Genomic DNA, 452418 nt, shown 5'->3' on the forward strand with positions numbered 1-452418 from the left:
CTTCGTCGACGCCTACGCGCGCATCGTCGCGATGAAGCTGTTCAGCGACCGCGCGATCGACTACTTCCGCAGTGCGAGCCTGGAGGACCGCCGGTACCTGCTGTTCAACCCGATGACGAAGTCCAAGGTGACCTCCGAGGGCGAGACCGTCATGACGTTGCTGCTGGATGTGCTGGCCGCCAAGGGATTCGAGAAGAACACCTACTTCGCCGAGGTCCAACGGCTGATCAGCACGCTGCCCCGGCTGGAGGGCACGGTACACGTGAACGTCGGGCAGATCCTGAAGTTCATGCCCAACTACCTGTTCGACCCGCAGGACTACCCGGAGATCGGCACCCGGCAGGACGCGGCCGACGATGCGTTCTTCTGGCGCCAGGGCCCCGCGCGCGGGGCGGGCAAGGTGCGCTTCGCCGACTGGACCCCCGTCTACGACAAGCACGCCGACATCCCCAACGTGGGCCGGTTCTACCAGCAGGCGCAGGCGCTGCGCACGCTGCTGACCACGGCGGCGCCGGACGCGGACCAGCAGAAGGACCTGGACTTCATGCTGACCATCGGTCACCTGTTCTCCCTGGTGGTCTACGGCCAGTTGATCCTGGAGCAGGCCGCGATCACCGGCCTGGACCGGGACCTGATCGACCAGATCTTCGACTTCCAGATCCGCGATTTCAACGCCTACGCCACCGCCCTGTACGGCAAGCCCTCGGCAACCCCCGACCAGCAGGGCTGGGCCGCGTCCGCGCTGCGGCCACCGGTCGCCGATCGCCCGCGCTTCGACCGGGTGTGGGCCGAGGTGGCGTCCTACGACGGCGCCTACGAGATGCGGCCGTAGCAGTCGCGTGTCGAGCGAACGGCGGCCCGAGCTGTCCGCCGTCCGCCGTTCGCGTCGTTCCTCTGCGGGGCAGCAGATCTCGTGCCCGGCCGGGTCAGACCTTGCCCGGAAACGCGACCGTGGGCGGATTCGCGCCGAGGATCGACTGCCACGCGGCCAGCCGGACGGCGGCCTCGGTGAGCGCTTCGACACCGGTGCGCCGGATGGCCATGGAGTCGGCGCGCTCGACCACCGACCGCCAGGCGACCGCGGTGTCGGACTCGACCGTCACGGCCAGCCGGGCGGCCGAGATCGGATCGGTCACGGCGAACGGCACCGTGTAGGCCGCGTCCGGCGGTGGCACCGTCGCGCCGCCCAGTGCGAGGGTGTCCACGGTGGCGTCGCGGCGAGCCCGGTGAGCGGCGGTGTGCTCGGCGACCACCCTGGTGCGCTCGGGCGAGGCGTAGGCGGCGATCACCCCGTAGGCGTACACCGCGCCGTATTCGGCGTTCAGCGCGTCGATGAGCGCTCGGCGTTCCTCCTCGGTCATGCCAGCAACACCCCCGCCTGCACCGCGCAGGCCGCGCTGATCGACGCGAGCAGACCGGCTCGGTAGCCGGTCAGAGCGCGAGCGAGCTCGGCCGACGATTTCTGGGCGGCGGTGAGCTGCGTACGTAGCGAATCCACGCTCGGCGGCGTGGTGGGCGGCACGGCGCTGCCCGAAGCCACGGCCGACGGGCCGGATGCACTGGCGCGCGTGCGGTGCGCCGGTTTGGTGCCGTCGGCGTAAACGCCGATCGCGCGATCGATCTCGGTGCGCAAGGCGTCGGCGTGGGCGGTGCGCTCGGCCGCGATCGCCGACAACGCGGCGTGCCGGTCGGGTGCGATGGCGATGGCCGCGGTCGCGGCCGCGGCGTCGGCGCGCGCGGCGATCTCCTGTGCGGCAAGCGGATCCGGCTCGTGAACCACGTCGTCACCGGTGCAACCGGCCAGCGCGCCGAGGGCGAGCACCCCGGCCGTTCCGCCGCCCGCGAGACGCAACGCGGTGCGGCGATCCATGGCGGTGCGGTGGGGCTCGTGCCGGTCGGATGGCATGCCGGTGGTGCGCCCGGCACACGGCGGGGCGGGAAGGCGGATGGGCACGGCACTATCGTGCCAGACTCGCGAGGCTGCGCCGGACCAGCGTCGGTCGTGGCGTGCGCAGTCCTCGACCACTGGTCCTTTACACTCTCGTGGCGCGTTACGCTAGACCTTCGGTAGAGAATTCTCCCGCCGCGTCACAACTGAACCAGGAGCCGCCCCATATGCCGATGCCGACCGAGGAAAGGGTGAGCCAGCTCGTAGCTGGTCTCGTCGAACGCCGAGGATTCGACCTCGAGGGCGTCGAGATCTCGACGGCGGGCACGCGCGTGGACGCGCAGGCTCGGGTGCAGGTGACCGTGGACCGCGACACCTCCGATCTGGATTCCCTGGCGAGTCTGAGCACCGAGTTGTCGGCGCTGCTGGACGACGCCGGGGAGTTCGGCGAGACGCCCTACCTGCTGGAGGTCACGACCCCCGGGATCGACCGCCCGTTGAGCGCCGCCCGGCACTGGCGGCGGGCGCAGGGGCGGAAGGTACGCGTCCGGCTGCGTGCGGATGCGCAACCGCCGGAAGGATCGGCGACCTTCGAGGCCAGGGTCGGCGCGCTCACGGGGGATTCCGTGGCGCTGGTGCTCGGCGGCAAACGCGACCCGCACCGGGTGACCGTTCCGCTGGCCGACATCGCCACGGCCGTCGTCCAGGTCGAGTTCTCGCCTCCGGGCGCGCGGGAACTGGAACTCGCGGGCGGAGTCGTTCCGGGGCGGCCCGCTCCGGGCCAGGAAGACGCGGTGGCGGTCGACGACGCCGCGCAGCTTCGAGGAACACCGAATGCACCATCCGAATCCGTAACAGCGTCCGATTCGCCGACCGAAGGGATCGTGGAATGAACATCGAAATCGAAGCCCTGCGCGCGATCGTCGCCGACAAGGGGATCTCGATCGAGACCGTGATCTCCGCGATCGAGTCGGCGCTGCTCACCGCGTACCGCCACACCGAGGGCCACCAGCCGAACGCGCGCATCGACATCAACCAGAAGACCGGCGTGGTCCGGGTGATGGCGCGCGAGGTGGACGCCGACGGCAACGTGATCTCCGAATGGGACGACACCCCGGAGGGATTCGGCCGGATCGCGGCGACCACCGCCAGGCAGGTCGTGCTGCAGCGGCTGCGCGACGCGGAGAACGAGAAGTCCTTCGGCGAGTTCTCCACCCACGAGGGCGACATCGTCGGCGGCGTGGTGCAGCGTGACGCGCGCGCCAACGCCCGCGGCACCGTCGTGGTGCGCATCGGCAGCGAGCTGCACGGCACGGAGGGATTGATCCCGCCCGCCGAGCAGGTGCCGGGCGAGACCTACGAGCACGGCGACCGGATCAAGTGTTACGTCGTCGGCGTCTCCCGGGGTCCGCGCGGCCCGCAGATCACGCTCTCGCGCACCCACCCGAACCTGGTGCGGCGGCTGTTCGCGCTGGAGGTGCCGGAGATCGCGGACGGCTCGGTGGAGATCGTCGCCGTGGCCCGCGAGGCGGGGCACCGATCCAAGATCGCGGTGCGCACCACGGTGCCCGGGGTCAACGCCAAGGGCGCCTGTATCGGGCCCATGGGGCAGCGCGTGCGCAACGTGATGAGCGAACTGGCCGGCGAGAAGATCGACATCATCGACTACGCCGAGGATCCGGCGGCGTTCGTCGGCAATGCCCTCTCGCCGTCGAAAGTGGTATCGGTCACCATCGTCGACGCCGAGGCCAGGGCGGCCCGCGTCGTGGTGCCCGATTTCCAGCTCTCCCTGGCCATCGGCAAGGAGGGGCAGAACGCCCGCCTGGCCGCGCGCCTGACCGGCTGGCGCATCGATATCCGCAGCGACGCCGCTCCCGGTGACATGGGCGGATCCGTCCGGACGGAGGCGCATCGGAGTTGACCGGAGCCCGCCCGCGGAGTGCTCGGGATGACAGGTTCGTAACTTCCGCGGGGGAGGGGTTCGGCGTTCCGAGCGTGGCAGCGGTAGAGTGGTCCAAGGTTCAGTCCGAGCCTTCGGCTTCGATGCCCGATCGCACCACCGAGCAGCACCCGGCGCGCCAGCGCCGAGCCGCTCCCGTGCGGACGTGTATCGGGTGCCGGAAGCGCGAACTGGCCGTCGATCTGTTGCGGATCGTGGCTCGGGACCGTGAGACCGGAGACGGCTCCCACGTCCTCGAGATCGTTCCCGATCCGCGGCGCAGACTTCCCGGACGGGGTGCCTGGCTGCACCCCCTTTCGGCTTGTCTGCTCGCGGCAGAGCGGCGCCGAGCGATCGGCAGAGCACTACGAGTGTCCGGACATCTGGATATCTCAGCCCTGGAGCATTACCTCGAGAACAGGCACGAGCACTCATGAGCACACCGTGAAGTACCAACGATGAACGTCCATCGGAGATAACCCGAGGTCGTGCGGGCCGCCGTCCCCAGAACGGTGGGGCTGCTCGACCTCTCAGTGAGGAGAGCAGTGGCAGGCAAGGCCCGCGTGCACGAGTTGGCCAAAGAACTCGGTGTCACGAGCAAGGAACTACTCGCAACGCTCAAGGAGCAGGGCGAGTTCGTGAAGTCGGCGTCCTCGACGGTGGAAGCTCCCGTCGCGCGCCGGCTGCGTGAGTCGTTCGCGGCGAAATCCGCCCCGTCCAACGGCAACAAGCCGGGTGCACGCCCCGGATCGTCCGGCCGTCCGGCCCCCAAGCCCACGGGCGGCGGCCCGCGTCCCGGTCCCCGTCCGTCGGCGCCCACTCCGGCGCCCACCGCGCAGGAGACCGCCGCCCCCGCCGCGCGCACCGGCGAATCCCCGGCCGTGAAGCCGGGCCCCGCCGCGCGTCCGGGACCGTCCCCGGCGCCCAAGCCCCCCGCCCGGGAATCGGTCAACCCGCAAGCCGCGGCGGCCTCGGGCGCGACCGCGAGCTCCGCGCCCGCGCCGGCCGGTCCGCGGCCGACGCCGGGTGGCCCGCGCCCCGGCCAGCAGCAGCGACCCGGCGCCCCCGCCCCCGGTGGCCAGCGCCCGGGTGGTGCTGGTTCCGGCCCGCGCCCGGGGCCGAAGACCCCGCGCGTCGGTAACAACCCTTACTCGTCCGCTCCCGAGCGGCCCGCGCCGCGTCCGGCCCCCGGTCAGGGTGGTCCGCGTCCCGGTCCGGCTCAGGGTGGTCCGCGTCCCGGCCCGTCCCAGGGTGGTCCGCGTCCCGGTCCGGCTCAGGGCGCCCCGCGTCCCGGTCCGGCCCAGGGTGGCCCGCGGCCGACGCCCGGTCCGGGTGGTCCGCGTCCCGGCGGCCCGCGGCCGAGCCCCGGCTCGATGCCGCCTCGTCCGAACCCCGGCGCGATGCCGTCGCGTGCGGCGCGTCCCGGTGGCGCCGGAGGCCCCGGCGCCGGTCGTCCCGGCCGCCCCGGTGGCGCCGGTGCGGGTCGTCCCGGTGGTGGCGGCGGCGGTGGCTACCGCGGTGGCGGCGGCGCCCCCGGTGCGGGTGCCGGTGCGCCCGGTGCCGGTGGTGGCGCGGCCGGTGGCTTCCGCGGTCGTCCTGGTGGCGGCGGCGGTGGCGGCGGTCGTCCGGGTGGTCCCGGTGGCCGCGGTGGCGCGGCCGGTGCGTTCGGCCGTCCCGGTGGCGCGCCCCGGCGGGGCCGCAAGTCGAAGCGGCAGAAGCGGCAAGAGTACGACTCGATGCAGGCGCCCGCCGTCGGCGGCGTGCGGCTGCCGCGCGGCAACGGCGAGATCATCCGGCTCGCCCGCGGCGCGTCGCTGTCGGACTTCGCGGAGAAGATCGACGCGAACCCGGCCGCGCTGGTACAGGCCCTGTTCAACCTCGGTGAGATGGTCACCGCGACCCAGTCGGTGAACGACGAGACCCTCGAGCTGCTCGGCAGCGAGATGAACTACGTCGTCCACGTGGTCAGCCCCGAGGACGAGGACCGCGAGCTGCTGGAGTCGTTCGATCTCACCTACGGCGAGGACGAGGGCGGCGAGGAAGACCTCGAACAGCGTCCGCCGGTGGTCACCGTCATGGGCCACGTCGACCACGGTAAGACCCGACTGCTGGACACCATCCGCAAGGCCAACGTCCGCGAGGGCGAGGCCGGTGGCATCACCCAGCACATCGGCGCCTACCAGGTGCTCACCCACCTCGGCGACGAGGACCGGCTGATCACTTTCATCGACACCCCCGGTCACGAGGCGTTCACCGCCATGCGTGCCCGTGGTGCGAAGGCCACCGACATCGCGATCCTGGTGGTCGCCGCCGACGACGGCGTCATGCCGCAGACGGTGGAGGCGATCAACCACGCGCAGGCGGCCGACGTGCCGATCGTCGTGGCGGTCAACAAGATCGACAAGGAAGGCGCGAACCCGCAGAAGGTTCGTCAGCAGCTCACCGAGTACGGCCTGGTCGCCGAGGAATACGGCGGCGAGACCATGTTCGTCGACATCTCCGCCAGGCAGAACATCAACATCGACGCGCTGCTCGAGGCGGTCCTGCTGACCGCGGACGCGGCGCTGGACCTGCGGGCGAACCCGGACATGGACGCGCAGGGTGTGGCCATCGAGGCGCACCTCGACCGCGGCCGCGGCCCGGTGGCCACCGTGCTCATCCAGCGCGGCACCCTGCGGGTCGGCGACTCGATCGTGGCGGGAGACGCCTACGGCCGGGTGCGCCGGATGGTGGACGAGCACGGCGAGGACGTCGAGGCGGCATTGCCGTCGCGGCCGGTCCAGGTCATCGGCTTCACGTCGGTGCCGGGCGCCGGTGACAACCTGCTGGTCGTCGACGAAGACCGGATCGCGCGGCAGATCGCCGACCGGCGCAACGCGCGCAAGCGCAACGCGCTGGCCGCACGCAGCCGCAAGCGGATCAGCCTGGAAGATCTGGATGCCGCGCTGAAGGAAACCAGCGAGCTGAACCTGATCCTCAAGGGCGACAACTCGGGTACGGTCGAGGCCCTCGAAGAGGCGCTGCTCGGCATCCAGGTGGGCGACGAGGTGCGGCTGCGGGTGATCGACCGCGGCGTCGGTGGCGTCACCGAGACCAACGTCAACCTGGCTTCGGCGTCGAACGCGATCATCATCGGGTTCAACGTCCGTGCCGAGGGCAAGGCCACCGAGCTGGCCAACCGCGAGGGCGTCGACATCCGGTACTACTCGGTGATCTACCAGGCCATCGACGAGATCGAGAAGGCCCTCAAGGGCATGCTCAAGCCGATCTACGAAGAGGTCGAGCTGGGTCGCGCCGAGATCAGGGCGATCTTCCGTTCGTCGAAGATCGGCAACATCGCCGGTTGCATGGTCACGTCGGGATCGGTCAAGCGCAACGCCAAGGCGCGCCTGCTCCGCGACAACGTGGTGATCGCCGAGACGATGACGATCTCGTCGCTGCGCCGGGAGAAGGACGACGTCACCGAAGTCCGCGAGGGCTTCGAATGCGGTATGACGGTCACCTACGCCGACATCAAGGAAGGCGACATCATCGAGGCCTACGAGCTGCGCGAGAAGCCGCGCGACTGATAGACCGAGACGACACCGGACGCCGCGCGAAGAGCGCGGCGTCCGGCCGGTCTTCCTGAACTGGGGAGGGTAAGGGTGTACCTGGGTGCACTGGAGTTCGACCTGCTGCTCGGCGACGTGCATTCGCTGAAACAGAAGCGCTCGGTGATCCGGCCGATTCTGGCCGAATTGCAGCGTTTCGGTGTGAGTGCCGCCGAAGGTGGGGAACACGATCTATACCGTCGTTCGCTGCTGGGCGTGGCCATGGTCAGTGCGGGCATGGATCACCTGACCGAGGTGCTGGACAGATGTGAACGGCACGTCGCGGCCCGCCCGGAGTTACAGTTGCTGGCGGTGCGCCGCCGAATCTTCGGCCCCGAGGACTGACCGCGGCGCAGCGACGGAGCTCGGGTGGCGGCACCGAGCCACGCGACGACCGCCACCGAACAGAGTTGATAGTGAGGAGGAAACGGCCATGGTGGACCAAGCCAGGGCACGCCGACTCGCCAAGCGGATCTCCTCGATCGTCGCGACCGCGATCGAATACGAGGTGAAGGACCCGCGGCTGCGTTTCGTGACCGTCACCGACGCCAAGGTCACCGGCGATCTCCGGGAGGCGACGGTGTACTACACCGTGATGGGCGAAACCCTCGACGCCGAACCGGATTACGACGGTGCGGCGGCCGGACTGGAGAAGGCCAAGGGCGTCCTGCGTTCCAAGGTGGGCGCGGGAACCGGGGTGAAGTTCACTCCGACGCTGGCATTCGTACTGGACACCGTGCCCGACGCGGCACGGCAGATGGAGGAACTGCTCGCCAGGGCGCGGGCCGCGGACGACGCGGTCGCCAAGGCGGCCGCCACCGCCAGGCACGCGGGCGACGCCGACCCCTACAAGCTCGAACGCGACGCCGACGAGTGACATGCGGTAGTCGATGACGACGATGCGGGAAACGGCCGGTTTGGACGCGGCCGTGGCGGCGCTGGACGCCGCGGGCTCGGTGACCATCATCTGCCATGTGCAGCCCGATGCGGACACCATCGGAAGTGGTCTCGCGCTGGCGTTGGTCCTGCACCGGCGCGGGATCCCGGTGCAGGTGTCGTTCGCCGAGCCGGCGGAGTTGCCCGCATCGATGCGGTCGCTGCCCGGTGTGCGGCATCTGGTGGCGCCCGCCGACGTGCGTGCCGAGGTCGACCTGCTGGTCACGGTCGACTGCGGCAGCGCGGGCAGGCTCGGCGCGCTCGCCGACCGATTGCCCGGCGCCGCAACGACAATGGTGATCGATCACCATCGGTCGAACACGCGCTTCGGTGCGATCAACCTGGTCGACCCCGGCGCGGAATCCACCACGAGCGTGATCGCGCGGTTGCTCGACGCGTGGGGGGTGGCGATCGATGCGGAGGTGGCGCACTGCCTGTATGCCGGTCTGGTCACCGACACCGGTTCGTTCCGGTGGGTGCGGCCGGGTACCCACGAATTGGCGGAGCGACTGCTGGCCACCGGAATCGATGGCGCGGAGATCGCGCGCACACTGATGGACACCCACCCGTTCGGGTGGCTGCCCATGCTGTCTCGGGTGCTCGGGACGGCCCAACTCGTTCCCGAGGTCCGCGGCGGTGTGGGGTTGGTGTACGCGTTCGTGCGTCGCGACGACATCGATGACGTGCGGTCGGAGGAGATCGAGAGCGTGATCGATATCGTGCGCACGACCGCGGAGGCCGGAATCGCCGCGGTATTCAAGCAATCTCGGGTCGTACCGGATCGGTGGACGGTGTCGCTGCGCTCGCGCGACAGCGGATCGCGCGCGGGTGACGGGGTCGACGTCGCGGAGGTGGCGACCGGGTTGGGCGGCGGCGGCCACCGTTTCGCCGCCGGATACACCGCCTACGGCTCGCCTGACGATCTGGTCGGTGCGCTGCTGGCCGCGCTCGGGTGACCGTGGGCCTCGAATTCCGCACGGCCGGAGCATGGTCCGATCGCCGGATCGTCGCATGGCCGGAGCGGTCCACGGATAGCTCGGCTTGGGTGGCATCCGGGCACGGCTGTGCCGACGCCGGCGCGCTCGACCGCCGGACACTGCGACGAGCAGCGCCGGGGCCTGCCGCCCCGCCCGTACCGGCGATCCGCTCTCCGCGCCTGGATGCTCAGGTCGCCGCGCGCTGTTCGGGAGCTGTCGTAGCGTTGTCGGCGCGGCCGGTGACGGTACGGCTCGCGCCTACGCCGCGCAGTTCGTCGGTGAGTCGTGCGAACGTGGGACGACGGCGGGCGCGCGGGCCGAGCAGCGGAGGTACCGGTGAAGGCTGAGAGTCCCCGTGGCGAGGAGGTCAGCGGTCCGGTCGCGCGCCCGGTCGGCGTCGACCGAGCCGCAGGCGCCGGGCCGAAGCGCATCCTCGGGCTCGCGTTGCCGACCCTCGGCGTACTGGTCGCCGAACCGATCTACCTGCTGTTCGACTTGGCCGTGGTCGGCAGGCTCGGCGCGCTCGCGCTGGCCGGGCTCGCCGTCGGCGGGTTGATCCTGGCGCAGACGAGTTCGCAGCTGACCTTCCTGTCCTATGGCACCACCGCGCGATCCGCCCGCCGTCACGGCGCGGGCGATCACCGGGGGGCCGTCGCCGAAGGCGTGCAGGCCACCTGGATCGCGCTCGCCGTCGGCGCCGTGATCCTGCTCCTCGTACAAGCGCTCGCGGTGCCGGTGACCAGCGCCATCGCGGGCGGCGGGGACATCGCGCGGGAAGCGCTGGGCTGGGTGCGGATCGCGCTGTTCGGCGTGCCGCTGATCCTGATCTCCATGGCGGGCAACGGGTGGATGCGCGGCATCCAGGAGACGCGCAGGCCGCTGGTCTACGTGGTCGCGGGGCTGGCGGTATCGGGCATCCTGTGCCCGGTGCTGGTGCACGGGCTCCTCGGCGCGCCGCACCTGGGCCTGCCCGGCTCTGCGGTGGCCAATGTGGCGGGTCAGATCGTCACCGCGGTCCTGTTCCTGAACGCGCTGATCCGCGAGGGCGTTTCCCTGGCCCCACATTGGTCGGTCATGCGGGCGCAGCTCGTGCTCGGTCGCGACCTGATCGTCCGCAGCTTCGCCTTCCAGGCGTGCTTCGTCTCGGCGGCGGCGGTCGCCGCGCGGTTCGGCGCCGCGTCGGTGGCGGCCCACCAGCTCGTGCTGCAACTGTGGAACTTCCTGGCGCTGGCCCTGGACGCGCTGGCCATCGCCGCCCAGACGCTCACCGGCGCCGCTCTGGGCGCGGGCGACGTCACCGGCGCCCGCGGGATCGCGCGGCGCGTGACCCGCTGGTCGGAGATCTTCAGCCTCGGGCTCGCCGCCTGCTTCGCGGCGGGGGTGGTGGCGATCCCGGCGCTGTTCACCGCCGATCCCGATGTGCTGGAGCGCGCGCACGTGGTGTGGTGGTTCTTCGTCGCGCTCATTCCGGTGGCAGGCATCGTCTTCGCCCTCGACGGCGTGCTGCTCGGCGCGGGCGACGCGGCGTATCTGCGCACCACCACGCTCGGCGCCGCGTTGCTCGGCTTCCTGCCCGCCATCTGGTTGTCGCTGGCCTTCGACTGGGGCGTGGCCGGAATCTGGTCCGGCCTCGCCGCGTTCATGCTGTTGCGGCTGATCGCCGTCGCGTGGCGGGCGCTGTCGGGCCGGTGGGCACTGGTCGGCGCCGAGATGCCGGGGTGAGCGACACCCGGCTCGGCCGGTGCGTGCGAATCCGTGCGGATGTGCCAAGGTAGGTGTGGTGATACCCAAGTTGATGGCGGTGAGCGACATTCACGTCGGGCACCAGGGGAATCGGCCGGTCGTCGAGCAGATCACGGCGGACTCGCCGGAGGACTGGCTCATCGTGGCCGGCGACGTGGGGGAGAAGACCGACGACATCCGGTGGGCGCTGGAGCTGCTGCGCGGCCGGTTCGCCAAGGTGATCTGGGTGCCGGGCAACCACGAGTTGTGGACGACGGCGAAGGACCCCGTGCAGATGGCCGGGGTGGCTCGCTACGACTACCTGGTGTCGATCTGCCGTGATCTGGACGTGCTGACGCCGGAGGACCCCTTTCCGGTGTGGCAGGGCGCCGGTGCGGAGGAGCACGGCGGCGCGGTGACGCTGGCGCCGATGTTCCTGCTGTACGACTACTCGTTCCTGCCGGAGGGAGCCACCACCAAGGCGGAGGGCCTGGCGATCGCGCGTGAGCGCAACGTGGTGGCCACCGACGAGTTCCTGCTCTCGCCGGAGCCGTACCTGACCAGGGACGCGTGGTGCCATGCGCGGGTGCAGGTGACCAAGCGCAAGCTCGACGCGCTCGCGCCCGGCACCCCGCTCGTGCTGATCAACCACTTCCCGCTGGTGCGGCAGCCGACCGATGTGTTGTTCTACCCGGAGTTCGCGCTGTGGTGCGGCACCGAGCTGACCGCCGACTGGCACACCCGCTACAACGTGGTCTGCTCGGTCTACGGTCACCTGCACATCCCGCGCACTTCGCATTACGACGGCGTCCGGTTCGAAGAGGTCTCGCTCGGCTACCCGCGGGAATGGCAGCGCCGCGGCCTTCCCGACCGACTGCTGCGGCAGATTCTGCCGACCCCGCAGTACCCGCCGGGCACGCTGAACAAGTGGGGCGGGCACTTCCAGGTGACGCCGGAAATGGAAGCCGCGGCCGCGGAGATGCGCAGCAAAGCGCAGCAGCGGCGTGGGCTGGCATAGTCCGCTCACGGAGAGCGCAGTCGATCGGCACCGGCCTTCCACTGCACGCGTCCATCGTTGCGACAAAGGCGTTGCCGCGGCCTCGGGCGGATACCCGGCGCTGCGATCACCCCTCGTGTGGCTCGACTACGCTCGTCGGTGATGATCGAGAACATTCTGCCCGCGGGTGTGGCCTCGGCCGAGCTGCTGGCGTACCCCGAGGATCTGCGGCCGCATCCCGCCGAGGAGCATCTCATCGCCAAGTCGGTGGAGAAGCGGCGCCGCGACTTCATCGGCGCGCGGCACTGCGCCCGGCTGGCGCTGACTCAGCTCGGCGAGCCGCCGGTGGCCATCGGCAAGGGGGAGCGCGGCGCTCCGGTGTGGCCGCGCGGGGTGGTCGGCAGCCTGACCCACTGCGACGGCTATCAGGCCGCCGCACTGGGCCACAAGCTGCGGTTTCGCTCCATCGGCATCGATGCCGAGCCGCACGCGACCCTGCCCGACGGCGTACTGGACTCGGTCAGCCTGCCGCCGGAGCGGGAGTGGTTGAAGACCACCGATTCCCAGCTGCACCTCGACCGGTTGCTGTTCTGCGCCAAAGAGGCCACCTATAAGGCGTGGTTCCCGCTCACGGTGCGCTGGCTGGGCTTCGAGGACGCGCACATCACGTTCGAGATCGAGGACAGCACCGCGGATTCCGGGCACGGCAGCTTCCATACCGAACTGCTGGTGCCCGGGCAGACCACCGACGGCGGGACGCCGCTGCTGTCGTTCGAGGGCCGTTGGCTGATCACCGACGGGTACATCCTGACCGCGATCGCGCACGTCTGATGGACGGACTCGGCGGGCTGCTCGTCATCGACAAGGCCGGCGGCTGGACCAGCCACGACGTCGTCGCGAAATGCCGAAGGCTGCTGCATACCAAGAAGATCGGCCATGCCGGAACCCTCGACCCGATGGCGACCGGCGTGCTGGTGCTCGGTGTGGAACGCGCGACCAAACTGCTCGGCCTGCTCACCTTGACGACCAAGGCGTACACCGCGACCATCCGGCTCGGACAGGCCACCAGCACCGACGACGCCGAAGGCGAGGTGCTCACGACGATCCCGTCCGGTCACCTCGTCGACGACGACATCGCCGCGCGTACCGCGGAATTGACCGGCGACATCGACCAAGTGCCTGCCACCGTGAGCGCGATCAAGGTGAACGGCGAGCGCGCTTACGCCCGCCACCGTGCGGGCGAAGAGGTGCAGTTGGCCCCGCGTCCGGTCACGGTGTCGCGGTTCGACGTGCTCACCCGGCGCGACGTCGGCGATTTCGTCGACCTGGACGTGGTGGTCGAGTGCTCCTCGGGCACCTATGTGCGGGCGCTGGCCAGGGACCTGGGCGCCGCGCTCGGCGTCGGCGGCCACTTGACCGCGTTGCGCCGGACCAGGGTCGGTCCGTTCACGCTCGAACACGCCCGCACCCTGGACGAGTTGGCCGCCGCCGCGGAGTCGGGCGTGCCGCCGCTGAGTCTCGACATGGACGCCGCGGTCCGAACCGCGTTCCCGCTCCGGGACATCGACGAAAAGCAAGCCGACGACCTGCGCAACGGCCGCTGGCTCGAACCCGCCGGGATAGCCGGTGTGTATGCCGCCATCGACCCGGAAGGCCGTTCGATCGCGCTGCTGCGGGAAAGCGGAAAGCGAGCCGCATCCGTCATGGTGGTACGCCCGTCCAACCTTTGAGGATCCTTCGAGGTCCGAGCCCGTCTCGGCCTGCGCCACCGCGGCGAGTGCTCCCGAACGGCCGTCGCCGCGATGCCGTTGCGTCGCCGCACGATCAGCCCGGAGGTTTCCCCGAGCTGTCGGCGCCGGTGATGTCGATGACCGGGCGCAAGGCGCCGAGCAGCGCGCCGAGTGAGATCTCCCGCATCTGGGCACGGGCCGGTGTGCCGTGCTCCAGCCAGTCGACGGTGAGCACCCGAACGAAGGTGAGCCAGCTCGTCAAAATCGCCGAGACGGTGGCGCGTGGCGGCCCCTCCAGCCGTAGCGCGTCGAGCACGCGCTCGCGTAGTTCGCCGAGTTCCCCTGCGATGATCGCCTGAATGGTGGGGTCCGCGGCCAGGACGCGGTTGGCCGCGAGCACGCTGTTGGCGTTGGCCTCGAAGTAGTCGAAGTGCGTGTCCAGGCCGGCGGCGAGCTGGTCGACCAAGGGTGCTTCGGCGTCGAATGTGGTCGCGACCAGCAGTTGCTCGGAGGCGAGCTGGTAGACGGCCGCGAACAAGTCGCGTTTGCCCGGGAAGTGGCGGTAGAGCAGAGCCCGGGAGACGCCCGCCTCGGCAGCGACGTCCTCCATGAGCACCGCGTCGTAGGGCCGGTCGGCGAACAGTTTCGCGCCTGCGTCGACGAGCACGCGGCGGCGCTCGTCGGGGGACAGTCGGCGGCGGGTCACCTCGCGAGCTTAGTTGACGCGTGTCTACTACACGCCGTAGGGTCTTAGTAGACGAACGTCTACTAAGCGGTGGTCTGTAAAGGCCGGTTTTCACCGCGCACCCGCCGAATACTTCGCGTGCATCCGGGAGGCATGTATGTCCAGCGCACTCAAATGGCTGTCCATGGTGATGGGCGTCGCCTGCGTGGCGATCGGGATTCTGCACATAGCACTCGGTGTCGACTCGGTGCCCGACATGGGTTCGGCCGGTGTGACCGCCGACAGCCAGAGCCGGTTCTTCGGCGCGATCTTCGCCGGATACGGCCTCGCGTGGATCTGGGCCGCGCGGCAGTCGCCGATACCCGCGGCGGCGATGCGCCTGCTGGCCGGGATCTTCCTGCTCGGCGGGGTGGCCCGCTTCGTCTCGGTCGCCGTGTACGGCTGGCCGCACTGGTTCCAGATCGTTTTGACCGTCATCGAACTCGTGCTTCCCCCGGTCTACTTCTGGCTCGCCGACGCCGACGAGAAGCGGCTCGGCTCGGCGCCCCGTGTGCTCGCCGCGGATTGAGGTCAATGCCGGTGATTTCACCGGCTGCGGCGGTGGCGGCCACGGCGGCAACAAGATTCGTGTCCCCGGGTGATCCGTAACGCGCTCAGCGTTGGCGTTCCGCCGGAAAGGAGAGGGTAAGCGGGCGGCATCGGTGCTGGTGGTGCGCCCGGCGAACATGTGAGGAGTTCGATCCTGTGCGTCACCGCGCCCGCGGGACGACGGGTGCGCTGCTCAGCACATCGCCGGCGGTTTCGCGGTGGCCGGCCTGGTGAACTCCAGTCGCATGGCACCCGATGCACTGCGCGACAGCACCATCGCGGAGCCTTGTGCGCGAGACCAGGTCCGGGGGACCGTGACGAGATTGTCCCCGGCCATCATCACCAGGACCAACCCGTCGTAGCGGTAGCGGTAGACGGAATCGGGAGTAGTGCAGGCCGTCGCCGTGACGCCGGGAGCGCGCAGATCCAGAGCTTTCTCGGCGTAGATGGTCAGTCCGGGGGCTGTACGCAAAGTCTCCGTTTCGAATCGCTGCGCGCGGCCGATCCCCACGGCCAGGGAGTAGTCGGTCGCGCCCCAGAAGAAGCTGCCCGCGACGAGCAGGAAGACCAGCCCCCATTCCAGCGGTGTGGTCGTCGACGGTGCCGTCATCGATCCGGCGGCGAGTTGGCGGCGGCGGGTGCGCACGACGCCCCACAGGAGCAGCAAGCCGATGATCGAGCAGGACGGCGCCACTCCGATCGTCCAGTTCAGCGGGTTGTCGAACCAAAGTTGCGATAGTCCGTTGAGCAACAGCAGCGCACCGGCGATCACCCCGGCGATCAAGACCCATTTGGGCAGGGCTCCGTGCAGAACCACGGGCGGGATCGCCACCCTGCCCCACGTGAAGGCCAGTGTGACGACCGCGCACACCGCCAACGGGATGAACAACCCATCGGCGCTGCGCATGACGTAATCGGTCGTGCTGAATCCCAGCACTTGAGAGTCGATTCCGAAATATCCGCAGAATCCGCGAGCGTGGAAGAACCCCCAGTAGAACAGCAAACCCGCCAGCAGCGTAGCCGGAGCGACGAACTGGCCGAGAACCTGCGCCATCTGGGAGAGGTCGGCGAAGGTGGACGAACCTTCGCGAGGCCGGTCAGGGGGCGGCGGATCAGCCGCCATTGCGCCTCGAAGTCGTCGGTGGCGCAGTGGTGGCCGGGGGCTTCGTCGTGGTGGTCGTCGTGGTCGGTTGTCCGGTACCGCTTCCCGAGGTGCCCTCCGGCACGCAGGTCTTCGTGTAGACGGTGATCACTCCGCCGGACTCGATGGTGGCGTCGGGTGGTATTCCGGCCGAGGGCAATGGCGGGTCGACTCCCACGAAGGACTCGTAACCCTTGGCCACCGGCGTCCCGTCCTCTGCAAGCGAGCAGGTCGGCGTCGGTGCCGAATTCTTCGCCTTCTTCGTGACGGTCACGCAGTCGACAGGCAATTTCTTCTCGTCGCAGTTCCTGGCCATTTGGGCCCGTATGTCGGTCACGACCGCGTCGGCCGGATCACCTTGGCTGAAATTGAATTGGGCGAGGTCGACCGGAATGCCCTTCGCGCCACGACCGCTGTTGTCGGAGCCGCCGGGGTTACCGGAGGCGCCCTCCGTCGCCGCGGCCTCGGGTATGCCCGGCTTTCCCTCGGCAGGTGGCGTGTCACCGTCACCGTCACCGCAGCCGGCGAGGACGGCGAGGACGGCGGCGATCGCCACGAACACCACGACTATCCATGACCCGACGCGCTTTTCCCGTTCGACGCCCATGAGATGTGCCGATCCACTTGTGCGATATCCGGTCAGGCCGGCGTATCGACCCATTGTCCAACGCCGGAGCCGCTCACGCAGCTCAATGCGGAGACTGTCGGTCGAGTGAATGGGGGACGCGGCGTGGAGGCTCATGGGCGGCAAGTGTCGTGCCGTAGCCGATCGGAACGGCGCGAGGCATCTTCCGGGATCTGCTCGAGAATCGCACCCCGGCAGCGGCATCCGTACAGTGTGGGATGGTCGCGCGGCGGCCGCAGTCGGGTAGTGGTAGCGAAAGTGGCGAGCATGAGTGACGCGCCGGTGGACACGTTCGAGCTGTGGGACCGTGACGGGGACGGGCTCGTGGCGGTGCAGGACATCACCGCGGGCATTCGGGCGCTCGGTCTGGAGGTCGACGAGGCGGCGGTGGAACGGCTGGTCGCGGCCGCCGACACCAATGGCGACTTCCTGGTCTCGCGAACCGAATTCGACGCCGCCCTGGTGGCCGGGCGTATCGAGGTGACCGACGCCGACGCCGCGTTCAAGGTGTTCGACGTCAACGGCGACGGCCGCATTTCCGTCGAGGAGCTGGAATCGCTCATCCGCCACGTCGGCGCGGGCCGTATCGATGAACCGGCCGACGCGTTGCCGGCCGCGGCCGACACCGATGGCGACGGCTTTCTCTCGCTGCCGGAATTCCGCACGCTGCTGGATTTCCTGTCCCGGTAGCGGCACGAGCGGCGCGGCCGGGCTCAGGCCGTCGCGCTGGTCCGCGCCGGACCGAGTGAAGGTGGAGGGCTTGGGCTCAGCCGCCGATCTGGTGGCGCAGGCGCTGCACGGCGTCGTCCATGTGCTCGACGAGCAGCGCGCGGGCGCGGGCGGGCTCGGCGGTAGCGATCGCTTCGCGCAGACCGACGTGCTCTTGGGCTTGGTCCCGCAGGTCCGGGTAGGTGGTCTGCAAGGCGCCCAGGCACATCCGCGTCTCGATCAGCAGGGTGCGGGCCGCGCGCACCAGCCGCGGGCTGGCCGCGCTCTCCACCAGCGCCTCGTGGAAGGCCTGGTCGGCCTCCGACACTCCCACCGCGTCACCGCGTTCGGCGCACGTGACCATCTCCTCGACGCTGGGACCGAGCGCCTCGTAGGCGATCGGGCGGCGGCCGTCCAGGATCAGTTCCAGCGCGCCGCCTTCCAGCGCGGTCCTGGCGCGGTAGATGTCGACGACGTCGTCGAGGCTCAGTTCGATGACGAAGATGCCGCGGTGCCGGATGCTGTGCAGCAAGCCTTCGGACACCAAGCGCTGCATCGCCTCGCGCACCGGTCCCCGCGAGACCGCGAACCGCGCGGCGAGGTCGGCTTCCCCGAGCTGCGACCCGGGCGCGAGACTGCCGCGCATGATCGCCTCGCGGAGCCGATCGGCGATCATCTCCGCGGTCGACTGCCGGTTCACCGGCTCGAAATCAACGACGGACATCGATCTGCCTTTCCGCGAACAAGGTGCCGAGTCCGGCGACGACCGGCTCGGCGCCGGCCAGCCGCAGGCCCGCCCAGATCGTGACCTGATTGGCCGTCAGCACCGGTTTGCCCAGCGTAGCCTCCAGGTCCGGCAGCACCGCGAGGGTGTGCATCGCGGTGTCCGGGATGAGCAGCGCCTCCGCGCCGGGATGGTCGTTGTCCGCCGCCAGCCGCAGGACCTGGGCCGGTGTGAGGGTGCCGACTTCGGCCGCGGTGTCGATTCCGGCGCTGGACATCGAGACGACGTCGATGTCCGCGTCGGCGAGGAACTCCACGAACAGCCGCGCGACCTCGTCGGGATAGCTGGCGGCGACGGCGACGGTGCGCAGTCCGAGGGCGTGCACGGCGTCGGCGAACGCGATGCTGGTGCTGGTCGCGGGCACGCCCGCGACCTCGGCCAGCGCACGCGCCTGATCGCGGGCGCCCGCGGGACCGTAGACGAAACTGCCGGACGTGCAGGCCCAGACGATCGCGGCGGGGCGGTGCCGGGCGAGCAGCGCGGCGCCGAGGCGCAATTTCTCCGGACTGCCCAGCTCCAGCAGTTCGGGGATGGCGTGCAGATCGGTGCCGTAGATGTGGGCTACGGGGAGGTGCGCGCCGAGCGCCGCCGCCGCGAGCGGGTAGTCGTCCTCGGCCGCGTGGTCGGGGTAGATGAAACCGACGGTGGGTGCGTGCATGCGATGTTCTTCCTTCAGAAAACGTTGAGCAGCCACTTGCCTGGGCCCATCATCGGGAGTTTCATCCGGCCGAGGCATGCCCACATGGTCAGTTGGTTGGCGGTGAGCACGGGTTTGCCGAGGGCCTGCTCCAGCGGCTCGATCACGTCGTAGGTCGGCAGGTTGGTACAGCTGACGAAGACGGCCTGCGCGGCGGAATCGTCGGCGGCGACGATGCGTTCGGCGATCGTGCGGTAGCTGACCTTCCAGATGCCGCCGCCGAGCCCGAGGTGGTCGGAGCGCACCACCGAGCATCCGGCTTCGGCGAGGAATTCGTGCAGCCGGTGGGTCAGGATCTCGTCGTAGGGGGTGAGCACCGAGATCCGGGTGAGGTCCAGATGGCGAATCGCTTCCAGCAACGCGCCGGAGGTGGTGACCGCGTCCTGCGCCCCGGCCCGGCAGATGGTGTCGCGCAACGACTTCTCATAGGCGAGGCCCTTGATAAAGCTGCCCGACGTGCACAGATAGGCGACGACTTCGGGCTCCACATGTATGACGTTCCGGGTCGCCGCGGTGAGATGCGCCGCGTCGGACACCAGTTCGGCCATCTCCAGCGACACCGGGACCGGCTCGTAGGGGGTGCGGGCCAGGTGCAGGCTCACCTCCAGAGGCGCCCAGCGCCAGAGCTCTCGTTCGAGGGCGAGGTCGAACGGTGCGATGATCCCGATACCCCGTTGTGCAACGGGCCCCTCGAGGTCGGGAAAGCTCAGATCCACTACGGCCCCTCTCGCGCTCAGCCGGGACGACCTCCGAACACGATCGGATTGTTGACAATCATACGATGCCCTCTTAGTGTGTCAATGTGGAACAGGGCCCGATTGTCGTCGTCCTGCACAGTGACAGTGTGCCCGACGCCGAACGAATGGACCGCGTAGCAGGTCGCGCCACCCTCCGGTACACCGAGGCACCCGGGTTGGCGGACGCCCTGCCCGGAGCGGAGGTCTTGTTCGTCTACGACTTCCGGACGCGGGCGCTGCCCGGCGCCTGGCATGCCGCCGACCGTCTGCGCTGGGTGCATATGGGGTCGACCGGCGTCGATCCGGCGATGTTTCCCGAGCTGCGGGCCAGTGACGTGGTGGTGACGAACACCCGAGGCGTCTTCGACGCGGCGATCGCCGAATACGTGCTCGGACAGATCCTCGGTTTCGCCAAGGACCTGTCCGGCTCGCTGCTGCTGCAGCAGCGGCACGAGTGGCGGCACCGGGAAAACGAACGGGTCGCGGGAGCGACGGCGCTGATCGTCGGCACCGGCTCGATCGGACGCCACATCGCCCGGTTGCTGCGCGCGGCCGGGATGTCCGTGCGCGCCGTGGGCAGACGAGCGCGCGCGTCGGATCCGGATTTCGGTGAGATCGCCACCGACCTGCACGCCGAGCTGGCCCGCGCCGACTACGTCGTCGCGATCGCCCCCCTCACCGACCAGACCAGGAACATGTTCGACGCCGCCGCCTTCGCCGCGATGAAACCGCACGCGAGGTTTGTCAACGTCGGCCGCGGGGAACTCGTTGTGACCGACGATCTCGTCGCCGCGCTGCGCACCGGATCGATCGCCGCGGCGGCGCTCGATGTGGTGGACCCCGAGCCGCTCCCCGCCGATCATCCCCTGTGGGAACTGCCGAACGTCCGGATCACCCCGCACAACTCCGGTGACTTCATCGGATGGCGCACCGAGATCGTCGACGTGTTCGCCGAGAACTTCGACAACTGGATCGCCGGACGTCCGCTGGACAACGTGGTCGACAAAAGGCTGGGGTACGTGCCCGGCTGAAGGAGCCCATCCATGAGCTACCCCGACAAGAACCATCCCACCGACCCGACCGCCATGACCGCGGTCGAGCTGGTCTCGGCCTACGCCGCGGGCGCGCTGTCGCCCGTCGAGGCGACCGAGGCGATCCTGCGCGCGATCGCCGACCGGGACCCCGCGCTCAACGCCTTCTGTCTCGTCGACCACGATCGCGCCTTGGTGCAGGCGAAGGATTCCGAGGCGCGCTGGCAGTCCGGCCATGCCAGGGGCTTGCTCGACGGCGTACCCGTCTCGATCAAGGACGTCTTCCTGACCGAGGGCTGGCCCACCCGGCGCGGATCCACGTCGATCGACCCGGCCGGGCCGTGGCCGGTGGACAGCCCGGTGGCGGCGCGGCTGCGCGAGGACGGCATGGTCTTCCTCGGCAAGACCACCACCCCGGAGATCGCGTGGAAGGCGGTCACCGACAGCCCGCTGGCCGGTGTCACCCGCAATCCGGCCGACCCGTCCACCACCGCGGGCGGCTCCTCCGGCGGTAGCGCCGCGGCCGTCGCGGCGGGCCTCGGCCCGGTCTCGGTGGGCACCGACGGCGGTGGCAGCGTGCGCATCCCGGCCGCCTTCTGCGGCATCGTCGGATTCAAGCCCACCTACGGCCGGATTCCGTTGTTCCCGGCCAGCCCGTTCGGTCCGCTGGCGCACGCGGGCCCGATGACGCGCACCGTCGAGGACGCGGCGCTGCTGATGGACATCCTGTCGCTCCCCGATCCGCGCGATCCGACCGCGCTGGCCCCCACGCTCACCGTGTTCCGCGCCGAAATGCAGCGTGACGTGCGGGGATTGCGGGTGGCGTACTCGCCGACGCTCGGCTATGCCACGCTCGACGCCGAGGTCGCCACGATCGTGGACGCGGCGGTGGCACGCCTGGCCGACGCCGAACTCCGGGTCGCCGCCGCCGATCCGGGCTTCGAGGATCCGCGCGAGGCTTTCGAACTGCTCTGGGCCGCCGGCGCGGCGACCATGCTGTCCGGCTTCCCGGAAGGCACCCGCGACCGGGTGGACCCGGGGCTACGCGCGGTTTGGGAGCGCGGCGAAACCGTGACCGCCGTCGACTATCTCGCCGCACGCAACGTAGCGGCGCAGATCGGCATCACGATGGGCCGGTTCCACACCGACTACGACGTCCTGATCACCCCGACGGTGCCGATCCCCGCCTTCGAAGCGGGACACGACGTGCCACCGGGCAGCGGGCTGCGCGGCTGGCCCGAATGGACGCCCTTCACCTACCCGTTCAATCTCACCCAGCAGCCCGCGATCAGCATCCCGGCGGGTACCACGAGCGCGGGTCTGCCGGTCGGGCTGCAGATCGTCGGTCCGCGCCACTCGGACGATCTGGTGCTCGCGGTGGCCCGCTACGCCGAATTCGTGCTGGCCTCCTGACTGCGCGCGGCCCGGTGGCGTGCTGCCACCGGGCCGTGACGTCGGGACAGGGGAGTGGTCCGAGTGGCATTCAGGCGCGGGCGAAGGCGAGCGTTTCGCCTTGGACGCCGTGCAACCACAGCGTGTTGCACGCCGCGGCGATCTCGGCGAGCCCCTCCTCGATGGTGGCGAAGACATTGCCCGGCACCCACCCGAGGTCGCCGTTGATCAGCAGATTGTTGCGGCCGTAGAACAGCGCGAGATCGGTGGCGCCGCGCTCGTGCTCGGCCGCGGAGCCGGGCTCGTAGCCGTAGGCCGGATTCCCGATCTCCCACGGCTCGAAATCGAACAGGCACACGTCGCCCGGGATCGGCGTGACCGTCGGATTCTCCCGATGCGGGGCCGCGCCGATCCGAGGGAGCAACGTGTACACCTCGTTGCGGGCGTACTTGGCGTGGAAGGCGTCGCCTTCCAGCGGCAGGGCGTTCCACACCGCCGCGCAGGTCTGCGGCGCTTCCTCATCGAGCAGACGAGCGCGGCAGGTGACCGCGGCTTTGGTGAGCGTGATGGTGATGTAGCGGGCCATGCGGTGCTGCTTCCTGGTCGGTGCCCGCCGGACGGGCACAGCGGACGGTGATGGTCGCGAACTACAGCTCGGCGAGCACTTCGGACCAGATCGCCAGAGCGTCCTCGATCTGCGTTTCGGTCACGATCAGCGGCGGGATCATCCGCACCACGTTCATGTGCGCGCCGCAGGTCAGCAGCAGCAGCCCCTTGTCCACCGCGGCGCGCTGGGCGGCCGCGGCGGTGGCGGTGTCGGGTTCGCCCGTGGCCGTGGTGAACTCGGCGCCCGCGAGCAATCCGAGGCCGCGCACGTCACCGATCGCCTTGGTGGCGCTGTCGCGCAGACCGCCCAGCAGTTGTGCCCCGCGCGCGGCCGCGTTGGCCACCAGCCCTTCGGACTCGATGACGTCGAGCGTGGCGATCGCCGCCGCGCACGCCACCGCGTTGCCGCCGTAGGTGCCGCCCTGCGAGCCCGGCCACGCCCGCGCCATCAGCTCGCGCGAGGCCGCGATGCCGGACAGCGGGAACCCACTGGCCAGTCCCTTCGCGATGGTGATCACGTCGGGCCGGACGTCGAAGTGCTGGTGGCCGAAGAACTTGCCGGTGCGGCCGAAGCCGGTCTGGATCTCGTCGAAGACCAGCAGGATGCCGTGCCGGTCCGCGCGTTCGCGCAGCCCACGGAAGAACTCGGTGTTACCCGGAACGTACCCGCCTTCACCGAGCACCGGCTCCACGATGAACGCGGCGGTCTCGGCCGGCGAGGTGAGCGTGGCGAACAGATAGTCCAGTTCCCGCAGCGCGAAGGCGGTGGCTTCCCGCTCGCTCCACCCATAGCGATAGGCGGTGGGGAACGGCGCGACGTGCACCCCTGCCATGAGCGGGCTGAACCCGGCCGAGAAACGGGTGCCGGAGGTCGTCATGGTCGCGGCGGCCACGGTTCGGCCGTGGAAGCCGCCGTGGAAGACGACGACGTTCGGCCGTCCGGTGGCCTGGCGCGCCAGCCGCAGCGCGGCCTCGACCGCCTCGCTGCCGGAGTTGGCGAAGAACAGCGCGTCCAACCCTTCGGGCAGCACCGCGCCGAGCCGCTCGGTCAGCTCCAGCAGCGGACGATGCAGCACGGTCGTGTACTGGCCGTGGATCAGCGAAGCCACCTGCGCCTGTGCGGCGGCGACCACCTTCGGGTGGCAGTGACCGGTGCTGGTCACGCCGATACCCGCGGTGAAGTCGAGGTAGCGGCGTCCGTCGGTGCCGTAGAGATAGCACCCCGCGCCATGGTCGACGGTCACCGGAGTGGCCTGTTTGAGGATGGGCGAGAGCTCGGTCATGGTGATTCGCCTCCCGGAGCGGGGTGGAAGGGAAAGGCTTGTCTATTGTCGGATTGTCGACAATATGCATAACATGGCCGCACGGGTCGCAGCAATGGCCGGACGCTGCGCGGTGCCGAAAGGAGCCACCGACCATGCTCACCGAAAGCGCACTGAGCGCAGCCGAACGGGCGGCGATCGACACGGTGCCACGCGGCTTGTTCATCCAGGGGCGGTGGCGGGCGACGGCAAGGACGCTGCCGGTCTTCGATCCAGCGACCGGCGAGGTGCTGTGCGCGGTGGCCGACGCGGATCCGGCCGACGGTCTCGCCGCACTGGACGCGGCGTGCGCGGCGCAGCGGGAGTGGGCGGCCACGCCACCGCGCGAGCGCAGCGATCTGTTGATGCGCGTGCATCGCGCGTTGCTGGCGGAGACCGACCGGCTCGGGCTGATCGCGACGCTGGAGATGGGCAAACCGCTGGCCGAGGCGCGCGGCGAGATCGCCTACGCCGCCGAGTTCTTCCGCTGGTTCGCCGAGGAGGCCGTGCGACTGGACGGCGGGTACATGCCCGCGCCGACCGGCGGTTCGCGTTTTCTCGTGACCCGGCAGCCGGTCGGGCCCAGTTTGCTCATCACGCCGTGGAACTTCCCGGTGGCCATGGGCGCCCGCAAGATCGCGCCCGCGCTCGCCGCAGGCTGCACGTGCGTGGTGAAACCCGCTGAGCAGACGCCCCTTTCGATGCTGGCGCTGGCCCAGGTGCTGGCCGAGGCAGGGCTGCCCGCCGGGGTGGTGAACGTCGTGACGACGGCCGACCCGGCCGCGGTGATGACGCCGCTGATCCTGGACGCCCGCTCGCGCAAGCTGTCGTTCACCGGCTCGACGGCGGTCGGCAAGCAGTTGCTCGCGCAGTGCGCGCGGACGGTGATGCGCACCTCGATGGAACTCGGCGGCAACGCGCCGCTACTGGTGTTCGACGACGCCGACCTGGACGAGGCGGTCGAGGGCGCGCTCGCGGCGAAGATGCGCAACATCGGCCAGGCGTGCACCGCGGCCAACCGAATCCTCGTGCAGCGCGGCATCGCCGACGTCTTCGCACGTAAGCTCGCCGACCGGATGGCGGCCCTGCCGAGGGGGCGGGGCACCGAGCCGGACGTCGTGGTCGGCCCGCTCATCGACGCCGAGGCCGTCGACAAGGTGCAGCGCTTGGTCGACGACGCTCGCGCTCGCGGCGCCATGGTGCTCACCGGCGGAACAGCGCTGCCCGGACCGGGCACCTTCTATCCCGCGACCGTCCTGATCGACGTCCCCGACGACGCCGAGCTGTGCCACACCGAGATCTTCGGACCGGTCGCCGCGATCGGCGTCTTCGACACCGAGGACGAAGCGGTGACCAGGGCCAACGACACGCCCTACGGACTGGTGAGCTACGTATTCACCGAGAACCTGCGGCGCGGCCTGCGGGTGTGCGAGGCGCTGGAAACCGGCATGGTGGGGCTCAACCAGGGCGTGGTGTCGAACCCGGCGGCGCCGTTCGGCGGTGTCAAGGAGTCCGGCCTCGGCCGCGAGGGCGGGCTGACCGGGATCGATGAATTCCTGGAGACCAAGTACATCGGAGTGCGACTGTGAAGGAGCGTCAGTGAGCGGGTACCGTATCGCCACCATCCCGGGTGACGGAATCGGAGTCGACGTCACCGCGGCGGCGGTGCGCGTGCTCGACGCCGTGCTGCCCGGACTGGAATGGACCGAATTCGACTGGTCCTGCGAGAACTATCTGCGTACGGGGGCGATGATGCCGCCCGACGGTCCGCAGCGGCTGGCCGGCTTCGACGCCATCCTGCTCGGTGCCGTCGGCTTTCCCGGTGTGCCCGACCACGTCTCGCTGTGGGGGCTGCTGATCCCGCTGCGCCGCGCCTTCGGTCAGTACGTCAACCTGCGCCCGGTGCGCCTGCTGCCCGGCACGGAGTCGGCGCTGCGCGACCGGACCGCCGCCGACCTGGACATCCTCATCGTGCGGGAGAACTCCGAGGGCGAGTACTCGCGGATCGGCGGCATCCACAACGAGGGCCGTCCCGACGAATTCGTGCTGCAGGAGTCGGTGTTCACTCGCACCGGGTGCGAGCGGATCATCCGCTACGCGTTCGAGCGGGCAGCCGAACGGTCCGGACGGTTGTGCTCGGCGACGAAGTCGAACGGGATCATCCATTCGATGCCGTACTGGGACAGCGTCTTCGAACGTATCGCGGCCGAATACCCGCAGGTGCGGACGCGGCAGATGCACGTCGACGCGCTGGCCGCCGAACTCGTGCTGCACCCCGACCGGCTGGACGTGATCGTGGGCTCGAACCTGTTCGGCGACATCCTCTCCGATCTGGCCGCCGCCGTGACCGGCGGGCTCGGCCTGGCGCCTTCGGGCAACATCAATCCCGAGCGCACCGGCCCCTCCATGTTCGAGGCCGTGCACGGCAGCGCCCCCGACATCGCGGGCCAGGGCATCGCCAACCCGGTCGCGCAGATCCTCGCGGGCGCGATGTTGCTCGATCATCTCGGTGAATCCGCCGCGGCCGCCGCGATCGATCGAGCGGTCTGCGACGTCCTCGCCACCGGAAAGGTCCGCACCCCGGATCTCGGCGGAACCGAGTCCACCGCCGATCTCGGCGACGCCATCGCCATCCGCGCGGCCGAGCTGGCCGGCAACGCCACCACGGCCGACATCGCCTGACCCGATTCACTCGCCGGGCCGGCCGTCGGCTTCGGTCCACACTGATCACTTACCCGCGGTCGTGCCGGAAGTAATCGTCGGCGTCGCTCGCCGGTTCCGGCGTCCACATCCTCGACCGGCCGTGCGCGCACGCGGGATGCTGCCTTTCGGCTCGCTCGGCTGGTGAACTGGGAGGCCGGCGGCGGAACGACCGGCAGGCCGGTTGGGATGAGACGGCGCAAATGCACACCGGACCGCCGCCGACGCCGCCCGGCTTCGCGCTGATCGATGACATCGGCCCTGGTCGACCGTCCGCGATGCGCGCCCCGGGCGGCACGGTCTCCCCACGTCGGAACGGGCCTTGTTCCGGCGGCGGGCGGCAGGGGTGACCCGTCAGGAGGTGAGCCAGATGGCCTCGGCCGCGGGGCGCCCGAGGTCGGTGGCGGACTCGGTCGCGCCGATGCGGATGGCGATGGTGCCTGCGAAGTCGCGACGTTCCACCACCGCGATGGTGGTGTCCAGCGCGATGCCGACGGAGTCGAAATAGCGCAGCATGTCCGGATCCGCGTCGGAGATGCGCGCGACCCGGCCGGACTCGCCCGCGTGGAAGTCGCTGAGCTGGCGAGCGGGCGGAGTGGGAACCGCGCCGTCCACCGAGGGGATCGGATCGCCGTGCGGATCGCGATCGGGGTATCCGAGTTTGGCGTCGATCCGGGCCATCAGCAGCTCGGAGACCGCGTGCTCGAGCACCTCGGCCTCGTCGTGCACCTCGTCCCAGCCGTAACCGAGCTCGTTGACCAGGAACGTCTCGAGGAGCCGGTGCCTGCGCACCATAGCGACGGCGGCGCGGCGCCCCTCGTGAGTGAGGGCTATCGCACCGTAGCGGGCGTGCTCGACCAGTCCCTGGTCGGCGAGTTTGCGGACCGCTTCGGACACGGTGGAGGCCGACACCCCGATCCGCTCGGCGAGTAATTTGGTGGTCACCTTCTCCTGCGACCACTCCTGCGCGGTCCAGATGACCTTGAGGTAGTCCTGGGCGACCGACGAGAGCACCGGCGCGATCGTCGCGGTACCGCCCTGCGCATCGCCCGGCGCCGGGGCGTCGGCCAACTCGCGTCGAGTGGCGATATCTCGTTTACCTGGCACACCCCGAGCTTAGGCACTGGCGTGCCGATCCACACATCGTCGACCCCGTCGTCGCCCGATCGCGAACGAAACGCGATTCGCCGTTCACTCCCGGGTGTGCGCCCGGGCGCGGCGGGTGGGTCACCCGGTTCCCGAAGGATCCAGCGCGCTGCGATACGCGGCCACGCCGTCGAATCGCACGCCGGTCAGCCGTGCGGTGGCCGATGCGCCGACCGGCGCACCGGAAAGGTGGTAGAACGTCGCCGTGGCGGATCCGGAGAACCGGTCGCCGGCCACGTCGAGTTCGAAGGCGACGATTCCCTTGCGCACGACGTCGGGGTCGGCCCGATCCACGGTGAATTCCAGGAACGCGCCGGTGACCCGCGAGCCGTCGGCTCGCCAGCTGCCCATGCCGTTGCTGTCACTGGTGGCGCGATTGCCGTGATCGGGGTTCGACTGCAGCATCGTGCCGCCCGGGTGGAACTGCATCACGTGGTAGCCGAACGGAGCGCCGTCGGCGACCACTTCCCACGTGCCGAGCACCGGATGCCGCTCACTCATGCTGTGTCCTTTCCGGCATGGGCGGGGCCCTGCGTGGTGACGCTGCGCTGCCTCCTCCGGGCCTGACCACTCATGCCGTGTCCGATTTCGGCATGAGTGGGGCGCTCCGTGGTGACGCTGTGCTGCCTCCTCCGGGCCCCCGACCACTCATGCCGTGCCTGTCGTCGCGTGCGTGGGGCGCTCCCGCAAGACGGCACCCAGCAGCGCGACGCCCCGGTCGATGTCGTCGCGCGGCACGTTCGCGAAGCTCAGCCGCATCGCGTTGCGGTGGCCGGCGACGTCGTCGGCGTAGAAGGCGCTTCCGGGCAGGAACGCGACCCCCTGTCGCAGCGCTTCCGTCAGTGCCGCGTCGGCATCGAAACCGGCCGGGCCCTCGACCCACAGGAACATCCCGCCGTCGGGTTCGGTCCACCGGAACCCGGCCGGGAGGTGCCGCTCGGCCGCGGCGGTCAAGACGTCCAACTTGGCCGAGTAGGACTCGACGACGTGGGCGAGGTGCGCGGCGCCTGCCGAGCTGCCCAGGAATTCGGCGGCAATCGCCTGGCAGTAGGTCGATGTCTGCATATCGATGCCCTGCTTCAACGCGAGCACGGTTTTCAGCAGATCCGCGGGCATGACGGTGATTCCGACACGAATCGCCGGGGCGAGAGTTTTCGACAAGGACGTGATGTAGACGGAGTTGTCCGGCGCGAAAGACCACAACGCGGGCGGTGCGACGCCGCGATAGCGCAAGTCGGTGTAGACGTCGTCCTCGACGATCAGCGTGTCGTGGCGGACGGCGATCTCCGCTATTCGTGCACGCCGCTCGGCGGGCATCGTCCGCCCGGTCGGATTCTGGAATGTGGGCAGCAGGTAGACGAATGCCGCGTCGTATCCGGACAGAGCCTCCTCCAGCGCTTCCGGCACGATGCCGAATTCGTCGGACGGCACCGCGACGACGGTCGCTCCGTGGCTGCGGAATTCTTTGACGGCCGGGCCGTAGGTCGGTGTTTCGACGAGCACCACGTCCCGCGGGTCGAGCACCGCCAAACACACGTTGTGCAAAGCGCCGGATCCGCCGGTGGAGATATGCAAGCGATCATGCGTGCATCGGATATGACGGCGGCGCAGGAGATTTCGCGCTTCGTCCAGCAGTGGGGCGAATCCCTGGGTCATGCCGTACTGGAGGACGGCGCTGCCGTATCTCTCGATGGCGTTCCGCGAGAGCGTCGCGACGAGCTCGCCAGGGAGCAGGGCGGGGTCGGGCGCTCCGACGGCGAACGAGACGACCTCGGGGCGGCGTGCCAGCGTCGCGAACATGTCATCGATGGGGCCGCTGCCGACCTCGGCCGCGCGGCGGCTGTGCTGGAGGCGCACCACGTCAGGAACCGACCGGATCGCGGCGCCGGAGGCGGGCGACGACTTCGGGCACCAGGGCGTCGTATTCCGGCGTCAGCACCACGTCGTCGTTGAACAGGGGATCGGTCCGCATTTCCACCGCGACCAGGTCCTCGGTTTCGTCCAGGTTCACCGCCACGTGCACGACGCCGTCGGGGATGTAGATGAACTCGCCCGGACCGTGGAAATACGGAGTCAGTTCCGGGCCGATCAGGGTCGCCGCCCGCCCGCGCAGGCAGACGACGACGATCTCGCTGTGCGCGTGATAATGCGCTTTGGACATGGCGCCGGGGGTCATGTTGACCATGCCCGCCGAGATGCCGGTAGCGCCACACGTTTCGGTGGTGACGCAGGGGATGAGGCGTTGTCGTTGCCGCCCGATTGTTTCGGCCGCATCGGACGGCTTGATCACACGCACGTGCTTGACTGCACTTTTCATGGCTACTCCGGGGCACTCTGTCGCCGACGAATTGGACGCTAGACCATTCCCGCTGATGGCGAGACGAGTCCGGGAGCCCACGGAAAACCGGGGATGTACCGGCTCTTTCGCGAATACGTCCGATTAGTTTCCGGCGGTCGAAGTTTCCCGGAGATGTCGGCGAACCCGACGTCGCGGCACCGTGGCACGCAAGCGTGCGGCGAGCCGGGCCACCTCCCGGCTATGCCGGGGGAGCACCACCTGCGGCGGCATGCGGCTCGGGCGCGGATCACGCCGGGCCGCTCCGCGCGGCTCGAGCGGGCGGACGGCGTCCGCGTCGGATCCGGCCTGGTGACGTGTGGCCTACCGGCCCCGCGGGCCTCGGCACGGCTCGAAGCCCTGTCACCGGCGCACGGCACCCGGAAGTGTTGTGTGAGATCAGCACGCCCGAATACTGTTCGCTACCTGATTTGCGTAGGCTGCGCACTGTGCAGAGATGGCGAAGTCTCGACGAGGTGCCCGCGGACTGGGGGCGCTGTGTCCTCACGATCGGTGTGTTCGACGGTGTGCACCGCGGCCACGCGCAGCTGATCAGCCGGGCCGTGAAGTCGGCCGCCGCGCGCGGCGTGCCCGCGGTGCTGATGACGTTCGATCCGCACCCGATGGAGGTGGTCCGCCCCGGCTCCCACCCCGCGCAATTGACCACCCTCACCCGCCGGGCCGAACTGGCCGAGGAACTGGGCGTGGACGTGTTCTGCGTGATGCCGTTCACCCACGAGTTCATGAAGCTGACTCCCGCGAGCTATGTCCACGACCTGCTGGTGGAGCGGTTGCACGTGGTCGAGGTGGTGGTCGGCGACAACTTCACCTTCGGCAAGAAGGCCACGGGCACGGTCGAGACGATGCGCGAACTCGGCAAGCGCTTCGGCTTCGAGGTCGACGGCGTGACGCTGCTCGGCGAACACGCCGTGACCTTCTCCTCGACCTACATCCGCTCGTGCGTCGACGCGGGGGACATGGCGGCCGCGGCCGAGGCGCTGGGGCGCCCGCACCGGGTGGAAGGCGTCGTCGTGCACGGTGACGGGCGCGGCAAGCAACTCGGTTTCCCGACCGCGAACGTGGCGCCGCCGATGCACGCCGCGATTCCGGCCGACGGCGTGTACGCCGGATGGTTCACCGTGCTCGGCCCCGGTCCCACCATCGGCACCGTCACTCCGGGCGAGCGGGCCATGGCCGCCATCTCGGTGGGCACCAACCCCACCTTCTCCGGTCGCGCCCGCACCGTCGAGGCGTACGTGCTCGACGGCGAGGCCGACCTCTACGGGCAGCACGTCGCGGTGGACTTCGTCGAGCACATCCGGGGCCAGCGCAAATTCGAGTCGGTGGACGAGCTCGTCGAGTCCATGGGCCGCGACGTGGAGACCGCCCGCAAGATCCTCACCGCCGTCGACGCCGGGTAAGCGTCAGGACTTCATGAACTCGAGCAGGTCGTTGTTGAGCTGCTCGGCATGCGTGACGTACAAGCCGTGCCCGGCGGTCGGGTACTCCTTGTAGACGCAGTCCGGAACGAGCTTCGCCGTCCGCCTGCTGCTGGCGTCGATCGGGATGGACTGATCCGGCACGCCGTGCACGACCAAGGCGGGAATGGGCAGAGTCCGCAGCACCTCGCGGTGGTCGGACGGGAAGGTGGATTCCCAGACCGCGATGGTGGCCCACGGCGAAGCGGACAGGCAACGACGCATCTCGTGCTCGATCAGCGCGGGGGAGACGTCGTTGCCCAGATGCGTGGCGAAATATCCCTGCGCGCGATCGGCGAACCACTTGGGCCGGTCGGTGCGCCATTGCGCGATCGACGCCAGGCTCAGTTCTTCCGGGAGGCCCTCGGGGTTGTCCTCGGTCTGCCGCAGGAAAGGCAGTGTCGTGGCGAACAGCGCGATGCGCGCGACCCGTGTGGTGCCGTGCCTGGCCAGGTAGCGGGCGACCTCCGCGCCGCCCGCGGAGTGGGCGACCAGGGTGAGGTCGCGCAGATCCAGTCGTTCGATCAACTCGGCCACGTCGTCGGCGCGGGTATCCAAGTCGTATCCGGTCGACGCCCGGTCCGAGCGGCCGTGCCCGCGCCGGTCCAGCAGCACGCAGCGGTAACCCCGCTCGACGAAGAAGGGGACTTGGTACTCCCACATCTCCGCGTTGAGCGCCCACCCGGCCAGGAACACGATCGGTGCGCCGGTTCCGTAGTCCTCGTAGGCCAGGCGGGTGCCGTCGGTCGTCTCCAGGTAGGGCATCGTCGTCTCCTCGTATTCGGCGGTACGAGAAGAAGATTCGCAGCCGGAGCGCGGCGAGTCGATTACTCGGGAGGTAATGACCCTGCCGCACCGGGTGGTGCGACCGGAGCCGGATCCCAGGTCGGCCGCCCCGCGATTTCGGCGGGAAGCTGCCGGTCCGGTAGGGTGGTCGATCGGGTTTGCTGCGGTCCGCGGTGGCGCCCGCACCCGGGTGACCGGACATTCGAGCGCGGAACTGAGAACAGGAGTGGATGCCCCATGGCGCTGACCACCGAGCAGAAGTCGGCGATTCTCGCCGAGTACGGCCTGCACGAGAAGGACACCGGTTCGCCGGAGGCGCAGATCGCGCTGCTGTCCAAGCGCATCGCCGACATCACCGAGCACCTGAAGAAGCACAAGCACGACCACCACACCCGCCACGGCCTGATGGCGCTGATCGGTCGTCGCAAGCGGCTGTCGAAGTACCTGCAGGACAAGGACATCAACCGCTACCGTGCGCTGATCGAGCGGCTCGGGCTGCGGCGGTAATTTGTGGGGCCGCGTGTTCGCGGCCATCGACGGCTCGCGTCCGAGTGACCGCTCGGACGCGAGCCGGGCGCGCCACCGGCACTGCTCGGTCTCGCTTCGCTGAAACGCGAGTTGGCCCGTGGGGATGTGACCGCGTGGTCTGTCGCGTGCCATCCGGGGGAGCTGCGGGATCGGTGGTTCCGCGCGGCGCGAGAACGAGTTCTCCTACACTGTGCCCGGTCGTCGACACCCGCGAGTTGATCTTGTGAGCCTTGCCGTAGCAGCCTCGATGGGCGGCGGGCCGGGGCTTGTATCGACGTCGATGCGGGTATTCGCAGACCCGCCGCGGTGCGGTGGGAGTGGTAGGCGGCGGTCCGACACGGGGGTGTTCCGGGCGGTCGCTGGTTCAGCTGAGGGTGCGACGTACAATCGCACCGTTGGCATATGTGTATAGGGGTGGATCGCGCCCCCGTCGCACGACAACATTGCACAGCCGTATGCACCCGCCCGCGTGGCGTCGGTCTTCGGTAGTGGCCTATCGGCAGCGAGTTGGCGCCGTCGGGCTTCGATCGATGACCGCCTCCGCGTCGCCGTGTCCAAGGGGATTCGGCCGGGTGTGCGCGCCGCAGCCAGGAGGGTTGCCGCGCGTCCGTACCCGGTACGGCTGACGACAGCCGGATCGCGCCAGCGAGCGCTCGAGCCGGCGAAGACGAGAGGTTGAGAGAGAAGAATGACCGAGACAACTGAACGCAAGAGCACGGCCGTCGAGGTCGAGCCGGGTGTGTTCGAATCCGTCGCGCTGATCGACAACGGCAGCTACGGCACCCGCACCATCCGGTTCGAGACCGGACGCCTCGCCCGGCAGGCCGCCGGTTCGGTCGTCGCCTACCTGGACGACGAGACCATGCTGCTGTCGGCCACCACGGCGGGCAAGCAGCCCAAGGACCAGTTCGACTTCTTCCCGCTCACGGTCGACGTCGAGGAGCGGATGTACGCCGCGGGCCGCATCCCCGGATCGTTCTTCCGCCGGGAGGGCCGCCCCTCCACCGACGCGATCCTGACCTGCCGCCTGATCGACCGGCCGCTGCGCCCGTCCTTCGTCGACGGCCTGCGCAACGAGATCCAGGTCGTGGTCACCGTGCTGAGCCTGGACCCGAAGGACCTCTACGACGTGGTGGCGATCAACGCCGCGTCCGCGTCCACCCAGTTCGCGGGCCTGCCGTTCTCCGGCCCGGTCGGCGGCGTGCGCGTCGCGCTGATCGATGGCCAGTGGGTCGCCTTCCCGACCACCGAGCAGCTCGAGGGCGCCGTCTTCGACATGGTCGTCGCGGGCCGCGTGGTCGACTCCGGCGACGTCGCGATCATGATGGTCGAGGCGGAGGCCACGGAGAACGTCATCAGCCTGATCGACGGTGGTGCGCAGGCGCCGACCGAGGCCGTCGTCGCCGAGGGGCTCGAGGCCGCCAAGCCGTTCATCGCCCGCCTGTGCCGCGCGCAGCAGGACCTGGCCGAACTGGCCGCCAAGCCCACCGAGGAGTTCCCGCTCTTCCCGCCCTACGGCCAGGACGTGTACGAGGCCGTCGAGGGCACCGCCAAGCGCGAACTGGGCGAGGCGCTGAGCATCTCCGGCAAGCAGGAGCGCGAGGAGAAGATCGACGAGATCAAGCTCGCCGTGCTGGAGCGGCTGGCCGACGACTTCACCGGACGCGAGAAGGAACTGGGCGCGGCGTTCCGCTCGGTGACCAAGAAGCTGGTGCGTCAGCGCATCCTGTCCGACGGCTTCCGCATCGACGGCCGCGGCCTGGCCGACATCCGCGCGCTGTCCGCCGAGGTCGCCGTGGTGCCCCGGGCGCACGGCTCGGCGCTGTTCGAGCGCGGCGAGACCCAGATCCTCGGCGTCACCACCCTGGACATGGTGAAGATGGCCCAGCAGGTCGACTCGCTCGGCCCGGAGACCAGCAAGCGCTACATGCACCACTACAACTTCCCGCCGTTCTCCACCGGCGAGACCGGCCGGGTGGGCTCGCCGAAGCGCCGCGAGATCGGCCACGGCGCGCTGGCCGAGCGGGCGCTGATCCCGGTGCTGCCCAGCCAGGAGGAGTTCCCCTACGCCATCCGTCAGGTCTCGGAGGCGCTGGGTTCCAACGGCTCCACTTCGATGGGCTCGGTGTGCGCCTCCACCCTGTCGCTGCTGAACGCGGGTGTGCCGCTGAAGGCGCCGGTGGCCGGTATCGCGATGGGCCTGGTCTCGGACACCATCACCAACGACCAGGGTGAGGACGAGGTCCGCTACGTCGCGCTGACCGACATCCTCGGCGCCGAGGACGCCTTCGGCGACATGGACTTCAAGGTCGCGGGCACCCGCGAGTTCGTCACCGCGTTGCAGCTGGACACCAAGCTGGACGGCATCCCCTCGCAGGTGCTGGCCGGTGCGCTGAGCCAGGCCCACGACGCGCGCACCACGATCCTGGACGTGATGGCCGAGGCCATCGCCACCCCGGACGAGATGAGCCCGTACGCGCCGCGCGTCACCGCGATCAAGATCCCGGTCGACAAGATCGGCGAGGTGATCGGCCCCAAGGGCAAGGTGATCAACCAGATCACCGAGGACACCGGCGCCAACATCTCCATCGAGGACGACGGCACCGTGTTCGTCGGGGCGACCGACGGCCCGTCGGCGCAGGCCGCGATCGACGCGATCAACGCCATCGCCAACCCGCAGCTGCCGAAGGTCGGCGAGCGCTTCCTGGGCACGGTCGTCAAGACCACCGCCTTCGGCGCGTTCGTCTCGCTGCTGCCGGGCCGCGACGGTCTGGTGCACATCTCCAAGCTGGGTAACGGCAAGCGCGTGGCCAAGGTCGAGGACGTGGTGAACGTCGGCGACAAGCTGCGGGTGGAGATCGCCGACATCGACAACCGCGGCAAGATCTCGCTCGTGCCGGTCGAGGAGAACGCCGAGGAGCCCGGCGACGACACGGCCGATGCGGGCTCGGCCGGGACCGAGTAGTACTTGTCCCTGTGACGAAGAAGAAGACGACAACCCCTCTGCTCAGCACCGGGCAGGGGGGTTCGTCACTCGAGCTGCGGATGGACACGGACAGCGGAGTGCGCCGCACCGTGCTACCCGGCGGATTGCGTGTGGTCACCGAGCATCTGCCCGGGGTGCGCTCGGCGTCCATCGGCGTCTGGGTGGGGGTCGGGTCGCGCGACGAAGGCCCGACCGTCGCGGGCGCCGCGCACTTCCTGGAGCACCTGCTGTTCAAGGCGACGCCGACGCGCTCGGCCCTGGACATCGCCGAGGCGATGGACGCGGTCGGCGGCGAACTCAACGCGTTCACCGCGAAGGAGCAGACCTGCTACTACGCGCACGTCCTGGACGACGACCTGCCCCTGGCCGTCGACATGGTCTCCGACGTGGTGCTAAACGGCCTGTGCCGGGCCTCGGACGTGGACGTGGAGCGGCAGGTGGTGCTCGAGGAGATCGCCATGCGCGACGACGACCCCGAGGACCTGGTCGGCGACTCCTTCCTGACCGCGCTGTTCGGTGACCATCCCATCGGGCGCCCGGTGATCGGATCCGTCGAATCCATCGAGGGCATGCGGGCCGCGCAGCTGCGGTCGTTCCATCTGCGGCGCTACCGGCCGGACCGGATGGTAGTGGCGGTCGCGGGCAACGTGGAGCACGACCACACCGTGGAATTGGTGCACCGCGCGTTCGAGAACCGGCTCGATCCCGCGGCGACGCCCGCGCGCAGGCGCGAGGGCCGGTTCCGGCCACACGGCACTCCGCAGCTGCACTGGAGCCATCGCGACAGCGAGCAGGCGCATCTGGTTTTCGGTGTGCGCGCCTTCGGACGGCACGAAGGGGAGCGGCGCTGGCCGCTGTCGGTGCTGAACACCGTGGTCGGCGGTGGGCTGAGTTCGCGTCTGTTCCAGCGCATCCGGGAGGAGCGCGGGCTGGCCTACTCGGTGTACTCCAGCGTCGACACCTTCGCCGACACCGGGGCGTTCTCGGTCTACATCGGATGTCAGCCGGAGAACCTCGGCCAGGTGGCGGCACTGGCGCGCGGCGTCTTGGAGGAAGTGGCCGCCGACGGCATCACCGACGCCGAATGCGCCCGCGCCAAGGGGTCGTTGCGCGGTGGGCTGGTGCTCGGTCTGGAGGACTCCGCCTCGCGCATGAACCGCCTGGGGCGCAGCGAACTCAGCTACGGCAACCATCGCAGCGTGTCGGAGACGTTGACGCGCATCGACGCCGTCACCACGGACGAAGTGTCCGCCGTCGCGCGCACGCTGCTGGCGCGGCCGTTCGCCGCCTCGGTCGCCGGACCGTACAAGCGCACCCGGGATCTGCCCGCCGCTGTCCGGCGGCTGGTGCCGAGCTGAGCTCGGCGTGAGCGAGGGACCGCGGCTTGGCGGAGGATCCGTTGCCGCGATACTGTTTCGGCCGCCCGGCCGTCGATTCCCCGCCGGAGGGCGCTGAACTCGATTGTCCGGGCGTCGGATCCGGCGATCTCTGGCAAGGAGTCGAGATGAACCGAACGAGTCGTGCCCTGTCCGTGCTGGGCGCGGTGTCGATGCCCGTCCTCGTGCTGGCCGGGTGCGGCGGAACGGACGCGGATGCGGGCAAGCCGGGGGAGCCGACGGCGGCCGCGCTGCGCGCGGAAGCCACGAAGATGACCGAGGCGCTGGCGAGCCACGACTACGCCGCCGCGTACCGATTCCGCTCCGCGCGATGCAGGCTGACCCTCAACGAGGACGACTACGCCGCGTCCATGGCGCAGCTCTATGACGGCCGGGATCTGAAATCCAAGCCGGCGGAGATCACGGTCACCACGTCCGGGTCGACGGGTACGGTCACGGTCAAGAATTTCGACGCCCGTGCGGCCGAGGACGACACCAAGCCGAAGACGTGGACGTTCGTCGACGGGCAGTGGCGCTTCGACAACTGCTGAACGCGCCCGCCCGGCCGGGTCACGCCTGGTGGGCGCGGTTGGCTGCCGCGATGATCGTCGGCACCAGCCCGGGCAGGGCGGACTCGAGGTCGTCGATGCGCAGGCGCTGGCAGGTGTGGCCGTCGATGATCAGCCGCTCGATCACGCCCGCGTCGCGCAGGATCTTGAAATGGTGGGTGGCGGTCGATTTGTTGATCACCTCGTAGAGCGCGCCGCAGCGGACCGCCGTTCCCGCGTTGCCGAGCCGGCGCACCATCTCCAGGCGCACCGGGTCCTGCAGCGCGCTGAGCACCACGGGCAGCGCGGCCACCGGCTGCTGTTGCTCCGCGCCTCGGGCATCGGGCATGATCTGGCTCACTCTCAGGTTTGATGACCGTCGTACCGGATGTATGGTCGATTGCGGTTCGATCATTATCAAACCTACCTGATCGGAGTTTCGATGGCAGCGACGATGGCGGTGGCCGTCGAGGAGCAGACCACGCAGCGCTGGGCCTACGCCTTGATTCTGTCGGCCAGTGGCGTGGCACTGGGAGTTTCGGGCGTTCCCGCACCGCTCTACGGCATCTATCAGAAGCAGTGGCATCTCTCCGCGCTCACCACGACGATCGTGTTCGCGGTCTACGCGGTGGCCGCCTTGGGCGCGGTGCTGGTGTCCGGGCGGATCTCCGACGTGGTCGGCCGGAAGCCGGTGCTGCTCGGCGCGTTCGCCACGATGGTCGCCGGATTGCTGGTATTCGTGCTCGCCGACAGTGTGCCCATGCTGCTGCTGGCGCGTGCGTTGCACGGCGTCGCGGTGGGCTCGACCGTGGTCGCGGGCGCCGCCGCGCTGCTGGATCTGCGTCCGCATCGCGGTGCGCGGTCCGGGCAGCTCAGCGGCGTCGCGTTCAACGTGGGCATGGCGGTGGCGATCCTGGGCTCGGCGCTGCTGGCGCAGTATGCGCCGTATCCGCTGCGCACGCCTTACGTCGTGATCACCGTGGTCTGCCTGGCGATCGGCGTCGGCGTGCTCGCGTTGCGCGAACCGCACTCGGCCCGGGGCGCGGGACGCATCCGGATCGCGAAACCCGCCGTGCCGCAGGAAATTCGAGGTGACTTCTGGTTCTCGGCCATCGGCGTGATGGCCGCGTGGTCGGTGCTGGGCGTGCTGTTGTCGCTGTACCCGTCGCTGGCCACGCAGCAGACCGGTATCCACAACTTGGTCTTCGGCGGCGCCGTCGTCGCCTCGACCGCGCTCTCCGGCGCCACCGCGCAATTGTTCGCGACCGGCGTGCCCGCTCGATGGGCCGCGATCCTCGGCGACACCGGCATGGCACTGGCACTGCTGCTGACGGTGCCCGCGCTGGCCACGCACAACTGGATGGCGGTGCTCGCCGCGGGCGTCGCGCTCGGCGCGACCTTCGGCCTCGGATTCGGCGGTTCGCTGCGACACCTGTCGGAGGTCGTTCCGCAGCACAAGCGCGGCGAGACCATGTCGGCGTACTACCTGCTCGCCTATTCGGCGATGGCCCTGCCCACCATCCTGGCCGGTTGGGCGGCCACCACGTGGGGGTTGAGCACGGTGTTCCCGTGGTTCGTCGGTGTCGTCGCCCTCGCCTGCCTGATCGCGGCCGGTCTCGGCCTGCGTCGCGACCGCGGGGCGGAGCGGCGGGCATGAGCGGCGATTGGCTTTTTGCCACGCGTGTCCGCTAATGTTCTGTGTCGCATCACGGACTCCGCGATGCGCATGCGGATGTAGCGCAGCTGGTAGCGCATCACCTTGCCAAGGTGAGGGTCGCGGGTTCGAATCCCGTCATCCGCTCCACGAAATCATCCAGGCCGTGGCCGGTTCGTCTGCCGCGCAAGGTTTTCGGCACCGCCGGTGCCTTTCTGGTCGATCTCCATTCCCTCCCGTCACGCTCGTGGCGTGTGCGAGGGTGAAACGTCTCGGACTCGTCTGGTGCCGATGAGAGCGGTACGGACAGAGGGTTCCGGCACCCGGTTGTCTCGCGGCGGGAATCCAGCGTGCGCGCGGCTGGTCGTAGCCGCCCGCTGCGCCGTCTCCGAATTGTTCCTCTCGGACTCTTGCGCAGATGTCTGGATAGTGCTACAAAAAATCTGTCTGAATCGACACAGGTTATCTTGGTAGAGCCCCGAAGATGGAGTGAGTTGGAGGTGGCGACCATGTTGATGCGGACCGACCCGTTCCACGATCTGGAGCGGTTCACGCACCAGGTGCTCGGCACGGCAGCGCACCCGGCCGTCATGCCGATCGACGCCTGGCGGGAGGGCGAGGAATTCCTGGTAGAGCTCGACCTGCCCGGCATCGATACCGGCTCGCTGGATCTGGATCTCGAACGCAACGTGCTCACGGTGCGCGCGCAGCGCCCGGAGTTGGAATCGGGGCGCGAGATGGTGGCCGCGGAGCGGACCCGTGGCGTGTTCAGCCGCCAGATATTCCTCGGCGAGGGGCTCGACAGCGATCGCATCAGCGCCGACTACGCCGATGGGGTGCTGCGGTTGCGGATCCCCGTCGCGGAGCGGGCCAAACCGCGCAAGATCGAGGTCGCTCGCGGAGACGGCCACCAGGTGATCGACGCCTGATCGCCCACAGGACCCAGCACGTTCCGGCAGGAGGTGAAGGGCTATGCGCACCCTCGACAGCTGTGACGTCGCCGGCTTGCCGCTGTTGGACGCCGACCTCGACGGGTTGTTCGCCGAGGTGGACGAGATCCTCTGCGCGGCAATGGCTGTCGCCCAGTGCCCACCGGCGCTGCCGCGCCTGGCGCTGGCCCCCGACGGGGCGAGGGGGCGGCGGCCGTCGGCAGAGGTGGCCACCTTACGCGGCCGCATACCGGCGCACCGGCCGCATCCGCGCGAGCGCGGACCTCCGCGCGGATGAGGGCTTTTCGGCAGATTTATCCCCGAAAGGCACGTGAGAAGAAAGGCAGGTGATGCGAGAACCTACCGAAATCGTCACGTCACTCTCTTCCGACGCGGGCCCGGCACGCGGTGTCCGGGCCCGCGGCTCCCGTATCCGCGACAGGCCCGAAGCCAGGAGGAAGGACCACCGTGCACACCCCGACATTTCCCACCGGTAGCCCCGCCGACCACCTCGAACAGCAAGCGCCTGCCGACCGGCACGAGCACGCCGGAATCGATACGACGGCACTGAACCCGCTGGCCGAACGCATCCGGGACGCCTTCGACCACGCCGACGAAGTCGACCGGCTCGAACAAGCCTTCGTCACGCCGCTGCCCGACGACGAATACCCGCTCGCCTACTGACCCGATCTCGCTGCCACGCCTTCTCATGACGACTACAACGCATGCCCCCAGCCGGTTCCGGCCGCACCGCCCGCGTCGCGACACCCTCGTCCCCGCCACCTCCACCGAATGGCGCCATGGCACCGTCGCTTGGTTCAACACCGAGAAAGGGTTCGGCTATCTCGAACCCGACGACCGCACGAGCGCCGTGTTCGTCGACTTCCGTGCCATCGACACACGCGGATACAAGACACTCACTCCCGGCCAGACCGTCGTCTTCACCACCACCATCACCGACCGGGGGCCCGAAGCGGCGAGCGTGCGTCCGTACACGCGGCGCCCGTACGCACCCGGCCGGTGCTGATCCGCTCGGTGATGATCGGGACGTCGGCCGAACGAGGGCACGGCACCCGGACGCGGATTCGCGACTGCGCGAGGCCGAACTGAACTGCGGTGGCCGCGCGACCGCGTGCGCATGCGTCAAGTGTGTTCGAGCAGCTCATCGATATCGCGGCAGACGTCATCGGTCCGTACATCGGCGACGAACGAGACGTCGTGCGGGCAGCGGGGAAGTTCCTCGTCGGTGCAGTCGCGGTGGCAAACCGGGCAGGTCGTGGTCCACGACATCAGCACTCGGTCACGGGCGCGACCCAGGGGCCCGGCGTTGATCACGTTGCCGATCCAGAAGATGCCCACGGTCGGGATGCCGAACGCCCTGGCCAGATGCCGCGGACCGCTGTCGTTCCCGACGAAGACGCCGCTGCGGGCCAGAACACCGCACAGCGCGGGCAGCGGCGCGCCGATCAGCGTACGGATCCGGTGGTCGAGCGGGTGTGCGCCGATACGCGAACGGAGGCCATCGACGAGCTCGCGATCGGACTCCGAGCCCAAGAGAACAACCGCGACGCCCCGATCGAGACAGTGCGTGGCGACGTCGGCGAAGCGTTCGGTGGGCCAGCGTCGGCGGGGGTCCCGGGCGCCGGGATGGATGGCCGCGATCGGGCCGCGCAGATCGCGGAGGACGGGGCCGGCGGCGGACCGATCCGCCGGCGTCGGCTCGAGGTGCGCTTCGAGCATCACGGGCGCCGCACCGGCCAGGCCGACGACTTCGAGGGCTCGCAAGGTCTCGTGCTGGTAGTAGCGGAACGGCAGTGTGCGGGTCAGGGCGGGCGCGCCCGCGGCACGCGAACCCACTGTCCAGCGCGGGCGCAGGCTGGTCAGGAACGGGTTCGACCATGCGCCACCGCCGTGTAGCTGCACACCCAGATCGATCGGCCCCAGCTCGGCGCGGACTTCCCCGTCGACATCGCCTTGTTCATCGACGACCACCACACGGTCGATGGGGCCCGCCCGATCGCCGAGCAGTTCGGCGTGTTCGGCCGTACCGAGCAGAACGATCCGAGCGGCGGGATACGTCGCCGCCAGCGCGTGGATCGCGGGGAAGGCGAACAGCAGATCGCCGAGACCGCCGCCGCGCAGCACCGCGATGCGCCGCACCCCGGGGAAGACCTCGCCGAGCGGCCCGAGCGCCGGACGCGACGGGACGAGTCCCGTGCGAGTGATCGCGCCGCCGGCGTGTCCCATGCGACCTCCTGCGTATCCGATGAGCCGGAACGAATGTCGTCGTTCTACCCGGGGTCGGGGCGCACAAACGGTGCGGGCATCGGAGCACGGATGTTTCGGCGCGGTCGAGTGGGGCATGTCAGCACGTGCGGGCTTCGGTGTGCGGCCCGGATCGGTACTGCGCGTGTGATCCAGTCGTCCTCGGCGAACGGAGCCTGCGGTGAAGGTCCCCACGGTATCCGAGCACGCCGGCCCGTCGGCCGACGCCCACGCCGCCGAGGTGCCCGGGGTCATGTCGAAGCCGCCGAACCCGCTGGCGTTGCCGGGCGACGACGCTCTCAGCATCGAGGCCGATACCGTCGCGACGGTGCAGGAGAAGCACCTGGTGCTGGTGCACGGGCTGTGCACGGCGTTGGAAGCCGCGCTGGAGCGGGAGTGATGGCCGCGGGCGGTCCGCTCGTCGTGATCGGGGACGCGCTGCTCGACATCGACGTCGACGGTCGCGCCGACCGATGCAGTGCGGAGGCGGCGGCCCCGGTCGTCGACGTCGCGCACCGGGCGTTCCGACCAGGTGGCGCGGGACTGGCGGCCCGGCTGGCGGCGGCTGGTGACCGGGAAGTCGTCCTGATCGCAGGCTTCGCCGCCGATGAAGCGGGTGCCCGGCTGCGCGGGTTGCTGGACGGACACGTGCGGGTCATCGCGCTGCCCCTTCATGGTTCGACGATCTGCAAGCAGCGAGTGCGCGCGATCGGCCCCTGGGCCCGCTCGAACGGGCACACCCGCGCCAAGGAACCGCGGCGGCCCATTCTGATCACCAGAATCGATTCCGGCACCGGACGAGCAGGCGCCGACCCGCTGCCGGAGGAGGCGCACGCCGTGCTGGCGTCGGCGCAGGCGGTGCTGGTGTCGGACTACGGTCACGGTATCGCGGCTCACCCGCAGATCCGTGCGCTGCTGCGTACCCAGGCCCGCCACGTTCCGGTCGTCTGGGATCCCCACCCGCGCGGACCCGTGCCGATCCCCGGCGCGGCACTGGTCACGCCGAATCGCGCGGAAGCGCTCGCCCTGTTGTCCGGTCGGCTCGACGACGGACCTGACCTGTGGAAACTCGTCAAAGGGTGGGCGGTCGACGCCATCGCGGTGACCCTCGGCCCGGAGGGCGCCCTGGTCTGCCTGCGGGCGTCCGGCAAACGTTTGCGCATCCCGCTTCCGGCCGCGGCCAAGGCGCCCGGCGGCAGTGACGCCTGCGGAGCGGGCGACAGCTTCGCCGTCGCCGCGACAGCCCAGGTGGGCTCGGGTAGCGGACCGGAGCGGGCGGTGCGCCGTGCGGTGCTGGCGGCGGCCGAGTTCGTCGCCTCCGGCGCCGCCGCCGCGTTCACGGAATCGGCACCGGCCATGATTCCGGGAGCGACCACCGCGGAGCCCAGTGCGTGGACGTAATCAGCGCCGGCGCTCGAGCTCGCCTCAGCGAAACCCTCCGTGTCACCGCGTCTCGCGACGGCGAGCGGTGGCGCGGGACGTGAGTCGGACTGTGCCCGAGATGATTCGGAGGGACGGCCGCACCGGTCACGCGCCACGGTCGTCCGCCACGAAACGGTCGCTTGCCAGAAGATCACCGCGCGCGCATGGAAACCGGCCCGCGCTTCGTTTTTCGGATAGCCGCCGAGCCTCGTCACGCCTGGACCCGGCGCGGATGACATACTGGGTCGTAGGTCACCGGCAGTCGCCACTGATGTGCGCGTGCGCCGGCCGTTGAGTCAACAGCGGATTGTCGGCCGAACGCGCCCGCGCCCGCGTGACCCCGCCGAGGGAAGACGGCCCGCGGGTCGCGTTGGGCCGTGCGCCCCTTGTCCCTCGGAGAGGCCTTGCATCCATGATCCACCGTATGCAGCCCTGCACGTCCACCATGACCGCTGCCGATTCGGCACCATCCGAGCAACCTACTGTCGGAAGCTTCCGGTTCTGGTTTGCCACCCGCCGTTGGGAGTGGTCTGCCGAGGTCTACCGCATGCACGGCTACCAGCCCGGTGAGATCGAACCGACCACACAGCTGCTGCTCGCGCACAAGCACCCAGACGACCGCACGCACGTCGCCGAGACCATCACGCGTGCCATTGATCACGGCGAGGCTTTTTCGAGCAGGCACCGGTTCATCGACCTGTCCGGCCAGGAACACACCGTGCTCGTCGTCGCCGATCGGATTCTGGACGACCGAGGCACCGCGGTCGGCACCGCGGGCTTCTACGTCGACCTGTCCGACACCCTGGCCGAGGCGCACCAGGCCATGCTCGCCGCGACTCTGCCCGGGCTGTATGAGAATCGCGCGGTGATCGAGCAGGCCAAGGGAGTGCTCATGCGCGTCTACCAGATCAGTGCCGAGCAAGCGTTCCAGGTCCTGCGCTGGCGATCGCAGGAAACCAACACCAAGTTGCGGGCGCTCGCACAGCAGCTGATCGCGGAACTCCCTCAGGTGCCGCCGCCACCGCCGGACCTGGTCGCCGCGTTCGACCACATCCTGCTGACCGTCCACCACCGCATCCCCAGAAAGTGATCGTGCGGGAGGTCACGGCGTTTCGCTTTTCGGACCGATGCCCCGGGGGACTTCGTCTGTCGCGCTGACACGGCCGGTATCGACTGCCAGGCTCGACTGTGCGGTCTCGTGCCGATACCCGGCCGCCGGAGGTGCGCGTGTTCTGTCAGAACGGCATGGAAGGCATCCCGACCGATGACGGTCTGCTCCTCGTCGCGCACGGTGAGCTGGACGCGGCGACCGCCGACGAGTGCGCCCGAGCGGGTGTCCCGGTCGGAGTGACCGTGCCGGACGACGGACCCGTGCGGCGAATCGTGGATGTGCCGTCAGTGCGGAGCAGCGTGCCGGTGGTCGCGTGCCCAGCGCCCGGGCTGCACGAAGCCGACCATCCGCCGCGTGAGTGCCGGTTCTCCGGCGCTGTCGTCACGGGTTATGTGGCGGGGCGGACCGGCGGCGGTCCGGGAGCACGTCGGGGGATCTCCCCGGACGCTGTGCACCGCCCGCACGTCTCCGGTGGCGCGACGCGGTCTCGGTGGCATTCCGGGCAGGCGGGCGATCCCGAGAACGCACCCGGGCACCGGCGCCCGTCCGAAATACGAACAAGACCGCCCACGAACGCTTGACGCGGCCGTCGGGCGGTATACGGCGATCGTCGCCGCCCTCCCTCGGGCGAGCGCGGCGACCGCTGCAAAGGGGAATGAGGAAGCTCATGTCACTCGCGACCGCCAACCGCAGGACCGCCACGCCGCGCCGGACGCGGCGCGGAACGGACAGCTACGACGGCATCGAACCATTGCTCGAGAAATTGGCCGCGATGGACGAGAACGATCCCGAACGGCCGCGACTGCGGGAAGCGATCATGCGCCGGTGCCTGCCGCTGGCCGAGCACATCGCCCGACGCTTCGTCGGCCGCGGGGAGAACTACGACGATCTGTACCAGATCGCCGCCGTGGGGCTGGTGCTCGCGGTCGACCGCTTCGACCCGGCGCGGGGACCGTCGTTCCTGTCGTTCGCGGTACCCACCATCATGGGCGAGGTACGCCGCCATTTCCGCGACCACAGCTGGGCGGTGCGGGTGCCGCGCCGGATCAAGGAGATCCAGTTGACCATCGGCCCGGCGGTGGAGCGGCTCTCCCAGCGATTGGAACGGATGCCCACCGCGCTGGAGATCGCGGTCGAACTCGACATCGACCTGACCGAGGTCACCCAAGCGTTGCTGGCAGGCAACGCCTACTCCACGAACTCCATCGACGCGGTCATCGAGGACGACGACAGCGGCGGCGCCTCGGTGCGCGTCGCGGAGACGTTCGGCGAGGAGGATCCCTCCTACGACCTGACCGACGAGGCCCTCGCGGTCGCTCCATTGCTCGCCGAGCTGCCCGAGCGGGAGCGGCTCGTGCTGCGCATGCGCTTCTTCGAGGGGCGTACGCAGGCGCAGATCGCCGCCGTGCTGGGCGTCTCCCAGATGCATATCTCCCGCGTCTTGTCGCGGACCCTCACCGACCTTCGGGAGCGTGCCCTGCGCGACTGATCGTCGCTGTCTCGTGCAGCCCTCGGCTGCCCTCGTGAGCTCGAGGCGCGGCGGGCTACGCGATGAGAGTCGTATGGGGAGATCTGCCGTACGCCTCGCGGTACGCGCTGGCGAACCGTCCGGGATGGGCGAAGCCCCACGCCGCGGCGATCGAGGTCACGGTGTGGCCGTCGTCGGACGAGCAGTCGCGCAGCTGTTCGTGCGCGGCGCGCAGGCGAAGCCGCCGCAGATACGCCATGGGTGTGGTGTCGAGATGGCGACGGAACGCCAGTTGCAGTGCGCGGACGGTGACATAGGAGGCCGCGGCGATGTCGGCGACGGTGATGTCCTCGGTGAGGTGCGACTCGAGGTAGGCCAGCGCGCGTCGCACCGTGTCGGGGTGGGCGTCGTTGCGGTCGTGCGCCGTCGGATCGGTGTGCGCGGTGCTCGGGAAAGCATGCAGCACGGTGGCGGCCAGGTACTGGGCGGCCGTGGAGGTGATCAGCGGCTGCTCGCGTACCGTGCGGTCGGCGGCGAGACCGCGCATGTGCTCCAGGACGCCCGAGAGGTGGCGCGCGGCGGCCGGTGACACCGGCCGATGACCCGTCAGCCGGACCGGTTCCAGGTCATGGTCCGGGGCCGAGGCCGCGACTTGGGTCAGCAGCGCGGGATCGAACATCGTGATGCTGTAGCGAGCGTGGTGGACCACCCCGGAATACGGCAGATCCGGCGGAGTGAGCAGCCCGAGTTCACCGGGCTGGAAGAAGTCGGTCGTGCCGTCGGCGTAGTTCTCTTCGATCGTCCCCGCGTCGACCTGGCACAGGCATATCTTGCCCAGCGGCTGGGCGTCGTACCGCATGTCGAAGCTCAGTTCGAGGTCGTCCAGGCTGACCGGACCGAGCATCGTCCGGGTGATGTCCGTCCGGACGGGGACACCGGTGCTGTTGCCGATCCGCATCCTGGTGTAGTTGCGATTGAGGAACCGCTCGGTATCACCCAAACTGTCGCTGTGGAAGGCCAATGACTCCATCGCGGCGACACTCCTGCTCTGTCGGATACGGCATCCCACCCGGCACGTCGTCAAGGTTGTCCGAGCCACGCTGCTCGGCGTACGGACTGGCCACAACCGCTGTCATTCGGCCAGGTAGGTGATGTGCCGGCGATTCGCATCCCGGTCACACCGCAGCGGAGAGTACCCACTGCGCCGGGACCCAATCGCCGAGAACCTTTCCACTCTATCCCCGTGACAAGAGCGGCGAGCAGAGTCGAACAGCGCGTCCCGATCCGCCGGGGGCTCGTTATTGTTTCGTCCTCGCCTCAGCGGCCACCCTGACCACGGGGGCCAGGTCGCCCTCTCATACGAAACCGTCCCCAGAGACGAGGAGGTCCTATGGTTTCGCGGGACACGATCGCGCAGTTGCGCCAGGACATCACCACCGCGGAGGACGCGGGCGACGAAGCGAACGCCGAGCGTTTGCGCCGGGAGCTCGCGGAAGCGGTCCGGGAGGCGGGCAAGAGCGCCGAGCCCGGGCAACCATGACGCATCGGTACACGCGGAGGCCGGCCGCACGCGGCGCCACCGGCCTCCGCGCCGATCATCCGGCGCTCTCCCGATTCTCCAGCCCCACGGCTTCGGTGAGTTCCTGGCGGTGACGCCGCAGTTCCGGGTGTTCGGCGCTCAGCTCGCTCATCAGGTCGGCCAATCCGTCGGCGACGGCGTTGAGCTTCTGCTGGACCGCGGCGTCGGAGCGGCTCTGCGTGTTCTGCAGTAGCGCGACGAGCAGGAACGTGATGATCGTCGTCGCGGTGTTGATGACCAGCTGCCAGGTGTCCACGCTCGGTAGCAAGAAGATCGTCGGCGCCCAGACCAGGACCAGAAGCACACAGAAGACGAAGAATCCCGCCTTGGAGGCCAGTGCGCTGGCCGCTGTCGCGAATCGGTCGAACACCGACAACTTCCCGTTGACATCCGAGGGCATGGTCGCGGGTTCGGGGACGGTGTGTTCAGCGTGCTCAGCCATGGGAGTCCTCTCCGAATACCGATCCAGACGGGCTTCGGGTTACCGCTCCCGGTCCCGCTCAAACGCTATGGATGGTCGGCGGGAGGCTGCGCCACCGGCGCGATCGCGGTGCGAATCCGTTGCGGCCGTTGATCATTCGTCGGGATCGTCGCGCGGCGGCAGATAGGGTTCGGCATCTTCCGGATGGCCGTGGGCGATGTTGCGCGCTCGAGCCAGCTCGGCGTCCAGTTCCGCGCCCAACAGGACCGCGATGTTCGAGATCCACAGCCAGACGAGGAAGACGACGACGCCACCCAGGGAACCGTAGACCCGGTTGTAGGAGCCGAAGTGACCGACATAGAAGGCGAATCCCCAGGACGCGCCTGCCCAGAGCACCACGGCCAGCGCGCTGCCCGGGGTCAGCCACCGGAATCCCGGCTGTCGCACGTTGGGCGCCGCCCAATACAGCAGGGCGAAGACGAGGCTGATCAGCGCCATCATCACCGGCCACTTGACGATGCCCCACACCGTGATCGTCGCCTGCCCGAGCCCGAGCCAGCGGCCGACCTGGTCGGCGAGCGAACCGCTGACGACCACGCCGACCGTGCAGACGCCCAGCAGGACCACCACCGCGGCGGTCAGGGCCACCCGCACCGGCACGGTCTTCCAGATCGGCCGTCCCTCCTGGATGTCGTAGATCGCGTTGGTCGCGCGCATGAACGCCCCGATGTACGCGGACGCGGTCCACAGCGCCGACGCCAACCCGACCAACGCCAGCGGTCCGGCCGGGGTCTGCGCCTCCTCGATGCCGTTCACCGCGTCCACGAGCAGATCTGTCCCGCCGCCCGGCCCGATCTCGCGAAGGGTGTCCACCAGCGCCCGGGTGTCGTCGCGTCCCAGCATGCCCAGTCCGGCGGTCAACACGATCAAGCCCGGAAACAGCGACAGCACGCTGTAATACGTCAATGCCGCGGCCCAGTCGGTGAGATTGTCGCGCTGGAACTCGCCGACCGATCGGGTGACCACACCCCACCACGACCGTCCCGGCAGATCGGCCGGGCTGCGCAGCCGGCGTCGCGCCGCGAACCTCTTCTGCAAGTTTTGCGCCACACTCACACCTCCCGCTGGCGGCGAATACCCGCCGTGCCGGTCCCGAAACCCACTCCACGCCAGGAGCATTCGGTGCCGACGAGCGGGCCGCGCGCAGTGCTGAGAGCACGGGAAATTCCGTTGTTCCCGGCACGGCGGGACCGTAACGTCGCTTCGGTTTGTACACCGATCGACCGAAGGAGATCTCCCTCATGGAACCTGTCACCGAACGCGACATCAGGTCGTCGTTCGTCAACTGTTCGAAAGGAGACGCCAAGCGGCTACCCGTGCCCAGGGACCTGGACGAGCGGCCCTGGGCGGATCTGGACTTCCTCGGCTGGAGCGATCCGTCCTTGCCGGGACGCGGCTATCTGGTCGTCCCGCAGGACGACCGCCTGGTCGGCGTCGCGTTGCGGTACGCCACCGGCGGCACCGGCCGGGCGCAGATGTGCACGATCTGCCTGACCACCCACACCGGCGGCGGAGTCTCGCTGATGACCGCGCACAAAGCCGGCGAGTCCGGGCGCCGGGGCAACTCGGTCGGCACCTACATGTGCACCGACCTCGCCTGCTCGCTGTACGCGCGGAACAAGAAGCGGCCGGCGCTCGGAAGCCGGTACCGCGAGGATCTCACGCCCGAAGAGAAGGTCGAGCGGGTGCGCGAGAATCTTTCGGCGTTCCTCGCGAAGCTGTACTGACCCCCTCGTCCATCCTTCCGGCAGCCGAGGGCTGCCCACCCGAACGGAGGTAGCTGCCATGTGCCGACACTCGAGAACCACCCACCTCGTCCACTCCGAAACATCCAGCATCGCAGGAGAATTCGGGGTGTACGTGCCTCCTCGCCGGTCGAGTCGGTCCGGATCGCCCCGGGCCGTCCCGTCCGGCGAGGAGGCACGGCTCATGCCGAGCGCGCTAGCCGGCCGAGTCGTCCGTCGGCTCCCACACCGCACGCAGGCTGGGTGCGCCCGGGACGAGATCGGGCAGGTCGGGCACCGCTTCGGCGTCGGCGACGAGCGGGGCGATGATCGCCGCGTGCTGGTCGCGGGCCAGCCGCGCCGCCTGCCTGCCCGCTTCGGTCACCGCGCGGCCCAGCTGTTCCGGTGTGCCGCGCAAGGCGGCCGACGCGAATCGCACGTCGACGAGGACGCCCGCCGCGTCCACGGTCACCGCCACCAGCTTGTCCGCCGACTCGGCGGTGCACCGCACCGCGGCCAGCTCGTCGCGCACCTGCGCCAGGTGGGTGCGCTGCTCGGCGAGCGCGTCCAGGATGTAGTCCACCTGATTGCGGATTCCGCTGTTGGCGGAGCGCAGACCGTCGCGTTCCCACCGATCCACCGGCACCGACCTCCTCGAGTCCACGTCATCCCCCGGTGCGTCGCCGTGTGGCAGCGTCCGAGAACAAGGCAGGAATTGTCCGGCAGACCTGGCGCCGGCGCCGCGTGCGCGTTTCCCATGCTGGGAATGGTCAGGCCGGTGCCGTATCGGTTTCGTGCACCGTCAGCCAGCGAACCGCGCCTGGATCCTCGGTCGTCAGCACGGCCGTGACCCGACGACGAGTGACGTTTCCCGCGGCCCGGTGCGTCTCCAGGAATCGCACTACCGCGATATCGCCGGACCTGGAGAGTTCTTCGATTTCGGACACCTCGATGGTCAAGCCGGGCACGGCGTTTCGCGCACCACGGACGCCCGCGAGCAAGGAGCTGCGCCCGAGCACTTCGCCGTCGGTCGTCACCATGCTGAACCGCTCGTGTTGCGCCGCCGCGAACCGCTCGAACACCTCGACCGGCGCCTCCGACCCGAGCCACGTCCCCAGGTCGGCGTGCAAGCGCTCGACCGCATCGACCACATTCACACCCACGCGCGGCATCGTACGCAGGCCCACGCGCGGCGTGGCGTGACCGCTGCACACCGCGGCGTGACGCGGACCGATGGCGGCCGTTGCGAACAGTGCGATAGCCAGACCGGTGCGGCCACTGCGGTGGGTGCGGACGCCCCTGGGCGGTAGCGTCGGCGGAATGAAGATTCGTGGAGCGGTCCTGGAGCGGATCGCGGCGCCGGCGCCGTTCGCCGAGTCGGCGCCGATCACCGTGTGCGATCTGGAGCTGCGCGAGCCGGGGCCCGGTGAGCTGCTGGTCCGGATCGAGGCGGCGGGCCTGTGCCACTCGGACCTGTCCGTGGTGGACGGCAACCGGGTCCGCCCGGTGCCCATGCTGCTGGGCCACGAGGCGGCGGGGAGGGTGGAGGCGCTCGGCCCCGGCGACGGCGATATCGCGGTCGGGCAGCGCGTGGTCATGACCTTCCTGCCGCGGTGCGGCGAGTGCGCGGGGTGCGCGACCGACGGGCGCACCCCGTGCGTGCCCGGCAGTGCCGCCAACAACGCCGGTGAGTTGCTCAACGGTGGGCGGCGGCTGTTCCGTGACGGCGCCGAGGTGCACCACCACTTGGGCGTCTCCGCTTTCGCCACGCACGCGGTGGTGGACCGCAGGTCGGTGGTGCCGGTCGACGACGACGTGCCGCCCGAGGTGGCCGCGGTGCTCGGCTGCGCGGTGCTGACCGGCGGCGGCGCCCTGCTCAATTCGGCGCGTCCGGGCACCGGGGACCGGATCATGGTCGTCGGCCTGGGCGGTGTGGGTATGGCGGCAGTGCTGGTGGCGGTGTCGCTCGCCGCCGAGGGGCACGAGGTGATCGCGGTCGACACCGTGGCGGACAAACTCGCTCTCGCCCGGGAGCTAGGCGCGCACGCCGCCTACACCCCGGCCGAGGTCGCCGAGCTCGGGGTGCAAGCCGAGGTGGTGGTCGAGGCGGCGGGCAACGTCCGCGCGTTCGAGACCGCCGTCGCCGCGACCGCGCCCGGGGGCACGACCGTCACCGTCGGACTGCCCGCGCCCGATGCCCGGGCGGCTATCTCGCCGCTGGCCTTGGTCGCGCAGGGACGTTCGATCGTCGGCAGCTACCTCGGCTCCGCGGTGCCGTCCCGGGACATTCCCGAGTACGTCCGCATGTGGCGGTCGGGACGGCTGCCGGTGGAGCGGCTCGTCTCGGCGCATGTGGGGCTCGACGAGATCAACCGTGCCATGGACGAACTCGCCGCAGGCCACGCCTTGCGCCAGGTCATCGTCTTCGACTGACCCCGGCCGCCGAATCCTCGGTTCGCCGGCGCGTCACGTCGCTCATCCGGTGGGGCGGTCCAGCCCGTCGACGAAACGGGCGAGGAGACGGGCGAACTCGGCGCGCTCGGCGGGAGTCCAGTCCGCCATCGCCTCGGCCATGGCGGCGCGCCTGCCCGCCCTGGCCTCGGCCACCGCCCGATGTCCCGCTGCGGTCAGGCGTAGGACCGAACGCCGTCCGTCGCGCTGATCGGCGACCCGTTCCAGCAGGCCGGAGGACACCGCCTGGGCCACCAGGCGACTGGCCCTCGGCTGATCGACGCCGAGGGCGGGAGCGAGCGCGCCGACCGTGTCGGCCGCGCCGTCGGCCACGGCGTCGAGCGCGCGGAACACGGCGACGGGAATAGCGCCGTCGCTCAGCGCACCCCGCGTCTGCCTGCGCCGGATCCGGACCATCGCCGCTTCCACGGCGACGGTGATCGCGTCGTGCTCGTCCATTCGTTCACTCTGTCATGCCCGAAATTCATATGTAAGAATGCATGTACTTGTTCATAGACATATTCAGGAGAGTGGTTATGGCCATCCGTCGCGGCATCGGATATTGGCTCGTGGAGCTCGATCGATTGATCAACGAGCGCTTCGACGAAGATCTCGCCTCGGGCGGGTTCAATCGCAGGCGCTGGCAGGTGACGCACTCGCTGGCCGACGGACCGCAGCGCGCCGACGACATCCGTGACGCGCTCGACACCTTCTGGACCGACGACTCCGAATGGCCCACCGAACTGGTCGGACTCCTCGCCGACGGGCTGGTCGCCGACGACGCGGGCATGCTGTCGCTGACCGACGAGGGCCGAGTCGCCCACGACGAGGCCTTCGTCCGGATCGGCGAACGCAGAAGGCAATTGGCGGAGGGCATCACCGACGAGCAATTCGCCGAGACCGTGCGGATACTCCGACGGATGGTCGCCAACCTCGGTGGCGCTACGAGTCCGGAGGCCGGTGAACCACAGCCGGCGCGATAGGCACCTTCGCTCATCGTCGTGCCGCCCTCGGGCTGCCCGCGGGTTCGAGGACGGGTGGCGCACGGCCTGCGTTCGAACGCGTCGATCCTGTGGTTGCCTCCTCTTCGCCGGGCACGATCGGGCGGCGGGATCGCGGCCCATTAGGCTGATCCCGACCGAAGCGGAACGAGGAGGTGCGGTGACCATTCGGGTCGGAGTGCTCGGAGCGCGTGGCAAAGTCGGACAGGCGATCTGCGCGGCGGTGACCGCGGCAGGCGATCTGGAACTGGTCGCCGCCGTCGACAAGGATGATTCGCTCGAGTCGTTCACCGCGGCGAATACGCAGGTGGTCGTCGATTTCACGCACCCGGACGTGGTGATGGGGAATCTCCGGTTCCTGGTGGAGCACGGCATTCACGCGGTGGTGGGCACCACCGGGTTCGACGAGGCCCGGCTGACGGAGGTGCGCGGCTGGTTGGCCGAGCGTCCCGAGGTCGGCGTGCTGATCGCGCCGAACTTCGCCATCGGCGCGGTGCTGTCCATGCGATTCGCCGAGCAGGCCGCCCGATTCTTCGAGTCGGTGGAGGTCATCGAGTTGCACCACCCGAACAAGGCCGACGCGCCGTCCGGCACCGCCTACCGCACCGCGGGACTGATCGCCGCCGCCCGGGACAAAGCGGGCCTCGACCGCAGTCCCGACGCGACGACGACCGAACTGGAGGGTGCCCGCGGCGCCGACGTGGACGGGGTGCGGGTGCACTCGGTGCGCCTGGCCGGTTTGGTCGCCCACCAGGAGGTGCTGTTCGGCACGCAGGGCGAGACGCTCACCATCCGGCACGACTCGATCGATCGCTCCTCGTTCGCCCCCGGGGTGCTGCTCGGAGTGCGGGAGATCGCGAACCGGCCCGGTCTCACCGTCGGGCTCGACCCGTTCCTGGATCTGTGATCGAGCGTCGGCAGCCGCGCCGCGATGGAGCGCGACCGTGAGCGGCTCGGAGCGGGACGATCACAAGGGCGGCGGAGAAGTCGTCAAGGTGGTCGCGTTCATCGCGGCCCTGATCCTGGTGCTCGGCTTCTATTTCCTGCTGCTGGGCCGGATCGCGCTCGGCCTGATCGGTTCCGGCGAGGTGGCGGCGATCGTGATCGGCGTCGGCGTCCTCATCCTGCCGCTGCTGGGCGTCTGGATCGTCGTGGCCACCGTGCGCGCGGCCCTGGCGCATCAGCACCTGGCGCGGCGGATCCACGACGAGGGCCTCGAGCTCGACACCTCCGCATTACCGCGGCTGCCGTCCGGCCGTATCCAGCGCGCGGCCGCTGACGAGTTGTTCGCGACGGTCAAGGCCGAGTGGGAGGCCGATCCGGACAACTGGCGCGTCTCCTACCGCCTCGCGCGCGCCTACGACTACGCGGGTGACCGCATCCGAGCCCGCGAGACCATGCGCCGCGCGGTCGCGCTGGAACGGCACGAGCGCGACACCGCCTGACGGCCACGCGGGCCGATACCATCGCAGGGTGGCCCGGTTGCTGATCATCCATCACACGCCGTCCCCGCATATGCAGGCGATGTTCGAGGCCGTCGTCTCCGGGGCCACCGACCCCGAGATCGAAGGCGTGGAAGTCGTGCGCCGCGCCGCACTGGCCGTCACCGCCCCCGACGTTCTGGCCGCCGACGGATACCTGCTGGGGAGCCCGGCGAACCTGGGTTACATGAGCGGTGCGCTCAAGCACGCGTTCGACACGATCTACTACCCGTGTCTGGACTCCACACGCGGTCGGCCGTACGGCCTGTACCTGCACGGCAACGAAGGCACCGAGGGCGCCGAGCGCGGCGTGGTGCGCATCACCACCGGGCTCGGCTGGGACCAGGCCGCCGCCGCGGTCGTGATCTCCGGGTCGCCCGGCAAGGACGACCTGCAGCGATGCTGGGAACTCGGGGCCACGCTCGCGGCCGGGCTCATGACCTGAGCCCCCCGAATTCTGGTGTCTGACCCTCGCGCACCATTGCCCGGCATACTGTCTGCGGTTGTTGTCGCGGTGGGGATGTGGACGAGTAGCTCGGGATGGGAGAGCCAGGTGACCTGGGCCGAAGGGAACGAGAACGCCCCGCGCCGAATCGGACTGGTCGAGGACCACGAATCGGTCGCGATCGGTCTCGCCGCGATGCTGGCGCCGGAGCCGGATCTCGATCTGGTGCTGACCGCGGGCACCGTGCCGGAACTGCTGGCCGCGGCCGACGGCGCGCCGCCGCTGGATCTGGTGGTGCTGGATCTGCGGCTGGCCGACGGATCCTCACCCGAGGACAACGTGCGCGCCCTGCGTGGCCGCGGCATGGAGGTACTGGTCTTCACGGGCGCGGACAACGCCTTCCTGGTGCGCGCCGCCGCGCGTGCGGGTGTCTTGGGTGTGGTGCGCAAATCCGAGGACGTGCCGACCGTCGTCGCCGCCGTGCGCCGCGCGGCCAGCGGCGAGCAGGTCGTCACCACCGACTGGGCGGCCGCCATCGACGGTGATCCGCAACTGTCCGACGTGGGCCTGAGCCCGCGTCAGGAGGAAGTGCTGACGCTCTACGCGTCCGGGGAGAAAGCATCCCGGGTCGCGCGGTTGACAGGTCTGTCCGAGCAGACGGTCAACGATTATCTCGGCCGGATCCGCCAGAAGTACGCCGACGCCGGCCGTCCGGCGCCGACCAAGACCGACCTGTACAAGCGGGCGGTGGAAGACGGCTGGCTGCCGGTCCCCGAGCGGCAGCCGCGCGGATGATCGCGTCCAGCATGCTGGACACCCCGTCGCACTCTCGCTCGCTCCCGCTCGACCGGCCGCGCGCGAGCCGTTGGCGCCGCGGAGTCGTCGCGCTGTCCAGGGAGAAAGCCTCCGAAGGAGCCGCCGATCGCATCCTGCGGCGGTTCGGGCTCGCCATCGGCATCGCGGGGGTGATCGCCGCGATCGTCGAGTTGCCCGAGATCGCCGATCAGAGCCGCTTCGTGCCCGTCCGCTGGACGGTGGTGGAGGTGGTGCTGGCGTTCGGGCTGTTCCCGGTGCTCGCGGTCGTCTCGGTCGGCATGAGCCGGCGCGTGATCCAACGGGTGGCCGGTGCGGCCGCGATGAGTTTCCTCGGCGCGATGGCGGTGGTCCCCGTGGCATACGCTGTGCCGGATTCCGAAGGGGCGGCCTCGGTCTGGCTGTACCGGGTGCTGGCGCTGGGTGTGCTCGCGGCCGTGCTCGCTTGGCGGCCGCCGTTCGCCGTGACGTACCTGGTGGTGGGCGCGGCGTTCAGCGCGCTGGCGAATCTGGTCGTGCTGCGGGAGACCACCGCGCTCGCGTTGCTCGGCGATTTCGCCAGAGCGGCCGGGTTGAGCGCGCTGTTCCTGTGGTGCGTGGTCTATGCCAGAGCGGCGGCCGCGCGCGTGGATCGCGAGTCGGCGATCGAGAGCAGCCGCGCGGCGGCGGTCGCGGGCGCGGCGGCCCGGGAGCGGGAACGCGCGAGGTTCGCCGCGCTGATCCACGACGCGGTGCTGTCCACCCTGCTGGACGCCTCGCGAGCCGGGACCGAATCGCCGGTGCTGCGCCGCCAGGCCGAACGCACCCTCGAACAACTCGACGAGTGCCGGGTGGCCGAGACCGAACCCGACCGCTTGGACGCGCAATCCGCGATCGGGTTCCTCCGCTCGGCCGTCCACGAGGTGAATCCCGGCATCAGGTTCACCACACGGCGCTGGGCCGGGTTCGACGATCTCCACCTGCCGGTGGACGCAGCCAGCACGATCGCGGCCGCGCTGGCCGAGGCCGTGCGCAACAGTCTGCGGCACGCCACCGTCGCCGGGCGGGAGGTGCGCCGCACCGTCACAGTGACGATCAGCGCCGGGGGAATCCGGGTGGTATTCCGGGACGACGGAGCGGGTTTCGACCTGAGCGCGGTGCCCGTCGATCGGCTCGGCATCTCGGTGAGCATCCTCGGCCGCATGCGTCAGCTCGCCGGTGGCGCGGGGTTCGTGGAATCCGAACCTGGTGAGGGAACAACCGTGACGCTGGTGTGGGGCGGGAATGGCTGAGCCGGAAACCGAATTCGGGCTGCGCGATCTGCTCGGGCTGCGCGACCGCGCGGCTTGGCTGTTCCTGGTCGTGCTCGAAGCCACCATCGTGCTGTACATGATCCGGAACTTCTCGGAATCGCCGGTGGCCGCCGCCGTCGCGGCGCTGGTCGTGCTGGCGCTGGCCGGTGTCGTCGTACTGGTGGTACCTACCGATCCGCTGCCCTGGGCCGCGACCGTGTTCGTCGCCGCGTCCGGGCCGCTGGCCACGACCTTGACCTCGTTCGACGTCGAACACGGCTGGTCCAAGCAGGTGTGGACGGCGTTCGCCGCGTCGTATGTGCTCGCCGTGCTGGTGCTGCGCGGACGCTTGGCCGCCGCCTGGCTCGGTGTCGCCGGCATCGGCGTGGTGATCGCCGTGGTCGGCGTGGTGGCCGGGCTGCGGATCGGCGTCGTCGTCGGTTCGATCGTGCCGGTCGCCACGGTGGCGGGGGTCTCCCTGTTCGCGGCGATCATGCGGCCGACCCAGCGTTCGCTGCGGCTGCTGCGCGAGGAGGCGGCCATGCGCGCCGCCGCCGAGGCCGCGATGGCGGCGGAGAACTCCGAACGCACCCGTCAGCTGGCCCGGCTGGACGCGGTGGCGCGCCCGATCCTGGAACGTATCGCCGACGGCGCGGAACTCACCGCGGCGGAGCGGGAGCAATGCAGGCTCCTGGAAGCCGAACTGCGCGACGGCCTCCGGGCTCCGCAGCTGGCCACCGATCAACTCAGCAGCGCCGCTCGGGGCGCTCGCTCCCGCGGCGTCGAGGTGATCCTGCTCGACGACGGCGGCTTCGCGGGCGTGCCGCATCACGTGCGCAGGCAAGTGATCGACGCCGCCACCCGCGAACTGGACGCCGCGAACGACGGCTCGGTCACCGTCCGCATCCTCCCCGCGGGCCGGCGCATCCTGGCCACCGTCCTGGCCACCGCGTCCGACCGAGACCGCCGCACCGAGATCGACACCACCGGCGCGGTCACCGTCTCGACCTGACGTGTCGGTGGGTCGTGGCATCGTTGCCTGCTATGCGGAAGATGGGTGCCGCGGCGGCACGGCGAACGGCTTTGGCGGCGCAGGGTTTCGGGATGCGCAGGCCCGGCCGCGCGACGCGGCGGACGGTGCTCGGTGTGCTGGACCGGACCCAGCTGCTGCAACTGGATTCGGTGTCGGCGGTGGTGCGAGCGCATTACGCGCCGGTGTTCAGCCGCATCGGGTCCTACGATCGCACCCTGCTGGATCAGGCGGCGTGGAGCAACGGCGCTCGGCGCCCGCGGGCACTCGTCGAGTACTGGGCACACGAGGCCGCGCTCATCCCGGTGGAGGACTGGCCGCTGCTGCGCTGGCGGATGCGGCGGTACGAGCACGGGCGCTGGTCGGGCATGCGCAAGGTGGTCGAGCGCAATCCGACCCTGGGCAAGGACATCCTGGACGTGATCACGTCGGTGGGTGCGGCCACCGCCGGCGAAGTGGAGCGTCATTTGGAGCTGGACAAGCCGCGACCGAAGGGCTCCTGGTGGAATCTCAGCGATACGAAGATGATCTGCGAGCAGCTCTTCGCGGCGGGCGCGCTGTCGGTGGCCACCCGTGTGGGATTCACCAGGCACTACGACTTGACCGAGCGGGTGCTGCCCGCGGAGGTGCTGTCCCGCGACGTCGCCGAAGCGGACGCCGTCCGTGAGCTGGTGCTGCGTGCCGCCACCGCGCACGGCATCGGCACCGAAGCGGACCTGCGCGACTACTACCGGCTGCAGCGCGCACAGACCGAACCGGCCATCGCCGATCTGGTGGACGCGGGAGAGCTGATCCCGGTGGAGGTGGCGGGCTGGGAGAAACCGGCCTATCTGCGGGCTGGCGCCCCGACACCGCGCCGCGTCGAAGGGGCCGCGCTGCTGTGCCCGTTCGACCCGCTCATCTTCTTCCGCGCCCGCACGGAGCGCATCTTCGACTTCCACTACCGCATCGAGATCTACACCCCTGAACACAAACGGGTGCACGGCTATTACGTCTTCCCGTTCCTGCTCGACGGTGAACTCGTCGGTCGCGTCGACCTACGCGCGGAGCGTGCGAACGGCCGGTTGTGGGTCCCCGCCGCGTTCGCCGAACCCGGATACGACACTCCGGCCACCGCGCACGCTCTCGCAGGCGCGCTGCGCGAGATGGCCGATTGGCTCGAACTGGACGAGGTCGTCATCGGCGATCGCGGCAACCTCGCCGCGTTGCTGTAGGCGCGACTGGGTCAGCTGTCGCGTTTGGGCCCGTACCCGCGCATCTGGTCGCGCAAAGCCCCGTGGACGGCGCTGGACAGCCACGAGTTCAGGGACTGACCGCTCTGTGCCGCAGCCTCTTCCGCACGCGCCTTCATCTGCTCCACCAGTCGCAGCGTGACCCTGCTGATGTCTCCGGTCATCTCCTCGAAGGTGGGCGGCTCGTCACCCACCGTGCTCTTGCGCACATCGATGGACGCGTCGGTGCCGTCGACCGACACGTGCACCGTTCGGTCGCCGAGTGCGGCGCTGACCTCGGCGGCGAGGTCCGACAGCGCGGCGAGCAGCACCAGGCGGGCAGGCCCCTCCGTCGCAGCGGCCAGGGCCGTCGCCGTGGCCTGCGTCTTCTCGTCGCCGAGCGCCGCGGCGGCGATCAGGTTCTCGCGCAGCCGGCTGGTGTACTTGGACAAATCCATGACGCCAGTGTGACGCCATAATTGATGTCAGGCAAGCGGCAAGATGGCATCACCCAGCTGTCGTCGATATGGATTCGCGTCTTTGTTGCGGCCTGATCGCCGACGACGGTGTCGAGGGCGTGTCTTGGACCGGGTAGCCTTTCTGACCATGAAGAACGGTGAATCGACGCCAACGGAGCTGCGTGCGTCCGGCACGGTAGGTGTCGCGATGGTGACCCCCTTCAGCGCCGACGGCAAGCTCGACGTCGATGCCGGGGTCGCGCTCGCGGCCCGCCTGGTCGACCGCGGCGTCGACCTGCTCGCGATCTCGGGAACCACCGGTGAATCGCCGACCACCACCGAGTCGGAGAAGGCCGATCTGCTGCGCGCCGTCGTCGATGCCGTCGGTAAGCGCGCGACCGTGATCGCGGGCGCGGGCACCTACGACACCGCGCATTCGATCGAGCTCGCGCGCAACGCGCAGCGGGCGGGTGCACACGGTTTGCTCGTGGTGACGCCGTACTACTCCCGGCCCTCCCAGGAGGGGCTGATCGCGCATTTCACCGCCGTCGCGGACGCCACCGACCTGCCGGTCACCCTGTACGACATTCCCGGGCGTTCGGTGGTGCCGATCGCCAGCGACACCATCCGCAAGCTCGCCGAGCACCCGCGCATCGTCGCGGTCAAGGACGCCAAAGGCGATCTGAACATGGGCGCCGAGCTCATCGCGAGCACCGGCCTGACCTTCTACTCCGGCGACGACGCGCTCAACCTGCCCTGGTTGTCGGTCGGCGCGGCCGGATTCATCAGCGTCATCGGGCATCTCGTACCCGAACGACTGTGCGCGTTGCTGGAGGCATACACGGCGGGGCAGGTGGTGCGCGCCCGCGAGATCAACACCACGCTGCTGCCGCTGCACGCCGCGATGGCCCGGCTCGGCGGCGTCGCGATGAGCAAGGGTGGTCTGCGGCTGCTGGGCGTGGAGGTCGGCGAGCCGCGGCTGCCGCAACTGATGCCGACCGGCGAGCAACTGGAAGTGCTCGCCGCGGACCTGCGAGCGGTCGGAGTGCTTTCGTGAGCGAACATCTATCCCGGCGCCGCCGCAGCGCGTCCCGCCCCGCGGGAGCGCCGGCCCCCACCACCCCGGCGGAGCAGGTGACGCCGCCCCCTACGTCAGCGCAGACCGTCGCGCAGCCCGAGCCGGCTACGGGCGAGACGACGGCTGAAGCCCCTCCCTCGGTCACGGCCAAGGAGCCCGCGCCCGTGCAGGCGCGCCGGGAAAGCAAGGGACAGAATGCGGCGTCCCGGCGAGCGGGCCGGGGACGCGGGCAGTCGGGCGCCCGGCGGGTGGACGAGCCTCCGGCACAGGCGGCCCCGGTGGCCGCGCACGATCGGCTCGGCGCCCCGCCGCCCCTGCCGCAGAACGGCCTGCGCGTGTTCGCGCTCGGCGGTATCGGCGAAATCGGCCGGAACATGACGGTTTTCGAGTACGGCGGCAAACTGCTGATCGTCGACTGCGGCGTGCTGTTCCCGGAGGACCAGCAGCCCGGCGTCGACCTGATCCTGCCGGACTTCCGCCCCATCGAGGACCGGATCGACGATGTCGTGGCCGTCGTGCTCACCCACGGCCACGAGGACCACATCGGCGCGGTGCCGTTCCTGCTGCGGCTGCGGCCCGATATCCCGGTCGTCGGCTCGAAGTTCACCCTCGCGCTGGTCTCCGCGAAGTGCCGGGAACACCGCCTGCACCCGAAACTCGTCGAAGTGACCGAGGGACAGCACACCACCCACGGCCCGTTCGGCTGCGAGTACTTCGCGGTCAACCATTCCATTCCCGACGCGCTGGCCGTCGCCATCCGCACGCCGGCGGGCGTCGCGTTGCACACCGGTGACATCAAGCTCGACCAGCTCCCGCTGGACGGGCGGCTCACCGACCTGGCCGGATTCTCCCGGCTCGGTGACGAGGGCGTCGATCTGTTCCTGGTGGACTCCACCAACGCCGAGGTCCCCGGCTTCGTCACGCCGGAACGCGAGATCGGCGGCGTGCTGGACACGGTCATCGGCAAGGCGAACGGCCGGGTCATCGTCGCGTCCTTCGCCAGTCATGTGCACCGTATCCAGCAGGTCGTCGACGTGGCCCAGAAGTACGGGCGGCGCGTGTGTTTCGTCGGCCGCTCGATGGTCCGCAATATGCAGATCGCGCAGGACCTGGGCTATCTCACCGTGCCGGAGGGCGTCGTCGTCGACCTCGACGTCGCCGCCACGCTGCCCAGCCACCGCCTGGTGCTGATCTCCACGGGTTCGCAGGGCGAGCCGCTGTCGGCGCTGTCGCGGATGGCGCGCGGCGACCACCGGCAGATCAACATCCGCCCCGACGACCTCGTGGTGCTGGCCTCCTCGCTGATCCCCGGCAACGAGAACTCGGTGTTCGCGGTGGTCAACGGCCTGGCCCGGCTCGGGGCCACGGTGATCACCCAGCAGAACGCCAAGGTGCACGTCTCCGGGCACGCCTCGGCGGGAGAGCTGCTCTACCTGTACAACGCGGTGCGGCCGACCAATGCGATGCCGGTGCACGGCGAGTGGCGCCATCTGCGCGCCAACGCGGCGCTGGCGGTGGCGACCGGCGTGCCGCAGGAGCGGGTGGTGCTCGCCGAGGACGGCGTGGTGGTCGACTTGGTCGACGGCATCGCCTCGATCGTCGGACGGGTGCCGGTGGGCCACGTATACGTCGACGGGCTGTCGGTCGGTGATGTCGGGGAGTCGACGCTGTCGGACCGGCTGGTGCTCGGCGAGGGCGGTTTCATCGCGATCACCGTCGCCATCGATGAGACCACCGGCAAGGCGGTGAGTACCCCGGAACTGAGCGGCCGCGGCTTCTCCGACGATCCCACCGCACTGCTCGACGCGGCGGAATTGGTGGAAGCCGAACTGTTGCGCCTTGCGGGCGAAGGCGTCACCGACACCCACCGGATCGCGCAGGGTGTGCGCCGCGTGGTGGGTCGATGGGTGGCCGACACCTATCGGCGTCGTCCGATGATCGTGCCGACCGTCATCGGCGTCTGACCATCCCCGCAACGAAAAGCGCCGGGCAGCTCAGCTGCCCGGCGCTTTCCACGCGGTAGTGGATTACTCCTGGCAGGCCGCGGACTCGATCTTCGCGCTCTTGACGATGTTGCAGGCGAAGGTGTGGTCGACTTTCCACTGGCCGCCCTCGGACACGAACTGGATGAACGCGTCGTCCACCGGGGTGCCGTCGATGGTGACCTTGGCGTCGGCCTTGAGTTTGCCGTCCTTCGGGTCGCCCACGTTGGTGACCTCGACGGTGACCTTCTGCTTCTTCGCGGCGTCGACGAGGTTGGCGACCAGGTAGGGATCCTGCTCGGCGGCCTGGATCCAGCTGATCTTCTCCGCGTTCGGCACGTTCGGATCGAACGCCTTCTGCAGCCGTTCGTTCAGCTGCTGCACGGAGGGCTTGGCCAGGGCGGGCGAGGACGGTGTGGTCGGCGCCGAGCCGGCCTCCTTGTCGCCCTTGTCCGAGCCGCCCTCCAGCTCACCCGCCGCGTGGCTGGGATTGGCGCTGGTGCTCGGAGACGAGGAGTCGTCGTTGGAGGCGCAGGCGCTCAGCGAGCAGGCCAGTGCGGTGAGGACGACGGCCACGGTGGTCCGGAAAGTGCGGTGCTTCACGTTGTTTCCTTCGACTCGAAGTCCGGGCATCAGCCGTGGTTGGACGTGCAGTTCCAGTGCACGATGTAGGCATCGGAATCGTTGTGCGCCAGCGCCTGGCCTTGCGCGCTGCGCCGCGACGAGGCATACCCCCAGCTCCAGGTACCGGTGCCGCTGGAGTACGCCACGGCGCCGCAGCCGTTGCGGAACCAGACCACCGACTGGCAGTCCGCCGCGCCGCAGGAGCTGATGGCGCGCTGCTGTGCGGCAGACGAGTTCGGGTAGTCGTAGGAGTACCCGATCAAACCGGTGGAGGTGGACAGCGCGATCGCGCCGTAGTTGTTGGTGTAAGCGTTCGCGGCGGGCGCGCTGACAGCCAGCGCGGCACCTGCCGCCGCGAGCGCGGCCACACCGGTAGCAAACTTCTTCACGAGGATTTGCCCCTTCTTGTCATAAGGCCCACGACCCGATGGACCGAGTGACAAGGTACAGAGCCGACCTTCATTACGCTAGCCGGAGATTTCCCGGCAGAGGGAGACGCGAACACCGTGCTAGGGGCGCGCGTTGCCGGTATAGAGCCAAGTGTGGCCAACGGCCCCGCCTCCCGCAACCGGGGCGCAGGGGTTTCCGTCGCCCGTGTCAGCGGCGAATCTCGATGAAGCACAACGTCATTGCGTGCCGGTCGGCACAAGCCGAGTGTGGCACGTCCTCGGTTCTCGTGGCCCGCCTGGCGTCGCCGGAGAAATCCCCGCGTGGACCGCCGGGGTGGCGCCGCGGTCGCGGTGACCGCGGGGCGTCGTGCCGCACGGCGTCGACGCATGGCGGTCGGTATGTTCGGGGAGTGACTATGGCACAGCGGGAACGCCGGGGGCTCGTGGAAGCGATGGAGGCGGCGGGTCCGGACGCGCGCACGCTCTGCGGTGCGTGGACGGTGCGAGATTTGGCCGCTCATCTGGTGGTTCGCGAACGGCGGCCCGATGCCGCGCCGGGCATCCTGCTGAAGCCGTTCGCCCGGTATCTCGAGCGGGTGCAAGCGAAGGCGGCGCGTAAGCCCTTCCCCGAACTGCTGGAACAGGTGCGGACCGGTCCGCCGTGGTGGTCGCCGCTGCGGCCGGTGGACGCGGTCGTCAATCTGTCCGAGATGTTCGTCCATCACGAGGACGTGCGCCGCGCCGAACCCGGTTGGCAGCCACGCGAACTGACCGCCGCCGACGAGGACCAGCTGTGGTCGGTCCTGCGGAAGATGGCCAAGATGGCCTACCGCAAGGCGCCGGTCACCGTCGAACTCGCGACGCCGGACGGCAGGCGCACGGTGGTGCGGTCGGCGTCCGACGAGGTGGTCACGCTGACCGGAAAGCCGTCGGAACTGGTGCTGCACGCCTTCGGCCGGGACGAAGTCCGGCTGGAGACCGCCGGATCCCCGGAGGCCGTCCGGGCGGTGTTCGAAGCGGACCGTTCGGTCTGATAATCGCCCGTCGCCCCGGGCCGCAGAGGCCGACGGGCGGCGAAAAGCCGCCAGAGGCGCGACGGTGCCAGTGTTGCGGATGGTCCGGATGGGGCGATTGCGGCTAGCCTGGGGCCATGGCAGGTAAGTCCCGCAGCACCACGACGACTCGGGCGCGGGCGGGATCGGCGCGGGGGAGGACCACCACGGCGCGGTCTCGCGCGGCCACGCCCCGTGCCGCGGCGCCCAGAGCGACCGCCACCCCCCGCAGGCGCGCCCCGGCCCGGCGCCCGGCGCGCCGTCCGTCGAACACGGCTCCGCTCGCGGTCATCACACGCGGTATCGGCAGCGGCTGGACCATGCTGGCCCGCGGACTCGGCGCGACCACCCGGACGTTGAGCCGCGCGGGCGAGATCGAGCACGGGCATCGGCGCGACGGCATCGCGCTGGCGCTGATCGCCCTGAGCGCCGTGATCGCGGCGGCGGTCTGGTTGTCGGCAGGCGGGCCGGTCGGCCACTGGGTCGAGGACGTGATCCGCGCGATCTCCGGATCGGCGTCCGCGGGACTGCCGTTCGTCGCCTCCGGGATCGCCGTCGTCCTGATGCGGACCGAACCGCGCCCCGAGATCCGGCCGCGGCTGGTGCTCGGCGGCCTGCTGATCGGCTTGCCGATCCTCGGACTGTGGCACATCGCCGCGGGCGCTCCCACCGACGCGCACGGACGTTCCCGCGCGGCCGGTTTCGTCGGCTTCGTGACCGGCGGGCCGCTGACCAACGGCCTCACCGCCTGGCTCTCGGTCCCGATCCTGCTGCTGGCCATCGTCTTCGGCGCGCTGCTGGTGACCGGGACCACGGTGCGCGAGGTGCCCGCCAAGCTGCGGCGTTACCTCGGCACCGAGACCGGTGGCGACGACTACGGCGAATTCGACGGCGATTACCGGGACTACGATCCGGCCAACTACGACGCCGACGGTTTCCCGGTGCACCGCGCCACCACCAAGCGGCGCGGTCGCACGCCGGCGGAGAACTACCCGCCCGACGAGTTCGGCGACCCCGACGCGGTCACCGAAGCGCTCGGTGAACCGCCGCTGCGCGACGCCAAGCAGATCGCGGTCGAAGAACCCGCGCCGAAACCGAGGCCGAAGAAGCAGCGTCCCGCCGCGGTGGTGGAGGATCAGACGCCACCGCCACCGCCGCCGCAGCAGCTGGAGTTCGTCGCCGATCGCGAGGTCGAAGGCGACTACACCCTGCCGCCGTTGTCGCTGCTCACCGACGGGGATCCGCCGAAGAAACGCAGCGCCGCCAACGAATCGATGATCGAGGCGATCACCGAGGTGCTGGTGCAGTTCAAGATCGACGCCGCGGTGACCGGCTTCGTGCGGGGCCCGACGGTCACCCGCTACGAGGTCGAACTCGGGCCCGGCGTGAAGGTCGAGAAGATCACCGCGCTGGCCCGCAACATCGCCTACGCCGTCGCGACGGAGAACGTCCGGCTGCTCGCGCCGATCCCCGGCAAGTCCGCCGTCGGCATCGAGGTGCCCAACGCCGACCGCGAGCTGGTCCGGCTGGCCGACGTGCTCAAGGCGCCCAGTACCCGCACCGACCACCACCCGCTGGTGATCGGCCTGGGCAAGAACATCGAGGGCGAGTTCGTCTCGGCGAATCTGGCCAAGATGCCGCACCTGCTCGTCGCGGGGTCCACCGGTTCGGGTAAGTCCAGCTTCGTGAACTCGATGCTGGTGTCCTTGCTGCAGCGAGCCACGCCGGACGAAGTCCGGATGATCCTCATCGACCCGAAGATGGTGGAACTCACTCCGTACGAGGGCATCCCGCACCTGATCACGCCCATCATCACCCAGCCGAAGAAGGCCGCGGCCGCGCTGGCCTGGCTCGTCGAGGAGATGGAGCAGCGCTATCAGGACATGCAGGCCAACAAGGTGCGCCACATCGACGACTTCAACAAGAAGGTGAAGTCGGGCGCGATCACCGCGCCGCTGGGCAGCGAACGGGTGTACCGGCCCTACCCGTACATCCTGGCCATCGTCGACGAGCTGGCCGATCTGATGATGACCGCTCCGCGCGACGTGGAAGACGCCATCGTCCGCATCACCCAGAAGGCCCGTGCGGCCGGGATCCATCTCGTGCTGGCCACGCAGCGGCCGTCGGTGGACGTGGTGACCGGTCTGATCAAGACCAACGTGCCCTCCCGCCTGGCCTTCGCGACCTCATCGCTGACCGACTCCCGCGTCATCCTCGACCAGCCCGGCGCGGAGAAGCTGATCGGCATGGGCGACGGCTTGTTCCTGCCGATGGGGGCGGGCAAGCCGACCCGGTTGCAGGGCGCGTTCATCAGCGACGAGGAGATCCACGCCGTCGTCGACTTCACCAAGAACCAGGCCGAGCCGGAGTATCAAGAGGGCGTGACCGCGGCGAAGCCGGGCGAGAAGAAGGACGTCGATCCCGACATCGGCGACGATCTCGACGTCTTCCTGCAGGCGGTGGAACTCGTGGTCACCTCGCAGTTCGGCTCGACGTCCATGCTGCAGCGCAAGCTGCGCGTCGGCTTCGCCAAGGCAGGACGGCTGATGGACCTCATGGAGACCCGCGGCGTGGTCGGTCCCAGCGAGGGCTCCAAGGCGCGCGACGTGCTCGTGAAACCCGATGAGCTGGACGGGCTCCTGTGGTCGATCCGCGGTGGCGGGGAGGACGGCGGCTCCGAGCCGCCGGAGTGATCCGGCTGGTTCCCTCGGCGAGATTCGAACTCGCATCTCCCGGAATCTAGGTCCGGCGCCTCTACCGATTGGGCTACGAGGGATCGGGTCGGGTTTCGACCGCACGAAAAAGGGGTCACTCCCGGCGATTCGCCGCGGAGTGACCCCTTCGATACAGGTCTGGGAAAGACGAGATCAGGGGCGGCTCCGCGCGCTCATCCACCACGAGATGAACGAGAGCGATAGCACGGCGTGGGCGCGCGAACGCCGGGCATCGCTCGGCAACTCTTGCCGTAGCGTTCCGGTCATCGTCTCGCCTTCCTGCGATCTGATCTTCGTCGGCTCGAAGGTAGCACCGGATACGGTGCCGGGAACCGTTTTTCCCTCGCCGACGACCCTACCCGGTCCGGTTCTTCCGTGCCTGAAGGGTATAGCTCGACGGCAGCGGCAACGAGTACCGGGTCGGTCGCCACTCGCCGTCCCGTCCCGCCGTCGTGAGGCCGGGCAGCGCATTGGCGCGGTCGAACGTGACGGTGATCGTCGCCACGAACGACGACTGTGGCATGAGCGGGCGGGTGAACGCATGTGGAATTATGGGCGGCAATCACCCCGCTATCGAACAACAACGGACAAATCGGGCATTATGGACATCATGATCTTCGCTCGCGATCGGCACGCCGCATGCACGTAACCGCACTCGAATGGGTGATCACCGTCGTGGTGATCCTCGGACTGTTCATCTTCGACTTCTTCGCCCACGTCCGCACCCCGCACGAACCGACGTTCCGGGAATCCGGGTTCTGGTCCGCGGTGTACATCGGGCTGGCGCTGCTGTTCGGCGGTGTGGTCGCCTGGCAGTGGGGTTCGACCTACGCCGGGGAGTACTACGCGGGCTTCGTCACCGAGAAGGCGCTCTCGGTGGACAACCTGTTCGTCTTCCTGATCATCATGTCCACCTTCGCGGTGCCGCGGATCTACCAGCAGAAGGTGCTGCTGATCGGCATCGTGCTCGCCCTGGTCATGCGCGGTGCGTTCATCGCCGTCGGCGCGGCCGCGATCAGCGCGTTCAGCTGGGTGTTCTACCTGTTCGGTCTCTTCCTCGTCTACACCGCCGTCAAGTTGCTGCGTGAGAGCGGCCACGAGGTCGAGGTCGAGGAGAAAAGAGACAGCCGGATCGTCGCGTTGGCCAAACGGGTGCTGCCCACCACGGACCAATACGACGGCGACAAGCTGGTGACCAGGGTCGACGGCCGCCGGGCGGTCACCCCGCTGTTGCTCGCGCTGCTGGCCATCGGATTCGCCGACCTGCTCTTCGCGCTGGACTCCATCCCGGCCATCTACGGCCTGACCGAGCAGCCGTACCTCGTCTTCACCGCCAACGCGTTCGCGCTCATGGGCTTGCGACAGCTGTACTTCCTGATCGGCGGTCTGCTCGACCGGCTGGTGTACCTGTCCTACGGGCTGGCCGCGATCCTCGCGTTCATCGGCGTGAAGCTGGTACTGCACGCCCTGCACGAGAACACGCTGCCGTTCGTCAACGGCGGCGAGCACGTCGCGGTCCCGGAGATCTCCACGCCCGTCTCGCTGGGCGTGATCTTGGGCATCCTGGTCGTCGCGACGGTCGCCAGCCTGCTCCGCACCCGCGTGCGAGCGGACCGCTAGCCGGTCAGGACGCGAATGCGCCGAAGACCGGCGCCCACTCCACGGCGCGCACGTCGTCGATCAGGTTCTCCCGGGCGAACGGGTCCTGGGCGAGCAGGTCCTTCAACTGCCCGGCGTCCTCCGAGCGGAAGATCAGCAGCGCTCCGGACCCGTCCGGGTACGGGCCGCTGCTGAGCAGGGCGCCGGACTCGAGCAGGCCGGCCAGCCAGGCGCGGTGCTCGGGGCGGTGGACGTCCCGGTCCGCGGCAGTGGCCTGGGAGTAGACGTAGTGGACGGCGAAGATCGGCACGGTATCGCTTCCTGTGGGAACGGACTCAGAGCGTCAGCAGCATTCGAGTATTGCCGAGGGTGTTGGGCTTCACATAGCTCAGATCGAGGAACTCGGCCACACCGGTGTCGTAGGACCGGCACATCTCGGCATACACCTCGGCGGTGACCGGCGTGCCGTCGATCTCGACGAAACCGTGCCTGCCGAAGAACTCCACTTCGAAGGTCAGCACGAACACCCGCTCCAGCTCGAGTTCGCGAGCAACCTCGATCAACCGCTGCACAATGAGCTTGCCCACACCGGAGCCCTTGACGTCGGGGTGTACCGCGACCGTGCGCACCTCCCCGAGGTCGGCCCACAGCACGTGCAGCGCGCCGCAGCCGACGACCCGGCCGTCCAACTCGGCGACCCAGAACTCCTGCACCGCCTCGTAGAGGTTGACCAGGTTCTTCTCCAGCAGGATCCGGCCGGCGTAGACGTCGACGAGGCGCTTGATCTCGGGCACATCGGAGGTTCGTGCGCGTCGGACGACCGGAACGGAACTCCGCGCGGCCGAAGCCGCGCCCGGATACGCGTCGCTGGTCGAACCACCTAGTGGTCCCCGAGAGGTCATGGGGTGCACAGTAGTCGGCCCGGCTACCGATAGTCTGAACGTGTGCCGCAGATCCACTCGTTCAGCTCACCGCATCGCGCCGGGCAGCGCGACGCGGTGCCGAGGCGGCCGTGACCGAGCCGATCGCCGGCGAGGCGACGGCGTGAGCGGTCAGGCCCGGAGGCGGCGGAGCGTGACCACGCGGGGCCCCGCTCGTGCCGGAAGGGGCAGAGCATGAGCGTGCAACCCGACGAGGCGGACCGCCCCTGGGTCGCGCCCGCACCAACCCGGCCCGGCTTCGCGCCCGCGCAGGCCGAGAGCGGGCCGCCCCTGCTGAACATCGCGAATGTGCTGACCATGCTGCGCATCGCGATCGTGCCGCTGTTCGTCGTGGCGCTGTTCGTCGGAGATGGCCACGACACCGGCTGGCGGATCGCCGCGGCGGCGCTGTTCGGCCTCGCCGCGATCACCGACCGGTTCGATGGGCAATTGGCTCGCAAATACGGTCTGGTGACCGACTTCGGCAAGCTGGCCGATCCCATCGCGGACAAGGCGCTGATCGGGTCGGCGGTGATAGGGCTGTCCCTGCTCGGCGATCTGGCCTGGTGGATCACCCTGGTGATCTGCGGTCGCGAGATCGGCGTCACACTGCTGCGCCTGCTCGTCGTGCGGCGCGGCGTCATTCCCGCCGGGCGCGGCGGCAAGCTCAAAACCCTGGTCCAGTCGCTGGCCATCGCCATGTTGCTGCTGCCGCTGTCAGGCTGGGTCGCCGGCATCGGCATGCTGCTGATGTACCTGGCGGTCGCGCTGACGGTGGCCACCGGGCTGGACTACGTCGGTCAGGCGGCCCGGGTGTGGTTCGCGGGCGGACCGGGGCGGACGCGCGGCGTATGAGCGATCCGCTGGTGGAAGGCGTGCAGGCCATCGATCTGGTTCGTGCGCTGGTGACTGTGCGGCAAACCGTGGCCACCGCCGAATCCCTGACCGCGGGCCTGCTCGCGGCGACCATCGCCGGGGTCCCCGGCGCCAGTGCCGTGCTGCGCGGCGGCTTGGTGGTGTACGCCACCGATCTCAAGCACAGCCTCGCGGGTGTGGACGCGGAAGTGCTCGCGGCCGAAGGCCCGGTGGCGGCGAGCACCGCCGAACAGCTGGCCGTGGGCGCGCGCACCCGATGCGGCGCGGACTGGGGCGTGGGCCTGACCGGCGTGGCGGGCCCCGATTCACAGGACGGGCACCCGGTCGGCACGGTCTTCCTCGGACTGGCCGGTCCGGGGCATACCGAGGTGATGCGGTTGAAACTCCCCGGCGACCGGTGGACGATCAGAATCGGTGCGACGCGCACGGCGGTGTCGGAATTGCTGCGGTGTGTGCGGGAGGCGGGCCCGGGCCCGGCCGACCGCGTCGGGCGGAGCGGCTGAGGTGCCCCGGGCGGGAACCAACCGCCCCGGCTCGGACGTTGTGCCAGAAAGAACGGCATGCGTGGGGTCGAGAATCGCCTCGGCCCGGCGACCGGGAGCGAAGGAGAACGAGATGACGCTGCTGCGAGAGGCGATCGGGGACAGTCTGCGGCGTGCGCGTCTCGCCCAGAACCGGACCTTGCGCGAGGTGTCGACGTCCGCGCGGGTGAGCCTGGGCTATCTCTCCGAAGTCGAGCGCGGTCGTAAGGAGGCTTCCAGTGAATTGCTGGCCGCCATCTGCGAAGCGCTGGACGTGCCGCTGTCCCGGGTGCTGTGGGATGTGAGCACGATCATGGCCGGCGCCGACGGGCCGACCGCCGACGCGACCGCGAACGACGCCCCGGCCGCGACCGCGGCGTCGGAGCAGACCGCCGCCGAACCCGCGGCGCAGGACGAACCCGCGGCGGCGACCATGTCGGTGGCCGACGCGGCGCGGCCGCTGCCGCTGGCGGAGGACACCCGGATCGTCATCCCCGCGCCGCGTTCGGACATGTTGGTCCTGGTCAAGGGCGCGTGACGCGCGACGAGACGTGGCCACGGCGGCAACGCTGCGGGCCGGTGCGGAAAGCGGATAGATTCTCCCTTAGGCGTCGGTTGAGCCGGGTTCGCCCGGCTCGGGTGCCACATGGTGGAGGATAGGCACATATCGAGTGCGTGACGGTCGCGCACTGGAGTCGCGCCCGAGCGCGGCATGTCAGATGGAGGCGGGATCAATCGATGGCTAATCCGTTCGTCAAGGCCTGGAAATACCTGATGGCCCTCTTCGATGCGAAGATCGAGGAGCACGCGGATCCGAAGGTCCAGATTCAGCAGGCTATCGAGGAAGCCCAGCGGCAGCACCAGGCCCTTTCGCAGCAGGCCGCGTCGGTCATCGGCAACCAGCGCCAGCTGGAGATGAAGCTGAACCGGCAGCTGGACGAAGTCGAGAAGCTCAACGCCAACGCGCGCCAGGCCGTTCTGCTGGCCGACCAGGCCACCGCCGCGGGCGACACCGAGAAGGCGATCCAGTACACCAACGCCGCCGAGGCGTTCGCGGCGCAACTGGTCACCGCCGAGCAGTCCGTCGAGGACCTGAAGGTCCTGCACGACCAGTCGCTGCAGGCGGCCGCCCAGGCCAAGAAGGCCGTGGAGCAGAACGCGATGCTGTTGCAGCAGAAGGTCGCCGAGCGCACCAAGCTGCTCAGCCAGCTGGAGCAGGCCAAGATGCAGGAACAGGTCTCCGCCTCGCTGCAGCAGATGGATTCGACGCTGTCCGCGCCGGGCAGCACCCCGAGTCTGGACGCGGTGCGCGAGAAGATCGAACGCCGCTACGCCAACGCGCTGGGCGCCGCCGAACTCGCGCAGAACTCGGTGCAGGGTCGCATGCTCGAGGTGCAGCAGGCCAGCATCCAGATGGCCGGGCACAGCAAGCTGGAGCAGATCCGCGCGTCCATGCGCGGGGATCAGCTGCCCGCCGGTGGCGCCCAGCCCGCCATCAATCCGGGGCAGGCGCAGCCGCAGATGAACAAGGGGCAGGCCGCGCAGCAGTAGCCGACGACGGGCGTTCGGCGACATGTGTCGGTGGGGGCTGGTTCACTGGAAGACAAGGCGTGGGGACCCGACCGGCCGGCCGTCGGCCGAGTCGGGTCTCGGTCTGTCCGAAGTGTGCAACCGGTGGGAGAGAAGGTATGAGCGGCAGGGTATTCGGTGAGCGGCAGCTCGACGCGCGGCGCCTGCGCGGGACGGCGCTGATCCGGGCACAAGCCGCGCTCGCGCCACAGCCGGGCAGCCTGCCGGACAGCCTTCGCGAAGCGGGGGAGAACGCGCTTGTGGCCGTGCGGCGCTGGGCCGATCCGCGGGAGCGTGAGCTGCGCCGCCGCCGCAGGGCCCGTCGCCGAAGCTTCCAGCTGGGCACCGTATCCGGCCTCACCACGGCGGGAACCGTTGGCCTCGTTGTTCTTTCGGCGCCGGTCTGGGCCGTGGTCATGGTGGGCGGCGGCGCGGTCGCGCTGGTGACGGGCGCGGCGTTGAGCACTCGCCGTTATCTGCGGCTGCGCGGCGCTCCCCTGCCGCACGCGGCGTTCATCCCGCGCAAGCAGCCGCCGTTGTGGTCCAACGCGCGCCCGGCGATCGCGCGTCTGGTGCGGGCGGAGAAGGCATTGCACGGGATGGGCGTCCAGATCGCTCGCTCGCACCGGCTGCCGCAGGACGAACTGGCCGACCTGCTGGAAACGGCCGCTTCGGGCGCGGCGGCGCTGCACGCGCTGGCCGCCGACATCACGGCGATGGAACAGGGCCTCGGTGCGATGGGGAGCGCTGATTCCCCCGCGGCGGTGGCGCTCACCGAGAACCTCCGGCTGATTCTGGCCAGGCTCGATGCGGGCGTCGGGGAGTACGAGCAGGTCGTAGCCGCGGCAGCCCGGATCCTCGCGGTTCCGGAGAACACCGTGGTTCGGCACAACTTCGACACCATCGTGGCGGATCTGCGCCATGCTTCCGATCGGCTGGACGGGTGGGCCCAGGCCCTCATCGAGGTGGCCGACAAATCGGTGCCCGCGTCGCCGCGGCCACCGATCTGACGTCGGCCGGTTCAGCTCGACCGGTCCTTGCGGCGGAGTTCCTCGGCCCTGGCGCGGAACGCCGCGCCGACCAGTTCGCGGCTCTCGGCCATGAGGTCGAGCACCTCCCAGGACGCCTTCCGGGCGGCGGATCCGACGATCCCGGCGATCGCCGAGCCGTGCCGCCGCGCGGCGGCCGCGAGTTCTTGTGCCAGCTCGTTCGTCTGTTCCATCGGGTCCCGGCCGTTAGATGAGGCTCAGTGCATGACTGTGTGCTGACCGGTGTGTCTCCGTCATTCGATCATCCCTTCCCTCTTGTCGCGCAACGTCACTGTGCGTCGAAGATCAGAGTACATCCGTGCACTGAACGGGCCTACGATCCGGTCGTGCCGGCGCAAACGGCATCCGGCGAGCGCGTCAGCCGGGCGTTCGCGCGTGATGGGCGCGGATCCGGCGCGTGCGTGGCCGGTAGGCTGCGGCGATGCGGTTTCTCTCGGCTCGCGGGCGTGACGGTGTGATGGTCGGCATGACGAGCAGCCTGGATCGGTGGCTGGTCGACCGCAGTGCGCGGGTGCGAGCGACCCCGGCGGACCGGGCGCTGAAGGCGTTGAGCACCGCCGCCGACAAGAACCGTCTGTGGATCGCCCTGGGGGCGGTCCTGTTCGTCGCCGGAGATCGCTCGACCCGGCGCGGCGCGGTGCGCGGGCTGCTCGCACTGAGCATTGCCAGCAGCGTGGCCAACGGCGTGGCCAAACCGCTGTTTCCGCGCCGCCGTCCGCCGGACGAGTCCGTTCCGTTCGTGCGCAGGCTGGTCGCGCCGCCGGTCTCGTCGTCGTTCCCGTCCGGGCACTCGGCTTCCGCCGCCGCCTTCGCGACGGGCCTGGCGCTGGAGTCTCCCGTGGCGGCTGCCGCCGTCGCCCCTGTCGCCGCCGCGGTCGCGTACTCCCGCGTCCATATCGGCGTGCATTGGCCGTCCGACGTGGTCGCGGGCGCGTTGTTCGGTGGCGCGGTCGCGCTGGTCACCCGGCGGTGGTGGGCGGTGCGCGACGACGAGCCCGCCGCCCTGGGCCCGGTCGAACACATCGACCCGCTGCCGGACGGCGCCGGATTGCTGCTGATCGGCAATCCGCACGCGGGATCGGGCGACGGCGACAACGCGCTGGCCACCCTGCGCGACCGGCTGCCCGCCGCCGAGGTGCTCGAACTCGGCGACGACGACGTCGAGGCGCGGGTCGGCGAACTGCTGCGACGCGACGACATCGTCGCTCTCGGCGTGATCGGCGGGGACGGAACGGTGTCGGCCGTCGCGGAGTACGCGGTGCGCCACCGGGTGCCGTTGGCGGTCTTCGCGGGCGGCACGCTGAACCACTTCGCCAGGGATGCCGGGGTGGAGGACTCCGATGTCACCCTCGCCGCGTTGCAAGCGGGCGAAGCGGTGCGCGTCGACGTGGCCGAGGTGTGCTTCGACGACGCAGAGCAGCGCGTCTTCGTCAACACCGCCAGCCTCGGCGGTTATCCCGACTTCGTGCGGGTCCGGGAGCGCTGGGAGCGCCGGATCGGCAAGTGGCCCGCTGCGGGACTCGCCATGGTGCGCGTACTGTTCCGCGCCCAGCCGCTGCACGTCACCATCGATGACACCCGCACCGCGCTGTGGATGCTGTTCGTCGGCAACGGCGCCTACCATCCCGCCGACCAGATCCCCATGTCGCGTCCGGAATTGCACGGCGGCACCCTCGATGTCCGTTACCTGCGCGCCGACGTCCCGTTCTCCCGGCTGCGGCTGGTCTTCGCGACGTTCACCGGCACGCTCGCGTATTCGCCCACCTATCGGCACCGCCGGGTCTCCCGCGTGACCGTGCGGGTGGCCGGGCAGCCGGTCTCGTTGGCCACCGACGGAGAGGTCGATCATCGCGGCAAGAACTTCCGGTTCGCCAGCGGGCCGTCGGCGCTGACGCTGATCAGAAGCGGAGATCGCGAGGCCGGTGCGGCGCACCGCGGGCCACGGAGCGAGCACTGAAGATAGCTGTCCAATAACTATGATCTTGGAGACGATTCGGCGAGTCGTCGAATTCGGTAATCGCAGTGTTTGGCTGCGGCAGAGCGGGGTAGTTGCCACGGTGTAGCTGATTACTTCCGGCCTCGACTGAGGGCGGGAACATGCACTACAGGGCAGGAGCACGTCATGCTCGATGTTTCCTACCGTCTATCGCTGCTCGACCAGGACACGCAGCGGCTGGATGTCAGCCGGTACTTCGCGTGTGACACCGCCGAGGACCCGGTGCGGGTGTCGCGCAGGACGCGGCGCGTCGCCGACGGATCCGAGGCCACCGATCGACCCGCAAGCGATTGAACCCTTTCTCAGCACGCGCGGTGCCCAGCCGCGTCCTGCCGGGCTGCGCGTCGCAGGGACGAACCGCGGAGGAACCCATGACTGAAATGCTGGAAACGCTCATCGGCAGCTCGGTGTACGGCCCCGAAGGCGAGAAGATCGGCAAGGTCAAACGGGTCTACGTCGACAACAACTCCGGATCCCCCACCTGGATCGCGGTGTCCACCGGCCTGTTCAGCACCGACGCCTTGGTCCCGCTGGCCGGGGCCGAGCATCGTCCCGAGGCGGCGACGTTGCGGGTGCGAGTCGGCAAGGAGGCGGTGAAGACCTCGCCTCAGCTGGACCACAACGGGCAGATCAGCCCGCAGGCCGAGCAGGAACTGTTCGATCACTATCAGATCGACCCGGAGCAGGCCGCCTGGGACGTCTACGGCAGGCAGCCGGTGCCGCAGCCGCGACGAGCCCGCCCCGAGATGACCCGCCCGCCGGAGGAGCGCGCCGGCGAACCGGGCGACGTCGCCGCGGCACGGAGGCGCCGCCATCCGGGCAGTGAAGAGGAGACGCTCCGGATGCCGCGCAGCGGCGATCGGTCGCGCATGGGGCGGGAACAGATGATCGACCCCTACGCCGTCGATACGGCCGATCTCGGGATGCAGCGACCGGACGGCATGCCGGACGACGATCCCTTGGCCGAAGAGTTGCCGGACGCCGAGCGCCCCAGGAGCTGACCGGGCGGACTCGTCCTCGACGATGGTGTGCGTGTCCCGCCCGGAGCGCACACCATGGTTGTGATCCGGTCGCGAGCAGGTCGGTATTCAGTCCGGAGTCGTTCGGTCGGTGGCACGGGAGGGCCGGTCCGGCGGCGCGGTCGAGGACAGGAATCGCCAGGCGCGTGTGGCCGCTTGCAACGTGAAGCGGGTGTCGACGTCGCGCAGATCGAATCCGGTGAGCTGCCGGATGCGGCCGAGCCGGTAGCGCAGGGTGCTGCGATGGATGTGCAGGGCAGCGGCGGAATCGTCGTAATTGCCACCGCATTCGAGGTATTGGCTCAGCGTGTACACCAGGTCGGCGTTGCGGTCCCGGTCGTAATCGAGCAGGAGGCCGAGCCATTCCCGGATGAACCGCTCGACTCGGCCGTCCGTGCGGGCGGCGTCGATCAGGCGGTAGAAGCCCAGCTCGTCGTACGCGGTCGCGCCGTCGGGCGTGGGCGATCGCAGGCGGATATCGATCGCGTGGCGCGCATCGTCGAACGCCCGGACGAAATCGGCCGGTCGCGCGCAGCGGCCGCTGATGCCGATGGCCACCGGGGCGGTGTCGAGGTGCGCGCGGACGGTGCGATGCAGTGCGGCCGGGTCGGGCCTGCGATCGGTGATCAGCACGACCATGCCCGAACGGCGGCCGTGCAGGAAGGGCAGTTCCAGCGCCGTGGCGGCCCGGGCGACCGCCTCCGCCGACGCGCTGTCGACGCCGTGCACGAGCACCACGTAGTGCTCGCCGTGCAGGTCGTAGCCCAGGGCCTCGGCGCGGGCGAAGGCGCTGTCGCCGTCGGCGCCGGACAGTAGGTCGTCGACCAGCTCGCGGCGCAACCGCAGCTCGATCTCGGCGAGGTTGCGCTGATGCGCCAACTCCAGCCCGAGCATCGTGCTGCTGTAGGCGAGCGCGAAGATCTCCGCGTCGACCGCCGTATCGTCCGGATCGATCAACGCGAGCGTGCCGAGTATCTCCGTACGCGGTTTCACCAGGATGATCACGCGGTCGCGGACGCGCAGCGGGCCGTTGTGGGCGGCGAGACGGCGCAGCAGTTGTTCCCGCTGCCGCGGCGGCGCTTTGGGGTACGGATCCGGTCTGCCCGGTCCCGACCACGCCCGCAGATTGCCGAACGGGTCCTCGACGGCGACCGGCAATCCGGTCAGCTGTCCCAGCGCGTCCGCGATGCCTTGTTCGCCGCCGCCGTACGCGGCGGCATCGGAGAGCACTTCCTGGACGTGGGTGCGGCGCCGCAGCCACAGCACGGTTGCCGACAGCCGCTCGTTGACCTCGGTCAGGTCGGCGGCCACCGCGGCAGCACGCTCGCGCCGCATACCATCGGCCAGCGCGACGCTCGCCAGTCGAGCGAGCACGGTGAGCAGGAACATCTCCTCCTGCGACGGTTCGCGGTCGGCGCCGACGACGATCGCGCCGACCACCCCGGACCGGTCGCGCAGGGGTAGCGCCCACGCCCACCGGCGGCCGGGGAGCCGGAGGCGGCCTGCGCCGTTCCGCGCGCGCAGTTGCGCGTCCAGATCGGGCGGAGCGGACTGCCCTGTGCCGAGCCGGTATTCGCCCCCGACGAGTCGATAGCAGCCCAGTGCGTCGCAGCATCCGGCGGAGGACACCGACTCCGCGGCGATCCGCAGGATGTCCGGTTCCCGGTGATCGCCCGAGAGCAGCGCCGACATCGCGCCCAGAGCGCACAGCGCCGACGCCGATACGGGCGCCGGTGCGTCGTCGACTTTCGAACTCGCGTACTGGGTCATGGACTCCGGTCCCTAGCCCTCGAGGTCGTGCGCCGATATCGCGGGCTCGGATGCCGGACGCCCGATGGCCCATTGTTCTGCCGCGAGCGTCCGGCCTGGTTCGATCGCATATCGACGTGTCCCGCCGCAGGCAGAATCGACGCTACTCCGGTGACGTGACCTGCGCCCGAGGAAGCGAGAACCCGGCCACCGGAGGTCACCGGGAGGCACGCGTGGCCGGACACCGAGTAGGAAACCCCGATCACCGCGGGCCGGACGAGGTCCTGGTGTCAGGGGGAACCCTGATTTCCACCCCGGTATCGCGCTTCACCTGGTGATTCCCGCCCACCCGAGTGTCATGCTCGAAGCGGAAACGGACTTCTGGGAGGCATCGGAATGTTGTGGAAGATCATCGGCATCGTCGCGGTCGTCTGGATCGCACTGGCCGTCATCGGCGCATTGATCAAGGGCCTGTTCCCGATCCTGGTGATCAGCGCCATCGTGTTCGGGTTGTACCTGCTGTACAAGGCGGTGTCGGGTTCGGACAACTCGACGGTGAGCAAGCTGTAGGGGGCGGACACGGCGGGCGGACCCTGTCGCACCCCCGCCGCCGCGATGCGGGTGTGATCGGCCCTGTGGCAGGCTAGGCGGATGCGAGTAGCCGTCGTCGCAGGGCCCGACCCCGGTCACGCGTTCCCCGCTATCGCGTTGTGCTTGCGGTTCCTGGATGCCGGTGACGAGCCGGCCCTGTTCACGGGTCCCCGCTGGTTCGACGCCGCACTCGCCGCCGGAATCGGGGTGCGCAGGCTCAAAGGCTTGGCGCCGCGGCCGGTGGACGACGACGCGGACGCGGGGCAGCGCATTCACGAGCGGGCGGCGCACATCTCCACCGAGATCCTGCCCGAACTGAGCGCGATGTTGCCCGAACTGGTGATCTCCGACGTGCTGACCGCGGGCGGCGGGATGGCCGCCGAGCGGCTCGGCGTCCCGTGGGTGGAACTGTCCCCGCATCCGCTGTATCTGCCGTCGAAGGGATTGCCCCCCATCGGAAGCGGACTGGCCCCCGGTGCGGGTCTGCGCGGGCGGGTGCGCGACGGTGTGTTGCGCGGCATGACCGCACGCGCCCTGCGGAACGGGCGCCGCCAGCGCGAGCGGGCGCGCGCGAGCGTCGGTCTCCCGGCCGTCGATCCCGGCCCGGCGGCCCGCCTGGTCGCCACCCTGCCCGCACTCGAGGTGCCGCGTCCCGACTGGCCGGAATCCGCCCATGTGATCGGGCCGCTGCTGTGGGAGCCGACCGACGCGATCCTGGACCTCCCGCCCGGTGACGCACCGCTGGTGATGGTCGCCCCGTCGACGGCCCACACCGGTGTGGCGGGCATGGCGGAGACCGTTCTGGAGGCTTTGGACGGAACCGGTGTCCGCGTGGCCATCTCGATGCTGGACGCTCCGCCCGCCGATCTTCCCCCGTGGGCCACAGCGGGACTGGGCCGGCAAGACGCACTGCTGACCCACGCGTCCGTCGTCGTGGGCGGCGGCGGTCACGGCCTGCTCGCCAAGACGCTGTCCGCGGGTGTCCCGATCGTCACCGTTCCCGGCGGCGGCGACCAGTGGGAGCTGGCCAATCGCGCCGCCCGGCAAGGCAGTTCGATCGTCGTGCGGCCACTGTCGCCCGCCGCGGTCCGCGCCGCGGTACAGGAGATCCTCGCCGATCCCCGCTACACCGACGCGGCCCGGCAGGCGGCCGCCACGCCCGAGTTCCCGGACCCCGTCAGCCTGTGTCACCGGGTGGGCCACGCCGTGCATCCCTGACCGGAACGGTCCGGGTGTGCCACTGACCTGGGACCGCGCGGAATGGGAGTAAGTTCGGGACGGTGCGATTGACCGAGTTCCAGGAACTGTTGCATACCGAGTTCGGTGTGGCCCGCGGCGACGCCCTGCTGACCGACCACGTCATCCTCGAGCTGGGCGGGCGCACCGGCGCCGCCGCCATCGAGGCCGGGATCGACCCCCGCGACGTCTGGCGTGCCCTGTGCGCCGAATTCGACGTGCCCAGGGCGCGCTGGTGAGCGCGCCGGGGCAGGTCGAGCGGGACGAGCCGCTGTACCGGTTCGACGAGCGGCAGCGGATGATCCCGCACGACCCGCAGCGCCTGGCCGGCCGCGTGGCGCAGGCCCGCCCCGACGACTTCGCGAGCTACCGGCAGACCGGAATCGAGCTGATGCTGCTCGGCCGCTACGACGAGGCGCTGGATCACCTCGATCGCGCGCTCGAACTGGTGGACACCGAGCAGCGGCGGATCAGCGTGTGGATCAACCTGGGCGACGTCTACCGTTACCGCGGCGACGCCCACACCGCCGAGACGTTGTACCGCCGTGCGGTGGAACACGCACGGGCGGCCGCTCCGCAGGTGCTCTCCTTCGCCGTGCAGCATCTGGGCAAGGCGCTCGCCGAACGGAATCAGCTGACCGAGGCGCACGCGCTGCTGGCCGAGGCGATGCGGCTGCGCGTCGCCGAAGGCGATCCCGAGGAGATCGAATCGACTCGCGCCGCGCTGGACACGCTGGGTGAGCTGACGATCCCGTTGCCGTCCACGGTCGCGACGCTGTTCGGCGAGTCGCCGACCTGGTCGGACTCGCACGAGGGCAGGAGCGGCGGGGTGGTGTCGGTCAACGGCGCCTACTGGCTCAAACGCGGACCGAAGGCGGTCGCCGAGTACCAGCGGCTCACCTGGCTGCGCGATCGGGGGATCGCCGTGCCGGAGGTCGCGGCGTTCGAAGACGACGTCCTGGTGCTCGTGGACGCGGGCGCACCCAGCCTGGCGGCGCGGACGAATTCCGATAGCGCGCACGCGGCTTCGATCGGCACCGTGCTCGGCGGGCTCCTGCGGCGGCTGCACGGCATTCCGGTCGCCGACTGCCCCTTCGACGGACGGCTCGACGTCGTGCTGGCGAAGGCGCGCCGCCACGTGGTCGAAGGGCTCGTGGACCCGGACGATTTCGACCACGACAACGCCGGATCCACCCCCGAGGAGGTCCTCGCGCGATTGCTGGCGCAGCGGCCGGGCAATGAGGACCTGGTGGTGGCGCACGGCGACTTCACCCCGCCGAACGTCCTGGAGAACGAGGTCCTTCTCGACGTGGGCGCGCTCGGCGTGGCCGACCGCTACCGCGATCTGGCACTCGCCGTCCGCGATCTGCGCGCGGACTTCGGCGAAGCGGAGGTGGCGGCCTTCTTCGCGGCCTACGGGCTGACCGAGCCGGACGAGAACCGCTTGGCGTACTACCGGCTGCTCGACGAATTGTTCTGAGCGTCAGGTCTTCCGCGCGTAGTGGCGGGCCGCTTTGGTGCGGTTGCCGCAGGTCGCCATGGAGTGCCAGCGCCGAGTTCCGTTCTTCGAGGTGTCGTAGAAGAACAGCACGCACTCCGGATGCGCGCACTGACGGATCCGGTCCGGCGCGGTGCGCAGTAGTTCCAGCAGGTTGTCGGCGGCCAGCCAGGCGGGCAGCCAGGCCGGCTCCGCGACGTCCGCCAGGTCCGCAGGGCCCGCCTCGGTGAGCGTGCGGCGGATGCGGCCGTGTTCCAGCACCTCGTTGAGCCCCGCGTGCGAAGCGTGCGCGACCACGTCGTAGATGGCCGTCCGCGCGGTCAGCGTCGCCTGCAAGGTGGCTTCGTCGGCGGTGGCGCGATCGGAGAGCCCCGTCGACGCAAGCCAGGTGCGCAGGCCGGTGACCTCGGTGAGCAGATCCCGTGGTCCGTGCTCGATCCATCTCGTATTCAGCAGATCGAGCGCCAGGGGTTCACCGAGGTGGGGGCGTGGATCGGGCATGCCCGAGGGTATCGAGTGCGTGTCACCGTCCACGGCGGCCACCTCCCTATAACTATTGAAAAGAATTTTACCGGTTGACACTGGGCACTGCCGTTCGTATGGTCTAACCAGTAAAACTAAAGAAGACAGTTAGACATTCCGAGGAGGAATCATCATGACCACGGTCGCCGCACCTCAGCTCGCCACCGGGCACGTCGGACTGAACGTCTCCGACCTGGATCGCTCGGTGGACTTCTATCGCCGCGCGCTCGGTTTCGAACAGCTCGCCGCGAGCACCGACGCCCAGCGCCGGTGGGCCTTCCTCGGTGCGGACGGCAAACTCGTCGTCACGCTGTGGGAGCAGAGCGACGGCGCGTTCTCCACCGATACCCCCGGACTGCATCACCTTTCGTTCCAGGTGGACAGCATCGACCAGGTGCGCGCGGTGGAACGGGTGCTGCGTGAACTCTCGGTCGCCTTCGCGCACGACGGCGTGGTGGCGCACGGCGAGGGCGTGGCCTCCGGCGGGATCTTCTTCAGCGACCCCGACGGCATCCGGCTGGAGGTCTACGCGCCCAGCGGGGCCGAAACCGCTCCCGCACCCAGCGGCGCCGCCCCCACCTGTGGCTTCTTCTGATCTGATCGTCAGCGCACCGAAGGGAGCCATCGTGCGGGAGACGTTTCACCGAGGGGAGGTCGCCGTCCAGCGCCGGATGGGGCAGGCGGACATCGCCGAACGGGTCGGTCGCATGATCCGCCCCGATATCCCGGCGGTCGCCGCGGGCTTCCTGGCCGAACAGCGGATGGTGGTGCTCGCCGCCGCCGACGCGGCGGGCAGGCTGTGGGCGAGCGAGCTGGTCGGGCTGCCCGGTTTCGTGCGGGCGGTGGACGACCGGACCATCACAGTCCGAACCCGGCCCTCTGCTGCCGATCCGCTGCACGAAGCGCTGACACATCCCTCCCGCGTCGGCATGATCGCGCTGCAACCGCAGCGGCGCAGGCGGATGCGGGTCAACGGCAGGTCGACGCCGGAGGGCGCGGGCCTGCGCATCGTCACCGATCAGGTGTACTCGAACTGTCCTAAGTACATCTCGCGGCGCGATATCGAGAGCTATGCCCCCGAGGCCGGCTCACCGGCGGTGCGGCGCGGCGTCGAACTCGACGCGGGCCAGCGGGCCGCGATAGCGGCAGCCGACACGTTCTTCGTCGCGACAGCGGACGCGGAGGGCAACGCGGACGCCTCGCACCGCGGCGGTAATCCGGGCTTCTTGCAGGTGCTTTCGCCCACCCGTCTGCGCTGGCCGGATTACCGGGGCAATTCGATGTTCATGACGCTCGGCAACCTCGAGGTCAACCCCCGTTGCGGGGTTCTGATCCCGGATTGGTCCACGGGAGCCGTGTTGCAGCTCACCGGCACCGCCGAATTGATCTGGGCGCCCGAGACATTCGCCGCAGGCTCGCAATGCTCACTGGATTTCACCGTCGAGGAGGTGGTCGAGCGGCCCGGGGGAGCGCTGCGGTGGGGGCCCGCCGAGCTCTCGCCCGTCAATCCCTGAAACTTCGAGGAAAGGAACCATCCCATGCGACCCCCATTACCCCCGTTCGACGCGGAATCCGCCCGGGCCAAGGTGCGAGCTGCCGAAAACGCCTGGAACACCCGCGATCCGGAGCGGGTCGCGGCCGCCTACACCGAGGACTCCGTGTGGCGCAATCGCGACGAGTTCTTCACCGGCCGCGACGCGATCGTCGAGTTCCTCACCAGGAAGTGGTCGATCGAGAACGGCTACGCACTGCGCAAAGACTTGTGGGCCTTCGACGGCAACCGCATCGCGGTGCGCTTCCAGTACGAATGGCACGACGAGTCCGCCCGGTGGTTCCGCAGCTACGGCAACGAGCAGTGGGAGTTCGCCCCGGACGGCCTGATGTCCCGGCGTGAGGCCAGCATCAACGATGTCCGGATCGAGGAGTCCGAGCGGCGCATCTTCGGGTCGCGGGAGGCGGGCGACGAGTCGGTGCTTCCACAGCGGTAGTGCGCTGCGGGGACCGCACGCCCATCGCGGACGGCGGCGCCCAGCCGGACGCCGCCGTCTCGTGTGCCGGATCGCGCTCAGGCGGCGACGGCCTGCCGCTCGGGTTCGGCCGATCCGGCATTCGCGCGGCGCCGGGGGAACAGTGCGAACGAGATCACCCCGAATCCCACGCCCACCGCGGCCGCGACGCCGAACGCCGCGTCGAGCCCCGCGACGAAGTGCGGCAGGGTCATCGGCTGCTCGCCGGTCGCCACACCGCGGAACACGGTGCCGAGCACCGCGACGCCGAGCGCCAGGCCCAATTGCCGCGCGGTGTTCACCGCACCCGCGGCCGTGCCTGCCTGCTCCGGGGCGACGGCCGCCATGCCGGTCGAGACCAGCGCGGGCGCGTTGACGCCGATCCCGATGCCGATGACCAGGAATCCGGGGACCAGCGCGACCCAGGAGGACTCGGCGCCGACGAGCATCAGCAGCCAGCTGCCCAGGCCCACGACCACCAGCCCTCCGCCGATGGTCCACCTCGGCGCGATGTCGTGCAGGAACCTCCCGAACGCACCCGCCACCACGAACGCGGTCGCGGCCATCGGCAGCATCGCCAGCCCCGCGTGCAGGGGGGACATGTGCAGTTGCTGTTGCAGCCACAGCGAGATCAGGGGGCTGCTCGCGAACGCGGCGAACGTCTGCCCGGACGCGCCGAACAGGGTCGCGCCGAAGTCACGGTTGCGCAGCAGCGCCAGGGGGAACATCGGTGCGGAACTGCGCATTTCGACGACGACGAAGATCAGCGCCGCAGCGGCGCCCAGCGCGAACGCCGTCACCGCGGCCGCGTCCGTCCAGCCGTGCTCGCCGCCGCGGATGACGCCGTAGGTGACCGCGGTGGCCGCCGTCGCGAAGGCAGGCATGCCCGGCAGGTCCACGGCTCGGCCCGGCCGCCGCCGAGCGGGCGGGAACACCGCGGCGGTCAAGCCGATCGCCAGCACGGCGATAGGCAGGTTGACGAAGAAGATCCAGCGCCACGACAGGGCGTCGGTGAGGACGCCGCCGAGCACCACTCCGATGCCCGCCGCCGCGCCGGATACCGCGCCCCATACGCCGAAGGCGACGCCGCGGTCGCGTCCGGTGTAGGTCGCGTGCAGCAGCGAGAGCGTGGTGGCGAACATGGCCGCCCCGCCGATGCCTTGCAGTGCCCGCGCCGTGACGAGGGCCGCCGCGGACTCTGCGATGCCGCAGCCGAGCGACGCGACCGCGAAGACGACCAACCCGGCCAGGTACGCGCGCTTCGCGCCGACCCGGTCGGCGAGCGAGCCGAGCACCAGCAGCAAGGCGGCCAGCGCCAGGGCGTAGCCGTCCACCACCCACTGCAAGCCGGACAATCCGGTGTCCAGGTCGGCGGCGATGTCCGGCAGGGCGACGTTCACGATGGTGACGTCGATGAGCAGCATCAGCGTGCCGAGGCACGCGGCGAACAAGGGGAGCCATTTCCTCACGGGAGCCTCCACGGCGGATTCGAACGATTTCGACGCCAAGCGTGCGGCAAGTGGATGGATCTCCCTAGCCGCAGCGGCATCCGCGTTAGATTCCTCCTGTGCGAGACGATAACTCGAGGGAATCCTCCGGACTGGATGTGCTGGACAAGCAGATCGTGCACGGGCTGGTCCACGACGTCCGGATCCCGTTCGCCCGGCTGGGCGGCATCCTCGGGGTCTCCGAGCAGACGGTGGCGCGGCGGTACCGCGCGCTGCGTCAGCGCGGCATACTGCACGTGTCCGGGCAGGTGAACGCGGTGCCGCTCGGCCACGCGCGCTGGGTGCTGCGCCTGAAATCGACACCGGACAAGGCGTTGCGGCTGGCCGAGTCGCTGGCCCGGATCCCGGATCTGAGCTGGGTGACGCTGCTGTCCACCGGGTCCGAGGTCACCTGCGTGGGCAGGCCGCGCTCGATCGAACGGCGTGACGCGCTGCTGCTGCACATCCTGCCGCGCGCCCCGCAAGTGCTGGAATTGACCGCGCACGAGGTCATCCACCGATTCCCGCTCGACGAGGAGTGGCCGCGCTACCGCCATCTGCTGACCGACGCCCAACTCGACGACCTCGGCCCCGCGCGGCGCCGGCCCGCGGATGCGGGGCCGGACGCGCCGATGGACCTGTCGGCGGCCGACGAGGCGATGCTCACGCTGCTCGGCCGGGACGGGCGCGCTCCGTACGCCCAGCTCGCGGCCGCGACCGGGTGGACGGCGCCGCGCGTCGCGCGGCGCATGGCGGAGCTGACCGCGGCGGGCGTGCTGTACTTCGACATCGATTTCGCGATCGAGCGGATGGGTTACGGCGTGCGCGGCGCGCTGTGGCTGCGGGTGCGTCCCGCCGACCTGGATGCCGTGGGGCAAGCGATGGCCACGCATCCGGAGATCGTCTTCGTGGCCGCCACGACTGGACCGTCCACGATGTTCGCCTCGATCATCTGCCGCGACACCGCGGACCTCTACCGGTACGTGACCGAGCGGCTCGGCGCGCTGGACGGGATCACGGGCGTGGAGGTGACGCCGTCGCTGCGCGTGCTCAAGCAGGCGCAGACGCTGCTGGATACCGACCGGATCGCGTTGGTGCCCTGATCGCGCGGCGTTCGCTGCGACGGTGCGGGAGCGCCGGGCGCGTCGCTTGACTCGAACATCTGTTCGTCTAGTCTGGTCGCCAGAACTTGTCGGTGCCGCGCTCTACTGTAGGCGCCAACCACAGAACGAGACTTACCCGTCGAAAAGGGGATCAGGACATGGCACCACAGGCGTACGACCGGGACAAGGCGCTCGAGCTCGCGCTGGCCCAGGTGGAGAAGAGCTTCGGCAAGGGCGCCGTCATGCGCCTCGGCGAGGAGGCGCGCCAGCCCATCTCGGTGATCCCCACCGGTTCGATCGCGCTCGACGTGGCGCTGGGCATCGGCGGTCTGCCGCGCGGCCGCGTCGTCGAGATCTACGGCCCGGAATCCTCGGGTAAGACCACCGTGGCGTTGCACGCGGTGGCCAACGCGCAGGCCGCGGGCGGGGTGGCGGCATTCATCGACGCCGAGCACGCCCTCGATCCGGACTACGCCCGCAAGCTGGGCGTCGACACCGACGCGCTGCTGGTCTCCCAGCCCGACACGGGTGAGCAGGCGCTGGAGATCGCCGACATGCTGGTGCGCTCCGGCGCGATCGACATCATCGTCATCGACTCGGTGGCCGCGCTGGTGCCGCGCGCCGAGATCGAGGGCGAGATGGGCGACAGCCACGTCGGTCTGCAGGCCCGCCTGATGAGCCAGGCACTGCGCAAGATGACCAGCGCGCTGAACAATTCCGGCACCACCGCGATCTTCATCAACCAGCTGCGCGAGAAGATCGGCGTGATGTTCGGCTCGCCGGAGACCACCACCGGTGGTAAGGCGTTGAAGTTCTACGCGTCGGTGCGCCTGGACGTGCGCCGCATCGAGACGCTCAAGGACGGCAGCGACGCGGTGGGCAACCGCACCCGCGTGAAGGTCGTGAAGAACAAGGTCTCCCCGCCGTTCAAGCAGGCCGAGTTCGACATCCTCTACGGGCACGGCATCTCCAAGGAGGGCTCGCTCATCGATATGGGCGTCGAGCAGGGCTTCATCCGCAAGTCCGGCTCCTGGTACACCTACGAGGGCGATCAACTCGGTCAGGGCAAGGAGAACGCCCGCAAGTTCCTGCTGGAGAACGTCGACGTCCGCGACGAGATCGAGAAGAAGATCAAGGAGAAGCTCGGCATCGGCGCCGACGTGACGGCCGATGCGGCCGCGGAGGTGCCCGCCGATTTCTGAGCCGACGAACCGGCGCGCGCCCGGCACGGCTCCGGCTGATTCCGGGCGGCCACGGGCCGACGCGGTACAGGAGATGCGGCGCCGGCTGGAAGAACTCCTGTCCGGCTCCGGTTCGCCGGAAGGCGTCCGGGTACGCGAACAGGATTCCGAGCTCGTCCGGAGAGCCGAAGGTGGTTCGGTTGCGCCGGACACCATGGGAACTCGGCCGGATGCGTCCGATCCGCAGCGGGCGCGTCCGGCTGAGTCCCGTCGTGGGCGTCGGGGGGCGCGGGGGCGTTCCGGCTCGTCCTCGACCGACTCCGGCCGGCCCGAAGGCTGGTCGGCGGATCCGGTGGCGGCCGGGTCCGAAGGCGGGACGGTCGAGCAGGCGAAGGAGGCGTGTCTCCGCTTGCTCGCCGTCCGTGCCCGCAGCCGGGCGGAGCTGGCTCAGCGTCTGGCCGCCAAGGGGTACGCGCCCGAGGTGAGCGAACGCGCGCTCGACCGACTCGGCGAAGTCGGCCTCATCGATGATGCCGCCTTCGCGGAGCAATGGGTGCACTCCCGCCATACCTTCTCCGGCAAGGGCAAGCAGGCGCTCGCGCAGGAACTCCGGCGCAAGGGCGTCGCGCGGTCGGAAGCCGCCGCCGCCCTCGACGCCATCACCACCGACGACGAGGAAGCCCGCGCCGCCGAGCTGGTCCGCCGCAAACTGCGCTCGCTGCCGCGAGAACTGGACCGGGACAAGATGATTCGCCGCCTCGTCGGCATGCTGGCCCGCCGTGGCTACGGCCAGTCCATGGCGTATCGGGTGGTCAAGGCGGAGTTGGCGGATCGGGGGATCGAGGGCGACCTCGACGAGGGCATCGACTGAACCCGGGGTGCTCGACCGGGGCAAGGTGCTGTCGTATACCCGCGATCGTCGGGCCCGCGCGATGCGTGAAGCTGGTTCGGTGCCACGGAACTCAGCGAGATCGAGCACCTTCACGGCTGCCGAGGTCCGCGGGGTGGTCGTCGGGAGGAAAGTGCCTCTTCGCTGCCGGATCGGTCGGTCGGGCCGCGTGAACCCGCATTCGCTCACGACTGCGTTCGACGCCGGTCGGATGTGCGGGATGCGGGTGGGCCGGAATGGCCTGTGGCTCGGTACGACTGCTGCTGCTAGCGGAATCTGGGACGGCTACGGCGTTTTCGATCGGTTGGCTGATTGTCGTTGCTCGGGCAACCGATCGGGGCCCGACCCGAAGCGGTGGAGGTCAGTACCCTCCGTACCGCCGCGGCGGAGATGCAACGCTGCACGGGTTTCGGGTGCGGCATCGTCGGTCTACGCCTCTCCTGTGTCGGCGGACAGACCGGTGGCCTCGCTACCGAAGGAGTCATCGAACTGGCGGTCGGAGGTACGGCTGGTCATCGATCGTCAACTTTCGCGGGTACGAAGCACTGATGACCGTCCCACCGGTCGGCTACCGGGGATCGGTGTGTGCCTACGAGATTGACGCGACACCGCGGAGGGCACGAGTGTTGCGCTCAGCTCGAGCGCAACACCAACGAGGGTTATGGCTCTACTCCGCGCAGTGCCGAATCCGTGATCGATTGAAGGTGTATGAGTCCCCAGGCCGGCCGACACCGCATCTCGACCCGACAGCGACCGCCCTGAAGCGGCCGCTGCGGCGAGGCGATGTAGATCACTCAGTGGTCGGAAAGGTAGATCACCCATTCCCCGCCTTCGTGAACGCACTTATAGTTGCGGACCCAGGCAGTATGCTGCAGCGAGTATTGTCCCCAGCCGTGGCAATCGTTCTCGGATTTGAAACCGGGAAACCTGGTGGGGTCATCCGCTAGGGCAGTCCCGGTGGTGCTCGCAAAAATGCCGGCGAGTGCAATGGTGACCCCGGCTGCGCTCTTTAAAAATTTCATATTCAGTCCCCGATGTGAACGTGTCGGTCGTGTGAAAAAGGAGAGAGTGCTACCCGCACTCTGCCCATACGTTGCCGCTGCATCGCTCGCCGGAACTCGACGCCGAATTTGCTTCTGCGACGATGCTGTCCAGCCATCGGACACTCATTCGCACACGGCCGGCGGAGCTGCGGGATGTGATCGCTATCGGCTCGAATACGGAAATAGTTCGATCGTGTTCGGTCCCCCCGCCCCCGGTTTGTATCGAACAAATCTCAACACGTAACGCCGCGGAGTGTCAAGAGAATCAAGGCATTCAGCGTGTCTTGGTCAGATCCATACCGGGGGCCGCATCGGTGATGATGGAGGACGCGGCGACGACGGTTCTACCGCGCTTGCGTGTGCGTAGGCGGCGCTCCAAATAGGTGGCGAAGGTGGTGAGCGAGTAGTTGAGCGCGATCATGATGGCGGCGATGACGATCAGAGCCGGGATGACATTCTGTTCGGCGGCGCCGAGTTGCTGACCGGACCGAACGATTTCGGTGTAGGTGATCTGGTATCCGAGTGCCGAATCCTTCAAAGCGACGACCATCTGCGACACGAGGGCGGGCAGCATCGCGGTGATCGCCTGCGGTAGCAGGATGATCCGCATGAGCTGACCCTTGCGCAATCCCAGCGCGACGGCCGCTTCGGTCTGTCCCTTGGGTAGTGCGCGGATGCCCGAGCGCACGATCTCGGCGATCACCGAGCCGTTGTAGATCGTCAGCGCGGTCACTACCGCACCCAAGGCGAGCTGGTCGGACGGGAACACTTTGTAGTCGGCGTACACCGAGAAGAGGAAGATCATCAGGATGAGCACCGGGATGGCCCGGGCGAATTCGACGATCGTGCCCGCCGCCACGCGGACGGCCCGATGATCGGACAACCGGAGTACGCCGAAGATCATCCCTATTACCAAGGCGAAGACGATCGACAGAACGGCGGCGACGACGGTGCCGCGCAAACCGGGCAGCAGGTAGGTGTTCCACACCTCCTGCTCCACGAATGGCTTCCACTTCTCGGCCTCGAACTGACCCTTGTCGGCGAAGCCTCGGTAGACGAACCATCCGACGGCGACGATCGCGGCGACGAACACCACCGAGTAGATGTTGTTGCGCAGCCGCGCCTTCGGCCCGGGAGCATCGAATAGGACGGACGCACCAGAACTCATCGGGCCACCTCGAAGCGCTTGGCCAGCCAGCCGAACAGCAGGCCCATGGGCAGGGTCAGGATCACGAAGCCGAGGGCGAAGATGGCGCCGATCTGCAGCGGTGCGGCTTCGGTTTCGTTCATGCCCGCCATCAGCAGCGCGGCCTCGGCCACGCCGATCGCGGAGGCGATGGTGGAATTCTTCGTCAGCGCGATCAGCACGCTACCCAGGGGGGCGATGACCGCGCGAAAGGCTTGCGGCAGCACGATGAGGCGCAGATTCTGGCCGAACGTGAGGCCGAGCGAGCGACCCGCCTCCGACTGCCCGAGCGGCACCGTGTTGATTCCGGCGCGCAGTGATTCGCAGACGAACGCCGCGGTGTACACGCTGAGTCCGACGAGTGCCCAGCGGAAATTGTTCTCGGCGATGTCGTCCCTGCCACCAGAGGCCAGCTTGAGCCCGAGCGTGGTGCTCAATCCGAGCGAGCAAAAGACGATGATCAGCGTCAGTGGCGTGTTGCGGAAGATGGTCACGTAGGCGGCGCCGATCCAGCGTGCCACCGGTATCGGCGATACCCGCATCGCGGCCACCACGGTGCCCAGGACGAGCGCACCGATCGCCGACACCACGGTCAGCTTGATGGTCACCCAGAATGCGTCCAGCAACTGGGATTGATAATCCGAGATCAACTCGAACACAGTGGACGCGTCCCTTTCCTTCTCGAGGGGAGGGTCTGCCGCCGCGGCGGGACCCCGGTCCGTCCGGAATCCAGCCGCGGCACGCCGACTCAGTACCGTTCCACCTGTGGCGGCGCCGGGATCTGATAGCCGGTGGCGGCGAAGTTCTTCTCCAGCGCCGACTTCCAGGCCCCGCTCTGGATCATCGATTCGATCGCGTCGTTGATCTGGTCCCGGGTCTGCTGATCGCCCTTCTTCACCCCGATGCCGTACTTCTCGGTGGTGAACGGCTGCCCCACCACCTTCAGCGCGTCGGGGGCCTGGGCGGCGAAACCACGCAGAATGACGTCGTCGGTGGTGACCGCGTCCACGTCGCCGGCTTTCAAAGCCTCAACGCACAACGAGTACGTGTCGTATTCCTGCAGCTGGACATCCTTGGCGTACTTCTCCTTCACGTTCTGCGCGGGAGTGGAGTTCTTCACCGAGCACAGCTTCTTGTTGCCGTTCAGCGATTCCACGCCGGTGATGTCGGTGTTGCCGCTCTTGACGAGCAGGGACTGGCCGGTGATGAAGTACGGGCCGGCGAAGTCCACCTTCTCCTTGCGCTTGTCGGTGATGGAATAGGTCGCGACGATGAAGTCGACCTGCCCGTTCTCGATCAGCGTCTCCCGCTGCGGCGACGGCGCCTCCTTGAACGTCACCTTGTCCTGCTGCACACCCAGCTTCTCGGCGACGTAGCGGGCGACGTCGACATCGAAGCCGCTGTAGGACCCGTCCTTGGTCCGCAGGCCCAGGCCCGGCTGGTCGAATTTGATGCCGACGGTGAGCTTGCCGTCCTTGGCGTGGTCGAGGGCGGACTTGTCGTCGCCGCCGCCGCACGCGGTGGCGGTCGCGGCGGCGAGTGTCAGGGCGATCGCTCCGACACCGATGCGCAGAGCGCGATTGATCCTCATCGAGTTCCTTCTCCCTATCCGTGGGTGTGCTGGCCGCTGTGTCCGGCAGGTCAGTGGCTCAAGATCTTGCCCAGGAAGTCCTTCGCGCGCTCGGACTTCGGCGCGGTGAAGAAGGCGTCCGGCGGCGCGTCCTCCACCACTTGGCCGTCGGCCATGAACAGCACCCGATTCCCCGCGCGGCGCGCGAAGCCCATCTCGTGGGTGACGACCAGCATCGTCATCCCGTCCTTGGCCAGCGAGACCATCACTTCGAGCACCTCGTTGACCATCTCCGGGTCCAGCGCGGAGGTCGGCTCGTCGAACAGCATCACCTTCGGGCTCATCGCCAGCGCCCTGGCGATGGCGACGCGCTGCTGCTGGCCGCCGGACAGCTGCGCCGGGTACTTGTCGGCCTGATCGGCGATGCCCACCCGGTCGAGCAGTTCCATCGCGCGGGCGCGGGCGGCGTCCTTCTTGACTTTGCGGACCTTGACCGGCGCGAGCATGACGTTCTCGACGATCGTCTTGTGCGCGAACAGGTTGAAGGATTGGAAGACCATGCCGACGTCGGCGCGCAGGGCGGCCAGTGCGCGGCCCTCGGCGGGCAGCGGGACGCCGTCGATGGCGATGTCGCCGGAGTCGATCGGCTCCAACCGGTTGATGGTGCGGCACAGTGTCGACTTCCCGGAGCCCGAGGGGCCCAGCACGATGACGACCTGCCCTTTGGGCACCTCGAGGTTGATGTCCTTGAGTACGTGGAGGTCGCCGAAGTGCTTGTCCACTTCGCGCATCAAGATCATCGGCGGTCCGCTTGTGGCGGCGCTGACGGCCCCGGCAGAGGCGTCCCCGGTCGTCGCGGGCGCGGCGTCGTCGTCGGTCATGGTCATGACCTTAGGCAAAAATCGGAAATTTGCCCGACTTTCCGCGACACACCGTCCCGCCGCGCCGATCGGACACTCGGGCGTAACCTCCCGGTTGCTCGGCCGTCGGCCGTAGACCGCCCGGAGCCTGCGCCGATGCCCGCGAAAGCCACCGTCGGCCGCCCCGTACCCTGGACGCGTGGATTCGATCGGACAGGCAGTGTTGGCTTCCGCTCCCGCCGAGGGCACAGCACGCAGTTACGAGGTCCGCACCTTCGGTTGCCAGATGAACGTGCACGATTCCGAACGCTTGTCGGGCTTGCTGGAGGACGCGGGCTACGTGAAGGCCGCGCCCGGCGCGACGGCCGACCTCGTCGTCTTCAACACCTGCGCGGTGCGTGAGAACGCCGACAACAAGCTCTACGGCACCCTCGGGCATCTGGCGCCGGTCAAGGCGAGCCATCCGGGCATGCAGATCGCCGTCGGCGGCTGCCTGGCGCAGAAGGACCGCGACGTCGTGGTGCGCAAGGCGCCGTGGGTGGACGTGGTCTTCGGCACGCACAACATCGGCTCGCTGCCCGTGCTGTTGGAGCGGGCGCGGCACAACCGGGAAGCCCAGGTGGAGATCCTGGAGTCGCTGGAGGCGTTCCCGTCCACGCTGCCCGCCAAGCGCGAGTCCGCCTATGCGGGCTGGGTCTCCATCTCGGTCGGCTGCAACAACACCTGCACCTTCTGCATCGTTCCGGCCCTGCGTGGCAAGGAGGTCGACCGCCGCCCCGGCGACGTGCTCGCCGAGGTACAGGCGCTGGTGGACCAAGGCGTGCTCGAGGTGACGCTGCTCGGCCAGAACGTGAACTCCTACGGCGCCTCCTTCGCCGACCCGAGCGAGCCGCGCGACCGCGGCGCGTTCGCCAAGCTGTTGCGCGCGTGCGGACGCATCGACGGCTTGGAGCGGGTCCGCTTCACCTCGCCGCACCCGGCCGAGTTCACCGACGACGTGATCGAGGCGATGGCCGAGACCCCGAACATCTGCCCGCAGCTGCACATGCCGCTGCAGTCGGGTTCGGATCGGGTGCTCAAGGCGATGCGCCGCTCTTACCGTAAGGCCCGCTACCTCGGCATCATCGACAAAGTGCGCGCCGCGATGCCGCACGCCGCGATCACCACCGACATCATCGTGGGCTTCCCGGGCGAGACCGAGGAGGACTTCCAGGACACCCTGGACGTGGTCCGGCAGGCGCGGTTCACCAGCGCGTACACCTTCCAGTACTCCAAGCGGCCCGGAACGCCCGCCGCCGGCATGCCCGATCAGCTGCCCAAGGCCGTCGTCCAGGAGCGCTACGACCGGCTCATCGCGCTGCAGGAGGAGATCTCCTTGGCCGCCAACCGGGAGCTGATCGGCACCGAGGTGCAGTTGCTGGTAGCCGAGGGCGCGGGCAAGAAGAACGCCGCGACCGCGCGCATGAGCGGCCGCGCCCGCGACGGCAGGCTGGTGCACTTCCGCCCGGGCGGCACCGCCGAGCCGATCCGCCCCGGTGACCTGGTCACCGTGGACATCACGGCCGCGGCGCCGCACCACTTGGTCGCCGACGCCGCGATCAAGACCCATCGCCGCACCCGTGCCGGTGACGCGCACGAACGCGGTGTCACGCCGAAGACCGCTCCGATCGGCGTCGGTCTGGGGCTGCCGCGCATCGGCGCGCCCGTCCCGGAACCGGCCGCCGCCGGCTGCTCCACCGGCTGCGGCGCATGACCACGCGCCCGGACGACAACGACGACGCCGCCGGCGGCGCCGAAGCTGCCGCGTCCGGCGACGACGAGCGCCGCGCGTCCGCGGCGACCCCGGGGCACGAGCCCGCGAGCCCCGCTGGCGACGAACGAAACGAGGACTCAGTGAGCTCGGTCGAGAGCACCGGCGATTTCGAGCAGTTCCGCGACGATCTGGACGCCGTCGAGCGCAGGATCGCCGGTGAGATCGATCCCGGCGTCCGCGCCATGGTCGTGGCCGGCGCGGTGTTCCTGTTGCTGGCGTCGCTGGTCCTGCCGCACGCGGGCGCGGCGCGCGGCTTCGACGTGCTGTTGAACACCGACGTCGCGCGGGCCGAGCACATCGGACTGCCCTCGCGGGTCTTCGTCTGGTTCCTCGTGGTCTTCGGCATCGGGTTCTCGATGCTGGCGCTGATGACCCGCCGCTGGGTGCTGGCCTGGATCGCGGTCGCGGGCAGCGCTGTGGCGAGCGTGTTCGGCGTGCTCTCGATCTGGCACCGCCAGACGCCCGGGGTCGGCAACTACATCGGCGCGGGCCCCGGTATCGGGCTGATCCTGGGCGCCATCGTCACCGTCGTGCTCACCTTCCACTGGATCCGCGTGGTGTGGAGCCGCACCGCGCTGCATTTGGCCGCTGAGGAGCAGCGCCGCAACGCCGCGACGGCCGCCGAGGAACGCGACCGCCGCCGCCTCATGGGCGATTCCTGATCGTCACCGGTTGCTGACGGCGCCTTCGGCGGCCTCGGCCCACTCCCGCCACTGTTTGGCCTGCTCCAGCGCTTTCTCGGCATCGCGGGCATTGCCCGCGGCCTGCGCTTTCGCGGCCTGCTCCTCGAACTGCGCCACGCGTTCCCGGAACTGCGCGGCACGCGCCATCGCCTCCGGATCGGTGCGCCGCCATTGCGCGTCCACGGCATCGCGCACGCGCTTCTCGATCGCGCGCAGCTTTCCTTCCAGTTCCTGCATGCGCTCGCGCGGCACCTTGCCGATGGCGTCCCACTTGTCCTGGAGTTCGCGCAGTGCGCTGCGGGCCGTTTCCAGATCGGCGGACGGATCGATGAAGGCGTAGGCGCTCAGCAGTTCCTCTTTGGCGGCCGCGTTCTGCTCGAACTCGGCGTCGCGCTCGGAGACGGCGGCGTTGCGGGCGGCGAAGAAGACGTCCTGCGCGCTCTTGAAGCGCCGCCACAGCGCCTCGTCGGCCTCCCGCGGCGCGCGGCCCGCGGCCTTCCACTCGGCGAGCAGGTCGCGGAAGACGCTCGCGGTGGCCACCCACTCGGTGGAACCGGACAGCTCCTCGGCCTGTACGCACAGCTCTTCCTTGCGCGCTTTCGCGGCGGCGCGTTCCCGGTCCAGCTCGGCGAAGTGCGCGCCGCGGCGGCGGTTGAACGCCTCGCGCGCTTTGGAGTAGCGCTTCCACAGCGCGTCGTCGACCTTGCGGTCCACGCCGCGGATGGATTTCCACTCGTCGAGGATCTCGCGCAACCGATCACCCGCCGCCTTCCACTGGGTGGACTCGGCGGCGATCTTCTCCGCCTCGGCGGCCAGCGCCTCCTTGCGTTCGGTGTGCTCGTGCCGGGCGCGTTCCTTCTCTTCCTTCGCGTGCGCGGCGGCCTCTTCGGAATGCTCGGCGATGGCCTGCAGGCGCCGGGCCAGGCCCTCGATGTCACCGATGACGGCGGCGGTCGGCAACGACTCGGCCAGCGCCGTCGCGGCGGCCTTGGTCTTGCGCGCGTCCGCCCCCGCGGCCAGCCTCGCTTCCAGCAGGGCGACCTCGGTGGCCAGATCGTCGAACCGGCGGCCGAAGTGCGCCAGGCCTTCCGCGGCGTCACCGGCCTGCCACGAGCCGACCTGTCGTTCGCCCTCGGCGGTCTTCACCCAGGCGGTGCCGTCCTCGTCGACCCGGCCCCACAGGCTCGGATCGGAGACGGTGGGCACGACGACGGGATGGGGATGCTGCTGGGCCGGGCCAGGGGCGGGTTTGACCGCGTGCGGCTTGGGCGGTTGAATCGAGCGGCCCGGTTTCGGAGCACCGGAAGAACGGGGCATCTTGCCGGGGCCGGCTTTCGCGGTTCCGTTGCTGTCGGTCATTTTTCCTCGTCCCTGCCGCGCGTCACGGCTGCCTGGTTACGCCCTAGCTCATCCCATTCAACCCGGTCCGAGCCCTTGTGACCATCGACCCATGCCTTCCCGAGGAGGAATCCCGGGGGTTTCCAACCCCTGATGACCTGGGTTGTAGCTCCTCGAACACTATCAATCCCGGCGGTGTTTCCGGGAGAGACACTCGAAGCCGGGCGGTACCGGTGGTCCCGGCAACGACTACGGTTACGACGTGTTCTCCGTCGCCGCCCTCGTTCCGTCGCCGCCCGTGCTGGTCCCCGAGCTGTGCGGCGGCGTGGCGGACGAGGCGGGAACAGGCGATCCGGATCCGCGCGTGGTGCTGCGGTCCGCTGTGCTCGACGCCGTGCGCGCCGTCGCGGCCGCGGCGGACCACTGGACGGTGATCGGCGTCGGCGGCGCGGACGAGCGCACGTTCGGCCCGGAGACCGTCGGTACGTTCCGCGGCTTCGGCGCTGACGTGCGGGTCGGTCTTTCCGGTGCGGCGGTCACGGGAACCGGGCGGGCTGACGCCGACCTGCCATTGGCCGTGCTGATCGGCGGGTGGCTGCGCGGACAGGTCGCCCCCGGCGCGATCGCCGAGGCGCGCGTGGTGCCCGCGGACGCGACGCCGGGGCACTGCCGCGAGGCCGGGGCGAAGACGCGTGCCGTGCTGGACGGCGACGTCGCGCCGCGCGGTGTGCTCGTCGTCGCCGACGGCGCCGCGACGCTGTCCACCAAAGCGCCCGGCTACCTGGACGAACGGGCTCGTCCGGCGCAGGACCGCCTGGACCACGCTCTGTCCACCGGCGATCGCGCCGCGCTGTGGGCGCTCGATCCCGGCCTGTGCGATGAGCTGGGCATCGCGGGACGCGCCGCCTACCAGGTGCTGGCCGGGCTGTTCCGCGCCGACCCGCTGGTCGAGACGCGTTACCGCGACGCCCCGTTCGGGGTCGGCTACCACGTGAGCCTCTGGCGGCCCGCGGGAGACGATGCGCCGTGACAGACTCCGGCATCACGCCGATCGCGGTGGTCGGCCCGACTGCCACCGGCAAATCGGACCTCGCCCTCGAGCTGGCCGAACGGCTCGGCGGCGAGATCGTGAACATCGACGCCATGCAGCTGTATCGGGGCATGGACATCGGCACCGCCAAGCTGCCCGTCGAGCAGCGCCGGGGCATTCCGCACCACCAACTCGACGTGCTCGACGTGACCGACACCGCGTCCGTCGCCGCCTATCAGGCGGCCGCCGCCGCGGACGTCGTCGCGATCATGCGGCGCGGCCGGGTGCCCGTCATCGTGGGCGGGTCGATGATGTACGTCCAGGCGCTGCTGGACCAGTGGGAGTTCCCGGCCACCGATCCGGCGGTCCGGGCGCGCTGGGAGGCGATGCTGGCCGAGGAGGGCGTCGCCGCCGTGCACGCGGCGCTGCGCGAGGCCGATCCGGTGGCCGCGGCCACCATTCTGCCCACCGACGGCCGCCGCATGGTGCGCGCGCTCGAGGTCGTGGAACTCACCGGGCGGCCGTTCGCCGCCTCCGCGCCGACGATCGGGCAGCCGCGCTGGGGCACCGTCGTCATCGGCGTCGACCGGGAGACCGCGGCCTTGGACGCGCGAATCGAGCGCCGCACCGCCGCGATGTTCGAGGGCGGGCTGGTGGAGGAGGTGCGCGGCCTCATCGAGCGGGGGTTGCGTGAGGGCGTGACGGCCCGCCGCGCCATCGGCTACGCACAAGTCCTGGCTTATCTGGACAACGAATACGACCTGAACCACGCTCAGGAACGCACCCTGATCGGCACCCGGCGCTACGTGCGCAGGCAACGCTCCTGGTTCCGGCGCGATCCTCGGGTGCGGTGGGTGGACGGCGCCGCCGCGGATCCGGCCGCGACGGCGCTGGCCCTGCTCGACGAGAAAGAACGGACCCCGCAGTGACCCGACGTGTGAGCACGCGCAACGCCTCCGTCCAGGTGTGGCAGGCCTACCTCAACAACCGCACCAAGCGCCATCGCGACGGCCGTTTCCTGGTGCAAGGGGTCCGTCCGATCACGCAGGCCATGGCCAACGACTGGCCGCTGGAGACGCTGCTGTACCGGCTCGGCGGCCCGGAGCTGTCGAGCTGGGCGCGCGAAGTGCTGGACACCAGCGGCGTGCCGCAGGTCGGCTTGGTGCCCGAGCTGATGGCCGAACTCGGCGAGAAGTCCGGCGGGATCCCGGAACTGGTGGCGGTCGCCGAGTCGCGGCAGCCGGAGCTGGAAACCTTCGAGCCGGGCGAGCCGGGGGAGGACGCGCCGGTGGTCGTGGTGTTCGACCGGCCCAACTCGCCGGGCAACCTGGGCACCCTGATCCGCTCGGCGGACGCGTTCGGCGCCAGCGGGGTCGTAATCACCGGTCACGGCGCCGACCAGTACGACCCGCTGGCCGTGCGCGCCTCGACCGGCTCGCTGTTCGCCGTGCCGGTGTTCCGCGCCGCCGGGCCCGCGCAGGTGCTGGAGTTTCGCAACCGGCAGGTGCGCCGTGGCATCCCGACCCGCATCGTGGGGACCGACGAGCACGGCAGGCACGCCGCCTACGACTACGACTTCACCGAAGCGACTATTCTTGTCGTCGGCAACGAGACCAGCGGGATGAGCTCCGCCTGGCAGACGGCCTGCGACGACATGGTGCACATCCCGATGGGCGGCACGGCCAGTTCCCTGGGGGCGCCCTCGGCCGCGGCGGTGGCGCTCTACGAAATTTCCCGGCAGCGCCGGACGTTTGCCAGATGACGACGAGATAGGGAGACATCACCCGTGCCGGACATCGAGTTCACCAAGGGCCACGGCACCCAGAACGACTTCGTCGTGCTGCCGGACCCGCAGGCCGACCTGGCGCTGACGGCCGCGCAGGTCGGCGCGCTGTGCGATCGCCGCCGCGGACTCGGCGCGGACGGCGTGCTGCGGGTCGCGCGGGCCGGCGCGTTGCTGGCCGCCGGTGTGCTCGCGGAGGTTCCGGAGGATGTCGGCGCCGACGACTGGTTCATGGACTACCGCAACGCCGACGGTTCGATCGCCGAGATGTGCGGTAACGGCGTGCGCGTCTTCGCCCACTACCTGACCGCGTCGGGACTGGAGACTCGCGACAGCTTCGTCGTCGGCAGCCGCGCCGGGGCGCGCCCGGTGACGGTGCACGCCGGGAACGCGGTCACCGGGGACGTCACCGTGGGCATGGGGCGGGTGCGCGAACTCGGCGCGTCCACCGCGACCATCGCGGGCTGGGCGCTGCCTGGGATCGGCATCGATGTCGGCAATCCCCATCTGGCCTGCGTCGATCCGGGGATGTCCGCGGACGCGCTCGGCAAGCTCGATCTGACGGTGCCGCCCGGCTTCGACCCGGACCTGTTCCCGCACGGCGTGAACGTCGAGATCGTCACCGCGCTGGACGGCGAGCGGTCGGTCGACATGCGGGTCTACGAGCGCGGCGTGGGCGAGACCCGTTCCTGCGGAACGGGAACCGTCGCCGCGGCCGCCGCGGCGCTGGCCGCCGACGGCTTCCGGATCCCCGAGGACACCGGCCGGGTGACGGTCCGTGTCCCCGGGGGCGAATTGACCGTCGGCCTCGAGCGCGGCACGGCGTGGCTGCGCGGGCCGTCGGTGCTGGTCGCCACCGGCCGCCTCGCCGGATCGTGGTGGAACGGCCGGTGAGCGGCGCCGCGCGCCGATAACCGGGTGCGTGCTGCGGTGATGTCGTGGCAGCATGGATGGTGTATGAGGAAATCAGAGACGTATGAATTCACTCCGGCGGACGCGCCTGATGACGCCGCCGCGGCGGATGACGCCGTGACCGCCGACGACAACGTGACCGGCGCAGACGCCGCGACCGGGGACGTCGTCGCCGAGCACAAGGCCCGGATGGACCGATCGGGCTGGTCGGCCGATCCGACGGTGGGCGAACTCCAGTTGGAGGACCGCAGCTCGCTACGACGGGTCGCGGGCCTGTCCACCGAACTCGCCGACATCACCGAGGTCGAGTACCGGCAGCTGCGCTTGGAACGCGTCGTGCTGGTCGGTGTGTGGACCACGGGAACCGCCGCGCAGGCCGAGGCGAGCATGGCCGAGCTGGCGGCGCTCGCCGAGACCGCGGGCTCCGAGGTGCTGGAAGCGCTGATCCAGCGCCGCGACCGGCCGGATCCGGCCACCTACATCGGCTCGGGCAAGGCCGACGAGCTGCGCTCGGTGGTGCTGGAGACCGGCGCCGACACCGTCATCTGCGACGGCGAGCTGACTCCAGCACAGCTGACCGCTCTGGAGAAGGTGGTCAAGGTCAAGGTGGTCGACCGGACCGCGCTGATCCTGGACATCTTCGCCCAGCACGCCACCTCCCGGGAGGGCAAGGCGCAGGTTTCGCTGGCCCAGATGGAGTACATGCTGCCCCGGCTGCGCGGCTGGGGTGAGTCGATGTCCCGGCAGGCCGGTGGTCGCGCGGGCAGCAACGGCGGCGTGGGTCTGCGCGGTCCCGGTGAGACCAAGATCGAAACCGATCGTCGTCGCATCCGCGAGCGCATGGCCAAGTTGCGCCGGGAGATCCGGGAGATGAAGACGGCGCGCGACACCATGCGGGCGCGCCGCACGTCCAGCGGCATCCCGTCCGTCGCGATCGTCGGTTACACCAACGCGGGCAAGTCGAGCCTGATGAACGAACTCACCGGCTCCGGCGTGCTGGTGCAGGACGCGCTGTTCGCCACCCTCGATCCCACCACCCGCCGGGCCGAGCTGGACGACGGGCGCGAGGTCGTCTTCACCGACACGGTCGGCTTCGTGCGGCATCTGCCGACCCAGCTGGTCGAGGCGTTCCGCTCCACCTTGGAGGAGGTGACCGGCGCCGACCTGCTGCTGCACGTGGTGGACGGCTCCGACGCGCTGCCCGCCGAGCAGATCAAGGCGGTCCGCGAGGTCATCACGGATGTGATCAAAGAGTCCGGCACGCCGGCCCCGCCCGAACTGCTGGTGGTGAACAAGACCGACGCGATGGGCCCGACCGAGCTGACGAAGCTGCGTGCGCTGCTGCCGGACGCGTCCTTCGTCTCCGCGCGCGGTGGCCAGGGCATCGACGCGCTGCGCGAGCGGCTCGCCGAGATGCTCGGCGGCTTGGACGTGGAGATCAGTGTGCTGCTGCCGTACACGCGCGGCGACCTGCTCGCCCGCATCCACGCCGACGGCCGCATCCTGGGCTCGGATCACGAGGAGGGGGGAACCCGCGTGCGCGCACGCGTCCCCCATGCTCTCGCCGCCGCCCTGTCGGAGTACGCGCATGCGGGCACGACCGGTACCCAGGAGTAGTGCGAGAGCCCCACTCTTCGAGCGGTGACTCTTGCCGCGTGTTCGATGCGCACTGGTTCGGAGCGCATCATGGGTGCCGTCGACCCGCCGATGGACGTTCGCGCGGAACTTGCCCGCGGCCGCACATGCCACGACGGCAGGCTGGTGCACAGGGGCTGTCACGGTTCTGCGCCGTGTGGGCGCGCATCGGAGCGGCGCGCCGACGACCCGGCGTAGCGCCGATGAAATGCGAGTTCGCGACGGGCTTGCCGGGTCGTGAATGAGCTGGTCGATCGACCGGATCGGGCGTGTCGTGACGTGACGCGCACATCCGGTGCGACGCAGTCGATTTCGTTGCGCTATCGTCATCGAATCGACACCAGGAGGGTTCATGTCGGACGCCCGCTCCGATTCCCGCACCCGGCGCTCCGGCGCCGCGAACAGCGCCGACCCGGCGCTCACCGACGGAGCGCCGCTGTCGGTCTCGCTGACCGACACCGATCTGCGGGTGCTCGACACCCTGCTCGCTCCGCTGCGCGCGTGGACCAGTCCGCGTTTCTACGGTTTGGAGAACATCCCGGCCGACGGCCCGGTGCTGCTGGTCGGTAACCACAACCTGCTCGGCGGCATCGACGCGCCGATGCTGCTGCCCGAGGTGCTGCGCCGCCGCGGCCGCCTGATCCGCGGGCTCGCCGAGAACGTGCTGATCAACGTGCCCGGTGTCCGGCACTTGCTGCACCACTACGGCGCGGTGCGCGGCACCCGGTCCAACTGCCTGGCCCTGCTGCGGCGCGGCGAGGCGGTGATGGTGTTCCCGGGCGGCGGGCGGGAGGCGGTCCGCCGCAAGAACGAGAAGTACCTGCTGAAGTGGGAGGGCCGCAGCGGTTTCGCGCGCATGGCCATCGAGGCGGGTGCGCCTATCGTCCCGGTCGCGATGATCGGCGTCGACGACGCGTACGACATCGTGGTGGACGGCGACCATCCGCTGCTGCGCCCGCTGCGCTGGACCGTGGAAGCGCTCGGGCTCAGCCGCGACCTCACCCCGCCGCTCATCCGCGGTGTCGGCCCCACCGTGATCCCGCGCCCGGAGCGCTTCTATTTCTCCGCGGGCGCGCCCATCGATCCGGCGCCCTGGCGCAACGCCGGCGATATGCACGCCGCCGCCACGGAGTTCCGCGACGTGGTGCGCAAGGCGCTCGAGGAGGAGATGAACTTCCTCTTCGCCGAACGGGCGCGCGACGAAGGCCGCACTCTGGTCGGCCGCTTGCGCGGCTGGCTGACGCGCTGACGGTTTCGGCGGCCGGACCGTCACTGCCGCGAGACGGGGTTTGCGCGGTCACGCGAACCGGTCGGCGGGCCGAGTCGTCGGAACGGGTTGGGTGACGGCCGCTTCTCGATCCCGGCATGAGCTGGTCACACCGGCGGAGGGCCGGGCTGACTGTCACGTCCGGGGCCGCGCATCTCGCGCACGACTGGGATCGCTGGGCACTCACTCCGGACGTCACCGATTGACACCACCAGCCCGGTCGACGGATCGGAACTCGCGGGCCGGGTGATAGCCGCGGCGAGGTTGTCATCGGCGCGCGGTGCCGACCCGGCTGTCCGGTGTCTCGCCCGGCTCGGCTTCGGCGGTGGTCGCCCGGTTCGTCGTCTCGATTTCATCGGCCGATGCGCGGCTGGTGAAGCACCCGGGACGGTCGTCGGTGATCGGTGCCTGGTCGATGGCAAGGGATGGCGCGCCGAACCGCTTGTTCGTGGGGCGTCGTTGCCGGTACCGGAGCGGCGACTCGCGGCCCGGCACCGCCTGCTGACGGCGGGTCGACGGATCGCCCGCCCGCGAATCGGCGGTCGTCGGCGTTACGCCTCCGGGTGGTCTTCCCCATCGTCCGGAGCCATCGGCCGTTTGCCGGGAATCTCGTCCGCTGATCTCGACCCAGTTCGCCGCTCCTGGTGAGACCATGGTTCTGGCCCCAGAAGTGAACAGGGATTCTCCTTCCGGGTACGGTATGGGGCAACGACTGGTCGGTGTGGACCGGCCGGTGTGGTCACTAGGAGGTTGGCGTGGAACGCACACTGTTCGAACCCGAGCACGAACTGTTCCGGGAGTCGTTCCGCAAGTTTCTCGATCAGCACGTCGCGCCGAATCACGCGAAGTGGGAGGAGCAGGGCATCGTCGACCGGGCGGTCTGGCTCGAGGCGGGCAAGCAGGGCTTCCTCGGCATGGCCATGCCGGAGCAGTACGGCGGCGGCGGGGTGAAGGACTTCCGCTACAACGCCATCGTCTCGGAGGAGTGCGTGCGCGGTCAGTACTCCGGCCTCGGCTTCTCGCTGCACAACGATGTGATCGCGCCTTACCTGCTCGAGCTGGCCAACGACGAGCAGAAGCAGCGCTGGTTGCCCGGCTTCTGCGCGGGCGAGATCATCACCGCGATCGCGATGACCGAACCGGGCACCGGTTCGGACCTGCAGGGCATCAAGACCCGCGCGGTGCGCGACGGGGACGACTGGATCCTCAACGGCGCCAAGACCTTCATCACCAACGGCATCAACTCCGACATCGTGATCGTGGTGGCACAGACCGACCCGGAGAAGGGCGCGATGGGCTTCAGCCTGTTCGTGGTCGAGCGCGGCATGCCCGGTTTCGAGCGCGGCCGCAACCTGGACAAGCTCGGCCTCAAGGCCCAGGACACCGCCGAGCTGAGCTTCACCGACGTCCGCGTGCCCGGCAAGAACCTGCTCGGCACCGAGGGGATGGGCTTCATCCACCTCATGCACAACCTGCCGCAGGAGCGGCTGTCGATCGCCGTCATGGCGGCGGCGGCCATGGAGTCCTGCCTGGACATGACCATCCAGTACGTCCGCGACCGCAAGGCGTTCGGCAAGCCGATCGGGGCGCTGCAGAACACCCGTTTCGTGCTCGCCGAACTGGCCACCAAGACCACCGCGGTGCGCCTGATGGTGGACAAGTTCATCGAACTGCTGAACGAGGGCAAACTGACCGCCGAAGACGCGGCGATGGCCAAGTGGTGGAGCACCGAGGAACAGCTCGACCTGATCAACCGCTGCTTGCAGCTGCACGGCGGCTACGGCTACATGAAGGAATACCCGATCGCCAAGGCCTACATGGACGCCCGCATCCAGACCATCTACGGCGGCACCACCGAGATCATGAAGGAGATCATCGGGCGCAGCCTGAAATTGTCCTGAGCGTACGCCGTTTCGGCTCGGGCCGACGTCCGCCGCCGGCCCGAGCGTCGTCTGCGGCACAATCGCCTCCCGAGGGGTTGAAGGACTCGTTCCGTCCATCGCCCGGAGCGGAGGAGATGCGATGCCGAGTCTGGCCAACCAGGTCGTGCGCGGATATCTGAAGGCGACGCGCGCCAATCGTGTGTTCGTCGATGCCGACGCGGCGCGCGAGCGGGTCCGCGACCGGAGCGTACGGCCCCGGCGCTATGGCCCGCCGCGCCGGCTGCGCGCCGATGTGGCGATCGCGGTGGACCGGCGCGGCGGCTGGCCGGTCTACACGCTCACTCCGCGGGGGCGGCCGCCGCGAGGCAATGTGGTCTACGCGCACGGTGGCGGCTGGGTGCACGAGATCGCCCCGCAGCACTGGGCGCTCTGCGCGGCCGTCGCCGCCGACACCGGTGCGGCCGTGACGGTCCCGATCTACCCGCTGGTCCCATTCGGGACGGCCGGGCCGGTCGTGCGCGGCTTCGCTGATCTGGTGCTCGCCAACCGTGAAACGTACGGAAACGTCTGCCTCGCCGGAGATTCCGCCGGGGGACAGATCGCTCTGTCGACCGCGGTGGTGCTGCGCGACGAGTCTTCGGTGCGACTGCCGGGTACCGTGCTGATCGCGCCCGCTCTCGACCTCTCGCTGACCAACCCGGAGATCGCTGTCGTGCAGCCCCGTGACCCGTGGCTGGGTGTCGCGGGATCAAGGGTGTTCATCGAGTACTGGCGGGGAGATCTCGGCATCGCCGACCCGCGGGTCAGCCCGCTTGCCGCCGACCCGCGCGGGCTGGGTCCGTTGACGGTTTTCTGTGGCACCGACGACATCCTGTACCCGGACACCTGCCTGCTGGTGGAGGCGGCTCGCGGCGCCGGGGTCGCGGTGGAGTATCACGAAGGCCCCGGGCTCCCGCATGTCTATCCGCTGACTCCTACTCCGGAGGGCCGTGCCGCCCGCAGGGTCGTCGTCGAGAGGTTGCGTAGCGCGCTCGCAGGCTGATAAGGCGCTCGTCGTGGCGTGACGACCCCGGTTCACGTACCGGACCCGGGCAACGTCACCACGAAGCAGGCGCCGGGTGCGCCGTCGGTGACGCGGATGGTTCCCCCGTGGCGTTCGACGACGTCGCGGACGATGGCGAGGCCGAGACCCGCGCCACCCTCGTCGCGGCTGCGCGCGTCGTCCAGGCGGACGAATCGCTGGAAGATGCGGTCGCGCTCGGCGGGCGGCACACCCGGGCCGTCGTCGGTGACCGACAGCACCGCTCGCCCGTCGGCGTCACGGTCCACGGCGACCCGGACGGTGCTCGCGGCATGCCGCTGGGCGTTGTCGACGAGGTTGCCCAGGACGCGAGCGAGCTGGGTACGGCTTCCGGTCACCGCCACGGCCTGCTCCGGCGTCGCGATCTGCACGGCGACCCGGTCGCGGACGCGGTGCTCCAACTCCTCGCGGACCAGGACGGTCAGATCCACGCGATCGGCGCGCGGCTGTTCGCCCGCGTCGAGCCGGGCCAGCAGCAGCAGGTCGGCCGCGAGATGTTCCAGCCGGATGGTGTCGCCGATCAGTCCGTCGAGCTCCAGCAGTTCGGGATGGGCTTGGGCCACCTCGAGTTGGGTGCGCAGGCTCGCGATGGGGCTGCGCAATTCGTGGGCGGCGTCGGCGATGAACCGGCGCTGGCGTTCGGTGGATTCTTCCAGCGCGGCGAGCGTGGCGTTGGTGGTGCTCGCCAGCCTGCCGATCTCGTCGCGAGAGCCCGGTTCCGGCACGCGCCGGGAGAGATCACCGTCCACGATCTCGGCGAGCTGCCTGCGGATCGCCTCCACCGGGCGCAGGGCGCGCCGGGTGACCAGCCAGGTCACCAGGGCCACGACTGTGAGCAGCGGCGGCAGTCCGATCAGCATCGCCTGCCGCGCGTCCGCCACCGCGCTGTGGGCGGTCTCCAGCGAGGAGCCCGCGTAGACGGTGGCAGGCTGCCCGCCGGGGGTTCGCACCGCGAGGGCGGCGACGCGGAACGGGTGCGGTCCGTCCTCGGCGTCGACCGTCAGCCATACGTCTCCGAATTCGGGTTCGGCCGACGACGGATCCGTGGACGGCGAGGAGCTTTCGTCGTCGTCGGCTTCCTCTTCCTCGTCTTCCTCGTCGTCTTCTTCCTCGCCTTCGTCGTCTTCGTCTTCGCCCTCGGCAGCCCTCGAGTACGGCCCGAAGTCGGCCATCGGCGGTTTCCCCGCGAGGTCGTCGTCGGCCGCGAGAACCCGGCGGTCGAGCGAAACCAGCTGCACCGGTTCGTTTTCGGCGTCTGGAAGTCGCAAGCGGGCGGGATCGGTGCCGGCCGCGAGCTGGGCCGCCACGTCGTGCGCGGTGGTCTCCGCCTGCAATTCCGCGCTGTGCGCCAGGTTGTGCCGCAGCACCGCCAGCACCACCAGCCCCGCCGCCGTGAGCGCCACCGCGACCACGGCCGTCGCCGCCACCGTGGTGCGTGTGCGGACCGAACGCCACCAGGCCCGGCCGCTCCGCTCAGGCACGGTCTGCTGCCAGCCGGTAGCCCGCGCCGCGGACGGTGGTGATCGATCGGCGCCCGAACGGCGCGTCGATCTTGCGGCGCAAGGTGCTGATGTAGACCTCGACGATGTTCGGATCGCCGTCGTAGGCGAAGTCCCACACGTGGTGCAGGATGTCGGCCTTCGACACCACCTCTCCGGCTCGCACGGCCAGGTGCTCGAGCACGGCGAACTCCTTGGCGGTGAGCGTCACCTCTTCCGAGCCGCGGCGGCAGGTCCGGGTGCCGGGGTCAACGACGAGGTCGCCGACGCGCAGCACCCGTGCGCCGCCGCGAGTCCGCCGGCGCAACAGGGCCCGAATGCGGGCCAGCAGCACCAGGTAGGAGAACGGCTTGCTGAGGTAGTCGTCCGCCCCGGTGTCCAGGCCCTCGGCCTCGTCGTATTCGCCGTCTTTCGCGGTCAGCATGAGCACCGGCGTCTCGTGGCCCCCGGCGCGCAGCGCTGCGCAGACCCGGTAGCCGTTCATGCCGGGCAGCATGATGTCGAGGATGATCAGGTCGTAGTCGGTGGTGGTCGCCAGATGCAGGCCCTCGGCGCCGTCGTGCACCACATCCACGGCAAAACCCTCGGCCGACAAGCCTTTTGCCAGTGTGAGAGCCAAACGTTTCTCATCCTCGACGATCAGCAGACGCATCCACCAAGAGTGGCAGACCGATCCTGAAACCGTCTTCAGGTCGCTTCAGGCGGCCTTCAGTTCTGTGCGACAAGGTGAACGCATTCCGAAGCAGCACTCCCGCAGGAGGTTTCGCATGACAACCGTATTCCGCCGCGCCTACGCCGGGCTCCGCTGGCTCCTCGTCGGCACGGCCGTCGCGGCTGCCGTCGTCGGCCTGAGCGCCGTTCTGGCCGCGGTCGCCACCGGTGGCCCGGACGACCACACCGTCGCCTTCCGCTCGTCCGCGGCGGACTGGTCGCTGGTGGCCGACACCGGCGTCAGCAGGCAGCAGGCCATCGACAAGGCGCTCGAAGCCGTGCCGGGCGGGCAGGTTCGGTCCACCGAATTCGACACCGAGGGCGGCGTCCCCGTATGGGAAGTGGAGGTCGTCACGCCCGCGGGCGTGGAGCACGACGTGACGATCGATGCGAGCAGCGGCGCGGTCCGCAGCGCGGCCGACCACGACTGAGCCCTTCCATCCGGGGCCGACGACGCGGGTGTGACGGGTCGGCCCACGGGTGAGCGTACGAGGTGTCAGCTGCCGGGCGGCGGGGATCCGGAGGGAGATCCCGGCCGCGGCTTCGCCGCCGCCCTGAGGTACCGCAGAAGCATCGACGTTCTGCCCTTCGGTCGGTTTGCCCAGGAGTAGCCTCAAGGTTGTCCACTCGAGGGATCGAGGTCGGGATGCACGAGATGGCCATTACGCGCAGTGTCATCGACGCCGTCTGTGAGCACGCGGCGGGCCGGCGGGTCCACTCCGTCACCGTCGAGGTCGGCGCGCTGTGCGCCGTCGTGCCGGATGCCATGCGGTTCTGTTTCGAGGTGGCGGCCGAAGCGACCGTCGCCGAGGGCGCCGAACTGGTCCTGGTGGAGATCCCCGGGGTCGCGGCCTGCCGGACCTGCGGCGCCGAGTTCCGGTTGCGAGATCCGATCCTGCTGTGTCCCTGCGGCAGCGCCGACGTCGAGATCCGCTCCGGGCGCGAGCTGCGTATCCGATCCATGGAGGTGAGTGAGGCATGTGCGCAACCTGCGGGTGCGGCGACGACGCCGCCGCGCTGATTCGCGTCCCGCACGACCACCAGCACTCCGAAGGGCACGAGCACGCCCACACGGCGGACCGCCAGCCGCACGAGCACGAACACGGCCCGGACGCCGATCACGTGCACCTGCCCGCCACCGAGACGGTCACCCTGGAACTGAAGGTGCTGGCCAAGAACGACGAACTGGCGCAGCGCAACCGGGCCTGGCTGGCCGAGCGCGGCATCGTCGCGCTCAACATGACCAGCTCCCCGGGCGCGGGCAAGACCACGCTGCTGGAACGCACCATCCGCGAATCCGGACAGGCCCCGATCGCGGTCGTCGAGGGCGACCAGGCCACGCTGCTGGACGCCGAGCGGATCAAGGCCACGGGGTGCCGCGTCGTGCAGGTCAACACCGGCGCGGGATGCCACCTGGACGCGGAGATGATGTACCGCGCCCTGGAGGCGCTCGACCCCGCGCCGGGCACGCTGCTGTTCGTGGAGAACGTCGGCAACCTGGTCTGCCCGGCGTTGTTCGACCTGGGGGAGCGGGAGAAGGTGGTGCTCGTCTCGGTGACCGAGGGGACCGACAAGCCGCTGAAGTACCCGCATATGTTCCAGGCGGCGGGGCTGGTGCTGGTGAACAAGACCGACCTGCTGCCGTATGTCGATTTCGACCTGGACCGATGCCGGGAATACATCCATTCGATACATCCCGGCGTCGAGGTCCTCCCGCTGTCCGTGAGCAGCGGTGCAGGCCTGTCTACCTGGTACGACTGGCTGGTCGCGCGGCGCGGCGCGGCCGGTCCGGCGGCTCTTGAGGAAGCCGCCGGACGCGCTTAAGGTGAAGTGATCAGGATCACATCTGCGGGTGACCCCTTCTTCGAGAAAGGCGAGATTCGGCCCCCGGTGGTCCGCTGCGGAAGGTGGCGGGAATGCCCACTCAGGAAGCAGTACGAGCCGAAGAAACACTGATCCACGTGCTCTGGATCAACGCGGGACTCAGTTGTGACGGTGACTCGGTCGCCTTGACGGCGGCTACGCAGCCGAGCGTCGAAGAGATCGCCCTCGGCTCCCTCCCCGGTCTGCCCAAGATCGCCGTGCACTGGCCGCTCATCGACTTCGAGTGCGGTCCCAACGGCGGCGCCGACGATTTCCTGGAGTGGTTCTTCAAGGCCGACCGCGGGGAACTCGAACCGTTCGTCCTGGTGGTCGAGGGCTCGATCCCGAACGAGCAACTCAAGGACGAGGGCTACTGGTGCGGGTTCGGCAACAATCCCGCCACCGGCCAGCCCATGACCACCAGCGAATGGCTGGACCGTCTCGCGCCGAAGGCCACCGCCATCATCGCGGCGGGCACCTGCGCGACCTACGGCGGCATCCACGCGATGGCGGGCAACCCGACCGGTGCGATGGGCGTGCCCGACTATCTCGGCTGGGACTGGAAGAGCAAAGCTGGTATTCCGATCGTCTGCGTGCCGGGTTGCCCGATCCAGCCGGACAACATGTCGGAGACGCTCACCTACCTGCTCTACATGGCGACCGGACAGGCGCCGATGATCCCGCTGGACGACGCGCTGCGGCCCAAGTGGTTGTTCGGGGCGACCGTGCACGAGGGCTGCGACCGCGCGGGCTACTACGAGCAGGGTGAGTTCGCCACCGAGTACGGCTCGCCGAAATGCATCGTGAAGCTGGGCTGCTGGGGGCCGGTGGTCAAGTGCAACGTTCCCAAGCGCGGCTGGATCAACGGCTTGGGCGGCTGCCCGAACGTCGGCGGAATCTGCATCGGCTGCACCATGCCCGGCTTCCCGGACAAGTTCATGCCGTTCATGGACGAACCGCCCGGCGGCAAGTTCTCGTCCACCGCATCGGGGCTCTACGGATCGGTGATCCGCAGCCTCCGTCACATCACCGGACGCACGGTCGACAAGGAGCCGCACTGGCGGCACCGGGGCCGGAAGCTGGAGACCGGCGCGACCCGCACCTGGTAGGAGGATCTCTGATGACTCAGATCATCCCGGAGCCGTCCCACAAAACGATCGAGCCGGATCGTCTCGTCGAGATGGCGTGGGACCCGATCACTCGCATCGTGGGCAGCCTCGGCATCTACACCAAGATCGACTTCGAGAATCGGGAAGTGGTCGAGTGCCACAGCACCTCGTCCATCTTCCGCGGCTACTCGATCTTCATGAAGGGCAAGGACCCGCGCGACGCGCACTTCATCACCAGCCGCATCTGCGGCATCTGCGGCGACAACCACGCCACCTGTTCGTGCTACTGCCAGAACATGGCCTACGGCGTGCGCCCGCCGCACCTCGGCGAGTGGGTCGTCAACCTGGGCGAGGCCGCCGAGTACATGTTCGACCACAACATCTTCCAGGAGAACCTGGTCGGCGTGGACTACTGCGAGAAGATGGTCTCCGAGACCAACCCGGGCGTGCTGGCCAGGGCGGAGAACACCGAGGCGCCGCACGCGGGCGACCACGGGTATCGCACGATCGCCGACATCATGCGGGCGCTCAATCCGTTCACCGGTGAGTTCTACCGGGAGGCGCTGCAGGTCAGCCGGATCACCCGGGAGATGTTCTGCCTGATGGAAGGCAGGCACGTGCATCCGTCCACGCTGTATCCCGGTGGACCCGGCACGGTCGCGACCATCCAGCTGATGACCGACTACCTGTCCCGGCTGATGCGCTACGTGGAGTTCATGAAGAAGGTCGTGCCGATGCACGACGACCTGTTCGACTTCTTCTACGAGGCGATGCCGGGCTACGAGAAGGTCGGTCTGCGCCGCACGCTGCTGGGTTGCTGGGGCTCGTTCCAGGACCCGGAGGTGTGCAATTTCGAGTACAAGGACATGGCGGACTGGGGCCGGAAGATGTTCGTCACCCCCGGCGTCGTGGTCGACGGCAAGCTGCTGACCACCTCCCTGGTCGACATCAACCTTGGCCTGCGGATCCTGCTGGGCAGCTCGTACTACGAGGACTGGACCGATCAGGAGATGTTCGTGAAGACCGATCCGCTGGGCAATCCGGTGGACCGGCGCCACCCGTGGAATCAGCACACCAATCCCCGGCCGCAGAAGCGGGACCTGGACGAGAAATACAGCTGGGTGATGTCGCCGCGCTGGTTCGACGGCACCGACCACCTCTCCCTGGACACCGGCGGCGGCCCGCTGGCGCGACTGTGGTCGACGGCGCTGGCCAACCTGATCGACATCGGTTACGTGAAGTCGACCGGCAACAGCGTGCAGATCAACCTGCCCAAGACCGCGTTGAAGGGCCCGGTCACGCTGGAGTGGAAGATCCCGGCGCATGGCAGCAACACGCTGGAGCGCAACCGCGCCCGCACCTACTTCCAGGCGTACGCGGCGGCCTGCGCGCTGCATTTCGCGGAGAAGGCGATGGCGGAGATCCGGGCCGGCCACACCAAGACCTGGGAGAAATTCGAGGTCCCCGAGGAGGGCATCGGCTGCGGCTTCACCGAGGCGGTGCGCGGCGTGCTGTCGCATCACATGGTGATCCGGGACGGCAAGATCGCCAACTACCACCCGTATCCGCCGACGCCGTGGAACGCCAGCCCGCGCGACAGCTACGGCACGCCGGGACCCTACGAGGACGCGGTGCAGGGCCAGCCGATCTTCGAGGAGAACGACCGCGAGCACTTCAAGGGCATCGACATCATGCGCACCGTGCGCAGTTTCGATCCCTGCCTGCCGTGCGGCGTGCACATGTACCTCGGCAAGGGCAAGACGCTGGAGCAACTGCACTCACCGACGCAGACGCTCACCCCCGAGTGAGGCCGCGTCGGGCGGAACGACCGGAGGTGACGGTGGAGGATCGCCCGGACGACCAGGACGACGCGACGCTCGGTGACGCCCGGTGGCGGGAAGCCGGTGACCGCATCGAGACGTTGCTGGAGGCGAGTTCGGCGGGCGGTGCGCTCGCGCGCGAGCGCGCCGAACAGCTTGTGCGCGAACTGGTCGAACTCTACGGCGCGGGCCTGACCCGCGTCGTCGGCTTGCTCGATCCGCAGGCGGTCGAGCGGTTGGCCGGCGACGATCTGGTGGCGAGCCTGCTGCTGGTGCACGGGCTGCACCCGCACGATGTGACCACCCGGGTGCGGACCGCGCTGGACAGCGTGCGCCCCTACCTCGGTTCGCACGGCGGCGACGTCCACCTGGTCGAGATCGTCGACGGGGTGGTTCGCTTGGAACTGGCGGGCAGTTGCAAGAGCTGCCCGTCCTCGTCGGTGACGCTCGAACTGGCCGTCGAGGACGCCGTCCGGGCGGCGGCGCCGGAGATCGAGTCCATCGAAGTCGTCGCCGCGCAGACGGAGTCGGCGGGGGTGATCTCCGCCGACTCGCTGTTCTCGCGCGTGCGCGCGGACGGCGCGCGGTCCGGGAGCTGGGTCGCGGTCCCCGAACTGGCCGAGCTGAGCGCGGGCGAGGTGGGTGGCTTCGCCGTCGCCGGGTCGACCGTGCTGGCCTGCCGGGTGGGCGAGGACGTGTACGCCTACCGGGACCACTGTCCCGGCTGCGACCGTTCCCTCGCCGGAGCGACGCTGGAACGGCGCGTGGGATTCCCGGCCGGTGACGCGGTGCTGCGGTGCCCGACCTGCCGGGCGCACTACGACGTGGTGCATGCGGGCGCCCGCGTCGACGGAGAGGGGCATCTCGACCCGCTTCCCGTGCTCGTGCGATCGGGTGAACTGTCGGTTGCGGTGCCGGTGGGGGTGCACGGGTGAGCACACCGTTCCGCGCGCTACAGCGGATCGCCGCCGACCGCAGGCCCGCGCCGCGGCCCGGCGAACGGTGCGAGATGTGCGCGGAGCCGATCGCCGACCAGCACCAGCACGTCGTGAACGTCGAGGGCAGGCAGCTGATGTGCGTGTGCCGCGGCTGCTATCTGCTGTTCGTCGACCAGCACGCGGAGCTGCGCTATCGAGCGGTGCCGGACCGGTATCTCGCGTTCCCCGGATTCACGATCAGCGAGGCGGAATGGGACGCGCTGGAGATCCCGGTGAACCTGGCGTTCTTCTTCCGCAATTCCGCGCTGGGCCGGACGGTGGCGTTCTATCCCGGGCCCGCGGGTGCGACGGAATCGGAACTGCCGCTGGAGCAGTGGAACGCGATCCTGCACCGGCATCCCGAGTTGGACGTGCTCGCTCCCGACGTGGAAGCGCTGCTGATCCGGGTGCCCGACCGCAGGACCGAGCGGGCGGCCTGCCTGCTGCTGCCGATCGACGCCTGTTACGAGTTCGTCGGCCGGATGCGGCTGCTGTGGCGTGGTTTCGACGGCGGCCAGGACGTGCACCGGTATCTGGAGCAGTTCTTCGCCGACGCGTCGGCGCGCGCGAAATCCGGTGGTGCGGCATGAGCCCGGTGTACTCGACGACGTTCGCCGTGCTCGAGATGAAACCCGAGCCGTACGCCGTCGCGCCGATCCTGTCGGCGCGCGTCGGCATCGCCGCGTTGGCGGAGGAACCCGTGCACGCCATCGCCTTGCGCGCGCAGGTGCGCATCGAACCGTTCCGCCGCGGCTATTCCGACGAGGAAGCCGTGGGGCTGGTCGATCTGTTCGGCCCGCGCGAGCGATGGCACGAGACGCAGCGTTCGTTTCTCTGGATGCACTGCGCCACCATGGTTCCGAGCTTCACCGGCGGCGCCGAAGTGGATCTGCCGATGCCGTGCACCTACGACTTCGAGGTTTCCGGGTCGAAGTACCTGCACGCGTTGCGCGACGGTGTCGTTCCGCTGCTGTTCCTGTTCAGCGGGACCGTTTTCATCCGGGGCAGCACCGGATTCGCCATCCAGCAGATCCCGTGGGACCGCGAGGACAAGTTCGAGATGCCGGTGTCGGTGTGGCAGAACCTGATGGCCGCCTACTTCCCGAATTCCGGGTGGGTGCGGCTGCACAACGACACCCTCCGGGCGCTGGCCGCCTACAAATCCGGCCACGGTCTGCCCGGCTTCGACGACGCGGTGACCCGGCTGCTGACCAGCGCCGAGGAGACGTCGTGACCACCGCGCAAGCCCGCGCCCGCGCCGTGGCCGACGCGGTGCTCTACGAGGGCTATCTGCTCTATCCCTACCGCGCCGACGCGCGCAAGAACCAGGCGCGATGGCAGTTCGGTGTGCTCGGGCCGCCCGGGGCCGCCGCCGCGGGCCTCGGCGAGGAATCGACGCTGTCGGCGCAGTGCCTGATCCGCCCCGGCGAGCATCCGCGACTCACCCTGACCGTTCGTTTCCTCCAGTTGCAGCGCCGCCAAGTGGTGAACGGGGACGGCGCGCCCGTCGCCGAGCTGACCGAGGGCGGGCGGTGGTGGCTGTCCTGGGATGAAGCGGTCGAACGGGAGGTCGCTGTCGGCCCGCTCGGGCCCGGTCGCCTCGTCCAGCCCCTGGACATACCGGGCGGCTCCGACATGGAGGAGATCGCCGCCCCCGCGCAGGGCACCTTCGTGCGCAGCAGACTGCCGTTGGCGGGTGAACTGGAACTCGCCGCCGACCGGGACGACGGATTCCTGCGGCTGACGGTCGTCCTGCGCAATGTCGGCGCGCCCGCGGCCGACCAGCGTGACGCCATCGGCCGCTCGCTGATCGGCGCGCACGTCATCGCGGAGATCAACGGCGGCGAGTTCGTCTCGCTGCTGGAGCCGCCGCCGGACGCGGTGGCCGCGGCCGCCCGCTGCGATCGGCACCGCTGCTTCCCGGTGCTCGCGGGCCCGCCCGGCGACTACAGCATGCTGCTGATCTCGCCGATCATCCTCTACGACCACCCGGAGATCGCGCAGCAGAGCGAAGGCGCGCTGTTCGACTCCACCGAGATCGACGAGATCCTCACGCTGCGGATCCTCACGATGACCGACGCGGAGAAGGCGCGGGCGCGCGCCACCGATCCGCGCGCGGCGGAGATCATCGACCGCTGCGAAGCCATGTCACCCGACGCCATGCGGCAGCTGCACGGGGTCCTGCGCGATCCACATGCCGAGGGTCCGGGGCTGATCCCGGAGATCCCGGAGGGCGTCGATTGGTGGGATCCGCTCGCCGACGGCGCCGTTCGCCCGGATGTCGACGCGGTGCCCGTCGCGGGCGTGCTCGTGCGCAAGGGCAGCCGGGTCCGGTTGCATCCGGCGCGCCGGGCCGACGCCCAGGACCTGTTCTTCGACGGACAGTGCGCGCGGGTCGTGTCGGTCCACGAGGACGTGGACGGGCAGGCGCACGTCGGGGTCGTGCTGGACGACGACCCGGCGGCCGAGCTGCACGAATGGTATGGCCGCTACCTGTATTTCGCGCCCGACGAACTGGAGCCGCTCGACGGCACCGAGGAATGAAAGGAAATCCGCTATGGAAACCGTGGGAGTGGTCTCGACGACCGTCGTCGCCGTGCTGGTGGCGGCGGGGGTGTATCTCGGCGTGCGGTCGATTCCGGATCTGCGGCGATACCTCAAGATCCGGCACATGTAGCGGGGACCGGAAAGGAGCATCATGGGTGAGCATCGCGAAGAGCCGCAGTCGGCACGTGGCGCGCCGGGTTCGCGCGACGCGGGCGCGGGCGTCGCGGCCGGAGGCCCCGCGGATCGGAAGCCGGGGCATATCGATCACGAGGAGATGACCTCCGCGCATTCGGAGGACACCAAGAAGGAGACCGAGTTCTCCTCGGAGGCCCCGCCCGCGACGGAATCGGCGGCGCCTCCCTACGACGAGCGCAAGGAGACCGCCAACGCCCCCGCGGAGACGGCGACCGGCGAGGTCGACGACGCGCGTGTGGGCGGGGCGACGACGCCCACCGAGAAAGAGGGGTGACCCGACGGCCGCGGTGCTGGTCGCCGGGATCGGCAACATCTTCCTCGGCGACGACGGATTCGGACCGGAGGTGGTGCGGCGGCTGCCGCGCCACCCGGACCCGGGCGTGCGTGCGGTGGACTACGGCATCCGCGGCATGCATCTCGCCTACGACCTGCTCGATCGCTGGGACGCGCTGGTGCTGGTCGACGCGCTGCCAGACCGCGGGGCGCCCGGCCGGGTCGAGGTGTTCGGCGCCGCGCCGGAGAACACCGGCCCCGCGCCGCTGGACGCCCACGCGATGAGCCCGGACGCCGTCTTCGCCGGAGTTCGCGCGCTGGGTGGCGTGCTGCCGCCCACCGTGGTGATCGGCTGCCAGGTCGCCTGCGCCGAAGAGGGCATCGGTCTGTCGGAGCCGGTCGCGGCGGCGGTGGACGAGGCGGTCGCGGCGGTGGGCGACGTGGTCGCCGCGCTGCTCCCGCGGGCCACAGCAGAACAGGAGGACTGACCGATGTGTCTGGGCATCCCGGGACGGGTGATGGCGATTCCTGACGGCTACCACGGCCAGATCGCGCTGGTCGACGTGTCCGGCGAGCAGCGGAAGGTGAACATCGGTCTGCTCGACGAGGATCCGGCGCGGCCGGGTGACTGGGTGATCATCCACATGGGCTTCGCGGTGGAGAAGACCGATGAGGCAGGGGCCGCGGCGGCGCTGGACGGACTGCGCCTGTTGCAACACGGGGACCAGCTATGACCACGGAGCGGCTACGGCGTCGTCTGGTGGTGCGCGGTGTGGTACAAGGGGTCGGCTTCCGGCCGTTCGTCTACACCACCGCCGCCGAACTGGCACTGTCCGGCAGTGTCGGCAACGACAGCGGCGGCGTCGTCATCGAGATCGAGGGAGCCCCAGCGGATCTCGACGAGTTCGCCGCGCGGCTGCGCCTGCGGCCGCCGCCCCTGGCGGTGGTCGAATCGGTCGAGCAGGCCGACATCCCGGCGCGCGGCGGCACCGGATTCCACATCGCGGGCACCACGCGGGACGGCGTCGGTCGCACGCTGGCTTCGCCCGATGTCGCTCTGTGCGCCGACTGCGAACGCGAGTTGCGCGATCCGGGAAACCGCCGCTATCGCCACCCGTTCGTCAACTGCACCAACTGCGGTCCGCGTTTCACCATCATCGCGAGCCTGCCCTACGACCGCGAGCGGACGTCGATGGCCGACTTCGCCATGTGCGACCGGTGCGCGCGGGAGTACACCGATCCGGCGGACCGCCGTTTTCACGCGCAGCCGATCGCCTGCCCCGAGTGCGGTCCCACCCTCGCGTATACGGGACCGGGAGGCGGTGAGCCGCTGGCGGCGGCGCGGCAGCTGCTGCGCGCGGGCGGCATCCTGGCGGTCAAAGGCATCGGCGGCTACCACCTCGCCTGCGACGCCACCGACGAGGCGGCCGTGGCCGAGTTGCGCAGACGCAAGCGCCGCGGGGACAAGCCGTTCGCGGTGATGGTGCCGGATCTCGCCACGGCACGGGCCGTAGTCGCCGTCGACGATGCCGCCGCCACACTGCTGACCAGCCCGGCTCGCCCCATCGTGCTGCTCGCTCGCCGGTCCGCGTCCGAGCGGAGCCCCTCAGCCGCCGATCCCGGAGGCACCGCCGAGCCGGGCGGAGACGCTGTGCCGGACGGCGGCGCGCCGCAGTCACCCGCGCCGGTCCCCGCTCCTTCGGTGGCGCCCGGCAACCCGGACCTGGGCGTCATGCTCGCGTATACGCCGCTGCACCTGCTGTTGTTCGGCCTGCCCGGCGATCCGCCCGGACCGCAGGTGCTGGTGATGACCTCGGGCAATCTCGGTGGCGAGCCGATCTGCTATCAGGACGACGACGCCCGCACCCGCCTCGCCGGTCTGGCCGACGGCTGGCTGTCGCACAACCGGCGCATCCTGGTGCCTTGCGACGACTCGGTGGTGCGTTCGCTCGGCGGCCGCGAACTGCCGGTCCGGCGCTCGCGCGGGTACGCGCCGCTGCCGCTGCTGCTTCCGGTGCCGCTGCCGCCGACGCTCGCGGTCGGCGCCGATCTCAAGAACACCTGCGCGATGGCCGATGGCCGCTACGCCTGGCTGAGCCAGCACATCGGCGATATGGACGACCTGGCGACGCTGCGCTCCTTCGACGCCGCGCAGCGCCATCTCGGGGAACTCACGGGGGTACACCCGGTGCAGCTGGTCGCCGACGCGCATCCCGGCTACCGCTCGGCCGCGTGGGCGCGCCGGAACGCGGGCGAGCGGCCTCTGTACACCGTCCAGCACCATCACGCGCACATCGCCGCCGTCATGGGCGAGCACGGTCTCGGCGCTACCGAACAGGTCGTCGGCATCGCGTTCGACGGCACCGGATTCGGGCCGGACGGCGCGGTATGGGGCGGCGAGGTCCTGCTCGCGGGCTACAAGGGCTATCGACGCCTGGCCCATCTGAAATACGTGCCGCTGGCGGGCGGCGATCTCGCGGTGCGCAGGCCCTACCGCATGGCGCTGGCTCATCTGCGGACCGCCGGGATCGACTGGTCCGACGACATCCCCGCGGTCGCGGCATGTCCGCCGGCCGAGCGTTCGGTGCTGGCCCACCAGTTCCGGACCGGTCTGGGTTGTGCGCCCACGTCGAGCATGGGCCGGTTGTTCGACGCGGTGTCCTCGCTGTGCGGCGTGCGGCACGTCGTCGACTACGAAGCTCAGGCAGCGATCGAACTGGAGGGACTGTCCCGCTCCGGCGCCGAAGGCGCCACCGCCTACCGGTTCCCGCTCGGTGACGGCGATCCCGCCGTGATCGATCCCGCACCGGTGCTCGCGGGCGTGGTCGCCGACGTTCGCGCGGGCGAGCCCGCACGGGTGGTGGGCGCGCGTTTCCACGCCGCCGTCGCCCGGCTGACGCTCGAACTCGCGGCGCGCTACGCCGCCCCGGCGCAGATCGTCGCCCTGTCCGGCGGCGTCTTCCAGAACGCGCTGCTGCTCGCGCGATCGTGCGCGCTGCTGCGCGACAACGGCTTCACCGTGATCACCCATCGCCGGCTGCCGCCCAACGACGGCGGCCTCGCGTTCGGGCAACTCCTCGCGTGCAGCGAGGGATGAGCGAAGGAGAGCAACGATGTGTCTTGCGGTACCAGGCAAAGTGCTCAGCCTGCACGAGCGGGACGGCACGCTGATGTCGGTCGTCGACTTCGGCGGCGTGCACAAAGACGTGTGCCTGCAATACATCCCGGACGCGGCGGTGGGTGACTACGTCGTCGTCCACGTCGGCTTCGCGATCCAGCGGTTGGACGAGGAATCCGCGTTGCGGACCCTGGCCGAGTTCGAGCACCTCGGCGTACTGAACGAGGAATTCGGCGACGGTTTCGCCATCGCCGCGAAGCAGGCGGGCCTGGACAATCCCGCCATCGAGTCGTCACGCGAGGAACCGGAGGCCCGGTCATGAAGTATCTGGACGAATTCAGCAATCCCGAGCTGGCCCGGCGCCTGCTCGACCGCATCCGCGCTACCACCAGCCGCCGCTGGGCGATCATGGAAGTCTGCGGCGGACAAACCCATTCGATCATCCGCCACGGCATCGACCAGCTGCTGCCCGATCAGATCGAGATGATCCACGGCCCCGGTTGCCCGGTCTGCGTCACCCCGCTGGAAGTGATCGACAAGGCGCTGGAGATCGCCGCGCGACCGGGCGTGATCTTCTGCTCGTTCGGCGACATGCTGCGCGTGCCCGGCAGCGCAAAGGATCTGTTCCGGGTGAAGAGCGAGGGCGGTGACGTCCGGGTGGTGTACTCGCCGCTGGACGCGCTGAACCTGGCCAAGGAGAACCCGGACCGCGAAGTGGTGTTCTTCGGCATCGGTTTCGAGACCACCGCGCCGGCCAACGCGATGACGGTGTACCAGGCGAAGCGCCTGGGGATCCGGAACTTCTCGCTGCTGGTGTCGCATGTGCTGGTCCCGCCCGCCATCGCCGCGATCATGGAATCGCCGACCTGCCGGGTGCAGGGCTTCCTCGCCGCCGGGCACGTCTGCACCGTGATGGGCACCGACGAGTACCCGCCGCTGGCCGAGCAGTACAAGGTGCCGATGGTGGTCACCGGATTCGAGCCGCTGGACATCCTGGAGGGCATCCGCCGTACCGTGCTGCAGCTGGAATCGGGCAGGCACGAGCTGGAGAACGCCTACCCCCGCGCCGTGTCCGCGGCGGGCAATCCCGCGGCGAAGGCCATGCTGCAGGACGTCTTCGAGGTCACCGACCGGGGTTGGCGCGGCATCGGCGTCATCCCGCGCAGCGGCTGGCGGTTGTCGGACCGCTATCGGGAGTTCGACGCAGAACACCGCTTCGCCGTCGGCGATCTGCACACCGCCGAGTCGACCATCTGCCGCTCCGGTGAGGTGTTGCAGGGATTGATCAAACCGCACGAGTGCGCCGCCTTCGGCAAGGAGTGCACGCCGCGTAACCCGCTGGGCGCCACCATGGTGTCCTCCGAAGGCGCGTGCGCCGCCTACTACCTGTACCGGCGCCTGGACCTGCCCGCGGAGGTGGCCCATGCCTGAGGAAGGCGCCGCCCCCGTGACGATCGACATGGCGGGCTGGGTCTGCCCGATGCCGCTGCGGGATTCGCCGAACATCGTGATGGGGCACGGCGGCGGCGGAGCGATGTCCGGCGAGCTGATCGAGCATCTGTTCCTGCCCGCGTTCGGCTCGGCCGCGCACGCGGACCTCGGCGACTCCGCGGTGGTCACACTGGACGGCGCGCGCCTGGCCTTCTCCACCGACTCGTTCGTGGTGAAGCCGATCGTGTTCCCGGGCGGCACCATCGGCGAACTTGCGGTCAACGGCACGGTGAACGATCTGGCCATGGCCGGAGCGCGGCCGATGGTGCTGTCCACCGCGTTCATCCTGGAGGAGGGCACCGCGCTGGCCGACATCGCGCGCATCGCGCAGGCGGTCGGCACCGCCGCCCTGGCGGCGGAAGTCCAGCTGGTCACCGGGGACACCAAGGTCGTGGACGCCGGACACGGTGACGGGATCTACATCAACACCGCCGGAATCGGTGTGGTTGCCCCTGGCGTAGACATCCGGCCGCAGCGCGCGGCACCTGGCGATGTGGTGCTGGTCAGCGGCGACATCGGTGTGCACGGCGTCGCGGTGCTCAGCTGCCGCGAAGGTCTGGAGTTCGGCACCACCGTGCTCAGCGACACCGCGCCGCTGCACGGCTTGGTCGCGGCGATGCTGGCCACCGGCGCCGACGTGCACGTGCTGCGCGATCCCACCCGCGGTGGCGTCGCGGCATCGCTCAACGAGATCGCCCGCGCCGCACAGGTCGGCATATCGCTGGACGAGCGGCAACTCCCCGTGCCCGACGGCGTGCGCGACGCCTGCGGTCTGCTCGGTCTGGACCCGATGTACGTGGCCAACGAGGGCAAATTGCTGGCGTTCGTACCGCCCGAGAACGCCGATCGCGTGCTCGCGGCGATGCGGGAACACCCGCTGGGCGCACAGGCCGCCGAGATCGGCCGGTGCGTCGCCGAACATCCCGGCATGGTCGTCGCCCGCACGGCGCTCGGCGGGACGCGGGTGGTGGATCTGCCCGCGGGCGAGCAACTGCCGCGCATCTGCTGACGGCGGACCAGGATCGGCTCGGAGCCGGAAGGCGAGGTGGGGATCATCGTTCGGATCGCCGACACCCCCGCGGCGGCCCGCGTCCCGCTGGACGGACGGCAGCGGCGCGGCGTCGCCGGGATGGCGTCGGTCGTGGTCGCACTGCACGCGCTCGGGTGGTCCGCGCTGCTGCTGCTCGTGGTCCCCGGCGGGTACCTGGTGGACGGCGCGGTATTCGGCGTGGGTCTCGGGATCACCGCCTACACGCTCGGGATGCGGCACGCGTTCGACGCCGACCACATCGCCGCCATCGACAACACGACCCGCAAGTTGGTCGCGGACGGACGCAAGCCGCTGTCGGTCGGGTTCTGGTTCTCTCTCGGGCACTCCACCATCGTTTTCGTCCTCGTCGCGCTGCTGGCGTTCGGCGTCAAGGCGCTCGCGGGAAACCTGCGCGACGAGGACTCCGGGCTGCACCGATGGACTGGTGTGCTGGGTACCGGTATCTCCGGAACCTTCCTGCTCGCCATCGGCCTGTTGAATCTGGTCTCGCTGATCGGCATCTGGCGGGTGTTCCGCGGGATGCGCCGCGGAACTTGCGGCGAGGCCGCGGTGCGGCAGCGGTTGGACGACCGCGGCGCCCTGCAGCGGGTGATCGGACCGCTCACCAGGGCCGTGCGGGAGCCGTGGCAGATGTACCCGGTCGGGCTGTTGTTCGGACTCGGCTTCGACACCGTCACCGAGGTGAGCCTCCTGGTGATCGCGGGCGGCGCGGCGGCGACCGACCTGCCGTGGTACGCGATCCTCGTCCTGCCGGTGTTGTTCTCGGCGGGAATGACGCTGTTCGACGCGCTGGATGGCGCTTTCATGAACTACGCGTACGGGTGGGCCTTCGCGGGGCCGCTGCGCAGCGTCTACTACAACATCGTCGTCACGGGTCTGTCGGTTGTCGTGGCCCTGGTCATCGGCGCGCAGGAGATGATCTCCGTGCTGACCGACGAGCTGGGCATCGCCGGCGGTCCACTGGCCTGGGTCGGCGGATGGGATCTGGGCGCCATGGGGTTCGTCATCGCCGGGCTGTTCGTGCTCACCTGGGCGGTGGCGGTCGCGGTGTGGCGCTTCGGCCGGCTCGAGCAGCGGTGGTCCGTCGAGCACCCGGGCGAAAGGCCGAGCCGATGACCGGCAGCGGCGCGGAGATGTTCGCCCGGTACGCCTACGCGCCCAATCGGCTCGGCTACTGCGGTCCGCCCGACGCGGCCGCGCTGCGGGACGGGTCGGACGACCAGGTGCGCGTGGTGGCGCGCCGGTTCACCGGCGCGTGGCCCTACCTGCGCGTGATGGCGCGGATGACCGGCATCGCCGATCCGCTGGACCGCCGCCTCGTCGAGTCCTATTGGCTGGGCGGTGGCGTCGGCGCGGCACTGGACCCGGGCGAGTTCACCGCGGAACTGCTGGCGCTGCTCGGCCCGGTGGCAGGCGGGTACTGGACGCACCTGACGCAGCGATTGGCCGAGGAGGCCGCGGCGAACCATTGCTTCCACGTCTTCGGTGTGTACCCGTGGTCCCGCTTGCTCCGGCACGGCAACGGACATCCACTGCACGTGCTCGACAGTTGCCGGATCACCTGGGGAACGGTCTTCGACCGCAGCGGTGCGGAAGTCGCGCTGCGCTGTCGCACGCTCGATTGGGACGGAGAGCGTCTCGCGCTGCACACCGAGACTGTGCGAACCCTCGCGATCCGGGTGGACGGGTACGCGGCGTTGCCCGACGTCGCGGTAGGGGAGCAGGTCGCGGTGCATTGGGGGCGGCTGTGCGGGCGGCTGGACGATGCTCAGGTGCGTGCCCTGGAAGCGGCGACGCTACGTCAGCTGGAGGTCACCAACCGGCGCCTGGCCGAGCGACGCAACCCGGCGACCAGGTGACGGATCGAGCGGCGGCACGGCATGTGCCCGCCATGGCCGCCGAAGCCGCGAAGCGCGTGAATCCCTTTTCTCGAAGGCGACGAGCGCCCGGAGAAATGGCTTCCCGGCCGCCGTATCGGTGAATGACGAGGCGCTTCTCCATGTTTCGCCGGACCCCTCGCGGCGTATAATGAATATGGCTGTCGAGCCCGACCGCGAGGAGTAACACGTGTATTCGCCGGTGGTTGTCGGGGCGAAAAATCATTTCTACCCGGAAATATTTATCCGGGTGATTTCGACGGCGTACCTGCGTGTTCCTCGTCATGGCGGCCGACGGCCCAGCTGCGCCCCCATGTCATGCGCGAAGGGAGGTGAACTACCGTGATGGATCAGATGATGGGGATGGCACGCGACTGGTGGAACCGCATGTTCCCCGGCATGCCGATGCCGATGCTGCCGATGATGCCGATGATGTCGTAGCAGCGCCACCGAACGGAAAACACGGCGAGTTCCTGCTACCGTCTATATGCGATGTGCAATTCATGCACGGCAGTACGGATGATTTCGTAATCGACCGCACTCGATTCGCCATTCGCCACACATAGCGCGATATCCGTCGGCCCCGTATCCGCGCCGCGCAATGCCGCGGCGCGATGGACGGGTTCCGTGGTGTCGGCGAATGGCGACGCGATCCAGCGAGGTGCGCTATGACCGCAGATCCGCGACAGGCGAAGCGGCCGGTCAGTGCCGTGCTGGCCGGTCCGTACGGGCATCCGTTCCATCCCATCTTGGTCACCGTCCCGATCGGCGCCTGGGTCGCCAGTTTCGTGTTCGACCTCGCGTCCCGATTCGTCGACGATCCGGACTTCCTGGTCGAGGGCTCGTCGTGGTTGATCGCGATCGGCGTGCTGGGCGCCTTGGCCGCCGCGACGATCGGGTTCCTCGATCTGCTCGCGATCCCCACCGGTACGCCTGCCTTCCGCACCGGTTTGCTGCACATGACCCTCAACCTGCTCGTGACCGCTGTCTACGCGGTCGGCTTCGTCTGGCGGCAGGGCGCCGACAAGGCGGTCGCGGTCCCGGCCGGGCCGTTGGTGCTGTCGGCGGTCGGTCTGATGATATTGGCGATATCCGGGTATCTCGGCGGCAAGCTGGCCTATCACTACGGCGTGCGAGTCGCCGACGAAACCACCCAGGCCGGCGGCTTCACCCACTGAATCCCTGCTCATCTGTCAGGAGGCACACCATGGGCATCGCCGCATTGATCTTCTGGCTCCTCACCGCGGGCGGCGGTTTCTTCCTGCTCGGCACGTGGATCGCCCGAGGCGGCACGCGTCAGCCGAATTCGACCCAGCTGCCGCCGCCGGTCCTGTTCGGTCACTTCGCGCTCGCCGTGGCCGGTCTGATCGTCTGGATCGTCTACCTCGCCGTCGACAGCACGGCGCTGGCCTGGACCGCGTTCGTCTTGCTGATCCCGGTCGCGCTCCTCGGGTTCGCGATGCTGCTGCGCTGGATCCCCGTCTACCGGGACCGTTCGGCCGGAAGGACCGAACCTCCCGAGGGACACTTTCCCGTTGCCGTCGTCGCGGGTCACGGCGTACTCGCCGTGACGACTGTCGTGCTGGTGTTCCTTACCGCGCTCGGCGTCGGGAGCTGACCCCGGCCGAGCGGCCGCCGGCCGCGTCAGCGTGGCCGGCGGTCGCTCGTCGTGCCGGACCGTCAGATCTTGCGAATGACCGTGACGACCTTGCCCAGGATCTGGGCGTCGTTACCGGGGATCGGCTCGAACACCGGATTGTGCGGCATCAGCCAGACGTCCTTGCCGGTGCGCTTGAAAGTCTTCACCGTGGCCTCGCCGTCGATCATCGCCGCGACGATATCGCCGTTGTCGGCGACGTTCTGCTGCCGCACGACCACCCAGTCGCCGTCGCAGATCGCCGCGTCGATCATGGACTGACCGACGACCTTCAGCAGGAACAGCGAACCGTCGCCGACCAGTTCGCGCGGCAGCGGGAAGACGTCCTCCACGGCCTGTTCGGCCAGAATCGGGCCACCGGCGGCGATGCGACCGAGCACCGGGACGAAGGTGGGGACCGGACGGTCCACCTCGACGGCGATCTCGCCGTCGTCGACCGCGGCGACCGGCAGGCTGGTCACCGACCGCACCACCTCGTCCAGGCCCCGGACGTCCACGGCGCGGGGCCGATTCGGATCGCGGCGCAGGTAGCCCTTGCGCTCCAGGGCGCGCAGCTGATGAGCGACCGACGAGGTGGACGTGAGGCCGACGGCGTCACCGATCTCCCGGATGCTCGGCGGGTAACCGCGCTCGCTCACCGAGGTGCGGATCACCTCGAGCACTTTGCGCTGACGCACGGTGAGATCCGCCCCGCTACCCGCCGCGTCGGCGCCGCTTTCGGTCTCGTCACCCGTGTCGTCCGTCTGCCTCACCGCAACCGCCCTTTCCTGCTGTGCCAGGCCGGTCCGTGCCCGGCATGTGTCTCGATGGCCCGTCGAATCTTCGGTTCTTCGAATCTAGTCCGGTCGCGCCGCTGGATCAAACATCTGTTCGACGCATGTCGGGTGTTGGTGCTGACTTTGTCACCGAGCCGTGGTAGAAATCGAACACCAGTTCCTCGAACACTTGAGCGAATACGCTCGGAACACATGTTCGAACAGCTCGAACGGCGACGGAGCACCCACCACGGAGGTTTGTCCGATGAGCACTGCGATCAGCGATGTCACCCTGTCCCTCGGCGCGTCGGTCGCGAAATCCGAGCGCCGCGCCGCCGATCCGGGTCCGGCGGACGATCTCGGGTACGAGGCCGCGCGGCGATTGGTGCGCGATGGTGCCCGCTCTCGCGCGCTGACGCCCGCGCACCGGTCCGCGGTCGATCGGCGCCCGCCCGGCGCGCGTCCCGGTGCGGGCATGGTCGCTTACGACCGCGGATCACGCGCGTTCGCGCAGGGGCGCGCCCGCGGCGCTCATCCGATGCGGCGTGTCGAGCAAGCACAGGTCGGCTTCGCGGTCCTCGCCGTCACCGCGTTGATCACCGCCGTGATCGTGGTGGGGCTGATCGCCATGGCGCATGTGCGGGCGGGTGAGTGGGGTGGCGGCTCCGTCCGGCCCGCGCCCGCGGTGGTGGACGGTTCGGGCGTGTCCGGCGGCGGCGATTCGCGCTGAGTGCAAGGAAATTCGGCCATTTGGACCGGCCGTAATTGTGGATCCGCAAACTAGAACGTGTTGCTACCGTGCTGAAGACCTGATCCGGGCAACACCGCCCGAACGACGCCGGGACCTTTCAGCACATGACTTTCCGCACCTCGGGCCGCACGGTTCGCGGCTACCTCCGCGTAGCGGCCTTGTTCCTCTGTCTCGTCTTCGCTGCGGGCGCAGTGTCCACGGCCCGGGCCGAACCCGCGTACGCGGCGTATCTCGACCTCCCGTCCGTCAACGGTGACGGCGCGGGGGCGGGCGGGCTCGATCCCGCTCTGCCGCTGGACGAATCCGGCCTCGCCGAGGCGTTGCGTCAGGCACGGGCCGACGGCGTGGCGCCGCGCCGGTACGCGACGCTGCTGCATCAGTACTGGCTGGTGGTCGCCACCCGCAACGCCGACATCGATCTGGCTGCTTGGGATCCCGGTCGCGGCCCGCACGCGAACGAACGCATCTTCAACCAGGTGTACGTCAATTATCTGCGGCTGGCTACCCGGCATCCGGAGTTCTACTGGGCGGGGCTGGCCGGTATCGCGGGCGGATCGTTCGCCTCCGGATTCTTCGACATGGGTGATGTGGGCGTCGTGCTGGACGTGCCGGGCATCCATCAATTCGGCGAGGCGGTCGCCGATCTGCTGCGCGCCACGCCGCCGGAATTGGCGCGTGCGCTGCCCGAGGACATCCGGCTGCTCGCCACCGAGGGCTCCCGGCTGAGCGCCGCGGACGTCGCCTGGTATCAGACGCGCCTGATGATCATGCAGAAGCACATCTTCACGGATCTGGTGCCGATGCACGAGGCGTACGTCGCGCTGGGCATGCGTGGGATCGAGGAGATGTACGCGGCTGGCCTGCTCGACGACGACCTGCGGACCGCCTGGCGGTCGATCGCCTCGGGCACCCGAGACGGTTACGTCGACGCGCTGATCCGGATGACCGACCGGGAGCAGAACCGCGTCGTCGCCGACCAATGGGACGAGACGTCGGCGGGCCGTGCGCCGATCGGCCGCGTGCTGACCTACGTCAGCACCGTGGCGGGAAAGCCCGGAGTCCCGGGCGTCCGCGCGCCCGGCGTGTTCGCCCCAACGGTGGTCAGCGCCGACGTAGGAGGCCGCAGCCTCGCGCTGCGCGTCCCGCTGCCCGGCTTCAACTGGGCCGACCGAGACACGCGATGGAACTACATCACCGGCGACCTGGTGCCCCGTCACATCGATCTGGAGACCGACCCGGCACTGGCCGGTGCCGTCCTCGGCGAGGCGTTCCTGGGCAAACTCGCCCGCGGCCGCCTCGCCGCCCGGTTGCCGGATCTGCTCGCCGATCTGACCGCGCACTGGCAGATCTCCGGATGATCGCCCCGCGTCCGATAGCCGGGTGAGTGCGACAATCCGGAAACTCGGACGGGTATCCTCGAAGTGTTATGCAGGTATTCCGCGTGTCGTACGAGGAATACCTGGTGCCGGGGTATAGACCTCTGTACACGGGCTCGCCGGACCGATCACCGCGATCGGCGTCCGGTCCGGACGCGAGCACGCGCATCGACGAAGGATTTCTCGGATGCATTGCCCGTTCTGCCGACACCCCGACTCCCGGGTGGTGGACTCGCGCGAGGCCGACGAAGGCGCGGCCATCCGCCGCCGTCGCGCCTGCCCGCAGTGTGGGCGGCGGTTCACCACGGTGGAGACCGCCATCCTGTCGGTGGTCAAGCGCAGCGGCGTCACCGAGCCGTTCAGCCGCGAGAAGGTCATCCGGGGTGTGCGCCGGGCCTGCCAAGGTCGTGAAGTCGACGACGACGCGCTGAACCTGCTCGCGCAGCAGGTGGAGGACGCGGTGCGGGCCAAGGGGTCGCCCGAGGTGCCCAGCCACGAGGTGGGCCTGGCCATCCTGGGTCCACTGCGTGACTTGGACGAGGTGGCCTACCTGCGGTTCGCGTCGGTCTACCGGTCGTTCACCTCGGCCGAGGACTTCGAACGCGAGATCCAGGAGATGCGCCGGGCGCGCGCCGAAGCGCTGTCGGCCGCCGACTGACTCAGCGCCGGACCGCGGCCATCGCCTTCTCGATTCGCTTGGCCGACACCGGAAACGGAGTACCGAGTTTCTGCGCGAACAGGCTGACGCGGAATTCCTCGATCATCCACCAGATCTCGGTCACCGCCGGCGTCTGTCTGCGGTTCTCCGGCAGCGACTCGATCAGGCGATCGTAGGCGGTCAGGACCCGGTCGAGTTCGGCCATGCCCTGGCGATCGCGAACCGCCGAGCCGGGCAGCGCTTCCAGTCGTGCCGCCGCCGCTTGTAGATAACGCGGCAGTTCGCGCAGCCTGGTCGCGCCCGTCTCGGATACGAAGCCGCGAAAGACCAGGTTGTCGAGCTGATGACGGACGTCCTCGGCGATATCGCGCTCGTTCGTACGCTCCAGCGCCGCCGAAACCTGATGGGCGCCGGCCAGAACCGGCACGACCAGGCGCACGAAACGAGCGACGGTGGGGGCGAAATCGGGACGGATCCGGGCGACGAGCGCGTCGAATTCCGCCGGATCGAGCACCGGCCCGCCCGCTGCCGTGAGCAGTTCGTCGGCGGCCGCCGCGCGGCAGTCCTCGACCAGCGCCTCCAGGGAGCCGTACGGATTCTGGCTCAGCGCAAGGCGATCGGAAGGTGACAGCCCCGCGGTGGCGCTGCGCGCCGAAGCGGGCAGCGCGTGCAACAGCAGCGCTCTGGTGCCGAGGCGCATGGCGGCGGCCTGCTGCGTGGGGGAGCTGAGCACCCGGACCGCCACGCCGTCGCCCTCGGCGACGAGCGCCGGATATCCGGTGACGGTCTGCCCCGCCACCTCGCGCCGCACCGTCGGCGCGAGGGTGCCCAGCGATTCGGAGGTCCACACCGTGGCAGGCGGTCGCTCCGCCCCCGCGGTTGCCCGGGCGACCGAGGCGGAAACCTGCTCGGCGAGCTGCGTTTTCAGCGCGGCGAGGCTTTTGCCCCGCGCGAGCGTCACGCCGTCTTCGCCGACGGCCGCGAAAGTCATGCGCAGGTGGTCGGGCAGTGCCGCGACGTCGAAGTCGGTGGGGGCGATCGGAACCGAACCGAGCCGGGACAGTTCGCGCGCCAGCCCGGCGCGCAGCGGCTCCGCACGCGGGGTCAGCGCCGCCAAGGCGGCGGCCGCGAAATCGGGGGCGGGAACGACACTGCGCCGCAGGGTTTTCGGCAATGTCTTGATCAACGCGGCGGCCAGTTCGTCGCGCATGCCCGGCACCAGCCAATCGAAGCCGACGGCACGAACGTGCGCGAGCTGTTCCACCGGGATCCGCACGGTGACGCCGTCGTCCTCGGTGCCCGGTTCGAATTGATAGGACAGCGGGAAGCTGAGTTCGCCCTGGCGCCAGGAATCGGGGAAGGCCGCCGGGTCGAGTGCGGTCGCGCCTTCGTTGACCACGGTCGAAGTGGTGAAGTCGAGCAATCCGGGGTCTTCCCGTCGCGCGGAGCGCCACCAGCTGTCGAAGTGACGCACCGAGACGATGTCGGCGGGCAGACGTTTGTCGTAGAACTCGAACAGCACCTCGTCGTCGACCAGGATGTCCCGGCGGCGGGCGCGATGTTCCAGATCGGCGACGTCGTCGAGCAGCGCGCGGTTGCGGTGGAAGAACTCGTGCCTGGTCTGCCACTCGCCCTGGACCAGGGCATGCCGGATGAACAACTCGCGCGACAACTCGGGATCGATGCGGCCGTAGTCCACGGGCCTGCCGGTGACCAGCGGGATCCCGTACAACGTCACCCGCTCGTAGGCGCGCGCCGCACCCCGCTTGGCCGACCAATGCGGTTCGGAGTAGGTGCGTTTGACGAGGTCGCCCGCCAGCCGCTCGGCCCATTCGGGCTCGATCTTCGCGGCCATCCGGCCCCACAGCCGTGAGGTCTCGACCAGTTCGGCGGCCATCACCCAGCGGGGTGGCTTCTTCGCCAGCGACGAACCGGGGAAGATCATGAACTTGGCGTTGCGCGCGCCGAGGAACTCGCGAGATTCCGCCTCGCGGACGCCGATGTGCGAGAGCATCCCGGCCAGCAGCGCTTGGTGGATGGCCGTGGAATCCCAGGGGAGTCCGTCGCCGTCCGCGACGGCCGCGATGGCGGACCGGCCGCGATCGGCGCTCGAGCGTCCGTCGCGTCCGCGCGCTGACCGGCCCCGGCGGGATCGGTTGCCCGCCTTGCCATCCGCCCCGATCGTTTCGGCTCCGTCCGGCTCCGCCGCCTCCGCCGAGTCCTGCGACCGCGTCGACCACCCGAGGCCCTTGGTGATCGTGCGCAGCTGGCCGTGCAGGTCCTGCCACTCCCGGATCCGCAGATAGTGCAGGAACTCCTCCCGGCACAGACGCCGGAACTGGTTGGACGACAACGACTTGCGCTGTCCGCCGAGGTAATCCCACAGTCGCAGGTAGGCCAGGAAGTCGGAGCCCTCGACCGTGAAGCGCGCGTGTTTGGCGTCGGCCGCCTGCTGCTGCTCGGCGGGGCGCTCCCGGACATCCTGGATGGACAGCGCCGCGACGATGACCAGCACGTCGGACAGGCAACCCGTGCGCTGCGCCTCCACCAGCATCCGCGCCATCCGCGGATCGACCGGCAGCTGGGCCATCTCACGGCCGATCGGCGTCAGCGACAGTGCGGTCGCGTCGTCACCGGCCCGGGCGCCGCCGTCCCGTCGCGCGAGCGCGCCCAGTTCCTCCAGCAGGGCGATGCCGTCGCGGATGGCGCGGCGGTCCGGCGCCTCGACGAACGGGAACTTCTCGATGTCACCGAGGCCGAGCGCGGTCATCTGCAGGATCACCGCGGCCAGGTTGGTACGCAGGATCTCCGGATCGGTGAAAGCCGGCCGGGATTCGAAATCGTCCTCCGAGTACAGCCGGATGCAGATGCCGTCGGCGACGCGACCGCACCGTCCGGATCGCTGCCGCGCCGAGGCCTGAGACACCGGTTCGATCGGCAACCGCTGCACTTTGGTTCGCATGGAATAGCGCGAGATCCGCGCTGTGCCCGGGTCGACGACGTACCGGATGCCCGGCACCGTGAGCGAAGTCTCCGCGACGTTCGTCGCCAGCACCACCCGTCGCCCGGTGTGCGGGGCGAACACACGGTGCTGCTCGGCGGCGGACAGCCGGGCGTACAGCGGGAGGATCTCGGTGCGCGGCAGCTTCAGGTCCCGCAGCGCGTCCGCGGTGTCGCGGATCTCGCGTTCGCCGGACAGGAACACCAGCACGTCGCCGTCGCCCGCGGCGAACAACTCGGTCACCGCGTCGCCGATGGCGTCCACCGGGTCTCGGTCGACGATGCGGGTGTCCTCGTCGTCTTCGTCCGCGGCGGCGCCGGGCAGCTCCAGTGCGAGCGGGCGGTAGCGGATCTCCACCGGATAGGAGCGGCCGGAGACTTCCACGATCGGCGCGGGAGTACCGTGCTCGTCCGCGAAATGCCGCGCGAACAGGTCGGGATCGATGGTCGCCGAGGTGATGATCACCTTGAGGTCGGGCCTGCGCGGCAGCAGCTGCTTCAGATAGCCGAGCAGGAAATCGATATTGAGACTGCGTTCGTGCGCCTCGTCGATGATGATCGTGTCGTAGCGGCGCAGCAGCCGGTCGCGCTGGATCTCCGCGAGCAGGATGCCGTCGGTCATCAGCTTGATCAGGGTGTGCTCGGAGGCGTGATCGGTGAACCGCACCGTGTAGCCGACGACGTCGCCGAGTTCGGTGCCCAGCTCTTCGGCGATGCGCTCGGCCACGGTGCGCGCGGCGAGCCTGCGGGGCTGGGTGTGCCCGATGGTGCCGCGGACGCCGCGGCCGAGTTCCAGGCAGATCTTCGGAATCTGGGTGGTCTTGCCCGAGCCGGTCTCGCCCGCGACGATGACCACCTGGTGTTCGGCGATGGCCGCGGCGATGTCCTCGCGGCGGGCGGTGACCGGCAGCTGCTCCGGATAGCGGATCTGCGGCACCGCGGCGCGTCGCGCCTCGACGCGCAACTCGGCGGCCGTGATCTCGGCCTCCACGTCGGCCAGGTCGCCGCCGCGCGCCTTGTCGAGTCTGCGCCGCAACCGGTGTTCGTCGCGAAGGGAGAGATTCGCCAGGCGGGTGCGAAGTGCGCGGGAATCGGTGGCGGCTGTCCTGGTCATTGCATCGACCAGCCTAGCGAAATCCGCCAGCGGATTTTTCCACCAGGCGGCGCGGCCGGTAGCCGGGTGGATGCCGACGCCGCGCGGCGGCCCGGCGGCAGACGCCGATATGCGAGGATCGGAGGAGGAACGAGGATGCCTACGGCGCCGCCGGATGGTCGGTCGTCCCACCACGGTGTGCTGCTGGCATTGCCCGACCGAGCGCCGGTCCCGGCGCGCGATGCTTCGCGGAGCCGGGCGGTAGGAACCGGTAGAGGTGGACACATGAACGCGCTATGGCATGGCTTCGCCGACATGGGCGCCGTCGAGCGGGACGGGGCGTTCGTGGTCGCCCGCGGGGAGGGCGTCTACGTCTTCGACCGAGCGGGTAACCGCTACCTCGACGCGACCGCGGGCCTGTGGTTCGCCAACGTGGGTCACGGACGCGGCGAGATCGCCGACGCGGTGGCCGCCCAGCTGCGCACGATCGCGCACTACTCCAATTTCGGCGACATCACCGAGCCGGCCACCCAGGAACTCGCCGAGCGGCTCGCTCGCCTCGCCCCGGTGCCCGGCAGCAAGATCTTCTTCACCTCGGGCGGCTCCGCCTCCGTCGACACCGCGACGAAGCTGGCCCGGCGCTACTGGCACGAAGTGGGGCAGCCCGGCAAGACGATCGTGGTCGGGCGGCGGATGGCCTATCACGGCATGCACGTGGCGGGCACGGCGCTGGCGGGGCTTCCGGGGAATCGGGAAGGCTACGGCGAGCTGATGCCCGCGGCGCGGACCGTCGAATGGGACGACGCGAAGGCTTTGCTCGCGCTGATCGAGGAGATCGGCGCCGAACGGATCGCCGCGTTCTTCTGCGAGCCGGTCATCGGCGCGGGGGGTGTGTATCCGCCCCCGGCGGGCTACCTCGCCGAGGTGCGGCGCATCTGCCGTGACCACGACATCCTGTTCGTCGCCGACGAGGTGGTGACCGGTTTCGGCCGCATCGGCGGCGCGTGGTTCGCGTCGTCCCGGCTCGCGCTCGAACCCGACCTGATGACCACCGCGAAGGGCCTGACCTCCGGCTATCTCCCGATGGGCGCGGTCTTCGCCGCCCCGCACGTCGCGGAGCCGTTCTTCGCGGGCGGCGTCTGGTGGCGGCACGGCTACACCTACGGCGGCCACGCGGGCGCCGCGGCCGCCGCGCTGGCGAATCTCGACATCATCGAGCGGGAAGGGCTGCTCGACGCGGCCCTGCGGCTGGAAACCAGCTTGCACGAGCAGCTCTCGGTGCTCGCCGCACATCCTCGGGTCGCCGAGGTGCGCAGCGGATTCGGCGCCGTCGCGGCGATCCAGCTGGCCGACCCGGCCGAAGGGTTGCCGTTGGTGCGAACCCTGCGTGCGCACGGCATCTCCAGTCGCGCCGCGGGCCAGGGAGCCATGCAGGTCTCCCCGGCGTTCGTGATGACCGACGACCAGATCGCCGAACTCGTCGACGGCTTCCTCCGCGCACTGAACGACGTGTGATCCGCAGCCCTCGACGAGACGGCACAGCCGGCCCCGAGGGCAGAGGGCGCGAGTCATGAAGACGCTGTGCCGGGTTGGACGGTGGTCGCCGAAGGGCGCGCAGTAGTCGAAGCCGTGTGCGGCGTCCATGCGGGGCGGGATTGCCACCGGCAGTGCGCCGAACGGACCACCGCATGTGCGGTGATCAACTGTGCCGCAGGCTGTCTCGACGGTAGCGCGGCGGACCTGTCCGTCGATCGTCGAGTTGTCCTGTCGGCGTGGAAATCGCCGGTCGTGTCGGTAGCCACAGTCGATCGACGCTGTGGGCGGATCGAAAATGGACACCCTGACCGTCTCGGGATGCGAGCATGGAGGGGCGACGACCGTGGTCGCCGTGCGGAGAGGTGGTGGGGTGTGGCGGAGTTCGTGCAGGAATATGCCGCTTTGCGGTGGGTGGTGGTAGCGGCATTCGTGCTCGCCGCGGTGATCGTGCTGTCCCGGGTGACGGCCCCCGCGGTGCCGGCCACCGATTCCGCCGAAGGGCTGCCGGAACCGCCCACGGGACACGAACTTACGGCCGGGCACTCCGAGTCCGACGCGGCACACCTGGTGATGTGCCTGGTCATGCTCGGCATGCTGCTGTTCCCCTCGGGGGCGAGCCCGCACGCGGTGCGCGGCGTGCTGACGGCGATGGCCGTGGTCTTCGCCGCGCTGCTGACGATCCGCGCGGCGGAGCAGGCCGCCCAGGGGCGGCCGCTGCCGATCGACCGGCTGGTCCCGCTCGGCTACCACATCGTGGCCGCCGCGGCGATGCTCTACGCCATGTCCGGCCACACGGCCGCTGGGCACGTGGGCGGCCCGGCCGCCGGTCCCGCGCTCGGTCTGGCCGCGCTGTTCCTCCTCGACGCGCTGCTGGTCGCGTTCGCCGCCTGCACCGGCCGGGCGCACGTGCGGGCGCCGGGGCCGCTGGGGCTGCTGGTGCGTTCCGGCGGCTGTGTCGCCGCGCTCACCGGCCCGGCGAAACCGTGGGCGGCGGTGCCGCACGTGGTGATGGACGCCGGCACCGCTTACATGCTGGTGTCCGTGATCATTCGGTGATCGGAACCAATCCGGTTCCCAGCGCATACCGAACCCCTGTGCATGCAGGCACGGGATTCGGCCATGAGCAACGAACACGGTTCTGCTTCACCCCGACGGCCCGGCGATCCGGCACGCGCGAGGAAGGAATCCGATGGTCCGGCGCTCGCGTGCCCGCTGCCCGTCGGCTACGACCGCGCGCAGGCCACCCGGGCGAGCCGTGAACTCGCGGCGCTGCTCGCCGCGGCGGGCACGGGCGATCGCGGCGCGTTCACCGAGTTCTATCAGCGGACCAGCCCGCGGGTGTTCGGTCTGACGGTGCGGATCCTGCGCAGTCACGCCGCCGCGGAGGAGGTGACCCAGGAGGTCTACCTGCAGGTGTGGTCGATGGCCGATCGCTACGACGCCACACTGGCCAGCCCCGTCGGCTGGCTCATGATGCTGGCCCATCGCCGGGCGGTGGACCGGGTCCGCGCGGAGAGTTCGGCCACCAGCCGGGACCTGATCTACGCGCACGAGCATCTGGGTCGCGACCACGACGTCGTCGCCGAATCGGTCACCCAGCGCATCGAAGAGCAACAGGTGACCGCGTGCCTGAAGAACTTGACCCCCACACAGCGCGAAGCGATCGCGCTGGCCTACTACAGCGGGTGGACCTACCGAGAGGTCGCCGATCATCTCTCGGTGCCGCTACCCACGATCAAGACCCGCATCCGCGACGGGCTGAAGAGATTGGAGAAGTGTTTGTCCGGGGAACCCACCGATGGTTGACACGTCGCCGCGGTCGGAGGCGGACCTCATCGACCTCGCCTACCCGTGCGCGCTGGACGCGGTGGCCGATATCGAGCGCAGGCATATCGATGCCCGCCTGGCCGCCGCGGACCCGGACGTGCGGCAAGCCTTCTCCGACACCGTCTGGCAGGTGCGCGACGTCATGGGGCGGCTGGCCGTGCTCGACGAGCTCGCGCCGCCGCCGGAGCTGGAAGATCGCATCCTCGCCGCGCTGCCCGACCCGGCGACTCGATCCATCCGGCGTAGTGCGACGTGGCGGCGGACGCTGCGCTGGGCGGCACCGATCGCGGCCGCGGCGTGTCTGGTGATCGGTGGCAGCGTGCTGACCGCGCAGTTCATGGGCAACCCGTCGGACCCAGCCGCCGCCGACCAACAGCAGATACACCCGGAGGCGCGGACGGTCAGCGGATCGTTCGCAGGCGGCGGTCTGCTCATGGTGGACGTCTCGCCTGAACTCGGGCGCGCGGTCGTCGTCTTCGACCAGGTCGCGCCGCCGCCCTCGGGGCAGGTGTATCAGGTGTGGCTGGTCGGCTCCGATGGACGACCCCGCTCCGTCGGCGTGCTGAGCGACCTGCCGTCGACCGTCCGGCCGTTCGTCACGGGTTTCCGGTCGGGTGAGGTGCTCGCGGTGAGCGTGGAACCGGACGGCGGCTCGGACGCGCCCAGCGGCGATCCGGTCGTGGGTGTGACACTGCCCTGAGGGCGCCTAGATCTCCACCGGCTGGTCGCCGACGACTCGGCCGCCCAGATGGACCCACCCGTCGGAATCCCACCGGGTGAACAACTGCGAGCCTTTGCCCTGCGTGATGACCAAGCCCTTGCGCAGCAACGCCGTCAAAGCCACGGCCGCGGCTCCGGTCGCCTCGTCCTCGGTGATCCCCATGGTGGGAGCGAACATGCGTGAGCGCAGGGCGGCGCGGTGTTCGTCGGTCCACGCCCACAAGTAATGGGGGCCGCCGGGGAACTCGTCCGGTCGCAGGGTCGCCAGTTCCTCGGCGTCCTCGAGTTGATGGAAGGTGAACGCGGGCGCCCATTCGCCGCGAGCGGTGATCCAGGTCAGACCCTCCGTGAGTTCCACCGCCACCGGGCCGGCCGGAACGTCCAGTACCCGCACGGGGATGCCCTGCGACGCGAGCCACCACGCGGTGCCGACCGACGGGTGCCCCGCGAAGGGCAGCTCCATCGTGGGGGTGTAGATCCGCACCGCTACCGTGTCGTGCACCGGTTCCTCGACCACCACGGTCTCGCTGTATCCGGCTTTGGCCGCCAGCGCCTGCCGATCGACCGCGGCCACGTCGGCCGCCCGCGCGATGCCCAACTCGTTGCCGTACCGTCCGGCGGCGTCGGTGAACACTCGCACCACATCGACCTGTGTGCTCATGCTCGCCGAGCCTACCCGGATGCCGTGGACCGAGCTGTCGCCGGATCACATCGGAACGCGAAAGAGGCCCCTGCCGCAGGGCAGGGGCCTCTTTTTCAGCGAAATCAGATCGCGGCCGGGCTGAGGGCCTCGGTCGACTGCACAGCCTGGCCGACACCGGCCACGATGGCGGCGGCGCGCAGCGATTCGAAGATCACTTCCCGGGACACGCCCGCTTCGCGCAGCGTGTGCTCGTGCGCCTCGAGGCAGTGCGCGCAGCCGTTGATCGAGGAGACCGCGAACGACCAGAGTTCGAAGTCGGCCTTGTCGACCCCCGGCGTGCCGATGATCTGCATGCGCAGCCCGGCCCGCAGGTCGTCGTAGCGGCCGCCGAGGAACGCCTTGCTCCGGTAGAACACATTGTTCATGCCCATGATCGAGGCGGCGCCGAGCGCGGCGTTGTACGCCTCCGCCGACAGCACGTCGGCGGCGTCCTCGGCGATCTCGCGCAGCGTGGTCGTCGACCGGGTCGCGGCCGCCGACGCCAGCAGGGTGCCCCACAGCTGCTGTTCGTTCAGCACGGTGGTGCGCGCGAGGGATGAAAGATTGAGCTTGAGGTCCTTGGCGTACTCGGGAAGGGAGTTCTTCAGGTTCTCAATGCTCATGCGGCGATTCCTCTATTCGAAGCGGTCCCGGGCGGGGACCAAGGCGGTTTTCGATGTGTGGTGACGGTGACGGCGGTGTTCAGACGCTGGCGGCCAGAAGTTCGGCGGCGTTGATGGTGGGGTCGCCCTTCTTCCAGTTGCAGGCGCACAGTTCGTCGGACTGCAGCGCGTCCAGCACGCGCAGCACCTCGTCGACGTTGCGGCCGACCGAACCGGCGGTGACCGAGACGAACTGGATCTCGTTGTTCGGGTCGACGATGAAGGTGGCGCGGTCGGCGACGCCGTCGGCGTTGAGCACGCCGGTGGCCGTGGCCAATTCGCGCTTGAGGTCCGACAGGATCGGGAAGGGGAGGGTCTTGAGGTCCTCGTGCTGCGCCCGCCACTGGAAGTGCACGAACTCGTTGTCCACCGACGCGCCGAGCACCTGCGCGTCGCGGTCCTCGAACTCCTCGTTGAGCTTGCCGAACGCGGCGATCTCCGTCGGGCACACGAAAGTGAAGTCCTTCGGCCAGAAGAAGACGATCCGCCACTTGCCGGCGTGGTCGTCGCTGGTGATCTGGGTGAAGTAGTCGTCGGGCTGCTGAGCGTCGACCTTCGACAGGTCACCGCCGATGACCGCGGTGAGGTTGTATGCCGGGAATTGGTCGCCGATGGTCAGCAGGGCCATGCTCTCTCCTCGTCAGTGGGTTGCCAACTGTGTTCTGCGGTATTGCGAGGTCTTTGCGGTTACCTGAGCCACCGCCTCCGACCCGGACTCACACCGCGGGTGAAAAGCTCACGGGCGATCTTGCCCAAGGGGTGCTGAAAGGTAAAGGTGATCAGTCGCACTACACTGATAGGAGTGACTGATCAGACTTATCAGCCCACCCTGTCACAGCTGCGTGCGTTCGTGGCGATCGCGGAATATCGCCATTTCGGCACCGCGGCCGCCCGTCTCGGTGTGAGTCAGCCCACGTTATCGCAGGCGCTCGCCGCCCTGGAACAGGGGCTCGGGCTCCAGCTGATCGAGCGCAGCACCCGGCGGGTGCTGGTGACCGCCGCGGGAATGCGCTTGCTGCCCAAAGCGATGGCGACGCTGGAGGCCGCCGACCGCTTCGTCGCGTCGGCGACCGGGGACGGACTCGGCGGCACGCTGCGCATGGGCATCATCCCGACGGTCGCTCCTTATGTGCTGCCCGGGTTGCTGCCGGAGCTGCGCAAGCGGCTGCCCGAGTTGCGCCCGCAGATCGTCGAGGACCAGACCGCGCGGCTGCTGGACGGGTTGCGCACCGGCGTGCTGGATGTCGCGTTGCTGGCGGTGCCGACCGAGATGCCCGGCCTGGTCGAGATCCCGCTCTACTCCGAGGAGTTCGTGCTGGTCACGCCGCGCGGTCACGAGCTGGCCGGGCGCACCGACCTGGCGGCGGCGGTGCTGGACGCGCAACCGCTGCTGTTGCTGGACGAGGGGCACTGCCTGCGTGATCAGACCTTGGAGGCATGCCGCTCGGCCGACGTGCACCCGGCCGCCGTCGGCGACACCAGGGCCGCCTCCCTGTCGACCGTGGTGCAGTGCGTGGCGGGTGGACTCGGCGTGACCCTGATTCCGCAGATGGCCGTCGCGGCGGAAACCGCGGGCGGCACACTGGATGTCGCTCACTTCGCGACGCCCGCGCCCGGCCGCACCATCGGCCTGGTGTTCCGTACGTCCAGCGCTCGCGCCGACGACTACGAATATCTGGCCGCCATCGTTCGTGCTCAGCGGCCGATGTGAAGGCTGTGGCGGCACAGTGGTGACAGGTGAGAGGAGTGGCGAAGTGGAACCGGCGGCGCTGGGAGAGGGGCGGCTGAGCGGCCTGTCCGGGATGGACCACGCGCTGTTCGCCTATGGCACCCTGCAGTTTCCCGAGGTGCTGGAGGCGCTGCTCGGGCGCGTTCCCACGCTCGAACCGGCCGAGTTGACCGGATGGCGCGCTGCCGCGCTGCCGCGACGGCTCTATCCGGGACTGGTCGCCGCGGCGCGGGGACTCGCCCGCGGCGCTGTGCTGAGCGGCCTCACGGCGGCGGAGTGGGCAATCCTCGACGCGTTCGAGGACGACGAGTACGACTTGCGCCGAGTGCGCATCAACGGGCGGGATGCTCCGGTGTGGACCTACGTCTGGACCGTGCCTGCGGATCCCGTGGATTGGGACCGGGAGCGTTTCGCCGCCGTGCACCTCGGGGATTTCGCCGCTCGATCCGCCCGGTGGCGGCAGGACCCGGAAAGCTTCGGCCGTTCGGCCGGGCCTGGATGGGGAGGGGCTCTCGGGTAGGGCCTACGGTTGCCATTCCAAGACGACCGGTCGTATATTGAGCGCATGGTACGACCCCGGCGCAGCGAGGACACTCGGCGGCTTCTCGTCGAAGAGGGCGCCGCGGGGTTCCTGACCAACGGCTACCACGGCACGGGGCTCAAGCAGATCCTCGACAAGGTCGGCGTGCCGAAGGGTTCGTTCTACAACTACTTCGACAGCAAGGAGAGTTTCGGGCGCGCGATCATCGAGCATCACTCGCTGTGCGTGCAGCGCAACCTGACCGAGGCGTTCGCTACCGCCCCGGACCCGGTGAGCGGCCTACGGGCGTTCTTCGCCCGGTTGATGGACGATTTCGTGGCGGCCGATTTCACCGGCGGCTGCCTCATCGCGAATCTGGGCGGCGAGCTGGAAGGCAGCGATCTCTTGCGGCAATCGCTGTCGGCGGCGTGGAACGCGTGGCGCGAGCGCGTCGCCGAGCAACTCGCGCATGGCCAGCGCCTCGGGATGATCCGCGCCGACATCGACGCGGGTGAGCTGGCGGATCTGCTGCTCGAATCCTGGGAGGGAGCGGTGATCCGGATGAAGATGGAGCGCACCCTGACACCCCTGCACAAGTGCCTGGATCGTTTGCTCGGCGACTACTTCCTGCCCTGATCCCAGGGCGGCGCAGCACCCGGCGTCTCGGCTGACAATTCGAAGACGACCGGTCGTATCGGAAAGGACAGATATGGCGAAGACGGTCATCGTGACCGGTTCCTCCAGCGGGATCGGTCGCGACATCGCACGGGCGTTCACCGAACGCGGCGACAACGTCGTGCTCAACGGACGGGACGAGGAGAAACTGGCGCGGGTGGCCGCCGAACTGGGCGCGCCGCGGCGAGTGGCCACTGTGGCGGGTGACATCGGCGCAGCCACGACCGGAGCGGCCTTGGTCGGTGTCGCCGTCGAGCGGTTCGGCGGCGTGGACGTGCTGGTCAACAACGCGGGCATCTTCGGGGCGAAACCCTTCGTCGACGTCACCGAGCAGGACTTGGACGGCTACCTGAACGGCAACCTCAAAGGCACCTATTTCACCACGCAGGCGGTGGTGCGGCGGTTCCTGGCGCAGGCGCGCGGCGGCAGCATCGTGAACATCGGCACGGTGCTGATCGACCATGCGCTCGCCGGTCTGCCCGCCACGGCGGCCTTGGTCAGCAAGGGCGGCGTCCACGCGCTCACCACCAGCCTCGCCGCCGAACTCGCGGCCGACGGCATCCGGGTCAACGCGGTCGCTCCCGGCATCATCCGCACTCCGCTGTTCGGCGACGGCGACGAGTCGGCCTCGGCCGGGCTCGCGCTGTTGAACCGGATCGGCGAAGTCGCCGAGACAACCGCCGCGGTGCTGTATCTGGCCGATGCGGAGTTCACGACCGGACACATTCTCCCCGTGGACGGCGGGTTCATCTCGGGAAGGGCGGCTTGAAATGCCTTACGTCAACATCAAAGTGACCGACGACGGCGTCACCCGCGAACAGAAGGCGCGGCTGATCAAGGGCGTCACGGATCTGCTGGAAGAGGTGCTCGGCAAGGCGCCCGCGAGTACGTATGTCGTGATCGACGAGGTGCCCGTGTCGAACTGGGGTGTAGGCGGGGTCGACGTCGAGCAGTGGCGCGAGCGGCAGCGTTCCTGAACCGCGGCAGCCGCCGCGGACTCGGCGCGGCGCTGACCGGAGAACGCCGAACGCGCCGGTTCCACCGGAACCGGCGCATTCGGTCGTCGTCGCCTAGACCCGCAGGGCGTGCGGTTCGATCGCGCCGCGCACCAGCGCCCGCGCGTCGATGGTCTCGGGCTTGTAGGGCAGCAGCGCCAGACGATCGGTCATCCGGCCGACCGGGTCCTCGACCGCGTCCACCAGGCCGAACAGGAACGACCACTCGTGCTCGTCGCTGCCGTAGTGCACGACGGTGCCGAACTGCTCGTGGAAACGCTGCCAGGAGCGCTTCAAGGTCTCGTTGCGCCACATCGTCGCGCACCCGGCCTGGGCGCACAGCACGCCGCCGGGCGCGAGGAGCGCACGACATCGGGACAGGAACTCCGCCTCGTAGAGGCGATTGTGCTGCGCGTCCTCCACGCGCTCGTCCGGCAGGTCGATCACGACGACGTCGTAGCGAGTGCCCGCCTGCTCGGCCGTGGCCAGGAAGTCCCAGCCGTCGGCGTAGTGCACCTTGATCGGCCCTTCGCCCGCGACGGCGGCGGCCAGCTCGTCGGTGGAGTACCCGTAGGGCAGGTGCTCGGCGCACAGCTCCACCTCGAGCTGGTCGATGTCGACGTGGTCGACGTGGGTGGCGCCCGCGGCCACCGACATCTGACTGGCCACGCCCTCGCCGGAACCGACGATGAGCACCTTGTCCAGCTTCTCGGCCAGCACGAAGGCGGGCACCATCATCGCCTCGTGGTAGGTGAGCTGGGAGAACTCGGTGGACTGGCGGTCGTCGTCGGAGAACAGGCTGATGCCCTGCTCGGTCCGCGCGATGACCATGTGCTGGTAGGGGGTGTGGGTGTCGACGATCACCTCGTGCAGGTCCCAGATGCGGGTCAGACCCGCGCCCACCGGCTCCTCGATCCGCTGGCTGCCGTGCCCCCTGCGGATGACCTGCATGCGAACGTCCTTGGGAGCCAAGGCGTCTCGAAGCAGCTCAACCGCCTTCGACGCGCCCGCGCCGATGCTGCCGCAGGTGAACACGTCGACGAAGATGTCGCCGGACTCCGGATAAGTGTGAATCGAGGCGTGGGACTCCGACAACAGCGCGAGGACGGTCACCCCCTGCGGTTCGAACTTCTTGTGTACGACATCGCAGATGGTGACGCCCGCCGCGATCAGAGACTCACGCAACGCCGATTCGAGTCGTTCGAGATCGTCGCAGAGATCTGCGTCGACACCACCGAACTCGGCCAGCACATGCCAACCGGTGAATTCCGCCGTCATGGGCAAACTCACTCTCGCTCAGCGCCCGAGACATGAACGGTCAAGGGCGGAAAACCATTGAAGGACACCGACGAATAGCTCGCGGTATAGGCACCGGTGTCGAGGATTCGAACGCGATCACCGGCTCGCAACGTGGTCGGTAGGAGGACTCGCGTGCGTTGATACAGTACATCGTCGCCGTCGCAGGTCGGACCGGCCACCACCGCCTCGTCGACGGGGTCGCCGTCGCGGTCGGTGACGAACCGGTAGGCGATGTACTCGTTCTCGGTCTCGGCCATGCCGTTGTAGCGGCCGATGTCGAGATACACCCAGCGCCTGCCGTCCGGCGCGGTGCGGACGCCGACGACCTCGGCGTGAATCGTGCCCGCCGAACCGACCAGCGCCCGGCCGGGTTCGACGACCAATCCGGTTGCCCCGGACAGGAATTCGGCCGCTGCGTGCTTGACCACCGCGGCGATCTCGCCCAGCGCGGGCGCCGGGTCGGCGTAGGAGATCGGCAGCCCGCCGCCGATGTTCACCGAGTTCACCGCGATGTCCTTGTCGGCCAGTGCCTCGGCGATCCGGCCCGCCTGCTCGATGCCGATCCGCCACGCGGTGGGGTCCAGTTGCTGGGAGCCGACATGGAAGTACGGCCCGGCGACGACCAGCCCCAGATCCCTGGCCCGGACCAGCAGCCGGAACGCCTCACCCGGGCTGCAGCCGAACTTCGTGCCGAACGGCGTGCGCGACTCCGGCGCCGAGGCGAGGAAGCGGCACTCCACCTCCGAGCCGGGCGCGTGCTCCGCGATCCGCAGCAGGTCGTCCTCGGTGTCGAAGGCATAGCGTCGCACCCCCAGGGCGTAGGCCCGGGCGATGTGCGCGGTTTTCTTGATCGGGTTGCCGTAGCACAGCCGCTGCGGGGACACGCCCAGCCCGAGGCAGAGGTCGATCTCACCGATGCTGGCGACGTCGAATTCCGCGCCTTCCTCGTCGAGCAGGCGCACGATCTCCGGCACCGGGCTCGCCTTCACGGCGAAACGAATTCTCGTCGCGGCGCCGTCGCCCGTGGACAGGGCGGCGTCGAGCGCGCGGTAATTCCGGCGGACACGCTCGGGATGGATGACAAGGTACGGCGATTCGGGCATAGTTGATCTTTCGCTTGGGCAGCGGGGGAGAGAGTATCAGCGGCCCGTACCCAGAAACGAATCCGTCGAAACCTGGGTTCGCCACATGGTCGCGAGCCCTCGTCCTGCTGGCACGAAGGGGCCGCTGACCTGCGTGGATACCGGACCGATGGCCGATGCGGGCTCAGCCGGCGGACACGGTGACGTCGTCGAAGACGACCTCGCCCGCCGCGTCGGACTCGGCCAGATCGACCACCGCGTCGATCGACCAGCCGTGGTCGCCCGCCGGGTCGTCCAGCACCTGCCGCACATGCCAGAATCCGGGTCTTCGTTCCACCTGGAACAGTTGCGGGCCCCGGGCGTCGGGGCCCGTGCCGATCCGCTCGTATTCCGCGTAGTAATCGGCGAAAGCTTCCGCCCAATCCGGGCCGGGGCCGAGCGCGGCCAGCTCGTTCCAGCGCCGCAGAGCGGCCAGCTCGACGCGGCGGAACATCGCGTTGCGGACCATGACCCGGAACGCGCGCTCGTTGGCCGAGATCGGGCGCACCGTCTCCGCGCCGAACGCGACCTGGTCGGCGTCGGTCTCCGCGCCCGGGTTGGTCAGTTGCTCCCATTCGTCGAGCAGGCTCGAATCGACTTGGCGGACAAGCTCTCCGAGCCATTCGGTGATGTCGTCCAGTTCCTCGGTGCGCGCCGAATCGGGCACCGTGCGCCGCAGCGCGCGGTAGGCGTCGGCGAGATAGCGCAGCACCACGCCCTCGGAGCGGGCCAGCTCGTAGAAGGAGATCAGCTCCGCGAAGGTCATGGCTCGTTCGACCATGTCGCGGACCACCGACTTCGGCGCGGGCGCGAACTCCGACACCCACGGGTGCCCGGCGCGATAGGTCTCGTAGGCCGGTTCGATGAGTTCGGCCAGCGGCTTCGGCCAGGTGACCTCTTCGAGCAGTTCCATCCGCTCGTCGTAGTCGATGCCGTCGGCCTTCATCTCCGCGATCGCCTCGCCGCGCGCCTTGTGCTGCTGGGCCATCAGCAACTGGCGCGGATCCTCCAGGGTGGATTCGATGAGCGACACCACGTCGAGGGTATAACTCGGGGATTGTTTGTCCAGCAGGTCCAGCGCGGCCAGCGCGAACGGCGACAGCGGCTGATCGAGGGCGAAATCACGCTGCAGGTCGACGGTCAGGCGTGCGCGTCGGCCCTGCGCGTCGGGTTCCGGCAGCTGCTGCACCACCCCGGCGTCGCGCAGCGCGCGGTACAGCCGGATGGCGCGCAGGATGTGCCTGCGCTGGGCGGGACGCGGCTCGTGGTTGTCCTCCAGCAGGTGACGCATCGCGGTGAAGCAGTTGCCCGGCCGGGCGATCACGTTCAGCAGCATGGCGTTGGTGACCGCGAACCGCGACACCATCGGCTCCGGCTGCGCGGCGACCAAGCGGTCGAAGGTCTCCTCACTCCAGGAGACGAAGCCTTCCGGCGGTTTGCGCCGCTGCACCTTGCGCTGCTTCTTCGGATCGTCGCCCGCCTTGGCCAGCAGCCGGGTGTTCTCCACCTCGTGTTCGGGAGCCTGCACGACAACGGTGCCCATGGTGTCGTAACCAGCCCGCCCGGCGCGGCCTGCGATCTGGTGGAACTCCCGCGCCTTGAGCCTGCGGGTGCGCACGCCGTCGAACTTGGTCAGCCCGGTGAGCAGCACCGTGCGGATGGGCACGTTGATGCCGACGCCGAGGGTGTCGGTGCCGCACACCACCTTCAGCAGGCCGTCCTGGGCGAGTCGCTCCACCAGGCGCCGGTACTTGGGCAGCATGCCCGCGTGATGCACGCCGATGCCGTGCCGGATCAGCCGCGACAGCGTCTTGCCGAACCCGGCGGCGAACCGGAACTCGCCCAGCGCGTCGGCGATCGCGTCCTTCTCCGCGCGCGTCGCGAAATTCACACTCGTCAGCGCCTGGGCACGCTCGAGCGCGGCGGCCTGGGTGAAGTGCACCACATACACCGGGGCCTGATGGGTGGTGACCAGCTCTTCCAGTGTCTCCGTGATCGGCGTGCGGGCATAGGAGAAGGTCAGCGGCACGGGACGCTCGGTGCCCGCGACGACCGCGGTGGAGCGGCCGGTCCGGCGCTCCAGGTCGCGGACGAAGAAGTCGACCTCGCCGAGCGTGGCCGACATGAGCAGGAACTGGGCGCGGGGCAGTTCGAGCAGCGGCACCTGCCAGGCCCACCCCCGGTCGGGGTCGGCGTAGAAGTGGAATTCGTCCATCACGACTTGGCCGACGGCGGCGTCCGCGCCTTCCCGCAGCGCCAGGTTGGCCAGGATCTCCGCGGTCGCGCAGATGATCGGCGCCTCCGGATTCACCGCGGCGTCGCCGGTGACCATGCCGACGCGTTCGGCCCCGAACACCTCGCAGAGGGCGAAGAATTTCTCGCTCACCAGCGCCTTGATCGGAGCGGTGTAGTACGTGCGCAAACCCTGGGTCAGCGCGAACAGATGCGCGCCGACCGCGACGAGTGATTTACCGGAACCGGTTGGGGTGGCGAGGATGACGTTGGATCCGGAGGCCAGCTCGAGCAGTGCCTCGTCCTGCGCCGGGTAGAGCGGGGTGCCCTGCTCGGCGGCCCACATCCCGAACGACTCGTAGAGCGCGTCGGCGTCGGTCCCCGGGATGTCGAGCAGTTCGGTCAGATCCACTCCGACCACCCTACGGCCTCGCCGGTAGGCACGCGTGCAGGGGCGATCGGGACCCCGCGCGGGTCAGTCCTGCTCGTCCTCGTCCTTGTTGCGGCTCTGCTCGGCGAGGAATCGCTCGAACTCGGCGCCCAGCTCGTCACCGCTCGGCAGCTCGCCATCGCCCACCAGCAGGCTCGACTGCCGCTCCTGCGCGGTGACGAAGCTGTCGTACTGCCGCTCCAAGGCGTGCACGACGGTCTCCACCTCGACGTTGCCCGCGATGTGCTCGTTGACCTGTTCGCGCACCCGCGCGGCGGCCTCGCCCAACGCGGCCAGCGGGAACTCCAGGCCGGCGTTGTCCGCGACGTTCTCCAGCAGCGTCTGCGCGGCCTCCGGGTAGGCGGTCTGCGCGAGGTAGTGCGGCACGTGCACCGAGAACCCGACCGACTCGTGCCCGTGCTGCGCCATGCGGAATTCCAGCAGCGACGACGCGCTGCCCGGCACCTGGAGTTCCCCCGGCCACCGCTGATGGTCGGAGATCAGGTCGCGGTTGGAGGAATGCGCGGTGACGCCGAGCGGGCGAGTGTGCGGGATCGCCATCGGAATGGCGCTCAGGCCGATGCTGCGGCGCACGCCCAGCTGTTCGGCGAGCAACCGCACCGCCGTGGTGAACTTCTCCCAGCGTAGGTCCGGTTCCAGACCGGCGAGCAACAGGAACGGAGTCCCCGCGGTGTCGCGCAAGGCCCAGAGGTTGAGTTCCGGCTCGGCGTATTGGGAGAAGTGATCGGTCTTGAAGGTCATGAGCGGACGCCGCGACCGGTAGTCCAGCAGCTCGTCCACATCGAAGGAGGCGACGAGTTCACTCTCGAGGCTCTCGCGCAGATGCGTGGTCGCCAGCCGCACCGCGTGCCCGGCGTCGGTGAAACCTTCCAGCCCGTGCACCAGGACCGGGCCCGCACCGTCGGCGGACGACAGCTGCGGAGCGGGGAACTCCAATTCGTACATTCGCGACTCGTAGTCCATCGCGTACTCCTTCCTGCGCGGCTCCTGTGGCCCGGACGCGTACCGCACGCGCCAGTGTGGTTGCCTGCCCGGTCGTTCACCACCGCTGGTGGTGGTGCGAGGCGAGCGGTCGTCCGAACCGGGGACCACTGTCCATTGTCCCCCATGCCGTGGCGGTCACCGCGCACGGCCGGACACCGACCCATACTCCGAGGCAACAGCATCGGTGGCTCGCGCATTCCCGGCCCGGCGGCGTGGCATCGCCGACTTGACACCAGGAGTTTGGCACAGTGGGGGTGTGACCGTGGCGGATTCGAAGCGCATGCGGCTGGGCCCGGTGGTATCCCTCGTCTGCGCGGTGCTGCTGGCAGGCTGCGGGTCGACGGTATCGGGGCGCCCGGTCTCCTCGGCGCCGACCACGGTGACCAGGCACGTGAGCGCAGAACTGCCGACTCTGCTGCCGGATCCGGCGCAGTTCCCGGCGCCGTACACGGCGGTGGTGCTGCCCCAGGAGGCCGTGGCCCAGGCGGCGGGTGACCTGGACGGCACGGGCCGCGGCGCGAACGTCCAGCCCAGCCGGTGTGTGCCGCCGAGCCAGGACTTCGGACCCGAGCACACCGCGATGGCGGTCGGCACGGACGACATTACGCGCGCCACACTGACCGTCGAATTGACCCGCACCGGCGAGCCGTTGGCGGCGCTGCGCGACCGGCTGGGGCAGTGCGGATCGGTGCGGGTGAACCGGGCGGGCGCCGCCACCACCGTGACGACCGAGCTGGAGTCGCCCCCGCCGATCGACGCCGACGACGCCCTCTCGCTGCGCAGGACGGTGCGGCCGGAATCCGGTGGCGCGCGGCTGACCCAATCCATGCGCACCCACGTCGCGCAGTCCGGGGATGTGCGAATCACGGTGACCTACATGTCCTTCACCGAGGGTGAAGCGGATATCGCCGCGCTGAACGCGCTGTTCGCCACCGCTGTGCGTAAAGTGCGCGAAAGATAGCGGGCAGGGGAAAGCACGGTAGCAGGCGGCACCGACACGAATCGCGGGCCATGCGAGGTGCCGATCGACTCGTGCACAGCGCGAATCGATTTCCCCAGGGTGGCTGAAGGGCCAGGTCGGCCTCCGGGTCCGGTGACCGGCACCCCGCATCGTCGGTGCATGACAACTTCCTCTTCCGAACCGGTCGACGCGAGATACACAGGCAAGGACGGCGTCTTCCGGCTGGGCGCCGGCAGAGACACTCGATTCACCCGCGGTGCTCCGCCGGCGGACGCGGTGCAAGTCACTCCTGTCGAAGAAGCGGTGCCGGAATCGTTTTCGCACGCGGTGGCGAACGGGGCAACTGTGTGGAACTCCCGCCGACCGGCACGGCAGGTCCGCTGCCGCGACGATCCTCCGCCGTTCCGGCATTCGCCCGAGCAAGCCGTGCGGGTGGACGACCCGGCGGAGCTGATCGCCGCCGTGCCCGCGATGCTGGGCTTCACCCCGGAACGGTCCGTGGTCGTGCTCGTCCTGCGGCGCGCTGCGGGCGGTGGCGCGATCGTCGACGCGGTGGTGCGGTTCGATCTGGATTCGCCCAGCGGGCGGCGCGTACGTGGCGCGACTTTGGCCTCCGCGATCGCGCGGATCTGCGCGCACGACGAGGCGGCCGAGGTACTGGCCGTCGTCGTCGACGAACGCGCCGTGGAGCCCGGAGCAGGCGCCGACCGGTCCGGATGCGCGGCCGGTCGATTCGACGTGCTGGCCGGCTCGCTCGGCAGGCGCTTGGCCGCGTGTGACATCTCGCTCGCGGGAGTGTGGGCGGTGCGGTCGATCGCCGCTGGACAGCGCTGGTGGACGGTGACGGGACCGCGACGGCACGGGGTGCTGCGGGACCCGGCGGCTTCCCTGGTGACGCTGACCCATGTGCTGGACGGCAGGCCGATCCGCGGTTCGCGCTCCGAGCTCACGGATTTGGTCGCGCCGGAGCCGGCCGCGCGGGCCGAGGTGGCGGCGCACCTGGCGGACGCGGTCGTGCGCGCCCGTGAGCGCTACGCGGTGGCGGCGCGTCGCGGTGATCCGATCGGGTACAGCAGGCAAGCGCTCGACTACGTGTTGTGGCAGATCGCCAACACCGCCTCGGGCGCCGAGCTACTGGCGTCAGAGCTGGCCGAAATGGCTGCGGCCCTGCGTGATCGGGCAGTGCGGGACACGATGTTCGCCTTGGCGGTCGGCGACCACGCCGCCGCGGCCGAGGCGGTGTGGGTGGCGCTGACCCGCGCGCTGTCCGGCACGGACCGCGCCGAGGCGGCCGCTCTGCTGGGGTACAGCGCCTACGTCCGTGGTGACGGACCGCTGGCGGGCATCGCGCTGGATGCCGCGCTGGAGGCGGATCCGGGTCACCCGATGGCACTGTTGCTGGACACCTCGCTGCGCCTGGGCATGCGTCCGGAACAGATGCGGCGCCTCGCGCACAGCGGCTATCGGACCGCCGCGGGTCTCGGCGTCGACCTCGGCACACCGTCGTCGTGAAACCGGAAATGAGGGTCGGTGGCGGAGAGTCGGCGGTGCGCAGTCCGATTCCGCGCGACTCCGGCGACTTCGCGCGGCAGAGTGCATCCTCCGGGCGCACGGCGCCGCGGTGGCTCCGGTGCGGTGGCGCGGTCTCGGCAGCCCGAGTCGGTGCGGGACCGACTCGGGCACGGGGGAGCCGGTTACTTCGCGCTGTGCGCGCGGGGGCCGAGCGACTGAAGGAAAGCCCAGGCGTCGGTGACGATCTCGTCGAGCTCGTTGTGTTCTGGACGCCACCCGAGTTCGGCCATGGCACGCTCGCTGGACGCGATCAGCGTCGCCGGGTCGCCAGGGCGGCGAGGCGCGTCCTGCGCGGCGATCGGCAGGCCGGTGACCCGCTCGCAGGCCGAGATCACCTCGCGAACGGAGAACCCGGTGCCGCTGCCGAGGTTGTAGATCCGATGGGTGCCCGTTTCCGCGGTCGCCAAGGCCAGCAGATGGGCCTCGGCGAGGTCGCGGATGTGAATGTAGTCGCGGACCGCGGTGCCGTCGGGGGTGGGCCAATCGGTGCCGAAGACCGAGATCGCCTTGCGGTGCCCGGCAGCGACCTGCAGCACGAGCGGGATGAGATGGGTTTCCACCACCCGGTTCTCGCCGAGCCCGCCGTAGGCGCCGGCGACGTTGAAATACCGCAGACTGGTCGCCGCCAGCCCGTGCGCGATCGCGTAGGACGTGATGGCGTGGTCGATGGCCAGCTTCGACGCGCCATACGGATTGGTCGGGCGAGTCGGGGCGTCCTCGGTGATCGGCACCTGTTCCGGTTCCCCGTAGACCGCCGCGGTGGAGGAGAAGACCAGCCGCGGCGTGCCCGTGCGCCGCAGGGCCTCCAGCAGTTCGAACGTCTTCACCACATTGCCGTGCCAGTACTTCTCCGGCTGCTGCACCGACTCGCCGACCAGCGACTGCGCCGCGAAATGCAGGACTCCGTCGAAGGGTTCGGAAGCCAGCAGTGCGGGCGCGGCGACCGCCACGTCACCCTGGACGAACCGGGCGGCGGAAGGGACGCCGTCGGCATTGCCGGTGGACAGATCGTCGACCACGACCACCTCGTGGCCGGCTTCCAGCAGGACCTGGGCGCAGACCCCGCCGACGTAGCCCGCGCCCCCTGTGACGAGAAGTTTCACGTGTCAGGCCAGCTTCACCTGGACGGCGTGCGCCATCTCGTCGGGCAATTCGAAGCCGTCGTGGCCGGGCACGGTGATGACCACCGAACCGGCCTTCGTCTCCACCGTGACCCGTGCGTCGGGCACCACGCCCGCCTCGCGCAGCCGGCCGATGACCTCGGGGTCGGTCTGGATGTGCTCGGCGAGCCTGCGCACGACGACGGCGTGCTGCTGGCCGTGCGGCAGGTCGGACAGGCGCAGCAGCGTCTCGTCGGCGGCGGCGGGCGGAATGATGCCGAGTTCGTCCAGACCGGGGATGGGGTTGCCGTAGGGGGAGGTGGTGGGGTGGTTGAGCACCTCGACCAGGCGTCGCTCGACGTCCTCGCTCATGACGTGCTCCCAGCGACAGGCCTCCGCGTGCACGTTCTGCCAGTCGAGGCCGATGATGTCGACGAGCAGGCGTTCGGCCAGCCGGTGCTTGCGCATGACGGCGACGGCCATGCTGCGCCCCTTCTCGGTCAGCTCCAGATGACGGTCGCCGGCGACCAGCAGCAAACCGTCACGCTCCATCCGGGCGACGGTCTGGCTGACGGTGGGGCCGCTCTGTTCGAGGCGCTCGGCGATCCGGGCGCGCAGGGGCACCACGCCCTCCTCCTCGAGGTCGTAGATGGTACGGAGATACATCTCCGTGGTGTCGACCAGATCCTTCACCTGTTACCCCTTCGTCGGCACGAATTCTACCCACGCGCGACGGCACCCCCGTGTGCCGGATCGTCTCGTTCCACGCTGCGCACGACATCTCCGGCGGCATTGCGGGGCCCGATCGGCGCACGGCGGGCGGCCGTGAGCGTCTTTCTTGTATTTGTACTGCATAGGAACGTTTCGCGGGGTTCCTTGCTTCCCGCTAGCGTTGCGATCATGGCCACTGCACCGCGCGGCGAACCGCGGACGCCGATCCCGCCCGCACCGAGCCGGCCCGCGACGGTCGTCTGGACCGAGCGCTTCCTGGATTACGCCTGGACGCCGGAGCATCCGATGCAGCCCGCGCGCCTGAAGTTCACCATGGCGCTCGCGGAGAGCCTCGGCTTGCTCGAGGGTGTCGAACTGCTCGAGCCCGCCGAGGCCGGCCGCCCGGAGTTGCTGCGCATCCACACGCCCGACTACCTCGACGCGGTGGAACGCGCCGTGCCGCCGGTGGGTTCGCCGGCCGCCCCGCCCTACGGCCTCGGCTCCCCGGACAATCCGGTGTTTCCGCGCATGCACCAGGCCGCGTCCACGATCGTCGGCGGCACTCTGGCCGCGGCCATGGCCATCGCGGAGGGACGCACCAAGCGAGCGGTGAGCATCGGCGGTGGCATGCATCACGCGATGGCCGATTCGGCTGCGGGTTTCTGCGTGTACAACGACCCGGCGGTGGCCATCTCCTGGCTGCTCGACCACGGGTTCGACCGGATCGCCTACATCGACGTGGACGTGCACCACGGCGACGGCGTGCAGCGCGCTTTCTACGCCGACCCCCGGGTGCTCACCATCTCGCTGCACCAGCACCCGGCCACCCTGTGGCCCAATACCGGGTGGCCGGAGGAGACCGGCGCGGGCGCGGGGGAGGGCACCGCGATCAACCTGCCACTGTTGCCCGGCACCCGGGATGCGCAGTGGCTGCGCGGCTTCCACGCCGTGGTGCCCGGCGCGGTGGCGGCGTTCGGGCCGCAGATCGTGGTCAGCCAGTGCGGGGTGGACACCCATCGCGAAGATCCGCTGGCCGATCTGGAACTCACCGTCGACGGACAGCGCGCGGCCTTCCGGGCGATGCGCGACCTCGCCGATCGGTATGCCGAAGGTCGCTGGCTGGCCGTCGGCGGCGGCGGGTACGGCCTGGTCCGGGTGGTGCCGCGGGCGTGGACCCACCTGCTGGCCACCGCGCTGGACCGCACCGTCGACCCCGCGACGCCGATACCGCAGGACTGGATCGACACGATCCGCGCGGCGGCGCCGCGAGCCGACCCGCCGCGCACCATGGGCGACGGTGGCGACGTCGCCTACCGTCCGTGGGACGGCCCCGGCGGCACCGGCGAGACCGGTGATGCCCGGGTCGACCGCGCCCAACGTGCCGTCGACATGGCGGTGCTGGCCACCCGCCGAGCGACTTTCGGGTTGCTGGGACTGGATCCGGAGGACCCTCGTGACTGACTTTCCCGATACCTCGGACACCCCCGCGACCCCGCCTCCGCCGCCGCAGCACTGGTTCGCGGACGTGCTGGCTTCCGACGGTGGCGTCGTCCGGCTGCGGCCGATCACACCCGATGACGCCGAGCGGTTGCAGGAGTTCCACAGCGCGCTGTCGGATCGCACCAGGTACCTGCGGTATTTCGGTCCGTATCCCCGGATTTCGCCGAAGGACCTGTACCGCACCACGCACGTCGACTATCACGACCGGGTCGGGCTGGTGCTGGAACTGGCCGAGGCGATCGTGGCGGTGGGCCGCTACGAACTGCTGGAGCGCGACGGGCCGCGCGCGGCGGAGGTCGCGTTCGTGGTCGCCGACGGGCACCAGGGGCGCGGGCTCGGCTCGATCCTGCTGGAGCACTTGGCCGGCGCCGCCGCCGAGAACAAGATCGAGACCTTCGTCGCCGAGGTGCTCGCGGAGAACACCGTGATGGTCACGGTGTTCCGGGACGCGGGCTATCAGGTCGAGCGCAGCAGGGACGGCTCCGTGCTGCACCTCGAATTCGCCATCGACCCCACCGAAGCGCTGCTGTCGGTGCGTGATTCGCGCGAACGCGCCTCGGAGGCGCGCAGTGTGGGCAATCTGCTCACCCCGCGGTCGGTCGCCGTGATCGGGGCCACCCCGGCGACGGGGCGGGTCGGCGGCGCGGTGCTGGCGAATCTGCTGTCGGGCCTGTTCCAGGGGCCGGTGTTCCCGGTGAACCCCAACCGAAAGTCGGTGCGCGGGGTCCGGGCCTACGCGACGGTCCGGGAAATACCCGACGAGGTCGATCTCGCCGTGGTCGCGGTGCCGCCCGCGGCGATCGGATCGGTGCTCGACGACTGCATGGCCAAAGGGGTCAAAGGGCTCGTGGTGTTGACCGCGGGTTTCGGCGAGACCGGCGAGGAGGGCCTGGCGGCCGAACGGGAACTCGTGGCGGCCGCGCGTGGCCACGGCATGCGCGTGGTCGGGCCGAGCGCGCTCGGCATCGCGAACACCGACCCGGCGGTCGCGATGAACGCGACGCTCGCCACGGTGCTGCCCGGGCGCGGGCGGATCGGATTCTTCTGCCAGTCCGGGCCCCTGGGCGCGGCCATCCTGGGTGAGGCGGCGGCGCGCAATCTCGGGTTGTCGACGTTCGTGTCGGCGGGTAACCGCGCCGACGTCTCCGGCAACGACCTGCTGCAGTACTGGGACAGCGACCCGGACACCGATGTGGTGCTGCTCTACCTGGAGAGCTTCGGCAATCCGCGCAAGTTCTCCCGGATCGCGCGCCGGGTGGCCCGGACCAAACCGATCGTCGCGGTGAGCAGCGGCCGCTCGGTCGCCCAGCCCGCGGGGGACATGGACCGTTCGATCGTGCGGGATCTGTTCGCCCAAGCGGGCATCGTCCAGGTCGACTCGATCTCCGAACTGTTCGACTGCGCCGCCCTGCTGGGCTACCAGCCGCTGCCGCGCGGCTCGCGGCTGACGGTCGTCGGCAACAGCACGGCGCTCAACTGGCTGGCCGTCGACGCGGCGCAGGGCGAGGGGCTCGAGGTCGCCGAGCCGGTCAACCTGGGACCACAGGCGACGCCGGGCGCGTACCTGGACGCACTGGTCGCGGCCCTGCGGTCGGACGAGACAGATGCGGTGATCGTGGTTTTCGCTCCCCCGGTCCCGCTGCCGACCACCGGTTTCGCCGACGCCATCCGCGCGGCGGCGGCCGCTGTGCCCGAGGCGGGGAAGCCGATTCTCACCACATTCGTGGCCGAGCAAGGGATTCCGAACCTGCTCGCGGTGCGCGGTCCGGGCGCGGCGGCGGCGCACGGGTCGATTCCGTCGTATCCCGATCCCGAACGCGCCGCACGGGCCCTGGCTCGGGTCCGGCGCTACGCCGAATGGCGCACCAGGCCCGTGTCGCCGGTGGTGCGGCCGCAGGGTATCGACACCGACCGCGCGCGCCAATTGGTGGCCGACTGGATGGCCGGGTCGGGTGGTCGCCGGCTCACCGATCTGGAGACAGTGGAACTGCTTGCCTGCTATGGGATTTCGGTCGTGGAGTTCCGGGAGGTGCGCAACGCCGAGGAGGCGGTCGCGGCCGCGGAGGAACTCGGCTATCCGGTGGCGGCCAAGGCGACCGGCGAACACTGGCGGCGCAGACCGGATCTCACCGGTGTCCGGCTCGATCTATGGCGACCGGAAGCGGTGCGGCAGGGATACGCGGATCTGGCGGAGTTGTGCGGTGATCCCGTGGTGCACATCCAGAAGATGGCTACCAAGGGTGTCGGCTGCATTCTGCGGGTGCAGGACGACCCCTCGTTCGGCTCGGTGATCGAATTCGGCCTGTCCGGTCTGATCATCGAGTTGCTCGGTGACCGCGCCTATCGTGCGTTGCCGTTGACCGCCGACGAGGCGACGGCTCTGATCGACGCACCGAGGGCCGCGCCGCTGCTGTCGGGGACCCCGGCGAGCCCCCGTGTGGACAAGGCGGCCCTGTCCGAACTGGCCCAGCGCATTTCGGCCTTGTTCGATGATCTGCCGGAGATGCGGGAGTTGTCCTTCGACCCCGTGCTGGCCTCGCCCACTTCGGCGGAGATCCTCTACGCACGCGGCCGTATCGGACCGGAGCCGAGTCGTTTCGACACCGGTCCGCGCCGGCTGGGGTGAGCATCTCCGGGCCCACGGTCTGCCACGGGTGTGGCGTGGCTGAGCCGTCGGCTCGCACACGTCACCTGGGCTATGTCCGCTAACGGACGATCGCGCCCAGCGCGATCTGGGGATGCCACATTCGTCCTGGAAGGAAGGCCGTCGCGCCATGAAGATCCGTAGCCTCGCCCTGTTGTCACTGCTCGCGGCGGCGCTCACCGCCTGTTCGGTGAGCATCGGCACGCCGAAGGTGCAGGAGGCCGACCTGGAGAAGTCGGTCAAGGACTCGCTCACCGAGAAGGTAGGGCAGGAGCCCGACACGATCGACTGCCCTGGCGATCTCACCGGTAAGGAGGGAACGACCATGCGCTGCACGCTGACCGCGGGTGGCGACACGCTCGGGGTGCTGCTCACGGTGACCTCGGTCGACGGCGAAACCGTCAAGTACGACATCGCGGTGGACCAAAGCTGAGCCTGCATGTCAGGGGAATACAACACCGCCGACCGGCTCGCGCGACACCCGGAGGGGACGGGTACGCGCGCTGACCGGTCGGCGCGGGAAGGTGACCCCGGCGGAAGGGTCACCGAGCCGAACGCCGGCGCTGTCTCGAAGCGTCCGGCGCCGGGAGGTGATCAGCTGGCGTAGGCGCGGAGCCGGTCGGCCCGCTCGCCCTTGCGCAGCTTCGCCATGACTTCACGCTCTATCTGACGCACCCGCTCGCGGGACAGACCGAAGAGCTTGCCGATCTGGTCCAGCGTGCGCGGCTGGCCGTCGTCCAGGCCGAACCGCAGCCTGATGACCTGCTGCTCGCGCTCGTCCAAGGTGGCGAGCACGCTGCGCACATCGTGGTGCAGCAGACCGGCGATGACCGCGGACTCGGCCGAGGTGGCCTCGGAATCCTCGATGAAATCGCCCAGCGGTGCCTCTTCGTCGTTGCCGACGGGCATGTCCAGGCTCACCGGGTCGCGGCTGTGGTCGAGCAGATCGGAGATCTTGTCGACCGGGATGCCCGATTCGGTGGCCAATTCCTCGTCGGTGGCCTCGCGTCCCAGCTGCTGGTGCAGTTCACGCTTGATCCTGGCCAGTTTGTTCACCTGCTCGACGAGGTGGACGGGGAGCCGGATGGTGCGGCTCTGGTCGGCCATGCCGCGGGTGATGGCCTGCCGGATCCACCAGGTGGCGTAGGTGGAGAACTTGAAGCCCTTGGCGTAGTCGAACTTCTCCATGGCGCGGATCAACCCGAGGTTGCCCTCTTGGATCAGGTCCAGCAGCGGCATGCCGCGGCCGGTGTAACGCTTGGCGAGCGAGACAACGAGACGCAGGTTGGCTTCCAGCAAGTGGGACCGGGCGGCCTGACCGTCGCGCACGATGATCGCGAGATCACGCTTGCGGGTCGCCGACAGTCGCTTGCCGGTCTCCAGCAAGTACTGCGCGTAGAGGCCCGCCTCGATGCGCTTGGCCAGCTCGACCTCGTCCGCAGCGGTGAGCAGCGCGGTGCGGCCGATCCCGTTCAGGTACACACGTACCAGGTCGGCGGCAGGGCTCTGAGCGTCGAGGTCCGAATCGCTGGTGCGCACACGAGTGGTGGCGGGGCTTGTCATGACTTGCCTCCTGTCGGTGGTGTCTCACTCCGATAAACGGACCCGACAGGGAGAAAGTTCCCCGTTACGGCTCGCGTAAACCGCTCTGAGCAGCGGTTTTCGCCCCTCTCGTCTGAGAAGTTCCTGAGAAGCGCCGCAGCGGGGGGACGTTCCCCGGCCAGGACCTGCACCGGCCGGCGCGCGGTTGTCGTGCGCTCACACGGGCTCGATCAATCCGTGCCGCACCAGCCCGGTGACCACGGACAACGCGTCGGCGGCGAACTCGGCGCGCACCTCGTCGGCTCCGTGGGCGAGCGCCAGCAGTTCGATCAGCTCGTACAACGGCAGGCCGTCGGCGCGCATTCCCGCCAGCAGCGAGATAGTGACCTCATCCACTTCGTGCTGCCAGCGGGGACCGTCGCCGCGATGCAGCCGCGCCACCTCCGGCGTCCACCCCTCGGCGCCCCGCAGATACACCCGCTCCAGCGCGGTCGCCGGGTTCACGGCGAAACGTGAAGACCACGCAAGGTTTTCGTCCGCCGCGACCGCTCGCAGCCAGGCCGAGCGCTCGAAGTAGCGCACGGCCTCGTCGCCGAGCGGATCATCGAAACCGTGGGTGAGATCCTCGGCCAGAAGTTCGGTCGGCCCGTCGATGGCGCGCAGGTAGACGAACCCGAATCCGATTCCCTCGACGTCGGCGGCCTCGAAGGCGTCCAGCCAGCGCTCGGCACGGGCCTGCGCGTCCGGATCGCGCGGGTCCGCGCCCGCGTCGCGCAACCAGGTGCCCACATACAGCGCGGGGTCGGCCACGTCTCGTTGCACCACCCAGGCATCCACGCCGTGTGCGGGCAACCAGGACGAGACGCGCCCGCGCCAGTCCTCGTCCTCGGCATGGATCCACGCGGCCAGCATGGCGGCCGTGCCGCCCGGGACGAGCAGATCGGCGGCCTGGGAGATGACCAACTTGCTGGCGCCGTCGAGCGCGAGGCCGGAGTCGCGGTAGGTGTGCTCGACGCGCCCCGGGCCCACCACGAAGGGCGGATTGGCCACCACCTGGTCGAAGCGCCTGCCCCGCACGGGCTCGAACCAGGAACCCTCCACCAGTTCGATGTCCAGCTCGTTGAGCGCCGCGGTGGCCTCGGCCAGCCACAACGCCCGGGGGTTCACGTCGGTGGCGGTGACGCGCTGTGCGTAGGAGGCGGCGTGCACCGCCTGCACACCGCAACCGGTGCCGAGGTCGAGCACGGTGCCGACCGGCCGGGTGGGGGTGGCGCGCAGCAGCGAGAGGGAGGCGTGGCCGACGCCGAGGACGTGATTCTCGGTCAGGGTGCGGCGGTGCATCGAATCGTCGAGATCGGACAGGACCCAGCGCGTGCCCGCGCCCGCGTCCAGCGGCCGCAGGTCCAGTGCCGCCCGCACCTGGTCGCCGTCGCGCTCCAGTAGCCCCGCGGCGACCGCACGGTCGATCTGCACGGGCGCCAGCGCCGTGGCGACCTCCCGCTCGGGCAGGGCATCGCCGAGCAGCAGCAGGCGGATCAGCGTGCCCAGTTCGCCGGCCGCGCGTGCGGCTCGGCGCACCGGCACCGGCTCCGAGCGGCCCAGTGCCGCGTGCGCGTCGCCGAGTACCGCGAGCAGGGTGTCGGCGTCGTAGCCCACCCTGGTCAGTGCGGTTCGCAGATCCGGGCACAGCGCGGTGAGCAGCGATCCGGTGGTCGTCGATCGGTTCGTAGGCACACCGGTACTCTGCCACCGCGGCCGCCGGACGCGGATCGGGTGGCGGCTGTGCGGGCCTCGCGGGCGGGTTCGATCAGACTCCGTTGGGGTCGCGTCCGGTGACGCAGTAGAGCGCGTCCCCCGGATCGCTCAGGACGATCCAGTGCTCGTGTCGTTCCACCACGGTCGCGCCGAGTGACTCGTGCCATGCGGCGGTCGCTTCGACATCGCTCGCGGCCAGGTCGACATGGGCGCTCGTGGGGCGGTCCTCGCCGAGGCGCTGCAGCAGCAGGTGCGCGGGAAGCTGGGTGTCCGCGGAGCGCAGCCGGGCGAATTCCGGCCGCCTCCCGGATTCGTAGGTCCACCCGGTCAGCAGCTTCCAGAAGCGGGTCTCCACCTCGTGGTCGGTAGGACCGATATCGAGGCACACCTGGTCCAGTCGCGACAGCGTGCCGTCCGGGGCCCGCACGGCGGGCGCGGGCGTGCTCGTCGCGCGGCCGCTGGGCGTCAGGCAGAACGTCTGGCCACCGGGGGAGCGCAGCACGGCGTAGTCCGGGTGGTTCGCGACCAGTTCGGCGCCCAGGTCGAGCGCTGTGCGAACGGCGGAGGGGATGTCGTCGACGTCCAGGTCGAGGTGCACACCGCCGAGACCGGTCACCGCCTGCATCTTGACACTGGCGGCGGCGAACAGCGCGGGGTCGGGCAACAAGGTGAGGAATTCGTCGTTCACGCCGCGCCGAGGGGAGAGTTCGGTGCCGGTGACCGTGGACCAGAACTTGGCGCAGTCGTCGAAACGCTGCGTCGGGCGGTCCAGGAAGACCCAGATCCACCGAATCATGTTCACTCCTGTCTTGTCGCCCGCGACGAACCATGTCCGGTCGATCGGGTGCGCGAGGCTCGATGCGACCCTAGGTACGCGTGCCCGCGTTGTCGAGAAAATACCGCCGCTCCCGCGTTTGGCAGGAATTCGTCGGTATATGGCGTTCCAGTCACTCGTTGCGCATGCATGGTTCCGGCACGCTCGTCGGATGACCGAACTGCAGACGCCGCACCCGACTCCCCTCGACGCCCCGCCGAGCCGGCGCTTGCATCCGGCGTGGCTGGTCGCGGGCGTCGGCTTCGTCGCGCTGCTGGGCGCCGCCGGATTCCGGTCGGTGCCCAGCGTCCTGATGGATCCGCTGCACGAGGAGTTCGGCTGGTCGCACGGAACCATCGGGACGGCCGTCTCGCTGAATCTCCTGCTGTACGGGTTGATCTCGCCGTTCGCCGCCGCGCTGATGGATCGGTTCGGCATCCGCCGGGTGGTGGCCTGCGCGTTGCTGCTGGTCGCGGCGGGCAGCGGGCTGACGGTGTTCATGTCCCAGCCGTGGCAGCTGGTGCTGACCTGGGGTCTGCTGGTCGGGATCGGTGTGGGTTCGATGTCGATGCCGTTCGTCGCCACGATCACCGGGCGGTGGTTCGTGCGACAGCGCGGTCTGGTCACCGGCGTGCTCACCGCCGCGGGCGCGACCGGACAGCTGGTCTTTCTTCCGGTGGTGTCGGCGCTGGCGCAGGCGCACGGCTGGCGGCTGCCGTCGCTGATCGTCGCGGGCGCGGCGCTGGCCGTGGCGCCGCTGGTGCTGTTGTTCATCCGGGACTATCCGAGCGACCTGGGCGTGCGGGCCTACGGCGCCGAGCCGGACAGCGCAGTCGGTCTCCGGGTACCCGCCGCCGGTGGCGCGTCGCGCGCGCTCACGGTGCTCGCCGCGATCGCCCGCCGTCCCGGATTCTGGTTGCTCGCGGGCGGATTCGCGGTCTGCGGCGCGTCGACCAACGGGTTGGTCGGTACCCATTTCGTCACCGCCGCGCACGACCACGGCATGCCGCCCACCACCGCGGCGAGCCTGCTGGCCGTCGTCGGCGTCTTCGACGTCGCGGGCACCATCGCCTCGGGCTGGCTGACCGACCGGACCGATCCGCGCTACCTGCTGATCGGCTACTACATGCTGCGCGGGCTGTCGCTACTGATCCTGCCCGCCCTGCTCGGGCCGGATACGCGGCCGAGCCTGTGGGTGTTCATCGTCTTCTACGGCCTGGACTGGGTGGCCACGGTGCCGCCGACGGTCGCGCTGTGCCGCGAACTGTTCGGCGCCGACGGCCCCGTCGCGTTCGGCTGGGTGTTCGCCGCTCACCAGATCGGCTCGGCGGTGGCGGCCACCGGCGCAGGCGTCATCCGTGACGTCCAGGGCGACTACGACCTCGCCTGGTACCTGGCGGGCGGTCTGTGCGGCGCCGCCGCCGTGATGTCGGCGGTCGTCCGCCGTGCTCCGGCACCGGCCCCCGGCGTGCGGTGAGCGGGCCTCGCCCGAGCCGTCAGTTGTCGATGGCGTTGTGCGGGCGCGACTCGATGGCCGTGCGCGGCCGGTCCCAGCGACTGGGCTCGTCCTTGCGGCGCGGCGGGCGATCGTTCGCGATCAGCACCGCGATCCACGGGAGCGGGATCGACGCGACGATGATCAGGATCGACAACAGGGGATTGCCGAACGCGCTGTAGGCGACCGCGGCGAGGACCAGGCACGGTATGCGGAACGCCATGATGATCGTGTAGCGGCGCACGCGAGCGCGGTGCTGATCCTCCAGCGAAGGCGCCGCTTCGGTGATCAGCGCCGGGTGTTTGTCGTCACTGCCTGGGAAGTATCCGGGGGAACGGCGGGGCTGCGTCGGCATCGTCACGTCGGGGTGCTCTTCGCGGTCGCGGCCGTCGGCGGATGGGGAATCGCCGTTCTGCTGCATACCCCGAGTCTTCCACTCGCGGTCCGGGCGCGCACACACCGCGGTCGGGTTCCGATCCGGAATCGCGGTGATCCGGGACGCGCCCCGTGGTCAACCCGGTTTCTCCTGATGCGGCATCATGGAATGCGTGAGCACCGACACCATCGTTCGCCCGGATACGACGACCGACGAGACGACGGGCGACGACACCCCGAAGTTCTTCCACTACGTGAAGAAGGACAAGATCGCCGAGAGCGCCGTGATGGGCACCCACGTGGTCGCGCTGTGCGGCGAGGTCTTCCCGGTGACCCGCTCGCCCAAGCCCGGCTCTCCGGTGTGCCCGGAGTGCAAGAAGGTCTACGACGGCCTACGCAAGGGCGACTGACGGGTCCTACTCGCCCGGCGCTGACCCCGCTTTTCGCAGCTCGAGCATGGTGCGCGAGCCGTCGGGGCCGGCCTCGTCGCGGCCCTCGGCGGCCTCGTTCGGGTCTGCCGTGTCCTCGTCGTCGGCGCCGTTCTCGCCGCGTACCTGGTTGGCGATCCACTCCTTCACCTGCTCCATGCGCGTCGCCCGGGCGGGCCAGAACTCCTGCACCGCCGCGTTGAACTCCGCGCCCAGGATCACCGCGAAGCCGAGGAAGAACGTGAACAGCAAGAACGCGATCGGCGTCGCCAGCGCGCCGTAGGTGACGCCGGTGCGGGTGACCCAGGAAAGGTAGCGGCGCAGCACGTCGCTGGCCGCCATGAAGAACACCCCGGCCACCAGCGCCCCGCCGAAGAGGCGGTGCCAGGGCAGCGAGGTGTGCAGCGCCAGCTTGTACAGGGTGGTGAGCCCGACGATCAGCAGCAGGCCGACGCCCGGGTAGTAGAAGAAATCCAGCAGTTGCAGTCCGGTCGCCCGCCACGCGCCGGGCAGCACCCGCCCGATCAGCGTCGGCCCCAGCGCCACCAGCGGCAGGATGAACACCGCCGCCACCAGGAACAGCACGTACAGCAGCAGGGCGAAGATGCGCTGCCACACCGGGTGCCGCGCGTCCTGCTGGTCGTGCGCCTCCACGATCGAGTCGACGAATGTGGCCATCGCCGACGAACCGGCCCACAGCGACAGCACGAAACCCACCGACACCACCGCGCCGCGCCCGCGTCCGAGGACGTCCTGCACCGTGGGCTCGATCAGGTCGGACACCACGTTGGCGCTGAACAGGTCCCGGCTGAACGCGATGATCTTGGACTCGACGATCTGCACGGTGTCCGGGCCGAACCATTCGCCGACGTAACCGAGGCTGCCGAGCACCCCGAGCAGCAGCGGGGCCAAGGAGAGCGTCTGCCAGAACGCCGCCGCGGCGGACTTGGCGAAGATGGAGTCCGCCCAGGCCTTCTCCGCCACGCGCACGATCAGCGCCGTGGCCCGTCTCCCCGCCACCGAGGCCCGCGCGCCCGCGCGGTCGGCCCATCCAGGGGCGTGCGCGGCGGCGCGGGTCGACGGTGCGTCGGTCCGCGGCGGATCGCCCGGGAGGGCGCGGTGCTCGGTCATCGTGCTTACAGCATCGCGCACTTCGGCGATCCGCATCGGGCTGTGCGCGCGACGTGTCGGTGCGCATCGGGTGAACTCCCAGCGTCCCGGCCGACGGCCGTGTGATGCCCATCGCGACCGCCGCGTCGGTTTGGCGACACGCCGTGCCGGGCCGCTAGGGTCGTCTGCGTGACTGGGTCGGGTGGCGCCGCTGTGGCGGGAGAAGCGGAGACGCCGGGCGATTCGACAAGGGTGAGCACCGCCGTCGGCGGCTCCCTCCGCGCCTGGCAGCGACGTGCGCTGACGAAGTATCTGGCCACCAAGCCGCGGGACTTCCTCGCCGTGGCCACCCCGGGCGCGGGCAAGACCACCTTCGCGCTGCGCGTGGCCGCCGAACTGCTGGCCGACCGCACCGTGGACCAGATCACCGTGGTCGCGCCGACCGAGCACCTCAAGCACCAGTGGGCGCAATCCGCCGCGCGCACGGGGATCGCACTGGACTCGCGGTTCTCCAACTCCACCGGCGGCACCTCGGGGGACTATCACGGTGTCGTGGTCACCTACGCCCAGGTGGCCGCGCACCCTTCTCGCCATCGCGTGCGCACCGAGAACCGCAGGACGCTGGTCATCCTCGACGAGATCCACCACGCGGGAGACGCGAAGAGCTGGGGTGACGCGACGGCCGAGGCGTTCGGCGACGCCACCCGCCGCCTCGCGCTGACCGGTACCCCGTTCCGCAGCGACGACAGTCAGATTCCGTTCGTCGTCTACGAGCCCGACGAGTCCGGTTTCCCGAAGTCCCGCGCCGACCACACCTACGGCTACGCCGAGGCTCTCGCCGACGGCGTGGTGCGGCCGGTGGTCTTCCTGGCCTATTCCGGCGAGGCGCACTGGCGCGACAGCGCGGGCGAGGAGTATTCCGCGCGCCTCGGCGAGCCGCTGAACGCCGAGCAGACCGCGCGGGCCTGGCGCACCGCGCTCGACCCGGCGGGCGACTGGATCTCCGCCGTGCTGCGCGCCGCCGACATCCGGCTGCGCCAGAAGCGCGCCTCCGGCATGCCCGACGCGGGCGGCCTGGTGATCGCCACCGACCAGGACCGTGCCCGTGACTACGCCGAACTGCTGGAACACATCTCGGGTGAGAAGCCCGCGCTGGTGCTCTCCGACGACCCGGCCTCCTCCAGCCGCATCGCCGAGTTCAGCAGGAGCACCCAACCCTGGATGGTCGCGGTCCGCATGGTGTCCGAGGGCGTCGACGTGCCGCGCTTGGCCGTCGGGGTGTACGCGACCAGCGCCTCCACCCCGCTGTACTTCGCGCAGGCGATCGGGCGGTTCGTGCGCGCCCGCAAGTCCGGCGAGACCGCGACCGTGTTCCTGCCGTCGGTGCCGGTGCTGCTGGATCTGGCCGCGCAGCTGGAGTTGCAGCGCGACCACGTCATCGGCAAGCCGCACCGGGAGAAGAACGGCCTCGACGACGAACTGCTGATCGAGGCCAACAAGCAGCAGGACGAGCCGGGCGAGCAGGAGAAGTCGTTCGTCGCGCTGGCCGCCGACGCCGAGCTCGACCAGGTGATCTACGACGGGTCCTCGTTCGGCACCGCGACCTTCGCCGGCAGCGACGAGGAAGCCGACTATCTGGGGATTCCGGGGTTGCTGGACGCCGAGCAGATGCGCGCGCTGTTGCGCGAGCGGCAGGCCAAGCAGGTCGCCGAGCGCAGTGTGCCCGCGCCCGTCCCCGATCCCGGCGCCCAGGTGGCAGGCGCGGCGGAGCGCGTCGCCACGGCCGATCGGCTCGGCGAATTGCGGCGCGAACTCAACAGCCTGGTGGCGATGCATCACCATCGCACCGGCAAGCCGCACGGCGTGATCCACGGCGAGCTGCGCCGGGAGTGTGGTGGCCCGCCGACCGCGCTGGCCTCGGCCGACCAACTCAACGAGCGCATCGCCGCGTTGCGCCGGAAGTAGCCCGCGTCATCCGGCCGGGGCGGGCCAGGCGGCCATGGCACAGTCGATGGACGCGGTGAGTTCCGCCAGCGACGCCCCGTCCCGCGCCTGGATGGACAGCCCGTAGAGGACCGTGGTGTAGAAACCGGCTAGCGCCGCGCTGTCGGTGCCTTCCGGCAGGTCGCCCTCGGCGACGCCGCGTTCGAGCCGTCGCCGGATGTCTTCGGTCGTCTCGCGGCGCTTGTCGACCAGGAAGTCGCGGATGCTCGTGTTGCGTGTGGTGTAGGTGGAGCCGGCGAGCACGACCATGCACCCGTGCGGCTTGTCCTCCTCGGTATACGCCTTCGCGTTGTCGCGCAGCATCGCCTCGACGGCCGCCCGCGCGGTCGGCTCCTCGCGCAGCGCGCGGGCGGTGTAGCCGCCGTCGGTGTGCCCGTAGAGTTCGACGGCCGCGCGGAACAACGCCTCCTTGCCGCCGAACGCGGCGTAGAGGCTGGGCGAGTTGATCCCCATCGCGGCGGTGAGGTCGCTCATCGAGGCGCCCTCGTAGCCGTGCTCCCAGAACACCTCCATGGCACGGTGCAACGCCTCGGCGCGATCGAAGGCGCGCGGTCGTCCCCGTTCAGCCATCCCGACCCTTTCTGTGTCGATCGTTAAATATACCCCTTGACACCGTCGCGGGGGATGCGCTTGGCTATTTATGTATTGATCGACACAAAATTTGGAGGAGTAGCGATGTCGGAGCTGACGGGCAAGGTCGCGCTGGTCACCGGGGGTAGCCGTGGGATCGGAGCGGCGGTCGCGCGCCGCCTCGCCGCCGCGGGCGCGGACGTGGCGCTGACCTACCAGCACGCCGAAGGGCAGGCGAAGTCGGTGGTCGGAGAAGTCCAGGCACTCGGCCGCCGAGCCGTCGCGATCCAGGCCGACAGCGCCGACGCCACGGCCGTCCGCGCGGCGGTGGACCGCGCCGCGTCCGAACTCGGCGGGCTGGACATCCTGGTCAACAACGCGGGAATCTTTCCGGCGAAGCCGTTCGAGGAGTTCACCGTCGCCGAGATCGACAACGCGCTGGCCGTGCACGCCCGCGCCGCGTTCGTCGGCGCGCAGGCCGCCGTCGCGCACATGACCGACGGCGGGCGGATCATCAGCATCGGCACCAACCTCACCGATCACGCGCCGTTCGACGGTGTGACGCTCTACAACCTCAGCAAGTCCGCCCTCAACGGATTCACCAAGGCGCTCGCGCGCGAACTGGGCCCGCGTGCGATCACGGTGAACCTCGTGCAGCCCGGATCCACCGACACCGATATGAACCCCGGAGACGGCGCGCACGCGCAGCGGCAGCGGGAATTGACCGCGCTGGGCCGCTTCGGCGCCGCCGACGATGTCGCGGCCACGGTGGCTTTCCTGGCGGGGCCGTCCGGTCGCAGTGTCACCGGCGCGTTCCTCACCGTGGACAGCGGCACCAACGCCTGATCAGCCGCTGAAATACCGCCCCGGCGGGACCCCGACCGCCCGCCGGAACGCCGCGACGTAGGCGCTCGGCGTGCCGTAGCCGACCCGGCCGGCGATCCGGGCGATCGGCAGGCCCTCGGCGAGCAGCGGCAGGGAAGCGGCCAGCCGGATCTGCGTGCGCCAGTGGGCGAAACCGAGACCGGTTTCCGAGACGAACAACCGGGCCAGGGTGCGTGGGCTGGCCGCGACGTGGGCGGCGAATTCGGCGAGCGTCCTCGGGTCGGCTGGATCTGCGGCGAGGGCGCCGGCCACCTGCCGCGCCCGCGGATCGGTCGGCGGGTGAGCGCCGATCGGGATCACCTCGACGGGCTCCAGGAGATCGAACACCACCGCTTCGGCGCGCGCCCGCCGCTCCCGGGTGGTGTCGGCCGTGGTGAGCAGGTCGAACAGTTCGTGCAAAAGCCGGGTCACGCGCAACATGGTCGGCGCGCCGAAGTCGACCGCGCACCGCCCGGGGTCGAGGAAGATGCCGCGCATCGCCGCGCCGTCGGACGTGCCCGTGCGGTGCGCGATGCCCGCGGGGATCCACAGCGCCCTCGTCGGCGGCAACACCCAGCGGCTGTCGTCCACCTCGACCGCGAGGACCCCGCGGGAGGCCCAGGCGATCTGGTGTTGCGGGTGTTCGTGCAGGCCGAACCAGTGCCCCGCGGGCAGCACGCCGACCCCGAACACCATGGCGGTCGCGCCGGTCGGGGCGGGATGGACCTCGGCGTGGCCGTTCTGCGACACAGTGTGTCACCGTAGCTTGTCGTGCCCGGCCCGATCCGTTCGTAGCGTCACAGGCGTGGCGATGAACATCTTTCACCGATTGCTGTGCCGCTCGTCGATGTGGGAGAAGACCAGCGCGACGCGCATCGTGCCGTGGGCGCTGTCCGGCCTCGATCTCGGTGCTGACACTGTCGAGATCGGCCCTGGTTACGGCGCGAACGTGTCCGCGTTGCTGGCTCGCACCTCCGCGCTCACGGGTGTCGAGATCGATCCGGTGCTGGCCGCGCGGTTGCGCGACCGGCACGGCGCGGCGATGACGGTGATCGACGGCGACGGAGCCGAGATGCCGCTGCCGACCGGGCGATTCGACTCCGTGGTCTGCTTCACGATGCTGCACCACGTACCGACACCCGGTAGGCAGGACGCGGTGTTCGCCGAAGCCCTGCGAGTCCTGCGTCCGGGCGGCGTGTTCGCGGGCAGCGACGGGCTCGACGGCCGGATGTTCCGGCTGATGCACCTCGGCGACACCTGCGTGCCCGTGCCACCGGAGACTGCCGCCGACCGGCTGCGCCGGATCGGCTTCACCGATGTGGAGATCGATACCGGCGCTTCGAGTTTCCGCTTCCGGGCGCGGCGGCCGGAGTGATGTCCTCGAGCGGCGTGCGGGATTGCCTCTCGCCGTTCAGCCGGGCGTCGTCGTGAAGAAGCGCTGAGGATCCAGCGCACTGATCGGCGTCCACCGAGCCTGTGGTGTGGATTCGTCCGCATCCCGGGGCACGGCGTCGAAATAGCCCTGGATCGCCAACCCGAGTCGCGGATCCTCGTCGACTTGCCGCGCCATCTCGTAGTAGACGGCCAGGACGTGCACGCACCGTGCCTTGCGTGCCGCGCACGAACAGTCGGCGCCGGCGAGAACGGGCGCGATCGAGATCCCGGCCGCCGTGATCGCGCGGTGCATGTCATCGGTCGGCACGGGCAGGTCCGGCACGATCCCGGCGACGGCGGTGATCGTTTGCCGGGACAGCGGCGCGACCTCGAGGTGGGTCACCGACGCCTGCCCGCCGCGGTGGATGGTGGCGCGCACCACCCGTCCCTCGACGGTGGCTAGTACGCCGTTGTTCCGGGCGATGCTGCGGGCGCGGGGCAACAGCGGGTCCGGCCGGGTCTGGCGCAGCGGCTCCGCCAGCCGCACCCAGTCCATGCCCCACGCCGTGTAACCGAATTCGTTGTCCGCCATCAGTTCTCCCTCTTGCGGCGCAAGATCTCGATCAACTGGTCGTCGTCCAGCGCGGCCAGAGTCGCGATGCCCGCCGCGTCGCCGAGGTCGCGCAACGCCGCCTTACGGTCGTGCATGCCCGCGATGTGCTCCTCCACGGTGGTGGTGGAGGTGAGCGTGGTGACGGTTACCGTGCGGGTCTGGCCGATCCGGTGCACCCGGTCGGAGGCCTGCGCCTCGACCGCGGGATTCCACCAGCGATCGAAGTGGACGACGTCGGCGGCGCGGGTCAGGGTGAGCCCGGTGCCCGCCGCGCGCAGGCTGAGCACCAGCACCGGTGGCCCGTCCTCGGCCTGGAACCGGGTGACGATCTCGGCGCGCTCGGCCTGCGAGAGCCCACCGTGGAAGAACGGCGCGGTCACCCCGAACCGGTCGGCCAGATGCCGGACGAGCAACTCACCGGTCTGCCGGTACTGGGTGAAAATCAATGTGGGACTGTCGGTTTCGAGATTGGTGGCGATGATGTCGGTGCACAGGTCGAGTTTTCCGGACCGGCCGGTCAACTCGTCGAGGTCGCCGGTGATCAGGCCGGGATGGTTGCACACCTGCTTGAGTGCGGTCAGCGCCGCGAGCACGCGGCCGTGACGCTCGATGCCCGCGCCGAATCCGTCGTCGACGGCTTTGTCGAGCAACTGGTCGTAGAGCCGCTCCTGCTCGGCGGTGAGGTCGCAGAGCAGGTCACTGTGGATCTTCGCGGGAAGGGCCGCGGCGACCTGACGCTTGGTTCGTGCCAGCACCACCGGTTCGATGGTGTCGCGCAACCGCGCCGCGGCGGCCGCCGACCCCTCGTGGATCGGTCGTACGAAGCGCCGCCGGAATTGCGTCCGGTGCCCGAACAGCCGGGGCGCCACCAGGTGCAGCAGGGCCCACAACTCCTCGAGATGGTTCTCCACCGGCGTGCCCGTGAGCGCGACCGTCGCGGCCGCGTCGATTCCGCGCGCGGCCTTCGCGATCTGGGTGCGGGGATTCTTCAGCGCCTGCGCCTCGTCGAAGACGGTCGTCGCCCAGTCCTGCTGCGCCAGCACCTGCCCGTGCAGCCGCAAGGTCGGATAACCGGTGACGACGATGGTGCCGGCGTCGGCGGCGACGGTGCCGCCACGCCAGACGACCGCGCGGAGCCCCGGCGCGAACCGGCCGATCTCGTGTGCCCAGTTGCCGACCAGCGAGGTCGGGCACACCACCAGTTGCGGGCCCGCCGCGGCCCGGTCGAGCAGGAAACCGATGGTCTGGACGGTCTTGCCGAGGCCCATCTCGTCGGCGAGCACCGCGCCGCCGTGCGCGGCCACCGTTTCGCGTAGCCAGCCGACCCCGCGGGCCTGGTACGGCCGCAGCTGCGCTTTCAACGTCGCCCGCAGGTCCGCGGTGACCGCCTCGGTGTCGCGCAGGACGCGCACCGCGTGGTGCGCGGCGACGATCGCGGTGCCGGACGCGTCCGGCACCGCGTGTGCCGCGATGGGCAAGGCATCGGCGTCCGTGTCGAGCGGCTCCCCGGCTGGATCGGCGAGAACGGAGCGCACGATCCGCTGCCAGGACAGGACCGACTCGCCCGGCTGCTCGGGCCTCGAACCGGCGAGAGTCTGGGCGTCGACCAGCACGGCGTCGACCTCCGCGACCGCGAGGGCTCCGTCCGCGACCGGGACGGCCAGGGCGACGGTCTCGCGGTCACCCGGACCGGCTGGGTGGGGACCGGTGGTATGTCCCGTCCAGGACCAGAGCGCGAACATGTGCCGATCGGGTAGATATGTGGCGTGTGTGCTTGGCAGGGCGCACCCCTTAATCAACGTATAGTGTACGGAGTAGTATAACAACGTACACCGTATCGAATTGATTCCCCGAGGAGCCGGTGAGCGAGGACAGCACATTCGACCAGGCCAGGCGGCTGATGGGCCTGCTGTGGCGGCACCAACTTCCGCCGCCACCGGTGGGGCGCGGTCCGAAGCCGACCGTGAGCGTCGACGCGGTGGTCGCGGCGGCGGTCGCGCTCGCCGACCGCGACGGCTACGACAAGGTCTCCATCCGAGCCGTCGCCGCCGAACTCGGGCTGCGGCCGATGGGTCTCTACACCTACGTGCCGAGCAAGGACGCGCTGACGATCCTCATGGTCGACGCGGTCGCCGACGAGGATCCGCCCATCCCCGGCGATCTGCCGCCGCGCGAGCGGATGGCGGCCGTGGCCAGACAGGTCCGTGCGGAACTCGTCGCACATCCCTGGCTGCTCGACGTCCCGCCGTGGCGGCTGGTACTCGGGCCGGGGCGGATGCGCCGCTACGAACGGCAGCTCGCCGCGATCGATGGGCTCGGCCTGCCGGACGTGGTGATGGACCGGGTGATCGCCGTGTTGTCGGAGTTCGCCACCGGGAACGCGCGCATGGCGGTGGCCGCGGCCAGAGAGACCGGGCGGATGAGCGACGCGCGGTGGTGGGAGGTGCACGGCCCGCTGCTGGCCGAGGTCATGCCGCCGAGCCGTTTCCCGCTCTCGTCACGCGTCGGGGCCGCGGTCGGTGAGCTGTATCAGGCGCCCGCCGACCCCGACGGCTCCTTCGAATTCGGCCTGGCCAGGCTGCTGGACGGCATTCTCGGCGCGGTGCCCGGAGCCTGAACGCCTCCGGACACGCCGACAGCGGGCGACCTCTTGGTCGCCCGCTGCCGGTGGAAACGGTGTTCTGTTGTCCGATGCTGTTGTGTCAGGACGCGAGGAGCAGATCAGAGCGCGGGAGCGGACTCCGTGTCGATCACGGCGTCCAGCTCACGCAGCCGATCCATGTGTTCGTTCGCGTGGTGCTGGCAGAAGAGCAACTCTCCACCTGCGGGCAGTACGGCGCGCACTCGGGCGGCCGCCCCGCAGCGGTCGCAACGATCGACCGCGGTCAGTGGGGTGCTTGTCAGGGTTCCTGGCATGACTCCTCCGTCCTGGCTCCCGGTCCCGACGACCGTTCACCTGGTGTGGGGCCCGTGGTCACTCACCACGAGCTCGCTACCGCTACTTCCCAGCAGGGGTATGACTACTCTGTCAGACGTTCGGGACGGGGGACTTTGTTCCCGCGTAGGAAGCAGTGTGTTTTCGATAACACGACCAGGGATTTCGCTACGGGCGAACGCCACAGGTCCTGTCGTCGATGTGCACTGCGTCACACCCTCGATCGGCCGATCCAGTTGTCTACCGGGAGATTACCCGTGACCTATGACACTCACACACTTGTTCACCTATGCACTTTGGACGAATGGCTTTCCGCTCGGCAAACGGGGGAGTACCGTGCGCCCTCGCTCGCCGAAGCGGGGTTCATTCATCTCTCCACGCCCCAGCAGGTGCACTTGCCCGCAAACCGCTTGTTCCGCGGACGGCGTGATCTCGTGCTGCTGCGGATCGACGCCCGCCGCGTGGGTTCGCCGATCGAATGGGAGCCCGGCGTCCCCACCGACCCGGAATCGATGCTCTTCCCGCATCTGTACGGCCCCTTGCCGGTGGCCGCGGTCACCGGAGTCGAGGACTACCCGCCCGAGTCGGACGGGAGTTTCGCCCCACGCACGGCGTGATCACCGGTCGCGGATCTCGCGCGCCACGATGGCGGCCTGAACCCGCGACCGCACACCGAGTTTCGTCAGCACCCGGGAGACGTGCGTCTTCACGGTCGTCTCGCCGATGAACAACCGGCCCGCGATCTGCGCGTTGGACAAGCCGTCGCCGAGACACTCGAGCACTTCGCGTTCCCGCTCGGTGAGCCCGTGGAGCCCGGCGGGAGCCGGTCGCGTGCCCGCGCCGTTCGAGGCGAACGCCGCGATCACCGCTCGCGTCACTTCCGGAGCCAGCACGCCGTCACCCGCCGCCACCGCGCGCACCGCCTCGACCAGGGCCCGTCCCGACGTCGATTTCAGCACGAACCCCGAAGCGCCCGCGCGCAGCGTGCGAAAGACGTACTCATCCAAGTCGAAGGTGGTCAGGATCAGCACCTCGGCCAGACCCGCCGCGGTGATCCGCTCGGTGGCGGTGATGCCGTCCACCCCCGGCATCCGCACGTCCATCAGCACCACCTGTGGCCGCAGCGCTTTGGCCTGCGCCACCGCGACATCCCCGTCGGCCGCTTCGCCGACCACCTCGATGTCGTCCTCGGCGTCCAGGATCATCCGCAGGCCCGCGCGAATCGCGGCGTGGTCGTCGGCGATCACCACCCGGATCGTCATGCGGCGTCCGTCGATCCGAGCGGCAGGCTGGCCAGAACTTCCCACCGGCCGGAATCCGTTCCGGCGCGCAGGCTTCCGCCGAGCGCAGCCGCACGCTCGCGCATATTCACCAGACCGCGTCCAGCTCGATCCGTCGCACCGGATGGTCGCCGCGGCCCGATCCGGTTGTCGACGGATATGGTCAGCATTCCCTCCTCGGTGCGCACGTCGATGCGGATCTCCTGTCCCGGTGCGTGTTTCATGGCGTTGGTCATAGCTTCCTGCACGATTCGATAGGCGGCCTGGCCGACCGCACTGGGCAGCGCTGCGCCGGCGGGCGATTCGCGTACCAGCACCGAAACCCCCGCGGCGCGGGCTGCGTCCACCAGGATCGGCAGCTGTGCGAGCGTGCGGGGCGCGGCGATCTCCTCCGCCGCGTCGTCGCTGCGCAGCAATCCGATCATGGTGCGCATCTCCTCCAGAGCACTGACGCTGTCGGCCCGAATGGACCGCATGATCCCGGCCACCGCGGGGTCGGCTTCGCGGCGGTCCAGTATTCCGATCGCCGCCTCCGAGTGCAGCGCGATGGCCGACAGGTGCCCGGCGATCACGTCGTGCAGGTCGCGCGCCATCGTGGTGCGCTCGTCGGCGACGGCCGCGCGCCGGTCGAGTTCGGCGACCAGGGTCAGCGCCTGGGCGCGGGCGCGCTCGGCGTGCGCCACCTCCTTGTGCGTGCGCACCGAATTCGCCCACCAGATCGGCGTCGCGACGAAACTGAACACCGCCACCAGGGCGAGCGACACCGCACGTGGGTCGCCGGTCAGCGCCAGCACCAGGACTACGAGGACGCCCGAGAGCGCGAACCAGGACAGCGCCGTGATCCGCGCGGTCCGGCGCCCGGAGTACAGCACGGCGGCGTAGATCAGGTCGGCGTAGATGATCCACACCGACACGGTGGCGCCGAGCCGGATGTCCATCGCCAAGGGGACGAGCCCGCCCAGCATGGCCGCGACCGGCGCGCGGCGCCGGGCGAACGTCGCCAGGCACAGCACGGCGAGCACACCGAACCGCACCCACAACGACACCTGCTCGCCCCGGTCGGTCATCGTCGACAGGCCGGACAGGTAGAGCGCCGCGCCGCCGGCGAACGCGATCACCGCGCCCAGCGCGTCCCGCGTCCGCTCCGGGAAATCCGACCACCGCCGCACGCCTCCATCACAGCACAGCGCGGGCGACGCGCCATCGGCCGAAGTGATGACCGATCCGTTCGCGCACGCGGTGATCCGGCTAATCTGGAGGGCGTGAACGTCGACGTCACCGCACTCCCCGGCATCGGGGTCCGCAAGGACTTCGAGGTGCGTTCCGGTCGCCGAATCGGCGTGGTCGCCCACCGTGACGGTGATATCGACCTGATCGTCTCCAAGCTCGACGATCCCGACGCCTGTGCCGCGCAGATCCCGCTCACCACCGACGAGGCAGCGGTGCTGGCCAATCTGCTCGGCGCGCCGCAGCTGGTCGCCAAGCTCAACGACGACCACCGCGACATGCCCGGGATCACCACGCGCCAGCTCCCGATCGGGGACGACTCCCCGTACGACGGCCGCACCCTCGGCGAAACCGAGATGCGCACCCGCACGAAGGTCTCCATCGTGGCGGTCATGCGGGCCGGGCAGTTGCATCCCTCGCCCGGACCCGATTTCACCTTCACCACGGGCGACCTGCTCGTAGTCGTCGGCACTCCGGAGGGCTTGGATGCCGCCGCGAAGATCTTGACGCACGGCTGACGTGACGGACACCGCGCTCGCCTTGCTCGAGCTCGGAGCGGTTCTTTTCGTTCTCGGCATGCTGGGTCGTGTCGCGGGCCGTGTCGGGATGTCACCCATCCCGCTGTACCTGCTCGGCGGTGTCGCCTTCGGCCAGGGCGGTCTCATCGAACTCCGCGCCGCCTACGACTTCGGCCATGTGGCCGGTGAGATCGGCGTGGTGCTGCTGCTCTTGCTGCTCGGCTTGGAGTACACGGCGGCGGAGCTGGTCACCGGGTTGCGTCGTTCCTGGCCCGCCGGTCTGGTGGACATCGTGGTCAACGCGTCGCCGGGCGCGGTGGTGGCGCTGATGCTGGGCTGGGGCGTCTCCGGCGCGATCACGATGGCGGGCGTCACCTACATCTCGTCCTCGGGCATCGTGGCGAAAGTCCTCGACGATCTCGGCCGCCTGGGCAATCGCGAGACGCCGGTGATCCTGTCCATCCTCGTCTTCGAGGATCTGGCGATGGCGGTCTACCTGCCGATCCTCACCACGGTGCTGGCCGGGCTGAGCTGGGTCAGCGGGCTGCGCGCGTTGGCGGTGGCTCTGCTCACCATCACGCTGGTCCTCGCGGTGGCGCTGCGCTACGGGCGGTACGTGTCGGCGATCGTGGACAGCGCCGACCGCGAGGTCTTCCTGCTCACGCTGCTCGGCGCGGCGCTGCTGGTGGCGGGCGCGTCCTCGGCGCTGAGCGTGTCGGCGGCGGTCGGAGCGTTCCTGCTGGGCATCGCGATCTCCGGTTCCACCGCGCACGCGGCGGCGAAAATGCTCGAGCCGCTGCGCGACCTGTTCGCGGCCATCTTCTTCGTGGCCTTCGGGTTGAACACCGACCTGCGATCGATCCCGCCGGTGCTGGGCTGGGCGATCCTGCTGGCGGTGATCACCGTGGTGACCAAGGTGGCGACCGGGTGGTGGGCCGCCGCACGCGTGGGCATCCGGCCGCTGGGCCGGGCTCGCGCCGGTGCGGCCCTGGTCGCGCGCGGCGAATTCTCCATCGTGATCGCGGGACTGGCCGTGAGCGCGGGCGCGATGGACGGTCAGCTCACCGCGCTCGCCTCGACCTACGTTCTGCTGATGGCGGTGCTCGGCCCGATCGCGGCCCGCGTGGTCGAGCCGGTGGCCGGGGTCCTGCAGAGCCGTGGTCGCCCCGAGCCGCAGGTCTTCTGATCAGTCCTGCGCGGCCCTGCGTGTCGCGATCCGTTCCAGCCGGTGCCAGAACAGACTGGCGATCGCGCCGACCGCCAGGCCGATGGCGGCGGCGCACAGATGGCCGTAGTCGGTGAACGTCGGTTCGATCCACAGCGCCGCACCGAGCGCCACGAGGATCGCCCCCGCCCACACCAGTCGCACCCTGCCCCGGAACCGGAACGCCAGCGCCGCCAGCACGGCCGAGAACCCGTAACTGGTACCGACATCCGCGGCGACGGCCACTCGTAAGGGAATCACGCCGCGGTCGATGGCATGGGCGATGCCGGTGACGGTGAGCAGCGTCGCCCCGATATGCCCGGTCGCGAACAGCAGAATCCAGCGCGCCGTGCCCAGCCAGCGCTCCGCATAGGCCATGACCACCAGGAAACCGGCGATGGTCGTCCAGGGAAACCCGCCTTCGGTCCAGAACGCGGAGGCGACGAGCACCTGAACCGGGTTGTGCCGCATGTTGTACAGGTTGGTCGACGCCGAGAAGATCAGCCTGCGCTCCACCGAGTCCCCGACCCCGCGCAACGTCCACCACGTGACGAACAGCGTGAACGCGTAGGCGGTGCTGGCGGGCGCGGCCCCCAGATGTGCCCGGATCGCAGGCAACATCCGGCGCGGCAATCCAGGACGGCACAGCCAGGCCAGGGTGTCACGCAACTCGGCGCGCAGATCGACGGTCCGCGTCCACGGTGAGCGCGGCACGCGCGAAGTCGAGGTCGAGGCAACCACTCCGCAAGTCTGCCGTGCCGGGTGCGAGTTCGCCGTGCCCGCCCCGTGCAGACACGGCCGCTCGTCGGGCCAGGACGCGGCCGGAGTCTTGTTCGACGTCGACACGCGGAGCGGGACAGCTCCCGGAAAAGCGCGACGCCCGCATTCGCCGGCCGCTGGAAATATTCGAGCGGCACGACGAATGCGGGCGTCGAGGCGAGGCGACCTAGTCCAGGTAGTCGCGCAGGACCTGGGAGCGGCTGGGGTGGCGCAGCTTGCTCATGGTCTTGGACTCGATCTGGCGGATGCGTTCGCGGGTGACCCCGTAGACCTGGCCGATCTCGTCGAGAGTGCGGGGCTGGCCGTCGGTGAGACCGAACCGCAGCCGGACCACGCCCGCCTCCCGCTCCGACAGCGTCTCCAGCACCGACTGCAGCTGATCCTGCAGCAACGTGAAGCTCACCGCGTCGACGGCCACCACGGCCTCGGAGTCCTCGATGAAGTCACCGAGCTGGCTGTCGCCCTCGTCGCCGATGGTCTGGTCCAGCGAGATGGGTTCACGCGCGTACTGCTGGATCTCCAGCACCTTCTCCGGCGTGATGTCCATTTCCTTGGCCAGTTCCTCCGGCGTCGGCTCGCGACCGAGATCCTGGAGCAACTCGCGCTGGATGCGACCGAGCTTGTTGATGACCTCCACCATGTGCACCGGGATGCGGATGGTGCGGGCCTGGTCGGCCATGGCGCGGGTGATGGCCTGCCGGATCCACCAGGTGGCGTACGTGGAGAACTTGTAGCCCTTGGTGTAGTCGAACTTCTCCACCGCGCGGATCAGACCCAGGTTGCCCTCCTGGATCAGGTCGAGGAACGCCATGCCGCGGCCGGTGTAGCGCTTGGCCAGCGAGACGACCAGGCGCAGGTTGGCCTCCAGCAGGTGGTTCTTGGCCCGGTTGCCGTCGCGGACGATCCAGTTGTAGTCGCGGCGCATCGCGACCGGCAGCTTCTCACCCTGCTCGGCGAACTCGCGCACCTTCTCCGCCGCGTAGAGGCCTGCCTCGATCCGCTTGGCGAGTTCGACCTCCTCTTCGGCGTTGAGCAGCGCGACCTTGCCGATCTGCTTGAGGTAGGCGCGGACCGAGTCGGCGGAGGCGGTGAGTTCGGCGTCCTTGCGGGCCTGGCGCAGCGCCTCGGATTCCTCCTCGTCCCAGACGAAATCGCCGGAGGCCTTGTCCGCCGCCGTCGGCTCGTCGGCTTCCTCGCCCTCGGCTTCCTCGGTCTCGGCTTCCTCGGCGACGTCGACCAGTTCGTCGCCGTCGGCGAGGTCTTCCTCGGAGACCTCCAGATCGCCGAGATCGTCGAGATCGAGCGACTCGTCCTCGAGCGCCTCGTCGGCGCCGGGCTCGCCGTCCGGGCCCGCCTTCTTGGTCGTGGCCTTCTTCGCGGGAGCCTTGGCCGCCTTCGCGGCCTTCTTGGCAGGCGCCTTCTTGGCGGCGGCCTTCTTCGCCGGAGCCTTCTTCGCAGCAGCCTTACGGACCGGCCGTGCTGCGGTTACATCTGCGGAGTCGGCATCGGCCGATTCGGCGGTCTGACGGGTATTCGTGGCTACCACGTACGCCCTTTCGTGACGGTCTCGTGCGGCGTCACGCCAGAGTGGTGTTCCGGCGGAGCGATCTGTCGGGTTTCACCGGCGGAGGGCCGGTCGGGGTTTCTCCGGCTCAGCCGGGCACGTTCCATTGTAACGATCTAACCAGGGTACCTACGGCACGATGCAGGGAACGGCATCCTCGCGGTACCCGCGCGCCTCAGGGGGCGACACCGCCCGCGATCGCCATCGCGGCGCCGACGATGCCCGCGGTGTTCCGCAGGCGGGCCGGGATCACGGGCGTCCGGTTGGTGAGCAGGGGGATCCACTTCTCGGAGTCCCTGCTGATGCCCCCGCCCGCGACGAACACGACCGGGAAGAACAGGTTCTCCAGCGTGGTCAGGACCAGGCTGACCTGTGCGGCCCACTGCTCGTAGCTCAGGCCGTCGCGTTCCTTGATCGAGGCCGCGGCCCGGTGCTCGCTCTCCATGCCCTGGATCTCCAGGTGGCCGAGCTCTGTGTTGGGCACCAGCGTGCCGTGGTAGAGCAACGCGGAGCCGATGCCGGTGCCGAAGGTCAGCAGCATGACCAGGCCCGCGAAATTCCGTGCCGCGCCGTAGTGGTCCTCGGCCATGCCCGCGGCGTCCGCGTCGTTGAGCACGGTGACCGGACGACCGCCGAGCGCGGCGGAGAACAGCGCTCGCGCGTCGGTGCCGATCCAGGACTTGTCGATGTTCGCCGCGGTGCGCGCCACGCCGCCGATCACCACCGCGGGCAGGGTGAGCCCGACCGGCCCGGTCCACTTGGCTCGGTCGACCAACTCGGCCACCGCCTCGGCCACGGCGAACGGTGTCGCGGGGTGCGGTGTCGCGATCTTGATCCGCTCGTGGACCAACTCGCCGGTGGCCAGATCGACCGTGGCGCCTTTGACGCCGCTGCCGCCGATGTCGATGCCGAATGCGTGCCCCCGAGCGGACATGACTAACCCCTCGTCTCCCTGTGCTGGCCGGTGTGATGACAGCGCTGCACGGGGCCCGGGACGCCACAGCGGGCGTGCGAATGGGATGCCCGACGACGGCGCTGTGTCGTGCACGACAAGAGTAATGGGACCACGAGGCTGGGCGTTCGGCGAGGATGTGTGATGCGATGAAGGGCGTGCCGGAAACCTCATCGCCAGTGTCCGACTACACCCCCGACTCCTTCGTCTCGATCGTCGCGCGCGGCGACGAGGCCGAGTTGCGCCGTGTCGCGGTCGACATCGCCGAGACAGCCGCCGCCCATGTCCGCTCCCGCCGCCCCGAGGTGTTCGGGCCCGCGGGCGCGCACGTCGAAGGCGCGGTGCAGTCCAAGAGCCACGAGACCGACCCGGTGACCATCGTGGACACCGAGACCGAAGAGCTGATCCGCAAGCTGCTCGCCGAACAGCGCCCCGGCGATCCGATCCTCGGCGAGGAGGGCGGCGGCAGCATCGATGACGCGAGCGCGGACACCGTCCACTGGGTGGTGGATCCGATCGACGGCACCGTCAACTTCCTCTACGGCATTCCCGGCTATGCCGTGTCGGTCGCCGCGCTGCGGGGCGGGCGGCCGGTCGCGGGCGCCGTGGTGGATGTCGCGCGGGCGGCGACCTACAGCGCCGGGCTCGGGCTGGGCGCGCTGCGCGTCGACGCCGAAGGCGCGGTGGAGCACCTGCGCTGCACGCCGGTCGAGTCGCTCGCGATGTCGTTGGTGGCCACCGGGTTCGCCTATGGCAGGCATCGCCGGAGCAGGCAGGCGGAACTGGTCGCGCAGGTGCTGCCGCACGTGCGCGACATCCGCCGTTTCGGTGCGGCGGCGCTGGATCTGTGCCATGTCGCGGCGGGCCGGGTGGACGCCTACTACGAGCACGGATTGAACGCCTGGGACTGGGGCGCGGGCGCGCTGATCGCCGCGGAGGCGGGCGCGCGGCTGACGCTTCCGCCCGCGACGGCGCCGGGCGCCGCCGGCGACCTGGTGGTCGCCGCCGCGCCCGGCATCGCCGGCGAACTGGGCGAGTTGCTGGCCCGGGTCGGGGCTACCGAGCCGATTCCGGACCGCTGATCAGCAGTGGGCCTGCCGCGCGGCGTCGAGCAGCTTGATATCGATGGAGGTCGAGTTGCCAGGCGCCGGGTTCTTCAGCGAACGCAGCACCTCCTCGGCGTCGTTGCTGGGCCGGATGTCGCGGAACAGCGAGCCGAGCACCAGATCGACGGTGTCGTCGCCGCGCTGATCCTCGATCAGCTCGGCGCACGGCGCGACCAGCTGCACGGAGGCGGCGGCCGGGCGGCCGTTGACGCCGAAGCGGATCTGTCCGGTGCATTCGAGGTCGCCGTTGACGTATACCGAATCGTTGCCGTATTGCGTTCCGGGTGCGCTCGCGAAGCCGAGGTCGCCTAGCTGGGCGGCAACGTGCGCGGCTTGGCCGCGCTGATTGTTCGCGTTCAGCACGCGCACCTTGCTCGCCGCCAGCGCGGCGGGTTCCACGTCCTGCAGCCGGCTCGCGCCGACCCGCTGGCCGAGCGGAGTCGCTTGCGGCGCACCGGGATCCGAGGCCGGGCTCGGTGAGTTGCACGCCATCGCGGTGTGGTCGGTGTCGTGCGTCGTGAGGGCTTTCACCCAGACGATCCCGCAGATCAAAGCGAGAACGCCGAGCATGATGAGCCAGGGCTGGGGGCGGCGGCGCACGAACGGACGACCTTGCGAATCCGTCGCGCTGCCTTCGGTGATCAGTGAAACCACCAGCACACTCTACGAAAATGTGGCGGGGACGCGGCGCAAGGTCTCGGTGCGTTCCCCGGACGGTGTCGATTGGCCCTCATTTTCGACTCGTGTGGGTTTTGATTGCGACTTTTGCTCCGGGGTCCGCTATTGTCTGGCGGCCCAGATCGAATCACCGGTGCGGAAATCAGTGGTCGGTCGCGGGAACAAGAAGGGCATGTCCTGCGTTTACCCAGCGCTATCGGGAGTGGATCGGCCTGATCCGCCCTGATAGGAGACCGGTGTACGTGTGACGTGCACCACCGGCGGGGCGGTACCGGTCGCGGCGGTTCCGGCAGGAATCGGGTGTGAGCGGACCGGTCCGGGATATACGGAGTTAGGACGAGGGGAAGACGACATGGCAACCGACTATGACGCACCGAGGCGCACCGAATCCGACGATGTGTCGGAGGACTCGCTGGAGGAGCTGAAGGCTCGTCGTAACGAGGCACAGTCCGCCGTCGTGGATATCGACGAATCCGATACCGCGGAGTCGTTCGAGCTTCCCGGCGCCGACCTGTCCGAGGAAGTGCTGACGGTTCGGGTGATCCCGAAGCAGGCCGACGAGTTCACCTGTTCCAGCTGTTTCCTGGTCCATCACCGGAGCAGGCTGGCCAGTGACAAGGGTGGCCAGATGATCTGCATGGACTGCGCCGCCTGAGCTCGACGAGAGCGAGCGAAGTGTCAGCCCGCGCTCGGCAGACCGAGCGCGGCGAGGACCCGTTCGGGCCGCCGCGTACTGACCAGCCAGTACGGCGTCGGATCGTCCGGGTCGTCGAGCACGAGCAAGACCATCGGCCCGACCCAGGGTCGATGCTGGACATAGGCGGCGGGGTCGAGCTGGCGACCCAGCGCCGCGCTTTTCGCGGTGGGGGCGACGGCCGCCGCGCGGGCAACGAAATTCACCGGTAGATGTGCGCGATCGGCGCGTAACTCCGGTGTGCCGTTCGCGTCCGGCGCGACTTCGACGCGGTGCCGGCTCAGCCACAGCAGCACCCAGACCGGCACCGGGAACAACACGACATACGGCAGCCACGCCCGCAGGCCCGGTGCGCCCATGTGGATCTCCGCCGCGAGCAATCCGGTGATGGCGAAGGCCACCGGCCACCACCACAGCGGCACCCACAGGCGCTCCCGGTAGTGGTGCGCGCGCTGCTTTTTCTCGTCCGTCGTCATGGGATTGGGCTGGTCCGACACGAGTCAACACTAAGTCACGAGGGCAAACAGCCTACGCGTAGGCTCGTCCAACGTGAGCGCACTTTCACCCATACCCTTGCTGCGGCTGGACCCCGGCATACCCGTGCCCACGCGCGCCCATGCGGGCGACGCGGGCGTGGATCTGTGCACCACGCAAGACGTCATCCTGGAGCCGGGAGAGCGGGTGCTCGTCGGCACCGGTGTCGCGGTCGCGCTACCGGTCGGCACGGTCGGCCTGATCCATCCGCGCTCGGGTCTGGCGGCCAAGACCGGGCTGTCGGTGGTGAACACCCCCGGCACGGTGGACGCGGGGTATCGGGGCGAGATCAAGGTGTGCCTGATCAACCACGACCCGCGCACGCCGATCGAGTTGCGACGCGGCGACCGGATCGCGCAACTGCTGGTGCAGCGAGTGGAGCTGGTGGATTTCCTGGAGGTCGAATCGCTCGACGAGACGACCCGGGGGGTGGGCGGCTACGGCTCCAGCGGCGGTCACGCGAGCCTGACCGCGCAGACGAACGGGGTGGGCCGGGCGGCCGGCGAGGAGGCATGACGGGAATGTTCGGAAAGCGAAAGAAGTCGAGCCGGGCCGAGGACGACCGGTACGACGAGGCGGAGGACTACGGCGACTACGAGCCCGCCTACGAGGACGAGTACGACGACGACTTCTACGATGACGCTCCCACCGACGAGCGCTCGTACGAGGGCGTGGATCTGAACGTCGACCGTCCGCACGGCCGGCCCGGCCCGTACGACTACGACGAGGTCGCAGAACTGCTCGACGCGGTGTCCGAGCAGCGGCTGGACCTGGGGTCGGTGCTGGTGCCGGTACCGCCGGGCGGCCAGCTGCAAGTCGAGATGACGCCGGAGGGCCAGCCGCAAGCGGTGCACCTGGCGACGGAACACGGCCGGATCACCGTCGCGGCTTATGCCGCGCCCAAGACCTCGGGTCAATGGCGGCTGGTCGCGGCGGATCTGGCCGACTCGCTGCGCAAGGACGGCGCCAGGGTGTCGGTGGAGAACGGACCGTGGGGCCGGGAGTTGCTGGCCCTGACCGAGGGTGCTGACCTGCGTTTCATCGGCGTGGACGGTTATCGCTGGATGGTGCGGCTGGTGGCGGCGGGTCCGTCGGGCGCGGCGAACGACGGCACCCCGCTGGTCAAGGCGGCGCGGGCGGTCCTGAGCGAGACGGTCGTGCGGCGTGGCGAGGACCCGCTGCCGGTGCGCGAGCCGCTGCCGGTGGTGCTGCCGCAGCAATTGGCCGAGCAGCTGGCCGCGGCCCATCAGCAGCAGGTCGAAGCCCAGCAGCAGGCGATGGCCGCGCAGGTGGCGGCGCAGACCGGCGCGCAGCCGGTGGTGCCGCGGATGCCGCAGGGTCCGCGCCGCGGCGCGGACGGATCGGCCATGCAGCAGCTCGGCCTGAACTGAGCCGGGCGACTCACCCGAAGGCGCCGAGCCCCGTGTGTCCGAGGACCGCGGGATCGGCGCCGAGTTCGTCCAGGGTGATCCGATGCAGCCGCGAGCGCGGGGCCAGCGCCGCCCACTCCTCGGCCACCGCGGGCGGATGCACCGGGTCGTCGACCGCGGCGATCACCGCAAGCGGCGGCTCGAAGGTGGCCAGCAGCTCGGCGGCGGGCCACTTGTAGTCGGCGGCCTCCTCCAGTGCCCGCGGAAGGTCCGGCCACTGTGCCCGCCACGACTGGGTCAGCGCGTCCGCCAGCCACCGGGGGCTGCTCGCCCGCATCCGCTCGATCACCGCGGCCAGGCCGTCGGCGCGCAGCTGGGCCGCGGTGGCCGCCGCGCTCAGCGCGGCGGGGCAGGCGGCGGTGTCGGATCCGGTCCAGGCGGGCAGCGCCGCCACCACTCCGACGACACGATCCGGGTGCTCGGCTGCCCACTCCAGGGCGATCGCCGCGCCGAGCGAGATACCGGCCACCAGGACCGGGGCCGCGTCCGCCGCCGCCTCCAACGCGGCCAGGCAACTCGCCACCACCTGGCGCGGGTCCGGTTCCACCGCGACGAAATCCAAGCCGCGTGCGGCGCTGGCGGGCCCGAAGGCGCGCCGCGCGAAGTCGGCGTCGGACCCGGTGCCGGGCAGCGCCACGACGCGGGCGGGGTGTGGGGAGTCGAACATCGGTCCGAGCGTAGCGGGGGTGGCCCGGCCCATCTACAGTGGCGTTGTACGGCCGCAGCAGGTCGTGCGGATCGGATCCCTCACGATGGTGTGCGACCCACGCCATCTGCTCTATGCAGGAGAGCGTGCACAATGTCATCCGCAGCCTCAGGGTATTTTCGACGTCTGGGCCGCAGGCTGACCCAGGACCTCGATCAGCTGGATGCCGAAGAGCTGGCCGAGACCTCCGAGGCCTCGGGCGCGTCGCGCGCGTCGGAGTGTCGGCGCGGTGACGAGGCCACCATGCTCGGTAGGCTCCGCAGTGTCGAAGCATGTCCGAAGTCCGCGGGCGCCAGCGTCCAGGCCGAGTTCTTCGACGGCACCGACGCCATCACACTGGTCTGGATCGGGCGCAGGCGCATTCCCGGCATCGAGCCGGGGCGGCGCATTCTCGTCCGTGGCCGGGTCGGCGACCGTGACGGACGCAAAGTGATCTTCAACCCCTACTACGAATTGCGCGGGAACAGCTGACGTATGCCTTGGAGCGACGACAACGCAGGATCGGACGACCGCACCGGGCTCGACGTGCCCGACCGTGACGAGGAACGTGCCGAGCAGACCCTCCTCGAACAACTCGGCGGTTTCAGCGGCCTGATCTACTCGACGCTCCCCGTCGTCGTGTTCGTTCCCGTGAACAGCTTCGCCGGGCTGGCCGCCGCGATCTGGTCGGCCCTCGGAGTGGCCGCCGCCATACTCCTGTGGCGTCTGGTGCGTCGCGATCCCGTACAGCCCGCCATCTCAGGATTCTTCGGCGTCGGCATCTGCGCTTTCATCGCCTACCGGATGGGCGAGGCCAAGGGGTTCTTCCTCTTCGGCATCTACACCAGCCTTGTGTACGCGGGGGTGTTCCTCGCGTCCATCCTGGTCCGCAGACCGCTGGTCGGCGTCATCTGGGGTGTGCTGAACGGTCATGGGTCCGACTGGCGGTCGGATCCGCGCTCGGTGCGCCTCTACGATCTGGCCACCGCCACGTGGATCCTGGTGTTCGGGGCGCGCTATCTGGTGCAGTCGCAGCTCTACGACACCGACCGCACCGGCTGGCTGGCCTTCGCTCGCATCGCGATGGGCTGGCCGCTGACCGCGGTGGCGCTGGGCGTCACCATCTGGGCGGTGCGGCGTGCGGGCCACCTGCCCGCCAAGTCGGTGGCCGCGGCCGGGCCGGTCTGAGCGTTGACCCGGCGCTCGCGCCCGGCGAAAACCACAGGGGTGGGATAAGTCCCACCGCCGAGGTGAATGCTTCCCCACCCTGGGGTGGCTGGTCGCTCTCCCGAGTTCGTCAGACGATCTATGCGTACCGAAAACACGCACTGATCGGCAAGAAAGGACTCGGACGTGGCTACCGAGCACAACACCGCGGCGCTGCCCAAGACCCACAACCCCGCTCTCTCGGAGAGCCGGCGGGTATCGGCCGAACTGGACAAGCTGATCGGCCCGGCGGCCGCGGGCGATCGCCAGGCGGTCGCCGAGATCATCCGGATCGTGCACCCGCTGGTGCGGCGCTACTGCGGCGCGCGCCTGGGCAACACGGCGCATCTACAGGTCACCGCCGATGACGTGGTGCAGGAAGTCCTGCTGGCCACCGTGAACGCCATTCCGCGCTACCGCGATCAAGGCAAGTCCTTCCTGGCCTTCGTCTACGGCATCGCGGCCAACAAGGTCGCCGACGCGTTCCGCCGCTCACAGCAGCACCCCGCCTACCCGATGGCCGACGTGCCGGACTACGCGTCCTCCGCCGCCGGACCGGAAGAGTGGGCGCTGGCCTCCGAACGACGCGCCGCCACAAAGGAACTCATGAAGGTGCTGGCCCCCGCGCATCGTGAGGTGCTGGTGATGCGCATCGTGCTCGGCTGGTCGGCGGCGCAGACCGCCGAGGCCATCGGCACCAGCCCGGGCGTGGTGCGGGTGATGCAGCACCGCGCGCTGAACAAGCTGCGCGCGGAGCTGCGACTGGCCGCCTAGTGCTCCGGCGGCGCTTCGCCGACGATCCGCGTCCGGCCGTATACGGGGAGTTATGGCCTGATGCCGTAGTTGGCGAGTTCCAGCCGGAGGTCTTCCTCGGCCTCCACCGAAGTGACGAACAGCAGCTCGTCGTCGCCTTCCAGCGCGTCGTCGGGCTGCGGCACGATCACCCGGCCGCCGCGCAGGATGGTCACCAAGGCGGCGTCGCGGGGCAGGGTGAGCGTGCGCACCGGTTTGCCGGCCAGCGAGGTGTCCGCGGGCAGCGTCATCTCGACCAGATTCGCCTGGCCCTGGCGCAGCGTCATCAGCCGCACCAGGTCACCGACGGACACCGCTTCCTCGACCAGGGAGGCGAGCAGCCGTGGTGTGGACACCGCGACGTCCACACCCCAGGAACCGTCGAAAAGCCATTCGTTGCGCGGATCGTTCACCCGAGCCACCACCCGGCGCACCCCGAACTCGGTCTTGGCCAGCAGGCTGTGCACCAGGTTCGCCTTGTCGTCACCCGTGGCCGCGATGACGACCTCGTAGGTCTGCAGCCCCGCCTGCTCCAGCAGGGCCAGTTCGCACGCGTCGGCGTGCACCCAGACCGCGTCCGGGATGGCGGCGGCATCGATGTGTTCGAGCTGACGCTCCAGGAGCATGACCCGGTGCCCGCCGCGCAGGAGTTCCCTGGCGATCGATCGGCCGACAGCGCCCGCTCCGGCGATGGCCACTTTCATGTTCAGTCCTCGCTCGCTGGGGGCTTCGCGGCCAGGGCGACGGCCTCGCCCACGGCACCGGATGCGGCGGCCACGTAGACGATGTCGTCGGCCTGGATGATGGTCTTCTTGTCGGGCAGCAGTGCCTGGCCGAACCGGATGATGAACGCGACCCGGGCGGCGATGGTCTGCTCCAAGTCGCGCACGGTGCGGCCGTACCACTCCTCGTGCAGCGTCAGCTGGGTCACGGCAACCGTTCCGGTCGGGTCACGCCAGGTGGTGGTGCCGGTGTCGCCGATGAGCGCGCGCAGGAAGCGGTCGGTGGTCCACGGGACCGTGGCGATGGTCGGGATGCCGAGCCGCTCGTAGACCGCGGCGCGCTTGGCGTCGTAGATGCGGGCGACCACCCGCTCGACCCCGAACATCTCCCGGGCGACCCGGGCGGAGATGATGTTCGAGTTGTCGCCGGAGGAGACCGCCGCGAACGCGTCGGCCCGTTCGATTCCCGCCTTTATCAGCACATCTCGATCGAATCCGACCCCCGTCACCCGCTCGCCGGGAAAATCGGACCCCAGCCGCAGGAAGGAACTGGAGTCCCGGTCGATCACGGTGACTTCGTGACCTACGCGGACCAGGGCATGGGCCAGCGACGAGCCGACGCGCCCGCACCCCATGATCACTACGTACACCGTGCAACCTCGTTCCTGGAACCATGGTGTTCGGTCTGCTTTGCTGTTCGGTCGAACGCTACCCGTCGAATGATTCCACCGGCCACGTTCCCCCTCCAGCCGGCGAGCAAACCTGCGAGCCACGCGCGCGATCCCCCGTGCGGGGGCCTATGCTCGCTCCAGTGTCCAAGTTGACGACGGCAGCGAAGCGAGTGCTGCTGGGCAGGCCTTTCCGTAGCGACTCGCTGGGTCACACGCTGCTGCCGAAGCGAATCGCGCTCCCCGTGTTCGCCTCCGATGCCATGTCATCGGTGGCCTACGCCCCCGAAGAGATCTTCCTCGTGCTGTCGGCCGCCGGGGTGGCGGCGTACCTGTACGCCCCGTGGGTCGGATTGGCGGTCGCCTTCGTCATGGCGGTGGTCGTGGCCAGCTACCGGCAGAACGTGCACGCCTACCCCTCCGGCGGCGGCGACTACGAAGTGGCCACGACGAACCTGGGACCCAACGCGGGCTTGACGGTCGGCAGCGCGCTGCTGGTCGACTATGTGCTCACCGTCGCGGTATCGATCTCCTCGGCCGCGTCCAACATCGGTTCCGCCATTCCGTTCGTCGCCACGCACAAGGTGCTGTTCGCCGTCGTGGCCATCGCCCTGCTCACCGCGATAAACCTGCGCGGCGTGCGGGAATCGGGCACCGCGTTCGCCATTCCGACCTACGCGTTCATCGTCGGCATGTTCGTCATGCTCGGCTGGGGCCTGTTCCGGATCTTCGTGCTCGGGGAGGAGTTGCGGGCCGAATCGGCGGGCTTCGGCTTGATCGCCGAACACGAGCACCTCTACGGGCTGGCCTTCGCCTTCCTCATCGCGCGCTCGTTCTCCTCCGGCTGTGCCGCGCTGACCGGTGTGGAGGCGATCAGCAATGGTGTGCCCGCGTTCCGCAAACCCAAGTCGCGCAATGCCGCCACCACATTGCTGATGCTGGGCACGATCGCGATCGTCTTGCTGATGGGCATCATCATCCTCGCCCAGAAGATCGGGGTGGTGTACGCGCACAACGTCGAGGACCTGACCGGCGCACCGTCGGACTATCACCAGAAGACGCTGATCGCCCAGCTCGCCGAGACCGTGTTCGAGGGGTTCCCGCTCGGGTTCTTCTTCATCACGACGGTGACCGCGCTGATCCTCGTGCTCGCCGCGAACACGGCGTTCAACGGGTTCCCGGTGCTCGGCTCGATCCTGGCCCAGGACCGTTACCTGCCGCGCCAGCTGCACACCAGAGGCGATCGGCTGGCGTTCAGCAACGGCATCCTGTTCCTGTCCGGCGCGGCCATCGCGTTCGTGGTGCTGTTCGGCGCCGAAGTGACCAAGCTGATCCAGCTGTACATCGTGGGCGTGTTCGTGTCGTTCGTGCTCAGCCAGACCGGCATGCTGCGGCACTGGACCCGCCTGTTGCGCACCGAGACCGACCCGGCGCAGCGCGCGCGGATGAAGCGCTCGCGGGTGATCAACGCGGTCGGGCTCAGCGCGACCGGAGCGGTGCTGGTGATCGTGCTGATCACCAAGTTCTTCGCGGGCGCCTACATCGCCATCTTCACCATGGTCGCGATCTTCGTCGTGATGAAAATGATTCGCAGGCATTACGATTCGGTCTCGCGGGAATTGGACGAGCACGAGTGGGACGGCGTGCTGCCCAGCCGTTCGCATTCCATCGTGCTGGTATCCCGGCTGCATCTGCCCACCCGCCGCGCCCTCGCCTACGCACGCGCCAGTCGCCCGGACACGCTGGAGGCGGTGACGGTGAATGTCGACGAGGCCGACACCAGGGCGCTGGTGCGGGAGTGGGAGAACAGCGACATCACGGTGCCGCTCAAGGTGATCGAATCGCCCTATCGCGAGATCACCAAGCCGGTGCTCGACTATGTGAAGCGGGTGCGCAAGGACGCCCCGCGCGACGTGGTGACCGTGTTCATCCCCGAATACGTGGTGGGTCATTGGTGGGAGCAGGTGTTGCACAACCAGAGCGCGCTGCGCTTGAAGGGCAGGCTGCTGTTCGAGCCGGGTGTGATGGTGACCAGCGTGCCGTGGCAGCTGAGCTCCTCCGCGCGGGCCAGGACGCCCGGAGTGGTGAACGCGCCGGGCGCGGTGCGGCGCGGCTACGAGGACCGGACATGACGCTCGGGGAGCATTCGGCATGAGCGAGCGGCGGACCGGCACGTTCGAGGTGCGGCTCGGGCCGCCGGGGCACGGCGGCTTCTGCGTCGCACGGCACGAGGGACGTGTCGTGTTCGTCCGGCACGGACTGCCCGGCGAGCTGGTGCGGGTGCGGGTCACCGAGGATCGCGGCGGCTCGTTCTGCCGGGCCGACGCCGTCGAGGTGCTCGAGCCGTCCCCGGATCGGGTACCGGCCGCTTGCCCGGTGTCCGGTCCCGGTGGCGCCGGATGCTGCGATTTCTCCTTCGCCACACCGGTGGCCCAGCGCGCGTTGAAGGCCGCGGTGGTGGTCGAACAGTTGCGGCGGTTGGCCGGGATAGAGCGGGAAGTGCTGGTGGAGCCGATCGGCTCCGGCGACGTGATCGGCGGATGGCGCACACGTGTGCGGCTCGCGGTCGACGCACAGGGTCGCGCGGGCGTGCACCGCTACCGCAGCACCGACGTGATCGCGGATCTGCGGTGTCCGCAACCGGTCGCGGGAGCGCTGGACGGGATCGCGGACCGGCAATGGACGCCCGGCGCCGACTTGGTGATCGCGGTGGACGGTGACGGAATCCGGCATGTCGTCGAGCTGGCGCCCGCCGCCGAGGCCGAGCCGGGCAGTCGCGGCGGAGAGCGGCGCGGCCCGGGCGGCAGCCGGGAGGCAGGTGGCCGGGACAAGCGTGGTGGCGGGGGAGCCGGTCGACGCGACCGGCCGCACGGCCGTGACCGGCGCGGGGGACGGCGTGGCGGCGGCGGCGAATGGACTGCCGCGGAGGGCGCCCGCCGCGACGACCGGCGAGCGGCGTCCGCCCGGCGTGCGGCGGCGCACGCGGCGCGCGACGAGTGGGTGTTCGAGGGCAGCGGGCGGGCGGTCGAGTACGTGGCGGGCCGTCGCTGGGAGGTCGCGGCGACGGGCTTCTGGCAAGCACACCGCGGTGCGGCGCAACGGTATTCGGATCTGATCGCGGAGTGGTCGGACCTGCGGCCCGGCGGGCGGGCCTGGGATCTCTACAGCGGCGCGGGGGTCTTCGCCGCGCGGCTCGCCGAGCAGGCCGGACGCACCGGTGTGGTGCTCGCGGTGGAGTCCGCCCGGTCCGCCGTGGCCGACGGCGCCGCCGCGCTGCGCGATCTGCCCTGGGTGGAGCTGCGCGCCCAGCGGGTGGAACGCTGGGTGCAAGAACACGTCGGCGGAGCCGCCCCGGATGTCGTCGTGCTCGACCCACCGCGCGCCGGTGCGGGCAAGGAGGTGATCGGCGCCGTCGCCGCCGGCGGGGCGGCGCGAATCCTCCACGTCGGCTGCGATCCCGCCGCGTTCGCCCGTGACCTGGGCCTGTATCAGGCCGCGGGCTACCGCCTCGCCGATCTGCGTGCCTTCGACGCTTTCCCCGCGACGCACCACGTGGAATGCCTGGCGCTGCTGGAGCGGTGAGCGGTCAGTCCTCGTAGACCGGCGGCCTGCGGTCGCGGCGTGCGCGCATCGCCTCGTCGAAATTGCCGGTGGTGAGGCGGACGTAGAGCTGGGCCGTGCCCTCGTGCTGCATGTGCGATTCGAGTCCGCCCGCCTCCATGCCGCTCCACAGCATGCGTTTGGTGAGCTCGGTGCCCACCCGGCTGAAGCCGATGATGCGTTCGGCCAGGTCGTAGCAGGTATCCAGCAGTTTCGGCCCTGGCACCGTCCGCGAGACCAGGCCGATGCGTTCGGCTTCGGTCGCGTCGACGTCGCGGCCGGACAGCATGATCTCGAACGCCCTCGACGCACCGACCGCGCGGGGCAGCAGATAGCTGAGGCCCAGTTCGGCCGAGGTGAGGCCGTTGTTGATCCCCGCGGCCCGGAAATACGCGTCTTCGGCGGCGATCCGGATGTCGGTGCCGACGGCCAGGCAGAGCCCGCCGCCGATGGCCGCGCCGTTCACCGCGGCGATCACCGGCTGGTGCATCCGCCGCAGCGCGATCAGCACGTCGTTGAGCAGATCCATCGACCGCCGCGCGACACTGGTGACGGTCAGCCCGTCGACGTCCGGCACCTTTCCCGCGCTGGTCAGGTCGGCTCCCGAGCAGAAGCCGTGTCCCGCGCCGGTGAGCACGACCACCCGTACGTCGTTGTCGGCGCGCACCTGCTCGAGCGCCTCGCGCAGCGGAATCATCACGTCGAACGCCATCGCGTTCATCCGTTCGGGCCGATTGAGCGTCACCAGGGCGATATGCGGCCGTGGTGTGTCGACGAGCACGAACGACATGCGACCTCCTGATCGGTGACGACCCCAATATAGGCACGACCGACCCGGCGCAACGGTGAATTCGGGCGCGGCGCCGCGAATCCCGAGCGGGTCCGCGCAACCGTGCAATTAGAGTCACGGCCATGACCGTGTACGTAATCGCGCAACTGAAGTTCACCGACCGCGCCGCCTACGATCGCTACCAGGCGCGCTTCCTGGACGTCTTCGTCCGCTACTCCGGCACGCTGCTGGCCGCCGACGAGTCCCCGCAGACGATCGAGGGTGTCACCGACCGCGAGAAGGTGGTCCTGATGTCATTCCCTGACGAGCCCTCCTTCCGTGCCTGGGCCGAATCTCCCGAATATCAGGAGATCTCGAAGGACCGGCACGCGGGAGCGGACACGGTCAGCCTGCTGGTGCGAGGGCTCGGTCACGGTTCGTGAGCCGGATTTCCGGCACGATGGAGCGATGATTCATCACGTCCAATTGTGCTGTCCCGCAGGCGCGGAAGACCGGCAGCGCGGCTTCTACACCGGAGTTCTGGGGTGGACCGAACTTCCGAAGCCGCCGCTGTTGGCCGCCCGCGGCGGTTGCTGGTTCCGCGTACCCGGCCGGGGCGGCCCGGATGGCGAACTGCACATCGGCGTGGAAGCCGACTTCCGCCCGGCCACCAAGGCCCATCCGGCGTTCGTCGCCGACATCGACGCCACGGCCGAAGCGCTCGCGAGCGCCGGGTATCCGGTCGTCTGGGCCGATCCGGCGGAGATTCCGGGGCGACGGCGGTTCCACACCCACGACGCGGTGGGCAATCGGGTGGAGTTCCTGGCGGGCTGAAGTCGCCGGGCCGGCGCGATCCGGACGACCGGCCGTCAGTCCAGCTGCCAGGTGACGCGGATCCCCGCGGAGATCTCGCTCTCGCCCAGCTCCACCGGGACGGCGGCGGCGCGATACGCCTCGAGCGGCGCGGACATCGACTGCGCGCGCGGGACCGGAGGCGCGGCGGCGGTGTTCTCGGTGATCTCGACCACCTCGCCGAGCGAACGCTGCGCGCGTCGCGCGTACTGCTCGGCCTTGGCGAGGGCGTTCTCCCATGCGGCGTCGCGGGCGCGCACGAGCAAGGACTCCTGGTCGGCGAAGGCGAGGACGAGACCGCCCAGGCGCACGTCGTCACCGCCCGCCTCGACGCAGTCCGCGATGACGGTGCCTGGGCCGGGATCGGCATCCTCGCCGATGTCGCGTAACGCGACCGTCAGCGACGTGCTCGCGAGGTATCCGGTGATGCGGCTGCCCTGTCCCTCGGTCCACACCGTCTCCGTCTGCACCGACAGCCCGCTGGTGGCGATGTCCGCACCCTCCACGCCGTCGGAGCGCAGCGATCGCGCCACCGCGGCCACGCGCTCACCGGCCCGGCTGTAGGCGAGCGCGACCTTGCTCGCCCGTGATTCGACCGAGATCGTCACGCGCATCAAGTCCGGGGTGGCGCGGGCGGTGCCGTGGCCGTAGGTGGTGACGGTGCCTGCGCGCGAATCGGTCTTCTTGGCCACGGAACTCTCCCTTGCTCGGGCTGGGACACCCTGCCACCCTAGGCCGGGTACCGTATGTCGAGGCTCACATTTCGACGCCATGTGGGTTGGTGTGATCGTTCTCGTGCGGGAGCACCAGCCGCCGCTCCGTAGACTGATCGGATCAGATGCGCTATCCGGAGGGAGCTAGTTCAGGTGGGAGTGCTTTCCCGGGTCGACACGCCCGATGATCTGCGCCGGCTGACCGTGCCGGAGGTGCGCGAGCTGGCGGAGGAGATCCGCGAGTTCCTGGTGCGCAAAGTCGCCGCGACCGGCGGGCACCTCGGCCCGAACCTCGGTGTGGTCGAACTCACCATCGCGCTGCACCGGATCTTCGACTCGCCGGCCGACCCGTTGATCTTCGACACCGGGCATCAGGCCTACGTGCACAAGATCCTGACCGGACGCAAGGATCGGTTCGACTCGCTGCGCAAGCAGGGCGGCCTGTCCGGCTACCCGAGCCGCGCCGAGAGCGCCCACGACTGGGTGGAGTCCTCGCACGCCTCGGCGGCGCTGTCCTACGCCGACGGTCTGGCCAAGGCGTTCGCGTTGAGCGGGCAGGACCGGCACGTGGTCGCGATCGTCGGCGACGGCGCGCTCACCGGCGGCATGTGCTGGGAGGCGCTCAACAACATCGCCGCCGCGGACCGCCCGGTGGTCGTGGTGGTCAACGACAACGGCCGCTCCTACGCGCCCACCATCGGCGGCTTGGCCGAGCGGCTGACCGCGCTGCGCACCCAGCCGGCCTATGAGCACGCGCTGGACACCGGCAAGCGCATCTTGAAGAGCATCCCCCGGGTGGGCGAATCGGCGTACTCGATGGTGCACGCGGTGAAGGCCGGCATCAAGGACGCGGTCAGTCCGCAGGAACTGTTCAGCGACCTCGGCCTGAAGTACGTCGGTCCGGTGGACGGCCACGACGTCGTCGCGCTGGAGGCCGCGCTGCGCCGGGCCAAGGACTTCGGCGGCCCCGTCGTGGTGCACACGGTGACGCAGAAGGGCCGCGGCTACGCGCCCGCCGAGAACCATGTCGCCGACCAGATGCACGCCTGCGACCCGATCGATCCGCTCACCGGCGTCCCGGTCGGCGGTCCGAAGGCGCGCGGCTGGACCTCGGTGTTCTCCGAGGAGCTGATCGCGCAGGCGGAGCGCCGCGCCGACATCGTCGCCATCACCGCGGCGATGCCGGGGCCCACCGGCCTGGCGGCGTTCGGGGAGCGTTTCCCCGATCGGATGTTCGACGTCGGCATCGCCGAACAGCACGCCATGGCGTCCGCGGCGGGGCTCGCGCTGGGCGGGATGCATCCGGTGGTGGCGATCTACTCGACGTTCCTCAACCGCGCCTTCGACCAGCTGCTGATGGACGTGGCGCTGCTGAAGCAGCCGGTCACCGTGGTGCTGGACCGCGCGGGCATCACCGGCTCCGACGGCGCCAGCCACAACGGCATGTGGGATCTGTCGGTTCTCGGCATCGTTCCCGGCATCCGGGTCGCCGCGCCGCGCGACGCCGCGACGCTGCGGGAGGAACTGGCCGAGGCGCTGGCCGTCAACGACGGTCCGACCGCGCTGCGCTTCCCGAAAGGCAGTGTGGCCGAGGACATCTCCGCGGTCGAACGGCTGGACGGCATCGACGTGCTGCGGATGGCCCAGCCGGACGGCGGTTCGGTGCAGGCGGTGCATGGTGACGTGCTGCTCGTCGCCGTGGGCTCGTTCGCGGCGGTGGCCCTGGAAGCGGCGAACCTGCTGGATTCCGAAGGGATTTCGGTGACGGTCATCGACCCGCGCTGGGTGCTGCCGGTCTCCGACACCTTGCTGAAACTCGCGGAGAACTATCGGCTTGTCGTCACGCTCGAGGACGGTGGCCTGCACGGCGGCATCGGCTCGACGGTATCGGCCCGCCTGCGCAACTCCGGACTGGACATCCCGACCCGCGAACTCGGGGTGCCGCAACAGTTCCTGGAGCACGCCTCGCGCGGCGAGGTGCACGCCGAACTCGGTCTCACCGGTCCCGACATCGCTCGGCGGATCGGCGGATGGCTGGCCGCTCGCTGAGGCCGGGGCTTCGGCCGGACCCCCGGGCGGCCGCTAGCCCGATGGCGGCAACGCGGCGGCCAGCCGCGGTACGGCCAATTCCCGCTGCCACGGACGGGCGCCGCCGGATTTCAGGTAGCCGTCGACAGCGGAGGGGTCGACCGCGTCGTAGTCGGGCAGCCCGTCCCAGCACAGGCGGCGGACCAGGTCGGGAGCGAGCAGGTTCTCCACCGGTATCGAGTGCTCCGCCGACAGCTCGGACATAGCCGCCCGTGCCCGGGTCAGGCGGGCCGCCGCGGCCGGGTCGCGGCGTTCCCAGCGGTTGACCGGCGGTGGGCCGTCGAACGGCTGGGTGAGCGGCGGCAACTCGCTGTCCGGCAAGGTGCGGCCGCGCTCGATCGCGGCGAGCCATTCGCGGGAGTAGCGGCGCTGCCGCGGACCGCCGAACACCGGCAGCGTGCGCAACTGCGCGATGGACCGGGGTTCGGCCGTCGCGGCCGCGATGATCGCGGCATCCGGGAGGATGCGGGCGGGCGCGACGTCCCGGGCGCGGGCCAGCGCGTCCCGTGTGGTCCACAGCTCGCGCACCACGGCCAGCTGCCTGGTGCGGCGCAGCGTGTGGATGCCCGAGGTGCGCCGCCAGCGCTCGGCCTTCGGCGCGGGCGGGTCCAGGGTGCGGATGTGCTCGAATTCCTGTGCCGCCCAGTCGGATTTGCCCTGCTCATCGAGTGCGGCGGCCACGGCGTCGCGCAGTTCCAGCAACAATTCGACATCCAGGGCGGCGTAATTCAGCCAGTCGGCGGGCAGCGGGCGGGTGGACCAGTCGGCCGCCCCATGCCCCTTGCGTAGCGCGCGGCCCAGCAGCCGCTCCACCATCGCGGCGAGCCCGACGCGTTCGAAACCCGCCAGGCGCCCGCCCAATTCGGTGTCGAACAGCCGGGCCGGACGCAAACCGAGTTCGGCCAGCCCCGGAAGGTCCTGGTCCGCGGAGTGCAGAACCCACTCCAGCCCGTTGATCGCGTCGGCGAGCGGGCCGAGGGCGTCGGTGATCGGGATCGGATCGATGAGGAACGTGCCCGCGCCCGCGCGGCGCAGCTGGATCAGGTACGCCCGCGCCGAGTAACGGAACCCGGAGGCGCGCTCGGCGTCGACGGCCAGGGGGCCGGTGCCCGCGATCAGCCGGGCGGCGGCCGCGCTGATCTCCGCGGCGGTGTCCAGTACCGGTGGCACGCCCTCCAACGGCGCGAGCAGCGGCGTCGCGGCCGAGGGTTCGGATTCTTCTGGTACGGACATGGTGTTGAACTTTACGTGCCGACGCCACGACGCCGCCGTCCTATCGGCGCATAAGTGTGTCGACGGATCGGGCGCGATGGGCCCGGTGTACCGGACGACGGCGGTTCCTGCGCAGGTCACACCGTGTCTGCGGGCGTGCTCAGGGGTGATCGCGGGACAGGCCGGGCGGCACCTGCAGCTGGGTCACCCCGGCCGGCGGCAGTCCCGCCGCGTAGGCCAGCACCTCGCAGAACGCCTCCAGGTGCGGGCGCATGTCGGTGGTGACGGGCGTCCACGAGGCCCGAAGTTCCAGCTGATGGGCGCGTGGCGGACCGGCGATGTCCCCGTAGCGCACCGAGCTGGTCGAGGTCACCGTGCCGCCGAGCGCGGTGAACGGCTCGGTCCGCGACTCCAGCGCGTCCACCAGCCAGCTCCAGGCCACCTCGGGTAGCAGGGGGTCGGTGGCGAGCGCGGCGTCGATGTCGGCCTGGATGTAGGCGACCAGACGTAAGGTGCCGTGCCAGGTGTCGTCGCCGTCCGGATCGTGCAAGAGGATCAACCGGCCGAACGCGTCGCCTTCGGAATCGACCGGTACGACAGGGGTTTCCGGATGGGTGACCTCCGCGCCGATGGCGTAGGAGTACGGTGCCAGGCGTTGCGGCGGCCGGATGGGCGCGAGCTCGATCCGAGGGTGCACGGTTGCGGTGCGCATCGCCTCGACCGCGGCGCGAAACTGAGCTGGCTCGCCCTGTGGTCCTTCGGTCGGTGCGGCGCCGTCGCGGAAGTCGAGCGGTGTCACGGAAGCTGACGGTAGACCTTGTGCACCCGGTGCAGTCGGAGGCGCGCCGCTACGGGCCGTGCGACGTCCGTGCGAGCATCGCTGCCGCCTCCGCGTCCGCCCTCCCGCACGACCCGCATACGATAGCCGTGATGAGCACTCATACCCGCCGCCGGTTGACCGATGCCCCGTTCCTGTCCGCCGCTACCGGCGCGACGCCCAGCAGGCGTCCGGTGTGGTTCATGCGCCAGGCCGGACGCTCGCTGCCCGAATACCGCGAGGTGCGCGCGGGCGTCGGGATGCTCGAGTCCTGCTTCGACCCGGAACTGGTATGCGAGATCACCCTGCAGCCGATCCGCAGGCACCGGGTCGACGCGGCGATCCTGTTCTCCGACATCGTCGTTCCGCTCAAAGCGGCGGGGATCGATCTGGACATCGTGCCCGGCGTTGGCCCGGTGGTCGCCGCGCCCGTGCGGACGGTCGACGACGTGCGCGCGCTGCCCCGGTTGCGTCCCGAGGAGGTCGGGGCGGTCACCGACGGCGTGCGTCTGCTGCTCGACGCGCTGGGGGAGACGCCGCTGATCGGGTTCGCGGGCGCGCCGTTCACCCTCGCCTCCTACCTGGTCGAGGGCGGTCCCAGCAAGAACCACGAGCGCACCAAGGCGATGATGTACGCCGACCCGCAGACCTGGCACGCGCTGCTCGGCGTGCTCACCGACATCACCATCGCGTTCCTGCAGGCGCAGCTCGCGGCGGGCGTCGACGCGGTGCAGCTGTTCGACTCCTGGGCCGGGGCGCTCTCGCTGGCCGACTACCGCAGCTTCGTGCTTCCGCATTCGGAACGTGTGTTCGCCGAGATCGCCGACGCGGGAGTGCCGCGCATCCACTTCGGGGTGGGAACCGGCGAGCTGCTCGGCGCCATGGGCGAGGCGGGCGCCGACGTGGTCGGCGTCGATTGGCGGGTGCCGCTGACCGAGGCCGTTCGCCGCGTGGGGCCGGGAAAAGCGTTGCAGGGCAATCTCGATCCGGCTGTGCTGTTCGCCGGGCCCGCGGCGGTCGAGGCGCAGGCCCGGCGGATCGTGCGGGAAGCGGACGAGGCGATCACCCTCGGCGCCACCGGGCACATCTTCAACCTGGGCCACGGGGTGCTCCCGGAGACCGATCCGGGCGTGCTGACCGCCTTGGTGGAACTCGTTCACGAGCTGTAGGCCGGGCGGAGAAGACCGCCCACAGCCGGGCACGAAGCAGGCGTGCGGACGGAAGTCGTCCAGCGCTTGGGCGCACCATCGATGCGGGCAACGGTGACATGTTCGGACGCCCGGCTGGACGATGGGCTCCAGGGATGGGCCCGCTCCGGGCGCGCCGCACGGCTCGCACAGTCACGCCGACGGAGTCTCGGGCGACTGCGGAAATGATCTCGAGGTGCGTCCACCTGCCCCGAGATCACGTTCGATCGAGGGTTTGCGATGCTCAACGCTCGGTTCGGGCGGTGCTGGTAGCCGGAGGCGGCACTGGCCGCAGTCGCGGGCAGTGTGCCCCGGGTCATCGTGGGCCGACCGTTCGACGGCCGAGGTCGCGGCACACGCTACGGTCGAGGCATGCGTATCGCGGTGGTCGGCGGTGGGATCAGCGGACTGGTGGCCGCGTATCGGTTGCGGACATTGCTCGGGCCGGATGCCGACGTGCTGGTGCTCGATCGCGCCGAACGGGTCGGCGGCATCCTCTACACCGGTGAACTGGCCGGGGAGCCATTGGATCTCGGTGCGGAAGCGTTCGTCGGCCGTCGGCCGGAGGTGCCCGCGCTACTGCGGGAACTCGGGCTCGAGTCGCAGTTGGTGACGCCTGCCGGTCTGCGGCCGCTGGTGTGGTCCTCCGGAGCGGCGCACCCACTTCCGGAGGGCACGTTGATGGGTGTCCCGGCGAACGCCGAGTCGATGCGCGGTCTGGTCGACGCCGAGACGCTGGCACGGATCGCCGCCGAACCCGATCGACCGCTGACCTGGGCCCCCGGCTCCGATGTCGACGTCTACCACCTGGTCGCCGACCGCTTCGGCCCGCAAGTGGCCGAGCGCAGCGTGGATCCGCTGCTCGGTGGGGTGTACGCGGGCAGTTCCCGCTCGATCGGTGTCCGCGCCGCGCTGCCCACCCTCGCCGCCGCCCTGGACGACGGCGCGCCCAGCCTCACCGCCGCCGTCGGAGCCGCGCTGCCGCCGCCCTCGAACGCGCCGGTCTTCGGGGGAATCCGCGACGGCTACCGGGTGCTGCTCGAAGCGCTCGCCGAACGCTCCGGGGCCGGTTTCGTCACCGCGACCCCGGGCACGCGTCTGGCCAGGGGACTGCGTGGCTGGGTGGTGGACCCGATCGGCGCCGTCGACGCCGTGGTGCTCGCCACCCCGGCGCCGGTGACCGCGCGACTGCTGCGGACCGTCGCCCCCGCCGCCGCGGCGGAGCTGGCGGGCGTCGAACTCTCCTCGTCGGCGGTGGTCGCGCTGGCGCTGCACCGCGAGACCGCGTTGCCGCAGAACTCCGGCATCCTGGTGGCGACCGGGGAGCCGCTGCGCGCGAAGGCGTTCACCCTGTCCAGCCGCAAATGGACGCATCTCGCGCAACGCGAAACCGCTCTCGTTCGTGTCTCGTTCGGGAAATTCGGGGACGACTCCCCGCTGTCGTGGCCCGATGCGCAACTGGTGGCCGCCGCCACCGAGGACTTGGCTACCGTCACCGGAGTGGCCGTGGAGCCGATCGAGGCCGTGGTGCAGCGCTGGCCGGGCGGCCTCGCCCAGTACGCGCCCGGCCATCCGGCGCGCGTCGCGGCCGTCGAAGCCGAGGTCGCCGCGCTCGACGGGCTGGCGGTGGCGGGCGCGTACCTGCACGGCGTCGGCGTGCCCGCGTGCGTCGCCTCCGGCGCGGCCGCCGCGCAGCGGATCGCGGAGACGGTCAGCGCGGGCAGCGCACGCTGATCGCAGGCGGGGCCGTCCCAGTCCGGCCCGCCGCGGCAACGAGAGCCGACACGGTACCGCTGCTGTTGGATGTCCGCTTTTCTCGGGCTGCTCGATAATCGGCGCTGAAAATGCCCAGGAATCGGCAATTGAGAACACTTCGCCGACATGCGGAATCAGTGGGATTCGCCGATAGCGTGAGCATCATGCAGCTCTCGCACTCCACCCATATCGGTCTTGCGCACCATCGTGCGGCTCGCGGCGGAGGACGAGAACAGTTCCCGGGTGACCACCAAACTTATCGCACGACAGGTGGGCGCGTCGGAAAAGCATGTGGCCAAGCCGGTTTCCCGGTTGGTCGAGCTGGGTCTGGTGCAGGCGCACCGCGGACGATCCGGCGGATTGTTCATCATCGCGGCCGGGCGCGCCGCTTCGGTGGGACCCGGGCGCACGGCCGGGCCGATCTCTCCGCACTCGAACTGCCCGAGGACGCCGACGGATATGTCTGGTCCCCCGGATTCCTGCGCGACATCCAGGGCCAGCTGTGCGCCCTCGGCATCCCGGCCGCCCGCGTGCAGGTCGAACAGTTCACGCCCGGCGACGCGGGCGCTCCCGGGCGAGTGGCACGATAGTGCTATGGCGCGACTCGACTATCAAGCTCTCAACTCCACCATCCGCTACCTGATGTTCTCGGTCTTCCAGGTGCAGCCCGGAGTGCTGGGCGAGGACCGGGACGCCGCGACCAAGGAGGCGAAGGCGTTCTTCGACGGTCTCGCCGACCGCGACGTGGTGGTGCGTGGCATCTACGACGTGGCGGGGATGCGCGCCGACGCCGATTTCATGATCTGGACGCACGCCGAGCGCGTCGAGGACCTGCAGGCCGCCTACGCCGACTTCCGCCGCACCACCGAGCTGGGACGGGCCAGCGCGCCGGTGTGGAGCAACGCGGCGCTGCACCGTCCCGCGGAGTTCAACAAGAGCCATATCCCGGCGTTCCTGGCCGGTGAGGAGCCGGGCGCCTACATCTGCGTGTACCCGTTCGTCCGGTCCTATGAGTGGTACCTGCTGCCCGACGAGGAACGCCGCCGGATGCTGGCCGAGCACGGCAAGGCCGCGCGTGGCTATCCGGACGTGCGGGCCAACACCGTCAGCTCGTTCGCGCTCGGCGACTACGAGTGGATCCTGGCCTTCGAAGCGCCCGAACTGCATCGCATCGTCGATCTGATGCGCGACCTGCGCGCCACCGACGCCCGGCGGCACGTGCGCGAGGAGATTCCGTTCTTCACCGGTCCCCGCGTGGAGATCGAGCAGCTGATCGCCGCCCTGCCCTGACGTCCACCGGACTTGCCCAGAGTTTTCGGGGCATGCGACGAGCGGTGCCGACTCCGTACGCTGCCGGTGAGCGTCGGGCCGTTACTCCGCTGCGCTGTCCGAGGGGTGCAGTCGCAGAGCGATGGAGTTGATGCAGTAGCGCTTGTCGGTGGGCGTGTTGTACCCCTCGCCCTCGAACACGTGGCCGAGGTGGCTGTGGCAGTTCGCGCACAGCACTTCGACCCGGTGCATGCCGAGCGAGTCGTCCGACCGGAGAATCACCGCGTCGGACGCCGCCGGATCGAAGAACGACGGCCAGCCGCAATGCGAGTCGAACTTCTCGGTGCTGCGGAACAGTTCGGCGCCGCAGGCCCGGCACACGTAGACGCCTTCGGTCTTGGTTTCGGTGTACTCGCCGGTGAACGGCCGCTCGGTGGCGGCCTCGCGCAGCACCGCGTATTCCTCGGGGTCCAGCTTCAACCGCCATTCCTGCGGCGTGAGCTGGATCCGCGGCGCGGGCAGGGACGTGTCGGCTTCGGAGCTCATGGCTCCACGCTAATACGATTCTCCTCCACCGGCGCCGAACCGTTGTGTGGCCTGGGGCTTTCCGCCGGGAGTGCGGTATCGGCCGTGGACGCGGGCCGCTGCGGCGCCGCGCCGCGCGAGTCCGGTGCGGACTTCATCCACGCGGGATCGATGCCGAACGGCAGCCGTCCTTCCCGCCGTGCGGCCAGGTAGCGGTCGCCGAGCACGCAGAATACGACGATGAGCAGCAGGCCCCAACCGAAGGTGATGCGCAGGTACTCCAGATTGCGGCCGATGTGCTGCCAGCGGTCCGACAGCCACTTGTCGTAGCTCATGAACCCGAAGATCGCCAGCCAGGCCGGCCAGTTGCGCAGCACCGAATTGCGCAGCACCACCGTCATCAGGAACGGGAACAGCATCATCGAGTAGTACATCTGCCCGAGCGAGCTGAGCAGGAACGAGGCGGTGAGCAGCACGCCGGAGGAGGTGCAGACGAAGAACAGCTCGTCCTCGCGGTAGTAGCGGTACAGCAGCCACAGCGAGATCAGCACCAGCACGCCGAGCACCGCGCGCATGCCCCAGGTCAGCCACGCGGGCAGCCCGTAGTACTCGCCGTTGCCGACGATCGCGCTGTTGAAGTAGTCGCGGGATTCGAAGAGGTAGGGCGCGGTGCGCGTGAGGAACTTCTCCGGGTCCTTCGACAGCGGCCAGGCGATCGCGGTCAGCGCCAGCGGTACGCCGAGCGCGGTCACGAATACCTTCCATTGTCCGCGGACCAGCGCGATCAACAGCAGGGGAGCGAGCGTCGGCTTGACCGCGATACTCAGGCCGAGCGCGGCGCCGGCCCACAGATCTCGCCGTTTCAGCAGCAGGTGGATGAAGATCAGCTCCGCCAGCAGCACACAGCCGTTGACGTTGGTGAACACCAGCGTGTTGATCACGGTCTCGGACGTGAACATCGCCAGCAGCAGCGCGGGAGCGGCGACCGAGTTCAGCGTGTACCGGAACAGCCGCAGCAGCAGGTACCAGGCGACGAGGATCGCGATCGCGTTCAGGGCGATGAACAGCCAGCGTGATTTCTCGTAGTCGATGACCGCGATCGGCGCGATCAGCAGGGTTCCGCTGGGCGGGTAGAGGTAGTGCGGGTCCACCGAGTCGAAGTTCGCGGTGTAGACCGGCCGTCCGTTCAGGAAGTCGAGAGATGCCTGGTAGACCGGCCGGTAGTCGTCGGTGATGAAGCCGTTGACAGCCTTGATGAAAACCCGGTTCAGCACGGTCATGACCGCCAGGGGCCAGAGTGCGAACTTGATCACCTCGGCGGTGGTGCGAGCGGTCCTGGGCTCGAGCTGTCGAAGGAACACTGGGGCACGGTACACCGGATCGGTTACCGGTGGTTGGCCGGACCTGCCCGACTCGCGGCCCGAGCGGCTCCTCGACGCCTCCGGTCAGGCCGGGCAGGCGGTGCCGTCAGCGGGAAGTTTGCCGTCCTTCAGATAGTCGAGCACCGCTCGCTGCGCGCAGCCGGAATGCGTGGCCACCGGATGCCCGAAGCCCTGCCAGGACAGCGCCGCGTGCCGGGCGCCCGCCGAACCGAGTGCCCCGGTCACCGACGACTGGCCGCCGTTGCCGACCACCGGATCGGCGACACCGCCGAGCACGAGCACCGGGATGCCCAACTTCTCGGGCAGCGGAGGCGCGGTAGACACCGGCCAGGCCGCGCACTCCATCAGGCCGATGGCCGCCGCTCTGCCGAAGACGGGGTACTTACCCGCCCAGGTGCCTGCCAGCTCGGTGGCCTTGTCCGGCGTCGGCGGCAGCTGCGTGTCGGTGCACCGGTTGACGAACTGCCCGTCGTTCGCCGTGGCCGCGGTCTCGCGGCTGATGAGGTTGCTCAACGGTCCCTGGTCGCCGCGACCCGCTGCGGCGAGCGCGTCGGACAGCTCCGTGACCCGCGTGGCCTGGTCGGCCCGCGGGCTGCCGAGGAAGCCCGACACCGCGGTCAGCACCGCGTTCGCCGAGATGTCGCCGAGCCCGCCGGTCGCGGCCCGGTTCACCAGTTCGGTGACCGCGGCGCGCGGGTCGGCACCGAGCGAGCAGCCCACGCCGACGCAGCGCTGCGCGAACGCCGTCAGCGCCGCCTCAGCGCCTTGCACGGCCTGCTCCGCGCGGGTCACCGCATCGGTGCCGACCGGCTCGGGGGAGTCGAGCACCAGCCGGGCGAGGTGGTCTCCGTACTTGCGGGCGTAGCTCAGCGCGACCTTCGCGCCGTTGCCGGTGCCCAGCACCGCGATGTGCTCCACCTGCCACTGCCTGCGCAGTTGCTCGATGTCGTCGGCGGCGTGCGGCGCGTCGAAGGTGCCCTCGTAGGGCTGCAGGAAATCGCGGCAGGCGATGGTGCCGTCCTGGCTCAGCTTCGTCATCCGCGCGACCGGGTCGCCCGGGTCGGACTGGGCGTTGTCGGCCAGGCCGCGGCGGACCTCCAGCGGCAGGCAGTCGATCGGCTGCGAGGTGCCGATGCCGCGCCGGTCCACCGCGACGATCGGGCGGGCGGCCAGCAGCGCCGAGGCCGGGCCCGCGGCCAATCCGGCCAGGGTGGCGGAGGATGAGCGATCCGAACCCGAGGTGAGCACCAGGGGCGGCGCGTCGGCCGGGGTCTGCGCCAGCCTGGCCCGCAGCGCGCCGGCCCGGAAATTGCCGAGCACCGCGCCTGTCGAATCGATCGGGGTGGAGTACTCGGCGCAGTCCAATACCAGCCCCGCGGGCGCGGGCCCGAGGCCGAGCTGATCCAAGGTCGGCTGGGTGCACTCCCGCCAGCTGAGATCGGTTTTGGGCACCTCGGCGCTCGGCGGCGGAGCGGGCGCGGCGGAGGTCGTCGCGGCGCCCGCGACCGGCGGGCGCTGCACCGCGACACCGGGACGATCCGACGGTCCCGCGCCGCAACCGGCGGTCACGATCGAAAGGGTGGCGGCAAGCACGGCAGCCCGAGTCCAGCGCATTGCTACAGCCTGCCAGGTTCGGGCGGTTCTTTCATCGACGGGCCCACCGGGTGAGCACCGTGCCGTCGTCGTCCAGCAGGACGTGCGCGCGCGTCATCCGGACGCGGAACTCGTGCCCGGACAGCGAGATTCGCCGCGCCGCGCCGCCCACCAGCAGCGGCGCGGTGGTCAGGCAGAGCTCATCGACCACGTCGGCCTCCAGCAGTTCACCGAACAGGTGCGGGCCGCCCTCGGTGAGCACGCGCAGCAGGCCGCGCTCGCCGAGCACGCGCAGCAGGCCGGTCGGCGTCACCGCGATGTCACCGGCTTCGATCACCTCGGCGCCCGCGTCCGCCAGACGCTGTTTGCGGTCGGCGGGAGCGGTGGCCGTCGTGATGATCAGCGGTGGCACCTGGGTGTCGGTCAGCAGGCGTGCGTCGGGGTCGATCGCCGCGCTGGCCGTGACCACCGCGATCGGCGGCGGCGCGCCGTCGGGATGCCCGCCGATGCCGCGCTCGTGGAACGCGCGGCGGCGCCCCGGGTCGGTGCGTGCCCCGCCGTAGTTCTCCGCGCGCGCCGTGCCCGCGCCGACCACGATCACCTCCGCCAGTTCGCGCAGCAGCATGAACACCGTCCGGTCGGCCGGCGTGCCCAGCCCTTCGGTCAGGTTCCCGCTGGTGGCCGCGCCATCGATGCTGGAGACGAAATTGGCGCGGACCAAAGGCGCGTCGAGTGCGGCGGGGAAGGCGTACAACTGCGCGAGGTCGTCGGGGCTGAGCTCTGTGAGCTGGATCGCATTCTGGCTACGCTGCATGAGACCAGATCACACCACGTCTTTAGGCTTCGTCCATGCAAGAACGCCTCGTCGATCGTCACCCGGAGGTCCCGGCCGATCAGCTCGTCGCCCAGATGGTGCCTCCGCCCATGTTCGACGAGGTGAGTTTCGCCTCCTACATCCCGGATCCGAAGGAACCGAGCCAGGCGGCGGCGGTCCGCAAGGCCGAAGAGTTCGCCGGCCAGGTCGCCAAGATCAGCAAGGCCGCGCACAAGAAGAGCTTCTTCGGCAAGAAGAAGCAGGTCAGCGGTGCCGGTTTGTACCTGGACGGCGGGTTCGGCGTCGGTAAGACCCATCTGCTCGCCTCGATCTTCCACAGCTCGCCCGCGCCCAAGTCGTTCGGCACGTTCGGCGAGCTGACCAATCTGGTCGGCGCGCTCGGCTTCGCCAACGCCCTCGAGCGGTTGTCGGGCAACAGCGTGCTGTGCATCGACGAGTTCGAGCTCGACGATCCGGGTGACACCATGCTGGTCTCGCGATTGCTGACCGAACTGTCCGCCGCCGGTGTCTCGATCGCCGCCACGTCGAACACCCTGCCGGGCCAGCTCGGCGAAGGACGTTTCGCCGCGCAGGATTTCCTGCGCGAGATCAAGAAGCTGGGCGCCATCTTCGAGGCGGTGCGCGTGGACGGGCCGGACTACCGCCATCGCGACCTGCCGCCCGCGCCGGAGCCCACGTCGCCGGACGTGCTGTCCGAACGGGCCGGCAGCACACCGGGTTCCACGCTCGACGACTTCGACGCGCTGCTGAAGCACCTCAGCACGCTGCACCCGTCGAAGTACGGCGCGCTGATCTCCGGGGTGTCGTCGGTGTTCGTCTCCGGCGTGCATCCGGTGACCGATCAGGCCGTGGCACTGCGCATCGTGGTACTGGCCGACCGGCTCTACGACGCGAGCGTCCCGGTGACGGTGTCGGGCGCGAAGCTCGACGAGATCTTCTCCGCCGAGATGCTCGAGGGCGGATACCGCAAGAAGTATCTGCGCGCCATCTCGCGCTTGCTCGCGCTGTCGCGGTTCGAAGTCCCGGCCTAGCGCCGCCATCCGACCGCGGCGGTTCGGCGAGGACGACGTGTGCGAGTTCCGCGGACTCGATGATTGGAGCAGCCGAATGGCCCCTCGATTTCGTGCCCCGGTCGTGATGGCGGCCGGTCTGGCGGTCGCGTTCGGACCGGTAGCAGGCATCGCGCAGGCCGACCCGCCCGCGGCTGTCGCCGCCGACCCCGCGCTGCACCTGCAGGCGGTGCAGAACGCCCGCGACATCGGCGGCTACCGCACCACCGACGGCCGGATCGTGCGCACCGGTCTGGTGTATCGCACCGGACAGCTGAACAACGCGACGCCGGGCGACTTGGCCGCGCTCACCGACCGCCACGTGCGCTCCGTCCACGACCTGCGCACGGTCTACGAGCGCGCGCTCGGGCCGGACCGGATCCCCACGGGTGCGACGGCGCACTGGGACGACGTGATCGGCCAGGCTCCGCCTCAGGTCATCGCCACCACGCTCACCGGGGGTGACGGGCTGTACCGCGCGTTCATCACCGCCCCTGGCGCGAACGAGGCGTTCGCTTCGGTGCTGCGCGACGTCATCGGCGCGGACGGTGCGGTGCTGTTCCACTGCACCGCGGGCAAGGATCGCACCGGCTGGGCGGCGGCGGTGCTGCTGACCGTGCTCGGGGTGGATCGGGCCACGGTCACCGAGGATTACCTGCTGTCCAACCGGTTCCGCAACGCGAGCCAGGACGACCCGCTCAACGGTGTCCAGGCGGCCTGGCTCGACGCGGCCTTCGACCAGGCGAACCAGACCTACGGAAGTTTCGACGCCTATGTCCGGGACGGGCTGCGGCTGACCGACGGCGACATCGCCGCCCTGCGGGCCCGTCTGCTGGGCTGAGCGCGGCGTCCGGACCGAACGTCCACTTCGGCTGTCCGGGGCCGCACCGTGCACTACGATCCCGGCATGGCGAAGTTTGAGACATGGGACGGCCTGGAACTCAATTACCGGGTCTGGGAGGGCGGGGGCGTCCCGGTCGTGCTGCAACACGGGGTGGTCGCGGACACCAACGCGAACTGGATGAGCACCGGTGTGGTCGCCGCGCTGCACTCCGCCGGGCACACCGTGGTTTCCCTGGACGCACGCGGCCACGGTCGCTCCGACAAGCCGCACGAGGCGGCGCGCTACTCGTGGCAGGCCATGGCGCGTGACGTGCGCGCGCTCTACGACGAACTGGGCTTCGAGGAAGTGGTGCAGGTCGGGTACTCGATGGGCGGGGTGATCTCGCTGCTGGTGGCCGCGACCGACGAGCGTGTGCGGCGGCTGGCGGTCGGTGGCATCGGCTCGGGCGTGCTGGACTGCGGCGGCGTCGACCGCCGCGTGATCGACCTGCCCGATCTGCAGGCCGCGATGACCGGAGACGGCGCCGGCGCGTCGCCGACAGCGAAGATGTTCCGGGTGCTGGCCGACGCGGTGCACGCCGACGTGGACGCCATCCACGCGGTGGCCACCGGCCTCGACGATCGTCCCATCGAGACCCTGGCGGACATCACCGTGCCCGCGCTGGTGCTGGCGGGCGACAACGATCCGTTCGCCGCCGAACCGGAGCGGCTCGCCGCGGCGCTGCCGAACGGCGTGCTCGCCGTGGTGCCCGGCGATCATCTGATGGCGGTGGTGAGCCCCGCCTTCCATGCAGCGCTCGTCGATTTCCTGCGCTGAGTCGGGACTAGAAGACCAGCCGCAGCACGTAATCGTGGTGCACCTGGTTGCCGACGGTGAACTTCCTGGTGCCGACCTCCGCGAAACCATGCTTCGCGTAGAAGCGGCGGGCGCGGGCGTTCTCCTGATTGACGCCCAGCCAGACGCCCGGGTATCCCTGAGCGCGCGTCCAGTCCAGCGCGGCGGTCATCAGCGCGGTGGACACGCCGGTGCCATGGTGTCCGGGCAGCACGTACATCTTGCTGATCTCCACCAGCTCGCGTATCCCGACCGACTCGGCCACCGCTGAGTCGGCCGGGGCGCGGGTGACCAGCATCGCGTATCCGACGATGTCTCCGTCCACGACAGCTTTGAGCACGATCCGAGCCGGATCGCTCAGATATTCGCCGAAGCGTTCCTCCGACAGGACGTCGCCGACGAAGACCGCGATGTCGTCGGGCGTCGCTCCGGGCGGACACGCGAGCGGGAAAGTCGCCGCCGCCACGTCGCTGAGCGCTTCCGCGTCCCACAGCCCGGCCCGATCGACGATGACTGGGAGGTTGCTCATGTCCTTATCAGAGCATACGGTTCGGCGGGAATGTGAACTCGTCGCGTGTAGGCCAGAGCCTCATGGTGGGATCATGGGAGTTGGTGGGCAATATCCGACGACATCGGTAGTTCAGCTATTGGGGGTCAAGCTGGGGCCTTCAGTATTTTGAAGCAGCTTGATACCGAAAGCATTTCCTCGCACCCCTGCCACCGTTACCTGGTAGGTGATCATGAACAGCGTAGCTCGTCGAGCTGATAGCCGTGCGTTCAGGACTGGCAGAAGCGGATCTCCTTGGACTCCGTCGATTGACTGGGGCTCCAATTCGGCAAACGCAAACTCAACCGACGTTGTCCCCATTTCGTCTTGGTAGTCGGACCAGCAAGTAGAAGCGGATGGTGCCGCGCTCACCGTGGAGATAACCTGTGGTTTCGGACTGGCTTGAGAATCTCCATAACTCATGACATTTCCGCTGGCGTCCATCGGTAAGAACGCCTTTATGTCTTCGGTGTCATCAAATTCTCCGCCGATGTGGTCGACCCGGATGAAACCTGCATACAGATCTACGACGGAAGTAGCGCTAACAGATGTCGGTGCTGAGAAAACCACGTAGGTGGGCCTGACCATGCGGTTGAGTGGAATCGACTTCATGGATAGCTCCTCTGGTCGATCAGCTGGTGTTTATTTCCATCCTCCACGCATCTGGTATTTATGCGGCCTTTCCTCATCACTCACGGGTCGCGATGGTCTTCCATGCCGCACGGAATCTAATCCTCTCCCGGTCGGTCTGGGCTTCGGCGGGCTGTCGTCGGCAGCACCACGGCGACCGGCTGGCCGTAGTGGCGGACGACCTGTTCGTCGCCGTTGGCGAGGTGTTCGAACAGGACGGCCGGGTCGTCGTCTTGGCACTCGCGGGTGCGCTTGCACGCTGCGTACACCAGCGGCAGATCGCGTCCGATGTGACGCAGTCGAGTTACCCCTGCCCGGCCGGAAGCGCCGTCGAGCTCTACTCGATCATCGACGGCGGGCATACCTGGCCCGGCAATCCGTTTGTGGTGTCGCCGGTGCCGTTGGTCGGTGGCACCACCACGTCGATCAGCGCCGATCGGATCATGTGGGACTTCTGCCGTGCCCATCCGCTGGAAGGCTCCCTCCGTCGCTGACGGAACCGACTGCGGCTCGCGCACGGGACCAGCACGGCCTAGCCGGTCGGACCGAGTTCTGTGGGCTGGTCCACCGTTCCCGGACGTGGCGCGCTCGCGACGCGATGGGAGCGGAAGACCCGGGAGAGCGCTATCAGCGCCACGGCGAACAGCAGGGGAATCACGAATCCCGCACGGTGCCCCACACTCGCCGCGACCGCGCCGACCAGGCCGCCGCCCAGGAGGGTTCCCGCGTAGTTGAACAGGTTGAGACGCGCGATCAGCGCGTCGAGCTCTCGTCCGGTCGCGAGTTGCCCGGCCGCGCTGAAACACAACGGTGCGATCACGGGCAGACCGGCGCCCGCGACCAGAAAACCCGCGATCGCGACGGCTGGACTCGGCGCGGCCACCACGAGCGCGAGACCACAGGCCCCCGTGGCCGCGGCGGCCCGGACCACAGTGCGCGGACCGAAACGGCGCACCAGCGAATCGCCCGCGGCTCGGGCGACCAGCGATGTGCCCTGATACGCGGCGAAGGCGAGTGCCGCGGTCGCCGAACCGGCCAGCATGTCGTCGGTGAGATACAAGGCCGACCAGTTGCCCACCGCCAGGTCGATGGCGAAGACGAACGCCGCCGCGATCCCGAACGCGAGATACGCGCGCAGCGCGACTGCCGGGCCGGGCGAGGCGGTCTCGGTGGGACTCGTCTCCGCGTCCCGCACGCCGAGCAGTCCCGGCCCGAGCAGCCAGCCGAGCACCAGCACGACCGCCGCGGCCGCGAGCAGCGATTCGCGTAGCGTCACCTCCAGCGCCTCGCACCCCGACACGAACAACGCCCCGGCTATCGTTCCGGCGCTCCACGAAGCGTAGAACGACGACAGGATGAACGTCCCGTACCCGTGCTGGATGAACACCGCCTGCATGTTGGTGCTCGCGTCGACGATGCCGACCGCGATCCCATAGCAGCCGAGCGCGGCCACCAGCAGCGCCGTGTTCGGCGCGAACGCCGCCGCCGAGCCGGTGCCGGCCACGAGCAGCAGCCCGATCCGCACCGCCGCGCGGCTGGACCAGCGCAGCGCCAGCCGCTCCGCCAGGACGCTGCCGCCGCCCGCCAGCAAGGAGATCAGCACCACCGAGACGGCGATCACCCCGTCCGACAGGCCGAAACGTGCTTTTTGCTGCGGCAATTCGGTCAGCACGACGGCGAGGAAGAAGCCCTGCGCGCCGAACGCGAACGAGTTCGCGACGCGGGCGCGCCGCAGGACGGGCGCGATCGAACTCACCGGCGCAGGGTAGCCGGAGCCGCACGACGGCGCGCGCCGAGCCTGCCTCGGGGCGGGACTCGCCCGGCTCGAGGCGCGCATCGCGCTGACCCGGCCGATCCGGCGCTATCAGCTGCTGCGGCCCGCCGTCGGCGACATGGACCTGCGGTGGCGGGAGAGCATTCTGATCCGCGGGCTGCTCGAGCTCCCCGTCGTCCCGGTGCGTGCGCCCGCGGTGCGCTGACGAGCGGATTCGGTCGACCGACTTTGCTGTGCGCCGCTGGCGACGTAGCCTCTTGCGCATGACAAGCGGAAGCCGCATCGGGATCGTCGGTGCGGGTATCGCAGGTCTCGCCTGCGCGAAAGTATTGCAACAGGAGGGTTTTCCGGTCGAAATCTTCGACCGCGCACCCGATGTCGGTGGCGTGTGGAGTGCGACCCGGCGATACCCGGGACTGCAAACGCAGAACTCCAAGGACACGTACCACTTCTCCGACTTTCCGATGCCGGGCGACTACCCGCGGGTTCTCGACGGGCAGCACATGCAGGCGTATCTGGCCGCCTACGCCGAGCGCTTCGGGTTGACCGAGCACTTGCGGCTGCGCACCGAGGTGGTCGCCGCCGATCCGGTGGACAGCGGCTGGCTGCTGGAAATTCGCGACGAGAGCGGAGTCCACCGGGCGTCGTGCGACCACCTGGTGATCGCCAACGGCGTTTTCAGTGAGCCCGCGATGCCGGAGTACCACGGCGCCGACTGGTTCCGCGCCGCGGGCGGGCGTCTGTGCCATTCCTCGGAGTTCACCGATCTGGAGTCGGTGCGCGGCAAGTCGGTCGTCGTGGTGGGTTACGGCAAGTCCGCCTGCGACATCGCCACCGCGGTGAGCGAGGTCGCGGCGTCCACCTCGGTCGTGGCGCGGCGGCTGTTCTGGAAGATGCCGCGCAAGCTGGCGCGGGTGATCGACTACGAACGGCTGATGCTGACCCGCTTCGGCGAGGCCCATTTCCACTACCTACGGCCCCGCTGGATGGATCGGTTCCTGGACGGTCCCGGTGAATCCGTGCGGATCAGCAACTTCGATCTGATCCAGGAACTGGTCACCAAGCACTCTCACCTGCGCGAACTCGACTTGGTGCCCACCGGGCGATTCGAGGAGATCGCCGAGAGCACCGTGAGTCTCGTCAGCGAGGGCTTCTACGAGCAGGTGGCCAACGGACGCATCACGGTGCACCGGGACACGACCATCACCGAGATGGGCGGCGGCCAGAAGGCGGCGCCCGGGATCCGGCTGTCCACCGGGCAGGTGCTGCAGGCCGACGTCGTGATCTGCGCGACCGGCTTCCAGCAGCGCGTCCCCTTCCTCACCCCGTATATCCAGCGCAGGCTGACCGACGAGCACGGCAACTTCCGCCTGCATCGGCAGATCCTGCCGTTGGGGGTGCCGAATCTGACCTTCGCCGGCTACAACTCCTCGACGATCAGCACGCTCAACGCCGAGGTCGCCGCGCACTGGACCGCCGCGCTGCTCACCGGCAGGCTGCACCTGCCGCCCGCGGAGAAACTCGACGAGGAGATCGACGCCCGCCTGCGCTGGATGGAGGAACGCACGCACGGCCGCCACGCGCATGGCACCGCGGTCGTCCCGTTCTCCATCCAGAACATCGACGAGATGCTCGCCGACCTGAAGTTCCGCCTGCCGCTGCACACGCGAGCGGCGCAGGTGTTCCGCCGGATCAAGCCGGAGTCCTACCGGGGTCTGGCCACCCGTCGCAAGCCCGGGCCGGGGCCGACGGCGCGCCCGACGGCGCCGATCGAGGCGGAACTGCTGCCCTATGAGGGCGACAGCGGCCGGGTCAGCCACTAGGGCCGTGGCTGCTCCGCTGAGTCGGTAGGCGTGTGGCGGACGGGTACTGATGTCCGCCGCGCTGATCGTCGGCTGCGAGTGGTGCGTGTGCACGATTGCATCGACTGCCGAAATTCCCGTGTGTCGACCCGCGACTCGGACACGGCTGTCCGACGCTCGCCTGCGTTCGGGTGACTCGGGGCGCGTCACCGTATCCGGCGCGCGCACCGATGGAGTGTGTCGCGGCTCGATAGCCGACGTGCACGGTGCATACCCGCAGGTCGATACGTCATTGTGAACCCCGGACGGCGCACGGGCGGAAGCGATCGCGTGCTCGACCGCGAACCATTCCCTCGACGGGATGTCCGACCGTGCCGTTCGGGTCGGACTCGCCCCGGGTTATCGCGTGCGCAATACCGGGGGCCGCTGGTTGCGTTGGCGATAATCCAAGGGTGGAAGCGCTGGACATGAATCTCCTCGTGGCCCTCGACGCACTGCTCGACACCAACAGCGTCACCCTGGCCGCGGAGCGCCTACACACCTCGCCACCCGCGATGAGCCGGACGCTGGCCAAATTGCGTGGCGTGCTCGGCGACCCGCTGCTGGTGCGCGCGGGCCGCAATCTGGTGCCCACGCCACGCGCGCTGGAATTGCGTTACGAGGTCAGCACTCTGGTCGAGCAGGGACGCGCGCTGCTGACACCGCGTGACGACCTCGACCCGGCGGCGCTGCGCCGGACGTTCGCGGTGCAGGCCGGCGATATGGTGCTGAGCGAACTGGCCGGGCCCCTGCTGTCCGCGGTACGGGCCCAGGCTCCAGGCGTGACGCTGCGATTCCTGCCCGACATCGTGGAGGGCACCGCCGCGTTGCGCGACGGCCGGGTCGACCTCGAAGTCGGTGTGATCGACCACACCGATCCAGAGACGGCCGTGCGCCGAGTGCTCACCGATCGGGTGATCGGAGTAGCCGCCGCCGACCATCCCTTGGTCACCGATCGCGTCACCGTCGCCGCGTACGCGGCCGCGCCGCATCTGAGCATCTCGCGCACCGGCCGTTCGCACGGCCCGATCGACGACCGCTTGGCCCTGCACGGCCGCACCCGGCGGGTGGTGGCCACCGTGCCGACGCTGACCAGCGCGCTGTTCGCGGTGCGTGGCAGCGACTTGGTCTGCCCCGCGCCCGCCCTGCTGAGCGCCGCGACATTACCCGCGATCGGTCTTGCCGCGTTCGAGATACCGCTGCCGCTGCCCGAGGTCGCTATCGGGATGGCATGGCATCCGCGTAACACCGCCGACGGGGGGCATCGCTGGTTGCGCGATCTAGTGCAGGAGATCCTGCTGCGTTCTTCGGCGGCGGCGCGTCCGCCGAAGCGGAAGCGCGCCAGAGCCGCTCAGGACACCGGCGGCGGGCTGGAGAGCCGGTAGTCGGCCGGTCTGCGCTGCGCTTCGGTGCGCTCGGACTGATATCCGTTCGTGGTCGACTCACCCGGCGTGTTCCCGAAGACGTCGGCCCGGCCGAGCGGAGCCGCCGCCGTGCGCTTGAGTTCGTCCAGCATGGCCTGCAACTTGTCCACGTGCGTGTTCTCGACCGGGGTCCGGTCGTCCACACCGGCGCGGTGCGCGCCGGTGAGTCCCGTGCCCGTGGCCTCGGGGGCCGCACCGTTCTCCGAGCCGCTGTGATCGGTGGCCGCGGCGGACGCGACGATGCTCTCGTACGGGGCGTTCTCGACGGGGGAGTACGAGCCCGCCGCGGGGGCGGGCTCACGCGAGGCCGGGAAGGTCTCTTGTTGTCCGGTACCGGGATCGCGCGGGGTGGGCGCGGTGAACGACGAGACGGGTTCCCGCGGTGTCGGCGTGGTGAAAGCGGGTTCACGCGCGGGAGGGGCGGTGAAGTTCGACGCGGAATTGCCGGGGGCGGTGAAGCCCTGCGCGTTCGGCTCGAGTGCGGTCAGCGTGGGCTCGCGCGGGGGCGTGAAGCTCGTCGGCGCAGCGGGACTCGGCTCGGGCGCCGCGTGCACCGGCTCACGCGGTGTGCCGTTCCGGGTGCCCGCCGTTCCGGGCGACTCGCTCTTCGGTGCCGTGGGCTCGGCGCTGTGCTCCGGTCGGCGCGCACTGGACCGCCTCGCGGCGGCCCGGGGTAGCGGGGCAGCCGGTCGCTGGGCCGTCTCTTGATCCTCCGGCGCCGGGTCGGCACCGGATTCCAGGCGTTCCACCCTGGCATCGAGGCCCGAAATGTCCTGTCCCGCCCGGAAAGCCCACGCCTCGAGCTTGGCCAACCGCCCCTCGACGGTCGGTTCGCTCGCCACGGCCTGCGCACCGTCGATGCGGGCCGCCACCGCGTCCAGCTTCTCGCTGACCTCTCGGAGAGCCGACGCGATACTCGACAGCATCGCGCCGATCGACTCGCCGGTCTGCTGACCGTGCTCCATCCAGTACCTACTTCCCCGTATCGGCCCAGCTCGCACTCGGCCGGACGATTCTATCCGCCCAGTTGGACATCCGCGGCTCGCGAAGAATCGGCGGCGCACCGATCAAAGACCTGATCACTGCAGCCTAGGCCCCCGGAATTACCCCCGTGCAGGCGGATTACGCGGCGACCCGCTTTGTCCGGAACGGGCCGACACCTCCGATCCGACATTATCCGCCCGATCCGCGTCCCGCGCGAGTCCACGCTTCGGGTGACCGCGACGACGCGTCGCGCGGCCGTGCTGTGCCCGCTCGTCGAGGGCCGGGCGCGGCGCGGAATGGCGGCAACTGTCAATTCGGCGATATCAGAAGCGCCGATGCCGCCCCGTGGCATGATGAAAGCCCTTGTGCCGCAGAGTACGACGCCATTTCCGTGGATCGGGCATGTGCGTGGCACACCCGAGCGCGGGGTAGACGAGGCTGGCGAGGTTGCCGAGTCTGACGCACTCTTGATCTATGGCGTAGGTCGCCGGGCCTGCGGTGGTTGTGCAGGGGAGTGGTCGCGTGAGAACGAAGCAGCGGGCGGAGATCGCCTGCGGGCGCCGGGCGATGCTCGCCGAGTTGGGTATCGGAGAGGCTTCCGGCCGTACCCGCGGGTCGAAGACCGGTTATGCCTGCGGGTGTCCGGAATGCGCCGCCGCGCAGTGGGACATGCGGCGGCTGAAGTACTGGTTGTGCGGCAGACTGCTGGCCTACGGGGCCGACGAGGCCGAAGTGGATCGGCGCATCGGGACGCTGCCGGTGGATGTGTACTGGCGTAAGGGCGACCGGGTCTACGCGATCGAGGTGCGCAGCGGCCCGGTGGAGCGAGGGCTCGCGCGAGAGCACACCGAGCGGCTGCGCGCCGAGGGCTGCACGGATGTGCTGTGGCTGTGCCCGCCCGGCTACTGGGTGCCGTATCTGCACGCGCTGGGCATCGCGGACTTCGCTCCGGCCGCCTGCGATTACCGCGCGGTCACCGGTGTGCTGGACACCGAGCACGCGATGGCGGCGCCGCGGCGCGAACCGGTCGAACTGCGCGAATTCATCGCGGGCTGGGTGCGCGGCGAATACGTCTGGGGCTATCGGGACGAGAGGACAGGAGGCTGGGCCACCGTGACCGACTGGGAGTACCACACGAAGACGCAGGCCACGGTCATCGCCCGGCAGCGCCAGGAACTGGTCAACCAGCGCACGGCGCTCGCGGTGGCCCGGAAGTCGTTGCGCGACAAGCAGAAACATCTACTGAAGCTGACCACGCGGCTGGAACGCGCGGAGCTGGACGCGCAGAAAAAGGCCGACGCCCTCGCCACCGCCCAGCGCACGATCGCCGATCACGACCGGCTCGACAAGGCCTTGCGCAACACGATCGCCAATCTCGAGGTGACCATCGGCCGCTGGCAGCTGATCACCATCTGCGCGATGCTGCTGATCGTCACGTTCTTGGCGGCGGCGATGGTGGTGCGCTGAGCCGGAAGGGCGCTCGGTCCCAGCGCCATTCGTGGCGCAGCACCAGCGCGAGGAAGTCCAGCAGTTCCAGGCCGGTCTTCGCGCGCACCTCGCGGAGCGCGGCCCAGTGCACGGGGCCGCGCTCGATGAGGTCGCGCAGCATCCGCTCGCTCGCGGCGTCGACAGCGCGTGCGCGCAGATCCGGGATGCCGATGCGACTGCCGGTCCAGATCAGCCAGCCCCACCCGTTGGCGTGCGCGTGCGCTCGGCTCGCGGCGGCTTTCACCCGGTTCACGTGAAAGCCCACGTGGCCGAGGGGCGCGACGTCGATCAACACCGTGCGGCCGTCGGTGAGCTGGGCGACGATGCTCGGATAGTGCACCCGCTCGGCGCCGTCGAGGTCGTAGACGACCGCCGCGGGTTGCTCCTGGAAGGTCTCCACCTGATCGCCCGCGTTGAGGATCCACAACAGCCTGGCCTCCAGACCGGAGTCGAACGGCACGTCGCGACCGACCTTGTCCAGGTAGAAGCGCCCGCGGCCGTCGTCGTCGCTGTCCACGGTGCGCGCGGAGGTGGTGGGGATCGCGGCCGGGGCGCCGGCGCGGGGCCAGTCGACCTGGTCGAGCCAGGGATTCAGCTGACTGGTCGCGCGCGGCTCGGCGTCGTGCAGCTTCGCCAGACGCCGGTTGGTCTTCTTCTGCCAAGCCGCGATGCGCTGGGTGACGAACCCGGCGACCCGCTTCGCGTCCTCGGCCGCGTGCCCGGCGAGCCGCAGTTTCAGGTACGACAGCTCGGTCGCCGCGATATCGGTGTCGGTCGCGTACGTCTCCACCAGCAGCGCGCGCGTCAACTGCCGGTCCCGCGCGTCCAGGGGATAGCGCGCGGACAGGACCGCGGCGGCGCGATGCCCGGACAACTGCGCCATCCGGATCATCTGCCCGACCGCTTTGGTGTGTAGTTGGCGCACCCGGTCGCGGGAGAGGTCGTAGCGAGCGCCGATGCGGGCCAGCGTCTCGGGCTTCTCCCCGCTGATCCCGAGCCGAGCCGTCAGCAGGTCGCCGTCCTTGGCCTTCTGGTCGGCGCGCATGGCGACCAGCTCGCCGAGCACCTCGTTGACCTCTTCCAGCTCGAACGAGATGTCGCCGCGAAGATCCAGCGACTCGGGATCGTCGTCATCCGGCGCCGCCCCCTGCGCGACCTCCGTACTGATCGTCACGCGACAACCCCCTGACTCGGCTCCGGCACTGTGCGCCACAGCGTATCCCCGCCCACCGACACCGGGCCCCTGTCACCGTGCCGGCCGTTTCAAGTGTTCGGTGCCCATTCGGGTGCTGTGTGTACGCGGACCGGGCACCGTATCACCCGCTGACCGGGTTCATGTCCGGGTCGACGCGGCGCAGCGCGGAAGCCAGCCACTCGGTTCGCCGGTGCTCGGCGGGCATCTCGGCCAGACCGTCCGATGCTTCCTGGATCGCGTTGGTCGTGTCGCCCAGCAAGGACAGGACGCCCCCGCGCTGCACACCGCCGAATCCGGGTGTCCACCAGTACATGGCTTCCGGCGGTTCGATACCGTCCGCCGCGTCTGTCGCCGCGTCGGCCTCGGAGAGTGCACGCAGTGCTTCGCCTGGCTCCCCGCGCGCGGCCAGTAGTTCGGCCCTGCGCATCCTCGCGTAGGCGACCAGGACGGGGTGCGCGCCACGGACCGCCAGCGCGGCGTCCGACAGGGCGATCACTTCGCCGTAGTCCCCGGTCGCGCTCCACGCCACGTACCCGGCGAAACCGAGGCTGTGGACGAGTCGGTCTGGGTCGCGGGATTCCGCTGCCAGGTCCACAGCCGTGGTCAGGCTGCGCCGCGCGGCGGTGTCGGCTCCCACCGCGTGTTCGAGCCAACCCCGGTACTGCGTGATCTCGGAGGCGAGCGCCGCCGCCTCGGTGCGGGCCGTGCGTGCTTCGCGTGCGAATTGCTCGGACATGGCGGACATGCCGCGTACCGCCGGAAGCACCGCCAGGGCACCGGCCGCGTCCTCGATCCGGCGGGTAGACGAAAGCATCATGGCGACGTCGGCAAGGGCGCTGGCGTCCACGCTCGCAGCCGACCTGGCGGCGGTGGTCAGTCGGCCCAGGTCCGTTGTCCCCAAGACGCGTTCGTAGGCGGCGGTCACTCCGGCGGGCACGGGGCGCTGCCCGGTCTCGATCGCCGACAGATAGGTCTTGCTGTAGAACGTCCGTTCCGCCATCGCGCGCAGAGAGATACCGGCCGCTTCCCGAGCGGCACGCATGAGCGCCCCGGTTTCCACCACACCAGCGTAATGGGGGTGTGGACACCTGCGGACGCCGAAAACGCAAGTGCGCGAGCCCTTCACGCATAGCGTCGATTTCAGCCCCGTCGCCGGGTGGACACCGCCGGGTATCGGCGATGTTGCCCCGGCCCGTCCCCGGCGGCGGGTGCCTACCAACAATCGGTCTCGGCAATTCGAGGCGGTGCGTCATCTCGCTACCCGGTGGGCCGACCGCGTGGAACCCAGGCTGTCCGTCGCGACGACGCGCGAGCTTTCCACCTGGGGATGGTTGTTGCTCCGGGCATCGGCGGCGGCGGTACGCGATAACCGGCCCGACGAGGCCGACGAGATGATGAGGCTTGCCGCCGCCGGTGCGGTCGCGGTGCGGCCCGAATCCGGTCCCTATCACCAGTACTGGACGACGTTCGACCCGGCCACGGTGGCTATGAAGCGGGTAGAGAACGCCGTGGTGGACGACCGCCCGGACGTCGCGTTGCGCCTGGCCAGCGATATCCCGCCGGACCAGCGGCCGACGTCGGACAACCGGAACCGGCACCTGATCGACGTATCGGCAGCCCACGTGGAATTACGCCACTATGATGCCGCCTTCGACGTGCTGGCGTCGCTGTCGCGTGATGCGCGCCCGTGGCTGGTCGAACAGCGCTCGGCGCGTGATCTGCTGGGCCGCATCATCTCCAAACGTCGCACGCTCACGCCGGAAATGCGCGAACTCGCCGATTTGGTGCAGCTCGAATATTGACCAACAGTGAACTGCTCGTCTCGGCTGCCTGGACCGCGCTGGCGACCCTCGACTACGCCGACGTGACGGTGGGGCCGTTCCTCGCCGCCGACGATTGGGTGGCCTTCGGCGTGCACTCCGAAGACGGCAGCTTCACCGTCAGTGTGTCCGACGACGTTCCTCTTCCACCCGCTGCGTGATGTCCTCCACCGACCTGCCCTTCGGTATCCGCTGCGGCCAGCAGATCGCCGCGACAATCACCAACAAGGGCAGGCCGACCGCCACCGTGATGCCGACCTCGATCCAGCTCATTGCGCGAACCGCCTGAACTTGGTGGCCCATGCCGCGCGCCCTCGTGGAGTGACCGACCAGCGGGAACCGTGCGCCGTTGCCATGATCAGCCCGCGTGATTCGAGCTGACCGATCACCCGGCGGGTGCTCCATCTGGTGAGCTGCGCTTCGCGGCTGATCTGGTCGGCGGTGAGCATTCCGCCCGGTGCCAGCACGCCCAGTACCGCTGCCTCTGCGTCCACTGTCAACCCCTCTGCGTCGGTGTCCGCCCACTGCGCGAGAGCAACGGCGGTGCGCCTGATCAGTTCGACGGCCGGACGCTCTGCCGTGCCCGCCGGATACTCATGCGCGCCCGGAATCCGTTGCGGTAGTGCGTCCATCGCGTGCCCCTCTCTGGAATTTCCCCTCGTGGGACTCAATGCTCCGCGTGCACAACGAAACAGGCCACGGCGCGCACGATGCACCTACGATGCGACTATGCGCAGAGAACGCCTTATCGAGGCGCGGAAGGCGACCGGGAAGACTCAGGAGCAGATAGCCGAAGCTGTGGGGGTGGATCGGACCACGTTGGGGCGATGGGAGCGCAACGAGGGGACTCCGTATCCGGCTCAGCGACCGAAATACGCTGAGGCACTGGGTATCACGATGGACGAACTGTCGGCGATGCTCAGCAGCGTCCCCGCCATCGAGGGCGAGGTACCCGAATGGCTGTCCACGTATCTCGGTATGGAGCAGTCGGCCACGTCCATCCGTACTCACGAGCCGCGCGCCGTCTACGGACTGCTGCAAATTCCCTCCTACGTCGAAGCCCTGGTGAGTCGGGTCGGCATTTCGGGAGTCTCGGACACCTATGTCCAGCAGGCGGTGGATCAGCGTCTGCACCGGCAGAAGCGTGTTCGGTCGGGCGATCTGGTGCTAGACGTGATTCAGCCGGAATCCTCGCTACGGTTGCGCGTCGGCACCCCGGAGGTGATGTCCACGCAGTTGCGGACCGTGGCGGAGCTGTCGGAGCTGCCCAACGTGACGGTGCGGGTCACCACCTATGACGCCGGACAGTACGAAGCGCGCCGCCTGCACGCGTTCTCGCTCATGTCCCACCCGTGGGGTTCGCCGCGTGTCCACATCGAGTCGTACGGTGGCGGGCGGTTCATCACTGATGCCGAGGAAGTGCAATACTTCGCCAGTGCGTTCGACCACGGGGCGAAGGTTGCTCTGAGTCCCACCGAGTCGCGCCGATTCATTCTCGGACTGGCAGAGGAATGGGAGCGCAAGAACCATGGATAGCCTCGAATGGCGGGTGTCGAGCTTCACCGACAACGGGACATGCGTCGAGGTGGCCGGGACGCCGAGCACCGTCTACGTGCGCAACTCCAACGCTCGGGAGGCCGGGACGGTCGCGTTCACCCGTGAAGAGTGGGGCGCGTTCCTCAAGGGCGCTCAGGCCGGAGAGTTCGACGACTTGGCGTGAGCTGTACCGAGCCGCCCGGGGGTTGGGGCGCGCGTACCCAATCGTCGCTCTCGTGCGGCTTGTACCCGATGTTCTTCAAGCCACCGGGTCCGAGTATCAGAGGAAGTAGGAGGGCGGGTACCTTCTGCCCCTCGTGCTCGATGATGGGAAGTCCGGGAGTCTCTGTGGCGGCTGGCCGAGCCTGCTCATCCACACAGCACCCAGCCAGTACGGCGGATGCTCCCGGTCTCCATTCGGCCACTCGATCTCCAACCGACCACCCCGCCTCGGGTCGTTGCCGGGCTCCACGTGGAGGGTGACGTCGTTACTCGGGTGCTGTTCATGACGACCTCTAGGGAAATACGCCCCCGCTGGTGTATCTCGAGTGGCAGCATGGACGTTTCCCGCCGGACCGAATGCCGCGAGCTCAGCCAGTTCACGGATACAAGTAAACCCCTGCCGAAACAGGGGCTGACCTGGTGAGACGGTGGTGCGCGATACTGGGATTGAACCAGTGACCTCTTCCGTGTCAGGGAAGCGCTCTCCCGCTGAGCTAATCGCGCGAGGTGGAGACGGGAATCGAACCCGTGTGCACGGCTTTGCAGGCCGTTGCCTCACCACTCGGCCACTCCACCGCGCAAAGGGGGACGGCGTAATGTTGCCTGGCCCTACCTCTCGAGCGGATGACGGGATTCGAACCCGCGACCCTCACCTTGGCAAGGTGATGCGCTACCAGCTGCGCTACATCCGCATTCTGCCTCCCCGGGGCTCGTTTCCGGCCTCCGTGGTGCGAGACAGAACATTAGCCGACGCCCGGTGAAAGGTACAAATCCGCTGGTAGAACGGCGGAAATCCGGAAGGTGGCGTGCTGTGACGCCGGTGGCCGATGGGGTCGGTGGGGGAGGTGGGGCGTTCCGTCCTCGGTCTCGATGATCGAGACGCCGATTCGGCTGCCCGGCTCGACGGGTTGTGAGACGTCCGGCCCTTCTCGGAGAACACGCGGGGTGGGGCCGCCGTCCGGCGGAGGGTGGGGCTGCACGTCCCTGCCCGGTTGGCGATTTGGTGAACCGCCGGTGGCGCGTGCTAATGTTTCGTCTCGTCCGGAGGGCACCCCAGCCGCCGGAAACCCGTAAGGTCTCATAGCTCAGCGGGAGAGCGTCCGCCTCACACGCGGAAGGTCGCTGGTTCGATCCCAGCTGGGACCACTTACGCGAACGAGACCGGTGCAGTTGCTGCCCGGTCTCCTTTATTCTCCGCGTCGGTCGGCGCTCTCTCGGCTTCACGTCACTCTGGTGGATGCAGCCCACTCCTCGATGTTGCGCTGTGACCTGGGTCACATTATGGTAGCGGTTGTCCTCATCCGGACCGGAAACCTTTCCACACGCTTTGCGAAGTCTTTACTATCGTGCCGACTGCTCCGTCACGGATCGTGTTTCCGCCGACGGCCCGAGCTTCGACCGCCGCTCGCTTTCGATGCCAAGAACATGTTTGACCGATGAACCGAGGCCACCACCTCGGCGAAGGAGAAAATATGTCCACCGACACCGATTCCGCACCACGGACGTCGCCGTACGCGAACATGGGCGATCGTCTGACCGTCATCGGCCGTGCCGATCTGCCCGCTTCGATCGTGGTTTTCCTGGTCGCCCTACCCCTTTCGCTCGGCGTCGCGGTGGCCTCCGGCGCCCCGGTCGCTGCGGGCCTGATCGCCGCCGTCGTCGGCGGTGTGGTGGCCGGACTGCTCGGCGGTTCCGCGATCCAGGTCAGCGGGCCCACCGCGAGCCTCACCGTGGTCGTCGCCGCGAGTGTGCACCAGTTCGGCTGGGCGGCAACCTGTTTCATCACGATCGGTGCGGGCATGCTGCAGATCCTGTTCGGGCTGAGCCGGATCGCCAGGGCCGCGCTGGCCATCGCCCCGGTGGTCGTGCACGGCATGCTGGCGGGCATCGGCGTGGTGATCGCGCTGCAACAGGTCCATGTCCTGCTGGGCGGGAACTCGCTGAGTTCGTCGTTCGCCGCGCTGGTCGCCCTGCCCCGCCAACTGATGTCGGTGCGCACGGGCGACCTGGTCGTCGGACTCGTCGTCATCGGCATCCTGGTCGCGTGGCGCTCGGTGCCGGGGCGGGCGCGGGTGGTGCCCGGCCCGCTCGTCGCGGTGTTCATCGCCACTCTGCTGGCGCTGGTCCTGCCGACGCACGTCGAGCGCATCGTGCTGAACGGCTCGTTGGCGGACGCGCTGGGCCTGCCCGCCATTCCCTCCGGCGGTCCGGCGGCCGTCGTCACGACCATGGTGACGATCGCCCTCATCGCGAGCATCGAGACCCTGTTGTCGGCCGTCGCGGTGGACAAGATGCGGCCCGGCCACCGCACCGACTTCGACCGGGAGCTGATCGGGCAGGGATCGGCCAACGTCGTGTCCGGCCTGCTCGGCGGCCTGCCCATCGCGGGGGTCATCGTGCGCAGCATCACGAACGCGAACGCCGGTGCCCGCAGCCGGGCGGCGACCGTGCTGCACGGAATCTGGATCCTGCTGTTCGCGGTCGCGCTGGCCGGGCTGGTGCGGCAGATCCCGACCGCCGCCCTGGCCGGACTGCTCATCTTCGTCGGCGTGCAGCTGATCAAGCTGGCGCACATCCGGCTGGCCAGGCGGGCCGGCGAGATGTACGTCTACCTGGCGACGGTGCTGGGCGTGGTGTTCCTGAACCTGCTGCAAGGCATGGTGATCGGGCTGGTGCTGGCCTTCGCGCTGCTGTTGTGGCGGGTGGTGCGCGTGACAATCGTCGCGGCAACGGTTCCGGGCACGCGCCGATGGGTGGTCACCATCGATGGCACGTGCACCTTCCTGGCCTTGCCGAAGCTGACCGCGGAACTGGCGAAGGTCCCCGCCGACGCCGACGTGACCGTCGAGATGGCCGTCGACTTCCTGGACCACGCCACGCACGAGTTCCTCACCGAATGGGCTCGCGAGCGCGAGACATCGAGCGCGGCGGTGCAATTCGCCGAACTCGGCAGCGCGCGGATGGCCACCGTCTTGGCCGGGCCGCCCGAGCGCGGGCACTTCCGGCAGGTCATCGACCAGGTGATCGGGCCATGGCGACGGACGGGTAGTCGGGAGGACCGCATCGCGGCGGGCATCGCGGCCTACCACCGCGGCCACGCCCACGTGCTGCGCTCGCATCTGGACAAGCTGCGCCATCGGCACGACGCCGACTCGTTCTTCCTCACCTGCGCGGACGCGCGGATCGTGCCGAACGTCATCACCAACAGCGGGCCGGGCGACCTGTTCACCGTCCGCAACGTGGGCAATATCGTGCCCGCGCGCGGCGGAGACGTCTCGGTGGAGGCGGCCCTGATCTACGCGCTCGAGCGGCTGGACGTGCGCGCGGTCGTGGTGTGCGGTCACTCCGGCTGCGGGGCGATGGAGGCGCTGCACCGTGAGGTGCGGGCGGGGGAAGGGCTCGGCGATTGGCTGGCGCACGCGCGGCCGAGCCTGGAGCGCTATCGGCTGGGACATCCGGTGGCCGCCGCGGCGGCCGTCGCCGGGTTCGGGCCGGTGGACCAGCTGGGCATGGTGAACGTCGCGGTGCAGCTGGAGACGCTGCACGCGCACCCGGTCGTGCGCCGGGGAGTCGAGGAGCGCGGCGTGGCGGTGACCGGATTGTTCTTCGACCTCGCCACGGCCCGAGTGATCGAGGTCATGGTCGACGGCATCGCGGAGTTCGGCGACGAAGGCCGCCTGATCGCGGTGGAAACGGCGTGACCTGGGGATTGTGGAGTAGGTCACGGTGATGACGACGGCGGGACAGTGGGGAATGCCACACAATCGGCGAAGTTCTCAGGCTTTGCTAAGTCTTTACCAATACACTTGTACTCGTTTACATCTCGACTCATCGCTGTGTCGGGACTGCTTCACCGCGAGATGCCGGTTCGCGGTCTTGTGCCCTGCTGGACATGTTGATCGTCAACCGACCTCGGCGAATCAGCCGAGTCGGCGAAGGAGAGTCATGGCTATCGATCACGATTTAGCCCCGCCACCGTCAATGCCCGCACCCATGGGCTCGGGCCGCAGTTCCGGACCACTGTCCGATCGCTTCTCCGATATCCTCCGCCACGACGTGCCGTCCTCGATCGTGGTTTTCCTTGTCGCGCTGCCGCTTTCGCTAGGCATCGCGATCGCGTCCGGAGCCCCCGTCGCCGCCGGGCTCATCGCCGCCGTGATCGGCGGCATCGTCGTCGGCACGCTCGGCGGGTCGGTCCTCCAGGTGAGCGGCCCGGCCGCGGGCCTCACCGTGGTCGTCGCCGAGACGATCAATCAATTCGGTTGGCGCACGACGTGTTTCATCGTCTTCGCGGCCGGTGTACTGCAGATTCTGCTCGGGCTCAGCCGGGTGGCCAGGGCGGCGCTCGCCGTGGCGCCCGTGGTGGTGCACGCGATGCTGGCCGGTATCGGCATCACGATCGCGCTGCAACAGATCCATGTGCTGCTCGGCGGTTCCTCGCACAGCTCGGCCTGGCGCAACATCGTGCAACTGCCCGGTCAGCTGTTGTCCCTGCACGGGGGCGGCGCGCTGATCGGCGCGGTGGTGATCGCGATCATGGTCGGCTGGAAATACCTGCCCGCCCGGGTGCGCGCGGTGCCCGGCCCGCTGGTCGCGGTGCTCGTCGGCACGGTGTTGTCGCTGGTGCTGCCGCTCGATGCCGAGCGCATCGTGCTCAACGGCTCGCTGTTCGACGCCATCGGCCTGCCCGCTCTGCCGCGCGGCGACTGGTCCGGTCTGGTCCTGGCCATCCTCACCATCGCCCTGATCGCCAGCGTGGAAAGCCTGCTGTCCGCGGTGGCCGTGGACAAGATGCACTCGCGCAAGCGCACCGACTTCGACCGTGAGCTGATCGGCCAGGGCTCGGCGAACGTGCTGTCCGGCCTGCTCGGCGGCCTGCCGGTCACCGGCGTCATCGTGCGCAGCGCCACCAACGTGCAGGCGGGTGCGCACAGCCGCGCCTCCGCGGTGCTGCACGGCGTCTGGGTGCTGGTGTTCTCCGTGGCGCTGGTCTCCGTGGTGGAGCAGATCCCGAAGGCCGCGCTGGCCGGTCTGCTCATCGTGATCGGCACCCAGCTGGTCAAACTGGCCCATATCAAACTGGCCCGGCGCACCGGTGACCTGCTGGTCTACGCCGTGACGGTGCTCGGCGTGGTGTTCTTGAACCTGCTCGAGGGCGTACTGATCGGCCTCGGCCTGGCCTTCGGCCTGCTGCTGTGGCGGGTGGTCCGGGTGGCGGTCAAAGCCGAACAGGTTTCCGGTACGCAGCGCTGGGTGGTCACCATCGACGGCTCGGCCACCTTCCTCGCACTGCCGAAGCTCTCGGCGCAGTTCGCCATGATCCCCCCGGGAGCCGACGTCACGGTGGAGATGACCGTCGACTACCTCGATCACGCGGCGTTCGAGGCCATCGAGGAGTTCGCCCGCCAGCAGGTGAACAACGGAGGCAGCGTCGATTTCGTGGAGATCGGCGGGGCCAGGATGGCCCACGCCGGGGTGCAGCCGCCCGCGCGCAGCTTCGCGCGGTCGGTCTGGGACGAGATCCTCGGCCCCTGGCGGCGCGACGATCGGCACGCCAACCCGGTCGCGGCGGGCGTCGCGGCCTACCACCGCAGCCACGCGCACGTCGTCCGGCCGCATCTGGACGAGCTGCGTGATCAGCAGGATCCGGATTCGTTCTTCCTGACCTGCTCGGACTCGCGGATCGTGCCGAACATCATCACCAACAGCGGACCCGGCGACCTGTTCACCGTCCGCAACGTGGGCAACCTCGCGCCCGCCGAGGGCGACGCGTCGGTGGAGGCCGCGCTGGTGTTCGCGCTCGAACAGCTGAACGTCCGCTCCATCGTCGTCTGCGGGCATTCCTCCTGCGGTGCGATGAAGGCGCTGCACACCGGCGCCGAGGTGCCCGGTGTGGACCCCTGGCTCGCGCACGCGCGACCGAGCCTGGAGCGATTCCGCGCGGGCCATCCGGTCGCGGCCGCCGCGCGGGAGGCCGGTTTCGGCGAGGTCGATCAGCTGGCCATGGTGAACGTGGCGATGCAGCTCGAGGTATTGCACCGGCATCCGGCGGTGCGCAAGGCGGTGGCCGAGCGCGGCGTCACGGTGTCGGGCCTGTTCTTCGATATCGCCAGTGCCCGGGTGGTCGAGGTGACCGAGAACGGGATCGCGCACATCGATGACGCGGGCCACCAGCCCACTGCCGAACTCGTCTGATCGAGGCCGGACGAATGATCCCGCCCGGGTGGCGTGCCCGGGCGGGATCGCCGTATCCGGACAGGGTTCGGTATGCCGGACTGCTCGTACCCTGGGGAACGTGACCGCAGACCTGGAAACGAGCTCGGACGATCGGCCGACCCGCTGGCGCGCCTTCCGAGCGGGGCTCGAGCGACGACCTACGCTGTATCTCGGCTACCGGATCGTGGTCGCCGTCGTCGGCGTGGCCGTGCTCGCGGTCGGGGTGCTCGCGATCCCCTATCCCGGTCCCGGCTGGGCGATCGTGTTCGCTGGGCTCGGCATCCTCGCCACCGAATTCGCCTGGGCGCGAAAGGCGTTGGGCTGGCTGCGGGACCGGTACCGGCAATTGATGGACTGGTACTCCCGGCAGGGCCGGGCCGTGCAGGTGGCCGGGGCGGTCGGCACCGCCGCGTTGGTCGTGGCGACGCTGTGGATATTGGGAACCTTCGGGCTCGTGGGTAGTTGGATCGGAGTCGAATGGGAATGGCTGCGCAGCCCCCTGCAACGGTGACCACCGTTCCGGGGCGCATGCTCACCCAACCGGAATGGCTGGCCGCGCGTATCGCGGAGATGGGCCGTTCCTGGGGCACCACATCGCTGCGCATCGCGGGCACGCTGTGGTGGTGCATGGTCGCCTCCGCCTTGGTGGAGCAGATCGCGCGGGCGTACGCGCACGACGAGGCCGCTCCCGAAGCCGCGCTGGAGCGACTGGACTGCGAAGTTCGCCCCGACGGTGGCATCGAGCGCGTGCGTATCCCGGCGGACGGTCACGCGGCCGGCGGTGCGTCGGTCCTGCACGAGACGCTCGCGACCGTCATCCCACCGGTCGCCCGGGTGTCGGGTGCCGGTGTGCCCGCCTTGTGGGCGATCGTCGCCGACGCGATCGGCAACCGCGCGCTCGACGCGGGGTCCGCCGACGCGGGGGCACGGCTGGCCGCCGAGATCGGCGGCAAACTACCGGTTCCGCGCTTCGTCGAGATCGGCGGACGCACATTCGTGCGGCGCATCTCCTGCTGCCTGGTCTTCGAAGTCCCCGGCTGCGAGATGTGCACCAGCTGCCCGAAACGCCCCGCCGCCGAGCGAATCGCCCTGCTCGCGGGCCTCGCCGCCGAGAGCTGACGACCGGCCGGGTGACAGCCGATTTTCCCGCCGCGGCCGTGACTCACCCGGTACGCCCACGGCGCCGGTCCACTCGGCGGGGACTCGAACGCAAATCTCGCGCCACCCGACTCGTACGGCCTAAAACCCGGAGGGGCGGGCCTGCGCGGCGGGACAGTAGCATGGTCGCGCCGGACGAAGATGCGATCGGCCACCATCGAGCGGGCCCCGGCCCGCACCCGAGAACGCCAAGGAGAGCGCAGCCGTGACCACCTCAGCCGCCATCAGCCCAGTCGCCCTCGTCCGGGTGCCGGCCGGGACGACGGCGGGCGCCGCGGTGCGTGCGGCGGGACTGCCCACGAAGGGGCCGGACACCGTCGTCGTCGTCCGGGTGGACGGTGAACTCAAGGACCTGTCCTGGACCCCGGACGAGGACGTCGACGTGGAGCCGGTGGCGGCGAACACCCCCGACGGCCGCAACGTCATCCGGCACTCCGCCGCGCATGTCCTCGCCCAGGCGGTGCAGCAGGAGTTCCCCGGTGCCAAGCTGGGCATCGGCCCTTACATCAAGGACGGGTTCTACTACGACTTCCGTGTCGAGCGGCCGTTCACCCCGGAGGATCTGGCCAAGCTGGAATCCCGGATGAAGAAGATCGTCAAAGGCGCGCAGCGGTTCTCCCGCCGGGTGGTCGAGGTCGAGGAGGCCAGGGCCGAGCTGGCCGGGGAGCCGTTCAAACTGGAGCTGATCAGCGACAAGTCCGGCATCGATGACCCGGAGGTCATGGAGGTCGGCGGCAAAGAGCTGACCATCTACGACAACCTGGATCCGCGCACCGGCGAGAAGATCTGGGGCGATCTGTGCCGCGGTCCGCACATCCCGACCACCAAGTTCATCCCGGCCTTCAAACTGACCCGCAGCTCCGCGGCCTACTGGCGTGGTGACCAGAGCCGCGAGGACCTGCAGCGCGTCTACGGCACCGCGTGGGAATCGCAGGAGGCGCTCGACGAGCACCTGCACCTGCTCGCCGAAGCCGAACGCCGCGACCACCGCAAGCTCGGCCTGGAACTGGACTTGTTCAGCTTCCCCGACGAACTCGGTTCCGGCCTGCCGGTATTCCATCCCAAGGGCGGCATCATCCGCAAGGAACTCGAGGAGTACTCGCGCCGCAGGCACGTCGCGGCGGGCTACGAGTTCGTCAACACCCCGCACATCACCAAAGGGCATCTGTTCGAGGTCTCCGGCCACCTGGACTGGTACCGCGACGGCATGTTCCCGGCGATGCACCTGGACGCCGAGCTCAACGAGGACGGCACCGTCCGCAAGCCCGGCCAGGACTACTACGTCAAGCCGATGAACTGCCCGATGCACAACCTGATCTTCCGTGCCCGCGGCCGGTCGTACCGGGAGCTGCCGCTGCGGCTGTTCGAGTTCGGCTCGGTCTATCGGTACGAGAAGTCCGGCGTGGTGCACGGCCTGACCCGGGTGCGCGGCATGACGCAGGACGACGCGCACATCTACTGCACCAAAGAGCAGATGCACAGCGAACTCACCGACACGCTGCGGTTCGTGCTGGATCTGCTGAAGGACTACGGCCTCGACGACTTCTACCTCGAGCTGTCCACCAAGGACCCGAAGAAGTTCGTCGGTTCCGACGAGATCTGGGAGGAGGCCACCGAGACCCTGTCGAAGGTCGCCTCGGCCTCCGGTCTGGAACTGGTGCCCGATCCCGGCGGCGCCGCCTTCTACGGCCCGAAGATCTCCGTGCAGGCCAAGGACGCGCTCGGCCGCACCTGGCAGATGTCGACGATCCAGCTGGACTTCAACCTGCCCGAGCGCTTCGATCTGGAATACACCGCGTCCGACGGCACCAAGCAGCGGCCGGTCATGATCCACCGCGCGCTGTTCGGCTCGATCGAGCGCTTCTTCGGTGTGCTCACCGAGCACTACGCGGGCGCGTTCCCGGCCTGGCTGTCGCCGGTGCAGGTCGTGGGCATCCCGGTCGCGGAAGCCTTCGCGGCGCACCTGGACCGGGTGATCGAACGGTTGCAGGACGAGGGCGTGCGCGCGCAGGTGGATCGCAGCGACGACCGGATGCAGAAGAAGATCTTCAACAACACCGCCCAGAAGGTGCCGTTCATGCTGCTCGCCGGTGAGCGGGACGTGAACGCGAACGCCGTGAGCTTCCGCTTCCGCGACGGCACCCAGGTCAACGGCGTGCCGGTCGACGACGCGGTGGCCACCATCGTCGCGTGGATCGCCCATCGGGAGAACGCGTCGCCGACGGCCGAGGGGTTCCAGATCCGGTCGGCGAACAAGGGTGGGGCATGAGCGAGCGTACGGTGCCGGACGGGCTCGCGGATCTGGACGGTACCGCGGCCTCGGCCGAGCCGGGCAGCATCGTGGACGCCGGTGCCGGCGAACCGGATCGGCTGCTGCGCCTGTGGACGCCGTATCGCATGTCCTACATCGCGGAGGCCGCCACCACCGCCAAGGATTCGACCGGCCACCCCTTCACCGACATCCCGAAGATGTCGGATGAGGACGGACTGGTCGTCGCCCGGGGCGAGCTGGTGTACGCCGTGCTCAACCTGTACCCGTACAACCCGGGGCACATGATGGTGGTGCCCTACCGCAAAGTGGCGAACCTGGAGGACCTCACCGAGGCGGAGAGCGCCGAACTGATGACCTTCACCCAGCAGGCGATCCGGGTGATGAAGAAGGTGTCCCGGCCGCACGGCTTCAACGTCGGGCTGAATCTCGGCGGGGTGGCCGGTGGATCGCTGGCCGATCACCTGCACCAGCACATCGTGCCGCGCTGGGGTGGCGACGCGAACTTCATCACCGTCATCGGCGGGGCGAAGGTCATGCCGCAACTGCTGCGGGAGACCAGGGCGCTGCTGTCGGCGGCCTGGAAGGAGGCGTAGATGAGCGACCGGGCGGAGCGGCCGTGCTGAGCTTCTTCGGCCGCGAGACGTTCGCCAAGGCGACGGCTCCGCTGGGCCGGGCGCTGGTCGGCACGGGACTCACCCCCGACGCCATGACGCTGATCGGCACGACCGCCTCCATCGTCGCCGCGGTCACGCTCTTCCCGACCGGACACCTGTTCTGGGGAACCATGGTGATCTGGTTGTTCGTCATGTTCGACATGCTCGACGGAGCCATGGCCAGGGCGCGCGGCGGCGGCACCAAATACGGCGCGGTGCTGGACGCCACGTGCGACCGGCTGGCCGACGGCGCCATCTTCGCCGGGCTGGCCTGGTGGGCGGTCTTCCACGAGCAGCACAAGCCGCTGTTCGCCGCGACGCTGGTCGTCCTGGTGACCTCGCAGGTGATCTCCTACGCCAAGGCGCGCGCCGAGGCCAGCGGGCTGTCCGCCGACGGCGGCATCATCGAGCGGCCGGACCGGCTGATCATCGTGCTGGTCGGCGCGGGCTTCACCGGGATCGGCGGCTACTGGGACATCGAGTGGCTCACCTACGCCGTGCACGTCGCCATATGGATCCTCGCGGTGCTCAGCATCGTCACCGTCGGTCAGCGGGTGCTGGCCGTGCGCAACTCGCCGGGGGCGCGCACGGTGATCCCGGCGGGGCAGCCGCAGAGCCCGAGCGCGGGCACCACGGGCACCACGGGACTTCCGTCGTGACCTCATCCGGGGCCGGACGCCGACCGATGCGCGGTGGCGTCCGGACAGTGGTGACGGCGAAGTGCGGATTCACGGCGCGGGAGTGTGCATGACAATCGGGGAGCGGTTCGGCGCCGCCGGTTACGCGGCGGGTTGGCGGGTGGTGCGTGCGCTGCCGGAGCCGACGGCCCGGCGACTGTTCGAGTGGGGCGCCGACCGGGTCGCCCGGCGGGCCAACCGGGAGTTCCACGCGGGCGGCGCGCCGAACCCGTTGCGGCGCAATCTGGCACGTGTGCTCGGCGTGCTTCCGGCGGACGTGCCGGACGACTTGATCAGCGCGAGCATGCGGTCCTACGCCCGGTACTGGCGGGAAGCGTTCCGGCTGCCCACGATGGACCATGCCGCGATCGACTACTACGTCGGCGGGCTGGAACATCTGGATGCCGCGCTCGCCGAGGGCCGGGGCGTGGTCTTGGTGCTCCCGCACTCCGGCAACTGGGACATGGCGGGCGTCTGGCTGGTGCAGCACTACGGCGGCCTCACCACCGTGGCCGAGCGGCTGAAGCCGGAATCGCTGTTCGAGCGGTTCGTCGCCTACCGGGAGAGCCTCGGCTTCGAGGTGTTCCCGCTGACCGGTGGCGAGCAACCGCCGTTCGGTCAGTTGGCGGCGCGCCTGCGGCAGAACAAGGTCGTGTGCCTGATGGGTGAACGCGACCTCACCGGCAAAGGCGTTCCGGTTCAGTTCTTCGGTGAGCGCACCTGGATGCCCGCCGGCGCGGCGAAGCTGGCCATCGAGACCGGCGCGGCGCTGCTGCCGGTGCACGCGTGGTTCGAGGTCGATGCCGACGGCCGCGAGAACTGGGGCCTGAAAACCGAGGCGGCACTGGATGTTTCCGCAGGGGTGGCCGCGGCCACCCAGGCGCTGGCAGACCGCTTCGCAGCGAATATCGCCGAGCATCCCGCGGATTGGCACATGCTGCAACCATTGTGGGAGAGCGATCTCTCGCCCCAGCGGCGCGCCATGATCGCGGCCGCGCAGGCGAGCCTCGAGGTCGAGCAGGGAGACGTATCGCCATGAAGATCGGCATGGTCTGCCCCTATTCGTTCGACGTCCCCGGCGGGGTGCAGGCGCATGTGGTCGAACTGGCACGGGTGTTCCTCGAACGCGGGCACAAGGTGAGCGTTCTGGCGCCCGCGTCCGAGGGCACCCCGCTGCCGGAGTTCGTGGTGTCGGCGGGCCGAGCGGTGGCCATCCCGTACAACGGGTCGGTAGCCCGGCTGTCGTTCGGGCCCATGGCCTATGCCAGGATCCGCCGCTGGATCGACGGCAACGATTTCGACGTGCTGCACATCCACGAACCGAACGCGCCCAGTCTGTCCATGCTCGCGCTGAAGATCGCCGAGGGCCCGATCGTCGCGACCTTTCACACCTCGACGACGAAATCACTGGTGCTGAGCACTTTTCAGGGCGTACTGCGGCCGTACCACGAGAAGATCTCCGGCCGTATCGCGGTGTCGGAGCTGGCGCGCCGCTGGCAGGTCGAGGCGCTGGGCTCGGACGCGGTGGAGATCCCCAACGGTGTCGACGTCCCGGCGTTCGCCCGCGCGCCGATGCTGCCGGGCTATCCGCGCCCCGGTGGGACGGTGCTGTTCCTGGGACGCTACGACGAGCCGCGCAAGGGCATGGACGTGCTGCTCGGTGCGCTGCCCGAGCTGGTGGGCAGGCATCCCGACGTCGAGATCCTGATCGTGGGCCGCGGCGACGAGGACCGGCTGCGCCGCGAAGCGGGCACCTTGTCCGGTCACCTGCGTTTCCTCGGCCAGGTGTCCGACGAGGAGAAGGCTTCGGCGATGCGGAGCGCCGACGTGTACGTCGCGCCCAACTTGGGCGGGGAGAGCTTCGGCATCATCCTGATCGAGGCGATGGCGGCGGGCACCGCGGTCGTGGCCAGTGAGCTCGACGCCTTCCGCCGGGTGCTGCGGGACGGCACGGCAGGCATGCTGGTCCCGGTCGGCGATTCGGCGGCCTTGGCGGCCGCGCTGCACACCGTGCTCACCGACGACGTGCGCAGGGAAGCCCTGGTGCACACCGCGACGCAGGTGGTCGGCGAGTACGACTGGCCGGTGGTGGCCGAACAGATCCTGCGCGTCTACGAGACGGTGACCGTCGGCGACACCAGAGTGCGGGCTGCCGGATGATCACCTTCTCCGCGACGACCGTTCTCGTCCTCGCGCTGATCGCCGCGGTCGTCGTGGCGATCGGGCTGTGGGCGTATTCCACCGCCAACCGCCTGGACCGGCTGCACGTGCGCTCCGACCAGTCCTGGCAGGCACTCGACGCGGCGCTGGCCCGGCGGGCGGTGGTGGCCCGGTCGGTCGCCATGGCGATCGCGGGCCCGGTATCCGATCCGGCCATGGCGGAGCAGGCCAGACAGCTGTCGGCGCTCGCGGACCGGGCCGAGCGCACCGGTCGTGACGAACGCGAGACCGTGGAGAACCGGCTGTCTTCCGCGTTGTCGGCGGTCGACATCGGCACGCTGCGCCCCCAGTTGGTCGCCGAACTGGCCGACGCCGAAGCCCGGGTGCTGATCGCCCGCCGTTTCCACAACGACGCCGTGCGCGACACGCTGGCGCTGCGCACGCGCCGCTCGGTCCGCATCCTGCACCTCGGCGGTACCGCACCGCTGCCGTCCTACTTCGAGATCACCGAGCGCGCCACCCCTGCGGCGTCCACGGGCCTGGCGGTCGACACCATCCGCACCACCGCGCGGGTCGTGCTGTTCGACGAAAACGACCGGACGCTGCTGATGCGCGGCAACGACCCGAAGACGCCGGAGGTGTCGTTCTGGTTCACCGTCGGCGGCGGCGTGGAGCCGGGGGAGAGCCTGCGTTCGGCGGCGGTGCGGGAACTCTACGACGAGACCGGATATCGCGCGGATCCGGCCGACCTGCGCGGCCCCATCTGGCGGCGGGTCGCGGTGTTTCCGTTCGACGGTGAGCTGATCCGCTCCGAGGAACTGTTCTTCGCGCTGCGCGGGCGGGCTTTCGAGCCGCACGCGGCGAACCGGACGCTGATCGAACGCCGCTCCATCACCGGGCACCGATGGTGCACCGCGGCGGACATCGTCGCGCTGGACCGCTCCGGCGAGACGGTCTACCCATATCACTTGGACGAACTGCTCGCCGAAGCGGCCGAGGCGGCGTCGGGAACCGCCGATCCGGAGGTCCGTTCCATCCGCTGACCGGCCGCACGACGGGGTGTGATGTGTTTCACGATCGTGATACCGTCGCGATGATTCGGGGCGCCGAAGGGTACTGCTGACAGGGACGCATGCCAGTTCGGTGTCGTGGTCCCGCTGTCAGCGGGGCGTTTCTGCTCGGTTGTGGAGGTAGTTGGTTCATGTCGTACCTGCTGTTCGATTTCCTGTTGCCGCTGATCGGACCCGCGGCCGCGGAGTACTGGGCGACGTTGCTGGTGGTCGGCCCGCTGTGATCCAGCGCCCGGCGCAGGCCGGTGCGGCGCCGGGACGGCACGACAGCCGAGCCTTCCCGGCGTAGGGCGCCATAACCGAGATCACACCAGGCCAGTGCCCTCCAACTGGCTATCAAGTGGCCTTTTGCGGCCACCTAGAATCGTGGCGTTCGACCCCGAGTGATCGATTGGCGCACATGCCTGGAGGAGTTTGCCGTGACCACCCCTGAGACCACCCAGACCGTCGGTACCGCCCGCGTCAAGCGCGGCATGGCCGAGATGCTCAAGGGTGGGGTGATCATGGATGTCGTCACGCCGGAGCAGGCCAAGATCGCCGAGGACGCCGGCGCGGTCGCGGTGATGGCGCTGGAGCGGGTGCCCGCCGACATCCGTGCCCAGGGCGGCGTGTCCCGGATGAGCGATCCGGACATGATCGACGGCATCATCTCGGCGGTGTCCATTCCGGTGATGGCGAAGGCCCGGATCGGCCACTTCGTGGAGGCGCAGATCCTGCAGAGCCTCGGTGTCGACTACATCGATGAGTCCGAGGTGCTCACCCCCGCCGACTACGCCAACCACATCGACAAGTGGAACTTCACCGTGCCGTTCGTCTGCGGCGCCACCAACCTCGGCGAGGCACTGCGCCGGATCACCGAGGGCGCGGCCATGATTCGCTCCAAGGGCGAGGCCGGCACCGGTGACGTGTCCAACGCGACCACGCACATGCGCAAGATCCGGCAGGAGATCCGCCGGCTGTCGTCGCTGCCGGAGGACGAGCTGTTCGTCGCGGCCAAGGAGCTGCAGGCGCCCTACGAGCTGGTCCGCGAGATCGCCGAGACCGGCAAGCTGCCGGTCGTGCTGTTCACCGCGGGCGGCATCGCCACCCCCGCCGACGCCGCGATGATGATGCAGCTCGGCGCCGAGGGCGTGTTCGTGGGGTCGGGCATCTTCAAGTCCGGCAACCCGGCCCAGCGCGCCGCCGCCATCGTCAAGGCCACCACCTTCTACGACGATCCGGACGTCCTGGCCAAGGTGTCGCGCGGTCTCGGCGAGGCGATGGTCGGCATCAACGTCGAGGAGATTGCGCAGCCGCACCGCCTGGCCGAGCGCGGTTGGTGATTCCCGGCCGGTAGCGTCTGCCGCGTGGAGTTGCGGCAGCTGCGGTACTTCGTGGTTCTGGCGGAGGAGTTGCACTTCCGCCGGGCCGCGGAGCGATTGTTCATCTCGACGCCCACGCTCAGCCAGCAGATCAAGGTGCTGGAGCGGGAGCTGGGCGGCCCACTGCTGGTCCGGGAGCCGCGGGTGGAGCTGACGGCCGCGGGCGCGGTGCTGCTGCGCACCGGCAAGGACGTGCTGCGCGCGATGGACGACGCGGTCCGGCAGACCCGGCGCGCCGCCGTGGCAGGCGCCCCGGTGCTGCGCCTGGGACTGTTGAACGGCGTCCCGCCGTGGCTGCCCGCCCGCATCGACAGCCTGCTCACCGCCGCAGTGCCCGGCGGTAGCTTGGTGCTCACCGGGGGGACCACCGCCGATCAGGTGCGCTTCCTCGATGACGACGAAGTCGACCTTGCGCTCCTCCGCACCCCGGTCGAGCTGCCCGAACGCTTCGCGCAACGCGCGGCGGCCCGCGAGGAACTGGGCGTGGTGATGTCCGAGCGGCATCCGCTCGCGAGCGCGGCGCTGCTCGACCCGGCCGAGCTCAGTGGTCACGAGCTGATCTTGTTCGCGCGTGAATCCGCTGCGGGCCTACATGATTCGCTGTTGCGCACGCTCGCGGGACACGGCGCCCGGGTACGGCTGAGTGACAGTGCGATGGGGCATGCGCAGATGCTCGCGGTGCTGCCGTCACGGCCCGACGTGATCGGGCTCGGTTCGTCGCGCGTGAACGGCCTGCCCGGTCTGGTCTGGCGGCCGCTGCGCGGCGCGCCGCTACGGGTGACTTACGCGGTCGCCTGGCGCGCGGCGGTGCGCGATCCCGCCGTCGCGGCGCTGGTCGCCGCGCTGACGGGCGAACTGTCGGCGGAATAGGCCGCGCGGCCCGCTTCCGGTGCTAGGTTCAACTCTTACGGCGGCCGCAAGGTCGTCTCATGGTTCTCACAATCACGCTCAGTAGCTTCGCCATTCGATGGCCGTCCCGGCCATGTCGCGCCCTCCCACCGTCGGATCGATCCGAGCGCAAAGGACGAACAGTTGAAGCTTCTCAAGACCGGACGCATCGCAGCAGCGGGCCTGGCCCTCGTGGCCGCCCTGAGCCTCGCAGCCTGCGGCAGCGACGACAAGAGCGACTCGCCCAAGTCCACCCGCACGACAGCAGGCGCCTCGGCGACCGTGACCACGCCCGCCGCGCCCACCGCCGACGAGCTCAACGCCATGTTGCAGAAGGCGCTCGACCCCGCGGTGCCGAACGAGCAGAAACTCGACTCCGTGCAGGGCATCGAAGCCGATCCCGGCCTGCCCAACCGGTTGGCCGAAGCGTTCCGGCAGGCGAACGCCACGGCGGTGGTCACCGGAGTGACCGCCTTCGGCGACAGCGTCACCGCCCAGGCCAAGTTCACCATCAACGGGCAGGAGAACCAGGTCGACGTTCCGTTCGTGCTGGACGGCGGCAAGTGGAAGGTGCAGAAGACGTGGGCTTGCCAAGCGCTCGCCAACCTGAACCAGCAATCCCCGGCCTGCATCCCCTGACGGGTGGAAACGGGGCGGTGAGGCGCGCCGCCCCGTGCGCCCCGGATCCGTCCCCCGGCCTGCGGTGTTAGGCCCGGGCTAAGGCGTATTCGGCAGCGCGACATGGACACTCGACCGCGGCGATGGTCGGCTGGAGCCATGACAGCAAGCAGGACATCACCCGAACGTGTCGTCGTCGTGGGCGGCGGCTCCGGCATGGGACTGGCGCTGGCGGCCGCGCTGATCGCCGAGGGTGCGGAGGTCACCATCGCAGGTCGTTCGGCCGAACGGCTGGCCGCGGCGGAGCGCACCCTGTCCGAGGGGCCGGGCACGGTGCGCTCGGTGGTCGCGGACATCACTCGCGAAGCGGACCTCGAGCGTTTGTTCGCCGAGCGGGAGCCGGTCGATCACGTCGTCACCACCGCCGCCGATGTCACCGGCGCCTATCGGCCACTGGCCGGGTTCGACCCCGACCTGGCTCGGAATCTGTTGTTGTCCAAGCTGATCGGCCCCACGCTGCTGGCCAAGCACGCCCGGGTGGTGCCCGGCGGTTCGGTGACCTTCACCTCCGGCGTCGCGGCCTATCGGCCGGCGCCGGGCGGCGCCATGGTGGCGGCCGTCAACGGCGCCCTCGCCTCACTGGCCTATGCCCTGGCCCTCGAACTCGGGCCCGTCCGGGTCAACGTGGTCTCACCAGGATGGGTCGACACCCCGATCTGGGACACCATCGCGGGGCCCGCGAAGACCGAACGTCACCAGCAGCTCGCCGCCCGCCTGCCCGTCGGTCGCATCGGCCGTCCCTCCGATATCGCGCAGGCGATGCTGGGGGTGATGCGCAATCCCTTCATCACCGGCACCGTCCTGCACGTGGACGGGGGACATCGGCTGGTGTGACCGATGCCGAGCAACATGTCGCTACGTTGCTATGCGCATTCGACTATCCGATCCGACGCTCATCGGATCGGGCGAGAACGGCAGAGACGGCACGAACCTAGTCCGCCTGGTTCTCGTCGACTCGAAGCGCCGGCCGATCAGGGTGGTCCCAGCGGACGAAGAAGGTCGGAGGGGAGGGGTTCTCGGCGTCGTGGCGCAGGAGGGCGGGAATCGTCCACCGTGCTTCGGGCGGGGTGCGGCGGCGGAGTGCGGCTTCGGACAGGTCCAGTCGAAGGGTCACGTCGGCGTCGAGGTGGCGGCCCGCGAGCATCGGCCCCGCGATGACGAGGGTGGTCGCGGGCAGCGCCGTCCGGATCGCGGCGCGCGCGGACCGGTCAGCGGCTTCGTCCCAGAGGGCGGGCAGCCACCGGCCGTGGCCGCGGAGCGCATCGATCACTTCGCGGCGCAGCGCGGCATAGTCGAACCAGGCGGTGCGATAGGACATCTCGTCGGTGCGCCCGAACTCCATGCGCAGTGAGGCGGGTCGTACGTAGTCGTGCAGGGAGACCATGTCGGCCGACCGGCCCGCGTCGCGCAGCGCCGCGACGATCCGCCGGGCGAGCGCCGCCGGATCGGCCGCGTCCGCGCCGTCGACGGCGATCACCGTGTGCGAGGTCGCGGTCAGGACAGGACGGGACACCCGCTCGACGAGGCTGTCGGGTGTGATGGGCAGAAAGCGTGGCACCGGTCCATCTCAGCAAAGTCGGGACGGCCGGGAGCGTGGGCGTTGCCGGTCGTTCACCGGCGGCCGACCGGCGAAGCCGCGAGCGGCCGGGATAATCTCAGCGCATGGCGACAATCGAAGAGGCGCTGGAGATAGAGCGGCTGGAGCGGGACATCTTCCGTGGCGCGTCCACCAAGACCCAGCTGCAGCGCACATTCGGCGGCCAGGTTGCCGGCCAGGCGCTCGTGTCCGCGGTGCGGACGGTGGAACCGCGATTCCAAGTGCACTCGCTGCACGGCTACTTCCTGCGGCCGGGCAATCCGCAAGAGCCCACGGTCTACCAGGTCGAGCGCATCCGCGACGGCCGGTCGTTCTGCACCCGCCGGGTCACCGGCATCCAGGAGGGCGCCGCGATCTTCACCATGTCGGCGTCGTTCCACGTCGGCGACCAGGGACCGGAGCACCAGGACGTCATGCCCGACGTCCCGATGCCGGACGATCTGCCCGACGCGAGCACCACGATGTCGCCCGAACGGCTGTGGGCGATGCGCGAATGGGAACACTGGGACATCCGCATGGTCCCGCAGGAGAACGTGTCCCGCCGCGACGGCGTGGTCTCCCAGCAGCAGGTGTGGTTCCGCTACCGGCACCTGCTGCCCGACGATCCGCTGCTGCACGTGTGCACCCTCGCCTACATGAGCGATATGACGCTGCTGGGTTCCTCCAAGGTCATCCATCCCGACGAGCCGACCCAGAACGCCTCGCTCGATCACGCGATGTGGTTCCTGCGGCCGTTCCGCGCCGACGAGTGGCTGCTCTACGACCAGTCGTCGCCATCCGCTGGATTCGGCCGGGGCCTGACCGGCGGCAAGATCTTCACCACGGAGGGCAAGCTGGTTGCCGCCGTGGTGCAGGAAGGCCTCATCCGAACGATGCGCGAGGACTGATCCGGGGCTGCGGTGAGGTGCGCGTGGCAGGCGACCGTGAGCGGGCCCACATCGGCCGGGCTCGTAAGCTTTCCGGCGTGAACGCTACCTCGGTCGCCGCACCCGCCGCCGACACCGGACCGGAGCAGTCCCGGCCCACCATCGGCGTGCTCGCGCTGCAAGGCGACGTCCGGGAGCATGTCGCCGCGCTCGGCCGCTGTGGCGCCGAGCCGGTGCTGGTCCGGCGCGATTCTGAACTCGCGGCCGTGGACGCGCTCGTGCTGCCCGGCGGCGAGTCGACCGCGATCAGCAAGTTGCTGCAGGCCTTCGAATTGCTGGAGCCGCTGCGCGCCCGACTGCGCGACGGCATGCCCGCTTTCGGTTCCTGCGCGGGCATGATCCTGCTCGCGTCGGAGGTGCTCGACACCCGCCCGGACGCCGAGCATCTGTCCGGCATCGACATGACGGTGCGGCGCAACGCTTTCGGCCGCCAGGTCGACTCGTTCGAAACCGATCTGCCGTTCGCCGGGTTGACCGGCGGCCCGGTGCGCGCGGTGTTCATCCGGGCGCCGTGGGTCGAGCGGGCCGGCGCGGGCGTCGAGGTCCTGGCCACGGTGCCGGCCGGCCCGGCCGCGGGCCGGATCGTCGCGGTCCGGCAGGGCAACGTGCTGGCCACGTCGTTCCATCCCGAAGTGACCGGCGATCTGCGGGTGCACCGGATGTTCGTGGAGATGGTCCGCTCGGCATGAGGGCGCGGGGTGATGACGTCCGCGCGGTGCGAGCGGGCGGATAGCCGGGGCCGCTGCGCACGGCCGTAGGGGCCGCCCGAGTAGGCTGGGGAAGTTGTCCGCCCGGCCGTGCCGGTACCGTACACAGACCAGACGTGCCACCGACCTGAAGGAAGTAGGGAATGAGCGGCCACTCCAAATGGGCCACCACCAAGCACAAGAAGGCTGCGATCGACGCGAAGCGCGGCAAGCTGTTCGCGAAGTTGATCAAGAACATCGAGGTGGCGGCCCGGACCGGTGGCGGTGACCCGGATGGCAATCCGACGCTGTACGACGCCATCCAGAAGGCGAAGAAGTCGTCGGTCCCCAACGACAACATCGAGCGGGCTCGCAAGCGCGGCGGTGGCGAGGAAGCCGGCGGCGCCGACTGGCAGACGATCATGTACGAGGGCTACGGGCCCAACGGTGTCGCCGTGCTGATCGAATGTCTCACCGACAACCGCAACCGCGCCGCGGGCGAGGTACGGGTCGCGATGACGCGCAACGGCGGCAACATGGCCGACCCGGGCTCGGTGGCCTACCTGTTCCATCGCAAGGGCGTCGTCACCCTGGAGAAGAACGGCCTGTCCGAGGACGATGTGTTGCTGGCCGTGCTCGACGCGGGCGCCGAGGAGGTCAACGATCTCGGTGAGTCGTTCGAAATCATCAGCGAGCCAGGCGATCTGATCGCCGTGCGCACCGCACTGCAGAGCGCCGGGATCGATTACGACTCCGCAGAGTCGGGTTTCCAGCCCTCGGTGTCGGTCGCCGTGGACGCCGACGGCGCCCGCAAGGTGATCAAACTCGTGGACGCCCTCGAGGACAGCGACGACGTGCAGAACGTCTACACCAACGTCGACATCCCGGACGAGGTGCTCGCGCAACTCGACGACTAGTCGACCAGGCGCGCGTAGTACTCCTGCATGGCGGGATAGTAGTGGGCGAAATCGGGGCGGTCGTTCTGTGCGCGGGCCGCCCCGAGCATATCCAGGTAGTACTCCCAGCCGGGGCCGACCTGTGGCAGCTGAGTGATCTCGGTGTCGCTGCGCAGGTGATGGGTGAACCGTAGTTCGGTGGTTCCCGCCGCTTCGCGCAGCGTCAGGCCCAGCTGCCAGTCACCGTGGTCGTCGATGGCGGAAACGGCGAGGCGATGCGGAGGTTCGCAGGCGTCGATGCGCAGTTGCATCCACGGCTGCTGGTCTTCGAAAACCATCTGCAGTTTGATCGTTCGTCCCGGTCCCGCCTCGCCCTCCCACGGTCCGAACCAGCGTGCGGTGCGGTCGGGTTCGGTGACGCTGGCCCAGACGTCTTCGATCGGTGCGCGGTAGGTGCGGATCAGCACCAGATCCCGGCCCGTGTCAGCGGGGAACAGTCGTCCGGTGGGGTGCTTGGTCATGGGTTGTCCTTTCTCGTGGGGGCGGAGCTCTGCGCGGTGACGCTCGGCAACCGCCTCCGGGCCGCACTGCTCAGGCGGTGCTCTGGATCGTGTCCTGGCCGCCGGAACGGCGCTCGCGTCTGGTCCGGTACACCTCGGTTTCGAGTGCGTCGAGGTGGTGTGCCCAGGTGGCCGGTTGCTGGAATCGCGCGAGCCACTCGGTGAGCGCCGCGAGCGGGCCGGTGTCGAGCACGTAGAAGCGTTCCCTGCCGACGAGTTCGTCGCGGACGAGCCCGCTTTCGCGCAGGACCCGCAGATGCCGGCTCACGGCGGGGCGGCTGATCGCGAAGTGCCCGGCGATCTCCCCGGCGGTGCGCCGGGTGCCGATCAGTAATTCCATGATCTCCCGGCGCACCGGATCGGCGATCGCGCCGGCTACCTCGTCCACGACAAAAGCGTAACCAGTTGGTTACGCTTTTGTCCAGGGGGCGAGTCGAATTCGGTCAGATTTGCGCGACCGGGGGCGGGTTGCCGCCCCCGAGCAGGTAAGGCCGGCTCACTCCGCGATCTTCGTGCGATCGCACCATTCGTACACGCGCAGCCGTCCCTCCGGGGTGTCCTGTTCCCGCTGGGTGACCTTGAAGTGCTCGTATCCGCCGCGGTACGGCACCTTCAGTTCCACTCCGGGTGGCGTGATCGGGACGATGCGCGCGGGCAGATCTTGCGGCCCGCCTTCGAGGACAGCTTTTGCACCAATGCTCATCCTCGGATGGTAGAAGCGCGAACGGCCTGATCGTGGCACATTTCAGGGCACGGTGAGTACCAATTTGCCGACGGTTCGCCCGGTGTCGCCCAGCGCGTGCGCTTCCGCCGTCCGCGACAGCGGGAACACTCCGGCGATCGCCGGACGCAGCGCCCCGGACTCGACCAGTCCGGCGAGGGCGAGCATGCCGGCGTGATCGTGCTCCACCAGCAGCCGGATCGCGCGGACGTCGAGGGCCTCCGCCGCGCTCGCGAGGTCGGCCGCGCCGAACGCCCGCAGTGTCACCAGCAGTCCGCCGGGGCGTAGCGTGCGCAGTGACCGGATGCTGTGGTCGTCGTCGATCGAGTCCAACACCACGTCGACGTCGCGGACCGTCTCGGTCACGTCGGTCGTGCGGTAGTCGATCACCTCGTCGGCGCCGATGCCGAGCAGGAAGGGGTGGTTGGGCGCGCTGGCCGTGCCGATGACGTATGCTCCGCGCGCTTTGGCGATCTGCACCGCGAAGTGGCCGACGCCGCCCGCGGCCGCGTGGATCAGCACGCGTTGGCCCGCTTCCAGGTGCGCGGTGTCGACGAGTGCCTGCCAGGCGGTGAGCGCGGCGAGCGGGATCGCCGCCGCCTGGGTGTGGTCCAGGGTGGCCGGTTTGCGGGCGAAGGCGCGGGCCGGGCCCGCGACGTATTCGGCGCAGGAGCCGTGACCGTGCGGATACGGGAGCATGCCGAACACCTCGTCGCCGGGACGGAAGAGGGTGACGCCGATGCCGATGGCCGCGACTTCGCCGGAGACGTCCCAGCCGAGGACGAACGGCGGCTCGGGCAGGAACAGTCCCGCGGTGGCGCGGTGGCGCCAATCGGTCGGATTGAGTCCGGCGGCACGCACCCGGACCAGGATCTGGCTGGGTCCCGGAACCGGTTGGGGGAGCGTCACTTCGGTGAGAACCTCGGGGCTGCCGAGGGACTGCTGGCTGATCGCGCGCATGGTCGCGGTGTTGTCGATATCGGTCACGGCTGTCAGCCTGCCGGGAGCGGGCGGTGCGGGAAATGGCACGATTGCCATTCTTCGATATGATCGTGCCATGGTGGACTCGACTGCGCCTCATCGCGTGGTGGTGCTGGCATTGGACGGGGTCTACCCCTTCGAACTCGGTATCCCGAATCGGGTATTCGGCAGCGCTGCGGGCAGATACGACGTGATCACCTGCTCGGTCGACGGGCGTCCGGTGCGCAGCGCCGCCGATTTCGACATCGCGGTGGCACACGACAGCGGGGCCCTACGCCACGCCGACACAGTCGTGCTGCCTGCTTGCGATATCACCATGACTCTCACCGGCACCTTGCCGCAACCGGTGCTCGACGCGTTCGCGCGGATCCGTCCGGAGGCCAGGATCGTCGCCATCTGCACCGGCGCCTTCGTGGCCGCGGCCGCGGGACTGCTCGATGGTCGCCCGGCCACCACGCATTGGAATCAGGCCGGTCTGTTCCGGCGCACCTTCCCGCGCGTGCTCCTCGATCCCGACGTGCTCTACGTGGACGACGGGAACATCCTCACCTCGGCGGGCGCGGCGGCGGGGCTCGACTTGTGCCTGCACCTGGTGCGGCGCGATCACGGCAGTGCCGTGGCGAACGCGGTCGCGCGCCGCTGCGTCGTCCCGCCGTGGCGTGACGGGGGTCAGGCGCAGTACATCGAGCAGCCGGTGCCGCCTGTCACCTCGGCGGGGACCGCCGCGGCCAGGCAGTGGGCGCTGGAGAACCTGCACCAGTCGCTGACCGTCGAGGAATTGGCAGCGCGGGCTCGGATGAGCAAGCGCACCTTCGCCCGCCGCTTCCGCGACGAGGTGGGCATGAGCCCGGGCCGCTGGCTGATCCAGCAGCGCGTCTTCCGTGCCAGGCACCTGCTGGAAACCACAGACCTGACCGTCGATCGGATCGCGGGCGAGGTCGGCTTCGCCACCGGCACCTCGCTGCGCCAGCACCTGACCGAGGCGATCGGCGTGTCACCGCAGGCCTATCGGCGCACCTTCCGCGCGCGAGCCGCGGTGGCGGCGAGCTGAGCCCGCTGCCGGACAGTCAGTTGGTGGCCGGAACGGGCAAACCGACGCGGCCGACGATCCACGGCAAGGACGCAACGAACGCGGCCGACGCAAATTGCCAGGTGTGTCCGCCCTCGGTGGTGTGGACGGTGCACTCGATGCCGACCGCGCGTCCCGCGGCGCAGAGTCTGTCGGCGGCGCCGACTTCACCGGTGTCGGGCACGTCGTCACGACCGCCGAGGCCCGCATGGTCGTCGTCGGGCGCCGGTTGGTTCGCGCGGCCGGAACGCTGTGCGGGGAGCAAGTCGTCGAACAGGCCCGCGACGCCGCTGTAGGGACCGTGCCTGGCCATGACGGTCAGCGGGTCGAACGCGGCCCACGCTTCGGCGTCGCCGCCGAAGAGACGAGCGATGCTCTGCTCCTTGGTACCGGAGGACGGGCCGAGATCGCCGGCGATGTCGACGAACGTGTGCAGCAGTTCGGGGTGCATGACCGCCAGGTCCACCGCACAGGTGCCGCCCATGGACCAGCCCACGACCGCCCAGCGCGCCGGATCGGCGGATGCCCCGAACTTCGCTTCGACGTAGGCGGGCACGTCCTCGGTCAGATGCGCGGCGGCGTCGCCGCGCGGCCCGTCGACGCATTCGGTGTCGTTGTTGAAACTTCCGCTGGAGTCGACGAAGACCAGGATCGGGGCGAGGCCGGCGTTCGCCTTGGTGAAGCCGTCCAGCGTCGGCATGATCTGACCGCTGCGGATCCAGTCCGCCGGAGTGTTGAACTCGCCCCCGATCATCAGCACGACCGGCAGGGCGGGCGGGGCCGGCCCGGCGAACCAGGCGGGCGGGAGGTAGACGTATTCGGTGCGGTGCGGAAATCCGCTGCCGGCGTCCGGGATGCGCACCGGCACGAGCGCGCCGTCGGCGACGGCGGTGTCCCGCAAGGAGGGCAGCGCCGAGAGGTCGGTCTGATGCGGGAGCGGGCCCGCGGTGACCGCGCCCCACGCCGCCTGCAAGGTGGGGTAGTAACCGACCCACCGGTTCACCACCATTCCGGTGCTCACCAGCGTCAACGGGATGGCGAGGACCGCGATCCCGCGCCGCCACCAACGGGCGCCCCGCCAGCCGACTATCGCGATCGCGGCCGCCGCGGCGGTGCCGCCGACCCACGCCCACAGTTGGGCGGGCGCCGGGTCGGAGGCCAGACCCTCGTCGGCGACATACCACGCCGCGGCCAGCGCCGCGGCGACGCCGACCGCCACGCAAGCAGGCAGCTGGATCGACCACCACCGCCTGGCGCGGCGAGCGATCGCGATCAGCAGGAGCGCCACGGCGAGCAACTCGACGGTCGACGGCAGCCAGCCGTGCAGCAAGGAGATCCCGTGGTGAAACGCCTGCTGCTGGTGCGGCGCCGGACCCGCCGGAGAGACCTGCGGTGGAGCCGGAGTCGGGGGAGCGGCGAGTACTGGCACGTCCGGCAGTGTCGAGGACGTTCCTCGAGGCAGGCTGGGAATACGCTTCAGCGGTCCTGAGCGTCGGCCTTCGTTTGTCGGTGACGCGCGAGGCAGAATGCGAGCATGGTCGAACTGGTGCTGGTACGCGGCGACATCACCGAGCAGGAGGTCGACGCGGTGGTGAACGCGGCGAATTCGTCGCTGCTCGGCGGCGGGGGAGTCGACGGCGCGATCCACCGGCGCGGTGGCCCGGAAATCCTCGCGGAATGCCGCAAGCTGCGTGCGTCTCACTATGGTTCGGGTCTGCCGACCGGGGCCGCGGTCGCCACCACGGCCGGTCGACTGCCCGCGCGCTGGGTGATCCACACGGTCGGTCCCGTGTGGTCGGCCACGGAGGACCGCTCGGCTCTGCTGGCCTCGTGCTATCGAGAATCGCTGCGCGTCGCGGACGAATTGGGGGCGCGGACGGTCGCGTTCCCCGCGATCTCCACCGGCATCTTCGGCTGGCCGATGGAAGACGGCGCCCGGATCGCGGTCGACACGGTTCGCGCGACCCCTACGGCGGTGACCGAAGCGCGCTTCGTCCTCTTCGACGAACGTGCTCACGATGCGTTCGCGAGGCGGGTCTCCGGGCTCTAGGCCGAATGCGCCTCTTTCGCGCACCCATCGGTTCGTGTCGCCGGTGCCGAGGTGCGGGGCGGCCTGCCGAGGGGCGATCGACTGCCCGACATTGTGCCGCAGTAGCCAGGCGGGATCCCTACGGTGTCGGTTGGTAGTTCATGTCGGCACGCCGGATTTGTCGGTGGCCACTGGCATAGTGCGGCGCGTGTCGTTCACTACCCGCATCGAGGTCCGGGTGTCCGACCTCGATCCGCAATTGCATGTCACCGGCGCGGCCTACCACCAATTCGCCGACCACGCGCGCTTCGCCTGCGTTCAGGCGGCGGGCGTCTCGGTGGACGCGTTGATCGCGTCCGGCCTCGGACCGGTCAACCTGGAGACCGTGCTGCGCTTCCAGCGCGAACTCCGTGGGGGCGACACCGTGGAGGTGTCGTGTGCGTGGCAGTGGGGTGCGGGCAAGACCTATCGGGTCGAGCATGTGCTGACCCGTGCCGACGGCGTGGTGGCCGCGACGGTGACCAATGTCAGCGGCCTGCTCGATCTCGCGGCGCGTCGCCTGGTCGCCGATCCCGCACGGCACTGGGCGGCACGCGCGAGTCGTCCCGAATTGCTGGGCCTGCCGGCCGCGGCGCGGGAAGCGACAGCGCTCGGCGGATAGCCGGGCCGTGTCGATGGGCGGCGAAAGACGCGGCCTCCGCTACACTCTCGAACAGTTGTTCGCGTCTGCGAGAGGGGTTGTCGTGCGGGTGATGGGCGTCGACCCCGGACTCACCCGATGCGGCCTCAGCATCGTCGATGGCGGTTCGGGGCGGAAGGTCACCGCCGTGGACGTCGACGTGGTCCGCACGCCCGGTGACATGGAACTCGCGCACCGCCTGTTGGCGGTCGCCGACGCCGCCGAACGCTGGATGGACGCCCACAAGCCGGGGGCGGTCGCCATCGAACGCGTTTTCGCCCAGCACAATGTCCGTACCGCCATGGGCACCGCGCAGGCGGGTGGAGTGATCGCGCTGGCCGCCGCGCGCCGGGGCATCCCGGTCGCGTTCCACACACCCAGCGAGGTGAAGGCCGCGGTCACCGGCAACGGCACCGCGGACAAGAAGCAGGTCACCGCCATGGTCACCCGGATCCTCGGACTGGCCGCCGCGCCGAAACCGGCGGATGCGGCGGATGCGCTGGCGCTGGCGATCTGCCATTGTTGGCGGGCGCCGCTGCTGGAGCGGATGGCGGCGGCGGAGGCCAAGGCGGCCGCGGCGCAGCGCCGGTACATCGAGCGGCTGGCCGAACAACGGAAGGCGGTGCACGGGTGATCGCGTCGGTACGCGGTGAAGTGCTGGAGATCGCCCTCGACCACGCGGTGATCGAGGCGGCCGGCGTCGGCTACCGGCTCAACGCCACCCCGTCCACCTTGGCCGGGCTCACTCGCGGCGAGGAAACCCGGCTCTACACCGCGATGATCGTCCGCGAGGACTCGATGACCCTCTACGGTTTCGCCGACACCGAGGCCCGCGACCTGTTCGGCCTGCTGCAGACGGTTTCCGGTGTCGGACCCCGCCTCGCCATGGCGGTGCTGGCCGTACTCGAGCCCGAAGCGCTGCGCAAAGCACTGGCCGAAAGCAATGTGGCGGCGCTGACCCGGGTCCCCGGCATCGGCAAGCGCGGCGCCGAGCGCATGGTGGTGGAATTGCGCGACAAGGTGAATCTCGTTCCCGTACCGTCCGGCGCGCCAGGATCGACGGCTGCCGCGGTTGTCACGCCGGTGCGTGAGCAGGTGGCCGAGGCGCTCGTCGGCCTCGGTTTCGCCGCCAGACAGGCCGAGCAGGCGGTCGACGCGGTGCTGGCCGACCAGCCCGCCGCCGATACCTCGGCCGCCCTGCGGGCCGCGCTCGCGCTGCTCGGCAAGAACCGGTAAGACGACATGGACCACCAAGCGGAACCCACCGAATCCCAGGTCAGCGCAAGCTATCTGAAGTCCGACGGCGAGATCGAGGCGAGCCTGCGCCCGAAATCGCTGGACGACTTCATCGGTCAGCCCCGAGTGCGCGAACAACTCGCGCTGGTGTTGCGCGGAGCCAAACAGCGCGGCGGCACACCGGATCACGTGCTGCTGTCCGGCCCGCCGGGTCTGGGCAAGACCAGTATGGCGATGATCATCGCCGCCGAGCTCGGCACCGCGCTGCGGATCACCTCCGGCCCCGCGCTGGAGCGGGCCGGTGATCTCGCCGCCATGCTGAGCAACCTGGTCGAGGGCGATGTGCTGTTCATCGACGAGATCCACCGGATGGCCCGTCCCGCCGAGGAGATGCTCTACCTGGCGATGGAGGACTTCCGGGTGGACGTGGTGGTCGGCAAAGGGCCGGGCGCGACCTCCATTCCCCTGGACATCGCGCCGTTCACCCTGGTCGGCGCCACCACGAGGTCCGGAGCGCTGACCGGTCCGCTGCGCGACCGGTTCGGGTTCACCGGGCACATGGATTTCTACGAGCCGGGCGAGCTGCTGCGCATCCTGCAACGGTCGGCGCAGATCCTGGGCGTGGCCATCGAGGAGGAGGCGGCGGCCGAGATCGCGGGCCGCTCGCGCGGCACGCCCCGCATCGCCAATCGCTTGCTGCGCCGCGTCCGCGACTACGCGGAGGTCCGAGCCGACGGCCGGATCACCCGCCCTATCGCGCAGGCCGCGCTCGAGGTCTACGACGTCGACGTGCTCGGCCTCGATCGCCTCGACCGCGCGGTCCTCGGCGCGCTGGTCCGCAGTTTCGGCGGCGGCCCGGTGGGGGTGTCCACTTTGGCCGTGGCGGTCGGGGAGGAGGCCGCGACCGTGGAAGAGGTGTGTGAGCCGTTCCTCGTGCGCGCGGGCATGGTCGCGCGCACGCCGCGCGGCCGGGTCGCTACCGCCGCCGCCTGGGAGCACCTGGGTCTCGTCCCTCCGCCGGACCTGGTGTTCGGGTCCATCGAAGTGCGCGGGCGCGAGCCGCACCCCACGCTCGACCTTTTCGAGTGACGCGTGCCCTCGGGCGGACGGGTCAGGGGCGGCGGCGCAGCGCGGCCGCGACCAAGTCGAGGAAGGCGTCGACCTCGTCGCGTTGATATCCGCGAGCGCCGACGCGGGCCTCGGTGAAACGGACGGCCTCGACATCGGCGAAGGTGAGACTGCCCGGTCCGCCGTGCACGAGGGTCGCGGCGACCAGATCGAGGAACGCGCCGACCTCTTCCTCGTTGTACCCGCGCCTGCCCACCGCGGCCGGGCTGAATCGCATGCGCAGCACGTCGTCCGGCGTCAGCAGGACGTGACCGTTGCCGTTCGCGGCCGGCACCGGCCGGACGCCGCGCTGGCGGAATTCCAGTTCGACGCGCAGCTGGTCGAGGTATTCGTCGACCTGATCGGCGCGGTAGCCGCGCTGGCCGAGCCGCGGCGCGCCGAAGCTGACGTGCCGAAGATCGTCGGCGGCGAGCACGCCCTGCCCGGCCAAGGCCGCGGCGACGCGTTCGAGAAAGGCGTCCACCTCGTCCGCGTGGTAGCCGCGATACCCGAGCGCAGGGGTCGCGAAACGGGTGCGGCGCACGTCCTCGGGAGTCACGGGCGACATTCTGTCAGGCTCGGAGCGTCGGGCCGCTCGGAAGGGAATTCTGGCATTTCCCTGGCCTTTTGCGAACAAGGGCCGTCCCCCTGGCGAAAGCGTCGGATCAGTGCGCCTCACCCTAGCGCCGGTGGGGTGTCAGGGGGGATTGCCGAATTGTTCAGTCCTTGCGGACGCCGTCCACGAGCAGGCGGCGGATCGCCTCGTTGAGTGCGGTGATCGCGGCCTCGTCCGGTTCGCGCAGCGAGTAGACGATGCCTCCGATCAGCATGCCGGTCACCGCACGCGCGGTGTTCGAGGTGTCCAGGTCGGCGCGCAGGTAGCCCTGTTCGACGCCGTGGTCGAGGTAGCCCGCGGTCAGCGCGTCGGCGGTGTCGAGCAGTCCGTACAGCCGCTGGGTGAGCTCGTCGTCGATGCCGGTGGCGTGGAACAGCAGCAGCTGGGCCACCCGCCGGTCGGCCAGCAGGATCTCGGTGAGCGCCACGCCGATGCGGTCGATCTGGGCGCGGTATTCGTCGAGGGTCGCGGCGGCGTCCGGGGCGTTCTCGGTGCCGAGGGCGGCGATGATGCGCGCGGCCAGATCGTCGATGACGTGGTCGATGATGTCGCGCTTGTTGCTGAAATAGCGGTAGAAGGTGCCGTGACCGATGCCCAGCTGTCCCGCGATGTCGGCGATGCCGGTGGCGTGATAGCCCTTCTCCGCGAAACAGGCGAACGCGGTGTCGATGATCTCCTGGCGCAGTTCGGCTTTCCGTCGCTCGGCACGCGTGGATGGCTTCGTCACCTCCCCGATGATACAGTCATCACAAACGGAATGATGTGTCATTCCGTGATATGCGGTTCAGCTAGCAGGAGGTTCGGTGTGGCGCCTCAATACGACGCGGTCGTGGTCGGTGCGGGGTTCGGGGGCATGGGAGCGGGCATTCAGCTCGATCGGCTCGGCCTGAGCAATTACGTCATCCTCGAACGCGAGGACGATCTCGGCGGTACGTGGCACGTGAACCACTATCCGGGTCTGGCGGTCGACATCGCCTCGGTCACCTACTCCTATTCCTTCGAACCGAATCCGCACTGGTCGCGGCTGTTCGCGCCGGGCGAGGAGCTGAAGAAGTACGCCCGACACGTCGCGGACAAGTACGGCCTGCGCCGCCGGATGCGCTTCGGCACCGTCGTCGACGGCGCGCGCTGGGACGAAGAGCAGCAGCACTGGGTGGTCTCGATCGCGGGCGGGGAGACCGTCACCGGGCGGTATCTGCTGACCGCGACCGGATTCCTCTCCCAGCCCTACACGCCCCCGTTCCCCGGCATCGACTCGTTCGCGGGCAAGATCATCCACACCACCGCGTGGGAGGACGACTTCGACCTCACCGGCCGCCGAGCCGCGATCATCGGCACCGGCGCCACCGCCGTGCAGCTGGTGCCCGAGGTCGCCAAGAAGGCGCAGGCGCTCACGGTGTTCCAGCGCACCCCGATCTGGGTGGTCCCGAAGATCGATACCGCGATCCCCGCACCGGTGCGCAAACTGTTCGAACGGGTTCCGGCTACGCAGAAGGCCGCGCGACTGGTCAACACCAGCCTGCTGGAGGCGCTGATGGTGATCGGGGTGCTGCATTTCAAGCAGGCCCGGCTGCTGAACAAGGGCGCGGGAGCGCTGGCCAAGGCGCATCTGCGGGCGTCCGTGCGGGACAAGGAGACGCGCAGGCAGCTGACCCCGCACTACGACTTCGGGTGCAAGCGGCCGACCTTCTCCAACCACTACTTCACCACGTTCAACCAACCGCACGTGCGGCTGGAGACGAACTCGATCGACCACATCGAACCGGACGGCATCGTCACCGCCGACGGGCACAAGACCGAGATCGACACCCTGATCCTGGCCACCGGCTTCAACCTGTGGGACGTGAACTTCCCGGCCATCGAGATCATCGGCCGGGACGGGGTGAACCTCGGAAAGTTCTGGCGGGACAACCGTTTCCAAGCCTACGAGGGCATCACGGTGCCGAAGTTCCCCAACTTCCTCAGCCTCAACAGCCCGTACTCCTACAGCGGTCTGTCCTACTTCACCACCATCGAAGCCCAGATGAAGCACATGGGCCGATTGTTCGGCGAACTGCGCCGCCGCGGCGAGACCACCTTCGAGGTCACCGAGCAGGCCAACGCGGCTTTCCTGGACCGGGTCACCGCCAAGCTCGGCTCATCGGTGTTCTACGGCGGCGACTGCGCCACCGCGCGCAGCTACTACTTCAACCAGCACGGCGAGGCCGCCCTGCTGCGGCCGACCAGCACGCTCAACGCGCATCGCGAAGCGGTCGGCTTCCCGTTGGAGGACTACGTCTACGGCAGGACCGCCTGACAGTGACGCCGCACCTCGCCCGCCGGAGCGTGTCGCGGCGGGCGAGCCGGTGTGCGATGGGGAAGTCGTAGCTGCCCAGCGGGCGTGCGGGTGTGGCGTCCGCGCGGCGAACTGGCAGACTGTGTGGGTACTTGTCCATCCCACCCACGACACTAGGGACTGACTTCGACGATGGAACTGCTGTTTCCGCTGCTACTGGTAGCCCTGCTCGTGCCGATGTTCCTCGGTGTCCGCCGTCAGAAGCGGGAAGCCGAGAAGGTCGCCAGCATGCAGGACAACCTGAAGGTCGGCGATCAGGTCGTCACCACGTCGGGTCTGTACGGCACCGTGGTCGAACTCGACGACACCACGGTCGACCTCGAGATCGCCGAGGACGTGGTCACCACGTGGCTGCGCCAGGCCATCCGTGAGGTGCGCACCGACGATGCGGTGAGCACCGAGGAGACCGGCTCGGAGGACACCGGCTCGGACACCACCGACGCCGTCGAGGAATCCGCCGAGCAGACCGAGACCCGCCTGACCAAGGACTGATCGTTCCGGTAGTGCCCCGGCTCGCCGGATGTCGCCGCGGCCGTCCGTCCGCGCACCCGGCCGGCTGGTGCACGTCCGCATGTTCCATCCTCGACTTCCCGCCTAGGAGATGACGTACTGTGCCACCTTCCCAGGGATCGGCGCACCCGCTGCGGCTGCTCGGTGTCTACGCCGCGCTGCTGGCCGTGATCTATGCGCTGGTGTTCTTCACCGGTGACAAGTCCCCGACACCCAAGCTCGGTATCGACCTGCAGGGCGGCACTCGCGTCACGCTGTCCGCGCGCACGCCGGACGGCAGCAAGCCGAGCCAGGACAGCCTGAAGAAGGCGCAGGACATCATCGAGAACCGGGTCAACGGGCTCGGCGTCGGCGGATCCGAGGTCGTCATCGACGGCGACAACATCGTGATCACCGTGCCCGGCGACGACGGGCAGCAGGCGCGCGCGCTGGCGACCACCGCGAAGCTCTACATCCGCCCCGTGTTGCAGGCGGTGCCCGCGGCTGGGCGCGGCGCGACGCCCCCGCAGACCACGCCGGGCACGCAGCCCGCACCGGCCGCGCAGCCCACGACGCCGGAGACCACGCAGCCCGCGGCGCCGGAGACGGACCAGCAGGCACCCGCGCCGCAGCAGCGCGTGTTCCCCGCCCAGCAGCCGACGCAGCCGCCCACCGATCCCTCGCTGACGCCCACCGAAGAGGCCACCAAGGAGATCCAGGCCGCCAAGGCGCTGCGCCAGAGCACCGACGCGTCGGTGCAGCAGGCCGCGCTGGCCGCCCTGGACTGCGGGAAGGCCGATCCGCTCGCGGGCAACGACGATCCGGCTCTTCCGCTGGTCACCTGCTCGACCGACGGCACCGAGGTCTTCCTGCTGGACAAGAGCCGCATCGACGGCCAGGAGATCAAGGACGCCACCTCGGGCCTGAACCAGCAGCAGGCCAGGCACGAGGTCTACCTGGACTTCAAGTCCGGCGGCAGCGACGCGTGGGCGGCGCTCACCGGCGAGTACGTCTACAAGCGGGTGGCCTTCGTGCTGGACTCGAAGGTGGTCAGCGCGCCGGTGGTGCAGCAGGGCCCGCAGCAGGGCGGCCGCACGCAGATCTCGGGCAACTTCACCGCCACGTCGGCGAAGGAACTGGCGAACACGCTGAAGTACGGCTCGCTCCCGCTGTCGTTCCAGACCTCCGAGGCCGAGACGGTCTCCGCGACGCTCGGCCTGTCCTCGCTGAAGGCGGGCCTGCTCGCCGGAGCGGTCGGCTTGGTGGTGGTGTTGCTCTACTGCCTCACCTACTACCGGATGCTGGGCTTCGTCACCGGTCTGTCGCTGGTGGCCTCCGGATTCGCGGTCTACGGCATCATGGTGCTGCTCGGACGCTGGATCGGTTTCACGCTGGACCTCGCCGGTATCGCGGGTCTGATCATCGGTATCGGCATGACCGCCGACTCGTTCGTGGTGTTCTTCGAACGCATCAAGGACGAGATGCGCGAGGGGCGCAGCTTCCGTTCGGCGGCTCCACGCGGCTGGCAGCGCGCCCGCCGGACCATCCTGTCCGGCAACGCGGTCAGCTTCATCGCCGCGGCCGTGCTGTACATTCTGGCCGTCGGCCAGGTGAAGGGCTTCGCGTTCACCCTCGGTCTCACCACGATTCTCGACGTCGTCGTGGTATTCCTGGTCACTTCGCCGCTGGTGCTGCTCGCTTCGCGCACGGCGTTCTGGTCCAAGCCGTCGGTGAACGGCCTCGGCGCGATCCAGCAGATCGCCCGTGAGCGGAAGGCGGCCGAGGCCGCCCTCGGGAAGGCGTGAGGACGCGATGACCAACAGCCACACCACCCCCTCGCTCGACAAGACGAGTGCCACCGAGACCACCGACGTATTCGCGGTGGTCGGCGAGCCGCAGCCGCCCAAGCACGGCTTCTTCAACCGCCTCTACACCGGCACCGGCGCCATCGATGTCATCGGCAAGCGCCGGATGTGGTACCTGATCACCGCCGCGATCGTGCTCGTCTCGCTGGGCAGCATCATCTTCCGCGGGTTCAACTTCGGTATCGACTTCGAGGGCGGTTCGCGCATCCAGTTCCCGGCGGGGGACGCGACTCCCAGCGCGGTGGAGGACGTCTACCGCGGCGCCATCGGCACCGACCCGGTCTCGGTGCAGACCGTCGGCACCGGCGGATCGGCCACCATGCTCATCCGCTCCGAGGCGCTGGACCAGAAGCAGGTGGAGGCGCTGAACAACGCGCTGTTCGCGAAGTTCCAACCGAAGGACAAGACCGGCAACCCGAGCCTGGCCGCGATCAGCACGTCCGATGTCAGCGAGACCTGGGGCAGCCAGATCACCCGCAAGGCGCTCATCGCGCTCGCGGTATTCCTCGTGCTGGTCGCGGTCTACATCGCGATTCGCTTCGAGACGCACATGGCCATCGCGGCCCTGGCGGCGCTGGCCTTCGACGTCAGCGTCACCGCGGGCGTGTACTCGCTCGTCGGTTTCGAGGTCACCCCGGCCACGGTGATCGGCATCCTCACCATTCTCGGCTTCTCGCTCTACGACTCCGTCGTCGTGTTCGACAAGGTCGAAGAGAACACCCACGGTATCCTGCACCTGACTCGCCGCACCTACGGCGAGCAGGCCAATCTCGCGGTGAACCAGACGCTCATGCGCTCGATCAACACCGCCTTGATCGGCATCCTGCCGATCGTCGGCTTGATGGTGATCGCGGTCTGGATGCTGGGCGTGGGCACGCTCAAGGACTTGGCACTGGTGCAGCTGGTCGGTCTGCTGGTCGGCACGTACTCCTCGATCTTCTTCGCGACCCCGCTGCTGGTCTCGATCAAGGAACGCTGGGGGCCCGTGGCGGCGCACACGAAGAAGGTCCTGGCCAAGCGGGCAGGCGCGGCGAGCGCCCGGGCGAGCGCCGTGGCCGAGCGCCGGGCGAGCATGGCGGCGGGCCGGGATTTCGACGAGACGCCGCGCAGGCAGCGCGCGGCCGGGCAAACGCCGCGACCCGGTGCGCGCCCGAGCGGTAAACGGCACAAGAGGCGGAACTGACACCAGGCAAGGGGTTTCATGCGACAGCCACGCAGTGCGGTACGACTGATCGGAGCGCTTGCTGCGGGCACGCTGGCCGCCGGGCTGATGGTCGGCTGCTCCAGCAAGAATCAGGTGCCCTCCATCGGCTACGCGACAGATGCCATCATCGCCACCTATAACGGCGGCAGCACACTGGGGGCGAGTTCCGGGTCCCCCGCGGTGTTCTCCCGGGTGCTCACGGGGTTCTTCTACACCGGTCCGGACGGCCAGCCGGTCGCCGACACCGACTTCGGCACCGCAAAGGAGGTGCCGGGCGAGTCGCAGACCATTCAGTACCGCCTCAACCCAGACGGCGTGTACTCCGACGGGGTGCCGACCTCCTGCGACGACTTGGTGCTGGCCTGGGCCGCCCGCAGCGGGCGGTACACCAAACCGGGGGACCGGGGTCCGGTTCCCCTGTTCGACGCCGCGAGCACCACCGGCTACGACGCCATCGAGCGAGTCGACTGCCAGCCCGGCTCACGGGATGCCACGGTGGTCTTCCGGCCCGGGCGGCGTTATCTGCCGTGGCGCAACTTGTTCACGGCGGGTGAGCTGATGCCCGCGCACGTCGCGGCCCGGGTGGCGAACGTGCCCAACGTCGTGTCGGCGTTGCAAACCGGCGACCCGAACGCCCTCGGCAGGATCGCGGAAATCTGGAACACCGGCTGGACCATTCCGGCCGACGGGCGGCTGGACCTGTCGCGCTTCCCCTCGTCGGGGCCCTACCGCATCGAGTCCTTCGGCAGCGAGGACGGCTTGGTGCTGGTGGCCAACGAACGGTGGTGGGGCAACAAACCGGCGACCGGGCGGATCGTGGTGTGGCCCAAGAACTTCGACCTGAAGAAGAAGGTCGGCGAGAACGCGGTAGGCGTGCTCGACATCGGCGCGCAGTCGGTGAAAGACCTGAATCTGAGCGCCTTCTCGGTGCAGACCGTGCCCGGCCGGGGCGCCGAGCAGCTGGTGCTGGCGACCGGCGGCGTCTTCTCCTCGGTCGAGGCGCGCCGGGCGTTCGCGTTGTGCCTGCCGCGTCAGACGCTGTTCGACAAGCTCGGCAAGACGCCGGACGCGCCGAAGACCGGGCTCGGCTCCGGCCCCTTGAACGCGCATGTCGTGCAGCAGGATTCCCTGTTCTACCCCGCCGTGATCGGCGCGTCGAAGAATTACTCCGGCGGCGACGTGGCGAACGCGACGAGGGCGGTTGCCGCCTCCGGCGCCCCGAACCCCACCGTGCGCATCGGCTACGCGGCTCCGGACGACCGGCGTGCGCAGACCGTCGCTCTGATCGCCGAGGCCTGCAAACCGGCCGGCATCACCGTGGTGGACGCCGGTGCACCCGACTTCACCCCCGCCCGGCTCAGCGAGGGCAAGGTCGACGCCGTCCTGGGCAGCACCGCGTCGGCGCCCGGTCCGGCGGGCTCGCTGGGTGGTGTGGCCGCGACCAGCGCGTTGCGCACCGGTAGCGGTCTCAATTTCGGACGGTTCGGCAACGGCCGTTACGATGCGATCACCGATCAGCTCGGGGCCGACGACAATTCGGCCGTACAGCTGAATCTGCTCACCGAGGCGGAGAACCTGCTGTGGGCGGAGCTGCCGAGCATCCCGTTGTTCGCCACCCCGCGCACGATCGCCTTCGGCAAGGGGCTGCGCAACGGGATCGCCGCCCCCACCCAGGCCGGATCCGGCTGGAACATGGACCGGTGGGTGCTCGAGCGGTGATCGACGGTGTTGGGTGATGTGATCATGGAGAGGTGTCGATGAGCAAGCACGCGGCAATCGAATCCGAGGACGTAGCCGCCGAACGGTCCACCAAAGCCGCCGAGATGGTCGACCGTTTGACCCGTTGGCACGACGACTTTCCCTCACCCGGTGTTCGTTTCGCGGATCTCACCCCGGTGTTCGCCGACGCCGAGGGCTTCCGCGCGGTGGTCGACTGCCTGGCCGCGTGCGCCCCCGACGCCGATCTGGTAGCCGGCGTCGACGCTCGCGGCTTCCTGCTCGGAGCCGGTGTCGCCGCGTCGCTCGGTACCGGCGTGCTCGCCGTCCGCAAGGCGGGCAAGCTGCCGCCCCCGGTGATCAGCCGCGAGTACAGCCTCGAATACGGCACCGCCGCGCTGGAGATCCCCGCGGACGGCGTCGAACTGGCGGGGCGTCGCGTCCTGTTGCTGGACGACGTCCTCGCCACCGGCGGCACCCTCGCCGCCGCCGCCGAACTGTTCAAGCAGGCGGGCGCCGAAGTGGCCGCCGCCGCGGTGGTGCTGGAACTCGGGTTCCTCGGCGGACGCGCACGGCAGGGCGACTACCCGCTGACGTCGATCGTCCAGCTCTGAGTCCACCGGGGTCTGCCCGGCGTGCGGGAGAAGTCCCGCCGAAACCCGTTGCCCGGATCCGGGCGGTCTACGACGAGCACACGATCGTCGTCTACCAGGCATAATCCCCGGAGATCGCCGAACCCGCGCTCGCCGCGGGAACTTTCGTGGCTCCGTTCCGCCGGGAGCGGATGACGTGGATCCCGAGGAGCGCCCCTACCCGCTGCCCGCGGCCGCCGCCATCGGAGCGTCGTCCTGACCCGGACGTGTGATCCGAATCGCACTGGCGCATCCACCGCCGCTGTGTTTAACCTGTAGAGGTCTTATTCCCGTTGATCGGAGTCTGCCGTTGCTCATTTGAGGTAGCCACTCGTGCGGCCCGCTATCGCGCGCCGTGTTCGTCGCAACCTCTGGGAGCTGGCATGACCAATCTGTCTTTTTCCGATCTCACTTTCGGCTGGCCGGACGGCACCCCGGTGTTCGAGGGGCTCGACGCCGTTCTCGGTCCCGGCCACATCGGACTCGTCGGTGGAAACGGCGCGGGGAAGTCCACGCTGCTGCGGTTGATCGCGGGGGAGCTGAAGCCCGCTCGCGGTTCCATCACCGTCACCGGTCATCTCGGGTACTTGCGCCAGGATCTCGGGCTGAGCGCCGGGCAGCGAGTCGATGCGGTGCTGGGCATCGCGGAAATTCGAAAAGCATTGCACCGCATCGAGTCCGGTGCAGGCGATGACACCGACTTCGACTTGGTCGGTCACCACTGGGACGTCGAGGAGCGCGCGGTGGCATTGCTGGCGCGACTCGGTCTGCACTACGTCGCCGATTCGGTGCACCAGCTGGACCGGACGCTCGACACCCTCTCCGGTGGCGAGACGGTGCTGCTCGGGCTGGTCGCCGAGTTGCTCGCCGAGCCCGACGTGCTGCTACTCGACGAACCGACGAACAACCTGGATCGGGTCGCGCGCGCACGGCTCTACGAGGTGATCGGCCAATTCTCCGGCACGGTGCTCACGGTCAGCCACGATCGGGAGCTGCTGGAGCGGATGGCGTCCATCGCCGAGCTGCGCCACGGCGAACTCCGGTTGTTCGGTGGGAATTTCAGCGAGTACGAGCGGATCGTCGCGGCCGAGCAGGAAGCCGCCCGTGCCGCGATCCGGGATGCGCGCAGCGATGTCCGCAGGCAGGCCCGCGAACTCGTCGAGGCGCGCATCAAACTGGACCGCCGACAGCGGTACGGGCAGAAGATGTGGGACCAGAAGCGCGAGCCGAAAATCATTATGGCCGAACGCAAACGGCAGGCGCAGGTGTCCGCGGGCAAGTTGCGCAACAACCACATCGAGAAGCTCGACTCCGCCAAGGATCAGCTCAAGCAGGCCAAGGGGTTGTTGCGCGACGACCGGGAGATCCGGGTGGAGTTGCCCGACACCCGGCTGTATCCCGGTCAAGACGTCATCGAGCTGGACCGGGTCGAGCTGGCGTGCGGGCCGACGGTGACGTTGCGGGTGTCGGGTCCGGAGCGGATCGCGCTGACCGGACGCAACGGCGTCGGCAAGACGACGTTGCTGCGGCGCATCACGCAGGCGGGGCCGAAGGTGCCGTGGCGGATGCTGCCGCAGCGGCTGGACGTGTTCGACGAGCGGCTGTCGGTGTTCGAGAACGTCGCCTCGACGGCGCCGCACGCCTCCGCGGAGCGGATCCGGGCGCAGTTGGCCCGCTTCCTGTTCCGCGGCACGGACGCCGACGTCGCGGCCGCGGCGTTGTCGGGCGGTGAGCGGTTGCGGGCGGCGTTGGCGATGCTGTTGCTGGCGGATCCGGCACCGCGGTTGCTGTTGCTGGACGAGCCCACCAACAATCTCGACCTGCCCAGCCTCGAGCACCTCACCCAGGCGCTGGCGAGCTTCGAGGGCGCGCTGATCGTGGTGAGTCACGATTCGCGCTTCCTCGACGATATCGGGGTGACCCGGCGCCTGGAACTCACCGAAGAGGGCTTGGCGGAGACGTAGGCGGCAGTTCGCCGGACCGTCCGCGGTCCGCCGGCGGGCGGGACGAAGAACCGGCCTGGTCCGGCGGCGATCGGTTCGATCCGTACGGCTATGGGAACCGGGCACCGGATCGTCGTGCCCGGTTCCCCGTGCCGGTCCGCGAGAGGCGCGAGTTCACGCCCGGGCCGCACGCCGGAGGATGGCTGGATGTGCGAGCAGGCGGGGCGCCAGTCGCACCGCGAGATAGGTGAGCGTCAGCCAGGGACGCAGGTGCGGCTGCAACGTGCGGATGCGGCCCTGCTCGTCGAGTCCGACCACCAGCGCTTCGGTCAGCCGGAACGGTCCGATCGTGGCACCGGCCAGCAGGACACGCCGCGTACCGTCGCCGATTTCCTCCGTCCAACGCAGACCGGTGAGGCTTCCGTAGGCTGCCGTGAGCAGCACACACAGGTCGTCGCGGCCACGGAAGACCAACCGGCCGGACAGCGGCGAGACCAATTCGGCATCGGGTGCGAGAACCCGCGTCAGCGCGTCGATGTCGCCGCTTTCGGTCGCCCTGCGGAATTCGGCGATCGCGTCGGACATGGTGGTCGGCCCCTTCCCTCGTCGCTGGGTCCGAACCTAGTTCAAGTCACTTGCAAAAAGCAACGGACTAGACTGGCCGAATGCCCAAGGCCGCTTTCTCCGACATCGTCTGCTCGATCGCGCGCACGGTCGACGCGATCGGCGAGCGCTGGACACCACTGATCCTGCGCGACCTGTTCATCGGGCTGACCCGGTTCGAAGATCTGCGCCGTGACCTCGGCATCGCTTCCAATGTGCTCGCCGCGCGCCTGGACGCACTGCACGGGCACGGCATCGTGGAAAAGCGTCCGTATCAGTCGAATCCGATTCGCTACGAGTATCTGCTGACCGAACGTGGCCGTGATCTGTATCCGGTGCTGACCGTGTTGATCACGTGGGGCGACAAGTGGCTCGCGGGCACGGAAGGTCCGCCCGCCGTCGTGGTCCATCGCGAATGCGGGCGCCCGACGTCCGGTGTGGTGGTGTGCCGCGAGTGCGGCGAGCCGCTCACCGCGGGAAACGTTCGGTGGCTTTCCGGCCCCGGTGGGCGGCGAGGCCCGGGAACGATGCTGATCGGCGGCCTGCTCGAAGCCGGAGGCCCCACGGGCTGATAGGGCCTCGCTCGGGTGGGTTGTCGTCGCCCTCGGGCTCGAGGGTGCGGGTGGACCTGTCCGGTGCGGGATCGGACGCCGGCTGCGGCGATCCTTGACCGCGCTAGTTTTAGTCACATAGACTAAAACTAGAGAGGACGTGATCACATGGGATACGGACATTGGGACGACTCCGCCTATCGCGCGGCCAAGACCTTCCGCGCCGCCCGAGGGATCGATGATTTCGGCTACACCGCCGACATGCGGGCCGAGCCGCACGCGAACTGGCGGGTGCATCCGAACCTGGACCCGCTCGGCGTAGCGGTACGCGAGTGCCGGGATTCGGCCGAGCACGGCAATTCACTGCCCGTCGCGGTGCTGTTCGACGTGACCGGATCGATGGGGCGGGTTCCGCGCATCATGCAGGACAAGCTGGGCACCCTGCACGGTCTGTTGCGGCGCAAGGGCTATGCGGACGATCCGCAGATCCTGTTCGGTGCGATCGGTGACGCGGACACCGACCGCGTGCCGCTGCAGATCGGTCAGTTCGAATCCGACAATCGGATGGACGAGCAATTGCGTGCCGTCTTCCTGGAAGGCGGAGGTGGTGGGCAGAAGTCCGAGAGCTATGAACTGGCCGCCTATTTCCTGGCGACGCATATCGCGACCGACGCGTGGGAGAAGCGACGCAAGAAGGGCTATCTGTTCCTGATCGGCGACGAACTGAACAAGCCGCGGCTGGCCTCCCGCCACATCCGCGCGATCATCGGCGACAGTGTGCGACAGGACATCGCGGTGGAATCCATCTACCGCGAACTGGCCGAGCGATGGCACGTGCACTACATCCTGCCCGACCAGTCGAGCTACTTCCACGATCCGGAGATCGCCGAGCACTGGCGCGGGTTGCTCGGCCAGAACTTCCTGCGCCTGGACGACCCCGCGGCGGTGTGCGAACTCATCGCGCTGACCATCGGCTTGGCGGAGGGGCGCGTCGACCTCGCGGGCGGGCTCGCGGACTTGCGGGATGTCGGGTCCGAGGCCGAGGCCGAGTCGGTCGGGAAGGCGCTCGGGGCCGACGATACGCGACCGCGGGCCTTGCCGCGTGGCCGCGGCTGAACCGGAAGGGCGCATGGTGCCCGGGTCGCACATCATCGTCGTGGATCTCGGATTCGGGGACGCGGGTAAGGGCGCCACGGTCGACTGGCTGTGCGCGCCCGAGCAGGGCTTCGATGTCTCCGCCGTGGTCCGGTTCAACGGTGGGGCGCAGGCCGCGCACAACGTGATCGCCGACGGACGGCACCACACCTTCGCGCAGTTCGGATCGGGGACATTCGCAGGCGTGCCGACGCTGCTGTCGCGGCACATGCTGGTCGAGCCGATCGCGCTGGCGGCCGAAGCGCGCATGCTGGCCGCGCTGGGCGTGCGCGATCCGCTGTCCTCGATACGGATCGACGGTCGGGCGTTGCTCACCACGCCGATCCACATCGCCGCCAACCGTGCTCGCGAGGATGCGCGGGGTTCCGCGCGGCACGGTTCGTGCGGCAGGGGGATCGGCGAGACCGCGGGCTACGCGCTCGCCCACCCGGCTCCCACCGTGTCCGATTGCCTGCGTCCCTTGGCGCTGCGGCGCAAGCTGCGTGCGCTGGCGGAATACTACGGGCCGCTGATCGCGCCGAGTGGACATCGGTACGAACCGATCGACGACCTGGTGGAGATGTACCGCGAGTTCGCCGCGGCGGTACCGATCGTCGGTGACGACCAACTGGCTCGGTTCGCGCGGCAGGGCGCCTTGGTGTTCGAAGGGGCGCAAGGCGTCCTGCTCGACGAGTGGCGCGGGTTCCATCCGCACACCACTTGGTCGACCGTCGAACCGCGCAATGCGCGTGCGATGCTGGCCGAGATCGGCGAGTCGGGTTACGTGCTCGGCGTGACCCGCACCTATCAGACTCGCCACGGCGCGGGCCCGTTTCCCACCGAGGATTCCGGCTTGGACCTCCCCGAGCCGCACAATGCGGCCGGTCGGTATCAAGGCGAATTCCGTCTCGGCCACTTGGACACCGTGTTGCTGCGTTACGCCATCGAGGTGTCGGGCGGCGTCGACGGCCTCGCGGTCAACCACCTCGACGTGCCCGGAAGGCGGTATGCCGCAACTGAGTACATCGTGGACGGTGTGGTTCGAGACACCGTGCCCCCTGGACGCAGGCAGGACCTGGATCACCAGCGGAAGCTGACCCGGCTGCTGACGCGCGCCGAGCCCGTCCTCACCGAAATGCCGGACGATCCCGTGCCGTGGCTGGCCCGGACCCTCGGCGTGCCGGTCGTCCTCACCGCCCACGGTCCCGGCCGCCGCCACCGCGCACGCACGGCGTATGCCGCCGCGGCGTGAATCCTCCGCGCAGGTGCCGTTCCAGTGGCACACCGCCCGACGGGCGCGCGGCCGGTCGGGGCAGGATGGGTGGCCGTGGAGCAGTCCGTTGTGTCGGTGGATGTCGTGGCGTTGCGGTTCTGGGACGAGGACGGCGGCGTCCGGCTCGGAATCGCGCCCCGGGCGATGGAACCCTTCGCGGGGCAGCTGGCCTTGCCCGGTGTGCTGCTCGGCCGGGGGGAGCGGCTGGCCGTCGCGGCGCGCCGAGCGGTGCACACCAAACTGGGCGTCCCGGAGGCCGCGATCGGCTCGGTGGGGCAGTTGGTGACCTTCGACGAACCGAACCGTGACCCGCGCGGTCCTACGCTCTCGATCGCGATGTGGGCGGTGGTGGGGCCGCACGAAGGACCGGCGCGGTGGACCGGCTTCGACGAGGTTCCGGAGCTGGCGTTCGACCACAATCGCATCGTCGCGATGGCCCGCGATGTCCTGACGCGGTTGCTGTGGAAGGACCTTCCGTTCACCAGAGCCCTGCTCGGCGCGGAATTCCCCGCGACCAGGGCCGTGGCGGCCGCGACAGCGCTGTCCGGAGCCCGGCCCGACGCCGCGAATCTGAACCGCACGCTGGCGGCCATCCCGGGCCTGACGCGCACCGCCGAACGCCGTCGCGTCAAAGCGACCGGCAGGCCTGCGGCGGTGTGGACTTTCGGCACGCCGGAGTGAACGGCGCGAGGACCGATCCCCGGCCGTTCGGGCATCAAACCGCTATCGCGGGCTTGTCGCAAGTCGAGCAGGCCGGGGCGTCCTGCTCGAACTTCGGGATGGGGCCGTGATTCCGGTCAGGATTCCCGGCCGGATGATCGCTCCAGGCGGCGGGAAGCAGCGGGTGCCCTCGGTCTGTGGCGCGGACGTGACGACTGCGACGCCGACAAGGCCGATCACCGCCGAAGTAGTCTCAACGATCGGGGGCCGATCGTGTCCACCAGCACGCCCGGGGCCGACGACCCCGCGACAAAGACAACGCCCTAGGCGACGAGGCCGGGCGAGTCATGGCCGGGACGGTATGCGGTCGCGGTCCTCCGGACGATCCGAGCCGGGGACTATCTCGTATACGGCGTAGCTGCGGCCGAGTACGGGAAAGGAGACATTGCGTACCGGCACACCACGTGGGGTGCGCCCGAATTCTGTTCCACCATGGGCATGTCCGTGCACAGCGAGCGCCGCCCCGCCCGCGTCGACCGACTCGGCCAGATCATGACAGCCGAGTCCGGGATAGATCTTGGACGGTTCACCGGCCAACGTGTCGATGATCGGAGCGAAATGCATGAGGGCGATGCGGGTTTCGCAGTCGATCGAGGCGAGCGCCTGGCGCAGGCGAAGGGCGTCGAGCGGGCCGCGGCGCATGCGGGCGCGGTGTTCGGCGGACCCCTCGTCCGGCGTGCCGGGATGGTCGGGAAAGCCGCCGCTGCCGCCCATGACGCCGGCGACACCCAGCCGGATACCTCCGATCTCGAGGGTGATCGCGGTGCCATCCAGCACGTGGACGCCCAGTGCGGTGAGCCGTGCCGCGATCAGGTAGCCCGATCGCTGATCGTGATCGTGATTGCCGAGCACGGCGACCACCGGTACGGGAAGGCCGTCGAGTTCGGCGCATAGCAGATCCGTTTCCGCTCGCGTGCCGCCGTCGGTGAGATCGCCTGCGAGCAAGAGGATGTCGGCGTCCGCGGACAGACGACGAAAATCGGGGCGGAAGCGTCCGGCCACCGCCGCGCGCATGTGCAGGTCGGCGACGGCCGCGACACGAATGCACCCGCCGGTGCGCGCTGCGGTCACGACGGTCAGTCGGCCATATCGGCGAAGGGGTGTCAAGCGACGGCGCTGAGCCGCCCATCGCGGTCTGCCTGGTCGCGGGCCGAAACTTCGCGTTCATCTGACCGCGACCCGTTGTGAAGTCGGTATATAGCTTGACGCTATTCCGCGTTCAAGGACTGTTCAGTGAGGCTACGGGCACTGTGGCCGCCGATGAAACATCCATGAACACTGCCGCGGCAGCCTATCGCGCGTACCGGACGGTCCCGCATGGTCAACGGTATGAGCCGAGCGCGACTGCTGTCGAAAGTCGTTGCCGCAGCGACGGCCGTGTTCCTTCCGTTGTCCGTGGCGGCCGGCGTCGCGCAGGGGGAGATGCCGACGGCCAAAGTAGTCGTGATCGGCTTGGACGGCCTGATGTACGACAAGATCGAGCAGGCGAAGGCGCCGAATCTGCTGCGGTTGAGCGGCGAGGGGTTGCTGAGCCGTTCGTCGATCGCCCCGCACACCACCATCTCGGGTCCCTCTTGGGCCACCGTGCTGACCGGCGTGTGGGATCGCAAGCACGGCATCACGAACAACCAGTTCACCGCCGAACCGTTCATGCGACACCCGACGGTCTTCACTCAGCTCGAACGGGCGCGGCCGGCGCTGAAGACCCAATCCATCGCCACCTGGGACCAGATCGCCACCATAACCGGCAGCGGCAGTCCGCGCGCCGACGTCGTCGTCTCCACCGCGACCGTGCCGGACGATCCGGACGAGTCCCGCACCGACGCCGCCACCGCCGACGCCGTGGCCGCCGCGATCGGCAAGTTCGCGCCCGACCTGCTGTTCACCCATCTGGACCAGGTGGACCGCGCCGGTCACGACGCCGGTGGCGCGTCGCGCGCCTACCTGGACGCCGTGACGCGGATCGACGTTCTGGTCGGCCGCATCGTCGCCGCCGTGGACGCTCGTGCCGCCGCCCATCCGGCCGAACAGTGGACCGTGCTCGTCACCGCCGACCACGGCCACAAACCGAAGGGCGGGCACGGCGGCCAGTCCCCGGACGAGACGACCAACTTCGTCATCGCTCGCGGCCCCGGCTTCCGGCCCGGGGCCACCAGTACGCGAGCGACCCTGGTCGACATCGCCCCCACGGTGCTCGACCTCCTCGAGGTCGCTCCCCCCGCCGATCTCGACGGTCGCTCCCTGCGTACCGAGCCCGGACCCGCCCGTACTCCGTTGTCCGGGTCCCAGCCTGCCGCGATTCGCTGACAGGTGTTCGTTCGCGGATCCGGCGTTCGCGCTCGCTCGTCGGTGCGGGACAGCTCTGCTTCCCTGAGCCGTTGCAGCCACCCACACGATGAACTGAAAGCGCTGCTCATCGACGTTTCCATGGGATAGCGGAACGCGTCCGGTCACGCTGTGGCCAGCGAGCTGGGTGGATCGCGGTCACCCGACTCGTGACGGTCGTACGGGGCGGCCGGGACCGTCTCCCTTCCTTGTCCCGACACCCCGGGGCGCAACCTTCGTCCGCGGAGCGGACGTGGGTGCTCCGCCCGGACTAAAGTTGGTGGTCCGGGAGGTTGCACCGGTCGGATAGGGTGGTCCGATCGAGGCGCGGAGAGGTGGTGGCATGACTCAGCATCTGGGCGAGGCGAAGGTCGAGCAATCGACGTCGGGCCCGCGGCCGAACGGTGCGGGCGCCACCGACGCCGCGCAGGCCGCGAAGCCGCAGGCGCCGGCGAACGCGACGCCTCCGCGTCAGCCGGGCGCTTCCTCCGCCGTGCCGTCCTCGGCCTCGCGCCGGGTGCGTGCGCGCCTGGCCAGGCGCATGACCGGGCAGCGCGGTATCGCGGCGGTCAAACCGGTGCTCGAGCCGCTGGCCACCGTGCACCGCGAGCTGTACCCGAAAGCGAACCTGACGCTGCTGCAGCGCGCGTTCGACGTGGCCGACGAGCGGCACAAGCATCAGTTCCGCAAATCGGGTGACCCCTACATCACCCACCCGCTCGCCGTGGCCAACATCCTCGCCGAGCTCGGCATGGACACCACCACGCTGGTGGCCGCGTTGCTGCACGACACGGTGGAGGACACCGGCTACAGCCTCGAGCAGCTCACCCAGGACTTCGGTTCCGAGGTCGCCCACCTCGTCGACGGCGTCACCAAGCTGGACAAGGTCAATCTGGGCGCCGCCGCCGAGGCGGAGACCATCCGCAAGATGATCATCGCGATGGCCCGCGACCCGCGCGTGCTGGTGATCAAGGTGGCCGACCGGTTGCACAACATGCGGACCATGCGGTTCCTGCCGCCGGAGAAGCAGGCCAAGAAGGCCAAGGAGACGCTGGAGGTCATCGCTCCGCTGGCCCACCGCCTCGGTATGGCGACGGTGAAGTGGGAGCTGGAGGACCTCGCCTTCGCGATCCTGCACCCGAAGAAATACGACGAGATCGTCCGGCTGGTCGCCGACCGCGCACCCTCGCGCGACACCTACCTGGCGAAGGTGCGGGCCGAGATCGTCAACACGCTGGCCGCCTCCCGGATCAACGCGATCGTCGAGGGCCGCCCGAAGCACTATTGGTCGATCTACCAGAAGATGATCGTCAAGGGGAAGGACTTCGACGACATCCACGACCTGGTCGGCATCCGCATCCTGTGCGACGAGGTGCGTGACTGCTACGCGGCCGTCGGCGTGGTGCACTCGCTGTGGCAACCCATGGCGGGCCGGTTCAAGGACTACATCGCCCAGCCGCGCTACGGCGTCTACCAGTCACTGCATACCACCGTGGTCGGGCCGGATGGCAAGCCCCTGGAGGTGCAGATCCGCACCCAGGACATGCACCGCACCGCGGAGTTCGGCATCGCCGCGCACTGGCGCTACAAGGAGACCCGCGGCAAACACTCCAACGACACCGCCGAGGTCGACGACATGGCGTGGATGCGCCAGCTGCTGGACTGGCAACGGGAGGCCGCCGACCCGGCGGAATTCCTGGAGTCGCTGCGCTTCGACCTGAAATCGCCGGAGATCTTCGTGTTCACGCCGAAGGGCGACGTGATCACGCTCCCGCAGAAGTCGACCCCGGTGGACTTCGCCTACGCCGTGCACACCGAGGTGGGCCACCGCTGCATCGGCGCCCGGGTGAACGGGCGCCTGGTCGCGCTGGAGCGACAGCTGGAGAACGGCGAGGTCGTCGAGGTGTTCACCTCGAAGGCGCAGAATGCCGGCCCCAGCCGCGACTGGCAGAACTTCGTGGTGTCCCCGCGCGCCAAGGCGAAGATTCGCCAGTGGTTCGCCAAGGAGCGGCGCGAGGAGGCGCTGGAGAGCGGCAAGGAGCAGATCTCCAAGGAGGTCCGCCGCGTCGGGCTGCCGCTGCAGCGGTTGATGAGCGTCGACGCGATGACCGCGGTCGCCCACGAGCTGCACTACACCGACATCTCCACGCTCTACACCGCCGTCGGCGAGCACCAGGTCTCCGCGCACCACGTGGTGCAGCGGCTGATGGCGCAGCTCGGTGGCATCGGCGACGTGGAGAACGAGCTGGCCGAGCGCTCCACCCCGTCGACGACGCCGAGCAGGCAGCGGGTCACCGGCGACGCGGGCGTGCTGATCCCCGGCGCCCCGGGCACGGTCGCCAAGCTGGCGAAGTGCTGCACCCCGGTGCCCGGTGACGAGATCATGGGCTTCGTGACCCGTGGCGGCGCGGTGAGCGTGCACCGCACCGACTGCACGAACGCCGGTTCGTTGCGCGAGCAGGCCGAGCGGATCATCGAGGTGTCCTGGGCGCCGTCGCCGTCCTCGGTGTTCCTGGTCGCGATCCAGATCGAGGCGCTCGATCGCACGCGGCTGCTGTCCGACGTCACCAAGGTGCTGGCCGACGAGAAGGTCAACATCCTGTCCGCCTCGGTGGCCACGCACGGCGACCGGGTGGCGATCAGCAAGTTCACCTTCGAGATGGGCGATCCGAAACACTTGGGGCACTTGCTGAACGTGGTGCGCAACGTGGAGGGCGTCTACGACGTCTACCGCGTCACCTCCGCGGCGTGAGCGGCCCAACCGTGCGGTAGCTGCCAATTAGCTATCTTCTCAAGGTGTTTCGCGTGCCCCGAACTCCGCTTCGGGGTTGTCAATCGAGACGATCTGCCGGAAACTTGTCGGACCGATTCTGGGAACGCGCCGCGGTGTGTCGCGTTCATGTCGGTGTGTCGTGGAAGTTTTCCGTCGATGCGGCAGTAATAGCCGGAATCTGTTACGGTCTATTGCGTTTCATGGCGTTGAGGTACCTGCGGCAGACGACTTGATTGCGGATCGCTATGACTGGATACTCGGCAAGACTCTCGGGGATGCTGGTAGCACTCGCCGTGGCTGTGGCGACCGCCGGTGTCGCCGCGGCGGAGCCGCCGGATCCCGGTCCCTCCACGAAGATTCGCCTCACGACCTGTCCCGCGTTGTACGCCTTGGGAATTCAGGGCACCGGTGAATCCTCGCCGGACGCGGCGCCCACCACCGACACCGGCATGCTCTCCACGGTCTTCCGGCCGATGATGGCGAAAGCGCCCGACACCGGACTGGTCGATCGGGCTTACGTGCCATACGAATCCGGTTTCGGCGGCGCGACCGCCGGTGGCGCGGCGCCCTACTCGGAATCGGTGGCCGGCGGTCTCGCCCGTTTGCGCGGCATGGCCGAAACCGTCGCCGAGGCATGCCCGAACAGCCGGTTCGCGGTGGTCGGTTATTCGCAGGGCGCGCACGTCGCCTCGATGTTCGCGCAGGAGATCGGTCAGGGCCGCGGCGTGCTGCCCGCCGAGAAGGTCGCCGCCGTAGCGTTGTTCGGCGATCCGACCCGCAATCCCGGCGCGCCGCTGTTTCCGGGCGCGCCGGGGAAAGCGACGCCGGATCCCGCGCCGGGTACTGCGGGCGACCGGCTGGAATCCCTTGCCGCCCTGCCGCAGGCGCCTGCGATCGGCGGCGGCATCGGCCCGGAGCGCGACAAGGCCGCGAACTTCGGGGCGCTCACCGGACGAGTGGCGAGTTTCTGCGCGGCGGGCGATCTCGCCTGCGACGCCCCGGACGGCGCGCCCATCCTGAAGGCCGTCGCCAACGTGGTCGGCCAGTCCAAGCTCAGCGGCGGCGACCCGATCGCCTCGCTGGTGTCGATCGCGCAAGCGCTGGCGTTCACGTCGATCAAGACCGCGACCCAAGTGGTCAACGGGGACATCGAAGGCAATTCGCTGGCCACCCTGTCGATCTCGCCGGAGAAGTCGATCTCGCAGCGCCTGGCGGACGCCTCCGATCCGCGCACGCCGCTGAATCTGCCCCGCGCGCTGCAGGCGCTGGTGAAGGTCGGCATGATCGGCTTGAATTCCGTGGTCGCGGTGGTCCGAGCGGTGATCAATCCGGCGAATATCGCCGAGCTGGCCACCGCGGGCCTGGCGAATCCGCCCGCCGCGTTGCTGTCGCTGGGAGCCGAGCTGGTCGGTGCGATCACTCAGCTGATTCCGCCGACCACCGGCGTCCGGCTGGTCACCCAGGCCTTCGACGCGGTGGTGCAGAACATCACCGACAACAGCGAGCTGCTGAACACGGCCACCTGGGTGCGCTACTGGGACACCGTGCAGCGCCACACCGGCTACAACAGCGCCATCGTCGCGGCGAACGGTGCCGCTCCCACCCAATTCGTCGCCGAATGGCTCGCGGCGCTCGCTCGCGACATCGCTGATGCATCCGGTGGCAAGGCCGAGCCCCGGCCGGTGCTGGAGAAACAGCCGACCGGATTCTTCGGGGACGGCTCCGGCGCGTCTCCCACGCCGAGTTCGTCCGGTACGGGACAATTTCCGTTCGGGACAGGAGCCGATGGCGCCTCATCCAGCGGCGTGACATCGATTCCGCCCACCGACCGAACCGGCACACCCAACACCTACCCGTTCTCCACGAACTGATCGCCGAGAGGGTCCGACGATGCGATACTGCGTGCCCTGCTCTGCGGGAATGGGGGAATGTTGAAGTCGTACAAACAGCTTTCCCGCTGGTACGGCGCTCTGGAGCCGGACAACGGCGTGCCGGAGAAGAGCAAGCCGGATGAGGCGAACACCATCATCCCCGCGGACGACGACAGACCTGCGCGCTACCCCGACTACCTCCGCGACGACGAGCCGTGGCAGCGCAGGCCCGAAGAGGTTCCGTCGGATCTGCCCGCGCAGCGCAGCGAGTTCACCGGCGGGTGGTCGGATTGGGTCGTGACCGGCCATGCGCCGGGCCCCGACGACGACTATGTCGCGCCGCGGCACGCCGACCCCGTGCCGTTTCCGTGGGCCGGCGACGACGAGCACGACCCGGTCGAGCCCCCACGCCCCGCGGAGTCGCGCGCGCTGCGGCAGGCCGCTCGCGCCCACCCGGCCGTCCGCCGGGCCCGGCTGCTGATCCTCGTGATCGTGGCGGTGCTGGTCATCGTCGTCGCCGCCGTGGGTGTGCTGCTCCTGCTGCGTTCGGCCGCCGATCGCGCCGCGCAGCCGATGCACCCGCATATGTCCGCGTCGGTGCAGCTCACCGTCGGCGGCGCCCAGGCGGTGGGTAACCCGCGCGTGGCCGGTGCCTGTCCCACGGAGCGCAGCGACGCGATCGTGCGCAGCGCGGAGGCCGGCGGCACCGGCTCCGGACCGGACGCGGTGCTGTCGTTCCAGTACGCGTACTACGTCGAGCGCTCCGGCGAACGAGCCCGCGCGGCCGTCGCACCGGACGCGAACGTCCAGCCCGCACCGGTCATCCAGCGCGGCATCGACTCCGTCCCGGCGGGCACGACGCATTGCGTGCGGATCGTGACGGTCGGAGACAACCGGTATTCGGTGGAGGTCACCGAATACCGGCCCGGCGGCGCGCCCGCCACGTACAGCAGGCAGACGGTCACCACAGCGGTGATCGACGGCCGCACCCTGATCACGGGTATCACGGCCGGATAAAGGAGAGCAGAGGCGATGGGAGAGGACTGGAGCCGCTGGCTCGACGAGGCGCCCGGGGATGGCGCGGCGTCGAGCCGGCCGGTGCGTTCCAAGGCTCCGGTGGTGCGGTTGCGGCGCGGCAAGGGCGACGGCTCCGAGGCGGATCATCCGGTGCAGCGGCCGATCCTGGTGGTCGGCGGGTGCGGTGGTGCGGGCACCACCACGACGGCGTTGGGTTTGGCGGGTGAACTCGGTTCGGGTGGCACGCCGACGGTCGCGGTGGACGCTACCTCGGCGGGCAGCGATCTCGCGCTGCGCGGCGCGGACGAGCACCTGCACCCGATCAGCTTGCAGTCCTGGCTGTACGGTCGCGGTGACGGCGAGCCCGCGCCCTTGAAGGAGTGCCTGTCGCGGGCGACTTCGGGCATCGGGTTGCTCTGGCGCGACGCCGCGCCACTGCGCAGGCGTGCGACCTATCTCACGGTCGCCCGCGCAGTGCGCGAGGCCGGATACACCGGCGTCTACGACGGGGGACACCCGATTGCCGCCCGGCAACTGCTTCCCCTGCTCGATGACGCCGATGTCGCTCTCGTGCTCGCCATTCCGGCTCGCAACGACGCGGCCAACCGGCTGCGGGTCGCCCTGGAATGGCTGGACGACCAGTTCGGCGACGCCGGGGAGGGGCGCGGAGGCGGCATCGTCGGCGACACCACCATCGTCGTCTCGCACCAGTATCCGGGCGATGACTCCCGGGTAGCGGACCATTTGCGTGAGCATCTGTCCGGCTGGGTCCGCGACATCAGGGAGATTCCCTACGATCCGCACCTGGCCCGTGGTGAACTCGTGCGGCACACCTCGTTGGCCGCCGAGACGCGCCGGGCGTATGGGCGCCTGCTCGCCGGGGTGGCATCATGACCGCCGCCATGATTTTTCCGCGTCAGCCCGACCCAGCGCCCGCCGGTGTGATCGCCCCGCCGGAGTCCCGCCGTGCCGCCGTATGGGACCGTCCCGTGCCGGGTGTGGGCCGGGCGCCACTGGTCTGGCTGCTGGGTGTGCACGGCGGAGCCGGAGCCAGTACCCTCGCGCATGTGCTTGCGCCCGCGGCGGATTCGGGCCGCCGCTGGCCCGGCGTCTTCGACCGCGAAAGTCCGTTCGTCGTCCTCGTCGCACGAGAGACGATCGCCGGTCTGTCTCGCGCGCACGACCTACTGCGCCAACATCTTTCGGGTTTCGCCGGTCCCTCCGACGTGCTCGGCCTGATCACGGTTGCCGCGCGGCCCGGCCGGATGGCTCCGGAGATCCGGCGCTATCGCGACGTGGTCGGCTCCTTGGCCGGGCAGGTGTGGCAGGTGCCGTGGTACGAGGAATGGACGCTGGTCGAACCCGAGCAGCTGCCGGTGTGGTCGCCCGGTGACCCGATGCCGTCCAGGAAACGCAAGCTCGATCTGCTGGAGGAAGTCCCGCTCGATGTCCGGGAGCTCGGCGCCGACATCGTGGCGGCCGCGCGGACGGCACTGGAGGAGGCCGGCTACGACCGCCGGTCACCGGATCTCCGTAAGCCGCCCGATGAGTGAACGTCCGCATCGAATCGGCGACAACCACCCACCATTCGAGAAAGGCACCCGATGAGCACGCTCCTCCTCGCCGTGCAGGACACGTACGGCACCGTCCTCGCGCAAGTCGGTAATCCGACGCCCGAGGCGCCGCCGGGCTCGGAGAAGATCCTGCAGCTGGTGCGCTATCTCACCTGGTTCGTCCTGCTGTCGGGCATCTGCGGCATCGTCTATGCGGGCGGCAAGTTCGCCTGGGAGAAGTGGACCGGCGGTGGCCTCGAGTCGCCGAAGATGGTGGCGGGCGCGATGATCGGCGGCGTGGTCGCCACCAGCGCGGGCACCATCATGAACGCCGTCATCGGCACCTGAGGCCGACGATGGGTACCGTACGCATGTCCGCAGTGGAGCTGCTCGCCTACAAGCAGATGCCCGCCGACGTCCTGGCACCGCTGATGCAGCTGCTGAACTGGCTGCTGTGGTTCGTCCTGCTGGTATGCCTGGCCTGGATGATCGTGTCCGCGGGAAAGCTGTGGCTGGTCTTCCGCAGCGATCTGGCCATGAACGATGCCTCGCACGGTGTGCTGATGAGCCTGCTGGGTGCGGTGGTGGCGAGCACGGCGTCGGGGATCGCCCTGGCGTTCCTGCCCGCGTGAGCCGCCGGACCGGGACGGGGACGACGCGCGAATGATTTCGACAGTACTGCGACCGGCGGACGCCGCGGCGTGGCGGCGCGACATCCGCCGCCCCGCGGCCGGAGTGGTCGGCGCCGCGCTGCTGGTCGCGGCCGTCGGCTGCGGCGGTGGTGGTGCGGACTCGGCGGAGCCGGATCTGTCGGCCGCGCCCACCAACGTGCGGTGGCAGCCGTTCCAAGGTGTGCCGTTGCCGCAGACCGATCAGGGGCCGCGGTCCACGGCCGACGGCGCGGCGACCGGTTTCGAACACTCGCCGCGCGGTGCGGCCGTCGCCGCGCTGACCCACTCGGTGCGGCTGGCAGTGGCCGCCGATACGCAGTGGGCGAAAGTCGCTGCCGGAGAAGTCGTTCCGGGTGCCGCCAAGGACGAGTGGGCGATCAACCGGGTGCAGTTGTCGATCACCGGCCCGGCAGCCCCGGAGTTCGCTCCGCGTTTGCTCGGCTACAAGATCACCGGTTACTCCGAGTCGCGTTCCACCGTCGACGTGTACACCGAATACTCCGACCGGTCGAAGGCGGTGCACCACACGGCCGTCGAGTGGTTCGGCGACGACTGGAGATTACGGCTGCCGGATCCGGATTCGACCGCACGACCCCTCGATTCGATCGCCGCATTACCTACCGACATTGTGAAACTGGAGGCACCGACGTGAGCGACAGAGAGTCGTACACGCGCGACCGTGTCTCCTTCGGGATCGTCGCCTCCGCCGCGGTGCTGGCGCTCATCGTGGTCGTCGGCATCTTCGTCTTCGTCAGCCGTGACGAAGAGCCGGTCGGAGGCGCGCCCGCCGTCGCCGAAGGCTCCGGCGGCACCGGCTTCGCGAGCCCCGAGACGGACATCCTGGGCAGGCGCGTCGACATTCCGAACAACCCTGCCGGACAACCGCTTTCGCAGGACCCCTCGCGCCAGCGCAAGCCCACCGACCCGGACTGGCTGACCGCGGCGCCGGAAGGTACCACCGAACCGCACGGCTGGCAGCGGGTGTACGGCGCCTCCGTCCCGTTCTCCACCTCCGACGGACCGACGCGGATCGAGGACGACCTGGCCGTCGGCTACTCGCACACCCCGCAGGGCGCGGTGCTGGCCGCGGCGCAGATCACCTACCGGCTCAACGCCCGGCCCGCCGATCGCGACCTGTACGTGCGCCAGGTCCGGGTGTCCGCCCAGCAGATCGCCGCCTACGACAAGGCGCTGGCCGACGACCGCCTGCCGCAGCAGCAGCCGGAGAAGGTGACCCGATACTTCGTGGCCTCCGACGCTTTCAAAGTGGACGACTACGCCGACGATCTCGCCATCATCCGGCTGGCCACCAGGGGACCGGTGGTGGACGGCAAACAGCTGTGGGCGGCGACGCGCCTGGTCATGGTGTGGGACGCGGGCGACTGGCGACTGAAGCCCTCCACCACCAACAACGCCCAGACCGAATATCTCGAATCGCTGACGGGGTGGACCAAGTGGTGACCGCGCGCAGACCCGGACGGATGCCCCTGGCGCTGATGGGCGCGGGCGCGCTGATCAGTGTTGCACTGGCGGTGGCACTGACAGTGGTCGCGCTGCGGGACGACGCCTCCGCGGACGAGCGGGATGTCGTGCCCGGTACGTCGGCGGGAACCGCTCCCGATCCGGTCGCAGGCACATCCGCGTTCGGCACACCGGAGACCGACCTGTTCGGTCGTCGGGTTGACGTGCCCGTTCGAACGGCCGGTGTTGTGCTGCAACAAAAACCGGATCAGCGGCAGCAACCGGGCACGCCCGGATGGACCGCGGCCGCGCCCACGCCGCCGAACGGCGAGGGGGTGTGGCAGCGGCTGTTCGGTGGTCCGGTCGTGCGCTTCTCCGCGTCCGACGGTCCGTCCCGCATCGACGGCTCCGCCGCCTTGGGATTCGCTCACACGCCGCAGGGCGCCGCGCTGGCCGCCGAACAGATCTACTGGCGGACCAATGCCAATCCGAGGGATCGTGATCTGCTGACCCGGCTGGTCGACGTGACGCCGCAATACATGGCCGAGTACGACCGTCTGGTCGCCGAGGGCAAAGTGTCAGACCGCCTGCCTGACAAGCTGAGACCCCTGTTGTTCGCTTCGGACGCGTTCCGAATCGAGAGCTATGCAGATGATTTCGCGAAAGTGCAGTTTGCGAGAAAGGCTCGAGAAACAGTTGATGGCCAACCAACGTGGGTGGGCATGCGCCTGGCGGTCCGGTGGCGAGACGGAGATTGGAAGCTCACCACGGTGACAGGCGACGAGCGAGTGCAGATCGAGTCCCTGCGGAGCATCGAGGGGTGGACACAATGGTGAGGCGCCTAGTCACGATACTCGCGGTCATCTTCACGGTGATGATCGCGACGCCGACCGTGGCCTACGGCCAGACCTACGGATTCGACGAGACGTGCAACGAGATTCACGACACGCTCGACAACGTCGGCCTGCCCGGCATTTCACTCGGCGACGCCGCGTCCGCCGCGTGCAAGGCGGGCAACGCCGCCACGCATCCCGACCAGGCGGCGACGGCGGTCAAGGACAAGGCCTGGGATTCGACCTTCGGCAAGGTGGTCGATTCGCTGATGAACGGTCTCGGCGAGGCCATCATCCTGGCGTTGACCTTCTGGATGAAGGTGCCCAACGAGGCGGCGAGCGATTCCGGTTCGCTGTTCACCAAGATCAACGACTACACCTATCAAGCCCAGATCCTGTTGTTGATAGCGTCGGTGATCCTGTCCGGGGCGCGATTGGCCGAAGCCAGACGCGGGGCCGCGATGAACGAAGCGGCCGAATCGTTCCGGATGTTCACCCGCGTCGTGTTCAGTTCCTGGATGCTCGGTGCGGTGATCGTCGCGGGCACGCAGGCGTCGGACCGCTTCGCCGAGTGGATCATCGACGACTCGACCAACGGCAACGCCAAGGACCTGGCCGAGCTGATGGTGAAGACCAGCAAGTTGCAGGCGTTCTCGCCGGGCTTGGTGCTGATCATCGCGATCGTCGGCCTGCTCGGCGCGCTCGCGCAGATCGTGCTCGCGATCGTCCGGCAAGGCCTGCTGGTGATCGCGGCCGGTGTGCTGCCGCTGGCGGCGGCGGCCTCCGGCATGAACATCGGCAAGCAGTCCTATCAGAAGCTCATCGGCTGGATCATCGCCTTCATGCTGTGGAAGCCGGTGGCTGCGATCGTGTACATGATCGCGTTCACCACAGCGGGCCACGTCGATTCGCTCACCCCCACCGGCGGCCTGCCGGACGGTGAGCAGGCCCAGCGCATGCTGGTCGCGATCGTGCTGCTGTGCAGCGTGGCCTTCGTGCTGCCCGCGCTCATGCGACTGGTCACTCCGGCTGTCGCGATCGTCGGCAGCGGCGGTTCCGGTTTCACCGCGGCCGGCGGCACGCTGGTGGGGGTCGCGGCCTTGGGCGCCATGGGCACCAAGGCGGTCGGCGTCAAGGACGCGGCGGCTCCCGGCAGGGCCGGCTATGTGAGCGGCAGCGGCACCGGCCCCCGTCCCGGCGGCGCGGGTGGACCACGCGGCGGTGGCGCACCTCGCCCGACGCCGCCGCGTGGCGGCGGCGGCCCCCAGGGCGGTGCGGCTCCGCGCGCCTCCGGACCCGCGGGCGCGGCCGGGGTAGCGTCCGGAGCGGCCAGGACGGCAGGCCGGATCGGCGCGGCGCGCGCCGCGAGCGGCGGGTTGAACCGGGCCGACCAAGCCATGGGTGACGTCGCGGGCGATCGCTGGACGAACCGTTCACCCGACCTCGGGAGGAGCACCATTCCGCGATGACACTCACCGACACCTACGAGCGGCGCTCGTACGGGCTTTGGCAGAAGCCGCGCAGCGCAGGTCTTTTCGGCCTGCGCTGGGAGGAGACCGTGCTCGGCTTCGCGGTCGTGATCACGGCGCTGATCACCGCGATGGTCGGCGGCTTCCAGTGGGGTGCGATCGTCGGCGGCGTCGGTGTCGTCGTGATGGTCCCGCTGGTGTGGCGGACCGGAGGTCGTTCGGGCTACGAGACGGGATTGATGATGTTCAACTGGATGCGCTCACGCAGTCGTGGCGAGCACGTGTACCGCGGTGGCCGCTTCTCCCGGATTCCCGGCGGCGTGACCCGTCTGCCCGGGCTGCTGGCGCCCTCCAAGCTGTATGAGGGCATCGACGCGGGCGGCTACAGCTTCGGCATGATCCACCTGCCGCAGTTCGCCCAGTACACGGTGGTGCTGCGTGCCTGGCCGCAAGGCCACGAGGCGGTGGACCAGCCGGTGATCGATCGGTGGGTCTCGGCGTGGGGCACCTTCCTCGCCTCGGTCGGCCAGACCAGCGACATCGTGGCCGTGGTGCCGGTCATCGACACCGTGCCGGAGACCGGAAACCGCTTGCTCACCGAGGTTTCCACGATCACCAGGCCGGAGGCGCCGGAACTGGCCCAGCAGGTGATGTACGAGCTGGCCACCGAACTGCCGCAGGAGCGGGTGCAGTTGCTGCCGCGGGTGGCGATCACGTTCAAGGCCACCACCGCCGAGCGCCGCAAGAATCCGGCGGAAGAGGCCGTCGAGATCGGCCGTCGCCTGCCCGGAATCTGCGCCGCGCTGGCCGAGGCCGGTGTGCGCGCCCAGCCGATGTCGGCCGACGAGGTGATCGCTTTCATCCGCCGCAGTTACGATCCCGCCTCGCAGGCCGACCTGGAAGTGGCCGCGGGCGAACCGGAAGGGCACGGCCTGGACTGGGCGGACGCGGGCCCGGTGTCCCACGACGAGAAGTGGGATCATCTGGTGCACGACGGTGGCCGGTCGGTCACCTGGGAGATGGACGCCGCTCCGGAGGGCGCGGTCGACGAACGGGTGCTGCAGCGGCTGCTCGCGCCGAATCCCGAAGTACCACGCAAACGTATCGCGATCGTGTACCGTCCGCACTCAGCCGCCGACGCCGCAGAAATCGTCGACGACGATTTCAAGAACGCGTTGGTGGCCCAGCAGAGCGAACGAGGGGTCGTGTCCGCGGCGGCGACGCTGCGGGTGGGCGCGACCCAGCAGGCCCGCGAAGAGCAGGCCCGGGGTCACGGTGTGACCCGCTTCGGGGCGCTGGTGACCATCACCGAGCCCCTGCGCGGTGACCTGCCGCGTATCGAAGCCATCACGCGCGACCTGTCGACCCAGGCGCGCTTGAAGATTCGGCGGTGCTACCGCTACCAGGCGGCGGCCTTCGCGGCCTCCCTCGGTTGCGGGGTGATCCTGCCGGAACACGCGACTATTCCGAAGGCACTGGCGGGGTGAGCTATTCATGGCACGGGACTACGAGCCACCCGTACGGGAACGGGACGAGGACGCACGCCGCAGGCGGCTCGAGCAGTCCGGCCGCGACGAGTGGGGACAGCGGCCGGAGCGCCGGCGCGCCACACGGGATTCGGCGCGGGTGAACGGCGAGGACCGGCGCGGCGTCGACACGTCCGACCGGCGCTCGGCCGAGCGGCGTGGGCGGCCGGGCACGGGCCGGTCCGACGGCGTCCACGCCGACCGCGGGCACGCCGAACGTCCCCGCGGCGAGCGGAACTCGCGCATGTCCCGGGACGCGGTCACCGAGCGCATCGCCGCGCGGCCGGAACGCAACGGGGCCAGGAACGGGCGCGTGGCACGGCCCGCGAAGGTGGACTACACCGCCGACCGCGCCATGGGCACCCCGTACACGGACAAGGCGGCCCGCCGCGCGAAAGCGAAGGCAGATCGGCGCAAACAGTCCGGCCCGCCGCTGCTCGACGACGCCACCCGCGCCAAGCTGGAGATGATCGCCCGCGAGGGCAGTGGTCTGCGGGCGGCGTTCGCCCAGTTCCGGGTCCGCACCGACGACATCCGCCGCCGCAACTACGCGGCGCGCGCGGAGCAGACGATCGAGGACGGATTCGATCGCAGCACAGCGCAACTCACCGACCGCGGCTACGCGGGACCGGGAGGCGGCCGGATGAACGTCGTCGGCCGCCCGGTCGAGTACCGCGCCACCACCGCCCAGGTCGCCGGCCTGTGGCCCTGGTCGGTCGGCGCGGGCGCGCCGCTGATCGGCACGCCCCTCGGCTCGCACCTGCACACCGGTGCGCCGGTCTGCTTCGACCCGATGAACTGGTTCATGCGCGGCAGTTTCATCACCGCGCCCAGCTTGTTCGTGCTCGGCCTCAACGGTTTCGGCAAGTCCTCGCTGGTTCGCCGGATCGTGCTGGGCGGCATCGCGCAGGGGATCACGCCGTTGATCCTCGCCGACGTCAAGCCCGACTACCGGAAGATGGTCGAGCTGGTCGGCGGGCAGGTGATCGACCTCGGATACGGGCACGGCAAACTCAACCCGCTCGCGGCGGGGGTGCTCGGCGCGGTGGTCCCGCGGCTGGAAGAGTTCCCGGCCTTGCAACTGCAGGTGTTGCAGGACTTGCGAGCCCGGCAGGTGACCCTGATCGCGGGCCTGGTCGAACTGGTACGCGGTGACCGGGTGCGCGACTACGAGGAGACACTGATCTCCACGGCCCTGCGCATCCTGTACCGGCCGGGCAGCGGCTACACACCGGACAAACCGCCGATCATGGAGAACCTGCTCGAGGTGATCGTCGGCGGCGGTGAGGAATTGATGCTGGACGCGGGCGCCGACGACGTCGCGGAGTACCAGGAGGCGATCAAGGGCCTGCGCCGCTCCCTACGCGCGCTCACCCAGGGTCCGTTCGGCGCGGTCTTCAACGGACAGACCACCGTGCCGATCGACACCAGCGCGGTCGCGGTGTGCATGGACGTCTCGCACATCCCGACCGGCGACAAGAAGCTCAAGGCCGCGGTCATGCTGGCCTGCTGGGCCGACGGGTTCGCCTCGGTCGAAGCCGCGCACGTGCTCGCCGACGCGAAGCTCGGCCCGCAACGCTACTTCCAGGTGGTGATGGACGAGCTGTGGCAGGTGCTCGGCCTCGGTGACTTCATGGTCGACCGCGTCGACGAACTCACCCGATTGCAGCGCGGCATCGCGACCGCGCTGATCATGATCAGCCACACCATCAAGGACCTGCAGGCGCTCGGTTCGGAAGCCGCCATCGCGAAGGCGCTCGGTTTCCTCGAGCGGGCGCGCGCCAAGATCTTCGGCGCGCTCCCGGCCGAGGAGATCAAACGGCTGGACAGCACGGTTCCGTTCACATCGGCCGAGGAGGAGATGGTGACCGGATGGTCCGCACCGCAAGCGCTGACCGGCGAGGCGCTCAAACCGGGACAGCAGCGGCCGTCGCCGCCGGGCACCGGCAAGTTCCTGCTGAAGATCGGCGAGGATCGTCGCCCCGGCATCCCGTTCCACATGGAATTCACGCTGTCGGAGAAGGAAAGCGGGATCCACGACACCAACCAGCGGTTCAGCGAGTTCACCGAATCGACCTCGCGCGGAACGGATTCACCGGGGAGCGCCGCATGATGCCGCACCGGTCCTACCGTCGCGTCTCTCCGGAGGTGCGCCAAGCGGCGGTCGAACAGGTCATCGCGCTGACCGGCAAGCTGCGTAGTGAATCGGAGGCCTGCCGCGTGGTCGCCGAGCAGATCGGCGTGCACACGAACTCGGTGCGGAACTGGGTGCGCGCGGCCGAAGGCCCCGGTCTGGAACGGATGGACGCGACCGCGCTGCGGCGCAAAGTCGCACTGCTGCAGCAGCAATTGGCGGCCGCCGCCGAGATGAACCGCACGTTGGCCGACACCCTCAACGAAGCCCGGCGCCGGACGTGAATCACGGCTGCGCGCGGCACGATGCCGGAGTGCGGCGATGAGCGGCAAATCGGTGTTGTGGACGGCGCTGGGCGCGGTGCTCGGCCTGATGACCATCGTGCTGGTCATCGTCATGCCCGCCGTGGACGACGCCTGCGAGGGCGGGTCCGTGCTCGGTTCGCAGTCGGCGCTCCCGCCGCTGGGCGGCTACCCGCCGGGTGATCGCCGCGCCGCCGCGACCGCCGGTTCCAGCGCGACCCAGACCAATCCGGCGGCGACCGCCACCCCCTCGCTCGCCGCGGGAGCAGGCCCGCTGCGCCGCACCTTGCCGATGGCCACCGGAACCTTCACCGTGTCGGATACCTTCGGTTCGCGGGGCGGCGCCCACCGGGGCGTCGACTTGGCCGCGCCCGACGGCACGCCGATCTTCTCGGTATCCGACGGCCGTGTGGTCGCCGCCGGTCCGGCGTCCGGCTTCGGCAACTGGATCGTCGTCGATTCCGTGGACACCAACGGCCGTTCGTACTCGGCGGTCTACGGCCACATGTGGGATTCCGGCGTGCTCGTCCGCGCGGGCGACACGGTGACGGCGGGGCAGCACATCGGCGCGGTCGGTTCGGCGGGGGAGTCCAGTGGCCCCCATCTGCATTTCGAGATCGTCCCGGGCGGCCGGTTCACCGGCGGGCGCCAGATCGACCCGCTGCCGTGGCTGGACGGCGCCCCGACCCCGGATGTCGGCGGTGCGCGCGCCTACTCCAGCGATCCGCGCTGCAGCCTCGGTTTCGGCACCGCCGGTGGCGCGCTGGCCGCGGGCAAGGTGCCGCAGGAACTGGAGATCTGGTACCGCCGGGCGGGTTCGATCTGTCCGCAGATCACGCCTTCGCTGCTGGCCGCGCAGGGCAGGCAGGAGTCCGGTTTCCGGCGCGGCGCCAGCTCCCCAGCCGGGGCCCAGGGCCTGGCGCAGTTTCTGCCGACCACCGCGGTGAGCATCAATCCCGACGACGGTCGACCGTATGTGATCGACGCCGACGGCAACGGCGTGGCCAGTGTGTGGGACGACGGTGACGCGATCATCGGTCAAGGGCGCTACATGTGCGCGATCGCGCACAAGATCCAGCGGTGGCAGGCCGAGGGCCGGGTGCAGGGCGACATCGTCGCGCTGACGTTGGCGGCCTACAACGCGGGCGAGGGCGCGGTACTGGCCTCCGGCGGCATGCCGAACCAGGTTGCCGCACACTATGCCGAGACCCAGCCGTATGTGCGCAACATCCTCACGATGGAAGCGCAGTACCGGGCGCCGGGTTCGGTCGGCCGGTTCACGCCTGGGCAGGGGACGGCAGGTGACCAGATCGTCGAAGCCGCTCACGAATGGCTCGGCACCCCGTACGTCTGGGGTGGTGGCGGGCCCCAAGGCCCGAGCGGCGGCGGACTGGACGGACCAGGCCTGACCGCGGCGGCGGTGTTCGCGGCGTCCTCCGGCACGGTGACGTTGCCACGCACGGCCGAACAGCAGTGGGAGGCGGGCACGGAAGTGCCGATGAGCAAGGCCCGGCCAGGGGATCTGGTGTTCAGCTCGTTCGGTCGGCGTGGACCAGCGCAGGTCGGCGTCTACGTGGGCAACGGGCGGATGATCCAGTCCGTGCCCGGGGCGGATGCCCGATCCGCCGGTGGTGTTTCGGAAGTCGCGGTTCCGGGGGACGGACGTGCGAGGAGGGTGCTGTGAGCGGTGACGGGCCCGAACACACGGCGGCAGGACTGCCGCGATGCCCCCGGGTGCGGCTAGCCTGGATGGATAGAGCGAATGCACGGGCGAAACTGGTGGTGATGCTGGTGGTGAGCGTCGCGGTGCTGGGTGCGGCCTGCGGCCGCGCGGACACGGGATCCGATGCGGCGCATTCGGCTACGTCCACAACCCGTTTGCTGGAGGGCGTGCCCGCCCCCGATCCGGTGACGCCCGACGGTGTCGCGGTCGCGGCGTTGCGGGAGATCTACAGCTGGCAACCCGCCACCGAGACCCAGGGTGCTTCCTTGAACAGGGCGCGAAAGTTTCTCGGCCCCAGCTTGATTCGTATGCTGGATGCGGCGCCGACCGCGGTGGAGACGCCGAAGTCGACGCTGCAGTGGGCGGATTGGGCTCGGGAGGGGGTGCACGTGGAGGCATTCACGTTCGCGTCCGGGGAGAAGCCGCCGGCCCTCAGCGACCCGAACGTCCAGCAGTTCAAGATCGGGATCGAGCAGACCGTCGTCTATCCGAACGGACGCAAAGAGCCGCTGCCGCCCGCGACGGTGATCGCCACCGTCGTGCGCACGCCCGACGGCTGGCGGCTCGACGCATTCCGCTGACCACCCGCTTTCCGTACCGGACGGCCGACCCAGGAGGCACACATGGCGAAGAAGAAAAAGGTGACGGATCCGGCCATACCCGGACCCGACGTCAGCCTGTTACTGACCTACGCCGGCTTCGCGATCTTCGGAACTCTCTGGCTCGCGCTGCATCTGGGCAACATGCTCGAGGGCAGCCCGCAGAAGGTCCCGTTCAACCCGATCGCCATCGCGGCGGATCTGGCGCGGGGCAAGTTGCGCTGGCCTGGCGCGGCCACGGCGATCGTGTTGCTGGTGATCCTGAGCGTGGTCGCGTATCTGGTGATCCGCAAGGAGCTGCAGAAGCGCCGGAGCAAGGGGAGGTTGCCGGTCGACGACAAGGCCGACGTGATGGGCAACGGCGGCGCCATCTCGATGCTCACCGAGGCGGGCGTCCGGGAGAAGGCCCAGCAGTTGGGCGTCAAACTCGGCTACGACGACGCTCCCGGTGTACCGATCGGCGTCGGTGTGGCAGACGGGGTGATGCTGTACGGCTCGTACGAGGATCTGCATTTGGACATCTGGGGCCCGCGCCAGGGCAAGTCGACGTCCCGGGTGATCCCGGCGATCCTCACCGCGATCGGTCCGGTGCTGGCCACCTCGAACAAGCGTGACGTGGTGGACGCGACCCGAGACGTGCGGGAGTCCAAAGGAAGTCCGACCTTCGTCTTCGATCCGCAGGGCGTGGCCGGAGAAGAGCCGACCTGGTTCTGGGATCCGCTGTCCTGGGTGGACGCCAAGCGGGAGGGTTGCGAGATGCGGGCGGCGCGGCTGGCGGGGCACTTCGCCGACGGCGACGACGGTAGTGACAGCAAGACCGACGCGTTCTTCGATCCCGAGGCCGAGGACCTGCTGGCCGGACTGTTCCTCGCCGCCGCGGTCGGCGATCGCAACGGCAGCAGGCCGATCGTGCAGGTGTGGGAGTGGGTGACCAATCCGCAGGACACCGAGCCCATCGAGCTCCTGCGCGCCGCCCGCCATCACTACACGGCCTCGGGCCTGTCCTCGCAGTACAACGCCGATCCACGAACGCGCAGTGGCATCTTCGGCACCGCCAAGAAGATGATCCGGTGCCTGAAATTGTCGAACGTGCACCCGTGGATCACCCGTGGCGGCGATCGCAGGGAGTTCGACGAACTGGAATTCCTGGAGAACAACGGAACGCTCTACAGCCTGTCGCTGGAAGGCCGTGGATCGGCCGCGCCGCTGGTGAGCGCACTCACCGAGGCGGTGGTGGACGTGGCGATGCGTAAGGCGTCGCAGTCGGCCGGTGGACGCCTGGCGATCCCGATGCTCGCGGTGCTCGACGAAGCCGCCAACGTGGTGCGCTGGAAGGACCTGCCGAAGCAGTACAGCCACTTCGGCTCGCGGGGCATCGTCGTGATGACGGTGCTGCAGTCCTGGGCCCAGGGCGCCCGGTGCTGGGGTGAGAGCGGCATGAACGCCTTGTGGTCGGCGGCGAACATCAAAGTACTCGGTAGCGGCGTGGACGACACCAAGTTCCTGCAGGAGCGTTCGGACGTGCTCGGCGAATACGATGCGATCTCGCAGTCGGTGTCCGAATCCAAGGGCGGCAAGAGCTATTCCCGCTCGCTGGGCTCGTCCAAGACGTTCTCCGTCAACGCCCTCGCGACGCTGCCGCGTGGCCGGGCGATCCTGTTCCCCTCCGGTGCGCCGCCGGTGCTCATCCGTACCGTGCCCTGGTGGGAGGGTGAGTACGCTGCCGATGTGAAACAGTCCATCTCGCGTCACGACCCGCAGCGCAAGACCGAGATCACCGACCTGATCGGCGCGCCCTCGCTCAGCAAGTCGACGCCGCCGCCGGAATACGGACAAGTCGAGGAGGTTCGGCCGCTGTGACCGAACAGCAGCAACAACCGATGATCTACTCGAGCGTGGTGGAGTTCGTCGAGAACTACCTCAGCCTGGTCTACCGGCGTCAGGTCACCGATCTCAGCGACACCGTGTGGTGCCCGGAGTGGTGGCAGCATGCCGAGGCGGTCGCCCGGCTGGACGCGCTGTGGCGGGCCTGGGAGCACTACAGGCTGGACGGGCGGACCGGACTGAGTGTCTGGTTCCTCGATCACGCGGACCCGCACATGTCGAAGCTGTTCGACCCCAAGGGGCCGTTCAAGTACTGCAGTGTGCGCAACGGCCACAAGGACATGCTGAGCCCGTTGCCGTTGAAATCGCCGCAGCACGGCATGTTCGGCGATCCCACGGTAGGCGACTTCCGCACGTAACCGACTGCGGTTGTCGCGGTGGTTCGAGACGACGAACGCCCGCCGGAATCCGGCGGGCGTTCGGTCGTCCGGCTACCTTGTGCGTTCCAGGCCGCGGGATTCCTGCTCCCTGGCCCTGGTGACCGACGGCGCCTGGTCGGGGCGGGAGCGCACGGCCTCGCCCGGCGGTTGCGCCTGCCCTACCTCGATCAGCATCCGCACGGCGGCGAGTTCCGGCGCCACACCCATTTTCGCGAGATGGGCCGCGATCGCCATGCGGCGTTCCTGGGAGTCGTACTGCAGAGCAGGCTTGGCGGCGGCATTGGCCGCCATCCGGGATGCCTCGGCCTGTGCGGAGAAGCGGTCTTTCTCCAGCGACACACCCTTTTCCGGGATCGGCTTCTCGATCAGCCGGGCCAGTTCGGTGTTGCGCGGATCCTTGGCCTTCGCGTCGCGCGCCTCGCGCAGCTGCAATTCCTTGGCCTCTTTGATCCGGGCCTCGGTGAGCTTGACGCGCGCTTCGGCTTCCTTCTGACCACGCTCGCGGGTCCGCAAGGCGACGAGCGTCGCAAGCTGCAACATTGTCCTCATCATGGCCGCGGTTTCCCGGCCGATGTCGTCCAGTTCCTCGGACATGGCTGCTCCCCGATGCTGCAGTGATCACTATGGATGATGGTGGTGCTTCGTTACGGACGCCGCCACGCGAACTGTAGTCCCGTGCAGCGGGTCCCGCCTGCAAACGTGGACACCCGGAGAACTTGTGGCGTGGCACTTCCTGTCCGGCGGATTGCCCGGCCGAGGCCGCGCTACGCTGCAAGAACTCCTTGTTTCGAGGTTACCTGACAAAGGTCGGCACAATCGAACGAGCTTGCTGCTTTATCAGCATATATCGCACATTTCCGGCGTGTCTCCGGGCGTGCCGGATGATCTTCGGACTGAGGGCACCCTAACCGAAGAAAGGCTCGACTGTCCGCACTTCGGCCGGACGGCGGTAGACATGGCTCGGGCCCGCTGCCGAGAGATCGGCGGCGGGCCCGAGTTCGTGCGTCAGCGATCGATGCGGACCGACTGGATGGTGACCGGCTGCTTGGGCTTGCCGTCACCGGGGCCGTTGGAGTCGTCCTGGCCCAGCGCGGCGATCTTGTCGAGCGTGCCGAGGCTGTTGTCGTCCACCGTGCCGAAGATCGTGTATTGCGGCGGGAGCTGGGAATCCGAGTACACGATGAAGAATTGGCTGCCGTTGGTTCCGGGGCCCGCGTTGGCCATGGCCAGCACGCCGCGCTTGTATGCGACCGGCTCGGAGGAGGCCGCGGGGTCGTTCGGAGCGTACTGATCGGTCGGGTATTCGTTGTCGAATTCGTAACCCGGCCCACCCATTCCGGTGCCCGTGGGGTCACCGCACTGCAGAACCTTCAGGCCCTCGCCCGCGGTCATGCGGTGACAGCTGGTGCCGTCGAAGTAGTTCTGTGCCGCCAGGCTGACGAAGCTGTTCACCGTGCACGGGGACTCGGCGTTGTTCAGGGTCAGCCCGATCGGGCCCTGGCTGGTCTCCATGCTGACGCTGACCTTGGCGTCGACGCCGGTGGTGGGGATGCCGTCGGCCTTCGGCTTGCTCGCCTGCTTGTCCGCGGGCTTGGCGCTGTCTCGATAGGTGCAGTCGACCGTCGCGGGCTTGGCCTTGGCCGACGGCGGCGCGGCCGCGGCGGGCGTGCTGGACAGCGAGGCGTCGGCAGCGTCGGAGCTGCTGTTGTCGTCGCCGCGGGTCAACAAGTACACCCCGGTCACGGCGGCGACCACCACGACGACACCGAGTACCGATCCGGCGATGGTGAGTTGCTTGCGCTTGCGCGCCCGCTCCGCCCGGTTGGCGAGCTGACGTTCCAGCTTGCGTTTCGCCGCTGCTCGTCGCTGTTCGTTGCTCGGCACTACCACGTTCCTCCCGTATCCGGTTACATCGGGATAAGAGTGTGCCATTCCTACCTGAGACTGCTCCGCAACCTTCCTGAGAGGCGGTTCGGCGAACCGGTTGGACTTGCGGGGCCGTAGTGGTGGAAACTGGAGCATCGTGACCAAGACCAGCAGCTTCTTCGCCCCGAAGGGGGTACCGGACTACGTGCCACCCGGCTCGGCCGAGTTCGTCGCGGTGCGCGACGGCCTGCTCCGCGCCGCCCGACTGGCCGGGTACGGGCATATCGAGCTGCCGGTCTTCGAGGACACGGGCCTGTTCGCTCGCGGTGTCGGCGAGTCCACCGACGTCGTCACCAAGGAGATGTACACCTTCCCCGACCGCGGCGATCGCAGCGTCACGCTGCGTCCCGAGGGCACCGCGGGGGTGATGCGCGCGGTCATCGAGCACGGCCTCGACCGCGGCCAGCTTCCGGTGAAGGTCTGCTACGCCGGTCCCTTCTTCCGGTACGAGCGGCCGCAGGCCGGACGGTACCGGCAATTGCAGCAGGTGGGCACCGAGGCGATCGGCGTCGACGATCCGGCGTTGGACGCCGAGGTCATCGCCATCGCCGATGCCGGATTCCGCGGCCTTGGCCTGGACGGTTTCCGGCTCGAGGTCACCTCGCTGGGTGACGAGACGTGCCGTCCGCAGTACCGCGAGCTGCTGCAGGATTTCCTGTTCCGGCTGCCGCTGGACGAGGAGACTCGGCGGCGTGCCCAGCTCAACCCGCTGCGCGTGCTGGACGACAAGCGGCCCCAGGTGCGCGAGATGACCGCGGACGCGCCCCTGATGATCGATCACCTCTCGGAGTCGGCCAAGGCGCACTTCGAGCAGGTGCTCGGCCACCTGGAGGCACTGGGTGTGCCGTACGTGGTGAACCCGCGCATGGTGCGCGGCCTGGACTACTACACCAAGACCACGTTCGAATTCGTGCACGACGGTCTCGGCGCGCAGTCCGGCATCGGCGGCGGCGGGCGCTACGACGGTCTCATGGCCGAACTCGGCGGCCAGCCGCTGTCGGGGATCGGGTTCGGTCTAGGTGTCGACCGCACCATGCTGGCGCTGGCGGCCGAGGGCAAGTCGGCGGGCGACCCGGCGCGCTGCGAGGTCTTCGGCGTGCCGCTCGGTGACGCCGCCAAGCAGCGGCTGGTGGTGGTGGCCGCGCAGCTGCGCGCGGCGGGCGTCCGGGTCGACCTGGCTTACGGTGGGCGCGGTGTGAAGGGCGCGATGAAGGCGGCCGATCGCTCCGGGGCGAAGTTCACCCTCGTACTCGGCGACCGTGACCTCGCGGAGAACGCCATCGGGCTCAAGGACATGGCGACCGGCGACCAGCGGCAGATTCCCCTGTCCGAGGTAGTCGGTGTGATCCGGGAGTCGCTGGCCGGGTAGCCGAGGTGGCGGGTGCGCTCGGCGCTGTCGGGTTTCGCGACGCGATCGCCGGGCGCGCGGTACTGTGCGTCGAACCCGTCGCCGGCCGGGCGGCGGGTGCGGTTACGTGACCGGCGCGCACAGTTCCGCCGCCGGAGTCGCGAGAGGGCGGAGTAGTGTCCACGAATTCTGATGACCAGCAGTCGATCGCGCCGGTCGGGCTCGATCTGGTCGCGCCCGAACTGTACGCGCCGATGTTGCGCCGCCTCGCGCTGGCCGCGTCGGGCATCGGTGTCGGCGCGGCGCTGCTGGCCGCGACCGTGGTGAGCTGGCCGATCGCCGCGGCCATCGGCGTCGTCGTCGGCGCGCCGACCGTCCTGTACGCCGTCGCGTTGCGCCGACGGCGAATGTGGCTGACCGGCAACACGATTCATGCCCGCAGACTGTTGGGGGAACGGCAGGTGGAGCTGTCGGAAGCGACCGGGGTCGAGATACTGGTGTTCCCGGCCCGATTGAGCCGGATCGCACTGCGGGTCACCGCGGGGGAGGTCTCCCAGGTCGTTCCACTGGCGATGTACACCGACGCGGGCAGCGGTCGCGAATTGCACCTGCTCGGATTGCGCAGGCTCGCGGATGCGCTCGCGGCCAGTCGATTGGCCGCGGCCGTAGCGGTTTCCGAGGTGCTGGTGCACCAGTTGCGGGCCGAGGCGCGCGACGCCGGGCTCGAGGAACGGCCGCTGTATCGCGCGGTGCGGCTGGCGCGGGCGAAGGACGTGGTGTCGCCGATCGTGCTGACCGACACCGAGGTCGCCACGCTCGCCTGACCCGGCGTCCCCGGGAAACGCTGTGCGGCAGCGTATCGGTCACTGTCGCGTAGCTCACCGTGGGCGTTCGGCGGCGGTGAGAGTGGCTAGGGTGGGCAGCAGGAATCCGCCGACCGCAAGGAGTTCGTCGTGAGCACCGCCGCTGGGACCGTGACCGTCACCGTGACCGGAGCCGCGGGCCAGATCGCCTACGGGATGCTGTTCCGGATCGCGTCCGGCGCGATGCTGGGCCCGGACACGCGCGTGCGCCTGCGGCTGCTGGAAGTCCCCGCCGCGGCGGCGTCGCTGGAGGGCGTCGCGATGGAACTGGAGGACGGCGCGTTCGGGCTGCTGGAGTCCATCGACATCAGCGACGACCCGTGGATCGGGTTCGCCGGCGCCGACATCGCGCTGCTCGTCGGCGCACGGCCGCGCACGGCCGGGATGGAACGCTCGGATCTGCTCGCCGCCAACGGCGCGATCTTCACCGAGCAGGGCGCCGCGATCAACGCCAGCGCCGCGGACGACGTGAAAGTGCTCGTCATCGGCAACCCCGCCAACACCAACGCCTTCATCGCCATGAGCAACGCGCCGGACGTGCCCGCCGAGCGTTTCACCGCCATGACCCGGCTCGACCACAACCGCGCCATCGCGCAACTCGCCGCGAAGACCGGTGCGCCCGCCGCCGACATCGCGCGGGTGGCGATCTGGGGCAATCATTCCGCGACGCAGTACCCCGATATCGCGCACGCCACCGTCGCCGGACGCCCCGCCCTCGATCTGATCGGCGATCCGGCGTGGCCGACCGAAGAGTTCGTGCCCACCGTGCAGCAGCGCGGCACCGCTATCATCCAGGCCCGCGGCGCATCGTCGGCGGCGAGTGCGGCCAGCGCCGCGATCGACCACATCCACGACTGGGTGCACGGCACCCGGGACGGCGACTGGGTGTCCATGGCGGTGCCCTCGGACGGCTCCTACGGTGTGCCCGCGGGGCTGATCAGCTCGTTCCCGGTCACCTGCGCGAACGGCGAGTACACGATCGTGCCCGATCTCGCGATCGACGAACTCGCCCGTCCCCGGATCGACGCCTCGGTCGCCGAACTGGAGCAGGAGCGCGACGCCGTCGTCGACCTCGGTTTCGTCAAGCGCGCCTGACCGGCTGCGCGGACGTTCGCCGCCCTGCGCAGCCGGGGCGGGTTATCCCACCGTCCAGGTCTCCGGCCCGGTGAGCAGGGACTGCAGCGAGTCGGGGCCGACCGGCTTCTGCTCGCGCGCGGTCTCGGTCTGGTAGCGCACCGCGTCGTCGTAGGTCGGTCGAGCGACGCTGCGGAAGATGCCGGTGACGACATGCTCGAGACCCTGGTCGCTCAGTCGCGACAGCGCGTAGGCGTACTCCGGGTCGTCGGCGTAGGCGTCGTGCACCACGATGTCGGACTCCGCGACGCTGTCGGCGCGGGCCACCGCGAGCCCGAAACCACGTCGCACGACGGCGAATTCGCCCTCGGCGCCGAAACGGATCGGCTCGGCGTGACGCAAAGGGATGAGATGGTCCGCGGCGTTCTCCCGCCGCAGCACGTCGAACGAGCCGTCGTTGAAGATGGGGCAGTCCTGCAGGATCTCCACGAACGACGTGCCGCGATGCTCGGCGGCGGCGCGCAGCACCTCGGTGAGTCCCGCGCGATCGGAGTCGAGCGCGCGAGCGGCGAAGGTCGCTTCCGCGCCGAGTGCCACCGACAGAGTGTTGAACGGGTGGTCCACGGAGCCCATCGGGGTCGACTTGGTGATCTTGCCTTGCTCCGAGGTGGGCGAGTACTGGCCCTTGGTCAGGCCGTAGATCCGGTTGTTGAACAGCAGGATCGTCATGTTCACGTTGCGGCGCAATGCGTGGATGAGGTGGTTGCCGCCGATGGACAGCGCGTCGCCGTCACCGGTCACCACCCAGACCGACAGGTCCGGCCTGCTGACCGCCAACCCGGTCGCGATCGCCGGCGCACGACCGTGGATGGAGTGGATGCCATAGGCCTCCAAGTAGTACGGGAAGCGGCTGGAGCAGCCGATCCCGGACACGAACATCAGATTCTCCCGGCGCAATCCGAGTTCGGCGAGGAAGCCGCGCACCGTCGCCAGGATCACGTAGTCGCCGCAGCCGGGGCACCAGCGCACCTCCTGATCGGAGGTGAAGTCCTTCACCTTCTGCGGTCCGTCCGCGGACGGCACCCCGGATACTCCGGTCAGTCCCAGATCGGTGCCAACCAGTGAGGTTTCCACGATGGTCATGCGTTACCCCCAGCCATGCGGTACGCGGCTGCCTCGCCTGCGCTCGGCCCGGCGCAGGGCTTCGGGCGGACGTCGTCCGGCAGCGTTCGATATGTGGCCTGCGCCCGCGCGGCGAAGACCTTGTTCTGTTCCATTTCCTCGATCGATCCGTCCAGCGCGGCGTCGATGACCCCGACCAGCTCCTGCGCGGAGAACGCGGTGCCCGCGATCTTCGTCCACGGTCGCACGTCGACCAGGTACTTCGCCCGCAACAGCGTGGCCAGCTGGCCGCCGTTCATCTCCGGCGCGACCACCACGCGATAGCGGCGCAGCACGTCGCCGAGGTTGGCGGGCAATGGATTCAGGTGCCGTAGATGTGCCTGGGCGACCGGGACGCCGCGCCGCCGCGCACGCCGGCAGGCCTCGCCGATCGGGCCGTAGGAGCTGCCCCAGCCGATCAGCAGCAGTTCGGCGGCGTCGTCCGGATCGTCGACCGCGAGATCGGGGACGCCGATGCCGTCGATCTTGGCTTGGCGCAGACGGACCATGAGTTCGTGGTTGGCCGGGTCGTAGGAGATGTTGCCGCTGCCGTCGGCCTTCTCCAGACCGCCGATGCGGTGCGCGCGGCCCTTCGTGCCCGGGACGGCGAGCGGGCGGGCGAGGGTGTCGGGGTCGCGCGCGTACGGCTGGAACGGGTCGGCCTCGTCGCCTTCCGGTTCGAAGGCCGGGTCGATCGGCTCCAGCTCGCTCACTTCCGGAATGGCCCACGGCTCCGAGCCGTTCGCGATCGCACCGTCGGACAGCAGCAGCACCGGAGTGCGGTAGGTGAGGGCGATCCGCGCGGCCTCCACCGCGGTGGCGAAGCAGTCGGCAGGGGAGCGCGGGGCCAGCACCGCCACCGGTGATTCGCCGTTGCGGCCGTAGAGCGCCTGCAACAGGTCGGCCTGCTCCGTCTTGGTCGGCAGGCCGGTCGACGGTCCGCCACGCTGCACGTCGATCACGACCAGTGGCAGTTCCGTCATCACCGCCAGGCCGATGGTCTCGCTCTTGAGCGCGAGTCCGGGACCGGACGTGCTGGTGACGCCCAGCGCGCCGCCGAGCGAAGCGCCCAGCGCCGCGCCGATCCCGGCGATCTCGTCCTCGGCCTGGAACGTGGTGACGCCGAAGTTCTTGTGCTTGCTCAGCTCGTGCAGGATGTCCGAGGCCGGCGTGATGGGGTAGGTGCCGAGGAAGACGGGCAACCCCGCGAGCCGGCCCGCGGTGATCAGGCCGTAGGCGAGCGCGGTGTTGCCGGTGATCTGGCGATAGGTGCCGGGCGGCAGCTTGGCGGGCGCGATCTCGTAGGTGGTGGCGAAGCTCTCGGTGGTCTCGCCGTAGTTCCAGCCCGCACGGAACGCCAGGATGTTGGCCTCCGCGATGTCCGGCTTGGTCGCGAACTTCTCCCGCATGAACTGCTCGGTGCCGCCGATCGGGCGCCCGTACATCCAGGACAGCAGGCCGAGAGCGAACATGTTCTTCGCGCGCTGCGCGTCCTTCTTGCCGACGCCGGTCGATTCGGTGGCGCCAAGGGTCAGCGAGGTCATCGGGACGCGGTGCACCACGAAGTCCGACAGTGTGTCGTCGGCCAGCGGGTCGGCGGGATAGCCGACCTTGGCGAGGGCGCGCTTGGTGAACTCGTCGGTGTTGACGATGACCGTGGCGCCGCGCGGCAGATCCTCCAGGTTCGCCTTGAGCGCGGCGGGGTTCATCGCGACCAGCACGTCGGGCTGGTCACCCGCGGTGAGGATGTCGTAGTCGGCGATCTGGATCTGGAAGGACGAGACGCCGGGCAGCGTGCCTTGGGGCGCCCGGATCTCGGCGGGGAAGCTGGGCTGGGTGGCCAGGTCGTTGCCGAAGGCGGCGGCCTCATGGGTGAAGCGATCGCCGGTCAGCTGCATTCCGTCGCCGGAGTCCCCGGCGAACCGAATGACGACCTTTTCCAACTTCGCTGTGCCGACATCGTTTTGGTGTGAAACCATATGCCTGCTTCACTTCCTCGTCGCTGAGAGGTGCCATCGCCAAACTACTCCGTCGAACGCGGTGCGCGCCTCCGAAGCGCGCGGACCGGCGAGATCCGGCGAGGATGGCGTCAGGCGAACAATGCCAGCTGCGCGCCGGTCGTGTGCGCGGTTTCGGGTCGTGTCTCCGGTTCGGCTTGCCCGCGGCCCGTCAAACCGTGCTCCGCCAGCAGCGGAGCGACCCGCGCGCGCAACCAGGCGGAGTACTCCGGCGTGACGTAGGCCCCGTGGCGGTACAGCTGGCGGTATCGCCGCAGCAAGGCCGGATGGTGCTCGGCCAGCCAGGACAGGAACCAGCCCCTGGTGCTGCCGCGCAGATGCATGGGGAACGCGACGGCCGAGTCCGCCCCGGCCTCGGCGATCGCGCCGAAGATCGCGTCCAGGTGGGCGCGGCCGTCGGTGAGGCACGGGATCACCGGTGCGACCAGGACGTTGACCGCGAATCCCGCTTCGGTGAGCGCGCGCACCAACTCCAGCCGGGCCCGGGGTGACGGCGTGCCGGGCTCCAGACTCCGGTGCAGATCCTGGTCCAGGATCGCGATGGACACCGCGAGGCTCACGCGCACCTCGCGGGCGGCCGCGGTGAGCAGCGGAAGGTCGCGGCGCAGGAGGGTGCCCTTGGTGAGGATGGAGAAGGGCGTGCCGGATTCGGCCAGTGCGCGAATGATGCCCGGCATCAACCGATACCGCCCCTCGGCGCGCTGGTAGGGATCGGTGTTGGTGCCCAGCGCCACCGGTTCGCGGCGCCAGGAGCGCCTGGCGAGCTCTTTGCGCAGCACCGCGGCGACATTCGTCTTCACCACGATCTGCGAGTCGAAGTCCCGGCCCGCGTCCAGGTCCAGGTACTCGTGGGTGCCGCGCGCGAAACAGTAGCGGCACGCGTGCGAACACCCGCGCATGGGATTGACCGTCCAGTGGAACGGCACGTTCGCGCCCTCGGGCACCCGGTTCAGCGCGCTCTTGCACAGCACCTCGTGGAACGTGATGCCGTCGAACTCCGGCGTCTGCACGGTGCGCACCAGACCGGCCCGGGACAGCCCGGGCAAGGCGCCGTCCTCGGCGTCCAGGGTCTGGCTTTGCCACCGCACATCTTCAGTCGAACATGTGTTCTATCTGCTGTCAAGCAATCTGCCTGGTGTCCGGCGGGGCGAGCCGGTCCGGGTCGGCGAAGAAGGCGACCAGGTCGCGCACCGTATCGTCGAGCGGGCGCGGCTGGTAGCCGAGTTCGCTCGCGGCCTTGCCGTGGTCGACGACCGGCGCGGAGATCAGCGCGCCCAGCGCCGCCTTGGAGACGATGTCGGAGTTGAACAGCTTGCCGAGCGGCGCGAGCACCGGGATGACGCCGGACACCAGCTTGGGGGAGATAGCGAACTTCGGGCCCCGCTTGCCGCCATGGGTGGCCGCGACGCGGCACAACTCGAGCATCGAGATCATCGACCCGCCGAGCAGGTAGTTCTCGCCGGTCCGGCCGTGCTCGCCGGCCAGGATCAGGCCCTCGGCGACGTCGCGCACGTCCACGAGATCGAATCCCCCGCCGATCATGGCCGGTACGCGCCCGAGCGCCGCGTCCTTGAGCGTCCGATTGATGCGCGACAGCGGCTTGCTGTAGTCCAGGGGGCCGAACACGCCGGTGGGGTTGCACAGCACGGCGTCCAGGCCCTGCTCGATCACCTTGCGCAGCGCGATCTCGCCCGCCCATTTCGACCGGTCGTAGACCGGCAGCGCGGGGTCGGTCGAGCGGGGCGCGTTCTCATCGATCCGGCCGCCACAGCTGTACTGGTTGAACGCGTGGATCGAGCTGGCGTGCACCATCCGCCGGGCGCCGACGGCCAGCGCCGCTTCGGCGACCACGCGGACGCCCTCGGTGTTCACCCGCCAGGCGAGATCGTTCTTCTCGGCCAGGGTGATGACGGCGACCAGGTGGTAGACCACCTCGGCGCCGCTCAGCGCGGCGCGCATCGACGCCGGGTCGAGCACGTCGCCCCGCAGCCAGGTGACACCGGGCGCCGCCGGCTCGGCGGGGATCGCCCGATCGATGGCCGTGACCTGATGGCCGCGCTCGGTGAGGAGGCGGAGCAGATTCGTGCCAAGGTAGCCGGCTGCGCCGGTCACTGCGACCTTCATGGGACAGAGAATATAGAACTTGTTCTAATTTGCAACACGTTCCAGTTCTGTTTCGTCGTCCTGGCCCGCGCAGTGCGTTCGGGCTCGAAACTTGCCGGTCGGGTCGGCTATATTGAGCGCAACCGTAGCGGCCCTTGCCGATTCGGCAGGGCGCGAGCGGATCACAACTGCACGACGCGGATTCGTACGACGATGTGGGGGGCAACTCGATGAGTGATCTCTCGGTAGAGACCGAAGCGGTCCGGGCGTTCGCCGCCACGAACGCCGGTATCGCCGGTGATCTCGCGGGGGCGGGCAATTTCGACGCGGTGCAGAACGTCGCCGCGCTCGTTCCGGTGTTCGGTCTGATCGGGGCGGACTACTTGGCGATGTTCGCCGCGGCGCAGGTGCTGCAGGCCAAGGACATCAACGACCTGTCGGCCAAGTACGCCAAGCTCTCGGATTCGGCGTTCAGCGCCGCCGCGGCCTACGACGCGGTCGACTGGTCCAACGCGGGCGCGCTCGGGTCGATCGCGGGCCAGATCGGGGGCGCGGTATGAGACCGCTCGACAGCGGGGTCATCGCCCCGGAGGACCATGCCGTCGCGCACGCGGCCGAGCAGAACGTCGCCATCGGCCAGCAGTCCGTGCTGGACGCTCTGCACAACGCGCCGGCCCAGGGGGTGCCGGACCTGTCGTTGCCGCAGCTGCCCGAGGATCTGCCGCCCATCGAGCCGCCCGCGTTCGTGCTGTCGCGCAAGATCTCCGATGATCAGCAGTCGGCAGGCGCCCTGCCCGGCGGTCTACCCGGGTTGAACGGCACGCCGGGCGCCGAGGATGTGCCCGGCATCCCGCACGAGGTGTCCGCGCTGCTCGGCGACACGAGTACCGCGGTGAATCAGATCGCGGCGCCCGCGGTCGAGGCGGCGGTCGATCAAGCGCACGGCGTGCTGAACGGAGCGCTCGCCGACGCGCCGAGCGCGATCGCCAGCACGGTGAACCAGGCGGCGGCAGCGGCAGGAACGCTGCCGCCCTTGCCCGCCGACCCGGTGGCCGCGCTGATGCAGGGTGTCGCGGTCCCAGCGCTGCCCGGCGTCGACGTCCTGATGAAACCGATCCTGGACCTGCTGAGCAGCTTCGGCACCGGCGTCATCGGCGCGTTCGACCCGACCGCCATCCTGAGCCAATCCTCCAAGGTCATCGAGATGGCCATGCAGGTCGGCAAGGGCAGCATCGGCACGGTCGAGCAGTTGTGGCAGAGCCAGGCCGCGCGCAACGCCCAGGCCGCAGGCCAGCAGGCGAACGTGGAGGGGCAGCAGACCAGCCAGCGGGGCATCGACATCTCCGAACTCACCCAGCGCGCCGCCGCGGTGGTGCAGCAGGGCAACGCGCAGCTGCTGGGCATCGCCTCGTCGTTCGCCACCCAGGCGACCGCGCTGGCGCCGGTGATCCTGACTCCGCCCGCCCAGGCGACGTTGATCGCCTCGGCCACCGAACACCTCGGCCACGCCGTCAGCGTGGCCAACGCCACCCGCGGCGACCTGGCGGGCAAGACCGCCGAACTCAGCGGCATGGTGCAGCAGCTGGTGGCGCCGGGCGGCGGCCCGGCGCCGCAGGAGGTCGCCCAGGCGCTGGCGGAGAACATCGGCCAACCGATCCTGGAACAGGCGCAGTCGACCGCGTCCGACACCGCGACGCAGGCGGCCGGTCTGGACTCCGCCACTCCGGGGACGTCGAGCCCCACGACCACGCCGTCGTCGGTGCACAGCCCCAGCAGCACCAGCCACGGCACCCCGAGCAGTCTGCTCGGCACCAGCCACGGCCGGCCCGGAAGTCCGAGCACGCCCTCGGTCCCCAAGGCAACCGGTCTTCCCGGCAGTACGGTGCCGATCCGTCCGGTGGCGGGCGTCCCGGGCACTTCGCTCGGAACCGGCACACCCGCCGGCACCACACCCGCCGGATCGAGCAGCTTCATGGGTGGCCCGGCCGCGGCGGGGCAGCGCAGCAACGACGAGGAACACTCCCGCACGGTGCAGCCGTACTCGAGCCCGACGGGGAACGACGACCTCACCGGTCCGCTGGGCGAGTCCACGCCGGACGTGATCGGCGCGACGCACTCGGACGAGATCATCAGCTCGGACTACGAGCAGGATCAGTTCTGACGCGACGGAGGAAGGCGACCCGCCGCACCCGGCCCGAACGAGCGGTTCGGGCCGGGTGACCAGCGGGTATCAGTCCTGAACGAACGAGTTGAGCAGTTTCCGGTAGAGATCGGCGAAGCGTTTGCGGGCGGCCTGCTGCTCGGCGCCGAGCCCGTCGGTGGTCTCCGGCGAGTACACCACCAGATGCACGTCGTCCGCGGGCGACTGCGGCATGTAGTCGATGATCCGGCTGCTCTGGTCGGTGGCTTTCGGCACGCCGAGGTCCGCCGCGGCGAGCGCTTTGGTCTCCGCCAGCGCAGCACTCAGCACGTCGGACGGGATATGGCCGTCGATCCGCTTCGGGGGTGTCTCGGGACGCCGATCCGCGGCCACGGCATCGGGACTGCTGACCGCGCGGCCGTCGGCGAAGATCTCCAGCTGCGGGCGTAGATCCGTGCGGGCCTGCCAGCCGTCCGGAATGGTGGTCAGGGTGAACAGCGCCAGCGGCGCGGCGATCGGCGGTAGCGCACTGGGCCGGTCCACGGCCGGGTCGGCCGTGGCGGCGCCCGAGCCCGCCGCGACGATCAGCATCACAACCAGCAGAACGGCTTTCGTTACTCGCATCGATCCCATCTTCCGGTGCTGTCCCTGTCCGCCTGCGGCGCAGGCGAACTGCCGTAGATCATGACAGCGCGCCGGCCCTGGCGGGACTCGGCGCGCTGTATCGATCGGATCCGGTGCTACCGCAGACCGGACGGGTTGTTCAGGTCCGGCGCCGAGTAGGTGTCGCAGGCCCGGACCTGACCGGTCTTGTAGCCGGTGAGAAACCACTTCTGTCGCTGCGCGGACGAGCCGTGGGTCCACGCTTCGGGATTCACCCGGCCCTGGGCGGCGCGTTGGATGCGGTCGTCGCCGACCGCGGCGGCCGCCGAAAGCGCGTCATCGACGTCCTTGTCCGACAGCGGTTTCAGGAACGGCTGGTCGCTGCCCGGCGCCGGTTGCTTGTCCGCGAAATGGGCCCAGATGCCGGCGTAGCAGTCGGCCTGCAGTTCGGTGCGGACCGCGTCCGAGTCCGCCCCGCGCGGATCACGCTGCGCGCGCCCGATGTCGCCGAGCAGATTCTGGATGTGATGGCCGATCTCGTGCGCCACCACGTACTCCTGCGCGAGCGGGCCGCCGCTGGAACCGAAACGGTCCACCAGCTCCTGGAAGAAGGTGGTGTCGAAGTACGCGGTCCGGTCGGCCGGGCAGTAGAACGGCCCGACCTCGCTGGTGGCATTGCCGCATCCGGTCGAGGTGGCACCGGAGAAGAGCACGACCTTCGGCTCCGCGTAGCGCTTGCCCGCCTGCTTCGGCAGTTCGGCCGACCACACGGCATCCAGGCTCTGCGCGGTGAGCGCCACCCGGCAGTCGACGTACTTGTTGGCGTCCGCACCGGTCTTGCAGTGGCTCGGCGTGCCTGCCGTGCCCGGCTCGGTCTGGCTCTGGTCCGGCGAGCCGGTGAAGTTGCCGAGGATGGAACCGGGGTCGCCGCCCAGCAGCAGCGCCAGCACCAGCACGATGAGTCCGCCCGCGCCGCCACCCAGCGCGAGCTTGCCGCCCATGCCGGGACCGCCGGACGATACCCGGTCGGGGTCGATCTGCATGCCCTCGTTGAAGGTCATCGTCGTCGCTTTCTCGCTCGTCCCCCGGGGCACCCAACCCTCGGTTGTCCGGGCACCGGGGACACACTCTCCCTCCGATACAGCTTGGCACGGGCGCGTCGATATCGGTTTCCACTCCGGGAATGTGTCTCACTACGATGGACTCGCACCTGGTCACACCGCGCCCGGTGCCAGAGTCGTCGAAAGGAACCCCGTGCTGCGCACCCACTTGGCTGGTTCGCTGCGAAGCGAGCATGCCGGTCAGACCGTCACCCTCACCGGCTGGGTGGCCCGGCGGCGTGACCACGGTGGGGTGATCTTCATCGATCTGCGCGACGCGTCCGGCGTCGCCCAGGCGGTGTTCCGGGAGGGCGAACCCGCCGAACAAGCGCACCGGCTGCGCGCGGAGTACTGCGTGCGCGTCACCGGCACCGTGGAGCCGCGGCCGAGCGGCAACGAGAACCCGGAACTGCCGACCGGCGCCATCGAAGTGAACGTCACCGAGCTCGAGGTGCTGAACGAGAGCGCCCCGCTGCCGTTCCAGCTGGACGAGCAGCCCGGTGAGGAAGCGCGCCTGAAGCATCGCTACCTGGACCTGCGCCGCGAAGGCCCGGCGCACGCCATCCGGCTGCGGTCCAAGGTCAACGCGGCCGCGCGCGAGGTGCTCGCCCGCCACGAATTCATCGAGGTCGAGACCCCGACGCTGACGCGGTCCACCCCCGAGGGCGCTCGTGACTTCCTGGTGCCCGCGCGCCTGCAGCCGGGCAGCTTCTACGCCCTGCCGCAGAGCCCGCAGCTGTTCAAGCAGCTGCTGATGGTCGGCGGCATCGAACGCTACTTCCAGATCGCGCGGTGCTATCGGGACGAGGACTTCCGCGCCGACCGTCAGCCGGAGTTCACCCAGCTCGACATCGAGATGAGCTTCGTGCGCCAGGAGGACGTCATCCTGCTGGCCGAGGAGATCCTGGTCGCGCTGTGGAAGCTGGTGGGCTACGAGATCCAGACGCCGATCCCGCACATGACGTATGCCGAGGCCATGCGCCGCTTCGGTAGCGACAAGCCGGACCTGCGTTTCGGTGTGGAGATCACCGAGTGCACCGAGTATTTCAAGGAGACCCCGTTCCGGGTGTTCCAGGCGCCCTACGTCGGCGCGGTGGTCATGCCGGGCGGCGCGAGCCAGCCGCGGCGCCAGCTCGACGCCTGGCAGGAATGGGCCAAGCAGCGCGGCGCCAAGGGGCTGGCGTACGTCCTGGTGAACGAGGACGGCACGCTGGGCGGCCCGGTCGCCAAGAACCTCAGCGACGCCGAGCGCGAGGGGTTGGCCAAGCACGTCGGCGCGGTGCCGGGTGACTGCGTGTTCTTCGCCGCGGGCGCGGCGAAGGCGCAGCGTGCGCTGCTGGGTGCGGCGCGCGTCGAGATCGCCCGCAAGGTCGGACTCATCGACGAGGACGCTTGGTCGTTCGTGTGGATCGTGGACGCGCCGCTGTTCGAGCCGACCGTCGAGGCGACCGCGAGCGGCGATGTGGCGGTGGGTCATTCCGCTTGGACCGCCGTGCATCATGCGTTCACCTCGCCGAAGCCGGAGTCGCTGGACACTTTCGACACCGACCCGGGCTCGGCGCTGGCCTACGCCTACGACATCGTCTGCAACGGCAACGAGATCGGCGGCGGGTCGATTCGTATTCATCGCCGTGACGTGCAGGAACGCGTCTTCGAGGTGATGGGCATCACCCACGAGGAGGCGCAGGAGAAGTTCGGCTTCCTGCTGGACGCCTTCGCGTTCGGCGCGCCGCCGCACGGCGGCATCGCCTTCGGCTGGGATCGGGTCACCGCGCTGCTGGCGGGGGAGGACTCGATCCGCGAGGTCATCGCGTTCCCGAAGACCGGCGGCGGCGTCGACCCGCTGACCGACGCGCCCGCGCCGATCACCGAGCAGCAGCGCAAAGAGGCCGGGCTGGACGTCAAGCCGGAGCAGAAGAAGGGGCACAACCCCGAGACCGCGTCGTAGCGGGCCGTCGCAAGAACGGTACCTTTCCGGTCAGCCGCGTCCGTCAGCCGACCACGAGGGAATCCGTTGTTGCACTTGCGCATGATCAGCCCGCCGGAGAGCACCGATGAGGTGCTCGCGGTACTCGCCGCCGATCCCGGGGTCACGCACGTGACCCTGGCGCGCGGTGCCGCGCTGGAGCCCGAGGGCGACCTCGTGCAGGCGGATGTGGCTCGCGAGGCCGCCAACGACGTGCTCGCGGACCTGACCGCGCTGGGCATCTGCCGGTCCGGCGGCATGACGCTCACCCCGGTCGAAACGGTTCTGTCGGACGCGGGCGAGCGGGCGGTGCACGAGGCGCCCGGCGATCCCAGCGACGCGATCGTGTGGCAGGAACTCCTCGCGCAGACGCACGAGGAGTCGAGCCTCAACGCGACGTTTCTCGCGTTCCTGACCATCGCCTGCCTGCTCGCCGCCGTGGGCGTCGCGACCGATTCGCCGGTGACGATCGTCGGCGCGATGGTCGTCGGCCCGGAGTTCGGCCCCCTGGCTGCCTTCGCGGTGGCGTTGTCGCGCAGGGACTTCCGGCTCGCCGGCCGCTCGGTGGTCGCGCTCGCGGTCGGTTTTCCGGTGGCGATGGTGGTCACGCTGCTGGCGACGCTGGTCTGGGAGCAGCTCGGCTGGATCAGCATCGACGGGGTGGGCGGTATCTCGGAGGTCGACTTCATCTACCAGGTCGGACCGTTCTCCCTGGTCGTCGCGCTGCTGGCCGGTGCGGCGGGCATGTTGGCGCTGGTAACCGCGAAATCGGCCGCGCTGGTCGGTGTGTTCATCTCGGTGACGACCGTGCCCGCGGCCGGATTCGCCGTCGTCGCGGCGACTCTGGGGGAGTGGCGGGTGGCGTTTCTGTCCGCGGGGCAACTGGCGGTGAACATGGCCGGCATCGTGGCGGCCGGGGTCATCGTGCTCGCGCTGCGGCCTCGCACGGGCAGCGAGGCCGGTCCGGTGGGACGGTTCAAGCGCTGGATCGCCAGGCGCTCACCGATCGGGAAATGAAGCGCAGCTCACAGTGCGGCGACCGTGCCGCCGGTGAGCGTGCGGTAGGCGTAGGTCACCGCGATGACCGCGACCGGGCCCGCGATCAGCAGGCCGAGACCGCACAGCATCAGGCCCAGGAAGGTGACCACCAGCACCGCCAGTGCGAGCAGCAGAACCTGCCAGGCATTGGCGACCACCAGCGTGAAGCTGGACTTCAGCGCCTCGAACGGACCTTGGTCCTGGTCGACGACGAAATGCAGTGAGAACATGCACAGCCACCCGGCGATCAGTCCGGGAAGCAAGCAGATCGCCGAGCCGAGGAAGGTCAGCGTGAACGCCAGCAGTGCGGTGAGCAGCACATTGCCCGCGTTCACGAACCGGAAGTAAGCGCCGAAAGGCGGTGGTGTGCCATCGGTTTCGAACAGTGCTCCGCGCACCATCGCCGCTTGCAGCAGCCATATCCCGGCCATGACCGCCAGGAAGACGAGCAGCAGCGGCAGCATCGTCGTGGGATCGGTGAGCTGGACGACGAGCAGGGAAACCAGGTATATGACCAGTCCCAGCGAGGTCACCCCGACCCACGGGCCGGGATTGGCCCGGAACTTCGCCCAGCCGTAGCTGAGCGCCTGACCCACGTCCAATGTGGTCGGACCCGTCGGAACCTGCTGGTAGCCGTAGACCGGCTCCTGCGCGGGCGCGGGGCCGGACGGCGCCCAGCCCGGTCCGGTGCCCGGCGGGCCGTAGCTCGGGTGCGCCGGGCCCGCGGGCGGGGGCGGCTGCGGCGGTTCGCTGCCGTAGTGCGCCGCGCCGGGACCCTCGAACTGCGGGTATGCTGACGAACCGGCCATCTCGGGGCGGACCTGTCCGGTCCCGGGGGCCGGAGCTTGCGGATTCGGGTTCTGGAACTGCCCCGGCCGCTCCGCATGACGTTCGTCGTCGTGCGGGGAGGACGCGCCGCCGGCTGATTGTCTGGGTGCGGGAGGCGGAGTCTCGGTCATGCGTGGACCTTTCCACTCAACTGGTTTGCGGTGTGGCGCACGGCAGTTGACGATGAGACAACCCGACGGCCGCATCGGTGTCAAGCGACCGGCGGCGGCCCAGCGGCCGTGCCGCAGACACGCCGAGCGACGCGGAAAGGTTGTGTAACCGCTCGCTAGAAGTGACCCGATGCGAGTACTTTGAGAGGCGATGACCGCACTATTGGCCGAACGCGCCGCCGAAGTCGTGTCCGCAGCGCAACAGTTGCTCACAAAGCGAATGGGTGCTCCGGTAAAGCTGAGCGATCCGATCGAACTCAGCGGTAGTGGTAGGACGACGGTCCTACGTGTGCGGGTTGCGGAGAACGCTTTCTCGTTACCGCGAACCCTGATCGTCAAGCAGGTCCGTGGCGCCGCCCAGGATCGCCGGACCGGCGGTCTGGCCCCCGGGGTGGCGAGCATAGATTCCGCGTTCCTCCGCGAGGCGGTCTCCTATCAGTTCACCACCGCGCTGAGCCGGGAACAGCGCCCGGGCGCGTACCTGATCGCGCACAGCCTTCCCGACCGGCTGCTGATTCTCAGCGACCTCGGGGACAACTCGCTGCTCACCGCCGTGCTCCAGTCCGGCGCCGAGCCCGCCACCCGCAACGCCCTGATGGCGTTCGCCCAGGCGCTGGGCCGGATGCATGCCGCCACCGTCGGGCGCGAGGCGGACTTCGTCGCGTTGCTGCGCCGAGTCGACGTGGTGCACCGGGTGGACGGCATCGCCCAGCAGGCCGAGTCGGCGATCGCCGAGGTGCCCGGGCTGCTCCAGCGTGAACTGGGCATCGAGGTGCCCGGCGAGATCGCCGAGCGGATCGTGCGCGGAAATCGGCTGTACTCCGCGGGGCGCTTCCGGGCGTTCAGCCCGTCGGACCTGTGCCCGGACAATGTGATCTTGAACGAGGAGGGCGCCCGCTTCCTCGACTACGAGTGGGGTGGATTCCGCGACGCCACCCTGGACATCGCCTACGCGCTGGTGTCCTTCCCGGGCTGCCTGTGCGACCTCGAGCTCTCGCGTGAGCGCGCCAGGCAGATGGTGGAGGCGTGGCGCGCCGAGGTCGTGGGTGTGTGGCCTGCGCTGGCCGACGACGACCAGCTGGCCGAACGTATCCTGGAAGCCCGGCTGATCTGGGTCTGGTTGTCCACTTACTGGTTCCTGCCCGCCGACCACACGCGCATCGCGGCCGCCAGGGAACACGGACTGTCGGTGCCGCGCTCGGCGGCGCTGATCAACCGCTGGGCCGCCCTCGCCGAGGACGCGCGGTGCACCGGGGACGACATCGTGGGTGATTTCGCCGAGGACGTGTCGGCGCGGCTGGAAGAGCGCTGGTCGGAGTAGGCCTCCCGTCGGGGGAACCGGGCGCAGGCCGTGCCGGACCCAACCGGCGTGAATGTCGGCGTCGGCCCCTCGCCAGGGGCACGAGCACGGGGAAGAGGGAGTGCCGGGTGGGTCACCTACTGCTCGTATTGCTCGCGCTCGTTCTCGTCGCCGCTCCGCTCGGCGTCGGGATCATGCGAAGGACCAGAAGCCCTGGCCGGATCGGCGGCGATGCGACGACGCGTGCCCGCGCGGCGGGGGCGCAGCTCAGCAAGGACGCTCGCGCGCACCGGTGGCGCTACCGGCCGTACGGCAAGTCGAACAACGACAGCGGCGGCGGCGCGGGGTGCGCGGGCGGCGGGTGCGCGGGCGGCGAGTGATCCGCTGCGCTGTCAGCCGAGCGGGGCCTGCCGCGGCTCGATCCGGCCCCCGGAGCGGACAGCGAACGACGCGCCGTGCCGTACACCCGAATCGGGGTCGGCAACGTCGAGCACGTAATACCAGTCCATCTGCGCTTGGTCGGCGGTGATCTCCAGGACGCCGTAGCCGTGCGCGTCCAACTCCACATAGCGCAGATGCCGGTTGACCGTCTTGATCGATTCCGCGATGGGCGCGGAGTTCGCCCGGAGCATGTCGCCGATGCTGGTCGAGGTCACCGACGGCACGACGAACTCGGCGCCCGCCGTCGCGCCGCCCGGGTAGTTCGCCGCGTCCAGAGGCAGATCCGCGACCCACGAGGAGTGGATATCTCCCGTCAGGAACAGCACGTCGGAGACCTGCTGGTCGACGATGGCGCGGAACAGGCGGGTGCGGTCGGCGGTGTAGCCGTCCCACTGGTCGCCGTTCAGCGAGAGGCCGGATTGCGGGACGCCGACGGTGCTGGTGATCGCCGCGGTGGTGGCCGGTTCCAGCGGCGGGAAGACCAGCGGGGCGATCATGACCGAGTTGCCGACCAGCTTCCACCGCACCGGCGCGGACGCCAAGCCCGCAGTCAGCCATTCCATCTGTGCCTTACCGGTGATGGTGCGTGCCGGGTCGTCCGCCGCGCGCCAGTCCGCCCCCGGCTTCGCCTCCTGGTCGCGGTAGCTGCGCAGATCCAGCATGGCGAGTTCGGCCAGGGTGCCGAAGCGCAGCCTGCGGTAGATCCGCGCATCGGCCCCGGAACCGGACGCACGGACCGGCATCCATTCCAGATAGGCCCGTGCGGAGGCGGCGCGCCGGTCCGTCCAGTCGCCCTCCGTCGCCGGATCGTGGTTGTGCGCGCCGCCGGACCAGGAGTTGTCCGCGGATTCGTGGTCGTCCCAGGTGCAGATGAACGGCAACATGGCGTGCAGGCCGAGTAGATCCGCGTCGGTCTTGTACTGCGCGTGCCGGATGCGGTAGTCGGCCAGGCTGACGATCTCGTTGGCCGGTTCGTGCGGACGCACGGTGCCGTTGCGGCCGCCGTACTTGCCGCGGCCGTATTCGTAGATGTAATCGCCCAGGTGCACGATCGCGTCCAGGTCGGTGCGGGCGGCCAGGTGACGGTAGGCCCCGAAGTAGCCCGCCTCCCAGTTCGAGCACGAGACCACGCCGAATCGGAGGCGGTCGGGCGCGTCCTGCGTGGCGGGGGCGGTCTTGGTGCGCCCGACAGGGGAGGTCTGGCCGAGGGCGCTGAAGCGGTAGAAATACTGCACACCGGCCGCGAGGCCGGAGACGTCGACCTTGACGGTGTGATCGGAGTCCGCCGCGGCCGTCACCGCGCCGGAAGCGGCGATCGAGGCGAACCGTTCGTCCGCGGCGATCTCCCACCGCACGGTGGCCGGGTCGCCCAGCCCCGACCCGGGCGCCGCCTCGTCGGAGACGGTGACACGGGTCCAGAGGATCACGCCGTCGGGGAGTGGGTCGCCCGAGGCGACGCCGTGCCGGAAAACCGGTGTCGCGGCGGCCGCGCGGCCTGGGGCCGACACCGCGGTGGCGGTGGCGGCGGCCGCGGTGCCCTTCAGGAGGGTGCGCCGAGCGAGGCGGGCGGTGGTCGAGGGATCTGAAACGAACGCGTTTTCAGTCACGGGTACCGATCACATCCGAAGGATCCGCGACACGCAACTCGGCTCGATTCCGCACAGGTCAGGACGGGGCCGTTGCGGCGGAAAGCGTGCGGGGGAACGGCATGTCGCGCTGTCGGTGCGGATCGGTAACGTTCGTGTCGTGAGCGATGGTTTGTTCGATGTGCCCGGTGCCGCGGTGCCCGCGGAGCATTCGATCGACGCCGTGGTGCGCCGGGACTCGGGTGCGCCGCTGGCGGTGCGCATGCGTCCGGCCGGCCTGGAGGAAGTGGTCGGCCAGCAGCACCTGCTCGGTCCCGGCTCGCCGCTGCGCAGGCTGATCGAGGGTTCGGGCGCCGCCTCGGTGCTGCTCTACGGTCCGCCCGGTACCGGTAAGACCACCCTCGCCTCGCTCATCTCGCAGGCCACCGGTCGCCGGTTCGAAGCGCTGTCGGCGCTGTCGGCGGGTGTCAAGGAGGTGCGCGCGGTCATCGACATGGCGCGGCGCAGGCTGTCGGCGGGTGAGCAGACCGTGCTGTTCATCGACGAGGTGCACCGTTTCTCCAAGACCCAGCAGGATGCCCTGCTGGCCGCGGTGGAGAACCGTATCGTCCTGCTCGTCGGCGCGACCACGGAGAACCCGTCGTTCTCGGTGGTGTCGCCGTTGTTGTCGCGCTCGCTGGTGCTGCAACTGCGGTCGTTGACCGAGACCGACATCCGCCGCGTGCTCGAGCGGGCGATCGACGATCCGCGTGGTCTCGGCGGCGAGTACACCGTCACCGAAGCCGCGCTCGAGCACATCGTCCGGATCGCGGGCGGCGACGCTCGCCGTGCCCTGACGGCGCTGGAAGCGTCGGCGGAATCCTCGCTCGACGGCACCGTCGACGTGGACCTGGTCGAGGCCAGCGTGGACAAGGCCGCCGTCCGCTACGACCGCGCGGGCGACCAGCACTACGACGTGATCAGCGCGTTCATCAAGTCCATCCGCGGCTCGGATGTCGACGCCGCGCTGCACTACCTCGCGCGCATGCTCAGCGCGGGTGAGGACCCCCGCTTCATCGCCCGCAGGCTGATGATCCACGCGAGCGAGGACATCGGGATGGCCGACCCGATGGCGTTGCAGACGGCGACCGCCGCCGCGCAGGTGGTGCAGCTGGTCGGGCTGCCCGAAGGCCGCCTCGCGCTCGCCCAGGCCACGATCCATCTGGCGACCGCCCCGAAGTCCGGTGCGGTCGTCGCCGCGATCGGAGCGGCGATGGCCGATGTCGCCGCGGGTAAGGCGGGTCCGGTTCCGCCGCACCTGCGCGACGGCCACTACCCGGGCGCGGCGGCACTCGGCCACGCTCAGGGTTACCGGTACCCGCACGACGACAAAGACGGCGTCCTCGCGCAGCAGTATCCCCCCGACGAATTGGTCGGCGTCGACTACTACCAGCCCACCGATCACGGACACGAACGGGAGATCGGCCCCAGGGTCGACAAGCTGCGCCGCATCGTCCGAGGCTGACCCCACCCCACCGGGTCGCCGGGACGCACCGGGGCCCCTGGTCGATGAATATTCGCGTGCGCGGCACCGGTAGGCTGGGTATTCGTGCAGACCCACGAGATTCGACGGCGTTTCCTGGACCATTTCCTCCGTGCCGGCCATACCGAGGTGCCGAGTGCCTCGCTGATCCTGGCCGACCCGAACCTGCTGTTCGTCAACGCAGGCATGGTCCAGTTCAAGCCGTACTTCCTGGGTCAGGAGGCGCCGCCGTACCCGCGGGCGACCAGCGTGCAGAAATGCGTGCGCACCGGCGACATCGAAGAGGTCGGCGTCACCACGCGGCACAACACGTTCTTTCAGATGGCCGGGAATTTCTCCTTCGGCGACTACTTCAAGGAAGGGGCGATCGGCCTCGCCTGGGAGCTGATCTCCAAGCCGCAGGACGAGGGCGGTTACGGGTTCGACCCCGAGCGGATCTGGGTGACCGTGTACCAGGACGACCCCGAGGCCGCCGAGATCTGGAAGCGGGTCGCGGGCATCCCCGAGGAGCGCATCCAGTTCCGCGACGGCAAGGACAACTACTGGGACATGGGTGTGCCCGGCCCCGGTGGCCCCTGCTCGGAGATCTACTACGACCGCGGCCCCGAGTACGGCCGCGACGGCGGGCCGGTCGCCGACGAGGACCGTTACCTCGAGATCTGGAATCTCGTGTTCATGCAGGATGTTCGCGGTGAGCTGAGCCCGAAGCAGGGGCATCCGCCGGTCGGGTCGCTCCCGAAGAAGAACATCGACACCGGTATGGGCGTCGAGCGGATCGCGTTGCTGCTGCAGGGCGTGGACAACGTCTACGAGACCGACCTGCTGCGGCCGATCATCGACAAGGCCGAGGAGCTGACCGGTCGTTCCTACGGCGTCCAGCACGAGGACGACGTGCGCTTCCGCGTGATCGCCGACCACGCCCGCACCGCCGCCATGCTGATCGCCGACGGCGTGAACCCGGGCAACGACGGCCGCGGGTACGTGCTGCGGCGCCTGCTGCGCCGCATCGTGCGCTCGGCTCGCCTGCTCGGCGCCGAGAAGCCGGTGATGAGCGAGTTCATGAAAGTCGTCAGCGACCTGATGGCCCCCTCCTACCCCGAGCTGGCGACCGATTTCCGCCGCATCGAGACCGTGGCGGTCGGTGAGGAGACGGCGTTCCTGAAGACGCTGAACACCGGCTCCACCCTGTTCGACAACACCGCCGCCGCGGTCAAGGCCGGGGGCGGCACCACGATCGCCGGGTCGGACGCGTTCACCCTGCACGACACCTACGGCTTCCCCATCGATCTGACCCTGGAGATGGCCGCCGAGGCCGGGCTGTCGGTCGACGAGGAGGGCTTCCGCTCGCTGATGGCCGAGCAGCGTAAGCGCGCCAAGGAGGACGCGCAGGCGCGCAAGCACGCCCATGCCGACCTGACGATCTACAAGGAGCTGGTCGACCGCGGCGCCACCGAGTTCACCGGCTTCGACGAGCTCACCTCCGAGGCCACCGTGCTCGCGCTGATCGCCGACGGCGTGCGGGTGCCGACCGCGACGGTGGGCCAGGACGTCGAGGTCATCCTGGATCGCAGTCCGCTCTACGCGGAGTCCGGCGGCCAGATCGCCGACCGCGGTTCCATCACCGCCTCCTCGGGACTGAAGCTGCGCGTGAACGACGTGCAGAAGATCGCCAAGAAGCTCTGGGTGCACAAGACCACGGTGGAGCACGGCCAGATCACCGAAGGCGACATCGTGCTCGCCCAGGCGGACCCGGCGTGGCGGCGCGGCGCCACCCAGGGCCATTCCGGCACGCACATGGTGCACGCCGCCCTGCGGCAGGTGCTGGGCCCGAACGCCGTGCAGGCCGGTTCGCTGAACAAGCCGGGCTACCTGCGCTTCGACTTCAACTGGCAGGGCCAGTTGTCCGAGCAGCAGAAGGCCGATATCGAAGCGGTGTCCAACGACGCGGTCGGCGCCGACTTCCCGGTGAACACCTTCGTCACGGATCTGCCGAAGGCCAAGCAGATGGGCGCCCTGGCCCTGTTCGGCGAGAACTACGGCAACGAGGTCCGCGTGGTGGAGATCGGCGGCCCGTTCTCGATGGAGCTGTGCGGTGGCACGCACGTGCAGCATTCCTCGCAGATCGGCCCGATCACGGTGCTCGGCGAGTCGTCCGTCGGCTCGGGCGTGCGGCGCGTGGAGGCGTTCGTCGGCCTGGACTCCTACAAGTACCTGGCCAAGGAGCGTGCGCTGCTGGCCGGTGTGGCCTCCGCGCTGAAGGTGCCCTCCGAAGAGGTGCCCGGTCGCGTCGAGCAGCTGGTGGAGCGGCTGAAGGTGGCCGAGAAAGAGCTCGAGCGCACCAAGATGGCGGCAGTGCTGTCCTCGGCGGGGAAATTCGTCGAGGAGGCCGAGCGGATCGGCCGCCTGCTGCTGGTCGCGGTGGCTGCGCCGGAAGGCGTCCAAGCGGGCGATCTGCGTACCCTCGCCACCGACATCCGCGGCCGGTTCGGCAGTGAGCCCGCCGTGGTGGTGCTGCTCGGCAATGCCGACGGCAAGGTGCCTTTCGTGGTGGCGGTGAACAAGCCCGCCCAGGAGCTCGGCGTCAAGGCGGGCGATCTGGTCGGCAGCTTCGGCCCCAGCATCGCGGGCCGTGGCGGCGGCAAGCCGGAGATGGCCCAGGGCGCGGGTTCGGACCCGTCCGGCATTCCGGCGGGCCTGGCCGCGGTCCGCGCGCGGGTGGCCGAACTGGCCGGGTGATGGGCGATCCCGCGGAATCCGACAGGCCGGCGCAGCGCGGCGCCGACCGGCCGCACCCCGCCACCGATCCCGGCCGGGGCAGGCGCATCGGAGTAGACGTCGGCAGTGTCCGGATCGGGGTCGCCGCGAGCGACCCCGATGGCGTTCTCGCCACCCCGGTGGAAACCGTGCCGCGTGCGAAACAGTCGCGACGCTCGGCTCCCGCACCCGATATCGAAAGAATTGCCGAAATTGTGCGGGAGTACGAGGCAGTCGAGGTAATCGTCGGATTGCCGCGAACATTACGCGGGGAGAAGGGCACTGCGGCTACGCTGGCCAGCGCATTCGCTGAGCGATTGCGGGCTGCCGTCGCGCCGGTACCGGTCCGGCTTTCCGACGAACGTTTGACTACGGTGTCAGCTGCACGTGCATTGCGGGACAGTGGAGTTCGCGCGCGTGGCCAGCGGCAGGTGATCGATCAGGCGGCGGCCGTGTCGATCCTGCAAGGATGGTTGGACGAACGGAGTGCGGTGTTGAGGTCGGTGGAAGCGGGACGTCCTGCGTCGTCCGGGGACGATGCATGACGGATCGGTGGGCGCGGGCCGAGGAACTGTTCCGACAGCGCGAAGCTGATCGGCGTTATCGGAGAGACGACCGAGCCTGGGGCGAGTACGACGGCGACGAGTACGACCGGTACGACGACTACGACGACGACACGACCGTCATCCCTCGCTACGTCGACGACGAGGAGGAGGAGCCGCCCGCGCCGCCGCCACCGGCCTCGCGCCGCGGTGGACAGCGCGCGAGGACCACGCAAGCGGAGGCGCCGCGCCGCTCGAAGCGTGAGCAGTCCAAGCGCGCCCAACCCGAGCGTTCCGGCCGATCGCAGCGCGGCAAGCGATCCCGGGTCGCCTCGCGCAAAGCCGCCGAGCGCAAGAAGCGCCGCCGGAACCTATGGTTCGTCGCCGGGGTCTTCGTTCTGCTCTTCACCGGCGCTCTGGTCTTCGCGGGGATGAAACTGATCGGCGGCCTGGCCCCGCCGAAGGACTACGCGGGGCCGGGCGGGCCGCTAGTGGTGGTCCAGGTGCACCCGGGCGACACCTCGCAGCAGATCGCCTCGACGATGGTCGACCGCGGGGTCGTCGCGAGCACGGGCGCCTTCTTCCAGGCGGCCGTGCGCAACTCGAACATGAGCACGGTGCAGCCGGGCTTCTACGCGATCCCCAGCCAGAGCCCCGCCGCCGAGGCGGTGTCGGCGCTGGTGAGTAAATCGTCGCGGGTCGGCAACCTGGTCGTCTCCGAGGGACGGCTACTGCACGACCAACACGACATGAGCACCGGCGGGCGCTATGACGGCATCTACCGCAAGATCGCGGAGGCCAGTTGCATCGGCACCGGCGCCAACCAGAAGTGCGTGACCTACGAACAGCTCGATGCCGCGGGCGCGAGCCTGGACCTGGCCGCGCTCGGGGTGCCCGCGTGGGCGACGCAGGGTGTCAAGGACTGTCCTGACCGGACGAGGCAATTGGAAGGCCTTATCGCGGCGGGGACTTGGGATTTCGATCCGAGCGGTACGCCGGAGCAGATTCTGCGGCAATTGGTGACCGCGAGCGCGCAGAGCTATGAGTCCACCGGACTGCTGCAATCCGGCGCCGACACGAAACTGACGCCGTATCAAACGCTCATCGCCGCCTCGCTGGTGGAACGCGAGGCGAAACCTCAGGACATGGGCAAGGTGGCGCGGGTGATCGTGAACCGGCTGCGGGCCGATCAGATGCTGCAGTTCGACTCGACGGTGAACTACACCCTGGATCGCACCGAGGTGGCGACCACCGACGCCGACCGCGCCCAGGAGACCGCCTGGAACACCTACGCGATGCGCGGCCTGCCCAAGACCCCGATCGCCGCGCCGTCGCTGAACGCGTTGCGTGCCATGGAGAACCCGGAGGCGGGGCCGTGGCTGTACTTCGTCACGGTCGACAAGCAGGGGACCACTCTGTTCACCGACGACTATCAGGAGCATCTGCGCCTGATCGCGCGGGCGCAGCGCAGCGGCATCCTCGACAGTTCCAAGGACAGCGGTGGCCGATAGTCGCAAAGCGGCGGTGCTCGGCAAGCCGATCGCGCATTCGCGATCGCCGCAATTGCACCTGGCCGCGTATCGCGCGCTCGGGCTGAATTGGAGCTACGAGCGGATCGAATGCTCGGCCGAGCAACTGCCCGGATTGGTCGACGGGCTCGGACCGGAATGGGTGGGGCTCTCGGTGACCATGCCCGGCAAGGAAGCGGCACTGGCCTACGCGGACGAGCGCACCGACCGGGCCGTGCTGGTCGGGTCGGCCAACACCCTGGTTCGCACCGACGCGGGCTGGCTGGCCGACTGCACCGACGTGGACGGTGTGCTCGGCGCGCTGCGTGGCGGTGGTGTCACCGACGTGACCGAGGGCGTGGTGCTCGGTGCGGGCGGCACCGCGCGGCCCGCGCTGCTGGCGTTGTCGGAGCTGGGCGCGAAGTCGGTGACCGTGGTCGCGCGCGACGCCGGACGTGCGCGCGGCGCACTGGAACTGGCCGAGCGGCTGGGGATGGTCGCTTCGCTGGCCGGGTTCGATGCCGGGACGCTGCGCGCGATCTGTGCCGCGGCGGGCGCCGTGGTGAGCACGATCCCCGCGCCCGCGGCCGCCGTCGTCGCGCCCGCGGTGGCCGAGGCCCCGGTGGTGCTCGACGCGATCTATAACCCTTGGCCGACCCCGCTGGCCGAGGCGGTGGCGCGGGCCGGGCACACGGTGGTGAGTGGTCTGCAGATGCTGCTGAACCAGGCATACGGGCAGGTCGAGCTGTTCACCGGGCAGCGGGCACCGCGTGCGGAGATGGCGGCCGCGCTGGCCGAGAGGCAAGCCGGAAACTGATCCCGGTGCGGGCCCGCGGCGGCCGCGCTCTTTCACTGCCGAGGCCGCCGTATTAGGCTGTCGTGCAGGGTATTTCAGTGGGAGGGGAAACATCGTGTTCATTCGAATCGGGGTCGCCGCCGCGATGGCCATCGCCGCGTCTGCGTTCGTGCTCGGCGGACAGCCGGTGGCCAAGGCGGACGGTTGCGCATCGAAGCAGCCGACCTGGGGGTTCCAATGTGTCGCTTCGGCGTCGAACGTCTCGTACGCAAGCTGCAAAAAGGACGCGCCGCTCTGGAGCGATCGGGCACAGTGCGTCCAGCGAACCGACGGTAGCGGTAGGTACGACCTCTGGGTGCCGTCCAACTGAGACGGCCGTGCCGACCCTATGGCAACCTGTCGGTCGGCGGCACGTCTTGACGTCATTCGGCCGGCGGCGGGGGCCCATTCACGTCGGCCGTACAGCGGCCACTTGTGTGCGCCCGTGAGCCTGCTGAATGGCAACAATACGAATCCCGCGCAGACGCCTATAGGGCCCAGCTGAACCGCACCCTGTCTTTCGAGCGAAGCGGGACGAGCGCGCGCCGCGAACACGCAGAGCCGTAGGCGCTGCCCGAAAACACAGCTATGGTGTTTCGCATGAATGCTTGGTTGTTGCGGGCCGTCGTGCTCGGTGCGCTGGTGGTGGCGTTGCGCGCCGGGCTCGGGTTCGCGATGGTGTATTGGCCGACGCACGGGGCGCTGATGCGCATCCTGTGCCTGGTCGTGCTGGTCGCGGCCATCGTGTCCTGGGGTGTGCTCGACGGTCGCCGCGACCGTATCGCCAGCGGAGACGCGGAGCGAGGCGCCGATCTGACCATGATGTGGTTGAAGGCCGCCGTCGTGGGCGGGGTGGGCAGCGGTCTGGTGGCCTGGCTCCTGGACTTCGTGCCCGGATTCGACCTCGGTGACAACGGCCTGCTCTTCGAAGTCACCGCCGGCGCGGCGTTCATCATCCTGCTGATCTTCGTGCCCGCGCTGATCGGCGTCGGCGTCGGCCGGATGCTGGCCGAGCGGCAGAACGGCAAGGGCCGCTCCACCCCGCCGTCGACGTTCTCCGCCGCGGGAAGCGCGATCTGATTCGACGCACGAACGGCGCGCCCGATAAGGGGCGCGCCGTTGTCGTATCCGGTGGCCGTGCGGGTTACAGCAGAACCGCACCGCCGCTGGGACTGTCCTCCCTGGCGATCGCCGAGTAGGCGGCGGCCAGCAACGTCGGATCAGGTCCTTCCAGGCGTCCGGGCTTGGCCAGGCCGTCGAGCACGACGAAACGCAAGACGCCGGAGCGGGTCTTCTTGTCCGTCTGCATGGCGTCCAGCAGCTGGGGCAGCGCGTCGGCGTCGTAGCTGGTCGGCAATCCGACGGCGGACAGGATCGTGCGGTGCCGGTCGGCGGTGGCATCGTCCAGACGGCCTGCGAGCCGGCCGAGTTCGGCGGCGAACACCAGACCGACGGAGACCGCCGCGCCGTGGCGCCACCGGTAGCGCTCCCGCCGCTCGATCGCGTGCCCGAGGGTGTGACCGTAATTGAGGATCTCGCGGAGGCTGGACTCCTTCAGATCGGCGGCCACGACGTCGGCTTTCACCTGAATCGCGCGGCGGATCAGCTCCGGCAGCACTTCGCCGGCCGGGTCGAGGGCGGCCTCCGGGTCGCGCTCCACCAAATCGAGGATCACCGGGTCGGCGATGAAACCGGCCTTGATGATCTCGGCCATGCCCGCGACGATCTCGTTGCGTGGCACGGTTTCGAGCGTGGCCAGATCGACCAGCACGGCGGCGGGTTCGTGGAAGCAGCCGACCAGGTTCTTGCCCGCCTCGGTATTGATGCCGGTCTTGCCGCCGACCGCCGCGTCGACCATCGCCAGCAGCGTGGTGGGCACGTGCACGATGCGCACGCCGCGCATCCAGGTGGCGGCGACGAAACCGGCGAGGTCGGTGGCCGCGCCGCCGCCGAGGCTGACCACGACGTCGTTGCGGGTCAGGCCGATGCGCCCGAGCACCTCCCAGCAGAACCCGGCGACGGCCAGGTCTTTGCCCGCCTCGGCGTCCGGGATCTCCACGCGGTGGGCGTCGACGCCGGTGTCGGCCAGCGCTTTTCGCACTACCTCGGCGGTCTCGGTCAGCGGCGGCTGATGGAAGATGGCCACCGTGCGCACGCCCTTGGCCGCGCCGTTGACCGACTCGACGAGTTCGCCGAGCAACCCGCGGCCGATGATTACCGGGTACGGGTCGGCGGTCCGGACTTCGAGACGACTCGGCTCTGTCACGTGGCTTGCTCCGATTCTGTTGATGCTGTGGTCGGCTGCTGCCGTGCCCTGGATCGGGCACGACGTGCGCGGGCGCGCCGGGAACGGCTGCTTGTCGCCGTGTCGCCGGCGCCCGCCCCGCTCGCGGCGTCGGGTTCGCTCGTGATGCTTCTGCGGGTGCGGCGGGACCGAACGGTGGCGGTCACCGCCGACTCCGCACCGGTATCGGTGTTCTCGTCTTGATCCGCGGTTTTCCGCCGGGCGGCGGTTCTGGCCCGGGCGCGGCGCCGGGCCCGGGATCGGCTGCTGCCCTGCGGAATTCCGCTGGGCGGCGGCAGATCCGCCTCGGCGTGCTCGACCGGCTCCATCCCCAGCTTCGTCATGATCATCCGCACCACCCGGCCCGGGCTGCGGCCGTCGGTGCGCACCCGGACGGTCGCCACTTCCCGGTACAGCGGCCTGCGGGTGCGCATCAACTCCCGGTACTTCGCACCGGGGTCGGCGTCGTTGAGGAGGGGCCGCTGGGTGCTCGCGCCGGTGCGCCGGAGGCCCTCGGCCACGCTGATCTCCAGATAGACCACGGTGCGGCCGTGCAGCAGGGCCCTGGTCTTCGCGGACAGCACGGCGCCACCGCCGAGCGAGACCACGCCGCGCTCGGCGAGGACGGCGCGGCGCACCACCCGCTCCTCGATCCGGCGGAATTCGGGCTCACCGTCTTCGGCGAAGATCTCCGGGATCGTGCGACCGGTCTCCCGCTCGATGCCGGCATCGGTGTCGTACAGCTCGACGCCGAGTTCCCTGGCGAGCTTGCGGCCGATCGTCGATTTCCCCGCTCCCGGCGGTCCGACCAGCACCACGCGCGGGGCGCGCGGATCGGTCTGCACGATCATTGCGACCGACTGTCCGCGGACACGTGGGGGCGAGTGCTGATGCGCTTGATGTAGCTGGTGATGTTCTCGGCCGTCTCGGTGAGCGAGTCGCCGCCGAACTTCTCCAGCGCGGCCTGTGCGACGACCAGCGCCACCATGGATTCGGCGACCACGCCGGCGGCGGGCACGGCGCACACGTCCGAACGCTGGTGGATGGCGACGGCCTCATCGCCCGTGGTCATGTCCACGGTGGACAGCGCACGCGGAACCGTGGAGATCGGCTTCATGGCGGCGCGCACGCGCAGCGCCTCGCCGTTGGTCATGCCGCCCTCCAAGCCGCCCGCGCGATTGGTGGAGCGCAGTACGCCGTCGGGGCCGGGCCGCATCTCGTCGTGCGCCTGGCTGCCGCGGCGGCGCGCGGTCTCGAACCCGTCGCCGACCTCGACGCCCTTGATGGCCTGGATGCCCATGAGCGCGGCCGCGAGCCGGGCGTCGAGCCGGTTCTCGCCGCTGGTGAACGACCCGAGGCCGACCGGAAGTCCCTCCACGACCACCTCGACCACGCCGCCGAGGGTGTCACCGTCCTTCTTGGCCGCCTCGATCTCGGCGATCATCGCGGCTTCGGCGTCCTTGTCGAACGCCCGCACCGGACTGGCGTCCACCGCGGCGAGATCGGCGGCGGTCGGCACGACGCCGGAGGTGTTCTGCGCCGCGCCGATGGACACGACGTGCGACACGACCTCCGCGCCGAACGCCTGGCGCAGGAAGTTGCGCGCGACGGTGCCCGCCGCGACGCGCGCGGCCGTCTCCCTGGCGCTGGCGCGCTCGAGCACGTTGCGGGCGTCGTCGAAGTTGTACTTGAGCATGCCGGAGTAGTCGGCGTGCCCGGGCCGGGGCCGGGTCAGCGGTGCGTTGCGGGCCAGGTCGGCGAGTTCGGCCGGATCGACCGGGTCGGCGGACATCACCGTCGTCCACTTCGGCCACTCGGAGTTGGCCACCTCGATCGCCACCGGGCCGCCCATCGTGCGGCCGTGCCGCACACCGCCGACGAGGGTGACCTTGTCGGCCTCGAACTTCATCCGCGCGCCGCGGCCGTAGCCGAGCCTGCGGCGGGCCAGCTGCGTGGAGATCTCGTCGGACGTCACCTCGACGCCCGCCACCATCCCCTCGAGGATGGCGACGAGAGCGGGACCATGGGATTCTCCGGCAGTTATCCAACGCAGCACGTCGTTCATCTTCCCATGTCGACGCCGCCGCTCCGGAATGTGGCCCGCCGTGACGACGCGCACGGTCGGGGAGGGCCGGCTACCGCGGGCCGCGGTGCTCACCGGGCGATGACGATGGGCCGATCCACCGAGCGCAACAGCGTGTCACTCACCGAGCCGAACAGCAGCCGCCCCAAGGCCCCCCGGCCCCGATTGCCCACCACCAGCAACTGTCCGTCGCGCGAGCGTTCGAGCAGTCGCCGCTCCGGACGGTCGCGGACGACCTCACGCCGGATGGTGAGCTCCGGGTACTGCTCCTGCCAGCCGGCCAGGCTGGTGGCGAGCAACGCTTCCTCGGTCCGGCGCAGCGCGGCCCAGTCGGTACCGATCGCGGCCAGCGGCTCGACCTCGCCCCAGGTGTGCACGGCCACCAGTTCGACCCCGCGCAGCGACGCCTCGGTCGCCGCCACCTCGATGGCGGCTTGCTCGGCGGAGGACCCGTCCACCCCGACGATCACCGGGCCCGTATCAGTCGGTTCCCACAACGGCGTGTCGTCGGGTACCACCGCCACCGGGCAGTCGGCGTCCCGGGCGACGGCGGTGCTCACCGAGCCGAGGAGGACGCGCTGCACGCGGCCGATACCGCGGGTGCCGACCACCAGCATCGCCGCGCTCCGGGACCGCTCGATCAGGGCGCCGGCGATGTGCGCGGTGCGAATCTCCGTGCCGATGGCGATGTCGCGCACGGTGTGCGCGGCCGCCACCGCGGCGTTCGCGGCGCGCTCGATCGCCTCGTCCGCTTCGCGCACCCGCAGCAACGCGGCCGGGCGCGGCGGATCGTCGTCGTCGGACCCGAGTGACGACTCGACGATGAGCGAGATGTGCAGTGGCGCGTCGTGCAGCGCGGCGGTCTGCGCAGCCCAGCGGACCGCTGTGATCGAGGGATCGGAACCGTCGGTTCCCACGACGATCGGTCTCCGCGACGGATGCCTCGGATTCACTGGGCGGCTCCTTCTCGACGCTGCTTCTCCTGTCGTTGCGCATGCGAGGGCGACTCGCCGAAGTGCCGCACTTGGAGCGCTGCAGCCGCGGCCGCTCGGGAAAGTCGTTACCCGCGATTGATGCTACCGATGAATTGCCATGAATTTGCTGGCTTCACGATCCGCTGATCCGGCGCGGAAGCGCCGGATCAGGTCGAGTCGAGGGTCGACGAGAACAAGGCCAGCAAGGTCGCCAGGCACATCGCTGGGCCATGCGGCACGGTGACCGCGCCGGCGCCGGGGTCGGCGGCGTGGGAGCCGAATCCGCCACGGCAGGCCAACGCGCTCAGCGCGACGCACACGGTGAGCGCCGGCGCGCCGAGTGCGGCCCACACCCACGGTCGAGCGCCGCCGAGGGCGGCTGCCCCGCCGAGCATCGCCGCGAGTTTGACGTCCCCCGCGCCCAGCGCGGCGGGTGCCGCGAGGTGTACCAGCAGATACGGCGCCGACAGCAGTACCGCGCCCAGCAGTGCGGCAGCGAATTGTCCTGTGTACAGGCCATATCCGAGAACGGTCAGCGCACCCGAACCGGTCAGTTCGTTCGGCAGGCGCCGTTCGCGCAGGTCGAACACCGTCAGCGCCACGCACCACACGGCGAGGACGGCGCACGCGAGAGGAGTCATGTCTCCACTCTCGCCCGGCCCCGGAGCGGAACAGCCGTGCCGGCCCAGAATGTGCATAATCCGGGCGAATGTGAACAGGGTATGGGTCAGCCCGCCTCCGTCCTATCGAGAATTGCTGAGCGACAATGCTTTTCGTGTCGGTCGTGGTGCTTCTGCCGCACCGGCGGCATGCCGAGCACGTGTTGCCTGTCGGCAAGCGGTGTGTCGGCGGTAGTTTTGACTCATGTGTGCTGATCACCAGGGTCATGTGCCGGACTACGCGGCGCGGCGTGGCGCGCTGCGCAGCCTGCTGGTGGAGAACGGGGTGGACGCCCTGCTCGTCACCGATCTGGTGAACATCAGATATCTGACCGGATTCACCGGTTCCAACGCGGCGTTGCTCGTGCACTCCTGGGACACGCGGGTCGCCGAGGAACGAACCGTGATCGGCACCGACGGCAGGTATCGGACCCAGGTCGCCGAGCAGGTGCCCGACCTGCGCGCGGAGATCGCGCGCGCCACCGCTCGGCGGATCGTGCAGCTGGCCGGGGAGTGGCAGGTCGGCCGGGTCGGTTTCGAAAGCCATGTCGTCACCGTCGAACAGCATCGCGGTTTCCTCGAACAGCGCACCGGCCTGGAGTTCGTCGCCTCGCCCGGCCTGGTCGAACAGTTGCGCATGGTCAAGGACGCCTACGAGGTGGAGCAGCTGCGCGCGGCCTGCGCGGCGGGCGACGCCGGTCTGGCCGCGCTGCTGGAGCGTGGCGGACTGCGTCCCGGTCGCACGGAGCGTCAAGTGGCCAGGGACCTGGAATGGGCCATGTTCGAGCACGGCGCCGAAGCGGTGTCGTTCGAAACCATCGTGGCCACCGGCGCGAACTCGGCTGTCCCGCATCATCGCCCGACCGGCGCCGTGCTGGCGGCGGGCGATTTCGTCAAGCTGGACTTCGGCGCGGTGGTCGGCGGCTACCACTCCGACATGACCCGCACCTTCGTGCTCGGCGCGCCGACCGACTGGCAGCGCGAGGTGTACGCGCTGGTCGCCGACGCGCAGCGGGCCGGATGCGACGCGCTGCGGCCTGGGATTCCGGTGGCCGACGTCGATGCCGCGTCGCGGGCGGTGATCGAGGCCGCGGGTCACGGCAAGTTGTTCGTGCACGGCCTCGGCCACGGGGTCGGGTTGCGGATCCACGAAGCGCCCGGAATCGCGAAAACCGGAACCGGTACACTTCTGACTGGCGTGGCGGTGACCGTCGAACCAGGTGTGTACTTTCCCGGCCGCGGCGGGGTCCGGATCGAGGACACGCTCGTGGTGCGCGAAGGGGGCCCGGAGCTGCTCACCCACACCAGCAAAGACCTGACCGTCGTCGACTGACGCCGGTCTGCCCGAGACCAAGCGGTAGAACGAGGAGATCCGAAGACAGTGGCGGACACCAGCGACTTCAAGAACGGCCTTGTGCTGAAGATCGACGGTCAGCTCCAGCAGATCATCGAGTTCCAGCACGTCAAGCCGGGCAAGGGCCCCGCGTTCGTGCGGACCAAGCTGAAGAACGTCGTGTCCGGCAAGGTGGTCGACAAGACCTTCAACGCCGGCGTGAAGGTGGAGACCGCCAACGTCGACCGCCGCGACATGACCTACCTCTACCACGACGGCACCGACTACGTCTTCATGGACGGCGAGACCTTCGACCAGATCTCCATCGCCGAGGAGACCATCGGCGACGGCGCCCGCTTCCTGCTGGAGAACATGACCGTGCAGGTCGCCACGCACGAGGGCGCGCCGCTGTACGTCGAGCTCCCGGTCTCGATCGAGCTCGTGGTCCAGCACACCGACATCGGCCTGCAGGGCGACCGCTCCACCGGCGGTACCAAGCCCGCCACCCTGGAGACCGGCGCCGAGGTGCAGGTCCCGCTGTTCATCAACACCGGCGACAAGCTGCGCATCGACTCGCGCGACGGCAGCTACCTCGGCCGGGTCAACGCCTGATCACCCGGCCGGCAGATCCGGGATGATGTGACCGTGGCTGACCAGCCCGTGGACAAGAAGTCCACGTACAAGAAGCTCGGCGCGCGGCACAAGGCCCGCCGCCGCGCGGTCGACCTGCTGTTCGAGGCCGAGGCCAGGGACGTCGACGCCGCCGATCTGCTCGACGAGCGCGCCGAACTCGCCGGTCGTGATCAGTCGGTCGCGCCGGTGCACCCCTACACCCGCACCTTGGTCGGCGGCGTCGCCGACGACCTCGACCGGGTGGACGGCACCATCGAGTCCTACCTACAGGACTGGACCTTGGCGCGTCTCCCGGCCGTGGATCGCGCGATCCTGCGCATCGCGGTCTGGGAGCTGTTCCACGCGAGCGACGTCCCGCCGGTCGTCGCTGTGGACGAAGCGGTGGAACTGGCCAAGGAACTGTCCACCGACGACTCCCCGTCCTTCCTCAACGGCGTACTGGGTCAGGTCGTCCTGGTGGCACCGCAGGTGCGTGCCGCGGCGGCTGCGACTCGGGCTCCGCGCCCGGAGCCGGAGTCGTGAACAAGTACCTCGTTCTGGCGATGCGCACCCCTCGCTTCGACAATGCCGTGATCGAGCCGCATCGGCAGTTCCTGCGGTCGCTGGACGACCGCGGGCAGCTGCAGGAGAGTGGCCGCTTCACCGACGGCACCGGCGGCGCGTACGTGATCTACGCCGAGAGCCTGGACGCCGCCCGCGAGATCGCGTTCACCGATCCCGTGCACACCACGGGCTCCTCGGAACTCACGATCTACGAGTGGGAGATCACGGCGCCGAACTGACTTCGGTTCCACCCCGCGTCTGCGCGGTGTTCCCGCCCGGCCCGGGTGGCCGTGGGCGCGCGGATGGCTCCCGTTGGTGGGTGTACGGATGACCAGCGGGAGCACGACCGGAACCGGTGGTTCCGCGCGTGAGATCGGACCTCGACGTGCGTCTCGATCCGGCCTCGGCGGCTATCCTCGTACCTCAACCGCGCTCGAGGTCAAGAGAGGCGCTGTTTTCGCCGCCTAGCTGCCAGTGACCAGCAGCGCTGCGACCGCTCCAGCGGTGGCGACCACGGCGAGGGCGGCTCCGGTCAGGACGAAACGCCGCATGGGGACCCGTACACCGTGCATGCGGCAGAATTCCAAGCACAGCAGGGTGGCGAGCGAGCCCCACGGCGTGACGACAGGGCCGACATTGGTGCCGATCAGCAAGGCGAGGAGCTGATCGCCGTTCTGCGCGGGAATCACCGACTCGCCGGCCGTGTAAGCGGGCAGGTTGTTCGCGACATTGGACAGAGCCGCACCCGCCGCCGCGGCGCGGAACGCGCCGGACGCGCCCGGGTCGGTGCCGATCAGGGCGTGCATCAAGTCACCGAGACCGAGTCGGCTCAGGGTGGGTACCACCAGAAACAGGCCGACCACGAAAACGAACAGCCGCCACGGGATGAGTGACCACCGCAAGGCGCCGCGGTCGAACACGGCGAACGCCGCCAACGCGATCAGCGCCGCGAGTGCCGCCGCGATACCGATCCGATCGCCGACGAGGGGTATCGCGACGATGAACAGCAGGCAAGCCCCCGCTGTGGTGAAGAACAGCGAGCGTTCTCGGAAGTTCGTGGGCCGGATCGGCTCGGGCGGCAGATAGCGGTCGGTTTCCCGGCGTCCGCGCCGCCAGTACCACACCCACAAGCACACCGTCGTCGCGGCGACCGAAACCAGTTGTGGCGCCCACATCTTCGCCGCGAATCCGGACGCGGTCAGGGCCACCCGGTCGGCGGCGAGCAGATTCGTGAGATTGGAGACCGGCAGCAGCAGGCTCGCGGTGTTGGCCAGCCACAGAGTGGTCATGGCCAGCGGCAGTGGCGGAATGCGGGCAGGCGCCGCGAGTGCCAGCATGACCGGGGCGATGAGCACGGCTGTGGTGTCGAGGTTCAGCAGGACCGTCGTGGCGGAGGCGAACAGTACGCAGAGACCGAACAGCGCGGGGTAGTAGCCGCGCCCGAGGATCGCGAGGCGATGGGCGATGGCGTCGAAGACTTTGGCCTGCCTGGTGAGTTCGGCCAGCACGATGACGCCGGCGAGAAACAACAACAGCGGGCCGATGCGGCGCATGTTCGCGGCGGCCTCGTCGCGGGGCAGAAGCCCGGTGAGCACGCACAGCACACCGGCCGCCAGCAAGGCGAGGCGGACCCGGTCCAGGACGCTCAGTCGCGGCCCGGACGTGGTCGCGGGCGGGTTTCGCACAGAGGAATCGACCAGTTCGGGCACGACTGCCATCATGGCAGCCTCTTTCGGTCGCCCCCTTCCCGGCCGAGGGGCGGGCTGACCCGAGACGGCGATTCCTGTTTACCCGTTGAACGTGCCGTTAGACGATGGTACGTTATTCGGGTCACACAGGGTCGGGCGCGCCGGCCCATTCGTCGGGTGGAAACCGTTGTGTCCGAGGAAATCTCGGCTTCGTCCGCCGCCGAGTCAAGGATGTATTGCCCATGAGCATCGCCATCGGACTGGTATTTCTGTTCATCCTGGTCGGAGGCAGCCTACGGTCGGCCGAGGCCGGCTGCCAGAACACGTTGATGAACCACATGAAGAACATGTGGCTGTGCGCCGTGATCTCGTATGCCGTTGCGCTGACCGGGTTTTCGATTTTCCTCGCGCTGTCGTCGAAGAGTCCGTGGCCGACGCTCGACGACGTGCGGAACATGCCGTGGTGGGCGCCCTTCGGCGGCCTGCTGGGCGGCGCGGCGGTGATGGGAATGATCGCCGTCGCCCGTCATGTCGGAGTGGCGACGTTCAGCGCGCTGGTGATCGTAGGCGAGATGGTGGTCGCCGTGATCATGGACCACTTCGGCCTCATGGGATTCGAAGAGCGATCCGCCAGCATTCCGCGTCTGGTGGCGTGCGGGCTGATCACGCTCGCGATCTACCTGATGGCCGACGAGCCCGCGGCCGGTGAGCCCAGGGTCAGCGTCACCTGACGGCGGTACGCGCCCCACTGCCGGCAAACCAACCCTTCGCACTCTCCCGAGGACTCCCGATGACGGTCCAGACCGCCGAAAAGACCCGTGCCGCGCTGCCCCGCGCCACGATGGCACTCATCTTCGCGTTCATCCTGGTCGGCGGCGCACTGCGTTCCGTGGAAGCCGGCTGCCAGAACTCGCTGAAGCTGGCATTGAAGAATGTCTGGCTGTGCGGCGTGATCTCCTACGCCGTGGCATTCACCGGCTTCGCGATCTTCCTCACGGTGGCGCTGCTGGTTTCGACCAACCGGCCGTGGCCGACGAAGGCCGACGTCCGAAGCATGCCACGGTGGGCGCCGTTCGGCGGCCTGCTCGGCGGGGCCGCGATCCTGGCGATGATCTCCGTGGCTTCCGATGTGGGCGCAGGCACCTTCAATGCCTTGATCATCGCGGGACAGATGTTCGGTGCGCTCGCGATCGACCACTTCGGGCTGATGGGGTTCCCGCGGCGTGCGGTGAGTTCCAAACGCATCGTCGCCTGCGTCATGATCATCGCCGGGATCTACCTCATGGCGAGCTACTGAGCCCGCGCGGGGCGCAGCAGGACCTGGTCGACCGCCACGATCTGAGAGATGGATAGGGTATCTATCGCACTGTTGCCTCGCCGAAGGAAGTAGGAGACATGGCCGCGAACGATCTGACCGTCACGGACGTCCATACCGCGCAGCAGGCGTGGGCACTGTTCGATCGCCTCCCGACCGCGCGGGTCGAGGAGATCACGACGGGGCGCTGGCGCGGCGAGGAACTGGACACCGGTCATCCGATGGATGGCGTGCTGGTGGCTTCGGGCTGGTACGGCAAGCAGTTCGACGGTCCCGACAGCGTGCATCCGCTGCTGTTCACCTCCGGCGGCACGGTATTCCCCGTCGATCCGCGCCGCGTCCCGGTCGCATTGGCCGGGCGGGTGCCGCTGTCGGGTGTGCGTGCTGTGCGCAAGGCGCTGCCGGTCCTGCGTCCCGCGTTGCGCACCAGCAAGTACACCGCACGTCTGCGTGCGGTCGAATACCGCGGCGTGACCAGTGCCGCGATGGTCTACGACCACCTGCCGATCATCGACCACTTCCGGCGCGCCGACGAGCACACCTTGTTCGGCGTGATGGATTTGCGCGGTATGGCGGAACCGTACTTCTTCGTCCTGCGCCGGGACATCGGCTGAGGCGGTTGCCGATCCGGTCGGCCACGGCCGATCCGCGTCCGGCGCCGTGCCCGCCGCACTAGGATTTGCGCAAACAGGCGACGCCTTGCGGCGATGGTGACCGAGGGAGGCACAGTCGATGGAACGCACGACATGCCTGGTGGTCGGCGGGGGACCGGCCGGAATGATTCTCGGGCTGCTGCTCGCACGGGGCGGTGTCGAGGTCACGGTGCTGGAGAAGCACAAGGACTTCTTACGCGACTTCCGCGGCGACACTGTGCATCCCACGACCCTCGACCTGCTCGATGAACTGGGGCTGGGCGCCGAATTCGCGAAACTCCCCGCGCGGAAAGTGGATCAGGTGCAGCTGCCGATCGCGGGGGGCCTGCAGACACTCGCCACGTTGAAGAACCTGCCGGGCAAGCACAAGTACGTCGCCATGGTGCCGCAGTGGGATCTGCTGGATCTGCTCGCGCGGGCTGCCGAGGCCGAGCCCACCTTCCGGCTGCGGATGAACACCGAGGCCACCGACCTGGTCTGGATCGACGGCAGGGTCGGCGGCGTGACCTACCGGACCGTCGACGGTTCGAGCGGCTCGATCGAAGCCGACCTGACCGTGGCCTGCGACGGCCGCGGTTCGCTGCTGCGGGCGGCCGCGGGGCTGCCCACCCGTACCTGGCCGACGCCGATGGACGTCTGGTGGTTCCGCTTGCCGCGCACGGAGATCGACCCCGCGGGCGCGCTGCCGATCGTCAGCGCCGGGCGCGTGGCGGTTCTGCTCGACCGTGGCGATTACTGGCAGTGCGCGACGTTGATCGCCAAGGGCGCCGACGAGTCCGCCCGCCAGGGGCCGGTCGAGGACATCATGCGCGGCCTGGCCGAGGCCGCGCCCTGGCTGTCCGATCGGGTCGACGCCTTGACCAGCTGGGACGAGGTCAAGTTGCTGGATGTGCGACTCGACCGGCTGACCCAGTGGTACACCAACGGCCTGCTCTGCCTCGGGGACGCCGCGCACGCGATGTCCCCGGCCGGCGGCGTCGGCATCAACCTGGCCGTGCAGGACGCCGTGGCCGCGGCCGGAATCCTCGCTCCGCGGTTGCTGTCCGGCACGCTCGGGACCAGGGATCTGGCGAAGGTGCAACGGCGGCGGAGGTTCCCGACCGTCGTGACCCAGGGCATACAGCGACTCCTGCATGCTTTCGCGATCGTCCCTGCTCTCGAAGGGCGCGTCGACATCGCCCGTGCCGCTCGCGCGCCGCTGCCGGTCCGCATACTGCGTCGCGTTCCCGTACTACGCAGCGTGCCACCCTATTTGCTCGCTCGCGGCGTCCTGCCGGAGCACGCGCCCTACTTCGCTCGGCGCTAGCGGTTCGGCGCGGCGCCTCAGGCCGTGGCGTCGGGGGATGTCGCGGGCGGGGTGGCAATCCAACCCGCGACGACCGCGAGGCCGGACAGGCGATGCACGGCGAGAAAGCCGAAGGGCCGGTCGAAGACCACCGAGACGACGGGCGCGTGGTTGTGCCGCAGTGGGGCCGCCGCGGCGCGTAATGCGAAGGCCGTCACGGCGGCGGCCTCGAAACCCTCGTGGCCGAACCGGGCGAGCACCTCTTGTGCTCCTTGGCCGACGCAGAGCGGCAACGATGAGATCGCCGGAAAGTGACCATGGGAGCAGTCGGCCGCGTCGGCGAGGCCGAACAGGCCGGCCGCGGCGAGGAGATCGTGGGTGGATCGAACTTCGAAGGGAGGCAGGTGGAGTCGCAGTTGTCCGCTGCGGGTCTGCACCGGCTCGCTGCGCACGGTGAGCCCCGGCCCCGCGCTGCCGACCGGTAGATCGGAGCGGATCGGCACGGCGCCCGCCAGTGCCGCCAGGCCCGTTTCCAGTACGACGCCGGCGGTGCCCGTACCGGTCAGGAGATGGACGTCGAGATCGGCGACACCTTCGACGACAACGCGGGTGACCGGTTGCGGCGCGTCCAGGATCGCGGCATTCGCCGGATCGCCGCTCACCCGGGACAGGCCGGGACCACGATGCCCCTGCCAGGGGCCGTCTTTCGAGGTCAGGGTCCCGACGTCGAAGGGAATCTTCCACCGGGTCTTCGCGACCAGTGCGGTGGCGAGCACCAGCAGCGCGCCGGGATCGACCGCGACGGGGAACCGTTCGATGAGCCCGCCGGTGTGCCGGGCGGCCCAGCTGTCGAGCTCGGATTGCCCGGCCAGCCGGGCGAGGACTCCCTCGGGCAGCGCCCGCGACCATGCCTCGTGCAGCGGCAGATCGCGGCCCACCCACACGCCGAGTGCCGCCGACACCGCGTCCGAGCGCCGGATATCGCGCAACAACCGGAGCGCCGAGTCTTGTCCGTTCGCCGCCGGTAGGCCGACCGCTGTCGCCAGCTCATCCCGCGCCGGACCGTCCGCCGCGGAGGCGAGCAAGGCCAGCAGTGGCCAGACCCCGGCGCCGGAGACCACGAAGTCTTGCTCGCCCGCCGCCGCGCACCACCGTGCCGTGAGGGCGTTGGCGGCACCGACATGGGATTCGAGGGACGTCCGCACGCAACCACCCTAGTCACGGCCGCGCGGTCCTCGGGCCGCTCTCAGGACATGGCGATTCCCGGACGCAGCACGATCTTGCCCAGCGGCGCTCGATCCTCCAGCAGCCGATGCGCGTGGCTCGCCTGGTCCAGCGGCAGCACCGCCTCGACCAGCGGATCGAGTCCGCCCCTCGCCGCGCGGGCCAGCACGGTGTCGCGCGCCCGGGCGACTCGATCCAGCCAGTCCGGTCCCGCGCAGCCGGTGAAGGTCAGGCCGCGCATGATCAGGTCGGCCGCCGACACCTGGGCGGGCGCGCCGGACAACCAGCCGTAGCCCAGCATGCGGCCGCGCAGGGGTGTCATCAGGTCCAGCAGGTCTGTGGCGCTTCCACCGCCGATCGAATCGAACACCACGTCCACCGTCGCGCCACCGAGTGTTTCGCGCAGCCGGGTGATCCACGCCGGATCGTTGTGGTCGATCACGTCGTCGGCTCCCAGCTCACGCGCCCTGGCCGCCTTTTCCGGGCCGCCGGCGGTGCCGATGACGCGAGCCGCTCCGAACTCCTTGGCCAGCTGCGTCAGGGCGCTGCCGATACCGGTGGCGGCGGCCTCGATCAGGACGGTTTCGGCACCGGTCAGCGCGGCGGTCTCCAGCAGTGGAATCGCCACCGATCCGTTCATCAGCACTGCCGCGGCGTCCACGGTGGACAGGCCGTCCGGAATGCGCGCAACCGAATCCGCGGGACCGGCGACGAATTCGGCGTAGGCGCCGAAACCTCTGGTCGCCACCACGACTCGTTGCCCGATGAGCGCCGGATCGACTTGCGCGCCGACCTCCGTGACGACTCCCGCCGCCTGGAAACCGAAGACCAGCGGTAGCGGCGCGTCGATGGGGAACTCGCCGGAGCGCAGTTTGGTCTCCGGGAACAGCACCGGGATCGCCTCGGCGCGGATGACCACCTCGTCGGCGGCCGCCCGCGGCGCCGGGACCTCCGTGGTCACCAGCACGTCCGGGCTTCCCGTCGCCGTCATTACGATTGCCTGCATCACGAACTCCATAAGTTGACTGACGGTCCAATTATCTCGCTCGATGATATGGACCGTCGGTCAAGTTGTCTAGAAAGCGGGTGCCATGGGCGACGAACGGCCCAGGGAACGGGCGGACGCGGCGCGCAACCGGCGGGCGATCCTGGACGCCACGTTCGCGCTGCTGGCCGAGCACGGCGCCGAGGCCATCACCATGGATCGCGTCGCGGCCGCCGCCGGAGTGGGTAAAGGCACGATCTTCCATCGTTTCGGCAACCGCGCCGGGCTCTTGCACGAGATGGTGGCGCAGAGCGCGGTCGCGCTGATGGACGCGATCAGCAGTGGACCGCCACCCCTTGGCCCCGGCGCGCCCGCCGACGCCCGCCTGATCGCCTACTTCGACGCCATGGCGCGGCTGGTGATCGACAATTCCGAGCTGATGGTCGCCTATCGCACCGAGCCGCCGCATCCGAGGACGGCCGAGTTCCACGCGTTCTGGGACAACCACATCACCACGTTGCTGCGCGAAGCCCGTCCTGACCTGGATGCCGAAGTGGTCGGGCGGCTGCTGCTGGGCGCACTGAGCGCCGAACTCGTGCCGGCCATGGTCCGGGCGGGCGAGACCGAGCGCTTGCTGGCGGCGGTGCGGGAGCTGGTCGAATCGGTGCTGCGCAGCCCGTGACGATCCTTGTGCCGCGGCATCGGGTACGCCGTGCCTGCGCGGTGATCAGTCTCGCGACAGAATGGCCTCGAAGCGCTCGTCGGCCCGGTCGAGCTGATCGAGGATATGCTGCCGGACGTGGTCGGCGAGCGGTGTGTCCGGCCGGGTGACCAGGTCGCGGTATACGTCGGTGAGCGGACGGTACTTGGCGGCCAGCTTCGCCATCGCGGGACCGGTGGCGTAGAGGATGCCGACGCCGTTGTCGGTGAAGTCGGACAGCTTGATGACGCGGGCCCACGGGTCCCGGTCCAGATTCATCGCGACATGCTCGCGGTACTGTGCCTGCCGGTCACGCGCCGGATCCGGTTCAGGATTGGTCACCGCCGCCACGAGATCGGCCACTCGCGCCCCGAAACGATCGGTGAGCGCGCCCAGCGCGGCGTCGACGGCAGGCCCCGATCGATCGGCCGCCAGCTCGGCGGCGTGGTCCTCGACCGAGTCGTGCAGCAGCCCCGCCGCGACCACGTCGGGGTCCCGGACCTCGTAGTGGCTGATGATCCGAATCGTCACGCGCAGTAGATGACTGAGGTAGGGCTCGCGGCCGTACCGATCGTCCTTATGCAGGTCGGCCGCGAGATCGAGCGCCGCGGCCAAGCGCGGCGTATCCGGCAGCTCGGCGATTTCCAGCAGTAGTCGTTCCCGCAGCCCGGCCTCGCCGTAGACCTCGCTGATCGTGTGCAGCGGCATCACGGCCAAGACCCCCGCCCCTGGATTGCTCATGCTGCCAGGCTAACCGGAGCGGGGGACACATGACGGACGACGATCACTCGGCCTTCGGCACCAGAGTGTTCTGCCGGGCGGCGATGTGCCAGCGCTCGCCCTCCTTGACGAAGACGTACAGCGCGATCATGGCGTGGTCGTGCTCGATGAGCTCGCCGTCCGGTGTGGTCGCCCACGCGCGCTTGTGCGCGATCGCGACGTCCGGGCGCAGGAACGTGATGTCGGCGATCTCGTAACGGGCGCACTGGTCTCGCAGGAACCCGGCCAGACCTCTGCGGTTGGAGTCGAGCAGCGCGTCGAATCCGGTGATCAGCGTGCCCATCGCGTTGACGACGGCCGCGTTGGCGGTGAAATCCGCCGACAGCAGGTCGGCGTCGTTGGTGTTGAAGCCGGTCTCCGCGTTGGCGACGATCTGCCGGATCGCCGCGATGTCGTCGGAGTGGTCGACCGTCGTGTCCTCGACCAGGGGTGGTGTGGATGCTGTCGTGCTCATGCCGACGAGCTTCCGACCTGAACGTCGGTTCAGGTCAAGTCGTGCACATTGTGGCTTGGCGCACAAGGGTCAGCGGACGCCGCGCGGCCGGTACTGAATGCTGATCCGCGGACCGGTGGGCTTGCGCGTCTTCGGCACGGCGTGCTCCCAGGTGCGCTGACAAGATCCCCCCATGACCAGCAGGTCGCCATGTCCCACAACATATTTGATGCTCTGGCCGCCGCCGCGCGGCCGGAGCAGCAGCGCCCTCGGCGCTCCGATCGACACGATCGCGACCATCGTGTCGTGGGTGGCGCCGCGGCCGATGGTATCGCCGTGCCAGGCGACGCTGTCGCGTCCGTCCCGGTAGTAGCACAGGCCCGCGGTGCGGAACGGTTCGCCGAGTTCGGGCCGGTAGTGCTCGTTCAATGCCGTACGGGCGTCGGCCAACGCCGGGTCCGGCAGCGGCTCGTGCTCCGAGTAGAACCGCAGCAGCCGGGGCACCTCGACCACACGGTCGTACATCGGCCTGCGCTCGGCTTTCCACGGCACGCCCTCGACCAGCCGGTCGAACAACGCGTCCGCGCCCGACAGCCAGCCGGGCAGGAGATCCACCCAGGCCCCGTGGTCCAGCACGGTGCGGCGCGCATCGCGAAGCGGCGCGAACTCGGTGTCGCCGAACCCGTCGAGCAACGATCCTTGCAGCGGCGTGGACATGCGCCCGAGCCTACCGTCGATCGAACATATGTGCTAGCGGTTTTCGGTCAAGGTGTCGGAGCTGCCGCTGCCCGGCGAACTCGACGTCTTCGAGATCGACCTGCCGGAGCTGTTCGCGTTCAAGGAGCCGGTGCTGGCCGCCGCCGACGCGCGGACGGTTTGCGCACGTCATGTCGTGGCCGCCGATCTGCGCGGAGACTGGGCGGGCGCCCTGCGCGCGAGCGGATTCCGGGCCGAGGTCCCGACCCACTGGATCGACGAGGGTGTCCTCGGCTATCTGCGGCGCGAGGAAGCGCTTCGGGTGGTGGACACGCTCACCGACCTGTCCGCGCCGGGCAGTCGCTTCGGTGTCGCCCAGTTCGACTCCGACCAGCACAGCGAGCGATACGCCGAACTGCGCCGCTTGGTGCGGCCCGGGGCCGACGGGCCGCGCGAACCGAGTGGACTGGGACCGGAGGCCGGACAATGGCTCGCCGAGCACGGATGGCGAACCACCTTCCGGGCCTGGGACGATCTGGTGGCGCCACTCGGCCGTCCGGCCGCTCTGGGCAGCCGGGATCTGGGACTCGTCCTCGCGGTGCGCCGGTAGCCCGCCGCCGGCTTCCCCGCCGCGACCAGTGGCCCCGCTCACAGCGCGATATGCCTGGTGAAAACGGGGTTCGACGCGCTGCTACGCTGCTTGCCGTAAGACATCCTTTAACGGACCGTCCGGTGAGGCGGGGAAGGAGGTCGGCATGGCCGTGCCCGAAGAACGGGCCGCCAAGTCCGGCGCTGCGGAGACATCGCAGCGACATACCCCGGAGTGGGTGGCGGCGGGGCGAGAGCTGTTGTCGGCTTCGGATGTCGGGCGGACCGTCGCGCGCATCGCGCACCAGATCATCGAGAAGACCGCGCTGGACTCGGGCGAACCGGACGCGCCGCGGGTGGTGCTGATCGGCATTCCCACCCGGGGAACGACCCTGGCCGCGCGGCTCACCGAGAAGATCGAGGAATTCTCCGGCGTCCGCCCGGCTCTGGGCTCGCTCGACATCACGCTGTACCGCGACGATCTGCGCAGCCGCCCGCACCGGCCGCTGGAACGCACCTCCGTTCCGGAAGGCGGCATCGAGGACGCGCTGGTGGTCCTGGTCGACGACGTGCTGTTCTCCGGTCGCACCGTCCGCTCCGCCCTCGACGGCCTGCGTGATCTGGGCCGCCCGCGCGCGGTGCAGCTGGCGGTGCTCATCGACCGCGGTCACCGCGAACTGCCGATCCGCGCCGATTACGTCGGCAAGAACGTACCGACCAGCCGTTCCGAGGACATCTCGGTGCTGCTGACCGAACACGACGGCCGTGACGGCGTCTACCTGCATCAGGAGGAGGCGTGATGGGTATGCCGCACGCCGGCTCGCGGCAGGAGGCAGGCGCGTGAGGCATCTGCTGTCGGTCGCCGCGCTCGATCGCGCGGCCGCGAACGAGCTGCTCGACGAGGCCGAACGCTTCGAACAGGCCCTGCTCGGCCGTGAGGTGCACAAGCTGCCCACGCTGCGCGGACGCACCGTGATGACGGTCTTCTACGAGAACTCCACCCGGACGCGGGTGTCGTTCGAGGTGGCGGGCAAGTGGATGAGCGCGGACGTGATCAACGTCAGCGCGAGCAGCTCCTCGGTCGCCAAGGGCGAATCGCTGCGCGACACCGCGCTGACCTTGCACGCCGCGGGAGCCGACGCACTGATCGTGCGGCACCCGGCCTCCGGCGCCGCGCACCAGATCGCGCGCTGGATGGACGAGTGGGCGGTCTCGGCCGGGCGCACCTCCGGTCCGGCGGTCATCAACGCGGGTGACGGCACGCATGAGCATCCGACCCAGGCTCTGCTGGACGCGCTGACGCTCCGGCAGCGGCTCGGCGACATCGAGGGCAAGCGGGTCGTCATCGTCGGTGACATCCTGCACAGCCGGGTGGCCCGATCCAACGTCTTCCTGCTGGCCACGCTCGGCGCGGAGGTCGTGCTGGTCGCCCCGCGCACACTGCTGCCGGTCGGCGTGCAGGCCTGGCCCGCTCGCGTCTCGCACCATCTGGACGCCGAGCTGATCGGCGCCGACGCGGTGCTGATGCTGCGCGTGCAGGCCGAGCGGATGAACGGCGGATTCTTCCCGTCGGCCCGCGAGTACTCGATCACCTACGGGCTGTCCGAGCGCAGGCTGGCGCTGCTGGAGGACCACGCCGTCGTGCTGCACCCCGGCCCGATGCTGCGTGGCATGGAAATCGCGTCCTCGGTCGCGGACTCTCCGAAAGCCGCTGTGCTGCAACAGGTCACCAACGGCGTGCACGTGCGGATGGCGGTGCTGTTCCGCCTGCTCGTCGGGACCCAGGAGGCAGTCGCATGAGTGCCGTGACCGCGCAGGGCGCCGCTGGTGCCGGAGAGGACGCAGCATGAGTGAGCACACCGCCGTCTTGATCAAGGGCGCGCTGCTGTACGGCGAGGGCGAACCGGTCGACGTGCTCGTCGCCGACGGCGAGATCCGCCGGATCGGCACCCATCTGGACGTCGTCGACGCCGAGATCATCGAGGCGCACGGCCAGATCCTGCTGCCGGGCTTCGTCGACTTGCACACCCACCTGCGCGAGCCGGGCCGCGAGGACACCGAGACCATCGAGTCGGGATCCGCGGCCGCCGCGCTGGGCGGCTACACCGCGGTGTTCGCGATGGCCAACACCAACCCGGTCGCCGACTCGGTGGTCGTCACCGATCACGTGTGGCGACGCGGCCGGGAGGTCGGCCTGGTCGACGTGTATCCGGTCGGCGCGGTCACCGTCGGGCTCGAGGGCAAGCAGCTCGCCGAGATGGGGACCATGGCCGCGGGCGTGGGCGCCGTGCGCATGTTCTCCGACGACGGCCATTGCGTCTACGACCCGCTGATCATGCGCCGCGCCCTGGAGTACGCGAACTCGCTCGGGGTGCTGATCGCCCAGCACGCGGAGGAGCCGCGACTGACCAAGGGCGCCATCGCGCACGAGGGGCCCACCGCGGCCCGGCTGGGGCTGGCCGGCTGGCCGCGCGCGGCCGAGGAATCCATCGTGGCGCGCGACGCCCTGCTGGCGCGGGACGCCGGCGCGCGGGTGCACATCTGCCACGCGTCCACGGCGGGCACCGTGGAGCTGGTGCGGTGGGCGAAATCCCAGGGCATCTCCATCACCGCCGAGGTCACCCCGCACCACCTGCTGCTGGACGACTCGCGGCTGGAGACCTACGACGCGGTCAACAAGGTCAATCCGCCGCTGCGCGAGGCGTCCGACGCCGCCGCGCTGCGGCAGGCGCTGGCGGAGGGGATCATCGACTGCGTCGCCACCGACCACGCGCCGCACGCCGAGCAGGACAAGTGCTGCGAGTTCGCCGCCGCCCGGCCCGGCATGCTGGGACTGGAGACGGCGCTGTCGATCATCGTGCGGACCATGGTCGAGCCCGGGCTGCTGGACTGGCGCGGCGTCGCCCGCGTGATGAGCGAGCGCCCGGCCGCGATCGTCGGCCTGGACGAGCACGGCAGGCCGCTCGAGGTCGGCGAGCCGGCCAACCTGACGCTGGTCGACCCGAAGGCGAGCTGGACGGTGCGCGGCAAGGAACTGGCCAGCATCTCGAACAACACGCCGTTCGAGGCGATGACCTTCCCGGCGCGGGTGACGGCGACGCTGCTGCGCGGCCGGGTCACCGCCAGGGACGGCAAGGCGCTGGGCCACCGGGCGGAGGCATAGATGAGTGACCGAGGCGCGGCCCTTCGAGGAGGTTCGTAGTGGAGAGAACACTCTGGGTGGTGGGGCTGCTGGTGCTGTTCGCGGTCTGCCTCTGGCTGATGTACCGGGGTTGGCGCAACCGTGCGGCGCGTCAGGCAGAGCGCATCGGCACGTTGCCCGCCGTGCCCGCCGAACTCGGCGCGCAAGTGCTGGAGCCGACCACCGGCCTCTACCTGGGCAGCACGATCGCGCCCAGCTGGCAGGACCGGATCACGGTGGGGGACCTGGGTTTCCGGGCCACCGCGGAACTCACGCGGTTCGAACGGGGGATTCTGCTCGAACGTGACGGCGCGACGGTGATCTGGATTCCGCAGGAATCCATCACCGCGGTGCGCACCGAACGCGGCCACGCGGGCAAAGTGATGACGGAAGATGGTGTGCTGGTCATTCGCTGGAAGCTGCCGACCGGAACCGAGATCGATACGGGTTTCCGCGGCGACGACAAGTCGGTCTACCCGGCTTGGCGCCGGCTTCCGGCGGCGGATCAGAGCGGGACGATGACGGGAGATGACGAGGGATGACAGGAGAAGCAGCACTGGTGCTGGAGGACGGCCGGGTATTCCGCGGCCGGGCCTACGGCGCCGTGGGCCAGACGCTCGGTGAGGCGGTGTTCTGCACCGCGATGACCGGGTATCAGGAGACCCTCACCGACCCGTCCTACCACCGCCAGATCGTGGTGGCGGCCGCGCCGCAGATCGGCAACACCGGCTGGAACGACGAGGACGACGAGTCCACCAAGATCTGGGTCGCCGGGTACGCGGTGCGCGACCCCGCGCGACGCGCGTCCAACTGGCGCGCCACCAGGACGCTGCCGGACGAGCTGGAACGGCAGCAGGTCGTCGGCATCGCGGGCATCGACACCCGCGCGCTGGTCCGTCACCTGCGCACCCGTGGCTCGATGAAGGCGGGCATCTTCTCCGGTGCCGCGCTGGCGGCGGCCGACGAGCTGGTGGCCAGGGTGAACGGGCAGCCGTCCATGCTGGGCGCCGACCTGGCCGGTGAGGTGACCACCGACGCGCTCTACACGATCGAGCCGGACGGCGACCACCGGCGCACGGTCGTCGCGGTCGACCTCGGGATCAAGACCAACACCCCGCGCATGTTCGCGCAGCGCGGCATGCGGGTGCACGTGGTGTCCTCGACCACCACGCTGGACCAGATCCTCGAACTGAAGCCGGACGGGGTCTTCCTGTCCAACGGCCCCGGCGACCCGGCCACCGCCGACACGGCGGTCGAGCTGACCCGGGGCGTGCTGGGCACGGGTCTGCCGCTGTTCGGCATCTGCTTCGGCAACCAGATCCTCGGCCGCGCGCTCGGCCGGGGCACCTACAAGATGAAGTTCGGCCACCGCGGTATCAACATCCCGGTGGTGGAGCACGAGACCGGCCGGATCTCGATCACCGCGCAGAACCACGGCTTCGCGCTGGAGGGCGAGCGGGGCGAGCGGTTCGACACCCCCTTCGGCACCGCCGAGGTGAGTCACGTCTGCGCCAACGACGGCACGGTGGAAGGCGTGCGGCTGGTCGACGGCCGGGCCTTCTCCGTGCAGTACCACCCGGAGGCCGCCGCCGGTCCCCACGACGCCGCGTACCTGTTCGACCGTTTCGCCGGTCTCATGGAAGGAGCCTGATGCCTCGCCGCGAGGATCTGAAGCACATCCTGGTGATCGGTTCTGGCCCGATCGTCATCGGCCAGGCGTGCGAATTCGACTACTCCGGCACGCAGGCGTGCCGGGTGCTGCGGGCCGAGGGCCTGCGGGTGTCGCTGGTCAACTCGAACCCGGCGACGATCATGACCGACCCGGAGTTCGCCGACTCCACCTACGTGGAGCCGATCACGCCGGAGTTCGTGGAGAAGGTCATCGACAAGGAGCGTCCGGACGCCATCCTGGCCACCCTGGGTGGTCAGACCGCGCTGAACACCGCGGTCGCGCTGCACGAGCGCGGTGTGCTGGAGAAGTACGGCGTGGAGCTGATCGGCGCCGACTTCGACGCGATCCAGCGTGGTGAGGACCGGCAGAAGTTCAAGGACATCGTGGCCAAGGTGGGTGGCGAGAGCGCCCGCTCGCGGGTCTGCTTCACCATGGACGAGGTCCGCGAGACGGTCGCCGAACTCGGTTACCCCGTGGTGGTGCGGCCCTCGTTCACCATGGGCGGCCTCGGTTCCGGCATGGCGTACAACGAAGCCGACCTCGATCGCATCGCCGGCGGCGGTCTGGCCGCCTCGCCCACCGCGAACGTCCTCATCGAGGAGTCCATCCTCGGCTGGAAGGAATACGAGCTCGAGCTGATGCGTGACGGCCGCGACAACGTCGTGGTGGTCTGCTCGATCGAGAACGTCGACCCGATGGGCGTGCACACCGGCGACTCGATGACCGTCGCCCCGGCGATGACGCTCACCGACCGTGAGTACCAGAAGCTGCGCGATCTCGGCATCGCCATCCTGCGCGAGGTCGGCGTGGACACCGGCGGCTGCAACATCCAGTTCGCGGTGAACCCGAGCGACGGCCGCCTGATCGTCATCGAGATGAACCCGCGCGTGTCGCGCTCGTCCGCGCTGGCGTCGAAGGCCACGGGCTTCCCGATCGCGAAGATCGCCGCCAAGCTGGCCATCGGCTACACGCTCGACGAGATCGTCAACGACATCACCAAGGAAACCCCGGCCTGCTTCGAGCCGACCCTCGACTACGTGGTCGTCAAGGCGCCGCGGTTCGCGTTCGAGAAGTTCCCCGGCGCCGACGGCACGCTCACCACCACCATGAAGTCCGTCGGCGAGGCGATGTCGCTCGGCCGCAACTTCACCGAGGCGCTGGGCAAAGTGCTGCGCTCGCTGGAAACCAAGGCAGCGGGCTTCTGGACCCAGGACGACGGCGCGTGGACCGACGTGGAGGCGATCCTGGAGGATCTGCGCACCCCCACCGAGGGACGCATCTACCAGGTGGAGCGCGCTCTGCGGTTGGGCGCGAGCATCGAGGACGTCGCCGCGGCCTCCGGCATCGACCCGTGGTTCGTCGCGGAGGTGGCCGGTTTGGTCGAGCTGCGCCAGGAGATCCTCGACGCGCCCGTGCTGGACGAGCCGCTGCTGCGGCGGGCCAAGCACTACGGCCTGTCCGATCGCCAGCTGGCCGCGCTGCGGCCGGAGCTGGCGGGGGAGACCGGCGTGCGCGCGCTGCGGCACCGGCTCGGCGTCCGCCCGGTCTTCAAGACCGTCGACACCTGCGCCGCCGAGTTCGAGGCCAAGACCCCGTACCACTACTCGGCCTACGAACTCGACCCCGCGGCCGAGTCCGAGGTGGCGCCGCAGCGCGAGCGCGAGAAGGTGATCATCCTCGGATCCGGGCCCAACCGGATCGGCCAGGGCATCGAGTTCGACTACTCGTGTGTCCACGCGGCGCAGACGCTGTCGCAGGCGGGTTACGAGACGGTGATGGTCAACTGCAACCCCGAGACGGTCTCCACCGACTACGACACCGCCGATCGCCTCTACTTCGAGCCGCTGACCTTCGAAGACGTGCTCGAGGTGTATCACGCCGAATGCGAGTCGGGCGTCGTGGCGGGCGTCATCGTGCAGCTGGGCGGACAGACGCCGCTCGGCCTCGCGCAGCGGCTCACCGCGGCGGGCGTGCCGGTGGTGGGCACCAGCGCGGCCGCCATCGACCTGGCCGAGGATCGCGGCGAGTTCGGCGACGTGCTGGTCGCGGCCGGGCTGCCCGCGCCGAAGTACGGCACCGCGACCACGTTCGCGCAGGCGCGCAAGATCGCCGCCGACATCGGTTACCCCGTGCTGGTGCGCCCGTCCTACGTGCTCGGCGGCCGCGGCATGGAGATCGTGTACGACGAGAACTCCCTGGAGGGCTACATCTCCCGCGCGACCGAGCTCAGCCCGGAGCACCCGGTGCTGGTCGACCGGTTCCTGGAGGACGCGATCGAGATCGACGTCGACGCGCTGTGCGACGGCGAGGAGGTCTACCTCGGCGGCGTGATGGAGCACATCGAGGAAGCGGGCATCCACTCCGGCGACTCCGCGTGCGCGCTGCCGCCGATCACGCTGGGCCGCAGCGACATCGAGGCGGTGCGCCGCTCGACCGTGGCGCTGGCCAAGGGCATCGGCGTGCGCGGCCTGCTCAACGTGCAGTACGCGCTCAAGGACGACGTGCTCTACGTGCTGGAGGCCAATCCGCGGGCGAGCCGGACCGTCCCGTTCGTGTCCAAGGCCACCGCGGTGCCGCTGGCCAAGGCCGCGGCGCGGATCATGCTCGGCGCCACCATCGCCGAACTCCGCAAGGAGGGCATGCTGCCGAGCGAGGGCGACGGCGGGCACGTCGCGCTGGACGCTCCGGTCGCGGTCAAGGAGGCCGTGCTGCCGTTCCATCGCTTCCGGCGCGCCGACGGCAGCGGCATCGATTCGCTGCTGTCGCCGGAAATGAAGTCCACCGGCGAGGTGATGGGCATCGACGCCGATTTCGGCACCGCCTTCGCCAAGAGCCAGACCGCCGCCTACGGCTCGCTGCCCACCGAGGGCACCGTGTTCGTCTCGATCGCCAACCGGGACAAGCGCGCGATGGTCTTCCCGGTGAAGCGCCTGCACGACCTCGGCTTCCGCATCCTCGCCACCGAGGGCACCGCGGAGATGCTGCGCCGCAACGGGATTCCGTGCGAGCAGGTGCGCAAGCACTCCGAGGTGAGCCCGGACGACGAGCCGACGATCGTGGAGCAGATCCGCGACGGCGAGGTCGACATGGTGTTCAACACGCCCTACGGCAACTCCGGCCCGCGGGTGGACGGCTACGAGATCCGCAGCGCGGCGGTCGGGGTGAACATCCCGTGTATCACCACCGTGCAGGGTGCGGCGGCCGCGGTGCAGGGCATCGAGGCCAGCATCAACGGCGGCATCGGGGTGCGGTCCCTGCAGGAACTGCACTCGGTGCTGCGTGGGTGAGCCGCGACCGGACGGAGTGGGCGAGATGAAGACCTTCGGCGAGCGCTTGCGGCACGCGATGCGGGACTTCGGGCCCGTCTGCGTCGGGATCGATCCGCATCCCGAACTGCTGCGGTCCTGGGGCCTCACCGAGGACGTCGAGGGCCTCGAACGCTTCGCCGAGATCTGCGTGGAGGCGTTCGACGGCCTGGTCGCCCTGGTCAAGCCGCAGGTCGCGTTCTTCGAGGCCTACGGCTCCGGCGGTCTGGCGGTTCTGGAGCGCGCCATCGCGGTGCTGCGCGCCTCGGGGACTCTGGTGCTCGCCGACGCCAAGCGCGGCGACATCGGGTCCACCATGGACGCCTACGCCCGGACCTGGCTGGCCGACGGCCCACTCGGGTCCGACGCGGTGACGGTCTCGCCGTATCTGGGATTCGGCTCCCTGGCACCGGCGCTGGCGCTCGCCGAGGCCGGTCACCGCGGCGTCTTCGTGCTCGCGGCCACCTCGAACCCCGAGGGAGCGCAGGTGCAGCGGGCGGTCGCCGCCGACGGCCGCACGGTCGCGCAGACGATGGTCGACGAGGTCGCGGCGCGCAACGCGGGCGCGGAGTTCGGTTCGGTCGGCGTCGTGGTCGGGGCCACGCTCAGCGCGGCGCCGGACTTGTCCTCGCTCAACGGCCCGATCCTCATGCCCGGGGTGGGCGCCCAGGGCGGCGGTCCGGAAAGCATTCGGGACCTCGTGCCGGAGCCGATGCTCGGGTCCGTGGTCCCGAACGTCTCGCGCGAGGTGCTGAAGGCGGGACCGACCGTCCCGGCACTGCGTGCCAGAGCGCAGGCGTTCCAGGACGCGTTCGCGTTCCTGCAGAAATGACCGCGAAAGGCCGGCGCACCCGCGCCGGCCTTTCGCCTTTTCCGCCTGCTGTGTGTGCAGGTGTTCGCACACACGTGCCCCTTATCGGGGTCTGTGCGGGCTCCTGGGCCGATTTCGGGGTTGATCCGTGCACCGGGATGGGCATATCGCTCCTGGGCCGGTGTACAGGGCCGGAAACCGGCACCGGATGCCGGTCATCGCGGCCGAATCGGCTCGGATGTGACGCGCGACACGCGCAAAAAACTCGCGACACGCGGAGAATTTCCAGAAAGTTCCTGGTAGGGCGCGCGCGGGGTTGCTGGAGAGATGCGCCGCCGTGTCGCAACCCTTCCGCAAACCATTCGGTTTGTCGAAAACGCCCTGATGGAGGCCCTTTTCGTGGAGCCGGCGCGGTGATGCGCTCGATGGCGCGGGCGGGACCGGCTCCAGGCAGCCGGTGCGCGGTGCTGATCCCGAATCATGCGCTGACCTGGGGGGTGGGTTCGCAATCAGCGGACGTCGTGGGTACGGTCGCTGAGACTGCCGGGTTACCGGCAGGAGTTGATGCAATGAACGATGAGACGGAGGAACCGTGGCCCTTCCCCAGCTGACTGACGAGCAGCGCGCCGCTGCTTTGGAGAAGGCGGCTGCCGCTCGCCGCGCTCGGGCGGAGCTCAAGGAGCGCTTGAAGCGTGGCGGCACCAACCTGAAGCAGGTCCTCACCGACGCCGAGACCGACGAGATCCTCGGCAAGATGAAGGTGTCGGCGTTGCTGGAGGCCCTGCCGAAGGTGGGCAAGGTCAAGGCGGCGGAAATCATGAGCGAGCTGGAGATCGCCCCCACCCGGCGGCTGCGCGGACTCGGCGACCGGCAGCGCAAGGCGCTGCTGGCCCGGTTCGACTTCGACGCCTGACGACGAGGGTGATCGAACACACGCGGAAGGGTCGACTGGTCGTACTGGTCGGCCCCTCGGCCGTGGGCAAGTCCACCGTGGTCCGCTGTGTCCGCGAACGACTGCCCGACCTGGTCTTCAGCGTGTCGGCAACGACCCGGGCCCCGCGGCCCGGGGAGGTCGACGGCCTCGACTACCACTTCGTCTCCCGTGCGGAGTTCGACGCGATGATCGAGGCGGGTGAGCTGCTCGAATGGGCGGAAATCCACGGCGGTTTGCAGCGTTCGGGCACCCCCGCCGGGCCGGTGCGCGCCGCTCTGGCGGAGGGCTTGCCGGTGCTGGTCGAAGTGGATCTGGAAGGTGCGCGATCGGTGCGCCGGGCGATCCCGGACGCGATCCTGGTGTTCCTGGCCCCGCCGAGCTGGGAGGAGTTGGTGGCGCGGCTGACCTCGCGCGGCACCGAGTCGCCCGAGGTGATCGAGCGCCGCCTGGAGACGGCGAGGATCGAGCTGGCCGCCTGTGACGAGTTCGACATCGTCATCGTGAACGACGAGGTGACCAGCGCCTGTGAGCAGTTGGTATCGTTGTTCGTTAGCACAAATTCGAGTTCGTGACCTCCCCAACACCAGGAGTCCCCCTAGTGAGCAGTACGGACACCAAGACCGCGCCCGCCTACGACACGCCGGTCGGCCTCACCAACCCGCCGATCGACGAGCTGCTCGAGCGCACGTCGTCCAAGTACGCCCTGGTCATCTACGCGGCCAAGCGGGCCCGGCAGATCAACGACTACTACAACCAGCTCGGCGACGGCATCCTCGAGTACGTCGGCCCGCTGGTCGAGCCGGGTCTGCAGGAGAAGCCGCTGTCGGTCGCCCTGCGCGAGATCCACTCCGACCTGCTCGAGCACTCCGAAGGCGAGTGAGGCGAACCGCGTTCGCCGTGACCACGACTAGGCCGGAGGCGTAGTGACCACAAGGATCGTCGTCGGCGTAGCCGGAGGGATCGCCGCCTACAAGGCGTGCTCTCTGGTCCGGCGATTCACCGAGACCGGACACGACGTCCGGGTGATCCCCACCACCTCGGCGCTGGAGTTCGTCGGCAAGGCGACCTTCGAGGCGTTGTCCGGAAACCCGGTGCACACCGGCGTGTTCTCCGACGTGCCGGAGGTTCCGCATGTTCGGCTGGGCCAGGAGGCGGACCTGGTGGTCATCGCCCCGGCGACCGCCGACCTCATGGCCCGCGCCGCGTCCGGCCGGGCCGACGACCTGCTCACCGCCACGCTGCTGACGGCCCGATGTCCGATCTTGTTCGCGCCCGCGATGCATACCGAGATGTGGGAGCATCCCGCGACTGCCGCGAACGTCGCGACGCTGCGCGCCCGCGGTGCGATCGTCATGGAGCCCGCGGCGGGCCGGCTCACCGGCGCCGACACCGGCCCGGGACGACTGCCCGAGCCCGAGGAGATCTTCGGCCTCGCGTCGCTGCTCATGGAGCGCGCCGACGCGATCCCGCGGGATCTGGAGGGCCGCCGGGTCGTCATCACGGCGGGCGGCACCAGGGAACCGCTGGATCCGGTGCGTTTCCTCGGCAACCGCAGCTCCGGCAAGCAGGGTTACGCGCTCGCGCGGGTCGCCGCCCAGCGCGGCGCCCACGTCACGCTGATCGCGGGCAACACGATCGAGATGGCGGCGCCTGCCGCTGTCGACCTGGTGCACATCACCACCGCCGAACAGCTGAAGACCGCCGTCGACAAGCACGCCGTCGGCTCCGACGCGGTGATCATGGCCGCGGCGGTCGCCGATTTCCGGCCGACCAACGTCGCCGCCGCCAAGATCAAGAAGGGCGCGGGCGAGCCCGACGTCATTCCGCTGACCAAGACCGACGACATCCTCGCCGGACTGGTGCAGGCGCGCCGCGACGGGCAGTTGCCCGGCACCGCGATCGTCGGCTTCGCCGCCGAGACCGGTGACGAGCACGGCGACGTCCTCACCCACGCGCGGGCCAAACTCGCCCGCAAGGGCTGCGACCTGCTCGTGGTCAACGCGGTCGGGGAGGGCAAGGCGTTCGAGGTGGACACCAACGACGGCTGGCTGCTCGGCGCGGACGGCACCGAACAGGCGCTCGATCACGGCTCGAAGGCCTTGCTGGCCAGCCGTGTGCTCGACGCGCTGAGCGTGTTGCTGCGCTGAACCGGGCGGCGTGCCTGTCAGGATTGCCATCCGATCCGTCGTTCGTCGGCGGTGTCGTCGAGTTTTCGGCACCTCCGGGACACCGGGAATTCAGCTGTCCGCAGTGGCTGTGTAGTTGGGGTCCGCCCTGTCGGTGATTTGGAATAGTCTGAGATGTAAGGGTTGCGACATAGCGTTACTGTCGCAAGCCGATACGAGTAACCCGTTGAGGGAGAGGGAAGAACTGTGCGCACGTCCGGGAGCCGGCTTTTCACCAGTGAGTCCGTGACCGAAGGTCATCCGGACAAAATCTGTGATGCCATCAGCGATTCCATTCTCGACGCGTTGCTCGCGGAGGATCCGCGCAGCCGGGTCGCGGTGGAAACCCTCGTGACGACCGGCCAGGTCCACGTCGCGGGTGAGGTCACCACATCGGCGTATGCCGATATTCCCCGTATTGTCCGGGAAAAGGTCCTGGAAATCGGATATGACTCGTCGGCAAAGGGTTTCGACGGAAATTCCTGCGGTGTGAATATCGCGATCGGCGCGCAGTCGCCGGATATCGCGCAGGGCGTCGACACCTCGCACGAAGCGCGTATCGGCGGCTCCGACGACGAGATCGAGCGGCAGGGCGCCGGCGATCAGGGCTTGATGTTCGGTTACGCCACCAAGGACACTCCCGAGCTGATGCCGCTGCCGATCGCGCTCGCGCACCGGCTGTCGCGCCGCCTGACCGAGGTGCGCAAGTCCGGGGTGCTGCCCTACCTGCGCCCGGACGGCAAGACCCAGGTCACCATCGAGTACGAGGGCGATCGTCCGGTCCGCCTGGACACGGTGGTCGTCTCCACTCAGCACGCCGCCGACATCGACCTGGACAACCTGCTCGCGCCCGACATCCGCGAGAAGGTGCTCGACGCGGTGCTCGCCGACCTGGACGTGCCGAGCCTGGACATCTCGGACATCCGCCTGCTGGTCAACCCGACCGGCAAGTTCGTGCTCGGTGGCCCGATGGGCGACGCGGGACTGACCGGCCGCAAGATCATCGTCGACACCTACGGCGGCATGGCCCGGCACGGTGGCGGCGCCTTCTCCGGCAAGGATCCGTCGAAGGTGGACCGCTCGGCCGCCTACGCCATGCGCTGGGTCGCCAAGAACGTGGTGGCGGCCGATCTGGCCGACCGGGTCGAGGTCCAGGTGGCCTATGCGATCGGCAAGGCGGCTCCGGTCGGCTTGTTCGTCGAGACCTTCGGCACCGAGAAGGTGGATCCGGCCCGCATCTCCACCGCCATCACCGAGGTCTTCGACCTGCGTCCCGGCGCGATCATCCGCGACCTGGACCTGTTGCGCCCGATCTACGCGCCGACCGCCGCGTACGGCCACTTCGGCCGCACCGACGTCGACCTGCCGTGGGAGCACACCGACCGCGCGGACAAGTTGCGCGCGGCCATCGGGCTCTGACCTCGATCAGGTCCGAGTGAACGAACCCGCGGCGGACACCTCCGCCACCGAGGCGGACGGTCCGGCCGCGGGTACCCCGGGCGTGGCGCTGCCGATCGCCCGGGTGCTTCCGCTGTTGTCGCCGGCGCATCTCGACCGCGACTTCGACTACCTGGTGCCCCCCGAGCTGGACGAGATCGCCCAGCCGGGGGTCCGGGTGCGTGTCCGTTTCGCCGGTCGGCTGGTCGACGGGTATCTCCTGGCGCGGTCGGCGCACAGTGACCACGGCGGGAAGCTGGTCAAGCTCGAACGCGTCGTTTCCGGCGAGCGGGTGCTGACCCCGGAGATTCTGGAACTGGCGGACAAGGTGGCAGCCCGCTACGCGGGTACCCGCGCCGATGTCCTGCGGCTTGCCATTCCACCGCGCCATGCCCGCACGGAAATCGGCGGGAAGAAGAAGTCCGGTGGGGCACAGGACAATTCCGACGATCCCACGGGTCCCTCTTCTGCTTCCCCTGGGACATCGGGGGGCGCCGGCGGGGCCGGGATGTCATGTGAACCGGCGGTTTCCGTGCAGAACGCGGACACGAACTCCACGCCCGCCGCGTTACCCCGCACTCCGCGTCCTGCGGATTCTGCTGTGTCGCAAGCCGATTCGGTGGACGTCTCCCACGAGACCGCGCGAGAGCCTACCGAAACCGTCGACGCGGCTGAGCCGGGCGATCCGGACCCTGCGAGCTGGGACACCGCCCGAGATGCGGGCTCGCCCGAGGGGGACACTGCTGCGCTCGAAGGCCAGTCCTCCTCCGCGCCAATAGAACCGCGCTCCGAAGGCGGAGGGGTTCCCGCGGCAACCGGCAGCGGCGCGGAGACGGGCTGTGCGGACTCGGCGCTCGAGGCCGTGGATCTCGCTGCGTGGGAGCGTTACGTGCACGGCTCGGCATTCGTCGGTGCGCTCGCGCAAGCGAAAGGGGCACGCGCGGCGTGGCAGGCACTGCCCGGCGAGGACTGGCCACGGCGGCTGGCGGAACTCGCCGCCGTGGTGGCCCGGCAGGGGCGCAGCGCGATCCTCATGGTCCCCGACCAACGCGACCTCGATCGGGTGCTGGCGGAATGCGTTCGACTGGTGGGCGACTCCGCCGTCGGGCTGGCCGCCGGCCTCGGCCCCGCGGCACGGTACCGGCGTTGGCTCGCGGTGCTGCGCGGTTCGGCGCGCGTGGTGGTCGGCACGCGGAGCGCGGTATTCGCACCCGCGGGTGAACTCGGGTTGATCGCGCTGTGGGACGACGGCGACGACACCTACGCCGAACCGCGCGCACCGTATCCGCACACGCGCGAGGTGGCGATGTTGCGGGCACACGAGACGGGAGCGGCATTCGTCGCGGCGGGTTTCGCGCGGACCGCGGAGATCCAAGCGGTGGTCGATTCCGGCTGGGCGCACGATCTGGTCGCCGATCGCGCGGTGCTGCGCAAGGCCGCGCCGCGAATCAGCGCACCGGGTGACAGCGATCTCGCGTTGGAGCGCGATCCGGTCGCGCGTGCCGTCCGGATTCCCGGCGTCGCCTTCGCGGCTGCCCGCGCCGCGTTGAAGGAGGGCGCGCCGGTGCTGGTGCAAGTGCCGCGCCGGGGGTACATCCCCGCGCTGGCCTGCGGGAAGTGTCGTACTCCGGCGCGGTGTAGACATTGCAACGGACCGCTTGCGCTGCCCGGCACCGGCCGATCGGCCGATGCCGCTGCCTCCGCGCAGAGCCCCGCTTGCCGCTGGTGCGGGATCACCGAGGCCGCCTTCCGATGCTCCACCTGCGGTTCGCGCGCGCTGCGCGCCGTGGTGATCGGGGCCGCGCGCACGGCGGAGGAACTCGGTCGCGCCTTTCCCGGCGTGCCGATCCGTGGTTCCGGCGGCGGCACCGTGCTCGACACCGTGGAGCAGGGTCCGCAGGTGGTCGTGGCCACAGTCGGCGCCGAACCCGTGGCCCCCGGCGGGTACGGCGTCGCGCTGCTGCTCGACGGATGGGCCTTGCTCGGCCGCGCCGACCTGCGAGCCGCCGAGGACGCGCTGCGCCGCTGGATGGCCGCCGCGGCGCTGGTGCGCGCGCACGGCCAGGTCGTCATCGTGGCCGAGCCGTCCATCCCCACCGTGCAGGCACTGGTCCGATGGGATCCGGTCGGCGCGGCGCGCGCGGAGGTCGCGGCGCGGGCCGAGGTGGGCTTCCCGCCCGCGGTCCGGCTCGCCGCGATCGACGGCACCGCCGACACCATCGCCGAACTGCTCGCGGCGGCGGACCTGCCCGATACGGTCGACCGACTCGGACCGGTGCCGCTGCCGGACGGCGCCCGCAAACCGTTCTCCTCCGGCGATGCGCCCGCCGAAGTCGAACGCTTGCTCCTGCGGGTGGAGCGCCGCCGGGGATCGGCGCTCGCGCGTGCCCTGCGCGCCGCCCAGGCGGTCCGCAGCACGCATCGTTCCGACGCCCCGCTCCGCGTGCAGATCGACCCGGTCGACATAGGCTGACGCGAGCGGAGCGAAAAGTCCCCGGTCGACCTTCGCCGACCGCACTGCAGCACACCGGCCGCTCCCGTCAGCGGCGGTACGACAGCGCTGGTCAGTCCAACGCCGCACCCGGGCGAGGACCGCTTCGCAGCCCGCTACCGAGCGTCAGGCGAAAGCCGCTCGATTGCGAACGGCCCAGTCGGCGTATTTCGTGGCCGGCCGTCCGAGTACGCGCGGCACGTCGGGGCTGATCCGCTGCTCGGCGGCGGTCGGCTCGCCGAGGATCGTCAGCGTGTGCTCCACCACCGGTTCGGGCATGAACTCGAGCATTGCCGAATGCGCCTGCGCCCGAGTCAGTTCCACGAATCGCAGCGGCTCGCCCAGCGCTTCGCCGAGCGCTTCTGCCTGGGCCCGCGGTGTGGCGAGTTCGGGTCCGGTCAGGGTGTAGACCTGCCCGGCGTGCCGGTCGTCGCGCAACACCGCCGCTGCGACGGCGGCGATATCGGCCGGATCGATCGAGGGAAGACCGACATCGCCGAACGGCGCGGCGACCAGACGCTGCGCACGCACCGCATCCGCCCACGCGTAGGTGTTGGAGAAGAACCCGCCCGGGCGCAGGAAGGTCCATGCCAGCCCGGAGTCCCTGATCGCCTGTTCATAGGCGACGAGCCGGGCGTACCCCGCCGCGTCCGGACGAGTGGCTACGCCTTGTGAGGACACGAAGACCACGCGCCGCACACCGCCCGCCGCGGCGACCTTCAGCACCTGCTCGGGTTCCGGGCCGGCTACCAACTGCTCACCGGCGACCAAGAGGAACAGGGTGTCGGCTCCCGTGACGGCGGGGGAGAGGCTGTCCGGCTCGCCCAGATCCGCCCGAACCGAGCGGACCGCGCCGGGGAGGGAGAGATCCGCGTGCCGCGCGACGGCCGTGACCTCCTCGCCGGCGTCCGCCAGCAGACGCACGAGCGGCGCGCCGATATTGCCGGTCGCTCCGGTGACCACGATCATATGTACTCCTTAGTTAGTTGCCTGACTAAATCCAACCTAGCCGATCGCGGCCACGCTGTCTACAGTTAGTTGTGTGACTGACTCAGTGGCGGAGACCAAGCTCGGCAAGCGGGAGCGGCTGATCGAGGCCGCCGTGCGGGTGTTCTATCAACAAGGCGTGGAGAAGACGACGATCGCCGACATCGCCCGGGCCGCGGAGGTCCCGGTCGGTAACGTCTATTACTACTTCAAGACGAAAGACCAGCTCATCGAGGCTGCGATCGGCTCACACGCGCGCATCCTCGACGCCGTCATCGCCGCGAGCGACCAGTATGAGACGCCAGCGGAGCGGCTGAAAGCCCTGATCGCGGGGTGGGTCGCCGATCGCGAGCAGACGGTGCGTTACGGATGCCCGTTCGGCACCTTGTCCTCGGAACTGGACAAGCGGGGCGGTGGGTTGGACACCGCGGCCGCCGAGGTGATGCGCGTTCTGGTGGATTGGGCCGAACGTCAGTTCGCCGCGATGGGGCGTGCCGACGCCGACGAGCTGGCGATCGCCTACGTCGCGGCATATCAGGGAATCTCATTGCTCACCAACACTTTTCGCGATCCCGAACTCATGGTCACCGAAGGGGCGCGGCTGTCGCGCTGGATCGACTCGCTGGGGAACTGAACTCTCGGCAGGGCTCGGCTCGGGAAACCCGGCCTTGCACTCGATGCATTGCCGATATATCGTCGATAGTGTGAATAGAGCACGAGAGCCCTGGGAGGCTGACATGGAAAACCAAGAATTTCGCGAATTCGGCCGGCGCGGCCGCGGGCCGCTGCCCGGTCCGGAAGGCTTCGAACACGGGCGGCGCTTCCGGCGCGGCGGACGTCACGGCTTCGGTCCCGAGTTCGGGCCGGGCTTCGGTCCCGGCTTCGGCCCTGGCTTCGGCCCGCACTTCGGTCGCGGACGCGGCCGCGGGGGCCGGGGCAGGCGCGGTGACGTCCGCGCCGCCGTGCTGTTGCTGCTCGTCGAGCAGCCGATGCACGGGTACGAGCTCATCCAGCAGATCCGCGAGCGCAGCAACGACATCTGGCGGCCGAGCCCCGGATCGATCTACCCCGCGCTGGCGCAACTGGAAGACGAGGGCTTGGTCCTCATCGAGAAGGTCGCCGGGCGCAAGACGGCGAAGCTCACCGAGGCCGGCGCCGAGTATGTCGCCGCGCACCGCGACGAGCTGGGGGATCCCTGGGCGGACGTGCAGCAGGACGTCGGTGCTCAGGCGATGGACCTGCGCGCACTCGTCGGGCAGCTGATGGGGGCGGTGGCGCAGGTCGCCGCGGCCGGTACTCCGCAGCAGGCGGCGCGTGCGGCGGAGTTGCTGACCGAGACCCGCAAGTCCCTCTATCGCATCCTCGCCGAGGACGAGACCCCCGATAAGTAGGGGAGGCGAAACACCCCTATACCGCGCGCATTTCGAGTCGATCGGAGGGATCATTGTGAGATGCGACAGTCGAGTCGAGCGGGAGCTTGGGGTAGTTCACACTTGCGTCGCGCCGTGCTGGCCTTTGTGGTCGCCGGCGCGGCCGCGCTGGGGCCGGGCGTGGCGTCGGCCGGGCCGCTCGGCCTCCGCCCGCCAGACGTGCCGACGGACGCCGCCCCGCCACAATCCGATCACTTGGCCGCCGCCTGGTATCAGAAGAGCCACCCGAACGCGGTCCCGAGCGGTACGAACGACTTCGGCTGCGTGCCCAGCGCCCAGCATCCCCGTCCGGTGGTCCTCGCGCACGGCACCGACTCCTCGGCCTATTCCGACTGGTCGGGAATAGCGCCGCGGCTCACCGCGGCAGGATTCTGCGTCTTCGCGCTGAACTACGGCGGCAAGCCAGGCGCGGACAGTTACGGCACCGAGGACCTGGTACTCAGTGCCTATCAGATCGGCGCGTTCGTCGATCAGGTGCTCGCGGCGACCCGCTCGGCCAAGGTCGACCTGGTCGGATTCTCCCAAGGCGCCAACGTGACTCGGTACTACGTCAACAAGCTGGGCGGTGCGCCCAAGGTCGACCAGTGGGTCGGCCTCGCCTCGCCCAGCTACGGCGGGGTGATGTACGGGCTGGTGCCGGTGGCCCAGGCGATTCCCGGCGCACTGCAGGCGTTCGCCCAGGTGACATCGCTCGCCGCGGTGCAGCAGGCCGAAGGATCGCAGATCATGCTCGAGCTCAACGAGGGCGGCGACACGGTGCCCGGCGTGCGGTACGTGACCGTCGGCAGCCACGTCGACGAGATGATCCAGCCGTTCGAGAACATCGCGCTGCGCGGCCCGGGCGCGCGGAACATCGCCCTGCAGGACCTGTGTCCCGCCGACCTCACCGGGCACTTCCACATGGTGTACGACCCGTTCGTGCAGGAGTTGCTGCTGACTGTGCTGGAGCCGAGCAGTCCCGCACCGGTGTGCCGGCCGGTTCCGCTCGGGACCGGCATTCCCGAAGTCATCATCGCGGGCAATTCCTGAGGCGCGCTCTGCCGAGCCCCTGCATGTCGCGGGTTCACTCGGTCGTCGCCGAGTGCGCGTGGGCCGGTGGGCGCGTGCCGAGCGCACTCGGCGGGAGCGGTTGCCTGCGGCTGATGCGAACCGGCGGGCCGCCATCTCGCTGCCCGCGAACTGGAGGTTGTCTCGGAGTCGACGTCGACGACGTGAATCGCTTGTTTCGACCTTCCTTCGCTCCCGTGCGGATGGTTGCTGTTCGAGGTCCTCGACGCGTTCGCCGCAAGGGGACGCGGCGATCGGCGGACGCCGATGACCTGCGGCGAAGTCCCTCCGTCCATCGATGATCGTGGGACTCGACGACGCTTTCGTGACCGGCGCGGGCAAAGTGTATCCACCGAGTTCAATCATTGATTGAATCAACGATGGAAACGTGCTTGACTGTGCGCATGCCGAAATCGGTCTCCGAAGCCGCGACCACCCGCGCTCGCTTGCTGACCGCCGCCGAACGCCTGCTGCTCGAGGGCCGGTACGACGAGGTGTCGGTGCGGAGCATCTGCGCGCAGGCCGGAGCGAATCCGGCGGCGGTGCACTACCACTTCGGGTCGAAGGACGCCCTGGTCGCCGCGTTGCTCGAGGAGCGGCTGGGACCGGTGTGGGCGGACCGTCTGGCCGCCGTCACCGGCGCGCACGGATCCATCGCCGAGGTGGTCGACGCGGTGATCGAACCGTTCGTCGAGTTGTCCGCCGATCCGGTGGGCCGTCTGCATCTGCGATTGCTGGCGCAATTCGTGCTCGGCAGGCAGGTGACCGAATGGCGGCAGCCCTGGTTCCGCATCGATGCGTGGGTGAGTCTGTTGCCGGGGCTGAGCGAGCGCGAGAGCAGGCGCCGGTGGATGTTGGCGTTCGACCTCGTCATCATGCGATTCGGCAGCGCCGAACACCGGGAGTTGTCGCCGGAGGCGGTGGCCACCCTCCGGGAATTCGTGGTGGCCGGATTGACCGCGCCGACAGGAGAGAAACGATGAACGACGTATTCGCACCGGCCCAGCTCGGGCCGATCACCCTGCGCAATCGGGTGATCAAGGCCGCGACCTTCGAAGGCCGTACACCGGACGCGGTGGTGACCGACGAATTGATCGAGTTCCATCGCGAGGTGGCCGCCGGTGGGGTCGGGATGACAACGGTGGCGTATTGCGCTGTCGCTCCCGGTGGCCGGACCGACCGGCACCAGATCTGGATGCGTCCCGACGCGGTGCCGGGGCTGCGCAGGCTCACCGAGGCCGTCCATGGCGAGGGCGCCGCGGTGAGCGCGCAGATCGGCCATGCCGGCCCGGTGGCGAACGCGGCTTCCAACCGGGCTCCGGCGCTGGCGCCGAGCCGGATGCTCAGCCCGCTCTCGATGCGCATGATGCGAAGCCCCGACGAGAACGGGATCCGCGAACTGGTGGCGGCTCACGCCGACGCGGCGAAGCTGGCGGAGGAGGCGGGCTTCGACGCGGTCGAGATCCATTTCGGGCACAACTATCTGGTGAGCTCGTTCCTGAGCCCGAAGCTGAACCGCCGCTCGGACCGGTACGGCGGCAGCTTGGCCAACCGGGCGCGGCTGGCGCGCGAGATCGCCGCCGCGGTGCGGCAGGCCGTGGGCGGCCGCCTCGCGGTGACGGCGAAGCTGAATATGGAGGACGGCGTGCGTGGCGGGCTCACCGTGCCCGAGTCGGTGCAGGTCGCCGCGTGGCTGGAAGCCGACGGCAGCCTGGACGCCCTGGAACTCACGGCGGGCAGCTCGCTGCTCAACCCGATGCTGCTGTTCCACGGCGACGCTCCGCGGCGGTCGTTCGCCGGCGTTCTACCCGTGCCGGCGCGATGGGGCTTCCGGGCGGTCGGCAAGGCATTCTTGAAGGAGTATCCGTATCGGGAGGCGTATCTGCTGGAGCGAGCGCGGCACTTCCGGCGGGAGTTGTCGATGCCGCTGGTTCTGCTCGGTGGCATCACGAACGCGGACACCATGCGGCTGGCGATGGCGGAAGGCTTCGAGTTCGTCGCCATGGGCCGTGCACTGCTCCGGGAGCCGAACCTGTTGCGCCGCATCCAGTCGGATGCGTCGACCCGCTCGGCCTGCGTGCACTGCAACGAGTGCATGCCCACGATCTACACGTGTACGCGCTGTGTGTTCCGTCCCGACCAGCCGCGAGAACCCGTTGAGCTGACGATGTCGGGGCTCGGCGGTACCGAAGCGCGGGCATAGGATCGGCGATCGACTCCGATGCAGCAGCCGGAGGGGATCGCCGGCGCGAGCGAACTCACCCGGCCGATCTTCAACGTCCTGGGGCAGGACCTGCCCCGCGGCTTCTTCTTGATGGTCAAACGAGGTGGTGCGCTGGTACCCCCGATCACACCGCTGGACCCCGCCCTGCTGTCGGACGACCACGCCTACGCCGTCCGCCTCACCGAGCAACGCGTCGAGTTCTTCATCGACGGGGCGCCGGTGGGCGCGTTCGGGAGCCCGCCGCACGGCAAGGGCGTCAACATCCTGCAGAAGCCGGTCCCGCTGCTCGGGCAAGCCTGGCTCGACGGCAGCTACTGGTTCCCGCTGCCGATCCCGGAGTACAACGACCGTGAGCAGCGGCTCACGATGACGCGGGACCGGCAGGGTCCGAGCGAGACCACCCCGCTGCGCTGACCCGACCGGCGCGATGGGCGCGCCGCGCCGAACTTTCTCGCCGCAGCTGGTTCGAGGCCGGTCTCCCGGGTATGCGCGAGATGTCAGCTTGTTCCGATATTCCAGGAGGTTGTTGTGGCGGAACACGGAAGCGGTGCTCGTGAAGGCGCCGAAGGCGTCGTCGAAGACGTCAAGGGCAAGGTGAAGGAAGCGGCCGGTACCGTCACCGGTCACCAGGACCTGAAGGACGAAGGTCGCGCGCAGCAGGACAAGGCGGAATCGCAGCGCGAGGCGGCCGGCAAGGAAGCCGCGGCCGAGAAGGCTCGTGCCGAGGCCGACGTCGACGAGGCCCGCCAGTCCGCGCATCAGCACGGACGGTAGCCGCACGCCGATTCGTCCCACCGCAGACGCCCCGCCGCCGTCAGCCGAAGCTGACGGCGGCGGGTGTGTGTCCACACGGGAGCACCTCAGGCGTACGGCTCGACGGCCACTACGTAGTCGAGGCCCCGGACCAGTTCGGCGGTTCCGGGCGCCGAGGAGATGACCAATCGATTCGCGCCGCCGTCCTGAACCACTTCGGCGCCGGTTCTCTTCAGCCAGTCGAAGAACTGCGACCGGATCGCCGCGAGCGCGGCCTCGTCGGCGACCTCACCCGGATTCAGCAGGATGAGGTATCGGCGGTCTTGCGCTGACATACAGCTCTCCTCTCGGTCATCCCGGGGACATAGTCGGATCAGCGGGCTCGCCTTCTCATCGGCGACGGACCCCGTCGTCGGATATGTGGCGAGTTCGCAGGTCACACGAACACTCGCCCCTGATGACTCGGGCTGCGAGTCGGCCGGGTGCTGCCCGAAGTCTAGGGGTCCCGGAGGTGGGCGTGCTGCTCGTCGGCGGTGTGGCGAGCCGGTTCAGCGTGCAGGCCCGGACCCGTCCGCCGCCCGGTGGGCGGCGCTGACCGCACGCTTGGCGATAGCCCACCGGTGCACCTCGGAAGGCCCGTCGTAGATGCGGAACGGCCGCACTTCGCGGGAGAGGCGGGCCAGCGGCAGGTCGTCGGAGACGCCGAGGCCGCCGCACAACTGGATGCTCCGGTCGATGATGCGGAAGATCGCCTCGGCGGCGAAGGTCTTCGCGATCGAGGTGGCGTTGCCCGCGTGCTCTCCGTTGTCGAGTTCCCAGCAGGCGCGCACCAGCAACGCGCGGGTGGCGGCGATATCGATCTCGTTGTCGGCGATCATCTGCTGCGCCATGCCGAGATCGCCGATGCGCGCGCCGAAGCCTTCGCGCTGGGCGACCCGCTCGACGGCGATGTCGTGGCCCCGCCGCGCCGCGCCGAGCCAGCGCATCACGTGGGTCATGCGGGCCGGGCCCAGCCGGACCTGGGCGTATTCGAAACCGCGGTCGACAGCGCCGAGCACCGCTTCGTCGGGGACGAACATGTCCTCGAAGAAGACCTCGCAGTGGCCGCCGATCATGGCCCGGTCCAGCGTGGTGATGTGCCTGCCCACGCGCAGACCGGGAGTGTCCGCGGGCGCGAGGAACATGGTCGCGCCGCCCCGCTGCCCCGGTTCGCCGGAGGTGCGGGCCATCACGATGAAGAAGCCGGCCCCATCCGCGCCGGTGATGAAGTGCTTGTGGCCGTTGATCCGCCAGCCGCCGTCGGCCCGCACGGCCCGGGTGGCCAGTGCCGCCGGGTCGGAACCCGCGCCGGGTGCGGGCTCGGTCATCGCGAAGGCCGAACGCACCTCGCCCCGGGCGAGTGGTTCCAGATAGCGCGACTTCTGCTCCGGATCGGCGATGTGGGCGAGCATGTGGACGTTGCCCTCGTCCGGCGCGGCGATATTGAGCGCCGTCGGGCCGAACAGCGAGTAACCCGCTTCCTCGAACACCGGCGCGCGATCCGACATCGACAACCCGTGACCGCCGTATTCCACCGGCGCGTGCGGCGCGAAGACCCCGGCCTCGCGCGCCAGCTTGCTGAGGGTGACGCGCAGTCCGTCGCCCCCTGCGGCGGTGATGTCGCCGTTGTGTTCGTCCTCGATCGGCAGCACCGTCTCCCGCACGAACTCACGGGTGCGCTCGGTCAGCGCCCGAACCTCGTCGGAATAGGTCAGATCGATCGGCATCGCGCATTCCTCCTCGATATCCGGAGCTCGTCAGGAACCGAACGATCGCTCCATCTGAACACTGTCTCACTGCCCGTGCACCCTGTCAAAGAGCGGAGTTCGGTAAAACAAGTAAAATCCTGAAGTTCAGTTATCCTGAACATTATGGACAACGAGGCCGCCGCGCCACACGAGGCGATCCGGCGCGCGCGCCGTGCCACGGGGCTGTCACTGCGTGAAGTGGCCCGCCGTCTCGAGGTGAGTCCCGCGACGCTCAGTGCGATGGAGACAGGCAAGACCGGGATCTCGATCGCCCGGCTCACCCGTCTGTCCGAGGTGCTCGGCGTGCCGGTCACCCACTTGCTCGGCGACGCTTCCCCCGCTGCCCCTCCGCGCCACCGCCGGGCCGTCTCCGAGCCGGGCTCGCCGGGCGGCTGGCGCGAGTTCGCCCCGTTGGACGTCGATCCGGTGCTGGCCGCCGCCCTCGCGTCGTTCGTCGAGTTCGGCTATCACGGCACGACCGTGCGCGCCCTCGCCCGGCGGGCGGGCACCAGCGTTCCCGGGCTCTACCACCACTATCGCGACAAGCATGACCTGCTGGTCCGCATCCTCGACCTGACCATGGACGAATTGCACTGGCGAGTGCGCGCCGCCCGCGCCGACGGCCGCGACAGCGTTCACCGGGTGCGCCTGATCGTCGAAGCGCTGGCCCTGTTCCACACCCATCGCCGTGATCTCGGTTTCATCGGCGCCAGCGAGATGCGCAGCCTCTCGGCGAGCGAACGCGCGCGCATCGCCCGCTCCCGCCGTGAGATCCAAGCCATCCTGGACGACGCGATCGCCGAGGCCCATGCGGAGGGCCGCGTCGCGAGTCCCCACATCCGCGCGGCGGGCCGGGCCATAGCCACCATGTGCACCGCCATTCCCCAGTGGTTCCGCGAGTCCGGCCCGGCGACCCCGGAGGAAGTGGCCACGCAGTACGGCGACTTCGCCCTGGATGTGCTCGGCGTCGATCCGGTGAGCTAGCCGCGCGTTCGCGCCGGTGGCGGAGCACTCTCCGAGCCGGCCTGCGTGGACGCCGCCCCACCTTGGTGGTGATCGGGTCACCCCTTGGGGATCGGAGCTCAGCACTCGGGGGTCTGCTCGCGGCGGCGTGGACGGCGGACAGTAGGACAAGTCACCGCCAGTGAACCGGAGCATCCCATGTCGATTCTCAACGCAATCGCCGCCACGGCGGAACGGCGTGCCACGGTCTGGACCGAAGACGGCGTGGCGCTCGCGGTCCGCGAATACGGCCCGCGCGACGCGGATCTCACCGTCGTCCTGTTGCACGGACACTGCCTGCGCACCGAATCCTGGACCTACGTCCGCACCGAGTTGCTGCGCCGATACGCCGGCGCCCGGATCGTCTGCTACGACCACCGCGGCCACGGCGAGTCCGCCGTGGCGTCCCGGCGGACCTACAACCTCGACCAGCTCGGCCGGGACCTGCGGGACGTTCTCGATGCCGTGGCCCCCACCGGGCCGGTCGTCCTCGCGGGCCACTCGATGGGTGGCATGACCGCCCTCACCTACGCCGGTCAGAATCCGCACGAGATCGGCACCCGCATCGTCGGCGTGGCCCTGCTCGCGACCGCCGCCGACGGGCTCGCCGACGCCGGGTTCGGCCGTCTGCTGCGCAACCCGGTCGTCTCCGCGTTCCAGGCGGCCGTCCGCCGCGCACCGGGGGCGATGCACCACGCGAAGTTGCTGGCCTGCCGGTTGTTCGCGCCGATCATCCGTACCGCGGAATTCGGCGACCGTAAGGTGAGCGCGCGGGTGCTCGCCCTGGCCAACGCGATGCGCAACGAGACGCCGATCGTCACGATGGCCGGCTTCTTGAGCGACTTCATGGTCTACGACCGAACCGACGCGCTCGCGCTGCTGTCCCGGATCCCCACGCTGGTCCTGTGCGGTTCCGCCGACTTGATGACGCCGCCGTCGCATTCCGTGGCGATGGCCGCCGCCGTCGAGTACTCGGATTTCGTGCTCGTCGAGGGCGCCGGTCACTCCGTGATCCTGGAGGAGCCCGGCCAGGTGGCGGCGGCCGTCGCGCGCTTGATGACGCGCGCAGGAGAGACCGCCGACCTCACCTACGCCGCGTAGCCGCCGGAAAATTCACACATATCGCTGCCGGAGTTTGCCCTTGACCAGCTTCCCGGTGGGAGTACGAGGTAGATCGTCGGCGAAGTCGAAACTCCGGGGCACCTTGTAGTGGGCGATGCGCTCGCGCAGATAATCGCGCAGTTCGGCGGCAAGCTCTGGGCCCGGTTCGGCGCCCGGCGCCGGTTGGACGACGGCCATGACGGATTCGCCCATCTCCTCGTCGGGCACACCGATCACCGCCACGTCGAGCACCTTGGGATGCAGGGCGAGCGCGTCCTCCACTTCCTGCGGGTAGATGTTCACGCCACCGGAGATGATCATGAATGCTTTGCGGTCGGTGAGGAACAGATAGCCGTCCTCGTCGACGTAGCCGATGTCGCCGGTGGTCGTCCAGGTCGGGTGGTCCGGGTGGACCGCCTCGGCCGTCTTGGCGGGGTCGTTGTGGTAGGCGAAGGGCACCGCGTCGCGTTCGAAGTAGATGGTGCCGATCTCGCCGGGGCGGAGTTCCGCGCCGTCGTCGCCGCACACCCGGATCGTCCCCAGACCGGCGGTGCCGACCGAGCCCGGCTTGCGCAACCACTGCTCGCTGTCGATGAAGGTGGCGCCGTTGGCCTCCGTCGAGGCGTAGTACTCGTGCAGGATCGGGCCCCACCAGTCGATCATCGCGCGCTTCACGTCGACCGGACACGGTGCGGCCGCGTGCACGGCGACCCGCAGGCTGGACACGTCGTAGCGGGCGCGGACGGCCGCGTCGAGTTTCAGCATCCGCACGAACATGGTCGGCACCCACTGGCTGTGCGTCACCCGGTAGCGCTGGATGGCGGCCAACGCCTGTTCGGCGTCGAACTTCTCCATGATCACGAGCGTTCCGCCGAGCGCGTGGACCACGCCGCCGAAGCGCAGCGGTGCGGCATGATAGAGCGGGGCGGGGGAGAGGTAGACCGTCTCGGTGTCGAAACCGTAGAGCGGGCCGAAGATCGCGGTGTAGGTGTCACCGGGCGCGTCACCGACCTGCCGGTCCGACAGCGGTTGTTCGATGCCCTTGGGGCGTCCGGTGGTGCCCGAGGAATAGAGCATGTCCGCGCCCCGCGGCTGGTCCGGCAGTGGCTCGGGGGACGCGGCGGCCCGGGCATCCTCATAGGACTTGTAACCCTGCACCGGACCACCGAAGGCGAGACGGATGTCGACCGCCGGGGTCTGCGCCACGATCTGCTCGGCGGCGTCGGCGACACCGGCCGACACGATCAGGGCCCGAGCCCCGCAGTCGTTGACGATGTAGCTGATCTCGCTCGGCGACAGATGCCGGTTGACCGCGGTGATGTAAAGCCCGGTTCGCAGTGCGGCCCAGTACACCTCGTAGATCTTCGGGTCGTTTCCGGAGAGCAGCGCGACGTGGTCGCCCTTGCGCAGGCCCGCGTCGTGCAGGTGCCGGGCCAGCCGGACCGAGTTCTCCTCGAGTTCCCGGTAGGTCAGCACCTCGCCGGTCTCGGCGCGGACAATAGCCGGTTTGCCAGGGAAACGGTCGACGTGTGCGCCGGGGTACATGCGGCTCCTCGGTGGAACAGGGCGGTCGATGGCCGACCGCCCGGCCTGCGCGGGTTCCCCGGACGCCCGGCCACGCGCCGGCACCCTGGTGTCCCGCAGAGCGGTTGCTCTGCCACCGACGATAGCTGAAAGTAAACGGTGATTCTGGTCCATTCACCAGAATTGGCGACGGGCTCCGGCTGCCTGCCCGCGGAGAGAGAGGGCCAACACCCGCCTCGGGTGCGGGGTGCCTGCCGACTGCGGCGCTCGAGGCGCCTTCCCGATGTACAGAACGTCGGTGCAGCGGAGAACTCGGTCGTGACGGTGCGTTTGGGCAGGACCAGCGCATGGCCCTTCGGGTGGCGGGTAGTCGAAGGGTCATGAACTGTCCCGGGAACACACCGCTGGAACCTGGGATCGACGAGAGGCCGGCGTCGAGATCCGTCGCACCGGTCCTGGCAGGCATTCGGGGCGGAATTTCCCCAAATCCCTGTCCACACAATGCGAAAGAGCGACAGCAGAGTTATCAGAGATCGAGCTGGTCGATGTCGAAACGCAACATGGACGCATAAAAACGACGAAAACCGTTGTACAACAATATAAAGCCACATGTGGGCAAATGATCGTTACATGACCTGAGCTGGACCGCGCGGAGCCATTGCACCCTCCAGGGCTTTCCCGCAATGCGGGACCATCCATTCTTGGGAATATCCATAGCATAAATCCATGGAAAACTCGACTCCTTGGAATAAAGCTGAGAACCAGCACAGCCCGGCCGAAAATTCTGCTCACGAACCGGCCGAGAAGGAAGGCGGGCTGCGTATGGCCATCAACGGGAACTGGGGTTACGTTTGGGCGGCAGTCGGGAGCCTGATCACCTTCGGCTTGCTGTTCCGGCCGTGGCTCACCGTATCCGGACCCAACGGCAAAGCCGAAACCAACGCCTTCGGCCGCATCAACGCCTCTACCCGATACCTGACCGTCTGGTCGTCGTCGAAACCAATGGCTTTAGCTCACATCACCGGTTTCTGGGCGCTCCTGACCACCGTCGCCGTCATCGTCTGTGTACTCACCGTGGCAGTCAATCTGCGGACCCGCAACAGAATACTCGAGCGCGCGACAGCGATATCCTCGGTGGCAGTGGCGATCTGCACGATCTGCACCCTGCTCTACATCAACAGCAAAGCGCCGGAACTCAAGGAAATGACCTCGCGCCGATGGGATTTGGGCGGGCAGCTCGGATCAGTGATGTCATGGATGTTCGGCAACGACAAACTGCCGTTCCCCGGCATCAGCGAGACCCGCTACTCCACCTCCAGCCTCACCCGCACGGCGATACTTGCCTGCTTCACCTCTATCGGCTCGGCGCTTGCCGCCGGCATCCAGCAAATTCTCACGGGCGCCACCATGCCTTTCCGCCTACCCTGGCGCCCTCCATCATCAGACCCCCACACCGACGGAACGTAGAGCGCGCAGCCCGGATCAGTCGCTGCGGAAGCTGACCCTCGACCTGGCTCCGGCGAAGTGAGCGGAACACCCTGAGCGGCACGGCGACTCGCAGCAGAGCTGTGCTGTAAGGGCCCTTCGGCGATCTTCGCCGGTTATTCCACCCGAAGTGGGCAATACCGTCCATGGAGAGGTGAGAACCATGAGCTTGATCCGAAATGCTGACAGATATCGATGGCGTCGCAACGGCGGACTGCGGCGAAGCCGGTGGCGGACCGGGTACCGAAGTGGATGGCGCAACCGGTACGGGGGCCGGTGGCGGCGGCATGACAGCGGGCGGCCGCGCGGGTACGCGCGTTCGGGCGGGTTGGCAGGCGCCGCGCGATTCGGCTTCATCGCACGTGGTGTCGCGTACATTGTCATCGGCATTCTCGCGTTCATGCTGGCTGTCGGCGTCGCGCAGCACGAGCCGACCGCGGGCGGTGCGCTCGCCGCGCTCGCCGGCAAGCCGCTGGGCTATCTACTGCTGTGGATCCTCGCCCTCGGATTCGCCGCTCTGGCCGCGTGGCGGCTGGCGCAGGCCGCGGGCGCGCCGGCGGCGGGTTCGAACGGACCTCGGTTGCGCGCCTTGACTTTAGGGCTCATGTACGCCGTTGCGGCCTTCGTCGTTCTCCGGTTCGTCGTGGACGGCCGCACGCCGCCGCCCGGCGACGCCGTCGCACGGGATGTGACCGCCCGGATTCTGGGCTGGGACGGCGGGCAGGTGGTCGTCCTGTTGATCGGTCTGGCCATTCTCGCCGCGGGTGTGCTGACCACTCTGCGCGGGCTTCGTCTCGCCTTCGTCGACGACCTGCGCATGGGCTGGATGACCCAGGCATCCCGGGAGAGCGTGATCTGGCTGGGCCGCATCGGCTATCTGGCGCGCGGGTTGATCATCGTCGCCATCGGACTCGCCGCAGTGGTCGCGGCCGCCGAGTACGAACCGGCGAACGCCAAAGGCGTCGACGCCGTACTGCACGATTTCGCCGAGAGTGCCTTGGGTCCCTGGCTGCTCATCGCGGTTGCCCTGGGCCTGATGGCGTTCGGCGTCCTGTCGTTCCTCCAAGCGAAATACCGGCGCACCTACGGAGGCGTCCCGGTGTGACCGAAACGGCATGAGTTTCCTGGCCACGCATCCGGTCGGAGTTCGATCACCCGCCCGGATGCGTGGCATATCGGCCAACGCTCCGCTCGGCGTCGAGATCGGCCGGATGCTCGGACCGATGCGAGTTACTCCCTGCCGGATCGCGTGTCGGCGGCAGCCGGGTCATACGGATCGGTGATCTCACGCAGCCTATGCAACGCCCGCCGTAGCTGTCCCATCGCCTCGGCGCCGAGATGCGCCGACCATTCCCGTTCGACGCGCTGGGCGACGGAGTTCGCGAACCCGGCTGCCCGCTCGCCACGGTCGGTCAAGCGCACGAGGCGAGCGCGGCGGTCGCTCGGATCGGGAACCCGCGTGACGTAACCGGCCCGTTCGACTTGGTCGATGAGGAAGCCCGCGGTCTGTTTCGTGATCTGCGCCCGTTCGGCGAGTTCGGTCAAGCGGGTGCCCGCCGCGTCGATCTGGGCGACGATCCTCGCTTGCGCGACGGTGAGGTCGCCGAAACCCGACTCGGCCAGGGCGCTCAGCACTCGCTGTTCCATCGCCCGGAAGGCTATCTGCATCAACAGGCCGACGTTGAGCTCCTCCGCCATCCCACTCCTTGACATGCCATGGCGGCCCGACCGACCCCCCTCGACCGTGAGAACAGCTGGCAGGTCATCGAGCAGCAGCGCCGCGGGATCGCCGATCTGCTGGCCGATCTGTCTCCGCGGGAGTGGGAGCATCCTTCGCTCTGCGCCGGGTGGCGAGTGCGCGATGTGGCCGCCCATCTGGCGATGACGCCGTCGCCGCCACCGGGCGGGATCATGATCACCACGGGACTGCGCGCCCGGGGTGACTACAACCGCTTCGTCGATCTGCTCGCCAGGCGATATTCCGAACAGCCGGTGGACCAGCTTGTGTCGTCCCTGCGCGATCACGCGGCCACACGCCGCATCCCGAGGCTGACCAATTACCGCAACGTGCTGATGGACACCATGGTCCACGGCCAAGACATCGCCATCCCGCTCGGCCGCACTCTCGCTGTGCCGCCGGAGGCCGCCGCCGCCGCGACCGCGCACGCGGCAACCCTCGGTCGCCCGGTTTTCGACCGTCACCGGCTGCGCGGTATCCGCCTGCGCGCCACCGACATCGACTGGTGTCACGGCGCCGGCCTCGAGGTCCGCGGGCCGATCGCGGCATTGCTGTTGCTGGTCACTGGGCGTACCGCACGGCTGCACGACTTGGCGGGGGAGGGCCTCGCGCCGTTGACCGAACGCCTCGTCATCACCTGACTCCGGTGCCGGAACCGGAACTCGACCGAACCCGCAACCTGGAAAGGAAACACAACGATGACCAATCCCGGATTCTCCTCGTGGCAAGCTCAGCAGAACGCGAGCAGGAACGCGGCCCGGCACACCGATTGGGCCCGGCAGTCCACCGCGGACGCCCACCGGTTGTCCCGGCGCGCCGCCAGGTCGTCCGGATGGCGTGTCGGGAACATCCTCGCGGCGCTGCTGGTGCTCGCGATCCTCGTCGTCGCCGCACCGTTCGTGCTCGCTGTGCTCGCGCATGTCGGCATCTGACGACTGAAAGCGGTGATCAGCCGCGTGTGTCGGCGGTCGGTTCGGATCGGGTGGGCGGCCCTTTGATCTCGACGATCGGCAACCGCAGCGCGGCAGGCGCGTCGGCCGGGACCACCGGGGCGCGGGGCGGCACGGGGGCGATGCGCCGGTAGGGCGCGCCCGGCTCGGGACGCGGATCCGGCTCGCCCTTGTTCGGCCAGAGGGCAACGGCGCGCTCGGCCTGCGCGGTGATCGTGAGCGACGGGTTCACCCCGAGATTGGCCGAAATGGTCGAGCCATCGATGACGTGCAGTCCCCGGTATCCGTGCATCCGGTGGTAGGGGTCGACGACTCCGGCGTCGGGGGACTCCCCGATGACGCAGCCGCCGATGAAGTGCCCCGTCATCGGGATGTCGAACAACGCGCTCCAGCCGGCGCCCGGTATGCCGTCGATCTTGTCGGCCACCCGGTGCGCCACCTCGTGCCCGGCCGGTAGCCAGGTCGGATTGGGTTCGCCCACACCCTGCTTGGTGGTCATCTTGCGGCCGAACAGGCCGCGCTTGGTGTAGGTGGTGATGGAGTTGTCGACCGACTGCATCACCAGCAGCCCGATCATCTGTTCCGACCAGCCGCGCGGGTTCTGCAAGTGGAGGGCGTCGCGGCCGAGCTTGCGCATCGTGCGCGCCCACAGGCGCAGCTTCGGCGTGCGCCCGTCCGGGTCGATCATGGCGGTGCCGATGAGACCGATCGCGTTGCTGCCCTTGCCGTAGCGCACCGGCTCGATATGGGTGTCGGCGTCCGGGTGGATCGAGGAGGTGATCGCCACCCCCTTGGTGAAGTCGGAACCCTTGCGGCGGCTGCGGACCGAGAGCAACTCCTCGGAGTTGGTGCGCGAGAGCTCACCCAGCCGCGGCGAGATATCCGGCAGCGAACCGCGGTCGCGAAGCCGATGCAGCAGCTTCTGGGTGCCCAGCGCGGCGGCGGCGAAGACGACCTGTTCGGCCGTGAACTTCCGGCGTGCCTTGCGCACCCAGCGTCCGGTGCGGACGGTGGCGACTTCGTATCCACCGCCGGGCAGCGGGCGCACGTCGGTCACCGTGGTGAGCGGGTGCACCGTGGCGCCGGCCTGCTCGGCGAGATACAGGTAGTTCTTGACCAGGGTGTTCTTCGCGTTGTGCCGGCAGCCGGTCATGCACTCGCCGCAGTGCGTGCAGGTACTGCGGGCCGGGCCGACGCCGCCGAAGAAGGGGTCGGGCACCTCCTGGCCGGGGCGCGTCCCCTTGCCGCCGAACAGGACGCCCACGGGGGTGCTGCGGTAGGTCGAGCCGACGCCCATCTCCTCGGCGATCTCGGCCAGCACGCGGTCCGACGGCGTGGTCGCCGGATTCGTCGTCACGCCGAGCATCCGCTTGGCCTGGTCGTAGTGCGGAGCGAGTTCGTCTTTCCAGTCGGTGATGTGGGCCCACTGGCGGTCCTGGTAGAACCGGTCCGGCGGCTCGTAGAGGGTGTTCGCGTAGACCAGCGAGCCGCCGCCGACGCCCGCTCCCGCCATGATGAAGGTGTCCTTCAGCAGCGTCAGCCGCTGGATGCCGAAGCAGCCGAGGGCCGGGGCCCAGAGGTACTTGCGCGCGTCCCATGAGGTTTCGGCGAACTCGTCGTCGGCGAAGCGTCTTCCCGCTTCGAGCACGCCTACCCGGTAACCCTTCTCTGTCAGGCGCAACGCGGTCACGCTGCCGCCGAAGCCGGAACCGACGACCACCACGTCGTAGTCGAACGTCATCTGATCTCCACCACTTGTCGAAGTTGCTGTCACGGACGAGGCAGGCCGGGTCAAGAGACGAGCTTCGAATCGAAGTCCGCCGGGTCGAATTTGCGCGTGTGCCACCGGTAGCTGGTGACGGTCCCCGGCCAGTTGTTGGTGATCCGCCCGGCCGCGTTGCGGTACCAGCTCGAGCAGAAGTTCCACGGCGTGCGGTCGAGGCGCTGTTGCAGCCGCCCGTCGAACCGGGCCTCGATCTCGGGGCGCACCTCGAGTACCCGGCCCGGACGCTCCGCGAGCCGCTGGACGGCCTGGCGGATGTAGCGGGCCTGCGATTCGATCATGTAGACGATCGAACCGACGCCCAGGTTGGTGTTCGGGCCGTAGATGAGGAACAAGTTCGGGTAGCCGGGCACCGTGATGCCTTGGTACGCCCGGGCGCCCTGCGCCCACTCGTCGGCCAGCTTGCGCCCGCCTCGTCCGGAAACCCGCATGGGCCAGAGGAATTCGGTGCCCTTGAAGCCTGTGCCGTAGACGATCGCGTCCACCTCGTGCAGCACGCCGTCGGCGGTGCGCACGCCCTCGGGGGTGATCTCGGTGATCGCGGTGGTCTCCACTGTCACGTTGGGCCGGGTGAGCGCGGGCAGGTAGTCGTTGGAGAAGAGTGCTCGCTTGCAGCCGGCCGGATAGTCCGGGGTCAGCTTGGCGCGCAGCTCCGGGTCGGCCACCTGACGCCGCAGCTGCCGCAGGCCGATCCGCGTCACCAGCTTGCGGATGATCGGCACGTCGACGATGCCGAGCGCGAGGAACTCGCAGAACAGCCAGAACGCGAAGCGCTCGGTGAGGCGAGTGACCGGTAGCAGCCGGAACGCGCGATGATGCCAGGCTTTGTACTCGACATCCGGCTTCGGCATGATCCACGCCGCCGAGCGCTGGAACAGCGTCAGGTGCGCCACCGAGGGCGCGATCGCGGGCACGAACTGCACCGCGCTCGCGCCGGTGCCGATGACTGCCACCCGCTTGCCGGTCAGATCGGCCTGGTGATCCCACTCGGCGGAGTGGAACGCCGTGCCCCGGAAGGTCTCCACCCCGGGGATGTCCGGCAGCGCGGGCCGCGAGAGCTGCCCGACGGCGGAGATCAGCACGTCACAGGTCAGCTGGGCGCCGTCGGCGGTGCGCACGGTCCAGCGTCCGGCGGCGTCGTCGAATTCCGCCTCGGTGACCTCGGTGCGGAACCGGATCTTGCGCAGGAGGTCGTGGTCGCGGGCGATGCCGCGCAGGTAGGCGAGGATGTCCGGCTGCTGGGAGAACCGCTTCGGCCAATCGGTGCGCGGTGCGTACGAGTAGGAGTACAGCGGCGAGGGGATATCGCAGCCCGCGCCGGGGTAGGTGTTCTCCCGCCAGACGCCGCCTACGTCCTCGGCCCGCTCCAGGATCGTGACGTCGTCCAAGCCCGCACGCTGGAGTTCCATCGCCATGCCGAGCCCGCCGAAACCGGCGCCGATGATGACGATCGAAGGTGTGCTCATGATGACAACGCTATGACCTGGACAAAGCTCCACGTCAAACACCTGAGGTCAGAAAATCCACACTTTCGGCCAACTCCCCGTACCCCGGCGGCCTTCTCGTCGGACGTGACCGCCTCCGGTTATCGACCCGTACCGCTATCCGAAGGAGCTCACGTTGTTCACCTGGTTCGACTGCGTGTACCCGCTCTGCACGTACTCGTAGCTGAACCCACCGGAACTGTCCCAGGTGATCGGCGTCGTTTCGGTGCCGACATTCGACATCCACAAGATGAAGATCTCGTGCCCGGCCTCGTATTCCGAGCTGGTCTGACCGGGAGCCAGGATGAACAGAGATTTGGGCTTGTCCCATTCTTGCCGGTAGACCGAAACGTAGGCGTTCGTGTCGTTGTACAGCTTGTACCAGCCGGGCGAACTCCGTTCGGCGGGCTGCTGCTGCTCGGTCAGCGAAGACAAAGGCACGGTCTTGCGCTTGGTCCCCATGCCGGTATCGGTCATCGATCGTCTCCTTTCAGGGGTGCGCTCGGCGCACGAGGATCAATGGTGCGCATCTCGCCGCATCGCAGCGGAGATCGCACCGCTTCGTGGTGCGGATCGGTCACCGGACCAGAACATGTTGTGGCTCCCGGAAGCTGCGCACCCGGTGGCAGCATATGAATACGCCACGGCCACTTCCCTCACCTCTTTCGGATGAATTACCGCGCAGTGGGGCCGTTTGATCGCGATCGGGATCCAGTCCACGGAATTCGCTTCGGCGTCCCGCCGATTCTGCTGTACTTGCTCGCGGCGATTCGCCTTGGACGACGACTACGGGATCAGCGCAGCGTCACCGGCGGTGTCGAGCTCGGTAGCGGTGCGCTCACACAGTGAGGACGAGACCATGGCTACCACGTACCAGATCATCAATTACGAGACCGGCCAGGCCCTGGCGGTCGACGGCGACGCGGACAGTGTGACCATGCAGCAGCGGGCCGCCGGCGACGACGCCCAGCTGTGGACGTGCCCGGCCAATCCAGAAGAGGGCGACTTCGACATCGTCAACAAGAAGACCGGCGGCCATCTCTCGGCCATCCGTGCGAATGGCCGACTGCTGTGCGGCGACGATCATTACGGCTGGGATCTACCCGATTTCCCCGAGATATCCCCCATCGCCACCAGCGATGACGAATTCGTCATCGGCATCTACTCGAACGATCGGCCACAGTTGGTGCCCAACCGGGAAAGCGACCGTGAGAGGTGGATATTCCGGAAGGTGTGAACCGGTCGCGTGCCATCGGCATCGAACGTTCGCGCGGAGTCCAGGTGACTAATCGGTCGCGAGATCGAATCGTTCCGCGAATTGCGACATCTTGTCGTGCTGCTCGGCGGCGGTCGCCGCGGTCAGGTTGACGACGATCCGCGTCACCCCGTGCTCCTCGAGTTGCCCGGCTCGCTCGACCGTCAGATCGGCCGAGCCCCAACGGGTGTACTCCAGGGCGGCCGGGTCCCGGCCCGCTTCCGCGGCTGCCTTGCGGGCCAGCTCGATCTGCACCGCACGCTCGGCTTCGTCGAGCATTCCGCCCGCGAAGTAGCCGTTGCCGCGGAGACCGGCCCGTCGGGCGGCGGCTCGGCTGGATCCGCCCACGTGAATCGGCAGCTCGGTCACCTCGAACGGTTTCGGGTAACTGCAAAGATTGTCGAAGTCGTAGAACTCGCCGTGGTAGCCGACGCCCTCGGGACCACCCGACCACAGCAGTCGCAGCACGTCGATCGCCTCGTCGGCGCGGCGACCGCGAGTGCGGAAGTCCACGCCCACGGCCTGCGCCTCGCCCGGCAGGGCGCCGAGCCCGACGGTGAGCAGCCGCATGCGCCCTCCGGACAGGACATCGATGGTGGCCAGACGTTTGGCGAGAACCACGGGATGGCGGTAGGGCAGCAACAGGACGCCGGTGCCGAGCAGCAGCCGTTGCGTGGCCGCGGCGACGAAACTCAGGCAGTCCAGTGGATCGAAGTAGGGCAGGGTCGGCGGCAGTTCTCCGGCACCGTAGGACGCGCCGGGGTACAGCACGATGTGATCCTGCAGGTACAGGCCCTCGAAACCGCACCGTTCGGCGTGCCGGGCGAACGTGACGAGCCGGTCGGGATCGGTGCCGTTGAATGGCGTGCTGTAGCAGATCGCGAATTTCACAGACATTCCTTCGAGCGTGTGTCGGCGCGGAACCATCGGCGGAGAGGTTCGGACGGGTAGCGGAGCTGTTGTGCGAGTGGGCATTCGAGCAATCGGCGTGCGCCCTCATCACCCCAGGGCCGCAACGGTAGACCTTGTCGCCGACGTCAAGGCAAGATCTGGCGCGCAAAACCTCAGCCCAGGTGGTGACCCGCCAGCTTCGCGATGTCATCGAGGGCACGCAATGTTTCCGATTCCGGGAGGGTCGGGAGGCTGAAGAGCAATCGCTGCGCCCCGGACTCGGCATAGCCGTCGATCAAGGCCCGATCGGTCGCGACGAAGGCGACGGTGACCGGCAGGTCGTTGCCGTGGAGCGCGGACAGCTGAGCGGGGATCGCGGCCGGGTCGGACACCGCGACGGGGAGCCAGCCGACCCCGTGTCGGATCGCGCGCTCGGCCGCCGCCTGCCCACCGCCGAGGAAGATCGGCGGATGCGGCCGTTGCACGGGTGTCGGCCACGCGTACATGGGGTCGAAATCGAGGAAGCGGCCGTAAATTTCGGCGAGATCCTCGGTCCAGATCTTCCGGATGGCTTCGAGTTGCTCGTCGAGCAGCGCGCCGCGAGTGCGCGGATCGGTGAGCCTTCACACGTATGTGATGGTCAACGCGAATCCCTGTGAGGTGGAACATGCCGGCCCCGCAGTTCCCGCGACTGATCCAAATCGCCTACGCCGCCTTGGACAGCGACCCGGAGGTGCCGCACTGCGCATCTCCTCACCGGCTTGCGGCACGATCACGGGTGAGCGCGCCGTCAGCGCTCGCGGTGATACCTCGTCAACGCTGGCGCCAGCTCAGTGGACCCGGCAGGTCGACACTGTTCTTCTTGCTGCGGGAGTTCCAGGACCACGGGCCGATCTTGATACTCCACGAGGACAGGCCCGATTGTGTGAAGTTGAGTTTCAGCGGCCCGAAGGATTTGCGCTGACGGTATTTGATGGGCATGAGCAGCCTCCCTGACTCGCTCCCAGGCTAACCGATCCGGTTACCCCACCTAGCTTTTGCTCGACAGGATTGACCGAATTCGCAACCGCAAACTCTCACCCACGGTGCCGGTGTCGCGACGGAGCCGTCGGCGATGTCGATCGTGTCGGCGTGGTGCGAGGTCTATTCAGGCACAGCCGCCACGGGGCCGTCGGTGCCGAACAGGGCGATCAGTTCGCGGACCTGATCTTCGAACGACGTGGCCGTGCGGTCGTGCTCGCTGCGCAGGCGGTTGGTGATTGCGCGGGGTCCGCCGAGCGCACGGCCGAGTCCGAGGTCGATTCGTCCCGGGTGGAAGGCCTCCAAAGTGCCGAACTGTTCCGCGATGACGATCGGAGCGTGGTTGAGCAACATCACCCCGCCTGCTCCGACCCGGACCCGCCGTGTCACCGACGCCACGTGTGCGGCGACGACTGCCGGTGCCGCGCCGGCCACGCCGGACATGCCGTGGTGCTCGGGCACCCAGTACCGGTGGTAGCCGAGGTCATCGGCGAACCGCGCCAGTTCCACGCTGTTACGCAGCGCTGTGCTCGCGTTCGATTGTTGCGTGATGGGTACTGTGTCCAGCACCGAAACGCGAACCTCATGCGAAGGGTTCATCGTGGACAACGCATTTCGCGGTGGGATCCCACGGCTTCCCGGATTCCCGGCCAAGGGTCGCTGACCGATGCTGCTGAAATCACAGAGATCTGGGACTCCGTCGTTACGTCGCGGCCGCGCGGTATGACGCTATCAGCGCGCGGACGGCCGAGTCGATCTCCGCCGGCAATGGTGTCGACTTCACGATGTCTTCAACAACGGGCATTGTCGCCTCGGATGGTGCCTGGCATCGCCACGAAGATGACGTTCTCATTGCGGTCGGGTTCCGTCACGCCGTTCACGATCGCTTCGGTCCGTCCTCCGTCAGGGCAGGGCATGCAGTCTCGGGTGCCAGGCATGCAGGCGCAAGGCCTCGGACCACAGAGTAGCGGGGTGTCGTAGTCCACCGACGAGTTTCACCACCAGCCGATGCCCGGGCTGCCGAGGCCACTCGTCCTGGGCTGCGGCCGGCGCGCGTATGTTCTGCGGTGGTGTCGGCACCGGCATTCGCGGGCACAGCAATTCGGCTCAGGCCGGTCGTCGTTGCACCGCGTCGGAAATCACCGCTGCCACGAACTTTTCGACCGCTGCTGTGGTGGGTGGGCCGGCGTCACGGTCTGTGAACAACAGATGCCCGCCACCGACCAGGGACAGGGTGAGCGATTCGATGTCGGCGTCGGCCGCGATGCGGCCGCGTTCACGCTCGTCGGTCAGATAAGTGGAGATCGCGGTTGTCGCCTCGGCGAGGATCGCCATGCCGCCGCCGGGCCTGGCTTGCCGCAGTCGTGCGCGCAGCTCGTCACGGAAGGTGATGAGCGGAAGGATCGCGACCGGAACCGGTCCGAACAGCGTGGTCAGCGCGCTCGACAGATTGGCGGCCACCGTGCCCGAGCCCGCGGACCCGCGCAGTGCACTCGCCTGCGCTTCGAGTTGCGCGGCCCGGTCGAGCACAAGTGCGGTGAGGAAGGCGTCGAAGTCGGTGAAGTGCCGGTGCAGAACCCCTTTGGCGCAGCCCGCCTCGTCGGTGACAGCCCGGCTGGTCAGCCCGTTCGGCCCGGCGCGCAGCAGCACGCGGTCGGCGGCGTCGAACAGTTGCTGCCGCGCGTCGTGAAGGTGCACTCCAGTCGGCACTCACAGTTCCTTTCGTGCGTCGATCAGCCACATTATTGCTTAGTGGGCATGCGCCCACTAAGGTGGGCGCATGCCCATTATGCCGCGAGAGCAAACAGAACCGTCCCCAGCGCAGCCGGAGGAGTCCCAGCGGATGGCCGTGTCGTTCGGCGTGGACGCACAGCGCTACGACCAGGCCCGCCCCGGCTACCCCGAGGCCTTGGTGGCGCGGATCCTCGCCGGGACGCCCGGGGTGGACGTGCTCGACGTGGGCTGCGGTACCGGCATCGCGGCCCGCCAGTTCCAGGCGGCGGGGTGCAGGGTGCTCGGCGTCGAACCCGATGCGCGGATGGCTGATTTCGCACGAGCCCGCGGTCTGCGGGTCGAGGTCGCGACCTTCGAGGCATGGCAGCCGGGCGGCCGGATGTTCGATGCGGTCGTCGCCGCTCAGTCGTGGCATTGGGTGGATCCGGTTGCCGGCGTCGCGAAGGCGGCCGGCGTGCTGCGTCCAGGGGGACGGCTGGCGATCTTCGGTCACGTGTACGAGCCACCCGCCGAGGTGGCAGAACCGTTCGCCGCCGCCTACCGGCGGGTGGCGCCGGACTCACCGCTCAGCGGCCGACCTGCTCGACGTCCGCTCGAGCTCTACCGGACGGGATACGCGAAAATCGCCGACCACATCCGCGACACCGGGCGATTCGGTGATCCCGAACAGTGGCGATTCGACTGGCAGCAGTCCTACACGCGCGACCAATGGCTGGAGTTGCTCCCCACCACGGGCGGCCTCACTCGACTCCGTCCCGATCAGCTGGCCGAGATTCTGAACGCGGTCGGCGACGCCATCGACGCTCTGGGCGGATCCTTCACGATGGACTACACCACCCTGGCCGCGACCGCCGCACGTGCAGGCAGTTCCTGACTCGACCGCGGCCTGATTCGCGTGGTCTCGGCCCGCGGGCGGCGCCGGCATCCGCCGCCGCCTCCATCCCGCTACACCCGCAGCCCGCGGGTCGCCCTTGTCCGCGCGGGTGCCCGGGCATGGGGCCGTCGGCGGCGTCGCCAGTTTGCTCTGCTGCGGTGAGGGTAGGCCGGAGGGGAATTTGCTCGGTGCCGGAGGAGGCCAACGATGCGACGAACGCGTTCGATCATTCACGACGTGCCCGCAGTGTGTCGGTCATGACCGACAACCCCCGTTCCCTGCGCGGCTATGTCGCCACGATCGTGGCCTATGTGACGGTGATAGCGGCGGTCGCGCTGCTGGGCGGTGTGACGGGGCGAAAGCTTCCGGGTGCGATGAGTGTCGGCGACCTGGTCGTAACTGCGTTCGCCGCGCACAAGCTGTCCCGCTTGGGGACGAAGGCCTCGGTCACCGCGCCCGTGCGGGCCCCGTTCACGCGTCCTGGCTCGCACGACGGCGGCCCGGGGGAGGTGGCCGAGGAGCCCAAGGCCCGCGAGGGTGTCGCGCACAGCATCGGCGAACTGCTCAGCTGCCCGTTCTGCTTCGACGTGTGGGTTGTCACCGGCTTGACCATCGGGCATGTCTTCGCTCCGCGGGCGACGCGTGTGGTGACGGACGCGGCTGCCGCCTTGGCCGGCGCCGATTTCCTGCATCTCGCGTACGCCACCGCGCAGCAGATAGCCGAGGGCGAGCTCCCCGCACCGGCGCCCCGCTGAGGAGGCGATGCCCGGAGTGGCACTCACGGTCGGCCTCGGATCCCGGCTGGGTGATATGCCGGCGTGGATGGGGAAGCCCAGAATTATTCGCCGGAGGGTGGTGTCTGGTCGGTGTCGGCTTGCTGGTCTGCTTTCGCGATGGCGACGGGTGTGACGTGGGTTGTGCGCCCCGCGTGGGCTTCGGCCCGCATGCGTTCGGACATATGCGGGTAGTGCAGCTCGAACGCGGGCCGCTCGGAGCGAATGCGTGGCAGCTCGAAGAAATTGTGCCGCGGGGGCGGGGAAGTGGTCGCCCATTCCAGGGAGTTGCCCTGCCCCCAGGGATCGTCGACGGTCACCACCTCGCCGTAGCGATAGCTTTTGAAGACGTTCCACACGAACGTGATCATGGAGACACCGAGCAGGAAGGATCCGAGGGTGGAGATCGTGTTCAGCAGCGTGAAATCGTCGGTCGCCAGATAATCCGCGTATCGGCGCGGCATGCCTTCGTTGCCGAGCCAGTGCTGGATCAAGAACGTGGTGTGGAAGCCGATCAGAGTCGTCCAGAAGTGGATTCTGCCCAATCTTTCGTCCAGGAAGCGTCCGACGATCTTCGGGAACCAGAAGTAGATGCCGGCGAAGGTGGCGAACACGATGGTTCCGAACAGCACGTAATGGAAGTGCGCGACGACGAAGTAGGTGTCGGTGACATGGAAGTCCAGTGGCGGACTGGCGAGGATGACACCGGACAGGCCGCCGAGCAGGAACGTCACGATGAACCCGACCGAGAACAGCATCGGCGTCTCGAAGGTCAGCTGGCCGCGCCACATGGTGCCGATCCAGTTGAAGAATTTGACGCCGGTGGGCACCGCGATCAGGAACGTCATCAGCGAGAAATACGGCAGCAGCACCGCACCGGTGGCGTACATGTGGTGGGCCCACACCGCCACCGACAACGCGGCGATCGCGAGCGTGGCGTAGACCAGGGCGGTGTATCCGAAGATGGGTTTGCGGCTGAATACCGGGATCACCTCGGTGACGATTCCGAAGAACGGCAGCGCGATGATGTAGACCTCGGGATGGCCGAAGAACCAGAACAGGTGCTGCCACAGGATCGAGCCGCCGGTCGCGGGATCGTAGATGTGCCCGCCGAGGTGCCGGTCGTAGGCCAGAGCCATCAGCGCGGCCGTCAGAATCGGGAACGCGAGCAGCACGAGGATGCTGGTGACGAGGATGTTCCAGGTGAAGATGGGCATCCGGAACATCGTCATCCCCGGCGCGCGCAGGCAGATCACCGTGGTGGTCATGTTCACCGCGCCGAGAATGGTGCCGAGACCGGAGACGGCCAAACCCATGATCCACAAGTCCGCGCCCACGCCGGGCGAGTGCTCGGCCAGACTCAGCGGTGTGTAGCCCGTCCAGCCGAAGTCGGCGGCGCCGCCCGGGGTGAGGAAACCAGCGGTGGCCATCGTCGCCCCGAACAAATACAGCCAGTAACTGAAGGCGTTGAGCCGGGGAAACGCGACATCCGGGGCGCCGATCTGCAACGGCAGAATGGCATTGGCGAACCCGAATACCACGGGCGTGGCATAGAACAGCAGCATTATCGTGCCATGCATGGTGAACAGCTGGTTGTATTGCTCCGTCGAAAGAAATTGCAGTCCCGGCCTGGCGAGTTCACCGCGCATCAGCAGGGCCATCAAGCCGCCGACCAGGAAGAAACCGGTCGCCGAGGTCAAATAGAGGATACCCAGCACCTTCGGGTCCGTGGTGGTGACCATTTTCCACACGAACGAGCCTTTCGGGCCCCTTCGCGCGGGGTACGGCCGCGTCGCTTCGACAGGTGAGATTTCACGGGCCATCGCTGCCATCGTGCACCTTCTTCGTCATCCGGGCGCCCACGACGTACCCGAGTAGCGAGAGTCGAAACCGAACGAATGGCGGAGTGTCCGACGGTGCCGGACAACCCAGGAATCAGGCAGGAATCAACTCTGCAGACGAGCCCGCAGGCCCGGACCCGACCACGCCGCCAACCAGCCTACTTCCATTGCGGCGTCGAGCAGGTAGCTCTTCGGAATGTCGCCCTTGGGGACATACTTCAGATCTATCGCCAGCAGCCATGTCGCGGTGATGACCCCGATGCGGCGCGCGTCGGCCACTCCCACAGGTGAAAAGCTGGCCAGGATTTGCGCGACGCCGTTGCCTGCGAGCAGCCCCGCGACGGTGTATTGCAGCCAATGATCGTTCTTCGGGCCGAAGACGGCCTCGAAACTGCGGCGATGCAGCAACGGCCACAACCCGCCGACGACATTGAACACACCGTGGGCGCGAGCCACGCCGACACCGGATGTGAGCCGTGGGCGGCTGCGGTCGGTAACCGTCACGGCCTCGGGTGGTTCGATGCGGTGTGTCATGGCGATCGACTCCTTCTGGACGGGCGAACTTCGGTGTCGGAACGCCGTCGATGCGGCGCTACCCTCGTCGGGCGACGGCCACCCGATCAGCCGCTTCTCCGCCGCCGCTTTGCTCGCGGTGCCCTGCCTCGGCGCTCAGCACCGGGTGCGGGCGTCGCGGATCAACATCAAATGGTGCTCGATAATCGGCTCGGCGTCGCGGGCGAGGGCCGTCACCTGCTCGGAGTCGCCGGTCGATAGGTCTACAGCACCGGCCTGCAGCGCCTGGATGTGGAAGTTCTCCTGCATGGTCAGCCAGGCCAGGTCGAAATCCCGGCCCATCTTCATCCCGGTGCTCAAAAGCTGCTGGGTTTGGTCGGGGTTCGGCGTCAGCGGCAGCACCACTCCGTTCGGGAGGGCGATGGCCGCGCCCATCGCGTCCAGCCGCGTGTGATCGGACACCAGCATCGCGCCGATCTCCCGCACTTGCGGACACGCGCCGATCGGTGCGGCGCGCGCACCGGAAATAATTTCCGCCATATGCGACTGATGCGAGACAGTCAGATACGTGCTGTCTCGTCGCCCAGGGCGACCGGCGCCGCATAGCCGCTCCCGGGAGCACAGCACAATCCCAACCCGGCCACCAAGGCCGCGGGCGCCAGCAGACGTCGTAGTGATCGCATTTCGTCTCCTACGGTCGGTGGTCACTCACCGCCCGTGTGCCCAAAAGCACGCACGGTAAGCCGCCCAGGGCAGTCGGCCGAGGACGCGCACACGCGACCACGGCGGCAGCCGCCTTCACGCGTGGCGGTGGCGAGCAGCTGGTGCTGCCCGCCACCGACGGAACCTGAGATCGGCGGGTCAGCCCGGCATGTGCTGTTCATGGGTGAACGGTTTGGTGCCCTGCACCGCGGGTTCGCCCTCCGGATTCGCCTCGCCGCCGTGGTTGGTTCGCTCGTCGGAGCCGAGCCACTCGGCGACCGGATTGTCCGCGTAGCGCCACTGCATGTCGTCCGGCTCCCCTTCGTCCGGGACTGGATCGCCCGCAGCCCCGCCCAGGCCACGGCGGCGCCGCGCGAGCCCACCGACCTCGCGCCGCGCCGCCACCGCCTGCACTTCACCGTCGACCTGGACGCCGACCGCGAAACCGTGTTCGACGTGTTCACCGGGCAGTGGGCGGCACTGTGGCCGGTGCGTCGGCAACGGGTGCGCGACACACCTGGCACCACTACAGCCTGCCCAGACTGCGATCACTGTGCACACATCCCACCCGCCAAGCCCGAACCCACCACGCCACCACGCTCAACGGCTACCACGACCAGCATTGACCTGGCGGCGTCGGTGGTGAAGCCGACCTGCTGGGGGCGGTCGTGCGGGGAGGAACCACGTGTGTTCAACAAAGACACCTGTTCGGACGGAGAAAATCTGTAGCGCGGGGTGTAGACATTGGGGGAGAGGAGGTATACATTCTTTGTCGTTGGAGATGAGAAGTCTGGTTGGCCGGGCAGGTGAACTGCACCGGAAGCAAGATTGACCTCCCCTCCGGCGGAGAAGAGAATCCGGTGCAGTCGGCCGGGCCGCCGGAGGGGATGGCGAACTACCGTAAGCCTGACCGGCAGTCCAGGAGGTGGTCACTGAACAGCTCTTCCCAGATGCCGTGTCCCGGGCTGCCGGGCGCGGTGCCCGATGTCGGCAGTACCGGCCGACCGACGGAAACGTGAAACCCCTCGATATCCCGGCCCCGGCGCACAACGCGCCGGGGCCTGTCGACGTTGATCCAGAGGTATTGTGCCGCAACCGAACACAGACCCCGCAGACCCCCTCGATACCTCCAGTGCTGCTGAGCGGCTCGATGATGAGGATTATCCCGCCTACAGCATGGGCAGGGCCGCGGAAATCCTCGGCGTCACCCCCGCCTTCCTGCGTGGCCTGGACGCCGCCGATCTGCTGACACCGCAGCGCTCCGCAGGCGGGCACCGACGCTACTCCCGCTACCAGTTGCGGATCGCCGCCCGCGTCCGCGCGCTGGTCGATGAGGGCACGCAACTGGAGGCGGCGTGCCGGATCATCGCCCTGGAAGACCAGCTTGCCGAAGCCCGCGAACTCAACGCCGAACTCTCCCGGCGGAACCCACCCGAACCCCACCCGGGCAGCTGAACCTCACCAGCCGCCGCGCCGGGTGCCGAGTTCGGCCCACACCGTTTTGCCGCCGCCGTGGTAGTCGACACCCCAGCAAGAAGCGAGTTGCTCGACCAGGATCAACCCGCGCCCGCCGGTCTGGTCGGGCCGACGGATCCGCGCTCGAGCGGGTGAGGCGTCCTCGACCTCCACCCGGAATCGGTCGTGGCAGGCCATGACCAACCGGCAGCCGCGCGGCGCGCGGGCGTGCACGACAGCGTTACTGGCCAATTCATCACATACCTGCACCGCGTCCTCGACCGCTATACCGGAGGCGTGCTCGAGCAGGCGCCGCACCGCGGCCCGCACCTGCCCCAACGACACGGCCTCGAGATTCAACTCGATGACAGTGCCGTCCACGCGTTGCTCGGCGCGCGCCGGCTTCAATGTCGAAGCGCCCACTCGGCACCCTCTTCTCGATCGCCCGGTTACCCCGCCCACCGCGAGGCAGAACCACTTCGGCGACGACATACCCTCACTACGCCCCCGCGAAAACGCCGCCTGCACCACTCGCCGCGGTAGCAGCCATCGGTGCGGCGATCTCGGATACCGGGTCGTGACGGCCGCAGCGGCCCGACCACGGGAACTGGAACCCGAAAAGTAGCCTGCTGACCAGGGCTTTTCCGGGCGGCCTTTTCGGTACCCTTGCCAGGGTGCACGCGCGGCCTTGCGGCAACCGCAGGACGCGACCGCCGAACACACCCACCTGTCGGATGCGTGGCCGACCGCAGCTGAGCGGTATCAACTGCTGGCCGCGCGAACGATGCCGCCGGTCGCCGTCGCCGACGACCGTTCCATCGGCGGCCTGTCAGCCGGACCCTCGTTCTTCCTGTGCGCACAAATGGCGATGCAGCGACCGTCCTGCACGCGGCGTTGGTGACGATGAAGATCCATCGCCCGCCGAGCCGGAGCGAGCGTGGTCTACGGCCAATTCAACACCGACACAGTGGGATTGACCGAGTTCTATCGCCATAGCGGCATGGACGTGTCCAACCCGGATGCGCCCCTGCACATGAACGCACTGATAGATCTCCCCGCCGTCATCGCGCCCTTGCCGGCCGGCCGATCGCACGCTCGGGCGCTCCCACCAGCCACCGATTGCCGCGTCCTGCGGCATGTGCAAGATCAGCCGGTCGACCTGACAGGGCGTGCGCTGGGAGGCCCATGAAAGCTGAGTGGCGCACGACCAGCGGCAAGCCAGCCGCCACGGTGGCTGGGAACGCCGCAAGGCCTTCGAGGCTCCATCCCGCAACTGGATTGGTTCCGACGCTCCAACTCGCCAGCGATGTTGCATCTGCGCTTGCAGCAGAGCGCCTGGGGGCGAAAGCCGCGCGCTGCATATGTCAGCGGCCAATTGAGATGAGAAACCCTGATTTCGTGCGCCGAACGAAACCAACTGTGTAGCGGTCGCCGGACATAACAGACCTCCGGCACAGTTTCGCCTTTCCATTCCCATCGCATATCGTTCGCTGAAATGTGACTCCTGATTACCGCAAGCATCGACATGGCAAACATCGACAACCGCGGCTCGGCGGAGTATTAAACTCCCGATGCACGGGAGAAAGTCTTTTCCGCTCGCCATTTGGACACGTGGACAAGGGGACGTCATGAGCTCGAATGATTCTGATCTGTCGGATCCGCACTACGGGTACGATTTTGTGGTAGCGACCACGCAGGGGAGCATCAACGCGACACTCAAGGAATTCCTTGCTGCGATCGCCGAACCTGTGACGACCGCTTGCTATGTGGCCGATGACAAAGGGCATCCCGTCTCGATAGACTACGCCAAACTGAAGCAGCAATCCGGCGTGGATCCGTTCGCGATTCCCGCGAATGTCGACGCAGCCAACGACACCGATATCAAGAAGCTGATTTCGGCGAGGTTCATGTTCGGCTTTCAGGCCCAACTGGGGCTGCCGCCGATGTCGTCGCCGCAGAAGATCCCGGACATCGTCGACCTCGGAGGCGACACGGCGACCGTGGGATTCAATCTGCTGTGCGCTGAATTCGCCATCGTCAATCTCACTCCCCCGGGTGGATACAACACGGACGCGACATGGGATCGCTTCGACCAGCAAAAGGATGCGCCGTGGATATTCAGCACGAAGGTCGACCTGCGGTTGTCCACAGTGGACCAGAGCGCCTACTCCAAGCTCCCGCCGGATGTGCAGCAGCAGATCAAGAATCTCGGTGACAATGCCTTCAGTGTGCAGCAACTTCTCTACGACCTGGACAACGCGGCACTGGAAACGGTGCCCACGATCGAGGGAGTAAAGCCGGGAACCCTCCTCTACACGATGCTCGAGCAGGACTTCGTCGGAGCGTACTTCACCCAGATGCAGAAGGAGCACAAGCCTCTGATGGGCGTCATGATCGCCCAGCAGGACGCGCCGCCGGCGACACTGACGCTGACCGACTTCAATTTTCAGGTGTCGCCTTTTCTGGGATCTGACGGGCAGGAGATTGCAAACCCGACGAAGGAGCAGCGGGATCTAGCCACGTTGAATTACCTGTGCGCGGCCGATAAAGACGCGCTACCGCCACCGGTGAAGTTCGGGTGGAACTGGGTGGACACGCTGTCGGAGTCGGACGGAGTCATCGCGATCAACCGGAACACGTTCGGAAACTACTTTTACCATCAGTTGAAGGATTACGTGCCGGGCAACTGCATGCTGCCCTCGGTGTCTGTGTGGGAGTCCGGCTTTCTGGGGGACACAACCAATTATAAATGGAGCCTGACCCCGGGGCAGTCCCCGACGGTGACCCAGGGCAAGGACACCAGCGGCGCCACCGTCCTCACCTTCCATTACGCCCCTCCCTCCCAACACGACGAGGCCCACTGGTTGGGCGAGGCCGTGGGTGGGATGACGTTGTCAACGTCTTTCGACTTGTCGGTCACGTTCCAGGGAAACACGATTACGATCAGCCAGCACCTGGTTGTCTACGCGGAGGTCTGGCATACACCGAGCAGTGGAGACAAGGGAAACGTGGTCGACAAGACGATCAACGAGACCTACACCCTCGACGTAGATCAGAATGGCAGATTGGTCACCTCTGACCCTGCGATCCAGAACATCGACAATTCCTATAAGCTGCATACTTCGGGTTTCCTGGCCTGGATCGCGAACATCCAGGACCTCGAGAACGATATTCAGAACTGGCTGAAATGTATCGCGCCGTGCAACCTGAAGGCCCTCCCGGTCTCGATTGTCGACAACTTCGTCTTTCCCGGCGGGAAAACTTTCACCTACAAGAACGTGAACTTCTCCGATCACCAGGACCTGGTTTCCCACATCACCTACACCCAACCCGGCTGACCAGTGGCCCGACAGCAGAGGCGGGAGAAGATCATGGGCAACTACTCGGTCTCCTACTCGACCGAACTCATGCGGAACTACTTGCAAAGCGAGGTCCTGGCGCCGGAGGCGAAGTTCGAAGCGCTCCAGACACAGGCGGGTGCCTCGTTGTTGTTCTCCATCTCCACCCAGGGCGTCCTGTATGTGACCAAGGAAGTGCCGGGCGACCGCAGCGGGTGGCAGAGATCGGACCTGAGCAGCGCGCTGATCGCGCACGACTTCGGCGGAAACGGCGTTGCCTGCAAGGACTTCGCCGTAGCGCAGTCGGCGTTCCCGCCCGCCACCTCCATCCACCTCGCGATGGTGGTCAGCGACGGGACCTCCGACCACCTCTACCTGAGCCTGGCCAACTCCGATTCCGACACGTCGTGGACCTCGCATCCGTCGTGGACGGCCTTCCCGTTCGACAATCCGGACCACCAGCCCAGCCCGGTGGTCATCGTCGGGGTGCTGATCAGCGAGGCGGCCGACGCCGAGTACATCGTGGTGGATGTGGTGCGCGACCCGTCGAGCAACGTACAGACGGTGTCGCGCTACTACATCGACACCTCCAAAACCGACGGCTATGCCTGGCATTACCACGACATGGCGATCGATGTGGAAGTCGACCGTTATTCCAGCCGCTTGGGCCGTTCGCAGTCACAGTACGTCGACGGCATCTACACCGCGGGGCACGCGGACGGTTCGCCCCAGTTCGTCTACCAACCGCTGTACAACGCGTTCAACCCCCACGTCCCGGCGCCGCCTGCCCGGTTGCAGCTACCCGGCAACCTCGTGCCTGACGCGATCGCCTCGTGTCGCAAGGCCGACCACACCAGCGACCTCTACGCCACCGCGAACGGCACGCTGTTCTACTTCGACAGCCACAACCAACACGATGAGGCCACCGGCGTCGAACTGCTCGAGAGCCCACTGCTCAACGGGGTTCGCGCCCTGTACGCCACGCTCACCGGCACCGAGGTGATGATTTGGGGACTCAACGGCGATGATCAGGTGTTCTACACCACCTGTCCTCTCGCCGAACTCACCACACCGGGCTCGTGGAAGGTCCCGCTGCCCATCGTCAGCGGTGTAGAACAGGTTTCGCCCTACCTCGACCGCGCCAACAGCGCGAACACCTTTTTCGCCCACGTCGGCGAGAACCGGTTGATCAAGGCCGTCAAATCTCCCGACACGACAGTGTGGACCACACAATCCATTACCCTTCCGCCGCTGTCGAACAGCCCGGCACAGCAGTTCGACTCCTACACCACCCGGATCCAGGTGACCGGACCGGACGGGCAGCCCGCCAAGGGGATGCCGGTTACACTCATCGCGAGCAACGTCAAGGCCGTCTACATCAACCACCTCTACTACGTGGTCGGGGCGGAACCGGTGCACGTCGCGACCGACGCCATGGGATCGGTGACGGTCGTCGAGCCAGTCGACACGCTCACCGGAACGCGACTGAGCGTCGAAGTCGACGGTGTAACCACCGAGATCGACCCGATGGACAAATCGTTTCGTAAGGCAGCCGGCCTGGACACTACGGCCGAGCTGACCGACGCGGTGATCACCTACCACGACGGCAGCACCAAGCCGCTGATCCCAGCCGGTACCGACAAGAACGACCTCAGGACGGTAGCCGAGGCGAACGCGAAACTATCCCAGGCGTACGCTTCCCTCCCTCCGAGCGCGACCGCGGTAGCAACCCGCGCCGGCACCGTGGACGACCTCAGCGGACTCCTGGTCGACGCCGGTGACCTGCTGAACTGGCTAGGCCACGAAATCGACCGAGGAGTCGATGTCGTCATCCAATTCGTCAAGGACGAGGCGACCGATTTCTGGCGGCTTGTCGTAACGATCGAAGGAGACGTCTACAACGCCCTGCTGGAAACCGTGGAGACGATCATCTCCGCGATCCAGTGGGTCTATCACCAGATCAAAATCGCGATCAAGGACCTCATCGACTTCCTGAAGTTCGTCTTCGAATGGAAGGACATCACGCGCACCCAGCGCGTCGTGCGAAACTTCGTCAAGGTCTACCTCGCCTACCAGCTGGCACAGGTGCAGGACTACAAGTCCGAGTGCGACCAGATGTTCACGCAACTCGAGAACACCATCGACAACTGGGCCGGCACGGGCGGCTGGAGCGGCCTGGGCAACGACGGGAAGTCGACGGTAGACAGCATGTCGACCCCGGCCGTCGGGCAGAGCGCACCAGGCTGCTTGCTCAGCCACCACTACCAGGGCAACGCCGACGCCATTACGCCGAGCCCGCCACCCCCGTCGGAATTGGATTCCAGTGCGATCGCCGCGCTGATGCAGGCTCTGAACAACGAGGGGCACATCATCGGCGACACGCTCGAAGGGATCGGCGGCCTCGCGGCCGGTATCGGCTCCATGCCGTTGACCGATCTGCTCGAGAAAATGGCCACCTTCGTCGGTGCGGCCGCGCTCGACAGCGCAAAGAATGTCATCGACACTCTCTTCGACATCGTCTACGAACTGGCCAAAAAAGCCCTCGACGCATTCCAGGCGCCGATCCACATCCCGGTGGTCACCGACATTCTCAACGATTTCGGCGTCCCGTCCTTCTCGCTGATGGACGTCGTCTGCTGGATGGTGGCGATCCCGGCGACCCTGATCTACAAGGCAGCAAAGGGCGTGGCCCCATTCCCGGACAACGCCGACACGCAGGCGTTGATCGATGCCCCGGACCTTCCTTCACTGATCACCCTTTTCGCCCGGCAGAGCGCCGACGCCGCGGTCACCGCGACAAGCGCAGGAAGACTTCCCGCAACACACCCCTCAGGAACCACGGACTTCACGATCACTGCCCCGGAGATGGCCACCTTGTCCGGCGCAGTGTCCGAAGAGGTGTTCATCGTCGGTCACGGATTCGCTGGCTTCTGCGCACTCGCCTCGGCGATCGTGTCCGGTTTCGAGGCGGCAGACGAACAACCGGACAACCCGTGGGGCCTGCCCTCGGCCGCCCTCGGCATCGTCGGCGGTGTCACCGGCGGCCTGGCCAACACGCTGGTCCCCTGCGATCCCATCGCCAACACCGCAGTGTCCGACATCTCCACAACCGTCACCGGCATCCGCGTGCTCTGCAAAATCATATTCTGCGGGCCGGCCCAAAAACTGTTCAAAGGCAACGCGGTCTTACAAAGCATCACCATCAACGACGGCCGCGGAGTAGGGGCGGTCGTGGACGCCGTCCTGACACTACCTGCCCTCACCTGCACGATCTGGCACCTCAGCGAACTGGCCGGAAAACCCGCAGGAGGCAACCGAAGCATCGCCATTATCGACGAGACCAGCCAACTCACCTCCTACATCTCCCGGATCAGCTACGCCTTCGCAGTGAACGACGATGACCCCGACAGCCGTGCCGCCTTCGTCACCTCCCTGGCCGTGGCGAACGTGTGCACCGGCGGACTGCAGATGGCGGAGATGTTCGTCAGCCGAACCGGCTACGAGCTCGTTGGCCGATGTGACCTGTCCACCCGTCATAGCCCGATATGTTGATGAGTCGGCCCCCGCCGCGCTCGCGCATGGCAGGCAAGACATAGTGAGTGACATAAAACGCCGAATTCAGATTGTGGTTGATCGTCTCCTGCCACTCGGTAATCGAGATCTCATCCAGCGGACGTCGCAGGCGCCTGCCGACATTGTTGACGGCGATGTCGATGGGGCCGAACGCCGCAGATCCCTTGTGCACGAGCATGGCGACCTGGTCGGGGTCCGACACGTCGGCCATGACTCCGACTGCCTGTCCGCCGGACGCCTCGATCTCACCGACGACACTGTCGACGGCGTTTTTGTCACTGTGACCGTTGACGATTACGCGGGCGCCTTCCGCTGCGAAGAGCAGAGCGATCGCGCGGCCGATATTGCGCCCCGATCCGGTCACGAGTGCCACTCGTCCGGCGAGCCGTTCGGGCATGGGTTCTTCTCCTTTGATGTTCGGGCACAAACCGATCTCGTGGTCGAACAGCTTCGTTCGCGCCTCGAAGGTTCCGTTGTCGGAGGTGTCAAGCCGTCAGATGCCGATCAGGTCGGCCTTGTCGAGCAGATTCTGAACGCGGCCTGCCACAGCGACATAACCCAGCTGCGCCGCCACGCCAACGTCCTCGCCAGCGACCTCAACCGCCCCGGGCTCCCGATGCCGCTGCATCACCGCATCGCCGAGCGGCTCGCTGAGCATGAAAAGGCCATTACTGCTCACGAATCCAGCAAACCCTAGACAGGAGCCCCTCGCCTCATGTCTCGCACCGCCAGCCGCTCTGCCCAACTGGCAGACGAGCGTCGACGTATCCGCGACGCCGCACAGCGCCTACTGACCGGCGCACCGCACCGCAGCAGCGGCACCCTCACCATCTCCACCCTCGCCACCGAGGCTGCGCTGTCTCGGCAACGGCTCTACGAACACCACCCCGATCTTGTCGCCGAGTTCAAAGCCGAAACCGGCTCAGCACCTGCGTCAGCAAATGCCATTGCGGTGCAACAGCAACTGGCCGACGCGCACGATCGCATCAGGGAACTCGAGGGCCGCGAACGCGAACACCTCGACCAGATCAAAACCCTCTGCGCGGTCATCACCGAACTCACCCACGAAACCCGCGCCAGCAACCTGGTGCTGCTGACACCGCGACGGGCGGACTCATCCGGGTCAACCCACATCCTCCGATGAGCGGTCGGCACGGATTCGCCGGAGACTCAGGTGCCGCAGGATGCCCGCTTCGGTCAGTTCACGATTATTCGACGTCGGCGATGAGTACCGGATCCCGCCACCGCGCCCAGCGCTCGACCGCTGTCGGCACCGACGCACCGAGCGGGTGGCTGGTCTCGCGGATGATCCGATCCAGGGCCTCCGGCAGCCCGCGTAGCCGTATCCCGTTCTGACCCAGCCGGTGCACCGCAAGCTGGCGTGGCTGTCGTGGCCGGCTGCGACCAGCGCGCCGAACCATTGCGCGTTCGCGCTCGATCCCTGCACTCGGCGCTCGAGTCCGCCGCGAAGAGGAGGCATGAGAACCTCGAAGCCCTCACAGCCCTCGCGCGGCTCTCGGCATTGCCGGGCCTCTGGTCGAAGCTGGACAAGCCGGGTGCGCTGCCGGTCAAGCGCACATCGTTGCGGCCACGAGTATCGAACCGGTCCTTAAGCCGGAGGTCCGGCAGCTCGCATGGCCGGGGTCGCCGATTCAGGATTTCCCTGACGCGCGCCGCATCTGGTCGTCTGCTTGGTCGGGTGGGGTGCCTGCGGGGATGACGAGCAGAGTCAGCTGGGCGTCGTTCGTGCCGATCAGGTGCATGGTGCCGGGTGGTTGGCCGGTATCGGGTCCGTGTACTTCGACGCCGTCCGGGTTGTCGATGCGGCGTTGGCTGAGACTGACCGCGTTCCAGTCGAAGCTGACGCGAGCGGTGGGGCCGAGGCGTGGGGTGAGGGCGCTGATCAGGTCGTGCAGTTCGGCGGTGAGGTTGTTCGTCCATGGCCACCAAGCGCCGTCGACGCGCTCGGAGCCGGCGCCGGGTTCACGCAGCAGGAGGCGTGGGGTGCGGGTCGGTGTTCGGAAGGGTTGCCGGTCGGGTTCGGGCGGGCCGGTACTACGGCTCATGTCGTGGTGGTTGGTGATCGGGCGTTGTCGAACGATTCGGGGCATGTCTGTTCCTGTGCTCATCGGGGTGTGCGGGTTGCTGATGCGGGGGTGACGGCGGCCATCAGGGCCGCGTGCGCGGTGTCGTCGGCGGTGGACGATGGGATTACGCGGAGCACGATCAGGTCGCGGTCGCGGCCGAAGACGTACATCGTGTTCCACAGTTCGAAGGGGTAGGGGTCGAGCCGGACGGTGTGACCGTTGACGGTCGTCTGCCGGGGCGTGTCCGACCAGCACGCGGGGTCGTAGACGACTCGCCAGATGGGGCCGAGTCGGACGGTCAGGACGGCGAGGAGGTCTGGCAGTTCGGTGGTGAGTTCGCGGGATCGCGGCCACCACGCGCCGTCGAGGTATCCACCGCGGTCGGCTTTCGGCTTCAACCTCAAGCGGGGTGTGTAGTCGGGCGGAACGCGATGGCGGGCGTACTGCGGGCGGATCTGTTCGGGCGCCATGGTGGTGCCGTTGTTTCTGTGGAATCGCATTTCGAGTCCTCTCGAGGCGTTGTTCGCGCATCGTCGCGCCATGGCGCGGGTGGTCGCGGGGGCCACGCGTATGACCATGCGGTGGCGTCGCCCGCGGATCAAGTGGCCGTTGGTGCCCGCGAGCATGAGCGGATCCCTGCTTCGGTCCGGATCGGCGACGCGCAGACCGGATAGTCGCGGTGTATCCAGTACACGCCGTTTCCCTCGTGATGTCAACGTTGTAGGTCTACACTCGTAACTTCATCGGAGATTGCGAGGACGATGGAGGCATCCGGGATGGCCGAAGTTCCGAACCGGCGGCCGGTTCGCGCGAGAACCGGCGGGGGCAGCGGTCCGGTCACCAGGGCGGCCGTGCTGGCCGCGGCGCTCGAGATCATCGATCGCGATGGGGTCGACGGGTTGTCGATGCGGCGGCTGGCCGAGGCGGTGGAGCGGGACCCGATGGTGATCTACCGGCATGTGCCGAACAAGGCGGCGGTGCTCGATGGTGTGGCCGAGATCGTGTTCGCACAGCTGGCAGTCGATGCCGCCGACCCGGACTGGGCTGCGCAGTTGCGGGCGGTCGCCCGCGATTTCCGCCGGCTGGCTCTGGCCCATCCGCGGGTGGTGCCGCTGCTGGTGACCCGGCCGCTGGCCACACCATTGGGGTTGCGTCCCTATGCGGTGGTCCGTCCCCTGGAAGACATCCTCCAGTTGCTGACTCGCGCGGGGTTTTCCGGTGCCGACGCGCTGCACATCTACCGTGCGGTGTTCGGATTCCTCTATGGCCACGTTCTGAACGAGTTGCAGGAGATCGTGGAGCGGCCGGAGGAGACCGACGATGTGCTGCGGCTCGGGCTGCACCGCCTGCCGATCGGCCAGTTCCCGTTGTTGCGCGAACTGGCACCGGTTTTGGCCGCCTACGACGGCGCGGCCGAACTCGAACGCGGTCTGGACATCCTGCTCACCGGTCTCAGCGCCACGCTGCCGGGTCCCGGGCGATGACGTGTGACTCAGCCTGCCTCGAGGGAACCGCCTTCGAGGGACCCGCCTTCGGAATCCCAGCATTGCTGTGCGGCAATCGTTTCGGCATCGCCGGTGGACCCAAGGTCGACTCGCACGGTGAGTCTGCCGCCGCTGACCCCGAGGACATCGATGGTGTGCGCGGGCTTGTGCCGGTAGCCGTCGAGCCGGACCTGGCGCCCAGCGTTGGCGAGTTTGCGGGGTGTGATGGTCCATTCGTCGAGGTGATAGATCACTCGATGGATCGGGCCGAGCCGGACCCCGAGCACCGCGAGCAGATCGGGAAGCGCGGCCACGAGGTCGTTGCCGTACGGCCGCCACACCCCGCCGGTGCCCGCTGTGTCGAATTGGAACCGCAGTCGATGGACGGACGGTGTCTGCCGCCTCGGGGTGGTTTTGCTCAGTTGTAGCGTCATGGCTGACGCTCCCATCTCGGCCGCGCCGCGGCCGGGTTCAAGGTCTCGGTGAGACCGGTGATCAGGATGTCCAGGCCGCGTTCGAGTTCGGCTGCGCCGTCGTAAGCGGCCAGATCCGAGGCGAGACCGCGAAGCAAGGGAAATTCGCCGATCGGTAGGCGGTGTAGGCCCAGACGCAGCAGGTCGGTGGTCTCTTCAGGGCGTTCGACGATTTTTTGGAGCTCGTTGAGGAGGTGGCCATAGAGGAATCCGAACAGCGCCCGGTAGATGTGCAGGGCGTCGGTCCTGCTGAAGTCAGCTCGGACGAGCAGCTCCAGAGTCCGTTCCAGCGGCCGCAGGGTGCCGAGTGGCCGCAGTCCGAGCGGAGTGGACAGCGGGTGGGTGACCAACAGGGGAACCACGTTCGGGTGCGCTACGGCCAGCCGCCGGAAGTTGCGGGCGATGATGCGCAGTTGACGGCGCCAGTCGGGGTCGGCGGGCTCGACAGTCAGTTGTTCGAGCACGATCTCGGCGACACCGTCGAGGAGTGCGGCTTTGTTGGCCGCGTGCCGGTACAGCACCATCGGGTCGCGGCCGAGCGCCTGGCCGAGGCGCCGCATCGACAGGTGCTCGACACTCTCGCGATCGATGATCCCGAGCGCGGCCACCAGCATCGCAGACCGGGTCAGTGGGGTGTTCGTGGTGTCCCCGCGGTCGGCGCGACCTGCTGAAATGTCTGTGGAACCGATTGGTTCGGCCTTGATTCGGCTCATCGAATCAGCGTCTCCTCTCGGTCGGACGCTGTTATTGTTACCGTTGTAAGTCTACGCTGTAGACAGACGGTGTAGCCAGCCTTTAAGCTGGATGCAACCGGTTCGCCCAACCGCTGGTAGGCAGATGCGAGGAGTTCGTGGCCGAACTGCGCGACCGGGAGATAGGAACATTCCGATGACGATCAAGCACAAGATCACGAGCCGGGCCCGGGCAGGATGGGTGAGGTTGCAGACGCTGCTCGCCGGACCCGACGAAGACAGCCGCCGCCGAACGGATATCGGCGGCAGGCGTCCCGGCGGCCCCATCGAACGAGCCGGGCGCAAGCTGAGACACGCCTTCGAACACTGACCCCGGTCTCGACCGCCTGCGGGTAGGACTTGTCCGCGGCAAGCGCTCAGGAGATTCGAGGACATAACGAATGGCAATCACACAGGTAGCCGTCTACGCACACTTGAGCGATACGGATGTCGAAGCATTGGGGCGGGAACTCGACGCGATTCGCCGTGACATCCTGGATCGGCGCGGCGCCCGGGATGCCGCCTATATCCGTCGGACGATCGCGTTCCAACGAATACTGGATGTCACGGCCCGGCTGGTGATCGCCTGCACCCGAACGAAACGCGGCTGGTTGCTGGGGACGACGGCGCTGGCGGCGGCAAAGAGCATCGAGAACATGGAAATCGGCCACAATGTGTGCCACGGCCAATGGGATTGGATGAACGACCCGGAAATCCATTCCAGCACTTGGGAATGGGACATGACGGGTCTGTCGTCCCAGTGGCGCTATTCGCACAACTATCGCCATCATGTGTACACCAATGTCCTCGGCATGGACGACGACATCGGGTTCGGCGTGATGCGGATGACCCGCGACCAGCGGTGGGGACCATGGCTGCTGTTGCAGCCACTGCAGAACCTGTTTCTGGCGGCGACTTTCGAGTGGGGGATCGCTCTGCACGATCTGTACTCCGAGCGCGACCGCGCGGCCACCCCGGCGGAGAAGACCGCCCAGACCAGAGCACTGATCGGGAAGATCGCGCGGCAGATCGGCAAGGACTACGTGCTCTTTCCGGCGCTGAGCGGGCGGCACTGGCGTCGCACACTCGCCGCGAACTTCGCCGCCAATACGCTGCGCAATCTCTGGGCGTATGTGGTGATATTCTGCGGTCATTTCCCTGACGGCGCAGAGAAATTCACCCCCGCCGCCGTGCAGCACGAGACCAAGGCCGAGTGGTATCTGCGGCAGATGCTCGGGACCGCGAATTTCCAGGCCGGGCCGGTGCTGGCATTCCTGAGCGGAAACCTGTGCCATCAGATCGAACACCATCTGTTTCCCGACCTGCCCAGCAACCGGTACGCCGAGATCGCCCGGCGCGTACGCGCGTTGTGTGACAAATACGACCTGCCCTACACCACCGGACCACTGATCCGGCAGTACCTATTGACCCTGCGCACCATTCACAAGTTGGCCCTACCGGACAGCTTCCTGACCGCGACCTCCGACGACGCACCAGAAACCGCCTCCGAACGCAAATTCGGCGCACACCCTGCGATCGGTGTCGGCGCATTCCCTCGGCGCGGCCTGCGCACCGCGCTGAACCTCGCACGCCGGTTTCCGTCCTCCCGAGGATCGAACCTCTAGTGCACTGGAACTGATCAGCCGAGTTTTTCGCGGCCGAGGCGCTGAGCCCCATCGCGCATCCGGCAATGCGGCGACGCGGTCCAGCCGGTCGGCGAGTACCTGCCGCGCGTCGGCGCCGTCGCAGGGAGCGAGTGCGGCAAGGTAGGGGTCCTTCTATGCGCTGAGGAATGAGACCGAATGCCCTATATCGCGCATTCACACAGAGCCCGTGTTACCCGAGCAACCCCGGATGTCGCACGTCATCTACACTCGCACAGCGAGTTCCGACACCAGTGTTGGGCAGTGAATGGCCCGACATCCCGATCGAGACGATGCTCGATACCGCCGCCTGCCACCGGCTGGAAGGTGTGGTCAGCAAGCGTGTGGACTCGGTGTACCGGCCGGAGACGCGCTCGCGGCTGTGGTTGAAGACGGCGATCCGGCAGACGACAGAGGTGATCATCGCAGGCGGGTTCCCCGCAGCAGCAGCGGCGGCGGCGAGCGGGGCGCGCTGATCCTCGGTGTCTACGATGAGTCGAACCGTTTGGTCTACATCGGGCACGTCGGCACCGGCTTCACGATGGCCGCGCGACGGGCACTGCTCGCGCAGTTGAAGGCATTGACCACAACCGACAGCCCGTTCGACCAGTCGGCACCCTCCTGGCGGATGACGGCGGCGCGGTGGGTGAAACCACAGCTGGTGGGCACCGTCGAGTACCGAGAGTTCATCGGCGTGTTGCGGCATCCGAGCTGGCGCGGGTTGCGCGTTGAGATCGTTCCCTCCGGGGTGCGGCTACCGACTCGAGACGTGCCCTTTCCCCGGGCTTGAAGCTGTCATGGCTGGTGAGGTCAGGCGTTGGCGTAGCCACCGGCATTCCACACCAACCAGCGGAACTGCTGCGGGGCGAATGCCTGGCGAGCCGGAACACCCGAGGCCGGAGAATGCGGCCAGAACGCTACACCGCACCGATGGCAATAGAAACCGGCCTGCACCGCATGCGCGGTGGAACGTCCTCGAACGATCCGTCCGTTGCGGCGAATACGGCACACCGCGACAGTGAGCATGACAGCGCCAGGCGCTGCTAACCCCCGAGGAACATGACCATGGCCAGGGCCGCAACCCAGTGCGACACCCCCGGCACGGGATGTGCGATCCCAGCGACCGCCGGAGCGATCCCTGACAGCGCTGGAACTAGCAGTACCAGTGCGAAGAAGGTCAGCCACCCAGCGGGGGTGCGGGCGGGCTCGCGGGCGAGGCTTTGGGCGAGTGCTGTGGTGTGGGTGCGGTCGACGGTGGCAGTGCCGAACACCGGCACCAGGCCCGTCGAGGCGACTCCCACACCGGAATAAACGCCTGTCCCGAAGCTGGTCGACACGCCATCGGCATGCAGAGCGGGCACACTCTGCACCCAGTCGAGTTGATGGCAGTGCGGACACGTCAGATAGACATTCATACGGGCAACACCCTCCCGGGCCGTTGCGCTGTAGCGGCGTGTCTGTGGTGCAGGTACCTGCAACGAGAACTCCCAGGTATGCAACACCCTCCAGCATCGGCTGTCGAGAGACATATGTGAGCTTCCGCATCGATAAGTCCCTCTAGTAGTGCTTTGTTAGATGCGCCGGGATGTGCTGTGCTGCAATGGTGTTGCGCGAGGAGATGGACGTGGTCCGTCCGGTGATCGAGGAGTTCGCCGCCGAGATGTTCGCCGGGTTCGCCCGCCGGGACCAACGAGCCAAGGGGCAGCTGTACCTGCGGGGCCTGCTGGCAGACGGTAAACGCAAGTCGATGCAGCCCATGGCGGCGCGGCTCGGGGTCGATCATCAGCAGTTGCAGCAGTTCGTGACGACCTCGACCTGGGACCACACCCAGGTCCGGGCCCGGCTGACCGGGTGGGCGGCGCGGTTCGTCGACCCCGACGCCCTCGTGGTCGACGACACCGGGTTTCCCAAGGACGGGACAGCATCACCGGGTGTGGCGCGAATGTACTGCGGGGCGTTGGGCAAACGCGGCAACTGCCAGATCGGAGTGAGCGTGCACGCGGCCACCGACTGGGCCTCGGCCGCACTGGATTGGCGGCTCTACCTACCGAAGTCCTGGGACGACCACACCGCCACCGACCCGGACGAAGCCGAACAGATCACCGCACGGCGGGCACGGTGCGCGATTCCCGACCACGCTCGGTTCCGGGAGAAGTGGCGGCTGGCGCTGGACATGCTCGACGAGGTCCTCACCTGGGGAATGCCCGCCCGGCCGGTGATCGCCGATGCCGCCTACGGCGACAGCACCGCCTTCCGCGCCGGACTGACCGAACGCGGCCTGACCTACGTCCTGGCGGTCTCGGCGGCGACCAGCGTCCACCCCGCCACCGCTGAACCGGTGCCACCGACCTACTCCGGATTCGGGCGACCCCCAACCCGCACCGACTACCCCGACAAGCCCGTCACCGCCAAGACGATGATCATCACCACCGGCCGCTCAGCGGGACGGTTCGTCACCTGGCGGCGCGGCTCCCGCCACACCGCATCGAACCCGGGCGCGGTGATGCGCTCCCGGTTCCTCGCCTTACGGGTGCGCCCGGCCAACCGCAACATCACCCGCGGACCGGACGGCAGCCTTCCCGAATGCTGGCTGCTGGCCGAATGGCCCACCGGCGCGGCCGAACCCACCGACTACTGGCTGGCCACCGTGGCATCAAGCATCCCGCTACGAGACCTCGTGCGGCTGGCGAAAATCCGCTGGCGCATCGAACACGACTACCGCGAACTCAAAGACGGCCTCGGCCTGGACCACTTCGAAGGCCGATCCTGGCTCGGCTGGCACCGCCACGTCACCCTCACCTCCATCGCCCAGGCAATCTGCACCACGCTGCGCCTCACCCCAAAAGCCCCTGCGCAGGCCTGACCCTCTACGCCGTCCTGCGCCGACTCCAACACCTACTCGCCACCTGGACCGGGCACTGCCACACCTGCCACCAACCCCTACCAGCCCGAACACAACCACCCCACACCTAACAAAGCACTACTAGTCATTGGCTCATAAGTCGATTCGCCTGTGTCGGCGAGCAGCCCGCTGCGTTCGTAATAGCGCAGTGTCTGGGCCTTCACCCCCCGTGGCGGCGGCAACTGGCTGGTGCGCAACCCGGTCAACGCCGATCCCCGCCGATCGCAGCATCCACCCGCGCCGCCAGTGCGTCAAGAACTTCGACCTCGCTATCGGGGACCTCGATGCGCATCAAGTGCCCGGTGATGGTGGCTCGAAGGTGAAGGCGGACAACGAGCAGTACCCGGACTCACGGGCGGCCAGCTCTCCGGCGGTCGCCTCGGCGCCGGCGTCCAGCAGCGGCTCCAGTCGCGTGCGCGCCGGGCGATCGGTGCGCTGCACGGACTCGGCGAAGAACGGTCGAACTCCGCGACCCGAACCGGTTGCTCGGTGGTGGGCAGGGTGTACGAGTCCGGCACCCAGTCTTCGGAGGGGGCGTCAGCATCGCATGACGCCCACGGTAAGCCTGTACTTGGGTGCAGGATGCAACCCCATCCAGTGAATTCGGCGACACAAGACCCTTGCGCCGAGTCGTCATCCAGCGCGGTCCGCGGCCCATGCGTAGCTAGGGCATCCGCGCTGTCGAGAGTGGCGGGTTGCAGTTGCGCCACGGCGAGCCTGCTAGCGCGCTGTGGGCGAGGCAGCCGGACATCGGCCACCGCCAGCTGCGGGCTGAGGCGCGGAATCTCCGCGCGAACTGCTACGTACGGCAGGGTGCGAACTGCTACGTACGGCAAGGAAGGAAGGTTCCGACTCTGCATCGATGATCGTCTGCGGGCGGCGGATTTCGGCGCACCGACTCGGCTGGTTCAGTGCGGACCGGTGGCTGCGATGCGCTGAGCACCTGGTTGATGGGTGGTGACGCCGTCACCACTTCGCTGGTGACGCCGTCATCACCGCGGCAGTCGAAACTGCTCTGACCTGCGGTGTTGACGCCGTCACCAGAATCCCGTTCCGTTCGGTACGGGAATGCACCGATGCGTTGTGAACCCGCAGGTGAGAAGCAGGTCAGGTGTCATCGACGGGTCGCTGACCAGGGATTTTCCGGGCGGCCGGGCGGAGGGATCGACACCCCGCCCGGACCGCATAGGATTTCTACCAGCTTCTGGCTGGTGAATCGGGGATTTCCGGTCGTCTCACTAGAATGGGGCGACCGTATTCGTCCGCTTCCGGGAGCCAGCCGTGACCATCCAGCCCGTTCGCCTGTTCGGCGATCCCATCCTGCGTGCCCGCGCCGCGGAGGTCACCGCGTTCGACCGTGAGCTGCGGCAGCTGGTGACCGACCTGACCGAGACCATGCACGACGACGGCGGTGTCGGGATGGCCGCGCCGCAGATCGGGGTCGGGCTGCGCGTGTTCGTCTACGACACCGGCGACGCCGCGGGGCATCTGGTCAACCCGCAGTGGGAAGTCCTCGGCGACGAGGAGCAGGTCGGGCCGGAAGGCTGTCTGTCGATTCCCGGGGTGCGCTACGACACCCGGCGGGCCTTGCGCGTGCGGGCCTCCGGGGTGGACGTCGACGGCGCGCCGGTCGTGTTCGAAGCCGAAGCGCTGCTCGCGCGGTGCGTGCAGCACGAGACCGATCATCTCGACGGGGTGCTGTTCATCGATCGCCTGGACCCGGCCCAGCGCAAGGAGGCGATGCGGGTGATCCGCGAATCCGATTGGTTCGCAGCGGGATTGACGGTGCGCCCGGCACGCTCGATGAGCGGTGCGGGCCGGCCCAACCCGTTCGGAGCGGGCCGCTGATGCGCGTCGTCTTCGCGGGGACTCCCGAACCGGCGGTTCCGTCGTTGCGGCGTCTGCTGGAGTCGTCGCGGCACGAGGTCGTCGCCGTGGTGACGCGGCCGGACGCGGTGGCCGGGCGCGGCCGGAAGGTGACCAGGTCGCCGGTCGGCCTGCTGGCCGACGAGCACGGCATCCCGGTGCTGACCCCGGGGCGGCCCTCGGAGCCGGAATTCGTCGCGCGGCTCACCGAACTCGCGCCCGACTGCTGCCCGGTCGTCGCCTACGGTGCGTTGCTGCCCCAGCCGGTGCTCGACATCCCCCGGTTCGGCTGGATCAACCTGCATTTCTCGCTGTTGCCCGCGTGGCGTGGCGCGGCGCCGGTACAGGCCGCGATCGATGCGGGCGACGAGATCACCGGCGCCTCCACCTTCCAGATCGAGGCCGGGCTGGACACCGGTCCGGTCTTCGGCATGGTGACCGAGAAGATCGCCGTGACCGACACCGCGGGCATCCTCCTGGAGCGGTTGGCCGACAGCGGCGCCCGTCTGCTGGAAGCGACGCTGGACGGGGTGGAAGACGGGACCTTGCAGGCGGTACCGCAATCCACGGACGGCGTCTCGTACGCGCCCAAGGTCGGTGTCGAGGCCGGGCACGTGCGCTGGGATCAACCGGCGCTGGCCATCAGCAGGCGGATTCGCGCGGTCACCCCCGCTCCGGGGGCCTGGACCGAGGTCGGCGGCACCCGGCTGAAGCTGGGGCCGGTCGAGCTGGTCGAGGAGGAGCTGCCGGAACGCGTGATCGAGGTACGCAAGTCCGGCGTGTACGTCGGCACCGCCACCACCGCGGTGCGGCTCGACCAGGTACAGCCGCAAGGCAAGCGCATGATGGCCGCGCTCGACTGGGCGCGCGGCGCCCGTCTGCAGCCGGGCGCGGTGGTCGAATGACGCCGCGCGGCAATCGTCCCGGCGACGACAACGCACGCAACCGGCGGCGCGAAGAACGAGAGTCGGCGCCGAACCGCGCCGGGGAGGGCCGGGCCCACGCGCAGGGCGGCGCGCGGCAGCAGAACCGCGACGGTGGAGGCCGGTCCCAGACGGGCGGTCAGCGCTCCGGCAACGGGCGAGCCGAGCCGGGCGGCCGGGATCGCGACGAACGGCGCGGTTCCACGGGACGACGTGCGGTGGCGGGCCGATCCGACCGATCCACCGCCGGGCGTCCGGCTGCCGCGAGATCCGCGGGTCAGGGTGCCAAGGCCGCTGGGCGGTCGCATCGCAGAGAACCCGCCGATCAGCCGCGGTCCGTCGCGAGGGACGTGCTGCGTGCGGTCCGTGAGCGCGACGCGTACGCCAACCTCGTGCTGCCCGCGTTGCTGCGGGAACGGGGATTGTCCGGGCGCGATGCCGCATTGGCCACCGAACTCGCCTACGGCGCGTGCCGGTCGCTGGGGCTGCTGGATGCGGTGATCGCCGAAGGCGCGGGCCGGTCGATCGAGGAGATCGACGGACCGTTGCTCGACGTGCTGCGGCTGGGCGTCTACCAGCTGTTGCGTACCCGGATCGGCGCGCACGCCGCCGTGGACACCTCCGTGGCGCTGGCCCGCGCCGAATTCGGCGCGGGCAAGGCCGGTTTCGTCAATGCCGTGCTGCGGCGCGCGGGGGAGAAGACCCCCGAGCAGTGGGTCGAGGCGCTCGCGCCCGCCGACCCCGTCGGCCGGTTGGCGTTCGAGTACGCGCATCCCCCGTGGATCGCGCAGGCGTTCGCCGACGCCCTGGGGGCGCGCGCGGCGGAACTGCGCGAGGTGCTCGCCGCCGACGACGCCCGCCCGCTGGTGCACTTGGTGGCCCGCCCGGGCGACATCACCGCGGAGGAACTCGCGCTGGTGACCGGCGGCGAGGAAGGCCGCTGGTCGCCGTACGCGGTCTACCTGGAGGGTGGTGATCCGGGCAAACTCGAGCCGGTGCGCGAGGGCATGGCGGCGGTGCAGGACGAAGGCAGCCAGCTGGTCGCGCTGGCGTTGACCAGGGCCGAACTCGACGGCCCTGACAACGGGCGCTGGCTGGATCTGTGCGCCGGACCGGGCGGCAAGGCCGCGCTGCTCGGCGCGCTTGCCGCGATCGACGGTTTCCGGGTCGACGCGGTCGAGCCCGCCGCCCACCGCGCCGAGCTGGTGCGCAAGGCCGTGCACGACCTGCCGGTGGACGTCCATGTCGCCGACGGCCGAGCCAGCGGGCTGACCTCCGGTTACGACCGCATCCTGGTGGACGCGCCGTGCACGGGCCTCGGGGCGCTGCGCCGCAGGCCGGAGGCGCGCTGGCGGCGTACCCCGGCCGACGTCCGGGAACTCGTCGCCTTGCAGCGCGAATTGATCACCGCAGCATGGGATCTGCTGCGTCCCGGCGGGGTCGTGGTGTATTCGACCTGCTCGCCGCACCTACCGGAGACGGTGTCGATCGTCGCCGACGCGGTGCGCCGCCTCGGCGCCGAACAGCTCGACACCCGGGAGTTGCTCCCCGGCGTCACCGATGTCGGGGACGGACCGGGAGCGCAGCTGTGGCCGCACCGGCACGGCACCGACGCCATGTTCCTGGCCGCTTTGCGCAAACCCCGCTGAGCGGCATTCCATTCGTCCAAGAGCCGGGCGCGTCGTTCTGCCGCACCTCAGGAGGATGACGGTGACCTGGCACGACGTGGTCCGGATGGCGGGTGCCGGAGGTCGCTGAATCCATCTGGTGGCGCAGCCCGGCCCTGAAGGTCGGCGGCAAGGGCTTCGCGCGCCTGCGCGCCGAGGCCGCAGACGTTCTCGTGTCGGCCTGCGACCTCGCCGAGAAGGAGGCGCCGCTCGTGTCCGGCGATCCGGCCTGCTACACCACGCCGCACTACGACGGTGACGCCGACATCCTGATCGACCTGGATCGGGTGGCGTCCGCCCAGCTGCGGGAACTGCTCGATGCCGCGTTGGTGGCTCACCGCTCCCGCGAAAGTGCCCGAGCTGCGGGCGCGCGACCCCCGCTGAGCCCGCTCATTCCCGGCTGGACTGTTCCCGCAGCCGGGCAAGGGTTTTCGCGAGGATGCGCGAGACGTGCATTTGCGAGATGCCCATCTGGTGCGCGATCTGGGTCTGGGTCATCGACTCGAAGAACCGCATGGTGAGGATGCGCCGTTCCCGCTCGGGCAGCCCGGCCAGCAGCGGGCGGATCGCGACGTATTCCTCGACCCGATCGAACTGGGATTCCTCCTCGCCGAGGGTGTCCAGCAGCGAAGCGTCGGTGTCGCGGCCGAGCGTGGCGGCGTCGATCGAACTCGGCTGGTAGGCGTTGCCCGCGATGACCGCCTGGGTCACCTCGTCCGGATCGACGTCCAGCTCCGCGGCGATCTCCTTCGCCGTCGGCGAGCGGCCTAGGGTCTGGGAAAGACTGTCGATCGCCGCGCCGATGCGTAGGTGAGTCTCCTTGACCCGGCGCGGCACTCGCATCGCCCAGGTGTTGTCGCGGAAGTACCGGCGAACCTCGCCCATGATGGTCGGCACCGCGAAAGACAGGAAGTTCGAGCCGCGGCCCACGTCGAAACGGTCCACCGCGTGCACCAAGCCGACGCGTGCGACCTGGGTCAGGTCGTCGAACGGCTCGCCGCGCCCGCTGAACTTGCGGGCGATGTGATCGGCGAGCGGAATGCAGCGGCTGATCAGCTCCGCGCGCAGGGCGTTGTGCCGCGCAGTGCCGCGTTCACTGGCCGCCAGCTGCTCGAAGAGCAGCCCGACGTCGTCGTAACCGGGGACCGTGCCCGCCGCCTCCAGGGTTTCCTCGGCATCGACGGTGTCTTCGGTGGTCAGCGTGTCGGCGTCGTCATCGCGCTGGGAGTCGTACACGGTGTCTTCGTCCGCCACTACGCCTTCCCCCGGACCCGACGGAACTCGACCGTCGTCGGGTATCCGGAAATAGTCGTGTCGAACGAATCCTGTGTCGCCTCCACCGCGTCGGTGAGAGTGCGCAGCACATGCCACCCGAAGCTGCGCTGGTCGGGCAGGCCCGGCTTCTCCGCGATGCCCTCGACCCGGACGAGCAACTCGGTGTCACCGACGGTGAACCGGCAGTTCAGGCTCGTTTCCGGGGCGGCGACCGCGATCAGCGTCGAGCAGACCTCGTCGACGGCCAGCCGGATGTCGGCCACCTCGTCCAGCGTGAAATCGCTGAGTAGGACAAGTGTTTCGGCGAGCCCACGCACGATGGGCAGTTGTGTCACCGACGCCGCCACCCGAATCTCCACCGGGGTGCTGTAGAGCCCCTGTTCCGCCGAAATATTGATCACCCTATGCAGGCTACCCACTCCCGCGCTGGGCAACCCTGGGTACCGTTAGACTCCGGCGTTGTGTCCAACCCGACTTACCCGCGTCCGGCCGCTCCGATGATCGCCCCCTCCATTCTGTCCGCCGACTTCGCGCACCTCGCGGACGAAGCCCAGGCCGTCGCAGGCGCCGACTGGCTGCACGTCGATGTGATGGACGCGCACTTCGTGCCGAATCTCACGCTCGGTCTCCCCGTGGTGGAGAGCCTGCTGAAGGCGACCGAGATTCCGCTGGACTGCCACCTGATGATCGAGGATCCGGGCCGCTGGGCGCCGCCGTACGCGGAGGCGGGCGCACACAATGTGACCTTCCACGCGGAGGCGACCGACGATCCGATCGCGGTGGCCCGCGACATCCGCGCCGCGGGCGCCAAGGCGGGGCTCTCGGTGAAGCCCGGCACGCCGATCGAGCCGTACCTGGAGATCCTGCGCGAATTCGACACGCTCCTGGTGATGAGCGTGGAACCGGGGTTCGGCGGGCAGTCGTTCATCCCGGAGGTCCTGCAGAAGGCGCGCATCGTGCGAAACCTGGTCGATTCCGGGGAGCTGCGGCTGCTGGTCGAGATCGACGGCGGCATCAACGCCGACACCATCGAGGCGGCCGCGGAGGCCGGTGTGGACTGCTTCGTCGCCGGTTCCGCGGTCTACAGCACGGCCGACCCCGGGGCCACCGTGCAGAAGTTGCGCAGCCAGGCGGCCTCGGCGTGGGCCCACTGAACGGCGCTATCCGGCTCGACTGCCACGCGCCGCGATCGCACGGATCGTCTCGATCACCGCGCTGATCGGCGGGCGGCGGGCCCCGGCCTCGGGTGACCGGATCCATACGCGGTATCCGGTGCGCTCGTCGTCCGGTGACGGCAGCACCACTTGGCTGCCCGTGCAGGCCACCGCCGCGTACAGGCGGAACAATTCGGCCGAGACCGCCGGGCTGATCGCGTCGGGCCCGGCGGGCCCGGTGAGGAAGGTCCAGTGCCTGGCCCGCGGGTGGTCGACGACCGGGCCCGCGATTCCGTCCTGAACGAGTTGGCGCAGCACTTGCTCGCCGAGTTCGGCGGGCATGGTGACGGCGCCGTAGTCGACGCCGATCTGCAGCAGGATGCGATGCGAACCCGGATCCATCGACGCGGGGAGCTGGAATTCGCGCCGATACCGTGAGCAGCGAATTTCCGGCGTCGAATCGAGAAATGTGGTCACACCGCGCCCCCAGCTGTGTCCGACTCGATTTGTTCCACTGTTTCTCCGGCTTTCTTCGAGGGGTGAACTCGTGCGGCAGGCTTCCCGGTCGACCGCCACATGCCCTGGTGGAGCGGCTCACGGACTGCTCTGGCGGAAAAGGTTGAACGCGAGAAGTCGGCCGCGTAACGATATCGCCTCCCGCCTCGTCGGAGCGCGGAATCTGCGTTATAACCGCGTTTCGTTCGGGTATCGAGTAGAAATCGGCAAACGCCCCACGGGATAAGTAGATTCATGCGGTACGGCGAAGGTCTCGAATGATCATCCGATCCCTCGTTCCGGGGTGAGCGCGGCGCGTGTGGACGATATTCGTTCCAGTTTGGATGGGACCGGCCGGTTCCGGATGGCTCGGCCCGCCCGGCGGTCCGCTTCCGAGCGGCCCGCGCCGCTGTCGACCGCGACTCCGCGTCACTAGGCTGAGGGCACGGGAATAGCGGCCGGTCTCCGCGCTGTTGCGCAACCGGAAGACAACGACGACAGGAAGTCAGGGCACATGTTCACAGGCATCGTCGAGGAGCTCGGCGAGATCGTCGCCAGCGAACAGCTGGCCGACGCCGCGCGGCTGACGATCAAGGGCAAGCTGGTGACCTCCGATGCCGGGCACGGCGATTCGATCGCCGTGAACGGGGTGTGCCTGACCGTCGTGGAAGTGGTCGGCGGCGACTCCTTCACCGTCGATGTCATGGCGGAGACGCTCAACCGCTCGAGCATCGGCAAGCTCGATGTCGGCGCGAAGGTGAATCTCGAGCGCGCCGCGGCGCTGAACAGCAGGCTCGGTGGCCACCTGGTGCAAGGGCATGTGGACGGCACCGGCACCGTGCTCTCGCGCACCCCGTCGGAGAACTGGGACGTGGTGCGGATCTCGCTTCCCGAGAACATCGCCCGCTACGTGGTGGAGAAGGGTTCGATCACCGTGGACGGCATCTCGCTCACCGTCTCCGGCCTCGGCGTCTCCGACGGACCCGCCGAAGCGGGCAGCCGGGACTGGTTCGAGGTCTCGCTCATCCCCACCACCCTCTCGCTGACCAACCTCGGCTTCGCCACCGTCGGCACCACCGTCAACCTGGAAGTCGACGTGATCGCCAAGTACGTCGAGCGCCTCCAGCAGCGCGGCTGACCGTGACCGCTCCGCTCGTCCGCGCCGACCCGGACGAGGGTGCGCGGCGCCACCGGCGCGCGCGAGGCAGCTGTGCCGCAGTGCTGTCCGCCCAGCCGCCCCGAGGAGTCGCGGTGATCGGTCGAGCGGCAGGCCCGGCGTCGTCCGAGCGAAGCGAGACCGAGCATGTGCCGTTCGCGGCCCGGCTCGCGTCCGAGCGGCCGCCGCGTCCGCGACGAAGTCGCCAGCGGCGGTCGCTCGGACGCGAGCCAAGAGGGGGCCGCGAACACGCCGCGACGCAGTCGCGGCAAATCGAGCACAGTACTGTGGTGAGGCACCTATTTCGAGATGGAGCACAGCAGACGTGACCAGGTTCGACAGCATCGAGCGCGCAGTCGCCGACATCGCCGCCGGTAAGGCGGTCGTCGTCGTCGACGACGAGGACCGCGAGAACGAGGGAGACCTCATCTTCGCGGCGGAGAAGGCCACCCCAGAACTGGTCGCCTTCATGATCCGCTACACCTCCGGTTACATCTGCGTGCCGCTCACGGGTGACGATTGCGACCGGCTCGGCCTGCCGCCGATGTACGCGATGAACCAGGACAAGCACGGCACCGCGTACACGGTTTCCGTGGACGCGCGCGAGGGTGTGACGACCGGTATCTCCGGTGCGGACCGCGCCACCACCATGCGGCTGCTGGCCGACGCCGACGCCAAGGCCGACGATTTCACGCGCCCCGGTCACGTGGTGCCGCTGCGCGCGAAGGACGGTGGCGTGCTGCGCAGGCCCGGCCACACCGAGGCGGCCGTGGATCTGGCGCGCATGGCCGGCTTGCGTCCGGCGGGCGTGATCTGCGAGATCGTCAGCCAGAAGGACGAGGGCCACATGGCCCGCACCGAGGAGCTGCGCGTTTTCGCGGACGAGCACGAACTCGCGCTGATCTCGATCGCCGACATGATCGCCTGGCGGCGCAGGCACGAGAAGCACGTGGTGCGTGTCGCCGAGGCGCGCATCCCCACCGCGCACGGCGAGTTCATGGCGGTCGGTTACCAGAGCATCTACGACGAGGTCGAGCACGTCGCACTGGTGCGCGGCGACATCAGCGACGGCGAGGACGTGCTGGTGCGCGTGCACTCGGAGTGCCTGACCGGTGACGTGTTCGGGTCGCTGCGCTGCGACTGTGGCCCGCAGCTGGACGCCGCGTTGGAGATGGTCGCGGCCGAGGGGCGCGGTGTGGTGCTGTACATGCGCGGTCACGAAGGGCGCGGGATCGGCCTGATGCACAAGTTGCAGGCCTATCAGCTGCAGGACTCCGGCCACGACACGGTCGACGCGAACCTGGAACTGGGGCTGCCCGCCGACGCCCGCGATTACGGCACCGGCGCGCAGATCCTGGTGGATCTGGGCCTTCGCTCGATGCGCTTGCTGACCAACAACCCGGCCAAGCGGGTCGGCTTGGACGGCTACGGCCTGCGGATCACCGAGCGGGTGCCGATGCCGTTGCGCGCGAATGCGGAGAACCTGCGCTACCTGCGCACCAAGCGGGACCGGATGGGGCACGACCTGATCGGCCTCGACGAGCTCGATCTCGGCGAGACGGCGCACTGACCTGCGAACACACCGGAAAGGCGGACATCGATGAGCGGTACCGGGGTACCGACCTTCGCGCTGGCGGACGCCAAGGACCTGTCCTTGGGCATCGTCGCCTCGCGCTGGCACACCCAGATCTGCGACACCCTGCTGGCGAACGCCGAGCGGGTGGCCAAGGACGCGGGCGTCCAGCAGATCACGGTGGTGCGCTGCGCCGGTGCGATGGAGCTGCCGGTGGTGGCTCAGGAGCTGGCCAAGTCGCACGACGCGGTGGTGGCCCTCGGCGTGGTGATCCGCGGTGACACACCGCATTTCGAGTATGTCTGCGACGCGGTGACCGCGGGGCTCACCCGGGTTTCGCTGGACGAGGGCACTCCGGTCGCGAACGGAGTGCTCACCACCAACAACGAGCGGCAGGCCCTGGACCGCGCCGGGCTGCCGGAATCCCACGAGAACAAGGGCGAGCAGGCGGCCGCCGCGGCATTGGACGCCGCGTTGACGCTGCGCGCCTTGCGGCAGTCCGCGTAGCGATGCCGGTGGTCCGTATCTTCCGGAGGCACGCGGGCTCGCCCGCGGCGGTCGGCGAGGCGTCCGGATGGGAGTTCGAGGTGCGGCCCCGGCGCGCGGTGCGGACGGCTTGGATCGTGGCGGTGCTGGTCGCGGCCGCGTTCACCGTGGGCGGTATCTGGCTGCGCAGTGGGTCGACCGGCGTCAATTTCCGGGTGGCCGATCAGATCGCGATGATCGGGATCGGCCTGCTCGGCGCCGGGGCGGTGCTGCTGCTGACCAGACCCAGGGTGCGGGCCGGGGCACGGGGCGTGTCGGTGCGCAACATACTGGGGGACAATGATTTCCCGTGGGATTACATCCGAGGTGTGTCGTTCCCGGATCGGAAGTCCTGGGCTCGTCTGGAATTGATCGATGACGACTACGTCCCGATGCTGGCGATCCGCTCGAACGACAAGGAGCACGCGGCGCGGGCGATGGATCGGTTGCGCGAACTCGGTGCGAAGTATTCCGGGAGCAAGTGAGCGGGTGAGTTCCGTACGCCCACCCGCTTGGCTCGCGTGCGTTCGAACAGCCCTCTAGCCTCGCCGGTATGGAGCAGGGTGCCTTCGTCCTCGCGGCAGCGTTCGCCGACGATCCATTGATGACCTACTTCTGGCCGGTATCGGCGCGGCGGCGGAAAGCATTGCCCGGCTTCTGGGAATCGCGCATCGCGTCGCGCCGGAAGAACGGCTTGGTCGACCTCGCACACGATGCCGCGGGTGACCTCGCCTGTGTGGCGCTGTGGGAACCGGCGAACGTGGTGTCGCCGACGGCGAAGCCGTTGACCTTGCTACGGGCCTTGGGGCTGGGCACGGCGCGGGCCTTGTCCGCCGGGCGACGGATGGAGCACGCGCGACCGGCGACGCCGCATCTGTACCTGGCGGCCATCGGGACGCTGCCCGGCGTCCGGGGCCGGGGTCTGGCGACCGCGCTGCTGGAACGGCGGTTGTCGGTGGCCGAACAGGACTGCTTCTTGATCTCGAATACCAGCGGCACGGTGCCCTTCTACCGGCGATTCGGGTTCGAACCGCAAGGTGAGCTGCCGATCGACGGGGGTCCGGTGGTGTATCCGATGATCCGGAAGAAGTGATCGCTCCCCCCGGCATGCTGATCCTCGAGATGCCGGGGGTGGAGCGACGGCGATCGGTCGCTTGCCGTACCCGTTGCCGGGGCCGATTCAGTGCGTGTCGCCGAGGACCGCGCCTTCGCGGCGCGGGTCCGCGCCGCCGATCCAGCCGTCCGCGCCATTGCGTTTGAGCGCGCTGAGACCGCTGGACTGCGGTGCCACCGAGACCTGATGGCCCAGCTGGCGCAGCCGGAGCACGAGCGGGTCGTGGTCGCCGTTGTCCGTGGCGTCGATCGCCGGGTGCTCCCCGCCGATCCCCGTGGCCGGACTGTTGCCTGCGCCGAACGCGACCGCGGACACCGCCTGCTGCGGGTCCAGGCCCCAGTCGAACATGTTGACCAGTGTTTTCACCACGAACTGGATGATCACCGACCCACCGGGAGAGCCCGCGACATGGGTGAGTTCGCCGCGGGAGCCGTCGGGGGCCTTGCCGAAGATCAGCGTCGGGCTCATCGAACTGCGCGGGCGCTTGCCCGGCTGCACTCGATTGGCCATCGGCACGCCGTCCGCGCCCAGCGGATCGGCGTTGAAGTCGGTGAGCTGGTTGTTCAGGACGAAGCCGTCGACCAGGTGGAAGGAACCGAACGCCGACTCCACGGTGGTGGTCATCGCCGCGGCGTTGCCGTACTTGTCGACCACCGAGATGTGGCTGGTGCCGTGCTCGGGCGGCTGCGGGCCGACGCCCAGCGGCACGGGTCCGAAGTCACCCGGCTGCGCGGTGCCCATACTGCGGTTCGGATCGATCAGTCCGGCACGCTGTCGCAGGTAATCGCGGTTCAGCAGGGTTTGGGCGGAATTGCCGGGCAGCGGGACGAAATCGGTGTCGGCCACGTACTTGTTGCGATCGGCGTAGGCCAGGCGTTCGGCCTCGGAGATCAGGTGCACGGCCTGGGCGTTCGGCTTGCCGCCGTTGCGGTCGATGTTGTCCGGCCGCATGGTGGCCAGGTCGAAGTTCTCCAGGATGCCCAGGGTCGCGGCGACGGCGATGCCGCCCGAGGAGGGACTCGGCATGCCGCAGATCTCGTGCTCGCGATAGCCCGTGCACAACGCGGTGCGCTTCTTCGCCTGGTAGCCGGCCAGGTCCCCGGTGGTGATCAGGCCGGGGGTGCGCCCGCCGGAGGAGCGGCCCGCCGCCGCGGCGATGTCCCGGGCGATGGCGCCCGTATAGAAGGCCTGCGCGCCATCGGTGGCGACCGCGCCGAGCGTCTTCGCCATGGCCGGGTTGGTGAGGACGGTCTCGGCGGTCTTCGGGCTGCCGTCCGGGTTCAGGAAGTACGCCTTGGCGTCTTCGTCCGCAGCGAGGTCCTTGGCCGACTCCGCGATCTGGCTCGCGAGACGCGGACTGATCGGGAAGCCCTGATCGGCCAGTCCGATGGCAGGGTCGAACAACTCGCGCCACGCGGTCTTGCCGTGGTCGCGGTGCGCCAGTTCGAGCATCCGCAGCACACCCGGCACGCCGATGGAGCGGCCGCTGGCCCGCGTGTTCGGTTTGGGCTCGGTGCGGTCGGCATCGCTGATCCAGCGCAGGTAGTTCTCGGTGGCGGCCGCGGGAGCCACCTCGCGGCCGTCGTAGGCGTCCACGGTCCTGGTGTTCGCGTCGTAGTAGAGCAGGAACGCCCCGCCGCCGATTCCGGACGCCTGCGGTTCGACCAGCCCGAGCACCGTCTGTGCCGCGATCAGCGCGTCCGCCGCCGTGCCGCCGTCGCGGAGGACCTCACACGCGGCCTTGGTGGACACCGGGTTGGCCGTCGACACCGCGAAAGTGTGCGTGCGCACCGGCGTCATGTTCGAGCGATAGCCCGTCGCTATCTCCGGGTTGGTGCTCAGGTCTTTGGTGGCGCTGCTCGCCGGTCCCGCCGCGGTGGCCGTCACCGGCGTGCCGTTCGGAACCGTCTCGCAGACCCCGCCCGCCTGGCTTTCGCCGGACGAACAAGCGGTGGCCATTCCTACGGTGAGTGCGAACGCCGCCGCTGCGGCGACCCAAGTACCTCGCTTGCGCCCCATGCCCGGACTCTAACCTCCGGCACCGACAGCCGCGCCGGTTTCCTTCCCAGGGGCGAAATCGCCCTGGCGGCAGGGTGTGTCGAGGTCGAGGCGGCGGAAATCGGCCGTCGCGGACCGGCGGGGCGCCGCGAGCGGTCGGTAGGCTGGCCGGGTGGCGATCGAGGCGGTGCTGTTCGACTTCTCCGGGACCTTGTTCCGCCTGGAGGCCGACGAATCCTGGTACGCGGATCTGACCGGTCCGGACGGACGGGCGTTCGATGTGGACCAGAAGGCCGAGATCATGCGGCGGATGACGGCGCCGGTCGACCACGTGGCCGACTTCGACGACGAGACGCAGTATGCGTGGGATCACCGCGACCTGGATCCGGCGCTGCATCGCAAGGTGATGATGCGCGTGCTGCGCGAGTCGGGCGTGCCCACCGACGAGGACGCCGAGCGGCTGTACGCCCGGCTGCTCGACCCGCTGGAGTGGACGCCGTACCCGGACAGCGAGGCCGTCCTCGATCGCTTGGCCGCCCAAGGGATTCCGGTGGCGGTGGTGAGCAATATCCCGTTCGACATCCGTCCGTCGTTCGCGGCGCGCGGCTGGGATCGGCTGGTCGGCGCGTTCACCCTCTCCTTCGAGGTCGGCGCCATGAAGCCCGATCCGGAGATCTTCCATTCCGCGCTGGGTGAACTGGGCGTGCCCGCCGAGGCTGCGCTGATGATCGGTGACAGCGCCGAGGCCGACGGCGGCGCCGAGGCGCTGGGCAGCCGGTTCGCTCTGGTCGAGGCCCTGCCGACCACCGAGCGCCCGGACGCGCTGCTGGCCGCGCTACGGCGGCACGGTCTGATGGAGTAACCCGGGCCGATACGCGGACGCCCGCGCGGTGCCCGGTTCATTTGCCGAAGTCGCGGTTGTGGGGCAAGTCACCGTGTTACGGTGCGATTCCGGCGTAATCGCAGGTGCGCCGGTAGGTTCGGTACCAACGGGGGTACGGCTGTGAGCTTGGCGTTCTCCGGTGAGGAGCCGTCGATCGGCGTGGAAGCGGCCATGCCGGAGGCGGTTCGGGACGTGCGGGAAGCCGTCGCCGGGATGGCGGGGTTCGGACTCGCTTATCCCGTGCTGATGAATCTGACCCGCGGCGGCGACGCGGCCGCCACGGCATCCACCCAGTTCTGTGTGGCCTGGGCGCTGGGTCTGCTCGTGCTCGGTTTCGCCGAGGGGGCGCCCGCCGTGCGCAGGCTGACGCTCGCGCTCGCGCTCCTGCAGGCGGTCGTCGGGTGCTGGGCGGTCCGGGACCTCGCGGCCGTCCCGCCCGTCGTCGGCGTCGTCGCCGCGGGCTATTCACTCGCCACCTCGGCGGCCGTCGTGCATTTGCTGTGCCGCCCGGAAGCCAAGGCGTGGTTCGGCGTTCCCGTGCCCTGACCGCTTCGCGCAGCCGCCGTCAGCCGGGCTGTCGGTCGCGGTCTATACGCTGGATGGGTGGCAGATCCAGCGACGTACCGGCCCGCGCCGGGCACGATCCCCGTCGAACCCGGTGTCTACAAATTCCGGGACGCCCATCGGCAGGTCATCTACGTCGGCAAGGCCAAGAGCCTGCGCAGCAGACTGAACTCGTACTTCGCCGACGTCGCCGGCCTGCATCCGCGCACCAGGCAGATGGTCACCACGGCCGCGAGCGTCGAATGGACGGTCGTCTCCACCGAGGTGGAGGCGCTGCAGCTGGAATACAACTGGATCAAGGAGTTCGATCCGCGCTTCAACGTCCGCTACCGCGACGACAAGTCCTATCCGGTGCTCGCGGTCACCCTGAACGAGGAATACCCGCGGCTGTTCGTCTACCGCGGCGCGCGCCGCAAAGGCGTCCGTTACTTCGGCCCGTTCGCGCACGCCTGGGCGATCCGCGAGACGCTCGATCTGCTGCTGCGGGTGTTCCCCGCGCGCACCTGCTCCAACGGCGTCTTCCGGCGCCACCACCAGATCGGGCGTCCCTGTCTGCTCGGCTACATCGACAAGTGCTCGGCGCCGTGCGTCGGGCGGGTGAGCGCCGAGGAGCACCGGGCGATCGTCGAGGACTTCTGCGACTTCCTCGCCGGCCGCACCGACCGCTTGGTCCGGGAGCTGGAGCGCCGCATGCACGAGGCCGCGGAAGACCTGGACTTCGAGGCCGCGGCACGGCTGCGCGACGATGTCCAGGCGCTGCGCCGGGCACTGGAGAAGCAGGCGGTGGTGCTCGGCACGGGCACCGACGCCGACGTCATCGCCTTCGCCACCGACGAGCTGGAGGTGGCGGTGCAGGTCTTCCACGTGCGCGACGGCCGGGTGCGCGGCCAGCGCGGCTGGGTGGTCGACAAGTCGGGTGACGCGGTCGACGTGCCGCAGGCGGGCGGTGAGCTCGCCGCGCTGGTCGAGCAGTTCCTCACCCAGTTCTACGGCGAGCAGGTCGCGGTGGCCGAGCAGTCCGCCGACGACCTGCCCGCCGCCGTGGTGCCGCGCGAAGTGCTCGTGCCCGAGCTGCCCGCCGACGTCGAGCAGGTCCAGCAGTGGCTGTCGGGCTTGCGCGGCTCGGCGGTGAAGGTGCGGGTGCCTCAGCGCGGGGACAAGAAGGCGCTCGCCGAGACCGTGCAGCGCAACGCGATGGAAGCGCTGGCCCAGCACAAGCTCAAGCGGGCGGGTGATCTGACGTCGAGATCACAAGCGCTGCAAGAGATCCAGGACGCCCTGGAACTCGACACCGCGCCGTTGCGCATCGAGTGCGTGGACGTGAGCCACGTGCAGGGGACCGACGTGGTGGCCTCGTTGGTGGTCTTCGAGGACGGCCTGGCCCGCAAGTCCGAGTACCGCCACTACACGATCCGGGAGGCGGCCGGCGAGGGCCGGTCCGACGACGTCGGCAGCATCGCCGAGGTGACCCGCCGCCGGTTCCTCAAACTGCGCCGTGAGCGCGACATGATGGAGCACGACGACCTCGCCGCGACCGGAAGCGACGAGGAGGCGCTCGACCTGACGTCCCGGCCGGGCATCGATCCCCGCACCGGACGCCCGCGCAAGTTCTCCTACCCGCCCAACTTGTTCGTCGTCGACGGCGGCGCGCCGCAGGTCGCGGCCGCGGCCGAGGTGCTCGACGAGCTGGGCATCACCGACGTCGCGGTGATCGGCCTGGCCAAACGGCTGGAAGAGGTGTGGGTGCCCGGCGAGAGCGATCCGGTGATCCTCCCGCGCACCAGCGAGGCGCTGTACCTGCTGCAACGGGTCCGTGACGAGGCCCACCGCTTCGCCATCACCTTCCACCGCAGCAAGCGCTCGCGCCGGATGACCGCCTCGGCGCTCGACTCGGTGCCGGGTCTCGGCACGGCGCGCCGGACCGCGCTGGTCACCCATTTCGGGTCGGTGGCCAAGCTGAAGCAGGCCACGGTCGAGGAGATCACCGAGGTGCCCGGGATCGGGGTGGCGACCGCGAAAGCGGTCCTTGCGGCGCTCGAGTCCGAATAGTCAGTCGACAGTGCACCGGAAGATTCGGTTTCGCGTACGTTGTGTCTGCGGCCGATACCGGAATCGGTGCGCGATGATCGGAAGGCACCCCAGAGACGGATCCGGTAGGACATGACACGCGTCGAATCGAACAGCAGTGCGGGCAACCCGCCGACGAGCGCGGGACGAGTCGCCTCGTCCGGCGCCGTCGGCGGGGCGAACCCGCAGGTCGAGGTCGTGATCGTGACCGGGCTCTCGGGCGCGGGCCGCGGCACCGCCGCCCGCGTGCTCGAGGATCTCGGCTGGTATGTGGCCGACAACCTGCCCCCGGAGCTGTTCGGGCGGATGGTGGAGCTGGGGGCTTCGGCGAAGCCGCCGATCCGCCGTCTCGCGCTGGTCATGGACGTGCGCAGCCGGTTCTTCACCGGTGATCTGTCGGTGGTCACCGAGCAGTTGCGGACCCGGGGCGTGCGCACCAGGGTGCTGTTCCTGGAGGCCTCCGACGACGTGCTGATCCGCCGTTTCGGCTTCGCGCGGCGCAGGCACCCGCTGCAGAGCGAGAGCAAGGACGGCACGTTGTCGGCCGGCATCGCCGCCGAGCGGGTGCGGCTGTCCGCCGTGAAGGCGGCCGCCGACCTGGTGATCGACACCACCGAACTGTCCATCCATCAGCTGCACCGCAAGATGGAGGAGGCCTACGGCGGCGGCGCGCCCAGCGCATTGCAGCTCACCGTGCAGTCGTTCGGCTTCAAGTACGGAGTTCCGCTGGACGCGGACATGGTGTTGGATGTGCGTTTTCTACCCAATCCACATTGGATACCGGAATTGCGGGAACACACCGGTCAGGAGACGGTGGTCAGCGAGTACGTGCTGTCGCGTCCCGGCGCGGACGATTACCTCCGTACCTGCCACCACCTGGTCGAGCTGACCACGAACGGTTACCGCCAAGAGGGGAAGCGATACATGACGGTCGCAGTGGGCTGCACCGGAGGCAAGCACCGGAGCGTCGCGATTGCCGAGGCGCTGGGCGAGTTGATGAGCGAGGTCACCGGCGGGCCGGAGGACTCCGCCGATGTGGTCCGGGTAGTGCATCGAGACCTGGGGCGCGAATGACCGGGTGGGAATCCAATCCGAGCATCGTCGCGCTGGGCGGCGGACACGGCCTGTACGCGACGCTGACCGCGGTGCGGCGGCTGACCAGGAAGATCTGCGCCGTGGTCACCGTCGCCGACGACGGCGGCTCCTCGGGTCGGCTGCGCGCCGAGCTGGGGGTGCTGCCCCCCGGGGATCTACGGATGGCGCTGGCGGCCCTCGCGGCGGACGCCGACGGCGTCTGGACACAGACGGTCCAGCATCGTTTCGGCGGCACCGGCGCACTGGCCGGGCACTCCGTGGGCAACCTCATCCTGGCCGGGCTCACCGAGGTGCTCGGCGACCCGGTCGCCGCGCTCGACGAGGTCGCCCGCATGTTGCGCATCACCGGACGCGTGCTGCCCATGTCGCCGATCGCGCTGGACATCGAGGCGGACGTGTCCGGATTGGAAGCGGATCCACGGGTGAGCCGCTGCATTCGCGGCCAAGTTGCCATCGCGACGACGCCGGGTAAGGTGCGGCGAGTGCGGCTGATTCCGTCCGATCCACCGGCCAGTCCGGAGGCGACCTCGGCGATCGAACACGCGGACGTCGTGGTGCTCGGCCCGGGATCGTGGTTCACCAGCGTGATCCCGCACGTCCTCGTCCCGGAGCTACGGGAAGCCCTGGTATACACCAGGGCCCGGAAAGTTCTGGTGCTCAACCTCGCCGCGGAGCCGGGGGAGACCGCGGGGTTCTCCGCGGAGCGGCATTTGCATGTATTGTCCCAGCACGCACCGGAATTCGTCGTCGACGAGGTGCTGGTCGACTCCGGCTCGGTACCGGAGGGCCGCGAGCGGGAACATGTGGCCAGGGCTGCCGAACAGTTGCGGGCACGAGTAACCTTCTCCGATGTCGCCGAAGCGGGAACGGACCGGCATCACCCCGGAAAGCTTGCCGCCGCACTGGATCAACTGATCCGGCAACCTCGGCCGCAAATGGCAGGGCTTCGAGTCGAGGGACGGCACATGGGTCAGGATGTGCGTTCCGGGTTGGGTGGAAAGGAGCGCGTCCCGTGGCGATGACAGCCGATGTGAAAGACGAGCTGAGCAGGCTCACGGTGTCGCAGGTGAGTTCCCGCAAGGCGGAACTGTCCGCACTGCTGCGTTTCGCGGGCGGCCTGCACATCGTCGGCGGCCGGGTGATCGTCGAGGCCGAGGTGGACATGGGGTCCATCGCGCGCAGGCTGCGCCGGGAGATCTTCGAGCTCTACGGCTACGGGTCCGATGTGCACGTGCTCGGCGCGGGCGGATTGCGCAAGACCTCCCGGTACGTCGTGCGCGTCTCCAAGGAGGGGGAGGCGCTGGCCCGGCAGACCGGTCTGCTCGACGTGCGCGGCCGTCCGGTGCGCGGCCTGCCCGCGCAGGTGGTCGGCGGCAGCATCGCCGACGCCGAAGCCGCCTGGCGCGGCGCGTTTCTCGCCCACGGCTCGCTCACCGAACCCGGACGTTCCTCGGCGCTCGAAGTCAGCTGCCCCGGACCCGAGGCGGCGCTGGCGCTGGTCGGCGCGGCCCGGCGGCTCGGCATCACGGCCAAGGCGCGCGAAGTGCGCGGCACCGACCGTGTGGTGGTGCGCGACGGTGAGGCGATCGGCGCGTTGCTGACCAGGATGGGCGCGCACGGCACCCGCATGGTGTGGGAGGAACGCAGGCTGCGTCGCGAGGTGCGCGCGACCGCGAATCGCCTGGCCAACTTCGACGACGCCAACCTGCGCCGCTCCGCGCGGGCCGCGGTGGCCGCGGCGGCCCGGGTGGAACGCGCGCTGGAGATCCTCAGCGACGACGTGCCCGACCATCTCGCCGCCGCGGGCAAGCTGCGTGTGCAGCACCGCCAGGCGTCGCTGGAGGAACTCGGTCAGCTCGCCGACCCGCCGATGACGAAAGACGCCGTCGCGGGCCGCATCCGGCGGCTGCTGTCGATGGCCGACCGGCGCGCCAAGGAACTGGGCGTGCCGGACACCGAGTCGGCCGTGACGGCCGAACTGCTCGACGAAGCCTGATCCCGCGTTCGCGCGCTCGCCACGATCCCCGCGGCCCGGATGGCCGCGGGGATCGTGGCGTTCCGGCTGCCGGAATTCGTGTTGGTCGGGCGTCTGACCAGGCATCGCGCCCGCGCAAAGGCCAGGTGCGTGTCGGCGAGGTCACGGCAGGGCGTTAGTGTGAGTGGACATCGGAATGATCCGCTGGAAAGTTGAGGAGCGATAACGTGACTGTCCGGGTAGGCATCAACGGCTTCGGTCGTATCGGACGTAACTTCTTCCGGGCGGTGGAGGCGCAGAAGGCGCTCGGCACCACCGACATCGAGATCGTCGCGGTCAACGACCTCACCGACAACGCGACCCTCGCCACTCTGCTCAAGTACGACTCGATCCTTGGCCGGCTGCCCCAGGACGTCTCGCTCGACGGCGACGACACCATCGTGGTGGGCGACCAGCGGATCAAGGCGCTGGCCATCAAGGAGGGCCCCGCCGCGCTGCCGTGGGGCGACCTCGGCGTCGACGTGGTCGTCGAGTCCACCGGCATCTTCACCGACGCCACCAAGGCCAAGGGGCACCTCGCCGCAGGCGCGAAGAAGGTGATCATCTCCGCCCCGGCCAAGGGTGAGGACATCACCATCGTCATGGGCGTCAACGACGACAAGTACGACGGCAGCCAGAACATCATCTCCAACGCCTCGTGCACCACCAACTGCCTCGGCCCGCTGGCCAAGGTGCTCAACGACGAATTCGGCATCGAGCGTGGCCTGATGACCACCATCCACGCCTACACCCAGGACCAGAACCTGCAGGACGGCCCGCACAGCGACCTGCGCCGCGCCCGCGCCGCCGCGCTGAACATCGTGCCCACCGGCACCGGCGCCGCGAAGGCCATCGGCCTGGTGCTGCCCGAGCTGCAGGGCAAGCTGGACGGCTACGCGCTGCGCGTTCCGGTCCCGACCGGTTCGGTCACCGACCTGACCGCCACCCTGCGCAAGTCGGCCTCCATCGACGAGATCAACGCCGCCTACAAGGCCGCCGCCGAGGGCCCGCTGAAGGGCATCCTCAAGTACAACACCGATCCGATCGTCTCCAGCGACATCGTCACCGACCCGGCTTCTTCGATCTACGACGCGCCGCTGACCAAGGTGATCGACGACCAGGTCAAGGTCGTGTCCTGGTACGACAACGAGTGGGGCTACTCCAACCGTCTCGCCGATCTCATCGGCCTCGTCGGCAAGTCGCTCTGACGCGCATGGCTGTCAAGACACTCGCGGATCTGCTCGGCGAGGGTGTCGAGGGCCGGGGCGTGCTGGTGCGCTCCGACCTGAACGTCCCCCTCGACGACAACGGACAGATCACGGACCCCGGCCGCATCGTCGCGTCGGCGCCGACCATCAAGGCGCTCGCCGAGGCGGGCGCCAAGGTGGTCGTGACCGCGCACCTCGGCAGGCCGAAGGGCGGCCCGGACCCGAAGCTGTCGCTGGCGCCGGTGGCCGCCAGGCTCGCGGAGGAGCTGGGTCGCAACGTCCAGCTCGCCGGTGACGTGGTGGGCCAGGACGCGCTCGCGCGGTCGGAGGGCCTCACCGACGGCGACGTGCTGCTGCTGGAGAACATCCGGTTCGACCCGCGCGAGACCAGCAAGGACGACGCCGACCGGGCCAAGCTGGCCGCGGCGCTGGTCGAGCTGGTCGGCGACGACGGCGCGTTCGTCTCCGACGGGTTCGGTGTGGTGCACCGCAAGCAGGCGTCGGTGTACGACGTCGCCGAGCAGCTGCCGCACTACGCGGGCACGCTGGTCGCGGCCGAGGTCGACGTGCTGGCCAAGCTCACCGAGAACCCGGACCGGCCGTACGCCGTCGTGCTCGGCGGGTCGAAGGTCTCCGACAAGCTGGCGGTCATCGAAGCGCTCGCCCCGAAGGTCGACACGCTGGTGATCGGCGGCGGCATGTGCTTCACTTTCCTTGCGGCACAGGGCCTTTCGGTGGGCGCCTCGCTGCTGCAGGAGGAGATGGTGGACACCTGCAAGCAGCTGCTCGAGCAGTTCGCCGACGTCATCCACCTGCCGCGCGACATCGTGGTGGCCGACAAGTTCGCCGCCGACGCGGAGTCGAAAGTGGTTCCCGCGCACGAGATCCCGGACGGCTGGCTCGGCCTGGACATCGGCCCGGATTCGGTGGACCGATTCTCGGCGTTGCTGACCGAGGCGCGGACCGTCTTCTGGAACGGGCCGATGGGCGTGTTCGAGTTCGAGAAGTTCGCGGCGGGCACCCGCGGGGTGGCCGAGGCGATCGTGACCGCCACCGGCAAGGGCGCCTTCACCGTGGTCGGTGGCGGTGACTCCGCCGCGGCCGTGCGGGCGCTCGGCTTGCCGGAGGACGGTTTCTCGCACATCTCCACCGGCGGCGGCGCGTCGCTGGAGTACTTGGAGGGCAAGGAACTCCCCGGCATCGCGGTGTTGGAGGGCTGAACATGGCACGCAAACCGCTCATCGCGGGCAACTGGAAGATGAACCTCAACCACCTCGAGGCCATCGCCCTGGTGCAGAAGATCGCGTTCGCTTTGCCGGAGAAGTACTTCGACAAGGTGGACGTGGCGGTGATCCCGCCGTTCACCGACATCCGCAGCGTGCAGACGCTGGTCGAAGGGGACAAGCTCCTGCTCACCTACGGCGGCCAGGACGTCTCGGTGCACGAGTCGGGCGCCTACACCGGTGAGATCAGCGCGAGCATGCTCGCCAAGCTGGGCTGCACCTTCGTCGTGGTCGGGCACTCCGAGCGGCGTCAGTACCACACCGAGGACGACGCCACCGTGCTCGCCAAAGCCAAGCAGGCGTTGAAGCACGGGATCACCCCGATCGTGTGCATCGGCGAGGGCTTGAACATCCGCGAGGCGGGCACGCACGTCGAGTACAACCTCGAGCAGCTGCGGGGATCGCTGAAAGGCTTGACAGCGGAGGAGATCTCCAAGATCGTCATCGCCTATGAGCCGGTGTGGGCGATCGGCACCGGCAAGGTCGCCACCCCCGCCGACGCGCAGGAGGTCTGCGGCGCGATCCGCGGGGAGTTGGAGAAGCTGGCCGGACCTGAGGTCGCGGCGGGCGTCCGCGTGCTCTACGGCGGGTCGGTGAACGCCAAGAACGTCGGAGAACTGGTCGCGCAGAGCGACATCGACGGCGCCTTGGTCGGCGGCGCTTCGCTCAAGGGTGACGAATTCGCCACCCTCTCCGCGATCGCCGCGGGCGGCCCCTTGCCCTGAGCAGGGCACGACATCCGACAGCCCGGTATCGCTTCCCGCGATACCGGGCTGTGCCGTTTACGCCGAGAGCGATCGCGGATGCTGTGCGTGCGCCGCTCGTGCGATGATGTCGGGGCTCGATCCCTCAGCCAGGCAAGGATTTTCGTGACGCTTCGCAAGCTGACCCGCGCACTTCCGGGAGCGCTACTCACGCTGGCCGTCCTCGTCGGCTGTTCCGGCGAATCGTCCCACGATCACGATCACCACGACGTGGCATCGAGTGCGGCGATCCCGGTGCGGCCGGAGCAGCAGGACGCGGGACATCGCAGGCTCGATCAACTCGTCGGGGAGTGGAAGGGCGACAAGTCGACCTTCGTCGCCGGCGGCACGGCGGAGAACCCGACCAAGCGGGAGATCGTCTCACGCTGGGCGTGGATCGCCGAGACCGGCAACAATTTCCTGCGTGAAGAAGCCGAGGACATCCACGGCAGCAGTGCGTATTACCGGCTCGGACTCCTCGGTTTCGGACCGACCGACAACCGCTACGAGTGGACGACCGTCGACAGCATCACGCCCATGACGATGAGTTACAAGGGCGCGAAGGGCAGCGGCGGCGATGCCGACATCGTCATGGCCGGTGAATTCACCGATCCGGGCGTGCTCGGCCCGCAGTTCGTCGGCAAGACCATCCCGATGCGCACGCTGATCCGGCTGGAGTCGGCCGACCGGGTGGTCATGGAGATCTATTTCGCGCCGCCCGGCGAAGCGGAGCGGATCGCCGACCGCGTCGTGCTCACCAGGAAGAAGTAGCGGGCGCGCTCACTGCGCGTGCAGGACCAGGCCCGCGCCGTTGTCGTTGCGCAGGGTCAGCGTCTCGGCGTCCACCGTGGCGGTGGTCTTGCCGTCCATGGCCTTCAGCATGGACTGCTCGACCTCCATCACCTCCGGCGAGCACAGCATCTTCGTGGTGGCGATCCGGAAGGTGATCTGCGTACCGGACACCTCGGCGCTGCCGGTGAGGCGATTGCATCCGGTGCTGCCGGAGACGCTGCCGTCCTCGGCGATGGTGAGCGTCGGCTGCGCCTCGTCCAGAGCGCGCGAGCGGATACTGCTGTTGTCGGTGATGAGCGCGGTGACCTGCCATGCCGTGCCGTTGACCGGTTTGTCCGGCCGAGCGACCTTCTTGTCGAGCAAGGTCACCGTGCGGTCGGGACTGCGCAGGGTGAGCCGCGAGCCCTCCAGACGCCAGCTGGGCCGGGAATTCAGCAGGCCGCTGAGCCACTCGTCGGCGCCGTGCCGTTCGTCCTCGCAGGCCATCAGGGTGGTGGCCAAGCCGGAGACGCGCAGGACCTGGTCGTCCAGAGAGACCGCGCCGGTGAACTTGTTGCACCCCGCGTCGGCCGCTACCCGGTCTTCGGTGAAGCTGATCGTCAACGGGCCGCCGCCGGGAATCGGGGCGCCTTCGACGTCCGTCGAGAGAAAGGTGCGGCCCACCGGGGTCGGCTCGCCCCCGCCGCGATCCGGCTCTCCCCTCGAGCACGCCGCGATCGCGCAGAGGGCGACCAGGACGAGCGGTGCTGATCGCGCGAAGAGTGCCGCCATGCGGCGATGCTACCGACGACGGCCCGCCGCACGGAGTTCGCACCGGCCTCATCGGCCTGCCGACGGCCCGCTACAGCGCCGGATCCGGGACTCATGGGATGACTAGGCCCGCGCCGTATTACGATCTGTGCCGTGCACCGATGCTTCCCGATCACCCCGCCGCCCGCCTCCTGAGCGAGGTGTAGGTATCCAGCGCGCCCCCGTGTGGTGGGCGCGCTCTTTTCGGCATCGCCGCGCACCTCGCTTCCGCGACCCCATCCCTTTCGTCGCAGGAGCGCGATTCTTCATGTCCTCATCTGTGTCCTCTGCCGCCCGTTCCGGGGTGGTCCACCTCATCGGCGCCGGATTCCTCTGGGGTACCGGCGGTCTGCTCGGCACGCTGGTCCATCGGGCCACCGGTTTGCCGCCCGTCTCGGTAGCCACTTGCCGCCTCGCCGTCGGCGGACTGCTGCTGGTGGTCCTGCTCATGGGCACGCGGCGGCCGTGGCCGCGGGATCCGTCGGCCTGGCGCCGGATCGGCGCGGTCGCGGTGCTCGCCGCGGTCTTCCAGGCCGCTTACTTCGGCGCTGTCGCGGCGTCGTCGGTCAGCCTCGCGACACTGATCACGATCGGCATGTCGCCGGTGGTCGTCGCGGGGCTGGAGCACGTCACCGGCCGGCATGCGGTGGACCGGCGCCGCGCGGTGACGATCGGCATCGCCCTGGGCGGACTGGCGTTGCTGGTCGGCGCGCCGACCAGCCGTGCCGGTGCGGGCGCGTTACTGGTGGGCGCGGCGCTGGCGGCGGTGGCCGCGGTGGCGTTCGCGACGGTCACCGTGCTCAACGCGGCGCCGGTGCCCGGGCTGGACGCGATGACCACGACGGGCCTCGGGTTCACCGGCGGCGCGGTGCTGCTCGTTCCGCTCGCCGCACTGGGCGGGCTGACGTTCGACCCGACGCCTGCCGGTCTCGCGCTGGTTCTGATGCTGGGGCTCGCGCCCACGGCGGTCGCCTACACCTTGTACTTCCGTGGGCTGTCGGAGGCGGGCCCTGGCATCGCCGCGGTGCTGGCCCTGCTCGAACCGCTCACGGGTGCGGCGCTGGCGGCGGTGGTCCTGGGCGAACGCCTCACGGTGCCGGGGCTGGTCGGGGCCGCGTTGCTGATCGTGGCGTTGCTGCTGGCCGCGACAGCGGCGCGTACGGCGGACCAGGGGCCGGACGCGGCGTCAGGGCGGCGTCGTCGCCGCGACTAAGCTTCGGCGCGTGACAACTGCCGCGACGACCCCGATCTCCACCTGGGCGCCGCTGCGGGCACCGGTGTACCGCGCGCTGTGGGTGGCGCAGCTGGTGTCGAATCTCGGCACCTGGATGCAGACCGTCGGCGCGCAATGGATCATGGTCGACCAGCCCAACGCGGCGGCGCTGGTGTCGTTCGTGCAGACCGCCATCACGCTTCCGGTGATGCTGCTTGCCATCCCGTCCGGGGTGATCGCCGACCTGGTGGACCGGCGCAGGCTGTTGCTCGGCGCCCAGTCCACGATGGCGGTACTGGCCCTGCTGCTCGCCGTGTCGACGGCGACGGGCCACACCACGCCCACGGTGCTGCTCACCTTGTTGTTCCTGCTCGGTTGCGGCCAGGCGTTGACCGCGCCGGCCTGGCAGGCGATCCAACCCGAACTGGTCTCGCGCGAGCAGATCCCGGCGGCGTCCGCGCTGGGCAGCATGAACATCAACATCGGCAGGGCGGTGGGACCCGCGCTGGCGGGCGCGCTGGTCTCGCTGTCCGGGCCGACGCTGGTGTTCGCGCTGAACGCGGTGTCGTTCGTCGGGATCGTCGCGGTACTGACGGTCTGGCGCCGGCCGGCGACCGACCGGCGCCTGCCCACCGAGCGCCCTTTGGCAGCGCTGCAGGCCGGCACCCGGTTCATCCGCGCGGCGCCCGCGATCCGCCGGGTGCTGCTGCGTTCGATCCTGTTCATCGCGCCCGCGAGCGCGGTGTGGGCGCTGCTGCCGGTGATCGCGCGCGACCGGCTCGGGCTGTCGTCGTCGGGGTACGGCTTGATGCTCGGAGCCCTCGGCGTCGGCGCGGTGCTGGGCGCGGCGGCGCTGTCCCGACTGCGGGCGTGGCTGACCCCGACACAGCGGCTGACCATCGCCGCGATCCTGTTCGGAGCGGCGACGGCGGGCACGGCGCTGCTGCGCGTGCTGCCGGTGGTGCTGGTGCTGCTGGTGTTCGCGGGGCTGGCGTGGCTGCTGGCGATGTCCACCATGAACTCGACCATGCAACTGCTGCTGCCCGCCTGGGTGCGGGCGCGTGGGCTGTCGGTGTACCTGCTGGTGTTCATGGGCGGACAGGCGATCGGTTCGCTGGTCTGGGGTCTGGTCGCCGACGCGATCGGCTCGGTACCCGCGCTGCTGTGGGCGGCGGCGCTGCTGGCGTTCTGCGCGGTGAGCACGGTGTGGCTGCCCATCCGGAACGACCCCGAGGTGCTCGACCTGACACCTTCGGCGTTCTGGCCGGAACCGGAGCTGGCGGTCGTGCCCGATCCCGACGACGGTCCGGTGCTGATCCTGCGCAGTTACGACGTGCCGCCGGAGGACGTCGAGGAATTCCTCGCCGCCATGGCCTTCGTCGGCCGGTCACGGCAGCGCACCGGCGCGATGGAATGGCGTCTGTATCGCGACGTCGGCGTGGTCGACCGCTTCGTCGAGGCGTTCGTCGTACGGTCGTGGGCCGAGCACATGCACCAGCATCAGGTCCGGCTCACCGCGCAGGATCAGCTGCGGGAAGAGGCCGTCGCGAAGTTCGGCGCCGCCGAGGGCGACCAGGTCACCCACCTGGTCGCGGTGGACCGGCGCTGACGCCGGTTCCGGCCGAGTGCCTGATTCGGTGCGATCGCACCGACCGCATACACTGTCCGGCATGCGGATGTTCCTGGATATCCTCCTGATCATCACCAGCGTGCTGCTGGTGCTGCTGGTGCTGCTGCACCGCGCCAAGGGTGGAGGTCTGTCCAGCCTGTTCGGTGGCGGCGTGCAGTCCAGCCTGTCCGGGTCCACCGTCGTGGAGAAGAACCTCGACCGCGTCACCATCTTCACCGGCGTCATCTGGCTGATCGCCATTCTCGGCATCGGCCTGGAGATCAAGTTCGCCTGATTCCGGCGGTCACCGCGCCCGCCGTGAGCGCCGCCGCACCGAGCACGGTCGCGGCGATGACGAACGCGGCGGGATAACTCGTCCCGACCACCGGGGTCACCACCACGGGGCCGAGGATCTGTCCGGCGCCGTACCCGGCGGTCAGCGGTGCCGCCGCGGCCACGTCGGTCAACCGGCGCCGACCCGCATCGCGAGCATGACGATTCCCACGAATGTCCCCCCGAACAGCACTGCCGCCGCACCCACGGCCCAGACGGCTTCGGACGACGCCGGGAGCGCCGCCGACACCCACTGCGCCACCAACGCGATAGCCAACAGCAGCGCGGTAGGCCAGCGTCGCGCGGCCACGGCCCAGAGTACGGACGGCACCGCGCGGCCGCCGCGCCCACGACGACCCACATCGCCGAGCCGGTCACCGGCCCGCGCTGCGCGCTCACCGCCGCGAGCGAGAAGGTCCCGATGACGATGTACCCGAGTCCTTCGAGGAAGTACGTGACCAGCAGGGCACGCCAGGTGCGCGAGCGGCGGGCGGCGCCGCGCGGGACACGGTGCCCGGGGCGGATCTCGAGCGCCACGGGAACCAGAAGGGCGGCGGTCAGCGCCGCGGAGAGTAGCGAGAGAAGCTGCCACGAGACCAGCGGTCGCAACGCCAGCACCGGCAGGCCGGTCCACGCGATGCCGAAACCGATGCCGCCGAAGACTATTCCCGCCGACTGCTGTATCTGGCGTGGCGCGCGCCCGGTCCCGCCGCGCTCGGTGCAGCGCTTCCTCGGCGCGCTCTGACGGAGTCAGTCGACGCGCGGAATGCGGCCGTCGATGTCGGTGAACCCGTAGTACTCGGCGAGATCGGCCACCGGCCAGGGCAATCCGGTGCGCGAGCGCCGCCCGGCGTCGGTGGCGAGCGCTACGACGGCGCGGCCGGTGAAACGGGGTGTCTGCGCGTCGCCGAGGTCGAAGGTGCCCTCCCCGGGCAGCGTGACCAGCCGCCTGCCGTCGGCGTCGGCCGGAACCAGTTGCAGCAGTTCGGTGTTCACGATGCCGGGCCAGAGCGAGACCACGGTCACCTCGGTGCCGGCGAGGTTGTGCGCCAGGTCGGCGGTGAGCCGGTCCAGAGCGGATTTCGCGACGCCGTACACGGCGTTGTGCATGTATCTGCGTGCCCCTGGCGAGGAGATGTTGACGATCAGCCCGCCCGATTCGATCAATAGCGGTGCGGCGAAATAGCTCGCCACGTAATGGGATCGGACGCCGACGTCGAACGACTCGTCCCACGCCGCGGGCGGCACCTCCCAGAACGGCTTGCCCAGCCAGCGTGCCGCGGCGGGGGAGTTGTAGACGTTGTTGACCAGCACGTCCAGTCTGCCGTGCTCGGTGCGGATCAGCTCGAACAACCGCTCCACCGCGTCGTCGTCGCGGTGATCGCACACGAACGGGATGCCGACACCGCCCGCGGCATCGATTTCCGCGGCCGTGGCGTGTACGGTGCCGGGTAGCCGTCCCTGCGCCGCCGAGCGCCCGGTGACGAACACCGTGGCGCCCGCCGCACCGAGTTCCAGCGCGATCCCCTTGCCGATGCCGCGGCTGGCGCCGGTGACCACCGCGACCTTGCCTTCGAGCCTCTCGGGTATTCCGCTCACGAAACCGGAACATTACCGTGAAACGATAACGTGTTCTAGGTTTTGGAGGTCCGAGTGGAACTGACTCATCGGTTCGTGACGTCCGGCGGTGTCCGCATGCACGTCGCCGAGCAGGGAACGGGGCAGCCGGTGGTCTTCTGCCACGGTTTCCCGCACACCTGGTACATCTGGCATCGCCAGCTCCCCGCCATCGCCGCGGCCGGATACCGCGCTCTGGCACCGGACTTGCGCGGGTACGGCCGGACCGACGCCCCGGCCGACCCGGAAGCGTACACCAATCACGCGGTGTGCGGGGATCTGCTCGCCCTGCTCGACGACATCGGCGCCGAGCAGGCGGTGTTCGTCGGTTTGGACTTCGGTGCGGCACTGGTGTGGGAGCTGGCGTTGCGCGCACCGGGGCGGGTGCGCGGCGTCATCGTCTTGAACAACCCGTTCGCGCCGCGCCCGCCGCGTGCTCCGTCGCAGTTGTGGGCGAAAGCCGCGGCTCGGCACTTCCTGCACCTGCACTACTTCCAGACCCCCGGCGTGGCGGACGAGGAACTCGCCGCGCATCCGAGGGAGTTCCTGGCCCGCGTGTACTACGCGCTCAGCGCCGACTACCACTACCTGGACACCTGGCGCTTCCCGGCCGAGGGCACCGGCTACCTCGACGTATTGCCGCAAGCGCCCGCGCTGCCGTGGCGCTGGCTCGGCGCGGACGAGTTGGACGTGCTGGCGGGGGATTTCGAACGCACGGGATTCACCGGCGGGCTGAACTGGTACCGCAACCTGGACCGCAACTGGGAGCTCACCGCCGACTACGCCGCCGCGAAAGTCACTGTGCCCGCCTACTTCCTGTACGGCGACCGCGATCCCGACATGGAGGGTTTCAGCGGTCGTGACCCGCTGGCCACCATGCGCGCGCACGTCACCGACCTGCGCGCGGTCACCGAGATCGCCGACGCCGGTCACCTCGTGCAGCTGGAGCGGACCGAGCGGGTGAACGCGTTGCTCACCGCCCATCTCGCCCACCTCGCGGCGCACCGGGCCGGCCTTCCGGCCTGAGGCGAAACGTCCTCGGGCTCAGTGCGGTTCGTTGTCGGTGGGCACCGCTAATGTTCGGTGAATGAGTTATAGCCTGAGCATCTACGTCGTCGAACTGGACAGGATCTCCGGCGCCATCGGGTCCCGGGACGACAAGCTCCGGCGGATGATCGGCGGCCGGTTCAAGGCCCAGCTGACCCATGACGACGACTGGTTCGCCGACGAGATCGCGGCCGGCGCGCCCACCCGCTACGAGGCGGTGCGCGCCGTCATCGACGGCGGCCCGTTCGACCCGGCCTACGGTTTCCAGTACGGCTACGCCTACCAGACGATCTGCCAGTTCTACGGACGGTTCGTGGACAACCGCTACTTCTCGGCGTTCCGTGGCCGCTGGCTCGACCACATCGACGACGGCCTGGCCACGCTCGGCATCAAAGCGGTCAGCGTCCGCGCGTTCATGTACCACTCGCTGCCGCCCGCGCTGCCGCAGCCCGACGAGCTGCCCGGCTACGGCGAATGGACGCCGGAGCAGTGCGCGGAGGCGCTGGTGCAGTGGGAGTCGACCACACCGCCGCAACGGGAGGAGGTCGACCACGAGGTGCTCGCGGCCATCGAATCCTGCGTCGCGTGGATCCGGGAGGCGCAGGCGCGTCCCGGCTGGGGCGTCGCCGGGTTCTTCTACTGAGCCGCGGACCTACTGGTATTCCCCGGCCAGCTTCGGGTAGTCCGACCACCGCGGCAGCGGCTGGTAGTCGAGGTAGGCGGTGAGGCGGTCGAGCAGGTATTGCCAGCGCGGGCCGATCGCGCCTGCGTCGGCGGGAGGCACGTGGCGGCGGGTCAGTTCCACGGTGGTGACCACGCCGACCTGGCTCATCCGGACTTCGAGCAGGCAGCCGTCGATGTGCACGACCAGTTCGTGCGGCGCCTGGCAATGGTCGACGCGCACCGCGACCGGGCCGGAGACGGGACCGTCGAACAAGTCGATGGTGAGGTTGCCGTTACCGCCGGAGACGGCGCCGAGCCAGCGGGCGAGCTGGCCGCGCTCGGTGGCCGCCGACCACACGTCCAGCACGGGCTTGTGGAACGACCGCAGGTAGTGCAGAAGCACCAGGTCGCCGTCGGCCGTGTGCTCGTGCTCCGGTCGCACCTCGCCGAGCATGGACATCGTGGTCATCGCGAGTCCTTTCCACTGCTGGTCACCGTCACTCTCACTGTATTTCCACTATTCCCCGGCCGAATCGAATTCCGGGGAATGCCGGGCCTCGGCGCGCCGCGGCCGCGTGCCGGTCTCATCGGCCAGCAGCCGGAGGGCCGCGGCTTCGATACGGTCCTCGTCCAAGAGCACCGTCGCTGCGGCCGGGCCGAGCGGGACGAAACTGTCTTCGCTGGTCACGCGCGCGAGGCGGCCGGTGAAACCGGCGTCGGTCAGAGCAGTGCACACCGCCTCCGACACGCCACCGCTGCGGCGGGTCTCGTCCGCGACGAGCACCCGCCCGGTCGCGTGCGCGTGCCGCAGGAGATCTTCCACCGGAAGCGGCGCGAGCCAGCGCAGGTCGAGCACACGCGCGTTGATCCCGTGCCGGGCCAGCCGCCGTGCCACGCGCAGGCTCATCGGCACGCCGTTGGCGAAAGTGGCGATGGTCAAGTCGGCCCCGTCACCGTAGACGCGGGCGCGGCCGATCTCGACGTGTCCGGCCGCGGACGGGCGCGCCAGCCAGCCGTCGTCTCCCGGATCGTGCAGGTCGCGGGTGTGGTACAGCGCGATGGGCTCGAGATACAGGCACACCCTGCCGTCCACCCGGGCCGCGGACGCGCACGTGCGCAGTATCGCCGCGGCGTCGTCGGCGCGGGACGGGGAGGCCAGCACGACGCCGGGGATGTCGCGCAGCGCGGCCACCGAGTTGTCGTTGTGGAAATGGCCGCCGAACCCTTTCTGGTAGCCGTATCCGGCGATGCGCACCACCATCGGGTTGCGGTAGCGGCCGTCGGAGAAGAACGACAGCGTGGCGGCTTCGCCGCGGATCTGGTCGGCGGCGTTGTGCAGGTAGGCGAGGTACTGGATCTCCGGGATCGGCACGAGACCGGCCAGCGCCGAGCCCAGCGCGGTGCCGAGCACGCTCTGCTCGTCCAGCAGGGTGTCGAACACCCGGCGCGCGCCGTACGTCTTCTGCAATCCCTTCGTCACGCCGTACACGCCGCCTTTGCGGCCGACGTCCTCCCCGAAGACCAGCACGTCGCCATCCCGGTCCAGCAGGCTCGCGAGGGTGTCGTTGATCGCCTGCGCCACGGTCATCGGATCGGTCCGCGCCGCGCCGTTGCGGCGGGGCGGCGCATCCGCGCTCGCGATCGCGCGGCCGGTGTCCGGGTATGCGCGGGGGAGCGGTCCGGTGCGGAGCACGTCGGCGCGCACGAGCGCCGGGTGGGACGGGGCGATCGGTGCGATGACGGCCGCCGCGGAGGCGAGTTTCGGTTCGGCGGAGACGAGTTCGGCGGTCGCGGCGACGCGGCGGCCCAGCTCGGCATAACGGTCGAGCACGTCGGCGGGTGTCGCCACGCCGGACTCGATGAGCAGCCGCGCGGTCGCGGTCACCGGATCGCGGGCGAGGTCGGCGGCGAGGTCGGCGGGCCGGCGGTAGGCGGTTTCGACATCGGATCCCGCGTGACCGAGCAGCCGCACTGTCCGCAGATGCAGGAACGCGGGCGCGCGGTGGTCTCGCACCCACCGCGCGGCGGCCTCGGCGGTGGTCAGCGCGTCGAGGGCGGCACAGCCGTCCGCGGGGAAGTACGCCAGGCCCGGGCGGCCGCCATACGCCTGCTCGATCCACTCCGGGGGCGTGGGGACGCTGATCCCGATGCCGTTGTCCTCACAGACGAACAGGATGGGCATCGCGATCCCCTGGTGCGCGGTGTGTATCGCGGCATTGATCGCCCCGGCCGCGGTGGAATGGTTGGCCGACGCGTCGCCGAAACTGCACACCACCACCGAGTCGGCGGGCCACGGACCGGCGACACCCAGTCGCGCCGCCCGATCGATCGCGAACGCCAATCCGACCGCGCGTGGGAGGTGCGACGCGATGGTCGAGGTCTGCGGGATGATGTGGGCGGCGGCGCTGCCGAACACCTTGTGCCGCCCACCGGAAATCGGGTCCGCCGCCGCGGCGACCACGCCGAGCAGCACGTCCCGGATCGGATCCAGCCCGGGGACGCGCCGGGCCCGGTGCACGAAGAACGCCCCCGACCGGTAGTGCAGGAGTGCTGGATCGGTGACCCGCAGGGCGGCCGCCACGGCGGCGTTGCCCTCGTGACCGGACGATCCGATGCTGTAGTAACCGCGCCGGGCGCTGCCGAGACGGCGTGCCGCGAGATCGAGATGCCTGCTCGTCGCTTGGGCTTCGAACAGTTCCAGGCACGCAGTGCCCGTGATCGCGCCGCCGGGCGCGATCGGCTCGTCCGCCGGTCGGCCCGGTCGCGGGACGAGGGCCGCGACGGCGGTGCGGAACCGCTCGTCCAGATCCACTGCCAGCTCGGTCACCGACCGATCATCTCGTAAAATCCGCCGTTCGGCTGCGATTTCCGGCGTTGGTCTTCCGGCAACCGAGCCGGGCGGCGGACAAATTTACGAGAGCTTGCTCAGTGCAGAGCGGACGCGGCCTCCTGATCGAGCAGCCACGTGGTGGAATCGATACCCGTCGCACCGGCCGCGGGCACCTCCACCGGCTCGGCGCCTCCGATGGCCGCGGCGACCGCCTCGGCCTTGGCCGCACCGCCGACCACCAGCACGACGTGCCTGCTGCGGCGGATCGCGGGCAGGGTGAGCGTCACCCGCACCGGCGGCGGTTTCGGTGAATTCGTGACGGCGACGACGAGCTCGTGCTCTTCGCGCACCGCGTCGGTATGCGGGAACAGCGAATTCACGTGCCCTTCGCCGCCCATGCCGAGCAGATGCAGATCGAACGCGCCGTGTTCGGTGAGGTGGGCGTGCACCGTCGCGGAGTACTCGGCGGCCGCCTCTATCGGGTCGGGATACTCGCCGTCGGAAACGGCCACCGGATGCACCCGCGCCGGGTCCACCGGCACGTGGTCGAACAACGCCCGCCTGGCTTGCAGGTCGTTGCGCTCCGGATCGTTGGCGGGCACGAAACGCTCGTCGCCCCAGAACACGTCGACCCGGGACCAGTCGATGTCGCCGGGCGACTTGCGTACCTGCTCGAGCAGGGCGATGCCGGTGCCGCCGCCGGTCACCACCACCGACGCGGAACCGCGCTCGGCCTGGGCCGCGACGACGATCGAGACGAAGCGGGCCGCCGCGGCGGCCACCAGCGACTCGGTGTCGAGGTGCACCTCGACGGTGTCACTGGGGAACGGCGAATCGGTGTGCTCACTCATAGATCACCTTCTCCAGTCCGGCCAGCGCCTCCGCGTAGGTCTCGTCGGCGTCCAGCCTGCGTAGGTCTTCGGCGAGGCAATCGCGAGTCGCTCTGCGCGCCAGGGCGATTCGCTGCACCGGTTCTCCGGTGCGGGTCAACGTCGCGGTGCGGCCGGTCTGCGGGCGTTCGATCGCGATGGAGACGGTGGGGCGGTGCAGTTCCACCCGCAGCGGGCCGGTGCGCCTGCGCACCGGGCAGTCCAGCCGGGCGGCCAGCCAACCGGCCAGCATGTCCAGGGCGGGCTCGTCGCGCAGCCCGGACACCGTCACCGAATCCACCGACTCGAACGGCGGCTCGTCCATGGCCGCCGCCAGCAGGGCGCGCCAGTACGTGATCCGGCTCCAAGCCAAATCGGTGTCGCCGCTGGCGTAGGACTGCAGCCGCTTCTTGATCGCCGCCTGCGGATCGGGCGCGAACGTGGCGTCGGTGATGCGGCGGCCGGCCAGGCGGCCCACCGAATCCTTGGACGGGAACTCCGGCGCCCCGCGCGGCCACCAGGCGACCACCGGCGTGTCCGGCAGCAGGAACGGGGTGACGACGCTGCTCTCGTGATTGACCAGCGCGCCTTGCAGGCGCAGCACGATGACCTCGGCCGCGCCCGCGTCGCCGCCCACCCGGATCTGCGCGTCCAGCCGGGTGGCGGCCTCCCGATCACCGCGCGCGAGCACCACCACCCGGCAGGGATGCTCGCGGCTGGCCTCGTTCGCCGCCTCGATCGCGTGCTCGGCCTCGGAGCTGTCGAGCGTGCACACCACCAGCGTGAGCACGCGGCCCACGGTGATCACGCCGTTGTTCTCGCGCAGCTGCACGATGCGTTTGGTGACCTCGCCGGTGTCGGTCCCGGGCATGTCCACGATCACGGGCGCCGCCATTCCCGCCCGGTGCGGGCGATCATCTCGTCGGCCGAGGCCGGACCCCAGGTACCCGCCTCATACGGCTCCGGCCTGCCTTCGGCGGCCCAGTGCTCGAGCACCGGATCGAGAATGCGCCAGGACAATTCGACCTCCGCGTTCACCGGGAACAGCGACGGAACCCCGAGCAGCACGTCGAGGATCAGGCGTTCGTAGGCCTCGGGAGAGGACTCGGTGAACGCCTCGCCGTAGCTGAAGTCCATGTTGACGTCGCGCACCTCCATACCGGAGCCGGGCACCTTCGAGCCGAACCGGGTGGTGATGCCCTCGTCCGGCTGCACCCGGATGACCAGCGCGTTCTGCCCGAGTTCCTCGGTCATGGTCTGGTCGAACGGCAGATGCGGGGCCCGCTTGAAGATCACCGCGATCTCGGTGACCCTGCGGCCGAGCCGTTTTCCGGTGCGCAGGAAGAACGGGACGCCCGCCCAGCGGCGGGTGTCGATCTCCAGCCGGATCGCGGCATAGGTCTCGGTGGTCGACTCCGGGTCGAAGCCTTCCTCCTGCGCCAGGCCGACCACGTGTTCGCTGCCTTGCCAGCCCTCGGTGTACTGTCCGCGCGCGGTGGTCTCGTCCAGTGGTTCGACGAGCTTGGTCGCGGAGAGCACCTTGATCTTCTCGGTCTGCAACTGCTTGGGCTCGAAGCTGATCGGCTCCTCCATGGCGGTGAGCGCCAGCAGTTGCAGCAGGTGGTTCTGGATCACGTCGCGCGCGGCGCCGATGCCGTCGTAGTACCCCGCGCGACCGCCGAGCCCGATGTCCTCGGCCATGGTGATCTGCACGTGGTCGACGAAATTGGCGTTCCAGATCGGCTCGTAGAGCTGATTGGCGAAGCGCATCGCGAGGATGTTCTGCACCGTCTCTTTGCCCAGGTAATGGTCGATGCGGAACACCCGTTCCTCGGGGAATACCCCGTTGACCAGCGCGTTGAGCTCCTGCGCGCTTTTCAGGTCGTGCCCGAACGGCTTCTCGATCACGACCCGCCGCCAGGGTTTGCGCGCCGCGTCCGGCCCGGTCGTCTGCGCCAAGCCGTGCGCGCAGAGCTGATCGAGCACGACCGGGAACATGTTCGGCGGGATCGACAGGTAGAACGCGTGGTTGCCGCCGGTGCCGCGCTCTTTGTCGAGCGTGGTGAGGGTGTCGGCGAGCCGGTCGAACGCCGCGTTGTCGTCGAAGCTGCCCTGGACGAACCGGATGCCTTCGGAGAGCTGGTCCCAGACCTCCTGGCGGAAGGGGGTACGCGCGTGCGCCTTCACCGCCTCCAGCACCACTCGGGCGAAGTCCTCGTCGGCGTAGTCGCGGCGCGCGAAGCCGACCAAGCCGAATGCCGGGGGCAGCAGCCCCCGGTTCGCCAAGTCGTAGATGGCCGGCATCAGCTTCTTGCGGGACAGGTCACCCGTGACGCCGAAGATGACCATGCTGCACGGTCCGGCGATGCGCGGAAGACGTTTGTCCCGCTTCTCACGCAGCGGGTTGTGCCATTCGACCGCGTCCGGCCGATCCGCGGGCGCTGCTTCGGCCATCGGTCAGCCGTTCCCGGTCGACGCCGACTTCAGCTCGTCGGCGGTGGCGGAAAGCAACTCCTCCCAGGATTTCTCGAACTTGTCCACGCCCTCGCGCTCGAGCACCGCGAACACGTCGTCGAGGTCGATGCCGACCGCGGCGAGTCGATCGAAGACCTCCTTGGCCTCCTCCGCCTTGCCGGAGACCGTGTCGCCGCCGATCACGCCGTGGTCGGCGACCGCCTGGAGCGTCTTCTCCGGAAGCGTGTTCACCGTGTTGGAGGCGACCAACTCGGTGACGTACATCGTGTCGGGGTACTCCGGGTTCTTCACCCCGGTGGAGGCCCACAGCGGGCGTTGCCGATTCGCGCCCGACGCGGCCAGGTTCAGGAACGTCGAGGTGTGCTTGCCGCCGTCGAACACGTCCTGGTACTCGGCGTAGGCCAGGCGGGCGTTGGCGATGCCGGCCTTGCCGCGCAGCGCGAGCGCTTCCTCGGTGCCCAGCGCCTCCAGCCGCTTGTCGATCTCGGTGTCCACACGGGAGACGAAGAACGAGGCGACGGAATGGATCTTGGCCGGGTCGTGGCCGCCGACCTTGGCCTTCTTCACACCTTCCAGATACGCGCCCATCACCGCGCGGTAGCGCTGGACCGAGAAGATCAGCGTGACGTTGACGCTGATGCCCTCCGCGATCACCGCGGTGATGGCGGGCAGGCCCTCCTCGGTGGCGGGGATCTTGATGAACAGGTTGGGCCGGTCGACGATCTTCCACAGTTCCACCGCCTGCGCGACGGTGCGGTCGGTGTCGAACGCCAGGCGCGGGTCGACCTCGATGGAAACCCGGCCGTCCACGCCGCCGGTCGCCTCGAAGACCGGAGCGAACACGTCGCAGGCCGCGCGGACGTCGTCGGTGGTGATGGTGCGGATCGCGGCGTCGGCGTCCGCGCCTTGCGCGGCAAGCTCTTTCAGCTGGCCGTCGTAGGCGTGGCCTTGACTGAGCGCACCCTGGAAGATCGTCGGGTTGGTGGTGACCCCGACGACGGACCGGGTCTCGATCAGCTCGAGCAGGTTGCCGGAGCTGATCCGGTCCCTGGACAGATCGTCGAGCCATACGGACACTCCCGCCGCCGAGAGGGCGGCGAGATTCTCGTTCTGAGCCATGAGCGCTTATCCCTTCACGTTCTCGAGCGTGCGCTGCGCGGCGGCAACGACGGCTTCCGGAGTGAAGCCGAATTCGCGGAACAGGGTCTTGTAGTCGGCGGAGGCGCCGAAGTGCTCGATCGACACGATCTCGCCCGCGTCACCGGCGAACCGGTGCCACGGCATCGCGATACCGGCTTCGACGACGACACGCGCGGCGACCGCGGGCGGAAGCACCTCGTCCCGGTAAGCCTTGTCCTGCGCGTCGAACCACTCCACGCACGGCATCGACACCACGCGGGTGGCGATGCCCTGCTCCTCCAGCGTAGTGCGGGCGGCGACGGCGAGCTGCAGCTCCGAACCGGTGGCGATCAGGATCACTTGCGGTGTGCCGGTGGACGCCTCGGCCAGCACGTAGCCGCCCTTCGACACGCCCTCGTAGCTGGTGCCCTTCAGGATCGGCAGATCCTGGCGGGTCAGCGCGAGCCCGGACGGGCCGTCCTGGTGCGGCAGTTCCGACACCGAGAAGTGCGACCGGTGCTCGCTGCTGTCGCGTTCCAGGATGGTGCGCCAGGCGTAGGTGGTCTCGTTGGCGTCGCCCGGACGGACCACGTTCAGGCCCGGGATCGCGCGCAGCGCGGCGAGGTGCTCGATCGGCTGGTGCGTCGGGCCGTCCTCACCGAGGCCGATGGAGTCGTGGGTCCAGACGTAGATCGCGGGCACCCGCATCAGCGCGGCCAGACGGACGGCGGGACGCATGTAGTCGCTGAAGACCAGGAAGGTGCCGCCGTAGGGCCGGGTCGGGCCGTGCAGCGCGATGCCGTTGAGGATCGCGCCCATCGCGTGCTCGCGGACGCCGAAGTGCAGCGTCCGGCCGTACGGGTCGGCCTTCCACATGCCGGTGGAGATCGACTCCGGCCCGAAGCTGGGCTGGTCGGGCATGGTGGTGTTGTTGGACTCGGCGAGGTCGGCCGAACCGCCCCACAGCTCCGGCAGCACCGGCGCCAGTGCGGCGAGCACCTTGCCGGACGCCTTGCGGGTGGCCATACCCTTCGGGTCCGGTTCGTGGACAGGCAGATTCGCGACCCAGTTGTCCGGCAGCCGCCGCTCGATCAGGCGGTCGAACAGCGCCTTGTTCTCGGGGTTGGCCGCGGCCCACGCGTCGAAGGACTTCTGCCACTGCGCGTGCGCCTCGCGTCCGCGCTCGATGACCTTGCGGGTGTGCTCGATGACGGCCGGGTCCACGTCGAAGCTCTTGTCCGGATCGAAGCCGAGGACCTTCTTGGTGGCGGCCACCTCGTCGGCACCCAGCGCCGCGCCGTGGGCGGTACCGGTGTTCATCTTGCTGGGCGCCGGGTAGCCGATGATGGTGCGCAGCACGATGATCGAGGGCTTGCCGGTCTCGGCTTTGGCGGCTTCCAGCGCGGCCTCGATGGCGACGACGTCCTCGCCGCCCTCGACCACCTGCACGTGCCAGCCGTAGGCCTCGTACCGCTTCGCGACGTCCTCGGTGAAGGCGATGGTGGTGTCGTCCTCGATGGAGATCTTGTTGTCGTCGTAGATCAGCACGAGGTTGCCCAGTTGCTGGGTGCCCGCGAGCGACGACGCCTCGGAGGTGACGCCTTCCTCCAGGTCGCCGTCGGAGGCGACGACGTAGATGAAGTGGTCGAACGGGCTGGTGCCGGGCGCGGCGTCCGGGTCGAACAGACCGCGCTCGCGCCGCGCGGCCATCGCCATGCCGACCGCCGAGGCCAGACCCTGGCCGAGCGGGCCGGTGGTGATCTCCACGCCGTCGGTGTGCCGGAATTCCGGGTGGCCCGGGGTGAGCGAGCCCCACTTGCGCAGGTTCTTCAGGTCGTCCAGTTCCAGACCGTAGCCCGCCAGGTAGAGCTGGATGTACTGGGTGAGGCTGGAGTGCCCGCAGGACAGCACGAACCGGTCCCGGCCGACCCAGCTGGGATCGCTCGGGTCGATGCGCATGGTGCGCTGGTAGAGCGTGTACGCCAGCGGCGCCAGGCTCATCGCGGTGCCGGGATGGCCGTTTCCGGCGTTCTGCACCGCCTCGGCGGCCAGGACCCGGATGGTGTCGACAGCCTTGGTGTCCAGATCCGTCCAGTCGTCCGGGTGGTTCGGCTGAGTGAGGGCGCGGATGTCGTCTGTGATCGACACGACCGAGGTTCTCCTGACATTGGTTTCGTCGACGGCGGGTGGGTTTCTGACGGCGATGATCGCGCGGCAGCTACGGCGTGCTCACCGGGTATACCCAACTACCCTAGATGTGCCCGGTGACCGGCACACCATTAACCCTGTCTTGGTTTCGCGAGGCCCGTTGCGCTGCGTGTTCGCAGGTGGGGTTTCGCGAGCGGCGACGGCGTCGGCGGGGCGTTGGCGGCCTTGCACGATGGCCGCGCGAGCGGGTGGAACCGGTCTCTCCCGCGCCTGCCCCGGGTCCAGGCCGAACCGCGAACGCCCTCGTGGAAAGCGCTTTCGGTGTGGAGGGGCAGTGCCGAGCAAGCGACTGCTTTGTGGCGTCCACCAGTGCGGTAGCGAAGTTGCTGGAAAACGTCACCCCAAGGCGCGGCGGATTCGCCCGGCCCCATCCGGTCCGACGAAATTTCCAGCCGGGCGGCGCGCCTGAGTGGCACACGACGGAACGGCCCCGCGCGATTCGCCTCCGTCATGTGCCACTCGTGAGTTCTGATGCGAGTCGCGGACGGTACGCGGATCGGGCCGAGCATCCCGGCCGGTGGCGGCGTGGGCGAGTGAACGTCCCTGGCGAAGCCGTCGCGGCGGCGCGGAACGAGCCGTCGGGCCCGTCACATTCCGGCGCTGTAGCGCGGGGGCGACGGGAGGGGCGGGGGCGGCGGGGGTCTACCATCCTTTGTAGTAGTAGTCGCGCCGCACCGGTCGGAAAGAGGCGCCGGGGCGGACCGAAGTCCGGCGCGGGCACATCGGTACCACCGGGACGAGCGCACTGCTGGTCCATGCCGGATGCGATGCACAGCGTGCGAGGAGAGACAGTGCGGATTGGGCAACAGCCGGGTGGCGATGGTGCGCACGGCTCCTCCGCGACGGCGCTGGCCGACCGGTTCACGGGTCCCGGCCTACCGTCCCGGCTGATGCGACGGATCCTGGCCTACGTCGCGCTGACCAAGCCCAGGGTCATCGAGCTGCTGCTGGTCGCCACGATCCCGACCATGCTGCTCGCCGACCGCGGCACCATCGACATCCGCCTGATCCTGGCGACGCTGTTCGGCGGTTGGATGGGCGCGGCGAGCGCGAACACGCTCAACTGCGTCGCCGACGCCGACATCGACAAGGTCATGAAGCGCACCGCCAAGCGGCCGCTGGCCCGGGAGGCGGTGCCGACCCGCAACGCCTTCGTGTTCGGCGTCGCGCTCGGCGCGGGCTCCTTCGCCTGGTTGTGGTGGCAGGCGAATCTGCTCAGCGGCCTGCTGGTCGTCGCGACCATCCTGTTCTACGTCTTCGTCTACACCCTCGGTCTCAAGCGCCGCACCTCGCAGAACGTGGTGTGGGGCGGCGCGGCGGGCTGCATGCCCGCGCTGGTGGGCTGGTCGGCGGTGACCGGCGGCATCGGCTGGCCCGCCGTCGCGCTGTTCGGCGTCATCTTCTTCTGGACGCCGCCGCACACCTGGGCGCTGGCCATGCGCTACAAGGAGGACTACCGCGCGGCGGGCGTGCCGATGCTGCCGGTGGTCGCCACCGAGCGGGCCGTCACCAAGCAGATCGTCGTCTACACCTGGCTGACCGTGCTCACCACACTCGCACTGGTGCCCGCCACCGGCGTGATCTACGCGGCCGTGGCGCTGGTGGCCGGAGCGTGGTTCCTGCTCATGGCGCACCAGCTGTACGCGGGCGTGCGGCGCGGCGAATCGGTGAAGCCGCTGCGGCTGTTCCTGCAGTCGAACAACTACCTGGCCGTGGTGTTCTGCGGTCTCGCGGTGGACTCGGTGCTCGGCTGGGACACCATCGGCAGCTTCTTCAGCTGAGCGCGCCGATGTAGCCGTCCGGGCGGACGAGCACCCGGGTGCCCTCGCTCGCGGCGTAGGCCGCGTGGGCATGCCCGTCGACGTCCACCACATGCGGCCCCGTTACTTGTGCCCCTGGCCGTACCACCGCATACGCGTGCGGCACCGCCTCGGTCGGCGTACCGAAGCTCAGCACCGTCGCGTGCGGCCCGCGGAACAGGTCGAACAGCCGGACGGCCCGTCCTCGCTCGTCTTTCACCGGCGCGTCGGGCGCGCGGTCGCCGACGGCCAGTTGCTCGCGCGCGGCCGGGTCGCGGTAGCTGATGTCCAGCTGCTGGGTCTCCGGTCCGCGTTCCATCGCGTCGTCCGCACCGTCGACCAGTTTGTCCAGTAGTGCGGAGCTGAGACCCAGCACCTCGGCGGCCACGGTCCTGCGCTCGGCTTCGTAGCTGTCCAGGAGCGTGTCGTCACCGGAAAGCGCGGCGGCCAGCTTCCAGCCGAGGTTGTAGGCGTCCTGGATGCCTGTGTTCATGCCTTGGCCGCCGGTGGGCGGGTGCGCGTGGGCGGCGTCCCCGGCGAGGAAGACCCGGCCGTCGCGGAAACGCCGCGCGAGGCGGATGTTCGGCCGCCACACGGTCACCCAGGTCAAGTCGGTGAGGGTGACGTCGTCGCGTCCGCAGTAGCGGTCCACGTACTCCTGCAGCAGCTCGAGGCTCGGCTCGGCGTCGCCGTTCAACGGGGCGGCGAACTGGAACTGACGCCCACCGGGCAGCGGAGACAGCGCGATGCCCTGCATGGGCTCGTCGGCGGCGGCGAACCAGTAACCGAACTCGTGATCCAGCGCGTCGGCGCGCACGTCGCCGAGCAGCATGCGCAGCGATTCGTCGGTGCTGCCTTCGAACGGGATGCCGAGTGTCTTGCGCACGGTGCTCTTGCCGCCGTCCGCGCCGACCAGGTAGGCGGCGCGCACGATCTCCCGCGTGCCGTCGCGTTCGAGCGTCGCGGTGACGCCGTCGCCGTCCTGTGTGAAGCCGGTCAGCGCGGTGCCGAGTTCCACGTGTACGCCGAACTCGGCGAGCCGGTCGCGCAGGATGGCCTCGGTGCGCGACTGGCCGAGCACCCACAGGTTCGGGTAGGGGACGGCGGGGGTGGGCTCGACCGGCTCGCTCATTCGGCGTTCGGCCACGAACTGTCCGTCCAGGTGCACCCGCATCACCGGTGTCGGCATGCCTGCCGCCAGCATCGCGTTCAATACGCCCAGGTCATCGAACACTTCCAGAGTGCGCGGCTGGATGCCGTCGCCCCGGGAGCCCGCGAAGAAGGTGGCCGCCTTGTCGACGATCCGGACCGGGATGTCCCGGCGCGCGAGATCGAGGGCGAGGGTGAGACCGGTTGGTCCGGCGCCCGCGACGAGAACCAGCTGCGACATGTCGTACTCCTGATGAATCATTATTCAGTGAATGTCGATTCAGTGTTGCGCTTGGTACGTTGCGTTGTCAAGGAGGTGAGGTGGGTGTCGCTGAGTCGCAAAGAGAAGTCCGCCGAAACCGAGCAGGCGTTGAAGGCCGCGGCCCTGCGCTTGTTCGCCGAGCGCGGCTACTTGAACACCAAGATCACCGACATCACGACGGCCGCCGGACGTGCGGCCGGGTCGTTCTACAACCACTTCGCCAGTAAGGAAGAACTGCTCCAGGCGCTGCTGAACGACCTGGCGGCGGCGGGAGACGAGCGCGCGGAGGGTCCCGGCCACAACCCGGATTTCAGCGACCCGGAAGCGGTGCGCTATCACGTCGCCGGGTACTGGACCTTCGCCCGAGAACACGCGCCCGTGCTGCGCGCGGTGAATCAGGCGGCTCTGGTCAACGAGGAATTCGCGCAGATGCTCGCGCGTTTCGGTGTCCAGCAGCGCGCCGACATCGCCGACCATGTGGCCGGCTTCGCCGACAAGGGATTGCGGCTGCCGAGCACGGACGATGCCAGCTTGGCGATGATGTTCCTGCTCACCCAGAGCTTGCTGGCCGCGGTGGAGGAAGGAAACATCGAATTGACCGACGAGCAGGCCGTGGAGGGCCTGACCCGCTTCATCTATCGCGGACTCACCGGTCGCGACTACTGACGCCGACGGTGGGCGACCCGCCGGATTCACCCACCTCGCGCGTCTACGGAAGCAGGACGATGGAACCGGTGGTCTTGCGACCTTCCAGGTCACGGTGGGCCCGCTCGGCGTCGGCGAGCGGGTAGGTGGCGCCGATCCGGATGTTCAGCGTGCCCTTGGCGATGGCCTCGAGGATGTCGCCCGCGCGCCAAGTGAGCTCGGCGCGGTCCCGGGTGTAATGCGCGAGGGTCGGGCGGGTGACGAACAGCGAGCCGGCGGTGCTGAGCCGTTGCAGGTCGAACGGCGGCACCGGACCGCTCGCGCCGCCGAACAGGGCGAGCGTGCCGCGCACGCGCAACGCGGCGAGGCTCGACTCGAAGGTCGCCGCGCCGACGCCGTCGTAGGCCGCCGCCACGCCGACGCCATCGGTGAGGGCGCGCACCCGGTCGGCGAGATCGTCGCCGTAGCGCAGCACCTCGGCGGCTCCCGCCGCGCGCGACAGCGTCTCCTTCTCGTCGGAGGAGACCGTGGTGATCACCCGGACGCCGCGTGCGTTGAGCAGCTGGGTCAGGATCAGCCCGACGCCGCCCGCGCCCGCGTGCACCAGCACCGGCTCACCGGGTTCGGGCTTGTAAACGGACTCGATGAGATAGTGCGCGGTCATGCCCTGCAACAGCGCCGAGGCGGCCACCGGAGGGTCGACGCCGTCGGGCACCGGAATGGCGACCGCGGCGGGCACCGCCACCTTCGGCGCATAGCTGCCGGGTGCGGCGGCCCAGGCGACCCGGTCGCCGACCGCGAACTCGGTGACGTTCGCGCCGACCTCGGCGACGACGCCGGTGCCCTCCGCTCCCGGGACGTAGGGCACGCTCTGGGGGTAGCGCCCGGTGCGGATGTAGGTGTCGATGAAGTTGATGCCGATCGCCTGCGTGTCGACCAGCAACTGGTCCGCCCCGACCTGCGGATCGGGCACCTCGACGTACTTCAGGACCTCGGGACCACCGTGTTCGGAAACCTGAATGGCGCGCATGAGTTCCAGTTCTACACCCGAGCGGCGGGCGCGGTGCCTACCGGTCGGTAAACTGCGTGCCATGAGTGCTGAAACCGCCACGGCGCCGGAGAAGCTGTCGGGCGCCCTCGTGGAATCCGTCAAGGGATTCGTCGCCGACCACGGACGTTCCGCCACGGCCGTGCTGCAGCCGATCGGCCGCGCCGGCGTGCGCGTCACCCTGGTCGGCTCCGATGGTGTTCTCGGTGACCGGGTCGTCCCGGACCTGGAGACCGCCAAGGCGCTGGTCGCCACCATCGACGGTCTCACCGAGGCCGACGAATGGGATCGCGAGCTCACCTCGATCGTCACGCCGCGCAAGGGCCACTGGGCCAAGATGGCGGGCTGGGTCGCCAAGCAAGCGCGTTTCCCCAAGGCGCGCAACGAGAAGTGATCGTTGCGTAGCCGGATGACGCTGCCCGCCCGGATCGGCGCGGTGCTGGCAGCCGGGTGGACAGCCCTTGTGGCAGCGGCGATTCCGGCGGTCGCGGAGCCGGAGACATCTTCCGCGCTGCGCGCCTGCACGCCGGGTGACTACCCGCCGTACTCGATCAGGGATGACGCGGGCGGCTACCGCGGCGTGGACGTGGATCTCGCGCGGGGTTTCGCCGCACTGCTCGGCCGCCCGATCGAGTTCGTGCCCGTGACCTGGGCGACGCTGCCGACCGACTTCGCCGAGCGCAACTGCGATGTCGCGGTCGGAGGCATTTCCGACCTGCCGTCGCGTCGCGCGTTCGCCGACTTCTCGATCGCTTACGGGACCGACGGCAAGGCCCCGGTCACCCATCGCGCGAGCGGCGCGGCGTACTCGACCGTCGCGGAGATCAACCGTCCCGATGTGCGCGTGATCGCCAATCGCGGTGGCACGAACGAGGACTTCGCGCGCAAGAACTTCCCCGCCGCGCAGCTCACCTTGTGGCCGGACAATCTGACGATCTTCGGCGAGATCGAGCAGGGCCGCGCCGACGTGTTCGTCACCGACTCGGTGGAGGGCCGCTACCGCGTGCGTCAGCACCCCGACCTGCAAGTGCTGCATCCCGAAGCGCCGTTCGACTCGTTCGGGAAAGTTCTGCTGGTGCGGAAGAACGATCCCGTTCTGGCGGCCTTGCTGGACGCCTACTTGACCTCCCAGCTCGCGACGGGCGCGGTGGACCGGTTGTTCGACCAGTGGATCGGGCCGAACGCTCCCGTCGGCTGAGGCAGGTCGCTGTCTGCATGGCGCGGCAGTGCCGACGGTCAGGCGGGGCTGTCGACTTCCGGTTGTGCGCGATGCGCTGACTGCGAAACCCGTGACGTCGGGCGACGAGAACCGCTACGAGCCGGCGATATGCGGCGATCCCGACGCTCGGCGAGGAACCCAGGGGGTGAAGGCGAGCGGGTAGGCGGCCGAGCCGACGGTCAGTTCGGCGCGGAACGCTCGGCCCCGTCGCGGCGCGGATGTTCGAGGAGCGCCTTCCACGCTGCCTGCCAAGGGAACAGGGGGAGGCGCGCCTCACCAGTGCCCCGCTCGTGCGGCTCGCCTTCGCCGATCACGATGGCGACGCCCCACTCCGACAGTTTGCGGATCCCCTCCTGGATCGCCGGAAAGCTGATCTGCGCGCGGTTCGAGTACGGCACGCCGACGATCGGCAACCCCTTGCCCAGCCCTTCGACCAGCAGACCGAGCAGCAGAGTATCCGAGATCCCCGCAGCCCATTTGGCGATCGAATTGCCGGTGAGCGGGGCGGCGATGATGCCGTCGGCGGGTGGCAGCACATCCGGGGTGCCCGGTTCCTTGTACTCGCTGCGCACGGGATAACCCGTCTGCGTCCTGATCGCGTCGACGTCGATGAACCCCATACCGGACGGCGAGGCGATCACGCACACCTCCCAGCCGTCCGCCTGGGCCAGGGCGATCAACTTGCCGACATCGCGCGAGGCGGGCGAGCCGGTC

General features: G+C 69.3%; 456 protein-coding genes, 6 tRNA genes and 6 pseudogenes (2 of these 468 only partly in view). 300 read left to right on the forward strand and 168 right to left on the reverse strand.

Going from position 1 to position 452418, the window contains the following annotated elements; all coding sequences use genetic code 11:
• Nucleotides 1-832, forward strand: partial view of an acyl-CoA dehydrogenase family protein gene (locus QMG86_RS08030; protein WP_281878631.1) — the end only. It extends 920 nt beyond the left edge of the window; 832 of the gene's 1752 nt are visible here — the last part of the coding sequence; its start codon lies beyond the left edge, outside the window; it ends in the stop codon at nt 830-832.
• 94 nt (nt 833-926) lie between these two features.
• Here the strand turns inward: QMG86_RS08030 and QMG86_RS08035 are convergent, their stop codons facing one another.
• On the reverse strand, nt 927-1361 hold the full coding sequence (locus QMG86_RS08035) for a ferritin-like domain-containing protein (protein WP_281878632.1): 435 nt from the start codon (nt 1359-1361) through the stop codon (nt 927-929).
• Nucleotides 1358-1870 carry a hypothetical protein gene (locus tag QMG86_RS08040; protein ID WP_281880840.1) on the reverse strand — a complete coding sequence of 171 codons (513 nt, stop codon included), beginning with the start codon at nt 1868-1870 and terminating at the stop codon, nt 1358-1360. Before QMG86_RS08040 ends, QMG86_RS08035 begins: the two co-directional genes overlap by 4 nt.
• A 245-nt stretch (nt 1871-2115) precedes the next feature.
• On the opposite strand from QMG86_RS08040, the gene rimP reads away from it, so the two are divergent.
• From rimP to truB, 12 genes and pseudogenes are all read left to right on the forward strand, one after another.
• On the forward strand, nt 2116-2781 hold the full coding sequence (gene rimP / locus QMG86_RS08045; protein ID WP_281878637.1) for a ribosome maturation factor RimP: 666 nt from the start codon (nt 2116-2118) through the stop codon (nt 2779-2781).
• Nucleotides 2778-3809: a transcription termination factor NusA gene (nusA, locus tag QMG86_RS08050; protein ID WP_281878639.1), complete on the forward strand. Its 1032-nt coding sequence runs from the start codon at nt 2778-2780 to the stop codon at nt 3807-3809. The genes rimP and nusA overlap by 4 nt, the downstream gene beginning before the upstream one ends.
• A 122-nt stretch (nt 3810-3931) precedes the next feature.
• A complete protein-coding gene (locus QMG86_RS08055; RefSeq protein ID WP_281878640.1) occupies nt 3932-4264 on the forward strand; it encodes a YlxR family protein in 333 nt (110 codons plus the stop codon).
• Nucleotides 4265-4390: 126 nt separating this feature from the next.
• A pseudogene (locus QMG86_RS33695) lies at nt 4391-4468 on the forward strand (translation initiation factor IF-2 N-terminal domain-containing protein); the annotation flags it as partial.
• Between the two features lie 816 nt (nt 4469-5284).
• A pseudogene (gene infB / locus QMG86_RS08060) lies at nt 5285-7396 on the forward strand (translation initiation factor IF-2); the annotation flags it as partial.
• A gap of 75 nt (nt 7397-7471) precedes the next feature.
• On the forward strand, nt 7472-7762 hold the full coding sequence (locus tag QMG86_RS08065; RefSeq protein ID WP_039799368.1) for a DUF503 domain-containing protein: 291 nt from the start codon (nt 7472-7474) through the stop codon (nt 7760-7762).
• 88 nt (nt 7763-7850) lie between these two features.
• Nucleotides 7851-8294, forward strand: a complete 444-nt coding sequence (gene rbfA / locus QMG86_RS08070) for a 30S ribosome-binding factor RbfA (protein WP_281878642.1) — start codon at nt 7851-7853, stop codon at nt 8292-8294.
• A 13-nt stretch (nt 8295-8307) separates the two neighbouring features.
• On the forward strand, nt 8308-9309 hold the full coding sequence (locus QMG86_RS08075; protein WP_281878643.1) for a DHH family phosphoesterase: 1002 nt from the start codon (nt 8308-8310) through the stop codon (nt 9307-9309).
• A gap of 450 nt (nt 9310-9759) precedes the next feature.
• Nucleotides 9760-11052, forward strand: coding sequence for an MATE family efflux transporter (locus QMG86_RS08080; RefSeq protein WP_281880841.1), 1293 nt, complete (start codon nt 9760-9762; stop codon nt 11050-11052).
• Between the two features lie 58 nt (nt 11053-11110).
• On the forward strand, nt 11111-12070 hold the full coding sequence (locus tag QMG86_RS08085) for a metallophosphoesterase family protein (protein ID WP_281878644.1): 960 nt from the start codon (nt 11111-11113) through the stop codon (nt 12068-12070).
• 141 nt (nt 12071-12211) lie between these two features.
• Nucleotides 12212-12880: a 4'-phosphopantetheinyl transferase Npt gene (gene npt, locus QMG86_RS08090; RefSeq protein WP_281878645.1), complete on the forward strand. Its 669-nt coding sequence runs from the start codon at nt 12212-12214 to the stop codon at nt 12878-12880.
• Nucleotides 12880-13779, forward strand: coding sequence for a tRNA pseudouridine(55) synthase TruB (truB, locus tag QMG86_RS08095; protein ID WP_281878646.1), 900 nt, complete (start codon nt 12880-12882; stop codon nt 13777-13779). Before npt ends, truB begins: the two co-directional genes overlap by 1 nt.
• Nucleotides 13780-13873: 94 nt before the next feature.
• Here truB and QMG86_RS08100 read toward each other — a convergent pair whose 3' ends face one another.
• Nucleotides 13874-14485, reverse strand: coding sequence for a TetR/AcrR family transcriptional regulator (locus QMG86_RS08100; RefSeq protein ID WP_281878647.1), 612 nt, complete (start codon nt 14483-14485; stop codon nt 13874-13876).
• Between the two features lie 136 nt (nt 14486-14621).
• Between QMG86_RS08100 and QMG86_RS08105 the strand changes: the two genes are divergently transcribed.
• Nucleotides 14622-15032 carry a DUF4345 domain-containing protein gene (locus QMG86_RS08105; protein ID WP_281878649.1) on the forward strand — a complete coding sequence of 137 codons (411 nt, stop codon included), beginning with the start codon at nt 14622-14624 and terminating at the stop codon, nt 15030-15032.
• A 213-nt stretch (nt 15033-15245) separates the two neighbouring features.
• Here QMG86_RS08105 and QMG86_RS08110 read toward each other — a convergent pair whose 3' ends face one another.
• Entirely contained in the window at nt 15246-16106 is an 861-nt protein-coding gene (locus tag QMG86_RS08110) for a hypothetical protein (protein ID WP_281878651.1), read from the reverse strand.
• 58 nt (nt 16107-16164) lie between these two features.
• Nucleotides 16165-16800 (reverse strand): hypothetical protein, encoded by a 636-nt coding sequence (locus tag QMG86_RS08115; protein ID WP_281878653.1) that lies wholly within the window; start codon nt 16798-16800, stop codon nt 16165-16167.
• Between the two features lie 285 nt (nt 16801-17085).
• Between QMG86_RS08115 and QMG86_RS08120 the strand changes: the two genes are divergently transcribed.
• A complete protein-coding gene (locus QMG86_RS08120; RefSeq protein WP_281878654.1) occupies nt 17086-17508 on the forward strand; it encodes an EF-hand domain-containing protein in 423 nt (140 codons plus the stop codon).
• 76 nt (nt 17509-17584) lie between these two features.
• Here the strand turns inward: QMG86_RS08120 and QMG86_RS08125 are convergent, their stop codons facing one another.
• From QMG86_RS08125 to QMG86_RS08135, 3 genes are read right to left on the reverse strand one after another with little or no spacing between them, the layout of a single operon-like run.
• Nucleotides 17585-18250 carry a GntR family transcriptional regulator gene (locus tag QMG86_RS08125; RefSeq protein WP_281878655.1) on the reverse strand — a complete coding sequence of 222 codons (666 nt, stop codon included), beginning with the start codon at nt 18248-18250 and terminating at the stop codon, nt 17585-17587.
• Nucleotides 18237-18968, reverse strand: coding sequence for a maleate cis-trans isomerase family protein (locus QMG86_RS08130; RefSeq protein ID WP_281878656.1), 732 nt, complete (start codon nt 18966-18968; stop codon nt 18237-18239). Before QMG86_RS08130 ends, QMG86_RS08125 begins: the two co-directional genes overlap by 14 nt.
• A 14-nt stretch (nt 18969-18982) precedes the next feature.
• Entirely contained in the window at nt 18983-19723 is a 741-nt protein-coding gene (locus QMG86_RS08135) for a maleate cis-trans isomerase family protein (protein WP_281878657.1), read from the reverse strand.
• Nucleotides 19724-19809: 86 nt separating this feature from the next.
• On the opposite strand from QMG86_RS08135, the gene QMG86_RS08140 reads away from it, so the two are divergent.
• Both QMG86_RS08140 and QMG86_RS08145 read left to right on the forward strand, forming a co-directional pair.
• The gene (locus QMG86_RS08140) at nt 19810-20775 is read left to right on the forward strand and encodes a D-2-hydroxyacid dehydrogenase (RefSeq protein ID WP_281878658.1); all 966 of its coding nucleotides are present in this window, start codon (nt 19810-19812) and stop codon (nt 20773-20775) included.
• Nucleotides 20776-20787: 12 nt separating this feature from the next.
• A complete protein-coding gene (locus QMG86_RS08145) occupies nt 20788-22188 on the forward strand; it encodes an amidase (protein WP_281878659.1) in 1401 nt (466 codons plus the stop codon).
• A 70-nt stretch (nt 22189-22258) separates the two neighbouring features.
• Here QMG86_RS08145 and QMG86_RS08150 read toward each other — a convergent pair whose 3' ends face one another.
• Nucleotides 22259-22753 carry a DUF3830 family protein gene (locus QMG86_RS08150; protein ID WP_281878660.1) on the reverse strand — a complete coding sequence of 165 codons (495 nt, stop codon included), beginning with the start codon at nt 22751-22753 and terminating at the stop codon, nt 22259-22261.
• 61 nt (nt 22754-22814) lie between these two features.
• Complete coding sequence (locus tag QMG86_RS08155) at nt 22815-24056, reverse strand: aspartate aminotransferase family protein (protein ID WP_281878661.1); 1242 nt, start codon at nt 24054-24056, stop codon at nt 22815-22817.
• A gap of 134 nt (nt 24057-24190) precedes the next feature.
• On the opposite strand from QMG86_RS08155, the gene QMG86_RS08160 reads away from it, so the two are divergent.
• Nucleotides 24191-25663: an NAD-dependent succinate-semialdehyde dehydrogenase gene (locus QMG86_RS08160; RefSeq protein WP_281878662.1), complete on the forward strand. Its 1473-nt coding sequence runs from the start codon at nt 24191-24193 to the stop codon at nt 25661-25663.
• A gap of 10 nt (nt 25664-25673) precedes the next feature.
• Nucleotides 25674-26756, forward strand: a complete 1083-nt coding sequence (locus QMG86_RS08165) for a tartrate dehydrogenase (RefSeq protein ID WP_350356370.1) — start codon at nt 25674-25676, stop codon at nt 26754-26756.
• Nucleotides 26757-27128: 372 nt separating this feature from the next.
• Here the strand turns inward: QMG86_RS08165 and QMG86_RS08170 are convergent, their stop codons facing one another.
• The 4 genes from QMG86_RS08170 to QMG86_RS08185 form a co-directional block, all read right to left on the reverse strand.
• Nucleotides 27129-27797, reverse strand: a complete 669-nt coding sequence (locus QMG86_RS08170) for a metal-dependent transcriptional regulator (RefSeq protein WP_281880842.1) — start codon at nt 27795-27797, stop codon at nt 27129-27131.
• A gap of 204 nt (nt 27798-28001) precedes the next feature.
• On the reverse strand, nt 28002-28421 hold the full coding sequence (locus tag QMG86_RS08175) for a hypothetical protein (protein WP_281878664.1): 420 nt from the start codon (nt 28419-28421) through the stop codon (nt 28002-28004).
• Nucleotides 28422-28568: 147 nt separating this feature from the next.
• A complete protein-coding gene (locus QMG86_RS08180; protein ID WP_281878665.1) occupies nt 28569-29780 on the reverse strand; it encodes an aminotransferase-like domain-containing protein in 1212 nt (403 codons plus the stop codon).
• A gap of 1 nt (nt 29781) precedes the next feature.
• Nucleotides 29782-30237, reverse strand: a complete 456-nt coding sequence (locus tag QMG86_RS08185) for a cupin domain-containing protein (RefSeq protein ID WP_281878666.1) — start codon at nt 30235-30237, stop codon at nt 29782-29784.
• A 467-nt stretch (nt 30238-30704) separates the two neighbouring features.
• On the opposite strand from QMG86_RS08185, the gene QMG86_RS08190 reads away from it, so the two are divergent.
• Nucleotides 30705-31676: a bifunctional riboflavin kinase/FAD synthetase gene (locus QMG86_RS08190; protein WP_159839093.1), complete on the forward strand. Its 972-nt coding sequence runs from the start codon at nt 30705-30707 to the stop codon at nt 31674-31676.
• 3 nt (nt 31677-31679) lie between these two features.
• On the opposite strand, the gene QMG86_RS08195 is transcribed toward QMG86_RS08190, so the two are convergent.
• Complete coding sequence (locus tag QMG86_RS08195) at nt 31680-32498, reverse strand: alpha/beta fold hydrolase (protein WP_281878667.1); 819 nt, start codon at nt 32496-32498, stop codon at nt 31680-31682.
• Nucleotides 32499-32756: 258 nt separating this feature from the next.
• On the opposite strand from QMG86_RS08195, the gene rpsO reads away from it, so the two are divergent.
• The 4 genes from rpsO to QMG86_RS08215 all read left to right on the forward strand — a co-directional run bounded on the left by rpsO (nt 32757) and on the right by QMG86_RS08215 (nt 37960).
• Nucleotides 32757-33026, forward strand: a complete 270-nt coding sequence (gene rpsO / locus QMG86_RS08200) for a 30S ribosomal protein S15 (RefSeq protein ID WP_281878668.1) — start codon at nt 32757-32759, stop codon at nt 33024-33026.
• A gap of 709 nt (nt 33027-33735) precedes the next feature.
• A complete protein-coding gene (locus QMG86_RS08205) occupies nt 33736-36012 on the forward strand; it encodes a polyribonucleotide nucleotidyltransferase (protein WP_281878669.1) in 2277 nt (758 codons plus the stop codon).
• An 80-nt stretch (nt 36013-36092) separates the two neighbouring features.
• Nucleotides 36093-37391: a M16 family metallopeptidase gene (locus QMG86_RS08210; protein WP_281878671.1), complete on the forward strand. Its 1299-nt coding sequence runs from the start codon at nt 36093-36095 to the stop codon at nt 37389-37391.
• A gap of 146 nt (nt 37392-37537) precedes the next feature.
• Nucleotides 37538-37960 carry a hypothetical protein gene (locus QMG86_RS08215; protein WP_281878673.1) on the forward strand — a complete coding sequence of 141 codons (423 nt, stop codon included), beginning with the start codon at nt 37538-37540 and terminating at the stop codon, nt 37958-37960.
• Between the two features lie 19 nt (nt 37961-37979).
• On the opposite strand, the gene QMG86_RS08220 is transcribed toward QMG86_RS08215, so the two are convergent.
• Entirely contained in the window at nt 37980-38306 is a 327-nt protein-coding gene (locus QMG86_RS08220) for an ArsR/SmtB family transcription factor (RefSeq protein WP_281880843.1), read from the reverse strand.
• A gap of 93 nt (nt 38307-38399) precedes the next feature.
• Between QMG86_RS08220 and QMG86_RS08225 the strand changes: the two genes are divergently transcribed.
• The 6 genes from QMG86_RS08225 to QMG86_RS08250 all read left to right on the forward strand — a co-directional run bounded on the left by QMG86_RS08225 (nt 38400) and on the right by QMG86_RS08250 (nt 41567).
• Nucleotides 38400-39614 (forward strand): MFS transporter, encoded by a 1215-nt coding sequence (locus tag QMG86_RS08225; protein ID WP_281878675.1) that lies wholly within the window; start codon nt 38400-38402, stop codon nt 39612-39614.
• A gap of 71 nt (nt 39615-39685) precedes the next feature.
• Nucleotides 39686-39761, forward strand: a tRNA-Gly gene (locus QMG86_RS08230).
• A 359-nt stretch (nt 39762-40120) separates the two neighbouring features.
• Nucleotides 40121-40540 (forward strand): Hsp20/alpha crystallin family protein, encoded by a 420-nt coding sequence (locus tag QMG86_RS08235; protein ID WP_281878677.1) that lies wholly within the window; start codon nt 40121-40123, stop codon nt 40538-40540.
• 43 nt (nt 40541-40583) lie between these two features.
• A complete protein-coding gene (locus QMG86_RS08240; protein WP_281878678.1) occupies nt 40584-40838 on the forward strand; it encodes a hypothetical protein in 255 nt (84 codons plus the stop codon).
• 170 nt (nt 40839-41008) lie between these two features.
• On the forward strand, nt 41009-41224 hold the full coding sequence (locus tag QMG86_RS08245) for an Rv3202a family protein (protein ID WP_281878680.1): 216 nt from the start codon (nt 41009-41011) through the stop codon (nt 41222-41224).
• A gap of 25 nt (nt 41225-41249) precedes the next feature.
• Nucleotides 41250-41567, forward strand: a complete 318-nt coding sequence (locus QMG86_RS08250) for a cold-shock protein (protein ID WP_350356371.1) — start codon at nt 41250-41252, stop codon at nt 41565-41567.
• Nucleotides 41568-41683: 116 nt separating this feature from the next.
• Here the strand turns inward: QMG86_RS08250 and QMG86_RS08255 are convergent, their stop codons facing one another.
• Nucleotides 41684-42787: a glycosyltransferase family 9 protein gene (locus QMG86_RS08255; protein ID WP_281878682.1), complete on the reverse strand. Its 1104-nt coding sequence runs from the start codon at nt 42785-42787 to the stop codon at nt 41684-41686.
• A gap of 199 nt (nt 42788-42986) precedes the next feature.
• On the opposite strand from QMG86_RS08255, the gene QMG86_RS08260 reads away from it, so the two are divergent.
• From QMG86_RS08260 to QMG86_RS08275, 4 genes are all read left to right on the forward strand, one after another.
• Complete coding sequence (locus QMG86_RS08260) at nt 42987-43205, forward strand: hypothetical protein (RefSeq protein WP_281878683.1); 219 nt, start codon at nt 42987-42989, stop codon at nt 43203-43205.
• The gene (locus QMG86_RS08265; protein ID WP_281878685.1) at nt 43205-44206 is read left to right on the forward strand and encodes a PfkB family carbohydrate kinase; all 1002 of its coding nucleotides are present in this window, start codon (nt 43205-43207) and stop codon (nt 44204-44206) included. Before QMG86_RS08260 ends, QMG86_RS08265 begins: the two co-directional genes overlap by 1 nt.
• 568 nt (nt 44207-44774) lie before the next feature.
• Nucleotides 44775-45317, forward strand: a complete 543-nt coding sequence (locus QMG86_RS08270) for a PAS and ANTAR domain-containing protein (protein ID WP_350356372.1) — start codon at nt 44775-44777, stop codon at nt 45315-45317.
• Between the two features lie 688 nt (nt 45318-46005).
• On the forward strand, nt 46006-46827 hold the full coding sequence (locus QMG86_RS08275; protein ID WP_281878688.1) for an RNA polymerase sigma factor SigF: 822 nt from the start codon (nt 46006-46008) through the stop codon (nt 46825-46827).
• A gap of 55 nt (nt 46828-46882) precedes the next feature.
• Here the strand turns inward: QMG86_RS08275 and QMG86_RS08280 are convergent, their stop codons facing one another.
• On the reverse strand, nt 46883-47836 hold the full coding sequence (locus QMG86_RS08280) for a helix-turn-helix transcriptional regulator (protein WP_281878689.1): 954 nt from the start codon (nt 47834-47836) through the stop codon (nt 46883-46885).
• 360 nt (nt 47837-48196) lie between these two features.
• On the opposite strand from QMG86_RS08280, the gene QMG86_RS08285 reads away from it, so the two are divergent.
• The gene (locus QMG86_RS08285) at nt 48197-48346 is read left to right on the forward strand and encodes a hypothetical protein (RefSeq protein WP_281878690.1); all 150 of its coding nucleotides are present in this window, start codon (nt 48197-48199) and stop codon (nt 48344-48346) included.
• 55 nt (nt 48347-48401) lie between these two features.
• On the opposite strand, the gene QMG86_RS08290 is transcribed toward QMG86_RS08285, so the two are convergent.
• Entirely contained in the window at nt 48402-48827 is a 426-nt protein-coding gene (locus QMG86_RS08290; RefSeq protein WP_281878691.1) for a low affinity iron permease family protein, read from the reverse strand.
• A gap of 132 nt (nt 48828-48959) precedes the next feature.
• The gene (locus QMG86_RS08295) at nt 48960-49916 is read right to left on the reverse strand and encodes a YihY/virulence factor BrkB family protein (protein ID WP_281878692.1); all 957 of its coding nucleotides are present in this window, start codon (nt 49914-49916) and stop codon (nt 48960-48962) included.
• A gap of 191 nt (nt 49917-50107) precedes the next feature.
• Here QMG86_RS08295 and QMG86_RS08300 point away from each other — a divergent pair, with 191 nt between their 5' ends.
• Nucleotides 50108-50593 (forward strand): FBP domain-containing protein, encoded by a 486-nt coding sequence (locus tag QMG86_RS08300; protein WP_281878693.1) that lies wholly within the window; start codon nt 50108-50110, stop codon nt 50591-50593.
• Between the two features lie 214 nt (nt 50594-50807).
• Here the strand turns inward: QMG86_RS08300 and QMG86_RS08305 are convergent, their stop codons facing one another.
• Nucleotides 50808-51236, reverse strand: a complete 429-nt coding sequence (locus QMG86_RS08305; protein ID WP_281878694.1) for a YbaB/EbfC family nucleoid-associated protein — start codon at nt 51234-51236, stop codon at nt 50808-50810.
• 124 nt (nt 51237-51360) lie between these two features.
• Nucleotides 51361-51762, reverse strand: a complete 402-nt coding sequence (locus QMG86_RS08310; protein WP_434085557.1) for a DUF4440 domain-containing protein — start codon at nt 51760-51762, stop codon at nt 51361-51363.
• Between the two features lie 148 nt (nt 51763-51910).
• Here QMG86_RS08310 and QMG86_RS08315 point away from each other — a divergent pair, with 148 nt between their 5' ends.
• Nucleotides 51911-53023, forward strand: coding sequence for an alcohol dehydrogenase catalytic domain-containing protein (locus tag QMG86_RS08315; RefSeq protein WP_281878696.1), 1113 nt, complete (start codon nt 51911-51913; stop codon nt 53021-53023).
• 42 nt (nt 53024-53065) lie between these two features.
• Here QMG86_RS08315 and QMG86_RS08320 read toward each other — a convergent pair whose 3' ends face one another.
• On the reverse strand, nt 53066-53500 hold the full coding sequence (locus tag QMG86_RS08320) for a MarR family winged helix-turn-helix transcriptional regulator (protein ID WP_281878698.1): 435 nt from the start codon (nt 53498-53500) through the stop codon (nt 53066-53068).
• Between the two features lie 77 nt (nt 53501-53577).
• Here QMG86_RS08320 and QMG86_RS08325 point away from each other — a divergent pair, with 77 nt between their 5' ends.
• The 8 genes from QMG86_RS08325 (at nt 53578) to QMG86_RS08360 (ending at nt 60296) form a co-directional block, all read left to right on the forward strand.
• A complete protein-coding gene (locus QMG86_RS08325; RefSeq protein WP_281878699.1) occupies nt 53578-54024 on the forward strand; it encodes a hypothetical protein in 447 nt (148 codons plus the stop codon).
• Between the two features lie 178 nt (nt 54025-54202).
• Entirely contained in the window at nt 54203-54949 is a 747-nt protein-coding gene (gene dapB, locus QMG86_RS08330; protein WP_281878700.1) for a 4-hydroxy-tetrahydrodipicolinate reductase, read from the forward strand.
• 37 nt (nt 54950-54986) lie between these two features.
• A complete protein-coding gene (locus tag QMG86_RS08335) occupies nt 54987-55487 on the forward strand; it encodes a hypothetical protein (protein WP_281878702.1) in 501 nt (166 codons plus the stop codon).
• A 28-nt stretch (nt 55488-55515) separates the two neighbouring features.
• The gene (locus tag QMG86_RS08340) at nt 55516-55968 is read left to right on the forward strand and encodes a flavodoxin family protein (protein ID WP_281878704.1); all 453 of its coding nucleotides are present in this window, start codon (nt 55516-55518) and stop codon (nt 55966-55968) included.
• A gap of 75 nt (nt 55969-56043) precedes the next feature.
• The gene (locus QMG86_RS08345) at nt 56044-56763 is read left to right on the forward strand and encodes a response regulator transcription factor (RefSeq protein WP_434085560.1); all 720 of its coding nucleotides are present in this window, start codon (nt 56044-56046) and stop codon (nt 56761-56763) included.
• 11 nt (nt 56764-56774) lie between these two features.
• Nucleotides 56775-58052 (forward strand): ATP-binding protein, encoded by a 1278-nt coding sequence (locus QMG86_RS08350; protein ID WP_281878706.1) that lies wholly within the window; start codon nt 56775-56777, stop codon nt 58050-58052.
• On the forward strand, nt 58045-59064 hold the full coding sequence (locus tag QMG86_RS08355) for a DUF8320 family protein (protein ID WP_281878707.1): 1020 nt from the start codon (nt 58045-58047) through the stop codon (nt 59062-59064). The genes QMG86_RS08350 and QMG86_RS08355 overlap by 8 nt, the downstream gene beginning before the upstream one ends.
• 32 nt (nt 59065-59096) lie before the next feature.
• Nucleotides 59097-60296, forward strand: a complete 1200-nt coding sequence (locus tag QMG86_RS08360) for a winged helix-turn-helix domain-containing protein (RefSeq protein ID WP_281878708.1) — start codon at nt 59097-59099, stop codon at nt 60294-60296.
• Between the two features lie 11 nt (nt 60297-60307).
• On the opposite strand, the gene QMG86_RS08365 is transcribed toward QMG86_RS08360, so the two are convergent.
• Nucleotides 60308-60751, reverse strand: a complete 444-nt coding sequence (locus tag QMG86_RS08365) for a hypothetical protein (RefSeq protein ID WP_281878709.1) — start codon at nt 60749-60751, stop codon at nt 60308-60310.
• Nucleotides 60752-60899: 148 nt separating this feature from the next.
• On the opposite strand from QMG86_RS08365, the gene dapA reads away from it, so the two are divergent.
• Both dapA and QMG86_RS08375 read left to right on the forward strand, forming a co-directional pair.
• Nucleotides 60900-61808: a 4-hydroxy-tetrahydrodipicolinate synthase gene (dapA, locus tag QMG86_RS08370; RefSeq protein ID WP_281878710.1), complete on the forward strand. Its 909-nt coding sequence runs from the start codon at nt 60900-60902 to the stop codon at nt 61806-61808.
• Nucleotides 61805-63793 carry an RNase J family beta-CASP ribonuclease gene (locus tag QMG86_RS08375; protein ID WP_281878711.1) on the forward strand — a complete coding sequence of 663 codons (1989 nt, stop codon included), beginning with the start codon at nt 61805-61807 and terminating at the stop codon, nt 63791-63793. Before dapA ends, QMG86_RS08375 begins: the two co-directional genes overlap by 4 nt.
• A gap of 63 nt (nt 63794-63856) precedes the next feature.
• Here QMG86_RS08375 and QMG86_RS08380 read toward each other — a convergent pair whose 3' ends face one another.
• Together QMG86_RS08380 and QMG86_RS08385 are read right to left on the reverse strand one after the other, a co-directional pair.
• On the reverse strand, nt 63857-64414 hold the full coding sequence (locus tag QMG86_RS08380; RefSeq protein ID WP_281878712.1) for a WKL family lipoprotein: 558 nt from the start codon (nt 64412-64414) through the stop codon (nt 63857-63859).
• A 29-nt stretch (nt 64415-64443) separates the two neighbouring features.
• The gene (locus QMG86_RS08385; protein ID WP_281878713.1) at nt 64444-64824 is read right to left on the reverse strand and encodes a DUF4189 domain-containing protein; all 381 of its coding nucleotides are present in this window, start codon (nt 64822-64824) and stop codon (nt 64444-64446) included.
• Nucleotides 64825-65234: 410 nt separating this feature from the next.
• On the opposite strand from QMG86_RS08385, the gene QMG86_RS08390 reads away from it, so the two are divergent.
• Together QMG86_RS08390 and QMG86_RS08395 are read left to right on the forward strand one after the other, a co-directional pair.
• The gene (locus QMG86_RS08390; RefSeq protein WP_281878714.1) at nt 65235-65858 is read left to right on the forward strand and encodes a TIGR03085 family metal-binding protein; all 624 of its coding nucleotides are present in this window, start codon (nt 65235-65237) and stop codon (nt 65856-65858) included.
• A 116-nt stretch (nt 65859-65974) separates the two neighbouring features.
• Nucleotides 65975-68569 (forward strand): DNA translocase FtsK, encoded by a 2595-nt coding sequence (locus QMG86_RS08395; RefSeq protein ID WP_281878715.1) that lies wholly within the window; start codon nt 65975-65977, stop codon nt 68567-68569.
• Between the two features lie 6 nt (nt 68570-68575).
• Here QMG86_RS08395 and QMG86_RS08400 read toward each other — a convergent pair.
• Together QMG86_RS08400 and QMG86_RS08405 are read right to left on the reverse strand one after the other, a co-directional pair.
• Nucleotides 68576-68652: transfer RNA gene (locus QMG86_RS08400), tRNA-Leu, on the reverse strand.
• A 293-nt stretch (nt 68653-68945) separates the two neighbouring features.
• Nucleotides 68946-69095 (reverse strand): hypothetical protein, encoded by a 150-nt coding sequence (locus tag QMG86_RS08405; RefSeq protein ID WP_281878716.1) that lies wholly within the window; start codon nt 69093-69095, stop codon nt 68946-68948.
• A 134-nt stretch (nt 69096-69229) separates the two neighbouring features.
• On the opposite strand from QMG86_RS08405, the gene QMG86_RS08410 reads away from it, so the two are divergent.
• A complete protein-coding gene (locus tag QMG86_RS08410; protein WP_281878717.1) occupies nt 69230-70210 on the forward strand; it encodes a TerC family protein in 981 nt (326 codons plus the stop codon).
• Nucleotides 70211-70214: 4 nt separating this feature from the next.
• On the opposite strand, the gene QMG86_RS08415 is transcribed toward QMG86_RS08410, so the two are convergent.
• On the reverse strand, nt 70215-70499 hold the full coding sequence (locus QMG86_RS08415; RefSeq protein WP_281878718.1) for a YciI family protein: 285 nt from the start codon (nt 70497-70499) through the stop codon (nt 70215-70217).
• 25 nt (nt 70500-70524) lie between these two features.
• Entirely contained in the window at nt 70525-71091 is a 567-nt protein-coding gene (locus QMG86_RS08420; RefSeq protein ID WP_281878719.1) for an amino-acid N-acetyltransferase, read from the reverse strand.
• 213 nt (nt 71092-71304) lie between these two features.
• Between QMG86_RS08420 and pgsA (QMG86_RS08425) the strand changes: the two genes are divergently transcribed.
• The 5 genes from pgsA (QMG86_RS08425) (at nt 71305) to pspM (ending at nt 75085) form a co-directional block, all read left to right on the forward strand.
• Complete coding sequence (gene pgsA / locus QMG86_RS08425) at nt 71305-71964, forward strand: CDP-diacylglycerol--glycerol-3-phosphate 3-phosphatidyltransferase (RefSeq protein WP_281878720.1); 660 nt, start codon at nt 71305-71307, stop codon at nt 71962-71964.
• Nucleotides 71961-72488, forward strand: coding sequence for a CinA family protein (locus tag QMG86_RS08430; protein WP_281878721.1), 528 nt, complete (start codon nt 71961-71963; stop codon nt 72486-72488). Before pgsA (QMG86_RS08425) ends, QMG86_RS08430 begins: the two co-directional genes overlap by 4 nt.
• Nucleotides 72489-72600: 112 nt before the next feature.
• Nucleotides 72601-73044 (forward strand): helix-turn-helix domain-containing protein, encoded by a 444-nt coding sequence (locus QMG86_RS08435; RefSeq protein WP_281878722.1) that lies wholly within the window; start codon nt 72601-72603, stop codon nt 73042-73044.
• Nucleotides 73045-73244: 200 nt separating this feature from the next.
• Nucleotides 73245-74057, forward strand: coding sequence for a phage shock protein PspA (gene pspA / locus QMG86_RS08440; protein ID WP_281878723.1), 813 nt, complete (start codon nt 73245-73247; stop codon nt 74055-74057).
• 137 nt (nt 74058-74194) lie between these two features.
• Nucleotides 74195-75085, forward strand: coding sequence for a phage shock envelope stress response protein PspM (pspM, locus tag QMG86_RS08445; protein ID WP_281878724.1), 891 nt, complete (start codon nt 74195-74197; stop codon nt 75083-75085).
• A gap of 11 nt (nt 75086-75096) precedes the next feature.
• Here pspM and QMG86_RS08450 read toward each other — a convergent pair whose 3' ends face one another.
• A complete protein-coding gene (locus QMG86_RS08450; RefSeq protein ID WP_281878725.1) occupies nt 75097-75297 on the reverse strand; it encodes a hypothetical protein in 201 nt (66 codons plus the stop codon).
• A 248-nt stretch (nt 75298-75545) separates the two neighbouring features.
• On the opposite strand from QMG86_RS08450, the gene QMG86_RS08455 reads away from it, so the two are divergent.
• The 3 genes from QMG86_RS08455 to QMG86_RS08465 all read left to right on the forward strand — a co-directional run bounded on the left by QMG86_RS08455 (nt 75546) and on the right by QMG86_RS08465 (nt 78121).
• Nucleotides 75546-77081 (forward strand): bifunctional phosphatase PAP2/diacylglycerol kinase family protein, encoded by a 1536-nt coding sequence (locus tag QMG86_RS08455; protein WP_281878726.1) that lies wholly within the window; start codon nt 75546-75548, stop codon nt 77079-77081.
• 165 nt (nt 77082-77246) lie between these two features.
• Nucleotides 77247-77414, forward strand: a complete 168-nt coding sequence (locus tag QMG86_RS08460; protein ID WP_281878727.1) for a hypothetical protein — start codon at nt 77247-77249, stop codon at nt 77412-77414.
• Nucleotides 77415-77491: 77 nt separating this feature from the next.
• On the forward strand, nt 77492-78121 hold the full coding sequence (locus tag QMG86_RS08465; protein WP_281878728.1) for a PRC-barrel domain-containing protein: 630 nt from the start codon (nt 77492-77494) through the stop codon (nt 78119-78121).
• 87 nt (nt 78122-78208) lie between these two features.
• On the opposite strand, the gene QMG86_RS08470 is transcribed toward QMG86_RS08465, so the two are convergent.
• Complete coding sequence (locus QMG86_RS08470; protein ID WP_281878730.1) at nt 78209-79909, reverse strand: PucR family transcriptional regulator; 1701 nt, start codon at nt 79907-79909, stop codon at nt 78209-78211.
• Nucleotides 79910-80284: 375 nt separating this feature from the next.
• Here QMG86_RS08470 and QMG86_RS08475 point away from each other — a divergent pair, with 375 nt between their 5' ends.
• The 4 genes from QMG86_RS08475 (at nt 80285) to QMG86_RS08490 (ending at nt 83195) form a co-directional block, all read left to right on the forward strand.
• Nucleotides 80285-80458 carry a hypothetical protein gene (locus tag QMG86_RS08475; protein WP_039799283.1) on the forward strand — a complete coding sequence of 58 codons (174 nt, stop codon included), beginning with the start codon at nt 80285-80287 and terminating at the stop codon, nt 80456-80458.
• Between the two features lie 81 nt (nt 80459-80539).
• Nucleotides 80540-81697 carry a glycosyltransferase gene (locus tag QMG86_RS08480; protein ID WP_281878731.1) on the forward strand — a complete coding sequence of 386 codons (1158 nt, stop codon included), beginning with the start codon at nt 80540-80542 and terminating at the stop codon, nt 81695-81697.
• A gap of 62 nt (nt 81698-81759) precedes the next feature.
• On the forward strand, nt 81760-81954 hold the full coding sequence (locus QMG86_RS08485) for a DUF3046 domain-containing protein (protein WP_281878732.1): 195 nt from the start codon (nt 81760-81762) through the stop codon (nt 81952-81954).
• Nucleotides 81951-83195 (forward strand): APH(3') family aminoglycoside O-phosphotransferase, encoded by a 1245-nt coding sequence (locus QMG86_RS08490; protein WP_281878733.1) that lies wholly within the window; start codon nt 81951-81953, stop codon nt 83193-83195. The genes QMG86_RS08485 and QMG86_RS08490 overlap by 4 nt, the downstream gene beginning before the upstream one ends.
• Nucleotides 83196-83198: 3 nt before the next feature.
• Here the strand turns inward: QMG86_RS08490 and QMG86_RS08495 are convergent, their stop codons facing one another.
• On the reverse strand, nt 83199-83714 hold the full coding sequence (locus QMG86_RS08495; protein ID WP_281880844.1) for a CGNR zinc finger domain-containing protein: 516 nt from the start codon (nt 83712-83714) through the stop codon (nt 83199-83201).
• Nucleotides 83715-83868: 154 nt separating this feature from the next.
• Here QMG86_RS08495 and QMG86_RS08500 point away from each other — a divergent pair, with 154 nt between their 5' ends.
• From QMG86_RS08500 to QMG86_RS08510, 3 genes are all read left to right on the forward strand, one after another.
• A complete protein-coding gene (locus tag QMG86_RS08500; protein WP_281878735.1) occupies nt 83869-84330 on the forward strand; it encodes a VOC family protein in 462 nt (153 codons plus the stop codon).
• Between the two features lie 76 nt (nt 84331-84406).
• Nucleotides 84407-85249: a pyridoxamine 5'-phosphate oxidase family protein gene (locus QMG86_RS08505; RefSeq protein WP_281880846.1), complete on the forward strand. Its 843-nt coding sequence runs from the start codon at nt 84407-84409 to the stop codon at nt 85247-85249.
• 24 nt (nt 85250-85273) lie between these two features.
• Nucleotides 85274-85723, forward strand: a complete 450-nt coding sequence (locus tag QMG86_RS08510) for a nuclear transport factor 2 family protein (protein ID WP_281878736.1) — start codon at nt 85274-85276, stop codon at nt 85721-85723.
• Between the two features lie 77 nt (nt 85724-85800).
• Here the strand turns inward: QMG86_RS08510 and QMG86_RS08515 are convergent, their stop codons facing one another.
• Nucleotides 85801-87210 carry an MFS transporter gene (locus tag QMG86_RS08515; protein WP_281878738.1) on the reverse strand — a complete coding sequence of 470 codons (1410 nt, stop codon included), beginning with the start codon at nt 87208-87210 and terminating at the stop codon, nt 85801-85803.
• A gap of 98 nt (nt 87211-87308) precedes the next feature.
• On the opposite strand from QMG86_RS08515, the gene QMG86_RS08520 reads away from it, so the two are divergent.
• From QMG86_RS08520 to recX, 3 genes are all read left to right on the forward strand, one after another.
• Nucleotides 87309-88331: an Lrp/AsnC family transcriptional regulator gene (locus tag QMG86_RS08520; protein WP_281878740.1), complete on the forward strand. Its 1023-nt coding sequence runs from the start codon at nt 87309-87311 to the stop codon at nt 88329-88331.
• A gap of 158 nt (nt 88332-88489) precedes the next feature.
• Complete coding sequence (gene recA, locus QMG86_RS08525) at nt 88490-89533, forward strand: recombinase RecA (protein WP_043728224.1); 1044 nt, start codon at nt 88490-88492, stop codon at nt 89531-89533.
• A gap of 331 nt (nt 89534-89864) precedes the next feature.
• Nucleotides 89865-90383: a recombination regulator RecX gene (gene recX / locus QMG86_RS08530; protein ID WP_281878742.1), complete on the forward strand. Its 519-nt coding sequence runs from the start codon at nt 89865-89867 to the stop codon at nt 90381-90383.
• Nucleotides 90384-91718: 1335 nt separating this feature from the next.
• Here the strand turns inward: recX and QMG86_RS08535 are convergent.
• The 4 genes from QMG86_RS08535 to QMG86_RS08550 form a co-directional block, all read right to left on the reverse strand.
• A complete protein-coding gene (locus QMG86_RS08535) occupies nt 91719-92612 on the reverse strand; it encodes an amino acid ABC transporter permease (RefSeq protein ID WP_281878743.1) in 894 nt (297 codons plus the stop codon).
• A complete protein-coding gene (locus QMG86_RS08540) occupies nt 92609-93289 on the reverse strand; it encodes an amino acid ABC transporter permease (RefSeq protein WP_281878745.1) in 681 nt (226 codons plus the stop codon). The genes QMG86_RS08535 and QMG86_RS08540 overlap by 4 nt, the downstream gene beginning before the upstream one ends.
• 89 nt (nt 93290-93378) lie before the next feature.
• Nucleotides 93379-94221 (reverse strand): glutamate ABC transporter substrate-binding protein, encoded by an 843-nt coding sequence (locus QMG86_RS08545; protein ID WP_281878746.1) that lies wholly within the window; start codon nt 94219-94221, stop codon nt 93379-93381.
• Between the two features lie 50 nt (nt 94222-94271).
• Entirely contained in the window at nt 94272-95000 is a 729-nt protein-coding gene (locus QMG86_RS08550; protein ID WP_281880847.1) for an amino acid ABC transporter ATP-binding protein, read from the reverse strand.
• A 346-nt stretch (nt 95001-95346) separates the two neighbouring features.
• Here QMG86_RS08550 and miaB point away from each other — a divergent pair, with 346 nt between their 5' ends.
• Together miaB and QMG86_RS08560 are read left to right on the forward strand one after the other, a co-directional pair.
• On the forward strand, nt 95347-96813 hold the full coding sequence (gene miaB / locus QMG86_RS08555; protein ID WP_281880848.1) for a tRNA (N6-isopentenyl adenosine(37)-C2)-methylthiotransferase MiaB: 1467 nt from the start codon (nt 95347-95349) through the stop codon (nt 96811-96813).
• On the forward strand, nt 96810-97535 hold the full coding sequence (locus QMG86_RS08560) for an Rv2732c family membrane protein (protein ID WP_281878748.1): 726 nt from the start codon (nt 96810-96812) through the stop codon (nt 97533-97535). Before miaB ends, QMG86_RS08560 begins: the two co-directional genes overlap by 4 nt.
• A gap of 3 nt (nt 97536-97538) precedes the next feature.
• On the opposite strand, the gene QMG86_RS08565 is transcribed toward QMG86_RS08560, so the two are convergent.
• A complete protein-coding gene (locus QMG86_RS08565; RefSeq protein ID WP_159838176.1) occupies nt 97539-98915 on the reverse strand; it encodes a DUF349 domain-containing protein in 1377 nt (458 codons plus the stop codon).
• A gap of 241 nt (nt 98916-99156) precedes the next feature.
• Between QMG86_RS08565 and QMG86_RS08570 the strand changes: the two genes are divergently transcribed.
• From QMG86_RS08570 to QMG86_RS08605, 8 genes are all read left to right on the forward strand, one after another.
• The gene (locus tag QMG86_RS08570; protein ID WP_281878750.1) at nt 99157-99924 is read left to right on the forward strand and encodes a class III extradiol ring-cleavage dioxygenase family protein; all 768 of its coding nucleotides are present in this window, start codon (nt 99157-99159) and stop codon (nt 99922-99924) included.
• Entirely contained in the window at nt 99921-100853 is a 933-nt protein-coding gene (gene miaA, locus QMG86_RS08575) for a tRNA (adenosine(37)-N6)-dimethylallyltransferase MiaA (RefSeq protein WP_281878751.1), read from the forward strand. The genes QMG86_RS08570 and miaA overlap by 4 nt, the downstream gene beginning before the upstream one ends.
• On the forward strand, nt 100850-101686 hold the full coding sequence (locus QMG86_RS08580; protein ID WP_281878752.1) for a TrmH family RNA methyltransferase: 837 nt from the start codon (nt 100850-100852) through the stop codon (nt 101684-101686). The genes miaA and QMG86_RS08580 overlap by 4 nt, the downstream gene beginning before the upstream one ends.
• 33 nt (nt 101687-101719) lie before the next feature.
• On the forward strand, nt 101720-102601 hold the full coding sequence (dapF, locus tag QMG86_RS08585) for a diaminopimelate epimerase (protein WP_281880849.1): 882 nt from the start codon (nt 101720-101722) through the stop codon (nt 102599-102601).
• 207 nt (nt 102602-102808) lie between these two features.
• On the forward strand, nt 102809-104236 hold the full coding sequence (hflX, locus tag QMG86_RS08590; RefSeq protein WP_281880850.1) for a GTPase HflX: 1428 nt from the start codon (nt 102809-102811) through the stop codon (nt 104234-104236).
• 370 nt (nt 104237-104606) lie between these two features.
• On the forward strand, nt 104607-105503 hold the full coding sequence (locus tag QMG86_RS08595) for a lysophospholipid acyltransferase family protein (RefSeq protein ID WP_281878754.1): 897 nt from the start codon (nt 104607-104609) through the stop codon (nt 105501-105503).
• Between the two features lie 773 nt (nt 105504-106276).
• The gene (locus QMG86_RS08600) at nt 106277-107422 is read left to right on the forward strand and encodes an acyl-CoA dehydrogenase family protein (RefSeq protein ID WP_281878755.1); all 1146 of its coding nucleotides are present in this window, start codon (nt 106277-106279) and stop codon (nt 107420-107422) included.
• Between the two features lie 121 nt (nt 107423-107543).
• Nucleotides 107544-108446 (forward strand): alpha/beta hydrolase fold domain-containing protein, encoded by a 903-nt coding sequence (locus QMG86_RS08605; RefSeq protein WP_281878756.1) that lies wholly within the window; start codon nt 107544-107546, stop codon nt 108444-108446.
• Nucleotides 108447-108478: 32 nt separating this feature from the next.
• On the opposite strand, the gene QMG86_RS08610 is transcribed toward QMG86_RS08605, so the two are convergent.
• Both QMG86_RS08610 and QMG86_RS08615 read right to left on the reverse strand, forming a co-directional pair.
• Entirely contained in the window at nt 108479-109966 is a 1488-nt protein-coding gene (locus QMG86_RS08610) for a sensor histidine kinase (protein WP_281878757.1), read from the reverse strand.
• Nucleotides 109959-110636, reverse strand: coding sequence for a response regulator (locus tag QMG86_RS08615; RefSeq protein WP_281878759.1), 678 nt, complete (start codon nt 110634-110636; stop codon nt 109959-109961). The genes QMG86_RS08610 and QMG86_RS08615 overlap by 8 nt, the downstream gene beginning before the upstream one ends.
• Nucleotides 110637-110751: 115 nt before the next feature.
• Between QMG86_RS08615 and QMG86_RS08620 the strand changes: the two genes are divergently transcribed.
• The 21 genes from QMG86_RS08620 to QMG86_RS08715 all read left to right on the forward strand — a co-directional run bounded on the left by QMG86_RS08620 (nt 110752) and on the right by QMG86_RS08715 (nt 128634).
• Nucleotides 110752-111126, forward strand: coding sequence for a PepSY domain-containing protein (locus tag QMG86_RS08620; protein WP_281878761.1), 375 nt, complete (start codon nt 110752-110754; stop codon nt 111124-111126).
• Between the two features lie 215 nt (nt 111127-111341).
• Nucleotides 111342-111716: a hydrogenase maturation nickel metallochaperone HypA gene (gene hypA / locus QMG86_RS08625; RefSeq protein WP_281880852.1), complete on the forward strand. Its 375-nt coding sequence runs from the start codon at nt 111342-111344 to the stop codon at nt 111714-111716.
• Nucleotides 111674-112519 carry a hydrogenase nickel incorporation protein HypB gene (gene hypB, locus QMG86_RS08630; RefSeq protein ID WP_281878762.1) on the forward strand — a complete coding sequence of 282 codons (846 nt, stop codon included), beginning with the start codon at nt 111674-111676 and terminating at the stop codon, nt 112517-112519. The genes hypA and hypB overlap by 43 nt, the downstream gene beginning before the upstream one ends.
• A gap of 92 nt (nt 112520-112611) precedes the next feature.
• Nucleotides 112612-113667 (forward strand): NADH-quinone oxidoreductase subunit B family protein, encoded by a 1056-nt coding sequence (locus QMG86_RS08635; RefSeq protein WP_281878763.1) that lies wholly within the window; start codon nt 112612-112614, stop codon nt 113665-113667.
• A gap of 11 nt (nt 113668-113678) precedes the next feature.
• A complete protein-coding gene (locus QMG86_RS08640; protein ID WP_281878764.1) occupies nt 113679-115475 on the forward strand; it encodes a nickel-dependent hydrogenase large subunit in 1797 nt (598 codons plus the stop codon).
• Nucleotides 115476-115507: 32 nt separating this feature from the next.
• Nucleotides 115508-116422, forward strand: coding sequence for a NifU family protein (locus QMG86_RS08645; RefSeq protein WP_281880853.1), 915 nt, complete (start codon nt 115508-115510; stop codon nt 116420-116422).
• Nucleotides 116419-117054, forward strand: a complete 636-nt coding sequence (locus QMG86_RS08650; RefSeq protein ID WP_281878766.1) for a DUF5947 family protein — start codon at nt 116419-116421, stop codon at nt 117052-117054. Before QMG86_RS08645 ends, QMG86_RS08650 begins: the two co-directional genes overlap by 4 nt.
• Nucleotides 117051-117698: a DUF6084 family protein gene (locus tag QMG86_RS08655; protein ID WP_159838148.1), complete on the forward strand. Its 648-nt coding sequence runs from the start codon at nt 117051-117053 to the stop codon at nt 117696-117698. The genes QMG86_RS08650 and QMG86_RS08655 overlap by 4 nt, the downstream gene beginning before the upstream one ends.
• Nucleotides 117695-119008 (forward strand): hypothetical protein, encoded by a 1314-nt coding sequence (locus QMG86_RS08660; protein WP_281878770.1) that lies wholly within the window; start codon nt 117695-117697, stop codon nt 119006-119008. The genes QMG86_RS08655 and QMG86_RS08660 overlap by 4 nt, the downstream gene beginning before the upstream one ends.
• A gap of 13 nt (nt 119009-119021) precedes the next feature.
• Entirely contained in the window at nt 119022-119141 is a 120-nt protein-coding gene (locus QMG86_RS33700) for a DUF6893 family small protein (protein WP_085994907.1), read from the forward strand.
• A gap of 21 nt (nt 119142-119162) precedes the next feature.
• Nucleotides 119163-119480, forward strand: coding sequence for a hypothetical protein (locus QMG86_RS08665; RefSeq protein WP_281878772.1), 318 nt, complete (start codon nt 119163-119165; stop codon nt 119478-119480).
• Between the two features lie 13 nt (nt 119481-119493).
• Entirely contained in the window at nt 119494-119967 is a 474-nt protein-coding gene (locus tag QMG86_RS08670) for a hydrogenase maturation protease (protein WP_281878774.1), read from the forward strand.
• Nucleotides 119968-119970: 3 nt separating this feature from the next.
• On the forward strand, nt 119971-120213 hold the full coding sequence (locus QMG86_RS08675; RefSeq protein WP_281878775.1) for a HypC/HybG/HupF family hydrogenase formation chaperone: 243 nt from the start codon (nt 119971-119973) through the stop codon (nt 120211-120213).
• Nucleotides 120210-122576 (forward strand): carbamoyltransferase HypF, encoded by a 2367-nt coding sequence (locus QMG86_RS08680; protein ID WP_281878776.1) that lies wholly within the window; start codon nt 120210-120212, stop codon nt 122574-122576. The genes QMG86_RS08675 and QMG86_RS08680 overlap by 4 nt, the downstream gene beginning before the upstream one ends.
• Before the next feature lie 16 nt (nt 122577-122592).
• Nucleotides 122593-122919, forward strand: coding sequence for a HypC/HybG/HupF family hydrogenase formation chaperone (locus QMG86_RS08685; RefSeq protein ID WP_281878777.1), 327 nt, complete (start codon nt 122593-122595; stop codon nt 122917-122919).
• Nucleotides 122916-124028 carry a hydrogenase formation protein HypD gene (gene hypD / locus QMG86_RS08690; protein ID WP_281878778.1) on the forward strand — a complete coding sequence of 371 codons (1113 nt, stop codon included), beginning with the start codon at nt 122916-122918 and terminating at the stop codon, nt 124026-124028. The genes QMG86_RS08685 and hypD overlap by 4 nt, the downstream gene beginning before the upstream one ends.
• Entirely contained in the window at nt 124021-125097 is a 1077-nt protein-coding gene (hypE, locus tag QMG86_RS08695) for a hydrogenase expression/formation protein HypE (protein WP_281878779.1), read from the forward strand. Before hypD ends, hypE begins: the two co-directional genes overlap by 8 nt.
• Before the next feature lie 87 nt (nt 125098-125184).
• Complete coding sequence (gene nicT, locus QMG86_RS08700) at nt 125185-126255, forward strand: Nickel transporter NicT (protein WP_281880854.1); 1071 nt, start codon at nt 125185-125187, stop codon at nt 126253-126255.
• Complete coding sequence (locus QMG86_RS08705; RefSeq protein ID WP_281878780.1) at nt 126252-126998, forward strand: DUF6390 family protein; 747 nt, start codon at nt 126252-126254, stop codon at nt 126996-126998. The genes nicT and QMG86_RS08705 overlap by 4 nt, the downstream gene beginning before the upstream one ends.
• Before the next feature lie 686 nt (nt 126999-127684).
• Nucleotides 127685-128194 (forward strand): DUF2231 domain-containing protein, encoded by a 510-nt coding sequence (locus QMG86_RS08710; protein WP_281878781.1) that lies wholly within the window; start codon nt 127685-127687, stop codon nt 128192-128194.
• A gap of 29 nt (nt 128195-128223) precedes the next feature.
• Nucleotides 128224-128634 (forward strand): hypothetical protein, encoded by a 411-nt coding sequence (locus QMG86_RS08715; protein ID WP_281878782.1) that lies wholly within the window; start codon nt 128224-128226, stop codon nt 128632-128634.
• A gap of 62 nt (nt 128635-128696) precedes the next feature.
• On the opposite strand, the gene lexA is transcribed toward QMG86_RS08715, so the two are convergent.
• Nucleotides 128697-129425, reverse strand: coding sequence for a transcriptional repressor LexA (gene lexA / locus QMG86_RS08720; RefSeq protein ID WP_434085561.1), 729 nt, complete (start codon nt 129423-129425; stop codon nt 128697-128699).
• Between the two features lie 268 nt (nt 129426-129693).
• Between lexA and QMG86_RS08725 the strand changes: the two genes are divergently transcribed.
• The 3 genes from QMG86_RS08725 to nrdR all read left to right on the forward strand — a co-directional run bounded on the left by QMG86_RS08725 (nt 129694) and on the right by nrdR (nt 132213).
• Nucleotides 129694-130158, forward strand: a complete 465-nt coding sequence (locus QMG86_RS08725) for a hypothetical protein (RefSeq protein WP_281878783.1) — start codon at nt 129694-129696, stop codon at nt 130156-130158.
• A 125-nt stretch (nt 130159-130283) separates the two neighbouring features.
• Nucleotides 130284-131537 (forward strand): hypothetical protein, encoded by a 1254-nt coding sequence (locus tag QMG86_RS08730; RefSeq protein ID WP_281878784.1) that lies wholly within the window; start codon nt 130284-130286, stop codon nt 131535-131537.
• Between the two features lie 205 nt (nt 131538-131742).
• Entirely contained in the window at nt 131743-132213 is a 471-nt protein-coding gene (gene nrdR / locus QMG86_RS08735) for a transcriptional regulator NrdR (protein WP_281878785.1), read from the forward strand.
• A gap of 1 nt (nt 132214) precedes the next feature.
• Here the strand turns inward: nrdR and hrpA are convergent, their stop codons facing one another.
• Nucleotides 132215-136327 (reverse strand): ATP-dependent RNA helicase HrpA, encoded by a 4113-nt coding sequence (hrpA, locus tag QMG86_RS08740; protein ID WP_281878786.1) that lies wholly within the window; start codon nt 136325-136327, stop codon nt 132215-132217.
• A 264-nt stretch (nt 136328-136591) separates the two neighbouring features.
• On the opposite strand from hrpA, the gene QMG86_RS08745 reads away from it, so the two are divergent.
• The 4 genes from QMG86_RS08745 to QMG86_RS08760 all read left to right on the forward strand — a co-directional run bounded on the left by QMG86_RS08745 (nt 136592) and on the right by QMG86_RS08760 (nt 140369).
• Nucleotides 136592-137821, forward strand: a complete 1230-nt coding sequence (locus tag QMG86_RS08745) for an aminotransferase family protein (protein WP_281878788.1) — start codon at nt 136592-136594, stop codon at nt 137819-137821.
• Nucleotides 137822-138214: 393 nt separating this feature from the next.
• Nucleotides 138215-138898, forward strand: a complete 684-nt coding sequence (locus tag QMG86_RS08750; protein WP_281878789.1) for a DUF5134 domain-containing protein — start codon at nt 138215-138217, stop codon at nt 138896-138898.
• Between the two features lie 63 nt (nt 138899-138961).
• Entirely contained in the window at nt 138962-139648 is a 687-nt protein-coding gene (sigK, locus tag QMG86_RS08755; protein WP_281878790.1) for an ECF RNA polymerase sigma factor SigK, read from the forward strand.
• Complete coding sequence (locus tag QMG86_RS08760) at nt 139641-140369, forward strand: anti-sigma factor (RefSeq protein ID WP_281878793.1); 729 nt, start codon at nt 139641-139643, stop codon at nt 140367-140369. The genes sigK and QMG86_RS08760 overlap by 8 nt, the downstream gene beginning before the upstream one ends.
• A gap of 6 nt (nt 140370-140375) precedes the next feature.
• Here the strand turns inward: QMG86_RS08760 and QMG86_RS08765 are convergent, their stop codons facing one another.
• From QMG86_RS08765 to QMG86_RS08775, 3 genes are all read right to left on the reverse strand, one after another.
• Nucleotides 140376-141050: a PhzF family phenazine biosynthesis protein gene (locus QMG86_RS08765; RefSeq protein WP_281878794.1), complete on the reverse strand. Its 675-nt coding sequence runs from the start codon at nt 141048-141050 to the stop codon at nt 140376-140378.
• Nucleotides 141051-141154: 104 nt separating this feature from the next.
• On the reverse strand, nt 141155-141694 hold the full coding sequence (gene ahpD, locus QMG86_RS08770) for an alkylhydroperoxidase, AhpD family (RefSeq protein WP_281878796.1): 540 nt from the start codon (nt 141692-141694) through the stop codon (nt 141155-141157).
• A gap of 79 nt (nt 141695-141773) precedes the next feature.
• Complete coding sequence (locus tag QMG86_RS08775; RefSeq protein WP_063021215.1) at nt 141774-142361, reverse strand: peroxiredoxin; 588 nt, start codon at nt 142359-142361, stop codon at nt 141774-141776.
• A gap of 174 nt (nt 142362-142535) precedes the next feature.
• Between QMG86_RS08775 and QMG86_RS08780 the strand changes: the two genes are divergently transcribed.
• From QMG86_RS08780 to QMG86_RS08800, 5 genes are all read left to right on the forward strand, one after another.
• Nucleotides 142536-143444: a hydrogen peroxide-inducible genes activator gene (locus QMG86_RS08780; RefSeq protein WP_281878797.1), complete on the forward strand. Its 909-nt coding sequence runs from the start codon at nt 142536-142538 to the stop codon at nt 143442-143444.
• Between the two features lie 43 nt (nt 143445-143487).
• Entirely contained in the window at nt 143488-143982 is a 495-nt protein-coding gene (locus tag QMG86_RS08785) for a gamma-glutamylcyclotransferase family protein (RefSeq protein WP_281878798.1), read from the forward strand.
• A 45-nt stretch (nt 143983-144027) separates the two neighbouring features.
• Complete coding sequence (locus QMG86_RS08790; RefSeq protein ID WP_281878800.1) at nt 144028-144618, forward strand: TetR/AcrR family transcriptional regulator; 591 nt, start codon at nt 144028-144030, stop codon at nt 144616-144618.
• Between the two features lie 73 nt (nt 144619-144691).
• Nucleotides 144692-145426, forward strand: a complete 735-nt coding sequence (locus QMG86_RS08795; protein ID WP_281878801.1) for an SDR family NAD(P)-dependent oxidoreductase — start codon at nt 144692-144694, stop codon at nt 145424-145426.
• A gap of 1 nt (nt 145427) precedes the next feature.
• Nucleotides 145428-145634 (forward strand): tautomerase family protein, encoded by a 207-nt coding sequence (locus QMG86_RS08800; protein ID WP_281878802.1) that lies wholly within the window; start codon nt 145428-145430, stop codon nt 145632-145634.
• Between the two features lie 93 nt (nt 145635-145727).
• On the opposite strand, the gene speD is transcribed toward QMG86_RS08800, so the two are convergent.
• The 4 genes from speD to QMG86_RS08820 form a co-directional block, all read right to left on the reverse strand.
• Nucleotides 145728-146930, reverse strand: coding sequence for an adenosylmethionine decarboxylase (gene speD, locus QMG86_RS08805; protein WP_281878803.1), 1203 nt, complete (start codon nt 146928-146930; stop codon nt 145728-145730).
• An 8-nt stretch (nt 146931-146938) separates the two neighbouring features.
• The gene (locus QMG86_RS08810) at nt 146939-148054 is read right to left on the reverse strand and encodes a type III PLP-dependent enzyme (RefSeq protein ID WP_281878804.1); all 1116 of its coding nucleotides are present in this window, start codon (nt 148052-148054) and stop codon (nt 146939-146941) included.
• A 163-nt stretch (nt 148055-148217) separates the two neighbouring features.
• Nucleotides 148218-150716: a DEAD/DEAH box helicase gene (locus tag QMG86_RS08815; RefSeq protein WP_281878805.1), complete on the reverse strand. Its 2499-nt coding sequence runs from the start codon at nt 150714-150716 to the stop codon at nt 148218-148220.
• A gap of 63 nt (nt 150717-150779) precedes the next feature.
• The gene (locus tag QMG86_RS08820) at nt 150780-151718 is read right to left on the reverse strand and encodes a PAC2 family protein (RefSeq protein ID WP_281878806.1); all 939 of its coding nucleotides are present in this window, start codon (nt 151716-151718) and stop codon (nt 150780-150782) included.
• A gap of 277 nt (nt 151719-151995) precedes the next feature.
• On the opposite strand from QMG86_RS08820, the gene QMG86_RS08825 reads away from it, so the two are divergent.
• Both QMG86_RS08825 and QMG86_RS08830 read left to right on the forward strand, forming a co-directional pair.
• Nucleotides 151996-152700: a sensor domain-containing protein gene (locus tag QMG86_RS08825; RefSeq protein WP_281878807.1), complete on the forward strand. Its 705-nt coding sequence runs from the start codon at nt 151996-151998 to the stop codon at nt 152698-152700.
• 159 nt (nt 152701-152859) lie between these two features.
• Nucleotides 152860-154212, forward strand: coding sequence for a DUF4192 domain-containing protein (locus QMG86_RS08830; RefSeq protein ID WP_281878808.1), 1353 nt, complete (start codon nt 152860-152862; stop codon nt 154210-154212).
• A gap of 182 nt (nt 154213-154394) precedes the next feature.
• Here the strand turns inward: QMG86_RS08830 and galE are convergent, their stop codons facing one another.
• Together galE and QMG86_RS08840 are read right to left on the reverse strand one after the other, a co-directional pair.
• Entirely contained in the window at nt 154395-155375 is a 981-nt protein-coding gene (gene galE / locus QMG86_RS08835) for a UDP-glucose 4-epimerase GalE (protein WP_281878809.1), read from the reverse strand.
• Between the two features lie 3 nt (nt 155376-155378).
• On the reverse strand, nt 155379-156065 hold the full coding sequence (locus tag QMG86_RS08840) for an iron-dependent transcriptional repressor DtxR (RefSeq protein ID WP_159838084.1): 687 nt from the start codon (nt 156063-156065) through the stop codon (nt 155379-155381).
• 207 nt (nt 156066-156272) lie between these two features.
• Between QMG86_RS08840 and QMG86_RS08845 the strand changes: the two genes are divergently transcribed.
• From QMG86_RS08845 to QMG86_RS08855, 3 genes are all read left to right on the forward strand, one after another.
• A complete protein-coding gene (locus QMG86_RS08845) occupies nt 156273-157544 on the forward strand; it encodes an acetoin utilization protein AcuC (protein ID WP_281878811.1) in 1272 nt (423 codons plus the stop codon).
• Nucleotides 157537-160209: a bifunctional acetate--CoA ligase family protein/GNAT family N-acetyltransferase gene (locus QMG86_RS08850; RefSeq protein WP_281878812.1), complete on the forward strand. Its 2673-nt coding sequence runs from the start codon at nt 157537-157539 to the stop codon at nt 160207-160209. The genes QMG86_RS08845 and QMG86_RS08850 overlap by 8 nt, the downstream gene beginning before the upstream one ends.
• A 148-nt stretch (nt 160210-160357) precedes the next feature.
• A complete protein-coding gene (locus tag QMG86_RS08855) occupies nt 160358-160660 on the forward strand; it encodes a DUF4333 domain-containing protein (RefSeq protein ID WP_281878813.1) in 303 nt (100 codons plus the stop codon).
• Nucleotides 160661-160821: 161 nt separating this feature from the next.
• On the opposite strand, the gene QMG86_RS08860 is transcribed toward QMG86_RS08855, so the two are convergent.
• The 3 genes from QMG86_RS08860 to QMG86_RS08870 all read right to left on the reverse strand — a co-directional run bounded on the left by QMG86_RS08860 (nt 160822) and on the right by QMG86_RS08870 (nt 164320).
• Entirely contained in the window at nt 160822-161790 is a 969-nt protein-coding gene (locus QMG86_RS08860) for a sigma-70 family RNA polymerase sigma factor (protein WP_159838076.1), read from the reverse strand.
• Between the two features lie 195 nt (nt 161791-161985).
• A complete protein-coding gene (locus tag QMG86_RS08865) occupies nt 161986-163503 on the reverse strand; it encodes a DUF7782 domain-containing protein (RefSeq protein WP_281878815.1) in 1518 nt (505 codons plus the stop codon).
• A 73-nt stretch (nt 163504-163576) separates the two neighbouring features.
• The gene (locus tag QMG86_RS08870; RefSeq protein WP_281878817.1) at nt 163577-164320 is read right to left on the reverse strand and encodes a VOC family protein; all 744 of its coding nucleotides are present in this window, start codon (nt 164318-164320) and stop codon (nt 163577-163579) included.
• Between the two features lie 190 nt (nt 164321-164510).
• On the opposite strand from QMG86_RS08870, the gene QMG86_RS08875 reads away from it, so the two are divergent.
• Complete coding sequence (locus tag QMG86_RS08875; RefSeq protein ID WP_281878818.1) at nt 164511-165815, forward strand: MFS transporter; 1305 nt, start codon at nt 164511-164513, stop codon at nt 165813-165815.
• A 19-nt stretch (nt 165816-165834) separates the two neighbouring features.
• On the opposite strand, the gene QMG86_RS08880 is transcribed toward QMG86_RS08875, so the two are convergent.
• Entirely contained in the window at nt 165835-166188 is a 354-nt protein-coding gene (locus tag QMG86_RS08880; RefSeq protein ID WP_281880856.1) for a DUF3099 domain-containing protein, read from the reverse strand.
• A 193-nt stretch (nt 166189-166381) separates the two neighbouring features.
• On the opposite strand from QMG86_RS08880, the gene QMG86_RS08885 reads away from it, so the two are divergent.
• On the forward strand, nt 166382-166618 hold the full coding sequence (locus tag QMG86_RS08885; protein WP_174186802.1) for a DUF3039 domain-containing protein: 237 nt from the start codon (nt 166382-166384) through the stop codon (nt 166616-166618).
• 6 nt (nt 166619-166624) lie between these two features.
• On the opposite strand, the gene QMG86_RS08890 is transcribed toward QMG86_RS08885, so the two are convergent.
• A complete protein-coding gene (locus tag QMG86_RS08890) occupies nt 166625-167767 on the reverse strand; it encodes a YihY/virulence factor BrkB family protein (protein WP_281878821.1) in 1143 nt (380 codons plus the stop codon).
• A gap of 192 nt (nt 167768-167959) precedes the next feature.
• Here QMG86_RS08890 and QMG86_RS08895 point away from each other — a divergent pair, with 192 nt between their 5' ends.
• The gene (locus QMG86_RS08895) at nt 167960-169711 is read left to right on the forward strand and encodes a DEAD/DEAH box helicase (protein ID WP_434086198.1); all 1752 of its coding nucleotides are present in this window, start codon (nt 167960-167962) and stop codon (nt 169709-169711) included.
• Nucleotides 169712-169717: 6 nt separating this feature from the next.
• On the opposite strand, the gene QMG86_RS08900 is transcribed toward QMG86_RS08895, so the two are convergent.
• Nucleotides 169718-170320 (reverse strand): TetR/AcrR family transcriptional regulator, encoded by a 603-nt coding sequence (locus QMG86_RS08900; RefSeq protein ID WP_281878822.1) that lies wholly within the window; start codon nt 170318-170320, stop codon nt 169718-169720.
• Between the two features lie 105 nt (nt 170321-170425).
• On the opposite strand from QMG86_RS08900, the gene QMG86_RS08905 reads away from it, so the two are divergent.
• A complete protein-coding gene (locus QMG86_RS08905; RefSeq protein ID WP_281878823.1) occupies nt 170426-171166 on the forward strand; it encodes an SDR family NAD(P)-dependent oxidoreductase in 741 nt (246 codons plus the stop codon).
• On the opposite strand, the gene QMG86_RS08910 is transcribed toward QMG86_RS08905, so the two are convergent.
• Nucleotides 171167-171934, reverse strand: coding sequence for an AraC family transcriptional regulator (locus QMG86_RS08910; protein ID WP_281878825.1), 768 nt, complete (start codon nt 171932-171934; stop codon nt 171167-171169).
• Nucleotides 171935-171995: 61 nt separating this feature from the next.
• Between QMG86_RS08910 and QMG86_RS08915 the strand changes: the two genes are divergently transcribed.
• The gene (locus QMG86_RS08915) at nt 171996-172559 is read left to right on the forward strand and encodes a class I SAM-dependent methyltransferase (RefSeq protein ID WP_281880860.1); all 564 of its coding nucleotides are present in this window, start codon (nt 171996-171998) and stop codon (nt 172557-172559) included.
• A 36-nt stretch (nt 172560-172595) separates the two neighbouring features.
• Here the strand turns inward: QMG86_RS08915 and QMG86_RS08920 are convergent, their stop codons facing one another.
• Nucleotides 172596-173150 (reverse strand): SWIM zinc finger family protein, encoded by a 555-nt coding sequence (locus QMG86_RS08920; RefSeq protein ID WP_281878826.1) that lies wholly within the window; start codon nt 173148-173150, stop codon nt 172596-172598.
• Entirely contained in the window at nt 173150-174913 is a 1764-nt protein-coding gene (locus QMG86_RS08925; RefSeq protein ID WP_281878828.1) for a DEAD/DEAH box helicase, read from the reverse strand. The genes QMG86_RS08920 and QMG86_RS08925 overlap by 1 nt, the downstream gene beginning before the upstream one ends.
• A gap of 158 nt (nt 174914-175071) precedes the next feature.
• Between QMG86_RS08925 and QMG86_RS08930 the strand changes: the two genes are divergently transcribed.
• Nucleotides 175072-175788, forward strand: a complete 717-nt coding sequence (locus QMG86_RS08930; protein ID WP_281880861.1) for a TetR/AcrR family transcriptional regulator C-terminal domain-containing protein — start codon at nt 175072-175074, stop codon at nt 175786-175788.
• 104 nt (nt 175789-175892) lie between these two features.
• Here the strand turns inward: QMG86_RS08930 and QMG86_RS08935 are convergent, their stop codons facing one another.
• Nucleotides 175893-176087, reverse strand: coding sequence for a DUF7455 domain-containing protein (locus tag QMG86_RS08935; RefSeq protein WP_036538000.1), 195 nt, complete (start codon nt 176085-176087; stop codon nt 175893-175895).
• 276 nt (nt 176088-176363) lie between these two features.
• Between QMG86_RS08935 and QMG86_RS08940 the strand changes: the two genes are divergently transcribed.
• A complete protein-coding gene (locus QMG86_RS08940; protein WP_281878830.1) occupies nt 176364-176723 on the forward strand; it encodes a DUF952 domain-containing protein in 360 nt (119 codons plus the stop codon).
• Here QMG86_RS08940 and QMG86_RS08945 read toward each other — a convergent pair whose 3' ends face one another.
• Nucleotides 176724-177368: a response regulator gene (locus QMG86_RS08945; RefSeq protein WP_281878831.1), complete on the reverse strand. Its 645-nt coding sequence runs from the start codon at nt 177366-177368 to the stop codon at nt 176724-176726. It abuts the gene before it with no gap.
• A complete protein-coding gene (locus QMG86_RS08950; protein ID WP_281878832.1) occupies nt 177365-178738 on the reverse strand; it encodes a sensor histidine kinase in 1374 nt (457 codons plus the stop codon). Before QMG86_RS08950 ends, QMG86_RS08945 begins: the two co-directional genes overlap by 4 nt.
• Between QMG86_RS08950 and QMG86_RS08955 the strand changes: the two genes are divergently transcribed.
• A complete protein-coding gene (locus QMG86_RS08955) occupies nt 178649-179131 on the forward strand; it encodes a cation:proton antiporter regulatory subunit (protein ID WP_281878834.1) in 483 nt (160 codons plus the stop codon). The genes QMG86_RS08950 and QMG86_RS08955 overlap by 90 nt on opposite strands.
• Nucleotide 179132: 1 nt before the next feature.
• Nucleotides 179133-180317, forward strand: a complete 1185-nt coding sequence (locus QMG86_RS08960) for a cation:proton antiporter (RefSeq protein WP_281878836.1) — start codon at nt 179133-179135, stop codon at nt 180315-180317.
• Here QMG86_RS08960 and QMG86_RS08965 read toward each other — a convergent pair whose 3' ends face one another.
• The 3 genes from QMG86_RS08965 to ppgK form a co-directional block, all read right to left on the reverse strand.
• Complete coding sequence (locus QMG86_RS08965; RefSeq protein WP_281878837.1) at nt 180318-181049, reverse strand: rhomboid-like protein; 732 nt, start codon at nt 181047-181049, stop codon at nt 180318-180320.
• Nucleotides 181050-181281: 232 nt separating this feature from the next.
• Nucleotides 181282-182661, reverse strand: coding sequence for an RNA polymerase sigma factor (locus tag QMG86_RS08970; RefSeq protein ID WP_281878838.1), 1380 nt, complete (start codon nt 182659-182661; stop codon nt 181282-181284).
• 193 nt (nt 182662-182854) lie between these two features.
• The gene (ppgK, locus tag QMG86_RS08975) at nt 182855-183613 is read right to left on the reverse strand and encodes a polyphosphate--glucose phosphotransferase (RefSeq protein ID WP_281878839.1); all 759 of its coding nucleotides are present in this window, start codon (nt 183611-183613) and stop codon (nt 182855-182857) included.
• Nucleotides 183614-183780: 167 nt separating this feature from the next.
• On the opposite strand from ppgK, the gene QMG86_RS08980 reads away from it, so the two are divergent.
• Nucleotides 183781-184713, forward strand: a complete 933-nt coding sequence (locus QMG86_RS08980; RefSeq protein WP_434086164.1) for an inositol monophosphatase family protein — start codon at nt 183781-183783, stop codon at nt 184711-184713.
• On the opposite strand, the gene cei is transcribed toward QMG86_RS08980, so the two are convergent.
• A complete protein-coding gene (cei, locus tag QMG86_RS08985; RefSeq protein WP_281878841.1) occupies nt 184714-185391 on the reverse strand; it encodes an envelope integrity protein Cei in 678 nt (225 codons plus the stop codon).
• Nucleotides 185392-185767: 376 nt separating this feature from the next.
• Here cei and QMG86_RS08990 point away from each other — a divergent pair, with 376 nt between their 5' ends.
• Entirely contained in the window at nt 185768-186070 is a 303-nt protein-coding gene (locus QMG86_RS08990) for a DUF4193 domain-containing protein (RefSeq protein WP_014351871.1), read from the forward strand.
• Between the two features lie 23 nt (nt 186071-186093).
• Here QMG86_RS08990 and QMG86_RS08995 read toward each other — a convergent pair whose 3' ends face one another.
• Nucleotides 186094-186585 carry a DUF3093 domain-containing protein gene (locus QMG86_RS08995; protein ID WP_281880862.1) on the reverse strand — a complete coding sequence of 164 codons (492 nt, stop codon included), beginning with the start codon at nt 186583-186585 and terminating at the stop codon, nt 186094-186096.
• Between the two features lie 73 nt (nt 186586-186658).
• Here QMG86_RS08995 and dut point away from each other — a divergent pair, with 73 nt between their 5' ends.
• Nucleotides 186659-187159, forward strand: a complete 501-nt coding sequence (gene dut, locus QMG86_RS09000) for a dUTP diphosphatase (RefSeq protein WP_281878842.1) — start codon at nt 186659-186661, stop codon at nt 187157-187159.
• Between the two features lie 5 nt (nt 187160-187164).
• Nucleotides 187165-188034: a DUF3710 domain-containing protein gene (locus tag QMG86_RS09005; RefSeq protein WP_281878843.1), complete on the forward strand. Its 870-nt coding sequence runs from the start codon at nt 187165-187167 to the stop codon at nt 188032-188034.
• Nucleotides 188035-188044: 10 nt separating this feature from the next.
• On the opposite strand, the gene QMG86_RS09010 is transcribed toward QMG86_RS09005, so the two are convergent.
• Nucleotides 188045-188740 carry an alpha/beta fold hydrolase gene (locus QMG86_RS09010; protein ID WP_281878844.1) on the reverse strand — a complete coding sequence of 232 codons (696 nt, stop codon included), beginning with the start codon at nt 188738-188740 and terminating at the stop codon, nt 188045-188047.
• 132 nt (nt 188741-188872) lie between these two features.
• Here QMG86_RS09010 and QMG86_RS09015 point away from each other — a divergent pair, with 132 nt between their 5' ends.
• The 3 genes from QMG86_RS09015 (at nt 188873) to QMG86_RS09025 (ending at nt 190738) form a co-directional block, all read left to right on the forward strand.
• Nucleotides 188873-189250, forward strand: a complete 378-nt coding sequence (locus QMG86_RS09015) for an OB-fold nucleic acid binding domain-containing protein (protein ID WP_040867807.1) — start codon at nt 188873-188875, stop codon at nt 189248-189250.
• A 3-nt stretch (nt 189251-189253) separates the two neighbouring features.
• Complete coding sequence (locus tag QMG86_RS09020; protein ID WP_281878846.1) at nt 189254-189946, forward strand: DUF3159 domain-containing protein; 693 nt, start codon at nt 189254-189256, stop codon at nt 189944-189946.
• Nucleotides 189947-190111: 165 nt separating this feature from the next.
• Nucleotides 190112-190738 (forward strand): sigma-70 family RNA polymerase sigma factor, encoded by a 627-nt coding sequence (locus QMG86_RS09025; RefSeq protein WP_159838028.1) that lies wholly within the window; start codon nt 190112-190114, stop codon nt 190736-190738.
• Nucleotides 190739-190788: 50 nt separating this feature from the next.
• On the opposite strand, the gene QMG86_RS09030 is transcribed toward QMG86_RS09025, so the two are convergent.
• Together QMG86_RS09030 and QMG86_RS09035 are read right to left on the reverse strand one after the other, a co-directional pair.
• Entirely contained in the window at nt 190789-191460 is a 672-nt protein-coding gene (locus QMG86_RS09030; RefSeq protein WP_281878847.1) for a potassium channel family protein, read from the reverse strand.
• Nucleotides 191461-191462: 2 nt separating this feature from the next.
• Nucleotides 191463-192128 (reverse strand): potassium channel family protein, encoded by a 666-nt coding sequence (locus QMG86_RS09035; protein WP_159838024.1) that lies wholly within the window; start codon nt 192126-192128, stop codon nt 191463-191465.
• A gap of 161 nt (nt 192129-192289) precedes the next feature.
• Here QMG86_RS09035 and QMG86_RS09040 point away from each other — a divergent pair, with 161 nt between their 5' ends.
• The gene (locus tag QMG86_RS09040; RefSeq protein ID WP_281878848.1) at nt 192290-194278 is read left to right on the forward strand and encodes an APC family permease; all 1989 of its coding nucleotides are present in this window, start codon (nt 192290-192292) and stop codon (nt 194276-194278) included.
• A 19-nt stretch (nt 194279-194297) separates the two neighbouring features.
• A complete protein-coding gene (locus QMG86_RS09045) occupies nt 194298-195728 on the forward strand; it encodes a class I SAM-dependent RNA methyltransferase (RefSeq protein WP_281878849.1) in 1431 nt (476 codons plus the stop codon).
• A gap of 4 nt (nt 195729-195732) precedes the next feature.
• Here QMG86_RS09045 and QMG86_RS09050 read toward each other — a convergent pair whose 3' ends face one another.
• Entirely contained in the window at nt 195733-196536 is an 804-nt protein-coding gene (locus QMG86_RS09050; protein WP_281878850.1) for an enoyl-CoA hydratase, read from the reverse strand.
• Between the two features lie 122 nt (nt 196537-196658).
• On the opposite strand from QMG86_RS09050, the gene QMG86_RS09055 reads away from it, so the two are divergent.
• Together QMG86_RS09055 and QMG86_RS09060 are read left to right on the forward strand one after the other, a co-directional pair.
• Nucleotides 196659-196958, forward strand: a complete 300-nt coding sequence (locus QMG86_RS09055; RefSeq protein ID WP_281878851.1) for a DUF1330 domain-containing protein — start codon at nt 196659-196661, stop codon at nt 196956-196958.
• Between the two features lie 25 nt (nt 196959-196983).
• The gene (locus tag QMG86_RS09060; RefSeq protein WP_281878852.1) at nt 196984-197349 is read left to right on the forward strand and encodes a VOC family protein; all 366 of its coding nucleotides are present in this window, start codon (nt 196984-196986) and stop codon (nt 197347-197349) included.
• A 35-nt stretch (nt 197350-197384) separates the two neighbouring features.
• Here QMG86_RS09060 and QMG86_RS09065 read toward each other — a convergent pair whose 3' ends face one another.
• On the reverse strand, nt 197385-198059 hold the full coding sequence (locus tag QMG86_RS09065; RefSeq protein ID WP_281878853.1) for an SIMPL domain-containing protein: 675 nt from the start codon (nt 198057-198059) through the stop codon (nt 197385-197387).
• 174 nt (nt 198060-198233) lie between these two features.
• On the opposite strand from QMG86_RS09065, the gene dxs reads away from it, so the two are divergent.
• Nucleotides 198234-200129 carry a 1-deoxy-D-xylulose-5-phosphate synthase gene (gene dxs, locus QMG86_RS09070; RefSeq protein ID WP_281878855.1) on the forward strand — a complete coding sequence of 632 codons (1896 nt, stop codon included), beginning with the start codon at nt 198234-198236 and terminating at the stop codon, nt 200127-200129.
• A gap of 33 nt (nt 200130-200162) precedes the next feature.
• Here dxs and QMG86_RS09075 read toward each other — a convergent pair whose 3' ends face one another.
• Nucleotides 200163-201401 (reverse strand): HRDC domain-containing protein, encoded by a 1239-nt coding sequence (locus QMG86_RS09075; RefSeq protein ID WP_281878856.1) that lies wholly within the window; start codon nt 201399-201401, stop codon nt 200163-200165.
• Between the two features lie 139 nt (nt 201402-201540).
• Complete coding sequence (locus QMG86_RS09080; protein ID WP_281880864.1) at nt 201541-202092, reverse strand: DUF3000 domain-containing protein; 552 nt, start codon at nt 202090-202092, stop codon at nt 201541-201543.
• 218 nt (nt 202093-202310) lie between these two features.
• On the opposite strand from QMG86_RS09080, the gene hemE reads away from it, so the two are divergent.
• The 4 genes and pseudogenes from hemE to hemQ all read left to right on the forward strand — a co-directional run bounded on the left by hemE (nt 202311) and on the right by hemQ (nt 206429).
• Nucleotides 202311-203366, forward strand: coding sequence for a uroporphyrinogen decarboxylase (gene hemE, locus QMG86_RS09085; protein WP_434086165.1), 1056 nt, complete (start codon nt 202311-202313; stop codon nt 203364-203366).
• Between the two features lie 390 nt (nt 203367-203756).
• On the forward strand, nt 203757-205118 hold the full coding sequence (locus QMG86_RS09090; protein ID WP_281878858.1) for a protoporphyrinogen oxidase: 1362 nt from the start codon (nt 203757-203759) through the stop codon (nt 205116-205118).
• 264 nt (nt 205119-205382) lie between these two features.
• Nucleotides 205383-205451 (forward strand): annotated as a pseudogene (locus QMG86_RS33540) (hypothetical protein); the annotation flags it as partial.
• 282 nt (nt 205452-205733) lie between these two features.
• Nucleotides 205734-206429 carry a hydrogen peroxide-dependent heme synthase gene (hemQ, locus tag QMG86_RS09095; RefSeq protein ID WP_063021020.1) on the forward strand — a complete coding sequence of 232 codons (696 nt, stop codon included), beginning with the start codon at nt 205734-205736 and terminating at the stop codon, nt 206427-206429.
• Nucleotides 206430-206510: 81 nt separating this feature from the next.
• Here the strand turns inward: hemQ and msrB are convergent, their stop codons facing one another.
• The 4 genes from msrB to QMG86_RS09115 all read right to left on the reverse strand — a co-directional run bounded on the left by msrB (nt 206511) and on the right by QMG86_RS09115 (nt 210722).
• Nucleotides 206511-206954 (reverse strand): peptide-methionine (R)-S-oxide reductase MsrB, encoded by a 444-nt coding sequence (gene msrB / locus QMG86_RS09100; protein WP_281878859.1) that lies wholly within the window; start codon nt 206952-206954, stop codon nt 206511-206513.
• Nucleotides 206951-208294 carry a glycosyltransferase family 87 protein gene (locus QMG86_RS09105; protein ID WP_281878861.1) on the reverse strand — a complete coding sequence of 448 codons (1344 nt, stop codon included), beginning with the start codon at nt 208292-208294 and terminating at the stop codon, nt 206951-206953. Before QMG86_RS09105 ends, msrB begins: the two co-directional genes overlap by 4 nt.
• Before the next feature lie 84 nt (nt 208295-208378).
• Nucleotides 208379-209929, reverse strand: coding sequence for an alpha/beta hydrolase (locus QMG86_RS09110; RefSeq protein ID WP_281878862.1), 1551 nt, complete (start codon nt 209927-209929; stop codon nt 208379-208381).
• Between the two features lie 31 nt (nt 209930-209960).
• Entirely contained in the window at nt 209961-210722 is a 762-nt protein-coding gene (locus QMG86_RS09115; RefSeq protein ID WP_281878863.1) for a pyrimidine reductase family protein, read from the reverse strand.
• 35 nt (nt 210723-210757) lie between these two features.
• Here QMG86_RS09115 and zapE point away from each other — a divergent pair, with 35 nt between their 5' ends.
• The 3 genes from zapE (at nt 210758) to QMG86_RS09130 (ending at nt 213452) form a co-directional block, all read left to right on the forward strand.
• Nucleotides 210758-211774: a cell division protein ZapE gene (zapE, locus tag QMG86_RS09120; RefSeq protein WP_281878864.1), complete on the forward strand. Its 1017-nt coding sequence runs from the start codon at nt 210758-210760 to the stop codon at nt 211772-211774.
• A gap of 76 nt (nt 211775-211850) precedes the next feature.
• Complete coding sequence (locus QMG86_RS09125) at nt 211851-212633, forward strand: tyrosine-protein phosphatase (RefSeq protein WP_281878865.1); 783 nt, start codon at nt 211851-211853, stop codon at nt 212631-212633.
• A 66-nt stretch (nt 212634-212699) separates the two neighbouring features.
• On the forward strand, nt 212700-213452 hold the full coding sequence (locus QMG86_RS09130) for an alpha/beta fold hydrolase (RefSeq protein ID WP_281878866.1): 753 nt from the start codon (nt 212700-212702) through the stop codon (nt 213450-213452).
• Between the two features lie 7 nt (nt 213453-213459).
• Here QMG86_RS09130 and QMG86_RS09135 read toward each other — a convergent pair whose 3' ends face one another.
• The gene (locus QMG86_RS09135) at nt 213460-213999 is read right to left on the reverse strand and encodes a GNAT family N-acetyltransferase (RefSeq protein ID WP_281878868.1); all 540 of its coding nucleotides are present in this window, start codon (nt 213997-213999) and stop codon (nt 213460-213462) included.
• 111 nt (nt 214000-214110) lie between these two features.
• The gene (locus tag QMG86_RS09140; protein ID WP_281878870.1) at nt 214111-214629 is read right to left on the reverse strand and encodes a hypothetical protein; all 519 of its coding nucleotides are present in this window, start codon (nt 214627-214629) and stop codon (nt 214111-214113) included.
• Here QMG86_RS09140 and QMG86_RS09145 point away from each other — a divergent pair.
• On the forward strand, nt 214614-215141 hold the full coding sequence (locus tag QMG86_RS09145; protein WP_281878871.1) for a hypothetical protein: 528 nt from the start codon (nt 214614-214616) through the stop codon (nt 215139-215141). The genes QMG86_RS09140 and QMG86_RS09145 overlap by 16 nt on opposite strands.
• Before the next feature lie 38 nt (nt 215142-215179).
• Here QMG86_RS09145 and QMG86_RS09150 read toward each other — a convergent pair whose 3' ends face one another.
• Nucleotides 215180-216403 carry an MFS transporter gene (locus tag QMG86_RS09150; RefSeq protein WP_281878873.1) on the reverse strand — a complete coding sequence of 408 codons (1224 nt, stop codon included), beginning with the start codon at nt 216401-216403 and terminating at the stop codon, nt 215180-215182.
• Between the two features lie 281 nt (nt 216404-216684).
• Here QMG86_RS09150 and QMG86_RS09155 point away from each other — a divergent pair, with 281 nt between their 5' ends.
• Nucleotides 216685-218244 carry a flavin-containing monooxygenase gene (locus QMG86_RS09155; RefSeq protein WP_281878875.1) on the forward strand — a complete coding sequence of 520 codons (1560 nt, stop codon included), beginning with the start codon at nt 216685-216687 and terminating at the stop codon, nt 218242-218244.
• Nucleotides 218245-218675: 431 nt separating this feature from the next.
• Complete coding sequence (locus tag QMG86_RS09160) at nt 218676-219647, forward strand: LysR family transcriptional regulator (protein ID WP_281878877.1); 972 nt, start codon at nt 218676-218678, stop codon at nt 219645-219647.
• Here QMG86_RS09160 and QMG86_RS09165 read toward each other — a convergent pair.
• Nucleotides 219614-220651, reverse strand: a complete 1038-nt coding sequence (locus QMG86_RS09165; RefSeq protein ID WP_281878879.1) for a hypothetical protein — start codon at nt 220649-220651, stop codon at nt 219614-219616. The two genes, QMG86_RS09160 and QMG86_RS09165, sit on opposite strands and share 34 nt — an antisense overlap.
• A 541-nt stretch (nt 220652-221192) precedes the next feature.
• Here QMG86_RS09165 and QMG86_RS09170 point away from each other — a divergent pair.
• The gene (locus QMG86_RS09170; protein WP_281878881.1) at nt 221193-222137 is read left to right on the forward strand and encodes a hypothetical protein; all 945 of its coding nucleotides are present in this window, start codon (nt 221193-221195) and stop codon (nt 222135-222137) included.
• Here the strand turns inward: QMG86_RS09170 and QMG86_RS09175 are convergent.
• Both QMG86_RS09175 and QMG86_RS09180 read right to left on the reverse strand, forming a co-directional pair.
• On the reverse strand, nt 222103-223332 hold the full coding sequence (locus QMG86_RS09175; protein WP_281878882.1) for a sigma factor-like helix-turn-helix DNA-binding protein: 1230 nt from the start codon (nt 223330-223332) through the stop codon (nt 222103-222105). The genes QMG86_RS09170 and QMG86_RS09175 overlap by 35 nt on opposite strands.
• 142 nt (nt 223333-223474) lie before the next feature.
• Entirely contained in the window at nt 223475-224413 is a 939-nt protein-coding gene (locus tag QMG86_RS09180; RefSeq protein ID WP_281878883.1) for a helix-turn-helix domain-containing protein, read from the reverse strand.
• A 217-nt stretch (nt 224414-224630) separates the two neighbouring features.
• Between QMG86_RS09180 and QMG86_RS09185 the strand changes: the two genes are divergently transcribed.
• From QMG86_RS09185 to QMG86_RS09195, 3 genes are read left to right on the forward strand one after another with little or no spacing between them, the layout of a single operon-like run.
• Complete coding sequence (locus QMG86_RS09185) at nt 224631-225155, forward strand: hypothetical protein (protein ID WP_281878884.1); 525 nt, start codon at nt 224631-224633, stop codon at nt 225153-225155.
• Entirely contained in the window at nt 225152-225334 is a 183-nt protein-coding gene (locus QMG86_RS09190) for a hypothetical protein (protein ID WP_281878885.1), read from the forward strand. The genes QMG86_RS09185 and QMG86_RS09190 overlap by 4 nt, the downstream gene beginning before the upstream one ends.
• On the forward strand, nt 225334-225462 hold the full coding sequence (locus QMG86_RS09195; protein ID WP_281878887.1) for a hypothetical protein: 129 nt from the start codon (nt 225334-225336) through the stop codon (nt 225460-225462). The genes QMG86_RS09190 and QMG86_RS09195 overlap by 1 nt, the downstream gene beginning before the upstream one ends.
• On the opposite strand, the gene QMG86_RS09200 is transcribed toward QMG86_RS09195, so the two are convergent.
• Entirely contained in the window at nt 225443-225805 is a 363-nt protein-coding gene (locus tag QMG86_RS09200) for a MarR family transcriptional regulator (RefSeq protein ID WP_281878888.1), read from the reverse strand. The genes QMG86_RS09195 and QMG86_RS09200 overlap by 20 nt on opposite strands.
• Before the next feature lie 97 nt (nt 225806-225902).
• Between QMG86_RS09200 and QMG86_RS09205 the strand changes: the two genes are divergently transcribed.
• Together QMG86_RS09205 and QMG86_RS09210 are read left to right on the forward strand one after the other, a co-directional pair.
• Complete coding sequence (locus QMG86_RS09205) at nt 225903-226709, forward strand: helix-turn-helix domain-containing protein (RefSeq protein WP_281878889.1); 807 nt, start codon at nt 225903-225905, stop codon at nt 226707-226709.
• Nucleotides 226702-226893, forward strand: a complete 192-nt coding sequence (locus tag QMG86_RS09210; protein ID WP_281878890.1) for a DUF397 domain-containing protein — start codon at nt 226702-226704, stop codon at nt 226891-226893. Before QMG86_RS09205 ends, QMG86_RS09210 begins: the two co-directional genes overlap by 8 nt.
• 467 nt (nt 226894-227360) lie before the next feature.
• On the opposite strand, the gene QMG86_RS09215 is transcribed toward QMG86_RS09210, so the two are convergent.
• From QMG86_RS09215 to QMG86_RS09225, 3 genes are all read right to left on the reverse strand, one after another.
• A tRNA-Val gene (locus QMG86_RS09215) sits at nt 227361-227435 on the reverse strand.
• A 1-nt stretch (nt 227436) separates the two neighbouring features.
• A tRNA-Cys gene (locus QMG86_RS09220) sits at nt 227437-227507 on the reverse strand.
• Between the two features lie 43 nt (nt 227508-227550).
• A tRNA-Gly gene (locus QMG86_RS09225) sits at nt 227551-227623 on the reverse strand.
• A 382-nt stretch (nt 227624-228005) separates the two neighbouring features.
• Between QMG86_RS09225 and QMG86_RS09230 the strand changes: the two genes are divergently transcribed.
• The 15 genes from QMG86_RS09230 (at nt 228006) to QMG86_RS09300 (ending at nt 244898) form a co-directional block, all read left to right on the forward strand.
• Nucleotides 228006-228077: transfer RNA gene (locus QMG86_RS09230), tRNA-Val, on the forward strand.
• Nucleotides 228078-228403: 326 nt separating this feature from the next.
• Nucleotides 228404-230632: a SulP family inorganic anion transporter gene (locus tag QMG86_RS09235; RefSeq protein ID WP_281878891.1), complete on the forward strand. Its 2229-nt coding sequence runs from the start codon at nt 228404-228406 to the stop codon at nt 230630-230632.
• Nucleotides 230633-230876: 244 nt separating this feature from the next.
• Nucleotides 230877-233126, forward strand: a complete 2250-nt coding sequence (locus QMG86_RS09240) for a solute carrier family 23 protein (RefSeq protein ID WP_434086166.1) — start codon at nt 230877-230879, stop codon at nt 233124-233126.
• Nucleotides 233127-233226: 100 nt separating this feature from the next.
• Nucleotides 233227-233658 (forward strand): TIGR02611 family protein, encoded by a 432-nt coding sequence (locus tag QMG86_RS09245; protein WP_281878894.1) that lies wholly within the window; start codon nt 233227-233229, stop codon nt 233656-233658.
• Nucleotides 233655-234266, forward strand: coding sequence for a (2Fe-2S)-binding protein (locus QMG86_RS09250; RefSeq protein ID WP_281878896.1), 612 nt, complete (start codon nt 233655-233657; stop codon nt 234264-234266). Before QMG86_RS09245 ends, QMG86_RS09250 begins: the two co-directional genes overlap by 4 nt.
• A 244-nt stretch (nt 234267-234510) precedes the next feature.
• A complete protein-coding gene (gene thrS / locus QMG86_RS09255) occupies nt 234511-236574 on the forward strand; it encodes a threonine--tRNA ligase (protein ID WP_281878898.1) in 2064 nt (687 codons plus the stop codon).
• Entirely contained in the window at nt 236571-237170 is a 600-nt protein-coding gene (locus tag QMG86_RS09260; protein WP_281878900.1) for an ATP adenylyltransferase, read from the forward strand. The genes thrS and QMG86_RS09260 overlap by 4 nt, the downstream gene beginning before the upstream one ends.
• A gap of 23 nt (nt 237171-237193) precedes the next feature.
• On the forward strand, nt 237194-237889 hold the full coding sequence (gene pgsA, locus QMG86_RS09265) for a phosphatidylinositol phosphate synthase (RefSeq protein WP_281878902.1): 696 nt from the start codon (nt 237194-237196) through the stop codon (nt 237887-237889).
• Between the two features lie 88 nt (nt 237890-237977).
• A complete protein-coding gene (locus tag QMG86_RS09270) occupies nt 237978-238946 on the forward strand; it encodes a phosphatidylinositol mannoside acyltransferase (RefSeq protein WP_281878904.1) in 969 nt (322 codons plus the stop codon).
• A complete protein-coding gene (locus tag QMG86_RS09275; protein WP_281878905.1) occupies nt 238943-240067 on the forward strand; it encodes a glycosyltransferase family 4 protein in 1125 nt (374 codons plus the stop codon). The genes QMG86_RS09270 and QMG86_RS09275 overlap by 4 nt, the downstream gene beginning before the upstream one ends.
• Nucleotides 240067-241110, forward strand: a complete 1044-nt coding sequence (locus tag QMG86_RS09280; protein WP_281880869.1) for an NUDIX hydrolase — start codon at nt 240067-240069, stop codon at nt 241108-241110. Before QMG86_RS09275 ends, QMG86_RS09280 begins: the two co-directional genes overlap by 1 nt.
• 500 nt (nt 241111-241610) lie before the next feature.
• Entirely contained in the window at nt 241611-242459 is an 849-nt protein-coding gene (gene pdxS / locus QMG86_RS09285; RefSeq protein ID WP_228829160.1) for a pyridoxal 5'-phosphate synthase lyase subunit PdxS, read from the forward strand.
• 24 nt (nt 242460-242483) lie between these two features.
• On the forward strand, nt 242484-243368 hold the full coding sequence (locus tag QMG86_RS09290; protein WP_281878907.1) for a LysR family transcriptional regulator: 885 nt from the start codon (nt 242484-242486) through the stop codon (nt 243366-243368).
• A 162-nt stretch (nt 243369-243530) separates the two neighbouring features.
• Complete coding sequence (locus QMG86_RS09295; protein WP_281878908.1) at nt 243531-244025, forward strand: WKL family lipoprotein; 495 nt, start codon at nt 243531-243533, stop codon at nt 244023-244025.
• Between the two features lie 138 nt (nt 244026-244163).
• Nucleotides 244164-244898 carry an SDR family oxidoreductase gene (locus QMG86_RS09300; protein ID WP_281878910.1) on the forward strand — a complete coding sequence of 245 codons (735 nt, stop codon included), beginning with the start codon at nt 244164-244166 and terminating at the stop codon, nt 244896-244898.
• Nucleotides 244899-244995: 97 nt separating this feature from the next.
• Here the strand turns inward: QMG86_RS09300 and QMG86_RS09305 are convergent, their stop codons facing one another.
• Complete coding sequence (locus tag QMG86_RS09305; RefSeq protein WP_281878912.1) at nt 244996-245622, reverse strand: hypothetical protein; 627 nt, start codon at nt 245620-245622, stop codon at nt 244996-244998.
• 104 nt (nt 245623-245726) lie between these two features.
• Between QMG86_RS09305 and QMG86_RS09310 the strand changes: the two genes are divergently transcribed.
• The 3 genes from QMG86_RS09310 (at nt 245727) to QMG86_RS09320 (ending at nt 248190) form a co-directional block, all read left to right on the forward strand.
• Nucleotides 245727-246548, forward strand: coding sequence for an acyl-CoA thioesterase (locus QMG86_RS09310; RefSeq protein ID WP_281878914.1), 822 nt, complete (start codon nt 245727-245729; stop codon nt 246546-246548).
• Nucleotides 246549-246625: 77 nt separating this feature from the next.
• Nucleotides 246626-247276: a pyridoxal 5'-phosphate synthase glutaminase subunit PdxT gene (gene pdxT, locus QMG86_RS09315; protein WP_281878915.1), complete on the forward strand. Its 651-nt coding sequence runs from the start codon at nt 246626-246628 to the stop codon at nt 247274-247276.
• A 161-nt stretch (nt 247277-247437) separates the two neighbouring features.
• Nucleotides 247438-248190, forward strand: a complete 753-nt coding sequence (locus QMG86_RS09320; protein WP_063020994.1) for a YebC/PmpR family DNA-binding transcriptional regulator — start codon at nt 247438-247440, stop codon at nt 248188-248190.
• On the opposite strand, the gene QMG86_RS09325 is transcribed toward QMG86_RS09320, so the two are convergent.
• The 4 genes from QMG86_RS09325 to QMG86_RS09340 all read right to left on the reverse strand — a co-directional run bounded on the left by QMG86_RS09325 (nt 248187) and on the right by QMG86_RS09340 (nt 250488).
• Complete coding sequence (locus QMG86_RS09325) at nt 248187-248690, reverse strand: SRPBCC family protein (RefSeq protein WP_281878916.1); 504 nt, start codon at nt 248688-248690, stop codon at nt 248187-248189. The genes QMG86_RS09320 and QMG86_RS09325 overlap by 4 nt on opposite strands.
• 70 nt (nt 248691-248760) lie before the next feature.
• Entirely contained in the window at nt 248761-249117 is a 357-nt protein-coding gene (locus tag QMG86_RS09330) for a metalloregulator ArsR/SmtB family transcription factor (RefSeq protein WP_159837959.1), read from the reverse strand.
• 108 nt (nt 249118-249225) lie between these two features.
• A complete protein-coding gene (locus QMG86_RS09335) occupies nt 249226-249432 on the reverse strand; it encodes a DUF5988 family protein (RefSeq protein WP_195083639.1) in 207 nt (68 codons plus the stop codon).
• Nucleotides 249433-249474: 42 nt separating this feature from the next.
• Nucleotides 249475-250488 (reverse strand): NADP-dependent oxidoreductase, encoded by a 1014-nt coding sequence (locus QMG86_RS09340; RefSeq protein WP_434086167.1) that lies wholly within the window; start codon nt 250486-250488, stop codon nt 249475-249477.
• A 19-nt stretch (nt 250489-250507) separates the two neighbouring features.
• Here QMG86_RS09340 and QMG86_RS09345 point away from each other — a divergent pair, with 19 nt between their 5' ends.
• Nucleotides 250508-251482 (forward strand): GlxA family transcriptional regulator, encoded by a 975-nt coding sequence (locus QMG86_RS09345; RefSeq protein ID WP_281878920.1) that lies wholly within the window; start codon nt 250508-250510, stop codon nt 251480-251482.
• A 16-nt stretch (nt 251483-251498) separates the two neighbouring features.
• Here the strand turns inward: QMG86_RS09345 and QMG86_RS09350 are convergent, their stop codons facing one another.
• On the reverse strand, nt 251499-252929 hold the full coding sequence (locus tag QMG86_RS09350; protein WP_281878922.1) for an alpha/beta hydrolase: 1431 nt from the start codon (nt 252927-252929) through the stop codon (nt 251499-251501).
• 105 nt (nt 252930-253034) lie between these two features.
• On the opposite strand from QMG86_RS09350, the gene QMG86_RS09355 reads away from it, so the two are divergent.
• From QMG86_RS09355 to ruvB, 5 genes are all read left to right on the forward strand, one after another.
• Nucleotides 253035-253550: an O-acetyl-ADP-ribose deacetylase gene (locus tag QMG86_RS09355; protein ID WP_281878924.1), complete on the forward strand. Its 516-nt coding sequence runs from the start codon at nt 253035-253037 to the stop codon at nt 253548-253550.
• 187 nt (nt 253551-253737) lie between these two features.
• Entirely contained in the window at nt 253738-254190 is a 453-nt protein-coding gene (locus QMG86_RS09360) for an acyl-CoA thioesterase (RefSeq protein ID WP_281878925.1), read from the forward strand.
• A gap of 82 nt (nt 254191-254272) precedes the next feature.
• Nucleotides 254273-254842 (forward strand): crossover junction endodeoxyribonuclease RuvC, encoded by a 570-nt coding sequence (ruvC, locus tag QMG86_RS09365; RefSeq protein ID WP_281878926.1) that lies wholly within the window; start codon nt 254273-254275, stop codon nt 254840-254842.
• Nucleotides 254839-255444, forward strand: a complete 606-nt coding sequence (ruvA, locus tag QMG86_RS09370; protein WP_281878928.1) for a Holliday junction branch migration protein RuvA — start codon at nt 254839-254841, stop codon at nt 255442-255444. The genes ruvC and ruvA overlap by 4 nt, the downstream gene beginning before the upstream one ends.
• 6 nt (nt 255445-255450) lie before the next feature.
• Complete coding sequence (ruvB, locus tag QMG86_RS09375) at nt 255451-256533, forward strand: Holliday junction branch migration DNA helicase RuvB (RefSeq protein WP_281878929.1); 1083 nt, start codon at nt 255451-255453, stop codon at nt 256531-256533.
• 22 nt (nt 256534-256555) lie between these two features.
• Here ruvB and QMG86_RS09380 read toward each other — a convergent pair whose 3' ends face one another.
• Complete coding sequence (locus QMG86_RS09380) at nt 256556-257119, reverse strand: DivIVA domain-containing protein (protein WP_281878930.1); 564 nt, start codon at nt 257117-257119, stop codon at nt 256556-256558.
• Nucleotides 257120-257270: 151 nt separating this feature from the next.
• Complete coding sequence (locus tag QMG86_RS09385; protein WP_350356373.1) at nt 257271-257936, reverse strand: TetR/AcrR family transcriptional regulator; 666 nt, start codon at nt 257934-257936, stop codon at nt 257271-257273.
• 36 nt (nt 257937-257972) lie between these two features.
• Here QMG86_RS09385 and QMG86_RS09390 point away from each other — a divergent pair, with 36 nt between their 5' ends.
• From QMG86_RS09390 to QMG86_RS09420, 7 genes are all read left to right on the forward strand, one after another.
• Nucleotides 257973-259463 carry a flavin-containing monooxygenase gene (locus tag QMG86_RS09390; RefSeq protein ID WP_281878933.1) on the forward strand — a complete coding sequence of 497 codons (1491 nt, stop codon included), beginning with the start codon at nt 257973-257975 and terminating at the stop codon, nt 259461-259463.
• 171 nt (nt 259464-259634) lie between these two features.
• The gene (yajC, locus tag QMG86_RS09395) at nt 259635-259994 is read left to right on the forward strand and encodes a preprotein translocase subunit YajC (protein ID WP_281878934.1); all 360 of its coding nucleotides are present in this window, start codon (nt 259635-259637) and stop codon (nt 259992-259994) included.
• Between the two features lie 119 nt (nt 259995-260113).
• The gene (secD, locus tag QMG86_RS09400) at nt 260114-261796 is read left to right on the forward strand and encodes a protein translocase subunit SecD (RefSeq protein ID WP_281878935.1); all 1683 of its coding nucleotides are present in this window, start codon (nt 260114-260116) and stop codon (nt 261794-261796) included.
• Between the two features lie 7 nt (nt 261797-261803).
• On the forward strand, nt 261804-263039 hold the full coding sequence (gene secF, locus QMG86_RS09405) for a protein translocase subunit SecF (protein ID WP_281878936.1): 1236 nt from the start codon (nt 261804-261806) through the stop codon (nt 263037-263039).
• Nucleotides 263040-263057: 18 nt separating this feature from the next.
• Complete coding sequence (locus QMG86_RS09410; protein WP_281878937.1) at nt 263058-264779, forward strand: ABC transporter substrate-binding protein; 1722 nt, start codon at nt 263058-263060, stop codon at nt 264777-264779.
• A gap of 104 nt (nt 264780-264883) precedes the next feature.
• On the forward strand, nt 264884-265390 hold the full coding sequence (locus QMG86_RS09415) for an adenine phosphoribosyltransferase (RefSeq protein WP_281880874.1): 507 nt from the start codon (nt 264884-264886) through the stop codon (nt 265388-265390).
• A 401-nt stretch (nt 265391-265791) separates the two neighbouring features.
• Nucleotides 265792-267372, forward strand: coding sequence for an ABC-F family ATP-binding cassette domain-containing protein (locus tag QMG86_RS09420; protein ID WP_281878938.1), 1581 nt, complete (start codon nt 265792-265794; stop codon nt 267370-267372).
• A 153-nt stretch (nt 267373-267525) separates the two neighbouring features.
• On the opposite strand, the gene QMG86_RS09425 is transcribed toward QMG86_RS09420, so the two are convergent.
• Nucleotides 267526-267936 carry a nuclear transport factor 2-like protein gene (locus QMG86_RS09425; protein WP_281878939.1) on the reverse strand — a complete coding sequence of 137 codons (411 nt, stop codon included), beginning with the start codon at nt 267934-267936 and terminating at the stop codon, nt 267526-267528.
• An 80-nt stretch (nt 267937-268016) separates the two neighbouring features.
• Here QMG86_RS09425 and QMG86_RS09430 point away from each other — a divergent pair, with 80 nt between their 5' ends.
• The 4 genes from QMG86_RS09430 (at nt 268017) to QMG86_RS09445 (ending at nt 271593) form a co-directional block, all read left to right on the forward strand.
• Entirely contained in the window at nt 268017-268526 is a 510-nt protein-coding gene (locus QMG86_RS09430) for a winged helix-turn-helix transcriptional regulator (RefSeq protein WP_281878940.1), read from the forward strand.
• A gap of 147 nt (nt 268527-268673) precedes the next feature.
• Nucleotides 268674-269621, forward strand: a complete 948-nt coding sequence (locus QMG86_RS09435; RefSeq protein WP_281878941.1) for a hypothetical protein — start codon at nt 268674-268676, stop codon at nt 269619-269621.
• Nucleotides 269622-269634: 13 nt separating this feature from the next.
• Nucleotides 269635-270891, forward strand: a complete 1257-nt coding sequence (locus QMG86_RS09440; RefSeq protein ID WP_281878942.1) for an adenylosuccinate synthetase — start codon at nt 269635-269637, stop codon at nt 270889-270891.
• 75 nt (nt 270892-270966) lie between these two features.
• On the forward strand, nt 270967-271593 hold the full coding sequence (locus QMG86_RS09445) for an NUDIX hydrolase (RefSeq protein ID WP_281878943.1): 627 nt from the start codon (nt 270967-270969) through the stop codon (nt 271591-271593).
• A gap of 324 nt (nt 271594-271917) precedes the next feature.
• On the opposite strand, the gene QMG86_RS09450 is transcribed toward QMG86_RS09445, so the two are convergent.
• Complete coding sequence (locus QMG86_RS09450) at nt 271918-272703, reverse strand: metallophosphoesterase family protein (protein WP_281878944.1); 786 nt, start codon at nt 272701-272703, stop codon at nt 271918-271920.
• 258 nt (nt 272704-272961) lie between these two features.
• Here QMG86_RS09450 and QMG86_RS09455 point away from each other — a divergent pair, with 258 nt between their 5' ends.
• The 19 genes from QMG86_RS09455 to QMG86_RS09545 all read left to right on the forward strand — a co-directional run bounded on the left by QMG86_RS09455 (nt 272962) and on the right by QMG86_RS09545 (nt 294132).
• On the forward strand, nt 272962-273939 hold the full coding sequence (locus tag QMG86_RS09455; RefSeq protein ID WP_281878946.1) for an alkaline phosphatase family protein: 978 nt from the start codon (nt 272962-272964) through the stop codon (nt 273937-273939).
• A 361-nt stretch (nt 273940-274300) separates the two neighbouring features.
• Complete coding sequence (locus QMG86_RS09460; RefSeq protein ID WP_281878947.1) at nt 274301-276709, forward strand: RelA/SpoT family protein; 2409 nt, start codon at nt 274301-274303, stop codon at nt 276707-276709.
• Nucleotides 276710-277005: 296 nt separating this feature from the next.
• Nucleotides 277006-278601 carry a cutinase family protein gene (locus tag QMG86_RS09465; RefSeq protein ID WP_281878948.1) on the forward strand — a complete coding sequence of 532 codons (1596 nt, stop codon included), beginning with the start codon at nt 277006-277008 and terminating at the stop codon, nt 278599-278601.
• A gap of 57 nt (nt 278602-278658) precedes the next feature.
• Entirely contained in the window at nt 278659-279618 is a 960-nt protein-coding gene (locus tag QMG86_RS09470) for a DUF8176 domain-containing protein (protein ID WP_281878949.1), read from the forward strand.
• Nucleotides 279619-279633: 15 nt separating this feature from the next.
• A complete protein-coding gene (locus QMG86_RS09475; protein WP_281878950.1) occupies nt 279634-280512 on the forward strand; it encodes a MinD/ParA family ATP-binding protein in 879 nt (292 codons plus the stop codon).
• Nucleotides 280509-281171: a DUF6668 family protein gene (locus QMG86_RS09480; RefSeq protein ID WP_281878951.1), complete on the forward strand. Its 663-nt coding sequence runs from the start codon at nt 280509-280511 to the stop codon at nt 281169-281171. Before QMG86_RS09475 ends, QMG86_RS09480 begins: the two co-directional genes overlap by 4 nt.
• 51 nt (nt 281172-281222) lie before the next feature.
• Complete coding sequence (locus QMG86_RS09485; protein ID WP_039799032.1) at nt 281223-281519, forward strand: hypothetical protein; 297 nt, start codon at nt 281223-281225, stop codon at nt 281517-281519.
• 23 nt (nt 281520-281542) lie between these two features.
• Nucleotides 281543-281803 (forward strand): hypothetical protein, encoded by a 261-nt coding sequence (locus QMG86_RS09490; RefSeq protein ID WP_228829053.1) that lies wholly within the window; start codon nt 281543-281545, stop codon nt 281801-281803.
• Between the two features lie 31 nt (nt 281804-281834).
• On the forward strand, nt 281835-282494 hold the full coding sequence (locus QMG86_RS09495) for a DUF8175 domain-containg protein (RefSeq protein ID WP_281878953.1): 660 nt from the start codon (nt 281835-281837) through the stop codon (nt 282492-282494).
• Nucleotides 282491-283303, forward strand: a complete 813-nt coding sequence (locus QMG86_RS09500; protein WP_281878954.1) for a DUF8175 domain-containg protein — start codon at nt 282491-282493, stop codon at nt 283301-283303. Before QMG86_RS09495 ends, QMG86_RS09500 begins: the two co-directional genes overlap by 4 nt.
• A gap of 20 nt (nt 283304-283323) precedes the next feature.
• Nucleotides 283324-284139, forward strand: a complete 816-nt coding sequence (locus QMG86_RS09505) for a DUF8175 domain-containg protein (RefSeq protein WP_281878955.1) — start codon at nt 283324-283326, stop codon at nt 284137-284139.
• Nucleotides 284133-285605, forward strand: a complete 1473-nt coding sequence (locus QMG86_RS09510) for a hypothetical protein (protein ID WP_281878956.1) — start codon at nt 284133-284135, stop codon at nt 285603-285605. The genes QMG86_RS09505 and QMG86_RS09510 overlap by 7 nt, the downstream gene beginning before the upstream one ends.
• The gene (locus QMG86_RS09515) at nt 285602-287092 is read left to right on the forward strand and encodes an SCO6880 family protein (RefSeq protein WP_063017581.1); all 1491 of its coding nucleotides are present in this window, start codon (nt 285602-285604) and stop codon (nt 287090-287092) included. The genes QMG86_RS09510 and QMG86_RS09515 overlap by 4 nt, the downstream gene beginning before the upstream one ends.
• A 7-nt stretch (nt 287093-287099) precedes the next feature.
• Nucleotides 287100-289244, forward strand: a complete 2145-nt coding sequence (locus QMG86_RS09520) for a hypothetical protein (RefSeq protein WP_281878958.1) — start codon at nt 287100-287102, stop codon at nt 289242-289244.
• Complete coding sequence (locus QMG86_RS09525; RefSeq protein ID WP_040867646.1) at nt 289241-289549, forward strand: transposase; 309 nt, start codon at nt 289241-289243, stop codon at nt 289547-289549. Before QMG86_RS09520 ends, QMG86_RS09525 begins: the two co-directional genes overlap by 4 nt.
• A 37-nt stretch (nt 289550-289586) precedes the next feature.
• A complete protein-coding gene (locus tag QMG86_RS09530) occupies nt 289587-291251 on the forward strand; it encodes a peptidoglycan DD-metalloendopeptidase family protein (protein ID WP_281878960.1) in 1665 nt (554 codons plus the stop codon).
• 65 nt (nt 291252-291316) lie between these two features.
• On the forward strand, nt 291317-291871 hold the full coding sequence (locus QMG86_RS09535) for a hypothetical protein (RefSeq protein WP_281878961.1): 555 nt from the start codon (nt 291317-291319) through the stop codon (nt 291869-291871).
• A gap of 42 nt (nt 291872-291913) precedes the next feature.
• A complete protein-coding gene (locus tag QMG86_RS09540; protein WP_281878962.1) occupies nt 291914-293749 on the forward strand; it encodes a type IV secretory system conjugative DNA transfer family protein in 1836 nt (611 codons plus the stop codon).
• On the forward strand, nt 293746-294132 hold the full coding sequence (locus tag QMG86_RS09545; protein WP_281878963.1) for a DUF4913 domain-containing protein: 387 nt from the start codon (nt 293746-293748) through the stop codon (nt 294130-294132). The genes QMG86_RS09540 and QMG86_RS09545 overlap by 4 nt, the downstream gene beginning before the upstream one ends.
• A 72-nt stretch (nt 294133-294204) precedes the next feature.
• Here QMG86_RS09545 and QMG86_RS09550 read toward each other — a convergent pair whose 3' ends face one another.
• Both QMG86_RS09550 and QMG86_RS09555 read right to left on the reverse strand, forming a co-directional pair.
• The gene (locus tag QMG86_RS09550) at nt 294205-294747 is read right to left on the reverse strand and encodes a hypothetical protein (RefSeq protein ID WP_063017590.1); all 543 of its coding nucleotides are present in this window, start codon (nt 294745-294747) and stop codon (nt 294205-294207) included.
• Nucleotides 294748-295158: 411 nt separating this feature from the next.
• On the reverse strand, nt 295159-296037 hold the full coding sequence (locus QMG86_RS09555; protein WP_281878965.1) for a peptidylprolyl isomerase: 879 nt from the start codon (nt 296035-296037) through the stop codon (nt 295159-295161).
• Nucleotides 296038-296176: 139 nt separating this feature from the next.
• Here QMG86_RS09555 and hisS point away from each other — a divergent pair, with 139 nt between their 5' ends.
• From hisS to QMG86_RS09570, 3 genes are all read left to right on the forward strand, one after another.
• The gene (gene hisS / locus QMG86_RS09560) at nt 296177-297448 is read left to right on the forward strand and encodes a histidine--tRNA ligase (protein WP_281878966.1); all 1272 of its coding nucleotides are present in this window, start codon (nt 296177-296179) and stop codon (nt 297446-297448) included.
• Between the two features lie 155 nt (nt 297449-297603).
• On the forward strand, nt 297604-298251 hold the full coding sequence (locus QMG86_RS09565) for a hypothetical protein (RefSeq protein WP_281878967.1): 648 nt from the start codon (nt 297604-297606) through the stop codon (nt 298249-298251).
• Nucleotides 298252-298380: 129 nt separating this feature from the next.
• Complete coding sequence (locus QMG86_RS09570) at nt 298381-299385, forward strand: malate dehydrogenase (protein ID WP_357435927.1); 1005 nt, start codon at nt 298381-298383, stop codon at nt 299383-299385.
• Nucleotides 299386-299427: 42 nt separating this feature from the next.
• Here the strand turns inward: QMG86_RS09570 and QMG86_RS09575 are convergent, their stop codons facing one another.
• From QMG86_RS09575 to QMG86_RS09590, 4 genes are all read right to left on the reverse strand, one after another.
• Nucleotides 299428-300507, reverse strand: a complete 1080-nt coding sequence (locus tag QMG86_RS09575; RefSeq protein ID WP_281878968.1) for a 2-oxoacid:ferredoxin oxidoreductase subunit beta — start codon at nt 300505-300507, stop codon at nt 299428-299430.
• Nucleotides 300504-302504 carry a 2-oxoacid:acceptor oxidoreductase subunit alpha gene (locus QMG86_RS09580; RefSeq protein WP_281878969.1) on the reverse strand — a complete coding sequence of 667 codons (2001 nt, stop codon included), beginning with the start codon at nt 302502-302504 and terminating at the stop codon, nt 300504-300506. The genes QMG86_RS09575 and QMG86_RS09580 overlap by 4 nt, the downstream gene beginning before the upstream one ends.
• Before the next feature lie 110 nt (nt 302505-302614).
• Nucleotides 302615-303631 (reverse strand): Rv2578c family radical SAM protein, encoded by a 1017-nt coding sequence (locus tag QMG86_RS09585; protein ID WP_281878971.1) that lies wholly within the window; start codon nt 303629-303631, stop codon nt 302615-302617.
• A 31-nt stretch (nt 303632-303662) separates the two neighbouring features.
• Nucleotides 303663-304667: an NAD-dependent epimerase/dehydratase family protein gene (locus QMG86_RS09590; protein WP_281878972.1), complete on the reverse strand. Its 1005-nt coding sequence runs from the start codon at nt 304665-304667 to the stop codon at nt 303663-303665.
• A 209-nt stretch (nt 304668-304876) separates the two neighbouring features.
• Here QMG86_RS09590 and QMG86_RS09595 point away from each other — a divergent pair, with 209 nt between their 5' ends.
• Nucleotides 304877-305206, forward strand: coding sequence for a type VII secretion target (locus QMG86_RS09595; protein WP_159837869.1), 330 nt, complete (start codon nt 304877-304879; stop codon nt 305204-305206).
• On the forward strand, nt 305203-306807 hold the full coding sequence (locus tag QMG86_RS09600; protein WP_281878973.1) for a hypothetical protein: 1605 nt from the start codon (nt 305203-305205) through the stop codon (nt 306805-306807). The genes QMG86_RS09595 and QMG86_RS09600 overlap by 4 nt, the downstream gene beginning before the upstream one ends.
• Nucleotides 306808-306876: 69 nt before the next feature.
• On the opposite strand, the gene QMG86_RS09605 is transcribed toward QMG86_RS09600, so the two are convergent.
• Entirely contained in the window at nt 306877-307410 is a 534-nt protein-coding gene (locus QMG86_RS09605) for a hypothetical protein (protein WP_281878974.1), read from the reverse strand.
• Between the two features lie 116 nt (nt 307411-307526).
• Nucleotides 307527-308450 (reverse strand): KPN_02809 family neutral zinc metallopeptidase, encoded by a 924-nt coding sequence (gene ypfJ, locus QMG86_RS09610; protein ID WP_281878975.1) that lies wholly within the window; start codon nt 308448-308450, stop codon nt 307527-307529.
• A gap of 193 nt (nt 308451-308643) precedes the next feature.
• Here ypfJ and aspS point away from each other — a divergent pair, with 193 nt between their 5' ends.
• Entirely contained in the window at nt 308644-310437 is a 1794-nt protein-coding gene (gene aspS / locus QMG86_RS09615) for an aspartate--tRNA ligase (RefSeq protein ID WP_281878977.1), read from the forward strand.
• A gap of 66 nt (nt 310438-310503) precedes the next feature.
• Complete coding sequence (locus QMG86_RS09620) at nt 310504-311472, forward strand: DUF389 domain-containing protein (protein ID WP_281878978.1); 969 nt, start codon at nt 310504-310506, stop codon at nt 311470-311472.
• A gap of 8 nt (nt 311473-311480) precedes the next feature.
• On the opposite strand, the gene QMG86_RS09625 is transcribed toward QMG86_RS09620, so the two are convergent.
• Nucleotides 311481-312452: a DUF2189 domain-containing protein gene (locus QMG86_RS09625; protein WP_281878979.1), complete on the reverse strand. Its 972-nt coding sequence runs from the start codon at nt 312450-312452 to the stop codon at nt 311481-311483.
• A 190-nt stretch (nt 312453-312642) separates the two neighbouring features.
• On the opposite strand from QMG86_RS09625, the gene QMG86_RS09630 reads away from it, so the two are divergent.
• On the forward strand, nt 312643-313812 hold the full coding sequence (locus tag QMG86_RS09630; protein ID WP_281878980.1) for a phosphotransferase family protein: 1170 nt from the start codon (nt 312643-312645) through the stop codon (nt 313810-313812).
• Nucleotides 313813-313919: 107 nt separating this feature from the next.
• Nucleotides 313920-314171, forward strand: coding sequence for a hypothetical protein (locus QMG86_RS09635; protein ID WP_281878981.1), 252 nt, complete (start codon nt 313920-313922; stop codon nt 314169-314171).
• 12 nt (nt 314172-314183) lie between these two features.
• Here the strand turns inward: QMG86_RS09635 and QMG86_RS09640 are convergent, their stop codons facing one another.
• Nucleotides 314184-315839: an alkaline phosphatase D family protein gene (locus QMG86_RS09640; protein ID WP_281878982.1), complete on the reverse strand. Its 1656-nt coding sequence runs from the start codon at nt 315837-315839 to the stop codon at nt 314184-314186.
• 139 nt (nt 315840-315978) lie between these two features.
• Between QMG86_RS09640 and QMG86_RS09645 the strand changes: the two genes are divergently transcribed.
• The 6 genes from QMG86_RS09645 (at nt 315979) to QMG86_RS09670 (ending at nt 324059) form a co-directional block, all read left to right on the forward strand.
• Entirely contained in the window at nt 315979-317322 is a 1344-nt protein-coding gene (locus QMG86_RS09645) for a replication-associated recombination protein A (RefSeq protein ID WP_434085566.1), read from the forward strand.
• An 84-nt stretch (nt 317323-317406) separates the two neighbouring features.
• Nucleotides 317407-320076, forward strand: a complete 2670-nt coding sequence (gene alaS, locus QMG86_RS09650) for an alanine--tRNA ligase (RefSeq protein ID WP_281878983.1) — start codon at nt 317407-317409, stop codon at nt 320074-320076.
• Nucleotides 320076-320639, forward strand: coding sequence for a Holliday junction resolvase RuvX (gene ruvX / locus QMG86_RS09655; RefSeq protein ID WP_281878985.1), 564 nt, complete (start codon nt 320076-320078; stop codon nt 320637-320639). Before alaS ends, ruvX begins: the two co-directional genes overlap by 1 nt.
• A complete protein-coding gene (gene mltG, locus QMG86_RS09660) occupies nt 320636-322147 on the forward strand; it encodes an endolytic transglycosylase MltG (RefSeq protein WP_281878986.1) in 1512 nt (503 codons plus the stop codon). The genes ruvX and mltG overlap by 4 nt, the downstream gene beginning before the upstream one ends.
• Nucleotides 322137-322961: a shikimate dehydrogenase gene (locus QMG86_RS09665; RefSeq protein ID WP_281878988.1), complete on the forward strand. Its 825-nt coding sequence runs from the start codon at nt 322137-322139 to the stop codon at nt 322959-322961. Before mltG ends, QMG86_RS09665 begins: the two co-directional genes overlap by 11 nt.
• A 618-nt stretch (nt 322962-323579) precedes the next feature.
• Nucleotides 323580-324059, forward strand: coding sequence for a B-4DMT family transporter (locus tag QMG86_RS09670; RefSeq protein WP_281878990.1), 480 nt, complete (start codon nt 323580-323582; stop codon nt 324057-324059).
• Nucleotides 324060-324123: 64 nt separating this feature from the next.
• On the opposite strand, the gene aroB is transcribed toward QMG86_RS09670, so the two are convergent.
• The 5 genes from aroB to QMG86_RS09695 form a co-directional block, all read right to left on the reverse strand.
• Complete coding sequence (gene aroB / locus QMG86_RS09675; protein WP_281878991.1) at nt 324124-325245, reverse strand: 3-dehydroquinate synthase; 1122 nt, start codon at nt 325243-325245, stop codon at nt 324124-324126.
• Nucleotides 325242-326114 carry a shikimate kinase gene (locus QMG86_RS09680; protein WP_434086168.1) on the reverse strand — a complete coding sequence of 291 codons (873 nt, stop codon included), beginning with the start codon at nt 326112-326114 and terminating at the stop codon, nt 325242-325244. Before QMG86_RS09680 ends, aroB begins: the two co-directional genes overlap by 4 nt.
• Nucleotides 326111-327319: a chorismate synthase gene (aroC, locus tag QMG86_RS09685; RefSeq protein WP_281880880.1), complete on the reverse strand. Its 1209-nt coding sequence runs from the start codon at nt 327317-327319 to the stop codon at nt 326111-326113. Before aroC ends, QMG86_RS09680 begins: the two co-directional genes overlap by 4 nt.
• 98 nt (nt 327320-327417) lie before the next feature.
• Nucleotides 327418-328263 (reverse strand): universal stress protein, encoded by an 846-nt coding sequence (locus tag QMG86_RS09690; protein ID WP_281878992.1) that lies wholly within the window; start codon nt 328261-328263, stop codon nt 327418-327420.
• A 224-nt stretch (nt 328264-328487) separates the two neighbouring features.
• Nucleotides 328488-328961 (reverse strand): prepilin peptidase, encoded by a 474-nt coding sequence (locus tag QMG86_RS09695; protein WP_281878993.1) that lies wholly within the window; start codon nt 328959-328961, stop codon nt 328488-328490.
• Nucleotides 328962-329184: 223 nt separating this feature from the next.
• Between QMG86_RS09695 and QMG86_RS09700 the strand changes: the two genes are divergently transcribed.
• Genes QMG86_RS09700 through QMG86_RS09715 form a run of 4 tightly spaced genes read left to right on the forward strand, consistent with a single transcriptional unit; the run spans nt 329185 to nt 331727 of the window.
• Complete coding sequence (locus QMG86_RS09700; protein WP_281878995.1) at nt 329185-330312, forward strand: M24 family metallopeptidase; 1128 nt, start codon at nt 329185-329187, stop codon at nt 330310-330312.
• A 48-nt stretch (nt 330313-330360) separates the two neighbouring features.
• Entirely contained in the window at nt 330361-330924 is a 564-nt protein-coding gene (gene efp / locus QMG86_RS09705; RefSeq protein ID WP_159837837.1) for an elongation factor P, read from the forward strand.
• Between the two features lie 33 nt (nt 330925-330957).
• On the forward strand, nt 330958-331467 hold the full coding sequence (gene nusB / locus QMG86_RS09710) for a transcription antitermination factor NusB (RefSeq protein WP_159837835.1): 510 nt from the start codon (nt 330958-330960) through the stop codon (nt 331465-331467).
• Nucleotides 331464-331727, forward strand: coding sequence for a YciI family protein (locus tag QMG86_RS09715; protein WP_159837833.1), 264 nt, complete (start codon nt 331464-331466; stop codon nt 331725-331727). The genes nusB and QMG86_RS09715 overlap by 4 nt, the downstream gene beginning before the upstream one ends.
• A gap of 225 nt (nt 331728-331952) precedes the next feature.
• Here QMG86_RS09715 and QMG86_RS09720 read toward each other — a convergent pair whose 3' ends face one another.
• The gene (locus QMG86_RS09720; protein ID WP_281878997.1) at nt 331953-333209 is read right to left on the reverse strand and encodes an ArsB/NhaD family transporter; all 1257 of its coding nucleotides are present in this window, start codon (nt 333207-333209) and stop codon (nt 331953-331955) included.
• A 209-nt stretch (nt 333210-333418) separates the two neighbouring features.
• On the opposite strand from QMG86_RS09720, the gene QMG86_RS09725 reads away from it, so the two are divergent.
• From QMG86_RS09725 to QMG86_RS09740, 4 genes are all read left to right on the forward strand, one after another.
• On the forward strand, nt 333419-333907 hold the full coding sequence (locus tag QMG86_RS09725) for a DMT family transporter (protein ID WP_281878998.1): 489 nt from the start codon (nt 333419-333421) through the stop codon (nt 333905-333907).
• A gap of 59 nt (nt 333908-333966) precedes the next feature.
• Nucleotides 333967-334473: a DMT family transporter gene (locus QMG86_RS09730; protein ID WP_281879000.1), complete on the forward strand. Its 507-nt coding sequence runs from the start codon at nt 333967-333969 to the stop codon at nt 334471-334473.
• A 98-nt stretch (nt 334474-334571) separates the two neighbouring features.
• Nucleotides 334572-335105 carry a DUF4334 domain-containing protein gene (locus QMG86_RS09735; protein ID WP_281879001.1) on the forward strand — a complete coding sequence of 178 codons (534 nt, stop codon included), beginning with the start codon at nt 334572-334574 and terminating at the stop codon, nt 335103-335105.
• 118 nt (nt 335106-335223) lie between these two features.
• The gene (locus QMG86_RS09740; protein ID WP_281879002.1) at nt 335224-336450 is read left to right on the forward strand and encodes an FAD-dependent oxidoreductase; all 1227 of its coding nucleotides are present in this window, start codon (nt 335224-335226) and stop codon (nt 336448-336450) included.
• Between the two features lie 17 nt (nt 336451-336467).
• Here QMG86_RS09740 and QMG86_RS09745 read toward each other — a convergent pair whose 3' ends face one another.
• The gene (locus QMG86_RS09745) at nt 336468-337634 is read right to left on the reverse strand and encodes a serpin family protein (RefSeq protein ID WP_281879003.1); all 1167 of its coding nucleotides are present in this window, start codon (nt 337632-337634) and stop codon (nt 336468-336470) included.
• Nucleotides 337635-337675: 41 nt separating this feature from the next.
• The gene (locus QMG86_RS09750) at nt 337676-338659 is read right to left on the reverse strand and encodes a quinone oxidoreductase family protein (protein WP_281879004.1); all 984 of its coding nucleotides are present in this window, start codon (nt 338657-338659) and stop codon (nt 337676-337678) included.
• A gap of 85 nt (nt 338660-338744) precedes the next feature.
• On the opposite strand from QMG86_RS09750, the gene QMG86_RS09755 reads away from it, so the two are divergent.
• Nucleotides 338745-339320, forward strand: a complete 576-nt coding sequence (locus QMG86_RS09755) for a TetR/AcrR family transcriptional regulator (RefSeq protein ID WP_281879005.1) — start codon at nt 338745-338747, stop codon at nt 339318-339320.
• Between the two features lie 45 nt (nt 339321-339365).
• On the opposite strand, the gene QMG86_RS09760 is transcribed toward QMG86_RS09755, so the two are convergent.
• The 3 genes from QMG86_RS09760 to QMG86_RS09770 all read right to left on the reverse strand — a co-directional run bounded on the left by QMG86_RS09760 (nt 339366) and on the right by QMG86_RS09770 (nt 341268).
• Nucleotides 339366-340079, reverse strand: a complete 714-nt coding sequence (locus tag QMG86_RS09760) for an HD domain-containing protein (protein WP_281879006.1) — start codon at nt 340077-340079, stop codon at nt 339366-339368.
• Between the two features lie 43 nt (nt 340080-340122).
• Nucleotides 340123-340572 carry an SgcJ/EcaC family oxidoreductase gene (locus QMG86_RS09765; protein WP_281879007.1) on the reverse strand — a complete coding sequence of 150 codons (450 nt, stop codon included), beginning with the start codon at nt 340570-340572 and terminating at the stop codon, nt 340123-340125.
• 69 nt (nt 340573-340641) lie between these two features.
• Complete coding sequence (locus QMG86_RS09770; RefSeq protein ID WP_281879008.1) at nt 340642-341268, reverse strand: alpha-ketoglutarate-dependent dioxygenase AlkB; 627 nt, start codon at nt 341266-341268, stop codon at nt 340642-340644.
• A 52-nt stretch (nt 341269-341320) separates the two neighbouring features.
• On the opposite strand from QMG86_RS09770, the gene QMG86_RS09775 reads away from it, so the two are divergent.
• From QMG86_RS09775 to QMG86_RS09840, 14 genes are all read left to right on the forward strand, one after another.
• Nucleotides 341321-341857: an SAM-dependent methyltransferase gene (locus tag QMG86_RS09775; protein ID WP_281879009.1), complete on the forward strand. Its 537-nt coding sequence runs from the start codon at nt 341321-341323 to the stop codon at nt 341855-341857.
• A 145-nt stretch (nt 341858-342002) separates the two neighbouring features.
• Nucleotides 342003-342635 (forward strand): bifunctional pyr operon transcriptional regulator/uracil phosphoribosyltransferase PyrR, encoded by a 633-nt coding sequence (pyrR, locus tag QMG86_RS09780; RefSeq protein WP_281879011.1) that lies wholly within the window; start codon nt 342003-342005, stop codon nt 342633-342635.
• Between the two features lie 40 nt (nt 342636-342675).
• On the forward strand, nt 342676-343635 hold the full coding sequence (locus QMG86_RS09785) for an aspartate carbamoyltransferase catalytic subunit (protein ID WP_281879013.1): 960 nt from the start codon (nt 342676-342678) through the stop codon (nt 343633-343635).
• Between the two features lie 46 nt (nt 343636-343681).
• Complete coding sequence (locus tag QMG86_RS09790; protein WP_281879016.1) at nt 343682-344998, forward strand: dihydroorotase; 1317 nt, start codon at nt 343682-343684, stop codon at nt 344996-344998.
• Between the two features lie 38 nt (nt 344999-345036).
• Nucleotides 345037-345558: a PH-like domain-containing protein gene (locus QMG86_RS09795; protein ID WP_281879018.1), complete on the forward strand. Its 522-nt coding sequence runs from the start codon at nt 345037-345039 to the stop codon at nt 345556-345558.
• Nucleotides 345555-346667, forward strand: coding sequence for a glutamine-hydrolyzing carbamoyl-phosphate synthase small subunit (gene carA, locus QMG86_RS09800; RefSeq protein ID WP_281879020.1), 1113 nt, complete (start codon nt 345555-345557; stop codon nt 346665-346667). Before QMG86_RS09795 ends, carA begins: the two co-directional genes overlap by 4 nt.
• Nucleotides 346667-349975 (forward strand): carbamoyl-phosphate synthase large subunit, encoded by a 3309-nt coding sequence (gene carB, locus QMG86_RS09805; RefSeq protein WP_281879022.1) that lies wholly within the window; start codon nt 346667-346669, stop codon nt 349973-349975. Before carA ends, carB begins: the two co-directional genes overlap by 1 nt.
• Nucleotides 349976-350000: 25 nt before the next feature.
• The gene (pyrF, locus tag QMG86_RS09810) at nt 350001-350825 is read left to right on the forward strand and encodes an orotidine-5'-phosphate decarboxylase (RefSeq protein ID WP_281879023.1); all 825 of its coding nucleotides are present in this window, start codon (nt 350001-350003) and stop codon (nt 350823-350825) included.
• 571 nt (nt 350826-351396) lie between these two features.
• On the forward strand, nt 351397-351717 hold the full coding sequence (gene mihF / locus QMG86_RS09815) for an integration host factor, actinobacterial type (RefSeq protein WP_028476708.1): 321 nt from the start codon (nt 351397-351399) through the stop codon (nt 351715-351717).
• Nucleotides 351718-351725: 8 nt separating this feature from the next.
• Entirely contained in the window at nt 351726-352310 is a 585-nt protein-coding gene (gene gmk / locus QMG86_RS09820; protein ID WP_281879026.1) for a guanylate kinase, read from the forward strand.
• Between the two features lie 26 nt (nt 352311-352336).
• A complete protein-coding gene (gene rpoZ / locus QMG86_RS09825) occupies nt 352337-352618 on the forward strand; it encodes a DNA-directed RNA polymerase subunit omega (protein WP_039798918.1) in 282 nt (93 codons plus the stop codon).
• Nucleotides 352619-352661: 43 nt separating this feature from the next.
• Nucleotides 352662-353885 (forward strand): bifunctional phosphopantothenoylcysteine decarboxylase/phosphopantothenate--cysteine ligase CoaBC, encoded by a 1224-nt coding sequence (coaBC, locus tag QMG86_RS09830; protein WP_159837793.1) that lies wholly within the window; start codon nt 352662-352664, stop codon nt 353883-353885.
• Nucleotides 353886-354110: 225 nt separating this feature from the next.
• Complete coding sequence (gene metK / locus QMG86_RS09835; RefSeq protein WP_281879028.1) at nt 354111-355322, forward strand: methionine adenosyltransferase; 1212 nt, start codon at nt 354111-354113, stop codon at nt 355320-355322.
• 82 nt (nt 355323-355404) lie between these two features.
• Nucleotides 355405-357813, forward strand: a complete 2409-nt coding sequence (locus tag QMG86_RS09840; RefSeq protein WP_281880881.1) for a primosomal protein N' — start codon at nt 355405-355407, stop codon at nt 357811-357813.
• A gap of 144 nt (nt 357814-357957) precedes the next feature.
• Here QMG86_RS09840 and QMG86_RS09845 read toward each other — a convergent pair whose 3' ends face one another.
• Entirely contained in the window at nt 357958-358800 is an 843-nt protein-coding gene (locus tag QMG86_RS09845) for an SDR family oxidoreductase (RefSeq protein WP_281879029.1), read from the reverse strand.
• 73 nt (nt 358801-358873) lie between these two features.
• Here QMG86_RS09845 and QMG86_RS09850 point away from each other — a divergent pair, with 73 nt between their 5' ends.
• The 7 genes from QMG86_RS09850 to mbp1 all read left to right on the forward strand — a co-directional run bounded on the left by QMG86_RS09850 (nt 358874) and on the right by mbp1 (nt 364293).
• A complete protein-coding gene (locus tag QMG86_RS09850) occupies nt 358874-359452 on the forward strand; it encodes a TetR/AcrR family transcriptional regulator (RefSeq protein ID WP_281879030.1) in 579 nt (192 codons plus the stop codon).
• A 103-nt stretch (nt 359453-359555) separates the two neighbouring features.
• The gene (locus QMG86_RS09855) at nt 359556-360209 is read left to right on the forward strand and encodes a PadR family transcriptional regulator (RefSeq protein WP_281879031.1); all 654 of its coding nucleotides are present in this window, start codon (nt 359556-359558) and stop codon (nt 360207-360209) included.
• 114 nt (nt 360210-360323) lie between these two features.
• Nucleotides 360324-361277, forward strand: a complete 954-nt coding sequence (locus QMG86_RS09860; protein WP_434085567.1) for an esterase/lipase family protein — start codon at nt 360324-360326, stop codon at nt 361275-361277.
• 422 nt (nt 361278-361699) lie between these two features.
• A complete protein-coding gene (locus QMG86_RS09865; protein WP_281880883.1) occupies nt 361700-362278 on the forward strand; it encodes a TetR/AcrR family transcriptional regulator in 579 nt (192 codons plus the stop codon).
• Nucleotides 362275-363498, forward strand: a complete 1224-nt coding sequence (locus tag QMG86_RS09870; protein WP_281879032.1) for an NADH:flavin oxidoreductase — start codon at nt 362275-362277, stop codon at nt 363496-363498. Before QMG86_RS09865 ends, QMG86_RS09870 begins: the two co-directional genes overlap by 4 nt.
• Nucleotides 363499-363516: 18 nt before the next feature.
• The gene (locus tag QMG86_RS09875; RefSeq protein ID WP_281879034.1) at nt 363517-363933 is read left to right on the forward strand and encodes a hypothetical protein; all 417 of its coding nucleotides are present in this window, start codon (nt 363517-363519) and stop codon (nt 363931-363933) included.
• Between the two features lie 114 nt (nt 363934-364047).
• A complete protein-coding gene (gene mbp1 / locus QMG86_RS09880; protein WP_063017676.1) occupies nt 364048-364293 on the forward strand; it encodes a microaggregate-binding protein 1 in 246 nt (81 codons plus the stop codon).
• A gap of 86 nt (nt 364294-364379) precedes the next feature.
• On the opposite strand, the gene QMG86_RS09885 is transcribed toward mbp1, so the two are convergent.
• Together QMG86_RS09885 and QMG86_RS09890 are read right to left on the reverse strand one after the other, a co-directional pair.
• Nucleotides 364380-364607: a hypothetical protein gene (locus tag QMG86_RS09885; RefSeq protein WP_281879037.1), complete on the reverse strand. Its 228-nt coding sequence runs from the start codon at nt 364605-364607 to the stop codon at nt 364380-364382.
• 213 nt (nt 364608-364820) lie between these two features.
• Nucleotides 364821-366038 carry an acyl-CoA dehydrogenase family protein gene (locus tag QMG86_RS09890; RefSeq protein WP_281879038.1) on the reverse strand — a complete coding sequence of 406 codons (1218 nt, stop codon included), beginning with the start codon at nt 366036-366038 and terminating at the stop codon, nt 364821-364823.
• 144 nt (nt 366039-366182) lie between these two features.
• Between QMG86_RS09890 and QMG86_RS09895 the strand changes: the two genes are divergently transcribed.
• Nucleotides 366183-367043, forward strand: coding sequence for a TetR-type transcription factor C-terminal domain-containing protein (locus QMG86_RS09895; RefSeq protein ID WP_281879040.1), 861 nt, complete (start codon nt 366183-366185; stop codon nt 367041-367043).
• 177 nt (nt 367044-367220) lie between these two features.
• Nucleotides 367221-368162 carry an alpha/beta fold hydrolase gene (locus QMG86_RS09900; RefSeq protein WP_281879042.1) on the forward strand — a complete coding sequence of 314 codons (942 nt, stop codon included), beginning with the start codon at nt 367221-367223 and terminating at the stop codon, nt 368160-368162.
• A gap of 12 nt (nt 368163-368174) precedes the next feature.
• Here QMG86_RS09900 and QMG86_RS09905 read toward each other — a convergent pair whose 3' ends face one another.
• Nucleotides 368175-369707 carry an acyl-CoA synthetase gene (locus tag QMG86_RS09905; RefSeq protein WP_281879044.1) on the reverse strand — a complete coding sequence of 511 codons (1533 nt, stop codon included), beginning with the start codon at nt 369705-369707 and terminating at the stop codon, nt 368175-368177.
• Nucleotides 369708-370412: 705 nt separating this feature from the next.
• On the opposite strand from QMG86_RS09905, the gene QMG86_RS09910 reads away from it, so the two are divergent.
• Together QMG86_RS09910 and QMG86_RS09915 are read left to right on the forward strand one after the other, a co-directional pair.
• Nucleotides 370413-371153 (forward strand): hypothetical protein, encoded by a 741-nt coding sequence (locus QMG86_RS09910; RefSeq protein ID WP_281879046.1) that lies wholly within the window; start codon nt 370413-370415, stop codon nt 371151-371153.
• Nucleotides 371154-371571: 418 nt separating this feature from the next.
• Complete coding sequence (locus tag QMG86_RS09915; protein ID WP_281879048.1) at nt 371572-372276, forward strand: DUF1206 domain-containing protein; 705 nt, start codon at nt 371572-371574, stop codon at nt 372274-372276.
• Between the two features lie 125 nt (nt 372277-372401).
• Here the strand turns inward: QMG86_RS09915 and QMG86_RS09920 are convergent, their stop codons facing one another.
• Nucleotides 372402-372869 (reverse strand): MarR family winged helix-turn-helix transcriptional regulator, encoded by a 468-nt coding sequence (locus tag QMG86_RS09920; protein ID WP_281879050.1) that lies wholly within the window; start codon nt 372867-372869, stop codon nt 372402-372404.
• 18 nt (nt 372870-372887) lie between these two features.
• Here QMG86_RS09920 and QMG86_RS09925 point away from each other — a divergent pair, with 18 nt between their 5' ends.
• Entirely contained in the window at nt 372888-373550 is a 663-nt protein-coding gene (locus QMG86_RS09925) for a maleylpyruvate isomerase family mycothiol-dependent enzyme (protein WP_281879052.1), read from the forward strand.
• Nucleotides 373551-373607: 57 nt separating this feature from the next.
• Nucleotides 373608-373841: a hypothetical protein gene (locus QMG86_RS09930; RefSeq protein WP_281879053.1), complete on the forward strand. Its 234-nt coding sequence runs from the start codon at nt 373608-373610 to the stop codon at nt 373839-373841.
• A gap of 16 nt (nt 373842-373857) precedes the next feature.
• Here the strand turns inward: QMG86_RS09930 and QMG86_RS09935 are convergent, their stop codons facing one another.
• The 3 genes from QMG86_RS09935 to QMG86_RS09945 form a co-directional block, all read right to left on the reverse strand.
• Nucleotides 373858-375600, reverse strand: a complete 1743-nt coding sequence (locus QMG86_RS09935; RefSeq protein WP_281879054.1) for an FAD-dependent oxidoreductase — start codon at nt 375598-375600, stop codon at nt 373858-373860.
• Nucleotides 375601-375650: 50 nt separating this feature from the next.
• A complete protein-coding gene (locus QMG86_RS09940) occupies nt 375651-377108 on the reverse strand; it encodes a flavin-containing monooxygenase (RefSeq protein ID WP_281879056.1) in 1458 nt (485 codons plus the stop codon).
• 135 nt (nt 377109-377243) lie between these two features.
• Nucleotides 377244-377603, reverse strand: a complete 360-nt coding sequence (locus tag QMG86_RS09945; RefSeq protein WP_281879057.1) for a hypothetical protein — start codon at nt 377601-377603, stop codon at nt 377244-377246.
• Nucleotides 377604-377985: 382 nt separating this feature from the next.
• Between QMG86_RS09945 and QMG86_RS09950 the strand changes: the two genes are divergently transcribed.
• On the forward strand, nt 377986-378363 hold the full coding sequence (locus QMG86_RS09950) for an RICIN domain-containing protein (protein ID WP_281879058.1): 378 nt from the start codon (nt 377986-377988) through the stop codon (nt 378361-378363).
• Nucleotides 378364-378411: 48 nt separating this feature from the next.
• On the opposite strand, the gene QMG86_RS09955 is transcribed toward QMG86_RS09950, so the two are convergent.
• The 5 genes and pseudogenes from QMG86_RS09955 to QMG86_RS09975 all read right to left on the reverse strand — a co-directional run bounded on the left by QMG86_RS09955 (nt 378412) and on the right by QMG86_RS09975 (nt 382002).
• Nucleotides 378412-379278 carry a TIGR03619 family F420-dependent LLM class oxidoreductase gene (locus QMG86_RS09955; protein ID WP_281879059.1) on the reverse strand — a complete coding sequence of 289 codons (867 nt, stop codon included), beginning with the start codon at nt 379276-379278 and terminating at the stop codon, nt 378412-378414.
• 167 nt (nt 379279-379445) lie between these two features.
• Nucleotides 379446-379874: pseudogene (locus QMG86_RS09960) on the reverse strand (LLM class flavin-dependent oxidoreductase); the annotation flags it as partial.
• A gap of 211 nt (nt 379875-380085) precedes the next feature.
• A complete protein-coding gene (locus QMG86_RS09965; protein ID WP_159837753.1) occupies nt 380086-380253 on the reverse strand; it encodes a DUF4236 domain-containing protein in 168 nt (55 codons plus the stop codon).
• Between the two features lie 162 nt (nt 380254-380415).
• Nucleotides 380416-380862 carry an MsnO8 family LLM class oxidoreductase gene (locus QMG86_RS09970; RefSeq protein WP_281879061.1) on the reverse strand — a complete coding sequence of 149 codons (447 nt, stop codon included), beginning with the start codon at nt 380860-380862 and terminating at the stop codon, nt 380416-380418.
• 537 nt (nt 380863-381399) lie between these two features.
• Complete coding sequence (locus QMG86_RS09975) at nt 381400-382002, reverse strand: TetR/AcrR family transcriptional regulator (protein ID WP_281879063.1); 603 nt, start codon at nt 382000-382002, stop codon at nt 381400-381402.
• A 133-nt stretch (nt 382003-382135) separates the two neighbouring features.
• Between QMG86_RS09975 and QMG86_RS09980 the strand changes: the two genes are divergently transcribed.
• On the forward strand, nt 382136-382900 hold the full coding sequence (locus tag QMG86_RS09980) for a class I SAM-dependent methyltransferase (RefSeq protein ID WP_281879064.1): 765 nt from the start codon (nt 382136-382138) through the stop codon (nt 382898-382900).
• A gap of 257 nt (nt 382901-383157) precedes the next feature.
• Nucleotides 383158-383655: a DUF1360 domain-containing protein gene (locus QMG86_RS09985; RefSeq protein ID WP_281879065.1), complete on the forward strand. Its 498-nt coding sequence runs from the start codon at nt 383158-383160 to the stop codon at nt 383653-383655.
• Between the two features lie 83 nt (nt 383656-383738).
• On the opposite strand, the gene ctaD is transcribed toward QMG86_RS09985, so the two are convergent.
• The 5 genes from ctaD to QMG86_RS10010 form a co-directional block, all read right to left on the reverse strand.
• Nucleotides 383739-385505, reverse strand: a complete 1767-nt coding sequence (gene ctaD / locus QMG86_RS09990) for an aa3-type cytochrome oxidase subunit I (RefSeq protein ID WP_281879067.1) — start codon at nt 385503-385505, stop codon at nt 383739-383741.
• Between the two features lie 114 nt (nt 385506-385619).
• Nucleotides 385620-386048 carry a hypothetical protein gene (locus QMG86_RS09995; RefSeq protein ID WP_281879068.1) on the reverse strand — a complete coding sequence of 143 codons (429 nt, stop codon included), beginning with the start codon at nt 386046-386048 and terminating at the stop codon, nt 385620-385622.
• Nucleotides 386049-386183: 135 nt separating this feature from the next.
• Nucleotides 386184-386567 carry a DUF4142 domain-containing protein gene (locus QMG86_RS10000; protein WP_281879069.1) on the reverse strand — a complete coding sequence of 128 codons (384 nt, stop codon included), beginning with the start codon at nt 386565-386567 and terminating at the stop codon, nt 386184-386186.
• 20 nt (nt 386568-386587) lie between these two features.
• Complete coding sequence (locus QMG86_RS10005; protein ID WP_281879070.1) at nt 386588-386710, reverse strand: hypothetical protein; 123 nt, start codon at nt 386708-386710, stop codon at nt 386588-386590.
• Nucleotides 386711-386888: 178 nt separating this feature from the next.
• Nucleotides 386889-387230: a hypothetical protein gene (locus QMG86_RS10010; protein ID WP_281879072.1), complete on the reverse strand. Its 342-nt coding sequence runs from the start codon at nt 387228-387230 to the stop codon at nt 386889-386891.
• A 675-nt stretch (nt 387231-387905) separates the two neighbouring features.
• Here QMG86_RS10010 and QMG86_RS10015 point away from each other — a divergent pair.
• Entirely contained in the window at nt 387906-388184 is a 279-nt protein-coding gene (locus tag QMG86_RS10015) for a MerR family transcriptional regulator (protein ID WP_281879073.1), read from the forward strand.
• A 3-nt stretch (nt 388185-388187) separates the two neighbouring features.
• On the opposite strand, the gene QMG86_RS10020 is transcribed toward QMG86_RS10015, so the two are convergent.
• Nucleotides 388188-388607, reverse strand: coding sequence for an ATP-binding protein (locus tag QMG86_RS10020; protein ID WP_281879075.1), 420 nt, complete (start codon nt 388605-388607; stop codon nt 388188-388190).
• Between the two features lie 1205 nt (nt 388608-389812).
• Here QMG86_RS10020 and QMG86_RS10025 point away from each other — a divergent pair.
• Together QMG86_RS10025 and QMG86_RS10030 are read left to right on the forward strand one after the other, a co-directional pair.
• On the forward strand, nt 389813-391522 hold the full coding sequence (locus QMG86_RS10025; protein ID WP_281879076.1) for a hypothetical protein: 1710 nt from the start codon (nt 389813-389815) through the stop codon (nt 391520-391522).
• A 471-nt stretch (nt 391523-391993) separates the two neighbouring features.
• A complete protein-coding gene (locus QMG86_RS10030) occupies nt 391994-395074 on the forward strand; it encodes a hypothetical protein (RefSeq protein WP_281879078.1) in 3081 nt (1026 codons plus the stop codon).
• Here QMG86_RS10030 and QMG86_RS10035 read toward each other — a convergent pair.
• Together QMG86_RS10035 and QMG86_RS10040 are read right to left on the reverse strand one after the other, a co-directional pair.
• On the reverse strand, nt 395007-395492 hold the full coding sequence (locus QMG86_RS10035) for an SDR family NAD(P)-dependent oxidoreductase (protein ID WP_281879080.1): 486 nt from the start codon (nt 395490-395492) through the stop codon (nt 395007-395009). The genes QMG86_RS10030 and QMG86_RS10035 overlap by 68 nt on opposite strands.
• Nucleotides 395493-395588: 96 nt before the next feature.
• A complete protein-coding gene (locus QMG86_RS10040) occupies nt 395589-395774 on the reverse strand; it encodes a hypothetical protein (protein ID WP_281879081.1) in 186 nt (61 codons plus the stop codon).
• Nucleotides 395775-395810: 36 nt separating this feature from the next.
• On the opposite strand from QMG86_RS10040, the gene QMG86_RS10045 reads away from it, so the two are divergent.
• Nucleotides 395811-396239, forward strand: a complete 429-nt coding sequence (locus QMG86_RS10045; protein ID WP_281879082.1) for a hypothetical protein — start codon at nt 395811-395813, stop codon at nt 396237-396239.
• Nucleotides 396240-396303: 64 nt separating this feature from the next.
• Here the strand turns inward: QMG86_RS10045 and QMG86_RS10050 are convergent, their stop codons facing one another.
• From QMG86_RS10050 to QMG86_RS10060, 3 genes are all read right to left on the reverse strand, one after another.
• Nucleotides 396304-396465: a hypothetical protein gene (locus tag QMG86_RS10050; RefSeq protein ID WP_281879083.1), complete on the reverse strand. Its 162-nt coding sequence runs from the start codon at nt 396463-396465 to the stop codon at nt 396304-396306.
• Nucleotides 396466-396747: 282 nt separating this feature from the next.
• Nucleotides 396748-397161, reverse strand: coding sequence for a DUF5994 family protein (locus tag QMG86_RS10055; RefSeq protein WP_281880884.1), 414 nt, complete (start codon nt 397159-397161; stop codon nt 396748-396750).
• 59 nt (nt 397162-397220) lie between these two features.
• Nucleotides 397221-397682 carry a DUF5994 family protein gene (locus QMG86_RS10060; RefSeq protein ID WP_281879084.1) on the reverse strand — a complete coding sequence of 154 codons (462 nt, stop codon included), beginning with the start codon at nt 397680-397682 and terminating at the stop codon, nt 397221-397223.
• A 276-nt stretch (nt 397683-397958) separates the two neighbouring features.
• Between QMG86_RS10060 and QMG86_RS10065 the strand changes: the two genes are divergently transcribed.
• Nucleotides 397959-398666 (forward strand): TetR/AcrR family transcriptional regulator C-terminal domain-containing protein, encoded by a 708-nt coding sequence (locus tag QMG86_RS10065; protein WP_281879085.1) that lies wholly within the window; start codon nt 397959-397961, stop codon nt 398664-398666.
• Nucleotides 398667-398674: 8 nt separating this feature from the next.
• Here QMG86_RS10065 and QMG86_RS10070 read toward each other — a convergent pair whose 3' ends face one another.
• Together QMG86_RS10070 and QMG86_RS10075 are read right to left on the reverse strand one after the other, a co-directional pair.
• Nucleotides 398675-399100 (reverse strand): DUF5994 family protein, encoded by a 426-nt coding sequence (locus QMG86_RS10070; RefSeq protein WP_281879086.1) that lies wholly within the window; start codon nt 399098-399100, stop codon nt 398675-398677.
• On the reverse strand, nt 399097-399852 hold the full coding sequence (locus QMG86_RS10075) for a TetR/AcrR family transcriptional regulator C-terminal domain-containing protein (protein WP_434085568.1): 756 nt from the start codon (nt 399850-399852) through the stop codon (nt 399097-399099). The genes QMG86_RS10070 and QMG86_RS10075 overlap by 4 nt, the downstream gene beginning before the upstream one ends.
• Before the next feature lie 175 nt (nt 399853-400027).
• On the opposite strand from QMG86_RS10075, the gene QMG86_RS10080 reads away from it, so the two are divergent.
• The 4 genes from QMG86_RS10080 to QMG86_RS10095 all read left to right on the forward strand — a co-directional run bounded on the left by QMG86_RS10080 (nt 400028) and on the right by QMG86_RS10095 (nt 402303).
• Nucleotides 400028-400201: a hypothetical protein gene (locus QMG86_RS10080; protein ID WP_281879087.1), complete on the forward strand. Its 174-nt coding sequence runs from the start codon at nt 400028-400030 to the stop codon at nt 400199-400201.
• Between the two features lie 70 nt (nt 400202-400271).
• Nucleotides 400272-401495 carry a fatty acid desaturase family protein gene (locus QMG86_RS10085; RefSeq protein ID WP_281879088.1) on the forward strand — a complete coding sequence of 408 codons (1224 nt, stop codon included), beginning with the start codon at nt 400272-400274 and terminating at the stop codon, nt 401493-401495.
• 275 nt (nt 401496-401770) lie between these two features.
• Nucleotides 401771-401989 carry a hypothetical protein gene (locus tag QMG86_RS10090; protein ID WP_281879089.1) on the forward strand — a complete coding sequence of 73 codons (219 nt, stop codon included), beginning with the start codon at nt 401771-401773 and terminating at the stop codon, nt 401987-401989.
• A 29-nt stretch (nt 401990-402018) separates the two neighbouring features.
• Nucleotides 402019-402303 carry an ATP dependent DNA ligase gene (locus QMG86_RS10095; RefSeq protein ID WP_281879090.1) on the forward strand — a complete coding sequence of 95 codons (285 nt, stop codon included), beginning with the start codon at nt 402019-402021 and terminating at the stop codon, nt 402301-402303.
• Nucleotides 402304-402556: 253 nt separating this feature from the next.
• Here the strand turns inward: QMG86_RS10095 and QMG86_RS10100 are convergent, their stop codons facing one another.
• On the reverse strand, nt 402557-402928 hold the full coding sequence (locus tag QMG86_RS10100) for a hypothetical protein (protein WP_281879091.1): 372 nt from the start codon (nt 402926-402928) through the stop codon (nt 402557-402559).
• 188 nt (nt 402929-403116) lie between these two features.
• Between QMG86_RS10100 and QMG86_RS10105 the strand changes: the two genes are divergently transcribed.
• A complete protein-coding gene (locus QMG86_RS10105; protein ID WP_434086199.1) occupies nt 403117-404376 on the forward strand; it encodes an IS701 family transposase in 1260 nt (419 codons plus the stop codon).
• A 330-nt stretch (nt 404377-404706) separates the two neighbouring features.
• Here QMG86_RS10105 and QMG86_RS10110 read toward each other — a convergent pair whose 3' ends face one another.
• The gene (locus QMG86_RS10110; RefSeq protein WP_281879092.1) at nt 404707-404856 is read right to left on the reverse strand and encodes a hypothetical protein; all 150 of its coding nucleotides are present in this window, start codon (nt 404854-404856) and stop codon (nt 404707-404709) included.
• An 840-nt stretch (nt 404857-405696) separates the two neighbouring features.
• On the opposite strand from QMG86_RS10110, the gene def reads away from it, so the two are divergent.
• From def to QMG86_RS33705, 4 genes and pseudogenes are all read left to right on the forward strand, one after another.
• Nucleotides 405697-406263, forward strand: coding sequence for a peptide deformylase (gene def / locus QMG86_RS10115; protein WP_281879093.1), 567 nt, complete (start codon nt 405697-405699; stop codon nt 406261-406263).
• Nucleotides 406263-407186, forward strand: coding sequence for a methionyl-tRNA formyltransferase (gene fmt / locus QMG86_RS10120; RefSeq protein WP_281879094.1), 924 nt, complete (start codon nt 406263-406265; stop codon nt 407184-407186). Before def ends, fmt begins: the two co-directional genes overlap by 1 nt.
• A complete protein-coding gene (locus tag QMG86_RS10125) occupies nt 407183-408853 on the forward strand; it encodes an RsmB/NOP family class I SAM-dependent RNA methyltransferase (protein WP_281879095.1) in 1671 nt (556 codons plus the stop codon). Before fmt ends, QMG86_RS10125 begins: the two co-directional genes overlap by 4 nt.
• A gap of 92 nt (nt 408854-408945) precedes the next feature.
• A pseudogene (locus tag QMG86_RS33705) lies at nt 408946-409137 on the forward strand (MmcQ/YjbR family DNA-binding protein); the annotation flags it as partial.
• A 124-nt stretch (nt 409138-409261) separates the two neighbouring features.
• On the opposite strand, the gene QMG86_RS10130 reads toward QMG86_RS33705, so the two are convergent.
• Both QMG86_RS10130 and QMG86_RS10135 read right to left on the reverse strand, forming a co-directional pair.
• The gene (locus QMG86_RS10130) at nt 409262-410125 is read right to left on the reverse strand and encodes an RNA polymerase sigma factor SigF (RefSeq protein ID WP_434086169.1); all 864 of its coding nucleotides are present in this window, start codon (nt 410123-410125) and stop codon (nt 409262-409264) included.
• Nucleotides 410125-410547 carry an ATP-binding protein gene (locus QMG86_RS10135; protein ID WP_159837698.1) on the reverse strand — a complete coding sequence of 141 codons (423 nt, stop codon included), beginning with the start codon at nt 410545-410547 and terminating at the stop codon, nt 410125-410127. Before QMG86_RS10135 ends, QMG86_RS10130 begins: the two co-directional genes overlap by 1 nt.
• A 96-nt stretch (nt 410548-410643) precedes the next feature.
• Between QMG86_RS10135 and rpe the strand changes: the two genes are divergently transcribed.
• Nucleotides 410644-411300: a ribulose-phosphate 3-epimerase gene (gene rpe, locus QMG86_RS10140; RefSeq protein ID WP_159838228.1), complete on the forward strand. Its 657-nt coding sequence runs from the start codon at nt 410644-410646 to the stop codon at nt 411298-411300.
• A gap of 6 nt (nt 411301-411306) precedes the next feature.
• On the opposite strand, the gene QMG86_RS10145 is transcribed toward rpe, so the two are convergent.
• The gene (locus tag QMG86_RS10145) at nt 411307-411777 is read right to left on the reverse strand and encodes a hypothetical protein (protein ID WP_281879096.1); all 471 of its coding nucleotides are present in this window, start codon (nt 411775-411777) and stop codon (nt 411307-411309) included.
• A 532-nt stretch (nt 411778-412309) separates the two neighbouring features.
• On the opposite strand from QMG86_RS10145, the gene QMG86_RS10150 reads away from it, so the two are divergent.
• The 5 genes from QMG86_RS10150 to QMG86_RS10170 all read left to right on the forward strand — a co-directional run bounded on the left by QMG86_RS10150 (nt 412310) and on the right by QMG86_RS10170 (nt 416142).
• Nucleotides 412310-412933, forward strand: coding sequence for a riboflavin synthase (locus QMG86_RS10150; protein ID WP_281879097.1), 624 nt, complete (start codon nt 412310-412312; stop codon nt 412931-412933).
• Between the two features lie 343 nt (nt 412934-413276).
• Nucleotides 413277-414521 carry a bifunctional 3,4-dihydroxy-2-butanone-4-phosphate synthase/GTP cyclohydrolase II gene (locus QMG86_RS10155; RefSeq protein WP_063017728.1) on the forward strand — a complete coding sequence of 415 codons (1245 nt, stop codon included), beginning with the start codon at nt 413277-413279 and terminating at the stop codon, nt 414519-414521.
• 30 nt (nt 414522-414551) lie between these two features.
• Nucleotides 414552-415031 carry a 6,7-dimethyl-8-ribityllumazine synthase gene (gene ribH, locus QMG86_RS10160; protein ID WP_063017730.1) on the forward strand — a complete coding sequence of 160 codons (480 nt, stop codon included), beginning with the start codon at nt 414552-414554 and terminating at the stop codon, nt 415029-415031.
• A gap of 2 nt (nt 415032-415033) precedes the next feature.
• Nucleotides 415034-415534: a PH domain-containing protein gene (locus tag QMG86_RS10165; protein WP_281879098.1), complete on the forward strand. Its 501-nt coding sequence runs from the start codon at nt 415034-415036 to the stop codon at nt 415532-415534.
• A gap of 68 nt (nt 415535-415602) precedes the next feature.
• The gene (locus QMG86_RS10170) at nt 415603-416142 is read left to right on the forward strand and encodes a GNAT family N-acetyltransferase (protein WP_281879099.1); all 540 of its coding nucleotides are present in this window, start codon (nt 415603-415605) and stop codon (nt 416140-416142) included.
• Between the two features lie 87 nt (nt 416143-416229).
• Here QMG86_RS10170 and QMG86_RS10175 read toward each other — a convergent pair whose 3' ends face one another.
• Complete coding sequence (locus QMG86_RS10175; RefSeq protein WP_281880889.1) at nt 416230-418122, reverse strand: gamma-glutamyltransferase family protein; 1893 nt, start codon at nt 418120-418122, stop codon at nt 416230-416232.
• A gap of 211 nt (nt 418123-418333) precedes the next feature.
• Here QMG86_RS10175 and QMG86_RS10180 point away from each other — a divergent pair, with 211 nt between their 5' ends.
• From QMG86_RS10180 to QMG86_RS10225, 10 genes are all read left to right on the forward strand, one after another.
• Entirely contained in the window at nt 418334-419023 is a 690-nt protein-coding gene (locus tag QMG86_RS10180; RefSeq protein ID WP_281879100.1) for an HAD family hydrolase, read from the forward strand.
• A gap of 141 nt (nt 419024-419164) precedes the next feature.
• Nucleotides 419165-419590: a hypothetical protein gene (locus QMG86_RS10185; RefSeq protein ID WP_281879101.1), complete on the forward strand. Its 426-nt coding sequence runs from the start codon at nt 419165-419167 to the stop codon at nt 419588-419590.
• A 57-nt stretch (nt 419591-419647) separates the two neighbouring features.
• A complete protein-coding gene (gene uvrC, locus QMG86_RS10190) occupies nt 419648-421657 on the forward strand; it encodes an excinuclease ABC subunit UvrC (RefSeq protein ID WP_281879102.1) in 2010 nt (669 codons plus the stop codon).
• 111 nt (nt 421658-421768) lie between these two features.
• Nucleotides 421769-422749 (forward strand): RNase adapter RapZ, encoded by a 981-nt coding sequence (gene rapZ / locus QMG86_RS10195; RefSeq protein WP_281879103.1) that lies wholly within the window; start codon nt 421769-421771, stop codon nt 422747-422749.
• Nucleotides 422746-423792: a gluconeogenesis factor YvcK family protein gene (locus tag QMG86_RS10200; RefSeq protein ID WP_043693713.1), complete on the forward strand. Its 1047-nt coding sequence runs from the start codon at nt 422746-422748 to the stop codon at nt 423790-423792. Before rapZ ends, QMG86_RS10200 begins: the two co-directional genes overlap by 4 nt.
• A complete protein-coding gene (gene whiA / locus QMG86_RS10205; protein ID WP_159837678.1) occupies nt 423783-424766 on the forward strand; it encodes a DNA-binding protein WhiA in 984 nt (327 codons plus the stop codon). Before QMG86_RS10200 ends, whiA begins: the two co-directional genes overlap by 10 nt.
• Nucleotides 424767-424972: 206 nt before the next feature.
• The gene (gene gap / locus QMG86_RS10210) at nt 424973-425992 is read left to right on the forward strand and encodes a type I glyceraldehyde-3-phosphate dehydrogenase (RefSeq protein ID WP_281879104.1); all 1020 of its coding nucleotides are present in this window, start codon (nt 424973-424975) and stop codon (nt 425990-425992) included.
• A 5-nt stretch (nt 425993-425997) separates the two neighbouring features.
• Complete coding sequence (locus tag QMG86_RS10215; RefSeq protein ID WP_281879106.1) at nt 425998-427212, forward strand: phosphoglycerate kinase; 1215 nt, start codon at nt 425998-426000, stop codon at nt 427210-427212.
• Between the two features lie 2 nt (nt 427213-427214).
• Nucleotides 427215-428000: a triose-phosphate isomerase gene (gene tpiA / locus QMG86_RS10220; RefSeq protein WP_281879107.1), complete on the forward strand. Its 786-nt coding sequence runs from the start codon at nt 427215-427217 to the stop codon at nt 427998-428000.
• A 144-nt stretch (nt 428001-428144) separates the two neighbouring features.
• Complete coding sequence (locus QMG86_RS10225) at nt 428145-428789, forward strand: DUF1579 family protein (protein WP_281879108.1); 645 nt, start codon at nt 428145-428147, stop codon at nt 428787-428789.
• Nucleotides 428790-428798: 9 nt separating this feature from the next.
• Here the strand turns inward: QMG86_RS10225 and QMG86_RS10230 are convergent, their stop codons facing one another.
• Nucleotides 428799-429581: an META domain-containing protein gene (locus tag QMG86_RS10230; protein ID WP_281879110.1), complete on the reverse strand. Its 783-nt coding sequence runs from the start codon at nt 429579-429581 to the stop codon at nt 428799-428801.
• A 286-nt stretch (nt 429582-429867) separates the two neighbouring features.
• Here QMG86_RS10230 and QMG86_RS10235 point away from each other — a divergent pair, with 286 nt between their 5' ends.
• From QMG86_RS10235 to secG, 3 genes are all read left to right on the forward strand, one after another.
• Nucleotides 429868-430812 carry a DMT family transporter gene (locus QMG86_RS10235; protein WP_281879111.1) on the forward strand — a complete coding sequence of 315 codons (945 nt, stop codon included), beginning with the start codon at nt 429868-429870 and terminating at the stop codon, nt 430810-430812.
• Nucleotides 430813-430822: 10 nt separating this feature from the next.
• Nucleotides 430823-432421, forward strand: coding sequence for an MFS transporter (locus QMG86_RS10240; protein ID WP_281879113.1), 1599 nt, complete (start codon nt 430823-430825; stop codon nt 432419-432421).
• A 61-nt stretch (nt 432422-432482) separates the two neighbouring features.
• A complete protein-coding gene (gene secG / locus QMG86_RS10245; protein ID WP_039798855.1) occupies nt 432483-432716 on the forward strand; it encodes a preprotein translocase subunit SecG in 234 nt (77 codons plus the stop codon).
• Here the strand turns inward: secG and QMG86_RS10250 are convergent.
• From QMG86_RS10250 to QMG86_RS10260, 4 genes and pseudogenes are all read right to left on the reverse strand, one after another.
• Nucleotides 432703-432888: a hypothetical protein gene (locus QMG86_RS10250; RefSeq protein ID WP_281879114.1), complete on the reverse strand. Its 186-nt coding sequence runs from the start codon at nt 432886-432888 to the stop codon at nt 432703-432705. The genes secG and QMG86_RS10250 overlap by 14 nt on opposite strands.
• Nucleotides 432885-433085 carry a YbfB/YjiJ family MFS transporter gene (locus QMG86_RS10255; protein ID WP_281879115.1) on the reverse strand — a complete coding sequence of 67 codons (201 nt, stop codon included), beginning with the start codon at nt 433083-433085 and terminating at the stop codon, nt 432885-432887. Before QMG86_RS10255 ends, QMG86_RS10250 begins: the two co-directional genes overlap by 4 nt.
• A 59-nt stretch (nt 433086-433144) precedes the next feature.
• Nucleotides 433145-433372 (reverse strand): annotated as a pseudogene (locus tag QMG86_RS33545) (YbfB/YjiJ family MFS transporter); the annotation flags it as partial.
• 132 nt (nt 433373-433504) lie between these two features.
• Nucleotides 433505-434353: an SDR family NAD(P)-dependent oxidoreductase gene (locus QMG86_RS10260; protein ID WP_281879116.1), complete on the reverse strand. Its 849-nt coding sequence runs from the start codon at nt 434351-434353 to the stop codon at nt 433505-433507.
• Between the two features lie 96 nt (nt 434354-434449).
• Between QMG86_RS10260 and QMG86_RS10265 the strand changes: the two genes are divergently transcribed.
• Both QMG86_RS10265 and QMG86_RS10270 read left to right on the forward strand, forming a co-directional pair.
• Nucleotides 434450-435397: an alpha/beta fold hydrolase gene (locus tag QMG86_RS10265; protein WP_434086200.1), complete on the forward strand. Its 948-nt coding sequence runs from the start codon at nt 434450-434452 to the stop codon at nt 435395-435397.
• 61 nt (nt 435398-435458) lie between these two features.
• A complete protein-coding gene (locus tag QMG86_RS10270) occupies nt 435459-436061 on the forward strand; it encodes a DUF7691 family protein (protein WP_281879119.1) in 603 nt (200 codons plus the stop codon).
• A gap of 9 nt (nt 436062-436070) precedes the next feature.
• Here QMG86_RS10270 and QMG86_RS10275 read toward each other — a convergent pair whose 3' ends face one another.
• The 7 genes from QMG86_RS10275 to tkt form a co-directional block, all read right to left on the reverse strand.
• The gene (locus tag QMG86_RS10275) at nt 436071-436550 is read right to left on the reverse strand and encodes an SRPBCC family protein (RefSeq protein ID WP_281879120.1); all 480 of its coding nucleotides are present in this window, start codon (nt 436548-436550) and stop codon (nt 436071-436073) included.
• Nucleotides 436551-436598: 48 nt separating this feature from the next.
• The gene (locus QMG86_RS10280; RefSeq protein WP_281880890.1) at nt 436599-438899 is read right to left on the reverse strand and encodes a thiamine pyrophosphate-dependent enzyme; all 2301 of its coding nucleotides are present in this window, start codon (nt 438897-438899) and stop codon (nt 436599-436601) included.
• A gap of 107 nt (nt 438900-439006) precedes the next feature.
• Entirely contained in the window at nt 439007-439762 is a 756-nt protein-coding gene (gene pgl, locus QMG86_RS10285) for a 6-phosphogluconolactonase (protein ID WP_281879121.1), read from the reverse strand.
• Nucleotides 439755-440663, reverse strand: a complete 909-nt coding sequence (gene opcA / locus QMG86_RS10290; RefSeq protein ID WP_281880892.1) for a glucose-6-phosphate dehydrogenase assembly protein OpcA — start codon at nt 440661-440663, stop codon at nt 439755-439757. The genes pgl and opcA overlap by 8 nt, the downstream gene beginning before the upstream one ends.
• Nucleotides 440660-442234, reverse strand: a complete 1575-nt coding sequence (zwf, locus tag QMG86_RS10295) for a glucose-6-phosphate dehydrogenase (RefSeq protein ID WP_281879123.1) — start codon at nt 442232-442234, stop codon at nt 440660-440662. The genes opcA and zwf overlap by 4 nt, the downstream gene beginning before the upstream one ends.
• Before the next feature lie 3 nt (nt 442235-442237).
• Nucleotides 442238-443374, reverse strand: coding sequence for a transaldolase (tal, locus tag QMG86_RS10300; protein ID WP_281879125.1), 1137 nt, complete (start codon nt 443372-443374; stop codon nt 442238-442240).
• 6 nt (nt 443375-443380) lie between these two features.
• Entirely contained in the window at nt 443381-445522 is a 2142-nt protein-coding gene (gene tkt / locus QMG86_RS10305) for a transketolase (protein ID WP_281879127.1), read from the reverse strand.
• 950 nt (nt 445523-446472) lie between these two features.
• Here tkt and QMG86_RS10310 point away from each other — a divergent pair.
• Nucleotides 446473-447363 carry a heme o synthase gene (locus tag QMG86_RS10310; RefSeq protein WP_281880894.1) on the forward strand — a complete coding sequence of 297 codons (891 nt, stop codon included), beginning with the start codon at nt 446473-446475 and terminating at the stop codon, nt 447361-447363.
• Here QMG86_RS10310 and QMG86_RS10315 read toward each other — a convergent pair.
• Nucleotides 447356-448771, reverse strand: coding sequence for an FAD-dependent monooxygenase (locus QMG86_RS10315; protein ID WP_281879128.1), 1416 nt, complete (start codon nt 448769-448771; stop codon nt 447356-447358). The two genes, QMG86_RS10310 and QMG86_RS10315, sit on opposite strands and share 8 nt — an antisense overlap.
• Before the next feature lie 84 nt (nt 448772-448855).
• On the opposite strand from QMG86_RS10315, the gene QMG86_RS10320 reads away from it, so the two are divergent.
• Nucleotides 448856-449458 carry a TetR/AcrR family transcriptional regulator gene (locus QMG86_RS10320; protein ID WP_281879129.1) on the forward strand — a complete coding sequence of 201 codons (603 nt, stop codon included), beginning with the start codon at nt 448856-448858 and terminating at the stop codon, nt 449456-449458.
• Between the two features lie 43 nt (nt 449459-449501).
• Here the strand turns inward: QMG86_RS10320 and QMG86_RS10325 are convergent, their stop codons facing one another.
• The gene (locus tag QMG86_RS10325; RefSeq protein WP_281880896.1) at nt 449502-450467 is read right to left on the reverse strand and encodes a quinone oxidoreductase family protein; all 966 of its coding nucleotides are present in this window, start codon (nt 450465-450467) and stop codon (nt 449502-449504) included.
• A 61-nt stretch (nt 450468-450528) separates the two neighbouring features.
• Between QMG86_RS10325 and QMG86_RS10330 the strand changes: the two genes are divergently transcribed.
• Both QMG86_RS10330 and QMG86_RS10335 read left to right on the forward strand, forming a co-directional pair.
• Complete coding sequence (locus QMG86_RS10330) at nt 450529-450879, forward strand: hypothetical protein (RefSeq protein WP_159837638.1); 351 nt, start codon at nt 450529-450531, stop codon at nt 450877-450879.
• A 15-nt stretch (nt 450880-450894) separates the two neighbouring features.
• Nucleotides 450895-451683 carry a transporter substrate-binding domain-containing protein gene (locus tag QMG86_RS10335; protein ID WP_281879131.1) on the forward strand — a complete coding sequence of 263 codons (789 nt, stop codon included), beginning with the start codon at nt 450895-450897 and terminating at the stop codon, nt 451681-451683.
• 200 nt (nt 451684-451883) lie between these two features.
• Here the strand turns inward: QMG86_RS10335 and QMG86_RS10340 are convergent, their stop codons facing one another.
• Nucleotides 451884-452418: the 3' portion of a flavoprotein gene (locus QMG86_RS10340; protein WP_281879132.1), read on the reverse strand. The gene runs 38 nt beyond the window's last position; 535 of the gene's 573 nt are visible here — the last part of the coding sequence; the start codon falls outside the window, past its right edge; its stop codon occupies nt 451884-451886.

This window comes from Nocardia sputorum, from assembly GCF_027924405.1.
Classification (GTDB): domain Bacteria; phylum Actinomycetota; class Actinomycetes; order Mycobacteriales; family Mycobacteriaceae; genus Nocardia; species Nocardia sputorum.

Bases quoted from the DNA above. Each gene is read 5' to 3' on its own strand.
- QMG86_RS08860 (WP_159838076.1), bottom strand. From the start codon at position 161,790: ATGACAAGCCCCGCCACCACTCGTGTGCGCACCAGCGATTCGGACCTC.
- QMG86_RS09575 (WP_281878968.1), bottom strand. From the start codon at position 300,507: ATGACCATCGTGGAAACCTCACTGGTTGGCACCGATCTGGGACTGACC.
- QMG86_RS10200 (WP_043693713.1), top strand. From the start codon at position 422,746: ATGACCGGGTGGGAATCCAATCCGAGCATCGTCGCGCTGGGCGGCGGA.
- QMG86_RS09750 (WP_281879004.1), bottom strand. From the start codon at position 338,659: ATGCAGGCAATCGTAATGACGGCGACGGGAAGCCCGGACGTGCTGGTG.
- pgsA (WP_281878720.1), top strand. From the start codon at position 71,305: ATGAGCGTGCAACCCGACGAGGCGGACCGCCCCTGGGTCGCGCCCGCA.
- QMG86_RS08255 (WP_281878682.1), bottom strand. From the start codon at position 42,787: ATGGGACACGCCGGCGGCGCGATCACTCGCACGGGACTCGTCCCGTCG.
- QMG86_RS09310 (WP_281878914.1), top strand. From the start codon at position 245,727: ATGGCGACAATCGAAGAGGCGCTGGAGATAGAGCGGCTGGAGCGGGAC.
- QMG86_RS09870 (WP_281879032.1), top strand. From the start codon at position 362,275: ATGAACGACGTATTCGCACCGGCCCAGCTCGGGCCGATCACCCTGCGC.
- hypD (WP_281878778.1), top strand. From the start codon at position 122,916: ATGAAGTATCTGGACGAATTCAGCAATCCCGAGCTGGCCCGGCGCCTG.
- QMG86_RS08205 (WP_281878669.1), top strand. From the start codon at position 33,736: ATGACCGAGACAACTGAACGCAAGAGCACGGCCGTCGAGGTCGAGCCG.
- QMG86_RS08285 (WP_281878690.1), top strand. From the start codon at position 48,197: ATGGTTTCGCGGGACACGATCGCGCAGTTGCGCCAGGACATCACCACC.
- QMG86_RS09480 (WP_281878951.1), top strand. From the start codon at position 280,509: ATGACCGCCGCCATGATTTTTCCGCGTCAGCCCGACCCAGCGCCCGCC.
- QMG86_RS08980 (WP_434086164.1), top strand. From the start codon at position 183,781: ATGAAGGGCGTGCCGGAAACCTCATCGCCAGTGTCCGACTACACCCCC.
- QMG86_RS10035 (WP_281879080.1), bottom strand. From the start codon at position 395,492: ATGCCCGAACGGCTCGCCGGACGAGTGGCACTCGTGACCGGATCGGGG.
- QMG86_RS09730 (WP_281879000.1), top strand. From the start codon at position 333,967: ATGACGGTCCAGACCGCCGAAAAGACCCGTGCCGCGCTGCCCCGCGCC.
- QMG86_RS08920 (WP_281878826.1), bottom strand. From the start codon at position 173,150: ATGGCGGACAACGAATTCGGTTACACGGCGTGGGGCATGGACTGGGTG.
- QMG86_RS09760 (WP_281879006.1), bottom strand. From the start codon at position 340,079: ATGAGCAATCCAGGGGCGGGGGTCTTGGCCGTGATGCCGCTGCACACG.
- QMG86_RS09590 (WP_281878972.1), bottom strand. From the start codon at position 304,667: ATGAAGGTCGCAGTGACCGGCGCAGCCGGCTACCTTGGCACGAATCTG.
- QMG86_RS08220 (WP_281880843.1), bottom strand. From the start codon at position 38,306: ATGCCCGATGCCCGAGGCGCGGAGCAACAGCAGCCGGTGGCCGCGCTG.
- npt (WP_281878645.1), top strand. From the start codon at position 12,212: ATGATCGAGAACATTCTGCCCGCGGGTGTGGCCTCGGCCGAGCTGCTG.
- QMG86_RS08435 (WP_281878722.1), top strand. From the start codon at position 72,601: ATGACGCTGCTGCGAGAGGCGATCGGGGACAGTCTGCGGCGTGCGCGT.
- QMG86_RS09885 (WP_281879037.1), bottom strand. From the start codon at position 364,607: ATGTCAGCGCAAGACCGCCGATACCTCATCCTGCTGAATCCGGGTGAG.
- QMG86_RS09355 (WP_281878924.1), top strand. From the start codon at position 253,035: ATGGTCGAACTGGTGCTGGTACGCGGCGACATCACCGAGCAGGAGGTC.
- rbfA (WP_281878642.1), top strand. From the start codon at position 7,851: ATGGTGGACCAAGCCAGGGCACGCCGACTCGCCAAGCGGATCTCCTCG.
- QMG86_RS08155 (WP_281878661.1), bottom strand. From the start codon at position 24,056: ATGACCGAGCTCTCGCCCATCCTCAAACAGGCCACTCCGGTGACCGTC.
- QMG86_RS08925 (WP_281878828.1), bottom strand. From the start codon at position 174,913: ATGTTCGCGCTCTGGTCCTGGACGGGACATACCACCGGTCCCCACCCA.
- QMG86_RS09045 (WP_281878849.1), top strand. From the start codon at position 194,298: ATGAGCGAGCGGCGGACCGGCACGTTCGAGGTGCGGCTCGGGCCGCCG.
- QMG86_RS08480 (WP_281878731.1), top strand. From the start codon at position 80,540: ATGCGAGTAGCCGTCGTCGCAGGGCCCGACCCCGGTCACGCGTTCCCC.
- QMG86_RS09535 (WP_281878961.1), top strand. From the start codon at position 291,317: ATGGATAGAGCGAATGCACGGGCGAAACTGGTGGTGATGCTGGTGGTG.
- QMG86_RS08605 (WP_281878756.1), top strand. From the start codon at position 107,544: ATGCCGAGTCTGGCCAACCAGGTCGTGCGCGGATATCTGAAGGCGACG.
- QMG86_RS09925 (WP_281879052.1), top strand. From the start codon at position 372,888: ATGGCGGCCCGACCGACCCCCCTCGACCGTGAGAACAGCTGGCAGGTC.
- QMG86_RS09525 (WP_040867646.1), top strand. From the start codon at position 289,241: ATGATGCCGCACCGGTCCTACCGTCGCGTCTCTCCGGAGGTGCGCCAA.
- tal (WP_281879125.1), bottom strand. From the start codon at position 443,374: ATGGCTCAGAACGAGAATCTCGCCGCCCTCTCGGCGGCGGGAGTGTCC.
- QMG86_RS09890 (WP_281879038.1), bottom strand. From the start codon at position 366,038: ATGCCGATCGATCTGACCTATTCCGACGAGGTTCGGGCGCTGACCGAG.
- QMG86_RS08880 (WP_281880856.1), bottom strand. From the start codon at position 166,188: ATGCCGACGCAGCCCCGCCGTTCCCCCGGATACTTCCCAGGCAGTGAC.
- QMG86_RS08565 (WP_159838176.1), bottom strand. From the start codon at position 98,915: ATGACCGACAGCAACGGAACCGCGAAAGCCGGCCCCGGCAAGATGCCC.
- QMG86_RS09240 (WP_434086166.1), top strand. From the start codon at position 230,877: ATGGCTATCGATCACGATTTAGCCCCGCCACCGTCAATGCCCGCACCC.
- QMG86_RS09670 (WP_281878990.1), top strand. From the start codon at position 323,580: ATGAATGCTTGGTTGTTGCGGGCCGTCGTGCTCGGTGCGCTGGTGGTG.
- QMG86_RS08545 (WP_281878746.1), bottom strand. From the start codon at position 94,221: ATGAGGATCAATCGCGCTCTGCGCATCGGTGTCGGAGCGATCGCCCTG.
- hemE (WP_434086165.1), top strand. From the start codon at position 202,311: ATGAGCACTCATACCCGCCGCCGGTTGACCGATGCCCCGTTCCTGTCC.
- QMG86_RS09345 (WP_281878920.1), top strand. From the start codon at position 250,508: ATGGTGGACTCGACTGCGCCTCATCGCGTGGTGGTGCTGGCATTGGAC.
- QMG86_RS08595 (WP_281878754.1), top strand. From the start codon at position 104,607: ATGTCGGACGCCCGCTCCGATTCCCGCACCCGGCGCTCCGGCGCCGCG.
- QMG86_RS08665 (WP_281878772.1), top strand. From the start codon at position 119,163: ATGGGTGAGCATCGCGAAGAGCCGCAGTCGGCACGTGGCGCGCCGGGT.
- tpiA (WP_281879107.1), top strand. From the start codon at position 427,215: ATGGCACGCAAACCGCTCATCGCGGGCAACTGGAAGATGAACCTCAAC.
- rapZ (WP_281879103.1), top strand. From the start codon at position 421,769: ATGACACGCGTCGAATCGAACAGCAGTGCGGGCAACCCGCCGACGAGC.
- QMG86_RS10215 (WP_281879106.1), top strand. From the start codon at position 425,998: ATGGCTGTCAAGACACTCGCGGATCTGCTCGGCGAGGGTGTCGAGGGC.
- QMG86_RS09020 (WP_281878846.1), top strand. From the start codon at position 189,254: ATGCCTTGGAGCGACGACAACGCAGGATCGGACGACCGCACCGGGCTC.
- QMG86_RS09915 (WP_281879048.1), top strand. From the start codon at position 371,572: ATGCTGGCTGTCGGCGTCGCGCAGCACGAGCCGACCGCGGGCGGTGCG.
- QMG86_RS09985 (WP_281879065.1), top strand. From the start codon at position 383,158: ATGACCGACAACCCCCGTTCCCTGCGCGGCTATGTCGCCACGATCGTG.
- QMG86_RS09540 (WP_281878962.1), top strand. From the start codon at position 291,914: ATGGCGAAGAAGAAAAAGGTGACGGATCCGGCCATACCCGGACCCGAC.
- QMG86_RS08110 (WP_281878651.1), bottom strand. From the start codon at position 16,106: ATGGCGCAGGTTCTCGGCCAGTTCGTCGCTCCGGCTACGCTGCTGGCG.
- QMG86_RS08905 (WP_281878823.1), top strand. From the start codon at position 170,426: ATGTCGGAGCTGACGGGCAAGGTCGCGCTGGTCACCGGGGGTAGCCGT.
- QMG86_RS09600 (WP_281878973.1), top strand. From the start codon at position 305,203: ATGAGACCGCTCGACAGCGGGGTCATCGCCCCGGAGGACCATGCCGTC.
- QMG86_RS09950 (WP_281879058.1), top strand. From the start codon at position 377,986: ATGGCTACCACGTACCAGATCATCAATTACGAGACCGGCCAGGCCCTG.
- QMG86_RS09410 (WP_281878937.1), top strand. From the start codon at position 263,058: ATGCGACAGCCACGCAGTGCGGTACGACTGATCGGAGCGCTTGCTGCG.
- QMG86_RS09790 (WP_281879016.1), top strand. From the start codon at position 343,682: ATGAGTGAGCACACCGCCGTCTTGATCAAGGGCGCGCTGCTGTACGGC.
- QMG86_RS08765 (WP_281878794.1), bottom strand. From the start codon at position 141,050: ATGAGCACACAGGTCGATGTGGTGCGAGTGTTCACCGACGCCGCCGGA.
- QMG86_RS08635 (WP_281878763.1), top strand. From the start codon at position 112,612: ATGCCCACTCAGGAAGCAGTACGAGCCGAAGAAACACTGATCCACGTG.
- pyrF (WP_281879023.1), top strand. From the start codon at position 350,001: ATGAAGACCTTCGGCGAGCGCTTGCGGCACGCGATGCGGGACTTCGGG.
- QMG86_RS08460 (WP_281878727.1), top strand. From the start codon at position 77,247: ATGCTCGATGTTTCCTACCGTCTATCGCTGCTCGACCAGGACACGCAG.
- dapA (WP_281878710.1), top strand. From the start codon at position 60,900: ATGAAGAACGGTGAATCGACGCCAACGGAGCTGCGTGCGTCCGGCACG.
- QMG86_RS09995 (WP_281879068.1), bottom strand. From the start codon at position 386,048: ATGACACACCGCATCGAACCACCCGAGGCCGTGACGGTTACCGACCGC.
- QMG86_RS08250 (WP_350356371.1), top strand. From the start codon at position 41,250: ATGACGACTACAACGCATGCCCCCAGCCGGTTCCGGCCGCACCGCCCG.
- QMG86_RS08745 (WP_281878788.1), top strand. From the start codon at position 136,592: ATGAACGCGCTATGGCATGGCTTCGCCGACATGGGCGCCGTCGAGCGG.
- QMG86_RS09920 (WP_281879050.1), bottom strand. From the start codon at position 372,869: ATGGCGGAGGAGCTCAACGTCGGCCTGTTGATGCAGATAGCCTTCCGG.
- QMG86_RS08900 (WP_281878822.1), bottom strand. From the start codon at position 170,320: ATGGCTGAACGGGGACGACCGCGCGCCTTCGATCGCGCCGAGGCGTTG.
- rimP (WP_281878637.1), top strand. From the start codon at position 2,116: ATGCCGATGCCGACCGAGGAAAGGGTGAGCCAGCTCGTAGCTGGTCTC.
- QMG86_RS09910 (WP_281879046.1), top strand. From the start codon at position 370,413: ATGGAAAACTCGACTCCTTGGAATAAAGCTGAGAACCAGCACAGCCCG.
- QMG86_RS10085 (WP_281879088.1), top strand. From the start codon at position 400,272: ATGGCAATCACACAGGTAGCCGTCTACGCACACTTGAGCGATACGGAT.
- speD (WP_281878803.1), bottom strand. From the start codon at position 146,930: ATGACGGCGGAATTCACCGGTTGGCATGTGCTGGCCGAGTTCGGTGGT.
- QMG86_RS08535 (WP_281878743.1), bottom strand. From the start codon at position 92,612: ATGAGTTCTGGTGCGTCCGTCCTATTCGATGCTCCCGGGCCGAAGGCG.
- QMG86_RS09470 (WP_281878949.1), top strand. From the start codon at position 278,659: ATGTTGAAGTCGTACAAACAGCTTTCCCGCTGGTACGGCGCTCTGGAG.
- QMG86_RS08315 (WP_281878696.1), top strand. From the start codon at position 51,911: ATGAAGATTCGTGGAGCGGTCCTGGAGCGGATCGCGGCGCCGGCGCCG.
- QMG86_RS08450 (WP_281878725.1), bottom strand. From the start codon at position 75,297: ATGGAACAGACGAACGAGCTGGCACAAGAACTCGCGGCCGCCGCGCGG.
- QMG86_RS08500 (WP_281878735.1), top strand. From the start codon at position 83,869: ATGACCACGGTCGCCGCACCTCAGCTCGCCACCGGGCACGTCGGACTG.
- QMG86_RS08075 (WP_281878643.1), top strand. From the start codon at position 8,308: ATGACGACGATGCGGGAAACGGCCGGTTTGGACGCGGCCGTGGCGGCG.
- hemQ (WP_063021020.1), top strand. From the start codon at position 205,734: ATGGCGCGACTCGACTATCAAGCTCTCAACTCCACCATCCGCTACCTG.
- QMG86_RS08280 (WP_281878689.1), bottom strand. From the start codon at position 47,836: ATGGAGTCATTGGCCTTCCACAGCGACAGTTTGGGTGATACCGAGCGG.
- QMG86_RS09490 (WP_228829053.1), top strand. From the start codon at position 281,543: ATGTCCGCAGTGGAGCTGCTCGCCTACAAGCAGATGCCCGCCGACGTC.
- QMG86_RS10230 (WP_281879110.1), bottom strand. From the start codon at position 429,581: ATGGCGGCACTCTTCGCGCGATCAGCACCGCTCGTCCTGGTCGCCCTC.
- QMG86_RS08365 (WP_281878709.1), bottom strand. From the start codon at position 60,751: ATGGATTTGTCCAAGTACACCAGCCGGCTGCGCGAGAACCTGATCGCC.
- QMG86_RS09680 (WP_434086168.1), bottom strand. From the start codon at position 326,114: ATGATCGTGCAGACCGATCCGCGCGCCCCGCGCGTGGTGCTGGTCGGA.
- QMG86_RS08875 (WP_281878818.1), top strand. From the start codon at position 164,511: ATGACCGAACTGCAGACGCCGCACCCGACTCCCCTCGACGCCCCGCCG.
- QMG86_RS08105 (WP_281878649.1), top strand. From the start codon at position 14,622: ATGTCCAGCGCACTCAAATGGCTGTCCATGGTGATGGGCGTCGCCTGC.
- QMG86_RS08800 (WP_281878802.1), top strand. From the start codon at position 145,428: ATGCCTTACGTCAACATCAAAGTGACCGACGACGGCGTCACCCGCGAA.
- QMG86_RS09855 (WP_281879031.1), top strand. From the start codon at position 359,556: ATGGAAAACCAAGAATTTCGCGAATTCGGCCGGCGCGGCCGCGGGCCG.
- QMG86_RS09955 (WP_281879059.1), bottom strand. From the start codon at position 379,278: ATGTCTGTGAAATTCGCGATCTGCTACAGCACGCCATTCAACGGCACC.
- QMG86_RS09845 (WP_281879029.1), bottom strand. From the start codon at position 358,800: ATGATCGTGGTCACCGGAGCGACCGGCAATATCGGCGCGCCGCTCGTG.
- QMG86_RS09115 (WP_281878863.1), bottom strand. From the start codon at position 210,722: ATGCAGCGTAGCCAGAATGCGATCCAGCTCACAGAGCTCAGCCCCGAC.
- QMG86_RS08175 (WP_281878664.1), bottom strand. From the start codon at position 28,421: ATGAGTGAGCGGCATCCGGTGCTCGGCACGTGGGAAGTGGTCGCCGAC.
- QMG86_RS09580 (WP_281878969.1), bottom strand. From the start codon at position 302,504: ATGGTTTCACACCAAAACGATGTCGGCACAGCGAAGTTGGAAAAGGTC.
- QMG86_RS09075 (WP_281878856.1), bottom strand. From the start codon at position 201,401: ATGTCCGTACCAGAAGAATCCGAACCCTCGGCCGCGACGCCGCTGCTC.
- QMG86_RS08125 (WP_281878655.1), bottom strand. From the start codon at position 18,250: ATGTCCGTCGTTGATTTCGAGCCGGTGAACCGGCAGTCGACCGCGGAG.
- QMG86_RS10025 (WP_281879076.1), top strand. From the start codon at position 389,813: ATGAGCTCGAATGATTCTGATCTGTCGGATCCGCACTACGGGTACGAT.
- QMG86_RS10270 (WP_281879119.1), top strand. From the start codon at position 435,459: ATGAGTTATAGCCTGAGCATCTACGTCGTCGAACTGGACAGGATCTCC.
- zapE (WP_281878864.1), top strand. From the start codon at position 210,758: ATGCAAGAACGCCTCGTCGATCGTCACCCGGAGGTCCCGGCCGATCAG.
- QMG86_RS09475 (WP_281878950.1), top strand. From the start codon at position 279,634: ATGGGAGAGGACTGGAGCCGCTGGCTCGACGAGGCGCCCGGGGATGGC.
- QMG86_RS09270 (WP_281878904.1), top strand. From the start codon at position 237,978: ATGACAATCGGGGAGCGGTTCGGCGCCGCCGGTTACGCGGCGGGTTGG.
- QMG86_RS08655 (WP_159838148.1), top strand. From the start codon at position 117,051: ATGAGCCCGGTGTACTCGACGACGTTCGCCGTGCTCGAGATGAAACCC.
- QMG86_RS08290 (WP_281878691.1), bottom strand. From the start codon at position 48,827: ATGGCTGAGCACGCTGAACACACCGTCCCCGAACCCGCGACCATGCCC.
- QMG86_RS09765 (WP_281879007.1), bottom strand. From the start codon at position 340,572: ATGAGCACGACAGCATCCACACCACCCCTGGTCGAGGACACGACGGTC.
- QMG86_RS09515 (WP_063017581.1), top strand. From the start codon at position 285,602: ATGACACTCACCGACACCTACGAGCGGCGCTCGTACGGGCTTTGGCAG.
- QMG86_RS10150 (WP_281879097.1), top strand. From the start codon at position 412,310: ATGTTCACAGGCATCGTCGAGGAGCTCGGCGAGATCGTCGCCAGCGAA.
- QMG86_RS09415 (WP_281880874.1), top strand. From the start codon at position 264,884: ATGGTCGACCGTTTGACCCGTTGGCACGACGACTTTCCCTCACCCGGT.
- QMG86_RS10265 (WP_434086200.1), top strand. From the start codon at position 434,450: ATGCACGTCGCCGAGCAGGGAACGGGGCAGCCGGTGGTCTTCTGCCAC.
- QMG86_RS10325 (WP_281880896.1), bottom strand. From the start codon at position 450,467: ATGCGCGCCATTCAGGTTTCCGAACACGGTGGTCCCGAGGTCCTGAAG.
- QMG86_RS09380 (WP_281878930.1), bottom strand. From the start codon at position 257,119: ATGTCGCCCGTGACTCCCGAGGACGTGCGCCGCACCCGTTTCGCGACC.
- QMG86_RS09900 (WP_281879042.1), top strand. From the start codon at position 367,221: ATGTCGATTCTCAACGCAATCGCCGCCACGGCGGAACGGCGTGCCACG.
- QMG86_RS09980 (WP_281879064.1), top strand. From the start codon at position 382,136: ATGGCCGTGTCGTTCGGCGTGGACGCACAGCGCTACGACCAGGCCCGC.
- QMG86_RS08040 (WP_281880840.1), bottom strand. From the start codon at position 1,870: ATGGATCGCCGCACCGCGTTGCGTCTCGCGGGCGGCGGAACGGCCGGG.
- QMG86_RS08265 (WP_281878685.1), top strand. From the start codon at position 43,205: ATGGCCGCGGGCGGTCCGCTCGTCGTGATCGGGGACGCGCTGCTCGAC.
- QMG86_RS09275 (WP_281878905.1), top strand. From the start codon at position 238,943: ATGAAGATCGGCATGGTCTGCCCCTATTCGTTCGACGTCCCCGGCGGG.
- QMG86_RS08615 (WP_281878759.1), bottom strand. From the start codon at position 110,636: ATGCGTCTGCTGATCGTCGAGGATGAGAAACGTTTGGCTCTCACACTG.
- QMG86_RS08465 (WP_281878728.1), top strand. From the start codon at position 77,492: ATGACTGAAATGCTGGAAACGCTCATCGGCAGCTCGGTGTACGGCCCC.
- QMG86_RS08725 (WP_281878783.1), top strand. From the start codon at position 129,694: ATGAGCACTGCGATCAGCGATGTCACCCTGTCCCTCGGCGCGTCGGTC.
- QMG86_RS09005 (WP_281878843.1), top strand. From the start codon at position 187,165: ATGTTCGGAAAGCGAAAGAAGTCGAGCCGGGCCGAGGACGACCGGTAC.
- QMG86_RS08775 (WP_063021215.1), bottom strand. From the start codon at position 142,361: ATGGCCCTGCTGACCATCGGCGACCAATTCCCGGCATACAACCTCACC.
- QMG86_RS10310 (WP_281880894.1), top strand. From the start codon at position 446,473: ATGCGACGGATCCTGGCCTACGTCGCGCTGACCAAGCCCAGGGTCATC.
- QMG86_RS09165 (WP_281878879.1), bottom strand. From the start codon at position 220,651: ATGGAGCACGGTCAGCAGACCGGCGAGTCGATCGGCGCGATGCTGTCG.
- recA (WP_043728224.1), top strand. From the start codon at position 88,490: ATGGCACCACAGGCGTACGACCGGGACAAGGCGCTCGAGCTCGCGCTG.
- QMG86_RS10335 (WP_281879131.1), top strand. From the start codon at position 450,895: ATGACGCTGCCCGCCCGGATCGGCGCGGTGCTGGCAGCCGGGTGGACA.
- QMG86_RS09320 (WP_063020994.1), top strand. From the start codon at position 247,438: ATGAGCGGCCACTCCAAATGGGCCACCACCAAGCACAAGAAGGCTGCG.
- QMG86_RS09505 (WP_281878955.1), top strand. From the start codon at position 283,324: ATGCCCCTGGCGCTGATGGGCGCGGGCGCGCTGATCAGTGTTGCACTG.
- QMG86_RS09930 (WP_281879053.1), top strand. From the start codon at position 373,608: ATGACCAATCCCGGATTCTCCTCGTGGCAAGCTCAGCAGAACGCGAGC.
- carB (WP_281879022.1), top strand. From the start codon at position 346,667: ATGCCTCGCCGCGAGGATCTGAAGCACATCCTGGTGATCGGTTCTGGC.
- ppgK (WP_281878839.1), bottom strand. From the start codon at position 183,613: ATGTCCGCTCGGGGGCACGCATTCGGCATCGACATCGGCGGCAGCGGC.
- QMG86_RS09895 (WP_281879040.1), top strand. From the start codon at position 366,183: ATGGACAACGAGGCCGCCGCGCCACACGAGGCGATCCGGCGCGCGCGC.
- QMG86_RS09940 (WP_281879056.1), bottom strand. From the start codon at position 377,108: ATGAGCACACCTTCGATCGTCATCATCGGCGCCGGTTTCGGCGGGCTC.
- QMG86_RS08705 (WP_281878780.1), top strand. From the start codon at position 126,252: ATGACCGGCAGCGGCGCGGAGATGTTCGCCCGGTACGCCTACGCGCCC.
- QMG86_RS08210 (WP_281878671.1), top strand. From the start codon at position 36,093: ATGGACACGGACAGCGGAGTGCGCCGCACCGTGCTACCCGGCGGATTG.
- QMG86_RS08995 (WP_281880862.1), bottom strand. From the start codon at position 186,585: ATGACGACGGACGAGAAAAAGCAGCGCGCGCACCACTACCGGGAGCGC.
- QMG86_RS09875 (WP_281879034.1), top strand. From the start codon at position 363,517: ATGCAGCAGCCGGAGGGGATCGCCGGCGCGAGCGAACTCACCCGGCCG.
- QMG86_RS08930 (WP_281880861.1), top strand. From the start codon at position 175,072: ATGGGCCTGCTGTGGCGGCACCAACTTCCGCCGCCACCGGTGGGGCGC.
- QMG86_RS09595 (WP_159837869.1), top strand. From the start codon at position 304,877: ATGAGTGATCTCTCGGTAGAGACCGAAGCGGTCCGGGCGTTCGCCGCC.
- pgl (WP_281879121.1), bottom strand. From the start codon at position 439,762: ATGAGTGAGCACACCGATTCGCCGTTCCCCAGTGACACCGTCGAGGTG.
- QMG86_RS08150 (WP_281878660.1), bottom strand. From the start codon at position 22,753: ATGGCCCGCTACATCACCATCACGCTCACCAAAGCCGCGGTCACCTGC.
- QMG86_RS09465 (WP_281878948.1), top strand. From the start codon at position 277,006: ATGCTGGTAGCACTCGCCGTGGCTGTGGCGACCGCCGGTGTCGCCGCG.
- QMG86_RS33700 (WP_085994907.1), top strand. From the start codon at position 119,022: ATGGAAACCGTGGGAGTGGTCTCGACGACCGTCGTCGCCGTGCTGGTG.
- QMG86_RS08055 (WP_281878640.1), top strand. From the start codon at position 3,932: ATGCCCGATCGCACCACCGAGCAGCACCCGGCGCGCCAGCGCCGAGCC.
- QMG86_RS10235 (WP_281879111.1), top strand. From the start codon at position 429,868: ATGTCCTCATCTGTGTCCTCTGCCGCCCGTTCCGGGGTGGTCCACCTC.
- QMG86_RS09210 (WP_281878890.1), top strand. From the start codon at position 226,702: ATGGATAGCCTCGAATGGCGGGTGTCGAGCTTCACCGACAACGGGACA.
- QMG86_RS09155 (WP_281878875.1), top strand. From the start codon at position 216,685: ATGACAAGCGGAAGCCGCATCGGGATCGTCGGTGCGGGTATCGCAGGT.
- QMG86_RS08300 (WP_281878693.1), top strand. From the start codon at position 50,108: ATGGAACCTGTCACCGAACGCGACATCAGGTCGTCGTTCGTCAACTGT.
- QMG86_RS09625 (WP_281878979.1), bottom strand. From the start codon at position 312,452: ATGACCGAGACTCCGCCTCCCGCACCCAGACAATCAGCCGGCGGCGCG.
- QMG86_RS08355 (WP_281878707.1), top strand. From the start codon at position 58,045: ATGGCTGAGCCGGAAACCGAATTCGGGCTGCGCGATCTGCTCGGGCTG.
- QMG86_RS10045 (WP_281879082.1), top strand. From the start codon at position 395,811: ATGTCTCGCACCGCCAGCCGCTCTGCCCAACTGGCAGACGAGCGTCGA.
- QMG86_RS08495 (WP_281880844.1), bottom strand. From the start codon at position 83,714: ATGCCCGATCCACGCCCCCACCTCGGTGAACCCCTGGCGCTCGATCTG.
- QMG86_RS08945 (WP_281878831.1), bottom strand. From the start codon at position 177,368: ATGACGATCCGGGTGGTGATCGCCGACGACCACGCCGCGATTCGCGCG.
- QMG86_RS09140 (WP_281878870.1), bottom strand. From the start codon at position 214,629: ATGAAGTCGATTCCACTCAACCGCATGGTCAGGCCCACCTACGTGGTT.
- ahpD (WP_281878796.1), bottom strand. From the start codon at position 141,694: ATGAGCATTGAGAACCTGAAGAACTCCCTTCCCGAGTACGCCAAGGAC.
- QMG86_RS10100 (WP_281879091.1), bottom strand. From the start codon at position 402,928: ATGAATGTCTATCTGACGTGTCCGCACTGCCATCAACTCGACTGGGTG.
- hypA (WP_281880852.1), top strand. From the start codon at position 111,342: ATGCACGAGATGGCCATTACGCGCAGTGTCATCGACGCCGTCTGTGAG.
- QMG86_RS08270 (WP_350356372.1), top strand. From the start codon at position 44,775: ATGCACGGCTACCAGCCCGGTGAGATCGAACCGACCACACAGCTGCTG.
- QMG86_RS09510 (WP_281878956.1), top strand. From the start codon at position 284,133: ATGGTGAGGCGCCTAGTCACGATACTCGCGGTCATCTTCACGGTGATG.
- QMG86_RS08345 (WP_434085560.1), top strand. From the start codon at position 56,044: ATGTGGACGAGTAGCTCGGGATGGGAGAGCCAGGTGACCTGGGCCGAA.
- QMG86_RS08795 (WP_281878801.1), top strand. From the start codon at position 144,692: ATGGCGAAGACGGTCATCGTGACCGGTTCCTCCAGCGGGATCGGTCGC.
- QMG86_RS08855 (WP_281878813.1), top strand. From the start codon at position 160,358: ATGAAGATCCGTAGCCTCGCCCTGTTGTCACTGCTCGCGGCGGCGCTC.
- QMG86_RS09430 (WP_281878940.1), top strand. From the start codon at position 268,017: ATGCCCAAGGCCGCTTTCTCCGACATCGTCTGCTCGATCGCGCGCACG.
- QMG86_RS08420 (WP_281878719.1), bottom strand. From the start codon at position 71,091: ATGACCTCTCGGGGACCACTAGGTGGTTCGACCAGCGACGCGTATCCG.
- QMG86_RS08560 (WP_281878748.1), top strand. From the start codon at position 96,810: ATGACCACGCGCCCGGACGACAACGACGACGCCGCCGGCGGCGCCGAA.
- QMG86_RS08830 (WP_281878808.1), top strand. From the start codon at position 152,860: ATGACAACTTCCTCTTCCGAACCGGTCGACGCGAGATACACAGGCAAG.
- QMG86_RS10175 (WP_281880889.1), bottom strand. From the start codon at position 418,122: ATGGCCACCGCTTGTTCGTCCGGCGAAAGCCAGGCGGGCGGGGTCTGC.
- QMG86_RS08145 (WP_281878659.1), top strand. From the start codon at position 20,788: ATGAGCTACCCCGACAAGAACCATCCCACCGACCCGACCGCCATGACC.
- QMG86_RS08235 (WP_281878677.1), top strand. From the start codon at position 40,121: ATGTTGATGCGGACCGACCCGTTCCACGATCTGGAGCGGTTCACGCAC.
- QMG86_RS09435 (WP_281878941.1), top strand. From the start codon at position 268,674: ATGGGATACGGACATTGGGACGACTCCGCCTATCGCGCGGCCAAGACC.
- carA (WP_281879020.1), top strand. From the start codon at position 345,555: ATGACAGGAGAAGCAGCACTGGTGCTGGAGGACGGCCGGGTATTCCGC.
- QMG86_RS09905 (WP_281879044.1), bottom strand. From the start codon at position 369,707: ATGTACCCCGGCGCACACGTCGACCGTTTCCCTGGCAAACCGGCTATT.
- ctaD (WP_281879067.1), bottom strand. From the start codon at position 385,505: ATGGCAGCGATGGCCCGTGAAATCTCACCTGTCGAAGCGACGCGGCCG.
- QMG86_RS09455 (WP_281878946.1), top strand. From the start codon at position 272,962: ATGAGCCGAGCGCGACTGCTGTCGAAAGTCGTTGCCGCAGCGACGGCC.
- QMG86_RS10000 (WP_281879069.1), bottom strand. From the start codon at position 386,567: ATGGCGGAAATTATTTCCGGTGCGCGCGCCGCACCGATCGGCGCGTGT.
- QMG86_RS08760 (WP_281878793.1), top strand. From the start codon at position 139,641: ATGGTTGACACGTCGCCGCGGTCGGAGGCGGACCTCATCGACCTCGCC.
- QMG86_RS08505 (WP_281880846.1), top strand. From the start codon at position 84,407: ATGGGGCAGGCGGACATCGCCGAACGGGTCGGTCGCATGATCCGCCCC.
- QMG86_RS09090 (WP_281878858.1), top strand. From the start codon at position 203,757: ATGCGTATCGCGGTGGTCGGCGGTGGGATCAGCGGACTGGTGGCCGCG.
- QMG86_RS08160 (WP_281878662.1), top strand. From the start codon at position 24,191: ATGCTCACCGAAAGCGCACTGAGCGCAGCCGAACGGGCGGCGATCGAC.
- QMG86_RS09460 (WP_281878947.1), top strand. From the start codon at position 274,301: ATGACTCAGCATCTGGGCGAGGCGAAGGTCGAGCAATCGACGTCGGGC.
- QMG86_RS09060 (WP_281878852.1), top strand. From the start codon at position 196,984: ATGATTCATCACGTCCAATTGTGCTGTCCCGCAGGCGCGGAAGACCGG.
- hypB (WP_281878762.1), top strand. From the start codon at position 111,674: ATGTGCGCAACCTGCGGGTGCGGCGACGACGCCGCCGCGCTGATTCGC.
- QMG86_RS08185 (WP_281878666.1), bottom strand. From the start codon at position 30,237: ATGAAAAGTGCAGTCAAGCACGTGCGTGTGATCAAGCCGTCCGATGCG.
- QMG86_RS09325 (WP_281878916.1), bottom strand. From the start codon at position 248,690: ATGACCAAGCACCCCACCGGACGACTGTTCCCCGCTGACACGGGCCGG.
- QMG86_RS10015 (WP_281879073.1), top strand. From the start codon at position 387,906: ATGGGCAGGGCCGCGGAAATCCTCGGCGTCACCCCCGCCTTCCTGCGT.
- QMG86_RS08790 (WP_281878800.1), top strand. From the start codon at position 144,028: ATGGTACGACCCCGGCGCAGCGAGGACACTCGGCGGCTTCTCGTCGAA.
- QMG86_RS08410 (WP_281878717.1), top strand. From the start codon at position 69,230: ATGCACGTAACCGCACTCGAATGGGTGATCACCGTCGTGGTGATCCTC.
- QMG86_RS08475 (WP_039799283.1), top strand. From the start codon at position 80,285: ATGTTGTGGAAGATCATCGGCATCGTCGCGGTCGTCTGGATCGCACTG.
- QMG86_RS08470 (WP_281878730.1), bottom strand. From the start codon at position 79,909: ATGACCCAGTACGCGAGTTCGAAAGTCGACGACGCACCGGCGCCCGTA.
- QMG86_RS09235 (WP_281878891.1), top strand. From the start codon at position 228,404: ATGTCCACCGACACCGATTCCGCACCACGGACGTCGCCGTACGCGAAC.
- mltG (WP_281878986.1), top strand. From the start codon at position 320,636: ATGACGGATCGGTGGGCGCGGGCCGAGGAACTGTTCCGACAGCGCGAA.
- QMG86_RS09205 (WP_281878889.1), top strand. From the start codon at position 225,903: ATGCGCAGAGAACGCCTTATCGAGGCGCGGAAGGCGACCGGGAAGACT.
- QMG86_RS08395 (WP_281878715.1), top strand. From the start codon at position 65,975: ATGGCAGGTAAGTCCCGCAGCACCACGACGACTCGGGCGCGGGCGGGA.
- QMG86_RS09200 (WP_281878888.1), bottom strand. From the start codon at position 225,805: ATGGACGCACTACCGCAACGGATTCCGGGCGCGCATGAGTATCCGGCG.
- nrdR (WP_281878785.1), top strand. From the start codon at position 131,743: ATGCATTGCCCGTTCTGCCGACACCCCGACTCCCGGGTGGTGGACTCG.
- QMG86_RS08550 (WP_281880847.1), bottom strand. From the start codon at position 95,000: ATGATCTTGATGCGCGAAGTGGACAAGCACTTCGGCGACCTCCACGTA.
- QMG86_RS10275 (WP_281879120.1), bottom strand. From the start codon at position 436,550: ATGACCACGATGTCCATGCTCGGCGAGGTGCGACCGGAGCACGAGCAC.
- QMG86_RS09010 (WP_281878844.1), bottom strand. From the start codon at position 188,740: ATGTTCGACTCCCCACACCCCGCCCGCGTCGTGGCGCTGCCCGGCACC.
- pspM (WP_281878724.1), top strand. From the start codon at position 74,195: ATGAGCGGCAGGGTATTCGGTGAGCGGCAGCTCGACGCGCGGCGCCTG.
- QMG86_RS08715 (WP_281878782.1), top strand. From the start codon at position 128,224: ATGGGCATCGCCGCATTGATCTTCTGGCTCCTCACCGCGGGCGGCGGT.
- QMG86_RS09740 (WP_281879002.1), top strand. From the start codon at position 335,224: ATGGAACGCACGACATGCCTGGTGGTCGGCGGGGGACCGGCCGGAATG.
- QMG86_RS08680 (WP_281878776.1), top strand. From the start codon at position 120,210: ATGACCACGGAGCGGCTACGGCGTCGTCTGGTGGTGCGCGGTGTGGTA.
- QMG86_RS10165 (WP_281879098.1), top strand. From the start codon at position 415,034: ATGCCGGTGGTCCGTATCTTCCGGAGGCACGCGGGCTCGCCCGCGGCG.
- QMG86_RS08360 (WP_281878708.1), top strand. From the start codon at position 59,097: ATGCGGAAGATGGGTGCCGCGGCGGCACGGCGAACGGCTTTGGCGGCG.
- QMG86_RS08430 (WP_281878721.1), top strand. From the start codon at position 71,961: ATGAGCGATCCGCTGGTGGAAGGCGTGCAGGCCATCGATCTGGTTCGT.
- ribH (WP_063017730.1), top strand. From the start codon at position 414,552: ATGAGCGGTACCGGGGTACCGACCTTCGCGCTGGCGGACGCCAAGGAC.
- QMG86_RS08730 (WP_281878784.1), top strand. From the start codon at position 130,284: ATGACTTTCCGCACCTCGGGCCGCACGGTTCGCGGCTACCTCCGCGTA.
- QMG86_RS08890 (WP_281878821.1), bottom strand. From the start codon at position 167,767: ATGACCGAGCACCGCGCCCTCCCGGGCGATCCGCCGCGGACCGACGCA.
- ruvX (WP_281878985.1), top strand. From the start codon at position 320,076: ATGGGCGATCCCGCGGAATCCGACAGGCCGGCGCAGCGCGGCGCCGAC.
- QMG86_RS08225 (WP_281878675.1), top strand. From the start codon at position 38,400: ATGGCAGCGACGATGGCGGTGGCCGTCGAGGAGCAGACCACGCAGCGC.
- QMG86_RS09865 (WP_281880883.1), top strand. From the start codon at position 361,700: ATGCCGAAATCGGTCTCCGAAGCCGCGACCACCCGCGCTCGCTTGCTG.
- hflX (WP_281880850.1), top strand. From the start codon at position 102,809: ATGGACCGATCGGGCTGGTCGGCCGATCCGACGGTGGGCGAACTCCAG.
- ruvB (WP_281878929.1), top strand. From the start codon at position 255,451: ATGGACCACCAAGCGGAACCCACCGAATCCCAGGTCAGCGCAAGCTAT.
- QMG86_RS09945 (WP_281879057.1), bottom strand. From the start codon at position 377,603: ATGACCGATACCGGCATGGGGACCAAGCGCAAGACCGTGCCTTTGTCT.
- QMG86_RS09495 (WP_281878953.1), top strand. From the start codon at position 281,835: ATGATTTCGACAGTACTGCGACCGGCGGACGCCGCGGCGTGGCGGCGC.
- pdxS (WP_228829160.1), top strand. From the start codon at position 241,611: ATGGCCGAGATGCTCAAGGGTGGGGTGATCATGGATGTCGTCACGCCG.
- QMG86_RS09520 (WP_281878958.1), top strand. From the start codon at position 287,100: ATGGCACGGGACTACGAGCCACCCGTACGGGAACGGGACGAGGACGCA.
- QMG86_RS08620 (WP_281878761.1), top strand. From the start codon at position 110,752: ATGACAACCGTATTCCGCCGCGCCTACGCCGGGCTCCGCTGGCTCCTC.
- hrpA (WP_281878786.1), bottom strand. From the start codon at position 136,327: ATGACCAGGACAGCCGCCACCGATTCCCGCGCACTTCGCACCCGCCTG.
- QMG86_RS10330 (WP_159837638.1), top strand. From the start codon at position 450,529: ATGAGTGCTGAAACCGCCACGGCGCCGGAGAAGCTGTCGGGCGCCCTC.
- QMG86_RS09080 (WP_281880864.1), bottom strand. From the start codon at position 202,092: ATGCGCACCGCAACCGTGCACCCTCGGATCGAGCTCGCGCCCATCCGG.
- QMG86_RS08915 (WP_281880860.1), top strand. From the start codon at position 171,996: ATGAACATCTTTCACCGATTGCTGTGCCGCTCGTCGATGTGGGAGAAG.
- fmt (WP_281879094.1), top strand. From the start codon at position 406,263: ATGCGCGTCGTCTTCGCGGGGACTCCCGAACCGGCGGTTCCGTCGTTG.
- QMG86_RS09965 (WP_159837753.1), bottom strand. From the start codon at position 380,253: ATGCCCATCAAATACCGTCAGCGCAAATCCTTCGGGCCGCTGAAACTC.
- QMG86_RS09485 (WP_039799032.1), top strand. From the start codon at position 281,223: ATGAGCACGCTCCTCCTCGCCGTGCAGGACACGTACGGCACCGTCCTC.
- QMG86_RS08320 (WP_281878698.1), bottom strand. From the start codon at position 53,500: ATGGACGAGCACGACGCGATCACCGTCGCCGTGGAAGCGGCGATGGTC.
- QMG86_RS09530 (WP_281878960.1), top strand. From the start codon at position 289,587: ATGAGCGGCAAATCGGTGTTGTGGACGGCGCTGGGCGCGGTGCTCGGC.
- QMG86_RS09755 (WP_281879005.1), top strand. From the start codon at position 338,745: ATGGGCGACGAACGGCCCAGGGAACGGGCGGACGCGGCGCGCAACCGG.
- QMG86_RS10170 (WP_281879099.1), top strand. From the start codon at position 415,603: ATGGAGCAGGGTGCCTTCGTCCTCGCGGCAGCGTTCGCCGACGATCCA.
- QMG86_RS08115 (WP_281878653.1), bottom strand. From the start codon at position 16,800: ATGGGCGTCGAACGGGAAAAGCGCGTCGGGTCATGGATAGTCGTGGTG.
- yajC (WP_281878934.1), top strand. From the start codon at position 259,635: ATGGAACTGCTGTTTCCGCTGCTACTGGTAGCCCTGCTCGTGCCGATG.
- QMG86_RS10070 (WP_281879086.1), bottom strand. From the start codon at position 399,100: ATGACGCTACAACTGAGCAAAACCACCCCGAGGCGGCAGACACCGTCC.
- QMG86_RS09770 (WP_281879008.1), bottom strand. From the start codon at position 341,268: ATGTCCACGCCGCTGCAAGGATCGTTGCTCGACGGGTTCGGCGACACC.
- nusA (WP_281878639.1), top strand. From the start codon at position 2,778: ATGAACATCGAAATCGAAGCCCTGCGCGCGATCGTCGCCGACAAGGGG.
- QMG86_RS08195 (WP_281878667.1), bottom strand. From the start codon at position 32,498: ATGCCCTACCTGGAGACGACCGACGGCACCCGCCTGGCCTACGAGGAC.
- QMG86_RS10125 (WP_281879095.1), top strand. From the start codon at position 407,183: ATGACGCCGCGCGGCAATCGTCCCGGCGACGACAACGCACGCAACCGG.
- QMG86_RS09695 (WP_281878993.1), bottom strand. From the start codon at position 328,961: ATGACTCCTCTCGCGTGCGCCGTCCTCGCCGTGTGGTGCGTGGCGCTG.
- QMG86_RS08325 (WP_281878699.1), top strand. From the start codon at position 53,578: ATGGCCATCCGTCGCGGCATCGGATATTGGCTCGTGGAGCTCGATCGA.
- QMG86_RS08035 (WP_281878632.1), bottom strand. From the start codon at position 1,361: ATGACCGAGGAGGAACGCCGAGCGCTCATCGACGCGCTGAACGCCGAA.
- QMG86_RS09725 (WP_281878998.1), top strand. From the start codon at position 333,419: ATGAGCATCGCCATCGGACTGGTATTTCTGTTCATCCTGGTCGGAGGC.
- QMG86_RS08640 (WP_281878764.1), top strand. From the start codon at position 113,679: ATGACTCAGATCATCCCGGAGCCGTCCCACAAAACGATCGAGCCGGAT.
- pspA (WP_281878723.1), top strand. From the start codon at position 73,245: ATGGCTAATCCGTTCGTCAAGGCCTGGAAATACCTGATGGCCCTCTTC.
- miaB (WP_281880848.1), top strand. From the start codon at position 95,347: ATGAACGTGCACGATTCCGAACGCTTGTCGGGCTTGCTGGAGGACGCG.
- QMG86_RS09340 (WP_434086167.1), bottom strand. From the start codon at position 250,488: ATGGCAATCGTGCCATTTCCCGCACCGCCCGCTCCCGGCAGGCTGACA.
- QMG86_RS09110 (WP_281878862.1), bottom strand. From the start codon at position 209,929: ATGCGCTGGACTCGGGCTGCCGTGCTTGCCGCCACCCTTTCGATCGTG.
- QMG86_RS08990 (WP_014351871.1), top strand. From the start codon at position 185,768: ATGGCAACCGACTATGACGCACCGAGGCGCACCGAATCCGACGATGTG.
- QMG86_RS10075 (WP_434085568.1), bottom strand. From the start codon at position 399,852: ATGAGCCGAATCAAGGCCGAACCAATCGGTTCCACAGACATTTCAGCA.
- QMG86_RS09605 (WP_281878974.1), bottom strand. From the start codon at position 307,410: ATGCGAGTAACGAAAGCCGTTCTGCTGGTTGTGATGCTGATCGTCGCG.
- QMG86_RS09385 (WP_350356373.1), bottom strand. From the start codon at position 257,936: ATGACACATCATTCCGTTTGTGATGACTGTATCATCGGGGAGGTGACG.
- QMG86_RS09700 (WP_281878995.1), top strand. From the start codon at position 329,185: ATGTGTGCTGATCACCAGGGTCATGTGCCGGACTACGCGGCGCGGCGT.
- ypfJ (WP_281878975.1), bottom strand. From the start codon at position 308,450: ATGACCTTCAACGAGGGCATGCAGATCGACCCCGACCGGGTATCGTCC.
- truB (WP_281878646.1), top strand. From the start codon at position 12,880: ATGGACGGACTCGGCGGGCTGCTCGTCATCGACAAGGCCGGCGGCTGG.
- QMG86_RS08120 (WP_281878654.1), top strand. From the start codon at position 17,086: ATGAGTGACGCGCCGGTGGACACGTTCGAGCTGTGGGACCGTGACGGG.
- zwf (WP_281879123.1), bottom strand. From the start codon at position 442,234: ATGGCCGAAGCAGCGCCCGCGGATCGGCCGGACGCGGTCGAATGGCAC.
- QMG86_RS08820 (WP_281878806.1), bottom strand. From the start codon at position 151,718: ATGGACTACGAGTCGCGAATGTACGAATTGGAGTTCCCCGCTCCGCAG.
- QMG86_RS08455 (WP_281878726.1), top strand. From the start codon at position 75,546: ATGCGGTTTCTCTCGGCTCGCGGGCGTGACGGTGTGATGGTCGGCATG.
- QMG86_RS10080 (WP_281879087.1), top strand. From the start codon at position 400,028: ATGACGATCAAGCACAAGATCACGAGCCGGGCCCGGGCAGGATGGGTG.
- QMG86_RS09335 (WP_195083639.1), bottom strand. From the start codon at position 249,432: ATGAGCATTGGTGCAAAAGCTGTCCTCGAAGGCGGGCCGCAAGATCTG.
- msrB (WP_281878859.1), bottom strand. From the start codon at position 206,954: ATGAGCTCCGAAGCCGACACGTCCCTGCCCGCGCCGCGGATCCAGCTC.
- hypE (WP_281878779.1), top strand. From the start codon at position 124,021: ATGCCTGAGGAAGGCGCCGCCCCCGTGACGATCGACATGGCGGGCTGG.
- QMG86_RS09015 (WP_040867807.1), top strand. From the start codon at position 188,873: ATGTCATCCGCAGCCTCAGGGTATTTTCGACGTCTGGGCCGCAGGCTG.
- rpe (WP_159838228.1), top strand. From the start codon at position 410,644: ATGATCGCCCCCTCCATTCTGTCCGCCGACTTCGCGCACCTCGCGGAC.
- QMG86_RS10315 (WP_281879128.1), bottom strand. From the start codon at position 448,771: ATGTCGCAGCTGGTTCTCGTCGCGGGCGCCGGACCAACCGGTCTCACC.
- QMG86_RS10055 (WP_281880884.1), bottom strand. From the start codon at position 397,161: ATGAGCCGTAGTACCGGCCCGCCCGAACCCGACCGGCAACCCTTCCGA.
- rpsO (WP_281878668.1), top strand. From the start codon at position 32,757: ATGGCGCTGACCACCGAGCAGAAGTCGGCGATTCTCGCCGAGTACGGC.
- QMG86_RS08685 (WP_281878777.1), top strand. From the start codon at position 122,593: ATGTGTCTTGCGGTACCAGGCAAAGTGCTCAGCCTGCACGAGCGGGAC.
- QMG86_RS09630 (WP_281878980.1), top strand. From the start codon at position 312,643: ATGACCGCACTATTGGCCGAACGCGCCGCCGAAGTCGTGTCCGCAGCG.
- QMG86_RS09425 (WP_281878939.1), bottom strand. From the start codon at position 267,936: ATGTCCGACGCGATCGCCGAATTCCGCAGGGCGACCGAAAGCGGCGAC.
- QMG86_RS08935 (WP_036538000.1), bottom strand. From the start codon at position 176,087: ATGCCAGGAACCCTGACAAGCACCCCACTGACCGCGGTCGATCGTTGC.
- QMG86_RS08870 (WP_281878817.1), bottom strand. From the start codon at position 164,320: ATGATTCGGTGGATCTGGGTCTTCCTGGACCGCCCGACGCAGCGTTTC.
- QMG86_RS09125 (WP_281878865.1), top strand. From the start codon at position 211,851: ATGGCCCCTCGATTTCGTGCCCCGGTCGTGATGGCGGCCGGTCTGGCG.
- secG (WP_039798855.1), top strand. From the start codon at position 432,483: ATGCGGATGTTCCTGGATATCCTCCTGATCATCACCAGCGTGCTGCTG.
- QMG86_RS08510 (WP_281878736.1), top strand. From the start codon at position 85,274: ATGCGACCCCCATTACCCCCGTTCGACGCGGAATCCGCCCGGGCCAAG.
- QMG86_RS08675 (WP_281878775.1), top strand. From the start codon at position 119,971: ATGTGTCTGGGCATCCCGGGACGGGTGATGGCGATTCCTGACGGCTAC.
- QMG86_RS08710 (WP_281878781.1), top strand. From the start codon at position 127,685: ATGACCGCAGATCCGCGACAGGCGAAGCGGCCGGTCAGTGCCGTGCTG.
- QMG86_RS09550 (WP_063017590.1), bottom strand. From the start codon at position 294,747: ATGTCCGAGGAACTGGACGACATCGGCCGGGAAACCGCGGCCATGATG.
- QMG86_RS09720 (WP_281878997.1), bottom strand. From the start codon at position 333,209: ATGATGGCAGTCGTGCCCGAACTGGTCGATTCCTCTGTGCGAAACCCG.
- secF (WP_281878936.1), top strand. From the start codon at position 261,804: ATGACCAACAGCCACACCACCCCCTCGCTCGACAAGACGAGTGCCACC.
- QMG86_RS08215 (WP_281878673.1), top strand. From the start codon at position 37,538: ATGAACCGAACGAGTCGTGCCCTGTCCGTGCTGGGCGCGGTGTCGATG.
- QMG86_RS08310 (WP_434085557.1), bottom strand. From the start codon at position 51,762: ATGCCGCGCGTGGGTGTGAATGTGGTCGATGCGGTCGAGCGCTTGCAC.
- pyrR (WP_281879011.1), top strand. From the start codon at position 342,003: ATGGCCGTGCCCGAAGAACGGGCCGCCAAGTCCGGCGCTGCGGAGACA.
- QMG86_RS09300 (WP_281878910.1), top strand. From the start codon at position 244,164: ATGACAGCAAGCAGGACATCACCCGAACGTGTCGTCGTCGTGGGCGGC.
- QMG86_RS08810 (WP_281878804.1), bottom strand. From the start codon at position 148,054: ATGCCCGAATCGCCGTACCTTGTCATCCATCCCGAGCGTGTCCGCCGG.
- QMG86_RS09735 (WP_281879001.1), top strand. From the start codon at position 334,572: ATGGCCGCGAACGATCTGACCGTCACGGACGTCCATACCGCGCAGCAG.
- QMG86_RS09195 (WP_281878887.1), top strand. From the start codon at position 225,334: ATGTCCTCCACCGACCTGCCCTTCGGTATCCGCTGCGGCCAGCAGATC.
- QMG86_RS10060 (WP_281879084.1), bottom strand. From the start codon at position 397,682: ATGCGATTCCACAGAAACAACGGCACCACCATGGCGCCCGAACAGATC.
- QMG86_RS08275 (WP_281878688.1), top strand. From the start codon at position 46,006: ATGTCACTCGCGACCGCCAACCGCAGGACCGCCACGCCGCGCCGGACG.
- QMG86_RS08845 (WP_281878811.1), top strand. From the start codon at position 156,273: ATGGCCACTGCACCGCGCGGCGAACCGCGGACGCCGATCCCGCCCGCA.
- QMG86_RS08350 (WP_281878706.1), top strand. From the start codon at position 56,775: ATGCTGGACACCCCGTCGCACTCTCGCTCGCTCCCGCTCGACCGGCCG.
- QMG86_RS09030 (WP_281878847.1), bottom strand. From the start codon at position 191,460: ATGAAAGTGGCCATCGCCGGAGCGGGCGCTGTCGGCCGATCGATCGCC.
- QMG86_RS09135 (WP_281878868.1), bottom strand. From the start codon at position 213,999: ATGAGCAACCTCCCAGTCATCGTCGATCGGGCCGGGCTGTGGGACGCG.
- QMG86_RS09260 (WP_281878900.1), top strand. From the start codon at position 236,571: ATGAGCGAGCGTACGGTGCCGGACGGGCTCGCGGATCTGGACGGTACC.
- QMG86_RS09420 (WP_281878938.1), top strand. From the start codon at position 265,792: ATGACCAATCTGTCTTTTTCCGATCTCACTTTCGGCTGGCCGGACGGC.
- QMG86_RS08130 (WP_281878656.1), bottom strand. From the start codon at position 18,968: ATGCACGCACCCACCGTCGGTTTCATCTACCCCGACCACGCGGCCGAG.
- QMG86_RS10005 (WP_281879070.1), bottom strand. From the start codon at position 386,710: ATGCGATCACTACGACGTCTGCTGGCGCCCGCGGCCTTGGTGGCCGGG.
- QMG86_RS09050 (WP_281878850.1), bottom strand. From the start codon at position 196,536: ATGTCGTTCGTGCTCGTCGACACACCACGGCCGCATATCGCCCTGGTG.
- QMG86_RS09935 (WP_281879054.1), bottom strand. From the start codon at position 375,600: ATGACGTTCGACTACGACGTGGTGGTCGTCGGTTCCGGCTTCGGCGGC.
- QMG86_RS09055 (WP_281878851.1), top strand. From the start codon at position 196,659: ATGACCGTGTACGTAATCGCGCAACTGAAGTTCACCGACCGCGCCGCC.
- QMG86_RS09440 (WP_281878942.1), top strand. From the start codon at position 269,635: ATGGTGCCCGGGTCGCACATCATCGTCGTGGATCTCGGATTCGGGGAC.
- sigK (WP_281878790.1), top strand. From the start codon at position 138,962: ATGAGCAACGAACACGGTTCTGCTTCACCCCGACGGCCCGGCGATCCG.
- QMG86_RS10065 (WP_281879085.1), top strand. From the start codon at position 397,959: ATGGCCGAAGTTCCGAACCGGCGGCCGGTTCGCGCGAGAACCGGCGGG.
- QMG86_RS08240 (WP_281878678.1), top strand. From the start codon at position 40,584: ATGCGCACCCTCGACAGCTGTGACGTCGCCGGCTTGCCGCTGTTGGAC.
- QMG86_RS09130 (WP_281878866.1), top strand. From the start codon at position 212,700: ATGGCGAAGTTTGAGACATGGGACGGCCTGGAACTCAATTACCGGGTC.